This window comes from Sphingomonas paeninsulae, assembly GCF_003660165.1.
Lineage (GTDB): Bacteria > Pseudomonadota > Alphaproteobacteria > Sphingomonadales > Sphingomonadaceae > Sphingomonas_O > Sphingomonas_O paeninsulae.
On sequence record NZ_CP032829.1, the window covers coordinates 1 to 461,373 of the forward strand.

Genomic DNA, 461,373 nt, shown 5'->3' on the forward strand with positions numbered 1-461,373 from the left:
GTGGCGTGGTCCCGGCCAGTCGTAAGCTACGGGACGCCAAACTTAACGCACAGCACACTAAGAGACACCAACACCATCGCTACCAAGATTAAGTTCACGTCGCCCTTCGGGTCGGCGCAATACCCGCATATCTCCAGCCCTGACACCAAGGGGAAATATGCGGACAACAAGTGGAAGACCAAGCTCGTCTGTCAGATGAGTGAAGCTCCAGTTCAGGCGTTCATCAAGACCGTAGACGAAGCAGCTATCGCTATCCACGGCAAGTCCGGTGAGAAGATGTATAAGCCTTACGTCATCGATGAGGATGCCGGGACAGTTACCTTCATCTTCAAGACTACCTTCGCTCCTGCCATCTTCGATGCCGCAGGTAACGAAGCCAAGGGCGTACAGGTCGGCAACGGCTCGGTACTCCGGGTCATGGGTAGTCTCGTAGAGTTCGAGAAGGGTATCTCCGCTCAGATCAATCAGGTGCAGATCAAGGAGCTTAACGGCTTCGGGACTTGTGGCTTTGATGCTGTCGAAGGTTATGCTTTCGACCCTAGCGATATCCGTGATGAACCCGCCTTCAGAAGAGGATGGCTCAGCCGGTAATGCCGCAGCCTTGGACATCTAAGAGGTCGCAACGTCAGTCATCCGGTAAAGGCCCCAAGTTAGAGAACGGTTATCGTTCGGGCTTGGAGAAACGTATGGCTGACGACCTTAAGTCTCGTGGAGTTACCTTCGAGTACGAGACGCTTAAAGTCTCCTACGAGGTTCCTTCGAGGCAAGCTAAATACACACCTGACTTCATCCTTCCCAACGGTATTATTATCGAAGGGAAGGGTCTCTTTGCTACCGAAGATAGACAGAAGCATCTCCTCGTAAAAGCTCAGCACCCTGAGTTGGACATTCGCTTCGTCTTCTCTCGGTCAACATCTCCGCTCTACAAGGGAAGCCCTACGACCTACGCCGCTTGGTGTACGAAACAGGGCTTCCAGTTTGCCGACAAGCTCATCCCGAGTGCGTGGCTATTGGAACCACCAAAATGAAATACACTGAAACAGTGGTCGCCATCTCGGCGCTCCCTAAGAACCTGTACGACTCTACTACTCAGGCAGACGAAGATTTCGAAGTGCAGGCAGCAGCCCTCGCATACAAGGACACTGAGACAGGAGCTAACCTGACGTTCTCTTTCAGTCCTGAGGACGATGAGATTGAGATCGAAGCGGATGGTCCTTTCATCGGTGTCTTCTCGGCTCGTGAGTTCCTCGCGATTGCAGTTGCTCTCGGTCTCTACACGGTATGATCCAATCGATCGATAGTATCCTTGCTGCCACGGTTGCGACCGAAGGTGGTTACGTCAACAACCCAAACGATAAAGGTGGAGAGACCAACTTCGGTGTCACGGTAGCCGTAGCGCGAGCTAACGGTTTCGCTGGTGACATGAAGACGATGACCAAGGCTCAGGCACTGGAGATCTATCGGTCGATCTACTTCATCAAGCCCGGTTGGGGCTTCGTCATGAGTGTCTCGGTTGGTATCGCCACTGAATGCTACGACACTGGCGTCAACATGGGTCCCAAGGTCGCTGCGGTATTCCTCCAGCGCACCCTCAATGTCCTGAACCGTCAAGGTAAGGACTACGCTGACATCAAGGTCGATGGTGCCGTAGGTCCAGCCACTACGAACGCTCTCCGGGCGCTCATCGCTAAGCGAGGGCACGATGGGGAGTCCGTCGTACTTAAAGCACTCAACTGCCTACAGGGCGCTCGGTACATCGAGTTGGCTGAGGGTCGTCAGGCTAACGAAGACTTCTGCTACGGTTGGCTCTCCAATCGCGTGGAGCTGCCTCGTGCCTAGGGTCAAGACACTCAGCGAACTCAAGATACTCCTTGAAGAACTACTAACTGAGCAACTGCTGATCGAACAGGACATCGATAAGGTTTCAAACCTGATCTTCCGCTTCAATCCTTTGCTACAACAGAAAGCAAAACCTTAATGAACCAGAACGACATCATCCTGAACCATCTAAAGCGCACAGGGCGCATCACGCAACGTCAGGCCATCATGGACTATTCGGTCCAGAGCCTCACGAAGCGTATCTCTGAACTGCGTGACTTCGGCCATAACATCGTGACGATCATCAAGAACCATCCGGTGACCAAGCAGCGTTACGCTGAGTTCAACTACCATCCTCCGGTCGCAAGCCGTCAGGTCCGACGTAACGCTCGTCTGACACCACATCTCGCTCTCGCCTGATGGGCTGGCCTCCGCCTTTCGACATCGAGAGCCAGCAAGAGGAGGACAAGATCGTCAACCTCATGTTGCTCCTCATAGCAGCGATGATCGTGTGGCCAATCGGTCAACTGCTCATCCAGCTCGCCGCATCCTGACACCTAGGAAATATATCATTTTGATTAACATTAAGCTCATCGCAGCGAAGGTCATCGCTTGGTTCGATAAGGACCTCGACGCTCTCATCAAGGCTTTCGTTAAGCTGGAAGCATCTCTCGATACTTTGGTCGCTAAGAAGGTCATCGAACTGGAAGCTACCAAAGCCTCAGCGGAACACTTCGCCCTTAAGCTCATCACGGATAACGCAGCACTCGACCGAGTGTATCGCATCTCTCATCGTATCTCGGAGATTACCAAATGAACACGCCAGCACAGCGACCTATTTGTGGTTATAGCACCTGCACACTACCAGAATGTAAAGCCATACGTTGCAGCTCCAGAAGCGTTTGACTGGAGTAACCCTACGGAGCTGGTTAGCGGTTCGTACCGTGTAAAAGACATCATCCGTATGGGGGCTACAGAGGTTGTTGTCCGTCTCGATGGCGCCTCGGGAGGAACCCGGTATTTCCGTAAACTAGACGGTACTCACGTCCTCGGTAAGATATGTAGGCTCGTGCGCAAGCCTAAGGCCTTCGATTGGTCGAACCCGACGGAACTCGTAAGTCCGCTATATGGTCGTGTTACCCACGTCACTACCGACCATCCGTATAACAAAATGGGTGCCTACTACACAAATGATGCAGCGATCACACGTGTGACCTTTGATACTGGTAAATCATGGTACTACGTTACGAAGACAGGTATCTACTCAGGCAATACGGACACTCTGGTACGCAAGCCTCTCCCAGTTGCCGCGTCTAAGGAGTTCTTCGTGGTGTGGCGAGATGGAGGCAACAGCCCCAAGTATCGCCACGCGACATACGCACTTGCAGTGACTGAGGCCCAGCGTCTCAGTAAGGTGAACCCCGGCGCTGTCTTCACGGTGCTTAAGTCGGTTAGCGCCGTAACGACCCCTCGTCCTCCAAAGCCTCCAGTAATGGAAACGCAGACGACTACCTACGCCTAAACCCTACACTATCGGGGAGTGTCCTTTAATCGGGATGCTCCCCAAAGGAATAACTTGAACACTGATGACCACGAAGACAGCTCATTTATCGGGCACGAGCCATGCTCCGCATGTGGTTCGCGAGACAACCTCAGCCGCTACACTGACGGGCATGGATATTGCCACGGATGTAAGCACTATGAACATGGTGACACTCCTTCTGAATATGGCTCTCGACAATCTGAATACCAATCCGGGGGTCAAGCTCTTGGTCAAGGAGGCTTTACGCCTGCTGACTACGAAATCTCCGCCATTCCCAAGCGCGGCCTTACCGCCACCACCTGCCGCTTCTGGTCGTATGGAGTTGGGACATTTGGTAGCGGTGGCGCTCACTTCGCCAACTACTTCACAGACGACCGCACACTAATAGCTCAGAAGGTACGGACGCCAGACAAGGACTTCCCGGTCCTCAAGGCTTCCGGCTCTAAGTTACCACTCTACGGCCAATGGCTCTGGAAGAACGATAGGCGCTCCCTCGTCATAACAGAAGGGGAACTGGACGCCCTCAGCGTCTCACAGGCGCAGGACAACAAGTACCCTGTGGTCTCGCTCCCTTTGGGCCCACAGCGCCCTCAAGAGCATCAAGGATCATTACGAGTGGATCTGTTCATTCGATAAGATCGTCCTGATGTTCGACATGGACAACGCAGGGCAGGAAGCTGCCGTAGCGTGTGCTGAAGTCCTCCCAGTCGGCAAGACGTTCATCGCTGAACTGGAGGGCTACAAGGATGCCAACGAGGCGCTAGCTGACGGGAAACCATCCGCGATCATCTCAGCCTTTTGGGGCGCTAAGCCTTATCAGCCTGACGGTATCTACACGCTCGGAGATATCAAAGAGGAAGTCCTCAAGGATGTGGTGCCGGGTCGCCCTTGGTTCCTAAAGACCATGACGACCTTGACCTATGGTCGCAGGGACGGGGAGGTCTACTATTTCGGTGCAGGGACAGGCGTCGGTAAGACCGATTTCTTCACGCAGCAGATCGAATACGATGTCAACATTTTGGACGTTAAGGTCGGCTGTATCTACCTTGAGATGCCTCCTGCTGAAACAGGTAAGAGGATCGCAGGGAAGGCCGCTGGTAAGCTGTTCCATATCCCTGACGGGACTTGGACACAGGAAGAACTGCTAGAGACCTACGAGCAATTGGAGCGCACAGGTAACCTCTATCTCGGAGGTAACTTTGCATCAGCCTCGTGGGATCAGATCAAGGTCCGCATCCGGTACATGGTGCATGGTCTCGGTATCAAGCATCTGTATCTCGACCACCTAACGGCTCTCGCTGACCCTACCAAGGAGCGAGAGAGCTTGGAGATTATCACGAAGGAGCTGGCGTTGCTGGCTCAGGAACTCAAGATCGTCATCCATGTCATAAGCCATCTGGCGACACCTGACGGGCAAACCTCACGAGGAAGGCGGTCGCGTAATGCTCCGTCACTTCAAGGGTAGCCGATCGATCGGCTTTTGGGCGCACTACGCCTTTGGTCTCGAAAGAAACCCTCAGGCTGAGGACGAACTAGAGGCCCAGCAGACAACCCTTCGCTGCCTCAAGGATCGCTACACCGGACGAGCTACAGGTAAGACCATCACCCTAGGGTACGATGTTCCGACCGGCATCATCTCCGAGTGTCAACCGTACTCAAGCTCTTGTCCTCCTATCGACGTGGGGTCCCTCGACATTTAACTGAAAGCTACACTATTGAGTAATGTACTCGATCCAAAAGACCCTGTGTCTGTCCTCAAGGACATTCGCAGCAAGACCGATGCAATCGGCGCCCTGACAGCCATGCGCGACGAGGGTAAGTTTACCACAGTCCTAGCGGCTATCGGCCTCCAGTCGATCCTGAGGGAACGCAAGTCACTTCAAGCTGCAATCCGCCCGTGCTCGTGAGTGGGTAAACGCTACGTAAGCGACCTTGAGACCAACGGCTTCCTTGAAGCTGTCACCACCATCCACTGTGCGGTCCTCAAGGACATCGATACTGGAGTCTCCCGAGGCTTCCAGAACCATGAGTTAGGTGAGTACCTACAGCTTCTTCAAGAGGCTGAACTGGTCGTTGGTCACAACTGGATCAAGTATGACCACGAGGTACTCAAGAAGCTCTACCCTGCGATTGAACTGAGGACAGATAACGTAATCGATACGTTGATCCTCGGTCGTCTCATTCACTCTGACATCAAGCAGACCGACTTCATCCGTAACAGGTTGTGGAAGGAACACATCAAGGCGGTAGCGGACTGGGAAGCCGGCCACACATGGGTCGATAATGAAGGCGTCGAGCAGCCTCTGCTTGATGTCCCGCCATACCCTCACGACGCACCTTTAGAGTTCCCCGGCCAGATGGTTGGGCGGCACTCTCTCGAAGCATGGGGTTACCGAATGGGCCTCCATAAAGGGGACTATTCCGCAGACATGAAGGCCAAGGGTCTCGATCCTTGGGTCTCATGGAACCCTGAGATGCATGAGTACATGATGCAGGACGGGGAGGTCACTTGTGAACTCTTCAACAAGCTCATGGCTCATAACCCTGACCCTAGGTCGGTACGTCTTGAGATGCGGATCGCTTGGCTGTGCGCTCAGATCGAACGCAACGGCTTCCCCTTCGATGTACCAGCGGCCTCACGTCTTTACGGTGTCCTGTCCGATGAACGTGAGGCTCTACGCCGCGATCTGATCGGCTTGTTCCCTAATTGGCAGGTACGTCTCCCTGACTTCATCCCTGCTCGTAACAACAAGACGCAGGGTTACATCAAGGGCATTCCGGTCGAGAGGTACAAGGACTTCGAGTTCAACCCCGGCTCTCGCGCTCACATCTCTAACCGCTTGATATTCAAGTACCAGTGGAAGCCTACGGTCTTCACCCAGGAATTGTTTACCGACCCGAGACAGGGGAGAAGGTACAGCCCGGAAGCCCGCAGATCGATGACGATATTCTCTCATCGCTTCCTTACCCTGAAGCCAAACGCCTCGCCCGGTTCTTCCTCTTAGACAAACGCATCTCGCAGTTGGCTACTGGAAAACAGGCGTGGCTCAAAGTCCAACGAGAAGGAAAAATCCATGCAATCTACACCACGAACGGTGCGAACACTGGACGGGCCACGCACTCTAAGCCGAACATATCTGGCGTTCCAAGGGTATCGAGTGAGTTCGGGAGGGAATGTCGAGCTTTGTTCTACGCTCCCGCAGGCTGGAAGCAGCTTGGGGCAGACCAAAGCGGCCTAGAGCTTCGATGCCTAGCGTCGGATATGTCAGTGTTCGACGGGGGAGCTTACGCTCTCATCGTCACTACAGGCGACGTACATACGCTCAACATGGAAGCCGCAGGGTTATCCACTAGAGACCAAGCTAAAACTTCATCTATGCATTTCTATACGGAGCCGGAGACGAGAAGATCGGAGCGATTGCCAAGGGTACTAAAGCCCTCGGTAGGAAGCTCAAAGCCTCCTTCCTAGAGAAGACCCCGCTCTCAATAAGCTCATCAAGTTCGTCAAGAACGCCGCGTCTCGTGGCTGGATCAAAGGTCTCGATGGGCGCAAGATGAACATCCGATCACCTCACGCTGCCCTCAATACTCGCCTCCAGAATGCTGGTGCAGTCATATGTAAACAGTGGGGCGTAGATTGGGACGATGCCTTGAAGGCCCTAGGTCTCAAGCACGGATGGGATGGAGATTATGTCTTCATGTCATGGTCTCACGACGAGTACCAATTAGCCGTCCGCGATGATCCTGAACTCCTCCAACTCGTTGCCCGTTTGGGGTAGAGACCGGACGGAACGCAGGTGCGGATTACAACTTTCACTGCCCCTTGGACGTAGAGTTCAAGATAGGGGACAACTGGTCAGAATGTCACTAGAATGAACCATCAACAAACTAAGTATGCTCTCGCTAGGGCAGGTACCTTGCTGCGCGATAAGCAGACTAAACTACGTGCGGATTATCAGGCCAAGGTCGTGACGATTTCCGCGAAATAAGCTCGCGGCCATGCGCAACGGCTTCATCTCGTTTACGAATATCAGTTCGGACACTGGCTCGCACAATTGGCATCGGCACGTGATGTTCACCGAGGAGGTCGCCTTCGACACTAAAGCCTTCGATAAGGACTACGAGGCTCTCAAGGTAGCTCACTCCAATCTTGAGGAAACTCTCATCCTTGGTGATAGCTCAGAAGCCATCGAGCTGCTGAAAGCCTTTGAGGCTCTCTAGTCTCAGGTGACAAACCTCTCAGCCCTCCAACACGCCTTCCTAACCGGAGGCTTCACAACCTCGTCTACCTTCGCCCGCACTAACGCCATCATGGTCGCCGCAATGGCTTCTATGAGACTCCTCACGACCCTCCAGCCTAACGGCGACTATGGGAACAAGTGGAGGCTCACGGCGGCGGGTGTCGATAGGCTAAATCAAGGACATTATTATTCATGATAGTCACAGACGCATGGGTCGCTGTTGTTGCCCTTATCTGTTCGCCTTCGTCACCTTCACGTACATCACAAACCGAAAAATGGAGGACATTATTATTCCTGACGATAACTCCGCATTCATCTCAATCGCGGAGCTGTATAGCCAGCTATGTGTCGATAGCGATATTCTAGCTCGTCTCGAAGCTGCTGGTGTCGATAACTGGGAAGGCTACCCCTGTATCGATGAGGAAGACGATGAGGACGACGCAGAGGACTGATGGGACGCCCGTATCTCCTCCTGACCTTACGAGGCTGGAAGGACCAAATGATCGCCATGAAGTTCAAGGACGAGGCCGATCAAGCAGACACCTTGCTACAATATACGCTCGACCTAGGCATCCACTGGGAGCCTGCTATCCCTCTCGTACAAGAGCTTGTCGCCAAGTGTGAAGGCGCTGTGCGGGGCGGATGGTCGCACCAGAGGGACCGAAAACCTCAGCTTCGATTGACAGATCAGCGTGTAATAAAGAACCCTCTAAGGAAAACCTAATCACTCAACTACTAATCGACGGCGACTTGTTTCTCTTTAAAGCCGTCGCTGCCGCTGAATACGAAGCAGACTGGGGCGATGGTATTTTCGTAGCCTCAACGAACGTCAAGCAGGCTCAAGACATGGTGATATCCATGATCGACTCTGTGAAAACAGCCCTTAATTCCGATGACATCGTTATCGTCCTGAGCGGCTCAAAGAACTTCCGCTACACAGTTGACCCTTCGTACAAATCGAACCGTAAGAGCCGCAAGCCTTTAGGTTACAAAGCGTTAACCACTTGGATTTACGAGACGTATCCCGGAAAGGTTATCTCTCAGGATATTCTTGAGGCTGACGACTACCTAGGTATTCTTGCGACCAAGCCCGGAGCGATAGATCGGATAATTGTGTCCGACGATAAAGACCTCAAGACCATACCCGGACGTTTATTCCGCATGAGTGAACTGTCTACTATTGACGAAGATCAGGCAGACAGATACTGGTGGTCTCAAGTCCTAACTGGTGATGCAACGGACGGCTATAAAGGCTGTCCCGGTGTTGGTCCCGTGAAGGCGGAAGCCATTCTCTCCAAACCGGGGGATCGTTGGGAGAATGTTCGGCAGGCTTACCTCAAAGCTGGCCTGACCACAGAAGATGCTGTCCTACAGGCACGACTCGCCCGTATTCTACACTTCGATGACTGGGACACAGCCACCAAGTCGGTGCGCCTGTGGGCGCCCCAGTCCGCTTAATTCAACGGGGAAAATGTAAATGTTAGCTTTAGTACCAACTCAGTCGCCCACGATTACAAGCCCTGAGGTCATCCTCGCCGGGTATACCGATGGTTTTGACCTCACGATGGTCGATACAGGTAACAGTGAAGCCCTCACGATCCGACAGATTGATGACGCAGGATGCACCCATACGATAGTCCTCTCACCTAGCATGGTGGTCGAGGCTGTAAAACTTATGCTCCAATGGGATATCGAATGGAAACCAAAACCCTAACGGGGGGGTCCTCGTCCTACTATCGCCTCCTGATCGACAAACCAACGTCAGGGGGCGAACCCTACGAAACCGAATGCAACGACTGCATCGAAGCCCTCCGCATGACATATGCTGAAGGGAACGCTTTCAAGGCCATCTGGCGCATAGCCGCAGGTCGCCTCGGAACCGGGAAACCCGGCACCACCGCTCTCTATGACGCTGAAAAGATTGTCTTCTTTGGTGAGCGTCTGGTTGCCGAGCACACTCTCTTACAAAACTTTCACCCTTAACTGAGAACTAATTGTCCTTCAAATCTAACAGTAACCCAATGTTTCGCTCTCAGTTTAGTGAGAGCATATTTAACCAGAAGTACCGACACCAAGGCGCAGAGACATACGCTAAGCTGTGTGACACTTTAGTCCATGAAGTATGTGACGAGCTAATGTCTCGTGATGAGATCACTACACTTAAGCAACTCATGGTTGAACTTAAGGTCATCCCAGCAGGACGCTACCTTTACTACGCAGGGCGTCCTAACCCATTCTACAACAACTGCTACCTGCTCAAGGCTGAGGAGGACACCGCGAAGATTGGGCTAAGCTGTCGTGGAAGGCTGAAAGCTGTCTGATGACCGGAGGCGGCATAGGTTACGATCTGTCAGCATACCGTCCCTCAGGTGCCCCAATCTCTCGCACAGGTGGTCTCGCTTCAGGGCCGATCCCTAAGATGATGATGCTCAACGAGATTGGGCGCAACGTCATGCAAGGTGGCTCACGTCGCAGCGCTATGTATGCCTCGCTCAACTGGCAGCATGGAGACGCTCAGCAGTTTCTGAAGGTCAAGGATTGGGATAACTATCCGGTTCCCGGAACGAACCTCACGCTCAAGGACCTGAAAGCCCTCGACTTCAACTGGCCGTGTCCTCTCGACATGACCAACATCAGTCTGAACTATGACGACGCTTGGCTCGATAAGTCGGATCGTCACCTTGACCCGACCTTCGTTACCAACGTGCGGCAGGCTCTCAAGTCCGCAGAGCCGGGTTTCAGCTTTAATTTCAGAGACAAACAAAATGAAACCCTACGCAACGCTTGCACGGAAGTCACTTCGGAAGACGATAGCGACGTTTGCAATCTCGGCTCACTTAATCTTGGCGCATCGAGAATATCATGGAGCTTATCACCGCTACTGAGCTTGCTACCAAGTTCCTCATATGCGGCACCCTCCGAGCAAAGGTACCTTACAACAAAGTCGCGGAAGTACGGGAAAAGAACCGTCGCCTAGGCTTGGGTATCATGGGTCTTCACGAGTGGCTCATCAAGAAAGGCTACAAGTATTCAGTTCCCCCGAGCTTAAGAACTGGCTAGCGGCTTACCGTGATGTCAGCGATTACCACAGCATCCAATTTGCTGATAAGATGTCCATTTCGAGACCTGTCGCCAATAGAGCAATCGCTCCTACAGGAACTATTGGTATACTTGCAGGGACAACTACGGGTATCGAACCCCTCTTTGCTGTGGCTTACAAGCGCCGTTACCTCAAAGGAGGATCGGACTGGAACTACCAGTACGTCGTAGACGGCACAGCTCAGGAGATGATCGACAACTACGGGGCCAATCCCGAGGACATCGAGAGCGCAATCGATCTGGCATCAGAGCCTGAGCGGCGTATCGCACTACAAGCTGACGTACAGGATTACGTAGATATGGCGATCAGCTCCACCATCAACCTCCCCGCATGGGATCGGAACTAAATAATGAAGACACAGTGTCCAGCTTCGCAGCTACACTTTCCCTTTATGCCCCAAGGCTGCGCGGGTTCACCGCTTATCCTGACGGTGCTAGAGGAGGCCAACCGCTCACCCCGGTTCCATATGCCAAAGCTATGGTGAACCTTGGGGACGAGTTCCAAGAGACCGTAGTCGAGACGCATGATGTCTGTGATATCAGCGGCAAGGGCGGAAGCTGTGGGGTTTAATCCTTATGCGGAACTCAAGGACGTAATCAACGATCTTGAATACCTGAGGCTAAATGTTTTGGAAGCTCAGGATGATAATACTAAGCCTTACCAGCGCATCTGTATCAATGATGTGGACCCTTGGTTAATCAAGGTAGCAATTGAGTACCTATCGCAACTGCAGGCCCTAAGAGACTAAAACAAATACAAACTAAACGCAGAGCCGTGGTTCATTCCGCTGGCTCTGTGTTTTTCATAGGTGATCGTTTTGCTGCACCTTTTCCTCGAAAGCGGCTCAGCATCAACAAAAATTCGTGATGGGAATGCTGGACCTTTTCGGCTTACCGCCATTTGTCAGGAATATGTATACACGCTTCGTACATACGGGCGCGTGGGTATGCACGCCCACGGACACGCGCAGGCGTCACGCATCATGCGCCGTGCGCGAGCGCTCACGCGCGTCTTACGGAACCTATGATAGCGGATTGTCGGCAGATAGGACCGTCAACAATGGCAAACAGTCGTCAGGATGGATTCTAAGCTACCGTAGGGCGCGTAGGGCAGGCCGGGAGCTACCCCTATGGCTTAGAGCCTCCATATGGTGCCCTACGGTCCCTTAAAACCGATTGTTTGGTTCCAATCTCTATCGGACAAGGAAAAGGCCCCATCGCGTTAGCGACAGAGCCTTTAGGTATCTCCAGTGTTCTTGCCTCAGTCTGGGATCATACGTCCGATCACAACCGCAACGATTATGAAGATTATGAACCAGACCGGCACGAACATTCTTAGCAGTCCCTATTAAACGCCCAGTCATGGGCAGCGAGCAATAGGGCGATAGGTAGCAGGATAATCACAAAGATACAGGACATCAGGACTATAGAGATTATGCGGGCGATATCGTCATCCTTCATGTCTGACAGCCCAGATCAAATACAGCGTTAGCCGCAGCACCCATTGAAGCCCCGCGATATACCGGCTCAGGTCTCCCAAGGAGGAAACCTAACCAGAGATCACCAAAAGGCGAGACGTACCCGACCACAAGGTTAGCGACCGTTACAGGCCGACGCGAGCGGCTCAATTGCTCGCCTCCGAAACGTCATCCTCCGGGTAACCGATGCCTATGCTCTCCATAAAATCCATAGCCGTTATTCCGACATCTTGAAGGATCGTCGCGGCTACCGAAGGAAACTCGCGGCACAAGGTTGTTAGCCTGTCATCCTCAGCGCCAAAGTAATCGTCCGCTGCATCGATAGCTTGCTTAGACGCCTTGTCCTTGCGAGCTAGCTCATCCTCACGCCATGAAGATATCCGACCCATGCCCCTGCCATATGACTTAGGAAGATCGTAATCGTAGTCACCGTCTGCATATGCATCAGCACCCCGATACACACCACCAGCGCCCTTAGGCCACCCGAAGCCGTCCCAACCGCTTCCGTAGCCGTAGTCTTGAACCGTAGGGTCTCGCTCTATCTTAAGCCCCGAGAAGTCAGCCCGGATCATAGCGCAGCGCAGTGACCACAGATAACCTACATCTAGAGTCTCGTTCGGACCATGTTCCGAGCGATAGCCTATCGACACATTGCAGCACTCAGCGATGTAATCGAAGTAGGAATAGCTATCCGTATAGCTCCCTGTGTCATCATGAACGAGAGAGACTTTACCGTCTGACGCCCGCTTAAGTGACCCTAGGAAACTATCAGCGAATGCATCGCTAATACCACGCTGACCCATTTGGTGAGTGATGAGGTTATCCGTCCCCTTACGATCAAACGCTATGCAGGCGTCAAACCCGGCGAGACGCTTGCTATCGTTGCGTTCCACCCACGTAGAGCCGAGCCGCCCAACCTCCTCAGCACGGTGGAAAACGTAAGAGCCAGGAACACGCGCCCGGATCATTTCGCGCATAAGCCAAAGCCCCGCGCCATCGTCCGCACCTAGGCAGCGCCCCGGCTTCTTTTGAACCAACCCTAGCGTTTGGTTATCCGCCTTGAACTCGACATCTTGACGACCGCCAACAGAATGCATTGTGTCAGTGTGACAGGAGAACAGGATGCTAGGCGACGTTGCGACATCCCGCGCCCCTTCGTTCGTCACCGGGTCAATTGTCACCCAAATGTTACCGAACCCATCGACACGATAAACATCGGCCAGTGCTTGCAGGTCAGCAACATAGAGCCGCACAAAGTCAGCCTCCGCTTGCGTTTTGTCCGGCCGCATCCACGACAGGATAGAAAGCAATTCACCTGTCCCGTTATGCATAGCTTCCAGATCACCGGCAGACATTGGGAACACAGGCGGCACGTACTTAGGGCGAGGAACCGCAGGGACCGAAACAAGCTGATGCTCCTTGCGCTTCTTATTGTAGCGATATGTGTTCATGTCTGTGACCTTGTATTGGGCGGACGCTGGCATCGTGCGCGTGAGGTGCTGGAGAGCCGGAGCGAGCGGGGTGGCAGCATAGGTCATGCCGCAGCCTCCAGATCAGCGAGCGAGAAGGTAGTGGAGGTGTTCCACCCGACAACCTCAGGTGAGGGAGTATCCACTATAGTGTCGGATCGAACCCAAGGAACTGGGGGAGACGTGACCTCTAAACGTGAAGCAGCGCGATTAGCTATCGCCTCAGAAGACGATCTATTTTCGCTGTCACAGGCGGTACACGGCCTTTCGTTACAATCAGAGAACAATACTCCCTCGCGCGTAAACATCTGGCGCATAGTCAGGACAGTATGTGCTTCTACATACAATACAGGCCGAGCAACCCCAGTCTCGATAGCTACAGTATCTAGGTGAGTATCGTGGCAATCCTCGCAACGCTGGCAATCATCCGTTGCTGAAGATAGCGCATCATCACAGCGGATCGTATCGTCGCAATCTTCACACGATAACGTATCGCCATATGGTGCGTACCTACCATCACTAAGGCACGCCATGTCATCGCGGCAGCTATTGCAAGCCTGTGTCTCATATCGATTACCGTAGACTTGGATGCTTTCGCATGATGACTGACTAACGCTCTCGTTACATTCACCGCACGTCATGAACGAGTCACTGTAGCACTCATTGCAATACAGCTCATCATCATGTGACCGCATATTATCCTCAGGATACGTTACATCACACGACCAACAGGCAGCTTGAGGTCCAATGGTTCCTACACCGTTTTGATTTGAAGCATTGAACTCACCACCGATATAGAAGCCAACATCAGGATCACCACCGAACGTATGACTATCGTTACTATCGATATACGGCATCACGTATTGATTATCACGACCCCGTATAGGGATCACAGCCAGCTTAGCCCCAGCTAACCAATCGCGGCACTCTGTGTACCCAGCGATGCGCAATGCTTTGGACAGAAGCGAACCCTTGCCCGACACAGCGTATATGCGACCATAGGTCAGCTTCGCGGGCCAAACCAATGTACGACCAAGGATATTGCCTGTGTCATTCTCTATGTAAGCTAGCGCTAAGTCACCGCCCTCAGCGTATACCCGAACAGGATGCACACCTCGCGTATCGAAGTGACCGTTATCGTAACCCATGCACGATCCAGCGTTAGATGAATTATAACCTACTCGCTTGTAGATACCGATCATCTCATCAGCGGTTGAGGTTACCCTTAGATCGAGAGAAACACCACTCACTAAGTCAGAGAATGCAGACCGAGAGGCTGGGGTCATCTCCGGGTTACTCGCCCCTGAAACCTGCTTACTGATATCCGGACACGTGCCTGACCAGAAGCGCTTAAGGTACTCATCGACGCCGAGCACCTTCTGAACGTCATCTAATCCTTTCGCTTCGCTTTCAGTGAACGCAATCTTGCGGCTGTCACTTTTAGCGATATGTGCAAAGTGATCCTGCCAGCCGTAGTACGTCTCAACTGAGCTATCGGAGTTATCGAACCACGGCACCGGCTTATAGTGCCCCGAGGCGAAGCGTTCTAACTCACGCGCCCGCCAGTCAACGATAGGTGCGGTAGGGTCTGCCACAGCACCAGCGACCCGGACGACAGCTAGCGCAGACCCCGGAGACATGATGACCTGCTCCATAGTGCTTAGATCGATAATAAAACCACGCTCCTTGCACACAGCGACCAGTTCAGCCGCCTCCGCACCAGTCGCGCAAGTCTGCATGACCCGCCAGTCAGCCTTAGGCGTACCTGTCATCCCTAAGCGGATATCGAAGGTAGCAGGTGATGAGTTAGCTTTAGCGTTAGTCATAATATTATAGACCTTCCACGATGATAGAATGTTCAGACGCAAAGAGACGAGATACCCGAGCATGAGCGCTAGCCAATGCGCTAATAACCCAAGTGCGAGAGACGGATGATACGAGAGGTGCAGCAGCTACAGCACTCGCTACCCCGGCTGCTATGCAGTGCGGACACATTAGAGGCGCACCCCGACTATAGGCAGGACGGCACCAGAGGATGATATGCCACGACGACGACGGGTGGACTTGGCGACCGCTTCACGATCCAAACGCAAAAGGGATCGCGCTAGGTGTAACCCCAGAGCAACCCCTAACGAGTAGATCGATATCGCAACAGAAACGCATAATAATAAGGACGCGTTAGTTGCGAGAGTGCCTGTACGTTCTAAGAGAGACCACATGACCTTGAGACCTTTAGTAACACGGCGAGCGCACAGCTACCGCACGGCACCTTAAGCACGGATCGCATACAGTCTGCAATAGTATAATGTCGTTATGTGCGGATTGTTTGCTGGATGATTACCTGAGGTGATGACCTTTCCTTCACACACACGAAATACCCCACCCGGAGGATGCCTTAATATTTCGCGACCAAATGCCCCCGTGATCGCACACGTTTTCACGCGGCGCTAATGGCCCATTTATCAGTGAGCCGGTTATATTATCTGACAGAACACACGGTTCTCAGCCAGTTTCTACAGGTGCGGGACGGATAAGGTGAGGGAATAACAATGAACGGGTCCCCTTTTCGAACCCGAATAACAGTCCCTTTTTGCCCTCAGGATGACTTCAAAAAAGCGGCTAAACCCCGCTGGCTGTTGTTGTTACTTGAGGATCGTGCAGACGGGAGGTCACCCCCGGAAACCCAAATTGACGTTAACGTAAACCTAGGGTCCCTTAAGCCCATTCCGCGACCCCAATCCAAATCCTTAAATCTCACGAAACTAGGGTCCCTTTCCGGCCAAAAGGAGACCCTAACAGGGCAATATGGTACCCTCGTCACAATAGGTTAACCCACTGTATCTGTTACGTAATTCCTAAAGGGTAGAGTTTAGATGAGGAACACAGGTCAACCCTCGATATCCCTCCCATTACCTGCCCTACTTAAGTTACCTAAGGTAGGCTAAGAGATATAACATAAAGATATAACTTTAAGTCTCTTTAAGCTACCTTAGGTAACTCAAGTCACTTCAAGCCGACCTAAGGCTATCCTGAGCAGATCGCTAAGCTCACCTAAGTACATCCTTCAATAATTATAGGGTCGTAGCTTTAGTCCCCCTTAAGCTCCCCTTCAGTTCCCTCTAGCTCCGCTTCATGTCAGGCTTTCAGCTAACTTAAGTAGGGTCATCCAATCTCAGGGTCGTAGCTTTAGTCTCACCCTCTCGTACCCAAGGCACCACAAGTCCTATGGCCCTCGAAGCCGCACCATTCATTAACTCACTCGACCCTTCGAACCCTCCCGGCACCGATCAGCTCTCACAGGCAGACGATCACCTTCGGCTCATCAAGGCTTCTCTCAAGGCTACCTTCCCGAACATCACAGGGGCAGTAACTCTCACGCAGGATGTCTTGAACAGCCCAGTTAGACCACCTGTAGGTCTCATCAGTATCTGGTTCGGTACAGCCGCTACGGTCCCTGCGACCTACGCGATCTGCGACGGTAGAACCGTGGCCCGTACAGACGGCTCAGGGAACATCACGACCCCCGACATGCGAAACCTTGTGGTCATGGGTGCAGGCGCTCTCGCTGCCGCTGGTACGCTATTCGGCGCAGGTCTCTCTACCTCTACCTCCACGACAGCAGGAGGTCACACACATACTAACGCTTCTAGTCTCGCAGGGTCGGCTACAGACAACACCTCGATCACTATCGAGCAGATGCCGAACCATAGTCACAATACCACATGGACTCCCGGATACACCCCGGCCAACATTGACTCCTCGGGTGTCAACGAGGTCACTCAGTACGGCTCAGGGCTTAGCTTCGCCACGACGGCGGTAGGTGGCGGGCAGGGTCATAGTCATAGTCTCGGCGGCACCGCGCATACCCACGGCATCTCAACAGTTGGTGACCATCAGCATCAGGTCCAGCTCCCGGTCTATCAGCCAGCGATGGCTCTCCATTTCATTATGCAGGTCTAACCTCTAGCAACATGACCAACATCCCTGTCCGCAACCTAGGCGGCGCAGGGGTTATCTCCGACATCCACGCCTACGACCTGCCACTCAACGCCATCAGCGCAGCGGTAAACGTCAGGTTTGAGAACGGTACGATTTCCCGCGCCCCGGTGTTCCGCAAGGTCTTTGAGTTCCCCGAGGCATCCTCGGTCTTCACACCTTCCTATATGTTCTCTATCCCGCCCATCGTTTCGGGGGCTGAAACATTCATCAACGTCTCCTCGACCTTCGGGGTCATCAAGTCTGTAACAGGTCTGACAGAGGTAGATGTCTCTGCACCCAGCATAACGGGTGTAGGGGCCAACAATGAAGCGATCACGCATACCTTCCTAGGTAACGTAGCATACCTCAATCGAGTAACGTCTGCGCCTTTGGTCAAGCGGGCAGGGGACGCCACGTTCATCACACTTCCCAACTGGGCACCCTCAGACCGCACGAGGACGATCAGAGCCTTCAAGGACTTTGTTCTCGCTCTCAATGTAACCAAGGCTGGTGTCGAGTACCCTTCGATGGTCAAGTGGTCCGACATTACGGGCTATGGTTCCGTACCGGGATCATGGGACCCAACGATCACCACCAATTCAGCCGGTGAGAATATCCTCAGTGATATGCAGGGGCCGATCCTCGACGGGCGTGCCTTACGAGACAACTTCTTCATTTATGGCCGTAACGAGGTGTGGGCCATGTCCTACATCGGGGGAACTTCATCTTTGACTTCCGCAAACGCTTTGATGAGGTAGGGGTCATAAACCCTAACTGCATTGAGGAGGTTGAGGGTCTCCACTACGTCTTTGACCAGAACGACATCTACAAGCACGACGGTTCGACCAAGGTCTCCATCATCCACGGGAAGAACAAGGACTTCGTGTTCCAGTCGCTCCTGCAAGCCAAATCCCACCTGTGTTTCACTCATCACGACCCTAAGCTAAATGAGATACATTTCTGCTATGCGTCGGCTGATCGTCTTGTAGGTTTCGTGAACCCATCCACAGGCTGCAATCGCTCTGCTGTTTATAATTATCGGCGCGAGACATGGACATTCTACGACCTCCCCAATGTCGTCGCTGCCGCAACCGGCGCTGTCACCATTGGTCAGACTTACACGTCTGTAGGTTCCGTCACATTCGATAACATCGGCGGGTCGTACATTGGCGATGAGGATGAAGGAGAGAAACACTCCTTGTTCTGCTCTCGCAGTGATCTTGTCCAAGGTCTCACCAAAAGCCGCATCCTCGGTATAGACCTGATTACAGGTGGTCGCCTCGTGCGACCTCTGGAACCGGAAGCACTTAAGCCAGCTCTTATCGAGCGCGTAAGCATCGATCTGGACGAGATGACATCGCCATTGCGCTCTTTCAAATCATTCCTCGGCTTCTACCCTCAGGTCTCCACGCGCGGGTCAACAGTTTCCACAGTGCAGTTCCAGTTCGGTGCCGCGCCTTACGCTGGTGTTGAGCCAGTATGGGATACCCTGCATTCTTTTGACCCTGCGGTGAACCATAAGATCGATGTCCGGGTCGCCGGTCGATACCTCGCGTACCGACTGATCCATACAGGCATCACCGATTTCGACTTCTCAGGCTTCGATATGCGTATGACCCAGCGAGGACAACGGTAATCGCCACCCCGACAATCTACATCGCGCCGTACAGGCACGACCAACGCCCGACACTTCCAGAAAGCCTTGGTGAACACTCAGATCGAGAGTTTGCCAAGGTAGAGCTCACCCTCGCTACGCTAATTGCGTCCTTCACCGACCGTCTGACCAAGCTCGAAGCTCGTCTAACTACTGCCGGTATTCCATAATACACTAGGATAACCCCAAGCATGGGCCTTCTATCTGGTTCAACCAAAACCACCACCGTTGACGACCCTTGGGCACCTCAAGGCACCGCGCTAAAAGGCGCGTTCGATAACGCCAAGACCTTATATGACTCCAAGGCTAACTCTCCAGCCTATTCCGGCCCAAATCACGCGGGAATTGACCCTCTAACCGGCCAAGCCATCCAAGGCACCGCCGACTACGTTAACGGGCAGGGTGCCACAACTGTTGGCGCTCTCGGGAACGCAGGTACGACAGGCTTAGGCGCTCAGGGTAACCAGCTCAGTACGATTGGTGCCTTGGCGACCGCTGGTGGTGTCGATCCTACACAGACAAACATCACGAACGCAGGTGCTTACGCTGACAACCCTTACCTTGAGGGGCAAATCACCGCCGCAAGCCGTGATGTCACCCGGAACCTCTCCGAAGTAGCTCTCCCTAGCATTGATCGCGCCGCCACCGGAACAGGTAACATTAACTCCACGCGGGCAGGTGTTGCCTCAGGTATCGCCCAGCGCGGCGCACAGGATCAGATCGGAGATATCGCCTCGACTATGCGCTCCGATGCTTATCAGAAGGGTCTCACCCTCGCTGAGCAGTCCCGAGCCACAAATCTCGATGCCACATCCAAAGCCGCTGGTCTCTACGGCGACGCGGTTAACACTGGTCTCAACGCTTCCGCAGTCGGAAACGCTACCGCTCTCGCAAATCAGGACGCACTAGCAAAGGCTGGTCAGATCAAACAGGCGGACACGCAGGCTCAGTATGACGCGGACAAACAGTCGTGGACTGAGAATGACACCCGAGCAACGACCGCTCTCCAGAATTACTACGGGATCGTAGGCGATAAGGACTGGGGGGGCACAACGACCGCCACAGCCAAGACAACCGGAAGCGTTCTCGGAGGCATTCTCGGCGCAGTGACAGCCGGTACAGGTCTTGCCAAGGTCTTGAAGGGCTAACCCATGAACTCCCCGACACTCGCGCAACTAGCGCAGCAGTCCGGTCTTTCCGAACAGGAAGCCGCTGCAAAAATCAATGCGACAATCCCCGGCGCTGTAAGCCCAGACGGGACGATCAATGAAGCTCTCGTACAGTCGCATCAAGCGGCGCAGGGTCCTCAGGTAGCCGACGCTCCTCCAGCCCTCGCTGACCAAGGTGCGTCCGGTATGAACCCGTCAGGCTCCGACACTCGTCCTGCGATTGTATCACCGGCATCACACAACGAATCCGACAGTCCTGTCCAGAACGTACCTCCCGGCCTTCCGGGTGTCGTTCCCGAGGGATTGCCTCAAGAACCTAGCCCCGCTCCTTCTGGTCCGGCGCTGGCGCCACAGGCTCCGCCAGCAGGGGACGCGCCACCAGCTCTCTCACAGCCTACGCAACCACAGGAACCAGCACCACAGGGTGCCCTTGCGCTACAGGCTGAGCAACCATCTATTGCTCCTCAGGGGGACCAACCACCACCGCCTCCCGGTGCGGGCATGGGCCTTGCAGATGCACAGGCATCACTAGCAGCCGGTCCAGATATACCCCCACCTCATCAGAGTATGCTGAGTAAGGCGTGGAACCGACCCGGAACCGCTGAGGCTCTCTTTGCCCTCTCTGCCAATCTATTCTCCAGCCCTAACTTCGGGGAAGGTTTGTCGAAAGGTCTCCTCGCTTATCAGCAGACTATCGATAAGGCGAAGGTGGCTGCAACACCTACCACGACCTTCGAGGCTGGTGGTGCATTCCAAGCTACTCGCGATCCAACGACAGGGAATGTTACTCTCACGAGGACCCCTGTGGCGGATTACACTGAGGGTCGCGATACCGCGAAGTCTGTCATGCAGATCAAGGTGCAAACTATGGTCCAGCAAGGGCTGAATGACCGCACGATTGCTATTCAGACAGGTTTGTCAGAGCGACAGGTTGCCCAACTTCGCTCCGATCAGACGATTGCCAAGGGTAACAACGAAACAACCAGAGACGTCGCCTCAGGTCACGATGCGACATCTATCAAGATCGCCTCAATGGAAGCTGCTAGCAGACTAGAGGTCGCGAGAGCCAATCATGTTCCCGGCTCCAAACCTCCCCCGGCGCAGATCGCTAAGCTCATCACAGATCAGCAAATGATTACCGATGGTCTCGGCAATGCAAGCTACGATATCGAGCCTGTCATTGGAGCGATCCAGAGCGGGCAGCTCACATTCAGTGCTTTATCGAACGCTCGCCAAACGATGGCCCTAACGACAGGGGTAGGCGCAAACGAGATGACCCCTCTCTATAGTCAATACAAAACTATGATCGAGGGTCTACGCAACGCCCTCCTGCTCGCTAACAAAGGCGTCCAGACCGATGGTGATGCTGACCGAGCGATGGCTAACATTATGTCAGGATCGGGAGATCAGGCGTCAATCGTCAACAACCTCCGCATCGTCCAGAATAGCCTAGCTCGCCGTAAGCAGCAGTCCATTTCGATCCGCGACAGTCTCTCCAAACAGTACGGTTACACAGGTGGCGAGCCTGACCCGCAAGACCCATCACCAACACCCGCTCAAGCGCCCCCAAAGCGTCCTCTAACTCATGACGCTAGGCGTTCTAAGTACGGATTTTAATACCAAATGACCGACCTCGCTACCGTTCGGAAGAACGTAAAAACTCTCCTCGATAACCACGAGAGCGAGGACACCATTGACCACTATTTGGCTGAAAACAACCTGACAGCGGCACAGCTTCGAGGGGGTAAGCCAGCGACACCAGCGGCTGCCCCCTCGGTTTCCCCTGCGGCTCCGCTAGTTGGGGTCTCGGGCGATCCTACCGACCCCAAATCTCCAGCTTACCAGCCTTCTGAAATAACAGACACTACGCCTTCCGGTGGACAGCCGGGTGACCAGTTCAACCCTCAGTCGAATAGATGGCTCGAATATCAGAACAACCTGAGGGAAGACGGCGCACCACACACGGGCGGTAACCCATCAGCCGCCTCTAAAGCCGCGCAGAACAGTAAGGCACCTGACAAATCCGATACCTTAGGTTCTGACTGGCAGGCCGCTCTCGTAGGTGCCGCAGACGGTGTTACGTTCGGTGCGCTTCCTAAGGTCGGCGCAGGTATCGAAGCTGCTTACGGTAAACTCGCCCACGGCAAGGACTTCAGCAAAACCTACGACCTAGCTCTCAACGACAACCGCATGACGATGGAGCGTCTCAAGAATGACCATTGGAAATCCTCGCTAGCCGGTGAAGTCGCCGGTGGTATAGCGGTTCCTTTCGGTATCGGCGCTAAGTTTGTCAAAGGAGGTAAGGCTGGTGCAGAAGTAGCTCTCACTGGTGTCAAGACGCTGGAAGAAGCTCGCGTGGCTCTAGCTGCCGCCTCCAAGGCACGACTAGCTGTTGGCGCTATCGATGGTGGTACTTATGGTGCCATCCACGGCGCAGTAACGAGCGACGGGGGCCTCAAGGAACGAGCAGGCCAAGCGCTTATCGAAGGCGCTAGCGGCGCTGCTATTGGCGCTGCTGTTGCTCCTCTGGCTCATAAGGTCTTCAACAAGTCCGCCAGCTTTGCCGAAAAACAGATCAAAAATAACCCATATGCACAGGTGCACGCTGAGATTGCGCAGGACCTCGCGGACGTTGTGTCAGCAAAGGGTCTCAACCCTCTCGCACCTAAAGGGCGCTCCGCTCTTACCGCTCGTGAGATAAATGATGTCGCAGCTAGTTACCACGAGCGTATCGCTGCTCAGGCGAAAGGTTCCGGGGCAACCCCTACCGAACTCGAAGCTATCCAGACTATAGCTAGCAAACACATCTCCGCCACCGACGATGAGATTAACGCTCTACGTGGTACGGTCGCTGGCGACGCTGCCGCTGATGGTCTTATCAAATCACGCGAGCTTTACCGTCTGACACCTGAGATCAGGAAAGGCGGAACAGGTGCGTTCATTAACGGAGCTATCACACTCGGTAGCTCCGTTACTGGCGCTGCGGCTCTCGGACCCGCTGGCGCTCTCGCTGGTGCGGCTGTCCGTCCTCTCCTTCGTAATGTTATCGAGGGGGAAGCTGCTCGCGTAAATGCCGCAGGTAAAGTCCTCAAAGGGCTTAAAGGTTACCAGAAGGTAACCGAAGCCTTAGGCGGCACAGGTCAGAAGGAAAGCCAATCAGCACTCCTACGCGCCTACACAGATGCCACGGAAGGCAAGGTTGCCGCCGCTGCCGATAGTGCTGCATCAAAGACCCAAGCCGCTGCTGACAAAGCTACCGCCAAAGCTCAAACTCTCGCTGACGCTCAGTCCGCTAGTTCCGACAAGGCCAGAGCATGGCATGAGGAACAGACCACCAAGCTCGACGCTATGATGGATGCTCACGGTGAGGAACGCCTTAACGGAACCATCCCAGCTAAAGACATGAAGGCATTCCGCACCAGCATAAAAAGTGACACCATCGATCCTCGTGACGTTGCCTTAGCGGCGACAGGTACAGGGTCTGAAGCTCAGCTAGGGAACAAGGCCGCTGCTCGTAACCGGGCGCTCGCTAAGCTCCAAGCCACCGCTGATAACTTCGACCTTGACGCTCCTCCTCCTCCTGCCGTAGCGGTAAAACCAGAACCTAAGGCCCGACCGCTCGCTCCAGAGCATCAAGCGGTCACTGATAACATAGCTGCCGGTATCCCCGGTACGTCAGGTGTCCAGAAGGCATTCGCTGACCGAGTTGGTGTGTCTGTTCCTGACATGCTCAGGGGTCTCGAAGGTATCCGCAACAGATTCCCCGGTATGGGTCCTGAGATCGATCGTATCGCAAACAACTACCCAACCATGAAGTCCAGAGGCATCGCTGATGCTCTCGTACCAGCTATCAAGCAGCACCTCACCGATGACGGTACGATGGCTGCGTCAAGGCTCGCTACGGAAGCTGCAAACCAGCGGGCTACCGCTCGTATGGCCGCAGAAGCCACCGCCCTCGCAGGTAAGCCTAAGGCTCTCCCAGCCACGGTCAGCAACCCTGAGTTGCCTATCGCAGCACCGCCTAAGCCGCAAATCGCGTCTGATGGTCTCCCAGCGCAGGACGGTAAGAACCTCACGCTTCCAGCCGATGGACCGTTACCGGCTCCAACGGTAGCACCTCCAGTTGCTGAAGTACCTAACGCTGACCAACTGTTCCTTCAGCAATCCGCTAAGGATGGCGTAGTTGCGCCCAAGGGTCCGCTTAAAGTGGACGTATCCGAGGACGTTGCGCCAATGGTCACCCCTCAGGTCCGTCCAGAACCTACGCCGCAAGCTCCGGTAATGCGTCCTGTAGATCGCCCAGTCCAGCATCAGGCTGGAAAGGAACGGTATCAGGCTCAGGCCGATGCAGCGAAGAATGATCTGTACGGCGACGAAAGCCTCTCGGACAACGTGTTCGCAGCAATCCCTAATGTCGCTGATCGCATCAAGCACGATTTCAAGACGACCTCCGAGGCATCAGACTTCATCCACAACGATGTCGTGCCTGACCTTGAGATCAACGGAGCCACGCCTGCCGAAATACAGACGACCGTAGATCACCTTCACAACATCGCTAATGCTAAACCATACGCCACGCCGGCTGAACTAGAGGCTGGTACCGCCGCCCGTCCATCGGGTCGCCCACGCAAGAAGTAAATATTGGAAACACAAGCTCCTCCTAAAAACAAGGGGGGCAGGCCGAAAGGCTCCAAAAGTCGCCCTAAGTGGCTTCTGGAGGAGCTTGCCGCTGCCCCCAAAAGGCCGGTCGGAAGACCCAAGGGTTCCGCCCACAAACCGAAGACCTTCGCCGCCTTCATAGCGGAACCTTCGGTAACCCTCCCGCCCTCCGAACCCAAGCCGAAACGATCCTTCGTCTGGAAGGTAAGCCCTGCTAAACGCCGGAAGCGATACAGCAGTAAAAAGATGAGCGCGATGGCTCTCACCAACACTCCTAACAAGCGCGGTGTGCCTTCTGGTATGTCTATTAAAGACTCCATCAGGTTGAAAGACAAGGCGCTCACAGAAGCAAAACGGATATTTAAGATTATGGATAAAGAAGGTCTGATCCCTGACGATCAGATGGCGCGTACAGCATTGCTTACCGCCTTTACGATGATGAAGGAGCAGAACACCACGAGAGACAAGCTAGCTTGCGTTCGTACAGTTCTGGAGTTCACCAAGAACAAGCCGACAACCAAGACTGACATCACGATCAAGACCGCTGAGGACTTCCTCAACGAGATTGCTGAAATTGACGACTAAGACACCTGAAGAAAAACGCCTCGCGGTCAGACGCCGACTTCGAGATGACTTTAAGTTCTACGCTTCGACCTCACTAAAAATACGAACCAAAGACGGTGAGGTCGTCAACCTCAAACTGAACGAAGCCCAGCAACGCCTCATCGACATGATCGAGGCCCAGTATGCTGCTGAGGGTAAGGTTCGCATCATCATACTAAAGGCCCGCCAGATGGGTCTTTCCACCGCAGTTGGTGGCTGGATGTACTACTGGGTCTCCCAACGGAAGGCTCAGAAAGCCCTCGTGGTCACCCATCATGCGGACAGCTCCAAAGCCCTGTTCGACATGACCCGGCGATTCTTCGACAACTCGCCTCCCGGCCTCAAGCCATCCACGAAATACTCGTCCCGTCGCGAACTCAAGTTCGATACGCTGGACAGCGGCTATGCGGTTGCGACGGCGGGTGGTGATAGTGTTGCACGAGGCGATACGGTCACAGTGGCCCATCTCTCTGAGTTAGCCTTCTGGCCGAAAAGCTCAGCAAAAGACATCCTAAACGGCATCCTACAGGCCGTCCCGACCCGTAAGAACACAGCAATCTTCGTAGAGAGTACCGCCAATGGTGTCTCCGGTGAGTTCGCGGACCTGTGGGCCGGAGCGGTAGACGGCACCAACGGTTTCATCCCTGTGTTCCTCCCTTGGTACATTCAGGACGAATACCGGGAACCGACGCCTGAGGGCTTCGAGCGAACCTTAGACGAACAGAAACTCGCTGAGGCTCACGGTCTCGATGACGAGCAGCTCATGTTCCGCCGCCGTAAGATCGCTCACTCTGGAGTTGACCTGTTCAAGCAGGAATACCCCTCGACAGCCGAAGAAGCCTTCCTGACCACTGGTCGCCCGGTGTTTAACTCCGAGCAAATCAACGACCTCTTAAGAATAGCCCCGCTCCCAGTTGAGCAACGCGGGTTGATCGCTGATGATTACCAGATCGACCCGCGCGGTGAACTCCTCGTCTATGCGGACGTAAGTCCTTCAGAAACCTACTACATTGGCGCTGACGTGGCGATGGGTGTCAGAGGGGGCGATAGCTCAGTCGCTCAAGTCCTCGACAGCCATAAGCGTCAAGTCGCTGTGTGGAGGGGTCTCGTTCATCCAGACCACTTCGCCACCGTGTTAGAAAGACTCGGATATCGCTACAATACAGCAAAGATAGCGGTTGAAAGTAATAACCACGGCATCCTAACATGCACAAGATTAGGTAAAGACCTCGCGTACCCGAACTTTTATCAGGAGGTCGTTTATGACAAAATTGACGACAAGGAAACCGTAAACCTCGGATTCCGTACTACCTCCAAAAGCAAACCATTAGTTATCGATCAGCTCCGAGCATCCATAAGGGACGGGGAGATGACGTTGAACGACAAAACCACCCTCAAGGAACTCCTCACGTACATCGTGACGGATACCGGAAGCATGGAAGCCGAATCTGGCTGTCATGACGATTGTGTGGTGGCGCTCGCTCTAGCTAACCATACTCACGAAGGCGTCTTCACGCCGATAGTCTCTTCGGATGATTATTACATCGCATCGATTTAACATACATGACAAAACTGACCGACAGCGAGATACTCTCTCTGCTGTCTAGCGGTGTGAAGGCTGGCGTCCGCTTCTCCGATACTAAGCTTTCCCGAGAGCGCCAGCGCGTTCTAGATTACTACCACGGCAAGCTACCGGCCCCATCGCACGCAGGTAACTCCAAGTACGTCTCGACTGATGTCTACGAAGCCGTAGAGTCGATGAAATCCACGCTTCTAGAGACGTTCAGCGCCTCCAGCGGCATTGTATCCTTCGGTGCTCACGGTGCTGAGGATGTCGAGCTAGCCAAGCAGGCGACAGCCTATTGCCAGCACGTCGTCTTCGAGCAGAACAAAGGTACCGAACTCTTCTCCGATATCATCCACGACGGCCTCACGGCTCGCGTTGGTGTGGCAAAAGTCCACTGGGACAAATGCGTCGAGGAGATCGAGGAGACCTTTGAGGACCAGACGCAGGATGAGGTCGCTGCTCTCCTAGAGGACGATGAGGTGAAACTCACGTCTCTCGCAGTAGATCATGATGACCCAAACCTAGCCTCAGGGACCCTCACGCGCTCCGAGGATAAATCTCAGGTACGCATTACCATCCTGCCTCCTGAGGAGTTCATCGTTGATCCCAACATCAAGTGCATTGAAGAGGCTACGATCCTCACACACAGGACCGAGAAGAACCGCACGGAGCTACTCAAAGAGGGTTACAAGAAATCCCTCGTCCGCCAACTCAGCACGAGCAACACCCTCGAAACTGACCGTGAGCGTATCTCGCGCATGGAACCATTCTCTAGCGATACGTTCGGTACGGGTCGTCAGGCTCTCCAAGATGCGACTGATGTCTTCGAGATTATGGAGACCTACGCTTACCTCGACATGGGGGACTCAGGCAACGCAAGCTACTGGCGCATCGTCCACTGCGGTAGCGTCATCCTTGAGAAAGAGCAGGTGGATCGCCACCCCTTCAAGACATTCGTTCCGCTCGCTACGCCTCATACATTCTACGGTAACAACTTCGCTGCAAGGGTAATCCCAACGCAGAACTCGAAGACCGTACTGACGCGCTCCATCCTCGACCACGCTGTTGTAGCGAATAACCCTCGCTACGGTATCGTCAAGGGTGCTCTCACGAACCCTCGTGAACTCCTCGACAACCGCATTGGTGGCTTGGTCAACGTAACTCGTCCAGACGGTATCTTCGCGCTACCACAGGCACCTCTGAACCCATTTGTGTTCCAGACGATTGCCATGCTGGACGACCATAAAGAGCAGGTCACAGGGGTCTCTAAGTTATCGCAGGGTCTCAACAAGGACGCTGTATCTTCACAGAACTCTGAGGGTCTTGTGGAACAACTCGTCAGCGCAGCAATGCAGCGTCAGAAGACGTGTGCCCGCTCGTTTGCCGTTCAGTTCCTGGGTCCTCTGTTCCTTGAGGTTTACCGTCTCGTTATCGAGAACGAAGCCAAAGACAAGATCATCGAGATCAATGGTAGCTTCACGCCCTGCACACCGTCTGCGTGGCGTAGGCAGCGTTCGGTCACTATCGACCTTCGCCTAGGGTACGGTGAGAAGGATCGTCTCGCTACCGAGTACATCCAGATCGGACAGGTTCTCGCTGCTGACCCGGCAATCGCGCATCTTTATGGTCCTGAGCAACGGTACAACCTTTACAAGAAGGTACTGGAAACCAAGGGGCATAAGAACGTCTCCGAGTTCCTTGCAGACCCCAAGCAAGTACAGCCTCCCGGTATGGACCCAATGGTCAAGGCCGAACTGGACATCAAGGTCCAAGAGGTCGCTATCAACGAGCGCAAGCAGTCCACCGCAGAGAAGAAGGTCTCCGATCACGCAGCCATCGAACAGATGAACGCCGACCTGAAGACCCGTATTACGATGCTGGAGTATGCCCTCAAGGTCAGTGCGGAAGAACGCAAGGACGCAGAGGTCACCAATCGTATCGAAGTGTCTCAGGACGAGTTGGAGCTTGCTCGCATTGCCGAAGCCAAGGCTCCCCAGAGAACACAAAGGCCAACGCGATCATATCGCCCAACGGCTAACATCAGAGACTACAATCACAGACTTAGAACAAGAGATCGTGCGACGGGGGTTGGCTGCTGCCAGCCTCCTAGCACACCCTGACTTCATCTCGACCATCCGTGAACTGGGTGTCGAGTGCTTTGCTGTCTTCACGGATACCAAACCTTCCGAGGCTAACAAACGTGAAGAATCCTACAATCTCTACAGAGGTATGCAGGCTATCGAGGAGCAACTTAACGCCCGCGTACAGACGCAGGTTGAGTTGGTCCGGCGCATAGACGCAGACAATCTAGAAGACATTGCCGACTATCCTGAAGATATGGACGACGGCCAACACATTATAATTCAAGGTGACTAATACCATGTCAACTACCGATTTCGGCGTTGATGAAGACAACGGCAACACTGACCTTAACGTCGATGATGCCTCCAATCTTTTCCTACAACGGTGGTCAGACGCGGGAACGCTATCTGACGAAGATGAAGGGGAAAAGCCTACCGCTAAAGCCAAAGAGACACCGGCTGACGGTCAGGTTGATAACGAAGAAGACGAGCTGGACCTTTCCGAAGATGGAGAGAGCGCAGATTCCGAAGACACCAACGATAACGGCAACGCCAACGATCCCAAAGCCCTTGAGGCGACGGACGATCACACGGTCAAGGTCACTATCGACGGGGAAGACCGCACGGTCAAAGTCAAGGACCTCAAGCGCCTTTTCGGACAGGAAGCGTCCCTGACTCGTAAGTCTCAAGAAGTCGCTCAAGCGCGTACAGCCGCTGAAGATGCTGGAGCAAAGTTCACCGCAGCTAGCGGTAAGCTCCTCGCTAAAGCTCAGGAACGATACGCTCCCTACGCTCAGGTTGACTGGCAGATCGCACAGAAGACCCTCGACAACGCAGAGTTCGTTGCGCTCCGTACAGAGGCCCTAGCAGCCTACGAAGACGTGCAGTTCCTCACGACAGAGACAGAGGCCGTTGCAAAGGTCGTCTCGGCTGAGGAAACCGTAGCACGTCAGGCCGCAGTTACAGAGTCAATCGCTGTACTGACCAAGGACATCCCCGGTTGGGACAGCGAGCTTTACGACAAGATACGCAAGTACGCTGTGGCTGGCGGGTTAAACCCTAAGGCAGTTGACAGCATCATCGATCCTAACGTCATCAAGTTCATCAATAAGTCGATGCTATATGATGCCGCTAAGGCCAAAGCTGTAAGCAAGAAGACTGCTGTAAGCCCCGGTCGGGTACTTAAGCCAGCCAACAAAGCTGCTGGTCTCATTGGGAAAACAAGTGCCAATAAAGAGATGAAAGCCCTCAAGAACTCAGGCTCCACAGAGGACGCGGCTAATGCCTTCCTAGCTGGTTGGGCCGCTCAGCGCGACTAAACACTAACTACCTCCCAATACCCTTCATTACAAGAACACAAAGTTACTATGACTATTTTTACTACTTACGATACGATCGGCATCAAAGAAGACGTTTCGGACGTAATCTCGAACATCGCGCCTACCAAGACTCCTTTCCAGACCATGATCGGGTCGGACACTGCTAAGAACCGTTTCTTTCAGTGGATGGAAGACAGCCTACGCGCTGTGCAGGTCAACGCTAAGGTCGAAGGTTTCACCGCTGCCGACGCCACGCTGACCGCTCCTCAGCTCCGCACGAACTACACGCAGATCATGGAGAAGACCATCAAGGTCTCCGCCACTGAGGATGCTGTAGACCAGTACGGTCGAGCTAAGGAAACTGCTTACCAGCTCGCTAAGGCTGGCGAGGAACTGAAGCGCGACCTTGAGAACGCTTTCGTTGGCTTGGTTCAGGTTGCCACCGCTGGCGATAGCTCGACCACGGCTCGCCTGACGGCCTCTGCCGGATCACAGGTCACCGTTGCAACCAACCGCTTCTACACTGGTGCCGGTACACCTATGGGCGGCTCTACGGGTACTGCGGGTCCTCTGACGGAAGCCGCTGTTCTTGCTGTTGGTCAGGCCGCTTATAACCTTGGTGGTGACCCTGACACACTCATGGTCAAGCCTGCTGATAGTCTTGTGGTCGCTGGTTTCACCGGTGCTGCCGGTCGTAACCGCACGATCAATGACGGTTCCAAGACTGTCACGAATGCTGTGAACCTATACGTCTCGCCATTTGGTGAATATAAGGTGGTCCTCAACCGCTTTCAGGCTGTGAAACACGCATGGCTGTTAGACCCTACGATGTGGGCAAAGGTCTCGCTGCGTAAGTGGACCCGTGAGCCACTGGCTAAAGATGGCGATAACACGAAGAACATGCTCGTCGGTGAATACGGCTTGAAGCATAAGAACTTCGCCGCTGATGGTCTGATCGACAACCTCACGTAATCTCTAACTCGGCCTCGCTTCCTTCACGGGAGGCGGGGCCTTATTTTGTCTAAATCGAACACCCCGAGACACCATATCCTTAATCTAATCGACAGCCATACGAACCTCAAGATCGAGGACGACAAGGCTATCTTCAAGCGTACTCAGGACATCTCCACGTCCTTCCTCGATAGTCTAGCCGCAGAGCGAGGCTCTCAAGACAGTGCCCCTATCGGCAACTTCCACAAAGTAGCGAGCATTCCGACCGTCGTTGTCGAGAAGTGGATGTCAGAAGGTTTCAACATCTTCGACAAGAACATCAAGATTGAAGACATCCTTAAGCGCCTCGCGTCCCTCGATATGGAGAAACTCATCACAACCTCCAAGCGCCTTTACTAACTCAGGACCCTAATGAACTACGGCGAACTAAAAACCTACCTCCGAAATTTAATTAACCGAACCGATATTACAGACCCCTTGGTCGTCCAGTTCATCACGCAGTCCAAGGTCCGCATCGAGCGTCGATTGCGTCTCTCTACAATGTCTCATCTCGTTGACTTCAAGCTCGATGGGACGACCGGCAACTGGAAGCTACCTCCCGACTACCTAGAGCTTATCGACCTCTATACCGATGGCGGCGAACTAGAACGGGTGGACACCTCCAAGTACCTCAGGACGCTAGGCAGCGTCGGTATCCCTCAAGTCTTTGTGCAGACCGGCGCTGCTATTCGTATGCGCCCGATCCCGAGCGCCGACACTTCGATCTACTTGAATTACTACAGGTCGCTCCCTGACCTCGTGTTGGATGAAGACCAGAACCTATGGTCGTCAGCAGCAGTCGATTGCCTCATTTATGGGGCGGCTGAAGTAGCAGGGGATTACTATGAGGACGAGAGGCTCCAGCGGTACGCTGCTAAGTTTGAAGCCACCCTTGCTGAGCTGGAGAACCAGCAGACCCTTGAAGATTTCTCAGGCCCAATGCGCGTCCAGCCCGCCTATTCCTACCCATCGGAAGACAATTATTAAATCATGTCGATTGACAACGATAACCTCATTCTCGACCTGATCGAGATCACGACTCCTAGGAACCTCAGGGTTTACCCACGACTTCTACCTGTGACCGCTACAGGCCCGGTAGCGCAGCTATTCACAACCCTCAAAGGCTCGGTGACGTACTCTTTGCTCTCCGGTTCCTCGTTGATTGCAATAAGCTCCTCGGGCGTCGTCTCGCTCTCATCAGCCTTGGCCGCAGGGGTTAGTGCTACGTTCATCGCTCGCGCTCAGGATACCGTAGGGACCGCGCACGAGAGGGCACTCTCAGTTGTTGGGTATGGTGGCGTATACACAGACCCCGGAGGAGGCGTAACCGCTCCAGTTGGTTTCTTTAAAAACACCGCGAGCAACATTGCGGTGAAGGCCATGCTTGCCAGCAAAACCGGTCAGCAAATCATCGTCGGAGATAGCATCAACGTTGGCGAGGGTAGCGGTGCCTCTGGTCCCGGTGCGTTCGGACTTGGCAACGCGGCAAATTTCCGCAGCGCCAAAGCGATGGCGGACATTTACGTTGCGGCGGGCATTCCGGCCTTCGACAAGAACTACATCACTGGCGACTTCGGAGTTCGCGCCGCCGGCGGCAATACGATTCTAACATATGATACCCGCGTAACGTCTTTGGGTAACGGCGACATGAACGTCAGGGATAATGGAGCGGCTGGCGCGGCTTATCTCCATCTCGGATCAACCGCCGCGACCGTTACTGATACTGGCATTGATGGCTTCGTTATCGATGTTGCTGAGTATGACAGCGCACCGGTCATCACTTTTAAAATCGACGGCGCGGCTCCCGCATTCATGTCCATTAACGGCGTTACGCAGCCGGGCGGCACGATGAGTTATGCGACCAACGCTTCGGCAACTGGTCCATCGCGGATCATCGTCAGGACGAGTAGCGTTGGTTCACATACGTTGCAGATGACATCGTCCGATTATAAACACGGTATCGCAGTCGTTTACGGGATCAATTCGACGACAAGCCAGATCAATATCCTTACTTTTGCAGCCTGTGGTCAGAGAACTACGGACCAAACGGGAACCACAACAATCGCCCTCCCGGCAATGTTGAAAAAGGAAACACCGGGGCTAGTTGTTCTGACATCGGCCACGAATGACATGATACAAGGCGCCGCGAAAGCTACGTGGTTGGCAGCGGTGGCATCCCTCGTCGCGACGGCTCAGGCAGCAGGGGCTAGCGTTCTGCTAGAGTTCCCTTACGCGTTCAGCAACGTAGCGGACGCTACAGTGTCCGATTGGAACGCATCGTTGAAAGCATACGGTGTCGCCAACAACCTCTCGGTTCTCAGTCACTACGACTTCTACGGCCCGTACTCAGGGATGGCCCCTTCGTTGTTCTGGAACGCAGCCAGCGGTGACACTCACCCAACAGCCGCATTTAGTGCTGCGTTGGCTCAGCGCCGGGTCGATGCAATTAGATCCATGTAAGATCGCTCCCAGCGCTCGGATGGCCGATAACGTCGGGCTGATCCAACACATCTTGGAGCCGCGTAGATTTACGGTGGTAGTCAGCTATATCCAGCCCGATTGGTCCGTCTCACAGGGATCGCAATTCTCCGAGTTTGGCAGTCTCTGGTTCACGCCACAGCTATTACAAATATAGAGTAGGCGACGGCGCTCCTTCTTCTCGCGTATCGCGACGCATCTTCGCCCCCAATCGTCATACATATTGAACAGCCACTTATCCAAAGCCGCCACGCAAGTTATAATTATGTTCTTAATTTGCATAATCAGGCGGCATGGTTTTTTCCTCGAATGTTGTGCGCGGAGGATGGCTGGAACGATGCACGTTCGCAAGTCCTGCCTTGTTCGGCGCGGCGCATCGTTAGCGCGTCACGTCCACCATCAAACCGCAACCTAATTACAGGGCTACCTCCGCCCCATTTTGACTCCCGAACACCGTAGCCATCACCACATCCACAAAAACCAAAACATAATCTGAAAACAAATGAATGACAGTATCAGCACGCCATCCTTCCATGCGGTAGATGGCGGCGCAATTCTTATCGAACGCCTTCAAGGACCTATCGGTCTTACAGGCCCACCCGGTACGCAAGGTCTCACCGGCGCTACTGGCGCACCCGGCCCCACAGGTGCCCAAGGGCCGATTGGTCTGACAGGCGCTACAGGCCCTACCGGGGCGACAGGTGCTACAGGCAACACCGGGCCTACTGGCTCTCAAGGACCTATCGGTCTTACAGGCCCACCCGGTACAATCGGGAACACAGGGGCTACAGGTTCCACGGGACCCAAAGGGGACACAGGCTCCGCAGGACCTAAAGGAGACACAGGGTCAGTAGGTCCCGCTGGTTCCGTAATCAGCGTCACAGCTACAGCGCCTCTCCAGTCCACTGGCGGAACATCCCCGGTCATCTCTATTTCCGCTGCAAGCGCTGTGGCGTCAGGATCAATGTCTGCTGCCGACAAGACGGCATTGGATGGTATGCCCACCGCTATCGACACTCTGCGTAACATCCCGGTGAATGCGCAGACGGCGGCATACACCGTTGCGCTGACTGATCGAGGAGGCATGGTGTCTATGACTGGCCCTGCTTTCACAATCCCCTCGAATGCTAGTGTGGCTTTTCCAGTTGGTTCGACCATCGTTCTGTACAACAACGCATCGGTTGCGACTGCCATTGTAATCACCTCTGATACGCTTCGACAGACAGGCACACTTAACACCGGGCCTAGGACAATATCCGCATATGGACAGGCAACCATCATCAAGGTCAATACGACCGAATGGACCATTAGCGGTGCCGGTCTGATATGAGTGGAATAATGTGTGTGGTTGCGGGGTCAGGAGGAAAGCCGCCTCCTTTGATCGTGACGTTCGATTTCGGAACAAGCGCCGTCTACACTATTCCGAGCGGCTATACTCTCTGTACCCTTGAGTGCTGGGGAGGTGGTGCTAGCGGAAACATGAATACCACCGTTTCGACGCTTAACGGCGGCGGCGGCGGCGGTTATTCCAAAAAGACCACACCAGTCACTGGCGGAGATACCTTCACTTATACTGTCGCTCCGGGCCGGATAGGTGCCGCTGTCAATAGCTCAGGAGCGAATGGCGCTCAGTCGTCAGTTACAGGGACGGCTTTCAGTCTTACGTCCGCTGGAGGTCGTTCTGGCTCGGGAAGTTCAGGCGGCGCTGGCGGTGCAGGGTCAGGCGGGGACACAAACCTAAGTGGATCAGCGGGAACAGCGGGAACAGCTTCCACAGGCGGCGCAAGCCCCAACGGGGGTGCGACAAGCGCACCGGGCGGCAATGGTAACTTACCGGGCGGCGGCGGCGGTGGACTAATAACTGGCGGCGGCACCTCAGGCTCTGGCGCATCGGGGCGCGTAAGGTTCGCCCTAACATAATAATGGATTACACATTTTGACCTACACATGGTCCTTCCCGACCCTCCAAGTTGCACCATCGCAAGACGGTCTGGAGAATGTCGTCACCGCAATCGGTTGGCGGCTGACAGCAACAAACGACCCACACAGTGCGAGCATCGCAGGCTGTGCCGGTATTGAACACAAGGCTGGCGAGTTTACACCTTTCGCAGAGTTGACGGAAGCTACGGTTACTAGGTGGCTTGAAGCCGACCTTGGTGACGAATTTATCGTTGGTCTCATGCTCGGTCTTGATCGTCAGCTAGCTGATTTAGCGAACCCTCCCATCGTTACGCTAATTCCACCTTGGGTCGTTCCTGAGGTACCTGTGGATGCCCCCACCGATGCTCCTTAAGTTGGCGCAAGGCAGACAATGACACCATTCGTTAATGAGTCTGATAGCCTCTTAACCTCGGTCAGTAAAACTATCCCGCCGCTTGCAGTCACCAGTGTGACGGTAGCAGGGCTGTCCCTCCAAGAGTGGGTATATGTGGCCACGCTGGTCTACACGGTCCTCCAGATCGGGATGGTCGTGTGGCGGTGGTTCAACCCTAAGATTGATAAATAATGCCCATCTTCTCTATCCTCACGACGCTTATCGGCCTCGGGGGCGACTGGCTCGGTCGTAAACAGAAGCTCCAAGAGGTGCAGCTAGAGGCTGACACCAAGGTCACCATTGCTCGCGCAGAGGCTGAAGTCGCAAGGCTCGGAGCCGCTCAGGGTGCTGAGATCAACTGGGATCAGACTGCCGTCACTGGTATGGAACACTCGTGGAAAGATGAGTACCTCACGATCCTCCTGAGCGCCCCTATGATCCTAGCGTTCATGGGGACGTGGGGTCGCACCTCGGTAGCTGAAGGCTTCAAGGCAATCAGCAATGTACCTGATTGGTATATGTTCGCTTTCCTTACAACCGTAGCTGCATCATTCGGCGTCCGAACGCTTGTCGATAAGTTCGGTATAGGCAAAAAATAACCACTTGAAACGACCCTGAACACTGATCGTTCCCTAAGCTAACCCTTGGAGCGATCAGTGTTTTTGTGAGTCACTTCGGAACAGAAACGTAAGCGTTTAGCTCTTGGAATATCCCATAAAGTGGTCTATCTCTCTTATCGTACTGATTGCTATAAGGTGTGACGATATGACTAACGAGACGACCGACGCGCAACTGAACCGCCCTGTCACCCAACTGGCAGCGGCAATCGACGTGTTCCGTGAGGTCACATCAACGATGTCCTTGGCTCAGCTTAAAGCGTTCCTTGTCGTCGCGACCAACGAAGGTAAGAGCCTCGGGGAACTCACGCTCATAGCGGGCGGAAAGACATCCACGATGTCCCGCTACCTTCTCGATTTCAGTGACAAGGTTAAGAACGGAGGAGATGGCTATGGTCTTATAAGCCGCACATCTGACCCTGCGGAGCTTAGGCGTAACGTCTACAGTCTCACGCCAAGGGGTCGTGCAATGATGGACAAGGTTCTCAAGATACTAGGCACAGGAAAATAAGTTCATGGCTATCTATCCCGACAAGAAGGCAGGGGTCCTTACAGGGCGCTTTGCCGTAGAGGTCCAGAAGGGCGCTCAGAGGCTCAGGGGACGCAAGGATACACTTGCTGAGGCAAAGATACTCGAAGCTGAGTTCCGTCTCGCCTTGGACTCCGGGGCGGCTCCTACATCCAAGCGTAAGTTCACCGCCAAGGCATCACGTCCCGACACGCTATCGGAAGCCATCAAGCGGGCAGACGGTATCCTATGGAGCGGTAAGACATCCGAAGACACCGCCTTCCAGCAACTCAGAGCAATCATGGGTATCATCGGTGACCGCAAGCTCGATGCCATCGGCCCCAGTGAGATAGACGATCTGGTGATTGAGCTAAGTAAGGGTAGGACAGGGGCTACCATCAATCGGTATCTCTCGACGCTCAGTGTTTTTCTCAAGTGGTGCCTCAAGCGTGAGTACCGGACGTTCCCCGTGCCTTCGATGGATTGGCAGGACGAAGACGAAGGTCGCATCCGGTGGATTGGTCATAACGAGGAAGGCGCTTTGCTAGGAGCTTTGCGCGGTACGGTGGCTGATGTCGTCCGGGTCGCCATTGCTACAGGTATGCGCAGGTCTGAGATACTCACGCTCAAGCCCGATCAGCTCAAACCTAACTGGGTGCACCTGTGGAAGACAAAGAACGGCTCAGCCCGCTCGGTGCCTATCAGCCCTAAGACTTACGCTGAGATCGCATCGCTACTTAAGCTCGGAATGCCCTCAGCCTCCAAGCTGCGGTACGAGTGGCAGCTCGCCCGTGAGGCGATGGGTCTGATGGGCGATAAGGACTTCGTGTTCCATTGTTGCCGTCATACGTGTGCTACCCGTCTCGTGCAGGCTAACGTCAACCTTAGGGTCGTGCAGACTTTCCTAGGTCACAAGACGATACAGACGACCCTGCGTTACGCTCACCTTAACGATCATAGCCTGACTGACGCTCTTTCTATTATGCAAACATTCCACGAAAATAGCCAATCAGTACACACATAAAGTTTCAGTTCTGAAAGTGTGGGCCGTACAGAGGGAGGGAGCGTTATTTTCTCCCTAGGGTTGCCCTGAGCAGATCGGAAGGTTATTCCCCCAACCCTTGTCAGTGTACCTTTGCGGGCGTGGCGGAATTGGTAGACGCGCTTGGTTTAGGTCCAAGTATCGTGAGATGTGGGGGTTCGAGTCCCTTCGCCCGCACCAACCTTCCTAGCCCCATCCAAGGTCGCTAAGCGCCATTTTCTTTTTCGGATATTGACCACCATGCAGATTGCCGAGACGCTGAACGAAGGCCTGAAACGCGCCTTCACGTTGACCATCACCGCCAAGGATATCGACGCACTCGTCGATGCCGAAGTGACCAAGGTCGCGCCGCAGATGAAAATGCCCGGCTTTCGCCCAGGCAAGGTTCCGGCGAATCTCGTCCGCAAGATGCACGGCCCTGCGCTTCAGCAGGAAGCATTGAACACCGCTATCCAGAACGGCGTGTCGAAGCTGGTTGCCGACAACAAGTTCCGCCCTGCGATGCAGCCTTCGGTGGCGCTCGCGGACGGTTATGAACCCGGCAAGGACGCCGCGATCACAGTCGAGCTGGAAATCCTGCCCGATGTTCCTGCGCCCGTTATCGACGGTATCAAGCTCGAGCGTCTGACGGTCGAGGTCGATGAGGCTTTGGTCGATGAGCAGGTCGATCAGTTGCTCGGCCAGCAGAAGTCGTTTGAAGACGCGCCAAAGAAGCACGTTGCGGCGACCGGCGATCTGGTCATCATGGACTATCTCGGCAAGGTCGACGGCGAGCCGTTCGATGGTGGCAAGGGCGAAGGCATGTCGGTCGAGATCGGCACCGGTCGTTTGATCCCCGGTTTCGAAGATCAGTTGGTCGGCGTGAAAGCTGGCGACGAAAAGCAGATCAACGTCACTTTTCCAGAAGAATATAACGTCGAATACCTCAAGGGAAAGCCCGCAACGTTCGACCTGAAGATCACCGACGTGCGTGTAGCCAAAGCTGCGGTTGCCGACGAAGATTTCGCCAAGTCGCTGGGTCTTGAAAGCCTGGAGCAACTGCGCGGCCTGCTGAAAGGGCAGATCGAGCAGGAACATAACGGCCTGACGCGCACGCATATGAAGCGCAAATTGCTTGATACGCTGGCCGGTTCGCATGATTTCGAAGTGCCGCCGTCGATGGTCGAAGCTGAATTCCAGCAGATCTGGTCGCAGCTTGAGCATGAAGCGAGCCATGAGGCCGACAAGGAAGCCGCTCTCGCCGAGATGGAGGGAGACCGTGAGGAATACCGCCGGATCGCCGAGCGTCGCGTCCGTCTGGGCCTGTTGCTGTCCGAAATCGGTCAGGCGAACGGCGTGGACATCACTCAGGCCGAAATGAACCGTTTGGTTGCTCAGGCCGCTCAGCAGTACCCACAGGCGCAGCGCGAGCGTTTCATGCAGTATGTTCAGCAGGAGCCGATGGCTGCTGCTCAGCTTCGTGCACCGTTGTATGAGGACAAGGTCGTTGACCTGTTGTTCGCCAAGGCGGAAATCACCGACCGCGTTGTTGCACGCGCCGAGCTGGAAGCCGAGATCGAAGCCGAGGACGGCGCGACGGGTCATGTGCATGGGCCGGATTGCGGACATGATCATGGGCATGACGAAAAGCCCAAGGCCAAGAAGGCTGCGGCTCCGAAAAAGGCAAAAGCTGCTGAGGCTGATGTAGCTGAGGTTGTTGCCGAGCCGGTTGCAAAGAAAGCTCCGGCAAAGAAGGCTGCGGCTCAAAAGGCTGAAGCTGTAGCCGAAGAAGCGCCTGCCAAACCAAAAGCAGCAAAAAAACCGGCTGCAAAGAAAGCTTAAACTCCAGAGTGCTATACTGGCCTTGTCGAAGCTCGGTTCTTCTCTCACAACTGAAGAGAGGAACCGAGCTTCAATGAGGTTCAGCCGTTACCCCGGGGTTATCAATGGCGCTTTCGCCGCAAGTCCGCATCGCCGTTCTACTCCCGTGTTATAACGAGGAAGCCGCGATCGCGCAGACCGTGGCGGGGTTTGCAGAGGCTTTGCCGACCGCGACCATTTATGTTTTCGACAATAATTCCAGCGACCGCACGTGTGATGTCGCGCGGGCAGCGGGTGCGATCGTCCGCACCGAACGGATGCAGGGCAAGGGTAATGTCGTCCGCCGCATGTTCGCAGACGTCGAAGCGGATATTTATGTCATGGCCGACGGGGACGCGACTTATGAAGCCGCCGCTGCTCCAGCGATGGTCGCACAAATGCTGGATGAGCGTCTCGACATGATCGTGGGCGCGCGGAAGTCCGAGATCGAAGAAGCGTATAGGCGCGGCCACCGGTTCGGCAATGCGATGCTGACCACAATGCTGGCGCTATCGTTCGGGCGGAGTTTCAGCGATATTTTGAGCGGTTACCGCGTTTTCTCACGACGCTTCGTAAAAACTTTTCCGGTGCTGTCGGCAGGGTTTGAAATCGAGACGGAAATCAGCGTTCATGCGCTGGAACTCCGTATGCCGGTCGCAGAGGTTGTCACGGCCTATGCCGCACGGCCTGTGGGGTCTGTGTCAAAACTGAACACCTATGCCGATGGCTGGCGTATCCTGAAGACGATTGCCATGCTGTTCCGGTTCGAACGGCCATTGTTGTTTTTCAGCGCGGTCGGGACTTTGCTCGCGCTGTTGGCGCTGCTGCTGGCGATCCCACTCATTATCACATTTGCGCAAACCGGACTGGTCCCGCGTTTTCCGACAGCGATTCTCGTGACCGGCCTGATGATACTTGCCGCGCTTAATGGCTTCTGCGGACTGATTCTGGACACCGTTGTTCGCGGTCGCAGGGAGGTTCGTCGACTGGCTTATCTGGCTCATCCCGCGCCGGGGGGTTGAACCTGACGACGCGACCGCCGAAATAGGCATTGGCAAAAGGATAGGAAAAATACCCGCATGAGCACGCCCGACCACGCCGACATCATCGGTGGCCTCGTCCCCATCGTTATCGAACAATCGACTCGCGGCGAGCGCAGTTTCGACATTTACTCGCGTCTTTTGCGTGAGCGCATCATCTTCATCACCGGTGGCGTTGAAGATCATATGGCAAGCGTCATCACCGCGCAGTTGCTCTTTCTTGAGTCGGAAAACCCCAAGAAAGACATCTTTATGTATATCAACTCGCCGGGCGGTGTCGTTACGGCAGGCCTGGCGATCCACGATACGATGCAATATATCCGTCCAAAGGTCGGCACGGTTTGCATCGGACAGTGCGCTTCGATGGGTTCGTTCCTGCTGGCCGCTGGTGAGCCGGGAATGCGTGTTGCGCTGACCAACAGCCGCATCATGATCCATCAGCCATCTGGCGGCGCGCAGGGAATGGCTTCGGATATCGAGATCCAGGCCAAGGAAATCCTGCGTATGCGTCACCGGTTGAACACGCTGTATGCGAAATACACCGGCAAGACGCTCGAAGCGATCGAGAAGGCGATGGATCGCGACAATTTCCTCGAGGCGGACGAAGCAAAAGCTTTCGGCCTGATTGATGAAGTGTTCGAAAAACGACCTGCCGTGGCCGAAGACGCCTAAGCAAATACCCCTCTTTCCGATCTCGGAGAGAGGGGACACGACATATTGAGCATTGCCCGTTAGGATTGTGACGGTAACATGTACCCCGTAGCTCCCATAACTCCCCGGCGGCTCCAAGGAAGGTTTGAATGACGAAGCTCAGCGGCAGCGACTCCAAGAGCACGCTTTATTGCTCATTCTGCGGCAAGTCGCAGCACGAGGTCAGGAAACTGATCGCAGGACCAACGGTGTTCATCTGCGATGAGTGCGTCGATCTGTGCAACGACATCATCCGCGAAGAGACGAAGTCCGCGCTCGTCAGTAAAAAGGACGGGGGCGTACCGACGCCGCAGGAAATCTGCGACGTTCTGGACGACTATGTAATCGGTCAGAAGAAGGCGAAGCGCGTCCTGTCGGTCGCCGTCCATAACCATTACAAGCGACTCAACCACGGTGCCAAGGGTGCCGATGTCGAACTAGCCAAGTCTAACATTCTGCTGGTCGGACCGACTGGTTGCGGAAAGACGCTGCTGGCCCAGACACTCGCCCGAATCCTCGATGTGCCGTTCACGATGGCTGATGCAACAACGCTGACCGAGGCCGGTTATGTCGGTGAGGATGTCGAAAACATTATCCTGAAGCTGTTGCAGGCGTCCGATTACAACGTCGAGCGTGCGCAGCGCGGGATCGTTTATATCGATGAAATCGACAAGATTTCGCGCAAGGCCGAAAATCCGTCGATCACGCGCGACGTGAGCGGTGAGGGCGTTCAGCAGGCACTGTTGAAGCTGATGGAAGGCACGACCGCTTCGGTTCCTCCACAGGGTGGCCGCAAGCATCCCCAGCAGGAATTCCTGCAGGTGGATACGACGAACATCCTGTTCATCTGCGGTGGTGCGTTCTCAGGTCTCGAAAAGATCATCGGCGACCGTTTGCAGGGCAAGTCGATCGGTTTCGGCGCTCATGTTGCCGGACCGGACGAACGCCGCGTTGGCCAAACGCTGCAGAGCTGCGAGCCCGAAGATCTATTGAAGTTCGGGTTGATCCCGGAATTCGTTGGTCGTCTGCCGGTCATCGCGACTTTGGAAGATCTGGACACGGACGCGCTGATCAAGATTTTGACAGAGCCAAAGAACGCCCTCGTCAAACAGTATAAGAAATTGTTTGAAATGGAGGATGTGGACCTCGGCTTCACCGACGATGCACTGGTGGCGATTGCCAAAAAGGGTATCGAACGGAAAACCGGCGCGCGCGGGCTGCGGTCTATCCTCGAGAGCATCCTGCTCGACACGATGTTCGATCTGCCGAGCATGGATGGTGTCGATGAAGTGATGATCGACAAGGATGTGGTTGCGGGGACGAAAGAACCTGTGCGGGTTTATTCGGCGAAGAAAGAGGGCGCGGGCGAAGCAGCCTAAAAGGGATGTGCGGGGCGCGAACCATCGTTCACGCCCCGCTAGCCGCAATGCAACAACCAGCATTATCATATCGCTGACTGACGGCGGCGCTTGGCCGAAATTGGCTGCTTTTATCGTGATAAATCCGAATGCGAGCCAGCGGTACCAATGCAAAATTCGCTGACCATTTTTCCGCCAACCGCCCCATTACGTGGCCGAATTAATCCGCCCGGTTCTAAATCCATTACCAATCGAGCACTGTTATTGGCTGCGCTTGCCACAGGCAGGAGCACCCTGACCGGTGCCCTGAAGAGCGATGACACGCGGCATATGGTCAATGCTCTGCGATTGATGGGGGTGCGGGTTGATGAGCCGAATGCGACCAGTTTCACCGTTATCAGCAGCGGACAGTTGCAGGCTCCAGAACAACCATTGTTTCTTGGGAATGCGGGGACTGCCACACGGTTTCTGACTGCGATTGTCGGTTTGGCTGATGGCGTGGTGGTCGTCAATGGCGACGAACATATGCAGAAACGACCGATTGCGCATCTGGTCGATGCGTTGAATGCACTTGGTATATCCGCGAGCGCCCCAACGAACTGTCCACCGGTTACTGTCCTTGGAACGGGCAGTTTCGATGGCAATACAGTAACCGTGGATGGTGGGCTGTCGAGCCAGTATGTTTCGGCCCTGATTATGTTGGCGGCTTGTGGCAAACAAGCAGTGCGCGTCAGCCTGAAAGGTGATGCGATTGGTGCGCGAGGATACATTGACCTGACATCGGCGACGATGCGGCATTTTGGTGCCCAGGTCGAAGTTGACGGGACGTCCGCGTGGATCGTGCAACAGGGTGGGTATCGGGCCGCAGACTTGCGGATCGAACCCGATGCCTCGGCGGCGACATATCTTTGGGCAGCGCAGGTGCTGACTGGCGGCGATATCGATATCGGAACTGCGGCTGACGCCTTCACCCAGCCTGATGCGAAGGCTCACGCGATCATCGGTCGGTTTCCGCATTTTCCGGCGGAGATGGACGGGGCGCAGATGCAGGACGCTGTTCCAACTCTGGCGGTTCTTGCGGCGTTCGGTGCTGCGCCAGTGCGGTTTACAGGGATAGCGAACTTGCGCGTTAAGGAGTGCGACCGCGTTACCGCGCTAGCGACCGAACTGTCGCGTCTCGCGCCGGGACTTGCGGTCGAAGACGGCGACGATCTGGTGATTACGCCGATGCCGCTTGAGTGTTTCCGGCCTGCACGAATCGAGACTTATTCGGATCATCGAATTGCGATGAGCCTAGCGTTGGCCGGGTTGCGGGTGCCGGGCATAACTATTCTCGACCCGGATTGCGTGAATAAAACTTACCCGAATTACTGGAACGATCTGGCGGCGCTGGGTGTGTCGATCAGGTTCGAGATTTAGGTGCATCTTACCCCGAACCTTCCGCTTTCCCGAAGCCTGTCGACGGGCTGCCCTTCTAACGATTAAAGTAAGGTAGTCCTTCGACGGGCTCAGGGAAGCGGTGTCTGGGTGGAGGCCAATGGCTCTATCTAAACGGCGGCTCGTTAAACGCCCTGAGCTTACGCGAATGTAGTTTCGGTCCCTCGCGGCGAAGTTCGTTACAGGCTTCGATCCCGATCCGCATATGTTCGTTGATCGCGCGTTCGTAAAATCGGTTGGCCTGGCCGGGAAGTTTCAGTTCGCCGTGCAAAGGCTTGTCCGACACACATAGCAACGTGCCGTAGGGCACGCGGAAACGGTAGCCTTGCGCTGCGATGGTGGCGGATTCCATATCGATGCCGACGGCGCGGGATTGCGAGAAGCGCAGGGCGCTTTTGGAATACATCAACTCCCAGTTGCGGTCGTCGGTGGTAACGATGGTGCCGGTGCGGAGCCGGCGTTTCAGGATTTCGCCGCTTTCACCGGAAACCGTTTCGGCCGCACGGGCGAGGGCTTGCTGGACTTCGGCGATGGCGGGCACCGGAATCTCGGGCGGCAGGACATCATCCAGCACATGATCGTCGCGCAGATAGGCATGGGCGAGTACATAGTCACCGATGCGCTGGCTGGGACGCAGACCGCCGCAATGCCCGATCATCAGCCATGCTTCGGGACGCATGACGGCCATATGGTCGGTGATAGTCTTGGCATTCGATGGACCAACGCCGATGTTGACCAGCGTGATGCCGCTGCGGTCGGGCGCGCACAAGTGCCAAGCCGGCATCTGGTGGCGACGCCATGCGCTATCGGTGATTGCTGCTTCGGGATCGGGAGTGTCGCGCGTCACGACAACGCCGCCAGCTCCCGACAAATGCGTATAGGGTCCGTCGCCCTTTAACTGCTCTATCGCCCAACGCGCGAATTCATCGACGTAGCGGTGGTAGTTGGTGAACAGAACATAGCGCTGGACGTCTTCGGGAGGAGTGCCGGTATAGTGGCGCAGGCGAGCGAGCGAGAAATCGGTGCGGAGGCCGTCGAATAGTGCAAGCGGTCGTGGGCCTTCCAGTCCGGCATCGAACACTCCATCGGCAATCTCATCGCCGATATGGGCAAGCTCGGTGGTCGGGAACCAGCGCGACAGATCGGTTGCGCTGACCTGATCGAGATCCATGTCTGCATCGAGGACATAGGGGAAGGGTATTTCCTGCCTCCCCGGACCAACCTCTACAGTGACATCATAATCTGCAATCAACAGGTCCAGTTGCTCGGTGAGGTAGTCGGCAAACAAGCGCGGGCGGGTGATGCTCGTCGCATAATAGCCTGGCTGGGTCAGACGCCCGAATGAGCGGAGAGGAACGTCGCCGTTCGCTTCGCCAGCATATTGCAGGCGGATTTCGGGGTAAGCGAAGCTGCCGTCGGTACGTGAGGCGGGGTCGGGGCGCGTGCCGTTCAGCACATAGGCCTGTATCGCGTCGCGGAGCCGGGTCGTGGCGGCGTTGAAAATTTGATCGAGTTCCTCGACCAGTGCGCGTCCTGTTTGGGCTGTCATGGCAGATTGTTACGCGGGGATTGTGAACGGGGCAAGACGCCCTCCCTTAGTGCAAGGGAGGGCAGTCACGATTACAGTTGTTCGAGCATGAATTCCGCCGCGCTGACGCGAAATTCGCCGCCTGCTTCGACATTTAGCTGTTCGACGACACCATCGTTTACGACGATGGAGAACCGCTGTCCGCGCGATCCCATGCCGAACTTGGTACCGTCCATTTCCAGACCCAGCGATTTCACGAAATCGCCGTTACCGTCGGCCAGCATCGTCACTTTGCCGTCAACGCCCTGTGCTTTGCCCCAGGCGCTCATCACGAAAGCATCGTTGACTGCGGTGCAGGCAACTTCATCGATGCCCTTGGCTTTCAGCGCGGCAGATTTCTCGACGAAGCCGGGAAGGTGCTTGGCCGAACAAGTGGGGGTGAATGCACCGGGAACCGAAAATAGCGCGATTTTGCGGCCGGCAAAAAAGCTGTCGGTTGAAACAGGCTCAGGGCCGGCTTCGGTGACTTTGATCAGATTGCCCGATGGAATCTTGTCGCCGATCGAAATGGTCATATTCATTCTCCTTCAGGTTTGCTTGTCGCCCATGTCGGCGTTCATCATCGACAACGCAAGGTTGAGCAAAAGACCCAGCAGTCACATATAAAGAAATCTTTATATTTGCTTTCACCGATATGGAAGGGTAGGAGCGGCCCATCCAAACCTATCCCGGAGATACCCTGTGGCGACCGCAGTTTCGAACAACGACACCCATGATTATGTGATTGCAGACATCGGTCTGGCCGAATTCGGTCGCCGCGAGATCGATATTGCCGAAACCGAAATGCCGGGCCTGATGGCTTTGCGCGCAGAGTTCGGTCAGTCCAAGCCGCTGAAGGGCGCGCGGATCGTCGGGTCGCTGCACATGACGATCCAGACAGCCGTGCTGATCGAAACGCTGACCGCGCTGGGTGCCGAAGTCCGCTGGGCAACGTGCAACATTTTCTCGACGCAGGACCATGCCGCAGCCGCGATTGCCGCTTCGGGCGTTCCCGTGTTCGCGATCAAGGGTGAAAGCCTGTCGGACTATTGGGACTATGTCGGTCGCATTTTCGATTGGGGCGATATCACGTCGAACATCATCCTCGACGATGGTGGCGATGCGACGATGTTCGCGCTTTGGGGTGCCAAGCTCGAAGCCGGTCAGACTTTCGGCGAGCCAGAAAATGAAGAAGAAGTCGAATTCCAGCGCGCGCTGAAGGCATTCGTTGCCGCGCGTCCCGGCTATCTGACCGAGACCGTCAAAGCCCTGAAGGGCGTTTCGGAAGAAACCACGACCGGCGTTCATCGCCTGTATGAAATCGCGAAGAAGGGCGAACTGCCTTTCCCAGCAATCAACGTGAACGACAGTGTCACCAAGTCGAAGTTCGACAATCTGTACGGCTGCAAAGAGTCGCTGGTCGATGCGATCCGTCGCGCGACCGACGTCATGCTGGCCGGTAAGGTTGCCTGCGTCGCCGGTTTCGGCGATGTCGGTAAGGGTTCAGCCCAGTCGCTCCGCAATGGCGGCGCGCGCGTTATGGTCACCGAAGTCGATCCGATCTGCGCATTGCAGGCCGCGATGGAAGGTTTCGAAGTCGTCACGATGGAAGAGGCCGTAACCCGCGCCGATATCTTCGTGACCGCAACGGGCAATGCCGACGTCATCACCGCCGACCATATGCGGGCGATGAAGCCGATGGCGATCGTTTCGAACATCGGCCATTTCGACAGCGAAATTCAGATCGCTGCGCTGTCCAACTATAAGTGGACCGAAGTGAAGCCAGGTACCGATCTGGTTGAGTTCCCCGATGGCAAGCAGATCATCGTTCTCGCCAAGGGTCGTCTGGTTAACCTCGGTTGCGCAACGGGCCATCCTTCGTTCGTCATGTCGGCAAGCTTTACCAATCAGGTTCTGGCGCAGATCGAACTTTGGACGAACCAGTCCAACTACAAGAACGAAGTCTATGTTCTGCCCAAGCATCTGGATGAGAAGGTTGCCGCGCTCCACCTTGAAAAGCTGGGCGTGAAAATGACGAAACTGACACCGAAACAGGCCGGTTATATCGGTGTTTCGGTCGATGGTCCGTTCAAGCCCGATCATTATCGCTACTGAACCAGTTCAAAAGCCGCGCGACTGCCTCTAAGGCAGTCGCGATGGCCGGCTCCTTTCCCTCATGCTGACGCTCACGACCGGCAAAGCCGCGATCGCGGGCATCATTATTGCGTTGTGGACGATTGCCGCCGTGTGGGCCGTTGTTACCGGCCTGCTGATGCGGCGACGCGCAGGCGATGCTGCGGCCGAAGCCGGGCGATTAAGCCAGTTGCTGGGTGCGTCTCCGTCCGTTCCCATGCTGATCCGTATCGACGGCCGGGTCGAAGCTCCTGACAAGCTTGGTGACTGGCTTGGCCTTGGTCGGGTGCCCAATTTCGTGGTTGATTTCGCAGGCACCGGTAACGGACTGACCGACGAAGACGCCACCGCGCTGGCAAAAGACGTCACCGCTGCCCAAAAAAGCGCAAAACCGTTCGTGCGCTCGATGCGTCCGCAGGAATCGAGCCGAACACTGTTGATGCGCGGTGCCCGAGCCCCCGCGGCGATTGGCGGCGGCGTGCTGGTCTGGGTTTATGATGCCACCGAAAGCCAGGTCGAGATCGGAAAACTGGGCGGTGAAGTCGCGCGCCTGACCCGAGCGTTCGACGCCCTGACACAGTTGATCGAAGCGGCCCCTATCCCGATGTGGCATCGCGGCCCCGACCTGCGTCTGACGCTGGTTAACCGGGCGTATGTCGAGGCGGTCGATGCCGCCAGCGCCGAAGATGCCGTTGCGCGCGGTCTGGAACTTGTTGAGATAGCAGGCGGCGTTGGGCCGATCGCCGCAGCATCTGCCGCGCGTGATGCGGGGGAGGTCCGGTCACGGATCGTACCAGCCACCATCGCCGGACAGCGTCGGTCGGTGCGGATTGTGGACGTGCCACTCGGTGACGCAGGAGTCGCAGGTTATGCGTTGGACAATGACGATCTGGAACGCGCCAATGGTGCGTTTCGCCGGTTTGCAGATGCTCAACGCGATACGCTGGACCGATTATCGGCAGGAGTCGCACAGTTCGGAGCCGACCGCAGCCTGACGTTCTGCAACATGCCGTTCCAGCGGATGTTTGCACTGAAACCCGAATGGGTGGCCGACCGTCCAGAATTCGATCGCGTGCTTGAAAGAATGCGCGAAGCTGGACGCGTTCCCGAAGTACGCGACTTTCCGGGCTGGAAGGCGGAACGACGCGAATGGTTCACGAGCGCCGACGGTGCGACCGAAGAGGCATGGTTGCTGGCGGGTGGATTGCACCTGCGCGTCGTCGCCCAGCCATTGCCCGATGGCGGCTTGCTGCTGATATTCGAGGATCGTACCGAACAGGTCCAGCTTGCCAGTGCACGCGACACGTTGCTCCGGGTGCGTGAAGCAACCTTCGACAATCTGTTCGAGGCAATCGGCGTATTCGCGGGCGACGGTCGGCTCCATGTCTGGAACAACAAGTTCCGTGAGGTATGGGGTTTTGACGAAGCGCTGCTGGCTTCACATCCGCGCGTCGATACTCTGGCAGAGGCGGCCGCGCCGAGCTTGTCGAGCCCGCAGCGTGCATCGCTTATCCGTGATCTGGTGCGCACCGCGACCATAGAACGCAAGGCGCGGAGCGGACGGGTCGCGTTGAAAGACGGTCGCCATTTCGAATTCGCGGCGGTGCCTTTGCCCGATGGCAATGCACTCTTCACGATGTTGGACATTACCGACAGTCGCCGGATCGAACGTGCGCTGCGTGATCGGACCGATGCGCTGGAAGCCGCCGACAAGGTCAAGTCGGCGTTCGTTGCGAACATGAGCTATGAATTGCGTACGCCATTGACGTCGATCGGCGGGTTCGCGGAAATGTTGTCGCAAGGATATGCCGGGACGTTGAGCGATCAGGCGGGTGACTATGTGAAAGCCATATTGGAATCGGTGGCAAAACTGGGGCTGTTGGTCGACGACGTGCTGCAAATGACCCAAAGTGACGCCAAGTTGATTGCCGTCGATCGTGAGACAGTCGATCTCGTCCAGTTGCTAGATGCCGTTGCCGTTGAGCATGAGGCAGCGATTGCAGATAAAAATCAGGAACTGGTTCGTGACTTTAGTACCGATACGGGTCGTGTAGCCGGCGATGCAAAACCGTTGAGGGATGCGATCGGGCTGCTACTCGCCGGGGCGATTGCGGACACGCCGGCGGAAGGTCGAATCCTGATTCATGCAAGCGGAACTTCGGAGGGTGCTTTGCTGGTCGTTTCCGACAATGGTCCTGGCTCCGGTTCAGATCCGGCCATGTTGACGCGTGTCCGTTCACTGGTCGGGGCGGCTGGGGGCCGGGTCACGGCCATGGCCGAGCCGGGTGAAGGCACCGCCGTCCAGATTACACTGACGCGCTGATGTGGCTCGCTGACGAAGCTGCGACCGAGAATGCCGGGCGGCTGCTTTCGAAAGTGATAGCGACGGGTGATGTCGTCGCGCTGTCGGGGCCGCTTGGCGCTGGAAAGACGGGTTTTGCCCGTGGGTTGATCGAGGGGCTGGGGTTCGAGGGAGAAGTTCCGAGTCCAAGCTTTGGATTGGTTATCCCCTATGCCTTCCCCGACGTCCGGGTGCCGGTTTGGCATATTGATCTATATCGACTGGACGAAATGGCGGAAGTCGATGAGCTCGGCCTCGATGATGCGCGTGAGGACAATGCACTTGTCATCGAATGGGCGGAGCGGATGGGATCGCAACTGTGGGAAGACGCGCTGTTGATAGATCTGGCGGTCGAGGGAACGGGACGACGCTTGACAGCACGGGTGCCGCCGTCTTGGAAGGGGCGATGGCCGATCCTATGATTCCTCCCGCCGCCGCCCCTGATTTTCTAACGCGTTCGGGCTGGGAAGGAGCAGAAATCCTGCCTCTTGCAGGTGATGCCTCGTTTCGCCGATATTTCCGGGTCGTCGCTCCGGGTCGGCAAGCCGTATTGATGGATGCACCCCCTCCACACGAAGATCCGCGACCTTTCATTCGGATTGCCGAGCATCTTGTCGGGCTGGGCTTTTCTGCACCCGCGATCCTCGCCAGTGACCTTAATCATGGGTTCGTCTTGCTAGAGGATTTTGGTGATGCGCGGATGCGGGAGGTGGTCGACGCCGACCCCGATTGCGAATATGATATTTATGCCGAAGTCGTCGGGTTGCTGGCCCGTTTGCATCAGCATCCAGCAGCGGACTTGCCGCCCTATTCGCGTAAGGAAATGTACCGTGAGGCCGGACTGTTCACCGAATGGTATTGCCCGGCGGTCGGCCTGACGGTCGATGAAGTGGGTTATCGTGCGGTATGGGACGGCGCGTTCGACGCTTTATCCGACGGGCCAGTGGTAACGGTTCTGCGCGATTATCACGCAGAGAATATCATGCTGATCGAAGGGCGTGAGGGACTGGCGGGACTGGGGCTGCTTGATTTTCAGGACGCGCTGGCGGGGCACCCGGCCTATGATCTGGTATCGCTGTTGCAGGACGCCCGCCGCGATGTGTCGCCGGTGCTGGAGGCAAAGATGCGGGCGCTGTATAATAACGCCGTCGATGCGGACTTCGACGCGGCCTATGCTATTTTGGGTGCGCAGCGGAATGCGAAAATCCTCGGGATATTTACCCGGCTGTGGAAGCGCGATGGCAAGCCGCGCTATTTGAACTATCTACCGCGGGTCTGGGCCTATCTGGAGCGTGATCTGGAGCATCCGGCGCTCGCACACGTCGCTGAATGGTTTGCCAAAAATGTGCCGGCGGAAAAACGCGCGGCTGCGTTGGTTCATGTGCCGGAATGACGGTGGAGAAACCCACGACTGCGATGGTGATGGCGGCGGGGCTGGGAAAGCGGATGCGTCCACTAACCGCGAGCCGCCCCAAGCCACTGGTAAAGGTCGCGGGTAAGGCGCTGATCGACCATGCGCTGGACAGGCTGGCGGCAAGCGGGATCACGCGAGCAGTGGTCAATGTGCATTATCTGGCGGGATCGCTGGAGGCACATCTACAACGTAACACCCACGGTCTGGACATCGCGATTTCGGACGAACGGGCAAAGTTGCTGGAGACGGGGGGGGATTGATCCGGGCGCTTCCACTGTTGGGCGGAGACCCGGTGCTGGCGGTCAACAGCGACAATATGTGGGTCGATGGGCCGACCGATGCGATCAGCCTGCTGGCGAACCGCTGGGATGATGCGGAAATGGATGCGCTGTTGCTGCTGGTTCCCCTGGCGCGGGCGAATTGCCACAGCGGCATGGGCGATTTTCATATGGATGCAATCGGGCGGATTTCGCGGCGCAGGCCGGGGCGGATCGCGCCGTTCGTGTTTACGGGGGTGCAATTGATTTCGAAACGGCTGCTGGTCGATCCGCCATCGGACGCATTCTCCACCAATATATTCTGGGATCGCGCGATCGCGACGGGGCGCGCTTTTGGCGTCGTCCATCAGGGGCTGTGGTTCGATGTCGGGACACCCGGTGCCATTGCAAAGACCGAAGCCATCCTCAACGATGGCTGAGCGGATCTCGCCAGCAGTTTACACGATCCCCGTTCACCGGAGCTTTGCCGACGCGCTGGTCAATGGGTTGATCGCGATGTTCGGACGAGATCGGATGGAGCTGGCGCGGGGTATGATCCTCGTCCCCAACAATCGGGCGGCGCGAGCGATTACCGATGCATTCGTGCGGCGAGCCGAGGGCGGGTTACTGTTGCCGCGACTGGTGCCCGTTGGGGATGTCGGAGAGGAAGCGCTGGGGTAGCGCTCGATCCGGCTGATGCGGAACCGGTGCCGCCAGCGGTCGATTCGTTGCAGCGACGGTTTATCCTGGCGAGGTTGATTCAGGAGGAGCGGGCGATTGCGCGGTCGCCGGTCGATGCTGCTGAGGCGTTGAGGCTGGCGACCGAGTTGGCGGCGACGCTGGATCAGTTGTTGGCGGAGGAGATTGCGCCGAGCCGCTTGAGGGACGTTCAGGTCGCACAGGAGTTGTCGGTTCACTGGCGGAAATCGCTCGATCTGTTTGGAGTGCTGCTTGATCGCTGGCCTGACGAATTGAAGCGGATCGGCCGGATCGATCTCGTGACGCGGCGGAATATTTTGCTGCGGCGGGCGGCGGATAATTGGGCGGTTTCGCCACCTCCGGGATTTGTCATCGCCGCGGGAATTACGAGTTCGGCCAAGCTGGTGACGAATTTGGTATATACGGTTTCTCGTATGGAACGCGGGATGGTCGTGCTTCCGGGAATCGACCTTGCCAGTCCCGATGAGGAATGGGAGGCGATCAAGGACAACGCGATCGAGAGCCACCCACAGCATCACCTTCGCGCCGTGCTTGACGATATCCGGGTTGCGCGGACTGACGTGAAGCGTTGGCGGTGGGGCGATGGGCGCGCAAGGCTGGCGGTTCGGGCGCGGGCGGTTTCCAATGCTTTCGCGCCGGCACAGTTTACCGCGAAATGGAATATGCTTCCACCGCAACAGGTTAGGCTGAAAGGCGTTACCAATGCGGTGTTCGCGACGCCTGCCGATGAGGCGCAGGGGATTGCGATTGCCTTGCGGGAAGCGCTGGAAACGCCCGCGAAGACTGCCGCACTGATTACCCCTGACCGGGTGCTGGCGGAACGGGTTGTCGCGCATCTGAAACGCTGGGGCATCGAGGCTGATGACTCGGCGGGCCGCGCGCTGAGTGACACGCCTTCGGGGACGTTGATTTTGGCGGTGGCGACGGCGGCTGTGGAGCGGTTTGCTCCGGTCGCTTTGCTGGCTTTGGTGAAGCATCCGCTGGTTATGACCGAGGCGCGCGCTGACTGGCTGGATGGCGCGCGTGACCTTGATCTTGCCGTAAGGGGACCGCGTCCTGCTCCGGGGTTGGCGGGGCTGTCGGCGTTTCTGACTGGCGATGAAGAACGCACGAAAGCGCGGCGGAATCGGGCGAATATCTGGTTTCGGGGCGCTGTTTCGTATTTTGAACCACTGGAAACGGCGTTTGCCGAACCGCATCCGACGCTGGCTTCGCTGGTCGAGGCCATCCGGGTGTGCGTGCAGGCGATTGCTGGCGATAATGCCTGGGCAGGTCCGGCGGGCCGTGCGGCGGCGGATTTGTTCGATGCTTTGGCTGCGAACAGCCGCGAGGGGCCGCGTGATTTCGATGCGCATGCTCTGGTCCCGCTGCTGAGGCAGTTGATGGGTGAGATTGCGGTGCGGCCTCCGCAGGGTGGGCATCCACGGATTTCGATCTGGGGGTTGCTGGAGGCTCGGCTGCAACAGGCGGATTTGCTGGTGCTTGGTGGGTTGAACGAAGGGGTTTGGCCGGCCAGTCCTTCGCCTGACCCTTGGCTCGCTCCACGGGTTCGGATTGAGTTGGGGCTTGGCGGGCTTGAGCGGCGCGTGGGGTTGGCGGCGCATGATCTGGCGACGGCGCTGGGCGGGCGTGAGGTTTTGATTACGCGGTCAAAGCGGGATGCGCGGTCGCCGACGATTGCGTCGCGGTTCTGGTTGCGACTGGACGCGATGACGGGCGGGATCGAGGCAGATACCAAGCTGGTCGATCTGGCGGCGGCGATTGATGAACCGGAACAACGCGCGAAGCTGACGAAGCGGCCTGCGCCGACGCCGCCTGCGGATATTCGTCCGCGTCGGATTTCGGTCACGGATGTCGATCGGCTGAAGGCGGACCCTTATGCGTTTTACGCGAAGGCGATGCTGAAGCTGCCGGTATTGGACGCGATTGACGCCGATCCGGGGCCAGCGTGGCGGGGGACGGCGGTTCATGCTGTGCTGGATAAATGGGCGAAGAATGACGGGTTCGATCCGGCGAAGTTGCGCGGGCGGGTGACTGAATTGCTGAACGATGCGGGGACGCATCCGTTGTTGCGAGCTTTGTGGCAGCCGCGTTTGATGGGGGCGATTGACTGGATCGCGGTGCGGATTGCTGAGGATCGGTCGAAGGGGCGGACCGTGATTGCGAGCGAAATCCGGGGCGAGGCGGAGATTGCGGGCGTTACTTTGACGGGCATTGCGGATCGGGTGGACCGGATCGACGGGGCGCTGGCCGTAGTCGATTATAAGACGGGGAAGGCTCCGTCGCCAAAGGCCGTGGCCGCCGGGTTTTCGATGCAGCTTGGGTTGTTGGGCCTGATTGCCGAGCGTGGCGGGTTTGCCGGGGTTTCGGGGACGGCGGGGGCGTTTGAATATTGGTCGCTGGCGAGTGATGGCAAGGGTGGTTTTGGCAAGGTGACGTCGCCGGTTGGGGGGCGTTCGGACTTGGCTCCTAAGGATTTCGTGAGCGTTTCGGCGGGGCAGTTTGCGGAGGCTGCGGGGAAATGGCTGACGGGGGATGAGGCTTTTACGGCGAAGCTGGTGCCTGAGTATGCGGTTTATGAAGATTATGATCAGTTGATGCGGCGGGATGAATGGTATGGCCGTGAGGATTGATCTGGTTTCGTGGGTGCTGGTGACCTGTTCGTGAAGGCTTCGCTCGTTTCTCCTCATGCCCCGTTGAAGGGGCAGCAGCGGACGGCTTCCGATCCGGAGGAGCACGTCTGGTTGTCGGCCAGCGCGGGGACGGGGAAGACTTACGTTCTGTCGGCGCGGGTTTTGCGGCTATTGTTGCGGGGCGCGCGGCCGGATTCGATCCTGTGTTTGACGTTTACCAAGGCGGGCGCGGCGGAGATGGCCGAGCGGGTTCATCAGCGGTTGGCGTGGTGGGTTCGGTTGGACGACACCATGTTGTTCCGCGAGTTGGAGGCGTTGGGGGAGGCTTCCGGGCCTGCTGAGCGGGAAAATGCGCGGACGTTGTTTGCCAAGGTATTGGAATCGCGTGGGGGTGGTCTGCGGATCATGACGATCCATGCATTTTGCCAGACTTTGTTGGCGGGGTTTCCGTTGGAAGCCGGATTGATTCCGGGGTTTCGACCTATCGAGGGTCGCGAGGAAGCGGCTCTGGGCCAGAGCGTTTTGGCCGATGTCGTCGTCACGGCGGAGCGGGAGGGCGACCAGCGGTTGCTCGGTGATTTGAGTGCGCTGAGTCGGCGATTGGGTGAGGATGATGCGCGGCGTTTTCTGTCGCGGGCGGCGCGGGCTGGTGAGGCTTTGGAGGCTTTACCCGAGGGGCTGGATGCGTTGGTGCGGCGGGCGATGGATGTCCCCGCGGATTTCGATGCGGGCGATATTGCGCTGGCCTGTAGCGATGGGGCGTTCGACCGGGATGCGCTGTTGGAGCTGGCGCGCATGTATGCGGGTTGGGCGACCAAGACCGGCGAGGCGGCGGCTGATCGGATTTCCGAATGGTTGCTGGGGTCGGCTGAACAGCGGGCTGTTGAGCTGTCGGATCTTGCTCTGGTCTGGTTGAACAAGGACGGCGAGTTTCGGAAAAATGGGCCGAAAGACCCCGGTTTTCCGGCGCTGAGAGAGCGGTTGAATGACTGGTGCGGGGAACTTTGTGGGCTGGCGGCGCGGGCTGCACTGGCGGCGGGGGTTTCGTCTGCGCTGAACGCGGGGCGGCGCTATGCGCGGGCTTATGATGGGGCGAAGCGGGCGCGGGGGCTGGTCGATTTCGACGATCTGATCCGCATGACCGTGCGTCTGTTGGGCGAACCGGGGATTGGCGACTGGATCCGGTATAAGCTGGATCAGGCGACCGATCATATTCTTGTCGATGAGGCGCAGGATACGAATTTGCGTCAGTGGCAGATAGTTGCGGGGCTGGCTTCGGAGTTTTTCTCAGGAGACGGAGCGCGTGAGGATTTCGTGCGGACAATCTTTACGGTTGGCGATTTCAAACAGGCGATCTTTGGGTTTCAGGGGACAGACCCGGAGCATTATCGTGCGGCGCGGATTGGGTTTGACCGGCAGGCGGAAGGTGCGGGGCGGGAGATTGTTCAGCTATCGTTGAATGCTTCGTTCCGGTCTTCGCAGCCAGTGCTGGATGTGGTTGATAAGCTGTTGGATGAACTGGGTCATGCGGCGCTGGGCTTGCCTGAAGCGTCGGAGCCTCATGTGTCGGCGGCCGGTGGTTTTGGGGCGGTGACTTTGTTGCATCCGTTGACCGGGGACAGCGCGGGCGAGGACGATAGCGAAGAGGGCTGGGTCGAGGATCATGTGCGTAAGCTGGCCGGGGCGCTTGCGAAACAGGTGCGTGGTTGGCTGGCGGTTGGGGGCGAGGAGCGCGTCTGGCTGGAGCGCAAGAAGCAGTGGTTGCAGCCTGAAGATGTGATGATCCTTGTGCGGAAGCGCGGTGAGTTGGCGGCATTGCTGGTGGCGCGATTGCAGGCGGAGGGGTTCCGGTTGCGGGCGTCGATCGGTTGCGGTTGCAGGCTCCGCTGGCGGTGAAGGATTTGCTGGCGGCGATGCGCTTTGCGGTGCAGCGTGGAGATGATCTGACGTTGGCGGCGCTGTTGGTTTCGCCGTTGATGGGCTGGGATCAGGATGCGCTGTTTGCGGCGGCGCATGGGCGCAAGGGATCATTGTGGGATGCTGTTCCTGAAGGGGCGACGCGAGAGGCTTTGCTGGCGATTTTGAATGCGGCGGACCGGGTTACGCCGTTTCAATTTCTGGAGACTTTGCTGTCGGGGCCGTTGCAGGGTCGGCGGAAACTGATTGCGCGACTGGGTGAGGAGGCGCGCGATCCGATTGATGAATTGTTGAATGCAGCACTGCAATTCGGGCGCGAGGGGGCGGCTTCGTTGCAGGGATTCCTCGACTGGTTCGACCGGGGCGAGGGTGAGATTGTCCGTGACGCGATGGGCGCTGGCGATGCGGTTCGGGTGATGACGGTGCATGGCGCGAAGGGGTTGCAGGCACCGGTGGTTGTGCTGGCCGATGCGGCGGGCGACCCGGATGCGAGCGGGGCGCGGGGGTTTGAGTGGGTTTTGGATAGTCTTTATCCCGCAGAGGTTCCGTTGTTCAGGCCGCGTGCTGCGGAGCGGGCTTTGGTTGCGTCGCTGGAGGATGCCGCGAGCAAGGCGGATACGAAGGATCGGCGGGAGCATTGGCGGCTGTTGTACGTCGCGATGACGCGGGCGGAGGAGCGGCTGGTTGTGGCTGGGTCGCTTGGCGAGCGGGCGAACGGGGTTGTTCCGGTGGAGAGCTGGCACGCGGCGATTGGGCGGGCGCTGGCTCGGTTGGAGGTTGTCGGTGTGGCCGATGCGGTTTGGGGATCGCGGGCTGATTATGCTGTGGGGCTTCGGTCGGAGCGGGTGGTTGCGGATGCTGACGGCCCGGCGGCTGTGGCTGGGATAGATGTGCCGGCGTGGTTTCGGATTGCGGCCCCGGTAGAGGCGCGGCCTCCCCGGCCATTGGCGCCGTCTTCGCTGGGTGTGGATCTGGTCGCCAGCCCGCCGGGGGCGCGGGCAAGGCGGATGCGGCGGAGCGTGGAAAGCGGTTGCATGGGTTGTTTGAGCGGCTGCCGGGAATTGCAATCGAGAAACGACCGGCTGCGGGCCTGGCGTGGCTGGGCGATGCTGCGTTGGTCGATGCGGCGCTCGGCGTGATTGATGATCCGGCGTTTGCGGATGTTTTTGCAGAAGGCGCGTTGGCGGAGGCTCCGATTGCGGGGGTGGTCGATGGCGTGGTGGTGTCGGGCGTGGTGGATCGGCTGATCGTGACCGACGCGACCGTGACGATTGTGGATTTCAAAACCGGACGGGTGCCGCGTGGGGCGGATGCTGTGCCGGTGCATCATCTTCGACAGATGGCTGCTTATGTTGCTGTGGTGGCGCAGATATTTCCGGATCGGGCAGTTAGCGCGGCGCTTTTATACAGCGCAGGACCGGTTTTACACCGATTGTCGGGGGCGGTTTTGGAACGCTGGAAGCCCGGCTTTATCGACGCAATTGAGAATTTGCCCGTTGGCAGTTGAGAAGCGCTGATCCGGTGCCTAGATACTGTTCGACATTCAGGAGATTTTAGATGGCCACCGTTCAAGTTACCGATGCCAGTTTCGCCACAGACGTTATCGGTGCCAGCGGGCCAGTGCTCGTCGATTTCTGGGCCGAATGGTGCGGGCCGTGCAAGATGATCGGGCCGAGCCTTGAGGAAATTTCGGAAGAACTGGGTGAGAAAGTCACCATCGTGAAGCTGAACATCGACGACAATCCCGATGCTCCGGCCAAATACGGCGTGCGCGGAATTCCGACGATGATCCTGTTCAAGAACGGTGCGCCTGCCGCGACCAAAGTTGGTGCTGCGCCGAAATCGCAGCTTAAGGGTTGGCTGGAAAGCGAGCTTTAAGTCCGCAATCGCCTATGTCAGCGGGATCATAACCTGGCTGGCATAGGCGGGCCGCGCACGGAGGCGGGCATACCAGTTTTCGACATGGGGCAGCGTTGGCCGCTCAATCGCGAGGGTGAACCAACTATGGGCATAGACGCCCATCGGGATGTCGCCGATCCCGAAGCTGTCGCCCGATAACCACGGACTGATGCCCAACGCATTGTCCAATAGCGCCATTTTTCCAGCGCAATTCTTTGCCGAGCGGGCGATGGATGCTTCGTCTCTCTGATCGACGGGTGTTCGGATCAGGTTGACGAATGCACGATGCTGGGCTGCGGCATAAGTAAATTGCCAATCCATCCATTTGTCGGCGCGAGCGCGGGATGCCGGGTCGGTCGGCCAATAGGTTTCGCCACCATAACCTGCTGCCAGGTAGCGCAAAATTGCGTTCGATTCCCAGAGGATGAAGTCGCCGTCCTCTATAGTCGGAATCAACGCATTGGGATTTTTCGCGAGATAGGGCGTGTCCATTCCGTAAGCGCCGCCAACGTCATGACGAACATGATCGATGTTCAGTTCATGTGCGAACCATGCGACCTTCTTAACATTGTGCGAGTTCAGGCGTCCCCAAATTGTAAGCATCGCATTAGCTCCGGTAATCGGCGTTGATGCTGATGTAACCGTGGGTGAGGTCGCAGGTCCACACGGTCGCGCGACCTTCGCCCAGGCCGATATCGACGCCAATTTCGATGTCAGTGCCTTTCAGGTGCGAGGCGACGGGGGCTTCGTCATACCCTTCGATAGCCAGACCATTGCGGGCGACTTGCGTGTTGCCGAACCGGATGGACAGGGTGTCGCGGTCGGCGGGTTCGCCTGCTTTTCCGACAGCCATCACGACGCGACCCCAATTCGCGTCTTCCCCGGCGATGGCAGTTTTTACCAGCGGTGAGTTGGCGATGCTGAGCGCGATGCGGTGGGCGCTGGCGTCCGACTTTGCGCCCTCGACACGGACTTCGATGAACTTGGTCGCGCCTTCTCCGTCACGGACGACGAGGTGCGCGAGCTGGCGGCACAGGTCGGCAAGGGCAGCGGCGAAGGCGTCGGCTCCCGCGTCGTCGACGGTGGTTAGGGGCGCGTTGCCCGCCTTTCCGGTGGCGAAGGCCAGCACGGTGTCGCTGGTCGATGTGTCGCTGTCGACGGTGATGCAATTGAACGTCGCGCGGTTGGCGGCGGTCAGCATCCCCTGCAACAATTCGGGCGCGATGGCGGCGTCGGTGAAGATGAAGCCGAGCATCGTCGCCATGTCGGGCGCGATCATGCCGCTGCCCTTTATGATGCCCACAAGGGTTACGGTGCGGTCACCGATCACGGCCTGCGTCTGCGCGGCCTTTGCGAATGTGTCGGTGGTGCCGATGGTGTTGGTCGCGTCCTGCCATGAACAGGCGGGTGCGGCGAAGGCGGCCGTCAGCCCCGCTTCGGCCTTGTCGATGGGGAGCGGCACGCCGATCACGCCGGTCGAGGCGATGAACACGTCGGAGGGCTGGCAGTCGAGTTGCCCCGCAACGCGCGCGGCAATTGCTTCGACGGCGGCGCGGCCACGGCTGCCGGTGAAGGCGTTGGCGTTCCCGGCGTTGACGATCAGTGCGCGGGCATGGCCGAGAGTCAGCGCGGCGCGGCACCATTCGACTTCGGGAGAGGGGCATTTGCTCTGCGTCGTGACGCCCGCGACGGCGGTTCCGGGGGTGAGTTCCACGAAGGTTAGGTCGGTGCGGTCCCATTTCTTATAACCCGCGCGGGCGGTGCGCGGGGTTGCGCCAGCGATGTCGGCGAGCGCGGGGAAGGGGCGGGCGAGGGGGAGATGGGCGAGGACATGGGGGTGCTTTTAGCTTAGAAATCGTCGGTTGGAAGGTCGCAAGCCTGATTTTAATGAAACCATTTTGATGCGCGCTCAACCCTTCTCAAATATTTCTCGGCGTATGACGTATTTGCGCAAAGGCTGATGCTACAGTGCGCATCGTCTGTATTATCAATCGACTAATCCGGTAGTCGGTTGGAACATATCGAACAAAGTGGGGGGACGTGATGAATCCAATTCGAAAGTCTTTGACATGGACTTGGGAGAACTTTGAGAAGGTTCTTGCGGCAGTGGGATGGGTAGTAAGTTTTGGCGTTCCTGCATGGGCCGCGCACGCATCACAATTTCTTATTCAATATCGTCCTCTTTCATGGGTCGGTGTCGGATTTGGAGGTATGCTTGTAATGGCTGGGGCATACTCGTTGGCCGGTTGGGGCGAGGACTATGGGTAACGGCATCAGTGAAAAGCCGATTTTATCGACAGACAGATCGATTCAATCCAATGGACAATATTTTTCAAGCTCAGCGGATAGCCATAGCCGACTTGTGTAATCCAATGGAGCAAGTCGTTCGTCACAAAAAATTTATTGATTGCGAAATACTTGGACCTGCAAATATCCTAATTATCAATCAGGGTACTGGAAAGCTCGTCGCAAATAGTTTTTCTAAATTTGATGCAGTAATTATCGCTAACGATGCAGTCCCATCATCAGCAATAGCATTCTTGGATTGTGATTTCGAGCGCTGCACGTTCTATAATGTCGTGCTGTTATTTCAAGAAAGCGCTTCCGAGAACGCAAATAATTTAATCAACGGTATGCACTGGATCACGCCAGTTCCAGCCTCATTCAAGCGTACTCCAACAGTGTTACCGAATGATGCGAGTTCATCGGTGGCAAAAAAATGGAAACTGCCCTGGAGCCGCTAAACCATTTCTCTCCCAACCCGTTCTGGACGCGTTAACACTGTTTGCGTAAGGGTGTCTCCGATGCGCTTTTTGTTGCTCCTTTCTGCTTTGTTGTCGGCGATGGTCGGGTCGGGGGCGGTTGCGCGTCCGGCGCTGGCGCAGACGCATCAGGCGGTTGGGCTTGTGGGGGTTTTGGCTCCTAAGGCGGCAGAGGCGGCTCAGGCGCGGCGGCCGGTTACGGGGTTGCCCCGGATTGTCGATGCGGCTGAGGCTGGCGTCACGGTTGCGACCCGGACTGTGGTTGCGATTTCGCCGACCGATGCCCCGATCTATGCAATGCGGTTGCGCGTCTAGCTTCGCGACGTCTCCGCTCGTTTCGACGGGCCGAATATAACGCTAATTTCAGCAATATTTTGTCCGGTCCCCATGTGGTCGGCTCTCTCTAAATCACAGGAATTTCCTATGCTCGGCGGTATTGCCAAGGCCATTTTCGGGTCGTCGAACGATCGTTACGTCAAATCGCTCGGTTCGATCGTTGCCAAGATCAACGATTTCGAACCGACCATTTCGGTCATGACCGACACTGAACTCGCCAATCAAACTGTGCTGTTCCGCACACGGCTGGCCGAAGGTGAGAAGCTCGACAATCTGTTGCCCGAAGCCTTTGCGACGGTGCGCGAGGCGGCTTCGCGGACATTGGGTCAGCGCCATTACGATACGCAGTTGATCGGCGGCATCGTCCTGCATCGCGGCGAGATTGCCGAAATGCGGACGGGTGAGGGAAAGACGCTGGTCGCAACCCTCGCGTGTTATCTGAACGCGTTGCCTGGGGATGGCGTTCACGTCGTAACTGTTAACGATTATCTGGCACAACGCGATGCTGGGTGGATGGGGCAGGTCTATCGCTTCCTCGGGTTGACCGTGGGCGTCGTCATTCCCGATATCGGTGAAGACAACCGGCGCGAGGCTTATGCGGCGGACATAACTTACGGGACGAACAATGAGTTCGGCTTCGATTATCTGCGCGACAACATGAAATACGATCGCGGCCAGATGGTGCAGCGGCCGTTCAATTTCGGCATCGTCGATGAGGTCGATTCAATCCTGATAGATGAGGCGCGGACGCCGCTGATTATTTCGGGGCCAACCGACGACAAGTCCGAACTTTATATGCTGGTCGATGCAGTCGTGAAGCAGTTCACGGCGGAAGATTATGAGAAGGATGAGAAGCAGAAGTCGATCATCCTGACCGAGGACGGCACCGAAAAGGCCGAGCGGATGCTGGAGGATGCGGGGTTGCTGGAAGGCGACAACCTGTACGACATCGAAAATACACAGGTCGTCCATCACCTGAACCAGTCGCTGCGGGCGAACGTGATGTTCAGGCGCGATACCGATTATATCGAGAAGGACGGCAAGATCGTCATCATCGATGAATTCACCGGGCGCATGATGGACGGGCGACGCTGGTCCGACGGACTGCATCAAGCGGTCGAGGCCAAGGAAGGCGTGGCGATCGAGCCTGAGAATCAGACGATGGCATCGATCACGTTCCAGAACTTTTTTCGTATGTACCCGAAGCTGAGCGGCATGACGGGTACGGCAGCGACCGAAGCTTCTGAATTCTTCGACATCTACAAGATGAACGTGGTGACGATCCCGACCAATGTTCCGGTCCAGCGCATCGATGAGGAAGACGAGTTCTACAAGAACACAACCGACAAATTTGCCGCGATTGCAAAGTCGATTGCCGAGAAGGCAAAGATTGGGCAGCCAGTTCTGGTCGGCACGGTATCGATCGAAAAGTCCGAATTGCTGAGCGAGTTCCTGACCAAGGAAGGCGTGAAGCATGAAGTCCTGAACGCGCGTTTCCATGAGCGGGAAGCGCATATCGTGGCGCAGGCTGGTAGCCTGGGTGCGGTGACGATCGCGACGAATATGGCGGGTCGTGGTACGGATATTCAATTGGGCGGCAACGTGGAATTCCGCGTTGGTGATGAACTGGCAGAGATGCCCGATGGACCGGAGCGGGTTGCCGCGATTGCGAAGATCAAGGCCGAGGTCGCGGAGGACAAGGCGAAGGTGTTGGCTGCGGGCGGACTGTTCGTACTGGGTACCGAGCGCCACGAGAGCCGTCGTATCGACAACCAGTTGCGCGGGCGTTCGGGCCGTCAGGGCGATCCGGGACTGTCGCGATTCTACCTTAGCCTAGACGATGACCTGCTGAGAATCTTTGGTCCTGACACCATGTTTTCGAAAATGATGAACAATAATATCCCCGACGGGGAGGCAATTGGGTCGAAATGGTTGTCAAAAGCGATCGAAACCGCGCAGAAAAAGGTCGAAGCGCGCAATTATGACGTTCGTAAACAGGTCGTCGAATATGATGACGTGATGAATGACCAGCGTAAGGTCATTTATGAGCAGCGTTCGGACATCATGGATGCCGATACGGTGGACGATGTTGTCGTCGATATGCGTGCGGAAACAGTCAATAATATCGTGGCCGATGCCTGCCCGCCGGACAGCTATCCCGAGCAATGGGATGTCGAGGCGATGGACATTCGGGTGACCGATATCCTTGGTCTGGACCTGCCGCTTGCCGATTGGGTGGCCGAGGAAGGTATCGATGCCGAGAAGTTGGAGCATCGCATTCAGGAGGCCGCCGACGCTTCTATTGCGGCGAAGTCCGACGACCTTGACCCTGAGACGTGGATCTCGGTCGAAAAGAGCATCATGCTCCAAAACCTCGACCATCACTGGAAAGAGCATCTGGCGACGCTGGATGCGCTGCGACAGGTTATCCATTTGCGCGCCTATGCCCAGAAAACGCCAATCAATGAGTATAAGCGTGAGGCATTCGTGCTGTTCGAACGGATGCTCGAAGCGATCCGCGAGGATGTGACGAAGGTTCTGGCTCATGCGCAATTCGGGTTCAATCCACCGACCGATCTGCCGCAGATGCCGGACATCTTTACCACGCATTTCGATGCGCTGAGCGGCGATGACGATAGCGCGGACACTGATGCAGGCGGGGGTTACGGTTTCATCACGACGCGCCTGCCGCCGATGCAGATCGTCCAGCCCGATCCCGAGGAAACTTTGGGAATGGACCCGGCGGAATGGGAAGGTCGCGTCAGCCGCAATTCGCCGTGCCCTTGCGGTTCGGGACAAAAATACAAACATTGCCACGGGGCGCTGTAAGTCATGCTGACGCTGGCAGTCGCGTTTTTCGGAACCGCGCTGCTGTATGCGTCGGTAGGGTTTGCGGGCGGATCAACCTATAATGCGCTGCTGGTACTGGCGGGCGTCGATCACCGGATTTTCCCGGTTATCGCGCTGGTCTGCAATCTGATCGTCGCGACGGGGGCAGCATCCGCTTTGCACGGGCCGGACTGGTGCCGTGGCGGCGGTTGTGGCCGCTGCTGGCTGTCTCTGTCCCTGCGGCGTGGATCGGGGGCGCCTTGCCCGTTTCAAAGGCGCTGTTCGTACTGCTGCTGGGAGGGTCGCTGTTCGTGGCAGGCATTGTACTGCTGATCCAGCGACCGCCGCGTGAAGATGTCATAAGCGAAAACACTCGGTATCCGGTGATCGGGCCGCTGCTTGCTGCGCCGCTGGGCCTGTTATCGGGAATCGTCGGCATCGGTGGCGGAATATTCCTTGCTCCGGTGTTACACCTGATTGGATGGGACAAGACCAAGCGCGTGGCAGCCAGTGCGTCGGTGTTTATCCTTGCCAATTCGATCGCAGGACTTGGCGGACAATTAAGCAAGATCGCACAGGGCGGAATGACGGTTTTGCAGCCAGTGGTCGCGTACTGGCCGCTGGCGATTGCGGTACTGATCGGGGACAGATCGGAAGCCGGGCCGGCGTTCAGATATTGCCGCCGGTATGGCTCCGCAGACTAACCGCCGCGCTGATCCTTTACGTATCCATACGGTTGCTATGGCAGAGTTTCTCCGGTTGACGTAAACGTCAATTCGTCGGCAGTCCAGAACGCGACTTAGCTTTAATGACTTTGGGTTGAGAGAGATCGGGACACATGGAACATCTGGACGTCCTGATCGTCGGCGCGGGCCTTTCGGGTATCGGTGCCGCCTGGCATTTGCAGAAAAACTGTCCGGGCAAGCATTACGCCATCCTCGAAGCGCGCGCGACGAGTGGCGGCACATGGGACTTGTTCCGATACCCCGGCGTCAGGTCGGATTCGGATATGCATACACTGGGATATCGGTTCAAACCGTGGGTGGACGACAAGTCGATCGCCGATGGTCCCACGATCCTGAGCTATGTTCGGGAGACGGCGCAAGAGAACGGGATCGAACAGCACATCCGCTATGGATGCCGGGTGTTGCGGGCCGAATGGTCTTCGTCTGATGCGTTATGGACCGTGCGGGTAGAGCAGGGTGGCAAGGCGGCAACGCTGACCGCGGCGTTCGTGATAATGTGCAGCGGCTATTACAGCTATGCGGAGGGGCATAACCCCGACTTTCCGGGTGCGGCGGACTTTGCGGGGCGTATCGTCCATCCTCAGTTCTGGCCCGACGATCTGCACTATGACGGCATGAATATCACCGTCATCGGCAGCGGGGCGACGGCAGTGACGCTGGTCCCAGCGCTTGCCGATCTGGGTGCTCATGTCACGATGTTGCAGCGATCACCGTCCTATGTTGCATCACGTCCGGAGAAAGACGTGACGGCGATACGGCTGCGGAGGTTTTTGCCCGAGCAGATCGCTTACGGTCTGACACGCTGGAAAAATGTCCTGTTGGGATCGTTCTTTTTTAGGCTCGCGCGGAAAAAGCCGGTGGCATTCAAACAGCGGTTGATCGGGATGGTCCGCGATCAGCTGGGGCCGGATTACGACGTGGATACGCATTTCACGCCCAGGTATAATCCCTGGGATCAACGGCTATGTGCCGTGCCTGACGGCGATCTGTTCAGGGCAATTCGAGCGGGGAAGGCGGAGGTCGTCACGGATACGATCGACACTTTTACGCCAGATGGGATCAGGCTGGCGTCGGGCCGGGAATTGACCGCCGACGTCATTGTGACAGCCACGGGACTAAAGATGAACACGCTTGGTGACGTCGTGCTGACAGTCGATGGCGTCGCGGTCGATGTGAGCAAGACGATGGCCTATAAGGGCATGATGTTCAGCAACGTGCCGAACATCGCTTACGTATTTGGTTATACCAACGCGTCCTGGACTCTGAAGGCGGACCTGACCGCCGATTACGTATGTCGCGTGCTGAATTATATGGACCGACGGGGTGTTACGGTTGCGACGCCACGACGCAATGACCCGAATATAACAGAGGAGCCATTCCTCGATTTCTCAAGCGGATATGTCACTCGTGCTGCCGATATATTGCCCAAGCAGGGGTCCAAAAAGCCGTGGAAGTTGCACCAGAATTACTTTCGTGACCTGATGGCCCTGAAGTTTGGCAAGATCGATGATGGTACGCTGAAGTTTTCAAATCCCGCGCGTGCAAAGGCTGCTTGACAGGGTGTATTAGTGGATTAGCACACAGGGCATATCCATTGGGAGAGTCCTCATGCGCCTGCGTATTTTGATCCTATCGACCGTTTCCGCCGCCCTGCTCACGCCCGTTATTGCATCGGCCCAGACCGCTGCTTCGACAGCTTCTGTATCCGCCGAAAGTGCAAAGCTGCGCAAGATATTCGCGGACAGTGATGAAGCGCAATTGAAGCGGAACCCCTTGTTCGCGCTGTACCGTGGGGACACGCGTTTCGGGGGCCAGTTCGGCGATTTCATCACCGATCAATATTATTCGCGCGAAAAAGCCGCGAGTGAAGCCGACCTTGCAGCGTTGAAGTCTATCGATCGGTCAAAGCTGAATGCCGACGATCTGATTTCATATGACGTCTTCAAATATCAGACCGAGATGGCGTTGCGCGGGTTCGATCCGGCACTGCTGCGCACTGCGACGGATCGACCGGTCGATCATTTTTCCGGGTTCCAGACATTCATGCCCGATTTGTCGTCGGGTGAAGGGGCAGCTCCGTTCAAGACAGTCGCCGATTATGACAATAACCTCGTCCGACTGGCAGGATATGTCACCTATCTCGACCGCACGATTGAGAGGATGCGCGAGGGGCTGGCCGATGGCGTTACCAATCCGAAACTGGTCATGCAAAATGTCGTCGATCAGCTTGACGCCCTGATTGCCCAGGGGGTTGAGGGATCGACATTTTACAAGCCTGTTACCAAATTTCCCGCAGATGTTTCATCTGGTGATCAGGCGAGGCTGAAAACTGCTTATGCAAAGTTCATTCGCGATCAGTTGATCCCCGCTCATGCCCGGCTGAGGGACTTTATCAAGACCGACTATCTGCCAAAGGCGCGTGAGACCGTAGGGCTGGGCCAGATGCCGGGTGGTCCGGCTTATTATCGCTATCTCGTGGCGCAGACGACGACGACGGACATGACTCCCGAGGCGATCCATGCGCTGGGCGTGTCCGAAGTTAATCGTATCCATGCCGAAATGGAAAAGGTGAAAGCGCAGGTCGGCTTCAAGGGGACGCTGGCCCAGTTCTTCGAATATATGCGGACCGATCCGAAATTCGCGCCCAAGTCGGCGGCGGCGATGCGCGACGAGTTCTTCGCGATCGACAAACGCCTGTCTGCGACGATCCCGCGCGATTTCGACACCATACCGAAGTCGCCGCTCGAGATTCGGCCGGTCCCGGCTTACAAGGAAAAGACCGACGCTGGCGGATCATATGAGCAGGGCACGCCTGACGGTTCGCGACCGGGGGTATTCTTTTACAACAGCTATGACCTGCCATCACGGTTCACCTGGGGCTATGAAACCCTGTTCCTGCATGAAGGACGTCCGGGGCATCATTTTCAGATCAGCCTTGCGCAAGAAAATACGAACCTGCCTGCGTTCCAGCGGTTTGGGGGAAACACCGCCTATGTCGAGGGATGGGCGCTCTATGCCGAGAGCCTTGGCAAAGAACTTGGCCTCTTCACCGACCCCAATCAATATTACGGGCATTTGAACGACGAGATCCTGCGCGCGATGCGGCTGGTCGTGGACACCGGCATCCATGCGCAGGGCTGGGGACGCGACAAGGCGATTGCCTATATGCTCGACAATTCGGCGATGGGGAAAAGCGACGCCACCGCAGAGGTCGAGCGCTATATCGCGATCCCGAGCCAGGCACTGGCTTATAAAATCGGCGCGCTGACGATCCAGCGGCTGCGGGCAAAGGCCGTTGCGGCGTTGGGGCCAAAGTTCGACGTGCGCGAATTCCATGCACAGGTGCTGATGTCGGGGGCGCTGCCGATGAACGTGCTGGAGGCAAAGATCGATCGGTGGATTGCCGCCACCAAGGCAAAATAGCCCTTGGTGGCTCGAACGGTAGTCAAGCCAATCTGAGAATCGATTGATTCGACGCATGATTTGCTCGATCACCGTCACAATTCGGTAACATACGGGCAAAAGATGACGAAGCAGCAGATTGCGATACGGATTTCATGTGGATTTGCCATTTTGATGGCGGGCGCATCGGCAATCGCGCAAAAACCTTCGCCATATCCTCCCGGTTATTTTGCCCCGGATGCCGTCCCCGACATGACGACCGTTATTGGTGGCCCCCCGCAAGCGGGTTCGCCGTCCGACGTCCGCGACCGTCAGGTCTATCGTGAGACGAGAGCATTGGCGGGCACCGAGCGTTTTGCTCTTGCCACCAGCGATGCCGTGATCGGCGCACAAGCCCTGATGGATGACTTTGCCTGTGCAATGGGAAAGCGGATCGACATTGCAAAGGCGCCCGCCGTTACCAAGCTGCTGTTTACGACAGCAAGCGAAGCTGGTCTTGCAACCAGCAAGCCGAAAATGCTTTTCAAACGGCAGCGCCCGTTCATTGGCACGACCGATCCGATCTGCACGCCGGGCGATGCGAGGATCGAGGGGAGCTTTGGTTATCCGTCGGGTCACTCGGCTTTCGGTTGGGCGCAGGGTCTGGTGCTCTCTGAACTAATGCCCGATCGCGCCGTGGCGATCATGACGCGCGCACGCATTTATGGCGAAAGCCGGGTCGTATGCGGCGTTCACACGGTCAGCGATATCGAGGCGGGGCGCAATGTGGCCGGGACCATCGTAGCAGCGCTGCACAGCGTGCCCGCGTTTCAGAGCGACTTCACCGCCGCAGCCAGGGAATTGGCGACCGTGCAGGGCAGCAAGCCGTCGGAAGCTATCTGCAAGATGGAGGCGAACGCGGTTACGCGGCCGTGGTAGTTTTGCCGCTCGCCAAACCATCACCGGCGGACGTTCTCGATTATGGGTTCACGATCGCGGTGATCGCGCTACAATCAAGCGGGCCCGCAGTCCGTCTCGGCCGTTCGACTTAAGGCTGGGATTCCTCGTTTCTGAGCGAAAAGGAGAGAACCGATGAAACATATTCTCGCTGTAACCACCGCGCTTGCCGTGATGTTGACTGGCCCAATGGCTTCAGCGCAGGACCGGCGCGATGACGGCCGAAGCCAGCATCAGAGCCGCGACGGCCACGGCAACCGGGGCGGCTATAACGGTGGGCGAGGGGGTCATGATCGCGGCAACTACGGTCGCTATGCGCGCGGCCAACGCTATCGGGGCGATGGTGCCTATGTGAGTGATTATCGCCGCTATGGCTATCGCGCGCCGCCTCGTGGCTATCGCTACTACCGGTCCAACAATGGCGATGTCGTTCTTGCGGCTATCGCGACCGGGATTATCGCTTCGGTGATCGCCAACAACAATCGCGGTTATTAAGGTAAGGGCCGCCCTTGGGGCGGCCTTGTCTCAACACAGCATCGCCTGCCACACTGGTCCGACCGACTTCTTTCCCAAGGGCGAAGAGGGATGGATGCATCAGACGGTACGTGGTCCCATGAGGATGATGCATGTACCGATAAGACAAAGACCGGCACCACCGATGTCCCAGCGGTCAGGACGAATACCTTCGATAGCCCACAGCCATGCCAGCGACGCGCAGATATAGACGCCCCCGTAAGCCGCATAGGCGCGACCGGCGGCTTCGCTGTCTACGCGCGTCAGCAGCCACGCAAACATCATCAGGGACACCACACCGGGCATGATCCAGAGGGGTGATTTGGCGAGGCGCAACCACGCCCAGAAAGCAAAGCACCCACCGATTTCTGCGATCGCAGCCGCCAGATAGACAATTGGGGTCATATGATGTTGACCCTTATAGTCATTGCGGCAAGGATGATGAGCAGCACTGGAACCGTCAGTGGCACGCCCACCTTGAAATAATAGCCCCAGCCAATTTTGATGCCCTTCTGTCCAAAGACATGCAGCCAGAGCAATGTTGCAAGCGATCCGATCGGGGTGATTTTAGGATCGAGGTCATGGCCGAGGACGTGGCGTAGGTCATGGTTTCCCTGATCGCCCCGGTCGCATGTGTTGCCTCGATCGACAGTGCGCCCACCGCCATGACAAACGCGAGCGTTGCCTTGTCGCGATATAGGACGCCAGCAGCATAGCGGTGAGATCGCCGAGTCAGTTCTCTCCGGTCGCAAGTCTATTCAGTGAACGAGATACGCCGAGCATTACTGAGCGTGTGAGATGTACGAGGTTCGGCTGGCAGCGTCCCCCGTCACACATCCTCGCTTGGTGTCATACACCGAAGTGGAAACGCAGGCGCATCCCGTACATGCGCGGTTCGCCATACATCGTTGCCCAAATCCCCAGCGACTGGTTTACGTCGGAGTTACTGATCCGATAGAGTTTGTCCGTCGCGTTGGTTACGAAGACACCGGCATCAATGCCTGTCCCGCTGATGTTCTTCCAGTCGAGAGAAGCATTGAGCAGACCATATCCGGCCAGGATCGAACCTGGCTGGAGAGCGGGAAGCACGACAGCTTCGGTATTCTGGGACGAGGTGTGCGCGTAGTTCACGAAGAACGACAGGGCACCCATCGTACCCGGCAACTCCTTGTTTACCGCCATGTGTACGCTGAAGATATAGGGCGCGACATACTGACCGGGCAGGCACTTTATGTTGGATAACGTGCCGGGTGCAGGAGTGGTGCCGGTGCAGTCCGGAAGCCCATTGGCAGGGACCAAATACTGGGTGTACTTAAAATTAGTGTAGCTGAAATTGCCGCCGATTTCCACTTGTGGGATCGGACGAATCGCCGCCTCCACTTCGATACCCTGAACATGAGCCTTAGCGGGATTGACAGCCGCGCCGCTGGCGTTGGTCAACGGATTATAGTCGCCCGTTGCCTTCTGGATGTTGGAATAGTTTAGGAAATAATAGTTTGCATTGAAGCGCGTCGGTATATTGCCCAAGTGGAAGTCGGATTTGATGCCGCCTTCATAGTCTGTGACATATTCGGGATTGAACGTCTCGGTTGTCGTGCGGACTGCATAGGAATTGAACCCGCCCGCCTTGTAACCGCGCGCCACCTTTGCGTAGAGCAAGACGTGCGGCACAAGTTTGTAATCGAGGCCGGCAGTCCAGGTTGGTGCCTTGCTGTGCAGTTTAGCGGAAAAAGTACAACCTGTCGCCGGATCGGTCAGGACAGTCGCGCCATTATACACGCAGGTAAATGCGCCGGGGACCGTCCTGGACACGTTATAGGAATAAGCGGTGCCGTTGATTGTATCCCAGGTATAACGATAGCCGGCGGTTAGCCGCAGCCCTTCGAGTGAAGGAGAAAGAGCGCCGAAATCGAGCGTGCCCTGCGCGTAGATCGCCTTCGATTTATTCGCTACCGCAACACTGGAGACGGTCTGAGGGCAAAAGCCCGTGTAGGCGGCTGGGCAAAAGACGATCGAGTTGACGCCCATTTCACCTGCGGGGCTCTGGTTATAATAGAAGCCGCCGACCGTAAACGTCAGGTGATTGTCGAGCATGGTGCCCTGCAACTGGAGTTCTTCGGTGAACTCCTTGAGGTCATCACGCGGCAGCGAGTTGCTCGGCAGCGACGAGTCATATTGTTGCACCGTGGTGCCGTCGCCGTCATAATAATAGTTACTTTTGAATGCCTGATAGCTGATGATGTTGCGCACCAACAGTTCGTCGGTGAGATTTACCCGCGACGTGTTCACAACTCCCCAAGTACGGGTCGTCTGACCCTGGAGGACGCCGGGTGCTTCTGCACGTGGCCCCAGCGCGTTCGCCTGTGCGGTGAGGCCGCTATAATAGCTGCAGGGAACCTGCCCCGGAACGCCGCACAAACCGTAACTATTTAAAAGGGGAATGTTGAAGCCCTTATTGATCAGGGCTGTGCCGTTGTTATCCGAATAGGTGCCATAGGCCATCAGGTAGTTTTCGAAGTTCGAACTGGGCCGGAACGTGATACCGATGCGACCCGTGTACCAGTGCACGTTATCGAGATTCCGGTTGTACGTCACATCGCGCGTGTATCCATCGCGATCGTGATAGGCGCCGGAAACGCGAACCAGCAGCTTATCATCCACGACGGGCACGTTGAGCATGCCTTCGAATTCATTGTCGTTATAGTTGCCGTACTGCGCGGATACCGATCCGGACAGTTCGTTGGTTGGTTTGTGTGGCACGAGCAGAACTGCGCCACCGGTCGTGTTGCGCCCGAACAGCGTGCCTTGCGGCCCGGCGAGAATCTGTAGACTTTCGAGATCGACATAATTGCCCGGTCCGCCCTGCTGGCTGAGCGTGATCGGGGCGGGCAGCGGCACCTCGGCCATATACACGACGACGCCGGGCGACGCCTGGAAAGTAGCGCCTTGACCACGAAGAGTGAAGGTCTGCGTATCGCGGGACGCCTGGCCGTTGGCGCCCACCACCAACGATGGCACGCTCGCCGCAAGATCCTGAGCTTTGGTGATGCCCTGCTGTTGAAGCCGTTCGCTGGAGAAGGCCGTGATCGAGATGGGCACGTCTTGCTGGTGTTCTTCACGGCGATTCGCGGTAACGATGATATCGCCAACGCCAACGGCCGAGCTCCTGCTGGCTGCGGCCTGCGTATCCGCGCTCTGGGATTGCACCACTTGTGCATGAGCCGCCTGGCCCGCGACCATCGCCGCAATGCCAACAGATCCGGCCAGAAACTTGTGAGAAGTCCCCATAACCATCCTCCATTTTTCTTTTATGTATCCACCTCGACATATGGCGTTGTCAAAGAGAATCGGAGTCGAAGTCGGCTAAGCATTTTGGGCCGTTATCGATTTCGTGAACAGGTGATCTGCTCCGGAGGCGTAAATGAGTGGGTGACTGGCGCGGTCAGGCAACTGCCAGGATGGCTTGGGGTCGTTTTCGACCCTGTTTACGCATCAGCATGGCTGCGCATCTTGATGCCGGGCGCGATATGGACGCCCCCGACAACCGTCAGCACGGCGCTGCATCTGATCGGGCATCGTCATGTCTCCCGATTTCGTACGCTACCATAATGTCCCGAACCGTAGCCGATGCTGGCTGGTGCGCAGTTGAACTCTTCGTGTACCGTGCCGACATCAAGAACAGCAACGAGATCTTGGCTGAACTCCGGCGCGATCCTTTGGTGTTGAGTTGACGTTCTATAAGCGTACGCCAACCTTGCGCAGAGCCCGCCAGGCCGTAGATTTTGCCACATTGCGATGCGGCAGGGGACGGGGCGGCGCAGGATTAAGCCCGAAATTACGGAGTATCTTGTTGAATGCCCGCGTGTCCGCCTCAGCATAGCTCCAGCGCGAACGCCAGGTCACCGAGAGCGAGATGGATACCTCCGATCCATTCTTCACGTAATGCGGCCATTTGAGCGGTACATAGATTGCATCCCCGGCGCGGAGTGTCACCGATTTGCCCTTTGCCTCAAACTCATCCTTCCAAAGAACCGTTCGCGGACCGCCCGTGTGATAGATTTCGTGAAACTGAGCCGGGATGATCGATTCATCGGTTCCTGAGAAAAGGGTCATTGTCTTCTCGCCGCGGGTTTGCAGCAGAATATTGTATTCGGGATCGCTGTGGAACGGTGTGACCGAATTTGGCGACGAAATGAAGATGAACCCGACGAGGTTCAGCATCGGGCCGGTGATAGCTTCAACGGCTGGGCGGATTTCGGAGAGAACATCGTGCAGGAGTGCCCTGTAGGTGGGGTCAAGCTCGATATTTTTAAGAACCGCCCACGACGCGCTCTCTTCGATAGAGGCGATGGTTTCAAGAACCGAGAGGGAGTGTTTGGGAACCTCGTGCTGGCCAATACCGATTGGAAGTGCACCAATATTGTGCTCGATGACCGAAGCGGGCAGCCTCTCGCTCAACGCGAGCAGTTCCGGAATTTCCATCAGCGGGTGATCTAAAAAATCATGCTTAAGCTTTAAGATTGAATCGGGGTAGCATTGCTTAAAATCTTCAATGCTGGCCGTAGGGAATGCTTTATTGCGCATCGGATTAATCCTTAACGTGCTAGTTACTCAATATTATTGATAAATTGCACTGCCGTTTATTATTGCGCGATACTCATATCTGGAAAGCGTTGACAAATTATAGGGTCCACGCGGATTGAGACGATATGGCGGCTGCGGCCATCCCGAAAAGGATCTGGCCAATCTTCGGTCGCGATTGAGCTGATGAACGCCTATAACCGGTTGGGTATAGCCTTGCGTCCACCAGTCGCCGCTGCCGGAGTATAAGACCTATGGATATCACCCAACTCATTCTTGACGACCATCATGAGCAGCGTCGGCTGTTCTCCATCCTCGAGCAGATCGACAAAAGTGATACGGTAAGTCTCGCCGCCGTCTGGCGGCGCTTGTCGGCCTTTCTCGAGGTTCACGCCGAAACCGAGGAGCGCTTTTTTTATCCTGCGCTGATGCGCGTTGGCCGGAAGGCGAACCGGACCGAAGAAGTAGAAGACGAATCGCTCGACGCGATCAAGGATCACAATGAAATCCGGGATGCCGTGGCCGCGGTGGAAAGCGAAATCAACGGAACCGAAGCCTGGTTCAAAGCGGTCGCCGCCGCGAATAAGGCGAACGGTGACCATATGGCGGAAGAGGAGCGCGAGGGCCTCACTGAATTTCGCAGATTGGCGCCGCTGGCACTTCGCCATGATCTTGCCGTGTCATTCATCTCGTTCGAGACGACCAATGTCGATGGCGTCGTACCCATCGACAAAGACCCGAAGAAATGGGTCGAGACTCACTGAGGTCTTCGCCCGTAAGCTTTGCCTGATCGAAGGTTAGACTTCCTCGCCGCGGCGAATACCCCGGAATCGGTTGCCGGGTTCCCTTAAAAGCGCTTTCGGACTTTTACCGATGCGTCTGCCCCGTTGGCGGAGCATTTCGGCGACGCAGATTTTCCCATTTCGGAAAATCTTTTTATCGATGCCTTACAAGGCACCGCTGGCTCCCCGGGCCTGATTCGAACAGGCGGCCATTCGATTAACAGTCGAATGCTCTACCGCTGAGCTACCGGGGAACACTAACGGAGGCGCGCTCCTAGCACGCCTCCATCAAGATGCAACCCATCAGACGATGAACTGCTCCATCGCGATGCGATCATCGAGCGCATGTTCCGGATCGAACAGCAATTTTAACGTCGATGGACGGTCAATCGACACCGTAATGGTCGAGACATCACGGACTTCGCGCTGGTCGGCTACGGCAGAAACCGGGCGTTTTACCGGATCGAGAACACGGAATTTTATAACTGCCGATTCGGGCAGAATCGCACCGCGCCAGCGACGGGGGCGGAATGGGCTGATCGGTGTCAGGGCCAGCAACGCCGAACCAAGCGGAAGAATCGGTCCATGCGCCGAAAGATTATAAGCGGTCGACCCGGCCGGTGTCGCGACCAGAACACCGTCGCAGACCAGTTCTGGCAGGACAACGCGCCCATTCACCTCAACCTCAAGCTTTGCCGTCTGGCGAGTCTCACGCAGGAGCGAGACTTCATTGATCGCGGGGAGCGAGATTCGCTGACCGTCGATCGTTTCCGCTTCCATTCGCAATGGCGTGACGTTGAACAGCTTGGCATTTTCGATTCGCTCGTCGAGGCGCTTTTCCCGCCACTCGTTCATCAGGAAACCGACAGTACCGAGATTCATGCCGAAGACTGGCAGGATACGGCGATCCTCAAGCATCGCGTGGAGCGTCTGAAGCAGAAAACCGTCGCCCCCAGTGCGACGATCATATCCGCTTCCTTCACGTCCACCCAGTCCCTGCGTGCGCGCAGGGACGCTGCGGCCTCCTCTGCAGCGTCGGTGGGGGAAACGAGCAGTGCGCGCTTTGGCTCGGCAATCATCCGCCAGTCACGCTCATGTGACGTTCGGTCGCTGGCGTGCCGATGTGAAAATCATGTGCCTTTGGCTTGGCACCGAGCGCACGGTCGATCGCATTATCCAACAGCGCAGGATCGTCGGAGCGGAGTGCTTCGCGCAGATCGACGCGGTCTTCGTGGCCTAGGCACATATAAAGCTGTCCTGATGCAGAAACGCGAATGCGGTTGCAGCCTTCGCAGAAATTACGTGTGAGTGGTGAAATCAGGCCCAGCGTCGCGCCGAGTTCTGGAATCGACCAGTATCGGGCGGGACCGCCGGTCCGCTTGGCGCTTGGCAAAAGCGCATATTTTGCGTCGAGCCGATCCTTGACGACCGTGAGCGAAAGAAAACGATCTGTCCGGTCTTCTTCGATCACCCCGAGCGGCATCGTCTCGATCAGTGACAAACCATAACCCTGCTCTCCACACCAGATGAGCATCGGTTCGATCTCGTCCTCGTTCAGGCCTTTCAGCGCGACCATATTGATCTTGACGCTGATGCCCGCATCCCGCGCTGCCTGAACACCGTCAAGCACCTGTGCGACATCGCCATGACGGGTGATGTGACGGAATTTGGCCGGGTCGCGCGTGTCGAGGCTGACATTCATGCGCTCAATGCCCGCTGCACGCAGGGCAGGGGCGTGTTCGCGCAGGCGAGTGGCATTGGTCGTCATCGTGACTTCGTCGAGGCCGTGACCGATCAGCTTGCCGATCTCGGTCGCAACCTGAACCGCACCGCGCCGGGCAAGCGGCTCGCCGCCGGTTAGCCGAATGCGCTTTACCCCTCGATCGACGAACCTGCGCGCAAGCTCTACGATTTCTTCCAACGTGAGAATTTCGGAGCGCGGGAGGAACGTCATGTCCTCTGCCATGCAGTAACGACAACGCAGATCGCAGCGATCGGTCAGGGACAGGCGAACATAGTCGATCCCACGACCGAAGCCGTCCCGTAAACCTGCTGTCCGACTAATGCTCTCCAACATGCTAGACAGGTAAGGCGCTCAACTGCCGATAGCAATTGGCGGCGCGCGAGCGAACGGCTAGCAACGGGTTCGCAAAGGGGATGATTTTGAAGCAGGGAAACGCACAGAGAGCGAGCGAACTGCGGGAAACGCCCGTGGGCTTCGCCTTTGCAGCTGTGTCCGACGATCCCCGGTTCGAAGCGCTGGTGAAGCTTGGGTGGAAGTTTGAAGCCCCGAGTGGCGCGTTAGCTGGCATGCCAAAGATAATGCTCATTGATCTGCGGAAGAAAATGCCGCCGAAGCTGGGGGCGATTGCCAAAGCGCTTGAGACGGCGCGCGGAGCCTTCGTCGCGATTATTTCCGACAGCTCGAAATCCGCTGCTGCTTTTGAGGCCGGTGCCACCCAGATCGTCGGCGAGCCGTTCGATATCGAAATGATGGACTCAGCACTTCTGTTGGCGGGGCGGCAGATCGAGCGGCTGGCGCGCGCTGGGGGTCGGCGGGGCGTCGAGTCCCCAAGCCGTTCAAACAAGGCGATGCTGGATCTGGAAAAGCCGTCAGGATCGATTCAGTCTGAATTATCCGCAAATCCGACGGCACTTATGCTTATCGGTCTAAAACGCTTTGACGCGATCAACGCGGCATTCGGGCGACAGACGGGCGATGACTTGCTGGTGGCAGTGGAGCGGCGGATTGCCTCGGTTGCCAAAGAGATGTCCGGCGGCAAGGCGATCGTGTCGCGGTCGGGAGGCACCGATTTCATTGTAATCCCCGGCCCAATGGGATTGAGCGACCGGCTTGCACTGGCCGAAAGGATCGTCGTCCAAATCGAGCGGCCGTTCATGGCTGGCGATCACTTCGTCGCGCTGGGTGCCTCTATCGGGATTGTCGATACGCGGGCTGGCGACCTTGAAAGCGACGTGCTGCGCCGTGCTCAGGTCGCGCTGACAGCGGCACGGGACGATGATGTTGCGGTCCGGGTGTTGAGTGCACAGGACGAGGGGACTGCGCTGTTCGATGCGGGGCTGGAAACCGATCTGCGCCGCGCGCTGGACAATAACGAAATCGACATATTGTTTCAGCCGCAGGTTTCGGTCACGAACGGCCAAATTGTCGGCGTCGAGGCTTTGGCACGATGGCAGCATCCTCAGCACGGAGAATTGGGAGCCGAGACATTGTTTTCGGTCGCCGAGCGTTCGGACTATCTGACGGCGCTGTCGGCCCATGTGCAGCGAAGGGCGGCGATGAAAGCCGCGGCATGGCCCGAAGTTTTGCAGAGCCTGCGCTTGTCGGTGAACGTCACAGCAGAAGATATCGCAAGGCCGGGGTTTGCCGATACCTTTCTCGCGATGATCGACGAAACTGGCTTTCCGCGTGATCGGCTCACCGTGGAAATTACCGAAAACGGGCTGATCGACGATCTGGCGGCAGCAGCGGCGTTGCTCGCGACTTTGCGCGCCAGCGGTTGCCGGGTCGCGATCGACGATTTCGGGACGGGATATTCCAGTCTGGCCTATCTGAAGGCGCTGCCGCTGGATTATCTGAAGATCGACAAGCATCTGGCGCAGGACATTACGGGCACGGCACGCGACAGGATCGTGGTGCGCGGCGTAATCGACATGGCGCGGTCTCTGGGCTTGGCTGTAATCGCCGAAGGTGTTGAAACCGAAGAACAACTGACCCTGCTGGCACGCGAGGGATGCAATTATTATCAGGGTTTCCTGTGCGCGGTTCCACTGGGTGTGGGCGCGCTGGCCGACCTCGTCACACAGCGATCTTTGCCAAGCCTTTCGACAATTGCAGCGCCCCGTTAAGGCGGGACTTCGGGTCGTTCCATTCGCGGGCGATGACGAGTTTGCTGTCGGGACGCAGCTTTGCCACACCCTTCAATCGCTCGACATAATTGAGCAGGCCAGAGACGTTCGAGAAACCTTCCTCCCAGAAACTGACCAACGCACCGCGTGGGCCGACGTCGATCTTGGCGATGCCCGCGGTGCGAGCGTTCAGCTTGATCGCCATCAGTGTCAGCAGGTTTTCGGTCGCGTCCGGCAGCGGGCCGAAGCGGTCGATAATCTCTGCTGCGAAGGCTTCGATTGCCATCTGATTGTCGAGTTCGTTGATTCGGCGATACAGGCTCATGCGAAGATCAAGGTCGGGGACGTAATCCTCCGGGATTAGGATCGGGGCATCGACGGTGATCTGCGGCGACAGGTCCGCCTTGCGCGCGGCAACAAGGCCTCCCGCTTTCGCGTCCATAATCGCATCTTCGAGCATGGATTGGTACAATTCGAAACCCACCTCGCGGATATGGCCGGACTGTTCGTCACCCAAAAGATTGCCTGCGCCACGAATGTCGAGGTCGTGGCTTGCCAATTGGAAGCCAGCGCCGAGGGTGTCGAGATCGCTCAAGACCTTCAGGCGTTTCTCTGCACCCTCGGTCATCGAGCGGTCCTTGCCTGTTGTCATATAGGCATAGGCGCGGGTTTTGGATCGTCCGACGCGACCGCGAAGCTGATAGAGTTGGGCCAGACCGAAGCGGTCGGCGCGGTGAATTATCATCGTGTTCGCGCTTGGGATGTCGAGGCCGGATTCGACAATCGTGGTGGAGAGCAGCACGTCGTATTTGCGATCATAGAAGGCCGACATCCGTTCTTCGACCTGAGTTGGCGACATCTGCCCATGTGCGGTGACGGCACGGATTTCGGGGATTTCCTTTAGCAGGAACTCCTCGATATCGGGCAGGTCGGATATGCGCGGGGTAACGAAGAAACTCTGCCCGCCGCGATAATGTTCGCGGAGCAAAGCCTCTCGCAGCACGACCGGGTCCCAAGGCATGACATAGGTGCGGACGGCGAGGCGATCGACCGGCGGGGTCTGAATAACTGACAGTTCGCGCAGGCCCGACATCGCCATTTGCAGCGTGCGCGGGATGGGCGTCGCGGTCAGGGTCAGCATGTGGACGTCGGTCTTGAGCGCCTTCAACTTTTCCTTGTGGGTCACGCCGAACCGCTGTTCTTCATCGACGATTACAAGGCCGAGGCGTTTGAATACGACCGATTTCGCGAGGATGGCGTGAGTGCCGATGACGATGTCGAGGGTGCCGTCCTCAAGACCAGTTCGAGTGTTCGTTGCTTCGGTGCCGGGAACGAGACGTGAGAGGCGGCCAACCTTCAAAGGGAAGCCCTGGAAGCGTTCAACGAAGGTTTTGTGATGCTGACGGGCGAGCAGAGTTGTTGGGCAGACCAGAGCCACTTGCTGTCCACTCATCGCCGCAATGAATGCAGCACGAAGCGCGACTTCGGTTTTGCCGAACCCGACATCGCCGCAAACGAGGCGGTCCATCGGTTTGCCCGAGCCAAGGTCTTCGATGATGTCCGCAATTGCGCGGTCTTGATCTTCGGTTTCCTGATAGGGAAAGCGATCGACGAATTCGTTATATGCAGCGTCCGGAGTCATGACATCGGCAGCCCGCAGCGCGCGTTCAGCGGCGACGAGGATAAGATCACCCGCGATGGCGCGAATACGCTCCTTCATGGTGGCCTTGCGGCGCTGCCATGCTTCACCGCCGAGACGGTCGAGTTGGGCTACATCGCTGGCCGAACCATAGCGTGACAGGACGTCGATATTCTCGACCGGCACGAACAATTTGTCGCCGCCAGCATAGGTCAGCGCGACGCAATCATGAGGCGATTTTCCGACCGGGATCGAGGTCAGCCCCTCATAGCGACCGATGCCATGATCCCGATGAACCATGAGGTCGCCGGGCGACATCGCAGCCAGTTCGGACAAAAAGGCATCGGCACTTTTCTTGCGCTTGGCACGGCGGACGAGGCGGTCACCGAGCAAATCCTGTTCGGTGACGATGACGATGGATGGCGCGACGAAGCCGTGGTCAAGGGGAACGACGGCGAGCGCAACCTGACCCTTTGCGGCGATCCCCTGAGCGTCCTGCCAGCCGTCGGCCAGCGCCTGATTACCGAGGCCGTGTTCGGCGAGCAGGCCAGACAAGCGGTCGCGCGAGCCGTTGGAATAGCTGGCTATTACAAGACCGGTTTTGCCGATGGATTTCCTATAGTCAGCCAGCGCCTCATAGACGTTTTCGGAGCGGCTGCGTTCGGGGCCGAAATCGCGAGCACCTTCGATACCGAAATCCAGTACCTTGTCGGAAGGCGGTTCGCGGAACTGAGTGGCAAGGTGGACGCGGCGGCTATCAAGCGCGGCAGTCCATTCAGCCGACGTCAGATAGAGCGATTCGGGTTTCAGCGGGCGATAACTGCCGGGGTCGGACGACGCGGCGCGGACACGGTTGGCGTGGTAATCGGTGATGGATTCAAAGCGAGCCTCTGCCGCGCCGCCGCTGCCTGCGTCGCGAACGATGATATCGTCGGCGCCGAGGTGATCGAACAGCGTACCGAGCTTTTCTTCGATCAGTGGGAGCCAGTGATCCATTCCGGCGAGGCGTCGACCATCGCTGATCGCTTGATACAATGGGTCACCGGTGGCGGTTGCACCGAAGGTTTCGCGGTAGCGGCTGCGGAAACGTTTGATCGAGTCTTCATCGAGCAGCGATTCGGAGGCGGGCAGAAGAGTGAAGCCGTCGATGCGTTCAATGGTGCGCTGATCGGCGGGGTCGAAGGTGCGGACGCTTTCAATCTCGTCGCCAAAGAAGTCGAGGCGCAGAGCATGGGCCATGCCGCTGGGGAACAGATCGACCAAACTGCCGCGCACAGCGAAGTCACCCGAATCGGCGACGGTTTCGCTACGGATATAGCCGTTGGCCTGAAGCAACTGGGCCAGCGATTCGCGGTCGATGCGTTCACCGGGGGCCAGCGTCGCGACTAGCGAGCGGAGGCGGAAGGGCGTGAGGGTACGCTGGGTAGCGGCGTTGACCGTGGTCAGCAGGAGCTGGGGGCCAGTGGATTTCGCCTGTAATGCGGACAGTGCAGCGAGACGTTCAGCGGTGACGCGCAGCGACGGGGAGGCGCGGTCGTAGGGCAAGCAGTCCCATGCAGGGTAGTTGATAACCTGGATCTCTGGGGCGAACCACGATGCGGCATCGGCGATCCCGCGCATTTCGGCTTCATCGGCAGCAATGAACACCGCACGTTTGGGAGCGGCACGGGCAAGGTCGGTCAACAGCCACGGCAGGAATCCAGTGGGGGTACCTGATAGAGTCAGGGGCGATTTTGCCGTGGTGATGCGGAAGATTTCGGTCATGTGTTCAATATTTTTGAGGCGAGGATGCGACGGTTCACTTTTCCACCGCGATATAATCCAGTTTCTGCATGGCGATCATCATCGGCCCGGATGCGCGTTCAGGGACAGGCATGGTGCCAATCGCCCACCCCATGATTTCGACATCCTCCTCGTGCATCAAGGCTTCGAACCAGGTGATCTCTTCGTCATTCCAGCCCGCGGAAAACTTGTCGTAGAATCCGCCGACCATAAGATCGGCCTCTTTCGTGCCGCGATGCCAGCTACGAAAGCGCAGGCGTTTCAGGCGGATTTCACGGTCCAAATCTTGTTCCTCAAGTGACCACTTCCCTGTGCCTGTCAAAGGGCCGCCCTGCTTTTTCGCTAAAAGAAGGACAGGGCTTCGACAGGCTCAGCCAAGCGGAGTAAGGGCCTCCCCTAACCATGCGACCCGAACTCCTCAATCCGCTATTCGCCGAAGTCGAGGCGCTGAAGGGCGTTGGTGCCGGCATTGCCAAGCCTCTGGCGCGTCTAGGACTGGAGCGCGTGGTTGATGTCCTGTTCCATTTGCCAACCGGAACGGTAACCCGCGCGAAGGTCGATCGGCTGGACGATGCGGTGCCGGGCGAGAATATCGTCATCGTGGTGACACCAGTCGAATACAAGCAGAACGGATCGCGCGGGCCGTTGCGGATTCAAGCTGTCGATGGCGCGGGCGACTATCTGAGTCTAACGTATTTCGGCGCACATACGGGTTATGCACGCAAGCTGTTGCCGATCGGTGAGCCGAAGCTGATTTCCGGCAAGCTGGAGATATACGGGCAGGAGCGACAGATCGTTCACCCCGACCAAATCTTGGCACCGGATGATGCAATTGCCTTGAAGGAATCGGTGTATCCGCTGTCAGAAGGGCTGACAGCGCGGCGACTGGGGCAGCTGGCCGAACAGGCGATTTCGCGCGCGCCGGAACTACCCGAATGGATCGAGCCGGGGCTGCTTGCTTCGAAAGGCTGGCCGGCCTGGCGAGAGGGGGTTGCGACCGCGCACCATACCCCCGACGATGCGGCTGCGCGCGAGCGGATTGCCTATGACGAGGTGTTTGCCAACCAGTTAGCCTTGATGCTGGTGCGCGCCTCCACACGAAAGCGCCGGGGAACGCCGCTGACGGGTGACGGTCGTCATCGCGATGCTTTGCGCCTGCCCTATGCGCCGACTGGCGCGCAGCGGCGGGTAATGGGTGAGATCGAGGGCGATATGGCGCAGGCCACGCCGATGGTGCGATTGCTTCAGGGCGATGTCGGGTCGGGTAAGACTTTGGTTGCGCTTGAAGCGATGCTGATTGCAGTCGAGGCGGGGGCGCAGGCGGCTTTGCTAGCTCCGACCGAGATTTTGGCTCGGCAGCATTTTGCCAACCTACAGACAATGATGTCCGGTCTGCCCGTGCGGATCGCGATACTGACCGGGCGCGACAAGGGGCGGGTGCGTGAGGCGACGTTGATGGGGTTGGCCGACGGGTCGATCGACATCCTTATCGGAACGCATGCTATATTTCAGGAGGCCGTCGCCTATAAACGGCTCGGGCTGGCCGTGGTGGACGAGCAGCACCGATTCGGCGTTGCGCAGCGCATGTTGTTAACCGCGAAGGCCGAGCGCCCGCCGCATCTGCTGGTGATGACCGCAACGCCGATCCCGCGCACGCTGACCCTGACGAATTATGGCGAGATGGATGTCAGCCGGATCGACGAAATGCCGCCGGGGCGAACGCCGGTCGAGACGCGGGTGATTGCCGGGGATCGTCTTGACGAGGTGGTCGAAGGGCTGGGTCGGCATATCGAAGCTGGCGGACAGGCGTTCTGGGTGTGCCCATTGGTCGAAGAAACCGAAATGGCCGATCGGGGGCAGCAGAGGCGCGGGCTGCGTCATTAAAGCTACGGTTCGGAGAACGGATCGGACTGGTTCACGGCCGAATGAAGGGACCGGAAAAGGATGCCGTGATGGCAGCGTTTCAGCGGGCCGAACTTTGCGTTTTGGTAGCGACGACCGTGATCGAGGTTGGCGTGGATGTACCGAACGCATCGCTTATCGTCGTGGAGGATGCGGAACGGTTCGGGCTGGCGCAATTGCACCAGTTGCGCGGGCGCGTTGGGCGCGGGGCGGAACGATCGGTGTGTCTGCTGCTCAGGGGCAATTCGCTGAGCGAAACCGCACGAGCGCGGCTGGCCACCATGAAGAATTCGAACGACGGATTCTTTATTGCCGAGGAAGATTTGCGGCTTCGGGGTGCTGGCGAACTTCTCGGCACCAAACAGTCGGGCGAAGCACGATTCCGATTGGCGACGGCGGAGCAAATTGTGGCGCTGACACCAACGGCACATGACGATGCCCGATTGTTGGTCGACCGCGACGGCGGGCTGGATGGCGAACGAGGACAGGCCGCTCGGATGGCACTCTATCTTTTCGAACGCGATGCTGGGGTAGTGCTGCTACGATCGGGGTGAACGGAGTGGGCAGGGCGTTAGCCTCTTGGATGCTCACCGAAAACCTTGACGAAAGTGGCAAAGGCTTCCGCATCGATCGGTTCGCGGAAATTGCCGCCAACACGGTCCCCAAGCACCCAGACAATCTCTGCGCGAAGCCATCCGATCGTCGGGATATCGACACGAACCGGAGCGCGTTCACACAACGGCCATTCGCTTTGAGCCATGAATCCCGCTCCCGAAAGGTTCAGGATACGAACGGCAAAGGTCCGGCCTTCCCGGTCCGCCATCAACGTGTCCAGCGCGACCTCACGCCGTTCGGCACGTCTGCGTTCGGCAGCAGCGACCTGTTCGGTAAGTCCGTAAGAGGCAGTTGCCATCTCTTTCGCTTAGCTATGGGTGGCTAGCGGGCGATGAACCGATAAACTTAATGCGCCGGTTACCGTAAGATCAGACCATGGAGTTTCTTGCCCGCCGAAATGCGGATTGGATCGGCTCCCGGAGCAATCAGCGTTGCTTCGTCGGTGACTTTCTCTCCGTCGATGCGTGCGCCTCCGCCCGCGATCAAACGGCGTGCTTCTCCCTTTGACGCGACAAGGTTCAGGGCGAGCAATGCGTCCACAATCGAGATGACGTGAGCGGTAATGGCATGGCGCGGCAGGCCGGCATCTCCCGCCCCCTCCTCGAACGTCTTGCGCGCCGTTTCAGCGGCAGCGATGGCGGCTTCGCTTCCGTGGCATAGGGCGGTTGCGGCATCGGCGAGGATGCTCTTGGCCGCGTTGATCTCTGCACCTTCCAGTGCTTCGAGACGCGCGATTTCGTCCATCGGCAGATCGGTGAACAAGCGGAGAAAGCGACCCACATCGCCATCCTGAGTATTCCGCCAGAACTGCCAGTAGTCATAGGCACTGAGCGCATCGGCATTGAGCCAGACTGCGCCATTGGCTGTCTTTCCCATCTTCGAGCCGTCGGCCATCGTGATGAGCGGCGTCGTGAGACCGAACAGCGGCGTACCATCGATGCGGCGAGTCAGATCAACGCCGTTGACGATATTACCCCACTGATCGGAGCCGCCCATCTGCAACCGCAAACCCGATCGCCGCGACAGTTCAAGAAAGTCATAGGCCTGTAGGATCATGTAATTGAATTCGAGGAACGTCAGCGGCTGTTCGCGCTCAAGCCGCAGCTTAACCGAATCGAACGTCAGCATCCGGTTGATCGTGAAATGCTTGCCGATGTCGCGAAGGAACGGGACATATTCCAGCGCGTCCAGCCAATCGGCATTGTTGACCATAACCGCATCGGTCGGCCCATCGCCGAACGTCAGGAACCGTTCGAAAACACGGCGGATACTGGCGATATTTTCGTTGATCGTGTCATCGGTCAGGATACGACGCGATTCGTCCTTGCCCGACGGATCGCCAACCTTTGTCGTGCCGCCGCCCATCAAAACGATGGGTTTGTGACCCGCTTGCTGCATCCGGCGAAGCATCATGATCTGAACCAGGCTACCGACGTGCAATGATGGTGCAGTGGCATCGAAACCAATATAGCCGGGCACGACCTGTCGCGCGGCAAGGTCATCGAGGCCCACGGCATCGGTGACCTGGTGGACATAACCGCGGCTATCGAGCAGGCGGAGAAGATCGGATTTGTATTCTGTCATGGCGCGCGGGCGCTTAGCATGGGGGTCGACGCGTGGGTAGCTTGCTAAGTATCGGATTGATGTCGGGCACGTCGCTGGACGGTATTGACGCGGCGTTGATTGAAACTGACGGTGTCGGGATCGTGCGACCGATCGCATTTCGGTGCGAACAATGGAGTGATGCAGCGAGAGCGCAACTGGCGGAGGCTTCGCGGCAAGCCCTGACTTTCGAACGTCCGCGGGCAAGCCCGGCGCTGGTCGAGGCAGGAACACTTGTCGACCGGATGCACGTCATGGCAGTCCGAAAACTGATGGCGGCGGCGGATGTAACCACTGAGCAGATCGGCGTGATCGGTTACCATGGACAAACCGTGGCACACCGGCCCGACCGGGGCTGGACCTGGCAGATCGGGGACGGGGCAGTCCTCGCCGATTCGCTGAAGATCACCACTGTTTCGGATTTCCGCAGCAATGACGTTACACAACGCGGGCAAGGCGCTCCTTTGCTGCCGGTCTATCACCGCGCACTTACGGCAAATCTGGCTAAACCCGTGGCTGTGCTAAACCTCGGCGGGGTCGGAAACATCACCTGGATCGGCGATGGCGATGCGATCGTGGCATTCGATACTGGCCCCGCGAATAGTCTGATCGATGACTGGGTCGCTGCCGAAACCGGTGCCCGGTTCGATGATGGTGGTGCGCTGGCCGGAGCGGGCCGTATCGATGAGGGGGTGCTGGCGGCGATGCTCGACAACGCGTTCTTCGACGAACCTCCACCGAAATCGCTCGATCGCAGTGACTTTTCGATACAGCCGGTCCGGGGGTTGGCTGCAGCCGATGGGGCGGCAACTCTGACAGCATTTACTGCGGAGAGCGTTGCGCTGGCTCTACGGCTGCTCCCGGCGCTGCCAACACGGATCATCGTTGCGGGTGGTGGACGACACAATCCGATATTGATGCGAATGCTGAGCGCTCGGTGTGGCGTGTACGTCGAGCCCATTGAAGCATTGGGCGCGAACGGCGATGCCACGGAGGCGGAGGGTTTTGCCTACATGGCAGTGCGGGCGCTTAAAGGTCTGCCAATAAGCTTTCCGGGCACGACAGGCATCGCCGAACCTTTGACCGGCGGCGTGGTCCATCATAGTGAGTAATCTTATTTCGTCGCATTCGACGCGCGGGCTATCGACAGCAACTATTCATTAACCATCCCCGGTGTAACAATTCCTCATCGAGTCGTTTGGGGATGGTTTTGTGACATCTGACCTACGTTTTTATTCGCGTCGCGCTGCTGAAGAAACTGCGGCCGCTGCCCGTGCCGTCACCGATGCAGCGCGTGAGCGTCGGCTTCAACTGGCTGCTACATATTTCCAGAAAGTCCAGGAACTACGCGCCTAACGTCAGGTCTTACGGGTCAGTCCGCGCATTGCGTCGTCCAGGCCGTCCAGTGTCAACGGATACATGCGGTCATTCAATAGCTCGCGCATGATCGTGATCGACTGAGAATAGCCCCACTGAGCCTTTGGCAAAGGATTCAACCATGCGGCGGCCGGGTAAGTGGTCGTCAGACGCTGCATCCAGGTCGTGCCCGACTCTTCATTGAAATGCTCGACCGATCCGCCCGGATGGCTGATTTCATAAGGCGACATCGACGCATCGCCGATGAAGATCAGCTTATAATCGTGGCCGTATTTATGAAGCACGTCCCATGTCGGCGTCCGCTCGGTAAAACGACGGCGGTTGTCCTTCCATAGCCCCTCGTAAGGGCAGTTATGGAAGTAGAAAAACTCGAGATTTTTGAACTCACTATTGGCTGCGCTGAACAGTTCTTCGCACAGCTTGATATGTGGATCCATCGATCCTCCAACGTCGAGAAACAGCAGCAGTTTCACCGCATTATGACGCTCTGGCCGCATCTTTATATCAAGCCAGCCCTGCCGCGCCGTCCCGTCAATGGTGCCATCCATGTCGAGTTCTTCAGCCGCGCCCTCTCGCGCAAAACGGCGGAGGCGGCGCAGTGCGATCTTGATATTGCGGGTGCCCAGTTCTCGCGTCGAATCGAGGTTTTTAAATTCGCGTTTGTCCCAGACCTTCAGCGCCTTGCCGTGTTTGCTTTCACCACCGATTCGTACACCTTCCGGATTGTAACCGGCGTTGCCGAACGGCGATGTGCCCCCTGTGCCAATCCATTTGCTGCCACCCTGATGACGCCCCTGCTGTTCATCGAGCCTCTTTTGCAGAGTCTCCATGATTTCTTCCCAAGAGCCGAGTTTTTTGATCTCCTCCATCTCTTCGGAAGTCAGGAATTTGTCGGCCACGGCTTTCAGCCAGTCTTCGGGTATTTCCGCCCTATCATCGGCGAAACTCGTTTCGATCCCCTTGAACACTTTGGCAAAAACCTGATCGAAACGGTCGATCAGCCCTTCGTCCTTCACATAAGTTGCGCGCGCCAGATAATAAAACTCCTCCGGCGTGCGACCGATGACTTCGCGATCGAGCGATTCGAGCAGGACGAGGTGTTCCTTGATGCTGGCAGGAATTCCGGCCGCGCGTAGCTCGTCGAGAAAATTAAAAAACATGCCGTCGATTATGGCGGCGCTTTACGTTTACGGCAAGCGAATGCGCAGCAATGGGGGCGCTGGTTAACGGCATCTCAAAACATCGGCCTTATCGCTCTTAGCTAATCAAGTTCGGCTGGAAGCATCGCATGATCGAAAAGCGCATTGAAGTCGCGGACCCGCAGTTGGTCGATAAGGCCGCACGAGAGATGGGCGGGCTGGCAATGGGCTGCACCGATGCAGCTGGTCATGTCATGGCCGTTACCGAGAGCATCAAGCGTCAGGTCGCCGTACTGGGCGAATTGCAGAACGTCGTAGGATCATTGGAGGCCGATCAGCGGCAGGCGACCGATGCCGCAGACGAAGCCCGCACACTGTCGGAAAGAGCAAGAAATCGGCTGTCGGAGGGCGGCGAAACTATCGCACGTTCGGTTGCAGAATTCGGTGAACTCACTGCGCTGGTCAAGAGCATGGGGCTTCAGATGACGAGCGTCAGTGCTGCAATGGCACAGGTAAGCCGTACGATCGAGACAATCGACCGGATTGCGAGAACGACGAATATGCTCGCGCTGAACGCCGCGATCGAGGCCGAAAAAGCCGGTGATGCAGGGCGCACCTTCGCCGTCGTTGCGGCCGAGGTTAAGAAACTGGCGTTGGATACGCGGAGCGCGACCGTGGAAATCAGCATGACGATGGAATCGCTGAATCGCGAAGGCGGCGTCTTTCTGCGCGACCTCACCGACGGCGTGACGCGCGCGACTGCGGCGGAAAAAGCCTTTGTCCGCGTGAACGGCACAGTTTCCGAAGTCATGGCATTGGTCGATCAGATGGATGCGCAGGCCGAGGATATCGCCCGCGCAACTAACATGATTCATAAACGCGTCTGCCGCGTCGGCGACGAACTGGATGGTTTTTCAGAAGACGCGCGTGCCAACGAGACTCTGTTGGGCGTGGCACATTCGCGGATGGGGGATCTGGAGACGCGGGCAAACGAGATGCTCGATTTGATCGTCCATTCGGGCTTTGCACTGGACGATCGCCGCTTTGTCGATCTCGCGCTCGATAGCGGAACGGAGGTGCGGCAAAATATCGAGGCCGCACTGGCAAAGCGCGAGATTTTTGCGGCTGACGTGTTCGATACGACCTACCGCCCGGTCGAGGGATCGAACCCTCAGCAATATGACAATCGCTTCAACGAAGCCGCCGATCGCCTGATCCAGCCCATATTGGATCGGGTGTCGCTATCGGACCCACGGATCATCGGGGCGGCAGTAACCGATGTGAATGGTTACCTACCGACCCATCTATCGTCGAAGTCGCAAAAGCAGCGTCCGAATGACCCGGCTTGGAACGCGCTGAATTCACGCAACAAATGCAATTTCCTGGACGATGCGACAGCGCGGGCGATCGCCTCAACCGCAGATTTCATGCTGACGACTTACCGTCAGGATCTGGGAGTCAACGGTTATCGTCCGGTCAAGAACTGCTTCGTCCCGCTCATTATAAACGGGCGACGCTGGGGCAATTTCGAGATCGCTTACGTGGACTGAGCCTAATTTTTCGCGCCCTGCCGCCGTGACATGAATGCCAGGCGTTCGAACAACATGATATCCTGTTCGTTTTTCAACAGCGCACCGTGCAGCGGCGGGATCGCCTTGGTCGGGTCTCGGTTCTGGAGGATGTCGAGGGGCATGTCCTCGTTCAGCAAAAGCTTCAGCCAGTCGAGCAACTCACTGGTGCTAGGCTTTTTCTTTAGACCGGGAACGTCCCGGACTTCATAAAAGATATCCATCGCGCGCTTGACCAGAATTTTCTGGATGCCGGGAAAGTGGACGTCGATGATCGCCTGCATCGTGTCGCGGTCAGGAAATTTTATATAATGGAAGAAGCAGCGGCGCAGAAATGCGTCCGGCAATTCCTTTTCATTGTTCGACGTAATCACGACGATGGGGCGTTCCTTGGCCGCAATCGTCTCGTGCGTCTCGTAAACGTCAAAGCTCATCCGATCGAGTTCCTGCAACAGATCGTTCGGAAATTCGATGTCGGCCTTGTCGATCTCGTCGATCAGCAGGACGGGCAACACAGGTGAGGTGAACGCCTCCCACAATTTACCCTTACGGATATAATTCTTGATGTCGTGGACACGCTCGTCGCCCAACTGCCCATCGCGAAGACGGGCGACGGCGTCATATTCATAAAGGCCCTGATGCGCCTTTGTCGTGGACTTGACGTGCCATTCGATCAGCGGCGCATTTGCAGCCTTGGCGATTTCGTGCGCCAGAACAGTTTTACCAGTGCCGGGTTCGCCCTTGATCAACAGCGGTCGACGCAGAGTGACGGCTGCGTTGACGGCAACCTTCAGGTCGTCGGTGGCAATATAATCGCTGGTGCCTTCAAAACGCATCGCTGTATCCTTGACGTTAACGTCAAATCGTTAGGCGAGGGCAGGGGGCAAGAGCAAGAGGTTAGTTACTGGAGCGCTTGTTCTCGCGCGATACTGCGCGCCTCCAGAAGATCCCACAGACCATGATGCTGTGCCACGATCTGCTGACCGCCAAAAACAAGCGCACGTTCCATACCGGGTGTCATGGTGAGGTCGCCAATCAGAGTACGCATTTTGGTAATATTGGGCAGGGCGAGATCGGGTGTCTCGACCGAGAGCCGCTCTGCCGCATGGTTCAAAACAGCCCGGATGGCGAGCCAGTCCGTGAGTACAGCGACAGTCGCGCCAAGGGCACAGCCTGCACGATCGGACTGGGCCAGCATATCAATCGCATGATGCTGTGCCAGGACCGCCGTTTCGGTATTTGCCTGACCGGGAGTGCTGGGCAACGGACCAACGGCCACCACCAGTTTGGCGAGAAATGCGCGTTCATCGGCAAATCTGTCGGCCAGCATCACAAGGATCTTGCGCTGCGCCTCATCAGTCGTGCGAGCAAGCGCATGATCGACGACCCCTGGACTGCGCCCATGCAGCAGACAAAAATAATGGATGGCATCTGCTACGTTTCGCGCAGCCTCCGGACCACGCATCATAGCCTCGGAAACCGGATACCGATGGGCCGCGGTGCCCTCTACGCTAACGAGCGACAGCAAAGTGTCGATCGCTGGTACCTGACCTTGTGAAAGGCGCCCTTTCGGCTGAGCGGGCGATGAAAATAAGGCCAATTTCAGTTCCTCACTGCACTCAAAAACGCTGTGCAACACGCTTCTATACCGAAGGGCGTAAAGACAGGGTTTAGATGGCGTTAGGAATACAAGAAGATTTGCGTTTTTCCGTCGGTTCCGGCCCCTCCCGCGCGGCAGAAAGGGGCCGATCGTATTATTGGTCGAGAAAGCTGCGCATTTTACGGCTGCGGCTTGGATGTTTCAGCTTGCGAAGCGCCTTCGCCTCGATCTGACGAATTCGTTCGCGCGTGACGCTGAACTGCTGACCGACTTCTTCCAATGTATGGTCGGTGTTCATGCCAATACCGAAACGCATCCGCAGCACACGCTCTTCACGCGGAGTCAGCGAAGCCAGCACGCGAGTCACTGTTTCCTTCAAATTCGCCTGAATAGCGGCATCAACCGGGATGATTGCGTTCTTGTCTTCGATAAAGTCACCGAGATGCGAATCTTCCTCGTCACCGATAGGCGTTTCGAGCGAAATCGGTTCTTTGGCGATCTTCATCACCTTGCGCACTTTTTCCAGCGGCATGGAAAGACGCTCAGCCATTTCTTCGGGCGTAGGCTCGCGGCCCTGCTCATGAAGGAACTGGCGACTTGTCCGAACCAGTTTATTGATCGTTTCGATCATGTGGACCGGAATACGGATCGTCCTAGCCTGATCGGCAATCGAACGCGTGATCGCCTGGCGAATCCACCAGGTCGCATAGGTGCTGAACTTATAGCCACGGCGATATTCGAATTTATCGACGGCCTTCATCAGGCCGATATTGCCCTCTTGGATAAGATCCAGAAACTGAAGTCCGCGGTTGGTATATTTCTTTGCAATGGAAATCACGAGGCGAAGGTTCGCTTCGACCATTTCCTTCTTTGCCATCCGCGCTTCGCGTTCGGCCTTTTGCACGGTGTTGACGATGCGGCGGAACTCGCTGAGCGACATACCGGTCGCCTGCGAAATCTCACCGATCTCGACACGGATGCGATCGACAGCCGCGCCTTCTTCCAGCGCAAAAGCAGCCCATTTCTTGTCAGTCGTCCGGGCGCGTTCGAGCCAGGTTTCGTCCAACTCATGGTCGATATAGCTGTCGAGAAACGCCTTGCGCGGAACCTTATGACGCTCGGCCAGCCGCAACATCTGTCCGCCAAGAGCAGTGAGGCGACGGTTATATGCGTAAAGCTGATCGACCAGATATTCGATCTTGCCGCTATGGAACTGCACGCTTTCGACTTCGGCGGTCAGTTCTTCGCGCAGCTTGTGATATTTGCGCTCGTCTGAAGCTGGAAAGTCGTTGCCAACGCCCAGCGCTTCGATGCGCGCTTGCTGAACCTTCGCGAACTTCTTGTAGAGCGCTGTAATCGTCGCAAATTTTTCGAGAGCGGCAGGCTTTAACTGCTCCTCCATCTGCGCGAGGCTGAGGGTGTTGTCCTCTTCCTCATCATCCGACTGGCGGGGCGTGCGTCGTTCGGTCAACGCTTCCTCGTCTTCATCGACGGACGCGGATTCCTCGGGCTCTTCTTCTTCCTTGAACGAGGGGCCAGCGGTCTTTTCGCTGATCTCGCCCGAACCTTCTTCACCGTCTTCAGCCATGGCTTCCGGGGCAGGGTCCTTCGAAAGCATCGCGTCGAGATCGATGATCTCACGCAACTGCATCGTGCCTTCGTTCAGCGCGTTCGACCAGTCGATGATCGCGTGGAAAGTAATCGGGCTTTCACACAGCCCTAGAATCATGGTGTCGCGACCGGCTTCGATCCGCTTGGCGATGGCGATTTCGCCCTCGCGGCTGAGCAGTTCGACCGCGCCCATTTCGCGAAGGTACATGCGAACCGGATCGTCGGTGCGGTCGGTGACCTTGACGACCTTTTCCGCGACGTGTCCGCTGCCATCATCGGCATCGACCGAGACAACTTCGTCCTCGTCTTTTTCGGCTTCGTCGCCATCTTCGCCAGCTTCGTCATTTTCGACGATATTGACGCCCATCTCGTTCAGCGCGGACATCACGTCCTCAAGCTGATCGGAGGACATCTGGTCCTGCGGCAAAGCCTCGTTCAACTGATCGTAAGTGATGTAGCCACGCTTTTTCGCCCGCGCGATGAGCTTTTTGAGCTCAGCATCGTTCAGGTCGATCAGGGGCGCATCACCCGCTTCGGTCGTGTCGGGCGCTTCCGCCGTGGTCGCTTTCACCATCTGGTCTTCGTATCCCGTCTAATCGTCATCATATCCCATAAGGGACATCAAGGTTTCTTTTGCCTCGCTGAATGCGCGGTTCAATCGCGCTTGTTCCGCAAAGCTTTCTTCATCGCCACCCGCCGCAACCCGGGCAGTCGCTGCTGCCAGCGCTTCTGCCAGTTCGGGACGAGCCGTCGCCGCCTCAATCAACATTGCCAGATCGCGACGCGCACGTTCCGGTTCGGCATTGCTTCGCAAAAACGAAAAGGCAAGGCGATTGTGACTATTCGATGAGCGCAACTCCTCCAACACACCGGAAAGCCCCGCAGATTGGCATATGGTGTCGACGCGACCGATTTCAACGAGATCGCCTTCATATGCCGCTTCAAGCAGCACATTTCTCAAAAGATCGAGTGTCATGTCGCTCATCACGATCGATGACAGCGTCTCACCACAGGTCAGTACGATCGACGGATGGAGCACCAGACCCGCCATGATCGGCCGCTCGTACATCGGGTCGATTCCGCGACTCTGCATGGCTTTCACACTGTCCAGCGGGGGCACTTGTCGCTCGCGCGGTTTGACTCCCTTCTGATACGGCTTGCCCTTTACGAACGGCCTGCGCTCACGTTCGGCAAAAAATGCGGCGTCGAATCGTTCGCGCATTTCGCGGGCGTAGTGGCGGCGGACGTCATCATCGGCGATCGTCGCGACATGGGCGTCTATGCGTTGTTTTAGCCCCGCTTTGGCCTCTGGAGTACGCAAGGGAGCAGCATCATACTCAGTCTGCCATATATGTTCGACCAGCGGCCGCGCGGCCTCGAACACGCCCTCCACTGCCTTCCGTCCACCGCTGCGGACAAGATCGTCGGGGTCTTGCCCCTTGGGTAACAGGACAAAACCCAGCGATTTGCCGGGGGCAAGCATCGGCAAGGCACGCACGGCGGCACGCATTGCCGCCTTCTGTCCCGCACTGTCTCCATCAAAGCAAAGCAGAGGGACATCGACCAGTCGCCAAAGCCGCTCGAGCTGAAATTCGGTGAGCGCTGTGCCGAGAGGGGCAACGACCTCCTCGACGTCCGCCTGAGCAAGCGCGATGGCGTCCATATAGCCTTCGACGACGATCAGACGATCTGCCTTACGCGCGGGGCCGCCAGCGCGGTCGAGGTTGTAGAGTGTGCGGCCTTTGTCAAAGAGCGGCGTGTCGGGGGAGTTTAGATATTTCGGCTCGCCCGGCCCAAGAATGCGCCCGCCAAACGCGATAACACGACCCCGCGGGTCGCGAATCGGAATCATCAGGCGGCCGCGGAACCGATCGTAAGGGTCTTTTTCCTCAACAGAGATCAACAGGCCCGATTCGATGAGCTTTTCATTACCAAAAGAGGCGAGGGCGGTTTTCAGCTTGCCGCGACTGTCGGGGCAAAGCCGATGCCGAACGCAGTCGCTGTTGCGGTGTCGATGCCACGTTGGCCCAGATAGGTGCGGGCATCCGCCCCGGATATCCCGGCAAGTTGCTCGACAAACCACGCCTGTGCGACGGTCATGACATCGTAAAGCGAGTTCGCAACCTCGGCACGTTCGGCACTGCGCGGATCGGGCGCGGGGACGTCCATTCCGGCTGCTGCGGCAAGTTCCTTGACCGCGTCCATAAAGGGCAAGCCCTTTGCCTCGGTCAGCCAGCGTATGGCGTCGCCGTGCGCCGAGCAGCCGAAGCAATGGTAAAAGCCCTTATCATCGTTGACGTAAAAGCTGGGGGACTTTTCGTTATGAAAAGGACAGCAGGCTTTGAACTCGCGCCCCGCACGCTGAAGCTTCAGCGTGCGACCAACGAGCGCCGACAACATTGTCCGAGTGCGGAGTTCGTCGAGGAATTGGGGGGAGATCATGCCCCCAGCGTTAAGCCAGCGATGCCTTAACCAGCGCGCTGGCCTTGCTCATATCCAACTGGCTCGCGTGACGCTCCTTCAGAGTCGCCATAACGCGGCCCATATCCTTCACGCCGATCGCACCAAGCTCGACCTTGATCGCCTCGATCGTCAGTCGCGTATCGTCTTCACTCATCTGCGCGGGCAAAAACCGTTCGATCACCGCAATCTCGGCGGCTTCCTTGTCGGCGAGTTCCTGACGACCACCGTTGGTAAACATCTCGATCGATTCGCGGCGCTGCTTAACCATTTTTTGCAGCACTTCGACCACCATTGTATCATCGTCGGCAGGTGCCTTGCCGGTCCGCGCCTCGATATCGCGGTTCTTCACGGCTGACTGGATCAGGCGCACCGTTGCCAATGTCTCAGCGTCACGGGCCTTCATCGACACGATCTGTGCCGCCTGGATTTCGTCTCGAATCATCAGTTCTCTTTCGGAAACCTATCCCTTAACCGCATTGCAGTTTCGTTACCAGAATTGACCCGGAGGCGCGCTGCGCTTATCGGCCCAATCTTAGCGACATCGCTGCTCAACCCCCAAGGAGTGCCCGCCCGCATGGCCGACGCCCAAACTTCGCGCGCCACCAACATAGCGACCGGGATTCTCGTGTTTGCAGATGGTACAACTATCTATGGCCGCGGCTTCGGCGCCGAGGGCGCTGCGGTCGGTGAGGTGTGTTTCAACACCGCCATGACCGGTTATCAGGAAGTGATGACCGATCCGTCCTACGCCGGGCAGATCGTGACGTTCACATTTCCGCATATCGGCAACGTCGGGTCCAATCCGGAAGACCTCGAGGCGACCAACCCGCACGCGCTGGGCTGCATCGTCCGCGAGGATGTGACTGCGCCATCGAATTTCCGCAGCACGTCGCATTTCGACCAGTGGATGAAAACGAACGGCCGCATCGGACTGGCTGGCGTGGATACTCGGGCGTTGACCCGGCGTATTCGTGAGGCTGGCGCTCCGAACGCCGTGATCGCCCATTCGGCGACCGGTGAGTTCGACGTTCCTGCTCTGCTGGCTCAGGCAAAGGCCTGGGCAGGGCTAGAAGGAATGGATCTGGCGAAACAGGTTTCCGCCCTGCAATCCTATACATGGGAAGAAGGTCTGTGGACGCTGGGGCAGGGATATGACGCGGGGAACGCGTCCGACACCAAACCCCATGTCGTTGCCATCGACTACGGCCTGAAACGCAACATCCTCCGCAACCTGATCGCAGCAGGCGCGCGCGTCACCGTGGTTCCAGCCACCGCCACCTATAACGACATCGCCGCCCACAAACCCGACGGTGTATTCCTGTCGAACGGTCCTGGGGATCCGGCGGCAACGGGCGTCTATGCGGTCCCCGTCATCCAGCAGTTAATCGCCGCCGACACCCCTATCTTTGGCATCTGCCTCGGCCATCAGCTCCTCGGCCTGGCAGCGGGCGCGAAGACGGTGAAGATGTTTCAGGGCCATCGCGGCGCAAACCATCCGGTCAAGCGACTGGACGATGGCCGTGTCGAGATCACCAGCATGAACCACGGCTTTGCGGTCGATGCCGACTCTCTGCCCGCCAACGCCAGGCCAACGCACATCAGCCTGTTCGATGGCTCGCTCGCCGGACTCGCACTAACCGACGCGCGCGCTTTTTCCGTACAATATCACCCCGAAGCCAGCCCCGGCCCGCAGGACAGCCACTATCTGTTCGAACGGTTCGTGAGTGAACTTGGCAAAAAACCTGCAATGAACGGCAATATCTGATGCCCAAACGCACTGACATTAAATCCATTCTCATCATCGGTGCCGGTCCCATCGTCATCGGCCAGGCTTGCGAGTTCGATTATTCGGGCACGCAAGCGGTCAAGGCGCTGAAGGCTGAGGGCTACCGGATCATCCTCGTCAATTCGAATCCGGCGACGATCATGACTGATCCCGAACTGGCGGATGCGACTTATATCGAGCCGATCACGCCCGAAATCGTGGCGAAGATCATCGAGAAAGAACGCCCCGATGCCGTTCTGCCGACGATGGGTGGGCAGACCGCGCTGAACACGGCGCTTGCACTGTTCAATGATGGCACGCTGGCGAAATACGGCGTGGAGATGATCGGTGCCGATGCCGAAGCGATCGACAAGGCCGAGGACCGGATGAAGTTCCGGCAGGCGATGGACAAGATCGGCCTCGAAAGCCCTCGTTCGGACGTTGCACACACGCTGGACGAGGCGCTGGCTGCGCTGGAGCATGTCGGCTTGCCCGCGATCATTCGTCCCAGCTTCACGATGGGCGGCACCGGCGGCGGTATCGCATATAACAAGGACGAATTCGTCCAGATCGTAACCGGCGGCCTCGATGCCTCGCCGACCACCGAAGTGCTGATCGAGGAATCGGTGCTCGGCTGGAAAGAATATGAAATGGAGGTCGTCCGCGACCGCAACGACAATTGCATCATCATCTGTTCGATCGAAAATATCGACCCAATGGGCGTACATACCGGGGACAGCATCACTGTCGCGCCCGCACTGACGCTGACTGACAAGGAATATCAGATAATGCGCAACGCAAGCGTCGCTTGCCTGCGTGAAATCGGCGTCGAAACAGGCGGTTCCAACGTACAGTTCGCAGTCGATCCGAAGGACGGGCGGCTGGTCGTGATCGAGATGAACCCGCGCGTTTCGCGGTCGTCGGCGCTGGCATCCAAGGCAACGGGCTTTCCGATCGCCAAGGTCGCGGCGTTGCTGGCCGTCGGCTACACGCTGGACGAGGTTCAGAACGACATCACCGGTGCGACCCCTGCATCGTTCGAACCCACCATTGATTACGTCGTTACGAAAATCCCGCGCTTTGCTTTTGAAAAGTTCAAGGGTGCCGAGCCACTGTTGTCCACCGCTATGAAAAGCGTCGGCGAAGTCATGGCAATCGGGCGGAATATCCATGAATCTTTGCAAAAGGCTTTGCGCGGCCTCGAAACCGGATTGTCCGGTCTGAATTTCGTCGATGCACTCGCCGGAGCCTCAAAGGACGACATCACAGCTGAACTTGCACGCCCGACGCCTGACCGATTGCTGGTTGCGGCTCAGGCTTTGCGAGAGGGCTTCACCGTTGCAGAGGTTCACGCGATCGCGAAATACGATCCGTGGTTTCTTGAGCGGATGGAAGAGATCATCGTCGCCGAACGTGAAGTCATGGCGCAGGGCCTGCCGCAGGATGCGGATGCGATGCGCCGCCTGAAGGCAATGGGTTTTTCGGACAAGCGACTGGCTTTCCTTGCGCTGCAATCAGCCAATCTCCGTGGCATGGAACGCAGTATCGCCCGCGGATCTGGCCTGATCCACGAGACGGTCAAGGCAATGACCGGCGGGATCACCGAGGAAGAAGTGCGTGCGTTGCGGCATAAGCTCGGTGTGCGGCCGGTGTTCAAACGGATCGACACCTGCGCGGCTGAGTTCGCGGCGAAAACTCCGTATATGTACTCGACCTATGAAGCGCCCACGTTCGGCGAACCCGAGTGCGAGAGCCAGCCAACCGATCGTGAAAAGATCGTCATTCTTGGTGGCGGACCGAACCGGATCGGCCAGGGGATCGAGTTCGATTACTGTTGCTGCCACGCGTGCTTTGCGCTGTCGGACGCTGGCTACGAAACGATCATGGTCAACTGTAACCCGGAAACGGTTTCGACCGACTATGACACGTCCGACCGGCTGTATTTCGAGCCACTGACCGCCGAGGACGTGCTGGAAATCCTGCATGTCGAACAAAAAAACGGCACGCTAAAGGGTGTAATCGTACAGTTCGGAGGGCAGACCCCGCTCAATCTGGCGCGCGCGCTGGAGGCTTCTGGCATTCCAATTTTGGGAACGTCGCCCGCTGCAATCGATCTTGCCGAAGATCGTGAGCAATTCGCCGATCTCATCACCAAACTGGACCTGAAACAGCCTGAAAATGGTTTGGCCCGCAATCGCGACGAAGCGGTCGCCGTAGCCGAACGGATCGGCTACCCGGTGCTGATGCGCCCAAGCTTCGTGCTGGGTGGACGCGCGATGGAAATCGTCGATTCTACGGCCCAGCTCGATCATTACATCGCGACGGCGGTTCAGGTTTCGGGCGATGCGCCGGTTCTGATCGACCGTTATCTGCGTGATGCCGTGGAAGTTGACGTCGATGCGATCGCCGATGGAGTTGATGTCGTCGTCGCTGGAATTCTCCAGCATATCGAAGAAGCTGGCGTCCATTCCGGAGATTCGGCGTGCAGTCTGCCTCCCTATAGCCTCAGCGCAGACATCGTTACCGAGATCGCGCGTCAGACCGAAGTGTTGGCGCGCGCGCTGTCGGTGAAGGGCCTCATGAACGTCCAGTTCGCGGTCAAGGATGGCGCGGTTTATATAATCGAGGTCAACCCGCGCGCTTCGCGAACAGTGCCATTCGTCGCCAAGGCAATCGGTTCGCCCATCGCCAAGATCGCCGCACGGGTGATGGCTGGCGAAATGCTTGCTGACTTGCCGAAGATTGATCTCGACATCCCTTATATCGCGGTGAAAGAGGCGGTCTTCCCGTTCGCACGCTTCGCCGGCGTCGATCCGGTGCTGAGTCCAGAAATGAAATCTACCGGCGAAGTCATGGGAATCGATAATGATTTCGCAACGGCTTTTGCAAAGGCGCAACTGGGCGCAGGTGTTACCTTGCCACAATCGGGTAGGGTATTCGTTTCGGTCAAGGATACCGACAAGCCGATTATATTGCCTGCCGTCCGCCAGCTGGTCGAACTGGGCTTCACGATCGTCGCGACCAGCGGGACTGCCAACTACCTCGAGGCCGAGGGTATTACGGTCGAGCGCGTGAACAAGGTTGCCGAAGGCCGACCGCATATCGTCGACCGGATCAAGGACGGCGATATCGCAATGATTTTCAACACGACCGAGGGCCAGCAATCGCTCAAGGACAGTGAAAGCATCCGCCGTTCGGCCCTGATGAGCAAAGTTCCGTCCTTCACCACAGCGCAGGCTTCGGTCGCGGCAGCGCAGGCAATTGCCGCTTTACGAGGGCGCGGACTTGAAGTGCGGACGTTGCAATCTTATCATCTACGGCTGGCAAGCTGAACCCGGGCGGCTTGTAGCGGGTGAGTGCTGTAATATTATTGCCGGGTAAGATTTGAACAGGGACTGGGACGTTTATGGCAACTGCCGAAAAGATGCCGATGCTGATCGAAGGGCAACGGATGCTGATCGCGGACTTGTCTCGCCTTAAGGCAGAGCGTCCCGAGATCATCGATTCGATCGAGGAAGCACGCGCTCACGGCGATCTGTCCGAGAACGCCGAATACCACGCCGCCAAGGAGCGTCAGGGTCAGGTCGAGGCGATGATCAGCGATATCGAAGACCGGCTGTCTCGCGCTGTCGTGATCGACCCTACAACGCTGTCAGGCGACAAGATCGTTTTCGGCGCAACGGTGACGTTGCTCGACGAAGATGAAAAGCCCGTGAAATATCAGATTGTCGGACAGACCGAGGCGGATGCCAAATCGGGGCGGATTTCATACAATTCGCCGCTCGGTCGTGCGTTGATCGGGCGCAAGATCGATGAGGACATCGAGGTCACAGTGCCGTCGGGTGACAAATATTATCAGGTTTCCAAAATCGAGTTTATCTGATGATGCCACCGCACCGGACGGCGCGGCTGACTATTTCATTAACCATAGTCACCGCGCTGGCGTGGATTGTTGCCCAGTTGATGGGGGCGAACGCGTGGGTCGCGGAGCAGGCTGGTTTCATACCGCTGCGCTTTGCGATTAGCACGGACGGGTTCATCGTCCCTGACTGGCTTACGCCGTTCACTGCGACATTGGTCCACGGTGACATCGTCCACATTGCGTTCAATCTGGTAATGCTGGTTTATTGCGGACGTGCCGTAGAACAGGTTCTTGGCGCGTTACCGCTGGCGCTTTTATACATTATCGGCGCTGCGGCTGCGGCCTTTGCTCAGTATCTCGTAAATCCGTCGTCCTCTGTGCCAATGATCGGCGCGAGCGGTGCGATTTCGGCTGTGCTGGCCGTCTATGCACTGCTGTTCAGTCGCAATGAGGTGAGGGCGATCGGTCCGATCCCGGCACATTGGGTGCGGGCGCTCTGGCTGGCGGCGGGATGGACCGGCGTACAGTGGTTGCTGGGCTTTGCGACGTCGCGCGGCAGTTATCAGATCGCAACCGCCGCGCACGTCGGAGGATTTCTGGTCGGCCTGGCAATGGCGCGACCGTTACTCGCCTGGCGATACCGTCGCGCTTAAGCGTCCGGTTTCAGCGTGTCGGGTTCAAGCAATTTGTGAAGGTGAACAACGACGAACCGCATTTCCGCATCGTCGACCGTCCGCTGTGCCGCACTGCGCCACGCTTTCTCGGCTGACTTGTAATCGGGGAAGATGCCGACCGTCTGGATAGTGCCAGGATCGAACTCGAGAACGCGCGGATCCTTGACCCGCCCGCCAAAAACCAGATGAAGTTTGCTCATGCCACTGACCGTAGCGGCATGAGCCTGTCGTTCAAGCGCGTTGTTAAGCTGCGGAAGCATTTTCCTTGGTCGCAGGCTCTTCCGGCTTAAGTGCGTCTTTGGCTGCGCCATTGGCCGCGAGCACCGCCTTCACGATGCTGCCGAGTAATGCGCCGACCCCTGAGCTTGTCGCCGCTGCTGTAAGGCCACGAGCCGTAAGATGTTCCGCACCCGCCGTTTTCGCGGCATCATACGCACCGTCCAACGCGCCACGAACGCGATCGCCAAGCGGCCCAAGCGCCTGAAGTTCGCGTCCGGAATTCGGGATAAGCGCCGCCGTAACCGCTCCAAGGGCGATGGCACCGGCCAAAGCGGTTAACGGGGCGTTATCGATCGCGGCGGCACTGGCTTCATAAGCTGCGGTTGCCTGTTGGCGGACGGCTTCGGTGCCATCCTCAAACGCTTTGCGCGCGGCATCCACAGGCTTGGCTTGAGTCGCCCGCTTGGCCCCGGATTTCCGCGCGTTGTTCGCTGTCGATGTGTTTGAGCGCTGAGTGTCGGTCATGAAATTGCCTCGTCTTGAATTGGAGTATGCCGGTGAACGATCAATCGGGCATCACGTTGCATTCGAATCTTTTTTCCCTTTTGCGACCCAGACACGAAGGCCAACTGCAATTACGAAAGCCGCCAAACCACCAAGCGAGAGGGCAGGGCGACTCCGCACAGTCGTCGTCGTTGTGTCGAGTAAGTGATTGGCACGACCGAGCAGGTTTTCGGCCGCTTCCGCTGCAATCACACGGGGGTCTGCGCGATGACGAATTTCGGCGAGCGTTGCCATGAACCGCGCTCGCGAACGAACCGACTCGCGTTCGGCGTATTTGACCAGAAGATCGGCTTCGTTTTTCACGGCGCGTCCTCAGGCTTGAGCAACGCTGAAATTTTCGATCGAGCGACGAAACCACAGACAGCGATCAGCACCAAAGTCACCGCAGCCACGATCAACACAGACCGTCCCATGCCAACCGAGGGCGCTATCGTCAGTATTATGCCGATCAGTACCGCCACGATAAGCGCTTGCGCCAACATGAGCGCCCCACAAACGAGCGCGACGATAAGGCCAGCGGAAAAGGCTTTGCGAGTTGCTTGTGCGCGATAAAGCAGCACTTCGGCGCGAATAAACGCCTCACCTTCCTGAATAAGACGCGCGAAAAGCGCACCTAAACTGGGCCGTGGAGCGTCCGAAACGGCCGCCGCAGTGCTATTATCAGACGTTTCCCCCGGCATCGCGCTCAGGCGTCGCGGTCAGACGAACCGATCTTGATAAGGCGGGTAAGCAAAAAACCCACCGCCGCGGCAGCACCAATGGCAACTACGGGGCTTTTGCGCACAAAGGCTTTGGTGTCTGCGATGATCGCATCGACATCCTTGCTTTGGAGCGAGGTGGCGAAATCGGACACTGTGGTCGAAGCCCGCCGCGCATAGTCGCCATAGTTTCCACCGAGGCGGTCATCGACGGCCTTGGCGGCATCCTCAGCAAGCTTCGAAAGCCCACCGAGAGCATCGGCAGCCTTATCTTTACCAGTCGTGGCGGCACTGCGCGCGACCTCCGCCGCTTCATCGACCAATCCGGCAGCTTGCGCTTTCACCTTTGCAAATGTTCCGGTTGCTACACTTTCAGACGAGGCCGTTTTTTGTGACGAAGACGATCCCGTCCCGACGTCGATATCGCTTGCCGAAGGAACGGCACGCCTGCGGGTTTTGGGGGCGTCGGCGGAATTATTGTCGGCCATCGTCGATCTTCCTTCATTATACGGCAGCATCGAGCTGAAACGGACGCCTGAGCGACGGGTTCCATTTGTGGCTAGTCTATTTGCACAAAGTCCGCAGCTTCGATAGGGGCGCGGCCATCCAAGATAGTAGCAAAAAGGCCTTTCTCGATGACCGCCATTCTCGACGTTCACGCCCGCACGATTATCGACAGTCGCGGAAACCCGACGGTTGAGGTCGATGTGCTGCTCGAAGACGGCAGTTTCGGTCGCGCGGCGGTTCCCTCGGGCGCCTCGACCGGTGCACACGAAGCGGTTGAGTTGCGTGATGGCGACAAGACCCGCTTTATGGGCAAGGGAGTGACCAAGGCGGTGGATGCGGTGAACGATGAGATCGCGGGCGAAGTCGTCGGCATGGATGCCGAAGACCAGGGCGAAATCGACGCCGCGATGATCGCGCTCGATGGCACGCATAACAAGGCGCGGTTCGGGGCGAATGCCATTCTTGGCGTCAGTCTTGCGGTGGCGAAGGCTGCGGCAGATGCGCGCGGACTACCACTCTATCGTTATGTGGGCGGCGTTGGCGCGAATATGCTGCCGGTGCCGATGATGAACATCGTCAATGGTGGAATGCACGCCGACAACCCTATCGATTTCCAGGAATTCATGGTGATGCCGGTCGGTGCGGACAGCATTTTTGATGCTATCCGTATGGGGTCGGAGATTTTCCATACGCTGCGCGCCAAATTGCATGACAAGGGCCTCTCGACATCGGTCGGCGACGAAGGCGGATTCGCGCCAAACCTAGCCTCTGCTCCTGAAGCACTTGACCTCATCATGGCGTCGATCGAAGCGGCCGGATACCGCCCGGGTGAAGATGTCATGCTAGCGCTCGATTGTGCCGCCACCGAATATTTCCGTGACGGTGCTTATCGCTTCACTGGGGAGGGCATTGTTCGCAGCCCGCAGGAGAATGCCACTTATCTTGCCGATCTTGCCGCTCGATATCCGATTGCCTCAATCGAGGATGGCATGAGCGAGGACGATTTCGAAGGCTGGAAGGCGCTGACCGATATGATCGGCAAGAAAGTGCAACTGGTCGGGGACGACTTATTCGTCACCAATGTCGAGCGGCTTTCGGACGGGATGGCAAAGGGGCTGGCGAATTCGCTTCTGGTTAAGGTCAATCAGATCGGCACGTTGACCGAAACGCTAGACGCCGTATCGATGGCACAGCGCGGCGGATATAGCGCCGTCATGTCGCATCGCTCGGGCGAAACCGAGGATTCGACGATTGCCGATCTGGCGGTTGCGACGAATTGCGGACAGATCAAGACGGGCAGCCTCGCGCGATCGGACCGGTTGGCGAAGTACAATCAGCTCATCCGCATTGAGGAAGAACTCGGCCCCGTCGCAAAATATGCGGGAAAATCGATATTTGCACGATTTCACAGTTGATTCGTCCAACTGCCTGTGATTCAAGGAGCTAGATGGCACAGCCTAAACGAAACCCTTGGGCAAACGTACGCGCGGCGGCGCTTCCTGCCGGCGCGTTGGTCATCGTTGCGTTTTTCGCAGGTTACGCTTTGTTCGGCTCCAACGGCATTCTTGCGTGGGGTGAATATACGAAGCGCCTCGACACGCGTCGCGTCGAACTGGCAAAGCTCGAACATGATCACATGGTCTTGGCAAACCGGGTCGCACTCCTCGACCCGCGTCATGCCAACCCCGACATGGTCGATGAGCTGGTTCGCCGTGACCTGGGCGTCGCACACCCGGACGAGGTGGTTGTTCCGCTTAACTGAGTTTCGGTAAACGGATAAATCCGTACCGTCATGGTTGCGCCTCCCGCGGGCGCTCGCCTATATCAAGGGCAATCCCTGGTTCACCCCGAAAGGCCCATAATTGGCAAAAGCAGCCGTACCGGCGAAAGCCGCACCCGTCAGCGTGACGAGCCCTGCTCTCGCCGATATCGAACGTCCGGCTGCCCCTGTTCGCTTTAAGGCGTCGCAGGACGAGATGCTCGAATTTTACAAGCAAATGCTGCTGATCCGCCGCTTCGAGGAAAAAGCAGGGCAACTTTATGGCCTCGGCCTGATCGGAGGGTTCTGCCATCTGTATATTGGCCAGGAAGCGGTTGCGGTCGGACTCCAGTCCGCGTTGTCCATCGGAAAGGATTCGGTGATTACCGGATACCGCGACCATGGCCATATGCTCCTGTGCAATATTCCACCCAAGCTCGTCATGGCTGAGCTGACTGGGCGCGCAGCAGGTATTTCGAAGGGTAAGGGCGGCTCGATGCACATGTTCAGCGTCGAACATGGCTTCTATGGCGGACACGGCATCGTCGGCGCCCAGGTTTCGCTCGGTACCGGACTTGCCTTCGGACACAAATATAAAGGCGATGGCGGCGTGTGTCTCGCTTATTTCGGCGATGGCGCATCGAACCAGGGGCAAGTATTCGAAAGCTTCAACATGGCTGAGCTTTGGAAACTGCCGGTCATCTACGTTATCGAAAATAACAATTACGCGATGGGCACCAGCGTTGCGCGATCAAGTGCCGAAGCCAAACTGTCACGTCGTGGTGAGAGTTTCCGGATCCCCGGCATCGAGGTCGACGGCATGGATGTGTTGGCGGTTCGCGGAGCCGCCGAAGAAGCACTTGAATGGACGCGCGCGGGCAAGGGGCCAATCATTCTCGAAATGAAAACCTATCGGTATCGCGGCCATTCGATGTCCGATCCGGCCAAATACAGGTCGCGCGATGAAGTGCAGGCAGTCCGCGACAAATCCGACCCCATCGAGGGGCTTAAAAAGGAACTCGAAGCCGGCGGCGCTACTGAAGAGCAGATGAAAGCGATAGATAAGGAAATCCGCGGTATCGTTGCCGAAGCGGCAGACTTTGCCGAACAATCACCTGAGCCTGAACTGGGCGAACTTTATACCGATATTCTCGTGGGAAATTACTGATGGCGATCGAGATCAAGATGCCGGCGCTATCGCCTACGATGGAAGAGGGCACACTGGCCAAATGGATGGTCAAGGAAGGCGATACTGTTAAGTCGGGCGACATTCTTGCCGAGATCGAAACCGACAAGGCGACAATGGAATTCGAAGCTGTCGATGAAGGTGTCGTCGGCAAGATCATGGTGGTCGAAGGTTCGGAAAACGTAAAGGTCGGGACCGTGATTGCCACGATGGCCGATGAAGCCGAGGCGGCCGGGAACGAGGCGAAAACTGCGACTCCGACACCCGCGCGGAAGTCCGCTCCGAAAGCCGCAGCTGCACCGGCTCCCGTAGTCAAAACAAAGGCTCCAGTGGAGCAGGCAATAGAAAAATCTGAAATTTCTAAGTCGAAACCCGAAGCAAATGCCGTAACGGCGGGCGAAACATCCGGCAGAATAACGCTGCGCGAGGCTTTGCGCGATGCAATGGCCGAAGAGATGCGTACCGACGACCGCGTTTTCGTAATGGGCGAGGAAGTCGCCGAATATCAGGGCGCGTATAAGGTTACGCAAAACTTGCTTGAGGAGTTCGGTGCCAGACGCGTCATCGATACACCGATCACCGAACATGGTTTTGCGGGCATTGGCGCTGGCGCTGCGATGGGTGGCTTGCGTCCGATCGTCGAGTTTATGACATTCAACTTCGCGATGCAGGCTATCGACCACATCATCAACTCTGCGGCAAAAACCAACTATATGTCGGGCGGACAAATGCGGTGTCCGATCGTGTTCCGCGGACCGAACGGTGCAGCAGCTCGCGTTGGTGCTCAACACAGCCAGAATTATGCGGCATGGTACGCCAGCGTACCCGGCCTGATCGTTATCGCACCATATGACGCGGCCGATGCCAAAGGATTGTTGAAATCGGCAATCCGCAGCGAAGACCCTGTTGTGTTCCTCGAAAATGAATTGCTCTACGGGCGCACCTATGATGTGCCAGAGGGCGATGTTACTGTACCAATCGGCAAGGCGAGGATCATGCGTCCGGGTAAGGACGTCACTCTGGTGAGTTATTCGATCGGCGTTGGCCTCGCATTGGAGGCGGCCGAAACGCTCGCGGGTGAGGGGATAGACGCCGAAGTGCTCGATCTGCGCACATTACGCCCGATGGACACGGCCGCGATTCTCGAAAGCCTAAAGCGCACGAACCGCATGGTCGTCGTCGAAGAGGGCTGGCCGGTATGCTCGATTGCGAGCGAAATCATCAGCATCGCGATGGAGCAGGGGTTTGACGATCTGGATGCGCCGGTGTTGCGCGTAACTAACGAAGACGTGCCAATGCCTTATGCAGCCAACCTCGAGCGTGAGGCAATTGTCAATCCGGGGCGTATCGTGGATGCGGTAAAGAAGGTCTGCTATCGATAGCTAAATCGTCGCCAAGCAGAACAGAAATCAAGAGGTGAAGTTCGCGCAGTTATCAACGGTCGCACCTTGGGTCGTAGCCATGCGTGCGCCTGTTCCGCCTCTCGACCGAACGTAATTTCCACTACTATCCATCGTGAATGCGCCTAGCAGATTTCCACTCAGGCGGGCGCGAACGATAAATGCGTGGCTGGTCTGCATCACCGAAGCCCCGATGAAGCTGCCCAGGAGCAAAGGCTGATAGTCATAGGCAAGTTCGATGAAAACGATGAACATGCCGGTTGTTGGGGCCGAAATTTTACTGGCGGTCGGACCCATTCCGGCCACGCTGTTATTGGCGAAACCCTGTGGTTGCAGTGATTGTATTCATTGTTTTTCGTTCTTCGATATACCTCTTTGTATTATCGCTGAGCGACGCCCATGCGTCGAGCCAAGTTTTATTATGAGTGATGGCGCTCAATATGGCACGATGTCGTAGCTCAAAGGCAGCCCCTTTCCTTCAAGCTGCGTTTGAGCCCGGGCAACGGCATCGTAAAGCGCCATTACAGCCTCGCACTCCCCTGCATCTTCAAACCGGTAGCTGTTACAATTGGCCGAAGCACTAGCGCTTTGGCGCACTTCATCAATCCGGTTTTATTTAGAGTGACTCTGCTGGTAAACGTCGCTGGCGGGAAGTTCACGTTGAAGAATTGCTGACCAAGCGTGCTTGACGCAGCATCGAGAGTATTTCCCGAAATATTACGCCGAACCGCAATTACGCCCGCGTCGGAAGGCCGTTGCATGCGGGTGGCATAAGCACGGCGCATATCCACACGCCCGCCCGATTGCCGCGATGAACGGCCTCATCGAGGCTGCGGCAATCAAAAGCACGTTACCACACTCATTCACTGCCAAACGCATAAGCAAACCGCGCGGCTTGTGTGCATCACGCGCCTGGTTAAAATCCTGCTTCGCTACGTTGTAGTGCCCCTAGAAACGACTATTAGGAAAGATCCATGCGACAGGTTCGGCTAAAATGGATTGAAGCAATCGGGTTAACGCCGGAGTTGTACCTTCCTGACGTCACGGAGGCATGAGTGCTCCCCAACTGACTGACGTCGAACGCAATCTGGCACTGGGCTATGTTTCGGCATCTCGTCGCGTGGCGGTGGCCGCATTGTGGCAACTCGATGAAAAACTTGGCCGAATTGTCGCCAGAACAACCGAACCGATGATCGGACAGATACGCCTGACATGGTGGCACGAACGCCTGCGCGCGCTTGACAGCGGGGAGCAAGCAGCGGAACCGATACTACGCAAAATGGCGGAAGATGTGTTGCCCTATGACGTCAATGGAGCCGATCTGGCAGGGTTAATCGAAGGCTGGGAAGCACTGCTGGAAGCGTTACCGTTGAATGAAGCTAGCTTAATAACTTATGCTGAAAAGCGCGGTGAGGCGTTGTTCCAAATGTCTGGGCGACTGCTGGCAACCGATGTTTCGGAGCGTGCAGGCCAGGGCTGGGCTTTGGCCGATTTTGCCACACATTGCTCCGACGCGGTTACCGCTGAACGTGCGCTGTGGATGGCAAAAGAACGTCTGGGAAAAGTATCTAACCTGCCGAAGCCCCTGCGCATTCTAGCGCGACTGGCGCGTGCAAAAGCATACCGACCGGTCGAACGCATTGGTCATCCGCTACCCCGTTTCGTTTTCCTTCGCGCGGTCCTTGGATAATGTGCCAAAGAGGTGGCGGCAGCGTTGCCGATGGGATTTGGCGGGGGCTGACTATGTGGCGATTTTTGGGTGGTGTGGCGTCAGCTTTATTGTTGGTTACGGCGGGACTATTCATCTGGAAGGCACAGGCCGATCGGCAATCGATTATCCCGGCCATGCCGACGGTGGGTGAAACTGCTCCAATGGGCTTAGCAGACCTGACGGGTCCGCCCAGCGCAAGTGAAAAGACACGCGAAGAAAAGCGGTTTTCCCGATACGATAAGGATAGGAACGGCGTTGTCGGGCGCGACGAATATCTGGTCAGCCGTCAGAAGGCATTTGCCAAACTCGACCTGAACCATGACGGGAAACTCAGCTTCGACGAATATACGGCAAAGGCTGTGATAAAATTTACCGGCGCCGATCGCGATAAAAATGGTGCGCTGACGGCAGTCGAATTCGCTTCGACACGGATCGTTCGAAAAGTTAAACCGAAAGCGAAATGTGTTCCGGGTGTGCGAGCTCCGGCTGTTGCAGATGAGCCGGAGGAAGGGTGAGTTTCCATTCTTCGAAAGCGACGCGCGCGCGGGCTGTATAAAGGCGCTTTCGGTCGGCTTTCTTGCTTTTGCCTTCGAGCATCAGGGGCGGGAACAAACCGAAGTTGACGTTCATCGGCTGATATGTGCTGGCATCCGCACCGCCGGTGATATGAGCGAGTAACGCACCAAATGCGGTGGTCAGCGGAGGCGGGGACATAGTCGTTCCCGATAGTTCTGCTGCGGCAAACCGACCGGCGAGCATCCCAATCGCGGCCGACTCCAGATAGCCTTCGCAGCCAGTGATCTGCCCGGCAAAACGGACGTGTGGCGCGGATTTCAGGCGGAGAGTTTCATCAAGCAGAATCGGCGACTTGATGAACGTGTTTCGGTGGAGCCCACCGAGGCGCGCGAACTCAGCATTTTGCAGCCCGGGAATCATGCGAAAAATGCGAACCTGTTCGGCGTGTTTTAGCTTCGTCTGGAATCCGACGATGTTCCAAAGCGTGCCGAGGGCATTGTCCTGACGGAGTTGGACGACAGCCCAAGGCCAATGTCCTGTTTTGGGATTATCCAACCCGACTGGCTTCATCGGGCCATACAGCAAAGTGTCGACGCCACGTTCGGCCATCACTTCGATAGGCATACAGCCATCGAAATAAGGGGTGTCGGCCTCCCATTCCTTGAACGCCATTTTATCGGCGGCGAGCAGGGCTTCGTAGAAAGCAAGGTATTCAGCCTTGTTCATCGGGCAGTTGATATAATCCGCACCATCTCCCTTGTCCCAGCGTGACGCCATCCACGCGGTGTCCATGTCGATGGAGTCGTGATGGACAATGGGGGCGAGCGCATCGAAAAATGCGAGCGCGTCCTCACCTGTTTCTACGCCGATGGCGGCGGCCAATGAAGGTGCCGTCAGCGGGCCGGTGGCGATGATCACAGGACCAGAGGGGAGAATATCGATCCGCTCGCGAACAAGGTCGATACCAGGATGGTTTGCGATGGCTTCGGTAACGGACTGCGAGAAGGCGTCGCGATCAACCGCGAGGGCGGAGCCGGCAGGAACTTTATGGCGGTCAGCACAGGCCATGATTAGCGAGTTCAGGCCGCGCATTTCGGCATGGAGTAAGCCAACTGCGTTAGATTCCGCGTCGTCAGAACGAAAGCTATTTGAACAAACCAGTTCCGCGAGACTTTCGGTACGGTGAGCTGCGGTTTCGTCACCGCCGCCGCGCATCTCGGACAAACGGACCTTGTGCCCGGCTTCGGCAAGCTGCCATGCAGCTTCGGAACCAGCGAGGCCACCGCCAATGAGGTGAATATCGTGTGTCATGTTAGCGTGTTTCAACCACCGCGCTGATCGGCAAGACGCCATAATAATGCGGGAACAGCGCACCCCCTCGGGATACTTCCCATTTCACGAGATCACCCAACGCATCGAGATCGATGCTGGCAATCACCAGTTCCGATTGCCCCAGAAAATGCCTGCCCAGCGTCTCGTCCAACTGGTCCGCCGTCGACATATGAATATAGCCGTCAGCCAGATCGACGGGCGCTCCTGCGAACACACCGTCGGTCTGGAATTGTTGCCACTGGTCAGCCGTCAGTATCTTGTAGGCGATCATTCTTCGGGTAACGCGCTTTCTTCACCGCCATCGGCCACATCTTCGCCGATTACCGCACCGTCATCAGGTGCGAGTTCCGGAGTCAGGTCGGTTAGCACGGCTTCGGCTTCGTCGACGGTTTCCTCGATGCGGGCTGCACCGACGACGTGTTCGCCCTTGCCGACGTCGAAAAGTTTCACCCCAGCTGAGTTGCGGCCGATCACGCGAAGGTCACCGACCGTCAGGCGGATCAGCTTCGCCTGATCGGTGACGAGGATCAGTTGCTGGCCGTCGGATGCCGGGAAGCTGGCCACAACAGCACCGTTGCGAGCAATGTTGTCGATATTCCCGATGCCCTGGCCACCGCGATTTGTGCGGCGATATTCATAGGCCGACGAACGCTTGCCATAGCCGTTGGCGCAGACGGTCAAGATGAACTGCTCATTCGCGTGCATTTCGTTCATGAGTTCGACTGAAAGCATCGCTTCGTTGTCGTTTTCCTTCCACGGCGCAGCGCGGAGATATGCATCGCGATCCTCTGTACTGGCTCCGGAGCGGTGGAGGATCGACAGTGATATAACCTCGTCGTCGCCTTTCAGTGTCACACCGCGAACGCCAGTTGCGGTACGGCTCTGGAATTCACGCACGTCGGTGCCTTCGAAGCGGATCGCTTTGCCACCGCGCGTGGCGAGCAGGACGTCGTCGGCTTCGGTCAGCAATGCAACGCCAATCAAACGGTCAGCGCTTTCGTCATCGAAGCGCATGGCGATCTTGCCTGCGGTCGGCACGTTAGCAAACGCATCCATCGAGTTGCGGCGGACCAGACCCCTGGCAGTCGCGAACATGACGTGCAGCGCACCCCAACTGCTTTCGTCTTCGGGCAGTGGCAGGACAGTCGAGATCGTCTCGCCGGTCGCCAGCGGCAACAGGTTGATCATCGGACGTCCGCGCGTGGCGGGACCACCTTCGGGAAGGCGCCAGACTTTCATCCGATAGACTTTGCCGAGCGTCGAGAAGAACAGCACCGGAGTATGGGTGCTGGTCACGAACAAATTCGTGATCGCGTCCTCATCCTTGGTGTTCATGCCCGAGCGCCCCTTGCCCCCACGTGCCTGTGCACGAAAGGTTTCCAGCGGGGTGCGCTTGATATAGCCGTCGAGCGTCACGGTGACGACCATATCGACGCGTTCGATCAGGGCCTCGTCCTCAATACCATCGAATGCGGCGGTGATCTCGGAGCGGCGTGGCGTTGCAAATTCGTCGCGGATAGCGACAAGTTCTTCGCGCATGACTTCATACAGGCGCACGCGGTTGCCGAGGATTTCAAGCAGTTCGCCGATGACGATGGCGAGCCCCTTGAGCTCCTCACCGATCTCGTCGCGCCCGAGTGCCGTCAAACGGACCAGACGCAGTTCGAGGATCGCACGAACCTGAATGTCGGACAGCTTGTATGTGTCGCTGCCAGCTTGTGGTTCGATGGCCTCGACAATGGCGATGTACGGCAGAATTTCGCCAATCGGCCATTCGCGCGAACTCAATTTTTCGCGGGCTTCGGCGGGGCTTGCGGACCCCCGGATGATCCTGACGACTTCATCGAGATTGCTGACCGCAACCACGAGACCGAGCAAGATGTGCGCGCGGTCGCGGGCCTTTGCCAGTTCGAATTTGGACCTGCGCGTGATGACTTCCTCGCGGAACTTCACGAATGCTTCGATCATGTCGCGCAGTGTCAGCGTTTCCGGACGACCGCCACGAATGGCGAGCATGTTGGCCGGAAAGCTCGACTGCGCGGGCGTGTGCCGCCACAACTGATTGAGCACGACATCGGGTGTTGCGTCACGCTTCAGGTCGATGACGATGCGGACGCCTTCACGGTTCGATTCGTCGCGAATGTCGCTGACGCCTTCGATGCGCTTGTCCTTGGCGGCTTCAGCAATCTTTTCGACCAAGCCGTTCTTGCCGGTCTGAAAGGGAACTTCGGTGAGGACGATCGAGCGACGGTCGCCGCGACCTTCCTCGACGACGTGCCGCGACCGCATAATGATCGAACCGCGACCCGTGGCATAGGCGGAACGTGCGCCGTGGGTGCCGAGGATCAGACCGCCGGTAGGGAAATCGGGTGCTGGCACGATTTCGTAAAGTTCTTCGACGGTGATCGCGCCATTTTCCATATACGCGAGACAGGCATTAATGACCTCGCCGAGGTTATGCGGCGGAATGTTGGTCGCCATGCCGACGGCGATGCCGCCCGCGCCGTTGACCAGCAAATTTGGATAGCGGGCAGGCAAAACCTGTGGCTCGCGCTCCGAACCGTCATAATTGGGCGTGAAATCGACGGTGTCCTTGTCAATGTCATCAAGGAGACCGCTACCCGCGACCTTCGCCAGACGAGCCTCGGTATAACGCATGGCGGCCGGTGGATCGGGGTCCATCGAGCCGAAGTTACCCTGACCATCGATCAGCGGCAGGCGCATCGACCAGTCCTGTGTCATGCGGGCCAGCGCATCATAGATCGATTGATCGCCGTGCGGGTGATATTTACCCATCGCGTCGCCGACGATGCGGGCGCACTTGCGATAGGCTTTGTTGTGGACGAACCCGCTTTCATGCGCGGACCACAGAATACGGCGGTGAACAGGCTTCAGGCCATCGCGGACATCAGGCAGCGCGCGCGCGACGATTACCGACATGGCATAGTCGAGATAACTCGACTTCATTTCATCGACGATGTTGATCGGCGTGATGTCGGAAGGGTCGGCGAGAATTAGCTCGTCGCTCATGTGGGGAACTGTCTTTCGTTACGATTGGCGTATGACGATATAGTGACAGCTACCCTAGCCGCTTGGAGCGGCAAATGCCACCCCGCTCACCGACGGCGGACCGCAGCGGGCAGGGTGGATTCAGAGCGTTATTTGCAGGCTTTTTTGGTGGCGTTGCCAGCCAGCGAGCAATTATAGGTGATGGTCTTGCCCGTCGTGGTCTTGGTGGTCACCATGCGACCGGCTGGGGTGGACACCGTTTTACGCGGAGCAGCACGCATAGCAGTCGTTGCTGGCTTTGCGGCCACCATCGGCTTGGCGGGCGCCATTGCCGGTTTTGCAGCGGCCATCGGCTTAGCCGGAGCCAGGGCTGGCTTTACGGGCTTGACGGCCTTTGCCGCGGTCGCCGGAGCAGCCGACATAGAATTGGCAGGAGCGGCATGAGCAGCGCCCGTCATCAGGGTGAGCGCGGCAAGAGCAGGTGTAAAACGAAGAAACGACATCGTACTTCTCCCAAAAAGACGAACGATGCTATTTAAATCGCTCGCAATGCTAGAGATGAACGCTTCCTGATGGCGCGGCTATGGCGCGTTCATGACATTCGCGTCACAATTGGACCGCTTCATCGCAACCCTATGGTCCAAAGTGCGTTCATACGGCGAGGCTTTTCCAAAGCGGACACGGTCGCCGGGTGCTTGTGCGGTCGTTACGCGAAGGCTAGTCACGAAATGAACGCGGTCGTCCGGTCAAGGGCTCGTGAATACACCGTTTTAGGAGGAAAGAATGAAGCTGGTATCGACTTTTGCGCTGAGTATGGCGCTGACGATGGGAAGCGTTGGCTTCAGCGCGGCCGTTGCCAAGGAAAAGCCGGCGGCAAATGCGACTGTTCAACTGAGCAAGGAATATCGTACTGCGGCCGCTCCGGTTCAGGAAGCTATCAAGGTGGGCAACCTGCCTGACGCACTCACCAAGCTGGCGGCAGCCGATGCCGCAGCAAAATCCCCTGACGAACTCTTCATCTCAGCACAATTCCGCTATCAGATTGCAACTGCTCAAAAAGACACCGCTGCTCAGGGCAAAGCTATCGACGCGATGCTGGCAAGCGGGGCGCCCCTGCTTCAATGGCACCCCAGCTCGCACTTGCATCCGGGCAAGCCGCCTATCAGGCAGGTAATTATCAGCGGGCAAGTCAGATGCTGACTGAAGCGCAGCGTTTGGGCAACAAGACACCGGACATCTACCTCTTGCTGGCCGAGACTGATTTCAAGCTCAATCAGATTCCGGCGGGGCTTGCTGCTGTCCAACAGGCAATCACAGCGCAGGAAGCAACGGGCCAGAAAGCTCCGAAGGAATGGTACGCTCGTGCCGCTTCGGTCGCTTACAAAGCCAAGCTAACCGGCGAAACCGCAAAATGGACGCGGGCTCAATTGAAAGCTTATCCGAATACCGAGAATTGGCGTAGCGCCCTGGTCATCTATCGCGACAGTGCCACCCGCGATGGGTCGATTAATCTCGACATCTTCCGCCTGATGCGCGCCACCAAGAGCCTGGCGGGCGAACGAGATTATTATGAATATGCTGCATTGGCGACCGAACGAGGCCTTCCTGGCGAAGCAAAGTCGGTAGCCGACGAGGGTTTTGCTACCAGCGCCGTCCCTGCTGGTAGCAAGGCCGTCAGCGAAATCAGGTCGATGGCAAATGCGAAAACGGCGGGCGATCGTGCCAGCCTTGCTGCGTCCGAGCGTACTGCGGGTTCGGCTGCAACCGGCAAGATCGCTCTCGGAACCGCCGATGCGTATCTGGGTTATGGCGACAATGAAAAAGCGATCGCGCTTTACAAGATCGCCTTGACCAAGGGTGGCATCGATGCCGATGCAGCCAACACGCACCTTGGTGTCGCGCTTTTCCGGGCGGGACAGAAAGATGCTGCCAAGGCTGCATTTACGGCGGTTAATGCCAATGGCACGCGCGGCGAAATTGCGGCGTTCTGGTTGCTGTATCTCGACCAGCCAGCGACTGCATGATCATGACAGGCCGACCGGTGCTCCGGTCGGCCTAGACATCCTGTGGGACAGGTACGCCGGGCATCTGTTTCGCCCGGCGGATCGTCAGCGAAGTCTTCACGCTGGCAACATTAGGCGCAGTGGTAAGCGATGATGTCAGGAAGTTCTGAAACTCTTGCAAATCGCGCGCGACGACTTTCAATATAAAGTCGATCTCGCCATTCAGCATATGACATTCACGAACCTGATCTAGTGCTTCGACATGACGCTCGAACGCCTGCAAATCTGACTCGGCCTGACTCTTTAGGCTCACCATGGCAAAGACGGTGATAGCATAGCCAAGCTTCGCAGGGTCGAGTTCGGCGTGATATCCTCGAATCACACCATCTTCTTCCAGGCTACGGACTCGACGTAAACACGGCGGAGCGGTCAACCCGACACGAGTTGCCAGTTCGACATTGGTCATGCGCCCTTCGTCCTGAAGTTCCGCGAGTATTTGCAAATCGACCGAATCATAGGGACCGACAATCATCTGCGCATCATTCCTTGGCTCATCATGAGATTGTTATAAGAAAATTGCCGCTCAGCACAATTGTGCCATAAAGTGACGTACCAATATGAGTCCTTGGCCCCGAACTCCTCCCGTTCTAATCGGGTGATCGAGCCGCAAATCGCGGCATGCTGCCTCAAAGGCATTGGGGAGCCGACTACATCGTGCGATACGACGGAATGATCCGAACAATACTTGCGTTACCAACAACCGATACCGGCTCGCGAACCGCTGCCTGGCGACAATTGGTGGATATTGTTGCGCAGGGAGGGAGCCGCATGGCTCCCGAGCTTCGCGCAATGGCTCACGAACGTATTGCCGAACTGCGTGACATGGTTCCAGCCAACGAAAGGCGCAAGGCAGCGGCAAGCTTTGCCGACCGCGTCAACCAACCCGACGTCGTCGCTATTTTTGCAACGGACGAGCCGGCGGTAGCCGCTCCTGTGGTTGCCCGTGCGACACTATCCGAAGCGGAATGGCTGGGGCTGCTTAGCACTTTCCCATCGACATCACGCGCAATACTACGAAACCGCCGCGATCTGGGTCCAGTCGTCGAACGTGCGCTGGCAAGTTTTGGCCCATCCGATTTCGCGCTGCCCGATGCATCGACTCCGACCACGGCAGAGGAGTCGAGTTCGCAAATCCGAAATCTCGTCGCTCGGATCGAAGCTTTTCGCCGTCAGGCGGCCTCGGCTCCGCAGGTCGAAGAACCCGCGCTCGCCATACCCGAAACCTTTGTTTTCGAAGCCAGCATATATGGCGAGATCGACTGGATTTACGGCGTGGCACGAGAGGCAGTGATCGGTCTTTCGATTGCCGATATCGCGCCGCCGCGTGAACAGGGCGTCGATGGGCAGGCTGCAGGTGCCTATCGTCGTCGTGCGCCGTTCAAGGATGCGCGGCTGGTGGTTGCAGGTCATGGTCCGGCCAGCGGCGACTGGCTGATCTCCGCCACGCCGGTCTTCAACCCACGCAACGGACGTTTCGCGGGTTACCACGGCAATGCACGCCGTCCGCGTCGCGACGAACGGGCAGGGGGTGAACAGGGGCCACTATCCGGAACAGCCCTGCCAGCCGATTCGCTGCGTCAGTTGGTTCATGAACTGCGCACGCCGCTGAACGCGATCCAGGGGTTTGCCGAAATGATCGATCGCCAGATTCTAGGTCCCGCCGCAGCGGCCTATCGGACGCGCGCCCAATTCGTAGTCGGCGAATCGCGCCGCTTGCTGGAGGTTGTCGACGATCTGGATGCCGCAGCACGACTGGACAGCGCGCGATTCGATCGAGAGGAGGGGACCAGCAATGCCGGTGTCGTGCTTCAACGAATCGCCAGCGAACAACGCGCCGCTCTCGCATTACGCGGGGTAGCTCTGCACACCAAAGTCGAAGCGAATATCATGGTTTCGATTGCCGAACCGCTCCTCGATCGCATGATTCGCCGCTTGCTGGCTTCTGTTCTTGGGCTGTCGCGCATGGGTGATTCGGCTCAGGTCGAGCTCGTTGCACACGGTGGCGGGATCATTCTGACAATTTCGCGGCCCGCAGTCCTGCATGGCCGCGATGAACGCGCGTTGCTCGACCCTGCTTATGGTCCAGAGGGTGAGTGGCCCGACGCGCCAATACTCGGGCTGGGCTTCACACTGCGTCTGATCGCGAATCTGGCCCGTGAGACGGGTGCGAAACTTAAATTGACCGATGATGCCTTTAGCCTGCTGTTGCCCCCTGTCGGGGCTTTACAGGTGCAGCACGAAGAACAAGTTTAACCGATCGGCAAAGGAGCGGCTTGTCAGCGAGGGCGAGCGTCCGCTATCGCGCGCTTCCGGTTGCTGACCGGGCCTGTAGCTCAATGGTAGAGCCGGCCGCTCATAACGGCTTGGTTGGGGGTTCGAATCCCTCCGGGCCCACCAGCATCATTTTAGCGGCTTGCCTAATGGCATGTCATGCCGCTAGGGGCGGCGGGCCGATGAGATGTCGGCGACGAAATGTCGGGGAGTGGCGCAGGCTGGTAGCGCACCTGGTTTGGGACCAGGGGGTCGCAGGTTCGAATCCTGTCTCCCCGACCATTTCGTTAAGTGGCCGGAATTGCTCTAGCAGTTCAGGCTACGACGGATTTTCCCGAAAAATCTTTTCGTAACGACCACCAGCGTGTGCGATTGCCATGTCGGGGTCGAACCTGCGCCTACATTCGCGATCAGAGCATTTGCCAGATCGGATTCGCAGGGTCGGCTAACAGTTTGATCGTCAGCACAGCCGACATGATGACAAGAAGCGGGCGCACGCCACGCCCGCCAAACCGTAATGCCAGTCTCGCTCCGACCTGATTGCCCGCGACATTGGCTACGGCCATTCCTAGGCCCAGTATCCACAACATCTTACCGCCCGCGATCATTGCAATAAGACCGGCAAGATTCGTCGCGAGATTGAGGAATTTTGTAGTGGCAATTGCCCGGACAAGACCAAGGCCACCAAGCGCCACCAGCGCCGTGGTCATAAATGACCCGGTTCCAGGGCCGAAAAAGCCATCATAGAAACCGATGATCGTCAAAATCGCAGTCATGCCAATACGGCCAAGGCGGGGGTGTCGATCAAGCTCACTCATCGGCGGCGCGAACAGGAAGTAGAATCCCATCAAGATCACCAGCACTGGCACGAAAGCGGCAAGGAAAGCCGGATTGACGTGCTGGACCGCCGTTGCGCCGAGCGCTGACCCTATAAAGGCACCTATGGCGGGGGAATGAAGCGGCGAAGATCGACATGGCCGGCCCGCCAGAAGGTGAAGAACGCCGAAGCGGTACCGATCGTGCTTTGAAGCTTGTTGGTTGCCAGAGCGGCAACGGGCGGGATCCCACATGCCATCAACGCCGGGATGGTCAATAATCCTCCACCACCAGCCAACGCGTCAATTGCGCCAGCGATGAACGCCACCCAAACGAGGATCAGGAAATATCGCCGGTTAAATGCACGACTCTCGCTTAGAGAATTCTCATCTGATCGCCAGTGCATTGCCTCGATCGATTCGTTAGCTCTCTCGTGCTTTGGTCACAAAAAACGGGCGCTTCCCACGAAAGGAAACGCCCGTCTCTCAACTCACTCGACCGCGGAAGCGATCGAAGCGAATTACATCTTGTTCGAAACGTTCTCCGAAGCGTTGCTAACAGCGTTAGCAGCTTCAGCAACGTTACCGGCTGCAACAGCCGTGTCGTTCGACGATGCGGCAACGTTCTCCGAAGCAGCATTCAGGCTGTCAGCGGCGTTGTCGAGTGCAACCGCAGCGTTGTCAGCAGCGTTAGCTGCATTCGCGGTGTCGGTAGGCTTGTTGCAGGCGGCCAGCGAAATCAGGCCGGCGGCAGCGAGAACAAAGCTAAGCTTCTTCATTCAGGTGCTCCAAAATAGCATAGTAATACGGCCGGCCCGATTGCCGTCGCTGGGTGCCCCAATAACGCCACATTGCACCGCGTCAACGTAAAATTGCAGAAGGGTTACAGGCAAAAGCCGCAGAAAACCGCCATTTGCGCCATAATTCCTAGTTTAGACCGGGTGTTTTTATCAAATTCTCGGGCGCATTTGCTGTAATCGCGAGCATTGCGGTCCATGCTGAGACGTTCTGACGAAGCTGAACCGGATCGATTTTGTCGAGCGTATCTTCGGGCGTGTGATGCAAATCAAAGTAGCGCGTGCCGTCCTGATTCATGTCCACGCCCGATACGCCGAGCGCCACCAGCGGCCCAACATCGGAATCACCGCGCGCATCGGTATTGCCAGGTTCGATGCCGAGCGGTGCGAGCGCCTCCGTTAACCGATTGCGCACAGCCTCTGCGCCGATCGGCAGTTTGGTATCGAACTTCCAGATCCGGTCCGCACCGAAATCGGATTCGGATGCGAGAGCATGCGGCTCATCTTTGTGTTTGTCGCGATAGGCTAAACCGCCGAACAGTCCGGGTTCTTCTGCACCGAACCAGACGATACGAATCGTACGGCGTGGTTTCACGCCGCTGTCGAGGATGTATTTTGCAGCGGCCGTAGAGATCGCCACGCCCGCGCCATCATCGATCGCACCGGTACCGAGGTCCCAGCTATCCAGATGCCCGCCAATCAGGACGACACCAGCAGCAGGGTCCCGACCGGGAACTTCAGCAACGACATTTCCCGATTGGCCGTTCGGCGAAAGTTGTGGGGTAAGGATCAGCTTCATAATAACAGGCTTGCCGCGCTTCAGGATGCGATCGAGTTGTTCGGCATCGACCACCGACAGCGCGGCGGCGGGGATGGCCGGGTTTGTTCCGAAATTGGTCGCTCCCGTGTGCGGTGCCCGGCTCGTGTCGGTCCCAATCGAGCGGATGACGATGGCCGCGGCTCCCATCTGTGCCGCGATCGCCGGACTCTTGCGCCGGACATCACCGAAAAAACCGTATCCCGAACCATCTTGAGTCGCGGCCATGTGGTGGGTGACATAGACGATCTTGCCGCGCACCTTTGCCGGATTGGCAGCCTGTAATGCAGCCAGACCGTCGAACGCGACGATTTGGGCAGTTATGCCCTCAGCCGGAGTCGCGCCGCTGTTTCCCAGTGCCGCGAGGACCAGCTTTTGCGGAAAGGGAGACACGATCTCTGCCGTTTCCGCTCCACGCACCCAGACAGGCATGGCGAAAGGCTCGATATGGACGTTGGAGAAACCCAGCGATTTCAGCTTTATCACCGCCCATACCCGCGCTCGCGCTTCTGCATCGGTCGCGGCGAGGCGCTGGCCGATTTCGGTCGTCAGCCCCTCTACGATATCATAGGCGACGGTATCGTTCAGCGCAGCATCGCGCAGCTTTCCGATATGGAGATCAGCAGTCGGTGTACGCACAGAGGCGGGAGCAGCGTTTGCGGGGACGATCAGGGCCAGAGTCGGCAACATCGCGACGAACAGAGTAATGTGCTTCATGGACAAAGGGCTATCGGGTTCCCATTTGTTTGCCAATATCGCTGTCACCGTCTAACGGCGGCACGAAATTCATATCCTCCAAACGCAGAGAACCGACCCCGATGGCCGTGCAATATTCCTATGTCATGAAGGGTCTGACCAAGACCTTTCCCGGTGCCGCCAAGCCGATCCTGAACAATGTGAACCTGCAATTCCTGCCGGGAACAAAGATTGCGATCATCGGTGTCAACGGCGCGGGTAAGTCCACGCTGATGAAGATCATCGCGGGCTATGACACTGAATTCAACGGTGAAGCCTGGGCAGGTGAGGGTATTCGTGTCGGTTATCTGGAGCAGGAACCGCGCCTGAACCCAAAGAAGAACGTCCGCGAAAACGTAATGGATGGCGTCCGCGACGTCGCCGACATGATGGACCGCTTCAACGAAATCTCTAATTTGATGGGCGATCCGCCCGAAGATGCGGATTTCGATGCTCTGTTGGCCGAAATGGGTGAGCTTCAGGAAAAAATCGACGTGGTCGATGGCTGGACGCTCGATAACCAGCTTGAAATCGCGATGGAGGCACTGCGGTGCCCACCAGGTGACGCGCTAGTCGACAATCTGTCGGGTGGTGAGCGTCGCCGTGTCGCGCTGTGCCGGTTGCTGCTTGAGAAGCCCGAAATTCTGCTGCTCGATGAGCCTACCAACCATCTCGATGCCGAAAGCGTCCAGTGGCTTGAAAAGCATCTGATCGATTATGCGGGTAACGTGATTCTCGTCACCACGATCGCTATTTCCTCGATAACGTCGTCGGCTGGGTGCTCGAAATTGATCGCGGCAAGGGCTTGCCGTTCGAAGGCAATTATTCCGCGTGGCTCGAATCCAAGGCCAAGCGGATGGAGCAGGAAGACCGCGAGGATGAGGGTCGTCAAAAGGCGATCAAGGAAGAACTTCAATGGATTCGCCAGTCACCGAAGGCGCGGCAGACCAAGTCAAAGGCGCGTATCCGTGCATTCGACGAACTGGTCGAAAAGCAGGCGGATCGTCGTCCGGGTGGCGCGCAGATCCTGATCCAGATTCCTGAGCGGCTGGGTGGTAATGTCATCGACGCCGAGGGTTTGTCGAAATCCTATGGCGATAAATTGCTGTTCGAGGGGCTGAATTTCACTTTGCCGCCGGGCGGTATCGTGGGTGTGATCGGGCCGAACGGTGCGGGTAAATCGACGCTGTTCAAGCTGATTACGGGACAGGAAAAGCCCGACGCGGGGACGATCAAAATTGGGTCCACAGTGAAGCTCGGCTTTGTCGATCAGAGCCGCGACGATCTGGACCCCAAGTATACGGTTTGGCAGGAAGTTTCGGGCGGCAACGACCGGTTCTATTTCGGTAAACATGAAGTGAACACGCGGGCCTATGTCGGCGCGTTCAACTTCAAGGGCACCGACCAGCAGAAGAAGGTCGGCGAACTGTCAGGTGGTGAGCGCAACCGTGTTCACATGGCCAAGATGCTGGCGGCGGGCGGCAACGTGCTGCTGCTGGATGAGCCGACGAACGATCTGGATGTGGAGACGCTGCGCGCTTTGGAAGAAGCGCTGGAGTCTTTTGCAGGCTGCGCGGTGGTTATTTCGCATGACCGTTTCTTCCTCGATCGACTGGCGACGCATATCCTCGCGTTCGAGGGGGATTCGCATGTCGAGTGGTTCGAGGGGAACTTCGAAGCTTATGAGGAAGATAAGCGGCGGCGTCTGGGCGATGCGGCGGATCGGCCTACTAGGTTGGCTTATAAGAAGCTGACTCGATAGGCGGAGCGATGATTTTAGGAGTTGCGCAATCTCAAGCGTTAATACCGCTGAAAAGGGAGATTGCTGCTCGCTTCAATCATAATCATTGGCTTGAATTGGGTGCAATGACAGGCGCACTCGACTTGATACAGCATCACCCGCGCCTTTTACGCTCTCTGAGCTTCGGTGAAAGATTATGAGAGCTGTATTCTCCAAGTTTTGATTTCACTTTGCGAGCGTGATCCGGAAAGTCTGTCGCGCGTTGAAAGCTATCTGCAACAGACCTCGCTGATTGTTCGCAAAATATTTCAAGTACAGTCAGTGATCCGAGAATCGTGTTCTCTCCGTCGGTTTTTTCGATTCCCGATGACCTCATCGATTTGCACCTTGTTTCGGTGATGATAGCATTCTCGGCTAAAATGAATCCAGTTTACGATGCAATAACGGGCAACCTTGCATCAAGGTCTATTGTGCCAACGGGTTGACGATCTTTGGGAAAGCTCAACAGTGATCCAAGACGTGTTCGCGCTTAACTATAGGTCGTTTGTCGCCCTCCGATGGTCGCGACGCAGTTGAAGTCCTTGACGAAATCATGGCCAAGAACCGCGCCGAACCCGCAATTCCGACCGGCCAACACCGGCTATGGCACCTTAACCCCACCGCGCTAAGCCCTTGTCATGGCTATCAACCTCTCCGACTTCGAAAAGGGTGCCGATTACGACGGCGACTATAGTGACGACCTGAAAGCGCTGACCGAGCGGTTGGCGCGGATACAGGCCGCCTATATCACTCATGGGCGGAGTGCGATTATCGCGTTCGAGGGTTGGGACGCGAGCGGCAAGGGCGGCGCGATTTCGCGGCTGACGGCGTCGTGGGACCCGCGCTGGTATGAGGTGTGGCCCATCGGTGCGCCGACCGATGAGGAACGCGAACGGCATTTTTTGTGGCGGTTCTGGAAAGGGCTACCTGCGAAGGGCGAAATCAATATTTTCGACCGGACCTGGTATGGGCGCGTGCTGGTTGAGCGGGTCGAGGGCTTTTGCACCGAAACCGAGTGGAAGCGCGCCTATGACGAGATCAACGAGTTTGAGGCGCAGCAGAAGGATAACGGCGTCACGTTGATCAAGCTGTTCATGCACATCACGCAAAAGAACAGGATCGGCGGTTCAAGGACCGGCTCGACTGTTACTGGAAGCGGTGGAAGACGGGCAAGGACGACTACCGCAACCGGGCGCGACGTGACGATTATCTAAAAGCTTATCATACGATGTTCGAGCGCACCGATACACGCTGGGCTCCATGGAAAGTCGTGGATGCAAATAACAAGAAAGCCGCGCGGATAACGGCGATGACCTATTTGGCCGATCGGCTGGAGGCGGGGGTCGATATGAAACCCGTCGATGCCGACCCCGAACTGCTGGCGCTTGCCAAGGCTGCGTTCGGGTAACTGACGCGCAAGACTTCATATTCGACTTCGCCGCTGGGTAGCTGCACGCGTTTGACGTCGCCGACGGCGGCTCCGCGAAGCGCGCGAGCAATGGGCGAACTCCAGCCGATCTGACCTGCGCTGGCATTGCTTTCATCGTCGCCAGTCAGCGTAAGCACCCGTTCGTTATCGTCAGGGTCGGCGATCGTGACAGTTGCGCCGAACCAGATACGAGCACGGTTTTCCTGAGCCGACGGATCGATGACCTGCGCGGCCTTCATACGACGGGCAAGGAAACCAGCGCGGCGGTCGATATCACGCAGTTTCTGGCGACCATAGATATAGTCGCCGTTTTCAGACCTGTCGCCATTGCCTGCTGCCCAGCTAACCACATCTACGATGGCCGGGCGGTCGATACTCATCAACTGGTGGTATTCGGCCTGCATTGCGGCGAAGCCGACAGGGGTTATCGGATTGATTCGCTCAGTCACCATGGCGTTCAACCGGGGTTCGATTTGCCGAGATAGGTGGACAAAGCGTTACGCTTCGCAGGACCAGCCCGTGGGTTCAGCAAGTCATAAACGACAGCGTTTTCAAGCACGCGCTGAACATAGTCGCGCGTTTCCTTGAACGGAATTGCTTCAATCCATGCCAGCACATCCGCGCCGGGCAGCCGTGGGTCGCCGTTCGCCACCAACCATTTGTTCACGTTACCCGCGCCAGCATTATAAGCAGCAACCGACAGGACGTAATTGCCACCGTATCGATCCATCAAGCGGCCGAAATACCATGACCCAAGCGATGCGTTGAATGTCGGGTCATCGAGACTGGCAGCATTATAAGCCACGCCGGTCTTGCCAGCGACATCACGCGCGGTGCCGGGCATCAATTGCATCAGACCGCGAGCCCCCGCACGGCTGACGATCTTGCGGTCGAACTGGCTCTCCTGACGTGCGATTGCGTGGATCATCGTCCAGCTTGGCTGGTTTTCAGGGGTGATGGGTACAATCGGAAAACCGGTCCGAACATAATCACGCAAGCCGTTGATCCCGGCACTACGCCCGATCATCACGCCAAGATCGGGCCGATTGATACGGATGGCCAGTTCGGACGCCAGAACGTGATCTTTGTCACTCTCGGCCGCAGCAGCGATTGCGCGGACGAACAAACTCTGATTGGCCCAGTCGCCGGTCTGTCCAAGGTAAGTCGCGGCACGGACGATCTCGCGACGGAAAAAGGCATCCCGGTCGTTTGCCGATATGTCGATGGTGCGGGTGACCACCGGAATGGTCAGCGGTGTGCCGATCCGCTCGCTGGCAAGTTGGCCGTAGAACTGGTCGAAATAAGCGGCGGCGCGACGGTAATAGCTGTTGGCATCGCTGCGGCGGCCAGCGGCTTCGGCAGCGCGACCAGCCCAGTAAATGCCCTTTACCTGCGTCTGCGGAGACCGAGCGGCTTGCGAATATTTATCGAATAACGCGATGGCATCGGCGGGACGGCCAAGACGGTTCAGGGCTGCTGTGCCTGCCAGCCATGTCAGGTTGGTATAATCGTCGCGCTCGCTGAGCGGGCGGTCACGGATGACCGTGCCTGCGGGATATGTGTCGTCCACCTGCCGCGCGATGTCATAAGCGACCTGCCACTGGCCTGCATCGGCGGCACCCTTGGCAAAGCTGTACAGCGTGTCGAGCCAGCGATCGGGATCAAGCGGGGTATAGTTCAGGCGGCGCGGGGCAGACAGCAGAGCGCGAGCTGCAAACTCCTGACCAGTGGCCCGCAACCAACTTGCCTGATCTACCAAATAACCGGCGTCTCCGCGTGCGGTGCCAGACGTTAGCGAAACTTTCGTCAAGGCTTCGGGTGAGCGCGTCTGCATGGCAATCCGGGCGTCGAAAACCGGTTGGCGTGTGGGGGAGGCCAGCGAGATTTGGCGTCCGGCGCTAGCGGTCGATCGCACCCATAAGAGGCGATCCTCGCGTTGATCCTGATCCTGGGGGGTTAGCGCGCCAGAAAAACGGGAGATCAGCCGAGTCTCGTCGTCGATCGACAGTGAACCGGTAGTCCAGGCACGCCGCGCCATGTCCCGTGCTGCATCACGCTGGCCGGTGGCATCCAGCGCCTCGGCATAGCGGAGCGCTGCCGATGGCGACTGCGCGGGATAACGCGTGAAATAGGCAAGTATCTGGGTTGGGGAAACGCTATCGGGGCGCAATTGACGTTCGGCGGTCTTCCTCAGCGCGGCTTCGCCCGGCCAACCGGGATGACGGAGCAGAAAATCGGCATAAGACTGAAACGGTAGCGAGTCCGACTGCCGCACGGCCATCCACTGCGCCAGCGCGTCGGATAATCCCGCATTGCTGGGTGCGACAAATGATCGTGGCGGAGGGGGAGCCATCAAATCCTGCGCAAAGGCCGGAAATGCGGTGAATATGGCCATTCCGGCGACTATTGCGGGGGTCAGATACTTTGTCATGCTGGACACAGTGGCACAGGCATCCTTATCAGGCCCTGAACGCAGCTCTTTAGAATACGGCTTCTTCATGATCATGATTGCGCTTATGGCGCGTGGCCGCTGTTTGGTGAAGGATTAATACAATGTTTTCCGGCTCGATTCCGGCACTAGTGACGCCGTTTCGTGACGGTAAGGTCGATGAAGACGCGTTTCGCGCTTTTGTCGAATGGCAAATCAGCAACGGCACCAATGCGCTCGTGCCCTGTGGGACGACCGGCGAAAGCGCCACCTTGTCTTACGAAGAACATTATCGGGTGATCGAACTCTGCATTGAAATCGCGGCGGGCCGAGTCCCCGTGATTGCCGGTTGCGGGTCGAACGATACCGCGACCGCAGTTCGGCACATGGCATTTGCGGCACAAGCCGGTGCCGATGCCGCACTGGTCGTGGCCCCCTATTACAACCGTCCCAATCAGGACGGCATATTCGCGCATTACGAGCATCTGACCCAGCACAGTGACCTGCCGATCATCGTCTATAACGTGCCTGGACGGACGGTCACCGACATATTGCCCGAGACGATGGCGCGACTGTCCAACCTTCCGACGGTAGTCGGCGTTAAGGATGCGAGCGGCGTTTTAGGGCGGGTTACAGCGCATCGACTCGGCTGCGGCGACCATTTCTGTCAATTGTCGGGCAATGATGAAACCGCGCTGGCCTTCAACGCGACCGGTGGAGTCGGGTGTATTTCTGTCACTGCAAACGTTGCACCAAAACTATGTGCGGAATTTCAAGCCGCTTGCAAAAGTGGCGACATGAAAGTGGCGCTCGAAATAAACGATCGACTTTTTCCGCTGCATACCGCGCTGTTCAGTGATGCGTCTCCAGGTCCGGTTAAATATGCACTCAGCAGGGTGTTCGGACAGGTAAGTGCAGAATTGCGCCTGCCGATCACGCCGCCTTCGGAAAGCGCTCGCCGCGCCGTCGATGCCGCGCTGGAGGCGGCGGGTCTGGTCTGATGGCACGACCACGGCACCCCGAATTCGACAAGGTAAAGACCGTCGCCGAGAACCGACGCGCGCGGTACGACTATGCCATCGAAAGCACGGTCGAGGCGGGCATCATGCTGACTGGCACAGAGGTGAAATCGCTGCGCTTTGGCGAGGGGTCAATTGCCGAAAGCTATGCCGAGGTGAAGAATGACACGGTGTGGCTGGTCAATTCCACTATCCCCGAATTCAGCCACGGCAACCGTGAAAACCACGAACCCAAACGCCCGCGCAAACTGCTGTTGCATGAGCGTGAGATCACAAAGCTGTACAACGCCGTGTCGCGTAAGGGCATGACACTGGTTCCGCTCTCTATCTATTTCAACAGCCGGGGCCGCGCAAAGATCGAACTGGCGCTGGCGAAGGGGCGCCAGCATCAGGACAAGCGCGAATACGAAAAGGAAAAGGACTGGAAACGCGACGCTGCGCGCATCCTTCGGGACAAGGGCTGATGACCCGGCGCGGAAGTCAGGTGCGGGTGTTGCCGACTGGCTCCGCGGCCATATTCCAACGCGTGAGAACATAGCCGCTAACCGTTGGCTCGCGCCATTTGCGCATCGGCTTTTGAAACCCGATCTGTGGCACTTCAACCGTCGTTCCGTGCCGCGCGCGGTGGCGTTGGGGTTGTTCGTAGCGCCGATTATTCCGGTGGCCCACACCGTCGTCGCGGCGTTGCTTGCCCTGCCGGCCCGCGCGAATATCGTGATCGCGCTGATGATGACGCTGGTCATCAACCCGCTGACCATCCCGCCATTTTATTACGCCGCTTTCCACGTCGGGCGGATTTTGTTGCGATTGGACAAGGCAGCGCCGGGGGCGGTTGTCCTGCCACCGGTTCATACAGCCAACCACTGGGTGGCATGGGTCCTCCACGTCACCGGTCCCGCAGCGCTCGGCACACTCGTCCTGGCGACCATTACATCGGCAGCGGGATATTTTGTTTCCGGCTGGATCTGGCGATTCCGCATCGCACGCAAATGGCGACACCGACACGGACGCCCGCATGGCTGATCGAAACCTGCTGGCCGGCCGAAACCGCGCGATCGGTGCCATTGTCGCGGCTGCGGCAGTCGCGTCGGCAGGGGCTATCCTTAAGGCTACCGCGTCTTTGGCGATTGCAATTGGATTTGGGGGACAGTCGTTTGCGTCGCTGCCCTGCTGCTGCTGTTCCGCCAGCTATACCCGCCGCCATCAGAGGCCGGAACCAATGCCGTCGACTGGTCGCTAGTCCGTGAAGCCGCTGAACAGGGTGGCACGGCCATCGCGATCACCGATCGACAAGGACGGCTGGTTTGCACCAATGACCTGCACGACAGGATGTTCGATGGTCCGGCCACGCCGCCGGGATTGCCAGTCGATGCGGCGGGCATCAATCTGATGACAGCTGCCGGGCGTACCGCATGGCGCGATGGGCAGGCGAGTGCTGCCGGAATCAGGCGCGACGGGCGAGTGCTGAACGTCGATATCGTTCGTGCCGGCGCGGCTCAGGATTGCCTGATCTGGCGGTTTAGCGCCGCGCCGGGCACCGACACTCTATTCGACCCATCGGAGATTATCGACGGAGCCTGGGGCGAGCGCATGGGCGAGGCTGGCGTGATGATCGCTCTGATCGGCAGCGAAGGCCGGGTGCGCGCCGCCAACCGGCCGATGGTGAAACGCGCGACCGGGCGTGGCGATGCGCCGATTGCCGGGCGCGATCTGGCAAGCCTGCTATCGTCGGACAGTCACGGGCAAACGCGCTTCAAGCTGGAGGGGCCACTCGGTACGCCATTGCGGCTGTTCACGATCCCGGTTGCCGCAGAAGCAGAGAATGGCCCGCAACTGGTCGCCCTGATCGACGATGATTCGTTACGCGCAGGCGAGGGGGCCGATATCCCCCTTCAGAAGCTGCTGGCGATGTTGCCGCTCGGACTGGCGCTCGCCGATCGCGACGGCCGGTTTCTCTATATGAATCAGGCATTTATCCGCGCGGCCAATGTCGCAGCGGGATCGACCCCGGTTTATCCAGGGGATCTGGTCATCCGTGACGATAAAACGGCGGTGGCCGATGCTGTTCGGCGGTTTGCGTCAGGACAGACGAGTTCGGGCGACATGTCGGTGCGATTGCGCGATCGACCCGATGAACCCGTGGCACTAACGATGGCAGGCGCGCGCGGGCTGGGCGAGGCTGCGGTTCTGCTCAGCCTGAAGGACAATACCGAGGAGTCGCGCCTGAAACGCGAAGTAGCTCAGGCCACGAAGATGCAGGCCGTCGGTCAGCTTGCCGGCGGTGTGGCGCATGATTTCAACAATATCCTGACCGCGATCATCGGGCATTGCGACCTCATGCTGATGCGCCACACGCCGGGCGACAGCGACTATGACGACATAACTCAAATACGGATCAATTCGAATCGTGCAGCAGGGCTGACGCGGCAATTACTGGCATTTTCCCGGCAGCAGACATTGCGCCCGCAAATCCTGCAACTCCCCGACGTTATCGCCGAAGTTTCGCATCTGCTCCAGCGTTTGCTGGGTGAAACGGTAACGCTGGCGGTCAATCACGGGCGCGCTTTGGGGTCGGTCCGCGCCGATCCGGGGCAGTTGGAACAGGTCATCGTCAATCTGGCGGTGAACGCCCGCGATGCGATGCCAAACGGTGGCACGGTGACATTGCAAACCTATGCCGTGTCTGCTGCCGATGTGCGTAAACTTGGCAGCGATATCATGCCCGTTATCGATTATACGGCGCTGCGGCTGAGCGATACCGGGACCGGAATCCCGCCGGAAATCCTGTCGAAAGTATTCGAACCGTTCTTTACGACAAAGGAAATCGGCAAGGGGACCGGGCTTGGCCTCTCGACTGTCTATGGCATCGTCAAACAGTCGAACGGATTTATCTTCGCCGATTCCAAGGAAGGCGTCGGCACCAGTTTCGTGATCTATTTGCCCGTCCACAAGGCTGAGGAACCGGCGCAGATCGAGGCTCCGGTCAAGGTCGAAAAACCGGCAGACCTATGGGGTAATGAGACCGTTTTGGTGGTCGAGGACGAGGACATGGTGCGCACCGTCGCCGAACGTGCGCTGTCGCGGCATGGCTATACCGTGCTCACCGCGTCGCATGGTGAGGAGGCGCTCGAGATTCTGGGGCAGGGTACGCAGATCGACCTGCTGATTTCCGACGTGGTTATGCCGACAATGGACGGGCCGACGCTTGTTCGCCACGCCCGAGAGCGGTTTCCCGACCTGCCGATCCTGTTCATGTCGGGGTATGCCGAGGAGCAATTGCGCAAGTCGATCCATATCGACCGAGTGGCGTTTTTGCCGAAACCGTTTTCGGTGAAGCAACTGGCCGAAGCGGCGCGTGACGCGCTTGCGGGTACGAAACCCATAATAACATAATCGGAACATATCGTTCTACTCTTGTTCTTTTGGAACAAACCAGATACGAAGCCAATCAGCGCGTTGACCGGATGCGCGTAACGGCTACGAGGGAACAACGACATGGCAGCTCAGTTGAAAGTCATCGGCAGCGATATGGCATCCAAGACAGATAAAGCAGAAAAAGCAGAATCCAGCGACCGGGCACGCGCTCTGGAAGCAGCGCTCGCGCAGATAGATCGTGCGTTCGGCAAAGGCTCGGCAATGAAGCTGGGCAGCCGCGAGAAGATGGAGATCGAGGCGGTTTCGACCGGCTCGCTCGGGCTGGATATTGCGCTCGGTATCGGCGGACTTCCGCGCGGTCGGGTGATCGAGATTTTCGGACCTGAATCGTCGGGTAAGACGACACTGGCCTTGCACGCGATTGCCGAAGCTCAGAAAATCGGTGGCACGGCGGCGTTTATCGACGCCGAACACGCGCTCGACCCGAGCTATGCGAAGAAACTGGGCGTGAACATCGACGAACTGATCGTTTCGCAGCCAGATACCGGTGAGCAGGCGCTCGAGATTTGCGACACTTTGGTCCGTTCCAATGCAGTCGATGTTCTGGTGATCGATTCGGTCGCAGCACTCGTGCCGCGCGCTGAAATCGAAGGAGAGATGGGCGACAGTCACGTCGGCCTGCAGGCACGTCTGATGAGCCAGGCGCTGCGCAAGATCACCGGGTCGATCAGCCGCTCACGCTGCACGGTTATCTTCATCAATCAGATTCGCATGAAGATCGGTGTAATGTACGGTTCGCCCGAAACGACGACGGGCGGCAACGCGCTGAAATTCTATGCCAGCGTCCGTCTCGACATTCGCCGCACCGGCCAGATCAAGGAACGCGACGATATCGTCGGCAACACGACTCGCGTGAAGGTCGTGAAGAACAAGGTCGCGCCACCGTTCAAGCAGGTCGAATTCGACATCATGTACGGCGAAGGCATTTCAAAGACCGGCGAAATCCTCGACCTCGGCGTGAAGGCCGGGATCGTTGAGAAATCGGGTTCGTGGTTCAGCTATGATTCGATTCGCATCGGTCAGGGTCGCGAAAATTCGAAGACTTATCTGAAGGACAATCCGGAAGTTGCCGACCGGCTTGAAAAGGCCATCCGCCAGCGCACGGACAAGGTTGCCGAGGAGCTGATGGTCGGCCCCAGCGAAGACGATGATTCGGAATGAAAATCGGTCTGCCTAATTACGTCGAGCTACCGGCGGCCGATATAGCCGCCGCCAAGACGTTTTATGCAGACGTATTTGGCTGGGGCCTTGTTGATTATGGTCCCAGCTATGCTTGCACGACGACCGGAACAGTCGATGTCGGACTTCAGGGTGACCCCGACGAAGCATCCAAGGCTCCGTTGCCGGTGTTGCCCGTAACTGACATCGACGCTGCGCTGGCTGCGGTAATCAAAGCAGGCGGCCAAATTGTTCGACCGATCTTCGCATTTCCGGGCGGCCGCCGTTTTCAGTTTCTCGATCCGAATGGCAATGAACTGGCGATCATGCAGGCCGATGATTGAACTTGGTTTACGGGGAACTTAGCGCGTCATCTTCCCAAGCGCGATGCTCTTCCCTACATCGCTGGCCATGACATCGACCAACGACATCCGCCGCTCGTTCCTCGACTATTTTGCAGGGGAAGGTCACGAGCGCGTCGCGTCTTCGCCGCTCGTGCCACACAACGATCCAACGTTGATGTTCGTCAACGCGGGAATGGTGCCGTTCAAGAACGTCTTCACCGGCCTCGAACATCGAGCTTATAGCACCGCGACATCCAGTCAAAAGTGCGTTCGCGCTGGCGGCAAGCATAACGATCTCGACAATGTCGGCTATACCGCCCGCCATCACACATTCTTCGAAATGCTCGGCAATTTCTCGTTCGGCGATTATTTCAAGGAACGCGCGATCACGCTCGCATGGGCGCTGCTCACAAAGGATTGGGGCCTTGATCCGAACCGGCTGACCGTCACCGTCTATCATACCGATGACGAGGCCTTTGACCTTTGGAAAAAGATCGCGGGGCTTCCCGATCACCGTATCATTCGCATCCCGACTTCGGACAATTTCTGGGCGATGGGTGACAGCGGACCGTGCGGGCCGTGCTCCGAGATTTTCTATGACCATGGCGACCATATCCCCGGCGGACCTCCGGGAAGCCCCGACGAAGACGGCGACCGTTTTGTCGAGATCTGGAATCTGGTGTTCATGCAATATGACCAGATCGCAGGCGGTCCCCGCCTCGACCTGCCGAAACCATCGATCGATACCGGAATGGGACTGGAGCGCGTCGCCGCCGTCATGCAGGGCGTTCACGACAATTACGATACCGACACTTTCCGCGCACTGATTGCAGAATCGGGCAATCTGACCAAGACACTGACGACGGGCGCTACCCAGGCATCGCACCGGGTCATTGCCGACCATCTTCGCGCATCCAGCTTTCTGATCGGCGACGGCGTCCTGCCCGCGAGCGAGGGGCGCGGCTATGTCCTGCGACGGATCATGCGCCGTGCGATGCGCCATGCCCAGTTGCTCGGTGCAGCCGAACCGCTGATGTATCGCCTCGTGCCTTCGCTGGTTGCAGAGATGGGCAGCGCCTATCCCGAACTGGTGCGCGCACAACCGCTGATCGAAGCAACGCTGCTTCAGGAAGAGACGCGCTTTCGCCAGACCCTCAATAATGGGTTGAAACTGCTCGACGAGGCGACCGCGACGCTCGGTGAAGGCGATACGCTGCCCGGCGAAACGGCCTTCAAGCTCTATGACACCTATGGTTTCCCCTATGATTTGACCGAGGACGCGTTGCGCGGGCGCAATATCGGCGTCGATAAAACTGGTTTCGATGAAGCAATGGGCCGCCAGAAGGCAGCCGCGCGCGCCGCATGGAAGGGTTCGGGAGACGCCGCATCCGCCGACATCTGGTTCGACATAGTCGACACGCTCGGTGGCACGGAATTTACCGGCTATTCGAGCGACGCCAGCGATGGTCAGATCGTAGCGATCATCAAGGACGGTGCTCAGGTCGATCGTGCGACTGCAGGCGACAAGGTCATCGTCCTGACCAATCAAACGCCATTTTACGGCGAAAGCGGCGGGCAGGCTGGCGACGCGGGGACAATCACCGGCGACAACGGACTGTCGGCTAAGATCAGCGATACCGGCAAGCAATTGGGCCGGTTGCACACACACCAGACCATTATCGACAGCGGTAACATCGCGGTCGGCGATACGGTGCATTTAAGCATCGATACCGAACGACGCGATCAATTGCGTGCTAACCATAGCGCAACGCATCTTTTGCACGCGGCGCTGCGGAACCGGCTTGGCGGGCATGTTTCGCAAAAAGGCAGCCTTGTCGCTGCGGATCGTTTGCGGTTCGACTTTTCGCACTCCGCCGCACTGTCGAGCGAAGATATTGCCGTCATCGAGCGCGAGGTTAACGCCCGCATTCGCGAAAACGATGCCGTCACAACGCGGCTTATGACCCCCGACGATGCGGTCGCGGCAGGCGCGCTTGCCTTGTTCGGTGAAAAATATGGCGATGAAGTCCGCGTGCTGTCGATGGGCAGGGATAGTGGCGACGGGCATTATTCGGTCGAACTGTGCGGCGGCACTCACGTCGCGGCGACGGGCGACATCGCTTTGTTCAAAATCGTTTCCGAAAGCGCCGTATCCTCTGGCATCCGACGTATCGAGGCATTGACCGGGGAAGCGGCCCGACTGTGGCTGACCGCCCGCGAAGATCGCCTGAAGGAAGTTGCCTCCGCGCTCAAGGCGTCGCCCGACGACGTGCCGAATCGTGTCATGGCTCTGATCGAAGCGCAGCGAAAGCTGGAGCGCGAATTGGCGGATGCGAAAAAGGCGCTGGCACTCGGTGGCGGTGGCGGGATTGTGACGGAGCCTGAAAAGATCGGTGATTATCAGGTTCTGACGCAGGTTTTCGAAGGTCTGGACGGCAAACAACTCAAATCGCTTGCCGATGAAAAGCGCGCTCAGATCACGTCGGGCATTGTTTTCCTCGTCGCGAGTAACCCTGGGGCAAATACCTATGTCGCGTCAGTGACTCCCGATCTCAGCGATACGCTGAGTGCGGTGGAAATCGTGCAAAAAGGCGTTCTCGCCGGCGGTGGCAAAGGCGGTGGCGGACGTCCCGACATGGCGCAGGGGGTGGACCCGGCGGTCAGGAAGCGGCCGACCTCGCTGTAAAGGCCGCCCGCGCACTTGTCGAAGAGTTGACCGTCTCAGCCTGAACGCGCCGCGCGCAGGCTGCCAAGCCTTGGCAGCGTATCGAGGTGTCCCGAAGCCTTGATCTGCGCGCGGAGTTCGTCGCGTTTCTCGTGGATCGATGCGATGACCGGCCCCATTGCGACACCCAGATCGACGAGAACGGCTTCGGAAAGCTGCAACGAGCTTTCCAAGGTTTCGGGCACAGCATCGGTGCAACCCGCGCGATACAGTTCGCCCGCATGTTCGGGGTCGCGCGCACGGGCAACGATCTTCAAGTCGGGATGCGCCTGGCTCAGGCGACGCGCAAGACGAACTGCCTGCACGGGATCGTCCATGGTCATCACAAGTGCGGAAGCGTTTTCGATCCCAACGCTTTCGAGTACGCCATCGCGCCCCGCATCACCAAACCTAACATGTTTTCCCTCACGACGAGCCGCCGCAACGATATCGACATCGGCCTCGAGAGCGAGCCACGGCAGATTATGGGTGTCCAGCATAGCGGCAACCATCTCACCGACGCGGCCATATCCGATGATAATCGTGCCCGCCTCCGCGACCGGGTCGGTGCTGGCAAAAGGCACATCACGCCATTCGGTCCGGCGCGCGAACTCATGGCCGACCCACGCCAGCAGAGGCGTAATGGTGAGGCCGATCGCGGTAACCACCTGCCAGAAAGCGGCTGTATCCGCCGCGATCAACCCGGCAGTTGCCGCCGCGCCGAGCACGATCAAAGTCGTTTCAGACGGGCTAGCCATCAACACACCCGTTTCGGTCGCGATTCCACCGCGTACACCGCCAATGCGTAGTGCAAGCGTAGTAACGACAGCCTTGATGATTACGACCCCGGCGATCGCCGCCAACAGGGCGGGCCATTGCTGCAATACCATCACCAGATCAAGGCTCATGCCGACGGTGATCAGGAATATTCCGAGGGCAAGGCCACGGAAGGGGGCTACAACCGATTCGACTTCATGGGCATAGTCGGTTTCGGCAATCAGCAGTCCGGCGACGAGCGCACCGACGATCGGCGAGAGGCCGACCGCGACTGTCGCGACGCTGGCGAGGATGACGACGAGCAAACTGGCGGACAGGAACAATTCGGGCGTTTTTGTGCGCGCGGCCTGGGCAAACAGGCGAGGGAGAACGAATGGGCCAGCAATCAGCATCGCTCCAACCGTCAAGCCGCCACCCAGCAACAGTTTCAGAACGCCATCGAACCCCGCGGCCGAGCCCCCCAACGCCCCCAGCGCGAATACGATTGGGACCAGCGCAAGATCTTCGAACAGCAACATGGCAAAGGCAAGCTTGCCGACGGCGCTGGTCGATCCCGCAATCGGAAGCACCAATGCGGTCGATGACAGGGCGAGCGCGATCCCGAGCCCTGCCGCTGCCCCGGTTGTTTCACCGGTTATCAACAACACCGCTGCGATAAGGATGGCCGAAATGATAAGTTGCGTTGCGCCAAATCCTACAACACGCTTTCGCATTGACCACAGCCTACGAAAAGACAGCTCCAACCCTATGGAAAACAAGAGTAATATGATGCCAAGTTCGGCAAATGGCTCGACCGCATGGGGGTCGGTTATCGAAAGATGATAAAGCCACGGAAATTGCGGCTGCAGCGCGCCAAGTCCGTGGGGACCCACCAAAATTCCGACCAGAATGAATCCGATGATCGGTGTTATTCGGAAACGGGCAAAGGCGGGAATAACCAGCCCGGCCGCTCCGAGAATTACAAGGGCGTCGCTTGCTGCTGCTGAGGGTATTCCATTGCTCATGGCTCCTCCTAACGCGGTTTTCGTTCAGAAGGCAGGCCAGTTGTTCGCTTTTTCGAAATGAATACCGCTCGGCAAAAAGGGTGCGGCCCAGTCGCCACCCCCTCTGTTTGATTACTTATTCCAGTCGTTCATTGCGTTTTCGAGGTTCTGGCGGATGGCCTCGAAGAACTGCTCGGTCGTCATCCACGGCTGATCCGGGCCGATCAGAATGGCGAGATCCTTGGTCATGCCACCCTGTTCGACAGTGTAGATGCAGGCACGCTCGAGCGTTTCAGCAAACTTCACCACGTCCGGCGTGTCGTCGAACTTGCCGCGATATTTCAGGCCGCCGGTCCATGCGAAGATCGATGCGATCGGGTTGGTCGAGGTCGCCTTGCCCTCTTGATACATACGATAATGGCGGGTCACGGTACCGTGCGCGGCTTCGGCTTCAACGGTTTTGCCGTCTGGCGTCAGCAGGACCGAAGTCATCAGGCCGAGAGAGCCGAAGCCCTGTGCGACCTGATCCGACTGCACGTCGCCGTCATAGTTCTTGCAGGCCCAAACGAATTTGCCCGACCATTTCAGCGCGGACGCAACCATGTCGTCGATCAGGCGATGTTCGTAAACGATCTTGGCTTCAGCGAACTGGGTTTTGAATTCAGCGTCGAACACTTCCTGAAACAGATCCTTGAAGCGGCCATCATAGGCTTTCAGGATGGTGTTCTTGGTCGACAGGTACAGCGGCCAGCCACGTCCCAGCGCATAGTTCATGCTGGCACGGGCAAAGTCGCGGATCGAATCGTCCAGGTTGTACATCGCGAGCGCGACGCCTGCCGATGGATACTGGAACACTTCCTCGTCAATGACCGTGCCGTCATCGCCTTCGAATACGAGGCGCAATTTGCCGGGGCCGGGGACGAGGAAATCGGTCGCGCGATACTGATCACCGAATGCGTGACGACCGATAACGATAGGATCGGTCCAACCGGGAATCAGGCGTGGGACGTTCTTGATTACGATAGGTTCGCGAAAAACGCAGCCACCGAGAATGTTGCGAATCGTGCCGTTCGGCGACTTCCACATCTTTTTCAGGTTGAATTCGGTAACGCGCGCTTCGTCGGGGGTGATCGTGGCGCACTTAACGGCAACACCATATTGTTTGGTCGCGTTGGCCGATTCCACGGTGACGCGGTCGTCGGTTGCATCGCGATTTTCGACAGCAAGATCATAATATTTCAGGTCGATATCAAGGTAAGGCAAGATCAGCCGTTCGCGAATCCACTGCCAGATGATCCGGGTCATCTCGTCGCCGTCGATTTCGACGATTGGGTTTTTTACCTTAATCTTGGCCATGTGTTGTTTGCTCCTGGGGATGGAATTTGCGCCGTCGTTAGAGGCGGAGGCGCAGGCAATCAACCACGCGCATTGTCTTGGCCGGTCTGGTTGCTTACAAAAGGCAACATGGCATCACAAATTCCCGGCTCGCCCGGCTCGACACCCCCAAGTTCTGCTCCCAATTCGAGCCAGGTCGCAAATGGCGTGAAATGGCGATTTCCGCCGGTACACCCCGAAGGTCGCAAATTTGCTGCCATCGCCGCAGGCATAACGTTTATCGCTTTCATCTGGATTCACTGGCTGACCTGGCCGTTGATAATCGTGACAGCATGGGTTGCTGCATTTTTTCGCGATCCGGTGCGGTCTGTACCCCAGGGCGATGATCTGATCGTCGCACCTGCAGACGGCCTGATCACCTTGATTGAGACGGTTCCGGTTCCACGCGAGTTGAGTGGAGAAGGCGGGCTGGGCGATCTGCCCGTAACCCGTGTCTCGATTTTCATGAGCGTGTTCGACGTTCATATCAATCGCACCCCGATCTCAGGCACCGTTACGCGCGTCGTTTATATTGCGGGCAAGTTTCTCAACGCCGATCTCGACAAAGCCAGTGAAGAGAATGAACGCCAGCACCTGTTGGTCGAGCGTCGTGATGGTGTGCGGATCGGATTTACGCAGATCGCGGGGCTGGTTGCCCGCCGCATCATGCCATTCGTAAAGCCGGGTGACATGGTTGCCGCTGGTCAGCGTATCGGACTTATCCGCTTCGGCAGCCGCGTCGATGTGTTCCTGCCCGCTGGCACAGCACCCCGCGTGGCTTTGGGTCAGCGCAGCGTTGCGGGAGAAACCGTCCTCGCGGTGATCGGCAACCCGAATCCGGCCAGCGGCATCAGCCAGTGAAGTCGACGGCACCTGTCGGTGCGCGACGCGGTATCCCGCTGCGTGCGGTCGCACCCAATGCGGTTACGGCGCTGGCATTGTGTTCGGGCCTGACGGCGGTTCGGTTTGCCATTGCCGGTGAATGGGAACGCGCACTGGCTGCGATCATTATTGCGGGCGTTCTCGATGGACTGGATGGGCGGATTGCGCGGCTTTTGAAAGGCGAAAGCCGTTTCGGAGCTGAGCTTGATTCGCTGTCCGATGTAATCGCTTTCGGTGTTGCTCCGGCGCTGGTGACGTTTTTGTGGTCACTGAATGCGGTGCCGCGATATGGCTGGATATTCTCGCTGGCCTATACTGTTTGCGCCGCACTTCGCCTCGCACGCTTTAATGCTGCGATCGATACCGCGGATCAGCCGCATAAATCCGCCGGGTTTTTGACGGGGATACCTGCGCCCGCTGCAGCTGGCCTTGCTCTGCTGCCAATATATTTGTGGCTCGTTACCGAATCGCACTGGTTCCGCGAACCTTATGTCGCGGGTCCATGGCTGGCCTTCGTTGCTTTCCTGATGATTTCGAATCTGGCGACATTTAGCTGGGGATCGCTCCGGCTCCGGCGTCGTATCAGGCTCGAAGCGCTTGCTGGCATCGCAATTCTGTTCGGCGCTTTGTTATCTGCACCATGGCCCACCCTGACGCTCGTCTGTGTTGTCTATCTAGCCCTCATCCCAATGGGGATGAGGAGCTATGCCAAGATCAAGCGGCTGCGCGCCACTGCGGCGATGCAGCAACAGGCTGAATTCCCGACAACGTCCTGAAACGAACGGCACGACGTACGCGTGGTGCCGATGGAGCCGGATTAAACAGCGCCTGACCAGCGAGCGCTGACAGCACAGCCGTGCCCGATTCGCGCACGGTGTAGGTGATAATACTCATGCCAAAAACAATCAGCCCGAATGACGTCATGGCAGCCAAAAGATGAACCATGTCACAAACTCCCTAGTGCCGATCAAACTTCGGCGTTGCGTCTTTGTTCCATGTTCTTGTTATGTTCTAGACTATCCGCTTGTCAACAACCAAATACAGGGCTACGGGGACCATCCATTCCACATGGGAAGCACCAAACCGGTGTTCGAGCGGCGACCGTTCGAATCATCGCTTCCCAGAGGTTAAACCGGGTTAAGGAGAACTGATTATGGCGGCACCAGTCGTCACGATGCACCAGCTGTTAGATGCAGGCGCACATTTTGGACACCAGACACACCGCTGGAACCCAAAGATGAAACCATACATCTTTGGCGACCGCAACGGCGTCCACATTCTCGATCTTTCGCAGACCGTACCTTTGATGGCGCGCGCGCTCGATTTCGTTTCGCAGATTTCTGCGGGCGGCGGCAAGGTTCTGTTCGTTGGCACCAAGCGCCAGGCTCAGGAGCCTATCGCTGACGCTGCTCGTGCTTCGGGCCAGCATTTCGTCAACCATCGCTGGTTGGGCGGCATGCTCACCAACTGGAAGACAATCTCCGGTTCGATCAAGCGCTTCAAGGCGCTGGAAGAGCAGCTTTCCGGCGACACGACGGGCCTTACCAAGAAGGAAGTCCTTCAGCTTACCCGTGAGCGCGACAAGTTCGAGCTTTCGCTCGGCGGCATTCGCGACATGGGCGGCATCCCCGATGTCATGTTCGTGATCGATGCGAACAAGGAAGAACTGGCGATCAAGGAAGCCAACACGCTCGGTATTCCGGTCGTCGCGATCCTCGATTCGAACGTTTCGCCTGACGGTATCGCATTCCCGATCCCAGCCAACGACGATGCAAGCCGGGCAATCCGCCTGTATTGCGAAGCTATCGGCGCTGCTTCGACCCGCAATGGGCAGCAGAAGGGCATTGATTTCGGCGCAATGGTCGAGCCTCCGGTCGAGCCAGCATTGGCTGCACCTGAAGCAGCGCCAGTTGCCGAAGCTGCGCCTGCCGAGGCAGCACCAGCTACCGTCTAAGCCGTCACCGGCTAGTCATAACGACGGGGCAGGGCGCGTGAACACGTGTCCGCCCCGTCTGCATATCAGATAAAGGAATTAGGCAAATGGCAGAGATCACAGCCGCTAGCGTCAAGGAACTGCGCGAGATTTCCGGCGCAGGCATGATGGATTGCAAGAAGGCACTGAACGAAACCGACGGCAACATGGATGCAGCGGTCGATTGGCTGCGCACCAAGGGGCTGGCGACTGCGGCTAAAAAGGCCGGTCGTGCGGCTTCCGAAGGTCTCGTCGGCGTGGCCGTCAGCGGCAACACGGGTGCCGCTGTCGAAGTCAACTCCGAGACCGATTTTGTTGCAAAGAACGAGCAGTTCCAGAACTTCGTGCGTTCGGCGACCGAACTCGCGCTGACCAACGGCACGATCGAGGCACTTGGCGCGGCGACGATGCCACAGGGCGGATCGGTTCAGGACGTGCTGACCGCGAACATCGCCACGATCGGTGAGAACCAGTCGCTGCGTCGCGTTGCCACTGTTTCCGTGAACGAGGGCGCTGTCGTGTCCTATGTCCACAATGCGGCGGCTCCCGGCCTCGGCAAGATCGGTGTTCTCGTCGCGCTTGAAGGCAATGCCGACAAGGCGAAGATCGAAGCACTCGGTAAGCAGTTGGCGATGCATATCGCTGCTGCCAGCCCTGCTGCACTTCACGAGGAAGGCCTTGATGCCGCACTCGTCGAGCGTGAGCGTGCGATTGCCATGGAAAAAGCAGCCGAAAGCGGCAAGCCAGCCAACATCATCGAAAAGATGGTCGAAGGTGCAATCGCCAAGTTCCGCAAGGAAAACGCGCTGTTGAGCCAAGTGTTCGTCATGGACAACAAAACCAAAATTTCGGACGTCGTTGCTGCGGCTGCAAAGGACGCAGGGGCAGCATTGCGCTGACCGCCTATGTCCGTTTCCAGCTTGGCGAAGGCATTGAGAAGGTTGTCAGCGACTTTGCCGCTGAAGTTGCCGCTACTGCGGGCGTCAAACAGCCCGCCTAATCTGATTAGCTGAGCCTCGGCGCTTGGAATCGGCGCGTACCCAATCTAGGGTGCGCGCCGCCTGCCTCCTATTCGAAAGCACCCCGCGCGCCATGAGCCGCTCCAGCTACAAACGAATATTACTGAAACTGTCGGGCGAAGTCCTGATGGGGCCAGGTCAGTTCGGTATCGATTCCGAAACGGTCGCGCGACTTGCTCAAGAGGTTAAAGCGGCCAAGGATTCGGGCTTTGAGCTGTGCCTTGTCATTGGTGGCGGCAACATCTTTCGCGGAATCGCCGGTGCAGCATCGGGCATGGATCGAACCGCTGCCGACTACATGGGTATGCTGGCGACAGTGATGAACGCGCTGGCATTTCAGGATGCGCTCGAGAAAATCGGTGTCGATACCCGTGTGCAGTCGGCAATTCCGATGGCGACGGTTTGCGAACCCTATATCCGGCGCCGCGCGATGCGGCACATGGAGAAGGGGCGGATCGTTATTTTTGCCGCGGGAACGGGCAATCCATTCTTCACAACCGACACGGCATCCGCATTGCGCGCTGCCGAAATGGGCTGTGATGCTTTGTTCAAGGGGACGAGCGTCGATGGTGTTTACAACGCCGATCCGAAGCAGGATCCGACTGCGACCCGTTATGAATCCTTGAGTTTTAATCGCGTCCTGTCAGACAATCTGAAGGTCATGGATGCGGCAGCTGTCGCGCTGTGCCGCGACAATCATATTCCGATCGTGGTGTTCAATATCCGCGAACAGGCTAATCTAGCGCTCGTATTAAGCGGGCAGGGCACGGCGACAATCGTCGGCAAAGAGGACAGTTAAGTTATGGCCGCATACGACAAAGCCGATCTGGAACGCCGGATGCTCGGTGCCGTTGAATCGCTAAAGGGCGATCTTGGCGGACTACGCACCGGGCGAGCTTCGGTGAACCTGCTCGATCCCGTCACGGTCACGGTTTACGGCGCGAATATGCCGTTGAACCAGATTGCCACCGTTTCGGCACCGGAGCCCCGGATGCTGTCGGTTCAGGTCTGGGACAAGGGCAATGTCGGCCCCGTCGACAAGGCGATCCGTTCGGCCGGCCTTGGCCTGAACCCGATCGTCGACGGCACGAACATCCGCCTTCCAATTCCCGATTTGACAGAGGAACGTCGCAAGGAGCTGGCTAAGCTAGCCGGTCAATACGCAGAAAAAGCACGTATCGCAGTGCGCAATGTTCGTCGCGACGGTATGGATGCGCTGAAGATAGACGAAAAGAAGAGCGAAATCAGCGAGGACGATCGCAAAAAACGCGAGACCGAAGTGCAAAAGATGACCGACAGCACGATTGCCGATATTGATTCGACGTCGGCTGCCAAGGAAAAGGAAATCCTCGGCAAGTGAGCGCTGTTGCCGCCACAACGGGAACCTCCGGGGCGACCGCGTGCGGCAAAACGTCCGGCGAGCTGCGCCACGTTGCGATCATTATGGACGGCAATGGCCGCTGGGCGAAAAAGCGATTTTTGCCACGGATTGCTGGTCATCGCAAAGGCATCGAAGCCGTTCGCGCGGTCAGTAGAGGAGCTCGCGAACAGGGTATCGACGTCCTGACGCTCTATGCGTTTTCATCGGAAAACTGGCGACGCCCGGCAGAGGAAATCAGCGACCTGATGGGTTTGCTTCGCCATTTCATCCAGACCGACATTGACGAGCTGGACGAGAGCAACGTCCGTTTGCGCGTAATCGGCGATCACAATGCGTTTGCGCCCGATCTTGTCGCGTTAATCGATGCGGCGGTTGAACGAACATCGACGAACAGCGGATCGACGCTGGTAATCGGCCTGAATTATGGGTCGCAGGACGAGATCGTTCGTGCAGCGCGTAAATTGGCCGGTCGTGATCCTGCGACGATCGATGCGGCGGCGCTTGAAGCTGAGCTTGATACCGGCGACCTGCCACCGGTCGATCTTCTGATCCGCACGTCGGGCGAACAACGGCTGTCCAACTTCATGCTGTGGCAGGCTGCATATGCCGAACTGCTGTTTGTCGATACGCTGTGGCCCGATTTCGGCAAGGCGGCGCTGGCGGAAGCGGTTGCGACATACAATCTGCGCGAGCGGAGGTTTGGCGGGCTTTGACGATCGACGGTTCAGTGAAGAGCTCCGATCTTCGGACGCGTTTTCTTTCGGCATTTGCAATGGTCGTCGTGGCTTTTGCGGCGTTCTGGCTGGGCGGCTATGTGTTCCTGGCGTTCGTCGGACTGCTCGCCGTGGGCCTATTGTGGGAATGGTGGGGTCTTGCTCGGCGTATCACGATAAACCCTGTCGGAAGGGCAGGCTGGCTGCTCGCCGGACTGATCTATATCGGCCTGTCATGCACGATGTTTGCTGCTTCTTACTTCCTCGGCATCCTCGCGCTGCTCCCGGCCATAATCGCAGTACTCCTTGTCATAGCGACTGACGTAGGCGCGTACTTCGTCGGGCGGACAGTCGGCGGCCCAAAGCTCTGGCCCAGGGTCAGCCCCAACAAAACGTGGTCGGGCCTCGCGGGTGGCATGATCGCTTCCGCAATCGCGTTACTACTGTTGTCCACACCGAATTCGATTGGCCGCGCAATATATCTGATCGTTTTCGGATTTCTGGTGGCGATCATCGCGCAAGCGGGTGACTTATTTGAAAGCAGAATGAAACGAATGGCTGGGGTAAAGGATTCGGGGCGCCTATTGCCTGGTCATGGCGGGCTGTTCGACCGGCTCGACGGACTGCTCGCGGTTCAGTTCGTTCAGGCGCTGCTGATGCTGGTCGCCACCGGGGCGGTGCTGCGATGACGCGTTCGGTTTCTATCCTTGGAGCAACGGGATCGGTCGGACAATCGACTCTGGATCTAGTATTGCGCGAGCCAAACAAGTTCGATGTCGTGGCACTGACCGCCCATCGCGATGTGGCGGGACTGGCAAAGGCGGCGCGCGCGACGAATGCAAAGCTGGCGGTAATTTCCGACCCGACGCTTCATGGCGCGCTTGTCGATGCGCTCAGCGGAACGAATACCGAAATCGCGAGCGGCGACGAAGCCGTTACCGATGCCGCCTGCCGCGACGCCGACTGGCTGATGGCGGCGATCGTCGGATGCGCTGGCCTCAAATCGACAATGGCCGCGCTAAAGTGCGGTCGGACCGTGGCGTTTGCAAACAAGGAATCGCTGGTCTCCGCCGGGTCGTTGATGATCAGTGCGGCCGAAGCCTCGGGAGCAACGCTGCTTCCCGTTGATTCAGAACATAACGCGATATTTCAGTGCCTTGCAGGAAACTCTGCCAAGACCGTCCGAAAGATTGTACTGACCGCGAGCGGTGGCCCATTTCGGACATCTACACTCGAGCAAATGGCTGCTGCCACGCCGGAAACCGCGGTGAAGCATCCCAACTGGTCGATGGGCGCAAAAATCTCTGTGGATTCTGCGACGATGATGAACAAGGGTCTCGAGTTGATCGAGGCGCATTATCTGTTCGCGACCGAAAGCGCACGGCTCGGTGTGCTATTTCACCCGCAGTCCGTGGTGCACTCGATGGTCGAATATATCGACGGGTCGGTGCTGGCACAGATGGGATCGCCCGACATGCGAATCCCCATCGCATCGACGCTGGCTTGGCCCGATCGCATGGAAACGGGTGCAGAACCGTTGAACCTTGCCGCAATCGGGCGGCTGGATTTCGAAGAACCTGATCTGGCGCGCTTTCCAGCGCTGACCCTAGCGCGCGACGCTCTTGAAGCAGGTGGCGCACGTCCGGCGGTGTTGAACGCGGCAAACGAAACTGCGGTCGCCGCGTTTCTGGCCCGTCGTATCGGCTTCCTCGCAATCGCCGATGTTGTGAAGGCCGTGCTTGACCGCTATGATCCGGCCGATCCTGCGACGATCGAAGACGTGCTGGCAATCGATGCCGAAGCACGCCGCGTTGCAGAAACCGCCATGAAGGGCCTGACTGCTTGATCGAAACTCCCGGCATACTCTGGTCGATCCTCTTCTTTGCGCTCGCCATTGCGCCGCTCATCTTCATTCACGAGATGGGGCATTACCTGGTCGGACGCTGGTGCGGCGTGAAGGCTGAGGTGTTTTCAATCGGATTCGGCAAACCTCTTGCCAAATGGTCGGACAAACGTGGCACACGCTGGCAGATCGGTTGGATGCCGTTGGGCGGCTATGTCCGCTTTGCCGGTGACATGACCGCAACAAGCGAGCCGACCGCCGAATGGCTGTCCCTGCCCCCCGAAGAGCGCAACCGGACGTTTCAGGCAAAGCCGGTATGGCAGCGCGCACTCATCGTGCTGGCGGGGCCGGCAACGAATTTTTTGTTCGCGATCATCGTTTTCGCTGGGCTTTTCAGCTTTTACGGCGAACCCCGCGTCGACCCGGTGATCGGTGCGGTCGTTCCCGGTTCCGCCGCTGCGCAAGCTGATCTGCGTGCCGGGGACCGTATCGTTGCGATCGATGGCAATCCCATCAGTCGGTACGACCAGATTGCGATGATCGTTCAGGTTCGCGCGAACCAGGTCACGGTATTTTCCATCCAGCGTGGGTCGGTGCCGCTCAACATTTCGGTGACACCGAAAGCGGAAAAGGTGGATAATCCCGGCGGCGCTCCCGTGTTGCTCGGTCGCGCAGGGATCATGTCCGGCCCCGTTCGTATGGTGAAGCTACAGTTTTGGGAGCTTCCGGGCGCTGCTGTGAAATTTACGGGGCAAGCGGTCGGCGGCATGATGACCGGACTGCGTCAGATAATCGTCGGTCAACGCTCGGTCGATGAACTTGGCGGCCCCGTGAAGATGGCGCGCATATCCGGCGAAGTCGCGATGGGCACGCCGATCCAGTTCCTATTCTTCATGACGATGATCTCGATTAATCTGGGATTCATCAACCTGTTGCCAATTCCGACGCTCGATGGCGGACATCTTGTATTTTATGTCGCCGAAGCGGTTCGACGCAAACCGGTGGGTCTGCGCGCTCAGGAATGGGCGTTCAAATCGGGACTTGTCATGCTGCTGGCGTTCATGTTGTTTGTGACAGTCAACGATCTCGGCCTGTGGAATCGTCTAGCCGGGTTGATTGGCTAGTGCGCATCGGGCAGGGCGATGCACCATTTTTATTTCTGAGTAAGGGCCGGACCGCGTGACAGCGAACAAGTCAGTTTTTCAAGGCGGCCGCTATTTATCCGTCCTGCTCGTAGGAACCATGCTTGGCGGCGCTCCAGCGCTTGCGCAGCGGAATCGGCCCACGCCTCAGCCTGCGACAAGCCTGCTGTCGCCCGCGCCACCAGCGCCTGCACCGGTTACAGACGGCGGCACGATCAAATCGATCGCCGTCAGTGGTGCCCAACGCATCGAGCCGGAAACGGTTCGATCTTATGTGAAACTGCGGATCGGCGGCGCGTACACTCGCGAATCGCTTGATCAGGCGTTGCAGGATCTTTTTGCGACCGAACTTTTTGCCGACGTCCAAATTCGCGACGAAAACGGTGCTCTAACGATTATCGTTAAAGAAAACCCGGTCATTAACCGGATCGTGTTCGAGGGTAACAAGCGCATCAAGGAGGATAAGCTCTCCAAGGAACTGAAGCTTGCTCCGCGCCAGATCTTTACGCGGTCGAAGGTGCGTGCCGATATCGCGCGCATCATCGAACTTTATCGACGCCAGGGCCGGTTCGCTGCCACCGTCGAACCAAAGATGGTCATGCTCGACCAGAATCGCGTCGATGTGGTGTATGAAGTTTCGGAAGGGCCAAAGTCCAAGGTCCGGCAGATCAACATCATCGGGAACACTAAGTTTTCGGATGGCGAGCTCCGCAGCGAGATGGTGACGAAGCGTTCGAGTCTGTCGCGGATGCTCTCGTCGAATACGAGCTACGATCCTGACAAACTTGCCTATGATCAAGGCAAGCTGCGCCAATTTTACCTGACCAATGGTTACGCCGATTTCCGGGTCGTTTCAGCCGTGTCAGAACTGACGCCAGACAAGCGTGATTTCATCATCACCTATGTCGTGGAAGAGGGCGAACGCTATAAATTCGGCGATATCGACGTCGAAAGCGACATTCGCGATTTCAAGGCGACAACCGTCAAGACGTTGCTGCCGATGCATAAAGGCGAATGGTATAACGCCAAGCTTGTCGAGGACACGGTCGACAATGTGACAAAAACTGCGGGCCTGCTCGGTTACGCATTTGCGCAGATCGATCCACAATTCGACCGGCAAAAAGACACACGGACGATGAACATCACGTTCCGCGTTGCCGATGCACCGCGCGTTTATGTCGAGCGTATCGACGTGAACGGCAATACGCTTACGCAGGACAAAGTCGTGCGTCGCGAATTCCGACTGGCAGAGGGCGACGCATTCAACAGCTATTCGGTCAAGCGTTCGGAAGATCGCATCAAGTCACTGGGCTTTTTCCAGGAAAAGCTGGAAATCGCGCAAACACAGGGTTCGGCACCCGATCGCGTCATTCTTCAGGCGAATGTCGAAGAAAAATCGACGGGTGAACTTCAGTTGTCGGCCGGTTATTCCAGCCTTGAAAAGTTCATCATCAATGCCTCGATCAAGCAGCGTAACTTCCGCGGCAAGGGCCAGGAACTGCGTGCCTCGGTCAGCTATTCGACTTATTCGAAGTCGGTGGAAGTTGGCTTCACCGAACCGTATCTTTTCGACAAGAATATCGCGCTGGGCGGCGATATTTTCCGCCGGGATTACAACTCGTTCAACTACACCAACAACGGTGACCGCAACACGACCTATTCACAGTTGACGACGGGGTTCCAGCTTCGAACCGGCGTTCCGCTGACCGAGTTTGTGTCGGTCGCAGGACGGTTTGGAGTCAGCTACGATCAGGTTACGCTCGATCAGAATACATATTATATCAACGGCCAATGTAGCCCACTCATTGCCGGTCGCTATTTGTGCGATGCACTGGGCAACCGTCTGACATCGTCGATCGGTTACAGCATCGTTTACGACAATCTGAACAACGGCATCCACCCGACTAAGGGTCAGCGCGCTGTCTTCAGTCAGGACTTTGCCGGACTTGGCGGTGACGTCCATTATCTGCGGACAAGGATCGAGGCGTCGAAATATTGGGATCTTGGGGCTAAGTTCATTGCATCGGCAAGGATGGAAGCCGGATATATCAAGTCTTTCGATTCGAGCGTTAACGGTGCAGATCCAATCCGCCTGACAGATCGTTTCTTCCTCGGTCAGCCGCAACTTCGCGGTTTCGACATTCGTGGTGTTGGTCCCCGTGTGGTGCGAACTCCATATGTCACGGATCCAGTAACCGGCCTTCAGACGAAATCGACCGATACCAGCACTCAAACCGACGATGCACTGGGCGGCCGCGCTTATTATCTGGGTCGGCTTGAACTTGAGATTCCGCTGGGAGCGGGTGCAAAAGAACTCGGGTTGCGGCCTTCGATATTCATTGACGCAGGCGCCGTTTTTGGGACGACCAAACCTGAGCTACAAGACTATATGAATGGCGACACCCGATTGATACAGCCGCTTTTAAGTTCAAGCGGCGGCAAGCAGTGTATCGATACTGCAACATCATCGACCGTGACGCCTATCCCTACCTCCGGTGCCTGCGCTGCTGGAACAACCTTGTATCAGAATGTTATTCCCGGCTTTAGCGAGGCATATTATGGCGACTCTCCCAGCCCTCGTCTCTCGATCGGCTTCGGCGTCAACTGGAACTCGCCATTCGGTCCTTTCCGTATAGATATTGCCAAGGCTCTCTTGAAACAGCCAGGCGATCAAACCAAACTGTTCACATTCAACGTAGGAACCCAATTCTAATGAAAATGATGTTCAAGGCAGCCCTTCTTGCTGCAACTCCATTCGCCGTTGCCGCTGGTATCGTTCCCGTCGCGGTTGCTCAGGCTGCCGGTAACGTCGGCGTTGCCGATGTGCAGGGTGCTATCCAGAAAACAAATGCCTTCACGACTGCAATGACGCAGATGAAGACCACCTATGCCGCTCCGATCGCAGCTTTCGATGCGCGGTCGAAGGCTCTGCAAGCTTCGCTTCAGCCTGAGATCGTTGCGTTCCAGGCGGCGCAAAAAGCTCCCAACGCCAATCAGGCAACTCTGCAGACACAATATGCTGCCATCCAGCAGAAGCAGCAGGCCGCACAGGCCGAATTGCAGCGTTTGTCGGCTCCGATCGCCCGCGCTCAGGCTTATGTCGAAGAACAGATTGGTGCGAAGCTCGATGCTGCCATCAAGACTGCAATGACAGCTAAAGGCATTACCCTTGTAGTCGCTCCACAGGCAGCAATTTCCTATGTGCCATCGGTCGATCTGACGGACGCCATCGTTGCCGAATTGAACAAGAGCGTACCGACCGCAAGCATCACGCCACCAACTGGCTGGGCACCTAATGGACAGGGCGCTCCTGGGAACTCCGCAGCACCACAGGGTCGCTGACTTGAGCATCGACATTCGGGGAGTGATGGCGGCGTTGCCCCATCGCTTCCCGATGTTGCTGGTTGATCGCGTCGAGGAACTCATCGTCGATGAGAGCATCGTCGCAATCAAGGCGGTGACAATCAACGAGCCTTTTTTTGCCGGTCATTTCCCGGGACGGCCAATCATGCCCGGCGTTCTGATCGTCGAGGCACTGGCGCAGGCCGCAGGAATCCTTGCGGTCGAATCACTTGGTCTCGCGGGAACGGGCAAGCTCGTTTACTTCATGGCAATCGACGGCGCGAAGTTTCGCAGTCCGGTCGAGCCGGGCGTCCTGCTCCGGCTCGAAGCCAGCTTCGTTCAAAAGCGCGCATCGGTCTGCAAATTTGCGGGTCGGGCGCTGGTCGATGGCAAGCTGGTTGCCGAAGCGAACTTTACCGCAATGATTGCCGATCCACCAAAATAAGTTTCGCCAATCACTTCGGTTGCGAACCCGTGCATCTCCCGCTATTGGCCGCGCTTCCTTTCAGGCTGGTCGGAACCAGCCGCTTACTCGAAAGTCACGTTGATGAAAAAAGACCTGCATCCCGAATATCACACGATCAAGATCAAGATGACCGACGGCACCGAGTTCGAAACACGTTCGACCTGGGGCAAAGAAGGTGATTTGATGACGCTTGAAATCGATCCTTCCTCGCACCCGGCATGGACCGGTGGCAAGGGCGCAATGCTCGATGCCGGTGGTCAGGTTGCACGCTTCAACAAGCGTTTCGGCGGACTTTCGCTCAAGAAATAACTGTCATACCGGGGCAGTGTTGGCGTTTAGCCAGGAGTTTGTGTTGACTGCCCCATTCGACAAATCGACCGGACATCGGCGCCGCCGTATCTTTCGCGCGGCGCTGGTGACTGTTCTCGCCGGCTCCATCCTCGGTGGATGTTCGAAGCCCGCAAAGAAAACACCGCCCACGCCCGAGGCCGGGTTTGTCGTGGTCAAAACACAGACCGTGCCTTTAACGGTCGAACTGGCTGGCCGCACATCCGCTTATGAGACATCGGAAGTGCGCCCGCAGGTGTCGGGCATCGTGCGTGAGCGATTATTTACCGAGGGTAGCGTCGTTCACGCTGGACAGACGCTCTATCGGATTGACCCGAGCCTTTATCGGGCCGCCGCCGCACAGGCGCAGGCCAATTTGCAAAACGCCAACGCAGTGCGCGAAGCCGCAGAGGCAAAAGCTAATCGCTATCGTCCGCTCGCAAAGATCGAAGCGGTCAGTCAGCAGGATTTGACCGACGCGTCGGCAGCAGCACGGCAAGCGGGGGCGGGTGTCGCCCAGAACCGGGCCGCACTCGATACCGCCAACATCAACCTGCGCTTCACAAAGATTGCTGCCCCCATCACCGGACGCGTCGGGCGATCAATTGTGACGACGGGCGCACTCGTGACATCATCGCAGGCTGATCCGATGACGACAATCCAACGGCTCGACCCGATGTTTGTCGATATTCAACAATCGAGCGCCGACCTTCTGGCTTTACGTCGCGCTCTGGCTTCGGGTGGACTTGGTGTTTCGTCCGCTGCGGTCAAGCTGACTTTGGAAGATGGCAGCGACTATGGTCCGACGGGAACGGTGCAGTTTGCCGAAGCCATGGTCGATGCAAACACCGGCAGTGTCACGCTTCGGGCCAAGTTCCCCAACCCTAACGGACTCCTGCTGCCCGGCATGTATGTGCGCGCAAAGCTGGCGCAAGGAACGGCCCAATCAGCCATTCTCCTGCCGCAGCAGGGAGTGTCCCGTGATGCCAAAGGCGGTGCGACGGTACTGGTCGTAGGGCCGGACAACAAAGCGGTGCAACGTAACGTCACGGCCGATCGCGCAATTGGCGCACAGTGGCTAGTCACTTCAGGCCTGAAGCCGGGTGATCGCGTTATCACCGAGGGGCTAATTCGGATCAAGGCTGGGCAGGCGATTAAGCCGGTCCCCGCAGGATCGAAGCCCGCACAGCCCGAACACGCTGCTTCCTGAATCCGTGTTGATGCGCGCTTTCATCGGGCTGGTTTGCGCAACCGCACTCACTGGCTGTAGCTTCGAGCCGAAATATATTCGGCCTGCTCATGCTGTTCCGCTGAGTTGGCCAGCGGGGGATGCCTATTTGCGCAATAGCGAGGCTACGCTTCCCAGCGTAACCTACAAAGACCTGTTCCGTGATCCCAAACTCCAGGCCATTATCGGTCGTGCGCTAGTCGATAATCAGGACATCGCGATCGCACTGGCCAATGTCGCTTCGGCCCGCTCGCAATACCGCGTTCAGCGTGCTGCGTTGCTTCCCGGCATCGATGCTTCTGCGGGCGTAACTACTGGGGATTCGGGCAGTTCATCGACGAACATAAACAACGGGACCGGCACGACAGTTTCAGGCGGAAGCAGCCGGCGAACGTCATACACAGCTCAGGTCGGGATATCCGCGTTCGAAGTCGACCTGTTCGGCCGTGTTCGCAATCTGACCAAAGCATCACTTCAGGAATATCTGGCGACTGAAGCTGGGGTGCGCGCCGCGCGTCTAACCCTCGTCAGCGAAATCGCCAGCACTTACCTGACTCTTGCAACCGATCGCAGCCTTCTTGGCATCGCCAATGATACGCAGGTCAGCGCATCGAAAAGTGTCGACCTGACCCGCGCCCGACTAAAGGGTGGCATCGCGCCCCGGACCGATTTACGACAGGCGGAAACCATTCTGGATCAGGCGCGGTCCGATGCTGCCAATTTGACTACTGTCGTTGCGCAAGATCGCAACGCGCTCGAACTGCTGGTCGGCGGCCCCGTCGCCGATGCCGAACTGCCTTCCTCGATCGAGAGCATCGACACGCTTTTGGGCGAGCTTCCCGCCGGATTGGGTTCTCAAATCCTGTTGCGTCGCCCCGATGTTGTCGAGGCAGAATATCGGCTGCGTGCAAACAACGCGCGTATCGGCGCTGCCCGTGCCAATTTTTTCCCGACGATCAGCCTGACCGCACTGGCCGGGTTTGCCAGCACAGCGCTGTCATCACTGTTTACAGGCAATGCCTTCGCATGGTCCGTTGCCCCATCCGCTTCATTGCCACTGTTCGATGGTGGGGCAAATCGCGGCAATCTGGCATTTGCCAACGCGCAGCGTGATCTGACCGTCGCTCAGTATAAACAAACAGTGCAGACGGCTTTTCGCGAGGTTGCCGATGCTCTTGCCCGGCGCGGTACTATCGACAGGCAGACGCAGGCTCAGATCGACTTGGAAACGGCAGCGCGAGACAGCGATTTTCTCGCCGAGGCACGCTACAAAGAAGGCATCGACACTTTCCTCAATCGCCTGGATTCACAACGCACGCTCTATACGGCGAGACGCGCACTTGCCTCGGCAAGGCTGCTGCGCGCCGACAATCTCGTGACGCTTTACCGTGTCCTTGGTGGCGATATGCTGATCGACGGCGAGCCGGCCCCATCGCTCCCTGCTGGAACGGTCAAAGCAAAGGGCTGACAAGACGGGCGATGTTCTCGCCGACCTTGTGAAGCGCCGGTCGTCGCTTCCAACGTGCAGCTTCTACTGGATCACTCGCGTTCAGATACCCGCGCTGAATAGCCTCCAGCGGTTCCACGGCATCGCGACCATAGAGCACAAGGCTGACCTCCTCGTTAAGCTGAAACGAACGAATGTCGACGTTGCTCGATCCTATCACCGCGACCGAACCGTCAATGCTGACGTTCTTTGCGTGCAACAGGAAGTGGCGAAACCGGTGGATACGAACGCCGCCGTCCAACAGTTCCTGATAATAGGAGCGCTGCGCCAAGTTGACGAGTTTCTGATCGGCGATGGCCGACACGACGAGATCGACGACCACCCCGCGAAGAACAGCGGTGCGCATTGCGCTCAGCAAATCCTCGTCTGGAATAAGATATGGGGTCGTTATCAGGACATGACGTTCGGCCCGGTGGATTTTCCACACCAGAAAGGTCTGAAACCCCTCACATTTATAATCCGCGCCACTAGGCAGGAGTTGCGCGGTAACGTTACCGATTGTTGGGGGCAGGGCGATGTCCTCCTCCAGCATGACTTCGGTTTCCAGATACCAGTCCGCCATGAATGCCCCGGTCATTTCCGCAACAATGGGTCCGGTTACGCGCGCGACGAGTTCGTGATTGGTTACGCCGGGACGAAAATCCTTGGCGACGATGTTCTGCGACCCGGCGTATCCGATGATACCATCGATCAGGAACAGTTTACGGTGATTGCGCATATCGCGCCGCGTCCGTCTGCGCAGAAGGCGAAACGGCAAAGCTTCACGTATCTCTATCCCTGCGGCCTGCAAATCGCGGCGCGTACCCTTTAGCCATTTGTATGAACCGACTGGATCGATCAGCACATGGCAATCCACGCCACGCGCTTTGGCCCGGCCCAGCGCTTCGATCACCTTCATTCCCGTCGCATCGTTTGCGAAGAGGTAAACGAGAATGCGAACGTGAAATCTGGCGCCGTCGATATCTCTTATCAGGCGATCGAACACATCATCATAATCGTCGATAAGCTCGACGGCATTGCCGCCGACCTTTGGCATACCGCCGACACGCTGGACAAGGGCCGCGCTTTCTTCAAAGCCATCGGCCCGGACTGCCGGGGTAAGCCTAGTCCGCAAACGATCGTAAAACCCTGAAAGATTCGCAAATCTTTCGGTCCGCCATTGTGGAAATTTGGGACGTCCGATCGCCGCATAGAATAATGCCCCCGGCACCGGCAGAAAATAAATCAGCAGAAGCCAACTGCGCGTTGCTCCGGGTGAACGGCGGAACGGCACGACCAGCGTCATTCCGATGCGAATGATCCATTCGACTATCAGATAACCAGTGCCGAGATCGGGAGACAAAGGGATGAACATGCTTCACGATAGCCAAAGCATGGAACCATGATACCCCCAGTCATTCTGCCGACCAATCAGATTGCGCTTCTCAAAATGTGATGATTGCGTCACAGGCCACCAACTCGGTTTTTTGGAAGATTGAAACATGGCAAAGATGCTCGAACAGTTTACCGTCAAGCGCGCGAAAGATGGCTTTCTGCTGACGATCGAAGATGAGTCCGGGTCAGTGACGAAGCTTTTGGCCGACGAAGATCAGCTTGTTGAAATCGTTGATGAGATCGAGCGCGCGCAGGAACTGGAAGAAGCCGATGGCGACGAGGACGATGCTGACGAAGACGACGAATAGCACTTCGATCTGATGGCTTCCGGGAGCAAGATGGAACCGTCATAGGGTTTGGCGCTTTGCCGTTCTGACAAGGAGAAACCAATGTCCGATACACCTCCCGAAAAGCCAGCCGTTAAAAAACGTGCCCCGGCTGTAAAGAAAGCAACTGCGACCACTGCTGCAAAGCCTGCGGCAGCGAAGCCAGTTGGGAAAGCGGCCCCTAAAGCTGCTGCGGTAACTCCGGCTATTGCAGCACCGGCCTCCGCACCCCCCGCGAAGGTCGCGGCCAAGCCTGGACCGAAACCCAAGGTTCCGACGCGTCATCGGGCAAAACCAGCATCGCGCGCACCGGCAAAACCTCGTACAACCCCGGTGGCGAAACCGGCACTCCTCGCCAAACCGTCAATTAAACAGGCTGCTGTCGTTGCAGCGGGGACCGGCGGTGTGCTCGCGGCACTTGGCGCGGCTTTCTTTCTCTGGCGCGCGAGTAAAGCCGATCAGCCCGACTATAAGCTGATCGAACGCGACGGTGATTTCGAAATCCGCGAATACCCCGGCCTCGTCACAGCGGCGACCGAAGCGCGCGGCCCCCGCGATGCGGCGCTGGAACGGGGATTCAAAATCCTTGCCGATTATATCTTTGCAAAGTCCCGGAATGGCGAAAAAATCGCGATGACTGCTCCGGTGCTGTCGGATGGCAGCAGCAAATCGGGATGGCGCACGCGTTTCATTATGCCGGCAGGTAAGACGCGTGCCGACCTGCCAACGCCACCATCGGGTGTTACGCTCGCAAACGAGCCACCGCGTCGCGTCGCTGCCGTTCGTTTTTCTGGACGGGCCGACGACGCCGATCTTGCCGCCAAAGAAGGTGCGCTGCGGTCGTGGCTTGAACTCAGAACCTTCCCTAGCGAAGGCCTCGCCGAACACGCGTTTTACAATTCGCCAGTGATGCCCGGCCCCTTGCGCCGTAACGAAGTCATCATCACCCTCAGCACGCGCTGACCTATTCGGCGGCGGTGGGAACGCCCTCAGGCGCTCTCCCACCGCCATTCGTGAACCGCCGCCTCAAACGGGGACCAATGCGGGCTTCGAACCCGATTGCAAGGCTGAACAGCGGCGGCACAATGACCAGCGTCAGCACGGTCGACAGCAACAGTCCGCCGATCACGACAATTCCCATTGGCGCGCGCCAACTCCCGTCCCCGGAAAAGCTGAGAGCAATCGGCAGCATTCCCGCGACCATCGCCACCGTTGTCATGACGATCGGCTGTGCCCGTTTATGACCGGCGTCCAGAATAGCGGTGGTCCTGTCTATCCCCTTGTTCATTTCCTCGAGCGCAAAATCGACGAGTAGAATCGAGTTCTTCGCGACGATGCCGAGCAGCATCAACAGCCCGATCAACACGGGAAGTGACAGGGGATTACCCGTCAGATGCAGCGCGATTGCGCCCCCCAATGGCGCGAGCAACAGCGACCCCATGTTCACGAATGGCGGAAGAACGCGGCGATAAAGCAGCACCAGTACCGCAAAGACCAACAATACCCCTGACAGGACAGCCTTGATAAAATTGCCCATCATTTCGGCCTGAAACTTGTCATCGCCAAAACTGACCCGTGCAACACCCTGCGGCAGATTCTTCATCGTCGGAAGCGCGTCGATCTCTTTCGATGCAGTGACCACACCCGGCGCAAAATCCGCTCCGATCGCAAGTCGTCTGTTTTGATTATACCGGCGCAGGACTGAAGGGCCGGCCCCAAATCCGATTTCGGCCACCACCTTCAACGGCACCGACCCGCCACTGACTGTCGGTACCGGCATATTTTCGATGGTGGAAAGGTTCGTCCGCGCAGTTTCGTCGAGCATGACGCGGATCGGTATCTGGCGATCCGACAATGAGAATTTCGCCGCATTCTGATCGATCTCGCCCTGCGTGGCGATCCTGATCGTCTGGCTGAGTGCGGTGGTCGTCACCCCAAGATCGGCAGCGACATCGAGCCGTGGCTTGATCGTCACCTCTGGTCGCTGCAGGTCGCCGTCGATCCGTGGCGCGCGCAATTCCTTCAGATGGCTCATTTCCTCGACAAGCTTTTGGGCTGTACGGGTAACGACATCAGGATCGCTGCCCGCCAACATGATTGACACGTCACGGCCAAGGCCACCGCTCTGGCTTTGAAAGGTCACGCGCGCGTCCGGTATTTCGCGCAGCTTCGCGGCCATGCTGCGCTCGAACTCGACACTCGTGACGGTGCGATCTTTCCTCAGAGTAATGAAGACGTTGGCGCTGCCGACGCTGACATCGCTGAATGCGGCCGCAACTTCCGGCGCACGGTGCAGCACACGCGACACCTGATCGGCAACGACCTCTGTCTGGTGGAGGGTCGCGCCCGGCGCCATCTCGATCTTGACCTGGCTATAGTCAGTGTTGACCGTCGGCTGTCCCGTGAACTGGAGCGTTCCAAACGCCAATATAGTCAGCAGAAACGCAGCAAAGCCAATGCCCATCACCCATGTCCGATGATCGGCAAGTCGCGCGAAATGACGTTTGAATCCAACTTTCTGACGAACCGCAGCGGACTTCCCCTTGTCCAGCGACCAGCGCAGCAACGCCATATAGCGGTGCATCAGCGGGCTCTCACCGTGGCTGGCCGCTCCGTGACTTTTCAGGAAATAGGCCGCCACCATCGGCGTAATCAAGCGCGCGACGGCAAGGCTGACAAGCACTGCGGCAACGATTGTCAGACCGAATTGCTTGAAAAATTGGCCCGACACACCCGGCATCAACCCGACCGGCAGGAACACGGCAACGATGCTCATTGTCGTCGCCATCACCGCCAGCCCGATCTCATCCGCCGCGTCGATAGATGCCTGATACGCCGTCTTGCCCATGCGCATATGTCGCACGATATTCTCGATCTCGACGATGGCATCATCGACCAAAACGCCCGCCACAAGGCTGAGTGCCAGCAGGCTGATACCGTTCAGCGTAAAGCCCATCAGGTTCATGAACCAGAACGCCGGGATAGCCGACAATGGAATTGCCAGCGCCGATATGGCCGTGGCCCGCCAGTCGCGCAGGAACAGGAACACGACCAAAACGGCGAGGACGGCCCCCTCCCACATCGCATCAATCGCTGAGTGGTATTGCTCCTTGGTATAATCAACGCTCGTATAAAGCTGCGTGAAGTGGATTTTCGGGTTCTCTTTCTCCAGCGCTTTCAGGACGGCCAATCCTTCGTCGTAAACCGCGACGTCGGACGCCCCCTTCGATTTCGCCAACGAAAAGCTCAGTACCTGTCGACCGTTCATCTTCGCGACCTGGCGCTGTTCGGCATAAAGGTCGCGCACCGTTGCGATATCGCTGAGCTTGACCGAGCGCCCGCCGCCAATGGAAATCATCGTCTCACCAAGCGAAAACGCATTCTTGGCATTGCCGATAACGCGAACCGCCTGTTCTGACCCGGCGATTTCGGCCCGCCCGCCCGCGGCATTCAGGTTCATCGAACGCAACTGTGCGTTGACCTGAGCAGCGGTAATCCCCTGACCCTGCATAAGAACGGGATCGAGGACCACACGAATTTCGCGGCTGACACCACCCGAACGCTGGATTGCGGCCATTCCTGAGACAGTCAGCAGTCGTTTTGCTACGGTGTTATCGACATACCAGCTTAGCTGTTCGAGCGTCATATCCACCGCTTCTGCAGAGAAGAAGGCGATCGGGCCGCCATCGATATCGATCCGCGTCACCTGAGGTTCGAGTATCCCATCGGGCAAGTCGCCACGGATATTGGCAATGGCATCGCGCACATCATTGACGGCACGATCGACCGATGTTCCGATGTTAAACTGGACGAACGTCTGCGAACTGCCTTCGTCGATACGCGTCGACATATCCTCGACGCCATTGATCCCACGAAGAGCCGCTTCGACCTTTTGCGCAACCTGCGTTTCCATTTCCGTGGGTGCGGCACCGGGTTGATTGACGACAACCTGTGCGGCGGGAAAGGCAATGTCGGGGTTATTGTTCACGCTCATCTGCATGAAGCTGACGATTCCGGCGAGCGTCAGGGCGACAAACAGCACGATCGGGGCAACGGGATTGCGGATCGCCCAAGCGGAAATGTTGCGGAAGCTCATCGGTCTTATCCTCGTTCCGCGACTGTATTATCTCGGCAATACAGCGGCTGCAAGAACTTTGATTTTGATTTCCTTGAACAACGCCGGGACGGTTGCAGCCAGTGGAAGTGGTTACCGGCTCCTTCAAGGTAGGGGAAAGGCAGTCAGACAGTCGACCGATAACATCTGCACATTCCGCCGATAAAACGCCCCAAGACGATGTTAAGGGTTGTTTGACACGAAAGGACTATCATCCCTCCAGCGAGGGAATAGCTATGGCTTCTAACGTGTGGCGAATACTTCCGGTTTTACCGGGTATGGACGAAAAACGATCGGCACCGCGTCTGGTCGTTTCCGTGACCAGAGCAAGCGTCCGAAAGATTACCGAGCAACCTGCAGAGGCTTCACTCGCCGACCTTTCGATCTATGGATGCAAAATCGAATCCCCGCTCGATCACGATGCAGGAGAGTCTGTCTGGCTGCGCTTTGTCGGCGCAAATCCCATCCATGCGACGATCGTCTGGAACGAAAAGGGATATGCCGGATGCCGTTTCGACGAGCCCATCGAGAATAGCCTGTTCAGGTCGTTGACCCAGTCCATGACCGGATAATTGCCGGCCTGATCATCGCCGGCCTGATTATCGGGCACCTGAAAAACGGCCCATCATTTCGATGCCGCCGCGATAGCTTCCTGCACGCGGGCATAGGCAGCACCCAATGGGTCGCTTTCGCCCAGCAGCGCGAACGTGCCGTTCAATGTAAAAAAGCAATGCCCGTGAACGGTAGCGAGCAGCGAGCGCGCCAGTGCATCGGCCTGCGACTGTGCATGATCGGGCAGGGCGGCGGCAACTTCCGCAACCACGATATCGATAATGGCGGTCAGCTTCGCTTCGTACCCCTCCGGCAGCCTTTGTTCCTGTGGAAGGCGAAAGTCGTAAAGCGCCGCCCACGCATGGCGATGGATAATGGCATATTCGAAATACGCCTCGATTGCCGCGTGAAGACGGTTGTCGCTGGTCGTTTCAAGACGTTGTTCAAGGTGATAGCGCCACTGGTCGAGCGTCCGCCCGTTGATCGCAACCACCAGCATATCGAGCGAACCGAAAACGTTATAGATCGTGCCAACCGAATAACCGATGCGCTTGGCTACCTCTCGCGCAGAGAAATGCGCATAGCCGACCTCGGACATCTGGCGATGGCCTTCTGCCACGATCATCGCCTGCAATTCGGCACGGCTATGGTCGGATCGACGTCCCATCGATCACGACTGCTTTCGAACGAATGGGTATTTTAACTGGGCAAGATAACCGGTCGGCACTTTTTCGGGAACGCCATAGCCCTTGGGCCAAACGCTCTTCGGCAAATAATATGTACCGAAAATGCGGTCGAGCCACGGGAAATGTATCGCGAAATTCTTGTCCACACCTTCGGCCTCGATCGCGTGATGCCAATGGTGGAAACGCGGCACGACCAGCCAGCGGCCAAGACCATCGAAATCCCCGCGCAGATTGGCATGGATCAGCGACGAATAGACATAAACCACCGCGACATAGGTCTGCATTACTGAGGGCAAAAAGCCGAACGTCAACAACGGAAGCGACGTCACGCCGCGCAACAGGATGATCTCGACGAAATGCATCCGCGCACCCGCCAGCCAGTCCATCGACTTTGCCGAATGATGGACCGCGTGGAAGCCCCAAAGGAACGGGACGCGGTGAAACATGCGATGGAACCAGTATTGGCAAATGTCGGTCAGAACCATCGCCATAATGAACTGGACGACCCACGGGAGCGCACCGATCCATGCCCGCATCGCACCGAAATTGCTGGTGTTGGCATTGATATACCCGGACGGCGCGAGAGCCAGGAAGGTGATTATCTGGACAAGCATCGAGCTGAGCAGATAATAGAACAGGTCTTCGCGCCATTCGCTACGGAACAGGCGCTGGCTGGCCTGATGCGGGAAAATACGCTCGATCGGCGCGAACATCAGTCCTGTTGCGACCATATTTACCGCAAAGAAGTCGATTCCGAAGAATATTCCCCAGCTTTGCGTGTCGTGCGGCTGGACGTTGGCTCCGCCAAGGAACGACGCCACGAGCGCGATCACCAGTGCGGTCATACCGATCGATTTGCGGGGACGCAGCAACAGGCTGAGCAGGGCAAGCGCGTAACTGGTCAGCAGGGTTACGTGGACAAGCAGGCGAAAGCCCGTCCAGTCCCGGATAACGACAAGCTGGGGCATCGCGAACCATTCAGGCCAGCGCAGGGCGGCCACAAAGCACAGGCCGACGACCGCAAGCACGATCGCAAAAAACCCCGAAAACCAGCCGGAACCGAATCCCCGCGCTTCGATAGGGGCCTCCAGATCATGAGCCAGTCGTTTGATAAATGATTGGGCCATGAACCGCGCTCCCACTGTTGACCGGTCATACCCTATACCGATCGCACTATGGATAAGCGGTTAATTGAGCAGCGTCCAATATTTTAATTGAACAATGATTATTTTGCGTGTAGCGCGGCAGGATAGGGAGCAGCCCATGTTTATTCTGTTCGTTGGATTGGTCATCGGTTTCGTCTTGCTGATGGATGCACGGTCGAAGATTTCCCGGCTCCAGACGCGGGTGAATTTACTCGAACAGGGAGGCTCCTTCGAAAGCGCTGCACCGCTCAGGGTTGAAGCCAGTGAAACTCCAGTTGCGCCGGAACCAATCAATCTCGAATTGAAACCAATTCCGGTCGAGATACCTGCCATCGCACAACCTCAAATCACGCCTGACCGTGTGCACTCGTTTGCCCCTGACCCCAAACCGAAACAGAGCTGGTCGTTCAACTTCGAAGATCTGTTCGGCCGCCGTCTGCCGATCTGGGCCGGTGGTATCACCCTTGCCATCGCCGGTGTGCTGATCGCCAAATACGCGATCGACGCAGGGGTCATGAAAATATTTACGCCTTGGGTTCGCGTCGTCGGCGGTCTGCTTTTCAGCGCGGGTCTAATCGCTGGAGCCGAACTGGCATCGCGGCACGAAAAGTACGTCAATGATCCGCGCATCCGTCAGGCACTGTCGGGCGCAGGCATCGCGACACTGTATGCCACGGTCCTTGTCGCTGCGAACGTCTATGCGCTGATCGGTCCCTTTGCCGCGTTCGTCGCACTTGCCGCCGTCACCGCAGGTGCACTCGCACTGTCGATCCGTTTTGGCGCGCCCAGTGCGGTGCTGGGGCTGGCCGGTGGCCTTGCCGCACCCGCAATGGTCGGCGGGATGCAACCTAATGTGCCGATGCTCGCAGTCTATCTCGCGCTGACGATCGCCGGTCTTGCGGGCGTATCGCGGATGCAGCGCTGGGCATGGCTTGGCATTATCGCGCTTGCAGGGGGTGCTGGCTGGAGCTTGTGGATGATCGTCGCGTCGAGCGCGTTGGACACTATGGCGTCGCTGTCCCTTGGCGGGCTAGTGCTTTTGCTGGCGATCGGCCTGCCGATGCTTGTGCTCAATGGTCCGCGCGCCACGCTATTCCGTTCGGCCACCACGCTGGTGGGCGCGGCACAGCTCGCGTTAATGGTCGCACTCGGCGGGTTCTCGATGCTCAACTGGGGATTATTTGCGCTACTCGCTGCGGCGGGTCAGTGGCTGAACTGGCGCGAGCGTGGCTTTGCGATTGTTCCCACGATCGGGCTTGTCTTGTCGGCGGCGCTGCTGATTGCGTGGCCTGATCCTGCACTATCGGATTTCGTGATCGTTGGCTTGGCACTCGCGCTGATCCATGGCGGACCGCTAATGCTCTCTGTGTGGAAGACGCCGCCTGTCCTTCAACGCATGGTCGAACTGTGCGGGCTGGCGCTTGCGGTTCTGATGGTGCCCTTTGTCCATTATTATCCGTTCTTTTTCCACCAGACGCCACGTGATATGGAGTTTGCGTGGCTCTCGTTAGGGGCCAGCTTGATCCCCGCAACGGCGCTCGCGCTGGGTTGGACGCGTGATGATCGTGGTGGCGACCGTCGCTTTGCCCTGGCAACGGCCACGACAGCGATACTTCTGGGTGTAGCGTTCTGTTTTGCGACTCCTGATTGGCTGTGGCCGATCGGGCTCGCTGCAATCGGAGCCAGCATTCTGTTCTTTGGCGAGCAGGCTAAAGATGTTCGGACGCAAACTGTGGCGGGCGTGTTTGCGGCAATCGCAGTCCCTTTGCTCGCAGTCACCGGCATCGCCTCGTTCAACGATTGGGAGCGACTGGCGGGAATCGAGCATGAGATCACCGAGCCTATGGCATTTGTGCGCTGGGCATTCCTTGCCGGCGTGGCGGTGATCTTTGCGATTAGGGCGCGACCGGGACGGGTGGCAAAGCTGGCCCAGATTTTTGCAACGCTGCTGATCTATGGAGCCATGGCTCAGATCCTGCCTGTCGGGTTGCTACCGTTGGTGCCGCCCATCGCACTGGTTTGTCTTGCCGCGGTACATTCACGGATCGGCTGGCCACAATTGGCACCAGCTTCCGGAACACTCGGCATCTTGATTACCGCATGGGCACTCTGGCCGGCCGGAATCTGGTTGACTGGGGCGCTGGCATCGCTTGGCGGCGTTCCGATGGTCCTCGACCCTAATACGCTCACGGCAGCCATGATCGGAAAACAGTTGCTGATCCCGGCGCTGCTGGTTGGCGTCGCCCTGTGGCTATGGCGGGCGCAGATGGGTCAGGTGGCTTTACGCGTTTCAGCCACAGGTGCGGCGATTATGGGAATAATTGCGGTCCATGCCCTTTACCGGATCGGCTTTGCGAGCGCCTTAGGAGCCGACTTTACCCGCTATGGAATGACACAGCGGATCATGTGGGAGGCATTACTGATCGGAGCGGGCTGGGGTCTGTCGCGCGGATCAGGAACGTTCGGTCGTCGCCTCGCCGCGATTATGCTGATCGCTGCGGGGGCATTGCACACGGCTTGGTACACGTTGTTGGTGTACAATCCCTTGTGGGCGACACAGGCCGTCGGTGGCTTACCTGTCATAAATCTGATCGCTCCGGCGTTCGGGCTTTTGTTTGCCAGCGTCTTGCTAATTCGGCGGATGCTGCCTGATCGGGGCGAGCGGTCCTTTCAGTGGCTCATCATGATACTGGTTGCCGGGTTCACCTGGGCGACATTACGACAGGCTTTCCACGGCACATTGCTGGTCGCGCCGGGAGTGTCCGGGGCCGAAGACATCCTGCGCTCGATCCTTGCCATCGGGCTGGCGGTTGGTTTCCTCCTATGGGGTATCCGTACACAGAGCCGGGATTGGCGGATCGCGTCGCTCGTCCTGTTGATCGGTGCCGTCGGCAAAGTATTTCTGTTCGACGCTTCCGGCCTTGAAGGACTGATGCGGATCGGTTCGTTCATCGCACTTGGTTTCAGCCTGATCGGGATCGGCTGGCTATACAGTCGACAATTGACCCATGATGCCGCCGCAAAGATAACCGAATAACTACAAAGTCGCATTAGATCCATTCGAGGTTAGGGCGTCCAAACGGGGAATTGTTCGAATGTCTGCACCTGATCTGTCGTTGCTCGGCAAGCGCCGCTTTGCGCCCTTGTTCGTCGTTCAATTCCTAGGGGCGTTCAACGATAACGTCCTTAAGTTCTCGTTGCTGTTTCTTGCCAATTTCACGATTTATGCAGGGCAGTCGGGCAAGGCGGAGATGCTGGCAACGCTCGCTACCGGACTCTTCATACTCCCATATTTCCTGTTCTCGTCGATTGCGGGACAAGTGGCCGACGCCTGGGACAAGGCCAAACTGGTCCGGCTGGTGAAGGCGGCCGAAGTTGTCATAATGGCTATCGGGCTGGGCGGGTTCTGGTGGGAATCGATACCCGTCATCATGGCCGCGCTGTTTTTAATGGGCTGCCATTCGACAATCTTCGGGCCGGTCAAATATTCGATCATGCCGCAGCATCTGCGCGCCGATGAGGTAATGGGCGGGACTGGACTGATCGAGGCGGGGACGTTCCTTGCGATCCTCGGCGGCCAATTGCTCGCAGGAATTCTCTTGCCGCGCGATGCAGCAATGACGGCACTGGCCCTTGCTGTCGTGGGGTTTGTCGTCAGTCTGGCAGTCCCCTCGGCGCCATCAACTGCTCCCGGGCAAAAGATCGAGCTGAATATTTTCAAAGGAACATGGGCAATTCTGAAGTCGGCGCAGGGCGGCCGCGGGGTTTGGCTGAGCATTCTCGGGATAAGCTGGTTTTTCGCGGTAGGTGCCGTGATCCTGTCCGAATTCGCGCCGCTGGTGAGTGGAACGCTCGCCGCCAAACAGGAAGTCGTCACACTATTCCTGCTCGTGTTCTCGATCAACATCGCAATCGGATCGCTTGTCGTGAACCGTTTACTGAAGGGAGAAGTCTCGGCGCGCTTCGTTCCAATTTCCGCGCTGGTAATGGCAGTCTGCATGATCGACTTGTGGATCGCGACCCGTGGTTACGACATTCAGGCTCGCGATGCTTCTATCGCAATGTTCCTGAACAGCGCGGGGTCGTGGAACATCCTGTTAGCGTTGGCGGGGGTCGCCTTCGCCGGTGGTATGTTCATCGTGCCACTTTACGCGATCCTGCAAACACACAGCGCTCCCGAAGCGCGGTCGCAGATCATTGCCGCCAACAATATCGTTAATGCGGTACTGACGGTTGCAATCGTAGCGGTCACGGCGGGATTGCTTGCGGCTGGTGTAAGCGTGCCGGGAATTATCGGGGCACTGGGGTTTGCGACGCTGTTCGTGGCGCTGATTGCGTGCTGGCTGCTGCCCGAGACGATCTTCAAAAGCATGGTGAAAGCGATGTTGCGCTTCGCCTATCGCGTCGAGATCGCAGGGTCGGAGAACATGCCGAAACCGGGGGAGGGCGCTGTTGTCGTCGTCAATCATGTGTCGTTTCTCGACGGGTTGCTATTGGCGGCATTTCTACCGGGCAAACCAACGTTTGCGGTGGCAACCTCAATTGCAAAGACTTGGTGGATCAAACCAATGCTAAAGCTGTTCGATGCGTTTCCGGTTGATCCGACCAACCCGATGTCGGCCAAGCGGATGGTCAAAGCCGTGCGTGAGGGGCGAACGCTTGTGATTTTCCCCGAAGGCCGGATCACGGTGACCGGCGCACTGATGAAGGTGTTCGATGGCCCCGGAATGGTCGCCGACAAATCGGACGCGCCGATCATACCGGTGCGGATCGACGGGGCGCAGTTTTCGTCGTTTTCCTATCTGCGCGGCAAGGTACGGCTGCGTGCGTTTCCAAAGATCAAGCTGACGATATTGCAGCCGCGCCGGTTCGTGATCGAGGGCGAAATGTCGGCACGAACCCGGCGTGCGATTGCCGGACGCAAACTGTACGATGTGATGAGCGAGATGATTTTCGCGACGTCGGATATCGACCGTTCGCTGTTCGGCGCGCTGATCGACGCGCGCAAGATACACGGGCGCAAGGCGAAAGTTGTCGAAGATATCAAGCGCGAACCCATGAGCTACGACCGGCTGATTATTGCCAGCTATGCGTTGTCGCGGCCACTTGCTGCGGTGACGAAACCGGGTGAAGCGATTGGCGTATTGCTTCCAAACGTCGCGGGCGTCGTAGTGACTTTGTTCGGGTTGCAGGCAATAGGTCGGGTACCGGCGATGCTGAATTACACGGCGGGCCTGACGAACATTCGTGCTGCCTGTAGGGCGGCTGGCGTCCAGATCATCGTTACAGCGCGTGCATTTGTTGCGCAGGCCAAGTTGGACGATGTCGTTGCGGGATTAATCGCCGATGGGCTGCGGGTTCTCTATCTGGAGGACATCGGCGCGACCATCGGCATCGGCGCAAAACTGCGCGCGCTGATCGTTTCGAGATTTGCGGAAAGCAATCTTCGTCGTCAGCGGATCGACCCCAACGCCCCTGCGGTGATCCTGTTCACCAGCGGGTCGGAGGGATTGCCGAAAGGCGTTGCGCTGTCGCACCGCAACCTGATCGCCAACATCCAGCAGCTTGCGGCGCGGATCGATTTCAACAGTTCGGATACCGTGCTGAATGCGCTGCCGGTATTTCACAGTTTCGGACTGACAGGCGGCACTTTGCTGCCGGTACTGAACGGCATCGAGACGCTGTTATATCCAAGCCCGCTGCACTATCGGATCGTTCCGGCGCTCGCGTACGACAGCAATGCGACGATCCTGTTCGGAACCGACACATTCCTGTCCGGCTACGCAAGAATGGCGCACAGTTACGACTTTTATTCGCTGCGCTATATTTTTGCCGGCGCCGAACGCGTGCGTGATGAGACGCGTAAAATCTATGCCGAGAAGTTTGGGTTACGCATCCTCGAAGGTTACGGCGCGACCGAGGCGGGCCCGGTGATTGCGGTCAACACGCCGATGCACTTCCGCGCCGGAAGTGTCGGTCGCTTGTTACCGGGCATCGAAGGCCAATTGGAGGCGGTACCGGGTATAGAAGAGGGCGGCCGACTTTCGATCCGGGGGCCAAACATCATGGCCGGATATTACAAGTCGGATGCGCCGGGATTGTTGCAGCCTCCAAAAGGCGGCTGGCATGACAGTGGCGATATCGTGACGATCGATGACGATGGCTTCGTGACGATCCGGGGACGGGCAAAACGCTTTGCCAAAATCGGCGGTGAGATGATCTCGCTGCCGGCCGTCGAGGGCTATGCGGCGGCTTGCTGGCCGGGGTTCGACCATGCCGTCGTAACGCGGCCCGACCCACGAAAAGGCGAGCAACTGGTGCTGTTCACGACCAATCCAGCGGCTAAGTTTGGCGCCTTGTCTATGTGGGGGAAGGCCAACGGGATTGCGGAGATTTCTATTCCGCGTGACATTCGGAACGTAGAGGCGCTGCCTGTGCTGGGGACGGGCAAAATCGATTATGTAACGATGGGGGAAATGGTCGGTTGAGATTCCGGCCCGGAGATTGGAAGCTGTAGCCGCGTCCCTGATGGCAAAACTCTTGGAAGGAATGGAGATGAACAAATATTTCCAGGCCACGCTGACCGGATTGTTGTTGGCCAGCCCAGGAACCAGCTTTGCAGCGGGATCGCCGATCGGCACATACAGATTGCAGGATGGTCCTGATGTAGCGTCCGAAATTGCGCTGCATGCGGACGGGACTTTTCAATATTTCCTGATGGCGGGTTCGTTGGACGAGGCTTCCAAAGGGCGATGGACGGCAAAGGGCAAGGCGTTGCATCTGGTGACCATACCCAAACCTGTGGCGGCGGTCTTTTCTGCTGGGACGGTTGCCAGATCGACCGATGCGCCTCTGATCCTGCACGTTGTGGGACAGAAAGGCGGCGGCATTGCTGCGGTAGATCTGAAGGTCGGCTTCGATGCTGGGAAGCCAGTTGAGGATTATACGCAGGATTATGGCTGGACGCTTTCGACGGATGAAAAGCGGGTACCACGCTGGGTAGAGTTCGGCGTGCCAATCTATCAGCTTCGATCGCAGCGATTTGTGATCGAAGTCAGCAAGGGCAATGTGCTCACGTTCGTGCTGACGCCCAACGATCTGGGTGTGATCGATTTCACTGGCTGGCAGATTGACATCCAGCCGGGGAAACTGATCGTCCATCGGGGTGAGCAGTTGCTGACCTATGAAGCAGCGGGGCGGTAAGATGCGATCCAGTATCTTACCGCCCCTAAAAGGCAATATCAGGCCACTGTATTAGCTCGATAAAGCTTTTAAACTTTGGCTAGAGCTGGCGTTGCACGGCGACGTCTCAACGTCCCTCCTGCAACACCGAAGCCACCGATCATCATTGCCCATGTCGCTGGCTCAGGAGCCGCACCTACCGCGCCCGTGCCACCACCTGTTTGAGTTGCCTCGCCAACGTTAAGTAAATCGAATGCCCAGTCTGTATTGCGCCCGTTGAAATTGCCGCTGTCTTGAAATCCGTCAGAAAGGTTCGGGCCAACGGCGAAGTTACTGTAAGCCTGAATCGAAACCGTGTAATCTCCCACTCCAAGAGCAGAAGAGAAAAACGTATCGTAATGCGCGCCCGTTACGCTGTCGGCCGCGACATTTGAGCCACCGTCATCATTCTCTCCTATTTTAGCGCCAGTAGAATCGAACAGAGCGAGAATTGGATCGAATCCCCCTTCTGGGATCGCAGCGCCGGCTGCATTGGTTCCACCGGCATACGACCAGGTTCGTAATGTAACGGTCGACGGCGAACCAACGGCGAAGGTGAAAGTCTGGACGTCATTCGGATTGGTGAACGCGCCGGTAAAAGAGAAATCGGCCGCCAAAGCGGGCGTTGCCGCCGTGGCAGCTAACAACAAAAGTGCATAACGGAATTTCATAAAATATCCCCTCATTGCGATAAGCGCGAACGATGCGCGAAATATTCGCCGGCATGCATAACCTTTGCCTCGCCGGGCTTCGGGGTCATTGCCCCATACGCGATACGACTCGTTAATTTAACGTTAACCATGATATGGCCGAATGCAATAATGAGCGATCAATCAATCGTGCCATCATGGGATTGCAATTGCCTAACAAAATAGAGCGATGCTAGCGGGGGTTATGACCGCACCGCATCCAACCGACACATATCAGGGCCAGATAATACATCATGGATGCCCCGTCCTGATGCTTGTTTATAACGGCTGGGACGACGTTATCGCTGGGCTGACCGCTATGCAGTCGAATGTCCAAAATCTGTGGCTCATCGATAATGGTTCGACGATAGATAGAATCGACGAAGTGCGGCAGTCATTCCCTGACGTGCGGATCATATCGACGGGCGCAAACCTCGGTTGGGCGGGCGGGTATAATCATGCGATTAGCATTGCCGACGCGGAGGGTTTGGACACCGTCTATCTTCTGAACAGTGACGCAATCCCCCGCGCAGGTGCTGTCGATCAAGCCATAAAAACATTGCTTTCGGGTCCGGACATAGCGGCAGTGGGCAGCATGATGCTCCACCACAACGGCACACGCGCGTTTTTCGATGGCGACTGGCATTGGGACAACAAGCAGGCCACGCCATCTTTAAGGGAAGATGTGCGTGAGGTTCGGACCATTCATGGCGGAGGCTTCGCGCTTAACCTCAGCGCTTACCGCGACATCGGCCCCTTTCATGAGGATTACTTCCTGTATCACGAGGAAACCGACTGGTGTCTGAGAGCTAGAGCGGCAGGTTGGCAACTATTGGTCGATTGCAAATCGCGGGTCGACCATGAAGGGGAGGGGTCGAGCACCGGTTTCAACCGCCTTTATTACATCGCGCGTAATCGTTTTTTGGCGAAACGCCGCGGGATCGCCCTGCGAGATCGCAAGGAAAGCGCAATGTCGATCATAGAATACGAATACCTCGGATCAATCGGGCAAAGCCATTCCGAACGGATTGCGATAACCAATGGGCTGATCGATGGCCTGCGTGGTCGGTTCGGACAGCGCAAGACCATCTATCCGGCGATGGTCACAGCGCCACTTGCCGCGCTATTGCCTTCTGTTTTCAGGTTAAAACGCAAATTGGGTTTATGAACCGATAATCAAACTGATTGCCGTGCCTTTATCCTGTCGTAAACCTCTCTAAAACCAGCACCGATCGTTGACGCAGCAGCGAGCTTGTCCATGCGCTGTCCGAAATAACGCCGATCCTCCTCAATCAAACTAAAGCAACCAAGCTCGTCCTTAATTTCCTGCGCCAACGCGGTCTTGAATGGCTTGACGCTGCGCCAGTGCGAATACCAGGCCATGTGGCATCGATCAGCAAACTTTGCGAATATCTGCCGGTCAGCAAACGGTACGATATTCGAACGTCCGAGATACGATAGCACTAACCAGAACTTCAGTCGCAACGCGCGTTGATTTAAGAATGCCTCACGGATCAGCGCCGCCGATAAACGTCCAGGGTCGGTGGTCATATCAAGATTATTGACCTGATTTCCCCCGTGTATCCGATGAAAAACGATCGCGTCATCGACATAGACAAGGCCGTCCGAATAAATAGCATCAAGCGCCATCAGCCAATCAAACGTCAAAGGTGACGCGAAGGCAGCCGGATTAAGTGATGACCGCCGGACAACCATTGCATGGCCAGAGAACATCGGCTCGATCAACGCGCGCAACTTCAATGCAGGATCCAGCGGGCGGTTCAGCCTGTCCAGTAACGACGTCCCCAGACGCTTCCCGTCCTTATCGATCAGCTCCGATCGACCGATGGCCATCGCACCATCGCCAATTGCCGCTAACAACTTGTTATTGCGCTCAGGATCCCAGATGTCGTCCTGATCGGCGATCGCCACAAACTCTCCACATGCGGCCTGCGACAAGGTGAGCAGTCGGTTTGCTTGTCCAGCCCTGCCAGAGGCGGCCAGCACCGAAACCCGCTGATCGGCCGCAGCATAACTATCCGCAATGACCATACTAGCGTCGCTTGAGCCATCATCGAGGATCAGAAGTTCGAAATCTTGATGGGTCTGCGTCAGGATCGAATCGATCTGCTCCCGCAAAAACAAGCCGCCATTGTAGGTCGGCAAAATGATCGAAAGCAGCGGGGTCATCGAATGCAGCCTGGTATCCTACGGAGCAAACGCGCCCTAGCCCGAGTTTAACAGCGTCCCCCAACTTGGCTATGTGAGGGGGCAAAACCAATGCTGAGGCCACCGTCGCATTCGATTGTCGCGCCCGTCATGCACGAGGATGCCCGACTGGCCAAGAAGATCGCAGTTCCGTGTCGCCTTGTTTCCCAGTTCTGATAGCACGGATGCGGTCATCTTAGTGTGAAAGAAGCCCGAAGCGATCGCGTTTACGAGGATGTTGGCTGGCGCAATCTGCTTTGCGAAATATCGCGTAAGCATGAGCACGCCAGCTTTGGAAGCTGCATAAGCATATGATTCAAAGGATGGCGGACGAATTTCGTCAATTGGCGCAATGTTTATAACGCGCTGGCGCTTGTTTGGTCGCGTCGCGATCCTGCACTGTATCTGGCCGCGCCTAACGGTCCGCTAGCTCAGTTCCAATGATTGGGAATTCCCAATCATTGGAACTGTAACAAACTCGCAATTTAAGTGTCACTCGCCCCCCGTAGGCGCGGCATCGATCGACAGGATCCGGGGAAATAAACCATGAAAATGATGACCGCAGGGCGTGGGCACCTGCTTAGTGCCAGCGCACTCGCTCTCGCAATAATTTGTGCGCAACCTGCTTTCGCGGCGGATGACGCTTTACCATCGGAAAGCGCTCCCGACGCGGCGAGTGCCGACCAGAAAACCGCCGAGGGGTCGGATATCCTCGTGACCGGTACCAAGGCGAATGAGATCGCGCCTGTCACCGCGTCGCTGCAAACGACCCAGCCGCAGGCGATCGTGTCGCGCTCTTTTATCGAGGAGTCGCTACCTGCGACTGTCGACTTCAACCAGATCGCGCTGATTACGCCGAGCGTGTCCAATTATGGCGGTAATAACGGTATCGGCCTGTCCGAATCCAAGGCGCAGATTCGTGGCTTTCAGGACGGCGAATATAACATCACCTATGACGGCGTGCCCTTCGGCGACACCAACGATCCAACCCACCATTCAACAACCTTCTTCCCGTCGAACACGATCGAAACTCTGGTCGTCGATCGCGGCCCCGGCAACGCCAGCCAGCTTGGTCAAGCGACCTTCGGTGGCACGTTCAACCTGTTCTCACGCGCGACGCGCGATGATTTCGGCGGCCAGTTGGTCGCCAGCTACGGCAGCTTCAACACCTACCTTGCGCGTGGCCTGCTTGAGACCGGGGCCATCAAGGGGCTGGGCGGGACCGAAGCGGTGTTCAGCGGGCAATATGTCCACAGCGACGGGCGCTCGTCGGATTCGAAATATCAGAACTACAATCTCTTTGGGAAAGTCATGGTCCCGATCAGCCCCGACGTGCGGCTGACCTTCCTCGCGACCTACAACAAGAACCGCTTCAATCAGGCGGACAGCGATGGCTCGACGCTGGCCCAGCAGGCGCTTTTCGGTAAATATTACGCGCTCAACGATGACCCGAAGTCGTCGCAATATTATGGCTATAACTATACCAACAAGACCACTGATTTCGAGATCATCAAGCTGGAAGCGAACCTCTCGCCGAATGCGGTGTTAGAAAATCGCGCCTATACATATTACTACGATAACGAGACGCTGTCGGCTAATGACGTGACGACGCTGCCGGGCACCCTCTACACCACGAAGTCGGCGACCGGAGCGACCATCAAGGGCGACATTCCGGGCTATACCAAGACGAACAAATACCGCGTCTTTGGCGACATCGTGAAGGCGCGGATCGATTTCGGCTTCGGTGCGCTGACCGCAGGTGCTTGGCTAGAGTTCAGCAACACCTATCGTCAGCAGCGCGACGTCGATCTCACATCAGGTGGGTTCAACTATGCCGAAAAGGTCGTGGTTGCGCCCTCGACCGGGCTCAATCCCGGACAGGTGACGCCACAGTACATCAAATTCGACCAGAATTCGCAGGGCAATCATACTGAGGAATTCATCGAGCTCGAGCTTCGCCCTTTTGCCGGCCTCAAGATCACGCCCGGATTCAAACATGTCGATTTCAATCGCAAGGTCGATGCCACGTATAATCAGACGACCCGCTATGCCCAGCGGCTGTCCAACACTTACACCGCCAATCTGCCGTTTCTGACGGTCAATTATCAACCGTTTTCGAACCTGTCGGTGTACGGGCAATATGCCAAGGGTTTCCTGATCCCGTCGCTCAGCCAGCTCTACGTTGCAAACCCCAGTTTCTCGAACGCCGTGCCGCAGCGGTCCACCAATTATCAGGCCGGGGCGGTCTATCACGGCAGCCATCTGTCGCTCGATGCTGATGTTTACGTGATCAACTTTACCAACAAATTCTACAGCTATACCGACACCAGCCCCGATAAGCTGGGCACTATCTTCACCAACATCGGCGGTGCACTGTACAAGGGCGTCGAGGCACAGGCGACTTACGCATTCGGCAATGGCTTTGCCGTGTTTGCAAACGGCTCGCGCAACTATGCCAAGACAAACGCCTATACCGATCCTGTCAGCGGGCTCGTCATCCTACGGACGATCATCGCCAAGGCACCCCTTTCCACCGCCGCAGCGGGCGTGCTCTACAAACATGGACCGATCCGTTTTTCGCTCACCGACAAGTGGACGGGCGCACAATATGCCGACCTGACCAACCAGACCCGTATTTCGCCCTATAACTCGGCCAATCTGGGAGTGAGCTACGACATCGGGCGGATGCGGGTTGGTCTGGACGTGACCGATTTGTTCAACTCGGAGAAGATCAATCAGATCTCGGGCACGCCGATCGTCGCGACGACCTCGCAAATCTATTATCAGCCGGGTCGCGCGATCACCGGCCAGCTCACCTATAACTTCTGATGCGCGGCTTGTTGGCATTTGCGGTGCTGCTGGTCGCTGCTGCACCGGTGCCCAAAACTGCTCCCCTCTTGACGGCGCGGGATCTTGATCCCGCGCTCGTTTTGCCGCCACCTCCTGCGTCCGGCAGCGCGCAGGCGGTGGCGGAGCTTGCCGAATTGCACGCTCAGGAATTGACGCGCACGCCAGCCGAGGAAGCGACAGCACGGCGCGACGGCGATACCAAGAATGCAACGATCTTCGCCGAAGTGCTCGGCTCGAAATTCGTGCTGGAACAACTGCCCGCCACAACCGCAATGTTGGCGCTGGTGCGGGCCAGTGAAAAAGACGTGGTCGATCGCGGTAAAGACCATTTCCGGCGGATGCGGCCCTATGCCGTCGATACGACGCTGAAAAGCTGCAAGCACAGTGACGAGATCTACACGAGCTATCCCAGCGGCCATACGTCAATGGCCTTTTCGATGGGCGAAGTTCTCGCGCGACTGGTACCCGAAAGCGCCGACGCGATCCTCACTCGAGCGGCGCGATACGGACAAAGCCGGATCGTTTGCGAACAGCATTTCGGTAGCGACATAACCGCCGGGCAACAACTCGGCACGCTGATTGCCGAACGGCTGATGGGCAAGCCGGACTTTCGTATCGCCTTCGATGCCGCCCGCATGGAACTCATTCAGGCAGGAATAGCGCGCGCGAGTACCCCTTTGAGGAATTGACCATGACGCCATCTAAATATCTCGCGACACTGGCCGGTACGGCGCTCATGCTCGGTGGCGGCGCACATGCGGCGCAAAAAGAAACCCTGCACTATCTCACCAGTGCCGATGTCGAGCCGGTCATGATCCTGCCCAAACCCTTTGCACCGGGTTCGGATGGCGAAAATGCCGAACTCGCCGAATTGCACCGGATCATCGCGTCGGCCAGCGCCGCGCGCATGGCGCAGGCCAAATGGGACGATGCGCATGAAGATCCCGCGCTGTTCGACGATGTGCTTGGCGTCAAACTGGAGGTGATGCCTGCAACCTGGGCGCTGCTGAGCGAAGTGCAGGAAGAAGGCGAAGTCGCCGCCGATGTCTCGAAAAACTATTTTGACCGTGCTCGCCCCTGGGCGACCGACTCTACGCTGGCGAATTGCGATGCAGGCAAGAACGCAAATCCACGCCGCTCCTACCCGAGCGGCCATTCGACCCTAAGCTATTCGGTCGGTTTCGTCCTTGCGCGTCTCGTGCCCGAAAAGGCGGACGTGATCCTGTCGCGCGCTGCAGATTATGCCATGAGCCGTCAGGTCTGCGGCGTTCACTATCCCTCCGATACCGAGGCAAGCCATGTCCTTGCCACGATCATCGGAACCAAACTTCTCGCCAATCCGTCCTTTGTTGCAAAGATGGCTGCCGCACGGAGCGAACTCCGGGCGGCTCATCTGACACATTGGTAAACGGCGGGACTAAATATCCCGCCTCAGTGACGCGACATCACGGCCACATGGAACGAACCGGGAATTGCCGCTGGTCGCGCGCCAGCGGTTGCGGGGGGAGAAAAATGCGCTGTCGGCAAATAGAGCATCCCATCCGCTGGATTGAGAGCGCCGGTTCGCGCCCCGACTTCCGATTTTGCCGTGCTCACGACTTTGGCTCCGCCCGCTGCGTCCAGCGCGATGATGCTCAGTGTCCCATCCCGCCCGTTGGGAATAATGGCGGTCCGCCGCGCCATATCCATGATGACGGCATCAGGGCCGCTGCCAATCGGCAACAGCGCCACCATCTTGTGCGATGTGACGCTGACCAGCGCAGCCTTGCCATTGGCACACGCGCTGATGAGCTGGCCCGTCTTGCCGTCAAAGCCGAGACCCGTTGGCCCCGTACAGCCAGGCAGCGGAATTGCAGCACCAATCTTGCCAGTGGTGAGGTTCGCGCTCTCGATCTCGTTCAAATCTTCATTGTTCACATACAGCATATTGTTGTTGCCAAGCACGCCGAATTCGAGCGCAGGCTTCAGCGTGATCGTGCGAATGACCTTGCGGGTTGCGACGTCGATAATAGACACCGTTCCGCTCTTCGCATTCATCACCATCGCATGGCCGGTAGCGGGATCATAAAAGGCCGCGTCAGGGTCGTTTCCCACGGCGATCTGAGCCAGTTCGTGGCCGTCGCCCGTGTCGAGTAAACGCACGCTATTGTCGTGACCGCTCGTCACCAGCAGCATCGATTTGCCGGGGATGGGGACAACTGCGTGTGCTCTGGCGATGGCGCCGAATAAGCGGATCGTGTTGCTATGGGCCAGATCGACAGCCAGCACAGTGTTGCCATGTGCGACATATAGCCGGTGCGCCGCGCCATCGACGCTCGCATAATCCCACCCGCCATCGGGTCCGGCAATCGAACCACTGGCAACATAAGTAGGTGCCGGGCCCGCCGAAACCAGCGTGGCAGCACCAATGGAGACGAGCAGCATCTTGAAAGCAGTGCGCAGCATGAACGGACTCGATTTTGATTTGGAGTGAGGCGTTCAGAGTGACGATGGGTGCGCGCGGATGCCAGCAACTTTGCCGGACATTGGGAAGATTTATAACTAAGCTGCGACTTTCGGGCTATCGCGTCCTTCGTTCACAATGATCACTAAAGGCCATTCGAATGCGGGTATTGGTTGCTGAGGACGACGCCGATACGACCGACATCGTCGTGCGCGCTTTATCCAAACTCGGCCATATCGTGACAGCGGTAGCGACCGGTGGCGACGCGCTCCATGCCGGGGTGGCGGGCGCTTATGATGTCATCGTGCTCGATCGGATGCTTCCCGGAATCAATGGAGTGGAAGTCCTGCAACGCTGGCGCGCAGCGGGCATTCATACGCCGGTCCTGATGCTCACCGCGCTTGGCGGTATTGCTGACAGGGTAGGGGGGCTGGAGGCTGGCGCGGACGACTATCTGGTTAAACCCTTTGCGACCGTCGAACTCGCAGCGCGACTGACCGCATTGCAGCGACGCCCCGTTATTGCCGACCTGCCGACCCGGCTTCAAGTGGGGTCGATCACATTGGATCTGCTAAAGCGAGAGGTGAGGCGCGCTGGACGAGAGGTTCACCTGCAACCGCGCGAATTTGCCCTGCTCGAACAGCTCATGCGACACGCCGGGGAAGTGGTGACGCGCTCGATGTTCCTCGAACGGGTTTGGGGCTTTCACTTCGATCCGCAGACCAACATCGTCGAGAGCCACCTCAGTCGATTGCGATCGAAACTGAAAGATGGCTTTACCACGGATCCGATCGAAACATTGCGTGGTGTTGGTTATCGAATGCGTCTCGATGTCGAGGATGGCTGATGTCTAGAAACACCAGCGCGGCTTATCGGATTGCCTTCACCTATTCCTGCGCCTTTGCGCTCGCGATTCTCGCTTTGGGGGTGACGGTTTACTATGCGGCCGACGCCCAGTTCCGTAACCAGCAGGACGTCGGAATCGCGGAGGGAAGCACGCTCCTCCTGCGCGAATATTACGAAGGCGGTATTCCTGACCTCAGCGCCGCGATCGCTCAGCGCGAAGAACAGCTTAACAGTGCCGGCTATCGCTATGCGCTTTTCGATCCATCCGGGGTCCGGCGCGCGGGAACGCTTGCCACGACCAGGCCGAGGGTGGGAAAACAGGATCTGATTGTCGCAGTCTCGCATGGCAAGACCAGCGACGCACGCGCGCTCGTGACGGAATTGCCAGGGGGGTATCGTTTTGTCACCGCGGTCGATCTTACGGCGCTTGAACGTATCGACACGATCATATTCGAACTGTTCACGGTGGCGTTCGTCCTCGTCATTCTGATGGGGGTGGGGGCCGCTTTGCTCCTTGGCGGGTATCTGCGAAGCCGTCTCAGCAGGATCAGCGGTACCGCACAGGCGATCGTCGCGGGCGACCTTGACCACCGCATTCCGGTCAGCGCACGTAACGACGAATTCGATCAGTTGGGCGCGGTCCTCAATGCGATGCTCGACCGGATTGCACGGCTGCTCGAAAATCTCCGTCAGGTATCGAGCGACGTCGCTCATGACCTGCGGACGCCGCTCGCAAGGCTGCGCGGCCAGATCGAGGCAGCCCTAGATGGGGATCAGGATGCGGCGGTTCTCCGCCGCAGTCTGAAGCGGTCCCTCGCGCAAAGCGATGAACTATTGTCGCTATTTGCCGCAATTCTCCGCATTGCAGAGGTTGAGTCCGGGGCACTGACGCGTCATTTCATCCATATCAGCCTGTCCGAACTCGCGACTGATTTGTACGATTCCTATGCACCGGCGGTGGCGGATACCGGCCGGTTGATCGAAAGCGCGATCGAACCCGGAGCGGACATCGTTGGTGATCGCGAACTTCTCGCTCAGGCGCTGATCAACTTACTCGACAATGCCCAGCGCCACACGCCACCATCGACGCGGATATCACTCGGCGTAAGGGCCACGGACCGGCATGTGATCGTGACCGTCGCGGATAATGGGCCAGGTGTCGCGCCCGGCAACCGATCCGTCATCGTGCAGAGATTTGCGCGTTTGGACACAAGCCGAACGACACCGGGGCATGGCCTTGGCTTGAATCTGGTGTCGGTAATCGCCGAGGCGCATGGCGGAAGTTTGATAATCGAGGACAACGCTCCCGGCCTGCGTGTGTCGATAGTTCTGCCACGCCAAACATTGCGATTTCCCAATCTTGCCCCAAACCGCCCGGTGTGAGGTTTCAGGAGTCGGTATGATTAGATAGTGCGCAATGATGTCAGGCATCTGCGACAAGCGAATGGAAAATGAATGAAGCGTCGCTTGGTACTTCTAAGTGTCTTGCTCATGACTGCTCTTTCGGCTTGCGCATCTTATAATGCCGCGCCGCTCGATCCCCTCACAGCAGTCCTCGCGAAACCTGACATGGCGATATTGTCGGCGGATGCGGGCAAGATCGACCGTCCGTGGCTGACGCCGCAGTCAATCGACCTCGCCCAGCCTTTGACGCCCAACGCGCTGGCAGTAATCGCGATAATCGAAAATCCCGACCTGAAAGCGTTGCGCACGAAGTCTGGGGTTGCGGCCGCTCAGGCTTTTGCCGCGCGGCTTTTGCCTGATCCGACGGCACAACTTGGCTTTGATAAATTGCTGTCCGGTCCCGACGCATTCAACGGTTTTGCGGGACAGCTTGGCTTCGATCTGAACGCATTGCGCACGGCGCGGGTCACGCGCGAAAGTGGGGAGGCGGCAAAGCGTCAGGTTCGGCTCGATCTGGCATGGGTGGAATGGCAGACAGCGGAGCAGGCACGGCTTCAGGGGGTTAGGATCGTTGCGTTAGAGGCACAAATCGACCTCGCGAAAGCCAGCGCGACAGCGGCGGAACACCTGTTCCGAGCGGTAGAAAACGCCGCCGGGCGCGGTGATCTGGCGGCCGGCGAAGTCGATGCGCGTCGTTTGGCGACGCTCGATGCCGACGAGAAATACCAAGCGGCTGCGCGCGACCTGACGACGGCGCGGGGGGAGTTGAACAAACTGCTCGGCCTGCCTCCCGAAACGACCCTCCACCTCGCCACCCCGCCCCAACCAGCGATTGCTCCCGCGAGTTCGGTACTGGTTACCCAGGCGATCGACCGTCGCCTCGACCTTCAGGCGCTGCGCGCCGGATATGACGTGGCCGAGGGTGAGATGCACCGGGCGATCCTGAACCAGTTTCCCAATCTGTCGCTAACCATCGCATCCGCCCGTGACACCGCCGGAAATTATACGCTGGGTCCGCAAGTCGGCTTCACCCTGCCGCTCTGGAATCGCAACCGTGGCGGGATCGCGGTGGTCGATGCCACGCGCGCGCAACTTCGAGCCGAATATGACGCGCGATTGTTCCAGACCCGCGCAGAGATTGCGGCAGCGGTCGCAGGACTTGCAACCATCCGCCAGCAGCGCGCCGAATTGCTCACCAAGCTCCCCGCAATCGAACGCTTCGCCGCCAGCTCGACCCGCGCAGCCCAACGTGGCGACCTCGCGCTCGCCCTTGCCGCAACCGCCGCGCAATCACTGCGCGATCGAAAGACGACACTTCTCCAACTCGACCAGCAGGCAGCCGAAACGACGATTGCGCTCGAACTGCTGTCAGGCGGCCCCAGCGAAGGATGGACCCGTTGAAAACGCTCGCACTCATGGCCTTTTTGATGCTCGGCGCGTGCGGCGCAGCGACCGAACCCACGACCGAGGCAAGCCCAACCGCGACGATCAGGTCCGCCGTCGCAACGCTCGGCGCGTCGCGCGACGACGTGACCGTCTATGGCGCAGCGGAAGCGGGGCCGGGCGGCGAACGTTCGGTAATCTCAATGCGTGAAGCGTTATTGGTCGCAATCCTTGCTCCCACCGGCACCGCCGTCAGCGCAGGGCAACCGATCGCCACCCTGAAACCAAGCCCCTCCGCCGCCCTCGATCTCGCCAGGGCATCCAGCGACGCCACCACCGCCAACGCCGCCCTTGCGCGGGCATTGCGCTTGCGCGCCGACGGTCTGGTTAGCGATGCCGACGTCGAAACCGCCCGCGCCGCCGCCCGCACCGCCACGGCTGCAAAGGCCAGCTCAGGCAGCGGCAGCGGCGTCCTGCGCGCACCCGTTGCAGGCACCGTGCAAAGCCTGACCGCCAAACCCGGCGATCAGATCGCCGCCGGTGCCTCGGTCGCATCGGTTGCCGCCACCGGAGAACGCCGCGCGCGTTTCGGTGTCGATCCAGCGGTCTCCGCGCGCATCCATCCGGGTCAGCAGATCAGGATCGAGCCGATCAGCGGTGGCGCACCGATCATCGCAACCGTCGTCGGCGTCGATCCGGCAGTCGATGCGGCCACACGCCTCGCCTCTGTTTTCGCCCGTGTCCCGGCATCGGTCAGCGTCGGCACCCCGCTTCGCGGCCATGTCGCGGTCGGCGCATCGGTTTCTGGTGTGACTATCCCCTATGCCGCGTTGCTCGACGAAGCAGGCCAGAGCTTTGTGTTCGTCGTGAACAAGGGCGCGGTCAAAAAACGTAATGTGTCGCCCGGCAGTACGTCGGGTGAAGCCGTGACCATATTGACCGGACTGCAACCCGGCGAACGCGTCGTTACCGAAGGGGGCACCGCGCTCGAAGACGGCATGAAAGTGCGCGAAGACCGGCTTGAAAACGGCGCTTCCAGATGAAGGAACTGATGCGGCGTCACAGCCGCTCGATCTGGCTAAGCGTCTTCCTCATCACGCTCGCAGGGCTCGTCGCCGCAACACGCCTGCCGGTCGCGCTGTTCCCGCATATCGATTATCCACGCGTTGTCGTGGCAATCGATGCCGGCGACCGCGATGCGACCCAGATGGCGGCGGTCGTCACGCGCCCCGCCGAAATCGCCCTGCGGGCAATTCCGGGTGTTACGCAAATCCGTTCCGTCACCAGTCGCGGCTCCGCAGAAGTCTCGCTGACCTTTGGCTGGGGCGACGATATGGTTGCGGCGACGCTGGCGACACAGGGCGCGCTGGCGACGATCATCCCCGATTTGCCTATAGGAACGCGGTTCAGCGTGCGTCGCTCCGACCCGTCGATTTTCCCGGTCGTCGGCCTGTCGCTGACTTCGACAAAACGCAGCGACACCGAACTGGCGCAACTCGCCCAGTTAAAGTTGCGGCCTGTGCTTTCGACGGTGCCCGGCGTCGCGGGCGTGGACGTGCTTGGCGGATCGGTCCCGGAACTGGAGGTCGAAGTCGATCCGGCCAAACTGCAATCACTCGGCATTACGACGAATGACGTCGCAACGGCGCTCGCCAGCGCAAACAGCATCTCCGCTGTCGGCAGGCTTGAGGATCGCCACCGCCTCTATCTCGCACTGGTCGAGGACAGGATCGGGAACGAAGCCGACATTGCCGCAATTCCGGTCAAATCGGGGGCAGGGGCGGCAAGTGGTATTGTCACGATCGGACAGGTTGCAAGCATCCGCCGCGCCACCGCACCCGCATGGACGAAAGTGACATTGAACGGCACCCGCGCGGTGCTGGTTAACGTCCGTCAGACGCCCACCGCCGACGCAGTCGCGTTGGTCAAGGCGGTCGATGCGCGGATCAAGAGCGCGGCACTTCCCGCCGACGTGAAGATCAGCTTTTTCTACGACCAGTCCGAACTCGTCACCGGTGCCGCCAACGCCGTCCGCGACGCCATTTTGCTGGGTGCCGTGCTTGCGGGAATCGTGTTGTTCGTCTTCCTGCGCAGTTGGCGGTTGATGGTCATTACTGCGTCGATGCTGCCCGCCGTGCTCGCCGCGACCTGCCTGATCCTTTACGTTTTGGGCATGAGTTTCAACATGATGACCCTCGGCGGTATGGCCGCGGCGGTCGGGCTGGTCGTCGACGATGCGGTCGTCATGCTCGAACATCTGATGCGCCGGCTTCAGGAATCTGAGCATGACGGCGAAGGAACCAGACCGTCGATGCTGGCCGCCGCGCGCGAAATGGCGCGACCCCTGTTTGGATCGACAGTGGCAACCATCGTCGTGTTCTTGCCACTGGCCTTCATCACAGGTGTCACCGGCGGCTTTTTCAAGGCGCTCGCGATCACCATCGTTGCAGCACTCGGCATCTCGCTGCTTTACGCGCGATATGTCCTGCCGCTGGTCGCCGACCACTGGTTGACCCCAAAGGATGCAGAGGCCACCGAAAAGGCCGACGGCTTTATGGGCGGCATCATCCGGCGCTACGAAGGGGGCGTCACACGCGCCCTGAAGCGACCCGGATTGTTCGCTGCCGTTATCGCTACGGTATTGATCGTCATCGGCGCGGTGTCGTGGAACCGGGTCGAATCCGGCTTCATGCCAAAGATGGACGAGGGCGGCTTCATCCTCGATTATAAGGCAAAGCCAGGTGCTGCGCTGAGCGACACCGACCGGCTTTTGCGACAGGTTGAAAAGATCATTCAGGCCACGCCCGAAGTTGCCAGCTATTCGCGGCGCACGGGCATCCAATTGGGTGGAGGGCTGACCGAAGCCGATGAGGGCGATTTCTTCGTGCGCCTGAACAACGGCCGCCGCCGCGACATCGAAAAGGTGATGTCGGAAATTCGGGGCAAAGTCGGGCTACAAGTGCCCGGTCTCGAAATCGAAACCGCGCAATTGATGGAAGATTTGATCGGCGATCTGACCGCCATCCCTCAACCGATCGAAGTAAAGCTGTTCGGCGACGATGAAACGCAGCTTGCCGATGCCGCGCAAAAGGTCGCCGACGGGATCGGCAGGATCACTGGCATTGTAGAGGTCAACAACGGCCTGCGCGTGGCAGGCGATGCCATCGTCATCAACGTCGATCGCGCTGCCGCCGCACTTGCCGGACTCGATGCAGGAGCCGTCGCAACCCAGATCGGGTCGCAGGTCGATGGCACGATCGCAACGCAGGTTCAGGCGGACGAGCAGGTGATTAACGTGCGGGTCCGTTTGCCGCAGGAACTCCGTCGCCGCGCCGATGCGCTGTCGTCACTGACTTTGCGCGCGACCGATGGGCGCATCGTTTCGCTCGGCTCCATCGCCAAAATCAGCATCGCAGCGGGACAGCGCCAGATCACCCGCGAAGACCTGTCGCCATTCATTCCGGTGACGGCGCGGCTCGATGGCCTCGATCTCGGCAGCGCCATCAAACAGGTCCAGGTCAAGGTTGCCGAACTGAAACTGCCCCCCTCGATCCGCGTCGAATATGGCGGCCTTTACCAGCAGCAGACCCAGTCGTTCCGCGATCTCACGACCGTATTCGTCGCCGCATTGTTGCTGTCGGCTTTGTTGCTGACTCTGTTGTTTGAAAAATGGTCGTTTACGTTCGGGGTGATCGGCACGGTGCTGGTATCGGTGATGGCCGTCCTTGCCGGGCTGTGGCTCACCGGCACTGAACTCGACATATCGGCGCTGATGGGGCTGACGATGGTCGTCGGCATGATTACCGAACTGGCGATCTTCTACCTCGCCGAACTTGATGCCGATCACCCGCTTAACGCACAAAGCCTGATCGCGGCGGGGCGGGCGCGGTTACGCCCTATCCTGATGTCGGCCCTTATCGCTATCCTCACGCTTTTTCCGCTGGCTCTCGGCATCGGTCGCGGTTCGGGCCTCCAAAAACCGCTCGCCACCGCGATCATATTCGGGCTGGCGGTCGGCGCACCATTGATAGTAACCTTTTTGCCGATGCTCGTCCTTGTGATGACGCGGCGTCGAAAGGACATCATTGCGCGCTAACAGGCGATTTTTAGCATGACCGTGGATGGTTTGCTGATTGTCTTCATGACCGATCGGGCAATGCTGTTGCGCTTCCTGATCGCGCGCGGTGCATCGCCTGCAGAGAGCGAAGATATATTACAGGAACTTTTCCTGAAACTTCGAACCGTGCAGGTCGGTCCTGTCAGCGAACCAAAGTCCTATCTTTACCGGATGGCCCATAATCTTTTGAACGATCGGCGGCGCGCGGCCACACGACAGGGCGCACGCGAATCCGCATGGGCATCGACCCGCATCGGCGCGGACGGGCAGTCGCTTGCCACCCCGTCCATTGAAGACAGTCTGATCCAGCGCGAACGGCTGAAAACCGTTGAAGCGACGCTGGCCGCATTGCCCGAACGCACGTCATTCATCCTCCGGCGATATCGTGTCGATGGTGTCTCGCAAAAGACGATCGCTGCCGATCTGGGCATTGCGCTCAGCTCAGTCGAAAAGCATTTACAGCGTGCCTATCGCGCCATCCTCGACGTGCGCCAGCGATTGGATGCGGATTCCGACGATCAGCGGCGTCTTGGCACAAAGGGCGACGACCGATCATGAATGAAACCGACGCATGGATGGAACGCGACGCTATCGAGGAGCAGGCAATCGCCTGGCACCTCAAGCTGCGCGATGCCGATGCCGATGCCAATGCGGGCGTGTGGGATGAGTTCATGATGTGGCTTGATGCGGATTCTCGCCATAATCAGGTCTATGACCGTGTTCTGGCCGCCGAGCAGGATATCGATGCAGCCCTGCCTGCGCTTCCGGTGGTGGTGGCGGTGGCGGTGGCGGTGGCTGCAAACGAAAACGACGACGGCGGCAAGGGTGGGCGCTGGCGCTGGATGGGCGCAGGGGCGGGGCTCGCTGCCGCCGCCGCTATTGCCGTGTTCTTTTCAGGGACTGGCCGTTCGCATCCAGAGCCCTATGAAATCGCAACCGGGCTGGGTCAGCAGCGCATCGTGACTCTGGCGGGCGGTTCGCAAATCGCTCTGAATGGCAGCAGCACCGTTGTGCTGGACCATCGCAATCCCCGGCTCGCCGAGCTACGGTCGGGCGAGGCCAGTTTTACCGTAATCCATGATGACAAGGCTCCCTTTACCGTCAGCGTGGGTAATCGCCGGATCGAGGACGTCGGCACCGTATTCAACGTCGTTGCCGACGGAAAAGCCGTAACGGTGGACGTCAAGGAAGGAAGCGTTCGCTACACTTCCGGTGCCAATGCAGTTTCGCTGATGCGGGGGCAGAGTTTGACCGAGACTGGCGGCGGCGATCCAATTATCCTCAGTAACAGACCGGTCAGTGCCATCGCGTCGTGGCAGACGGGGCGACTGGAGTATGAGATGCAGTCGCTTGGCACCGTGGCGCGCGATATTTCCCGTTACCTCGGCGTGCCGATTACCCTCGACGCATCGCTCGCCGGAAAGCAATTCAGTGGCACAATCCAGATCGACCGGGACCGTACCCGCTTTTTCGCGCGCCTTGATCGGTTGCTGGGCGTAAAAGCGCGTCCGAATGACAATGGCTGGACGCTTTCGGCGCAATAGAATGCGCAAATATTGTGGCGTTATGGCCGCTATCGGCTTGTCGGTGACACCCGCCATCGCAAGGGGTGAACAGGTCTTCGACGTTCAGGCGGGGCCGGTGGGCAGCATTCTTGTCGAATTTGGCAGGCAATGCGGGTGGACAATTGGCTTGACCGACCCGGTACTCGCGGGGCACCGCTCAGGGGGTGTGAAGGGACGTCACACCCCAATTCAGGCACTCCGCATTCTGCTGCGTTCGACGGGCGCGGATTTTGCGATGCTCGACGCGCGCTCGGCAAAGGTTTTTGCGACACGCGAGCACCGGGTTCAGCCAGCTTTTGTGTCACGCCCCCTCGATGGGGAGCCGACGCCCGTGATCCTTGTGACCGCCAGCAAGCAACAAACGCCGCTCGCACGGTTTCCGGGTACCGTCACCGTCGTCGATTTGAATGCGGCCGATCCCTCATCCAGCGCCGCGCAGGGAACGGCCGCTCTCGTCACTCGGCTGCCGATGCTGTCATCGACCGAGCTTGGGCCGGGACGTAACAAGATATTCATTCGCGGTATTGCCGACAGCAGCTTCAATGGCGCGTCTCAATCCACCATCGGTCATTATATCGGTGACGCCCGATTGACGTTTAATGCGCCCGATCCTGACCTAAACCTGTACGATATGGACCGTGTAGAGGTTCTGGAAGGCCCGCAGGGAACACTTTACGGGACCGGCACACTAGGCGGCATCATTCGCTTCGTGCCCAACGCCCCCGACACGACCAACCTGAAAGGGTCATTCACGACAGCACTCGACTACACCTCGAAAGGCAGCATCGGCGGCGACGGCGGTGCAATGATAAACCTCCCGCTGATCACCGACAGACTCGCAGTCCGCGCCGTCGCCTATGGATCGATCGAACCAGGCTATATCGACGATCCGTCACGCGGAAAATCGAACGTGAACCAAACGAACACCAAGGGAGGTCGCCTCGCCTTACGATGGCAACCCTCGACGGACTGGACAGTGGAGGGCGGTTTCGTCGTACAGGACATCGCCTCTGCCGACGGGCAATATGTCCTCGCCGGAACACCCGATCTGACGCGCGCCACGAGGATCGCTCAACCCTTCGATAATGACTTTCGGCTTGGGTACGTTACCCTGACACACCGCGCCGGTTCCGTGTCGGTAACCTCGACGACCTCAATCGTCAGGCATGATATAACGACTGTATTCGATGCGACGCCGAGCAATCCAGCTGCGCCCACCTCCCAGTATGACGAGCAAAGTAACATCACGCTGATTGCGCATGAAACACGAATATCGGGCGCTACTAACAGCTTTGCCTGGGTGGCCGGAGTGTCTGGCCTGTATGACAAAAACCGCTTCACCACCGCTCTTGGAAACTTGTCCGGACCAACCGTAAAAAATGGAGTTGAAAACCAGATCGAGCAGATCGCTACCTTTGGACAGGTTACATTCTGCCCGAACTGCAAATTCGAATTTTCTGTTGGTGGGCGAGCAGAACTCACCCGATCGGAAGGCTCACTTCTTGAACGCGCACAGGGCGATGTTTCGGAACCCTCTCGCATCGACGTCCGCCTGTCGCCCTCATTGGGGGTGGGTTGGCACGTGCACGATGGCCTGTTGGTCTTCGGGCGCATTCAGCAGGGCGCACGATCGGGGGGCCTGGCGATCTCTCCCCTGGGCGATCGTACAACATCCAAGAGGTTTCAGGCTGATATACTCAAGGCGGTCGAACTGGGATTTCGGGCTGGCAGCAAGGAGACAACCCGTGCGTGGCTCAGCGCTACTCTGTCATACGCGCACTGGACTAACATTCAGGCCGATCTTATCGATGGTGCCGGGCTGATCTATACGACGAACCTAGGCGACGGCTACATTGTAGGCGTGGAGGCGCAGGGAGGGATATCGCCGGTCGCTGGCGTTGTTCTTGACGGCGCACTCTTCATGAATTCGAGCGCGCTGTCGGATCCGGTGCCGGAGTTCGACACGTCACGCGATCGCGATCTTCCCGATGTGGCGGCTACAGGAGCCCGCGCTTCCGCAGTTTATTCGATTGCGCTTTCCAGTGGGCGGGTTGTCAGTATCGACGGTACAGTCCGCTATGTAGGACCATCGAAACTCGGCATCGGCACACCGTTTGCGCTCTCGCAAGGTCGATATCTGACGAGCTCGATCGCCCTAAATTATGCCCTTGGATCGACCCGCTTGTCTTTGGCCATCGATAATGTCGGTGATGTTAGGGGCAACCGTTTCTCGTTCGGCAATCCTTTCGGTTTCGCTGCCGGCAATCAGCGAACGCCGCTTCGTCCCCGGTCATTTCGGGTTGCGGTGACCAGAAGCTTTTAGGGCGCTGGCCAAAACAATTGATAAAGCTGTCTGGCATGTGCGGCTTCTGCGTATCGGTGACGTCTCCTGTAAAATACCACGCAGGATCCTTTATGTCAGCGACAAGATCAGCTCCTCTCATTTCGGCGTATTCTGCCGACCTCACGATGTCCGATTTTACACGGTGCAACCAATCCTCTGCGAAACCATCACGGCGAGCGAGCATCGGTAATAACTGGAGTTGCTTCCATGTCTTCGGCCGCGTCCTGTTGTGGGGATCGCGAAACAGTCATCGACAAGTGTTTTAAATCAGCATCTTGGCGCGGCGGACGATGTAGCATTCCGGTGAGAGGACAGCTCTGCGGGATCAAATTCTGATATTTCCATCTCAGTTCTCCTTTAGTCGCAAAGGCAGATGGAGAAACGCAGCGTCGCCTTCAGGTTCGAATTGAGGCGGTGATCGCTTCGCCGTGTCCGGCAATGCTCGATTGGCGAGTGTTTTAGGGACGAGAAAACCAGTTGATCGAACATCAGCGACGGAAATCCAAATCTTCTGCGTTTAACGATCGCATGGAGCTTCTGACAAAGCCCCGTGACCGTAAGAAAGAGGATTGTATGAAAGAGCTTTTATTCGTCGCATTGGCTGCCAGTGCATCCATCGCAGCCATATCTCCGGCTGAGGCACGCGGTGGTTGCGGTGCCAATTTTCATCGCGGTCCCTATGGCGGGTGCCGCCCAAATCGCGGCGACGTCATCGTTGCGCGCGGTGCTCCCACGATTGGCGTCTATTACGGTGGTCGCGGTTATTGGGATGGCCGACGCTATTGGGGTCATCGCGAGCGCTGGCATGGTGGATGGCGTTACCGCTAAATGCTGGGCGCGTGAGCGGGGATGCAGTATTTCGGCGTTCCCGCTTCGGCCATATTGATAAAGCCCAAAACACCCTGAGGACATCGCTCATGAACACGATGACAGGCATGAAATTCGGGAGGGCCGCTGCTGCTGTGCTGGCGCTCGTTCCAGTCGGCGCATGTGCAAAGACCAGCGGTGACAACGCATCATCTTCAAATGCTACAGCGTCTTCGACACAGTCTGATCCTCGTCATTCATCCGGCATGACGTTGGAGGATTTCCAGAAGCGACAGAGGGACCGATTGATGGCGGCAGATACCGATGGCGATGGCCGCGTCAGCAAGGCGGAGTTTCTGGCTGCTGCGAAGACCGGAAAGGGTAATCCGGCAAAGCGGTTCGCAAAGATGGATCAGAACGGCGACGGCATGCTCGACAAAAGCGAGATCGATGCGATGCTTGCCCGAAGGTTCAAGCGGATCGACGCCGATGGTAACGGGATTATCACAACGCAAGAACGGGCGGCGGCCCGCGCCGGCAAACATAAAGCCGCTCTGGATAGTTCCGATTCATGAAACTGGATCGTTGGGCATGGGCATAGGAACCAACGCGATTGAGCGATCACGATCCGGACACAGATTTGATCGAGCGCGTAGGTCGCGGGGAGCCCTCTGCTGCGCGCCAACTGGTCGCCGCCAAGCTTCCGCGTATTCTTGGATTGGCGACGCGTATGCTGCACGATCGGACCGAAGCCGAGGATGTCGCGCAGGAAGCTTTTGTCCGCATTTGGCGCCACGCTGCGACCTGGCAATCGGGGGTGCACTCTTCGATACCTGGCTCCACACTGTTGTGCTCAACCTGTGCCGCGACCGATTACGCCGACGACGCGCGACGACCGGGGATACGTTGCCGGACAGGGTCGACCCGACGCCGAGTGTCGAGGCCCGTCTCATCGAGGCGGATCGCGGGCGTGCCGTAGCCGAAGCCATTGCGGACCTTCCCGATCGGCAACGCGAGGCAATCCTGCTCGTCCATTATCAGGATCTGTCCGGCGCGGAGGCCGCATCTGCGCTGGAGATCAGCGTGGACGCATTGGAATCGCTGTTAGCACGGGGGCGGCGCACACTGCGCACACGCCTTTCCAAGTTGCAGGAGGGCGACGGTAATGACTGAACGACTTACGCTTGAACGCTTTGAAGAACTCGCCGACGCCTATGGAGGCGTGGTTGCGCGATGGCCGGAGATTTATCGTTCGGACGCGATGAGTCTGGCCGCCGAACCCGTAGCTGCTCAAATCCTCGCAAAGGCGCTGACGCTCGACATGACCCTGGATATATGGTCGGTGGCCGCGCCAACCGCCAATTTGCAGGCACACCTTATCGACAACGCACCCGCTTCCGGCAGGCGGTTCGGGGGCCGCGCTCGGCTATGGTGGTCGGGATAGGCATTGCGGCGGCGCTTGCGGGGGCCGCTGCCGGAGCGGTCACCGTCGCCCTTGTTGCGCCTCTGGAAGCGACACCCGACGGCAGCACATCGTTCGGCGACATCGCCGGGCAGGAGACCTGATCCATGCGTCGCCTTCGCATCGCCCTTATCGTTTCAGTCCTGCTCAATCTTTTTCTGGCCGGGGCGTTGGTGTCCGGCATCCTGTCGCTGGAAACTGGAAGGCGGATGATCAACGCCGGCGCGCTCAGGGTGGCGGGTGCAGAATTGCCCGTTGCGGAACGCCAACCCTTCCGGGCAGCACTTCGTGAGACGCGGCGTACCATGCGAGCAACCATTCTCGAAGCCCTTGCAGCTAAGGCGCAGGCGGCTGCACTGCTGGCGGAGCCGACGGTCGATCAGGGTGCGCTCCTGAGCGCGCTCGACCGCGCGCGCGTTGCCGATGTGGCGGTGCGAGCGGCCGTCGAACGTCGCGCTGTCGCATATGCGATAACGCTGCCTCCGACCGATCGAGCGAAGCTGTCCGACGCGATGAAGCGCCGGGCAGAAGGACCGCGCCGCCGATCGCAATAACTTATGCGCGACGGAATTCCCTGGCTGCTGCGTTAAAGAAATAGTGCGTCATGAAAGAGCGTTCCCCAGTGCCGTCACTCAGTTCAGTTTCATCCGCCGCCATAGCCTTGAACCGGTTTGGACTCGGCGCGCGACCTAACGACACGCCACCTGCGAATCCGCAGCGCTGGCTTCTCGATCAGTTTGCTCACTTCGACGTGCTGCCTGCTGCTTATGCGACGCTCGAAAACGCAGGCACAATCATAAAGCGCTACGAAAAAGAACAAGTGGCGAACCGGCAAATGACTGGTCAGGAGAATCAGGCCGACATCAAAGTCGCCCGTCATGATTTTCGACAGGATGTGCAAACACTTTATCGTGCGGCCGTTCAGGCTCGCACGGACAGCGCGCTCGCGACCGAGACTCCATTTGTTGAGCGACTGGTGCATTTCTGGTCGAACCATTTCTGCGTATCGGCCGATAACCCCCGCGTTACTGCCTTTGTCGGGGCATTCGAACGCGATGCGATACGCCCGCATGTTCTCGGCCGGTTCGCCGACATGGCGCTCGCAGCAGAGCAGCATCCCGCGATGCTCATCTACCTGAACCAGATTCAGTCGATCGGGCCAGACAGCAACGCGGCCGCCCGAAATCCTGAACGAAAGCGCGGGCTTAACGAAAATCTGGCGCGTGAGATCATGGAACTGCACACGCTCGGCGTCCGGTCTGGCTACACTCAGGCCGATGTGACCGAATTCGCGCGGGCATTGACAGGCTGGTCGGTCGGGGGGCTTGGTGCGGATAAATCACCTGGTGCTGATCCCAATAATTTCATGTTTCGACCCGGCCAGCACGAACCCGGCGTCCGAACGATCCTTGGCAAACGTTACGATCAGGACGGCGAAAATCAGGCGCGTGCGGCGCTATTCGAATTCGCGCATTCGCCTGCAACAGCGATCCATATAGCAACCAAGCTGGCGCGTCATTTTGCAGGCGACGTTCCCCCGCCTGCGCTTGTCGAACGTCTGGCAACCAGCTTCACGACAAGCCACGGCGACCTGCCGACGGTTTACCGAACGCTGGTCGCATCGCGCGAAGCGTGGGTCGCGGAACCAACCAAGTTCAAGACGCCGTGGGAATGGACGATTTCAGCGCTGCGCGGGACTGGCCGTGCGCAAGTCGGCAATATCCAGATTGCTGGCCTTCAGACGCAACTTGGACAGCGCGTCTGGCAACCGGGATCGCCCGCTGGTTGGGATGACATCGCTGCCAGTTGGGCAGGTTCCGGTGCGCTGCTTGCCCGTGTTGAAGTGGCGCAGCGTTTGGGCAGTTCGATCGGCGCGGGCCTCGATGCACGTACCGTTGCCCCCAGAATCATGCCGGGTTCGCTCAGTGACGCGACCGCCGACCAAATTGCCCGTTCCGAAAGCGCGGCCGGTGCAATCGCGCTGATGCTGGTATCGCCCGATTTCCTGAGGAGATGATCCGATGATCGCCCGTCGTCAGTTTCTGTCCGCGTCCGTACTTGGGGCAGGAGCACTGTTCGTTGCTCCCGGTCTGGCGCTGGCAACCGTGCCAACCGAACGCCGTTTTGTCTTCATAATCCAGCGTGGTGCCGCTGATGGCCTCGATATCCTTCGGCCTTATGGCGATCCGGCGTTTACCGGCTTGCGCGGCGCGCTGGTGGGCGATGACACTCTGGGAACGAAACTCGACGGAATGTTCGCCCTTCATCCCGAACTTGCCCAAGTCGCACGGATGTACGGGCAGGGGCAGGCGCTTTTCGTTCATGCCATCGCTTCGCCCTATCGCGATCGGTCCCATTTCGACGGGCAGAACGTCCTGGAGACCGGCGGGAATCAGCCCTATGCCGTAAGGGATGGGTGGCTGAACCGTCTGGTGACAATGCTCCCGCGATCAACCGATGCGGCGATTGCCATCGCAGCAACAATCCCGACTGCGTTGCGCGGGTCGGTTCAGGTCGCCTCGTACGAACCATCTGCGCTTCCTCATGCCGCCGATGATTTGATGGCACGTGTTACGGCGCTTTATGATGCCGATCCGCAACTGCATCCAGTCTGGGCCGCAGCGCTCGAGACCAACGGCTTGGCAGCAGGTGTCGGTGCGAGCCGGGATCCGGTCAGCCTCGGTAGGCTGACCGCGAGTTTCCTTACCAAGCCGTCGGGGCCCCGGATAGCGATGCTCGAGACGCTGGGCTGGGATACGCATACGGCTCAAAAGGGCCGCCTCGCCAATCAGCTAAAAGGCCTCGACGCGATGCTTGCGGCGTTGCGTGATGGCCTTGGTGCTGCGTGGTCACAGACAACAGTGCTGGTGGCGACCGAGTTCGGCCGGACTGCGGCTGTCAACGGATCGGGTGGCACGGATCACGGCACGGCCTCCGTCGCAATGCTCGTCGGAGGTGCGGTAAAGGGTGGTCGGATTGTGTCGGATTGGCCGGGCTTGGCTCCGGCAAAACTCTATCAACAGCGTGACTTGCGTCCGACTTCCAGCCTGGACGGATTGATCGCGGGCGTTGCAGCCGAAAGCTTCGAACTCGATCATGAAAAGGTCGGACGTACCCTTTTTTCGCAGAACACGATCGGCCGGCCGATGTCAGATCTACTTAAAAGCTGATGGTGTATCTTTTGAGCGAGTGGTCGCTTTTCTATTGCGGCCGATGACCCGAACGGAGATTATTGCTCATGGCGCGCTGTTGGCGCACACCTCGGCAATATCGAACGCTAACGGTACTCAGCAAATTGGCCGCGGTAATTGGCGACACGGCCTATGCAAGCAACACGGCGACGCGGGCGGTGGACTTCATTAACACATGGATATTGGGTTGCCAGCGACGGGACTGTCACCGGCAACACTCAGACAGGCATCTTCTGGGGTTCAAATTCGATCTTATCCCTACAGCGAAACGTGCGGCGGCGTTTGCCAAGCTCGTTGCAGACATGAGAAGACCCTCACCGAGTTTTTATATAGTCCGTCGGCGGCGGCCAAGCCAATGTTTCCACAAGCCGTTATCAAACCGATCAGCGCACTCGCCCCGCCCATAACGACTCCGATTGCCAAGACGCTATCAACCGACCCAGAAGCCGACCGCCTTTCAATGCTCAACCGGCTCGCAAAGACCTACGGGCTGATGAGGCGACGCTGTCAGCAGCAATCGCGAAAGGCACGTCGTCCGATTCGTTCGCTTTGGAATGTTTCGATCGCCAGGAAAGCGAAGCTTGGTGGCTCAGATCGTGGCGCGGATTACGGCTGCTTAAGGAAGTGATTCGCTCCAATGCCTCTATCTGGCGCGACGGAATCTACGGATCATCATCGAACGGAACACACGCGCAGAATCTGTTGCGACCGAACCATTAGGCTGTGAAATTAGCTCCAAATGGTCAACGGCTTTTTCCATTTGCATTTCCGTTACACCCTAATTTTTCAGGCATCAACAAGTAGTTAAAATGCATAGTAAATATTGTGTATCAAGAAATTTCTCCTGCTAAGGAACCCGATATGTTCACTTGTCTCGCCAACCATCACGACGAACTAGAAGCTCGGCTCGCCAACATGGATTGGATTTCTGCCCACACGCAAGAGCAGCGGTCGCGGCTGGGAGACATTCTCGTTCAACTCTAATATCAGTTGCTTGACGCTCCGGCGCGCACGGCTGAAGATCGATCGTGGATATTGCGGCAACTTATCCGCGCCGAAGGGGAAGGATGGCCGGCCGGTAGCAGGGCAGAGGGTTCGAAGGCCGAATATATCACCTTGCTAACCGCTTCATATCGGGCCGAATCTACAACTGAGAGAGCCTTTCAGGCGCGCGCCGCGCTGTACAGGATAAGTCTCTTTCTGAAACGACTGTTTTGGCGCGCTCTCTCGCCGGCCTGATACCTCGACCGGACACCCGTCCTAAATCCGTGCATAAACAAAAGTATGACAGAAAAACCATAATCCACGAAAACATAACGTTCTCAATGACTTTTGGCGGACAGGGTGGGATTCGAACCCACGGTGAGCTTCCACCCACGGCGGTTTTCAAGACCGCTGCCTTAAACCACTCGGCCACCTGTCCGGAATTTCCTACCCGGAGTGGCCCGCTTAGCGGCTCCGCGCCTGAACGTGCAAGCCCTACGACAAAGGGGATTCCCCACACCCGCCTCCTGTGCCATGTTCAGCCAATGAGGGGAAAAACAAAAATCGCCACAAAGCTCGCCTTTGGACTGGCGTTCGCCACAGCTATGATAGTACCGGTTACAACGCTCGGTGGCAGCCCCGCAGTTGCGCAGAATGGTTCTGGTTTCGACGCCTATATGGCCCAACTTGGGCGCCAGGCGATCGCACAGGGCGTGACCCGGCAAACGGTCGACGCCGTTATCCCGACCCTCACATTTAACCAGCGTGTCGTCGATCTGGATCGTGCTCAACCGGGCGGCAACCCTGCTGGCCCCACATCCGCCATTCCAGCTTTTGCCCCGTATCGTGCCAAGCACGTCGATGCCGCACGTATTGCGCGCGGACGCGTAAAATATCAGGCGCTCCGGGGCCTCCTTGCTCGCGTTGAGCGAGAAACTGGCGTCCCTGAATCAATCATGGTTTCGATATGGGGCAACGAAACCAACTATGGATCTTACACGGGCGATTTCGATCTGCCTCGCTCACTTGCCAGCCTCGCGTATGACGGGCGGCGGCGTGACCTGTTCGCACAGGAATTCATCGATTCACTGAAAATCATCGATCGTGGCATCTCTCGCGATACGATCAAGGGCAGTTGGGCAGGAGCTACCGGCTTGCCCCAATTCCTGCCATCAATGTATTTGAAGGTCGCCCGCGACGGCGACGGCGACGGCCGCATCGATATCTGGAATAGTGAGGCTGACGCGCTCGCCTCGATAGCCAACTATTTTGTGCAGGCCGGCTGGCGACCGAATCAACCTTGGGGCGTCGCTGTGAATGTACCAGCTTCACTCAATCGCGCTGCACTGGTCAATCGCACAGTCTCACCGCGCTGTCCCCGCGTACATGACCGCCATACGCGCTGGTTGACGGTAGGTGAATGGCGCTCGCTGGGAGTAACGCCCACAGGACGCACGCTCCCCGATTCAACTCTGGCTTCGCTTTTAGAGCCTGACGGTCCGGGTGCGACAGCCTATCTCCTCACGGGCAACTATCGCGTGATTCTCGATTATAATTGTTCCAATTTCTACGCGCTATCGGTGGCGCTATTATCTGATGCAGTTGCAGGCGGTTGAGGATTGAACCGATCACCGCCGGACTGTTGCTCGCAAGTTGCGCGGCGGCTCCGAGCCAGAAACTTCACACCGCCCAGAGTTTCAATCCTCCGCCACACTCATTTCAGTCTGCAGCTGACAATGCCGTTAAAATCGGCGTATCATATCAAGTCGCCGGTCAGCGTTATACGCCAGTCGATAGCACGGATTACGATCAGATCGGTCTAGCCAGTTGGTATGGCGAAGAACTTCGAGGTCAGCGAACGGCCAATGGTGAAGTGTTCGATCCCGATGGCATCAGCGCTGCTCACCCCACCTTGCCACTGCCTAGCTATGTGGAAGTAACATCACTAGATACCGGACGCACCATTCTCGTTCGCGTTAACGATCGAGGACCGTTCCATTCGAACCGCATCCTCGACCTCTCCATTGGTGCGGCGCGCCAACTGGGCATAACAGGAAATGGCGCGCGCCAGATCCGCGTCCGGCGCGTGTATCCCAGCGAGTTCGAAAAGCTTGCGCTTCGCAACGGGCAACCGGTCGCCGAGCGGCACGAGTATTCTAACAGCGAACTTGCCGCACTTCGCAGTCGCACTGCATGGCGAATGCCTGTCATGGCGAGCGTTAAGCTACCAGCGGGCAGGGGACCATTCTATCTTCAAGTTGCCAGTTTCTCTTCAAAATCTCGCGCAAGGTCGATGGCAAAACATCTGAATGCAAAACTTTCTCCGCTTGGAGAGCTATACCGTGTGCGTCTTGGCCCCTATGAAACAGCGCGTGAAGCCAACGCAGCGCTGGCACCGCTCGCGGCAAAGGGTTATCCCGATGCTCGTATCGTCCAATGAATTCAATTAACCGTCTTGAGGTGTCATGAAGCGTTTCGCTCCCCCGTTGGTACTCGCCCTTCTCGCTTGGCCTGCAACTGCCGCCGCTCCTCCATTCGATACACCTGCGCCAGTGGCATACATGATCGATCTATCATCAGACGCGGTGCTCTACTCAAAAGATGCGGATCGTCGGATGCCACCGGCATCGATGGCAAAGATGATGACGGTCTATGTCGCGTTCGACATGATCAAGAAAGGCGAGTTGAAACTCGACAAACAATTCAACGTGCGACCCGAAACCTGGAAAAAATGGCATGGGCCAGCAGCAGGTTCAACGATGTTTCTCTCAACGGGTGAGAACGTTAGTGTCGATAATTTGCTGAAGGGCATTGTGACACTTTCGGGCAACGATGCCTGTGTCGTCCTCGCTGAGGGTATTTCCGGGACTGAGGAAGCCTTCGTACAGCGTATGAATCAGCAAGCAAAGCGTCTTGGGCTGACCAACAGTCAGTTCGGCACTTCCAATGGTTGGCCCGATGAGGGGCGGACATATGTCACGGCCCGTGATCTCGCGACGCTTGCCAAGGCGACGATCGAAGACTTTCCCGATCTCTACAAACGTTTCTATTCGCTGCGTGAATTTACCTGGGGCAAAACTCTCGGTTCCAATGCCGATATTACTCAGGCGAACCGCGATCCGCTGCTCGGACGCGTTGCCGGTGCTGACGGCCTAAAAACGGGTCATACAGATGAGGCTGGCTATGGCTTTACCGGGTCAGCCGAACAAGGCGGTCGTCGACTTGTAATGGTTGTCGCAGGGTTGACCAGTTTCAATGCACGCATCTCCGAATCTGTGAAGTTCATGGATTGGGGCTTTCACGCGTGGACAACAAAACCGTTGTTTACCAAAGGGAAGCATGTCGATGTTGCCGAGGTTCAGCAGGGTAGCGCGGCGACAGTCGGGCTTGTTGCTCCTCGCAACCTTGCGGTGACATTGCCGGGCGGCAGCGCCGGAAACATGCAGGTAAAGGTCGTTTATAATGGCCCAATCAAAGCACCGATCAAGGCAGGCGATCACATTGCCGATCTGGTCGTTACCACACCCGACACGCCACCGCAGACGATGCCGCTGGTTGCCGAGACCGATGTTGCCGAAGCCGGATTTTTCGGTCGGTTCTGGGCCGGGCTGAAGTCACTCGTCGGGGCGTGACGGGCAGGTTTATAACCCTTGAGGGCGGCGAGGGCGTTGGAAAATCGACGCAGCTCACGCGGCTTGCAAATGCTATTCGCGCGCGGGACATGAGGTTGTCACCACGCGCGAACCCGGCGGGACGCCCGGTGCAGAAGCGATCCGTGAACTGCTGATGACGGGTGACGAAGATCGCTGGAGCCCACGCGCCGAAGCCCTGCTTTTTGCGGCCGCGCGTGCCGATCACGTTGGAAAGTTTATTCGCCCGGCACTTGAGCGCGGAGCATGGGTTTTATGCGACCGTTTTATAGACTCCACCCGGGCCTATCAGGGAGGAGCGAGCGGGATCAGCGACACCGACGTGCTATCGCTCCATGCGATTGGCAGCGATGGGTTAATGCCCGATCGGACGCTTGTTCTTGAGCTTCCCGTGATCGAGGGCCAGTCACGAACAGCGAAGCGTGACGGAAACTTCAAAGATCGCATGGGCGCACGTGATAGTGAGTATTATCAAAAAGTGACGTCATCTTTTAGAATGTTTGCCGATGATGACCCTAGCCGATTCCGGCGGGTTATTGCGACTGGCTCGGAGGAAGAAGTAACCGCGCAACTATTGGCTGCGTTGGATGGCTTGTTATGAAACTCTACGGTCATGATATACAAATAGCAGCGTTTAAAGCAGCCATGGCGGGTGAGAGAATGCACCATGCGTGGTTGCTCGCCGGACCGCGCGGTGTAGGAAAGGGAAGTTTTGCGCAGGCCGCAGCCCTTCGTTTGCTCGCCGAGGCATCGGGTCGCCCATTAAACTTGCTGGGAAACGATAAAACCCTCGAAGTACCCGAAGACCACCCCGCTGCGCACCTTATGTCGGCAGGAAGCCACCCGGATTTTCGGCACTTACAGCGCATAGCTAATGATAAAGGTAATCTGGCGCGCAATATCACCATCGATCAGGTTCGTGGCCTTCGAACGCTTTTCGCGACTGGAACCTCAATGGGCGATCGGCGTGTCATCCTGATAGATTCGATCGACGATATGGAGCGTGGTGCCGCTAATGCTATATTGAAGAGTCTCGAAGAACCACCTGAAACAACTGTTTTTCTGCTCGTCAGTCACGCTCCGGGACGTTTGCTTCCAACGATACGCTCGCGGTGCCGTATGCTGATGTTCGCGCCATTGAACGAGGCCGCGATGACGTCAGTTTTGACCGATCATTTGCCCGATCTCAGCGTCGAAAAGATTGCATCTCTGCTCGCTGGGGCAAACGGCTTGCCTGCCGCGGCGCTAGGGGCGGCACAACTCGATCTGGCCGCATTCGAAACCACGCTCAATCAACTCGCCACGACCGGTGACCCTACAAATGCAATCCGCACTGGCCTTGCTCAATCGCTTGCGTTGAAGGCAGCACTTCCGCGCTACGAAGCCTTTCTGATGCGTGCACCGACATTTATCGCAACGCGTGCCCGAATCAGCACTGGTCCTGCGCTGGAACGCGCGCTCGTTGCCTGGGGGCGGGCAAGGACACTCAGTGCAATAGCCATCCCACAATCGCTCGTTGCCGAAACCGTTGTTTTCGAAATGGCAGGGTATGTTGCAAGTTTGGCCGACTGGTGATTGCCCGACAGGCTCGCCCACTACAAGCGCGCCTAATTACGTCCCTCGACACCAACGGTCCAGAGCATCTAAAGCCCCTCCATGCTCTCTGAACCTTATTATATCACCACTGCGATCAGCTACCCCAACGGCAAGCCACACATCGGCCATGCTTATGAAGCTATTGCAACCGACGCGATCGCCCGGTTTCATCGCCTGTCAGGACGCGAGGTCTTTTTCCAGACCGGCACTGACGAACATGGCTTGAAAATGGTGAAAACCGCTCGCGAGAAGGGCGTAGAGGTGACGTCACTCTCAAATGAAATGTCTGCTCTTTTCAAATCAATGTGTGATCGGCTTAACATAAGTTATGATCGATTTATTCGAACGACCGAACCTGCTCATCTCAGCGCTAGTCAATCTCTGTGGAAAGCCTTGGAAGCCAATGACGACCTTTATCTTGGGCGATATGAGGGTTGGTATTCGGTTCGCGACGAAGCATTTTACGATGACAAAGAACTCGTAGCGGGGTCGGATGGGGAAGGGGGTAGCAAACTTTCTCCTCAGGGTACCCCGGTCGAATGGACGATTGAGGAAAGCTGGTTCTTTCGCTTGTCGAAATATCAGCAACCGTTGCTCGATTATTTTGCCGCGCATCCTGAATTTATTCGTCCAGAAAGCCGTCGCAATGAAATCCTCCGCTTTGTCGAAGGTGGATTGTCCGACCTCTCGGTTTCGCGGACAAGTTTTGACTGGGGCGTGAAAGTTCCGGGCAGCGATGGCCATGTTATGTACGTGTGGGTCGATGCGCTGACGAACTATTTGACTGGCGTGGGTTATCCCAATGATGCAGAGACTTTCGGCAGATTTTGGCCAGCCGACCTTCACGTCATCGGCAAAGACATTGTGCGTTTCCACACTGTTTACTGGCCAGCATTACTACTCTCGGCGGGACTAGCCTTACCAAAACAGGTGTTTGGCCACGGTTTCCTGCTTGCGCGTGGCGGCGAGAAAATGTCGAAATCGCTCGGCAACGTCGTGGATCCGATTGAACTCGTCGACGCATTCGGAGTGGACGCGCTACGTTATTTCCTGTTGCGCGAAGTGAGCTTTGGATCGGATGGGAGCTATTCTGCTGAAGCCATTGTAACGAGGGTTAATGCAGACTTGGCGAACAACTTCGGCAACCTTGCTCAACGCAGCCTTTCGATGATTGCCAAGAACTGTGATGGAGCGGTGCCGACACCCGGAGCAGCAACAGAAGCTGAAGAATCATTATTGGCTGTAATCACGACCGCGCAGCACGCCGCCAGTGCGGCGATGGCCGACCTTGCTATCAACACGGCGCTAGAGGCAATCTGGCAGGCGATGAGCGCTGCCAACCTTTATTTCGCCGAACAGGCACCCTGGACTGTTCGCAAGACAGATCCAGCGCGCGCCGATACCATATTATACTATACTGCCGAAGCCGTTCGCCGTCTTACCATCCTCTCAACCTGGGCAATTCCAGAGGGTTGCGCAAGAATACTCACTCTACTTGGTCAGTCAACGACACCGAGTTTTACCGACTTGTCGAATATGATCGAGGCCGGAACACCGCTGCCTACCCCCGTGGGCGCTTTTCCGCGACTGGAGTTGCCTGTCTGATGTTCATCGATTCACACTGTCACCTGAATTACAAAGGATTGGTCGAACATCAGGCCGAGGTAATCGCACGAGCACGTAATGCCGGTGTGGATGAGATGCTGAACATATCGACCCGCGAGTCCGAATGGGATGCCGTTGTTGCAATCGCAGAACGCGAACCCGATGTCTGGGCCTCGATCGGCATCCACCCTCATGAAGCCGATAGTCATCCCGACGTTGATACCGCGAAACTGATTGCACGATCAAAACATCCCCGCGTCATCGCAATCGGCGAAACCGGATTGGACTATTACTACGATCATAGCGACCGCGAACAGCAGCGCCTCAGCTTCCGTGCGCACATCACCGCATCGCGCGAAACCGGATTGCCGTTAATCGTGCACACCCGCAGCGCTGAAGACGACACTGCCGCTATTTTGTCCGAGGAAATGGCAAAAGGCTTTTTCCCCGGGGTCATTCACTGTTTTACGGCAAGCGATGCATTCGCCGATGTAGCGTTAGACCTTGGTTTCTACATTTCGATTTCGGGCATCGTGACTTTTAAAAATGCCAAAGGGTTGCAGAAAACAGCCGCTAGAATGCCGGACGAACGTTTATTGATCGAAACCGATTCACCATTTCTGGCGCCAATTCCGCACCGAGGCAAACCATGCGAGCCAGCGTTTGTAGCAGACACGGCGCAATATCTTGCCACTCTACGAGGCGTGTCGATCGAGGAACTGGGCGCTGTGACCTGTGAGAATTTCAGGCGTTTGTTTGCCAAGTCAAAGGCCCCTGCTCGCTTACCGTGACTTAATTTAACATAATACATATTATCGGACTTGATGTGACTGGCGATTTACTTTCTATGGCTTCCACCTCTCGGCTGCTCGCGATCATGGCTAAATTGCGGGAGCCTGTAACGGGTTGTTCATGGGACATTGCCCAGGATTTCGCCAGCATCGCACCTTACACAATCGAGGAAGCCTATGAAGTCGCCGATGCCATAGCGCGCAATGATCTGGCGTCGCTCAAGGACGAACTTGGCGACCTTTTGCTTCAAGTCGTCTTTCACGCGCGGATAGCCGAAGACATTGGCGCGTTCGACTTTACTGATGTTGCGACGGCAATTTCGGACAAGATGGAGCGCCGTCATCCCCATATATTCGGCAACGACGGCGCGCCTGTCGATGCGAATACCCAATGGGAAGCGATCAAGGCTGAAGAACGCGCATTTTCAGGGGATACGAGTGCACTGGCTGGTGTGGCGCTGGCGCTGCCGGCACTCATGCGTGCCGAAAAAATACAGAAACGCGCCGCTCGCGCGGGGTTCGACTGGCCCGATGCCGAAGGTCCGCGCGCAAAAGTGCTAGAGGAACTGGATGAGGTAACCGCTGCTGCCAACGAAGCGGAACGCGAAGACGAGATCGGTGATCTTCTTTTTGCAGTCGTGAACCTCGCTCGCCATCTCAAAATCGATAGTGAGGTTGCCCTTCGCCGGGCAAATGCCAAATTCGAACGGAGATTCCGGGCTATAGAGGTGGTGCCAGGGTTTGCAGGCCTATCACTAGAAGCGAAAGAATCCCTTTGGGCGATCGCAAAGATCGATCAGCGTGCTCTCGACTGAAAACGCGCGAGATCGTCCTCGCTCAATCGTACTGCAACTTCGGTGGCCAAATCGCTTCTTTTTTCACTTTCGACCGATCCATGCGCGTGCAGCCATGCCATTGCCGCACCATCCTCATTTGCGACCTGAAAATGATGTAATCGCTGGCCCGCGGTCAACTTGGCTCCGATCATCGTGGTTAGGGCATCCACTCCCTCCCCCTTGAGTGCCGAGATGACAACGACATCGTCACGACGGGCCGCCTCCCCTTCGATGGCAACCCGCGTGTCGGGGTCGACGTCGTCAATCTTGTTCCAAGCTTCAAGCATTGGAATGCCCCTTCCCCACTGACACCAAGATCATTGAGCACGGCAGCCACGTCTTCGGCCTGAGCGTCAGTGTCAGGGTGACTGAGATCGCGAACATGAACGATCAGATCGGCGGAAATCACTTCCTCAAGCGTCGCGCGAAATGCAGCCACCAATTGGGTCGGCAGGTCAGATACAAAACCCACCGTATCCGACAGAATGGCCTTGGCGACCCCTGGCAACGAAACTTCGCGCATTGTCGGGTCAAGCGTCGCAAACAGCAGATTTTCTGCCATTACATCACTACCCGTCAAGCGATTGAAAAGCGTCGATTTTCCAGCATTTGTATAGCCAACGAGCGCAATGATGGGCCAAGGCGCTCGGCGGCGCCGGTCGCGATGTAACCCCGCGTCCGGACCACTTGTTCCAACTCGCGCTTAAGTTTTGCCATTCGGTCACGGATAAGGCGGCGATCGGCCTCGATCTGCGTTTCGCCCGGACCACCGAGAAACCCGAATCCACCGCGCTGCCTTTCGAGATGGGTCCAACTCCGCACCAGCCGCCCCGCCTGATAATCAAGATGCGCCAGTTCTACCTGCAGACGCCCCTCTGCGCTGGCGGCTCGCTCCCCAAAGATTTCAAGAATGAGGCCGGTCCGGTCGATAACCTTCGTTTTCATTTCGGTTTCGAGATTACGCTGTTGAACAGGCGTCAACGCTCCATCCACAATCACCAGCGCGGCTTCATGAGCTTGCACGCGGGCAGCGAGTTCCTGCACCTGACCGCTGCCGAACAACGTCTTCGGTTTCGGCGAGCGTACACGCACGGCCACCTTATCAATGACGTCGATCCCAATTGCCGCAGCTAAACCTGCCGCCTCGTCCAGACGCGCATCGTTATCCCGTAAGCCAACAGCGTGGCGTTCGGGATAAACGACAATAGCCTTGGCCCCACGGGCAACACCCTCTTCGCGCTTAAGTTCGAAACTCGCCAAAGTCTTGCCTAAGCCGCCTCCTCCGCTGGACCTTCCTCGGCCAGGTTGAGTGGGTGGGCAGGCTGAACTGTGGATACTGCGTGCTTGTAGACAAGCTGAACCATCCCATCGCGCTGCAGCAGCATACAAAACAGATCGTACGCCGCGATTTCGCCCTGTAGCATGACGCCATTTACCAGAAACATCGTCACGGGATTATTCTGACGACGAACCGCAGTCAGGAAAATGTCCTGCAATTGCTTGGGCTTAGAAGTATCTTCTGCAAACGCAGCTGCAACGGGTGCCAGATCGAGCGGGTTCGATGGCATCACTGTAGAGATCGCGTGCTTATAAATGAGCTGCGACTGGCCATCACGACGCAGGAGGACCGAAAAATTATCAAACCAAGTGATGATGCCCTGGAGTTTCACGCCCTTCACCAAAAACATCGTGACCGGTGTTTTCGCCTTACGGACTGAGTTCAGGAACAAATCCTGTAAGTTGTTGGGCTTGTCAGCCATGGCTTTGCCTCATTTGCTTTTGGCAGGATCGTAGGCCTGCTTTTGCGCCGATAGCACCGACGTCGTGCAGCGACCGCAAGCGACCGATAAGTTAATCTAGTCCCGTGAAGGCCAATGCTGCAAGTGCTCACTCATCTCCATCGGTTTTTAGTTCGGTGATGCCGAGGATTTTGAGCTTCCGGTGAAGCGCCGACCGCTCCATTCCAATAAAACTCGCAGTGCGTGAGATGTTTCCCGAAAACCGACGGATCTGCACACGAAGATATTCGCGCTCGAACGTCTCGCGTGCCTCGCGTAAAGGAGCGCCCATCACCGAGGAACCAACCATCCCCTGCCCTACGCCGGCATCTTGGATGATTTCAGGGGGAAGAAGGTCGACATCGATGCGCGCAAGCCTATCGCCTGGTGCAAGAATAATCGTTCGTTCGACTATATTGCGCAATTGCCGGACGTTTCCTGGCCAATCGAACGCCTGGAGCGCGGCCATCGCGTCGGTGGCTATCTCTGGCGTCGGAACACGACGATCGGCAGCGTAACGAGCAACAAAATGATCGACGAGCGCTGGAATATCTTCTCGCCGTTCCGACAGCGGCGACAAGTGAACCGGCACGACATTCAACCGATAGAATAAATCTTCGCGAAAACGTCCCGCTGCGATTTCGTCCGCAAGATTCCGCGAAGTCGCCGAAACGACACGAACATCGACGCGAACGGTCCGCGTGCCACCGACACGCGCAAAACTCTGTTCGGTCAGCACGCGCAGAATCTTCCCCTGCGTGGTTAATGGCATATCGGCGATTTCATCAAGAAACAGCGTTCCGCCATGAGCGCGCTCCAGCATCCCAGGACGCACGAGTTCTCCATTATCCTCAACCCCGAACAGTTCTTCTTCGACCCGTTCGGGTTCCATGCGCGCGGCGCTGACAATGACGAACGGCGAATCGGTACGCGTCGACCAGTTGTGCAGCAGACGGGCAGCCACTTCTTTTCCCACTCCCGCGGGACCAGTAATCAAAACGCGGCTACCCGTCGCCGCAACGCGCTTCAGGGTCGCGCGAACGGCGTTGATCGCGCTTGACGCTCCATTGAGTTCATCGTCGCCGCCGACACGTGCTTTCAGATGTTCGTTTTCGCGGCGCAGACGGTCTGTTTCGGTGGCCCGTGCCACCATCATCACCAACCGTTCGGCCTCGAACGGCTTTTCGATGAAATCGACCGCCCCCCGTCGGATAGCCGCAACCGCAGTGTCGAGATTACCGTGACCCGAGATTACAAGCACCGGCAGCGACGGGTCTCGTTCCTTGATAACGTCGAGCAAATCGAGGCCGTCGAGCCGCGATCCACGAAGCCACACATCGAGTAGCACGAGTGACGGACGACGTTCCGAAATGGCGGCAAGCGCGCTATCGCTGTCGGCCGCCGTGCGCGCAGTATAGCCCTCATCCTCCAGAACACCTGCGACCAGATCACGAATGTCGCGCTCATCATCAACGATGAGAATATCAAGTGCCATTAGCTACGTCCCGTCCGTGAGAGTTCGGCAGGCACCGGGTCGCTCGCATATTCGACCGGCGCGCACTTTTGTTGGAGAGGGCCAAGCAGCACGGTGTCAAAATCCATCAAAACCACGGTGCCGCCTCCGGTTCGATCTGCAAAACTCATGGTTCCGAAATGCTCCTCAACGATTTTCTTGACGATCGCGAGACCGAGCCCCGTGCCGCCCGCGCGCGTAGTCATATATGGTTCGACCAGACGGCTTCGTTCGGGGGGCAGCCCAATCCCCGTGTCCGCAACTGAAATCCGTACGATCTCATCAATCTTGTCGAGTGCCAGCGTGACAGTACCGCCAGCGTCCTCGCCGCCACTCTGCTGCTGAATGGCTTCAACCGCATTCTTCACAACATTCGTGAGAGCCTGCCCAAGTTGCCGGCGGTCACACACCATATTCGGAGCATCATCGGCAGCATCGAGCGCGAAGGTAATCGTCGAGTGCGCGACTTCGTGCAGGAACAAGGCCTGACGTGCGATATCGACCAGCGATTCTTCGCGGAAAACTGGCTTTGGCATACGAGCAAAGGACGAAAACTCATCAACCATACGGCGGAGATCGCCGACCTGCCGGACGATCGTGTCCGTTAGCCGAACGAATGTGGCGGGATCGGATGTGATTTCACGAGCATAACGGCGTTTCAGACGCTCTGCCGCTAACTGGATCGGGGTCAGCGGGTTCTTGATTTCATGTGCAATACGGCGCGCGACATCCGACCAGGCAGCGCGTCGCTGATCGAGTAATTGTTCGGTGATGTCGTCGAATGTCAGGACATGGCCGCCCTCATCTGCAACGATTTTAGCGGCGAGCGTCCGTGGTTCGGCACCCGAAGTCAGCTGAACGATGCCTTCCCGCTCGCCCCGTTCGAGCATACCGTCTAGTTCGGGCGCGATATCGACCAGTTTACGCCCGATCGCCGGGGTTTCACCCATCGAAAGCAAAGTCTTGGCGGAGAGATTGAGCAGCCGAATTGACCGTTCTGAATCGATCGAAACAACCCCTGCCGTAACCCCTGAAAGCACTGCCTCGATCAAGGCGCGACGGCGCTCCAGATCGCCGGTCTGCGCCTCCAGACGCCCCGTCATGCGATTGAATGCGTTGGCAAGTGTTCCGACTTCGTCATGCGTGCGCGGAATCGTCACACGCGCAGCCAGATCACCAGCAGTCACCCGCCGAGCGGCATCGACCAATTCGCCGACAGGGCGAACCAGACGATCAGCCACGGTAAGCGCAATCCAGACCGCAATGGCGACGATCAGCAACGCAATGATGAAAAGCGCCGCATTGAACTGAAGTTGCAGTTTTCGCGATCGTTCAAGCAAGTCGCGATAATCGCGCAACACAATCCGTGCCCGCTGTATCTGCGACCCATAAGTCGGATCGATCCGCGCCGCATAAAGATAATTGTCGGAGCCAATGGGCAGTTTAGTCAATGCACCTATGCCGTTCGGGCTCTCTACGACGACGCTCATCTTACCCGATCGAACGGCGTTCACCATCGCACCTGTAATGAACTTGCCGATCTCACGATCATATGGATTCACCAACGCAAGGGAGGCGATTTCCTTGCCGGGCTGCGCACGTAAAATCATGCCTTCGGTCAACTCGCGCTGTGCAAGCTGGCTCACGAGATAATAGCCGAATTGCGGATCATCCATCGACACGCGACCAAGCGCGTCAGCTAAATCGCCCGACATCGCGACTGAGTTTCGAGAAACCCGATCCTCTTCGCGTGCATAGCTTTGCTTGGCGACTTCCGCTGCGCCCTCAAGGGTGCCGCGCGCGTGATCTGAAAACCAGAACGACACACCATACTGAAACAATAACGACGCGAAGATGACGACCAGCAGCATCGGGACACTGGCCAGCAGCGAAAAAATTCCCACCAGTCGAACGTGTAATCTACCACTGCCGCCAACAGGTGAGCGCCGCGCCCGCCCCTTTGCAACCCGCCGACCAAATAGCACGATAAGTGCGATTGAGGGGACAAGGTTTGCCACCAGCAATAGAGCGACCAATGGCGGTGTCAGAAGCCTTTGCCCTGGGACGCCGCGCGTGAGCACAAGATAGGTTGCCATCGCGATTAACAGAAGAACGGCCACCGTCGCCAGTTCTAAGAATGGCATCCAGCGATGGCGGCGGAACCATACGGTCGCCCTACGTTGCCATTTTGAACCGCGCGCTATCGCCATCGTGACATGGATACCACGTCATCGTGGCTTTTCAACAACACTTTGCCGCACGGTGACGGCAAATCACCGCGTTCGTCCCCGCTGGGCTTCGATACCGAGATCGCTGAGCTTCTTTCGCAACGTGTTCCGATTGATCCCAAGAAGTTCGGCTGCCTTCAGCTGATTTCCACGCACCGACGCCAGCGTTGCGATTAACAACGGACGTTCGACCTGTTCAACAATGCGTGCATGGAGGCCCGAGGGTGGCAATTTGCCACCAAATTGCACAAAGTAACGAGCCAGATGCATTTCGATCGCCTGCTCAAGTGAATCAGAAGCTTCTGCCCCCAAATCGCCGCTACTGCCGCCGCCAAGTTGCGCCTCGATTAGAGCCGCAGGAATTACCGGGTCGCGCGCGATGGCAGCCAGACGCCGCATCAAATTCTCAAGCTCGCGGACATTTCCCGGCCAGTTATGCGCAGCCAATCGCTCTGTACCCGCGACATCGATACGCTTACGCGGTAAACCTTCGGCTGCGGCGCGTTCCAGAAAATATTGAGCAAGCAATCCGATATCATCCCCCCGCTGACGCAGCGCAGGCAAATTGATCGGCACAACGTTCAACCGGTAAAAAAGGTCTTCGCGGAACTGACCCGCAGCGATCAGTTCGGGCAGATGTTTGTGAGTAGCCGCGATAATCCGTACATCCACCTTGACGGTGCGATTGCCTCCGACCGTGGTGAACTCACCCGACTGGAGCACGCGCAGCAGACGAGTCTGCGCTTCCATCGGCATATCGCCGATCTCGTCGAGAAAAAGCGTACCGCCGGAAGCCTGCTCAAACCGTCCGGCATTACGAACCAGCGCGCCCGTAAATGCGCCACGCTCATGTCCGAAAAGTTCCGCTTCGATCAGCTCGCGCGGAATAGCCGCCATATTAACCGCGATGAACGGTGATGCTTTGCGCGCGCCAAGGTCGTGGAGTGCCCGTGCAACCAACTCCTTGCCGGTCCCCGATTCACCCAGCACCAGCACGGTCAGATCGGTCGATACCACACGGGCAATCATGCGGTACACGTCCTGCATCGCAGCGGAGCGACCAATCAGCGGCAGATCGGCGTCTTCAGAAGGAACGCTCGGCTCATCACGCCCATGACTGCGCGCAAGACCATCGCGAACCGCGCGAGTCAGCTCATCCAGATCGAACGGTTTCGGCAAATATTCAAATGCGCCTTGTTCGGTCGCCCGCACCGCTGTCGTCAGCGTGTTTTGCGCCGACAAGACGATGACCGGCAGGTCAGGTCGCTGCGCCAGGATAGTAGGAACAAGGTCGAGGCCATTACCATCAGGCAACACGACATCGGTGATTAAGACATCGGGGACAAAGCTCTCAAGCAGCGCGACCTGTTCGGCGACAGATCCCGCTGTGCGGACCTCATGCCCGTCCCGTTTCAGCGCCTCAGTAACAACCATCCGGATCGCCGCATCGTCATCGACCAGCAGAATTTTCGCGCGTTTCATCTTATGATACTCATCGAGCTCTTGGCAGTAACATACGGAAAACGGACCGTTCTGGTATTCCTTCGCGAGCAAATTGAATGATACCACCATTATCACGGATTAACTTGTCGACCAGCGCCAGGCCAAGACCACGGCCTGATGATTTGGACGAAACGAACGGCTCAAACAAATGATCAACGATTTCTGCCGGAGGACCGGGACCATCGTCGATAATGCAAAGCTCGATGGGAACCGATAGTCGGCGCCCCCCTTCGCCCGGCACAGCAACGCCGTGACGATATCTCGTAGTAAGCCAGATCGTTCCCTTATTTCCTTTCGGAACCGCCTCATTCGCGTTCTTGAGCAGGTTAAGAATCACCTGCACCATAGAATCGCGATGAACGAGTACCGGAGGCAGCGACGGATCGAATTGATCCTTTATATCGACATTCAGACCGAAACCGCTGCTGGCAACCGCTCGGGCATGATCGAGAATGGCGTAAATATTCTCAACCTTCCGCTCCAACGGACGATTATCGGTGAACTGCTCCATCCGGTCTATTAGACCAGCTACGCGATCGACTTCATCGCGGATCAGCTTAGTCATGCGACGCGCCTCAGGCGAAGCTTCGGCATCGAGCAACTGGGCAGCACCGCGAATGCCTGAAAGCGGGTTCTTGATTTCGTGGGCGAGCATCGCGGCAACGCCGATCGCAGTACGACTTCCGGTTCGACGTTCGCCGATTGCCTGAGCCGCGGCGGCACCGTGAAGCGATACCAAGCGCCAACCATCATGATCGGGCAACGGGGTCGAATGAAAATCGATGCGCGTCCGCCCTTCTCTCGGTCGTTCAACGATACAGTCGAAGGAAGCAAAAACAGCCTCCTCCCGCAGGCCGGCGAGGCACGATTCAGGAAGGCGGAGGACCATCCCAAACGGCTTGTGAATCAGATAACCTGAGCTGGCGTTCAGAAATATCTCAGCAGCAGCATTTACCGCCGCAATGCGCCCCTCCCCATCAAGGACGATGAGGGCGCTTGGTAATGCGGCGATAAGGACATCGGCACCGGGCCCCGAGGGGACCGCGGTCAGGCCGCTGCGCGCGAGAGCCACGGGTCATAAAAATCAGCGAGCATATCAAGCACCGTGTGTTGGTTCAAAACCTGATTCACACGATTTCTGAACTCGGCCGAACCGGTCAAGCCTTTGGTGTACCAACCGATGTGCTTACGCGCCATCGCAACGCCGATATAGTCACCATAATGTTCAAGCATCGCTTGATAATGGTTTGCGATCAGGTGATATTGTTCCTCTATACTCGGGTCCGGCAAGCGCTCCCCGCGCGTCAGAAATGCCATAACCTGGGCTAGCAGCCACGGACGCCCATAGGCTCCCCTCCCGATCATCACGCCATCCGCGCCCGAAGCATCGAGCGCAGCGACGGCATCGTCGACCGAACAAATATCCCCGTTCGCGATAACGGGGATCGAAACTGCCTCTTTCACCTTTGCGATGAACGACCAATCCGCCGTACCTTTGTACATCTGGCAACGCGTCCGGCCATGGACAGTAATCATCTGGATGCCCAGATCCTCGGCGATGCGCGCAAGTTCAGGTGCGTTGAGGCTATTGTCGTCCCAGCCCATCCGCATCTTCAGCGTGACCGGTACATCGACGGCCTTAACCGTCGCTTCGATAATCGCGGCGGCAAGGGGCAACTGACGCATCAGTGCCGAACCGGCATCACCATTGACCACCTTCTTCACGGGGCAACCCATGTTGATATCGATGATAGCGGCACCCCGGTCAGCGTTCAGCTTGGCGGCCTCTGCCATTTCCCGAGGCGAACAACCGGCAAGCTGCATTGAAACCGGCTCTTCCAGAGGAGCCCATGCCGCTTTCTGCAAAGATTGCCGCGTCTCACGGATCATCGCTGCGCTGGCGATCATTTCCGTCACATTCAAACCCGACCCATAGCGTCGGACGACAGTACGAAACGGCATATCGGTGACACCCGTCATCGGTGCCAAAATGACCGGCGTCTCGATCCGCACGGGACCAATATTGATGGGTTGAACACGCGACATAGTTTGGACCGAATTTGCCTAGAAAAGAGGCAGTCGCCTAGCCCCAATGACGCTGGCGGGCAAGCACATTGGTCGGTACAGCGAATCGATGAACCGAACAGCAGCCCTGATCGTCGCCGCAGGGCGTGGTGTTCGCGCAGGTGGCGAACTTCCTAAACAATATGTGCCGATCAGCGGCGTGGCAGTGATTGCGCGCTCGGTCGATGCCTTTGTGGGATTGCCGGTATATATCGTTATTGCCGACGGGCAGCAGGGTTTGCTCGATACCGCGCTTGCAGGCCGCGCTGTTGCCGGGATCATCATTGGCGGGACAGAGCGTCAGGATTCGGTGCGCGCCGGACTCGCCGCGATTGCTAGAACCGCAGATCGCGTGCTCATCCATGATGCAGCTCGGCCATTGCTGCCTCGGGCTGTGATCGATCGGCTGGTTGCCGCACTGGAGAAATCGGACGGAGCGGTGCCTGTGCTGCCGGTCGCGGATAGTGTCGCCCGCGCGTCCAATGCTCTCGACACAAGCGATCAGGATTTAGGAAACGCCGTGGACCGCACAAACCTCTTTCGGGTCCAAACCCCACAGGCCTTCCGTCTGGACGCCATCATAAAGGCGCATGAGCAATGGTCCGGCCCCCCAGCCACCGACGATGCCCAGGTCGCTCGCGCAGCGGGTTTCAGGGTTGCAATGGTGGCGGGCGACACCGCGCTCGACAAGATTACTCATGCGGAGGACTTTACACGCGCCGAAACGTCGCTCGCCAGCACAATGGTCAGTCGCAGCGCGATGGGATTCGACGTTCATAGGCTCGAGCTGGACGAGGAACTCTGGCTCTGCGGTGTCCTAATCCCCCATACCCACGGCCTGTCGGGCCATTCGGATGCCGACGTCGCGCTTCACGCGATTACCGACGCGCTGCTGGGCACAATCGGCGACGGCGACATCGGTAGCCACTTTCCACCAAGCGATCCTCAATGGCGAGGGGCATCGTCCGACCGTTTTGTGACGCACGCCCGCGATTTGATTCTGGCGAAGGGTGGCCGGATCGATCACGTAGATCTTACCTTGATCTGTGAGGCACCAAAGGTTGGCCCTCATCGCGAAGCGATGCGGGCGAGGCTGGGCGAATTGCTACGATTGCGACCTTCGCAGATCAGTATAAAGGCAACGACGACCGAGAGACTCGGCTTTGCAGGGCGCGGCGAAGGTATCGCCGCTCAAGCTATTGCGACGGTAACGGCGGGAATTGATTGATGAAAACGGGTTCTTTGCCGTTCGCTGTTACTGCGATGGCTATGTCACTGGTTCAAGCAGCAGGAGCGGCCACAACACCGTCGGCTGTTTGCATAACTTCCACCGAATTGCGCGCGGGAATGGCGTATCTGGTTCCGGCAATGATTCGCGGCGTCCGCGAAAAGTGCACAACCATCCTTCCACGCGATGCCTATCTGAACAAGCACGGCGATGAATTGATCACCCGTTTTCAGGCGTCACGGATGACCGATACGAAGGCGCTGCAATCGCTGGTCGGCAAAATACAACCCAATCCCGACGTCCCCGCTTCGGCAAACGGCGCGATGGCCGATGTGATCGCAGCAACTCTCGTCGCCAAAATGCAGGCCACGATAAAGCCGACGACATGCCCCGGCATCGATAAAACACTGGCCCTGCTCGATCCGCTGCCTGCTGAAAACGTCGTCGGCCTGTTTGAACTGATCGGATCCGCCGTTACCAAGGACGATGCGAGAAAGAGCAAAGCGAAGGGGCGTTTGCCCGATGTTCAACTTTGCGAGCACTCCAAGTGACCGACGCCAAGCCTACCCCTGAGCGGATCGATACGTTGTTGCCGGCTGAACTCGTCGACATGGCAAAAAGAGTTCTTGATGCCAACCGCTCGATTGGACGCACTGTTGCTGTCGCGGAAAGCTGCACCGGCGGACTGGTCGCGGCGGCGCTGACCGAACATCCAGGATCGTCCGACGTGTTTATGGCAAGCATCGTTTCCTATTCAAACGCGGCAAAGATTGCGCATCTGGGCGTTGGCAGCGACATCGTCGAGACGTTCGGATCCGTGTCGATTGCGACTGCGTGGGCGATGGCACAAGGAATGCTCAACCGCAGCGATGCCGATATAGCGGTCGCAATAACTGGCATCGCCGGTCCGGACGGCGGCGATGAGAAGAAGCCGGTTGGAACAGTGGTCTTCGCAGTTGCCCTGCGTGGCGGCGACCCCGAAGATATCCATGCGGACAAGAAATACTTTGCCGACAATGGCCGTGGCGGGGTTCGGCTTCAGGCCGCGCTTTGTGCGCTCGACTTACTGATGCCCGTCGCCGCGTAAAGCGTATAGGCGCGGGTTTCGAACGCGTTGATCATTTTGCGCAGGGCCGCATCGAACATTTGGCCAGCAATGGCTTCGAACACCCGGTTTTTGAATGCGAATTCCACCGAGAAGTCGATTGTGCAGCCACCAGGAGCGGCTGCGAAATGCCATTCATTGCGCAGAAATTTCAGTGGACCGTCAATATAGTCGACCTTGATGCAGACGGCGCGGTCCTTGGTTACCCGGCTGGTAAAATGTTCACGTAATGCGCGAAATCCGACGATCAGGTCCGCCACCATTTCCGTTGGGCTGTCCGATCTAACACGGACAGCACTGACCCAGGGCAAAAACTCCGCGTATTTTCCCACGTCGGCAACCAGATCGAACATCTGTTCTGGCGTATGTGGCAGAAACTTCTTTTCGCGATGGGCAGGCATTAGACGCGCGCCAACTTTGCCTCGCGCGCTGCACGGAGCTTCGCGAAATCGTCCCCGGCGTGATAGCTGGATCGGGTCAGCGGACTGGAGGCGACGAGCAGAAATCCCTTCGCACGAGCGATCCCGGCATAGGCATTGAAGCTGGCCGGGGTCACGAAGTCGATGACCTTGGCATGACGTGGCGTCGGCTGGAGATACTGGCCGAGCGTCAGGAAATCGACATCGGCAGAGCGCATATCGTCCATCACCTGATGCACTTCGAGCCGATCTTCGCCGAGGCCCATCATCATGCCCGACTTTGTGAAAATCGACGGATCGTGGCGCTTGACGCTTTCTAACAAGCGAAGCGACGCATAATAACGCGCACCGGGGCGGATGGTTGGGTAAAGCCGCGGCACGGTTTCGAGGTTATGATTATAAACGTCTGGTCGAGCAGAAACAATCGACTCTACAGCTGCTTGAGACTTATTTCTGAAATCCGGTGTGAGGATTTCAATCGTAGTATTCGGCGTTGTCCGGCGCAGCGCCTCGATCACCTTCACGAACTGCGACGCGCCACCGTCTGGCAAATCATCACGATCAACTGAAGTGATGACAATATGCTGGAGCCCGAGCTCAGCAGCGGCATCGGCCGTATGCTGTGGCTCCAGTGCATCTACAGCACGCGGCATCCCGGTTTTCACATTGCAAAATGCACAGGCGCGCGTGCACGTGTCACCCAGAATCATCACCGTGGCGTGCTTTTTCGTCCAGCATTCGCCGATATTCGGGCAAGCCGCTTCTTCACATACCGTGGAAAGATTGAGTCGCCGCATCAGATCGCGTGTCTCGGTGAAAGCTACACCCATCGGCGCTTTTACGCGGATCCAGTCGGGCTTACGCGCTCTGGGCGTAGGAACAGGCGCGGGAAATGCTAAAGGATCTGCTTCACTCATGGAATTCAGATAGCGATTGAGGCGGTGGGTTGCCACCCCTGGCGATCACCGACTAGGCAAACATTATGATCGATGCTCTTCTCGACGGCTATGGCCGCTTTCGCACGCAACAATGGGCGCATGAAAAGGAGCGCTGGGAACGACTGGCAAACGGGCAGAAGCCCCGGACAATGGTCATCGCCTGTTCCGACAGCCGAGTCGATCCGACGACGATCTTTGACGCGTCCCCCGGTGAGATGTTCGTTGTCCGCAACATCGCCAATCTTGTACCGCCATTCGAAATTGGCGGCGGCCGACATGGCGTGTCCGCCGCCCTGGAGTTTGCTGTAACGCAGATTGAGGTGGCGGAGGTCATGGTCATGGGTCACGGTGGCTGTGGGGGCATCGCAGCCGCTATGACGCGCCAGTTCGAACACAGTCGTGCGGGCGAAGGCGGCTTCATCGCGCACTGGATCGACCTGCTGGACGACGCGCGTGACCGGATCATTGCGGAATACGGGCACGGGCCAGAGGCGGTTCGCGCGCTTGAGATGGAGGCCGTGAAGGTCAGCATCGCCAACTTGCGGACATTTCCGTGCATTCCAGAGCGTGAGGCAGCCGGAACGCTCAAACTGCGCGGGAGCTATTTCGCAATTGCCGATGGCGTGCTGTGGTTGCTGGACGAAGCCACCGGAGCATTTTCGCCAGCTTAGATCTCGACCTGACTTCCCAGTTCGACCACTCGATTGGTCGGCAGGCGGAAGAACTCCATCGCACTTTCCGCATTCCGCAGCATCCATGCGAACAGCTTTTCGCGCCATATCGCCATTCCCGGACGGGCTGATGGCAGCAGCGTCTGACGCGCAAGAAAGAAGCTTGTGTCCATCATCTTAAACGCCGGGCCGCAGCCGGTTAGCCGGGCAAGCGCTGCCGGAACGTCGGGTTCCTGCATAAAGCCATATTTGACCACAAGACGATGAAATCCTTCGCCGAGGTCTTCGAGCCGACAACGGATCTCCTCCTCGACATAGGGAACATCCATGATCTTCACGGTTAGCAGGATGACACGCTCGTGAAGCACCTTGTTGTGCTTCAGATTATGGAGAAGCGCGTGCGGAACACCGTCCGGTGTGGAAGTCATAAATACAGCCGTGCCGGCCACCCGCGTGGCGGAGTTAGCTGCGGACGATACGAATACCTTGATCGGCATGGCGGCCTCTTTCATCCGCGCGATCATTAGCTGGCGACCCTTTGCCCAAGTGGTGAGCAAGGTAAACGCGACCAGTGCGACCAACAATGGAACCCAACCGCCATCGGGAACCTTGGTCAGATTTGAAGCCAAATACAGCGAATCCACGATCAGAAACAAAGTCAACGCCGGCACCGCAACCCATTTTGGCCAATTCCAGACACGGAATACCAGCACACCGAGCATACAGGTCGTAATGAACATCGTGCCGGTCACTGCGATCCCGTAAGCGGCCGCGAGATTGGACGATTCACGGAACGTCAGGACGAGCAGCCCGACCATAATCATCAAAGCCCAGTTGACCGTCGGTACGTAAATCTGGCCGAGTGCGGATGCACTCGTATGCTCGATCTTGAGGCGCGGCATAAGACCAAGCTGGACTGCCTGTTGGACGACCGAGAACGCACCTGTGATGACGGCCTGACTGGCGATGACTGTCGCGGCGGTGGCGAGGATGACCAGCGGCAACCGCCAGTCCTCATGTGCCATCAGAAAGAATGGATTTTCGACAGCAGACGGTGTGTGGAGCAGCAATGCGGCCTGCCCGGCATAGTTCAGAAGCAGCGCGGGAAAAACGAGCCAGACCCATGCCGCCTGGATGGGGCGGCGGCCGAAATGGCCCATATCGGCATAAAGAGCTTCGGCTCCGGTCAGCGCGAGTACGACAGAACCCAGCGCGAGGAACGCGAGTTTAGGGTCGTGTTCGATGAACCGCCACGCCCACATTGGATTCATTGCCCACAAAATGTCTGGTCGTTCCACGATGCTGAGAATGCCCAGACCTGCGAGCACAATAAAATAGACCGTCATGATTGGGCCGAAAAAGCGACCGATCATGTCAGTGCCCCGCGACTGGATCATGAAAAGCGCGATCAGGATACCGACCGAAATGGGCAGCACGAACGGCGCGAAGCCAGATTCGACTACAACCAGCCCCTCGACCGCGGAAAGCACCGAGATTGCGGGCGTGATCATGCAATCACCAAAGAACAGCGCGGTTGCCAATACGCCCAGCATCACGAGGCTGGCTCCCCAGCGCCCGCCACCCGTCCGACGCTGGATCATGGCGAGAAGCGCCAGGCTGCCTCCCTCGCCCTTGTTGTCCGCACGAAGGATGATGAAAATGTATTTGAGCGTCACCACGAGAAGCAGCGACCAGAAGATCAGACTGAGCACGCCGAAAATGTGGAGAGGATCAACCGCCAGCTTGTGGTGGCCGATGAAGACCTCCTTCATCGCATAAAGCGGACTCGTACCGATATCACCATAGCAGACACCAATCGCGCCAAGCGCAAGTTTGGGGATGCCGCCGGTGATATGATGTCCCTCACCGTGCTCACCATCATCGAAAGAAGGTTTGGACTGGGCGGGTGGGTTAGAAATGGCGCTAGTCGACATGCGGGTGTGAACCCAGCCTTTCGGAGGTTGCGCCACAGACGGCGACGATAGGTCGGGCGGGCCGCTAGCACTTCGGCAGGAGGCACGCAATTGCAAGACATGGTGTGTTCATGTCGTTATACCAACGCAATATTATTACGCTGGAGGTTGCAATGCGTGTCGGTGTCCCAAAGGAAATCAAAAACCACGAATATCGCGTCGGCCTCACCCCGGCATCGGTTTCGGAACTGACGGCGGCTGGTCATGTTGTAAATGTGCAGACACAGGCAGGCATGGGCATCGACTTTGCCGACGAAGATTATGTAACCGCGGGCGCCGTTATCCTGCCCGACGCTACTAAGGTGTTCGCCCAAAGCGACATGATCGTGAAGGTAAAGGAACCCCAACCCGGCGAGATTGCGATGCTCGAGTCGAGGCATCTGCTTTTCACTTATCTTCATCTGGCCGCCGACAAACCGCAGGCAGAGGGACTTATGAAGTCCGGCGCGACTTGCATTGCTTATGAGACAGTGACGTCACCGTCGGGTGCCCTGCCTCTGCTAAAACCCATGTCCGAAGTGGCAGGACGGATGTCGGTTCAGGTCGGCGCACATTACCTGGAGAAGGAACAGGGCGGGCGCGGTGTTTTGCTGGGTGGCGTTCCCGGTGTGGCTCCTGCACGAGTCGCGATCCTTGGCGGCGGTGTTGCGGGCGTGAATGCAGCACAGATGGCGGTGGGGATGCGCGCCGACGTTACCATCTATGACATCAACAACGACCGGTTGGCTGAACTCGACATGTTCTTTTCGAGCCAGATCAAAACCGCTTACGCGTCGAAAGCCGCGATCGCTGCAGCTGTCGCCAAGGCACATCTGGTCATTGGTGCGGTGTTGGTTCCGGGCGCGGCGGCTCCAAAGCTGGTGACGCGCGAAATGTTGAAGACAATGAAGCGCGGGTCGGTACTGGTAGATATCGCTATCGATCAGGGCGGGTGTTTCGAAACAAGCCATGCGACCACGCACGATGACCCCGTGTTCGTCGAGGAAGGTGTCATTCATTACTGCGTCGCGAATATGCCCGGTGCCGTCGCGCGAACGTCGGCATTTGCACTCAACAACGCCACTTTGCCTTTCGTGTTGCGACTGGCAAAACTGGGTGCCGAGGCGGCAATGCAGGCCGATCCGCACCTTGCGGCGGGCCTGAATGTTTCAGACGGGAAAATCAGGCACAAGGCAGTCGCCGAAGCACTCGATCTGCCATTTTTTCCTTAAGGAACCGAGATCGAAGACCGGGCGCGGAACCTAACGCTTGGGAACCTGTGGAACATCCGCTCCCGGAACCACGGGCCGGGGCGTCGGCATTCCCCCGATAGCGGTCAACCGCGCGACCAGATCGGCCCTCCAGGGCGCGTCCTTTGGCGTCCGCGCGAGCAGTCCGCGCCAAACATTGCCAGCCTCTTCGGTATTGCCCTGTTGAGCCAGCGCAAGCCCGTAGAAGAATGGCGGTCCGGGATGTTCGGGCGACAAGCTGGCAGCGTGCTGAAATGCGAAGGTCGCAGCCGGCGACATCAGGCCATCCCCATGCGCAACGAGCGCATTGCCAAGACCGACCCATAGATCAGGGCTATTCCGATGATCCCGAATCCCGCTGCGCATGGCGAGAACTGCCTCTTGCGTGGCCCCTACCCTACTCAACGCGTCTCCCATATCGAGCCACGCACCTTCGTCGCCCGCGCCCGTCCGCATCCTGCGCTGGGCGATCATGGCCTGCGTATCGACCTTTCCTGCAGCCTCGCGTGAGGTGACGGGCGAGCCGGGCTGTGTCGGACTGCCTTGCCACGCATAACCAGCGATCCCGAGCAACAGCGCTGCCCCGAGCAATTCCAGCGTAGTGCGCGGCAGTTTCCCAAAGCGGGTCAGCAACGCAAATGCGATTGCCACCAGCGCAACGAGAATGATCCAGCCCATCAGCGTTTTCTCTTTCGGAAACGACCGCGCGCAAGCCAAAGACCTGCCGCAATTAGCAGGAATGGAGCAATCCAGAGTGGCGCAGTCGCGGCGTCGAGCACCGGCTTATAGCTAACCCAGTCGCCATAGCGTTCGATCAACCAGTGACGGATCGCCTCGGGCTTTTCGCCTGCGGCGATCCGTTTCCGAATCATCGCGCGCATGTCAGCGGCGAGTTCGGCATCGCTGTCGGCGATCGACTGCCCCTGACAAACGAGGCAGCGGACCGATTCCATCAACGCGTGGGCGTCGGCCTCCTGTTTCGGGTCAGAAAGCTGAGTGTCAGCGTAATGAGCCTTCGGCATCGAAGAGTCGGCATGAGCCGGATTCGAAATCAGCAGCAAGGAAAGCATCGCAGCAGTCCATCCTGCTCTTTTCCTGAGCACAGTAGAGGGACTGCTTGCCGTAGGGCCGTCAGTCGACACAATAGTTCGGAAGAGAGTATCTGAAACTATCACCGCGCAGCGCTCAACGCTGCCAGAATTGCGGGCACGTCCTCAGCCGTAATGGCTCCGATATGCTGGTGCAGAATGACTCCCTTACCATCGATAACGAATGTTTCTGGAACGCCCGACGAGCCAATCGCCAACTGGATCGACGAATCCACATCCGATCCGATCGCATGATAGGGATTGCCGTTCTGCCGGAGGAATCGGTCGACGTCCGCAGGCCGATCACGGATTGCGACACCTTCGACAATCACGCCCTGCTGGGACAGTTGAGTCAGGATCGGGACTTCGGCGATGCAGGGCACACACCAGCTTGCAAAGACGTTGAGCAGTTTTGGCTGCCCGGTAAAGTCACGGGACGACAGTGCCGGACGGTCTGCCGCTGCAACAGGAAGGTCAAACGTCGGAAGCGGTTTCCCGATCATCTTCGATGGGTGGTTGCGGTCGTCGGGCGAATACAGTCCGCTCGCAACGACCCCGAAGAAGATCACGAACATCGCCAGCGGTGCCCAAAGCCAAAAACGCTTCATACCCCGTAAGCCTTGCGGTCATTCTGGCCCCATTCGCGCCGCATCCGCCCGATCAGCGACAACATGCCACCAAAGGCGATCATTGCGCCGCCCAGCCAGATCAAGGTGACCATCGGTTTCCACCACAGGCGCAACTGCCAGCGTCCAGTCCCATCGCCCTTACCGAAAACGAGGTAAAGCTGCCCATCAAGGCGCGTGGCGATGGCGGCCTCGCTGGTTTCAGTGGGCGGCGAGGAAAACATCCGGGCCTGGGGCTTCATCAGGAACGGCAAATTATCACCACGTTGGGCCTGCAACGTTGCTTCAAGCGCGGTCCAGTTTGGCCCGGCAATCGGTTCGATACCCAGGAATTTGATCTTGTAGGGGCCGACGTTCGCAGTGTCGCCGATGCGGGCCGCGACCAGCGTTTCCTTGATAAAGGCGCGCTCGGTCGACATGCCTGCCAACGCCACCGCGATGCCCAGATGCGAGACGACCATGCCGTAGGTAAACAGCGGAGTACGGCGCAGATTTCGCTTCCATAACGGCGCAAGGCTGGCCGCCCCGACGCCGATGGCCAACACAATGCCGAGAAACGGAAGTATACCGATGGGAGGCGCAAACGCCGCCATTGCCAACAGGGCGACCGCGCAAATCAGGACTGGCAAAGCGACACGCGAGACGACGGCCTTAAGGTTATCGCGGCGCCAGCGCGTGAGCGGGCCAAGCGCCATGACAATGACCAGCACAAGCGCGATAGGGCCGGCGGTGGCATTGAAATAAGGCGGTCCGACCGAAAGTTTGGTTCCCGAAATTGCCTCTGCTGCCAGTGGATACAGCGTGCCTATCACGACGACGCCGAGTATCGCGGAAAGAAGCAAGTTGTTCGCCACCAGTGCGCCTTCGCGACTGACGAGATCGAACTGGTTGCCCTCTTTCACCGTACCAATGCGGAGAGCGAACAGGGCTAACGCGCCTCCGATATAGAGCGACAGCAGCGCAAGGATGAAACTGCCGCGCGTCGGATCGACGGCGAAACTGTGGACGCTCGTCAATATGCCCGAACGCACAAGGAACGTGCCGACCATGCTCATTGAAAAGGCCACCACGGCCAGCATCACCGTCCATGCGCGCAGCCCGTCACGCGTGGCCAGGACCGTCACCGAATGGAGCAGCGCGGTCGCCGCAAGCCACGGCATCAGCGAGGCATTCTCGACCGGGTCCCAGAACCACCAGCCGCCCCAGCCAAGCTCGTAATAGGCCCAATAGCTGCCTGCGGTGATCCCGAGCGTCAGGAATATCCACGCTCCCAGCACCCAGGGGCGCATCGCGCGGGCGAACGCCGCATCAACCTTACGCGTGATTAGCGCCCCGACCGCGAAACTGAACGCGATCGACATGCCGACATAACCCAAATACAAAGTCGGCGGGTGGAACGCGAGGCCCGGGTCCTGCAACAACGGGTTGAGGCCAAGCCCCTCGATCGGCGCGGGGTTCAGGCGCGCAAACGGATTGGATGCGAACAGCAGGAAAGCGTAAAACCCGAACGCGATCAGTGCCTGAGCGGCGAGTGTGGCTACGAGCGTTGCATCATCCAGCCGCCGTTCGAATATCGCCACCGCCGCGCCTGCGATGCCCAGAACGGCAACCCAGAGCAGCATCGACCCCTCATGATTACCCCATGTTCCGGCGAACTTATAAAGCCACGGCTTCATTGAATGGCTGTTTTCGACGACCAGTTTCACCGACATATCCGAGCGTAGGAAACAGGTTATCAGCAGCCCGAATGCGAGTGCGACAAAAAGCCCTTGCACGACAGCGACCGAACGAACACCAGCGCGAAGTTCAGCGCGGCTGTCATTCAAACCCATCGCACCCAGGACAAATTGCAGCAGCGCCAGCGCGGCGGCAATCCAAAGGGCGGCAAGACCCGCTTCGGCGATCATTCCTTCAGCGTCTTTGTGACGTGTTCGGTCCCGGCAGCCTTTGGCGGCATATAATTCTCATCATGTTTGGCCAGCAAGTTGGTCGCGACGAACGTTTTGCCAACAAAGCTTCCTTCTGCGACGACGCCGGAACCTTCCTTGAAAAGCGCAGGCGTGATGCCACGGAAACGAACGGGTACGGTGCCGGTCTCATCCTTAACCGTAAAATCGATGGTAACGCCATCGGGCTGGTGCACGATACCGCCCATCGGGATCATGCCACCAAGCCGGATCGCACCCGCCGGAATGCCTTGGCGGGCGATATCGCCAGGTGCGTAGAAATAACTCGCCTGATCCTTCAGCGCCGACATCGCGAGCAGGCTCGATCCGGTCAGCGCAACGACGGCAACAACGGCGAGTATCAGGCGTTGATGCTTAGCCTTCATCGCTCGCCCTTCCGTTCGGCGCGGCGCATCGCGACATAGGCCCATAAAGTCATCGCGACGGTTCCTCCGATTGCGACGACATAGGCCGCCGTCACGAATGCCCACTGGTTCATGCGCGCGCCATCCGTGCCATGCGTGCTTCGGACTTTGCCTGCGCGAGGATGGTGCGCATCCGCATCAGGACGATGGCGGCAAACAACAGGGTGAAACCCAGCGTCGTGAGCCCAAGCGGCCAAAGCAGTTCCGGTGCAATCTTTGACCCCGACAATGTAATCGACGCGCCCTGATGAAGCGAGTTCCACCAGACGACAGAGAATTTGATGACCGGAATGTTTACCGCCCCGACGATGCCGAAGATCGCAGCGGCCTTGCTGACGCTGGTGCGTTCCTCGCTCGCGTCGGCAAGCGCGATATAACCGAAATACAGGAATAGCAGGACGAGCATCGAAGTCATGCGACCGTCCCATTCCCACCATGTTCCCCATGTCGGGCGACCCCAGATCGAACCGGTGGCGAGGCAAATAGCCGTGAAAACCGCACCCGGAAGGACGGTTGCCCGTGCAGCCACTCCGGCAAGCGGGTGCCGCCATACGAGTTGCGCAATGCTGGCTAGCGTTAGGCTCGACCAGCCCGCGATGCCGAGCCACGCTGCTGGCACGTGAATGTAAAGGATACGGACGGTTTCGCCCTGCAGCGCATCCGGCGGCGTGACGAACAGCCCGCCATAGGTACCCAGCGCGATCAGCACGGCACCTACGATGCCGCACACGCCCGTCAACGGGCGCGCGAGTTTCAGGAACCGCGTGGGATTAGCGAGGGCGTGCATTGAAAGCCTCGTCTAGCGAACCGCCTGAAATCTGCAACGGGCGTTCTTATGCGCGGCCGATCAATGCCTGAGCCATGCGATCCGCAACGCGGGCTGCGGTGTCGCCGGTGGCCGCGCTTTCAGCCCATATCGTCTCCAAACGACCGGGAATCCGATCAACGCGAGCCTCAACTTCTGCGCGGTCGCCCTGCCCCAGATATTCGAGCGCGACATTGATGATTCCGCCTGCGTTTATCACGTAATCAGGCGCAAACAGGATACCACGAGCATGGAGGCGATCGCCATCGTCAGGGGTTGCAAGCTGGTTGTTCGCCCCACCCGCAACGACCTGCACGCGCAATGCGGCAATCGTTTCGGCAGTCAGTATCGCGCCCAGTGCACAAGGACTTAGGATATCGGCTTGGGTGGTCAATATGTCAGCGGCGGCAACTGCGGTGCCACCAAGCTCATCCGCCAACGCCTTTGCGCGACCGGGCGATACGTCGGCGATCGTCAGCTTGGTGCCTTCCTTAGCCAGCAGGCGGGCCAGCCCTCCGCCGACGCTGCCCACGCCTTGAATGGCGACGTGAACGCCCGACATGTCATCGCTTCCCAGTGCATGCTTGGCTGCAGCCTTCACACCAAGGAATACGCCACGCGCAGTATAGGGACCGGGGTCGCCACCTGCCGCATTACCACCCACTGGCAGTCCTGAAACAAATTTGGTTTCACGCGCAATCGCGACCATGTCGGCGTCGTTCATGCCAACGTCTTCGGCCGTCACGTACTTACCGCCGAGCGATTCGATTGCGCGACCGAACGCAGCAATCATCTCGGTTGTTTTCGTCGCATTGGCGTCAGCAAGGATAACAGCTTTTCCGCCGCCCATCGGAAGTCCAGCCATCGCGTTCTTGTAACTCATCCCGCGCGACAGACGCAGCGCGTCGGTGATTGCATCGGCGCGATTCGGATAGTGCCAGAGCCGGGTGCCTCCTGCAGCGGGACCGAGAGCCGTGGAATGAATTGCTATGATGGCTGTCAGCCCACTGTCCCGGTCGCGGAACAGGTGAACGCCCTCATGATCGTCGAAATCGGCCAAATCCCAAACGGCGACCATGACGTGTGCCCTCGATACTATAAAAGAAATGGGGCGATCGACGGGGATTGAACCCGCAACCTCCGGTACCACAAACCGGCGCTCTAACCAATTGAGCTACGATCGCCACAAGGCGCTTTAACGCGGTCGTCGCCCTACGCGCGAGCATGTCATACCGTCAAGTCACAAGCGACCGGAAAGGTGCAGGACATATCCACCCGCGAGTGGCGCAAAGCCATTTGAAGCCAGTTTGGCGATGGTTGCCGGGTCAGTCGTGCGAACCGCCAGCACAGCACGCCACTGGCCCTGTCCTGAAATACGCAGGGTAAGCCGTTGCAAGGCAGACTGGCTGACCAGTGGCAAAATCAGCTCGCCCGCATCGCAGCGCGCGGTGCCGGTCAGTACTGCCAATTCCGTTCTTCCAAGTTCGCCCGAAAAAGTCGCCCGGACACGACCATCGGCAGATGCGCAACGATCGCCGCTAAACGTCACGGTGACTTCATTGAGACTGAAACTATCGAGTGAAAGCGGCGCAAAAGCCTGCGCAACATTAAGTTTAGCGGCGACTTGCGCAATGCCGGTCAGCCCATGTGCGGCGATCAAACGGCCCTCTCCCGCGTTGCCCGACATCCCAAATTCAGCGCGACCCGCCAGCAATGCCAGCGGTCGCAAACCCGTTTTAAGATCGCCGAGCGGGACGGGACCAAAACTGGCATCGGTGAGCGATCCCGACCAGATCGTCCCACTTGCCCCCGAGCAGTGAGTCCCGTTTTGTCGAGCCCCGACAGAGCGATACCGGCACCAAGAGGACACAGAACAATCAGCGCCACGATGAGTATGACACCGAACAAGCAGATCGCGCGGACACGGGTCATGGTCGCCGCAGCCTTAACGTCGCCTCAAAACTGAGGCTGGCGTCACTATTGGGTCGTATCGCCGATTTCTCGACAAAAATACCGCGCTGCGCGAGGGTGGCGAGCCACGGAAACAGAGCCTGACTTTTAGCCGATGATATTACAACATCGACGCGGTCATCTCCCTGCGGGTCCAGTCGCGATGGCGCGAATCCCGCCTGAGTCGCGGCAGTTTCAACGGCAACCTTCAGCGATGTCCCAAGTGAAGGCGGCGCTGTGCGGATTGCACGACGGAGAGTGTCAGCTCGTGCGGAAACCCGACCCGAAACGACCGTGGCCCGGTCTAGTCGGTCCTTCGCCTCGACCCGCGCGTTTCTCAGCGGTGCAATGACCCCAAACCAAAGAATAACCGCAAAAAGCAGCGCAAACATGATTGCAAGCAGAGCCTGTTCGCGCTCACTGCGAGCGGCCCAATAAACCTTCAACCGATCGATCATCGTGCCCGCACCGTATAGTCGCTCGTCGGGCGATCACCCCCGACAACACCCCGCACGGGCGTGACGATCAACCCCAAGGCCCCCATTCGTGTTTCGAATAAAGCGAGTTCAGCGGACGTGGTTGCATGGGCGCTGAAGTGCAGGCCCGCTGTGTCAAAGCTCATTGCGCCCACCTCGACATTCGCAGCAGCGCTAGCCGCCGATGCAACGGCATCGGCCAGTGGCAGGAAGCCGCCCCCCGCCCCACCGAACGCAGCCAAGCGTTCGTCGAGTTGCGCAAGCGGATCGGCGACCACAAGACCGACCGGAAGAACCGATTGCGCAACTCCAACATTGCGCGCTTCGATATTCCGCGCAGCCCCATTCAAATGGACAAGCTGGACGATCGGCGACACGATCAGCATCGCTAGGCAAGCCGCTGCCAACCATCCAATCCGGCGGAACCGGGCCGCATCCACCGCCCAGCGACGGCGAGGCGCAAACGAACCCTGTCGCAAATCGACTTCGGGAGCGGCCGCAGCAGCGATGATCGCAGCATCGATTTCGCCTGAGTCGAGCGTCACGATTTGCCCGCCCGTTAGCAAAGGCGTCAGGACCGGGTCGTCAGCAAATGCTCCATCCCGGCCCCGGATAATCGTTTCCCACCCCAGATCCGCCACAATGAAGCCGATATCGGGCCGCTCAACGATCAGGGGCGCTGCAATGATCGCATCGGGATCAATGCCCCGCGCACCAAGTTCACCCAAATATCCAGCTATCCGGCCGCTATCCAGCACGACGACGGTTCGTTCCCCGTCGATGCTTGCGCTGACGGCGACATGGAGCGTGGCGATGGGCGAAACGCTGTTCTCGGCGACTGCCAGCCGCGCTGCACCCCGGGCCTGCGGGTCGGTCAGATTGGGTAGGACAAGTTGATGCACGACGACATCGGACGCAGGAATGACCCCAACGATCCGCGTGCCTTCGTCAGGCGATGGAAAGCCCTCTCCACGACCGTTTATCCGACCGTCTGCGATGCTCGACCAACGTGTGGGCTGCCCCATGAAGATGACGACGGTCCTTCCCGTCACGTCGCTTCGCCATAACTGCGGCGAACGAGCTTCGCAGGCTGGAGCGCCGCGTCGATCAGCGCATTTTCTTCCAGCTCTGCGCCGGTCAATTCGATCAGCATATGCAACCCGAACCAGCGCGACCGCAGACCAAGCTGCTGCTTTGAGAAGTCCGAAGTTCCCCGAAGGTCGGACTGCTCCCAAAACTTGACGAGGTCGCTGTGCCCACCAGCCGGTCGCGCGTCGATGATCGCCTTTGCGCGTGCGGAGTCGAGGCCGGGCACCATCATGGCAAGCAGGGGTGCCTGAGCCGGCAGCAAGGTGTTGATATTGATCTGGGACATATCGGCCATTGGAAGCGCGCAGAGAAAAGGTCGAACGCGGGTGTAGAGCGCGGGCGTAACCCCGGCAACGGCACGCAACTCACTTGGGTCGACCATTAGCGTATTACCCGTTCGATACGGGATGGTAGCGGTTGCATAGCTCTCATCTTCGGCGCCTCCCGGCTGCGGCACGGAATCGCTGTCTATCCAGTCGGCGGTGGCAATCGAGACTCGGCGCGCATCCGCTGCTGGAATTTCCAGCAACGCCATCAAACGCGCAAACTGCGTGACGGCTTCCGGGCGAACGACATAGCTGTTTTCGGACTGTTTTTGGACCATTCCGTTCAGGTTGAAACAGTTGCCGCCATCGGTGAGCCGGGCCGAAGCAGAGCCGCCGTCGATCGGGAAATTAACGTCACGGTTCGCCCAATTGCCTTCCAGAGTGGTCTTTGCCGTGTCGCGTTGAAGCAGATCACCAATCCGATAGAGCGACACCGTTTCGGCCGACATCGCATAGGCACGCGCCTGATCGATCGCGCTGCTATTACCTGCCAGATGAGTGGCAAGTTTAAGTTTTTCGAGACTGGCAGCAGCCAACACTGCGACGATCGCGACCAGAAGCAGCACCGAAAGCAGAGCCGCGCCTTGTTCCTCTGGTGGAGCGGCGTGCTTCATGGATAAGCTGTGCCGACAAGGAACGCCGTCAGCAGCGCAGCATGGGCCTTGCGCTTTATCGTCAATTCGACCGCACGCGGCATCTGGTCCAGACGGCTGGTGTCCCAGGCCGGACGCCAGCCCGCTTTCTCGCGGTAGCGAAGACCGACACTTTCGACGTTGTCCGCGAGCAAGATAGTAGTTGCAGGCATCGTGCCGTCCGTCATCGGATAGGCACGTCGCTCGATGCGTCCCTTGTCCAACACGATATCGACGCGCTGAATACCGGCGCGGGCGCTACTGTCAGGATTGCTCCAGCCTGCGCGAACATATCCCATCAACAGCCCGTCTCTGCTGCCATCGGTCCCCGCGAACGCGCGAACCGGATCACCATTCAGGGCACGCGAAATACGGGGCAGCGCCTGTGCCAGATCGCTGGTAAGTAACGCCGACAGCCGTCGGTCCTGCGCCATGTCGTCCAGTCTTGCTGACGCCGAAGCCTGAGCGCGGACACTGAACGTCAGAAGCGAAACACCCGCCACAGCGATCAGCCCAAAGATGAACAGCGACACCATAAGCTCTACGAGCGTGAAACCATTTTCGGCGGATTGGGGGGCTGCGGGAAGCGTCATTGCACCGCTCTCGCCAGCGAAAGCTTCCCACTTGCCCGCCCCCTGTCATCGACCACGGTGAAATCGACGCGGGCAATTCGAACGTCATCGGTGCGGGTAACGACGCGGGTCCAGCTCCATTCGCGGCCACCATTGATGACCGAACCCGTGGCGCGACCAAAGCTTGGTGCCGATGGGTCGCTCAGCACTTCGACGGCCAGATTTCGAACGACTGTCTGTGCAATCGAGCGATCGGCCAATAAAGCCGTCGAGTTCATGGTCACCCCCTCAAGCCGGAGTAACGCGAGCGCCGCAAGGCTGAATATGGCGAGTGCGACAAGCATTTCGATAAGCGTGAAGCCGCGTTCACGATCCGACACGAATGACTCCATCCCCGCTGATAGAGACAGTGGCCCGGTCAGAATTTCGAACAATGGTGAATGTTACCGGGTTAACGACCGCGCCCGTAGTGTCGAACACCGCGCGCTTTGTACCGTTGGCGTCGACAATCGCGGTCGTTCCCGGTTTCCATCGCCGCGCATCGAATGGCCTGACGTCGACAGCTTGCCAGCCCCCGCGTCGACGCCGGGATGTGCCATAGCCGTCGGTCGTCACCCACACGCTCATATCGCGCGATTCCACGATGGCATCGTCGCGCACCGCGATGGCACGTGCCGCAAATGTCTCCGCCTCGACACGAGCACGTCCGCCCGGATCGGGCATCGCAAGCACGACGGCACCCGACGCGATACCGATGATCGCGACGACGACCATCAACTCGATCAATGTAAAACCCTGTTCGGGGATGCGAACTTTACTGCCAGTTGCCGATATCGGCATTTTCGCCCGTCCCCCGGCCACACCATCGGCACCAAGCGTCGAAATATCGAACGCCCCATGCTGCCCCGGAAATGTATAGATATACGGTCGCTTCCAAGGGTCGTTTGGAAGCTTTTTGATATAACCACCCGTCGTGCTGCTATTCGGCGACGCAACGAGTGCTTGAAGCCCCTGCGCACCGGACGGATATGCATTATTGTCGATCCGGTAATGTTCGACCGCTTGGTCCAGCGTCGCAATGTCGGTCTTTGCAACCTGCGCATTCGCCTTGCCGAGACTCGGTAACACATTAATCGCCACGATCGTCGTAAGCAGGCCGATAATCACGATCACGACCATCAGTTCGACAAGCGTAAAGCCGTTTTCGGAATGATGATGTGGAGGTTGGAAGTTTCGTTGACGGTTCATGTGCCGGCCAGTGTTTCGAGTTGAAGAATGGGAAGCAGGATCGATAGCACGATCAACGCAACCACAGCGCCCATGATGACGATGATCGCCGGTTCTAACAGCGACAATGCGGTTGCGGTGAAACCGTCGAACTCACGTTCCAGATAATCGGCTGCGCGCTCAAGCATGGTGTCGAGTTGGCCCGAAGCCTCTCCAGACGCCGTCAGATATACCAATAGTGGCGGAAACAACGCCGTGCGCTTGAAGGCGGCGGAAAGGCTGCCGCCCCCCGAACGCCCTCGATTATTTCTTCCGAAGCCTTGCGCAAACGGCGGTTGCGGATCGTTTTTCCGGTGAGGACCAGCCCTTCCAGCAGAGGCAATCGACTGGCAACCATGGTCGACAATGTGCGAGCCATACGCGCGGCGTGAAGATCTCGCGTAAGGCGACCGATCAACGGCAGCCGGAGCCATGCGGTATCGACGCGCAGGCGGATTTGTTCATCCTGCATGGCGCGCCAACCGAGCGCGAAGGCTGCGACGATGAGCAGCAACAGCACCCACCAATAACTGGCGAGGAATCCCGAAAATCCCATGACGATGCGAGTCAGTAAGGGAAGTTGCTGACCCACCGAGTCGAACTGATCGACGACCTTTGGAACGACGAAGACCATTAGCGCCATGACCACGAAACCAGCAACGACTGCCAAAACGATCGGATAAGCCAGCGTGGTGGTAATCTTTGCGCGAATGGCAGCCTGCCGTTCCTGAAGATCGGCCAGCCGTTCGAGAATTTGCGGCAACGTGCCTGCGCTTTCGCCAGCCGCTATCATCGCTCGATATAGCGGCGGAAAGCTTTTGGGCTCACGCGCCATTGCATCCGACATTCGTCGCCCTTCGACAACGCCAGCATGGACGCGATCGAGTACGAAACGGTGCGTGTCTGCCTCGCTTTGGCGCGCGATCGTGCGCAGCGCCTCTTCCAGCGGCGTGACCAGCGCCAGCGTCGCAAGTTGCCGGGTAAACAAGGTTAACTCCTTGTTAGACAATCTTTTACGACTGACTCTTCCAAGAGTCAGCAGAGGCTTAGGCCGCGTCGCTTCTGGTCCCGAAGGTTCGAGGCACACGACATAAAACCGCTTCCGATCGAGCCGCGACCGCGCATCTTCCACGCTGACGGCGGCAATAGACCCACGCCGTTCGCGACCCGCGCTGTCCAGGACGAGAAAGTCGAAGTCAGCCATCGTCAGACCCGTGGCGCGATATTCGCACGGCTTCCTCGGGCGTCGTCAGCCCTTGCCGAACCAGCTCCCGCGCCGCCGCCCCCAGGCTTGGGGCATTGGCAAAGGCGTGACGGGCGATCACCATCTCATCTCCGCCTTCATTGATCAGGCGACGGATCGTTTCGTCGATGCGGATTGCTTCGAAAACGCCGATACGCCCCTTGAACCCACTGCCGCCGCACTGTGCGCAGCCAACCGGTTCGCAAATGACAGTGCCGACTTCGAACCTCATGACCGCTGCAACCGGTGCACTTGCCTCAATGGAATTGCAGCAAACGGGGCACAGCCTCCGCACCAGTCTTTGAGCAATCACGGCACGCAGCGTCGAAGCCAGCAGAAACGGCTCGATCTTCATGTCGCGCATCCGGGTGATCGCGCCAACGGCATCGTTCGTGTGTACCGTCGACAGCACTAGATGCCCGGTCAGCGAGGCCTGCACCGCAATCTCGGCCGTCTCACGGTCGCGGATTTCCCCGACCATCACGACGTCGGGGTCCTGACGCAGAATGGCGCGCAGTCCGGCAGCAAACGTCAGCCCAACCTTTGGATTAACCTGCGTCTGCCCACCCCGTCCGCCGCATATTCGACCGGGTCCTCGACCGTCAGGATGTTTCGCGTGCCATCGTTCAGCAGCCGCAACCCGGCATAAAGCGTAGTCGTCTTGCCCGACCCCGTCGGCCCGGTAACGAGGATGATGCCATTGGGTTCGGTAAACGCATCGCGGAGCAGCGCATTCAGAGCTGGCGCCATCCCCAGCCCATCCAGATCAATGCCTGCATTCTCCTTGTCCAATATGCGCAAAACGACCCTCTCACCCGCCCGGCTTGGCAAAGTAGAAACGCGGACATCGAGCAGTTTGCCCCCAAGCGTCAGCGAAATTCGGCCGTCCTGCGGCACTCGTCGTTCAGCAATATCGAGCCGCGCCATCACCTTTATCCGACTAACGATGACGGGCGCGACATGGGGAGGCATCCGCAAAGTCTCGCGCAACAGCCCGTCGATCCGCATCCGCACGACCAGGCCGGTTTCATAGGGCTCGACATGGATATCGGAGACGCCCTGCCTGACTGCATCCGCGATGATCCCGTTTATCAGCCGGATCGCCGGCGCGTCATCGGCGGTGTCGAGCAAATCGTCGGCACTTGGTATCCCACTCGCCAGCGCGTCGATGTCGTGCGAGCCCATCGCCATGGCGGCAGCTTCACCGTCCATCTTGTAACTGTCGGACAAGAGCCGATCGAACGCAGGCGCATCGGCAAAAGTCACGTCGAACGACTGCGCAAGGTAGCGGCGCACTTCGAGCAAGGCACGGGGATCGGCCCCTTCACGCAGCGCCACCGACATTCGCCCGTCAGCGCCAGGTTGCAGGACGACGCCGAACTTGCGCGCAAAGCCATATGGAATGGCTGTAACCGGCAAGGTTAGCACCTCTGTCATCTTTTGCGCCGAGCTGGCGGAACGGGCAACGGACTGATCGTGGTGGTCGATGTTGTCGACTGAACCACGACAGGCTGGGCGGGGTCGATGATCGCTGCCGGCATCAGCGGCGGCTCGACGCCCATATATTCACGCAGCAGCTCATCGATCGACGGCTCACTATCCGGGTTTTGCAACAGTTGCTGATTCCGGACCGTCGCATAACGCCGCGCAGACAGCGCCTGCGCATCACTTGCGGTTTTCAGGATCGTCGGTCGGATGAATACCATCAGATTGGTCTTCCCGCGCGATTTGGTCCGAGAACGGAAAAGCTCGCCCAACACAGGAATATCGCCCAGCAGCGGCACCTTCTCGATGGTCCGCCGTTCATTGTCGTCGAGCAAACCGCCGATCGCCATGATCTGCCCGTCGTCCACCGTCATCGTCGTCTGAATTTCACGTTTGTTGAGGATAAGATCGGACGAATTCGTCGCGACCGGTCCCGAGATCGAGCTAACCTCCTGACGCAAGAAGAGTTTGATTGCGCCGCCTGCGCCGATTTGCGGCTTTACTTCCAGTTGGATACCGACGTTCTGGCGCTGTACCGTGCGAAATGCGTTGTCAAAATTGCCCGACAAAGCTTCTCCCGTCGTGATCGGAATTTCCTGCCCGACGAGGATCTTGGCCTCCTGATTGTCGAGCGTGACGACGGATGGCGTGGACAGTAGATTCGACGTGCTATCCTGCGACACAGCATTGATGATCGCGCCAAGGTAATTGCCGTTGCCGATCGGCGCTACGAAGCCGCCGGTCCCACCGGTTGCCCCGCCAAGCGAGGTCAGGCCATTCTGGATCAGCGCCTCACTGGTCGTGTTGCCACTCGATGTGGTGGTGGTCGTGCCGTTGACGGTTGTGGTGGTCGTTGTTCCACCGCTCAGCCGATTGGATAGCAGTGCCGATCCGATCGAGACAATGCTCGGCACAACGTTGGAATATGTGGTGAAAGCGCCCCCGTTCGCGCCACCGGCAAGCAATTGTATGCCAAGTTTGCGCGCCGTCGTGTCCGATATTTCGACGATGATCGCCTCGACCAACACTTGTTCGCGGCGCGAATCAAGTTGGCGGATAACTTCGCCCAGTGTGCGCTGCGTCTCTTTCGATGCTGAAATAATGATCGCGTTGGCACCTTCGTAGCGCGCGATGATTGCAGCGGACCGGCCATTCCCACCACCGGTAGTCCCCGAACTACCGCCATTGGTCGCTATCGGGGCGGCAGGCGGAGCACTCGTACCCGGCAGCGCTCGCGATTCGGTGGACACGACATGTTGAGTCACCGAAGTTGCCTGTCCCACCAATGTCTGAAGCACTGGAAGCAGTTTTTCAGCGTCGGCGTGTTCCAGAAAGATAACGCGAATTTCCGAACCTGTCGCGGCATTGCGATCGAGGTCGGCAGCGATCGCTGTAAACCGTGCCACGCTCTGCGGATCACCACGCAATGCGATCGAATTGGAGCTATCGATGGCAACGATCGTTACATTGCCCCGCACATCGGCCCCCGCTCCAGCCAGCGTCTGGAGCGACGACGCAATCTCTCGGGCACCAGCGTTTTTCAGCAGGATCACACGGGTTGACGCGCTGTCGGTGTCCAGCCGCCCGATCACGCTGCGGATACGGCGGATATTGTCGGCATAATCGGCGACGACCAGACTATTGCCGGACTTGTTGGCGGTGACAGACCCTTCTTTGCTCACCAGTGGCCGGATCGTTTCGACTACATTTGCGCTATCGACCGACCGCAACCGGAAAATCTCTGTGACGAAGCTGTTGCGCGACGCCCCCAGCGACCCCACGCGCCCCGGCTGCGACGATGCCGTGTCGATTGGCTGGATGCGATAGGCTCCATTGCCCGTCGGCACCGCAACCAGTCCATTGGCGCGAAGGGTTGACAGGAATACCTCGAAATATTCCGACCGGCTAAGCGCCCGGTCGGTGACGACGGAAACTTTACCGACCACCCGGCTGTCTATGATAAAGGTCCGTCCCGTGACCCGCGCGGCATCCTGAATGAATGCGCGTATATCGGCATCGCGCAAATTCAGAACCTGTTGCGCCGGGGCGGCGGTGGCGAGCGCGATAGCTAACAGTGCTGCGTATCGCCTCACGGGCGCGACTTCAGAATGAAAGCCATGGTTTTTCCCGCTCTCTGGACAGTGACAGCAATCGGCGCCCCAGAGGGTAACCCGGCTATCGCGCGTTCTGCGGCTTGTGGAGAATCAAAGCTCGCCCCGTTGATCTGCGTCACAATATCCCCCGGTAAAAATCCTGCGGCGTGGAATGGCTCGATAGATCGCCTGGGCGCAACGGCAAATCCGGTGATAATTCCTTTTTCGAACCGCGGCGTGAAAATGAAATCCGATTGTGAAGCGGGAGTGCCCGTGTCCAACACTGGCCGATCGGATGAACCGTTATTGGCACCGAATGCGGGCTGCGCAGTCGGGGCAGGCACTGACTGATCCAGAAACAATTGCTCGGCCGATCCGCCACGGTCGATTGTCACATTATCTCGCGCTACCGATTTCAGGCGTATCCCCGGCATCACCTCATCACCGATCGCAAAACTTTGCTGAACGCCGTCAGGAGTGGCGATAATAGCCGATCCGTGACCGGTCGCTTCGTCCAACCGTACACCATATAATTTCAGGGGGAGGCTAGTGATGACTGCATTGCCCGACTGGGCTGACATCCGAAAAAATGGATCGAAAGTTTTGAGCGCATCGGCTTTATTGGAATACGAACGCAACGACTGCGCTTCCCAGTTTCCCACCGGTCCCAATGGCGCAAAGGCAGTCCAGATCAAGCGTGCGCACTGAATCGCCAATATCGCTGTCAACACCGCCTCGATCCAGCCGTAAGGGAACTGGCGCGACATTTTCGGAATCATCCGGGCGCGCCACGCTGCCAGTGTCAATTGCATTCAATATGCACGGTTGCGTCGTCCCCCAGTCGTCTGCCTGTTCGTTTAGGTCGGAACACGCCAGTGCGCGATACACAATTATCCGCGTCGGTGGATTAAACGAGCATCAGTGCCGCGAGTAGCGCCAGACCAAATGAAATCAGCGTCGCAACGATCACGGGCACCGATGCACGCCAGCCCTGTTCGAGCAAAAGATTCATAGGTGATCGAATGCCGGTGGCTGTTACCGCCAGCAACAGCAGTGCGGTGGTCGCGCTTTTTGCCCCGACCAGCGCTGGCTCCGGCACGATAAAGAGCGAATGAATCGCGCACAGGATCAGGAACCCGAGGACGAACCACGGCAAGCCAATCAGCCCACGCTTGGTTTCGCCTTCCGCCGGAAAGGCCAGCGCGACCACCGTAAGCGCCGGGGCAAGCAACGCCACGCGCGTAAGCTTCACGATCGTCGCTGTCTGACCTGCTTCCGGCGAATATGAATAACCCGCGCCAAGCGCCTGTGCTACATCATGAATCGATGCTCCCATCAGGAAACCCGCCTGCTTGTCGCTGAGATGCAGTGAGTGTGCGAGCGCGGGGTACAACGACATCGCCACCGCACTGGCAGCCGATACAGCCACCAGAACCAGTGTCAGTTGCGCCTGACTTGCTCGCTTCTCGCCAAGCACGGATGCAATCGCCAATGCCGCCGACGCCCCACATATCGCCACCGCGCCCCCGGCCAACGTACCGAACGCAGCGCCACGTCCGATCGTTCGCGCAGCGGCGGCTCCTGAAAGCGTTACGATCGCCACCATGGCTACAATTGCGCCAAGAGCGACCCAGCCAAGACTTGCGATTTGTCCGAACGTAATTTGAAGGCCGACCAGCACGATGCCCCAGCGCAACAGCGTTTTCGACGCAAAGCCGAGGCCGGGATGCAAGCGGGCATCGCCGTTTGCGAAATTGAACGCCAGGCCGATCAACAGGCCCATGAGCATCAGCGGCGCGCCATAATGTTCGGACAAGTAAGCAGCGGCCAGCGAAGCAAGCACAGTAATTGCAAGACCGGGGAAATATGCGCTCAGGGGGTAGCTGACATCTGGCACGGTTTCGAGCAGATCACCGTAAAGATCTGCCACGGCCGGAACTTTGTGCGATGACACCATAGACGACGCTATGGCAAAAAAAAATTGATCTGCCTACGCTTGCCGTTAACCCGGCTCGCGCGCCGAACTAAACAGCGCAAAGCGAGGGATCAAACCTTAGCGAACGTCCACGGCGCTCGATTTTCCGCGAACAATCGATAATATGCGCGGCATGAAAAAACGCTTCCTGCTTCCCTTAGCGCTAATCGCCCTCACTGGCTGCGTGAGTACGGTAAAAACGGTCGTGACCGCGCCCTTCAAGGTCGCTGGCAAAGCGGTCGATTGGACAACGACCAGTCAGGAAGAGGCCGACCGAAACCGCGGGCGCGCCGATCGCAAAGCCGAAAAGCGCGAAAAGAAAGAAAGACGGGCACGAGAGAAGGAGCAGCGGCGGGAAGACCGCTCGCTCTAGCCCGTGGTGGGCGCGGCAGGGATTGAACCTGCGACCCCACCCGTGTGAAGGGTGTGCTCTACCACTGAGCTACGCGCCCCCGCCGATCAGGGCCAGAAACATGGCCCGTCTAAACGAGGTCGGGCAGCGTTTTCGCGCCGCCCGACGCCACGCCGCTAGCCGCGACGGGGACCCATTGTAAAGGACCTTAGTTGCAGGCGTCCTTCAAACCTTTGCCCGCTTTGAACTTCGGCTGCGTGGAAGCCTTGATCGTCATCGGCTCGCCGGTGCGCGGATTGCGCCCTGTCGATGCCTTGCGCTTTGTCACCGAAAATGTGCCGAAACCCACCAGCCGCACTTCGTCGCCACGCTTCAGCGATGTCTGAATCTGCTCAAAAACGGCTTCAACCGCCTTGATAGCATCGCCTTTTGATAGGCCCGCAACATCGGCAACCGACGCAATAAGTTCCTGTTTGTTCATCCGAACCCCCAAATTTCATGTACAATTACGGAATCGACTTTGATCGGCGCGCAGTAACGCTTTCCGGGCGAGTGTTGTCAAAACAAAAAACCAGGACGCCTGTTAAACAGCACAGACGCCCCAATTCGTTACAAGGATCAGTGCCGCACGGCCTCTTCAGTTAATGGATGAACGTGCGGGGGTTGTGCCGCCAATTCATCAGCTTCGCTCCATTCGATCGCCAGCAACGGTTCGGTTAACGCGAGCGCCAGCACTTCATCGACATGGCGCACCGGGATAATCTTTAACCCCTCGCGAATATTTGGAGGAATCTCGACCAGATCCTTTTCGTTTTCGTGCGGGATCAACACCGTGGTTATCCCGCCACGCAGCGCAGCGAGCAGCTTTTCCTTCAAGCCGCCGATAGGAAGCACCCTGCCCCGCAACGTAACCTCGCCGGTCATCGCCACGTCGCGACGAACCGCAACGCCCGTCAACGTCGAAATCATCGCCGTGACCATGCCAATACCCGCCGATGGACCATCCTTTGGCACAGCACCTTCGGGCAGATGGATGTGGATATCTTTGCGCGCGAACAGGCTCGGTTTGATGCCGTATGAAGGAGCGCGCGCCTTTACGTAACTGAGGGCCGCCTGGATCGATTCGGTCATTACCTCGCCAAGCTTACCCGTCGTCCGAACCTGCCCTTACCGGGCACGGTGACGGCCTCAATGGTCAGCAATTCACCGCCCACTTCGGTCCATGCCAGCCCCGTAACGGCACCGATCTGATTCTCTTCCTCGCCCAGCCCATGCCGATATTTCAGCACGCCCGCGAATTCGGACAGATTCTCTGGCGTGATCGTAACCGCAGTGACCTTTTTCTCTAGAATTTGACGCAAAACCTTCCGAGCCAGTTTCGCGATCTCCCGCTCCAGCGTCCGCACCCCGGCTTCGCGCGTGTAGTTCTGGATCAGCGCGCGCAGTCCTTCATCTGTCAGTACGAACTCGGTCGGCTTCAAGCCATGCGCCTCGACCTGCTTTTCGATCAGATGCCGCTTGGCGATCTCGACCTTCTCGTCCTCGGTATAACCGTCAAGCCGGATGATCTCCATGCGGTCGAGCAACGCCTGTGGCAGGTTCAGCGTATTCGCAGTCGTCACGAACATCACGTCCGACAGGTCAATATCGACCTCCAGATAGTGATCCTGAAACTTGCCGTTCTGTTCGGGGTCGAGAACCTCAAGCAAAGCCGACGCCGGATCGCCACGGAAATCCTGTCCCAGCTTGTCAATCTCATCCAGCAGGAACAGTGGATTACTCGTCCCCGCTTTCTTCAGATTGGTGACGATCTTACCCGGCAGCGACCCGATGTACGTCCGCCGATGTCCGCGAATTTCAGCCTCATCACGTACGCCGCCCAGCGACTGGCGCACGAACTCACGCCCGCAAGCCTTGGCGATCGAGCGGCCAAGCGAAGTCTTACCCACGCCCGGAGGACCGACGAGGCACAGGATTGGCCCCTTCAGCTTGTTGGTACGCGCCTGAACCGCCAGATATTCGACGATCCGATCCTTGACCTTCTCCAGCGCATAATGGTCATCGTCCAGCACAGCCTGAGCCGCAGCGATATCGCGCTTCAGCTTCGACTTCTTGCCCCACGGCAGGCCCAGCAACACATCAAGATAGTTGCGCACCACCGTCGATTCGGCCGACATCGGCTGCATCGTCTTCAGCTTTTTCAGCTCCGAAGTCGCCTTTGTCCGCGCTTCCTTGCTCAACTTCATCGTGGCGATTTTCTGGGTATATTCGGCGATCTCATCGCCTTCACCATCTTCGCCCTCGTTACCGAGTTCGCGCTGAATCGCCTTCAACTGTTCGTTGAGATAATATTCGCGCTGGGTTTTCTCCATCTGGCGCTTTACGCGAGTGCGGATCTTTTTCTCGACCTGCAACACACCCAGTTCGCCCTCCATAAAGGCAAACACCATCTCGAGTCGCTTGGCCGGGTCGCCCTCTGCCAATAGCGCTTGCTTGTCGGCGACCTTCACCGAAATATTCCCGGCGACAGCATCGGCCAGACGGCTCGCGTCCTCGATCTCGCCAAGTTGAACCGATGTTTCGGCGGGCAATTTCTTGTTCAATTTGGCGTAATTGTCGAACTGATCGACCACCGACCGCATCAGCGCCGCAGTCTCGACACTGGTCGTTTCCTGCTCCTCGACCAACGCCACGGTCGCCGTCAGGAATTCGCCGCTCTCATCAAGCGCAGAGAGCGTCGCCCGCGCCCCGCCTTCGACGAGCACACGCACGGTGCCATCGGGCAGCTTCAACAGCTGCATAACGGTTGCCACGACACCAAGGTCATAGACATCGTCACGGCCCGGATCATCGTTCGCAGGGTCAAGCTGCGCCACAAGGAAAATTTCCTTGTCGGCCTCCATCGCCGCTTCGAGAGCGGCAACCGATTTATCACGGCCCACGAACAGGGGGACGATCATCTGGGGGAACACGACAATGTCGCGCAACGGAAGGACGGGATAGTTCTTGCTCATATTCGCCATATGGGCGGTGCAAAGCCGGTCTGCAATCCGCAGAACAGCGCAGCCCCGTCCCTGATTAACAGATTGGTTATGCTTCGCGCCTAAGTTCACTCTGCAACGAGCAGGGAACTCGCCGGTGAATATCGCGGACATCATCGACATGGCCACGCTATTCGCATCCAACCTTGTCCATCGCGCGCTCGGCACCCTGCTTGCACCCGCTTCCCATTTTTCGCTGTTGTCGCTGTTGTCGGCACTCCTGATCGCTGCGGCATTCCTCATTGCAAGACGGCCCGCGCACCGCCCCGTCCCGCTACGCGTCCTGATGCGCGCCCTGATCCCACGCCGCTGGTTCTTTACACCCTCAGCCCGCGCCGATTTCGGCATGATGGCGCTCAACCTCTTCGTCACCAGCGCGCTCGTCGGATGGGCTATCTGCTCGGCGGCAACCGTCGAACACCTCCTGTCCACGCAACTCGATTCACTCTTCGGCACCGCTCGCCTGATCACCGCCCCGGCAATCGTCGGAAGCATTTTCATGACCGTGGCGATCTATCTGGCCTATGAATTCGCTTACTTCAGCAATCACTATCTCAGCCATCACGTGCCATTGTTCTGGCAATTCCACCGTACACATCACACCGCCGAAACACTGTCACCGATAACGAACTTCCGCGTCCATCCGGTCGATACCGTGTTGTACTTGAATACCGTCGGCCTGTTTCTCGGCGCGACATCGGCAATCGTTCGACACGTTTTCGGTATCGCCGCCACTCAGTTCGAAATCGTCGGTACGAACGTACTGTTGCTGTCGATCCTCTACCTGCTCACCCACCTTCAACACTCGCATATGTGGATCGCATTCACGGGACGGCTTGGTCGGGTGATCCTCAGTCCAGCCCATCATCAAATCCATCATTCGTCGGACCCGAAACACTATAATCGCAACTTCGGAAACACGCTTGCGCTGTTCGACTGGATAGTTGGAACGCTGGCAATTCCATCCAAAAAGCGGGAATTACTGATCTTTGGCGCGGGCCCGCTACCCTATGATCCGCACACGGTAACGGGCACGCTCATCATGCCATTCGTCGATGCCGCCAAACTGACAGAACGGTCGCCGGTCAGCGATGATTACGGGGTCGCACAACGAAACGCGCCTGCCTGAAGCGCGACGTTACCAGCCGCAGCTTCGTCCCTTATTCTGCACTTGCAACCACGTCATCAACGGCTTGAAATAAGCGATCATCGACTTTCCGCTCAGCTCGCGGGTGCCAGTGAAGGCCTGCAAAGCTTCGGGCCATGGCTTGGACTGTCCCATTGCCAGCATCGTGTTTAGCTTCGCGCCGACCGCCTTGTTCCCATAAAATGAGCAACGGTGGAGCGGCCCCTTCCACCCGGCCTGCTTGCACGCAGCCTCGTAAAACTGGAACTGGTAAAGCCGCGCGAGGAAGTAACGCATATACGGCGTGTTTCCCGGAATATGGTATTTCGCGCCGGGGTCGAAGTCCGCCTCGGTCCGCGCAACCGGCGGCGTAATCCCCTGATATTCCAGTCGCAGATCGGTCCAGGCCTTGTTATAATTTGCAGGCGTAATCTTTCCTGAAAACACGCCCCAGCGCCATTTATCGACCAGCAACCCGAATGGCAGGAACGCCACCTTGTCCATCGCCTGCTTCAACAACAGGCCAATATCCTTGTCGGGACTCGGCACCTTCGACGCATCCAGCAAACCAATCTGCACCAGATATTGCGGCGTGATCGACAAAGCGGTCGTGTCTCCGATGGCCTCATGGAAGCCATCGTTTGCGCCGTTTTGATAAAGGGGCGACTGCTTATTATACGCGCGCTGGTAATAATTATGACCAAGTTCGTGATGAATGGTCACAAAGTCGTCGCCATTGACCTTGGTGCACATTTTTATGCGAACGTCGTTCAGATTATCGATATCCCACGCGCTCGCATGACACACCACTTCGCGGTCGCGTGGCTTTGTGAATTGCGATCGTTCCCAGAATGTTGCGGGTGGCTCTGCAAAGCCGAGGGACGAATAGAAATTCACACCGGCATGAACCATTTTCAGCGCGTCATAGCCCTTTGCAACCAGCAACTCGCCAGTGTCATACCCCAGATCGCCCGCTCCCTTCGGCGCAACGATGTCATAGATATTGCCCCATTCCTGCCCCCACATATTGCCGAGCAGATCAGCACGGATCGGGCCGGTCGTCTTTTGCACGGCGTCGCCATATTTCGCATTCAGTTGCGCTCGCGTGTAACAATGAAGCTCATCGTAAAGCGGTTTCACCTCCGCCCATAATTTATCGGTCAGCGCCGCAAATTCGTCGGCGGGCATATCGTAACCGGACCGCCACATCGCACCCACATCGGCGTAACCCAGTTCAACCGCGCCTTTATTGGCGATCTCTACCATCCGCGCATAATCGGGCCGCATCGGCGCACCGACCTGCGTGTGCCAGCTTGTCCACATTTCCTGCAATTCGGCGGGATTACGGTCGCTGCCCATCTTCGCTTCGATATCCGACCCGTTGATCGGCTGACCGTTCAGCGTCCCCTTACCCTTGCCATAGGCAGAATTCAGCCGCGTCGTGATGACGTTCAGCTCATTCGCCGCTCCGGGCGTGGATGGGGCCGGGATCGTCAGGCCATTACGGAGAAAGTCCAACTTGCGCCTGGTATCGAACGACAGGCCCGCCACTTTTTGAAAGCGCGCCGCCTCCTTGGCAAAACGCACGCCCATTTCAGTACCCTGCGCGCCGACTCGGGCGGCGACGGCATCGGTATCATCGGTAATATATGTGTTATTGATCCACGAAACTTGCGCGTTGAACACGTTGAAATCGGCTTGTTCCGCTTCTGCCGCAGCAACAAAAGCGTCCGCGTTGGCAACTGTTGCCGCAGGTTCGGGAGCGACTGCCCCTTGAGCAAGCGCTGGCGTAGCAATGGCCAGCGCCAATGCAGAAACGAGTATTTTCATGATGGCGAACCCCTTACGCAATTTTATTGCGTAAGAGTGCCGATGTCGTTTTGGCGGGTCAAGGGTGGAACTTCTTAAATCCACTTCCTGAGACTGTCGAAAAGCTGCCCTTCGACAAGCTAAGGAAAGTGGAGAACAAATTTTTAGTTCGTCAGAAATTTCGCAATCGCTACGCCCATTTCAGGGCTTGTGACTGACGACATATGCGTGCCCGGTACAATTGCCAGCCGCGCATTGGGCAGCACCGCCTCCAGCGACTCCGCAGAGCCGTTATCGTCATCCTCGCTGCCGCAGACGAGCAGCGTCGGCATGGTCAGCACCGTCAGCAAGGAGGGATCAGTGTCGGCAAACGTCTCCAGCAACAGCCCTGCGGCAACCGTATCGATCTTCATCGTCTTCATGAACTGGATCGACAGCCAGTGTGGGTCGCCGCGCTTTGCGGTTTCAGCCATCGCAATGGCTTCGACGAAAAACCGTTTCCGGTTTCGCCATCCGGCCAAACCTTCCAGCCCCACACCTCCCAAAACGATCCGCCGCGGCGTCATCCCTCGGATAACAGCCCGAACGGTCGTCCGTGATCCGAGCGAAAATCCGCCAAGATCATAATCGTCCAGCCCGAGATGCGCGATTAAGGCTTCCACATCGCAAACCAGCACATCATCGAAATAAGCGGCCGGATCATGGGGAGCGGCGCTGTCTCCATGTGCTCGCAAATCGGGCATGATCACCCGAAATCCAGCGTCGGCGATCTGCTTGGCCGTTCCGAATTTGATCCAGTTCACATAGGCGCTGGAAAACAGGCCATGCAAAAGAACGACCGGCCGCCCCGCCCCCATCTCGCGCCACGCCAGTTCGACACCGTCGAACGATGCGAAACGATGAACGGGAAGATCGGGAACGGCCACCCGGACTGCCCTAAGCCGCTTTCTTCAGATGCCGGCGACCGAGCAATTCGGCGATTTGCACGGCATTCAGCGCAGCCCCCTTGCGGAGGTTATCCGACACACACCATAGCGACAGGCCGCTATCGACCGTGGGGTCTTCGCGCACGCGGCTGATGAACGTGGCATAATCGCCAACGCACTCGACCGGGGTGACATAGCCACCATTCTCGCGCTTATCGACCAGCATAATACCGGGGCTTTCGCGCAGGATCGACTGAGCCTTTTTCGCAGAGATTTCGCGCTCGAATTCGATGTTCACGGCTTCCGAATGACCGACGAACACCGGCACGCGCACGCACGTTGCGGTCAGCTTGATTTTCGGATCGAGGATCTTCTTGGTTTCGACGACCATCTTCCATTCTTCCTTGGTCGAACCGTCGTCCAAAAAGTCATCGATGTGCGGGATCACGTTGAAGGCGATCTGCTTGGTGAACTTCTTGGCTTCCGCGCTGTCACCAACGAAGATGTTGCGCGACTGCTCGAACAGCTCGTCCATGCCTTCCTTGCCCGCGCCCGAAACCGACTGATAAGTCGCGACGACGACGCGCAGGATCTTGGCATAGTCATGCAACGGCTTCAGCGCGACGACCAACTGCGCGGTCGAGCAGTTCGGGTTCGCGATGATGTTCTTCTTGGTATAGCCCGAAATCGCCTCAGGGTTCACCTCTGGCACGATCAGCGGCACGTCGGGGTCCATGCGGTACAGCGACGAATTGTCGATCACGGTGCAGCCCGCTGCGGCAAAGCGTGGGGCGTGAACCTTGGTGGCTTCCGAACCGATTGCGAACAGCGCCATATCCCAACCCGTCGGATCGAAATTCTCGATGTTCTGAACCTTCAGCTTTTTGCCGGTGTCGCCGAAATCGACCTCAAGGCCCTGACTCCGCGACGAAGCTACGACTGCGATTTCATCGGCAGGGAATTCACGTTCCGCCAGAATGTTGAGCATCTCGCGCCCGACATTGCCCGTGGCGCCTGCGACGACGATCCGGTAACCCATTACTTCTGTTCCTTATTTACAACCTGGCGGTCCAGAAACCCCAGTATCGTCTTCCATAAATGGGCAGAGATGCCCGGTCCGGCAACCCGGTGCGTTTGCCCCGGGTAGACCATTGTTTCGAACGGATGTGCTGCCGCCTGAAGTTTTGCCATCAGCGCAGTCGAATTTTCGAAGACCACATTGTCGTCCGCCATGCCGTGGAGCAGCAGCAACGGATCGGCAATCGCGTCGGCATGGCCCAGCGCATCCGACTGCATATAAGCCGCAGCCTCAGTCGCGGGATTGCCCATGTAACGCTCGGTATAATGGGTGTCGTAAAGCTCCCACCGTGTAACCGGAGCACCCGATACACCCGCCGCGAACACGCCCGGCTTCCTCTCCAGCAAGCGCAGGGTCATGTAACCGCCATACGACCATCCATAAACCGCAATGCGCGCCGGATCGACAAAGTTCTGCTTCTTAAGCCAGTCGACTCCCGCAATCTGGTCATCGACCTCGACCGAGGACATGGCGCGATAGATCTGACCTTCGAATGCCACACCACGATCCGGCGTTCCGCGACCGTCGATCGAGAACACGACCCAGCCCTGTTGCACCAGATACTGCTGGAGCGCACCGCCCCAGGCATCGGTCACCTGACGCCCCGCCCCCGGGCCGCCATAAACCTGCACGAACACCGGCGCGCGCTGGCCCTTCGTCAGTTGCGGCTTCAACAACTTGTAGTGCAGCACCGATCCATCCGCCGCCGTCAGCGTACCGAACGTCGTTGCGACATGGGCCGCGAGGTACGGCGCATACGGATGCGTCGCGTCGATCCGGTTTTCCTCGACCCAAGACAGTCGCTTACCAGTCGCGTCCGCCAGATAGGTCTGCTCGGGCTGACTGGGATTGGAGCGCGTCACGATGACATGACTGGCATCCCTGCTCATCACGGCCGTATTCCACCAGCCTGCCTCAGTCAGCAGCGTAACCGCACCACCAGCCAGCGCCACCGAATACAGGTTCTGGTCGATCGGCGTTTCACGGTTGCCGGTAAAATAGACCAGCCCCTTCGCTTCATCGACACCAACGACGCCGCGCACCATCCACGGTCCATGCGTCAATTGCGTCCACTGACCCGCCTGCCAGCGATACAAATGGCTGAACCCGTCACGCTCGGACGACCACAAAATACTGCCATCTTTCAGACCGCGGAAATTGTCATGCAGGTTGAGCCACGTCTTGGCATGTTCAGTGAAAACCACGGCTGATTTACCAGTGGCCGGATCGACCCGCAGCAAGTCGAGTGCCTTCTGGTCGCGGCTCTCACGCTGTACAAACAGCGTCTTGCCATCTGCTGCCCAGTTCACGCGCGCCAGATAGATATCGGCATTGGTGCCAAGGTCGACCTTTACCTGACCCGACCCATCGACGTTCATCACGTACAAATCGACGACCGCGTTTGCAGCACCGGCGCGCGGGTAACGCTGATCGTAAACCTTCGTCCCATCGGCGCCGATGGCTGCGCGACTGACAATCGCAACGCCACTTTCATCGACGCGAGCAACGGCAATGCGCTTGTCGTCGGGCGACCACCATGCTCCCTTGGTCCGATCCATTTCCTCTTGCGCGACGAACTCCGCCAGCCCCCAGCTCAGCGTTCCACCGCCATCGCGGGTCAGCTTGCGCTCGGCATTGGTTTGGAGATCGGTGACGAACAAATTCTGATCCCGGACGAACGAAACAAAGCCGCCCTTGGGGCTTGTCGTCGCGTCCAGTTCGGCTGTCTTGGTGGCGGTCAGCCGGCGAACCTTGCCGTCCAGCGTCGCCACGAACAAATCGCCATCAAGCGGCACCAGCAACGACTTGCCATCAGGTGCCCAGTCATAAGCAACGATGCCGCGCGTGCCACCGATGCGCGCACGCTCGCGCTGCATCTTTTCGGCTTCGGACAGTTCCGCGCCGCTTCCGATTTTCGCCGAATCGACCAGCATCCGGGCCACACCCGTCCGCGTATCGACCGCCCACAGATCATAACGCTCACGATCGTCGGCACGCGGCCGCAAACTGGTGAGCAGCGTCCCGTCGGGCGACAGTTTCAGCGCACGCGGAGCCGCACCCGTCAGCGTTGGGCTGGCGAACACGCGTTCAAGCGTCAATTTTTGTGGTGGTGTTTTGTCAGCCATAGCGGGAGTGCCGATAGCCGCTAACGCCAAGGATGTGGCAAGAAAACGCAACTGGAACCTCCACCGCGCACGTCACCCCAGCACAGGCTGGGGTCTCCGGCGGATGGAGATGCCAGCCTGCGCTGACATGACGACTGGTATTTAGCTGGCTTTGACGTCGCCGCGTGTATCGCGACGCTCGGCAATACGTGCCGATTTACCGCGACGACCGCGCAGGTAATAAAGCTTCGCACGACGAACGGCACCCTTGCGGACAACTTCGATCGAATCGATGTTCGGCGAATACAGTGGGAATACGCGCTCGACGCCTTCACCGAATGAAATCTTGCGAACCGTGAAGCTCGAACCCATGCCACGATTGGAACGGGCGATGCAGACGCCTTCATAGTTCTGAACGCGGGTGCGCTCACCTTCCACAACGCGAACGCCGACCTTCAGCGTATCACCGGGACGGAATTCAGGAATCGCGCGCTTTGCAACGTGCTTGGCAATGTTTTCAGCTTCAATCGTCTGGAGGAGGTTCATGCCCTCGGTCCCTTCTTCTTTTCGTGCGCGCCAGAGGGCGACTGGACCCGAGCGTCAAGATGACGCTCCCAAAGATCCGGCCGCCGTGACCGTGTATCGGTTTCGGACATCGACTTTCGCCACGCCAAAATCGCCGCATGATCCCCCGATCGCAACACTTGCGGGATCATCCGTTCCTCCCATATCGCAGGGCGGGTATATTGCGGGTATTCCAAAAGCCCCGTTTCGAAGCTCTCATCATCCCCACTGGAAGCCGCGCCCATTACGCCGGGAAGCAGCCGGATGCAAGCATCGAGCAGCACCATCGCGCCGATCTCGCCACCGGACAAAATGAAGTCGCCGATAGAAACCTGTTCGATGTCACGAGCTTCGAACAAACGCTCATCAAAACCTTCGAACCGGCCACACAGGATCGTCACACCGGGACCGCTTGCAAGCACCCTGACGCGCGCCTGGGTGAGCGGAGCGCCGCGAGGCGTCATTGCCAGCACAGGAGCGTCGGGATGGGCCGCACGGGCATGATCAACGGCAGCAGCCAGCACATCCGCCCGCAAGACCATCCCCGCCCCGCCACCCGCCGGAGTATCGTCCACCGAACGATGCTTGTCGGTCGCGAAGTCACGGATCTGGATGGGTGTACAGGACCATTTATCCTCCGCCAGCGCACGACCGGCCAGCGACGTGCCAAGCGGACCCGGAAACATCTCAGGATAGAGCGTTAGAATCTGAGCGGCAAAAGTCACGTCGTCCAGTTCTCTACCTTCAACCCCGGAACATCCGCAAAGTCGGCTTCATTGTTGGTAACGACAACTGCTCCGATACTCAGCGCATGAGCGGCAAGTAGGCAATCGAACCGGGCGCGCTTAAACGGCAACCGCGCATATTCGCGTGCTGCGGCTTCGTTGAATTCCAAGATCGGGATGACGCTCACAAAAGCTTCTAACACATCAGATGGCGGTGGCTTGCCGATCTGCGAACCAAGCGCGATCTCCGCAAAGCTGATTGTGGAGATCGCAATATCCCCTACCTCGCACTGAGCAATCCGCTGCGTGACTGGCGATTCAGCATCAATCATCGCAAAGATCGAACTGTCAGCATCAATCAGGTAGCGGATCACGTCTTGGCCGCCGCCTCATGCGCAGCCGCTTCGCGCGCAGCGATTGTGCTTGGCCGCTCTTCGAATTCACGCAACTCGCGCGGCAGCGGTTTCAGCCAGGGAACCTTCCCCGCAAACCCGCTGACGTCGATCTTGCGCTTCGGAGCAACAGCCGGTTCAACCCTGAACGACATAGGCGCTTCCTTCACCAGACGAACCTCGGTTCCTTCTGGAATGCCAAGCCCTTTGGGCAGGCGCAGCGCGACCGAATTGCCCGACTTGAACGTCTTGCCCAGATATTCTTCGCCCATCACCGTTTCCGTATATACATCATGTATATACTAAACCGCAAAGTCCGTGTCAATTACCACCCGCTCGCCCCATTCGGGCACGGCTTCGGCGTTCATCGGCACCATGAAACGTTTACCATCGGGCCGCTCGATTTCCAGCACGTCCCCGCGCCGAAATTCTCGATCGCAATAACACGGCCAAGGTCTTCGCCGGCACCACTTACGCAGGGCAAGCCGATCAGGTCGGTGTGGTAATACTCACCCTCGGGCAGCGGCGGCAGGGAGTCGCGTGGCACCGTCAATTCGGTCCCGCGCAGACGTTCCGCGGCGGTGCGGTCGGGGATTTCGGTAAACCGCGCAATCGCGCCGTTGCTGCCGTGTCGTATCGATTTCAGCGTGAAAGCGCCGCCATTGAAACTGGCGTGCGCCTTCAGGCTGTTTTCGTCTTCGGCAAATATCTTCAACCGCACCTCCCCGCCCACGCCATGCGCGCCGATGATTGCGGCGAGGGTGACGGAGCGGGGGGCGGTCAAGATCAGGCCTGGGTTGGCGTTGGTTCAGCTTCGGCTGCACCCTCGGCAGGAGCAGTTGCGCTCTCGCCGATAGGAGCTTCAGCAGCGGCATCGACAGCGCCCTCAGCAGGAGCTTCAGCCGAAACACCTTCGTTGGTCGGCGCTTCTGCAGCAGGTGCTTCTGCGACTGGAGCGGCTTCAACTTCAGCAACCGGAGCAGCTTCGGCTTCAACCGCAGGTGCTTCGGCGGCTGGCGCTTCTACAGCAGCTTCTTCAACGACTGGCTCGGGAGCAGGCGCAGCAGCGGCGGCTGCAGCAGCTTCTGCGGCATCGGCAATGCGCTTCTCATTCTCTTCCTTGCGCTCGACGGCCTTTTCGCCGGGCTTACCCTTGTTCGGGTTGTTGCGAGCAGCGCGCTCAAGAACGCCAGCAGCATCGAGAAAGCGGGCAACGCGGTCGGTTGGCTGCGCACCAACGCTCAGCCAATGCTTCGCACGGTCAGTGTCGAGCACGACGCGCGCAGCATCATCCTTGGCGAGCAGCGGGTTATAGCTGCCGATACGCTCGATAAACGCACCGTCGCGTGGCGAACGGGCATCGGCGACGATGATGCGATAATAAGGGCGCTTCTTCGAACCACCGCGCGACAAACGAATTGCAACTGCCATCTGTATTTTCCTTCTTTAATTACGTTAATTCGTGAAACTGAAAACTATTTGCGGGGAAAACCGGGGGCATTCCGCCACCGCCGCCCAACATTCCGGCAAGCCCGCCAAGGCCACCGCCAGCACCGCCGCCCATCATGCCCATGAGCGCCTTCATGCCGCCCATCTTCTTGAGCTTTTTCATGGCGGTCGCCATTTCCTGATGCATTTTCAACAGCTTGTTGACGTCCTGCACCGTCGTCCCCGACCCCTTGGCGATCCGAATCTTGCGCTTGGCCTGTAGCAGCTCGGGCTTGGCGCGCTCCTTCGCCGTCATCGACCCGATCATCGCGTCCATATGGATCAGCATTTTATCGCTGACCGCACCGGACGCCATTGCCGCCTGCGCCTTTTTCATGCCGGGGATCATGCCCGCCAATGCACCAAGACCGCCCATTTTCTGCATCTGCGCTAGCTGCTGACGAAGGTCGTTCAGATCGAACTGCCCCTTGGCCATCTTGGCGGCCATCGCCTCGGCATCTTCGACCTGAATACTCTCAGCAGCGCGCTCGACCAGCGAGACGACGTCGCCCATACCGAGGATGCGCCCTGCAACCCGGCTTGGGTGGAACAGTTCCAGCCCGTCGAGTTTTTCGCCCGTACCGACGAACTTGATCGGCTTGCCGGTGACAGCACGCATCGACAGCGCAGCACCGCCACGCGCATCGCCATCCATACGCGTCAGGATAACGCCGGTCAGCGACACCTGATCGGTAAAGCTTTTCGCGACGTTAACCGCATCCTGTCCGGTCAGCGCATCGACGACCAGCAAAGTCTCTGCTGGCGACGACACATCCGAAACCGCGCGCATTTCGTCCATCAACGCCTGATCGACATGCAGGCGGCCTGCGGTGTCGAGCATCAGGACATCATAGCCCTGCAATCTGGCGGCATTCAGCGCGCGACGGGCGATCTCGACTGGCTGCTGACCCGCCACGACCGGCAAAGTCGCAACATTGATCTGCGACCCCAGAACCGCCAATTGCTCCTGTGCAGCAGGGCGATTGACGTCCAGCGACGCCATTAAGACCTTTTTACGGTCTTTTTCGGTCAGTCTTTTGGCTATTTTGGCCGTTGTGGTCGTTTTTCCCGACCCCTGAAGACCGACCATCATGATGATCGCGGGCGGCGTTACGTCCAGTTCGAGGTCCGCCGTATCGCTGCCAAGCATGTCGACCAGCGCATCATTGACGATCTTTACGACCTGCTGACCCGGCGTGATCGAGCGCAGGACGTTCTGGCCCACCGCCTTTTCAGTGACGCTATCGACGAACGAGCGGACAACCGGCAACGCGACATCTGCTTCGAGCAGCGCGATCCGCACTTCACGCATGGCGGCGCGAACATCGGCTTCGTTCAACGCACCGCGACCACGCAACGCGGCAAAGACACCGCCCAGACGATCGCTCAGTGAATCAAACATAAGTCGTTCAAACTCCAACGCAAAAAACGCCAGCGGACGAAACCTCGTCGGCTGGCGCGCATCCTTGGACGCGTTTCAATGTTGGTGCCGATAGGTGAAAGCACCCGTCCGGTCAACGCCTTACGCGCAGTTTAATATGTTCTTCACCCGTATTCGCTAGGCCGACATCTCGGAATTTACCTGGGGGCCAAACCAAGTGATCAAGGCTAATGCCAATAGCGCGAGCTCGAAGTCGCGCACGATCAATGCAAGAAACGATGTTCTCACGGGCGGCCTCGTCGTCGCTGCCCTCGTCCTGTTTGTCGGCACCGGCAGCCAGGTCGTTTCCAGCGTGCTCGACACAGTATCGGGGGTCGGCGGTGGAGTGGACCGTATGCTCTCGATCGCACTCATCCTGAATATTGCCCTGATCCTTTTCGGATGGCGCCGGTATCGCGACCTCTCTGACGAGATTTCAGAGCGAGCCACAGCGGAAGGCCGGGCCAACACACTTGCCCTGCGCGACCCGCTAACCGGGTTCTACAATCGCCGCGCCCTCACCGAACAAGGGGCCGAACTCTTTAATAAAACGATCAAGCGTCAAAAGTCGCTGGCGATGCTGATGCTCGACCTCGACCACTTCAAGAACGTCAACGACGTCCACGGCCATGCCATCGGCGACGCATTGTTAAAGTCGGTCGCTGCCGAAGTTGCCAAACTAATGCCACCCTCTGCCGTCGCGGCGCGATTGGGTGGCGATGAATTTGCCTGCATGTTCGCCTTCGATAGCGGCAGCCCCGAAGTGGTGGAGCGGGTCGCCCAGGCCATCGTGTCCCGCTTGTCGCTGCCATTCGATGCCGATGGCGCCCACGTTCATATTTCGGTTTCGCTGGGCATCAGCTTCTCGGACAGCACCTGTGAAAACATCGATGCGCTCACAAGGCGCGCCGACATCGCGATGTACGCGGCCAAGCATCAGGGGCGGAACCGTTATGCCTGGTTCGATGTCTCGATGGAGCGCGAACTGCAGGCGCGCAACGACGTTGAGTCAGGCCTGCGCATCGGCATTCCCAAAGGTGAATTCGTCCCTTATTTCGAACAGCAGATAGATCTGACGACCGGGCGCCTCCACGGTTTCGAAATGCTGGCGCGCTGGGAACATCCAACCAAGGGTTTAATCCTGCCCGATCAGTTCATCGGAGTGGCCGAAGACACCGGCATGATTGCCGACCTATCAATGTCGGTGATGCGACAGGCAATGATCGAAGCGCGGAACTGGGATCCGTCGATTACGATCTCCGTCAATATCTCGCCAAGCCAGTTGAAAGATCCCTGGCTTGCACAAAAATTGGTAAAGCTGCTGACCGAAACAGGGTTTGCACCAAACCGGCTCGAAGTTGAAATCACAGAGACCTCCCTATTCGAGAACCTAGCACTCGCGCAGTCGATTGTCGGCAGCCTTAAGAATCAGGGCATCAAGCTTGCCCTCGATGATTTCGGCACCGGATATTCGTCGCTCGCCCACCTTCGGGCGTTGCCGTTCGATCGCATCAAGATCGACAAGAGTTTCATCCTGTCGATCATCGACAACCCGGAAAGCGCCGCGATCGTCAATGCGATAACGCGCCTTGGCGACAGCCTGGGCCTGCCCGTTACCGCAGAGGGTATCGAGGACGCAGCTATCGAGGAACGCCTGCGTCAACTCGGCTGCCACAAGGGGCAGGGCTGGTTGTATGGACGCCCCCTACCCATTCCGCAGGCCCGTGCGCTTCTGGCCGAACGTAACCTGTTGCCAAGCGCCCGCGCCTCGATAACCGCGCCCGAAGTTTTTGCCCAAAACGCGACACAGCCCATTCGTCGCGTCGGCTAAGTGGACTTGCGGGCCGCGCGTCCCTAAATCGCGCGGCTCATGGCAGACCATTTTCATAAGATGCACGGACTCGGAAACGACTTCGTGGTTATCGATGCGCGAGAAAAGGCCGTCTCGATGACGGCTGCCCGCGCCCGGGCAATCGCGGACCGGCACAATGGGATCGGCTGCGACCAGCTTATCCTACTGGAACCCGCCGACGATGCCGATGCCGTCATGCGGATCTTCAATGCCGACGGCAGCATCGCCGAAGCGTGCGGAAATGCGTCGCGCGCTGTTGCTTTACTGATCGGCCGGAAAGCCGAACTCATAACGGCTGGGGGCCGCATTACCGTCGAGCCCTTCGCGGATGGCGCTACAGTCGAGATGGGCTTGCCACATTTTGGCTGGGACGAGATCCCACTTGCCTATGCAATGGATACGTCAGCAATGCCCGTTGGATGGGAAGGTCTGTCCGACCCCGCCGCAGTCAACGTTGGTAATCCGCATCTGATTTTCTTTGTGGACGATTGTGACGCAGTTCCGCTCGACAGGCTTGGGCCTTTGATCGAGAACGACCCACTTTTCCCTGAACGAATCAACGTCAACGTGGCGACTTTGACTGGGCCGAACGCTATAAAATTACGCGTTTGGGAAAGGGGTGCCGGGTTGACGCTTGCTTGCGGTACAGGCGCCTGCGCCACTGCCGTCGCGGCGATCCGCAGCAAACGAGTAACTTCTCCGGTAGAAGTCTCACTCCCCGGCGGCATCCTCACGATCGCCTGGGCTGGAGGCGAACAAATCACGATGACCGGCCCAGCCACGCATGTTTTCACTGGTGAAACCCACTGGGCAAATTTCGACTGATGGGAGTCGAGGTTCACAATTTCGGGTGCCGACTGAACATCGCAGAGGGAGAGGCTATTCGCCTCGCCGCGGCAGACGCTGGAGCCATCACCGTCATCAACAGCTGTGCCGTGACGAACGAGGCAGTACAAAAGGCGCGGCAGGCCGTCCGCCGCGCAGCACGGACACGGCCCGGTGCGCGGATCGTCGTCACCGGGTGTGCCGCGCAGATTGACCCCGCCCGCTTTGCCGCGATGCCCGAAGTGGCCGCAGTGATCGGCAATCGAGAAAAGCGGTTGGCCTCCGCTTATTCAGGCGCTGGCGAAGTGGGTGACATATTCACAGTCGCCCCTCTGCTCGCCCCCGTCGTCAGCGGGCGCGACCATGCACGAGCGTTCGTCGAGGTTCAGACCGGCTGCGATCATCGCTGCACCTTTTGCATTATACCGTTCGGGCGGGGGAACAGCGCATCGGCTCCGGCGTCTGCGGTGATCGAAGCCATTGGCGCGGCGGTTGCGCGGGGGCAGCAGGAGGTGATCCTGACCGGCGTCGACCTGACCAGTTACGAAGGCGGACTGGGCCTGCTCGTTGCCCGCATCCTGAAAGACGTGCCCGAACTTCCTCGCCTACGGTTGTCGTCACTCGACCCTATGGAAGTCGATCCGCTCTTGTTCGAATTACTGACGACCGAACCACGGATGATGCCGCACGTTCACCTTTCGCTTCAAGCTGGCGACGATATGATCCTGAAGCGCATGAAACGCCGGCATTCGCGCACTCATGCGGTCGATCTGGTGCAGAATCTCAGGACCGCCCGACCGGAAATCGCCATCGGAGCAGACATTATTGCAGGCTTCCCGACAGAGGATGAGGCAATGTTTGCGAACAGCCTCGCGCTGGTCGATGACTGCGATATCGTTTTTGGTCACATCTTTCCATTCTCCCCGCGCGCCGGGACGCCAGCCGCGCGGATGCCCCAAATCTCGGCCACCCTGGCTCGGTCGCGGGCAGCCACGCTGCGGCTTGCAGTGGGCGCGCGAAAAGCGGCATGGCTGGCTTCGCTGGTCGGTTCCAGCCAGAAAGTGCTGGTCGAACGCGACGGCGTCAGCGGTCACGCCGAAAACTTCGCAAATGTAGCGTTGAACCCCGCAACGCCGGGTAGCATCATCACCCTTCGTATTGCCACCAGCGATGGCGAGCGGCTTTTGGAAAGCGCGCAATGACCGAAACTTCCTGGACGCAAAAGCTCGCCAACGGGCTAAAACGCACGTCGTCCAAACTGACCGACAACCTCGGCGGCCTGCTCGGTAGCGACCGACTGGACAAGGCAACGCTCGACGATGTGGAGGATGCCCTGATCGCGTCCGACCTCGGCCCCACCACGGCTGCGCGTATCCGCGACCGTCTGACGGACGCCCGCTTCGATCGGGGTGTCGATGAAAAAGCCGTTCGTGTGGTCATGGCGGATGAAATTGCAAAGGTGCTTGGCCCTGTCGCCAAGCCGTTGCGGATCGACGCATTCCCCCGACCTCAAGTGATACTTGTCATTGGAGTCAACGGATCAGGCAAGACGACGACAATCGCCAAGCTGGCCCATCTGTTTCTGGAGCAGGATTACGGCGTGATGCTGGCGGCGGGCGATACGTTCCGCGCCGCCGCGATCGGGCAATTGAAAGTCTGGGCTGAGCGACTGGGTGTGCCGATCGTCACCGGTCCCGAGGGCGGCGATGCAGCAGGCGTCGTATTCGACGCCGTGAAACAGGCGACTGCGACCGGCATAGATGTGTTGATCGTGGACACCGCGGGTCGGCTGCAGAACAAACGCGAGTTGATGGACGAACTTGCCAAAGTCCGCCGCGTTCTGGGCCGTCTGAACCCAGCGGCTCCGCACGATGTCGTGCTCGTGCTGGACGCGACCACCGGCCAGAACGCGCTATCGCAGATCGAGATTTTCAAGGAGGTTGCAGGGGTGACCGGACTTGTCATGACTAAGCTGGACGGCAGCGCGCGCGGCGGTGTGCTGGTTGCGGCGGCTGAAAAATTCGGACTGCCGATCCACGCGGTCGGGGTCGGCGAAACCATTGACGATCTTCGCCCGTTCGACGCGAACGAACTGGCGCGTGCCATTGCAGGAGTTACCAATTGAACGTTCCTGACCAGACTGTGCCCGCACCTGCGCCAAAATCGCACCCGGGCTGGACGCTTGCCATCGACTATGGCCCGCTGGTCGCCTTTTTCGTGGCTTATAAATTCGCAGGCATCTTTACCGGCACCGCAATCTTCATGGTCGCTATGATCGCTGCGCTAGTCATTTCGCGCTGGAAACTGGGGAGAATTTCGCCAATGCTGTGGCTGTCGGCGATCCTGATCCTGGGCTTCGGGGGTCTGACCGTCTGGTTTCACAATCCGAAATTCATCCAGCTAAAGCCAACGATCATTTACCTGTTGCTCGGAGGATTGCTGGCGATCGGGCTAGCGACCGGACGGCCATTGCTAAAATATGTGCTCGAGGCGGGCTATGACGGTCTGACCGATCGCGGCTGGATGATCCTGTCGCGGAACTGGGCAATATTCTTTTTCGCGATGGCTGGCTTCAACGAAATCCTACGTCATACGCTTGATTTCGATATGTGGCTGACTGTGAAGGTCTGGGCGCTGCCGATACTTTCGTTTGCCTTTGCGCTTGCCAACATTCCAATTTTGACAAAGCACGGTTTCGGCGAGGCGGTTGCTGCTAAGCCCCCGAGGGTTGATACATTCGATTGGCCGCCCCCTCCCCGGTTAAAGGGAGAAGGCACCGGGATTATTTCTGATCCGCGCGCAATGCACCGTTGCCGTCGAGATTCTGGGCAACGAAGTCCCAGTTGATGATATTGCCAAGCACTGTCTCGGCGTACTTCGGCCGCGCGTTACGATAGTCGATGTAATAGGCATGTTCCCACACATCGAGAACGAGCAGCGGTTTGGGGCCTTTATCGGCGGGTGTGTCCGCATCGTGCAGCGAAGTGATCGCCAGCGTGTCGCCATCAAGTACCAACCAGGCCCAGCCACTGGCAAAATGGCCGACCGCTTCCTTCACCAATGCTTCGACCAGCGCCTCTGTCGATCCGAACTTCGCCGTTATCAGGTCGGCCAACTTGCTGGTCGGTTTTTGACCTGCGGGCGCAAGGCACTGCCAGAAAAAGCTGTGGTTCCAGATCTGCGCTGCATTATTAAATAAAGCTTTGTCACCAGCGGCCCGCGCCGTCGCTATGGTTTCAATCAGTGACTGCTGCGCACTGCCTTTGTCAGCGATCAGCGAGTTCGCTTTGTCGACATAGGCTTTGTGATGTTTGCCGTGATGATATTCAAGCGTTTCCGCCGACATGTGCGGTTGGAGAGCCGCGGGGTCGTAAGGAAGCTCGGGCAATACGAAAGGCATTCTAATCTCCGTGAAAAGTAGAAAGGGGGTTAGGTGTCGGGCCGATAACGCATGAAACTCGTAAAATGCTACGTCAGATCGCAGCTTTTTTCTCGAGCAGACCGTGCTTGCGCAAACAGTGGCGTAATTGATCGTAACTGAGAGAAAGAGCCCTCGCCGCGTCACGCTGATTGAAGCGGCAACGGGCCAACGTGGCTTCGAGGATCGCGCGCTCATGCGCATCGACGGCGGCGCGCAGATCGCCGATGTTTTCGGTGACGATACGCAGCGGCGCATCAATCGCGACTGGCACCGGCCCGGTAGCGGCGGCAACCTCGACGGGACGCCAGGGGGAAGCAAACGGGTCGAACTCGATGTGATCGACTGGGAGGTCGGGACTGTCCCAACGATAGACCGCACGTTCCACCACGTTACGAAGCTCGCGGACGTTTCCGGGCCAGCCATGCCCTTGAAGCAATCGGTGCGCATCGTTGGAAAAGCCGGGCCAGCTATCCCAGCCAATTTCGGAGGCCATACGCCGACCGAAGTGATCGGTCAGCACGCGCACGTCGCCCTCACGCGCACGAAGCGGCGGTAGGGTCAGCACTTCGAACGCGAGACGATCGAGCAAATCGGCGCGAAACCGCCCCTTATCGACCAAGTTAGGCAAATGTTCGTTGGTTGCGGCAACGATGCGGACGTCGACGCGCACCGCGTTGTTTGCGCCGATGCGAGTAACCTCGCCATATTCAACGGCGCGCAACAGGCGTTCCTGCGCGGCAGCCGACAACGTTGCCAGTTCGTCGAGAAACAGGGTCCCGCCATCCGCTTCCTCGAAACGCCCGGCTCGCGCCCGCGTCGCGCCGGTGAAGGCACCGGCTTCGTGTCCGAATAGTTCAGCTTCGATCAGGCTCTCGGTCAGCGCGGCGCAGTTCATCGTTACCAGTGGTCCCGCCCAGCGCGGGCTGAGGCGATGGAGGCGTTCTGCGACGAGTTCCTTGCCCGTTCCCCGTTCACCGATAATGAGGACAGGGCGATTGAGTGCTGCCGCTCTGCTCGCTCTTTCAATGCTGTCGAGAAATGCGCCCGACTCTCCGACGAATGCTTCGTTTCTTTCCATTAACAATTAATGGCGTAATTTGCTAATATTTAGCAAGTTATATCTGCGCCACAAATCGGAAAACCACGGAAATCCGGCGTTTTTTAAACTGGCACGGTCCCTGCAAAGTCATTCACATTCCCGCCGAATGGTTCGCCGGGAGCCAGATAACGCCAGGTTCAGGGAGACTTTCAATGTTCAACACAGCCATCATCAGCAACGTTGCCACCTCAATCGTCGGAGCAGCATTCTGCAGCGTCGCCGCACTCGCCATCGCGGTTCCATCGGCCCACGCCGCGGCACCCGCCGGCTTCCAAAAAGCGGTCGAAGCCAGCATCGACAACAACCTTCGCCTGCCAGTGAATACCGACAGCAAGGGTGTCGCAACGGTTGCAGTCTCGATCGACGGCAATGGTTCGGTCAGCGATGTGAATATCGTCCAGTCGAGCGGCCATATCAGCTTTGACCGTGAAGCGATCCGCACCGCTCATGCTGTACGCTATCCAGCGACGGGCAAGCCCCGCACGATGGCGATGGTCCTGGGCTTTAATCAGCCCGCCACCAGCCGTCAGGTTTTACACGGCAAGCAACTGGTCGATGCCTATCGCACCGATCGCCGCCAACTGCTTGCTAACAAGACGACTGCTCAGCCCGTTGGCTGAGCCATCGTGGTCGGGGCGGCTGGGCTAACCCCTTGCCCATGCCGCCCCGGCAAACGACAATAGAGTAAGCACACAGGAGTTTTGACATGGGTATTTTTTCCCGCACCCTCGACATCTTTGCCGCCAACATGACCGACATGCTGGATCGCGCCGAAGATCCGGCCAAGATGATCCGAATGATCATCCTGGAAATGGAGGAGACGCTGGTTGAAACCCGCGCCTCCGCTGCTCGTCTGATCGCAGATCAAAAGGAAATGCGCCGCCACATCATGAAGCTTTCGTCCCTTGAAACCAATTGGGAGGAAAAGGCCGAACTCGCTTTGTCGAAGGGCCGCGAAGACCTTGCCAAAGCAGCATTGGTCGAGCGCCAGAAGGCAACTGACCTGGCCGAACAACTGGCTGGCGAAATCGCCACGCTGGAGGAGTCGCTCAAATCTTCGGAACAGGACATCGCCAAGCTTCAGACGAAGCTGCGCGAGGCGCGGACACGGCAGAACGCGATTGCGAACCGCATGGAAACGGCGAACAACAAGCTACGGGTTCGTGAAGCCTATGCCGGCGAACGCGCTCAGGATGCATTCTCGCGCTTTGAATTGCTGGAGCGCCGCGCCGATCTGGCTGAAGGCCGTGCAGAGGCAGCCAGCCTCGCCGGTGAGCCAAAGTCGCTGGAGGAAGAAATTGCTGAACTGAAATCATCGGAAAAAGTCGACGCCGCGCTTGCCGCGATGAAGGCCAAATCCGCTGTAAAGGAAGCCTGATATGGAAGACGTACTTGTTCCCGTAATGGTCGTCGGGATGCTCTTCATCGGGCTTCCGTGGCTGGTGTTTCACTACATCACCAAGTGGAAGCAGGCGAAGACGCTGACCGTCGATGATGAAAATCTGCTCGACGATATGCACGACACCGCACGTCGATTGGAGGAGCGGGTAATCACGATCGAACGGATCCTGACCGCCGAGAACCCCAATTGGAAAATGAACGGCTGAGGCCGGATATATTTAGGAGACCTGCCATGACTGCACGTCGTACTTCGTTCTACCTCGACAAACAGAATGCCAAATGGCTGGGCGTTTGCTCGGGGATCGCCGACTACACGGGCCTCGAACGGACATGGGTCCGCGTCGGTGCCGTCCTGCTCACCATCATGGGCGGTTTTCCGTGGACGCTGATCGCCTATCTCGTAACGGCCTGGGTTGCCAATCCAAAGCCGTTCGGACTGTACGAAAGCGCCGAGGACGCCAAATTCTGGCAGGGCGTGCGCCAGTCGCCGACCCGTTCGACCCGGGACGTTCGTGCCAAGTTCCGGGACATCGACCGTCGTCTTGCCGATGTCGAAACACATTACACCAGCCGCAACTCGAGCCTCGCCAACGAGATCGACAACCTGCGCTGAACGAAGGGGACTTGAAATGAACGACCCAGCAAGCTGGATCTGGGTGCTAATCCCCCTCGCCGCGATCGGGATTGCTCCCTTCAAGATGTGGATAAAGGTGAAAGAGCGCCAGCTCGACAACCAGACCCATCTAACCGCCGAAAAGACCGCACAATATGCGGCGCATACCGAACGGCTGGAGGCGCGGATGCGCGTTCTGGAACGGATCATCACCGACAAGGGTATCGATCTTTCCGATGAAATCGAAGCGCTACGCGACAAGCCGCTCAACTAAAAAAACGCTTCAGGGAGATATAAAATGAACCTCTGGGAAATGATCGTAGTCGTGGTGGTCATCGGCGCATTCGTGAAGATGTACCTGGCCCGACACGGAATAGTCGAAGACAAACAGGGCAATCATGTTTCGATGAGAGACCCCGATGCAGATCGCCTGCGCGAAGAGGTGAGGATGTTGAAGGAACGCCTCGCCGTCCTCGAAAGGATTGCCACCGACAACAACCGCGCCGTCGACCTCGACCGTGAGATCGACAAGCTGCGCTGAGGAGAACAATAATGGACCAGCTTGTCCTGTATTTCGGAATAGCGCTGACCGCGCTGGTGGGAGCGACCATATTATCGCTGATTGGTCTTAGAGCGTTCGCTGGATGGCTCGATTTCAAACGAGCCGAACTCGACAGGGGCCGAGAACCGGGAACGCCTAACACGGTGGCCCGTATCGACATCGCCGATATGAAAGAACGCCTCCGCAAACTGGAAGCGATCGCTGCAGGGGTAGATATTTGAAGCCGAATCGGTAGAGCGCAGGCCATGCCCCTGCCCGCACTCTCCGACATTCTCGCCGAATATGAATTCCTCGATCCCGACGATCGCTATCGTCTGCTGATCGATCTGGGCCGCGATCTGGAACCGATGCCCGACCCGTTGAAGACCGACGCGACATTAGTGCGCGGGTGTTCGGCAAGCGTTTGGGTTTACCCGACCCGGATGGACGATGGGCGGCTCCACTTTCTGGCCGATTCGAACGCCGCGATTACCAAGGGAATCATCGCGCTGGTCCTGACGACGGTTCAGGATCGAACACCTGCCGATATCGCCGCGACCGACATTCAGGCCGAACTTGCACCCTTCGATCTGAAGGCACAGCTTAGTTCGAACCGCACACAGGGCATTCCGAATATGATCTCACTGATCCGTTCCACTGCGGAACGGTTGATGGCATAAGGAGGCAATGCGCACTCTCGCTCTTGCGGCCCTGCTGGCCTATCCCGCTATGGCGATCGCGTCGACGCCTGCCGATCTGCTAACGATCGGGGGCGCGGCTTTCCCTCAAACCGATATTCTCGATGCGCGCGCAACGTCGGATGGTACGGGTATGCCGAACATTTTCGTCACGATGACACCTGCTGCGGCAAAACGGCTGGCGTCGATCAGCAAAGCCAATATCGGCAAGCCCATCGCAATTGCGATCGGTAACACGGTGTTGATGAACCCGGTCGTACGTGACGAAATTACCGGCGGTGTTATCGAGATTTCCGGTATTGCGAGTTTCGACGCTGCGGCATCAATGGCACGGCGGATTTCGGGGAAAGACCCACTACCCGAAAGTACCGACGAATAATCACTCAGTGAGCAGGGCTTTTACCTGAGCGATCGGTGTTCCTGCGCGAACGACCATCCATTCGCCGGGTTTACGCGAATCGATGACGGTCACTGCATTCTTCGGACACACACCGAGGCATTTGACCTCGACGATGCCAAGCGCCGCTTTCCGCCCCTTGCCGATTTCTTTCTTCAGCGCTTTTACAAGACGGGTCTTGCCCTTTTCACCAAAACCACCGTCGATCTTTTTCGAACATTTCGCACAGACGAGAACAGCGCTGCCCCAGTTCGAGGAAACGCGCTTCAACATCAGAACGCGACGGTGCGGCGATCTTCGGCGGTGCGCAGAACGTCCCAAGCAGCCTGAATACTCCGGAATTTTTCCGCGGCGACAGGGTCGTTTTGCTTGATGTCGGGATGGTTGGCCTTTGCAAGACGCCGCCATGCGCCGCGCGCATCCTCGAACGTCGCATCGTTATCGAGTTCGAGGATGCTCAGCGCGCGCATTTCATCGCGCGACCGGGTGCCATCGCCGGGACCGCCCCAGCCATAATGCGACGCCGCCTGAAAAGCGGTCGCGTCGCGTGTTTCCTCAGCTTCGCGAGCGGCCGCATCTTCGGCGCTCAACCCTTCGAAATAATTCCAGCCCCGGTTATATTCGGCGGCGTGCATCTCACAGAAATACCAGCGTTCGGGGCTGTTGGGCGATTTCGGGGCGGGCCGATCGCCCTTGTTTTCACAATTATGCCGGTCGCAAAGCTTGACCTGCGTGGCTTCGCTGGACGTGCCATAGCCGCGCCAGCGTGGGAAACCCCAGTCGAGATTGCGTGAAGATCGAGTCATTGAAGGCTATCTAGGGCGGAGCAGCCCTAAACGCCACATCCGTACTGGAAAAAGCACATCGTCAGTCGCTGAGTGCTGATACTGCTCGTTCTATCCGCCGCAGACTAACCGCGCTGGGCGAGCCATTCATTGCACCAGCGGCCGCATCCATGAGCTTTCGCGCACCGAAACTTGCCGCCAGACCTTTCATTCGCTCAGCCGCCGCACGCCAATCGTCCCGCGACTCGGCGCTACGCAAGGCGGCAAGATACGACGACGCGCTCTCGAAAAAGACACCGCGCAATTCGGCCATCAAACGAGGTTCATCACCAACCACTGCGGCAAGGGCCGCTTCGAGTGCTCCGAGGTCATATGCCATGACCAGTTCTTATGCGACGAACGGTTAACGCGGCGTTGCACTGTTCGTTCGCGTTTCAGAATGAGTATGGTAAACACTCGTCATGAACGGGGGATCGCAAGTGGTCGGGCTCTGGCCCAACCGAACGCCGGACGCGCGCACCGAAGACGGTACGCCCGACCTTGCCGCAACCGATATGGAGGTGGGCTTTGATGAAGCCCCGCTGGATGAAGAGCGATCTCGTGACTGGCCGCGCACGATAGCAGCAGCGATTTGCGCGATAGCTGCCGTTGGTTGGGTAGTTTTCCTGCTGGCGACGCGCGTGCCCGTTTGGCTTGCAACGCCACCAACATCGGACCAGATCGCCAGCGCTATCGCTGTCGGCTGTGCGCCATTGGCTGTAATCGGCATCCTCTACAGCCTGATCATGCGCGGCGGCAGGGCGGAAACCAGCCGGTTCGGCCTGGTGTCTGCCCAAATGCGAATCGAGAACGAACGTCTGAGCGCGACCCTGTTGCGTGTGTCCGATGAGCTGGCTCGACAGCGGGTCCTCCTTGGCGAAACGAGCGAACATCTTTTGTCCCTTGGCGAAGACGCGACACATCATGTGCGTGCGCTTGGTCAGGCGATGGGCGGAGATGTCGATATGATCGTCCGCCATACGCAAGCGCTGAAACAGTCCGCATCGACGGCGCGCGCCGAGGTGGCGGTGTTACTCAGCGATTTGCCGAAGGCTCTGATTGAAACGCACGAGATGGTCGTTGCTCTGGAACGCGCAGGCCTTTCGGCGCACGAACAGGTCGGGCAATTGGATGCCCAGCTATCGGTGCTGACGGTCAGGGGCCGGGAAGCCGATGAAGTTGCCGGAAACGCGGCGCAGAAGCTGGCGGCTCATCTCGGTCGGATCGAAGGCGTCAGCGCAACTGCGGGAACGCGGCTGAACGAAGCTGCGACGACGATGACCGAAGCTGTCGATCTGGCATTGAACCACGCAGCGCGTGCGGGCGATGCAGCGCGACAGGGAATGGAAGCACAGGGCGCGGCAATGATGGCACTCGTCGATCAGGCACAGGCAGCACTTGCCCGAACCGGCGCGGATTCGGCCCATGCGATTGCTGTGCGGATCGACGACGCCGGGGAGCGCGTGGAAGCGATGGGCGCTCTGCTGGCGGGCCAAAGCGAGGCGACGGCGCTGTTGATGGCGTCGCTACGCGAGGGGCTGGACAGTCTGGATGGCCGATTTGCGGCCCTCGACGAACGCGGAACGGCACGGAGCGAGCGACTGGCTGCTACCCTGTCTTCGCTGTCCGATCATGCGGGAACGCTGACCGGCGCGCTTGAGCGCGGGGCCGGTACCGCCGATGCGCTGATTGGCCGGACTGAAAAACTGATGACGGCGCTGGATGCTACGACGCGTGAGATCGACGAGGCCCTGCCCGCTGCGTTCGATCGGTTGGACAAGCGCGCGCTGGTCAGCAAGGATGTCGTGACGCGCACCTCGCCCGAGGTTGAGGCGCTCGAACGTAACGCTGCATCTGCGCTCGATAGATTGATGGAGGCCGAAGCACTGCTCGCCAAGCAGCGCGTGCTGCTCGACGATTTTGCAGAGCATACCGATGGACGTCTGGCGGCGAGCGGTGACACTGCACGTGCCTTGCTGAGCGAGATCGAAAAGGCCGATGGTGCAGCGCGTGAGCTTGCCAATGGTGCGAGTAGCCAGTTGGTGGAGGCTCTGATCCGGGTCCGCGAAACGGCGCAGGCCGCCGCAGATCGGGCACGTGATGCAATCAGTCGCGTGATCCCCGAATCCGCAGAGAAACTGTCGGAAGCAAGCCGCGATGCGTTGACCAAGGCAATTTCGGAACAGGTCGAGGTGCACATCGCTGAACTTGGCGCGACTGCGGAACGAGCGCTGGAGACCGCGCATAAGGCGAGCGACCGGCTCATGCGCCAGATGCTCACGATTGCGGATACCAGTGCTGCTGTGGAAACGCGGATCGCCGAAGCGCGTGCCGAGGTTCAGGACAATGATTCAGACAACTTTGCCCGCCGGGTGGCCTTGCTGATTGAATCGCTTAATTCCACTGCGATTGACGTGACCAAGATTCTGTCGAACGAAACCACCGATGCGGCCTGGGCATCCTATCTGCGCGGCGACCGAGGTGTGTTTACCCGTCGCGCGGTGCGGCTGCTCGATTCAGGCGAAGTGCGGGAAATCCTGCGACACTATGACGGCGAGGCCGAGTTCCGCGATCAGGTGAACCGCTACATCCACGACTTCGAAGCGATGCTGCGCAATGTACTGGCGACGCGCGACGGGTCGGCATTGGGTGTGACATTACTGTCATCGGATATGGGCAAACTGTATGTAGCGCTGGCGCAGGCGATCGAGCGGCTGCGGGCTTGAAGTTCGTCACCCTGAAACGATCAGGGTGACGGAGTTTCTGGAAACATCAAGCAGGCTTGAACACCGTCAATTGGTCAACGCTCAGCCAGCCATAGATGTAGTTGCCATAGAATAACGCAAACAGGATCGTGGCAAGGATCGTCATTCTGATCAGCACCCGTTTTGGCCGAAAATTGGCAGGCGCACTTTCGACCTGCCCCGGTGTCTTTTCGACACCAAGTTCCTCGGGCGTTTTTACTCCGAACGGCAAGACGATGAACGCGCTCATCACCCAGAACAGGACATAGATGGCGAGCGCGGACTTCCAGTTCATGTCATTGTTTCCCCGGTCAAACCCGAACCACCAGAACCTCGATCACCGGCTTTTTACCGGTCCACCGCGTTGCGGTCTTGCGCACGGCAAGACGAACAGCTTCCCGCACCCGATCAGGCTCACGCTCTTTTCGTGCAGCAGCGGCGGCATCGTCACATGCTTCCAGCGTGAAGGCTTCGCGATCCTCCTCAACAGGCAATCCCTGAATACGCACTTCGGGCGTTCCACGAAGTTGACCATCTGAGCCGATAGCGACTGCCACCGAAACCACACCGTTGACCGAAATCCGGCGGCGCTCATTAATCGTAATGCCCTCGGCTGCGAGGATCACATCGCCATCCAGCAACAGCCGGCCAGTACGCTCATGACCGATGATTTTCGGACCATTAGGAGCGAGCCGCACAACATCGCCGTTCGATTGAACAATGGATTTCGGCACGCCCTGCTCAAGCCCGAAACGCGCCTGTTCGGACATATGGCGACGTTCGCCGTGGACGGGAATCAGCATTTCCGGACGAATCCAGTCATACATGGTCGCCAGTTCAGGACGACCGGGATGGCCGGAAACATGCACATGGGCCTGCTTTTCGGTGACCATCAGGATGTCTTTGCGGGCCAGGGCATTCTGAATGCGCCCGATCTGCACTTCATTTCCGGGAATTTGCTTCGATGAGAAGATGACGGTGTCGCCGTCCTTCATCTTGATCTGATGCTGGTCGAAAGCGATCCGCGCCAAGGCCGCGCGGGACTCACCTTGCCCGCCAGTCGCAATGATAAGCGACTTATGTCCCGGCAATTTCATCGCCGATTCGAAATCCACGGTTTCCGGAAAGTCTTTCAGATAGCCATTGGCGCGCGCTGCACCGATGATCTTGTCGAGCGAACGGCCCGCGACTGTCAACGTCCGCCCGCTCGCCTTGGCAACCTGACCCAAAGTCGCGAGGCGCGCCGCGTTCGATGCGAAACTGGTCACAACGACGCGTCCCTTGGCCGCGGCAACTGCCTTCATCAAGCCATCGCGAACACTACCCTCGCTGCCCGATGCTTCGTCGTTGAAAGCGTTGGTGGAATCGCAGACCAGCGCGAGGATACCGCTATCGCCGATCGCCATCATTTCGTCGGCGTTGGCGGGTTTGCCCATAACGGGCTCGGCATCCAGCTTCCAGTCACCGGTATGAAAAACGCGACCATATGGGGTGTCGATGATCACTGCGTCCATGTCCGGTATCGAATGTGCAAGGCGGACGAGTTCGATGCCAAATGGCCCGAGGTCGAGCTTATCGCCCGGCTTCATGATGTTGAGCTTAACCTGCTTGGCGATACCCTCTTCCTCCAACTTGCCCTTGATGAGCGTCGCGGTGAAAGGATTGGCATAGAGCGGCACGCCAAGATCGGCAGCAAGATAGGGTATCGCGCCAATGTGATCCTCATGCGCGTGCGTCAGAACGATGCCGACCAGATCCTTGCGCCGCGCCTCGATGAATTCAAGGTCGGGCAGGACCAGATCGATGCCGGGATAGTCGGCACCCGCAAATGTCAGGCCGAGATCGATCATCAGCCATTTGCCGTCGCAACCGTAAAGGTTGACGTTCATGCCAATTTCGTCCGACCCGCCGAGCGCGAGGAAAAGCAGTTCTTTGCCGGGCTTTGTCAAAATTAGTGGGTTCTTTCTTCAGGTCTTGGTTCGGCCAACGCCGGAGAGTTGCCGCGCCTTAGCACGAATGATGCCGGGGATTGCGTCGAAAATGTGAAATTAGCCGTCGTTTATTTCGACGGACTATTTAGCCAGGCGATGCCACATTATCGTCAGCCCGCGGATCGTCAGATCGGGTTCGATCATGTCAAAGACTTTACTGTGCCGTTCGAAAAGCGTGGCAAGGCCGCCGGTCGCAATAACCTTTACCGGACGGCCGATTTCAGCCTTGATCCGGGTAACCAGCCCTTCGATCAGGCCAACATAGCCCCAGTAGATACCGATCACCATCTGCTCTTCGGTCGTGCGCCCGATCACCGAGGTGCTTTCCGGTGTCTCGATGGCGATCCGGGGAAGCTTCGCCGCGGCAGCAACCAATGCATCGAGTGACAGGTTGATGCCCGGCGCAATGATGCCGCCTTTATACGCTCCGGTATAATCGATCACATCAAAGGTGGTAGCGGTACCAAAGTCGATGACGATCAGGTCGCCACTGTGCAGCGCATGGGCGGCAATCGTGTTGACCACACGGTCGGCACCCACCGTCGAGGGTTCGACGACATCGAGATGGATGCCCCATTCCAAAGGTGCGCGACCGGCAATCAGCGGGGTTTGCCGGAAATATTTTTCAGCAAGCACCGTCAGATTGTGAAGCGCACGGGGCACAACGGTCGCGATAACGACCGCCGTAACGGATTTCGGGTCTTGACCGCCCAGTTGCATCAACTGGTGTAGCCATACCGCATACTCGTCGGCGGTCCGACGCGGATCAGTAGCTATCCGCCAGCGCGCGACGATATCATCGCCTTCGACAAGTGCGAAGACGACGTTGGTATTTCCGGCATCGATGGCGAGTAGCATAAGGGGCCTTCAAATCAGGAAAACATCGCCCGCGTGAATGACACGCTGGGAGCCATCCGCCAAGCGCAAGCGGAGAGCACAGTCCTGGGTCAAGCCGTCGAACAGGCCATCGACCCGGCCGCCGTCCGGAATGGCGGCGGAGAGCGCAGTGCCGATGGGGTGCGCACGTTCTGCCCATGCGGTCCGGATCGCGGCAAGCCCCTCCCCCCTCCAAAGCAAAAGCCAGTTGGCGAATACTTCGGTGAGAGTTTCGAGAAAGGTTTTCGGATCGGGCGGCGATACCCCAAGAGCAGCCATGCTAGTGATAGCTCGGCCAAGATTTGGTTGATTGAACGAAAGGTTCACTCCCGTACCGACGATAATTGCGTCATTGGTACGCTCCAGAAGGATACCCGATATCTTTGCGCCGTCGACTAGAATGTCATTCGGCCATTTGATGAAAAGCGGCTGCGTCGCAGTCCATATTTTCAGCGTGTCGTACACCGCTATGGCAGCGACCAGCGCCAGCGTGGCAGCTTCAGGATCGCTGTGCCTGAGAGTGACCAGTCCGCTGGCGTAGAGATTTCCGGGTGGCGATGCCCAGTCGCGGCCAAGACGTCCACGTCCGGAAGTCTGGCGATCAGCGTATAGCCAATCGCCATCAGCCACCGATCCGCTTGCTGCCAATTGAAGCATATCAGCGTTGGTCGATCCTGTTTCCGCGACGTGGTGGATCGTCAGAACAGTGCTCCGGCAGCAGCATTGGACCATGCGCCGAGCCACGGAATAGCCAGATAGCCCAAGACGATGAACGCAGCGAACACGGCGATCAAACCGTTTTCAATGCGGCTTGCCGCTGGGGCGAAGTCAGTCGCAGGAGGATCGAAATACATCGTTTTGATGATTTTGAGATAATAGAATGCGCCGATTACCGAGGACGCGATACCGACGGCGGCGAGCGGGGTTAGGCCCGCTGCAACCGCGGCGTCGAAAACCACGAACTTAGCCCAGAAACCGAACAACGGCGGGATACCTGCCAGTGAGAACATGAAAATCGCGAGCGCAGCGGCCAAGCCTTTTCGACGTTGCGACAGACCCGACAGGCTGGCGATGCTCTCAACATGGTTTCCGTTGGTATCGCGCATTTGCAGGACGCACAGGAACGAGCCGAGTGTCATCACGACGTAGATCGCCATGTAGGTCAGAACAGCCGATGCTCCTTCGCGCGTTCCTGCTGCAAGGCCGACCAACGCGAAACCGACGTTGTTGATCGACGAATAGGCGAGCAGGCGTTTTATGTTGGTCTGGCCGATTGCTCCGACTGCGCCAAGGATGATCGAGGCGAGCGAGGCGAAGATAACGATCTGGCGCCAGTCGCCCGTTGCCGAACCCATTGCCACCATCGACACGCGCACGAGCAACGCGACGGCCGCTACTTTCTGAGCAGTGGCAAACAGCATCGTGACCGGCGTCGGCGCGCCTTCATAAACGTCGGGGGTCCACATATGGAATGGGACTGCGGCGATTTTGAAGGCGATGCCGGCAAACACGAACACGAGGCCAAAAAGTTGGCCGGTCGTCGTCATCGATCCTGCGCCGAATGCCCGCGCGATGCCCTCATAGCCGGTGGTGCCGGTGAAACCGTAAACGAGCGAGATGCCGTAAAGCAGGATGCCGCTGGCGAGTGCGCCAAGGACGAAATACTTAAGGCCCGCTTCGGCCGAACGCGTGTCGCGGCGCATGAAGCTGGCAAGGACGTAGGACGCAAGGCTCTGCAATTCGAGGCCGATGTAGAGCGTCAATAAGTCGGTTGCCGACACCATCATGCCTGCACCCGCGGTCGCCAGGAGGATCAGCACCGGATATTCCGCACGCAGGCGTTCGTGGGCGACGCCGTTGCCCCCGAAAAAGCGTGGGGCGACAATGATGCAGACTGCGGTTGTGGCGTAGATTAGGATTTTGGCAAACGCTCCAAAAGCATCGGCGCGATACAGGCCGTTAAAGGCAGTCCCACCATCGCCGGCCGGCCCCAGCAGCGCAAATCCGGCAGCCGCGAGCAACGCAACCGCCCCGATACTGATCGCAGGAGTAGCTTCATCGCCACGCCATGCCGCGACGAGCATCAGGACAATCGCTCCGATCGACAGGATCAGTTCGGGAAGCGTGAAAAGGAGCTGGTTCATTTTGCGTGCTCCGCGCCGGTTTCATGTCCGACAGCGGCCTTTGTATGGGTCGAGACGGCGAGTTTGGCGTCACTGCCTGGATTGGCGCGTTCGATACGCGCGACCAGAGTGCCCACATCGCGGCGCATCGGTGCCATAAAGCTTTCAGGATAGATACCCATCCACAGAACCGCGAGGGCAATGGGGAGGAGAATCGCTACTTCGCGCCTGGAAAGATCGGGCATCGCGGCGGCGTCCGGACCAGCAGCAGTGCCATAAATGATCCGACGATAAAGGTAGAGCATATATGCCGCGCCGAGGATGATACCGGTGGTCGCGACGAATGCGACCCAGCTCGAGATCTGATAAACACCGATCAGGCTGAGGAATTCGGCAACGAAACCGCTGGTGCCGGGAAGGCCGACCGACCCCATAGTGAACAGCATGAAGAAAAGCGCATAGCCCGGCATATTGTTCGCCAGCCCGCCGTAACGTGCGATCTCGCGCGTGTGGAGACGGTCGTAAATCACGCCAACGCACAGGAACAAGGCTGCGGAAATCAGACCGTGACTCAGCATCATCATCATCGCGCCTTCGATACCCTGACGGTTGAAGGCGAGCAGGCCAATGGTCACGAACGCCATGTGGGCGACGGACGAATAAGCAATCAGCTTCTTCATGTCGGTCTGAACCAGCGCGACAAGCGAGGCATAGACAATGGCGATCATCGATAGGCCCATGACGAGCCAGAACCAGTAAGCCGACGCTTCTGGAAACATCGGCAGCAGGAAACGGATGAAACCATAGCCACCCATTTTGAGCAGCACGCCCGCGAGGATGACCGAACCGGCTGTCGGTGCCTGTACGTGTGCGTCGGGCAACCATGTGTGGACCGGCCACATCGGCATTTTGACGGCGAACGATGCGAAAAAGGCGATCCACAGCCATACTTGCGCTTGCGGAGAGAAGTTGAACTCCATCAGCACGGGAATGCTGGTGGTGCCGGCTTCGCGCGCCATCCACAACATCGCTATCAGCATCAGAACCGATCCGAGCAACGTGTAGAGGAAAAATTTATAGCTGGCGTAAATGCGGTTTGCGCCGCCCCATATACCGATGATGAGATACATCGGAATAAGGCCAGCTTCGAAGAAAATGTAAAACAAGAACAAATCCTGGCTCACGAAAACGCCGATCATCAGCGCCTCCATCAGCAGGAATGCCGCCATATATTCCGGCACGCGATCGGTGATCGCTTCCCATGATGCGGCGATGCAGACCGGCATCAGGAAGACGCTGAGCATGATGAGCATCAGCGCGATGCCGTCGATACCGAGCGCCCATGAAAAGCGCCCAAACAGCGGAATGTTCTCAACAAACTGCCACTGGGCACCCGCCAGATCGTAATCCGCCCATAGGCCAATGCCGAGGCCAAGATCGGCCAGCGTTGCGATGAGGGCAATCCAGCGCGCGGTGTTCGCATTGGTATAAAGGCACGCCACCGCTGCAAGGAGTGGGAGTGCGATCATGATCGTGAGGATAGGGAACCCGTTCATCGTGTCATCGCCCAGGTCGCGGCTGCGGCAAGGCCCAGCAGCATGACCAGTGCATAGGTGTAGAGATAGCCAGACTGAAGTTTCGCAGCGAGTTTGCCGCCACCGACCACCACCGCCGCAGCGCCGTTCGGGCCGAAGCGGTCGATCGTTTTCTCGTCACCGCGGTGCCAGAAGAACCGGCCAAGGGCAAAGGCGGGAACAACGAACAGCAGGTGATACAGCTCGTCGAAATACCATTTGTTGAGCAGGAATTTATAGAGGCCCTGGAACGTGTCGGTGAACTTCTTCGGGATGCTGGTGTCGGCAATATAGGCCCACCAAGCAATTCCAAACCCTGCAAACATGGCGATCGTAGCCGATAGCTTCACCCACAACGGCACGCCCTCCATCGCTTCCATCAGGTGAGCATTGAATGAGAGGCTCCCATTCCAGAACTCTGCGCCACGTTCAGCACCAAGAAACTGGTGGTGGAACAGATACCCGGCAAAGATCGCTCCGAGGCTCAACACGACCAAGGGAATCATCATGGTCAGCGGGCTTTCGTGCGGGTGATAGCCTGCGGTGCCTTCGACGGTCTTGACGTGGTGCGGGCCGGAGCCTGCCCCTTCTGCGGCGTGGTCGTCATGACCGCGTGTGTCATGAACCGCGTGCTGAATATGCTCGCTGCCTGCCCAGCGGGGTTTGCCCCAGAAGGTCAGGAACATCAGGCGCCATGAATAGAAGCTGGTGAGCAATGCGGCAAATACACCGACTGCGAAAGCGATGCCGCCCGCTTCGCCACCATGGGCGTAGGCGGCTTCAATGATGGCGTCCTTTGAATAGAAACCGGCGAACCCGAACACTTCCTCGAAACCGAGGCCCGTGATCGCAAGAGTTCCGGCCAACATCGCATAGAAAGTGTACGGGATCTTCTTCCGCAAGCCACCGTAGAAGCGCATGTCCTGTTCATGGTGCATCGCGTGGATGACTGACCCTGCGCCAAGGAACAACAGCGCCTTGAAGAAAGCGTGGGTGAACAGGTGGAACATGGCGGCATTGAACGCGCCCACGCCCGCTGCAAAAAACATATAGCCGAGCTGCGAACAGGTCGAATAGGCAATGACGCGCTTGATGTCGGTCTGGGTCGTGCCGACAGTCGCGGCAAAAAACGCAGTCGCGGCACCAACCAGGGTGACGACGGTCATTGCAGTCGGGCTAACCACGAACATCGGCGACAGGCGGCACACCATAAAGACGCCTGCCGTGACCATCGTCGCAGCATGGATGAGCGCGGAAACGGGCGTCGGGCCCTCCATTGCGTCAGGAAGCCATGTGTGCAGTCCGAGCTGTGCCGATTTACCCATCGCGCCGACGAACAGCAGCAGGCAGAGCAATGTCATCGTATCGACGCTGCCACCGAGGAAGCCGATGGTGGTTCCGGCCATGCCGGGGGCAGCGGCGAGGATCGCTGGAATCGAAACCGTGCCGAACACCAGGAACGTGCCAAAAATACCGAGCGAGAACCCGAAGTCACCAACGCGATTGACAACGAATGCCTTTATCGCAGCCGCGTTGGCGGTCGGCTTTTGATACCAGAAACCGATAAGCAGATACGATGCCAAGCCGACGCCTTCCCAACCGAAGAACATCTGGACGAGATTGTCGGCGGTCACGAGCATGAGCATCGCAAAGGTGAACAATGAGAGATACGCAAAGAAGCGCGGCTGGCTGTCGTCCTCAGACATGTAGCCCCAGCTATAAAGGTGGACGAGCGCAGAGACAGTGGTGATGACGACGAGCATCACCGCAGTCAGCGTATCGACACGAAGGCTCCAATCGACGCTGAGATTACCCGAGCGGATCCAATCAAGGACTGGAATGACCTGAGCGACGCCAGTGCCGTTCAAATAGGTTGCAAACGTAATCCACGCGATGATGCAGGAAATGAACAAGCCCGCCGTGGTGACGATCTTGGTCCCGAACAGTCCGAGATAATTGCGTCCCAGACCGCCGACGAGCGCCGTCAGCAGCGGCAGGAATACCATCAGTTTTATAAGCATCAGCCGTGCATCCGATTGACGTCATCGACCGCGATTGTCGCACGGCTGCGGAAATATATGACGAGGATGGCAAGGCCGATGGCCGCCTCCCCCGCAGCAACAGTCAGCACGAACATCGCGAAAACCTGACCAACAAGGTCATTCAAAAATGCGCTGAAGGCGACGAAATTGATATTCACCGCGAGCAGGATGAGTTCGATCGACATCAGGATGATGATAAGGTTCTTGCGATTGATAAAGATGCCGAGCACCCCCAGCACGAACAAGATCGCGCTGACCGCGACGTAATGATGCAATCCAATCACAATTCCACCCCTGAGCCGACGCCCTGCCCCTTGACGATCCGAACTGCATCCTGAGGACGACGACGGACCTGCGACGAAATATTCTGCGGCTTGGTGCCCCCACGCGCACGATGCGTAAGGACAATGGCACCGATCAGGGCAACCAGCAGGACCAAACCTGCGCCTTCGAAAATATACAAATAGCGTGTGTAGATCAGCAAGCCGATCGCTTCGGTATTCGGTACCTCTGCAATGATCGGCGAGACGCGGTTGGCGAGGACGATACCGCCCGCTTTCCAGGCGAATGTCGCGATCAGGATTTCGGCGATCAGCACAACGGCAATAAGCAGCCCAAGCGGCAGATATTTCGTGAATCCCGTCCGCATTTCCGAAAAGTCGATGTCGAGCATCATGACAACGAAAAGGAACAGCACCGCAACCGCGCCTACGTAAACGATGACGAGCAACATCGCGATAAATTCAGCACCGATAATGAGCATCAAACCCGCGGCGTTGAAGAACGCGAGAATCAGCCACAGCACCGAATGGACCGGATTGCGCGCGGTGATTGTCAGCAGCGCCGAAAGCACGACGACAAATGCGAACAAGTAAAAGGAGAGTATCTGGATCACTTTGCCGCGCCCCTATCGATACGGCGCATCGGCGGCAAGGTTCGCGGCGAGGACGCGTTCCCAGCGGTCGCCGTTATCGAGCAGCTTCGATTTGTCGTAGATAAGTTCCTCGCGCGTTTCGGTCGAATATTCGAAATTCGGCCCCTCGACGATGGCATCAACGGGACAGGCTTCCTGGCAGAGGCCGCAGAAGATGCACTTGGTCATGTCGATGTCATAGCGCGTGGTACGACGACTGCCATCTTCGCGAGGTTCGGCCTCAATCGTGATGGCCTGCGCGGGGCAAACTGCCTCACACAGCTTGCACGCAATGCAGCGTTCTTCGCCATTCGGATAACGACGCAGCGCATGTTCACCCCGGAAACGCACCGACAACGGGTTCTTTTCGTAGGGGTAGTTGATCGTCGCCTTAGGCTTGAAGAAATACTTCAGGGTCAGCCAATGCGCCTTCAGGAACTCCCAAAGCGTGAACGATTTGATGAGGTGCGCGATCATGCCGAATACCTGAAAATCATGAGATAGCCCGAGATGATGACCACCCAGAGCAGCGAAAGTGGCAAGAAGATTTTCCAGCCCAATCGCATGAGCTGGTCATAGCGGTAGCGGGGAACGGTGGCTTTGATCCAGCTGAAGATGAAGAAGAACAGCAGGATTTTCGCCAGCAGCCAGACGATGCCGGGAACGTAATAGAGCGGTGCCCAGTCGATCGGAGGCAGATAGCCGCCCCAGAACAGAATCGCGTTGAGCGCACACATCAGCAACACGTTGGCATATTCGCCGAGCCAGAACAGCGCAAAGCTCATCGACGAATATTCGGTCTGGTAACCGGCGACGAGTTCCGATTCAGCCTCTGTCAGATCGAAAGGCGCGCGCGCGGTTTCGGCCAATGACGAGATAAGAAAGACAACCGCCATCGGCAGGAACAGTGGATTGAAACCAAAACCGTTGGTGATCCAGAGGTGGTGGCGCTGCGCCTCGACGATGCCCGACAGGTTGAATGTACCCGACCAGAGCACGACCGAGATCAGAACGAAGCCAATGCTGACTTCGTAGCTGACCATCTGGGCGGCGGCGCGCAGGGCGGAGTAGAACGGATATTTCGAGTTGGACGACCAGCCTGCAATGATCACGCCGTAAACGCCCAATGACGATGCCGCGAGAATGTAGAGCAATCCGACGTTGATGTCGGCCAGCACGACGCCAGCCTGCCACGGAATTACCGCCCAGACGATCAGCGCAACGGTGAAGGTCAGGATCGGTGCGAGCAGGAAAAGGCCGCGATTGGCCGAGGTCGGGATGATCGTTTCCTGGAGAAAAACCTTCAGGCCATCGGCGAAAGATTGCAGCAGGCCAAACGGCCCGACGACGTTAGGACCTTTGCGCAGAGCCATCGCCGCCCAGATCTTGCGATCGGCGTAGATGATCATGGCGACGGCGAGCATCAACGGCAGCGCAATCACGAGGATGTACGCGACGTGTGCGACCAGCCAACCGAAGTTGAAGCCGAGTTGGTTTTGAAGCCAGACGGTCACTCAGCTGCCTCCAAGATGTCGGCACCATGGACGATTTCAGCCGAACATTGCTGCATCGTCGGACTTGCGCGGCAAATCGCGTTTGTCAGGTAGAAATCCTTGATTGGATAGCCCGCGATCGTGCCGGTTGGCTTGGCGGGCAATTTGGGTACGGACCAACCATAGTTCGCGAGACCTTCGACTGCCAAGGCAGGAACTTCGGCAAACATCGCGGAGCGGAGAGCGTCGTATGTGTCGAACGGCAGTTTGTGACCGAGAACATCGGACAACGCACGCAGGATCGCCCAGTCTTCACGCGCGTCGCCCGGTGGGAACACCGCGCGCTCACCGCGCTGGACCCGGCCTTCGAGATTTACGTAGGTGCCGGGCTTTTCCGCGTAGCTGGCGCCGGGAAGGACAACGTCCGCCGCCGCTGCGCCTGCATCACCGTGATGGCCGATATAAACTTTGAACGACACCCCGAATTGACTCCAGTCGACTTCGTCTGCGCCGAGCGCGAAGACGAGTTTGGCCGAGGTTAGCGCGGCGATGCCGGTCGATTGCGCGTAGCCGAGCATCAGGCCACCCATACGCGCGGCGGAGAAATGCAGGACGTTGAAACCGTTCCAGCCTTCACGAACTAAGTTAAACTGGCTGACGAGTGCGAGTGCGGCACCATGAACACCGTCGATCTTCAACACGCCGCCGCCGACAATGACTGCCGGGCGCTCAGCTTTCGTGAGCGCATCGGCAAGAGCGGCGGGAAGTTTAGTAAGGATGCCGGTATCTGCTCCCAGCCATGTCGCCTTGTAAGTCAGGTCGGTCTGTGGCCCGATGGCAAAAACCTTGGCGCCACGCTTGATCGCTTTACGGATACGGGTGTTCACGAGCGGCGCTTCCCAGCGCAGGTTTGTGCCGATCAGCAGGATGACGTCGGCGCGCTCAATACCCGCTATGGTCGTGTTGAAGTTAACCGCGCTGAGCGAGGACGTATCGTAGGTCAGGCCGGTTTGGCGACCTTCGAGCAACGACGACCCCATCGACCGAACGAGCGCCTTGGCCGCGTACATCGTCTCGCAATCGAGCAGATCGCCAGCAACGGCGGCGACACTGTTACCAGCGTTCACTGCTGCGATTGCGCCGAACGCTTCTTCCCAAGTCGCTTCAACCAGCTTGCCGTTGGCGCGGACGAACGGACGATCGAGGCGCTTGCGAACCAAACCATCGACCGCATGGCGAGTTTTGTCGGAGGACCACTCTTCGTTCACATCTTCGTTGATACGCGGCAATGAGCGCAGCACCTGACGACCGCGAGAGTCGAGCCGAATGTTGGTGCCAACCGCGTCCATCACGTCGATTGCGGTTGTCTTTTTCAACTCCCAAGGACGCGCTTCGAACGCATAAGGTTTGCTGGTCAGCGCGCCAACCGGACAAAGATCAACCACGTTACCCGAGAGTTCGGACTGGATCGCGTGTTCCAGATAGGTTGTGATCTGCATGGATTCGCCACGACCGATTGCACCGATATCCTCGACGCCAGCAACTTCTTCGGCAAAACGGATGCAGCGCGTGCACTGGATGCAGCGCGTCATCACCGTCTTGACGATCGGCCCCATGTATTTTTCGGTGACCGCGCGCTTGTTTTCCAGATAGCGCGAGTTGCCCTTGCCGTAAGCAATCGACTGATCTTGCAGGTCGCATTCGCCGCCTTGATCGCAAATTGGGCAATCCAGCGGGTGGTTGATGAGGAGGAACTCCATCACCCCTTCGCGCGCCTTTTTAACCATCGGCGAATCCGTGCGGATGTCCTGACCATCGGCAGCCGGGAGGGCGCACGATGCCTGTGGCTTCGGCGGTCCGGGCTTCACTTCGACAAGACACATCCGGCAGTTGCCCGCGATGGACAGCCGCTCATGATAGCAAAAGCGCGGAATTTCCTTGCCCGCGGCTTCACAAGCCTGAAGCACGGTTGCGCCAGCGGGGACTTCGACTTCGACGCCGTCGACTGTGAGTTTAGGCATTACGAGTTACCCACTGAATTCAGAAACAAAGCCATCACTCCGCCGCCTCCAGCAAAGCCGGACCGCCACGCTCAATGATGCGACGTTCGATCTCAGGGCGAAAATGCTTGATCAGCCCCTGAATCGGCCACGCAGCAGCATCGCCGAGCGCGCAGATCGTGTGGCCTTCGACTTGCTTGGTGACTTCCTGAAGCAGATCGATTTCGCTGATGTCGGCATCACCTGTCCGCAGGCGTTCCATGACGCGCCACATCCAGCCTGTGCCTTCGCGGCAAGGCGTGCACTGGCCGCAGCTTTCGTGTTTGTAGAAGTAGGATAGACGAGAGATGGCGCGAACGATGTCTGTGGACTTGTCCATCACGATCACCGCTGCGGTGCCGAGCCCGGAACCGACAGCTTTCAGACCGTCAAAATCCATTGGCGCATCAATGATTTGCGATGCCGGAACCAGCGGCACCGACGATCCGCCGGGGATGACCGCGAGCAGATTGTCCCAGCCACCGCGAACACCACCGCAATGTTTTTCGATGAGTTCGCGGAACGGGATGCCCATAGCGTCTTCGACGACGCAGGGTTTGTTCACATGGCCCGAAATCTGGAAAAGCTTTGTGCCTTCGTTCTTCGGGTTGCCGATACCCGCAAACCATGCCGCGCCGCGCCGCAGGATCGTTGGCACGACCGCGATGCTTTCGACGTTGTTGACCGTCGTCGGGCAGCCGTACAGTCCTGCACCCGCCGGGAATGGCGGTTTCAGGCGGGGCTGGCCCTTTTTGCCTTCGAGGCTTTCGAGCATCGCGGTTTCTTCGCCGCAGATGTACGCGCCCGCGCCACGATGGACAAACACGTCAAAATCATAGCCCGAACCGCAGGCGTTCTTGCCGATGAAACCCTGATCATAAGCTTCGGCGACAGCGGCAAACAACACTTCGGCTTCGCGGATATATTCGCCGCGAATGTAGATGTACGCGGCGCGCGCGCGCATCGCGAAACCGGCGATCAGCGCGCCTTCGATCAACTTGTGCGGATCATGGCGGATGATCTCGCGATCCTTGCAGCTGCCGGGCTCGGATTCATCGGCGTTGATGACGAGGAAGTTCGGGCGACCGTCCTTCGGCTCCTTGGGCATGAACGACCATTTCATGCCGGTCGGGAAACCCGCACCGCCGCGACCGCGCAGGCCAGATGCCTTCACGTCCTCGATGATCTGGTCCTGCCCGCGCGCCATAATTCCCTTGGTCCCGTCCCAATCGCCGCGTTTTTGCGCGGAGGGGAGGTTCCAGGGCTGGAAGCCGTACAGGTTGGTGAAGATGCGGTCCTTGTCGTCAAGCACCGGCCATCTCCTTCAATGTCGTCGGGCCACCTTCGGGGCAGCTCGTCTTGCGGTCGATCTGTGGACCCGGCTTGGTCGGCTGATCATGGAGCAGCGCGTCGAGCACAGCGATAGTCTTATCGTAATCGAGGTCTTCGTAATTATCGTCGTTGATCTGAACCATCGGCGCGTTGGCGCAGGCACCAAGGCATTCGACTTCAGTCAGCGTGAACATGCCGTCGGGGGTAGTCTTGCCCTTCGACAGGCCTTTGTTCTTGCACGCGGCCAACACATCGTCCGAACCGCGCAACATGCACGGCGTCGTGCCGCAAACCTGCACATGATAACGTCCAACCGGCGCGATGTTGTACATCGTGTAGAAGGTCACAACCTCATAGGCGCGCATATAGGGCATACCGAGCAGTGTCGCGACGAACTCTATTACGGGCACAGGGAGCCAGCCCTGTGTCCTGGTTTCGGCACCGACCTGACGCTGGGCAAGGTCGAGCAGCGGCATGACCGCCGATTGCTGACGACCGGGCGGGTAGCGCGCGATGATGCCGTCGGCGATCGCGACATTCGCTTCGGTCCACGCGAAATTTCCCCAGCGTGCGCGGGTTTCGGCTTCGTTGGGAATATGGGCTGCGTCACTCATCGGTCACACTCCCCGAACACGATGTCCATGGCGCCGAGAACGGCGGTGGCGTCGGCGAGCATGTGGCCTTTGAGCATGAAATCCATTGCCTGAAGGTGGCTAAAAGCGGTTGGGCGAATTTTGCAGCGATAGGGTTTGTTGGTGCCGTCGCTGACCAGATAGACGCCGAATTCGCCCTTGGGGCTTTCAGTGGCGACATAGACTTCGCCTGCCGGCACGTGGAACCCTTCAGTATAAAGTTTGAAATGATGGATCAGTGCTTCCATCGAGCGCTTCATTTCGGCGCGCTTTGGCGGCACGACCTTGCGGTCCTCGCTGGCAATCGGGCCTTCGGGCATCTCGTTCAAGCACTGTTTCATGATGCGTGCCGACTGACGGACTTCCTCGACGCGGACCATGAAGCGGTCGTAGCAATCGCCGCGCGTGCCGACAGGAACGTCGAAGTCCATTTTGGCATAGGCGTCATAGGGCTGCGACTTACGCAGATCCCATGCGATGCCCGAACCGCGCAACATCGGGCCGGAGAAGCCCCATTTCACCGCGTCGTCCTTGCTGACAATGGCGATATCGACGTTGCGCTGTTTGAAGATGCGGTTGTCGGCGACAAGCGAGATCGCGTCTTCGAACAGACGCGGCAGGCGGGTGTCGAGCCAGTCGGCAATGTCAGTCAGCAGTTTCAGGGGAACGTCCTGATGGACGCCACCGGGCCGGAAATAGGCGCTGTGCATCCGTGCGCCGCTCGCGCGTTCGAAGAAGTTCATGCAGTCTTCGCGGATTTCGAACAGCCACAGGTTCGGCGTCATCGCGCCGACGTCCATGACGTGACTGCCGAGATTAAGCATATGGTTCGAGATGCGCGTCAGTTCGGCGAAGAACACGCGAAGATACTGGGCACGGGCCGGGACTTCGAGGTCGAGCAATTTCTCGATCGCGAGGACGTAGCTATGCTCCATGCAGAGCGGCGAGCAGTAATCGAGACGGTCGAAATACGGCAGCGCCTGCAGATACGTCTTATATTCAATCAGCTTTTCGGTGCCGCGATGGAGCAGGCCGATATGCGGATCGCAGCGTTCGACGATCTCGCCGTCGAGTTCCATGACAAGGCGGAGAACGCCGTGCGCGGCGGGATGCTGCGGGCCGAAGTTGATCGTGTAATTCTGGATCGCGACGTCGCCCGGAGTCGGGTCGGCAGCATCGGATTCATGCATCATTGCTTGGATATGGTCAGCCATTACGCCTCACCCTTTGGCTTGCGAACACGCTTTGGTTTGGCGGTTTCGGGCGGTGGCACGGCTGTACCTTTGGTCGCGCGGGGCTTGGCGGCTTTTTCAGCAGAAGTCCCTGCCCCGGTTTGCGCTGGCGTGTCGGTAGTTTTAGGCGTCGACGATGGAGGCGCGGCCACCACGGCGTCGGCTTTCTTGATCTCGTCAGCCTTGAGTGGCGTGGGTGCGCCCTTTGCTTCGGGTACGGCTGCTTTCTCATCGCCCGGCAGCGCGTACTCGGCCCCCTCCCACGGTGAAAGGAAGTCGAATGTTCGGAAATCCTGCGCCAGCTTCACAGGCTCATAGACGACACGCTTTGCTTCTTCGGAATAGCGGAGCTCGACATAGCCAGTCAGCGGGAAATCCTTGCGCTGAGGATGGCCGCGGAAACCGTAATCCGTGAGGATGCGACGGAGGTCGGAATTGCCGCTGAACAACACGCCGTACATGTCGAAAACTTCGCGCTCCAACCAGCCAGCGACCGGCCATAGACCGGTTACCGAAGGAACGGCCAGCGTGTCGTCGGTAAGGACTTTGACGCGGATGCGGTGGTTTTTCGTCAGCGACAGGAGATGATAGACAACCTCGAAGCGCAGTTCGCGCTCAGGGTAATCTACGCCTGCGATCTCCATAAGCTGCTGATAATGTAGCTCATCGCGCAGGGTGGTCATTACGGCCACGAGTTCATCACGGGCAACGGTCAGCGTAACTTCACCGACGAGATCGACGGCATCAGTCATCGACGCGCCAAGCGCAGCGCGTGCGGCGTCGATTACGCCAACATTGGGGGCATAAGCGGGAGCGCTGCTAATCACCGTTCGATCGTCCCGACACGCCGGATTTTCCGCTGCAACTGCATAATGCCATAGAGCAATGCCTCAGCCGTGGGCGGACAACCGGGGACATAAATATCCACGGGCACGATCCGGTCGCAGCCGCGAACGACGCTATAGCTATAGTGGTAATAGCCGCCGCCATTGGCACAACTGCCCATCGAGATGACGTATTTCGGTTCCGACATCTGGTCGTAAACCTTACGCAAAGCGGGAGCCATTTTGTTGCAGAGCGTGCCCGCGACGATCATCACGTCCGACTGACGCGGTGATGCGCGGGGTGCCGCGCCAAAGCGTTCGAGGTCGTAGCGCGGCATATTCACATGGATCATTTCAACCGCGCAGCACGCGAGGCCGAACGTCATCCACCAGAGCGATCCGGTACGTGCCCAGTGAAACAGATCCTCGGTCGAAGTGACGAGGAAGCCCTTGTCGGTCAGCTCGCCGTTCAGGTCATTGAAAAACCCAACGTCGGCGCCCTTGGAAGGCTGGTTCGCATACGGCACCCCGGTGGGCACCGCTGGGGTGAGTTCTACTCCCATTCGAGTGCGCCTTTCTTCCACGCATAAGCATAACCGAGCATTAGTTCGGCAAGGAATACCATCATCGCCGCCCAACCTTCCCAACCGATGCCGTGCAACGATACGGCCCAGGGAAACAGGAAGGCGGCTTCGAGATCGAAAATGATAAACAGGATCGCGACCAGATAGAAACGCACGTCGAACTGACTGCGGCTATCCTCGAAGGCTGGGAAGCCACACTCGTACTCAGTCAGCTTTTCCGGGTCGGTTTGTGCGACCCGGTGAAGCGCGACGCGACCATTGGGAGAAATACAAACGCGCTCGACAATAGAAGCGCGATGCCGAGAAACAGCAGGATCGGCAAATATCCGGCTGCGGCTCCGAAAATCGGCGATGCCATGAAACGCGACTCCGTGGGTGGGCAGATGCGCCCTTCAAGCGGCGGCTTTAGGCCAGCGTTTTCCCCTTCGCAAGCGCAGCAGGCGAGGTTCCGCTACAGTCGCGGCATTGATCCGTTTCGTGAGTTCAGCCACTCCTTAGCTGAGGGAGTATGAGTAATGATTCGTGCAATAATGACTACAGTGGTCACGATGACTGCATTTACGGGGCAGCGCAGGCCGAACAGGTCGCTGCAACCAATCCAACCGCCATTGTACAAGCGCTTCAGAGTGCGGGATATCAAGCGAAACTGGGCAAAGATGGCACCAACGATCCGCTGATCCGCAGCAGCTCTTCAGGGAAAGCGTTTCAAGTTTATTTTTACGGCTGCACCAAAAATATCGCATGCAAGTCGGTTCAGTTCAGCGCGAGCTATGACGACGGCAAGCCGCCTCTGTCGCGTATCAATGAATGGAACGCCAGCAAGCGTTGGGGACAGGCCTTCACGCAGGACAGCGGATCGGCGCGCATTCAGATGGACGTCGATCTGGAACAGGGCGGCATGAGCACCGCGCTGTTCGTCGACAATCTGGAATATTGGGTCGCGACGATGGCTTCGTTCGAAAAGTTCATCGCGGAGGATTAGAGGGAAGTGGGGCTTCGCGCCTTAGCGCAGAGCCCCGCCAACAATTTGTGCAGCTTGGAATGCATGACATCGTTGGCAGCAAGGAACTCGCTGCGTTCCATCGAACGATCGCCACCACGGAAATCGGTGACGAAACCGCCAGCTTCGCGGACGAGCAACATTCCGGCGGCGACATCCCAGGGTTGGAGGTCGCTTTCCCAAAACCCGTCGAAGCGACCGGCAGCAACCCATGCAAGGTCGAGCGTCGCCGCGCCGAAGCGGCGGATACCAGCGACTTCGGGAGCAATGGCGCCGAAAATGCGGCTCCATTGCGCGCCGTCACCGTGACCGAGAAAAGGAATGCCGGTTGCGATCAGGGAATCAGCGAGGTCGCGACGTGACGAAACACGCAGACGTCGATCCATCAGCCAGGCACCCCTGCCCTTTTCAGCCCAGAAACTTTCGTCGGTCAGTGGCTGGTAAATCAGCCCGGACGTAATCTCGCGCTTACCGTTCAGCATAGGCTCTTCGACCGCGATCGAGATCGAAAAATGCGGGATACCATGCAGAAAGTTGCTGGTGCCATCGAGCGGATCGACAATCCAGCGCGGCTTGGTCGGATCGCCGGGGATTTCACCGCTTTCTTCCATCAGCAACGCCCAGTCGGGGCGCGCGTGGTTGAGTTCCGTGTAGATCGCATCTTCGGCCCGCTTGTCGGCCATCGACACGAAATCGGCTGGCCCCTTACGGCTGACCTGTAACTGCTGGACTTCATTGAAATCGCGACGGAGACGTGGTGCAGCCTTGCGGACTGCGCGGTCCATGATCGTCATTAAGCCGGAATGGGATACCATGACTCAGCCTTCTGCCCGCTTCACATAGGTCTGCTCATAAACATCAACCACGATCCGCGTGCCCGCACCAATGTGTGGCGGGACCATGACGCGGATGCCATTCTCAAGCACCGCGGGCTTGTACGATGACGACGCCGTCTGCCCCTTAACAACCGCATCGGCTTCGACGATCAGCGCCTCGATCGTGTCCGGCAACTGAACCGAAATCGGTTTGTCGTCATAGGTTTCCATGACAACATCCATACCGTCCTGAAGGAACGCCGCCGCATCGCCAAGGATACCGCGATCAAGCGTGACCTGATCATAGTTCTCCTTGTCCATGAACGTCAGTGCGTCGCCATCGGCGAACAGGAACTGGAAATCTTTGGTGTCGAGGCGAACTTTCTCAACCGTCTCTGCGCTGCGAAAGCGGATGTTGTTCTTGCGCCCGTCGATCAGGTTTTTCAGTTCGACCTGCATATACGCGCCGCCCTTACCCGGCTGCGTGTGCTGGATTTTCACCGCGCGCCACAGACCATTTTCATATTCGAGGATATTGCCGGGACGGATTTCGACCGCGTTGATCTTCATGGATTACACCTATGGCCCGGGATGCGGGAGCGTTGGAACTTCAAAGAGCGAGCGCGCGCCTCTAGCGGGTCGGCGCTTTTCCGGCAAGGTATGGATATGGATCGACCGACGTGCCCTCGTACCATTTGTCCGTCGGCGTCATATTATGAATGGCGAAATGCAGATGTGGCGCACCCCGATCGGCATCGCCGGTACTCCCAACGAAAGCGATCATTTCACCCTGAGCAACCACCTGTCCCTCGCGCAGCCCATCAACATAGCGATCGAGATGGGCGTAATAATGTGACTGTTTGCCGTCTAGCGTGCGCACATAAATCGTGTGGCCGCCGTCTTTGCTGTCAAACAGTTTTTCCACTCGGCCCGCGCTAGCGGCCAGTACCGGCGTGCCCTTTGGAGCCGTAATGTCGATCGCCCGATGATCGCGCGTTCCGCCTGCGCGGGGATCGGCATAGGTTTCGGTCAGGGCGCTGCGAGCAACCCCGACCACGGGGATCACCAACGACCGCGCGCCACCATTTTCGACAGAGGCGTCTGCCGCTCCGCTGTTCGGCGTGGTCCATTTAACGGGATGCACCAGAAACAGGAAGCCGCCGATGACGACCGCAATGACTGTCAGAAACAGCCACCCGATACGGTTCACAGTGAGACCTCGATCATGGTTGGAAGACCGCCGGCACGCCCGATTTCACCATTAGGGCAAGGCGGGCCGCATCCCAGTTGGTCAGCCGAATGCAACCATGGCTTTCTGCACGACCTATCGTTTCCGGTGACGGCGTACCGTGGATACCGTAATGCGGCTTTGACAGGTCGATCCAGACGACACCTACAGGACCGTTGGGACCGGGAGGCAAAGTCGCCTTTTCGTCTTTGTTATCGGCGTCCCAGAACAGCGACGAATTATAATGGAATTTGGGATTGTAGGAGATTCCCTTGATCGTCCACTTGCCGATCGGCAGCGGATCATGGGTCGATCCCATCGTAGCGGGGAATTGAGCAACGAGCCTGTTGTTATCGTCGTAAACCTTCAACACGCTTTCGGATTTATCGACCACAATCCGCTTTGCCCTGGGCTGAATCGCACCAACGTTCAGAGATTTGAGCGTTGCGAGCCAAGTCGCATCTTTCACATCATAAGCGCGCGACGTCGGCAGCGCGTTGGGGAACACCATCCGGGTACCAACGCTTAGCTGTGTGTCGGGCGCATTGAGCGCGACCAGCGTGGCGGGGGTGGTGTGAAAGCGTTCAGCCAGCGCTTCGATCGCGTTGCGATAGCCCAGCGCAGGAAGCTTTGCCTGTTCAAGCGGATCCTTGGGCAGCGGATTTGCAAATGGTCCCGCAAGCACATCGGCGTTGAGGGGCAACGTGACGGTTGGCCGCCAGTTTCGATACGGGTACAGAGCTTTCAGAGTGGCGGCGTCAACCTTGCCCGTGATTTTCAGGTTGTTAGCAGTCTGAAATCCTTTCAGTGCCGCGACGAGCGACTGACCGCCCTTTCCATCCAAAACTCCCGGCGCGAAGCCAAGCTTGTCGAGGATCACCTGCACATGAAGTACGGACCGATCAAGCGCCGGCTGCTGGACCACAGGCGGTGCCGCGCGACTGACAGTGGCAAGAAGAAGTGCGCCAAGCGCAATGACGATCTTTTTCACGAAATCCCCTGAACCGAAGTACAAGACTGCAAACGATCGATTTCGGATTTCGTTTCGCGACAGAAGGAAACGACGCGTCGGTTTTGTCCAAGACACGCCCCAGCGAAGGGATATTTTGTCGATTATGGATATTTCGCCCGCCAGGAACGATCCTCACGAGGCATTGGCCGCTGGTCGCTTCGGCGAAACATGCGCACTTGCCCGTAAGCACGGTGCGATGCCCGATCCCCATGCCTTTGCGCAGCGCTTTGTCGCCAGCTATCGTTATGCCAGCGAGGGCTGTGGTGAATCAGCCCCGCATGACAGCAGCAAATGCGCGGACTCGCTCAGCAGGGTCGCCTGACCAGATCGCACTACTGACCGCAAGGAAGTCGGCACCCGCCTCTACCAACGGGCGGGCGTTGTCCGGGGTAATTCCACCAATTGCCACGCAGGGCGCACCGAACAAAGTCTGCCACCATGTCAGGATCGCGTGGTCGGGACGATGCTGAGTTTCCTTGGTCGTCGTTGGATAGAATGCGCCGAAAGCGACATAATCCGCCCCCGCCTCTCCCGCTTCCATCGCGAGGTGGCGGCTGTCATGGCATGTCACGCCGATCTGCGCTTCCTTGCCGAGTATCTCGCGAGCTTCGCGGGGGTCGCCGTCGTCCTGCCCCAGATGAACCCCATCCGCACCAAGCCGCTTTGCAAGGCCGATGCTGTCGTTGATGATGAAAGCCACTTCGGCGTCGGCGCAGGCACGCTGGAGCGGTGGCGCCAGCGCAGCGATCGCGTGGTCGTCGATACCCTTCAGACGGAGCTGGAACGCCGCGACCCCGCCTTCACCAAGCGCACGGATAAGTTGCTCGGTAAAAGCGGCATCGATCGTCGGTGGCGATATCAGATAAAGCTGGCAGGCCGGACGTCGCTCACGCGCAAAACGCTCACCGAAATCGGCTCCGAGCGGCGGCAGGTCGTCTTCGTTGCCGCTTTCTTCGATCACTCTTCGCCCTTGTAGATACGAACAAGCTTATCAAGCATTGCAAGCGCATCGGCACGGGGCCGCTGGAAAGTGTTGCGACCGATAATCGAGCCATTGCCGCCGCCGTCGCGGATGTCGCGCGCGTCCTGGTAAATAGCGTCTGCTCCCTTGGCAGCACCGCCAGAGAACACCAGGATCCGGCGACCGGCAAAGCTGGACTGCACGACATGGGCAACACGCTTGGCCTGAGTCGACCAGTCGCCGTCTTTATAGGCGGCCTTCGCCTCTTCCTGTTCGATATGGTCAGTGGGGAGCTTAACCTTGATGATGTGCGCGCCGAGCAATGCTGCCATGTGCGCGGCATAGGCACCGACATCGAGAGCGAGTTCGCCCGCCTTGCTCAGCTTGCCGCCGCGTGGATAGGACCAGATTACCGTCGCGATGCCAACGGCCTTTGCCTGCGCCGACATTTCGCGGATTTCTTCCATCATCTCGAACACGTCATCCGAACCCGGATAGATCGTGAAGCCGATTGCAGCGCAGCCGAGGCGCAACGCATCGTCGACCGTGCTGGTGACTGCCTGATCGATTGCTGAGGCCCAGCTGTTCGATGAATTGACCTTCAGGATCGTGGGGATCTGGCCGGCAAAAGTGTCGGCACCCGCTTCAAGCATTCCCAGCGGAGCGGCATAGGCGGACAGCCCTGCGTCAATCGCAATCTGATAATGATAATGGGGGTCATAGGCGGGAGGATTGATCGCAAAGCTGCGGGCAGGGCCGTGTTCGAAGCCCTGATCGACGGGCAGGATGACCAATTTGCCTGTGCCGCCGAGCTTTCCCTGCATCAGGATGCGCGCAAGATTGCCCTTCGTACCCGGGTTGTCGGATTCGTAGTTCGCCAAAATGGCTTTGACAGTTGGCGTCATCGTCGTTCCTCGGAATATGAATTGGATCTCGGCGCGAATAGCGAATCCATTGCTGCGCCGCAACTTGGGGCTAGGTTCAGGTCAATGCCGCCACTCCGGGAAGCTCGCGCCCTTCCATCCATTCGAGGAAGGCACCGCCCGCGCTCGACACGAAAGTAAACTCGTCTGCACACCCCGCCTGATTGAGCGCGGCGACGGTATCGCCCCCACCTGCAACCGAAACCAGTGATCCGTCCCGTGTAAGGGCCGCCGCAGTACATGCGAGCGCAACGGTGGCGGTATCGAACGGCGGGGTTTCGAAGGCGCCCAGCGGGCCGTTCCAAACCAATGTACGACAGTTCTTCAGAACATCGCCAAGCGCTTCGACTGCCGCAGGTCCAATGTCCAGAATCATCTCGTCGGGTGCAACTTCGTGGACGTTGATCGTCCTGATCGGCGGATTGGTGCAAAATTCTTTTGCTACCACGACATCATAGGGGAGATGAACGGTGCAACCGGCTGCATCTGCTGCGTCGAAAATGCGGTTTGCGGTATCAATCAGATCATGCTCGCACAGGGACTTACCGACATCGACACCGCGCGCTGCCAGAAAGGTGTTCGCCATTCCGCCGCCGATAATCAGGTGATCGACCTGCTTCACAAGATGTTCGAGAACGGCCAGCTTGGTCGAAACCTTTGCCCCTCCGACGACGGCGGCAACAGGATGCTCTGGCTTACCAAGCGCCTTTTCAAGCGCGTCGAGTTCGGCTTCCATTGCTCGTCCGGCAAACGCGGGCAGCTTGTGAGCAAGGCCTTCGGTCGAAGCGTGAGCGCGGTGCGCCGCCGAAAATGCGTCGTTGACGTAAAAGTCGCCCGATTTTGCGAGTTCATCGACAAATGCCGGATCATTCGCTTCCTCGCCGGCATGGAAGCGGGTGTTTTCCAAAAGCGCGATGGCACCGGGTTGCAGCAACGCCAACGCAGAGGCCACGCTGTCGCCGATACAATCGCTGACGAACATCACTTCGCGACCCAGCAAGCTGGCGAGGCGATTGCACATCAGCGCGGTCGAAAGGCGGGGATCACCGCCGGGTCGAGGGCGACCGATGTGCGTCAGAACCAGGACAATCGCCCCCGCATCCGACAGCTCAGCCAGCGTTGGAACAGCAGCACGCAACCTGCTGTCATCAGTGATCTTTGCGCCATCCATCGGCGCGTTCAGATCCTCTCGAACGAGCACCCGCTTGCCACGAACATCGCCGATGTCGTCGAGAGTCCTGAACGCTTTCATAGTCAGATCAACTTGCCGATTGCGCCTGCGGTATCGACCATGCGGTTTGAAAAGCCCCATTCGTTGTCATACCAGCTAACAACGCGAACGAGCTTGCCGCCGATGACTGCGGTTTCGAGGCTGTCCACCGTCGAAGAGACGGGGTTGTGGTTGAGATCGACCGAAACGAGCGGTTCATCGGTATAGGCAAGAATGCCCTTCAACGGGCCGGATTCGGACGCAGATTTCAGAATCTGGTTGACCTCTTCCTTCGTCGTCTCACGCGATGGCACGAATGTCAGGTCGATGAGGCTGACGTTGGGCGTCGGGACGCGGACAGCGGAACCGTCTAGCTTGCCCTTCAATTCAGGAAGAACCTCGCCAACTGCACGGGCTGCACCCGTCGTCGTCGGGATGATCGACATGCCTGCGGCACGGGCGCGGCGCATATCGGGGTGGATCTGATCGAGGATTTTCTGATCGTTTGTATAGGCGTGGATGGTCGTCATCAGACCGTGTTCGATACCAACCGAATCGTTCAGCACCTTGGCGACAGGTGCAAGGCAGTTCGTGGTGCATGATGCGTTCGACACGATAACATGCTCGCCGGTCAGCTTGTCATTGTTGACGCCGAACACAACGGTCAGATCGACACCCTTGCCCGGAGCCGAGATCAGCACGCGCTTTGCGCCAGCGTCCAGATGCTTCTGAGCATCGGCACGGTCTGTAAAAAACCCTGTGCATTCAAGAGCTATGTCGACGTTATTTGCAGCGTGAGGAAGGTTTGCAGGGTCACGCTCAGCCGTAACTTTGATGCGCTTGCCGTCGATGATGAGATCATTGCCATCGGCTGCGACGCTGCCGGGATAGGCACCGTGAACCGAATCCCGCTTGAACAGCATGGCGTTCGATTTCGCGTCGGCAAGGTCGTTGATCGCAACGAGTTCGAGGCCACAATCAGGCCGCTCTAGGATGGCACGTGCGACGAGACGACCGATGCGCCCGAACCCGTTGATCGCAACTTTAACCGTCATCAGTTGGTATTCCCTTCGAGTTTATTGATAATCTGCGGCGTGATCGCATCTGCGGTCAGACCAAAATGCTTATATAGGTCTTCGATCGGCGCCGATGCGCCGAAGCTGTCCACGCCGAAGCGCAGGCCGTCACGAATATAGCGTTCCCAGCCAAAGGTGGTGCCCGCCTCGATCGACACACGCAGGGGACCGTCCGGCAGCACTTCGTCGCGATAAGCCTGTGATTGCGAATGGAAATTCTCCCAGCTTGGCAATGAAATCACATCGGCACCAATCCCATGTTCTTCCAGACGGTCGGCAATTTCGATCGCCAGCGAAACCTCAGACCCAGTGGCAAGCAGCAGGACACGCCGCGCCGCATTGGCACGGCGGAGTACATAACCCCCCTTGGCACACAAATTTTCCTCAACGTTGACACGCAGTTGCGGCAAGTTCTGACGCGACAGCGCGAGGAGCGAAGGGCCGTCTTTGCGCGCTAATGCCAGCGCCCAGCACTCCGCGACTTCCACTGCATCGCAAGGACGATAGACATGGAGGTTCGGGATCATCCGCAACGACATGACATGCTCGATCGGCTGATGCGTCGGGCCATCCTCGCCCAACCCGATCGAATCATGCGTCATCACATAGACGACCCGCGTCTCCTGCAACGCCGACAACCGGATCGCGGCCCGGCAATAATCAGAAAACACCAGGAACGTGCCGCCATAGGGAATGAGGCCCCCATGAAGCGCCATGCCGTTCATTGCTGCAGCCATGCCGAATTCGCGGATGCCATAATAGATATAGCGGCCAGAATAATCGTCTTTGGTCAGTGGCTTGGTCGCCGGTGTTTTGGTATTGTTCGAACCCGTAAGATCGGCCGAACCACCAATCGTTTCAGGCATTGCAGCAGTAATCGCCCCAAGCGCCATCTCCGACGATTTGCGTGTCGCCACATTGGCAGGCTTGGCGATCAATTCGGCAAGATAAGCCTCTATTGCAGGAGCGCCAGCAATCTCGCCGTTCATACGACGTGTGAACTCGGCAGCATTGGTATCCGCGGCGAGCCGCGCTTCCCATGCCGTGCGCGCATCCACGCCACGCTTTCCGAAACTGCGCCATTCCTGCAAAACATCGTTAGGAATGACAAACGGTGCGTCGGGCCATGCCAGCGTTTCGCGAGCGGCGGCAATTTCCGCCGCACCCAATGCGGCACCATGCGTTGCCGAAGTGCCCTGCTTATTTGGGGCACCCTTGCCGATGATCGTGCGGCAAGCGACCAGTGTAGGCCGTGGGTCAGCAATTGCGGCGTCGAACGCGCGCGCGATATCGATCGAATCATGGCCATCGCAGCTTTCGACATGCCAACCGCTTGCCCGGTAACGCGCCGGTATATCTTCGCTTGTGGAAAGGCTTGTCGCGCCGTCGATGGTTATGCGATTATCGTCCCACAATACGATCAATCGTCCAAGTCCGAGATGCCCGGCCAGCCCAACCGCTTCGTGGTTGATGCCCTCCATCAGGCAGCCATCGCCAGCGATCACCCATGTATGATGATCGACAATCGGATCGCCAAACACAGCGTTGAGGTGGCGTTCTGCGATTGCCATGCCGACTGCCGTGGCAAACCCCTGCCCCAGCGGTCCGGTTGTCGTCTCGATTCCGGCCAGTTCGAAATTCTCCGGGTGGCCGGCGCATGGGCTGCCGAGCTTACGGAAATTGCGAATGTCGTCGATCGTCGGCGCTTCATACCCCGTCAGGTACAGCGTCGCGTAAACGAGCATCGACCCATGCCCTGCCGACAGGACGAACCGGTCGCGATCAGGCCATTTCGGGGCTTGCGGATCGAACTTCAGATATTTTGAGAATAATACTGTGGCGACGTCGGCCATACCCATCGGCATTCCAGGATGGCCTGAATTGGCGGCCTCCACTGCATCCATCGCAAGGGCACGGATCGCGTTGGCAAGTCTGCCCGGCGTAACGCTCATTATATTATCGCATCCCAATTGTCTCGAGTCGCTCAGATGCGACGGCGCGTTCATTTGTCGCGGGGGAGCGCATTGGTCAACTTAAGGAAGGGTTGCTGGCGTCTTGCCGGGCCGGTTTGCCATGCTATTCATCACCCGCATGACCGATAATTCAATCACCGCCTCACTCGAACGTATAAATCTTGCGCTAAACAGAATCGAGGCTGTGGCAGCGCGTCCGAAACCGTCTGCCATGCCCGACGGCGACTCACGCTATCAGGCATTGCGGACGCGGACGCAGGCGGCGCTCGCCAGTCTGGAAACCGTCATCGCGCAGATCGGATCGAACGGAAGGCCGAATTAATGGCTGAGGTTGATCTGAAAGTCGGTGGCCGCAGCTATATGATTGCTTGTCGCGACGGCGGCGAAGAACATTTGCACACGTTGGCCCGACACGTAGATCGCAAGGCTGAAGAGGCGCGCGCTGCCGTCGGCGGCATGAACGAAGTGCGCCAGATTCTGTTCGCCGCCCTGTTGCTGGCCGATGAATTCGCCGAGCAAAGCGCCGCCGCTCCGAAGGCGCCCGTTGACGCGGAAGTCGTTGCCGCGCTCATAAAACTTGCCGAACGCGTCGAAGGAATTGCCGACGCCCTTGAGAGCGGAGCCGATAGCGCCTAGATTGGAGACGGTGGGCACTGCCCGGCACGAGCTCGTAGAACATCCCTGAGGCGATTCATCATCCTAGGGAGCTGTCCCTGATCAGGCCCTGGCCTGCTTATATGGTTCCCACCTGACGTACTTGGCGTCAGAGGATATTCCGGAGCAAACGACCATGGCGGTCCCGCCACTTATCTCTGCCGATGCGCTTAGCGCGCTTCGGCGAGATATGAGGAAACTGCGTCGACATATTGCGAAAGCAGAAAATTGGCGACCGGCGTCGCTTAACGATGAGTTGAACGAGCTGATTTCGAAAAGCTCTGTCATCGGTTTATATGCGCCGATGTCCGGTGAGCCCGATCCGACCCTCGTACCCCGCGGTCAATCACCCAAAATATTCTCACGACCGGCGCTGACCGACGAAAATTTGCTCGAATTTCGTCAATGGACTCACGGCGACCGCGAAATACCCTCGTCCTGGGGAGGGTTCCAGCCAGCGACCTCTGCGCCCGTCGTCCATCCCGACGTTATATTCGTGCCTCTGGTCGCGTTCGACGGCGTGTTAAATCGCCTGGGACAGGGCGGTGGGCATTACGATCGCTATCTTGCAGACAATGGCACTGCATTGCGCATCGGCGTCGCGTGGGAGGCCCAGCGGGTGGATTTGCTCCCCGTTCGGCCCTGGGATGTCCCCTTGGACGCGGTCATCACCGAACAAAATTGTTACACAAAGGAATTGCAACGATGCCTAAGCCGATAAAACCAGATCCGAATCAGCCGAGTTGGCGGAAGCCTGCGGGCGTGTTCATGATTCTCGGACTGATTACGATCTGGGCTGTCGTAATTCTCGCTTTGTCACCCATCATAGGTGCGCTGGCATGGCCGCTACAGGCGATCTTCTACGCAATTGCGGGAGTGATATGGATCATGCCGCTGCGGCCGCTGCTGCGCTGGATTGAGTTGGGCACGTTCCGCTGAAGCGACGTTTCGCTGATCAACATCGCGACCAGCATTTATCCGATAAGGACAAACGCTGGCGCGAGTGACGGGACTCGAACCCGCGACCTCCGGCGTGACAGGCCGGCGCTCTAACCAACTGAGCTACACCCGCTTGGAGAAGCGTGAGGCGCGGCGAATAGGGGAAATCGCGAGCCTGTCAAGGCAATCGATGCCCTGTTTCCATTCTTATTTGCTTAATGCTTGATTACCGGCACAAACATAATTGACGCCATTTTAACGGAATATTTCACACTCTGGTCACAGGACACCATCCAGCAATCGCAGGATGTGACGTCAAATGCCGGTTTTCGGGACACAATGGTCGATAATAAACGTTCACTTTGGAGCAATCGTTCCAATGGCGATCGTTTCCGCCACCATCGTATTTTCCCCACCGGCGATGGCAACAGGCACAAGTGCTGGCACGACGATCAGCAACATCGCCACCGCAACCTATACCAATGCGGGCGGTCAGCCGGTTTCGATTCCTTCGAACAAGGTCGATTTGAAAGTCGACGAGGTTCTTAACGTCAAAGTAGCGTCCACCGATCCCGGCGATGTCAGCACCGCTTCCGGCAGCACGAATCAGGTTCTGAGTTTCAGCGTCACGAATACCGGAAACGGATCGGAAGCATTTCGCCTCGCACCGGTCAACGCGATCGGTGGCGACAGTTTCGATCCGGCGACGACATCGCTGGTGCTCGATACCAATCACAACAATGTCTACGATCCCGGCGTCGATACGGTTTACGCGGCAGGATCGAACGACCCCGTGCTTGCAGCCGATGCGTCGATCCGGGTGTTCGTATTATCGACGATTCCGGGAACGACAACCGACGGCCAACGCGCCCAGACCGATCTGACAGCAACGGCTGTAACCGGCACCGGCGCTCCCGGTACAGTGTTTGCCGGTGCGGGTGATGGAGGCAGCGACGCCATCGTTGGTGCATCAACCGGTGTTGGTCGCGACAAGGGCTTTTACATCGTCAGCGCCGCGACGGTCGCCTTCGTGAAAAGCGCGACGGTTGCCGATCCATTCGGCGGTACGAAATCCATACCCGGATCGATCATCACATACACGCTGCTCGCCACGGTAACGGGCAGCGGCGCAGTGGCTAATCTCGCCGTCGGCGACCCAGTGCCCGCCACGACAACTTATGTCCCGGGCAGCCTGACACTTCAGGGAACGGCCCTGACTGACACCGCCGATACCGATGCGGGCGAATTTACAGGCACTTCAGTCGCCGCACGCTTCGGCACCGTGGCTGCAGGCCAAAGCCGAACCGTCACTTTCAAAACCAAGATAAATTAGGAAACAAACCGGTGATCCGACTTCTCCTCGCTTTGTTCGCGCTTTCGATTCCTGCCGTGGCGCTCGCTGCAAATGATGTTGCTCTGACGAGCGCCATGTTCGTCGAACGCACGGTTCCGCAACCGGGCGGCAAGGCAAAAGTCACGCTCGAGCAGCCTAAATCGGTTCCGCCGGGTGCCAAGATCGTCTTCGTTCTGAGCTATCGCAATCAGGGCAAGGCCGCGGCGACAAATTTCGTGGTTACGAACCCGATCCCGACCGGCGTCGCGTTCGACAGCACGCCCGACGCGGGAGCAAGTTATTCGGTCGATGGCGGCAAAAGCTACGGTCCTCTGACAAGCTTGCGGGTCTCGGAAGGTGCCACCTCCCGCGCCGCCCTGCCCGAAGACGTCACCCATGTTCGCTGGATTCTGAAAACACCGATCCCGGTCGGTGGCACCGGAAAATTGAGTTTTCGAGGCTCGGTCAAATAATTGAATTCCCGCCTTTTCGACGCCGGCGGTGGGGGATGGCGTCGCAAACGGATGAAGAGAAAGACTTGATATGACGAAAAATACCAAGCTCCTTGCCGCAGCCAGCGCCATTGCCATCGCGGCTATTGGTGCCGCTCCAGCATTTGCCGCCGGCACCGCCGCCGGTTCGAGCATCGTCAACAACGTAACGGTTAATTATACTGTCGGGGCCGTGGCGCAGACCGCTATCAACGCTTCGAACACGTTCGTTGTCGATAGGAAGATCACGCTGACCGTCGCACCGCTCGGTACGACGACGACCAGTGTTTCACCGGGCCAGACGGCTGCTGTCACGACCTTCACCGTGACCAACACGTCGAACGCCACACTCGATTTCGGCCTCTCGGTCGCTCAACAGGTGGGTGGCGTCGCGCCTCACGGTGGCAACGACAATTTCGATGTCACTGCGCCGACGCTGTACCTCGATACCAACGGCAACAACGTCTATGACCCCGGTACCGACACGGCTGTCACCTACCTCGACGAGATTGCAGCGGATGCACAGCGCACGGTGTTCGTCGTATCGAACATTCCCGTCGGCCGCGTGACCAACGACATCGCCGTCGTCATCCTGACTGCACAGGCGCGTGATGGCGGAGCCGCCGGCACACAGGGAGCGGTCTCGACCGAAACCATCGGTGCCAACACGGCGGGCATGGATACCGTTCTCGCCGACACCGCTGGCGCAACCGATGCCGCCCGTGATGGCATGTTCTCGGCAAAGAATGATTACACCGTCTCGGCAGCCGCGCTGACCGTACTCAAATCGTCAACCATCATCTCCGACCCATTGAACGGAATGACCAACCCAAAGATGATCCCCGGCGCTACGGTCGGATATTGTATCCAGGTGACCAATGCCGCTGGCGGAGCCGATGCATCGGCCGTTACGATCAGCGATACGCTGCCCACGCAGACGAGCTATGACTCGACCGGCGGCATTTACGTCAACGGGATCGTGACCGCCGGCGTTTGTTCGGGCGGCACCAACACCGGAACGATCACCGGCAGCACCATTTCTGGAACGATCCCTACCGTCGCGGCCGGAACAACCAAGACCGTCTATTTCCAGACCAAAATCAACTGATGCGCAGCTGGCGACATGCTTTGGGGAAAGCATGTCGCCAGCTTGCTGCTCGTGGCGTCGCCGTCCTTCGACGGTGACGCCATTTGCGGCTTTCTACGGGGACCAAAACCATGACATTGCGCCTTCGCAATCCGACCGCTTTCGGCACGATCATACTCGCCGGCATCAGCGCGCCTGCATTCGCCGCCGGGACGACCGCCGGTTCAACGATCACGAATACCGTTTCGATCGGTTATTCGGTTGGTGGCGTCGCCCAGACGGCGATTAACGCATCCAACACTTTCACCGTCGATCGAAAGATCACGCTGTCGGTCACTGAAACGGGAACGACCACGACCGTCGTTGCACCGGGCCAAATAGCCGCGGTGACGACCTTCACAGTCAGCAACGGATCGAACGCCACGCTCGACCTTGGCCTTTCGGTGGCTCAGCAAGTCGGCGGAACGGCGCAGCATGGCGGCACCGATAATTTCGACGTCACTGCGCCGACCCTGTACGTCGATACCAATACGAACGGGGTTTACGACCCCGGCACGGACACCGTTGTTTCCTACCTCGACGAAGTGGCGGCCGATACATCGCGAACGGTTTTCGTCGTAGCGAATATTCCCGTTGCACGCGTCAATGGCGACATCGCGGGTGTGACCCTGACCGCACAGGCTCGCGACGGCGGTGCTGCCGGTACGCAGGGCGCGGTATCGGTGGAGACGACGGGCGCAAATACGGCCGGTCAGGACACGGTATTTGCCGATCTGGCGGGCGCAACCGATGCGGCGCGCGACGGGCAATTCTCCGCCCGCGACGACTACACCGTCTCAGGAGCGCTCCTGACGATCACAAAGACCAGCAAGATCATCTCAGATCCATCCAACAACACGACCAATCCAAAGATGATCCCCGGCGCAATCGTAGAATATTGCATTCAGGCGGCAAACGCTGCGGGCGGAGCGGCGGCAACGAACGTCGCAATCTCCGATATGTTGCCAACTCAGACGACTTATCTGACCGCATTCGGCATTCAGATCAACGGAACGGTCACCAGCGGCTCATGTGACGCCAATGGCACCGCCGGAGGCACTTTCTCCAGCGGAACCATATCCGGCACGCTGGCGAGCATCCCGGCAGGCTCCGCTCGAACCCTGTATTTCCGGGCAACCATCAACTGACATGCGCAACGGCCTTTCACTCACTGGATTGCGAGTGTCGGGCCGGCGCGTCCCTTTTTTTTCGGGTATCGCGATTAACCATCTGAGGGCCTTGGGAGTTTTGCTTGCAGCCGTGGCACCCGCCATGAGCAGCGCACCCGCGCGCGCCGACACGATCAGCAATATCGCGACCATCCAGTGGGATGCAGGCTCAACGACGCTCGTTCGGCAATCGAACCAGGTCGATCTGACGGTCGATCGCAGTGCCCCTGCCCTTACCCTGTCCACATTTCAGTTTTCGACAAATCCCAGCGGTCAAAAGCTGGCGATTCCGCAAACCATATGTCGCGGCAGCAATGGCGACATCCCCGTGATGTTGACCGGAGCCTTTGCCGACACACCGCTCAGCCCCGCGACCGTCGAAAAGACAACGTTGATCCGCGCGGGCGAACCGTTGGTCGTCAGCGTCACATCGGCCATCGACAATCGCGATCCGTTGAAGGTCGACACGCTGACGGTGACGCTTAATACGCCGGGTGGTGACGAAGAGACTTTAATCCTAAGCGAAACAGGCATCAATACGAACCTGTTTGTTGGATTAATAAAAACCTCTCCGGTTCCCCCCACGCCGATCAAGCATGATTGCGAGCTTTCGTTGCAGCCGGGCGACAAATTGCAGATCGACTCCGTCCGTTCGGACGGTTCGCTGATCGCTAATACACCGGTAGAAGTCTTGATCGACCCCTATGGCGTCGTTTTCGACAGTCGCGATGCCACGCCGATCAACGGTACGAAGGTTACGTTGGTCGATGCCGATACCGGCGCACCGGCGACTGTGTTTGGCGATGACGGAATTTCACTATTTCCATCCACATTGGTTACTGGATCAACAGCAACAGACGCCAGAGGAGTTATTTATACTTTTCCCGCAGGTGAATATCGGTTCCCGTTCGCGAAACCCGGTCGATATAAATTGCTGGTCGAACCGCCCTCCCCGTACAAGGCGCCTTCGCTGTCCTCTCCCTCAGATCTTGCCAGTCTCCGGCGACCGGACGGTCTCCCCTTCGCGCTAGGCACAGGCTCCTACGGGGCCATTTTCGTTTTGGCCGATCCGGCCCCGGTTCGCATCGACCTTCCGGCCGACAAACCACTCGACCAGTTGACGATCCAAAAGACAGCTTCGGCGGCGGTGGCTGTGCCGGGCGATGCGGTTCAATATCGCGTTACGGTAACCAATGGCGATGCCACTCACGTCACGGGTGCGGTTACGCTAACCGATCGCCTGCCTGCTGCGATGCGCCTGAAACCAAATTCGGTTCGTTATAATGGCAATATTATAACCTATATGGCGTCTAACGATGGTACGAACCTTTCGATAGGACTGCCGCCACTCGCGGTAAAAGCGTCTGCTGTCGTCACCTATCTTCTCGAAGTTCGGCCCGATGCGAAGTCAGGTCAGGCGGTGAACAGAGCCCAGGCTCATGATTCATTCGGGTCGGTCAGCGCAATTGCCGATGCCGCAGTCCGCATCGCTCGCGACGGCATATCGGATCGAATGACGATCATCGGACGCATCACCGATGGCGGCTGCACGGTCGATCCCGGGGTTGCAAAGGGAATCGTCGGCGTCCGTGTCATGATGGAGGACGGCAGTTACGCCGTTACCGACCTCGACGGGCGTTATCATTTCGAAGGCGTCATTCCCGGCACCCATGTTGTCCAGATCGATCCGTCGACACTGGGTGCAACCCATGTGCCGGTCGATTGCGCGCGGAATGCCCGTTCGGCAGGCAGCGCAATCTCGCGCTTTGTCGAGGGCCAGGGCGGCGCATTGCTGCGCGCCGACTTCCGCGCCACGGCTGGCACCAACGCCATTCGCAGCACCGCCACAGCGGTATCGCGTCCCATCCCTGCAGGTGACGCCGCCGCTGCCGGAGCCGAGCGCGACTGGTTTACCGGGCAAGCCCCCGGCATCGCATGGCTGTTCCCTGAAGCCGATCATAATCCCCGCACAAAGGCCGTGCGTGTCGCGATCAAACATCTGCCCGGACAGACCGTCAGCCTGTTTGCCAATGGTAAACCTGTCGAGCCGATGTCGCTGGATGGTACACGCAAGAACGCCGACGGCACCGTTGCGATAACCTTGTGGCGCGCACTCGATCTAGCCGATCGCGACACGCTTTTTACAGCAGAAGTCCATGACACGAACGGCACGATCGTCGAGCGCCTGTCCCGCAAAGTCCATTTCTCCGCGAGTCCGCTGCACGCCGAATTCCTGCGCGACCGTTCGCTGCTGGTTGCCGATGGCGTAACGCGGCCCGTGATTGCCGTTCGCCTGACCGACCGTGATGGCAACCCCATTCATCATGGGCTGGTCGGCGACTTCAGCGTGCCCGCCCCTTATTATCCCGCGGTCGAAGCCGACGCTCAACAGGCACGCCAGCTTGCCGGTCTCGAACGCGCCCGCCCCGTCTGGCACGTTCAGGGCGACGACGGCATTGCCTATATCGAACTTGAGCCGACGACGGCTTCGGGCGCGTTGGCGCTCACTCTGCCCTTCCGCGATGGCGAAGTAACGCGCACCCAACGGATCGACGCCTGGCTGACTCCCGGCAATCGTCCGTGGACGGTCGTCGGCTTCGCTGCGGGCACGACCGGGATCAACACGGTCAAAGGTCGCCTTGAGGATCTTGGCAACGGATCGAACGAATGGCTGACCAGTGGCCGCGTCGCATTGTATGCCAAGGGCAAGATTCAGGGGAAATGGCTGCTGACGCTGGCTTATGACAGCGCCAAAAGCGCGAACGATACGCAGTTCGGTGGCACGCTCGATCCGCAGGCCTATTACACCGTCTATGCCGATCGCAGCGAGCGTCGCTATGATGCGTCATCGATCCGCAAGCTGTATGTCCGGCTTGAGCGCCCACAGTTCTACGCGCTGTTCGGCGACTATGACACCGGCATGGCGGAGCCGCAGTTGACCCGTTACGTCCGCACATTCAACGGATTAAAGACGCAATATCGATCGGAACATGTCGCCGCGACCGCCTTTGCTTCGAACACGCCCTACAGCCATCGCCGTCAGGAAATTCAGGGCAATGGTCTCAGCGGGCCTTATGGTCTTGCGGCGCGCGACATCTTACCGAACAGCGAGACGATCACCATCGAAGTCCGCGATCGCCTGCGTTCGGATCATATCATCGACAGTAAAGTCCTGACGCGGCACATCGACTATGACATCGATTATGTCGGCGGCACATTGACGTTCCGGTCGCCGGTCCTCAGTCGGTCGTCGCTGCTGGATCCGCAATTCATCATCGCCGATTACGAAGTCGATGGCGTCGCGCAACGCGTCCTCAACGCTGGCGGCCGCGCGTCGTGGAGCAACACCGCAAAAACCCTGACCGTTGGTGCCAGCGGCATCCACAACGAAGACGATCAGGCACGGACCAACGTCGGCGGCGTCGATGTGCGTTACTCCCCATCCGCCTCGACCGAAATCCGTGCGGAATTTGCCGGTAGCGACAGCAAGGTACGGCCCGGTTCGGCAGTTGGCAGCGCCGGTGGCTCGCTGGCATGGCTGGTCGAGGTCGAACATCATGGCCCGAAATACGATATCTTTGCCTATGCGCGCGAACAACAGGCTGGCTATGGCGTCGGTCAGCAGAACGCTTCCGAAGTCGGCACACGCAAATTCGGTGCGGATGGGCGATTGCGCATCAATCACCAACTGTCGTTTGTCGGGAGCGCGTGGCAGGAAATCCAGTTGGGCAGCGATGCCCGCCGTGATGCCGGTCTGGCAAAGGTCGAATATCACACCAAGGAACTGGATCTCCGCGCCGGTGTCACCATCGCCAACGATCATCTGGCCGATGGTTCAGAAGCAAATTCGACGATCATTCAGCTCGGCGCGACCAAGAAACTGCTGAATAATCGGCTAGAACTGGACGCCCAGACTGAATTCGCACCTGACGGCCTCAACCAGAGCGTCGATTTTCCTGCGCGCCACACGGCAACGGCGCGCTTTGCCATTACGCCCGCCGTGACGTTGATCGGATCTTACGAGATAGCCACCGGTGCGGCCGTCGATGCCCGGACGGCACGCATCGGCTTCGATCTGAAACCGTGGTCCGGTGCGCGCTTTATCGCAACGGCGAACCGGCAGGATGTCACCGAATACGGACCGCGCAGTTATGCTGCCTATGGCCTTGCCCAGTCGTTGCCGATCGGCAAGCGGTGGACGGTGGATTTCTCGCTCGACGGCAACAGGACGCTTGCCGGGATCGACCCATCGCGCGTGCTGAACGTCAATCAACCAGTCGCGAGCGGTGGGTTTCTTGGCATCAACAACACGATCACCGAAGATTTCACGGCAGTCACCGGCGGCGCGACTTATCGCGCGGAATGCTGGAGCTGGAATGGCCGGGTAGAATATCGCAATGGCAACTTGTCGGACCGCTATGGAGTGACGACCTCGATACTGCGCACGCTCGGCGAAGGCCGTGCCCTTGGCGCAACGTTAAGCTGGTTTCGCGCCAAACAATTCGGCGGCCCAACAACCGAATCCGCCGCGTTGGCAATGAGCTGGGCCAATCGCCCGAACGACAGCAAATTTTCATGGCTCGAGAAACTTGAACTGCGAAGCGACAAAGTTTCGGGCGCCGTTGCCGGGCAAAGCGACGCGATCGGATCGGTCCTGCTCGTCACCGGCGATGCCGTTTCAAAGCGCATCATCAACAGTTTGAGCGTCAACTGGTCCCCCACGTCAAAGAGCGAAGGCCGTTATCTGGGCCGGAGCGAAGTGTCGCTATTCTGGGGTAGTCGCTATGTCGCGGATCGGTATGACAGCGACGATCTGACCGGCTGGTCGAACGTGGTCGGTGCCGACATCAAATTCGATCTATCGGAAAAAGTCGACCTCGGCGTTTCTGGGACCGTTCGCGAAAGTGCGGCGGGTCGCGCGATCAGCTATTCCGGTGGCCCGGCGCTTGGTCTCGCTCCGTTCCACAATGGCTATATCTCGGTGGGCTACAATGTCGTTGGCTATAACGACCGTGATTATAACGACGCACGCTACACGCGGTCGGGGCCATATGTGACGATGCGCTTCAAATTCGACCAGAATACGCTTTCGAGCTTGGGATTAGGATCGAGGACGCGGTAATATTGAGCGGATTTGCCTCGACCACGTTGGATTTACGCGTCCGCACTTTCGCCCAGCGCTCGACGCCCCAATAACTCGCGCAACCGAATAGCAGCGCAAGCGCAAGTGTCATTGAGCCTAGCTCGAACGCCGTAATGTCGGGGCAAACCCAGCGAAGGTAAGTCGCGATCGGCGCGCCATATAAATATGTGCCGTAACTAATGTCCCATTTGTCGTTTATCCGCTGAAACCGTCCAAACGGAGCCTTTATGGCAAGCCAGAACAGTGCAAATCCACCGAAAATGATGAGCGACGCCTGCGTGATATGTGGATGCCCCGTAATTAGCAGTGCACCGACGATAACCGAAACCATTGCCGCCGTGGCGGTCAGGCGGGGGATAATCTGTTCCCGATACAGGTAAATCGACGATCCAAATAGGAATGCAGCGGTAAATCGCACGCCCTCGTACAAATTGCCCGTAATCCAAAGCGGTCGCTCCCAGTCGCTCAGAAAATTCAGCTTCTCATGGACAGCCGCCGCACTGGCACCAATCGTTGTGAGAACGGCCAGAATAGTCAGGGCCAGCATAATGCGGCGCTGTTGCAACGCGCCCAGCTTCCATAGCACTGCTATCAGAATGTAGCAGCGAAACTCATAGGCAATCGTCCACATGGCTCCGTTTAAATGTGGATAATGAACCATACCGGGAAACTGCCCCGGATAGTCGATGGGTGGTTGCAGGAAAATCAGATGAACCAGCGTCATCGGCAATTGCGTCCAGATCTCCGCGCCCCCAGCGGACCGAGCACGAAAACGCTGAACAAATATGCAACAATGAAAGCTGGATAAATCCTCAGCATACGCCCCACCGAATATGCTTTTAGATCGTTCGACCGCAACATCGACGCCGTGATGAGATAACCGCTCAACAGGAAGAATCCCGCGACCGCCAACTCCCCCAGCGAGATCGTTCCCGTCAGCACATGGAGCGGCTCACGCGCCCGATTGCCATCGACCATTTCAGGGGCATGGCCGATAATCACCGCTGCGGCGAAGCACAGACGCAACATCCCAAAATTATTCTGATGCCTGACCACACGCCCGCCCATTTTGGAACGGAACCGAAATAACCGCACGCCGCATTGTCTGCACCGAAGATTTCAAACAATCAACGTCATCGAAAAATGATCGCAATCCCGGTCTTGCCGAACATCGCGAGATCGGGCATTGGAGCCCCCGCGGGCGCTTAGCTCAGTTGGTAGAGCATCTCGTTTACACCGAGAGGGTCGGCGGTTCGAGCCCGTCAGCGCCCACCACGGATTTCCGCCAGTTTTGGCGATTTCCCCGCGAAACACGAAAGGTTCGGGTGGTTCAAATGAACCACTCACCAATTCAGGGCCTTTGCCGCATCCACCATAAACGACGGAGAATAGCGGGCATAATGCCGCTCCGTGACCGCCGTTGTGGAGTGCGCAAGGAACTGAGAAATCTTCTGCATCGGCACGTCGGCCTCCGCCATCCAGACACCAGCGGTGTGACGGAAGACGTGCGGCGAACATGGAACCTTGGCGCGAATCGCTGCGGACCTGATGGCCTTGCGGATCGATTTCACATCGCCGCCGTCATACTCAATCACGTTATCCGTGAGCGCGCCCTTCTTGGCTTCCACCAGAGCGGCGAGCGCCCGATCGCGGACCGGCACGATGGTGCGGCGCTTGTTCGTTACGTGCCGCCCGCTTGGATTTAGGTTCACGGTGCCGCGTTCGAGGTCGACATATTCCCAAGTCAGCTCAAGAATGGCGCTCATCCTCGCACCCGTAGCGATAGCCAGCTCGATAAACAGGCGGACGTGCGGCGTCTCAACGTGAGAGAGCAGCTTCTTCAACTCAGTTTTGGTCAGGTAGCGGTCGCGCGGTGCCGACGGCGGCGGCATCCAAAGCACAGGAGACTCCTTGCCATATTTCAGGCGAAGGCAGGCGCGGAGATATTCGAGTTCTGTCCGAATGGTGCTGTCGCTGCGCTTCTCACGCTTGCGTCGCTCGTAGTGTTCTCGGCAATCCTCACGGTTCACTGCGCGGCCCAGCTTATGACCGAACGTGGTTTCGAGCGCCTTCCACGTAGATCCGGCTGCATCGACTGTTACGCCCATTGCTTCTCGGTCGGCGATGTATGACGTCCAGAGATCCTTGACCTTATCGCTTACTGGTGCGGTGCGGGCTTTCCAGAGGTCGCGAGCGCGAGCCTCGGCAAGCCCTCTGTCTGGCGTACCAAGCGCGACGCGAACACGTCCTCGCTCCTCTTCGTCATAGGCGAGGCTCCAATTTCCTCGGTGTTGGACAAGTCTATATTCTGACATTCGAAACGCTCAACCTCTGCTGCTGGGATGCGGATCAGCTTTCCCAGGCGGAACCCGGTGAGCGAACCTTCATGGTACATGCGTCGGATTTTCTCCGAGCTGCAACCCCACCTTTCGGCAAGCGTCTCGGGTGAAAAGGGCCGGTTTACAGTGCCCATCAGAGACACACGTCCCGCACTGCTGTCTCCATTTGGGACGCGTTCGTGCGAATATAATGGCGACGGGTGACAGGCGATCCGGGAGCATGTCCAAGGAGGCGCTGCAGCACAGCTTCGCCCTGTTCAGAGGCGATTTTCGACGCGAACCACTTCCGCATCATCTTCGGTGTCAGGCCGTCGGCGGCTAGCGGCGCATCCTGACTGTCGAGCACGTGCCGGCGCATGGCCTTCTGCAGCGCATCCGACCGGGGGAATGGTGCTGCTGTTGGAATCAGTCCGACCGTCCACGTGACCCATATCGAGCGGGCGCGACCGTTTAGGGGAATTCTACGGCGGCGGCTTTCCTGCTTCACGGCAAAGTCAGCGCGTCCCCCGATGATGATTTCACGCTGCAAAGGGTCGAAGTCGCCCACGTGAATGCGCTCTAGCTCGTGCGGCGCAAGGCCGGTGAGGAGCATGAATTCAAGCGCGTTGGCGTGATGCACCGACATGGTACGCAGGAACCACAGGTAGTCCTCGTCGCCAGGCAGTGGCTTTTCGATGTTCGGCACCGAAATAGTTGGGAACCGAGGCCGCGCGCCAAGCAGCTGCTCGTCCACCGCCCAATTCAAAACCTGACGGAGGACCGCCAGCTCGGCGGACACGGTGACTGGCTTGCACGAAAGCAGGCGCTCACCCGCATACAGATCGAGGTGACTCTTGCGGAGGTCGGCAATTTCGATGTTGCCAAGGTTCGCGACGAGGACGCCAGCAACTTGCCGTTGATTGGCGACGGTCGATCCTGCCACCCGATCGAGGGTGCACATACGGTCGCGGAAGGCGAGCCAGCTGGTGATGATGTTCGCGATGTTCACGCCTGCTCTCCTTTAACTTTATGAAACACGACCCCAACCAGCGCATCGTCGGCGAATTGGCGGATAACCCTAAGACGCGTCGGTTTAAGCAACTCTGCATCTTGAGCGCTGAAAGGCTCTGGATTGGTCATGCGGATTGGCCCGTCTTGGTTAAACGCCGTGCGGCCTTGCCAGTTTGGCGGGATGGTGGTGTCAGGCATTGCATCCTCCATATGGCGAGGGCTTCAAATCGGCGCGCAGGTAAAGCGGATGCGCCGGAAAGCCATGCTTCGTGACCTTCAAGGCGTGGGGGATCGGGTCAGCCCAATGTCCGTCGATCCAGCCAAGCATCGTTTCGTCCTGCCCGATATGTCCACCGTGCGCGCCCCAAGCGCAGACAACTAGGCCCGCGTCATCCAACGCTAATTCGACATGGCGCTGGTTGTCGCGACCGATCGGATCGCCTTTCGCGGTCATCGCCAGAACTTCGCTGGGGTCGGTGGCTCGCCATGCAAACAGATTCACCACCTCCATGCGATCATAACCCCAAGCCTTAGCGAAGGCGACGCAACGCCGGATTGTTGGATCATCCTGTTCGGCGTCGGCGGTAGATGGATTGAGCATGATGAACAGGCACGACTTTGGTTCGCCCCATTGCTCTCCAGCACCATCGACTATCGGCTTACCCGCCTCGTCGGTGAACATATCCCAATGCGGGCTATTACCGAGACGCCACTCTCGCCAAAGCCGATAGCGGTATTTCCCGCAATGGCTGAGAACAGCGCCCGCTTTCAAATATTCCCCCATCTCAAGCCACCCGCGCGCGGGGTGGCTTGAGGAGTGGTATAGCTGATGCGACTGCCACGATTGTTGGCCCGATACTCGACCCGGCGACCATTTTCGTAATCCGCAACAAGGATACGCAGTGCGCCATCATCGTCAAACCAAGCAACGGCCTCGGTTGGGTCTTTGTATTCGGACGGGACACCTTTTCCCCGGAGCAGTCCGCCTGTGTTGCCTCGGCCCATCGAGCAGTGGTCCCACTCTTTGCGGACGCCGATTGGCCTATAGTTTGGGTACAGTGCCATGCTCAAACCTCCCCATCTTCCCGCTCACCATCGAGGCGGGGCGGAGTGGACAGGGCGGGATCAGCAATTAGTACTGCCGAAACGAACGCATCATTCAGAGCGCAAACGTCGTCGTGACTGTAGTTTGACGGATTGATTTCGCCGCTTAGGTCATAAATCTCCTGCAACGCATTCCGCAGCTTCGCCCCCTCACTCTCAACGACCTCCGACGCGCCGGACAGGGCGGCGCGCAAACTTTCGGTTGGAACGTCAGCAAATGTTTGATCGTCGCTGCATCCTGTGGCTGCGTCGACGTCGACCGCCCGCGCCACTGTCGGCTCATAGAACCGGACGCCGGTTGCGCCGTGCGACCAGAAAAAGCCCTGCGCATTTGACCACAGGTGGATTCGCGGCCGGGCGTCGGCGAGAGCGGCGGGGACATTGCCAAGCCTAATCTGGCTGTCACCATATCGCGGGTCGGCTTTCGCTAGCGCTAGCTGTAGATCTCGACGTAACCAGCCTTCCGCGTGCACATAGTGGGCGAGCGTACCGCCATGATAAGGACATCTTGATCCCGGCTTGTCGCGACAGTCAGCGCCTTCCTTGCGCCAACCTTCGAGCTTGCCAATAATTTCAAGTTCATCACTCATCATGATTCACCCCTTTGCTCAGCCCGCAAATCCCCATCGCCCGGCCCGTCGAAAATCGATTCCTCGGACGGTGGCGGTGCTTGTTCGCGGTCGGGTTCAACGTCGTACTGTTCCTCGCGAGGCGGCTCAGGATCGACCACACGGACCGTAAATCCGGGGAACCGGCGCTCCTCCTCGATCGCTTCCTCGTACTCGCGCAGCAGATCATCGAACGCCAGCGTCTGACCCTCGCCATTCTTTCGGCGTTTCAGGATCGCGGTCACCACGTTGGTGTCGAAGCCGTCCTCCTTGCAGAGCTTCTTGCGCTCGTTGAAGTCGGACGCGGCCTCGTCCTTGACCTCCTGCAGGTTTTCGAGCGCGCGGATGTGGTGGAAAAGGGCCGTTGCCCGGTTGTTGCCGATGGACATGTTATTTCCCCGCTTAGTCGAAGAGGCTCTCGGCGACGCGGGCAACGGGCTCACGATCTCCGATTGATACATCAGGAGCCGCGCTGCTTCCGGCGTCATTGATCGGTCCGTCAGCTGGCCGCTCGCTATCTTCGCAAGGTCGTTCATCAATGCTCTTGGGATCAGGATTTTCGGCAACGGGCTTATCGTCACTGGATTTCGCCTTCCGCTTCTTCTCGATCGGCGTGGCCTCAGGGGCCTCCTCGCCATCCACTGACCTAACCGCACCGTCTTCCATGACGATCCCGACCTTGCCGGACGTGTCGACGGCTTCCACCCAAAACTGGAAATTGTGCTCGAGCGCCATTGCAGCGAGCAGCTCCTCGCCTTCCGGGTCTAGCAGGGAGCCGTCACGGACGAGCATCACGCGAAGTTTCGGGTTGCTCGCCATGCCGATAGCGGTGGAAACGCGCAGCTTCTCGGCGGACGATACCTGGTCGAAGGGTTCGCCGTGGAACAGCACGACACCATCGCTGAACGTCAGGCCGGGTACGGGCATGGCTGCGGCTTCGAATGCCTTAGCGATACTGTCTTTGCGGCCCTCGATGCTTTTCGTGAGCCGTTCGGCTTTGCCGTCGAGGTTGGTAAGTAACAGCTGCTGAGCCTTGCGCTTCGCTGCTGCCTCAATCTGGCGGTTCGTTTCGCGGGCCGTGCGGAGTTTTTCCTGTGCTTCGCTGATATCGATCGGCGCGGGGAGCACTTCGGCATCGTTGAGCTGCTTGTTTAATGCCTCACGCGTATCGATTTGGCCGCTGAGGTCTTCCTCAAGCTGGGCAATCCGGGTCCGGCATGCCGTGATGTCGGTGTCCATCACCTCAAGGCGACCCCATGCGCTTTCGCGACGTAGCTTGCGGGCCTCGATATCACTGTTCGTTGCTACGGCGGTCCCGATCACGTCCTCGAGCGCCTGTTCGTCCACCTTCTCGGCTGGCACGTTCTCGAACACCGGCATTTGGTCGAGCAGCAGCTGAGCCTGCTTGGCATCGCGGTTGACGTCGCGGCGCTCTTCGTAATCGGCCTTGTTCTTCTTCTTGAGCTCCTCCGGGTCAATCGCGAGCTTCACCAGCGACCGGAGCAGCTTGTACTGATCCTCGGGCTTGGCGCGCGTGTAGGCGAGTGGATCGAACGCAACCGACGTGTAGAGGCCGTCGAGCAGCTTCTGCGGCGATGGGTACCGCGCACCGTCCGCCGATTCGACGATGATCTGGCCGCCGCCCTCGGTATCGAACGTGCGACGGATAACCACCGCGCCGTCGTCCAGCTCGAGGCGCACGGCCCCGGCCTCCTCTCCGGAACGCACTGGCTTGGACGGCATAACCGACTTGCCACCGAGTGCGGCCTGAATGGCATCGAGGACGCTGCTCTTCCCCTGGGCATTGCGGCCACGGATCGGGACTACTGCGCCGTCGCCGGGGATGATTTCGACAACGCGGAGCTTCTTGAAGTTCTCGGCTTGGAAACGGGTGATTTTCACGCGGCTAGCTCCTCTGGCTGGAATTCTGGATGTTGGGTCTGCATGTGCTGGGCGAGCTGCTTCACCGTGCGGTTGCAGCAGGGACAGACACCCGCTTTCACGCGATTTCGGATGCGGGTGGCTTGACCTTTGTAAGCGATGGCCGAGCGTTCGGCGGTTTCTCGCCGGTCGCGTTCGTGTTTCACGGCATCGTTAAGCTGGGCTTCGCGTTGTTTTAAACGGTCCCGCTCACGACGGAGTTTGTCAGCCTCAGTTTCGCCCTTGACGAAAACCATGCTGTGTCCGTGTGGACAATGGAACGCCGCCGACGACTGTTTCAACACCTCGTGAGTGTTCAGGTTCAGCCCAAAGACGACCTTGCATTGAATGCAGCTGACGGCGACGAACTGTGTCATTGGACCGTCGGAGCCTCCGCGCATGTGCTGCAGAGGTCAGGCTCCACCCAATGGCAATTCGGCTTACCGGCGACCACGCAGGCGGTGGTTTCCGTGCACCCACAAACTCGACATGACGGAGCTCGGGCCTCCGCCTTCACCGCGTCCACGAACTCCATGAGGAGCTTAGGCACGTCGGATTTGATGGCCTTCTCGAGCGGCCAGTAAGCTGCCATGAGCGCGCGCCGGTCATCGGCTCCTGCACCCTGTTCCGCCGCAATTTTCGTCGAGATGATGAACACCATGAACATGGCCGCATCGGCGAGCAGCGTCATGCGATCGGCGGGGAGCAGAATGTCCTCGATGCAGGAATCCATGACATCACAAATCGCACCCGAGTAATGGGCTCGAAGCTCGGCGAGACGATCGTCGAACGATTCGACTGGCATTCCCTGAATTGGCTCAGACTCCACTGTAATCTCCTGCTGGTTCGTTTTTTGCTGGGGCGAGCGCCGTCTTCCGGTCGGCCAGCACGTCGGCCAGTGCGTCCCTGTGAGGAGCCATTGCTCGCAAGCGCCATGCAGTCTCGAGGTCGGCCAAGTTTTCGGCATTTTCGAGATAGCCGCGCGCAACATTGATGCTGATTTCATCACTGGTGCCGCTCGACTGGGGGGCAATTCGAGCGGCACCACCCATTGACCACTGAGCAAGAGCAACACCGGCCTCACGACCTATTCGTCGACCTTCGGGAAAGAACGGTCGGTGTTGCGCCTGCAGTTTGCGGGCAATGGGAACGCCGGGCTCTTGGGGGACAAGGAGCATCGACGTCGTGATTTCGAAGGGGAAACGCTTCTCGCAGATGGGAACCCACCGCTCGAGCACCGGAATGTCCGCTGCTGGCGTGATAACCATCTTGGTCGATTGCGTACCCTTGTAGAGCTTTGGCGAACCGTCGTCGTTCCACTGAGGAACGGCTTCGATCTTCATCTTCTCCTCGGAGCGCATGCACACGATGATGTGCGCTCGAGCGGCAAGCATCCGATTCACGAGGCGCTTGTGCGCGGTCTTCGGCTCCATCCAGTTCTTAGGCGATCGAACGCCATTCTTCTCGAGCTGGTCAGCCCACTCGCGGACACCGCCTTCGCCTTCCCACTCGTGCGAAAAGCTATCGATGATGATAACATCGGCACCGGCCTTCTCGGCAGCATCGATCGCGCTCGAGTAAGCTGCTGGCGCGAACGGTGGATCGACCTGACCGTGCATGAACGTGAAGTCGTCGGCGTAATGGAGCATCCGACCGCGCTCAGTATCGATACCAAACACGCGGCCCTCACGGTTCTGCGCTTTGCCCATCGTCTCCGCGATTCCGGCTGCGAGCAGCTGCGCGGTGTAAGTCTTGCCGCTCCCGCTGGCCCCGTCGAGGCCGATCAGGAGCGGCACGTTCTCGCGCTTGGCTGGTTTGAAGGTGGTGCTCACAGGCTATCCTCCGATGTGCCACTGGCGACAGGAGACGCACTGGTAAGGGCGCATCTTGCCGTGCATTTTGGAGCGGACCCGCTTGCCCTTTTGCTGGAGCCGTATCCGAGCGAGAGCGTCGCCCTTGTTCGGATACGCAACCTTGCCGGTGCATGCGGGATTGACGTCGATGTCCATGGCATCACTTCGCCGCCGCTCGCTTGGTGCGCTTGTTGGCATTAATAAGGTCAGCCGCTGCTTTCCGACGCTTCCCGAATTCGTAGAGCGGGCGCATGTCTTCCACAGTGGCGTGCAGGGCTTCCGCCGCCGTTTCCCAGCGTTGGGCGCTGCCCTGAGCTTTCAGCATTTCGTGCATGCGCTGATCGGCCATCGCATTTGCGCGACGACTGGTCGCACGCGCTCCCTCGAGTTCGATCCGATGAGCAAATACGAGGCGATCAGCCCAAATCCGCATGCCGAAAGCCGTTGCTGCCAAGCCAGTAGCGGCGAGTACGATTTCCCCGATCATGCCGCTGCCCTCTCATCGAGAGAGTCCGCCAGCTCGTCGGCCAGCATCTTCGCATCCCAGGCTGTGAAGGCGTAGGCCGGTGCCGCGACATAGTGGGTGCGCGGACGGTAAGAACTCCACTTGCCTGCCCGGCCATCCTTGGCCCAGCGTTCCATAGCCCACTCGACACGCTGCTTGGCGAACTGGCGGGCTTGTTCGTCCAGCTCGATTACCGCCAGCACATAGGGCGGCTTCGGATTCTGCACGACGTAACGAAACTCGACATCATTCCATGCGCAGCCCTCGATTTCAGCGAGGATCATGGAATAGAACGGGTCCTGTACATCGCGGCCTTCACGAAACAGATACTTCACGAAGCCGTCGGGGTCCGGGCCGGGCGCAAAGGTCTTATAATCGTAGATCCGCGGCGCGTCCGTCATGCGCCAGTCCAACATTGACCGGCACCAGAGCTTGCCCTGTGCAGTGGGAAGCTGTGCAATCGCGACCTGTTCGGCCACGCCTTCCACAAAAGCATCGCGATTTTCAGGATCGTCGGCTAGCTGAATGCGGGCCGCTTTGACCATCGCCTCGGCCTGATCGTACACCTTACGCAGACAGGGCTGCTTGTTGGCTTCGATCGCGGCCTCACGCTGCGCCTTAGTGTCATTTTTTGTCCAGTTGTCGGCTTCGATAACGACAATACCAGCGCCACGACCGAGCAGCAGCTCGTGAGCGACCGAGCCTAGATCATAGGCCGTCTTATCGTCGTTTTCGATTTCAGGATTGAGGCGCGGGTGCTTGTAAGCAGCGTCTGCAACCGTGTCGGTAATGATTGTGCTAATGATGCCGCTCGACAAGCTGGGGCGCTTGCAGGGATCGGCGTGGTAGCGTTCCGGCCGCATTTCATAGAAGCCGGGCGATTCGATGCGTTCCATCGTGGTTCCTCCATTGAGAAACCATTTATGACAAATTGTGCTAGCACATGGCAAGCACAATCTGTGCTATTTAAACATTCTGTCAGATTTTGAGTCGATTTAGCGGCAAACTCGCTGAATTATTCCCGCACCAATGGTGCCGGGGGCGGCGGGAGAAATTCTAATTTGATAGCTGGTGTAGCTCCTACTGTTCAGCAGTTTATCATTCGGGCCATAATCGTTGTTGGCCGCGACACCGAGCGAATCCTCCGAGCAGCGCACCTCGTAAAGAATCATTGAATTTGCCACACCTTTGTCTGGTGGGCTGTTGATCCATTTCGTCCATACCCGGACATTAGATCCGGTTGGTCGAATAGATGACCCGTCAACAAACACTTTGGTGGTTTCCGTCGTATCCAAATATTCCCACTCAGCGAAAGCAGGAGATGACAAAAGGGCGAGAGCGAGAATAATGCGTTTCATAGGTCGATGAAGCTCCTGACTACCCGACCTATAACAGACCAATCTTTATCACCGTTTAAGAAGATCGTCTTGTTCGAGGGGTTCGTGCTGTACGGTTCGAGGCGCGCTACGGGCTTCCCTTGATACATTTTATAGGTCGTTTCCCCTCGCAGGGAGAACAGGTACGAAAGCCCCGATACTAAGTCTCTGTCCTTGACGTTCACTATCACCGTCGAATCCTCGGGCGATACTCTGTCCATGCTGTCGCCCTTCACCTTCGTGGCGAAATACTCGCCGGGTGGAAGGCTGCTGACTGTGATATGGTCGACCTCTTCGAGATCCTGAACCGAGGCGATATCATGAACATGACCGGCGCTTACCCAAGATAACACTGGCATTGTTCTCCCCATTGGGGCGCTTTTGTCGCTCAGCACATCCTCAATGTCGGCCAGTGGAATGCCCAGCTTGGACGCGATCCGCACCACGTCCTCGCGTGTCGGCTCGGTTCGTTCGCGTTCCCAGGACGAGACTGTCGTCTGCCCCTTGCCAACGGCTTCCGCCAATTTCCCCTGTGACCAACCTTTCGCATCGCGAGCGGCGGCAATTCGTTTTCCGATCCCCATAGGGTCAGCATAAGCGTAGCACGTGTTTAGCATCCAATGACAATATGTGCTTTTCATTAGCACACAATGTGCTAAATCTGTCCCATGAGCACCATTTTGGAACAGCCCGCCCCCTCTCTTCGCTCTCACGGCGAGATTGTCCGCGAATATGGTGCACAGCGCCTTCGCACCCTCCTCACCGAGAAAGGGTTCGACGTCAGCACTACGACGCCACAGCGTTGGGCCGATCGGAACTCCATCCCCGGCGATTACTGGAACGTGATTTCCAACGAGGGAATCGCAACGCTCGAGGAACTCGCCTTCGCCGCTGAGGCCCGCAAGTCGGCCGCGTAAAGTGGAACTCCGCGATTATCAGGACGGTATGCTCGAGGAGGCGCGTGGTCACATGCGCGCCGGTGTTCGACGCATACTGCTGCAGCTCCCTACTGGTGGCGGTAAAACTGTCATGGCCGCTAAAATGCTGGGCGGTGCGTCCGCGCGCGCGATCGCGTCACAGTTTCTCGTTCATCGCCGTGAGCTAATCGAGCAGACAAGCGATACCTTCCGACGTGTCGATATTCCGCATGGCATCATCGCTGCAGGGTTCGTTGAGAACCGTGACCGGTTAGTGCAGATTGCCGGTGTTCACACGCTGGGCAACCGCCTCGATACCGCGACCCCTCCGGGCATGATCGTCTGCGACGAGGCGCACCATGCGGTTGCCGGGACATGGGGCAAGATCCTCGAGCGATACGGCAACGCGTTCCTGATCGGACTGACCGCGACACCTGAACGCCTTGATGGACGCGGCCTCAAGGACCACTTCGATGTCATCGTGAAGGGACCGAGCGTCGCTGAGCTGATCGCGCGCGGGTTCCTCTCCCCTTATACCTATTACGCGCCGGGCAAGCCTGATCTGCTTGGCGTTCCGACTCGGGCCGGTGACTTCAACCGTGGCGAGCTGGGCGCGGCGATGGATAAGCCGAAGCTCATCGGCAATGTCGTGGAGCACTATCAGAAGCTGGCGGCTGGTAAGCAGGGTGTCGTGTTCGCTGCTTCCGTTGAGCACAGCAAGCACCTTGCCGAAGCGTTCACTGCAGCTGGCGTCCGCGCCGCGCATGTCGATGGCTCGATGGACGAACGGGACCGCAAGCGCATCGTGTCGGCGTTCCGGGCCGGTGACATCGAAATCATGTCAAACGTGGATCTGTTCGGCGAGGGGTTCGACGTGCCGGGGCTGGTTTACTGCGGCCTCGCGCGGCCAACGAAATCGCTCTCCCTGCATCTGCAACAGGTGGGCCGTGCGCTCCGTGTCATGCAGGGCAAAGAACAGGCCATCATCTGCGACCATGCGGGCAACGCGTTCGTACACGGTATGCCCGACGATCCACGCGAATGGTCGCTCGAGGGACGTCATAAGCGCGCAGGTGGTGGCGGCGGTCCAACCGACGCTATGGTAATTCACCAGTGTTTGACCTGCTATCGGGTGTCGCCTTCACGGCTGGCATGTTGCCCAGGCTGCGGCACTGAATTTCCAAACCGTTCGCGCACGCTCGAGCAGGAAGCCGGTGAGCTTACCGCGCTCGAGCGGATTGCCGCCAAGGCGAAGGCTACCGCCGACCGGAAAGCTGAGGAACGCGAGTGCAAGTCACTGGCGGACTTCGAGGCGCTGGGACGCAAGCGCGGATACGAGCCGGGCTGGGCTCGGCACCAATGGTCGTTTCGATCGAAATTTCGGAGACGCGCAGCATGATGCCCGAAGATCTGGCAGAGATTGTTGAGGTTTCTGAAAACCTCATCAGAAATACGAAGACGCAGATCGAGCTGACGTCGCGGTACATGAATGCGCCGCAAATGCGCTCGCTCAAACTGGTGTTGCTCAAGCTCGATGAGGCCCGTCTTTGGATGGGCGAGGTCGGACAGTCATGAAGGACCGCTCAGAAAAGGCGATTATGAATGCCTCGCTGGTCGAGGTGTCGTCGCTGCCTGAAACGCTGGCGTGGCGCAATAATACCGGCATGGCGTGGCAGGGCATCCAGCGCCCAGTCCGCAAGGGGCAAACGCTCATCGTGCAGGCTGGCATGGTGGTTCTTATGGAAGCGCGCCCGATCACGTTCGGCCTTCCGGGGTCGGGAGATATCCTCGGTGTTAATGCCGGAAGGGCGTTCGCGCTCGAGGCGAAAACTCTCACCGGCAAGCAGCACGAAACACAATTACGATTTCAGGCCGCGTTCGAGCGGGCCGGAGGCCTCTACGGGGTTTTCCGTTCCGAAGAAGAAGCACTCGCTATCCTTGGGAGGGGCTAATGGGCCGCAACACCAGCACGTATGCCAGTGCGCAGCGCGACGATCCCGAAAACCGGGAAGAGAATGATTTCTATCCGACGCATCCCAGTGCGACGCGTGCCTTATTATCCGTTGAGAAGTTCGACGGACCGATATGGGAACCGGCCTGCGGTGAAGGCGATATGTCCCGCGTGCTCGAGGCCGCTGGTTACGATGTCATCAGCACAGATCTGATCGACCGTGGCTATGGTGAGCACGGTGTCGATTTTCTGCGTGAGTGGAAGTCGCGCGCCCCGAACGTCGCCACGAATCCGCCCTTTGGAATCGCGATGCCTTTCATTAACTGCGCGCTGCAGATGTCGACCGGCAAGGTGGCGATGTTCCTGCGGTTGGCGTTTCTCGAAGGACAGCGTCGCGGTGCTTGGTTCAAACGAACACCACTAAAAAAGGTTTGGGTGATGTCCAACCGGGTGCCGATGCAGCGCGGACGCTTGGCAGTCGGCGAAGATGGCACCGGCGTTCTGGCTTTCGCGTGGTTCATTTGGGAGCATGGCTATGAGGGTGAGCCGTCTATCGGCTGGCTCGAGGGTCGCGACTGATGAGTGCGTTACTCGAGCCGTCACAATCCGAAGTCGAGCGCGCTTTCTCCGATGCGATGGCTGCGGCTGGATATCTGCCCGGCCCGATCGAGCCGGATACAGCCGACTTCGTGCGATTCGATGCGCCCGGCGACAAGGCTGGGCGGCGCAATGGTTTCTATAAGCTCAAGCTGGGCAAGTACCCCGTCGGCTGGTTCGGCGAGTGGAAGACCGGCGAGAGCAACCAGTGGCACTATGATTTCGGTCGGGAGCTGACGACTAAAGAGCGCGGTCAGATCAAAGCCGAACAGCGGCGCATGAAAGCGGAGGCCGAGGTCGCGCGTGAAACGCGTCAAGCGGAGGTGGCCGAAGATGCCAGCCGCATGTGGGGCGAAGCGAAGCCCGACGTTGAGAGCCACCCGTATCTAGAGCGCAAGCTCATCACCATCCCGCGCGGTTTACGTCAGCGCACTGCCAAGGACGGGACGGCTCTACTCTGCGTTCCGATGTACAGTTTCGATATGGCGGGCAACCCTGCCTTGACCAATCTGCAGACGATCTCCCCGAACGGCGAAAAGCGGTTCATGAAGTCGGGCCGGGTCGCTGGCACGTTCTTCTCGCTCAAGGGCGATTCCAGCCTCATCGTTATCTGCGAAGGTGTCGCGACCGGCTTCTCGATCTGGAAAGCCACCGGTGCCGGCGTCGTCTGCGCTTTCAATTCCGGCAATCTCATCGAAGTCGCCAAGGAAATGGCGCGCCATCGCCCGTTGGCCACGCTGCTGATCGCGGGTGACAACGACGAAATAGCGCCACACGACTGGGCAGAGCGTGGAAATGGCAGGCCGTGGGTCAATACTGGGCGGATAAAAGCGGAAGCTGCTGCCAAGACGATCGGCTGTCGTTGGGTGCTGCCATATTTCAAAGACGGTGCAGCTCGCGGACGCACGGATTTCAACGATCTTCACGAGTTGCAGGGCGAGCAGGCCGTCGGCGGACAGATTATGGGCGCGATGCGCTCGGTTGAAGCCGAAGACACACAGCCAGGTGCAACACTCGTCGAAGTGGATTTCCTGCAGGACGAGAGCTGGCGCGGTCACATCCCTACCACGCCAGCCGGTCACCCCGACGGAAACAACGTCGAAGGCGTGGCGAACTACATCTCGAACCATAAGCTGTTGCGCGGTCGGCTGGGCTTCAACGCGTTCACTCAGGCTGTCGAACTGGATGGCAATGAGATGGCGGACCATCACGTCGCAGAGTTTCGGCGCATCATGCACTTCGACCGATTCAAGGCGAAGAAAGGCGACGTTGCCGACGAGATGCTGGCCGAAGCACGGCGCAACAGTCGCGATCCGCTGTCTGAATATCTGCACGGTGTCGTGTGGGACGCCAAGCCGCGGTTGAACACATGGCTCGTGGATTACCTTGGTTCGCCACCATCTTCTTACACGCGAGAGGTCGGGCGGAAATTTCTGATAGGCGCAGTGGCCCGTGCTCTGAAACCGGGCTGCAAGATGGATACAATGATGGTCCTCGAGGGCGATCAGGGAACGGGCAAATCTACGGCGATTCGATATCTGTTCGGCGATAGGTTCTTCATCGACCATCTGCCCGATTTCCATTCGAAGGACAGTTTCATGCAGTTGCAGGGCGCGTGGGCTGTTGAGGTCGGCGAGTTGGCGGCAATGTCCAAGGCCGATGTGAACGATGTAAAGCTGTTCCTCTCTCGTCTTGTCGACAAATTCCGACCGCCGTTCGGCAAGCTCACGGTATCAGTGCCGCGTCGCACCGCATTTGTCGGGTCTGTGAATCCTGAGGAGGGTGGCGGATACCTCCGTGATCCGACCGGCGCGCGTCGCTTCTGGCCGGTAGCCACAGGCAATATCAGGCTTGAAAGCATCCTGCGCGACCGCGATCAGCTATGGGCCGAGGCAGTCCACGCATGGGGTGAAGGCGAGGAATGGTATCTCACAGATCCGGACATCATCGCGGAAGCCAAGGTCGAGCAGGAAGCGCGTCGTGAAGTTGATCCGTGGGAAAGCGTCATTCAGGCCCACGTTTCCCAATATTGCCTGAGCTATACGACCATCGACGTGATGCTGACCGAAGCGTTGAAGCTGCCCGTCGATCGACAAGACCCTCGTGCCCGTCGACGAGCTGGTGCAGCACTGCGCGCCATCAAGTGGAGCGCGGGAAAAGCGGAGCGGCTGGGGCGTGGTGCTGAGCCCGTCAAGGTATTCCGGCCAATCGTAGCTGTGGAACCGGACACGCGCACATTCGAGCAGTTGGCGCATGGCGACGACTGATTATTTAGTCTGCAGCTCCACGCCGATATTCCAGTAAACGGGCGCTCGAGGGTAATCCGCTCGAGAAAGCCAGCCGCGTAACAGGCCGTCGGCAATCGCTTCGTCTTTGGTTGGTTGCCAGCGCGTGAAGCGGTGACCCCAGTTCGATAGTCTGTACATGCGCCCCCGATTCGACGGGGTTATAGCAGCGCAAACAGATCAGCCTGAACAGGCTCGAGATTGTCGAGCCATTCCAGCACAAGCTTGGCCTCTCGATCGGCGCGCCGCGCTGCTATCTTACGAAGCGCAGTAGCTGAGTGAGAAACTGCGAGTTCACGTGTCGGGAATGCTCGATCGTGATCCGTAAGCGGCGAACCTCGTCCGCAACAATCCCCCGTCATGAACTGATAGCCGAAGCACGAGCGCCAACCTTCCGGCGTTTGCACCAGATCGATGTCGGCCAGCGGCATACCGCGCCAGCCTTTGCGTGGCATGGGTAGCTCCAAGGTTTCATGGGGCGTATAGACACCGCAATCGTTCTTCTGGCCGGGCGCAGGCATCATAGCGGCATCGCGATCTGCTCGCCTTTGAACGTGTGGGGCGGATTACCGGCCTGAACATGGCGGGCCATTTCGAACGCCTCAGAGAGGTTCGGCACCTGAACGAAGCCCCCTGCAGCTGCGGTGCGCCCGGCTTCAAACTCGCGGCGAGTATCCGGATGCACCGGACCGCGTACCTTGGCGGGATGGTGGTAGCTGGCCGCACCGAGCAGCCATGCTGCCCAAAGTTGATGTTTGTCGACAACCTGCTTGCCCATACGAGAGGCGAGGTAGGCGGGATCGTGGCGGGTTCTCATGCTCCGATCTCCGCGAGCAGTATTTGAGCCTGACCGGTCAAATCCTCGGCGGGAGCCATCGATCCGGCGCATGGTGGCACGTCACAATCGTGGATGAGCACTTCCATCATGCCGCGCACCAGTTCCAGCAGCTGGGGAGCGGCAGCGATCAGGGCTGCATTCGCCTCGGCCTCATGCTCGTCCTTTAATATTTTTCTCTGCTTTGGTCCGCCTTGATTTCGCAGGATCGCGTTGCAGATCATGATACCGTGCTCAGAAGTGACGCGACGGGGTGCCGATTTAGCAACGCGCCAAGGTCCGGGTGTGTGGGCCATATTATATTCCTCTGGCGAGAGGCGGTTCGTTTTAACCGCAATAAGCACATATTGTGCTTGTAGCCGGACAATGTCAACGCCTCTCTTGCCAACGTGTAAGCCGTGCCAGTATACAATGAAGATACACAAATGAGGTTTTATTCGACATGTCAGATGCACAAACATCGCCCATCAGCTTGCGCTTTCCAACGGCTCTAAAAAACAAGCTTCAAGAGCAAGCGGCCATCGACCGGCGCACGCTCACTGATCTTGTGATCGCGATAACGTCGTGCTGGCTGGACGGCAGAACCTATCAACCGCTCGCGCGTCTGGCTAAGCCCGCCAAAGAAAAACCGGCATTCATTCGCCCTCCCGGCAGGCCCGCTCGACCGAACGAGAGCTTGCGCGCTCAATGGCTCATACCCTCTATAGAAGCAGGGCTTTTCGATCAGACGGAGGTGACGCTCGAGGACGCATATTACTTGGCAACAGGCAATAAGCTCAGCGATCAGGTGCAGAACTTTGACGTCGTGTTCGCGGCCCAGCTCGTCCTCCTCGGCTGGCAGAAGATGACCCCCGCAGACAAGCCCGACACCTTCGTTTGGCTGTCGCCTGAGCACCCCTTCTTTTGTAACCCTGTAACTGAGTGATTTTGGCACTCGGTTACAACTCGGTTACGGTCATAAACTACTGATGTAACTATATAAATATACACCTGTAACTGTGTAACCCATATAGTCGCGCGCGCACACATGAGGAAAACTCCTCATAGGGTCAGGCATGATCAGAGTTTAGTGATATTGAAACTCCTGTAGAACCACGGTTACGATGTTTTTACTCGGTTACAGCCTGACCCATGCGCCCTCTTCACAACAGCACAAACCGTGCTATCTCGTCGCCCATGTTGGAGGAAGCGCCAGACCAAGACGTGCATGAAGAGGCTGCTCAGGTCCTTGCTGAGGACTTTGATGATGGTTGTATAACGGTAAAAGGCGGTCACGGAGGCCATCGTCTCAACGCGCGTCAGCGTGATTTTGCGCGCCACTTCGTGCTCACTGGTGGCAAGATTACCAAGTCCGCTGTCCTCGCAGGATACGACAGTCCCGGTGCAATGGGTGCCAAGAACGTCTGTCACCCATCGATACTGGCTGAGATCAAGCGACTGAGCGTCGTCAACGTCAGCGCATACCTTCCTCGAGCTATCCGAACGCTCGTCGATATCATGACAGACGATAAGGCAGACACCCGCGCACGCGTCACGGCGGCCACTAACCTATTGGATCGAGCCGGTTTGCGCCCGAAAAGCGATGCGCCCGGTGTTCAGGTCAACGTCCAGATCAACGGCGCGTCTGCTCAAGCGGCGATAGCCGACGTCTGGAAGGCCCGAGAGACGCGGCTTGAGCTGAGAGAAGGCATACGCTCACGCATTGAGGAGCGCATGGATAGGCTCGATAGGTCCGTTCCGTCCGACATATCAGGTAGAATGTCGGACACTGACGACACCGCGAGCGCGACCCTGATCGACATCAACGCGTCGCCACCCCCCGGGGGGATGAAGCCACAGGGTCCCCCCGGTTCCCGTCATCCATACCTACTGCCGGAACCGCGCAACACCTTCCCAACCCTAACTCGATTTTTGAAGACGGAGACGATTGATGACGACGACAGTAACGGTAACGACCCACGACTGGCCTGTGTCAGTGAACACGAACAGCAATCACTCGTACGGCGACGAGCAGAAATACGGATATTCGCAGAGCTCGAATACCGAGTTCGTGCCGGCCAATACGACGAAGCAGTTTTCCGTCAGCGACACGACGTCGTTGCACATTTCGGAGCTGCCGAAGGACGCGACTGGGCTGAGTGGTGGAAGTGGCACGTTGGCAAACGCTGCGTCCGGGGCAGTCACGGCCATCAATACCGACGAGATGCCGGGTGATGTCGCAGCTGTTGTGGACGCCGAGGCGGAACCTGCTGCCTGATGCAAAACGGGGGGTCTTCGGTTGAACGCCTGACGGAGCTCGCGCGCAAACGCGGGCTGCGATTGGTGTGGCGGTCGGAGACCTCACGGACATATCGGGGGGTGACAGAATTTGTCACCATGCTCGCGAAAGACGGAAGGTCAGTCTGCGAGGCGTGGGCGTATTCGACGAACGACGCGGTCGCGAAGGAAGCTGCAGCTAAATCGATGCTGGGCGCACGCGCATGAGTGCGCAGCCGTCGGCCACTCGCACCACCGAGTATATCCAGTTCATCGCGAAAACGTACCGCTCAGATTTTTCCGGATATCGGCGTGACGTGTTGGGGCGGAGGGAGGCAGATTGCTGGGTCCCCGTCGAGAAGTCGATCCTTACCAACAAGCGAACGGCCGTCGGCTCAGGCCACGGCATAGGGAAGACCGCATTCGGCGCGGACCTGATTCACTGGTTCATATCGACGCGGCCTCACCCTGCAATTGTCGCAACGGCAAACACTGAGGACCAGCTCACCAAGAAGCTGTGGCGCGAACTGTCGAAGACGAATGCCCAGGCGAAGAACAAGGATTGGTTCGACTGGAAGACGTCGACGTTCACGATGTTCAACGATCCGACGCAACAGGCGGTAGCACTGGCATGGTCGGAAAATAATCCAGAAGCGTTCGCCGGCACGCACGAGGAGCATGTGCTCGGCGTGTTCGATGAAGCGTCCGCGATCGCGCGTGTGATTTTCAATGTGTTCGCGGGGGCGATGACGACGCCCGGCGCACGGTGGGTGTTGCTCGGCAACAGCACGCGGAACGAGGGGTATTTCTACGACGCCGTTCATGGGAAGCTGGCTGCGCGAAAGCCCGGCGATATCGCGCGAGGCATGTGGAATTCGTTTGTAATTCCGTCATGGGATTCGCCGTTCGTCGATCCGTCGTGGGTTTCCGAAATGAAGGAAATGCTCGGCGAGGAATCGGACGAGTATCGCGTCCGTGTCGCTGGCATGCCGCCGCGCTTCGATTCCCAGCAGTTCATCCCGCGCGATCACGTTGCCCAGGCGATGGCGCGACAGGTGGAGATGTTCAAACGCTGGCCGCTGGTGCTTGGCGTCGACGTCGGACACTCGAGCGATCGATCCGTTATCGTGCCGCGTCGCGGGCGGAAAGTGTTGGACAACGTTCAAGTGCTACGCGGCGAACGCACCACGGATTTCGCGCGCCGCGTTGCCGATGAAATCAGGTTCTACCGCGAAGATCAAGGCCTCGATGCACAGGCAGTTATCGAGGAGGTCGGCATGGGTATCGGCGTTGTCGAGACGCTCGAGGACATGGGCTTTGCCGATCAGGTGTGGGGCATCAATCCGGGCACGAGCGCGACTGAGCCTGAGCTGTATTTGAATCTGCGTTGCGAGATGTGGGCGCTGATGAAGGAATGGCTCGAGGGAGCGGTAGAGCTGCCGAACCTGCCCGACCTTACCGATGATCTGGTTTCGGTGAAACGCAAGCCTTCGGGATCGAACAACAAACTGCGGCTGGAAACGAAAGACGAAATGCGCCGTCGGGGCCTGCGCTCGCCAGACATGGCCGATGCGCTCGCGCTCACATTCGCTGTGCCGTTCGATCTGCTGCCTGAGCGCCGGATCGGAAACTACGACGATTACCGCGAGTCCGCGTCTGCGGGTGGCGGCTCATGGATGGGAAATTAATATGCTCGAGCCGACTGTAACTGGTGTCGCCGAATCCGCTGCGCCAGTGGAGGCCGATCCTGATAAGCCGCTCGCTGCGTTCGACCTTGAGGACGGCAAGTTCGTCGAGCTGGTCCGCAAGTGGTTTCTCGAGGCGTCGAAAAAGAAACAGCCGATCATGCGTAAGCGCAAGGTCGACCATGAGATGTACGCGGGTAAGCAGTGGAGCGAGACGGACACGAGCGGCCCTGCGAACGCCAAGCGTCCGCGCCTGACAATCAACCTCATCCTCACGATGATAAACGCCGTTGAAGGTGAGGAGCGCACTAACCGTCAGGAAATGAAATTCTACGGGACCGGGGGCGAGGACGATGAAAATGCGGCCAACCTGAACCGTATTCTGAAATGGATCGTCAAGGGTTGCGGCGGCGAGTTCGCGCTGTCGCAGCAGTTTCGTAACGGTGCCATTTCCGGCGAGGGATGGGTCGTTCCCGAAGTCGATTTCTTCGACGATCCAGAGGGCAAGATCAAACTGGCGTTCGTACCGGATGCCGAGATGTTCGACGATCCGTTGTCCGTCAGTCCAGTCGGTGATGATGCGCGTCGTCGGCAACGCGCCAAGCAGATGACGGAAGACGAACTAGAGGCGCGCTGGCCCGGCTGCGCCGCGCAGTTGCGTTCGAATACCGAGGGTGGCGAGCTGGGCACCGAACGCGACGGCAAGGGCTTCCGCGATATCTATCTCGATCCAGCCGATCAGGTGAACAGCCCGAAGCTGTATAATTGCGACACCAAGATGTGGACCGTGCTCGAAACATGGTGGTGGCAGATCGAGAGCGGCTGGGTCGTTATCAACGAACAGACCGGCCTGATGGAAGAAAAGACCGAGGAAGAGTTCTCCCAGCTGCAGGATCAACGAGCGCAGGACATCCAGAACGCTCAGGTTCAGGCGATCAATGCCCAGCTTACGGCGGCGATCAATCCGCCCGCTTTGGGCCAGCCGGTTATGCCGCAACCACAGATTCCGCCACCACTGCAGGCCAAGCAACGTCCGCTGCGGAAGTTCTATCAAGCGTTCACGGTGTACGACGTGCTGCTCGAGAAGAAGGCGTCTCCGATGCCTCGTCTCAAGCGCATCCCGTATATCCCCGTGCGTGCGATGTTCGACAGCACGAACGGCGAATGGTTCGGCCTCGTCCGTCCGGTCACCGATGTGCAGAAGCAGCACAACGTCGAGCAGTCCACGATTGTCGCGCTGATCCAGCTGATGGGCAAAGGATCTTGGAAGGGACCGAAGGGTTCGTTCCACAATAAACACGAGTGGGAAACAAAGCTCGGACAGACCGGCCAGCTTCTCGAGTACAATGCCGCGCGCGGCGAACCTAAGCCGATCGAGGTTCCGCCGATTCCGCGCCACCTTGTCGACCTCGCTATGACGCGGCCTCAGATGATCCGTGAGATTTCCGGCGTCAACGTCGAGATGACCGGGCAACGCCAGGGCAGTGATGCCGGCGTCGTGATGGAGATGCGGAAGAAGGCCGCGCGCACTTCGCTGGCTCCTCTGTTCGATAACTTCCGGCACACCAAGATTGAGCTGGGCATGGTGCTGCTTGCCTATATCCAGACTTACATTTCTGTAGGTCGGATGATCCGTGTTGTGGGACCCGACGGAGCAGCTGCTGTGTCGATGACGACGGATATGTCGATCGGGCAATACGACGTCACGGTCGAAGAGACGGACAGTTCGGTCAACGACCGCATGGCAACGCTGAACATCCTGCAAACGACGCTTCCACAGGTGATGTCGGCGGGCATCCCAGTGCCTCCCGAATTTATCGATCTGCTGCCTATGCCGCCGCACGTGCGTGACGCTTGGAAGCGGCTCGTGCTCTGGCAGATGACGACGGCTGGAACACTGCCACCGCCTGACTGGAAAGCCGGTGACCCGATCCCGCCACCGCCCGGCATGCCACTTCCTCCGGGTGTCGTGCCATCCGGCGCACCCGCACCACAGCCAGCACAATAGGACGCCCCGATGAGTATCAGAGATGAAGTTTTTACCGACGAAGAAACCGCCGCACTGGCTACGCTTGAACTCGACAACACGCCGCCTGTTGATGAGAATGACCCCGTTACAACGACAGAGGCTATTGACCCTGCGCTAGCAGCTGCAACGCCAGCTGCGCCTGCAGACCCTGCGACGCCAGCGCCAGTCGATGAAGATGCTGCGTTCAAAGCATGGCAGGAAGCCAACAAGGGCAAGACGCCCGACGAGCTGGCGCGCATTGCCTTCAACCAGACCAAACGTGCGGACCGTGTTTCATTTGACCATCGGCGTGTCACTACGCAGTCCGCTGAGTTGGCGAGCCGCGCACGCGAGCAGCTTGCATCGCGGAAATCGAGCATTGCCGAGCGGCGTGCCGCGTTCGCTACGGAGCTGAATGACGATCCCGATGCGGCGACCAAGCGCCTTGCTGATGAACGGTTCGATGCGGAGGAGCGCGCTGCTGAGGCAGAAGTTACTCAGATCGAGCGACAAGCCCAGCTGGATAGCGCGATCGATCTGGCGTCGCGTGCCATCCCGGATTTCGCAACGGCGTTCCCGAAGATCCGAGAGTTCGGCGCGGAGCTGAACTATTCGCCGGAAGAGGTCGACGGAATATCGGACGGTCGCGATGTCGTGACGCTGTACCTCGCGATGCTGTCGGCGAACATGATCAAGGCGGGCGCGATGGATATGCGCGGGCAGATGGTCAGTGCTACGCCTCCTTCGGTCGCTGCCACAGATCCGCGGCTCAACACACCCGCCACGCCTGGCACAATGACGGCGGGCGCTGGGCGCGCAACCGATGGCGTGAAGTCGGTTGAGGAGCAGCTCGGCGATCTGTTGAATCTGTCCGACGCCGATTTCAACAAGCTCGATACCGAGACACTGCGTCGCCTCACCGGCAACGCGTAAAAGTTCGGCCGGATGCCAGTGGGCAAATCCGGCTGATGAAGGGAGCACACCGATGAAGCCGAGTACGAAAGCAAGAAGCGTGAAACGGCCACCCGTGCGGAGAAATCCAGCGGCAAAGCCTCAGACAGTCGGAACCACCGTCGTGCCTGCCGAAAGCAAACACGAGGGACCGGAAGCCGTACTGCCGCCAGTGGTGAAACCACCGGCCCCGCCTCTGCCTCCTGTCGTTCAGGAGGCTACCACCGTCATGTCGGAACCGGTTACCATTGGCCACCTGCAAGGGTTCGCTGAGCGTATGCCAATCGACACTGTGCTTGGTCTGCTTGGGCCTGACGCCCTCGATCGGATTGCGACGCTGCGAACAACAGCTGCGATCTCCGACCTTGCTTCACGTGTGCGTGCCACCGATGGTCGGTGTGCTCCCGTAATCCTCGTCGAAAGCGAAAAGCTGCAGGAATACGTGTTTTTTCACGGTTTCGATGCCATTGCTGCCGCGCAAACCCTTGGCGATAGCGAGGTATTTGTGGTAGCGGTTCCCGATACCGACATGAATTTCCTTCAAGGCGTAATTGCTGGGAAGGGACAAGCCACGTCGGAGGATGATCGGATTTACCTTCCGGGGTGATTTGATCCGTTTCGCCGAACGTATCGGTAGCGGCTCCGCCCGGCCTTACGGGTAGCGGTAAAGCTCCCTGCCTGATGGGGGCAACAGGATCGCGCACTTCACGCGCAGCGGCTGTCCAGCCTCACGGACGCTCCGTTTTCTGTTGCTCATTTAGCCAGGGGGCTTGTCCCATGTCATCCACCAGTTTCACCGCTGCGTCGCCTCTCGCCGTCAAGGTTTGGGCACGCAAAGCCTTCAACGATTCCGTCAAGCCAACGCTGTATGGAATGCTCACCGGCACGAGCGATCGTTCCGTCGTCCAGATCAGGGACGAGTTGGGCAAGGAAGGCGATCGCGTTCGCTTCCGTATCCGCATGCTGCCTCAGGGCATCGGCGTACAGGACAGTGAATCGCTCGAGGGCAAAGAAGAGAGCCTCGATTACAAGTATTTCGATCTGAACCTCGGCGAAAAGCGCCACGCGTTTCAGGTCGAGCTTAACCTCTCCGAGCAGCGCACGATGGCCGACGTTCGTTCGGACATGAAGGACGCTATCGAAGAGTGGACCGAGGAATATATCGATCGCACATTCTTCGAGTATCTGACCGGGTTTGGTCAGGGACCGGCAGGCGCATCGTGGTTCCATCCGAGCGGAGCACTGGGCGGCAATGCTCTGCAGGCTCCGACTGCTGACCGCATCGTTTATGGTGGTATCGGCGTGGCTTCAAAGGCCGCACTTGCTGCAACCGACACGATGTCGTTCGCGATCCTCGACAAGCTGGCCGAGCGCGCGAAGCTCGCAACGCCGACGATGCGTAAGGCGAAGTTCAACGGCAAGCTCTGCTGGGTCGTTATTCTCCACCCGTATCATGTCACCGATCTTCGCAAGAATACCGGCAATCTGCAGTGGGCTGATATCGTCAAGGCCAGCATGCAAGGTGGCGGCGAAAACATGTTCGAGCACGAAACGCTCGGCATGTATCGCGACATGCTTCTCGTGGAATCGACGCGCTGTCCGACCTTCACCGATTACGGTGCGGGTGGAAACGTCCAAGCGGCGCGTGCGCTGTTCCTTGGCGCTCAGGCTGCGGTCACCGCCTTCGGTCAGAAGACCGACGACAAGGGCCGCATGAAGCTCGTCGAGAAGTCGAAGGACTACGGCAAATACCTCGGCACTGCTGCAACCTTCATCTGGGGCCTCGCGAAGACGCACTTCGTGAACCAGTCGGACTTCGGCGTTTTCGCCGTCGATACCGCTGCCGCTCCCGTCGTCTGATCTGAATAGCTGAGGTCAGAGCGGGTCTCGCCAGCCCGCTCTCCTTGGACTTCCAAAAGGAGATTTTGTTATGGCTACGCAGTCAAAAGGTTACCTGCTTGCGGCGGTTCTCACGCCTGAAGTGGATCACAGCGTTTTCGCAATCACTCGCAAGGTGACGGTCGACAACACTTCTGCCAACGGCGGGGCATATCCCGGCAATGGTGACAATATCCAGCTGCTCACGATCAACCGTCCTGCGCGGTTGTTCACGTCGCATCTGAAAGCACTCGCCACGCTGGGGGCCAGCGCGACCCTCAAGCTACAGAAGAACACGGGGGCACTCGTACCGACCTAACGGTGGCGACGACTGCAGCAGGCGCAAGCGTCGTCTCCTCGGCGACGATCGGGTGCGTGGATCTCGTGGCTGGCGACATCATCGAAGCTCTGGTTGGGGGCGCTGCCGTCTCTGCTGCGGCTGCGATCGAAGTCGACCTGCTGCTTCAGCACTAACGGGGGCGGCGGCGTTCAGTGTCGATACTGACTTGGGATCAGGCGAGAGGTAAAGTTCGGGGCGACCTATGGCGTCCTGGTCCCACTGGCGTGCCGGATGAAGTCTGTGATCGCGCATTGCACGCCGCCTGTCGCCGTTTGGAATCGGAGCGTCGTTGGCTCTGGCTCGAGAAAATCTCGGCCACAATCACGACGACTGCGCAGACGAATATTATCAATGCTCCAGCCGACATGCGCAGCACTGCTTCGCTCGCGTATCTGAGCGGCACCACTGGTTATGATGTGCTCGAGCGCCAGTCGCTCGCACAGACGCAGAACGATGCGCGCGGCCCCTATGTTGGATATCCGAACGCGTACTCGCTGCTGCCCGGCAAGTTCTACCTCAACGCTGCTGTCGCGATCGGCGCGCAGTTCGAGCTGATTTATAAATCGGGCACGCCCGACGATATCGACGCGTGCGTGCTTTCGCCGCCAGCCGTCCTCTCTCTCAAGCAAACCGCTGTCATCGCTGCGGCCTGTCAGGAAGTCGCGAACGGCTATCTGAAAAATGACGCTGAGGCTGGCCGTCAAGAGGGCCGTTACGAGCGCCAAGTCCAGACCATGATGGACGAGGAAGACGAACAGCGCGGCGACGAAACCGGAATGGGCATCGTGCCCGACACTGAGCTGCGCGTTGCGGCGTTTGGCGCGGGGGCACGCTAATGGCTGATACGGTAACCACAGTCTATAATCTGACGAAGCCAGAGGTAGGCGCGTCCAACGATAGTTGGGGCACCAAGCTCAACCTGAACCTTGATACGATCGATGCCGCGATGAAGGCGAATGCCGATGCAGCGGCGAGTGCGGCTACTGCTGCTGCTGCTGCGTTGCCAAAAGCGGGCGGTGCTCTAACCGGTTCGGTGACATCCTCGAGCACGTTTGTCGCTGCCGGGAGCATCACGGCAACCGACGGTAGCGGCGTCGCTCGCCTGCAGCCGTCTGGCGATATCATCGCTTATCGCTCTGGCGGGACCACTGGCACGCTGCTGCTGAACTCAGCGGGCACTCGTTACCTCTATAACGACGGCACCAACTACAACTTGCCGGGGCAAGGACTTAGCGTCGGTGGTTCTGTAGCTATCAACGGCCAAATAGTCGCGAACGGAAATATATACACTAATAACAGCGGCGCGGGCGGTTCCGCGGTCATGGTGGCCGGAAATTCCACATTAACGGGCCAAATAGTTTTCCTGAACGCAGCCGGTGTCCAGCAAGGCTACATAGGCACTATGGCCGCTAATGGGCCTGTCAACTACGGTAATAATAATGGCAACGGTCACGCGTTCGCTGGCGGCAACGTTAATATGGCTAATGCCCTTGGCGTAGCTGGTGGCATCACTGCAACAGGCGGTTCTATCGTCGCCGCCGCTGGAGATATAATTTCTTCCGGTGTTTTGTATTTTGGAGGTGGCGCTAGTAATGCTTACCTAGCGATTAGCGGCGGAAATCCGCTCCTGAACATGAATACCAACTGCTTCATGGCCTACACTCGCTCATCTGGCACATGGTCGTGGGTTACTAACGGTGGCCAAAAAATGGCGCTAGACCTTAGCGGCAACCTAGCCATCCCGGGAAGCCTCACCACCGCCCAAGGCACCATGGCCGCAATCATCACCGGCTCCGGCTCAAATGCGAACGGCAAATGGCGCACATGGTCAGACGGCACCATCGAGCAATGGGGCAGTGTCATCACCTCTATCGGGAGCGGTGGTGCGGTGTCTCAGGCGTTGCCGATTGCGTTCGCCAACACGAACTATATGGTTAACATCAACCTATCCGGTGGGCTGAACGGGTCGATCCTATCCCGTGGCACACGCTCTACCACCAGTTTCATTGTCCAGGCTCGCGGCATTACCGGCTCCGATACGGCGTCGGGCTATGACTGGCACGCGATCAGCCTCTGATGTTCCAGCAATCGGAACTCTCCTTTCAGCCCGGGCTGTACAGCAATCGCTCCAAACGCGCGTCTAAGGGCCGTTGGGTCGATGGGAACCTTGTGCGTTTCCGCGACGGCGTTCCTGCGCAGATGGGCGGCTGGGTCCAATCGCCTGTCGATGGCAGCGCTATATCAGGGCGTCCTCGCGACTGGTTGGCGTGGCGTCCCAACAACCTGTCTGCTCGACTTTCTGCGATTGGCACTCACCTCGGCGTGTTCAAATTCGATGGAGGTTCGGTCACGGATATCTCTCCGGTCGGCATTATTCCGGGTCGGGCAGATTCGATCATCGGTTCGGGTTTCGGCGCGGGTCTTTACGGTGACGAGTTTTACGGCACCGAACGCACCTCGTCCGCCAACCTTCTCGACGCGACCGTTTGGACGTTCGATATGTTCGGTGAAATCCTGCTTGGTTGTTTCTCGGCCAACGGCACCCTCTACGAATATCTGGACGGCTCCACTACCAAGATGGTGCCGGTCACCAATGCGCCGATGGCTCGGGCGATGTGCGTATCTGACGAGCGCCACGTCTTTGCGTTTGGCTGTGACGGCAATCCGAACCTAGTCCGGTGGAGCGATCGTGAGAACCGCAACGTGTGGGCACCGCTCGCGACGAACCGGGCCGGTAGCTATGATCTGCAAGCGACGTCGCCATTACAGTGCGGCAAGCGTGTTGGTGGGCAAATTCTCGCTTGGACACAGACGGAAGTCTTCGGGTTAGCACCGCTATCCAATTCGCTGGTCTATTCTCGCGATCGTCTCGCAAGTGAGTGCGGCGCGATGGGTCCGCACGCCGCGTGTGTCGTCACCGATCAGGGTGGCGGTGGCAGCGCGTACTGGATGGGAAGCCATAGCTTTTTCGTGTTCGACGGCTTGGTACGTAAACTACCCTGCGAGCTGCAGGACTTCGTGTTCAAAGACATCAATATCCTGCAGCGCGTCAAGTGTCAGGCACGTGCGAACACCGCCTATGATGAAGTCTGGTTCTTCTATTGCAGCGCGGCCTCAACTGAGATCGATCGCGCGGTTGTTTACAATTATGCCAACGCGACATGGACGAAGGCGCTCATCAGCCGGTTGACGTGGCTCGATGCCGGCATCTTCCCGCGTCCGCTCGCGATTACCGAGGCCGGAACGATTTACGAGCACGAAAACGGCTCAATGGCCGGTACCGTGCGGATGCCGAGTTTCGTCCGTTCGCACCCGATCATGGTTGGTGTTGGGCAGCAACTCGCCGAAATCAGCGATTTCTGGCCGGACATGGAAGAGGGCAGCGGCACGTGTGAGCTGACGATGTTCTGCCGCGATTATTCGGGCGGTCCTGAAACTCCCGTCGGCCCCTTCGAATTTACGCCAGCCGTTGAAAAGGTCGATCTGTCGATTTCCACCCGTCAGGCCCAGCTGCAGATAGCGGGCAAGGTCGGCCCGTGGGAGCTGGGGGTTCCCGTTCTCAACGTGCAGTCGGGAGGCGGTCGATGACGGGTATTGTCAGCGGCGCAATTCGCGATGTCCGCACCCTGCAGCAACGGATGCAGACCAACGATCGAGCAGCACGTGACGCTCTGGAATCGGACGTCGTGCTCGATGGTCCGCGCCGCCTGATGCTTCGTTCACCCAACGGTACCTATTTCAGCGTCACGGTCGATAACGCGGGCGCACTTCACACGGTCAATCTGGGCACGTCGCTATGACGGTGGCCGCGCCCCTCTCTCACGTGCCTGTCGCTGAGCTGCGCGACGTATGGCCGAAGATCCGCGATCATGTTTCGTGGATCTCGGAGCGTACCAGCCAGCCTTGGATTGCTGAGGATGTCTATCACGAGATTCTCGTCGGCAACGCGTACCTCTGGATGACGCCCGACCGCGAAAGTTTCGTCGTCCTGCAGGTTCAGGTCGCACCGTACACGCGGGATCTGCACGTCTGGCTCGCCAGTAATCAGGCTGAGGCAAACGCCGCGGCTTACTGGCCCCAGCTGCTCGCGATCGGGCGGGAAGCACTTTGCAACCGTGTCGAATTCGAAAGCCCACGTCGTTGGGAACGCGCCGTTCCGGGCCTCACGGTTCGGCATCTCTACAGCCAAGCGACTTAGGAGCACACGATGAGCGGGGGCGGAAAAACCACCACAACGTCGAACGAAAGCCAGAAGGTTGAGCTGCCCGCGTGGATGACGCAGGGCGGACAGGACCTGTACAACAAGGCTTCGGCATCCGCTGCGGCAAATCCTCCCGCTGCGTACACCGGCGAAATGTCGCCTGCTATGTCGGCCAACCAGAACGCAGCATCTGCCCAGGCGGCGGGGTCGGTCGGGACAGGTCAGCAGGATCTGGCAGCTGCTCGAGCCATGACGGCGGGGGCTGCGTCGGGAACCGTGCCGACGGTCGCGGCGGGTCAGGTGGGCGCGGATCAGTTCGACGCAGCGACGGCGGCGAAATATGCGAACCCGTACACTCAGCAAGTCCAGCAATCGACCGTCAACCAGATGAAGCGCCAGAACGAGCTGGATCACGCATCGCTGAATGACAACGTGCAGGCTCAGAAAGCCTTTGGTGGCACGCGTGGCGCTCTCCTCGAAAGCGAGCAGGAAAAAAACCAAAACCAAGGCATCATGGATTACATGAACACGTCGAATGCGGCGGCGTATTCCGATGCACAGCAGCAGTTCGAGCGGGATCGTGCAGCCAAGATGGCGGCTCAAACCAGCAACCAGAGTGCGAACCTCCAAGCTGACACCACGAACGCGTCCAATATACAGTCGATCCTTGATCGGATGCTCGCGAGCGGTGCTCAGATGGGCAACCTCGGCGCGACGGCTTCGAACCTTAACACAGCCGATATCAATAACTTGTCGAAAACTGGCGCGGTTGAACAGGCTACAAAGGGTGATTCGGACAGCGCCGCCTATCAGGAATATCTGCGTATGCAGGGCGCGCCGATGGATCAGTACAAGGATCTGATGTCGATCCTGTCGGGAACGCCGCGTGACGTTACCACGAGCGGGACGTCAACAGGCACTTCGAAACAGTCGGGAGGTTTGCTCAATAGCCTACTTGGGGCGGGGCAGATTGCCGCGTCGGCGTTCTCCGATCCGCGCCTCAAGCGTGATGTGATGCTGATCGAGCGCAAAGACGATGGGCTCGGGATCTATCGCTATCGCTACGTCTGGGACGACGACACCGCGCCCGCAAGCATCGGCGTCATGGCGGATGAAGTTGAGCAGCTGCGCCCGTGGGCGCTCGGCCCCGTCATGCTCGGTTACCAGACGGTTGATTATTCGAAATTGGGAGGCGTTCAATGATCGGCACTCGCGCGGCAAAGCCCATCGCTCCGGTTCCTGCCAGTCCGTTGGTGCCTATGCTCCCCTCTCCGATGCTTCCCGGCCAGTCACCTCAAGCGCCCATTGCGAGCGACGCGCCAATGATGGGCAATTGGGGCGATAATCCAGCCGTTCCTGACGCGCCAAGCATTGCGCCTACGAATATGGCCCCGCCAGTGATTCCGAACGCACATGTCAGCGGCAATGGGATATTCGATCGTATCGGGGATTTCGTGAAGTCAGACGAGGGTCGGGGCGCTCTCCTGCGATCAGGTGCCGCGACCCTGAATGGTGGCCTCGGTGCCGGCATCGCAGCGGGTGCGAACTTCGTAGATCAGCGCCATCAGGACGCGGCCAAGCAGCAGCAGCTGACGATGGAGAACCGGCTCAAGCAAATGGGCCTTGGCATCCAGCAGCAGAGTGTGGACCAGACGGGGCAGTATCAGGACGGCCAACTCGAGTTGAACGGCGTTGGCAAAGCGAACGATATCGCTCGGACAGAAGAAACTGCGCGCCATAACAAACGCGCGGAAAGCCTGACGGGTCGCGGGCAGGACGTGCAGATGTACGGTCATAACGTCACGCGCGAAAATGCCGTCGATAGCAACAATACCAGCATGAGGAACACTGACGTCAACAGTGCGACCAGCCGGTACGGTTCTGACAATAGTCTCAAGGGAAGCATGTACGGGACGGACGGTCGTAGCTTCGACACGGGGCAAACCATCGCTGCGGGCATTGGTTCAAAAGCCTCAAAAAGTCCGTCGGCGTCGGCTCTGAAAGTCGAGGTTCTCCCGGCGAATGCGCAACCGGGCGACCTGACAACCGGCAAATACTACCGGACTGCCAAGGGCGTTGCTCAGTGGGACGGCCTCAAATTCATTTCGGTTAACTGATGCCCACTTTCTCCTTCGACGAAGCGCTTGGGACAGCCAAGCCGCGCGCGCCCGCGCTGGGTAGCTCAACCGCGCCTAATCCGACTGATGTGCCGGGTTACGAGCGTGCGTTCCGGCGTGGACAGGAAGCCGTCACCCCTCCGCCTGACATTGAGGTCACTACCGCACCAGCGGGTCCGCCTGCTCAATCAATCTGGCAGCGTGCAGGCAACCTCATCCATCGTGTCGATGATCTCGGCGACCGTGGCATTGATCGCATGGCTGGCGGGCTAGGCCGTGCGGTTGCGACGGGTGCTGATGCAGTCGGTGCGACTGGCGTTGCAGACTGGGCGCGTAATGATGCAGCATCATCGGAAGCTCGTGCAGCGGTACCGGTGACCGGTGCAACGACGTGGGAGGATGTGAAAGCCAAGCCGTCGGCTGGTAACATCGGCTCATTCATCATGGATCAGGGCGTCGGTTCGGTTCCCGACCTCGTGGCGATGACTGCCGCACCTTGGCTCTATGGCGCGTCGCGCATGGGCGAAATCGGGCAGCAGCGTGCCGTCAATAATCAGGCTCCTCCTGTTCCCGGTGTGACTGCGCCTGCGCCACGGGCGAACTTATGGGACATGGCTGCGGCTGCTCCTTCGGCGGCTGTCGATGTTGCCCTGGGTAAATTCGGTGTGGGCGGCATGGCGGCGCACGCTGGCGAGGGCCTGTTGCGCGGTACAGCGACCGCTGCGGGCAAGTCAGCAGCTATGATGGGCGGGCAAGCCGTCTCCGATTATGCCGGTACGAACCTCGGCACGCGTCAGGGTTTCAGCCTTGAGGAAGCACTCGATCGCGGAGCGGCTGGAATCGTGGGCGGTGCGCCCCTCGGTATTGCTGGTCATATGGCATCGCACGGCCTTTCAAAGTTGGCCCCTGCGCCGCCTTCTCCCGATCTCACATTCGGTTCACTCGATGGCGGTATCGACCAAGCGGGCCACGCCCCTCCCACTGCGGATCTGCAATCTGCTGGCGTGGGCGCAAATCAGGTCATGTCGCCCGAGTTTGCGGCGCTGGCTGCAGAGCGTCTTGCAGCTGCTCGCGAACGCGGCGGAAATATGGGTGTTCCCGGTCGGAAGGGCGCGCCTGAGCAAGTCGCGCCATCGACCCGCGCTGTTCCTGCCGACACCACCATTATCGGCGCGCCTGAGGGCAATGTTCGTTCTGACGATGCGGGCGGTATCGCGGGACTTGATCGCAAGCGTGCGGCTGACAGCTCTGTTCTCGATCGAGCGCAGCACCACGTCGCCAGTGATCCGGTCGTTTCGGAGATCCTGAACGCGAACGTCAGCGCGCAAACGAAAGTTGCCACTTTATGGGACCGTCTGCAGCGCCTGCACGAAGACAGCGCCAAGCCTGACGAACCGGCTTCGGATATCCCGTGGCAGGCTCCAACGGCGGAAGTTGCTCGGAGCGGTGGTAAGCCAGCGACGGGCAGTTCGTTCGATCGGATGCTCGGCGCGGAATCCAATCACCGCCAGTTCAAGGACGACGGTTCGACCGTCACGTCTCCCAAGGGAGCGAAGGGTATCGCCCAGGTAATGCCAAAGACCGGGCCGGAAGCTGCTCGGGATGCTGGCGTTCCGTGGGATGCTGACCGCTTCGCCAATGATCCGGCCTACAACGAAAAGCTGGGCCGTGCGTATCACGACAAGTTGCTCCGTAGCTTCAACGGCGATGAGGAGCTGGCAGCTGCTGCGTATAACGCTGGTCCCGGCCGCATTCGTTGGGCGCTCGACAAGGGCGGTGTTGACGGCTGGAAAGCGTTCATCCCGAAAGAAACGTCCGATTACGTCCGCAAGGTTTTCGGTCAGGGCAACCCGCCACGTCGGGCACCCGTCGAAGAGCAGCCCTATCGCATGTCGGCACCCGATGAGGCAGGCGAAGGACCGTATTCGTCTCCTGATCGCGTGGCCCGCAATCCTGATGATGTGATGTCCCCGCCAGTGCGCGAGGATTTTCAGGGCTTCGAGAAAACCGAACAGGCTCCAAGCGCCACAATGGGTGAACGGCAAGCTGGCGTTTCACTCGCTGATGACAGCCGTATGGGTACAGGCGGAAGCACGCGCACATTCAAGGCGGGCAGTGATGATCCTGCAGGCCAGCCCGGTTTCCACGAAAATCGCGCACGCCAGATGGGCGCGGAAGCACAGGCAAAGGCGCAAGCTGACCTTGAGGCCGAATGGGCGCGTCGTGCTGATGCGCGTCGCCAGCGGGACCAGAACACCGATGCCAGCCAGCGTTACGAGCAGGAGCGCACCGCTGCGTCATCCGATCCGATGGGCCAGTATCGCGGCAAATACGATCAGCGCCCGCACCAGCCAACCGGCTCCAACACCTGGGCGACAACGCCAGAGGGCTATGTTGCTGGCAAGTCGGGTAACCCGGTCGCGTTCCGCAACAGCAAGGATGCGGCCAAGTTCGCCGTTCAAAACCAGCTCGGCGGCGACTTCGACCGTGTGGCATGGGGCGCAAACACCACGCGCGTTGTGCTGCAGCGTCGTGAACAATCGACATACGGACAGGAGTCACCAGCCACCGGCACCGGTCCCGGTTTCGAACGTCCAGCGCCACCGGCTGGCCGGTCTGCAGACCTGTCTCAGCGTGCGATACCAGCGCCAGAGGTAGCAACGGACTCGCCCGCGCCTCCGTCAGCGCCTCCGCCGACGTCTCCGCCACCTGAGCGCCCTTCGGCTCCTTATCGCGCCCCTGAGTCATCTGGCGCGGGATTTCGGGCATCTGGCCCGCCAACCGAACAGGTCGTTACGCCAAACGGCCCGCCAATCGACACGCGGTTCGAGGTTCACGACGCTCCGAGCCTCATTACGTCGTCGCATCCTTCATTCGATCAGCGGTTCCAGCCGCGCGATCGTTCCAGCCGTGCGACTTCAGACGCTCAGATTGCGCACATCGCCAGCAACCTCGATCCGCACCAGCTCGATTCCTCGCGGCTCGCTTCACAGGGCGCACCCATCGTCGGGCCTGACCGAATGGTGGAGAGTGGCAACGGTCGCGTTGCAGCGATTAACCGCGCCTATGAAGTCCACCCTGAGAAGGCCGCTGAATACCGGCGCATGATCGAGGCCAAGGGCTTCGACACTCAGGGCATGGAGCGGCCCGTTCTCGTGCGCCGTCGTGTGAGCGAGATGGACGATACCCAGCGCGCCGCTTTCACCCGCGACGCGCAGGACGGCGGAACTATGGAAATGTCTGCCGGGGAACGCGCAAAGGCTGATGCCAAGTCGCTGCCCGACGAGCTGCTGCACACCTATCGCGGTGGCGACGTCAACAGCGCCGGCAACCGTGAGTTTGTGCGGGGCTTCGTCGATAAGGTTGCGGGTCCGAACGAAACGAACTCGATGGTGCAGCCAGACGGCTCGCTATCGGTGCAGGGTATCCAGCGTATGCGCTCGGCGCTGCTCGCCAAGGCTTATGACAATCCGACACTCGTAGAGCGAATCGTCGCGAACCCCGACAGTGATATCAAGGCGATCGGGAACGTGCTGACGGACCTTGCTCCGTCGTTCGCCCAGTTGCGCGCCAAAATCGCGAAAGGCGACCTTCCCAAGCAGTTCGATATCACGCCTCAGATTGGCGAGATTGCCGACATAATCGCCCGCGCGCGTGCCGAAGAACGGCCCATTAGCGACTTCATCCACCAGCGCGATATCTTCTCCGGCGACGTCGATCCGGTCACGGAAGCCCTCGCGAATATCATGCTGAAAGGCGAAGGGCTGACGAAGGCCCGCTCTGCCCGCGATGTTTCCGACGGCCTGCAGTTCTATGTGAAAGATGCGGAGAGCGTCGGCCCTTCGCTGTTCGGCGAGGACATGGGCGCTCGTGCGGTCGAAATCGCCCAGGCTGCAGCTGAAAAGCTGAAAGCTCGTGACGAAGCTCGCGCCGCTGAAACCGGCGATATGTTCAACACCCGGCGCGCTGCGCGTGAGGGAACATCCACCCGCTCGAGCGAACAGTCGAGTTTCAAGCTGCGTGGGGAACTGGAAGGTATCTCGGCCACGCATGCCGAACCCCAGTACCGCGAACTGGCGGCTAAACTGTCCGACATCGTGGGCGACGATGCGACCCTGATGTATGGCGGACGCACAATGGAATCGCGGACGGCTTTCGGTGAAGCTGATCCATCCGCCAATCTCGCGTTTGTCCGTCGGGCTGGCGACCATGAAACGGTTCTGCACGAAGCGGTCCACCTTGCCGCCATGCGTCGCTACGGCTGGGGCTTCGATCATCTGCAGCCCGGCGATTTCGCTAAGGCACCCGTCCGGGAGTTCCTGTCGCTCTTCAACGAAGCACGCGATCGATTCGGCGGGACGATGGACAAACTCACGTCGTCGTCAGGTATGCGATATGCGCTGACTAGCCCCGATGAATTTCTGTCGATGGCGTTGACCAACCGCGCTACGCAGCGCGCGCTCGAGCGTGGTTCGTTGTGGTCCCGCGTCGTCGATGGCGTTCGGAACCTTCTCGGCCTGCAGCCCAGCTTCAAGCCGCTGCTCGATCGGGTGCTTCGCGCCGGGTCCGACGTCCTCGATGCTGCCAAGCATGATCCTGTTCGCGATATCGGCGACGGCTACGCGCCTTCGAAGCGCATGGCTCGCGACGAGGACCGCGAAGGATTTTTCCGCAAGGTTGCCGATCATGTCGTCGATACCAAGGATCTAGCACGAGATTTCGAGACGTTCCGCGAGAAGGTTTCCTCCCCGATTCAGACGCTCAAAGACGTCACCGCCCCCATGCGCAATATGGTGTCGGGTCTGGTGTTCACGAATGACGGCGTGATGCGCAGTCTCGGAGACCGCTTCAAATCGCCCGCGATCGCAGAGCTGGCCGACCACTTCCACGGGCGTGCCGGTAAGGGTGACGGAGCCGGGCGCACATTCCACGAAGCGGTCCAGCGTTCCTCGATCACGCGGATTGCTGGCGCACATGAAGCGCTCGAGCCGTTCCTGCAGGACAAGGCCGCGCTGAGCCGTATCCGCGACATGCTGACGAACCCTGACAAGCGGCTGGGTGCGACCGCGAAGGAACGGGAGGCGGCGGCACAACTACGGGACACGCTCAAAGAAACGCTCGAGTATCGGAAGGCTGCGGGCGAGGATATCGGGGAAGTCTCGAACGGCTATTTCCCCCGCGTGCTCGACGTCGAGAAGGTGTCGAAGGGGCGTGAGGATTTCCTGCACCGCGCCGAAAAGCTCTATCGCTCCGTCGGTGCCGATAAGCCAGAGCTTGCCGCACAGGCGTGGTTCGATCGCGTGTTCGATCAGTATTCTGGCCTCGACGGTGGGCTTGCTCACGTCAACAAAGGCGGCGGTGGTGGCATCGGTGGCAACACTGCGAAGGCGCGTGAGTTCGGCAAGCAGGCTGATGACCTGTTGAAGGGCTATTACCACGACGACGTTTTCCAGACGCTCGCCAGCTACTTCCTCGGAGCTGCTCGCCGGGCGGAGGAAACACGTCGGTTCGGGCCTAAGGGTGCGGTCGGATCGAAGGAGCGTCAGGCATGGGTCGATAAGCACGGCGATGTGACGCAGCTCGACGAGCTGATGGGGCGCGTAAAGGAACAGGTTCGCAGCAGCGACAAGGATGCTGGTGACCTGATGCACCGGCTCACCAAAGCCTATGACAGCAACATGGGGCGGCTGGGTTCGGTCAGCAACAACACCCGCACCATGATTTCCTATGTCCATGCGTGGAACCAGATATCGAAGATGGATCGCACCCTCGTTACGTCGCTCGGTGAGTTGACGATGGGCTTCGTTCGCGGCGGTCCAAAGCATGGCTTCCATTATGTGAAAGACAGCGTGGTCGAGTTCGGCCGCCAGCTCGCGAACGCGCACCCATCGGATGCTCAGCGTTGGTCGGACGCCATCAGCGTGACGCAGGACGCGATGGTAAATCAGGCGCTCACCACGCGTGTCAGCGCAGAGGGCAGCACCCAAGGCGTCCAAAAAATGATGGCCGGTTATTACAAGGGCATCCTCCTGCACCAGTTCACGGAGGGCGAGCGCACGGCCTCCACGCAGATGGGCCGCAAGATGATCCAGATCCTTGCGCACGACATGGTATCGCCGAATGCTCGCGTGCGCGTCCGTGGCGCTCGGTATCTGGCTGAGCTGGGCGTGAAAGACCCGGATGCGTTCGGCGCTGCTCTGCGGAAGGGCGAACCATCGCTCGAGGACGTCCGCAAGGATTCGCCGGGGCTGGCGGCTGATTACACCACAGCACTTATCCGGTTCGTAAACCAGACCGTCATTGCGCCCAATCGGGCAGAGAAACCCGCGCTGGCATCGCACCCCGTCGGCTCGCTGTTCACGTCGCTGCTGGGCTATAGCTTCGGGTTCAAGAAGAACGTCCTCGATCGAGCGGGCCGCATGGCGGTGGACGGGTTCAAGGAGAAGGACGCTCACCTCCTGATACCGGCGATGATGCTCCCGATTATGGGCGCATTTCAGTACCTGAACGATAGCTATATTCGCCCGTATCTGTTCGGGTCGAATTACGACTTCTCGACGGAGACACCGACGGAGGCCGCACTGCGCACTGCAGATCGAGCGGGCTTCACGGGTCCGATGTCGCCCATCATCAACGCGTTCAAGGGCATCAAGTACCGGCGCAGTCTGGCGGAATCGCTTTCCGGTCCCGCCCTGGGAACAATGGCGTCGTCGGCTCAAAAGATACTGACGCCGTTTATCGGGAACAATTCCCCCGACACGAACAGCGCTGAGCGGAATGCCGCGGCTGCTCTGTACGAGGCCGTTATCGAGCCGTTGGCCGATGCGTCGGCAGCGAAATACCTCAGGGGCGTCCCCCGCACAGCCGGGATCATGGCGACGGGCAACAAGCGCGGAACTGTCACGCAGGGGCGTTGCCAGCCGATGAGGACGAGTTCGTCGATAGCGTCGCGGGAGAGAAGGAATGAGCGATGTTGCAGCTCTGATCGGCGCGGCTGGGGGATTGTTCACGGTTTTAGGGACGGGGGTCGGCTTCGTGTGGCGTAAAATTGAGAAGCGTATGACTACTCTCGAAACGCGCCTTGAGGAGTGCAAGGAGCGCGATGCCGAAAAGGACGACAAGCTCTCGGCGCTAGGCCTGTGCCTGCGACTTCTGATTCCAGAAGTGCAGCGGCTCGATCCCACGAACACGATGCTCTCTCAGGTTCGGATGCTGCTTGCGCAGTCGTTCCCGGTCGAAGTCGACCTTCCGCATGACATGGCCGATTTACTCAGGAGGATAATGTGACCGCTCTCGGACCGATTAAATATCTGACTATCCACTGCGCCGCGACGCCAGAAGGGCGCGACGTAAAGGCTGCGACGATTAGCCAGTGGGACAAGGCGAAGTTCGGCCAGGTGAGTTATCACCATGTCGTCGAGCTGGACGGCAAGGACGTAGTGACGCTCCCCGACACTGTGAAGGGCGCTCACGTCGGCCTGAACAACACCGGCAATATCGGGATCTGCTACGTGGGCGGTGTCGATGCGAAGATGAAGCCGAAGGACACCCGCACGCCTGCTCAGAAAGCCACGCTGCGTCAGCTGGTGGGCGAGTATCGGTTGCGGTTTCCAAACATCATCGTTCGTGGTCACCGCGATTGGCCGGGCGTGGCGAGAGCCTGTCCCTCGTTCGATGTGAAGACCGGGCTATGATGGAGACAGTCAAGCGCCTGTTCCGCGAATGGTTCACAGGCAAGGGCAACGAGAGCTTCGAAATCATGCGGGCGCTCACCGCGCTCTGCGTGCTGGTGATGCTCGTTTACATCGGCGTTCACCTCGTCCTCAACAAGACGTTCGATCCGCTGGCATCGGCTGGCGGACTGGGCGCGTTGTTGTTCGGCGGTGGCGCTGCAACGGCGATTAAGGACGGGACGAAGATCGGCGGCACTACGACCGGGGAGGACGGATAATGCCGGTTCTCCCTGCTTGGGTGCTCAAGCTGCTGCCCTATGTCTTGGCTTTGTCAGCCGTGCTCGGCGCGATGTGGTATCTCGATCACGCCGGATACCAGCGCGCCAAAGCCGATCAGGCGCTCGATCATGCCATCACAGCCGCAATCGTCATGCGTGTGACCCACGATAGCGAACAGCGGATGAGTCAACAGCTGGCGGGCATCGCTGGCGACCTGAGCTCGAAGGTTGCCAGCATCGACGAAGCCGACCGCACCATCATCCAGCCCACAATTATAAAGGAAATCCGCAATGATCCGCGCCTTAGCGATCCTGCTCTTGGCATCAGCGACGGGCTGCGCGACGCGCTCAACTGCGCCCGCCGACTATCAGGCCCCAATCCCTGCGCCATTGGATACTCAGTTACGGTCGATCTGTCCAAGCCTGCCCCTGCTGTCGGACAGGACGATAGCGGTTCTGGCGATGGAGGATCGGGGAGCGGCGGTTGAATACGCGAAGTGCCGCGAAGGAAAGGCGGCTGTCGTCGCTGCCTACGATGCGGTGAGGTTGGCGATAATCGAATTCACGCAGCACGCGGCTGCAAAGACGAAGGGAAAGTAACGTGAGCGACGCACTACAATACGAGAAGGACACCGTTTCCGCCCCGGCGCGATCCATGTTCCTGATTTCACCGCACGACACCAACGTGGTCGATCCGCTCCCGAAGTCCCTGCGCGCCGATACTGCCGGCGTCCTGATTATACAGGGCGTCGATAGTGGTGCGCCGGTGACGCTGAATGTTGCGGCTGGGGAGCGCATCGATGTGCGGGCGAAGCTGGTGAAGACCGGCACCACCGCAACGATTCACGGTTTCGCCTGAAAGGATTGAGATGGCCCGTTTCGGCTTTGGCTTTGGTTCCGTGCGTCAGAAACGCGCCTTCAATCCGCTTGCCCCGGCTTCCACAGTCGCGCCTTCAATCACGCCGTCCACCGGCGATGTCGGAACGGTATTCACGCTCAGCAATGGTACGTGGACGAACACACCGACCTTCACGCGGCAATGGTACAATGCGGCTGGGTTGATCCCCGGTGCGACTGCCACGACGTACACCGCCGTCACGGGCGATCGGGCTGGATCGATCTACGGCATTGTGACTGCTACCGCCAACAGTACCAGCGCGGCGGCTGCAAGCAATTCGGTAGCGATCCCGGCGCTGGCTCCCACGAACGCGATTGTTCCCACGCTATCCGGCACGACGACCGAAGGGCAGATGCTTTCGTCAACTGCGGGGACGTGGAACAATATCCCGACCGCCTACGCCTATCAGTGGAAGCGCGCGGGCGTGAATATCGGCGGGGCGACGGCATCGACATATCTGCTGGTGACGGCGGACGTCGGGAAGGTCATCACTTGTGCTGTCACCGCATCGAACACTGCCGGATCAAACACGGCAACAAGCGCCGGGTCTGCAGCGATTGCAGGGCTTCCGGTCGCGCCGTCCAATACCGTTGCACCAGCAATCACGGGAACCGCACAGGACGGGCAAACCCTCACAGTATCGAATGGAACATGGAGCGGGACGCCTGCGCCGACCTATGCTTATCAATGGAAACGTGGCGGGACCAATGTAGGCACGAACGCTGCAACGTATCTGGTCGCCACCGCTGACGTTGGCTCGACTATCACGTGCACGGTGACCGCGACGAACACTGCTGGTTCTGCACTGGCGATGAGCGCTGCAACTGCGGTGGTGAGCCCTGCTCCCGCTGGCGCTCTCAAAATCGCGCTTGCAGGATCGAGCACACCTGAGAAGTTCAAAACCGAATACGTCGGCACCAGCAACGCCCGAGTATCGTCATCCACGGACGGCACCACATTTGCTGCGGTGACTGTGGGTGCGCTCGTCATGGAGGCGGGTCATCAAATTGCCACGGCGCTCAACCGCGATGTGAAATGGCTGACGATGGGTGTTGGCGGGAGCACGGTTTCCCAATGGATGAGCGCGTCTGACGTGCGGTTTACGGCTTGCCGGGACGCGATCATTGCAGCTGGCGGCGTCGATATGCTGTTCTTTCAGTGCGGTTGGAACGATGCCGCTGCGAAGACCGTAACCTCGCAAGCATCCCATGCCGCTAACTTGCGCACCACGCTCGCGAATATTCGATCTGGCGTGGGCCTGCCCAATCTCAAAATCATCATTGGACTGTCGCAGAAGGGCAATCCGGGGAATCACGATGCTACCGGTATGGCGCAATTGGTCCTCGTCCGGGCGGCAGAGCAGGACGTCGCTACCGATACGAACAACTGTCTCGGTTACAGCCCTATGGATCTGGCAACTGCGGACGGCATCCACCAGACACAGGCGAGCCAGCTGACATCCGCTGGTCGCCTCGTTCCCAACTTCCTCGCGGTGCTTGCAGGAACGACGGTTTATTCCGGCCCGATCGCCACCAGCTCGACCGCCGTCGATTCGACGCATACGGACATCACCTTCACCAATCCCAACGGCACCGATATCACCCCGACGTCGGGCATCACCGGTGCGTCGATCACGCTTTCCGATACAACAACCCCGGCGATTACCGCTGCGGTCCGACAGTCCGCGAACGTCGTTCGTCTCACGCACGCATCTCTTGGCGGATTGGCCGGTACAGTCAGCTATCTCGCGCTGGGTGCACCTGATATGAGCGGCGCTGTGTTCGACAATGGCACGCCGGTTCGCCCATCGCTGCCGACGCGTGCGCCGCTGGCGTTCTCTGCGACTGCTCCTGTGCTGCAAGTGTTGTCGATCACACCAAATACTGCGACCTCTGGAACCGGATATACCGGCACCATTGCAGGAAAGACGTCCGGCTCCACGATCACAGCAACGGCTTCGGACGGCACCACGCTGAATGTTAGCGGGGTGACGGTCACAGGCACGTTTAGCACTACCGGATCGAAAACGGTCTCACTGGTTGAAACGCTGGCTGGTGCAACGGGTAGCCCCAAAACGACATCGGGTCTTGCTGTCACGGTTTCCGCGCCCAGCGTGGCGAAGTCCGCGAATATCGATCCAAGTTTCAGCACGTTGCCGGTGCCAGCCGGGTGGAACAGGTGGAATGGTGCTGTCGGTAGTGACAATACCTCGACGCCGGGCATTCTACCCGCCGACCTCACTACGATCCTGACACCGGCTGGCGTTACAACTGGCTGGTCCGTGAAGATGGTGTCCGCTGATAGGATGCAATGCTTCTCGACAGCACTTGGGGCAAGCACGGGAAATAACAGCGGGGTATTCCCCGATCAGGTAATGCAAAGCACGTGGTATTCGGATTTCACGGCCACTGCGGGCCATGATATGACTGTGCGAATAAGTGGGCTTGATAACGCAAAACTTTATACGATCGGTGTTCGCGGCTCACGTGCAGCATCGCGCGCGCCATTCGATGTCGTTATTGGTGCCGCGTCTCAGTCGATGGACCCGACCAACAATACCTCAACGGTTCTCACCTTTGCTAATATCGCACCGTCGTCAGGGTCTATAGACTTCATATGCAGGCAGCAGGGCCTGACGCCGGCATTCCTCGATGCCTTCACAATCACGGAGCAATAGTTACCAAATTTCGTCGAGTTTTTCACGACAGGGTCCGCATTCGTGAGTGCCGGGTTCCGCCATTGCAGTCTCGCACTGCAAGCACAGCCCGCGTGCTTTAACAGTGAGTGTGTGGGCTGTGTCCCGTGCGACGAATAGTCTTACGCTATTCTGTAATTTTCTTAAAAACTTTATCACCGATCCGCCTTTATTCATTCTGAGTTCAATGACCAGAGCTTTGACGACACCCGAGAGGTTCGGCGGTTCAAATTGAACCAGTGAACCACCCGGAAAATGCCTCGCCAGAGGGGAAGGTGGGAAAATCCCCTCTGGCGCTGCTCAAAAAACGGCTGATTGGCGCGGGTAGCGGTCGTTTACACCGAGAGGGTCGGCGGTTCGAGCCCGTCAGCGCCCACCATCAGAACCGGAAACCAAGTTTTCCCGTCCTGATCCGCATCTTCATTCGCTTCTCGATATCAGGCGAAAACAGCACCCTGTTGTTTTACTGCCGAGAGGTAGCCGCGCATTGCGTCTGCCGTGGCGTCGCTCAACTGGATGAAAATCCGTCGTTTGTCGTGAGCATCCGACACACGCAGGAACAGCCCCCGTTCCGTCATACCGCGAATTGCGCGCAGGGCCGTCGTCGGCAGAACTGCGGCGGCGATGCACAGGCTGGATACCGCCACCTGCGTCCCCTCGATCCGCGCGGCCATCAGGTCGAGCAGAATGTCCCACGCGGCCTCGCCGAACAGATCGGCCGACAGAAAACGATCGCGCAGTCTCCGCATCCGGATCATCTTTCGCACGTCGGCCCCGTTCACCGTCACGGTTCTTGTCGAAATGGGTATCGGCGCGGCACGATATCCGATCAGGCCGTCACTAAACGCATCGCCCCCACTGCTGAGCGGACTGCCCGCAAGTTCGGCCAAAGTTGAAGCAATCCGCGCCACCTCGTCAGCCAGTTTCTGCAAACGGTCATTGTCGTCATTGTCGGCGTTCAACCCCGGCGCGATGTCCGATCCCGACGCCAGCGCAACAGCACGGTCGATATTTGTCGGACTACACAACAGGGTCACGGGCCGCGCCACCCGCGACGGACATCCCGTCCTGGGCGACGGCGGACCGATCACGATCCCCGCCGCCGACCGCGTCAGCATCAACGCCGACGGCACCATCTGGATCGTCCCGGCAGGCGGCGATCCCAAAGTGCTCGATCGTTAGCGTTTCGAGGATCTTAAACGCGCGCTTCAGGTACGGATCGACAGCAAGCCTGGGCTGAAACGACTAGTGAAGAACATCCGGTTTACGGAAACGCGTGAGGGGTTGCGGATCGATATTGTCGATGAAGCCGACTTTTCGATGTTTGCAACGGCAACTGACCGCCTGTCACCCGATGCTCGCGATCTGATTGCGGAGGTGGCGAAGGTCGCGGCGGATGTACCCAACGACCTGATCGTGCGGGGGCATACCGACGCGCTGCCCTATGCGGCAATGGGGCCAATGAACAACTGGCTGCTTTCCACGGCGCGGGCAGAAGCGACGCGGCAGGCTTTGCTCATTGCCGGGGTGACTAGCCCAAGGTTCGCAAGGATCGAAGGAGTGGCCGACCGGGAACCCTATGTGCCCGGTGACCGGCTGGACCCGCGCAACAGACGCATGTCGATTACGCTGGGGTGGATGGGGGAATAACGATTTCACCCCGCTGCCCCCATTTCATCATCATCGACCAGAGCGCCGAGTTCTAGCGCCGCTGTGGCGATTGCGCCGAAATTAACCGTAATTATAGCGACACCAAATAATGCACCAACCACCATTCCCACGATCAAGCCGACAGATAAACCCGCTGACTGGCGAGTTAGCTGCTGCACGGCGACGTTAATGGCTTCGGGATTTGCAGTGGCATATGCGGCCAGCAACTGTGGGCTGGTTGTGGCGACTATGGCGATGGTCGCAATCAAGGATGGTCGCAATCAAGAATGCCAGACCGAGCAGGAAATATGCACCGAACAGTGTCCAGAAATGCCCCTTGGTTGCCCACCATGCCTCCCCGACCACGATCTTGTGCCGGACAACGGTGAACGCGATCAGAGATACGCGGCTGCGTACGGACTAACCGAAAACCGCCTCCGATGATCGAACTGAATATTCTCCCCCGAGATCTACGGCATAACCGCCTGAAATCAGAGTGAAACCTGTCGATCCAAAAGTCCAGCGGAGCGCCACGGCAAAGCAGCTTCGTCGAACACGGCTACTGTCGCGCCGACCGATCGTGTACGGCTGTAGCCACGCTACAGCCGTACACGACCCTACTAGTGCGCCAGTGCCTTATTGATATCCTCGACCATCTTCTTGGCATCGGCGAGCAACATCATGGTCTGGTCCATATAGAACACATCGTTATCGACACCGGCATAACCTACGCCGCCCATGCTGCGCTTGATGAAGAAGATCGTCTTTGCCTTGCCGACATCGAACACGGGCATGCCGTAAATCGGCGATCCCTTGTCGGTCTTTGCCGCCGGGTTCACGACGTCGTTCGCGCCGATGATGAAGGCGACGTCAGTCTGGGCGAACTCGCTGTTGATGTCCTCCAGTTCGAACACATCGTCATACGGCACATTGGCTTCGGCAAGCAGGACGTTCATGTGGCCGGGCATACGGCCGGCGACCGGGTGGATGGCGTACTTCACCTTCACGCCCTGTTTCTTCAGCAGATCGCCCATTTCGCGCAAGACGTGCTGTGCCTGTGCGACGGCCATGCCGTAACCGGGGACGATGATAACCTGATCAGCCTGAGCCATCATATAAGCAGCATCTTCGGCCGAGCCGCGCTTCCACGGACGGTCGGACTTTGCCTCGCCGCCCGTGGGGCCAGCAGCCGCGCCGAAGCCGCCTGCGATGACGCTGATGAAACTGCGGTTCATCGCCTTGCACATGATGTACGACAGGATCGCACCCGACGAACCGACGAGCGCGCCGGTGATGATCATTGCGGTGTTGTGGAGCGTGAAGCCCATCGCCGCCGCCGCCCAGCCCGAATAGCTGTTCAGCATCGACACGACGACCGGCATATCTGCACCGCCGATGGGCACGATGAGCAGGAAGCCGATCACGAACGCAAGCGCCGTGATCGTGAAGAACACCCAAGGTGCCTGATCGGTCGTAAAGTAAGCAACAAGACCGATGATCCCGGCGAGCAGCCCAAGGTTAATGACATGGCGACCGGGCAACATGATCGGTTTACCGCCCATGTTACCGTTGAGTTTCAGGAACGCGATGACCGAACCGCTGAACGTGATCGCACCGATCGCGACGCCAAGGCCCATTTCGATGCGACTGACGGGTTCGATGGTGCCGCTGGCGTCGAGAATGCCGAACGCTGCCGGGTTCAGGAAGGCAGCAGCAGCAACAAGCACGGCTGCCATACCGACGAGAGAGTGAAACGCGGCCACAAGCTGCGGCATGTCCGTCATCGCGATCTTGCGCGCGGTGACGAGACCAATGGCCGCACCGATGGCGATGGCGACCAGAATTTCGGGCAGGTTTGCAGTGTGGTGGACAAGCAATGTCGTGCCGACGGCGATCACCATGCCGACCATGCCATAGCGATTGCCGCGTTGGCTGGTGGCGGGCGACGACAGACCGCGCAGCGCCAAAATGAAGCATACTCCCGCGATCAGGTAGGCAAGGCCCACCAGCGGGTTTTGAACGGCGTGTTCCATTACCGTTCCTTCTTCTTATACATGGCGAGCATTCGCGCGGTGACGGCGAACCCCCCGAAAATGTTGACGCTGGCAAGCACAACGGCGAGCAGGCCGAGATATTTCGACGTGTCGCTGCCCGGAGCTGCGGACGCGATAAGCGCGCCGACAATGATGACCGACGAAATCGCGTTGGTTACCGCCATGAGCGGCGTATGCAGCGCGGGTGTGACCGACCAGACGACGTAATAGCCAACGAAACAAGCCATCACGAAGATGGATAGGATGCTAATAAAGTCCATTGTTATTCCCGTCCGGTTTAGCTGAGCAACCGCTCGCTGACGACTTTGCCACCCTGCGTAAGCCGGATTGCGTTGCCGATTTCTTCGTCGAGCACAGGCTTGCCCGCTTCCTTGTCCCAAAAGGCGCTGAGGAAGTTAAACAGATTGCGACTGAACAATGCGCTGGCATCTGTTGCGAGACGCGAGGGGACGTTGCGGTGGCCGACGATTTTTACGCCATGAACCTCAACTACCTGTCCTGCGACTGCGCCTTCGACGTTGCCGCCCGCCTCGACCGCGAGATCTACGATCACGCTGCCCGGTTTCATGCTGGCAATCTGAGCATCGGAAATCAGGCGTGGGGCCGGACGTCCGGGGATCAGTGCCGTCGTGATGACAATGTCCTGCTTGGCAATATGCGACGATACCAGAGCAGCTTGAGCAGCCTTATACTCGTCGGACATTTCAGTGGCATAGCCGCCTGAACCTTCGCCCTCGATACCCTTTACGTCTTCAACGAAGATCGCCTTGGCACCGAGCGATTCGATCTGTTCCTTAACCGCAGAACGAACGTCGGTCGCGGAAACCTGAGCGCCGAGACGACGGGCGGTTGCAATGGCTTGAAGTCCCGCGACACCGACACCCATGACAAAAACACGTGCCGCAGATACTGTTCCGGCGGCGGTCATCATCATCGGAAATGCTTTGCCATATTCCGACGCGGCATCAAGGACGGATTTATAACCCGACAGGTTCGACTGTGACGACAATATGTCCATCGACTGCGCGCGGGTGATTCGCGGCATGAACTCCATCGCCAGCGCCTCGACACCCAATGCGGCATATTCGTCCACACGGGCGCGTTCGGCGAAGGGATTGAGACCGGCAACAAGCCAGGCGCCCGGCTTCACGCCGACAAGGCTCGCTGGCGTCGGCCCTGCCACGCCCAGCAATATGTCGGCATCTGCCAAAACAGCCGAACGGTCTCCGATAATGGCCCCGGCATCGGCAAAAGCCTGGTCCGAAACCGATGCAGTTGCCCCCGCGCCACTCTCAACAGCAACTATTGCGCCCAAACCGATGAACTTCTTGACCGTTTCAGCAGAAGCCGAAACGCGACGTTCCCCCTCGGTAGTTTCCTTCAGGACAGCAATTTTCACCGAGTAACGACAATGATCGTGACTACGACGGCAACGATAAACGCAACAGCAATGGCCCCATTTTTGAACCACGTAATAAAGCGCCCGTACGAATCAACGTGCGCCGGTAGATCATTATTATTTTCGACTGCATCCGCCATGTCGCAAAACCCCGTATCTAATGACAATCGTTGCGAGCCATAACGGGGGACGGGGCCAGCCTCAAGTCCTTGATATGAACACCGCACAACCGGGATGATGGGGCAGGTTAAGCTGAACTTTACTACCGGGTGATAAACGATGGGATGGAACGACACAGGGAATATGGGGATAATGGCACCTAACGGCACCCGCATGGTCATGCTGGTCGATGACGAGCCCGCGCAGGTCCGGCTTGTGTCGGCGCTGGCGGCCCGTGCCGGATGGCGATCGATTGTGGCTGGCGATCCTGAAATCGCCATTGCAATGCTCGGCACGCGCGACGGCATGATGCTCGACGCTATCCTTATTGACCGGCCCGGCGAAGACGTCGGCGCACTGATCGCAGAATTACGCGCCCGCCGCCCTGCTCTGCCGATCTTGATGCTGACGGCAAACGAATCGGTCGACATTGCCGTTTCGGCAATGCGCGCGGGGCTTCCGATTTTCTGGTAAAGCCGATTGCGCCCGAGCGGCTTCTGGCGGCGCTGGTCGCCGCGGTGGAAAATGGCTCTGGTGGCGGCGAATTGCGCCCGCTGACTGAAAAGATGTCGGCACCGCTGGGTTTCGACGAGATCGTTGGGTCAGCGCCGAAATTTCGGTCCGCGCTTGCTATTGCTGCCAAAGCTGCGCGAGCGCGGGTGTCACTGCTGATCGAGGGCGAAAGCGGCGTCGGCAAGGCTGTCGTGGTCGAAGCAATCCATGCGGCATCACCCCGCGCCAAAAGGCCGTTGGTCACCATCAATTGTGGAACAATGGCGTCCAATCTGATCGAAAGCGAATTATTCGGCCACGAAAAAGGCGCGTTTGCGGGCGCGTTCCAGCAACAGGTTGGCAAATTTATCGACGCCGATGGTGGCACTTTGTTTCTCGATGAAGTCGGCGAGATGCCGTTGGAAGCACAGATCAAACTGCTGCGCGTGCTTCAGTCAGGCGAAGTGCTGCCGATCGGTGGTCGAGCCCGCGAAGTCGACGTGCGCGTGATCGTGGCATCAAATCGGTCGCTGATCGACGAAGTTGCGGGCGGTCGTTTCCGCGAAGACCTGTATTATCGGCTGGCCGTGGTTCAGGTTGCCATACCACCGCTGCGTGAAAGGGCGGGAGATGTCCCGGCACTGGCGCGGCATATGATGGCGCGGATTGCACGACAACCCGGCTTGCGCGGTCTTGGCATTACCGAAGAAGCGATGGCGCTGCTCAGTGGCTATGTCTGGCCGGGCAATGTGCGACAGTTGCAGAATGCATTGTTCCGTGCCGCGGTCCTTTGCGACGGCGATGCTCTTACGGCGGCAGACTTCCCGCACATCGCGGGGCAATTGGTCACCGGACGCCCGCGCGGACATGACAGCGAGGGTCAGGCAGCGGGGGTTACTTTATTTCAGCCCGACGGTAATTTGCGCACACTCGACGCGATCGAAGCTGATGTGATCAGATTGGCGATCGGTCATTACCGCGGTCGCATGACAGAGGTTGCGCGGCGGCTCGGGATCGGACGTTCGACGCTTTATCGCAAGTTGGCCGAACTCGGAATTTCCGACGCAGCTTAGCTTTAGCGATTAGCTCAGCGCCTGATCGCGCAATCCGCGCCAGACTTTCAACGCCTGTACCGTCTCCGGCACATCGTGGACCCGGAGCAGCTGGACGCCCTGCTTCGCCCCTTCCAGCACAACTGCGACCGAACCGCCAAGACGGTGTTCGACCGACGCCTCGTTCGACAGCGCCCCGATGAAGCGTTTGCGACTCGCCCCGAGCAGGAGCGGGCAACCAAGGCCGTGGAACAACGACAGGCCGTTGATGATAGCAAGATTGGCCGCCACTGATTTGCCGAAACCAATGCCAGGATCGACAATGATCCGCGCACGGTCGATTCCGACAGCCACCACCGCCTTAATGCGATCTGACAGCCAGTCGTAAGTTTCAATCAGCGGGTCGGCTTGTGCCGGGCCGTCATGAAGCGTTTTCGCCGCGTCCGGCGAGTGCATCAAGACCACCGGACAGGTAGCTCGAGCCATCAACGCAAGGGCCTGCGTATCGAACATCAGCGCGGAGACGTCGTTGACCATCGTCGCGCCAGCAGAAAGGGCGGCGTCCATAACGCTGGCTTTGCGGGTGTCGATAGAAACCGCCGCACCGCTACGGGTCAGGCGTTCGATAACGGGTTGGGTGCGGACGATCTCGTCACCCTCCCAGACCGGAGCGGCGCTGGGCCGGGTCGATTCACCGCCGACATCGATGATTGCTGCTCCGGCGGCGGCCATGTCGATGCCGATTGCAGCAGCTCGCGCGGGGTCAGTGCTGTATTTGCCGCCATCCGAGAAACTGTCAGGTGTCATGTTTAGGATGCCCATGACCTGCGGCTGGTCGAGGCGGATCGTGCGCTCCCCCATCGCAAGGGGCGCACGAGGAGCGGTGATACGCGTGTGGATGGCGGCTTGATCTTCTGTCGGCTCGAACCGGTCGATCGGAACGAGCCGCGAGGAGCGTTTGCCCTCGGCTATGGTAATGATTTCATAGGCCGCGAAAAACATCATCCCGCCAGCAAGGCGCGCGACCTGACCGTCGAAATTGACTGGAGTGTCGACGAATGCTGTCGGTCGGAGGTAAGTGCGAGTCACGGTTCTGTTGCGAGGATGTAGGTTTGGCGGAGGGTGTCGATCGGTTTCGCGGTGCCGCCGGCATCGTAGTGCCAGAAAGTCCAGCCATTACATGACGGTGCGCCCTGAAGCTGGGCACCGAGTTTGTGGATCGAACCGAGCGCTTCGGCATGAGAGAGCGAGCCATCGGCACGAACGGTCGCGATCCAGCGGCGTTTTGTATCGAAAACCTGCGTTCCGGGCTTGATTGCGCCGGTTTCGACCAGAGTTCCGAACGCAACGCGCGGTTGTGACTTCGGCGACTGCATGGTCGTGATCGCCGATTCATCGAGCGGCAACGCGGCTTCGATGCGTTCGCGGGCGACGTCGCAATAGGTCGCGTCGCGTTCGATGCCGATCCAGCGACGGTTGAGGCGGCGCGCTACCGCCCCTGTGGTTCCCGTGCCGAAAAACGGATCGAGAACGATATCGCCGGGGTTCGTCGAAGCCAGCATAATCCGGTAAAGCAGTGCCTCTGGCTTTTGCGTGGGATGCGCCTTCGTACCGCCACGTTTCAGCCGTTCCTGACCACCGCAGATCGGGAAGCTCCAGTCCGAGCGCATTTGCAGTTCGTCGTTCAGGCTCTTCATCGCGCGGTAGTTAAAAGTGTAACGCGCGCCCTCTCCCTTCGCAGCCCAGATCAGCGTTTCATGGGCATTGGTGAAACGGGTGCCCTTGAAGTTCGGCATCGGATTGGCTTTGCGCCAGACAATGTCGTTCAGAATCCAGAAACCCTGATCCTGAAGGCGCGAGCCGACGCGAAAGATGTTGTGGTAGCTGCCGATAACCCAAAGCGTGCCGCTGGGCTTCAGGATGCGGCGTGCTTCGGCCAGCCACGCGCTGGTGAAGGCGTCATAGGCCGCAAACGTATCGAATTTGTCCCAGTCGTTGTCGACGGCATCGACGCGACCGCCCTCTGGACGGAACAGGTCACCGCCAAGCTGGAGGTTATACGGCGGATCGGCGAACACCATGTCCACGCAAGCATCCGGTAACGAAGCCATTGCCGCGATGCAGTCATCCATGATGATCTGATCGAGCGGCAGTTCGCGGATCGGCGCAACCGGCTTTAATTTCTGTAACAATCCCACCAAAACGCCCCCGTTAAATCTGGCCCCTGTGTGAGTCCCTCCGAGTCGCGGGTCAAGGTCGCAGTTAATAATCGCTGGCGAAGTGGGGGTTTGACGGCGCGAGAACGAAACGAGTCTGCCACGACATCTGGTGGGGCCGCCTGCCGACCGACTCAACTGATGGCGTGTGACATCAAAGACTCAGTTCGTCGCAAATCGTGGTCGCGGACGGGTGCAAAGCTACGGCGATGGAGCGGACAGGGTCCGTGTTCGCGCAATGCGGCCAGATGGATGGGCGAACCATAGCCTTTGTTCGACGCCCAGCCATAGTGCGGCCATTGCTCGGCATGGGAAAGCATGATGGTGTCGCGGACGTGTTTTGCGATAATCGACGCGGCCGCGATCGAAAGGCTAAGTGCGTCGCCACCAACGATCGCGGTCGCGGCGTGATCCCATTTCGGCAAGCGGTTGCCGTCGACAAGAACGTGAGCCGGGACGCAATCGAGTGCGGAGACGGCCAACGTCATCGCCTTCATCGTTGCCCAATAGATGTTGAGCGTATCGATCTCGTCAGCCTCGACGATCCCGACACCGACGATTGCGCATAATTGCAACCGGTCATGCAGCCGGGCGCGTTCGGGTGCAGACAGTTTCTTGGAGTCATTGATACCGCGCGGGATGCCCCTTGCAGGTAGGATAACGGCTGCGGCGACAACGGGACCGGCGAGCGGCCCCCTGCCTGCCTCATCGACTCCGGCGACGGGTGACAGGCAGATTTTTTCGTGCCGCATGGAGGGGCGGATCACACGCGCCATGGTGGAAACCTCCGACTTTCGCCCGCTGTGTAAAGGCAGATGGCGTTGCCCGCAGGATCGCGGGTCCAGGCTTCGCGCCAGAGCCACGGCTGTTCGGTCGGCAGTATGTGGAATATCACGCCCGCCTGTTGCAGCCTTGCAACCTCGACGTCCAGATTATTGCATTCGAAATAGGTACCGGCACTACCGCGATGGATCGAAAGCGTAACGCCACCGGGAGCTTCGAAGCGGGCATAGTCGGGAGCCGAATCCACGATCAGTTTCAAGCCAAGCGTTTGATAAAAGCCACGCGAAGCTTCGTGATCGGTCGCGCCGAGCGTTATCTGGTTCAGGCGCATTTCGGGGGCAACATCCAGGACGACCCGTTGTTGTCCCATCGGACCGTGACCTGAACCGAGACCGGGCGCATTGAGAAGCGAGAGGCGCACGAAAAGCCGGGCATCGGCGACTGCGCTTTCAAGACTGGCCCCTTGTGCAAGCGACGTCGCGATGGCGCTGGCAAGCGTGCAGCCGGTCCCATGCGTGCTGGTCGTATCAATGCGCGGCGCCGACCATATTGCGCGGGTGCCGTTGGCGTCGATCAGTCGATCGGTAACTTCGTCGCCATTGGCATGCCCGCCCTTGACCAACACCGTCCCGCCGAGAGCGACCAATCGATCTTCGCCGCCAAGCGCCTCTAATTCAGGCAGATTCGGAGTGACCACCGATGCCATCGCGATGAGCCTGTCGAACGCCGCTATGGTCGCGGCATCGGCCAACCGACTGCCACTGGTCGACACCATTACCGGGTCGAAGACGATTGGGATCGACAGTGGCGCAAGAGTGTCTGCCACCGCTTCTACCGTTGCCGCCGATCCGATCATGCCAATCTTTATCGCGTCCGCGCCAATGTCGTTTAAACAGCTTTTGATTTGTGCGATGACCATGTCGGTCGGCACCGGGTGAACCGCCTGAACCCCGGTGGTGTTCTGGGCCGTGATCGCCGCAATCGCCGTCATCGCATGACCGCCAAGCATCGTCACAGTCTTGATATCGGCCTGTATCCCAGCGCCGCCGCCGCTATCCGACCCGGCAATGATAAGGACGCGCGCCGTCATCCCCGGAACTTCCGTTCCGTCGATGCGGGGTTTTTGGCAAGCAGGTCGGCGGCACGGGTAGGTCGGGGTGCCAGAGCGCCACCGCAATTGCGACATTGCGACCCTGCGCAATCAGGACACCATGTGCATTCGAAAGAACAGATCAATGCGCCGGCATCAGGCAGCAAATCACGCCCGCAAGATTCGCAATCGGGACGCATTTCCAGCATTATCCTGCGGCCTTCACCGTCTCGCAGATCATATCGACCAGTCGCGTGACCTGAGCGCTGTCGTCGCCCTCCGCCATGACCCGGATCAAGGGTTCAGTGCCGGATGGACGAATGACGAGCCGCCCTTTGCCCACCAGTTCGGCTTCGGCTTCGGCGATAGCTGCTTTGACGTTTTTATCTTCGAGAGGCTTGCCCCCCGAAAAGCGCACGTTCTTCAAAAGTTGCGGCACGGGATCGAAAAGCCGGAGCAATTCGCTGGCTGGCTTGCCCGTCTTGACCAATTCGGCCAGCACCTGAAGCGCCGCGATCAGGCCGTCGCCCGTCGTCGCATAGTCGGACAGGATGATGTGCCCCGACTGTTCGCCGCCGACGTTGAACCCGGACTTGCGCATTTTTTCAAGGACATAACGGTCGCCAACGCTTGTCCGTTCAAGAGTCAGCCCCTGCCCCTGTAGATATCGTTCAAGGCCGAGGTTGGACATCACCGTGGCGACGATACCATTTCCCCGTAGCAAGCCGTGGCGTGCCCAGCTCGTTCCGATCAGCGCCATCAACTGGTCGCCGTCGACGATCTGGCCGGTTTCATCGACCACGATCAGGCGGTCGGCGTCTCCGTCGAGGGCAATACCGATGTGCGCTCCACTGGCGACGACGGTTTCCTGCAACAGTGCCGGTGCAGTCGATCCGCAGCCGTCGTTGATATTGCGGCCGTCCGGCGTCACGCCGATCTGGATGAGTTCTGCGCCAAGCTCCCAAAGAGCCATCGGAGCGACCTGATAAGCGGCACCGTTTGCGCAATCGATCACGACTTTCAGCCCGTCGAGTCGAAGATCCTCGGGAAAAGTGGATTTCGCAGCATGAATGTAACGACCGCGCGCATCCTCCACCCGGCGGGCGCGACCGATATCGCGCGAAGGTGCGAGCGCAGTCGGAACATCGAGCAGCCGTTCGATTTCCGCTTCGGCTTCGTCGGACAGTTTGTAGCCGTCGGGACCGAACAGCTTTATCCCGTTATCTTCATAAGGGTTGTGGCTGGCTGAGATCATCACGCCAAGATCGGCGCGCATCGACTGGGTAAGCAGAGCGACGGCGGGCGTCGGGATCGGCCCGAACTGGATGACATCCATGCCAACGCTGGTGAATCCGGCAACGAGCGCCGATTCCATCATGTAACCCGACAAACGCGTGTCCTTGCCGATAACGACACGATGACGGTGGCTGCCCCGCAGGAAATAGCTGCCTGCTGCCTGCCCCACTTTCATCGCGATTTCTGCCGTCATTGGCGCAACGTTGGTACGTCCGCGAATTCCGTCGGTGCCGAAAAATTTACGCGTCACTCTGAGGCTTCCTCTTCTTATCGACCGAATTACCCGTTGGAATTACTGCTTTCGCCTGATTGTCATAGAAGGCAAGACGGTGTGATGTCGAACGCAACACGTATTCTTTCCGCGCTCATCGTAGGGCTGATCCTCGGGATCGCCGCAGTGGCATTTTCACCAGAAATGGCAAAGACGGCGGCATCGATCGCCGATCCTGTCGGGACGCTGTGGCTGAACGGTTTGCGCATGACGATTATTCCCCTTGTGGTGGCTCTGCTGGTTACGGGGATCGGGCAGACCGCAGAGGCCGCGCGCGCAGGGCGACTGGCGGGACGCGCGATGATCTGGTTCGTCGCGGTGTTATGGGCGACGACGATCGTATCGGCACTGATCTTTCCGATACTACTCGATTTGTGGCCGATGCCCGCAGAATCGGCGAGCGCACTGAAGGCAGCATTGAGCCAGGCCGCGCCGACCGGCCCAGTGCCGACACTCGGCGATTTCGTGCGATCGATCATTCCATCCAACCCCATTTCCGCAGCCGCCGACAATGCGATCCTGCCGCTGGTGGTGTTCGCAACCTTTTTTGCGTTCGCCGTCACCCAATTGCCGCCCGGACCGCGTGACAGGATGACGGGGTTTTTCAGTGCGCTTGCCGATACGATGTTGATCATCATCGGCTGGGTCTTGCGGTTTGCACCCATTGGGGTGTTCGCACTGGCGTTTGCAGTCGGTGCCCGGTCGGGCGCAGCCGCGTTCGGCGCGCTCGCCCATTATGTCGTTTGCGTGTCGAGCATGGGGATTTTGGTCGGACTGAGCGGCTATGGCGTCGCGCGGATCGCCGGACGTGTTCCCCTGATGACATTTGCCCGCACGGTCGCCCCGGCTCAGGCCGTTGCGATCAGCACCCAGTCCTCGCTCGCGTCGTTGCCCGAAATGTTGCGCGCCACGGAAAATCTTGGCGCGCCTCAGGCGACGGCAGGGGTCGTCCTGCCGCTGGCGGTGGCGCTATTCCGCGCGACCAGTCCCGCAATGAACCTCGCCGTCGCGCTGTATATTGCGCACTGGTACGGCATTGCGCTGACCCCACCGTCCTGTTCGCGGGCGTTGCGACGGCCGCGGTCACGACGATGGGTTCGGTCAGCCTGCCCGGCACGATCACCTATTTCTCGTCCGTCGCGCCGGTAGCGCTCGTGATGGGCGTCCCGCTCGAACCGCTCGCACTTTTGGTCGCGGTCGAAACGGTGCCCGATATTTTCCGGACGCTGGGCAATGTCACGATGGACGTGGCCGCAACCATTTCCATCGCGCGACAATCGGGAACGATAGTTGAGAACCCGGCTCCCGCTATTTAACCCCGTGCATCCACTTCCTGATGAGCGGTGAGACGATCAGCAGGAACACGCCGATACCCGCCGCGAAAAGGCCGATCGTCCAGAACGTTCCCGCATAGGTATCCAGGCTGACCTTCGCATTGGTCACCTGACCGCCAACGGTTTCGACGCTGGCAACCTGCGCGACCATTCCGGCGAAATACTGGGCAACAGAGATCGACAGGAACCAGACCCCCATCATCATGCCGACGACACGCGCAATCGACAGCTTGGTGATCATGCTGAGGCCAACCGGTGAGATGCAGAGTTCGGCGATCGAATGGATCAGGTAAAGTCCGGCGAGCCACCAGATGCCGACCTTGTAATCGGGGCCGACAAACTGCGTTCCCCATACGAGGAACAGAAAACCGAGGCCAACACCGATCAGTGCGATTCCGAACTTGACCGGAATGGTCGGTTCGATCCCACGCCGCGCCATAGCCGTCCACAGGACACTGAACACCGGGGCAAGCGCCACGATGAAGAACGCGTTGAAAAACTGCGTCTGTCCCGCCGAAATGCTGAACCAGCCAAAGATCGACAGGTCGGTATTGCGATCGGCGAACAGGGTCAGCGAAGACCCTGCCTGTTCGAACAGCGTCCAGAAAGTGACGTTGAAGACGATCAGCACGATCGCCGCCAGCATCATCTGAAACTCCTGTCGCGAACCCACGCGCGACGACCAGATCGGGATGCCGATGACTGCAATGATAAAGGTAAAGAACAATGCCTTTGCCATGATCGGCAATGCGAGAAGATAACCGACGATACCCGATCCCGACCCCGCGTGTGGCGCATTCATCAGGTTCGTGAACAGAAACCAGATCACGGGAATCGCGAGCAATGCACCGATGTAGATGAGCTTGGACCGGTCCGGACCGGTGGAGACGGGCGGCTCGCCATAACCCTTCAGCTTGCCGCCATCGAACTGGATCAAACTATACGAAAACAGCATTCCGATCGCTGCCAGCAAAAAGCCTGCCCACCAGCCGACAGCAACCGCAAGAAACGGACATAGCAGTTGCGAAAACAGCGAGCCGAGGTTGATGCCCATGTAGAATATCGTGAAACCCGCATCGCGGCGCCGGTCGCCCTGTGCATAAAGCGAACCGACGATGGTTGAGATATTCGGTTTAAAGAACCCGTTGCCGACCGTGATCAGCGACAGAGCGACCAGCATCAACGCTGTATAAAATGGATTACGGTCGCCGCCTGCTTCGAAATCCTTGCCTTCGACGCGGCGAACTTCTTTGCCATCGGCGCCAAGAAGCGAAACCGTTTTGTCGTCATTCCCCTTTATCAGCAACGAACGGTTGTCGATATTGACGAACTGATGACGGGTTTCGCCCGAGCCCTTGACCGTGATTTCGTAACGCTGGCCGTCGACCTTCGCGAAAGGGGTCGCAGTCTGTCCGCCGAAACAAAGCACGAAATAGCCGAGCGACATGACCAGCGCGCCGAACTTGATCGACCTTTTCGCGCCGAGGTAGCGATCCGCGATCAGCCCGCCGACCAGCGGCGTCAGGTAAACCAGCGCTGTGAACCCGCCATAAAGGCCGGTCGTCGTCTGGTCGCTGAAAAGGAAATGGTCGGCGAGGTACAGCGTCAACAGCGCTCGCATACCGTAAAAGCCGAACCGTTCCCACATCTCGGTCGTGAACAACCGCGCCAGTTGCCGGGGATGCCCGAACCATGTTTCGCCACTGGCGGGATTGACGTGGCTGATATCGGGTTCGCCCGGTGAATCGGCGGTTGGGGTATCCATGCGGCACAAATTCCTTAAGCGTAACAGGCGTCTATCGCGCCCGATCATGCCGCGAAGACTAGCGCGGAAATTGCGCGTGTGAAGAAGATTGTGGCGATTATATACATGACAAAGCACCAAGATAACGCTACAGGATTGTCGGGACAGGCCGGCGCAGAAATTGAGTTCACGGACCTACAGCTAAGCGCGTTGCGTGAGGCTGTGGGTCTTTGGCTTACCGAGAGCCAGGAAGAGCTTCGCGACGGTGGCTATGGAGATGTTAAGTCCCTAGCCCTTCGAATTGCGCCGCTCGTGCATATTTCCTCAAGCTGGTCATGTGTGACCGTTAAGCAGTCCACCGCCGCAGACGCTAACTCGCGGAACTGCCAGACGTGATCGTGGAACGTGGCGGCATTATAATCATGTCTCTTCACTCGGTAACGGTCATCAACCGAACGCGTAAAGAAACTGAATTTTGTAAAGTCATGTTCGGACGCCAGAGTGCCGTGCATAAGGGCATTACGCTTTGCAAATGACATTGCAGTTTTGAGATGAGAGATCGCATCGTCTCGACCTTCGAGGCGCAACAAGGCATAAAGAATGCTGATTTTCGCTTTATGTTGAAGCGTTCCAAGAACAATGGAAGCGTGCAGCATCTCCATCTTGGTTATTTTCCATATCTCGCACTCGATATGCATTTCAACCTTACCCCACAGTGCGATCAAAATTCCAAGATCGTGCAGAAACTGCGTCCGCTGCTCCACCCCTTCGATATCTCCCCCACCTATGGTAGGTATTTTGACCATGACACAGACCGATCAACAAAAAACAGACGACGTGCTGCGGCGGATGCTCGCAACACCGCCTAAGCCCCATGAATCTGAACGAGAGTCAAAGGGCGCGGAAAGGGAACGGCAGGGCAAGTCTCAATGAGAGAAAGCCCCGCCGAAGTTTGCAAGGGGCCGCTTAATGCGGCCCCTTGGTTAAGCCGCCAGTTGGGCTGGAGTTACGTTTGTCGACAACCAAGCGTTTGCTGCGGGGCCGACGCGACGGGTTGCCCAATCAGCGCCTTGTGTCAGCTCGAATACGCCCGCAGTATCGTCACCATCAAGAGCGGTGATAACGATGTCGCGAACCTGTTCAGCGGTGCCCTGAACGCTGATTAGCCAGTTCGATTCAGTGAGCTTCGTTGCACCCCATATTGCCATAAGGCGATAAATGGGTGCGTAGTTGCGGGCGTTGTGAAGATCGTACGTTACAAGGTATTTAGTCATGGCTTTAGTGTCCGTGCTTGCGCACGGAGGCGGGTTGACAACCGCAAATGTCAGGAGCAAATGAGCCCTGCTAGCAAATTACCTACCCGCCCCCGAGGCGGTTTTTTCCAAAATCATACGCAACAACCCGAGGTGTTAACGCACCTCGGGTTCGTTCGTTAAAGCGTTGTAAACCAAGAGTCGATTCACAATCTGTTCACGCTTCAGTCTCGCGGCGTTCGCCTCTGCCTACGCCACCTGCCCAGCGCTTTTGTCTTAGGCTGCGAAACTAGGCCGTCGATACATCAGGCGACGTCCACCGATGCCGCGTAGGACCTGATCGGTGCGGGCCGTGTCATCAACGCCACGAGCAATGCGGTTGCTGTAGCGAAAGTCGAACTCTGCCAGATAGCGGTGCAAATGCTGCTTGCCGCAATGCTGATAGATGCCCTTCATGCCGCGCTTGAAGATGCTGAAAAAGCCCTCGACGGTGTTGGTGAAGGCTTCACCGCGAACATACTCTTCCTTGCCGTGGCTTACGACCTGATGGTCCGCGTAGTCGCGGCCAAGGGTGCGATAGAGCAACAGTTCGTCGGTCATCAGGCGGGCTTCGGCTGCAAGATTGTTGCGAACGATTGGGCCGATTTCTTCGATGCGGATGTTCTCGACAACACGCGAACGAGCTACGCCGGTTTCGCGGTCAACGAGCGTCACGACCTTCATCTTGTGGTGAGCGCCACCGCGCTTCTGTTCCTTGGAAGGGTCGCGACCGATGAAAGTCTCATCAACCTCAACCATGCCACCGTTCGCGCCAAGGTCGGCGTTGTCATCTTCGCGCATTGCTTCGCGGATACGGTGGAACATGAACCATGCAGTTTTGTACGTCACGCCAAGCATACGATGAAGCTGGTGAGCGCTCATACCCTTCTTGCTGGACGATAGCAGGAAGGTCGCGAGCAACCACTTATTCAACGGAACCTTGCTGCGCTCGAACAGGGTGGCAACCGTCACCGAGTACTGCTTGCGGCAATCGTTGCACTGGATAACGCCAGCACGGATCGCGCCGTCTGGATGGGCCTTGGTTGCCTTGCCGCGCTGCGCAGGAAGCCGCTGCGCTTTAAACGAACCACAATGCGGGCAATACGGACCCTGCGGCCAACGCAGAGCTTCAAGATGCTCGCGGGCTTTGTCTGGATCTGTGAAGTGCGGGGCGGTGAAATTCGTCATGCACTCTCACTAGGGTGTGAGGGGGTGCTTTGTCAAGTATATAATCGCCAAGATTGTTGCGCGGGTCGCTTAGCGAGGCATGTTCGTAGGCAACAGTTCTGCGCTCGCCGCTCGCTGGGATTTAACCTCTGTCACTGCGGCGGCGGCGCGGTCGATGCGCTCGTTCCAGTCGGGGTGCGTGCCGTCGGACGGCGCGCCGGAACCTGCTCGCTCGCCGAGCCGCATCCAGAACGGTACGATCGCATCCACGTCATAACCAGCGCGGGCGACCAGCCAGACAGCCATTCGATCGGCCTCAAACTCGGTCTTGCGAATTTGAGTGTCCCGTTTTCCCAGCTTGGCGAAAAGCCCACGGGCTGTATTTTCTGTATCGAGGCGCAAGGGGTGGTGGAGAATATTATGCGCCAGTTCATGCGCGATGATCGTGGCGAGTTCATCGTCATTGGCAGCAAAATCCACCAGTGAACCCGATATCTGGACATAGTGGCCGTCCGCCTCCGCGTTCAGGCTTTTGCCGGTCACGATCTCTATCCGTGACGAACAACCGGTCACGCCGGTCAATTCAACCGTTCTCGATACCTTTCCGCGGAGGATGCGAAGGACCAGTGGCGGCCTCAGCAGCGCAGAATCGATCATAGCCTGTGTCTTGGCTGTTGCGTCATAGCTGGCCCGCGGCGGCAACTCACGGGGAGTCGGTGCACCGTCGATTTCAAGCACAATATCGCCTGCTTTCAATCCTGCTCGGTCAGCGGTTCCACCAGCAACCACGGCTTGCACCATAGGTCGGCGATCGAGCGCGTCCCCCTGGGCAACAGCGGGGCGCGCAAATGGTTCATATTGCGCAAGCGTCTGAATCGTAAAACCAGCGAGCGGAGCCGTTTCCGAACAAAGCGGCGCGTTGGTGGTCTGCAATTGCCAGGCGATTGCCGCGACACGCGCGTCCGCCTCCTGCAAGGCGGCAATGCCCGGATCGGACGCCCCGATTGCAAGTGCGATGAAAACAGCGATCATTCCGACGGGTTTAAGACCGGATTGCGCGGTAGCAAGTCGATTGCGCGAGCGCCGTGCCACTGTTACCCGCAGCCGATGCTTAACGACATTTCCTCGACCCTTGCGCTGCTCCACACCCGGCGTTCGGGCAAACCACGCGATATGGTCGCGCCGGGGCCCGACGATGCCCAGCTTCGGGCGATTCTGGAGGCAGCGATCCGCGTGCCGGATCATGGAAAACTCAACCCATGGCGATTTGTGGTCGTGGCGGCGGATCAGCGCGATCGGCTGGCGACATTGATCGTGGATGCCTATCGCGCAGAACAGCCGCAAGCGACGCCTTCCCAGATCGAGGCGATGGAGCAGTTCGCGCATCAGGCTCCAACTTTGGTCGTCGTGTTGTCGGCACCTGTCCCTGGTAAGATCGCGCTGTGGGAGCAGCAATTATCTGCTGGGGCGGTCTGCATGAACCTGCTCACAGCAACACACGCAAGCGGGTTTGTCGGCGGATGGCTGACCGGCTGGCCCGCCTATTCCGACACGGTGCGCGATGCTTTTGGAGGGCCGGACCAACGCATTGCAGGATTTGTCTTCATCGGCTCACCGTTGCGCGAACTGAGCGAACGCCCGCGCGCCGCTTTCGATGACGTGGTCAGCAACTGGTCCTGACATCGGACATGACTTTTTGAGTGCGTTGGTGTATTAATGCTGCATGACAGTTAACGAATCCGGCGACGTTCCCGTCTATCTTCGTCTTCGTGCGATCCTGGCAGCTTCGATTCTCGAAGGCGATTATGCCGAGGGCGCGCAGTTACCCTCGGTTCGCGCATTCGCTGCCGAACATGGAGCCAACCCGCTGACTGTGGCAAAAGCGTATCAATCGTTGCAGGACGATGGCTATGTCACCGTTCGGCGTGGCGTCGGGATGTTCGTCGCACCCGGCGCGATCGACCGGCTGTGCAGCGACGAACGCGAACGATTCATGGACCGGGTATGGCCGCGCATTCGGGCGCACATAGTCCGACTGGGAATCGATCCGAAAATGCTGTTTGAGAAGGAACCAGTGTAAGGCGTGGTTCATACCTTTTGACTAGGGTTGCCGCTGTTCATGGTTTTACGCAAATTCTTCTCGCGCGCACCTGTCGCGCCGCGTCAGCATCGGTTGCCCGATGGCGAGCGGGTCTATGCCATCGGTGATATCCACGGCAGGCTCGATTGCCTGGACATTCTGATGTCGCGGATCGCTTTCGATGAGGCTGAGCGCGGCCCCGCCGATACGACGCTTATTTTCCTTGGTGACCTGATTGATCGAGGAGCCGAATCGCGCGGCGTTATCGAGCGTGCGATGAGTATCGCAGAGACGTACAACACGGTGTTCCTGATGGGCAATCATGAGGAAATCCTGATCCACGCATGGGAAGGCGACAGTCGCGCGGCCGCTTTGCTTCACCGGGTCGGTGGGCGCGAAACGGTCATGAGTTACGGCGTTCATGCCAGCGATTACGACGCGGGCGATCCGGATGAACTGGCGACTCTGGTCGGGGAAAGAGTGCCCCCGAACATATCGCCTTCCTGCGCAGTTTTCTGGATAGCCACACCCAGGGTGATTATTTCTTCGTACACGCAGGTATTCGCCCCGGCATCGCACTACAGGCGCAGGATCCACTGGATATGCGCTGGATCAGGCGCGAATTCCTCGATGACAGTCGCGACCACGGTCCGATGGTCATCCACGGGCACTCGATCACCGACGACATCGACCAGCAGGTTAATCGTATCGGCATAGATACCGGTGCGTTCGCCAGCGGAAAGCTGACCGCCATCGGCATCGAAGCTGGCGATCGCTGGTTTTTGACCAGTTGATCTCGCCGACACTCTTGCCCGCGTTTACCTGAGTTCAATGTTGAGCGCATAATGCAAACTGGATGCCGCGTTCGGCATGGGGGATTACGTCAGTGTCGATCAAAGTCCTTGCCGTTTTCGGGACGCGTCCGGAGGCGATAAAGTTGTTTCCGGTGATCGACGCCTTGCGTGCTGAGCCAGGTGTGGACTGTCGGGTCTGCGTGACTGCCCAGCATCGCGGTATGCTCGATCAGATTTTGAAGCTGAGCGGCATCGTGCCTGATCATGACCTCGATATCATGGTGCCGGGACAGACTCTGGATTTGCTGACCGCTGCATTGCTGGTGCGGCTGGGCGACGTTTTCGACATCGAGAAACCCGACCGCGTCATCGTTCAGGGCGATACGGCAACCGCGATGGTCGGAGCGCTGGCCGCTTATTACCGTAAAATTCCGGTCAGCCATGTCGAAGCAGGACTGCGCAGCGGCGACATCCATCATCCCTGGCCCGAGGAGGTCAATCGCAAGATTATTGCGACGATGGCGGATCAGCATTTCGCACCGACCGCGACAGCGGCGGATGCCCTGCGTCGCGAAGGCGTACCCGAAGGCACGATCTTCGAAACGGGCAACACGGTGATCGACGCGCTACTGGCAACACGCGCGCGGTTGTTGGCAGACCCGACGATGTGCAGCGGGATCGACGCGGTAATTGATCGGTTCGGGGCAAAGCGCATCATCGCCGTGACCACACACCGGCGCGAGAACTTCGATGCGATGCGCGGGATGGCGGGAGCGATCGGACGGATCGCGGCGCGCGGCGACGTGGGGATTGTGTTTCCCGTCCATCCCAATCCGAACGTGCGCGCGGCGATGGCCGACGCCCTGCCCTCCTCCGATGCGATCGCTTTGATCGAGCCGCTGGATTACCCGGATTTCGTGCGATTGCTCGATCGATCGACGCTGGTCCTCACCGACAGCGGCGGCGTTCAGGAAGAAGCGCCGACGTTCGGCAAGCCCGTACTTGTGATGCGCGAAACCACCGAACGTCCCGAAGGCATAACAGCCGGCACGGCCAAGCTGGTTGGCACCGATCCGGCGCGAATTGTGTCGGAAGCCACCAAATTGCTCGACGATAATAAAGCATATGACGCGATGTCGCGCGCACACAGCCCATTCGGCGATGGCCATGCCGCCACCCGCATCTCAAGGATCATTGCAAATGGCGGTTAGCACTCACCCAAAGGTCTGCGTCATGGGTCTGGGCTATATCGGCCTTCCCACCGCCGCGATCGTAGCGCGGTCTGGCAGCGAGGTCATCGGCATCGACGTGCGTGCCGAAGTGGTGGAGACGGTAAATTCGGGCGGAGTCCATATCGAAGAGGTCGATCTGGATGCTCTGGTGCAAGGCGTCGTAGCACGAGGACTATTACGGGCATCGACAGAGGTTGAAGAAGCCGACGTCTTTCTGATCGCCGTGCCGACGCCGTTCGACGATAAACATGCTCCCGACACCAGCTATGTGCTCGCAGCCGCGCAAACGATTGCTCCTGTCCTCAAGGTCGGTAATCTGATCGTGCTGGAATCGACGTCGCCGGTGGGAACGACCGATGCACTCCGTGATCTGATCGCGGAATTACGCCCCGATCTGCATATCCCGCGGGCTGGCAACGGTACAGCCGATATCGCCATCGCTTACTGCCCTGAGCGTGTTTTGCCAGGGCGCATATTGGTCGAGCTGATCGACAACGACCGCTGCATCGGCGGGATCACGCCACGTTGCGCGCGCAAAGCTCTGGCGTTTTATCGCCGCTTCGTGCGCGGAGCCTGCATCACGACAAGCGCGCGCGTTGCCGAAATGGTGAAGCTCAGCGAAAACGCGTTTCGCGACGTCAACATCGCCTTCGCCAACGAACTGTCGATGGTATCGGACAAGCTGGGCATCGACGTCTGGGAAGTCGTGCGGCTCGCCAACCGGCATCCGCGCGTCAATATCTTGTCGCCCGGTCCCGGCGTAGGGGGACACTGTATCGCGGTCGATCCGTGGTTTATCGTTCATTCTGCTCCTGAAATCACACCACTCATCCGCACCGCGCGCGAAGTGAACGATGGCAAGATCGACTATGTGGTCGAACGCGCAGGCGATTTGATCGAAGCAAACCCCGAGGTGCGGGTTGCTCTGCTCGGTCTGGCCTTCAAGGCCAATGTAGATGATTTCCGCGAGAGTCCGGCGCTGAAAGTAGCGAGCGAACTGGCGTTAAAATTCGGAAATAGGATCGTGATCGTCGAACCCCATATCGAACGCCTCCCGCCGGTCTTCGACAATAGCGGGGCGACCTTGGCCGACATCGACGAGGCACTTCTCGAATGCGGCTTGATGATCGTGTTGGTCGATCATGACATCTTCAAATCGGTTCCCCCCGAGGAGCGAACGGGCAAAATCGTCTATGATACGCGCGGAATCTGGTCAGCCTAAACGTCGCCCAATTGAGCTTTGCGTCGATAGGACTGGCAACCGTTGACTGATCTGAAGTTGGGCCCCCGGCATGGTGGGGTATGCCGGGGGCCTCGCCGATACGCCGGGGACCAACCCTCCGTATCGGTGAGCCACTATTACGGGCGCATCAGTTAACCATAGCTTTTGAGCCGACAGGAGAAACGTTCAAAATGGAGCGACCGATAAATAACGCGAATACCGCTAAAAGCCCGCAGGCGGAAACGGTCGAGCGGAAGATCCATCACCTAAGCGTCGTAAGTTTATTGCGCTTGGTCATGTTCATAGAACATTTGACCGCAGATCGGGTATCGCAGACTATCTGGAAAAGCCAAATATACTGTAGATGACAAGGTCGAACTGGGAGGATCAAAAATGCGGATGCCGCCATCGCGCTACACCCCGGTATCTCGTTTTGGTTAATGCAAATCCGATCTCAACACGTCAAAGCGAAGGCTTTTGTAGCCAATGGCTTCTTGTCGAATCTGCCAAAAAGTTGCACTTGCAAAAGAGCTTTCGACGTTTCTGTCGCTACACGGGTAAAGAATGAACAGGTTCCAGGATCATCCAGTTTTCGTGTCTGAAGATGCGCTGCCGCAGCCGCTTTCGTCTGCAGAGTTAAGGGATTTGCGTAAGTTGCTCGACCGGGAGAAGCAACGCCAGAGCATCGCAAACATAGGTGAGCTCTCTGGTCGTGCCGATGGGAAAGTCAATTACGCGAATTTGGCCGAACGCATTTATCGTGCGCGACGCGATCGGGAACGGGTATTTGACGATAGTATATTTGCCGACCCCGCTTGGGATCTACTGTTGGACTTGTTCATCAGGTCGGAGCGGAACGAGCAGGTCAGCATCTCGAGCGCCTGTCATGCATCGAGCGTCCCCGAAGCCACCGCGTTGCGTTATTTGAAAGTTTTGACGGAGAAAAAATACGTCGAACGCATTTCTCATCCGAACGACAGACGAAGCACTACACTCCGAATGACGCCTTTAGGCACCAATCTTATGACTGAGTGGCTTGAACACTTCCGTGCGAATCGCTGACGTTATCTCTCAACCAGTCGAGGACAGTTGCTAATTTTGCGCCGGCTTCTGTTAGCCCAAGCATGTCCAATCTATCGAGCGCATGACTGAGATCTTCCACAATCCCCGAGACACAATCTGCATTATCATTGTCGATGGTAACTGACTGTGATGCCATGGTTTTACCTCCCCCCTCTCGGGATATAACGCCTCAATGCCACTATAGTTAATACCCAATCAAGATTGATTCGGCGATAAAATACGTAATTTGCGTATCAAAATTTGCTCACCCCCCAAAAAAATGGAGTTAAAGCAGGTTAAAATCTCGCCTATGACAGTCGAGAGCACAAACTACAGCGCTAAGTAAACCTATCTGATTTACACATCATTTCGGAGATGCGCTTTCACTAGAACAACAAAGTCTAGATTTTGTATTTTAGGGACACCGAACCGGGGGTTATCGCTTGGAAAAGGTCGCGTTTCATTGGTTAAACTATAGCCGAGCCTACAATACCAATCGATCAGCTCAGTTCTCTGACGGATCACTGTCATTTCCATCGCGTCTGCATTGAATGCCTCGATCGCCGCGCTTTCGGCAGCACCGACCAGCCTGCGCCCAAGACCGCCACCCTGTATCTCTGGATCAACCGAAAGATGGCCGAGATACGCTACGCCCTTCCCTGCCGAAGCAATCTGAACACAGCCGACCAGCGCGCCACCCACGTTTGCCACGATCATGCACTGCCCAGGGTCCGCCAAAAGGTCCGCGAGCGCTTCGATATCGGTCCGCTGGCCTCCGAGCAGGTCGGCCTCATGTGTCCATCCCTTACGTGCGCTATCGCCGCGATAGGCCCGCTCGATAAGGCGATGCAGCGCCGGGATATCCGCCGCAGTTGCCGTCCGGAAATTCGCGGCTATCAAGCGGCCAACTCCTCGATGGTCAGTTCGTAAAGCAGCGATGAGCCGGCGGTTGCCGCTGCGGCTTTGCCCAAAGCTTCAGGAACAAGGTAATCCAGATAATAGCGCGTGGTTACGGTTTTCGCTTTCAGAAACGCGGGATCGCCCGAACCGGATTTCAGCATTTCGGCAGCAACCCTGCCCTGTCGGGCCATCAGCCAGCCACAGGTCATCACCGACACCATGTCGAGGAAGGGATAGCTGCCCGCCAGTCGGTCATTAACTTCTGTGGTCAGCAGCCAGTCGGTCGCGACCGCAACGGCATCCACCAATGCCATCAGGTGAACCTCACCGGCCGCTTCTGCACGGACTTCATCGATGAGTGCTTTCAATGCAGCGCCGCCGTCGCCGGTCAGCTTGCGGCCGACCAGATCGGCGGCCTGAATGCCGTTGGTCCCCTCATAAATCGGCGCGATCCGGATATCGCGATAATGTTGCGCCGCGCCGGTTTCCTCGATGAATCCCATGCCACCGTGGACCTGCACCCCAAGACTGGCGATTTCGCACCCGGCATCAGTGCCATAAGCCTTGGCAAGCGGAGTGAGCAGATCGACACGCGCCTTTGCACCCTCGACACCCAAATGCGCGCGATCAACTTCGCCGGCCGCCGCATACACCAGCGAGCGAGCGGCCTGTGTCAATGATTTCATTCGGAGGAGCATCCGGCGAACATCGGGATGTTCGATGATAGGCTGCCCCTGAATGCGGTCGCGGGCATAGGATATCGCTTCCTGCGTGGCGCGCTCGCCAATCTGGATGCCCTGAAGCCCGACATTAAGCCGCGCATTGTTCATCATCGTGAACATTGCGCGCATCCCGCCCAGTTCGGGACCGACCAGCCAGCCACGACAATCACCATTATCGCCGAACGACAGGACGCAGGTCGGCGACGCATGAATGCCGAGCTTATGTTCAATTGAAACACACCGCACGTCATTGGGTTCAGTGAACGCACCCTGCGCATCCGGCCGCAATTTGGGGACGAGGAACAGGGATATGCCCTTTGTTCCCGGCGGCGCATCAGGCGTGCGCGCAAGGACGAGATGAACGATGTTTTCGGTGAGGTCGTGTTCGCCGAACGTGATGAAGATCTTGGTGCCGGCGATAAGCCAGCTACCGTCCCCCACAGGTTTCGCCGTCGAACGCAATGCCCCGACATCGGACCCGGCTTGCGGCTCGGTCAGGTTCATCGTGCCCGTCCATTCGCCGCTCACGAGCTTTGGCAGATACGTCGTCTGCAACTCTTCGCTGCCATGAACCGCCAGTGCCTCGACCGCGCCAGCCGTCAGCATATTGCACAGCGTAAACGCCATGTTCGCCGTCCCCAGGTCTTCGAGAACGATAGTTCCCAGTGTGAACGGCAACCCCTGCCCACCGGCATCCTTCGGACCCACGATCGTGCCCCAGCCATTGTCGACAAGCGCGCGATAAGCCTCGCGAAAACCGGCGGGCATAGTGACCGTGCCGTCATTCCATACGGCACCAACCATATCCCCGATGCGGTTGAGCGGCGCGTATTCGGCAAGCGCAAAAGCACCCGCGCCTTCGACGATGGCATCCACCAGATCGGCTGTCGCATCGGAAAACGCATTGTGGCCGGCCAGTTCATCAATCCGCACAACGTGATCAAGTACGAAGCGCTGCTCGATGGTGGGGGGAGTGTAGGCCAAGATTCGAATCCTTCGATTGTCCTGAGCAAGTGTTTTGCGCGAACCCGGACAACGCCTATAGCGCGGCCCGATGACACCCTCAAACCCACCATATCAAACGACAATCCGACGTTACGGCAAGGCTGCTATTGCAGAGGCGGCGGACCTTATTCGCGGGGGTTATCCGGTCGCTGTGCCAACGGAAACCGTTTATGGACTCGCAGCGGACGCGACCAGCGGCGAAGCAGTTGCGCGAATCTATGAGGCCAAGGGACGGCCCAGCTTTAACCCGTTGATCGTCCATGTGCTCGATCTGGCGGCTGCCGAACAACTCGGCGTTTTCAGTGCAGAAGCTCTTGCGCTGGCCGCTGCGCACTGGCCGGGACCGCTGACGCTGGTCGTGCCGCGACATCCCGACTGCCCTGTTGCCGGGCTTGCAACGGCTGGCCTGGATACCATTGCGATACGGGTGCCCGCACATCGCGCAATGCGGGCGTTGCTCGAAGCAACTGGACTTCCGCTTGCCGCTCCCAGCGCAAACGCCAGTGGGCGGATCAGCCCGACACGCGCGTCTCATGTCGAACACAGCCTTGCCGGTCGTATCCAGTTGATCATCGACGACGGCCCGGCAAGCGTGGGCATTGAATCGACGATCGTCCTTGCCGAACCGGGAGCTTTGCGCATCCTTCGTGCCGGGCCTGTTGCAATCGATGGCGCTTCAGTCGCGCAAAGTCCTATCGACCCAGCCAGCGTGATCGCGCCCGGACAATTAACAAGCCACTATGCGCCAGCCAAACCACTGCGGTTGAACGCGGAAAAGGCCAGGGACGATGAGTGGATGATCGGGTTCGGACAAGTTTCAGGCGACGCCAACCTCAGCCTGGACGGCAGTCTCTTGCAGGGAGCGGCAAGATTGTTCGACGAACTCCACATTGCCGATCAATCGGATCGACACGCGATTGCGGTCGCAAGAATCGAAGGCGACAGCGCGTTAGCGGTAGCCATAAACGATCGCCTCAACCGCGCAGCTTCGGCTTAGCAAATTCGGCAAATCGGTCGTAACGGCCTGAAAAGTGAATTAGGGGCGGATGATGTCGAGTAACTTGAATATTATAGCCTGCGGCTCCTGAGATGGATTTAGCACCAGAGCAACAACGGGTCGGCATCATCATACCGGCACGCTACGCATCGACCCGCTACCCCGGTAAACCGCTTGTGAAACTAACCGGCGCCAACGGCAGTGCGACCACGTTGATCGAACGAAGTTGGCGGGCTGCTTCCGCTGTCGCGGGCATTGATTTCGTTGCTGTCGCAACCGACGATGACCGTATCGCCGAAGAAGTGCATCGCTTCGGCGGGGTCACCATTATGACTCCGCAATCGTGCGCAAATGGCACAGAGCGTTGTGCCGCCGCAGTAGCGCAAATGGAAAATCCGCCACAGATTGTCGTGAACCTGCAGGGCGATGCCCCCCTGACGCCAGCTTATGTCGTGTCCCAGTTGATCGAACGCCTGTTGACCGATGCCGCGTCGGTCGTGGCAACGCCCGCCGTGCGCTGCACCCCGTCCCTGTATCGTCATCTGATCGAGGATCAGCGTGCAGGCCGCGTCGGCGGAACCACGGTCGTCAGCAACGCCAGATCGCAGGCACTTTATTTTTCAAAGCGTGTTTTGCCGTATTTGCCGGATGATTGGCTTCACGACCATGATTGCCCCGCGATGCTGCATTTGGGCGTCTATGCCTATCGTCCAGCCGCGCTTGCAGCTTATGCTGCGTGGCCTGCGAGCGTCCTGGAACAGGTCGAGGGTCTGGAACAACTCCGCTTTCTCCACTACGGCGCGCCGGTCGCCGTTGTCGAATGTGCCGCACCTGACTGGGATGTGGTCGAACTGAACAATCCGAGCGACGTAACTGTTGTCGAGGCGATGCTTCATCGACGTGGACTGGACTGAGGAAAACCGACGATGAAGCTTTGCGGACACGACATTGCACTGGGCCAGCGTCCTTTCCTCATTTCCGGGCCGTGCGTGATCGAGAGCGAAGCGCTTTGCATGAAGGTTGCCGAGCGATTGCGGTCGCTTGCCGACAGATTGTCGATGCTCGTCATATTTAAATCCAGTTTCGACAAGGCCAACCGAACTTCAGGCGCATCTTTTCGTGGACTTGGCATGGAAGAAGGGCTGCGCGTCCTTGAAAAAGTGCGAAAAGAAACCGGGTTGCCAATACTCACCGACGTTCACGCCCCCGCGCAATGCGCACCCGTGGCAGAAGTCGTTGATATGCTTCAGACACCGGCATTTTTGGCCCGACAAACCGACCTGATCGAAGCAGCCGCAGTCAGTGGCAAACCGGTCAATTTCAAGAAAGCGCAGTTCATGGCGCCAGTCGACATGAACCAACTCATCGCAAAGGCACGGAATGCCGCCGTGCGGGCGGGACTGAACGAGGACAGTTTCACGGTCTGCGAGCGCGGCACCAGTTTTGGCTATAATAACCTCGTCGTCGATATGCGCAGCCTTGTGCAGATGCGCGACACGGGATGCCCGGTTGTGTTCGACGCAACCCACAGCGTTCAATTGCCAGGCGGACTTGGCGACAAATCTGGCGGACAGCGCGAATTCGTACCGCATCTGGCGCGCGCTGCTGCCGCCATTGGTGTCGCGGGTTTCTTTATGGAATGCCATCCAGAGCCGGACAAGGCGCTCTCCGATGGCGCGAACGCCTTGCCGCTCGATCAGGTGGAGCCACTTATGGCGAAGTTGCTGGCGATATCCGAATGTAAGTAACTGAAAACCAACGATTTCAGGTCGGTTCCAGCCCCGCATCAACCAATATGCCTTGCCGGTGTAGAAAGCTGAATATCGGGTTGAGCAATCGGTTGGACCATCCTGAATTCGTCGCAAAGTCACGGCGCAACGTGGCGTGATGGAAAGCGTGGGCTGAAGGTGTCATCAACAAACCGACGGCGCGCATAGCCTTTATCGTCAGCGGGACGTCCGCCCGATGAAGTGACGAATGGAAGTACTGGGCCAACGCGCCGCCGATCAGCAACATCAGAGCCGCAGCCGTAAACCATAACGGTATTTCCCACATCAATGCCGCTACGTTCAGCAAAATCGACAGGGGAAGCGCGACGAACGCTATACTCGACCATATAAGATCGACAATGCCACGCCGTCCCAAAGCATCGGGACGCGGATGATGGTTTTTGAAATCGAAAACGAGGCGATCGAACGTACCGACGTGTTTAAGCACCGATCTTCGCAGTTCGAGATACTCCTCGGAAATGCGCGAGCCAGAATAGAAAAATAACTTGTCCAGGCCTCGTCCCGGGGGACAATGCCGATAGTCCATATACATATGAACGATGCCGGACGCGGCATCGGCGAGATACCATCCGATCAAGCAGGCCGGAATGATACGCCAGTCCATAGTGCCACTCGACAGGGCAATGTTCGCGGCCAGTGACAGCACAAACGTCGCAATGACCATTCGCTTCAAGATTGCGGCGTGAAAGATATCCGTGTCCACACTGGTTGGCGTTGCCACCATATATACACGTCTTTGCCCGACACCAATCCACTTGAAGCAGAAACGACCGAGACGGCGCGGCTGTCTGGATAACCAGAAGCCGACACCGCCCCGAAAGTTAGATAGCTAAAAACGATCGCTCTTATTTGAAGCGAAAGCCAAGACCCATCATGACACGCTGGCGCGACGTGTTGTCGTCATATTTCGAAAACACATACTGAGCGTTCACATATACTGGCAATCTGCCTCCAGTGAGGGTGTATTCAACACCGCCACCGACCTGATAACCATCGGTACGGAAGTGATCATACGACGATGGAACGCTAATTGTCGCGGAATCAAAGCGCTGACGCTGCTCGTTGTTGACGTAACCGCCCTTACCAAACACGAGAAGGTTTGGGTTAACCAGGACACCGGCGCGCACAGCAGCACCCCATTCGTCGAACGACTTGTCGCAAAGCGAACCACCGGGCACGCCGCTGCAATTTTCGGTCCACTTGTTGGCACGCCAGAAGCTGGCTTCAGGACCGATCACGATCCGGTCGCCGATCATTCCGTCGAAACCGATCGTGCCACCATAACCAAGGCGATCGTTATGGATCCCTTCGGACTGATAGCGATCTCCACCGATGTTGCCTTCGACGCGAAGGCCGCGGAACGATGTTTCCTGAGCCGAAGCGACACCCGAAATCAGCGACAATGCCGTTCCGACCATGACAATAAGTTTACGCATAACTCGAACCCTTTTAATGTTTACGTGTCCACCCAAGCAAACTACCAAAGCGCAATAGCGATCCAGGCAGGAAATACATTTTTCCCTGCCGTGACCTTTTAGCAACACTAACAGTAGTTTGCGGGATTAGGACCGGGTGGCCCTATAGACGCTGAGACTTGGATGACAAGCGCTCTTCGACCAATGGAGTGATTAACTGGATATTTCCTCCATTGGCTTGAATATTCCCGAAACAACCTTAACGAATGCTGACAGCACTGCCGCTGTTGCACTGCAACGATTGAAAGTAACAGGCATTCATCAACCATGACATCGTCGATATCGGACCACTGGTGGCCGTCGGCGGATGCTGGCTCGCTTTTTTCGACCCCGCCCTTTCCGGGGTCTCGCGCCATAAAGGCGAGCTTGGCCGTGGATGATGGCGCGTTGCCTGCACAAGCCATGGGCACCGACGAAGCCGGCAAGTGCGTTACAGCGATGCGACGGATGCGCGTGGGCGGCACATTCTGGGCCGATCAGCCCGTACTCCCCACTGGTCCATTCATATTGGCGCGGCCAGGCAACCCGGATCAATTTCGCGCGATGGCGGCATCTGCAAGTGTGCAACCGATATCGGTGATATTCTGGTTTCCCGACAGGCGCACGCTACGCATCAGCGGCGTGGCAACCGCCACCGCGATTGTTGGCCCTTGTGACCCCTGGCATTTTTTATCCAGCGCAAGCGAAATTTGGGCCGATCCTGGCGACGAGTTGGTCCTTCTGGCAGCCATCGCCGGCGTTCCGCAGCGACTTTTTGGTGGCAGCGCCGAGGTAACACCGCCTGCCCCTCCGGAAAGCATCGAACCGATCAGACGTCTGTCGGCGCTAATAGGCAATCTCCATTTTCGCGACCCGTTTTCCGGAAAAGAAATCACTCCTTCGTCACTGATCGAAACTCTGGGCTTCTGGCGTGATTTGATCGATGCGAACCGTCCGATCGGCGCGATCCACGGAATTGCCTTCTGGAAACGCCCATCAATAGCGCCGCTGATGTGGAACGGTCATGGCACTGTCCCGTTTGACGGTTTTTTCCGATCAGCCCCCGATACCCCCATCGCATCTGCCTCCGCTGCGTGGATTGCCCGCACGCCGAAAGCCGTACTGCAACGTCTGGTGTCGACCGGCACCCCATTATTCCAAATCGAGGACGGCTTCATCCGCTCCGTCGGGCTTGGCGCTGACTGCGTGCCCCCCTGTCTATCGTGGTCGATCCCAATGGCGCCCACTACGATCCAGCACAGGAGAGCGGTCTCGAAAAGCTTCTTACCACTCAGGATTTCACACCGGAGATACTGGACCGGGCGCGACGTTTACGCGAACTGATCGTAGCACGCGGCATCAGCAAATATGGCGTCAGCGCAGGGGCAATCGTTCGTGAAGGCGGCGACCGGCGACACGTTCTGGTAACCGGACAGGTAGAAGACGATCAGTCGGTTATCAAAGGCGGCGGGAAAATTACTTCCAATCTGGACCTTTTGCGCCGAGTGCGCGCTGTAGAACCGGACGCGTTTATCATTTATCGCCCCCATCCTGATGTAGATGCCGGGCATCGTAAGGGTTATATCAAGGACGATGTGGTGCTTAGCGTTGCCGACTCTATTGCTCGTGAGGTTGCCATAACCTCGCTGATAGACATTGCGGACGATGTCCATGTGCTGACCTCGCTTGCCGGTTTTGAAGCGTTGATGCGTGGCAAGTCAGTAACGACGCACGGGGTTCCCTTTTACGCGGGCTGGGGCCTGACTAACGACTTGGGACCAGTACCAGCGCGTAGACAAAGGGGCCGTTCGCTCGACGAACTGGTTGCTGCCACGCTGTTGCTTTATCCGCGGTATCTAGATCCTGTGACAGGGCTACCCTGCCCGCCCGAGGTATTGATCGAGCGACTATCGTCTGGCGTCAGCAAAAACGGCCCTCTCGTTTTCGCCCGGCGCATTTTGGGAAGTCTGATGCGTCGAGGCCGCAATCTGTCTTCGCAACATAACCCAGGGCAGCAAATTCGATGAAGCTGGAACATCGTGATTTGCGGGTCGTTGCCAACGAGCCTCCTGTTGAGCAGCAGACCGGCACCCGCGTGTTCCTGATGCTACAGGGACCACCCGGTCCCTTTTTCTGGGGTTTGGCCGAAAAGTTGCGGCGCGAAGGAGCCGAGGTACACCGGATAAACCTGAGCGGTGGCGATGCCTATGACTGGCCCGGAGAGGCAGTTCGCTACAGAGGTCGAATGAGCGACTGGCCCCTCTATGTCGATCGCTTCATGCGAACAAATCAAGTTACCGACGTCCTGTTGTTCGGCGACTGTCGACCTGTCCATATCGCAGCGCGCCAGATGGCGCAGTTGCGCCATATCCGCGTCCACGTTTTCGAAGAAGGCTATGTCCGGCCGAACTGGATGACGCTTGAGCGCAACGGTGTGAATGGCAATTCATCGTTCGTCCGTGACCCGCTGCGTATTCTCCATCGGGCGGCAGCACTCCCCCGTTGCCCGACTTGCCTCCCATCGTCGCGAATTCAAAGCGCCGCGCCCGGGACAGCTATTGGCATTATCATTATGTCTGCATCGGCCAATTCCTGATGCGCTATCCTTACTACCGATCGCATCGACCCGGCTCGATAATCGGTGAAGGGCTGTGCTGGCTGCGGAAATTATCCAGACGCGCCCATGCCGAACGGGAAGCGCAACGAACGCTGGACGAGATCAAACCGGGCAGTTTTTTCTTGTTTCCGCTTCAGTTGAACGCCGACTATCAAATTCGCGCCCATTCGCCTTTCAGCTCGATGTATCAAGCTGTGGACTATGTACTCGCCAGCTTTGCCGAACATTCGCCCAAGGATACCGTCCTGCTGGTCAAGGAACATCCGCTCGACATTTCGTTCCGCAGCTGGCGCGCGTTGATTGCTAATCATGCTCGTCGCCTCAACATCGCAGACCGGGTGATCCATATCGACGGCGGCGACTTACAAGATCTCACGCAAAACTCCCGCGGCGTTGTTGTGGTCAACAGCACGTCGGCAACCTTCGCCCTGGCAAAGGGTCGGCCGGTTATCACCCTCGGCTCTGCGATTTATTCGATGGAAGGGATCACGCATCAGGGGCCGCTGGATGAATTCTGGTTGGCACCGCGCCCGCCGCGCCCCGAATTATACGAGGCGTTCCTCCGCTGCCTGCACGACCATTGCCTCATCCGAGGCGGCCTTGCCAGCCAGTCCGCAACACGCATCCTCGTCGAAAGCGCGGCGGCCCGATTGCTCAGCACATAGTCGATATCGGCCGGGAATAAGCGAAAAATCAGCTGAAGTGTCTCAGCCGATCATGGCAAGATCGTGAACATGGACCAGACCGATCGGACGATCTTCTACCTGCGGATCGGTCACAAAAATCACCGTGATCTTTGCATCGGCCATCAACGCGGCAGCATCGCCGATCGTTGCATTTGCCGAAACCGTCCTCGGCTGCCGTGACATGACCTGCCCTGCGGTACTCGCAAGATTGGCTTCGAAAACACGACGAAGGTCACCGTCGGTAATCACGCCGATCAGAAGGCCCTTCTCGTCGATGATACCGGCAATCCCCTTGCCACCTTCGGTAATCTTAAGAATGACATCGTGCAGCGATGTGTCGGACGTTACGAGGGGAAGCGGCAGATTGTAGCGAATAAGACGTTCGACAGGCTGCGATCGCCAGCCGATCGAGCCCCCCGGGTGTAGCTGCATAAGATCGGCACGCGTAAATCCGCGAGCCTGCATCGCAGCAATCGCCAGCGCGTCGCCCAGCGCAAGCATCATCGTGCTGGACGTCGTCGGCGCAATCCCTTCGGGACAGGCTTCGTCAACCTCAGGGAGCAATACTGTCACGTCGGCATATCGCGCCAGCGGCGAAGGCTGCCGCCCCGTAACCGCCACGACTGTCGCTGAGATTGCCCGCATATGACGCACGATGGGGAGCAGCTCGGTCGTCGCGCCGGAATTCGAGAATGCGAGAAGCGTGTCGCTCCGCTGCACCATACCCAGATCGCCATGTGAGGCCTCAGCAGGATGAATAAAGATCGCTGGCGAACCGGTCGACGAAAGTGTTGCCGCAATTTTGCGCCCGACGTGGCCCGCCTTCCCCATGCCGCTCACGACCACTCTTCCGCTGGTCGCCAAAATCGCCCGGACTGCCAGATCGAAGTTCATATCCAGGCTATCGGCCAACAAAGCCAACGCGTTCGCCTCTTGCCGGACGACAGATACGCCGACCGAACGATTACGCTGGTCGTCCCCTGTAACCTGCGCAAAAGCAACGTTTCTTTGCATCGTTTTATATGACCCTGGTGTACGCGTACTGCTAATCAAGTATGGGAAATCGGGTGGCTGGTCAATAAATGCCTAGTCCACCAGCCGCCCCAATCGCACTCTCTGGCGCTTGGAAAACGTGTTTGACCATCCATATCAAAGGGCCGCTGCATACAACCAAGGGCCAGAGCATTTCGCATTTCGCCAACTCGCCTGTCATGGAATTCACTGTAATGCACCTAGTCATCAAATCTTAACGTATGAAGAACGCCGCTTTCATCTTGCGCTTTCTCGCCGATGCCGCCGCGCGAGGGGAACGTTCGGCGCTTGTGACGCTGACCGACGTCATAGGCCGCGCATCCCGCGCGCCCGGAACACAAATGGCAGTTAGTGAAACCGGTGCCTTTGCAGGATCTTTATCGGGCGGCTGTGTCGAAGCGGCCGTGGTCGGTGAAGCGAAGCGGGTCATTGCCAGCGGCATCGCCGAAACATTGCGGCTGGGCGATGGATCGCCATTTATCGACATAAAACTTCCTTGTGGCGGCGGGATCGACCTTTTGATCGCCCCCGCCCCGCCAGTGGCTATTATCGATGAAGCCAGACGTTTGCTCAGTGATCGCATGGCGATCACACTGTCGATCGGGCGCGACGGTTCTACATCCGTAGAGCTTCAACAAGGGATCGGCCGGAGCGAGTGGCGCAATGGCGTATTTCGGGTGGTACACCATCCCGATCTTCGGTTGGTGATTATCGGCCACGGAGAGGAAACGCGCGCGCTGGCCGCCCTTGCCATAGCTTATGGGGTCGGTGTCTCAGTGCTGACTCCTGATAAAACGCTGGCGAATACCCTCGATGCTTCAGGAATGGAGGCAAATTATCTTAAGACATTGAACCATTCCGTCTGGCTGAAAACCGATCGTTACACAGCGGTCGTGTTCCTGTTTCACGACCATGATTGGGAACAGGCGTTACTTGAACAGGCGCTTCAACAGGATGGTTTTTTCATCGGCGCGATGGGGAGTCGAGCGACTCAGGCCCTGCGGATCGAGGCACTCCATGATCGCGGTGTAGCCCAAGCGAACATAGATCGGCTTGTCGGGCCAATCGGGCTGGTCCCTGCCACTCGTGATCCCGAGACGCTGGCTCTTTCGGCGCTTGCCCAGATCGCAATGCATTATGATGAGGCGTACAATACTGATCGACGCCCAACGATTTCGATAACAGCTGACGCTGCAGAATAAATTACCTCAGGCAACTTAAAGGAAGTAACCGATCAAGCGGTGGTGCGTTGTGTTCGGTTGTCTGGGCTTAACGGCTACGCGATGACTCGGTCCTTAGACACAAGTCTCGGCATCGGCGGGAAGATGGTAATGAGCGAAAACATGCAGAAAATACCGGAATTTGAAATGTCGAGACGAGGACTGCTTGCTGCCGGTGCCGCAGGCGTAGCGGTTGCAACAGTCTCGCCGACAGAAGCACAGCGCTCGCCATCAACCGCCCCGCCGGCGACTTCGAAGCTGTCGCTAACCGTCAACGGCAAACCTCACAACCTGACCGTGGACACACGCACGACCCTGCTCGATCTGCTGCGTGAGAATTTGCACCTGACCGGAACCAAAAAGGGTTGCGACCACGGCCAGTGTGGCGCTTGCACGGTGATCGTCGATGGCCGCCGCATTAACAGTTGCCTGACACTCGCCGTAATGCACGAAGGTGATGAGGTTATAACGATCGAGGGACTGGGTACCCCCGACAAACTCCACCCAATGCAAGCCGCTTTCGTCAAGCATGATGGCTATCAATGCGGTTACTGCACACCCGGCCAGATTTGTTCGGCGGTGTCTGTATTACAGGAAATCAGGGACGGCATCCCAAGCCATGTCAGCGAAAGCCTGACCGCGAAACCCAAAATAACCAATGCCGAGATGCGCGAACGGATGAGCGGCAACATCTGCCGTTGCGGAGCCTATTCCAACATCATGGAAGCAATGGCCGAAGTCGCGGGAAACCGGGCATGAAGTCCTTCACCTACGAGCGTGCTAAATCCCCGACAGAGGCTGCTGCGGCCGCACGGGTTCATGGCGCTAAATTCATCGCAGGGGGCACCAATTTGCTCGACCTGATGAAGCTTCAGATCGAAACCCCGACGCATCTTGTCGACGTCAATGGGCTGGGTTTCGACAAGATAGAGAGCACATCGGAAGGCGGTCTGCGGATCGGCGCGATGGTTCGTAACACCGACCTTGCCTCCGACATCCGCGTGCGGCGCGATTACGGCGTTTTGTCGCGGGCGCTGCTGTCGGGTGCCTCGGGCCAATTGCGTAACAAGGCGACGACTGCGGGCAATCTGCTCCAGCGCACGCGGTGTCCGTATTTCTACGATACCAACCAGCCGTGCAACAAACGTGCGCCCGGCAGCGGTTGTGCGGCGATCGGCGGCTATAGTCGGCAACTCGCGGTCATGGGCACCAGCGAAGCCTGCATCGCGACGCACCCCAGTGACATGGCGGTCGGTATGCGCGCACTCGACGCGACGGTCGAAACGGTGAAACCCGATGGACAGACCCGCACCATTCCAATTGCCGACTTTCACCGGTTGCCCGGCGACACGCCCCATATCGAAACTGCGCTTGATCCGGGCGAACTGATTACGGCTGTCACCCTGCCCCGGCCCCTCGGTGGCACCCATATCTATCAAAAGGTTCGCGATCGGGCATCCTACGCATTCGCCCTGATTTCAGTCGCCGCCGTCGTGCAACGCGATGGCACCGGGCGCGTCGCAATTGGTGGCGTTGCCCACAAGCCGTGGCGGATCGACGCCGCCGACAGGGAAATACCGCGCGGGGCGAAAGCGGTGGCATCGGTCCTGCTCGCAGGCGCAAAGCCAACTCACGATAATGCGTTCAAGCTCACACTGGTCGAGCGAACGCTCGGCGCGGTGATGGCGCAAGCGAAAGCCTGATCCCATGAAGTTCGAAACCCCCGCGACCACGAACCCGATCGACCGGCTGAAGGTGATTGGAAAGCCCCATGATCGCATCGACGGACCGTTAAAGACGACCGGCACTGCTCCCTATGCCTATGAGCGTCACGACGTAGTGCCGAATCAGACTTATGGTTTCATCGTAGGCGCGGCGATTGCAAAGGGGCGGATCAGTTCGATGATGCTGGAAGAAGCCAGTCAGGCTCCCGGAGTCCTCAAGATCGTCACATACGAAAACGCGGGCAAGCTCAACAAGGGTCAGATGAACACCGCCAAATTGCTCGGCGGTCCGGTAATCGAACATTATCATCAGGCAGTTGCGCTGGTGATTGCCGAAACCTTTGAACAGGCCCGCGCGGCAGCAAGCCTGGTCCGGGTGGATTATGCCCGGACAAAGGGCGCGTTCGATCTCGATGCGCAAAAGGCTTCGGCGACCAAGCCCGAAAAGGGCAATCCTGATACTGCCGTCGGTGATTTTGCCGGAGCTTTTGCAGCCGCGCCAGTAACCCTAGATGCGACATATACCACGCCGGACCAGAGCCACGCGATGATGGAACCCCATGCGACAATCGCGGCATGGGAGGGCAACAAACTGACGCTGTGGACGTCGAACCAGATGATCGACTGGAGCGTCAAGGACATGGCGACGACCCTCGGCATTCCAAAAGCGAACATCCGAATGGTGTCGCCGTATATCGGCGGCGGGTTTGGCGGAAAACTGTTCAATCGAGCCGACGTTGTTCTTGCAGCCGTAGGCGCGCGAGAGGTCGGTCGCCCAGTCAAAATCGCGCTGACCCGGCCGCAGATCATGAATAATACGACGCACCGGCCTGCCACGATCCAGCGTATCCGCATCGGGACGACGGCAGCTGGCAAGATCACTGCGATCGGGCATCAAAGCTGGTCGGGGAATCTTCCCAACGGCAGCCCGGAAACAGCCGTCGACCAGACCCGGCTGCTCTACGCCGGTGCTAACCGGATGACACAGTTGCGACTGGCCGTCCTCGACCTGCCCGAAGGCAATGCGATGCGCGCGCCGGGTGAAGCGCCCGGCCTCATGGCGCTGGAAATGGCCGTCGATGAAATGGCTGAGAAGCTAAAAATGGACCCGGTCGCGTTCCGGGTTCTGAACGACACACAGGTCGATCCTGAAAAACCCGAACGGCCGTTTTCGATGCGGCATTTGGTCGATTGCCTGCAACAGGGCGCGGACCGCTTTGGATGGAACAAGCGCGTTGCCCAACCCGGATCGGTTCGCGACGGCCGCTGGCTGATCGGCATGGGTGTCGCATCGGCTCTACGGAACAATTTGCTGACGAAATCGGCCGCCCGCGTGCGACTGAACCGCGAAGGTGTCGTTACCGTCGAAACCGACATGACCGATATCGGAACCGGCAGCTACACCATCATCGCGCAGACCGCCGCCGAAATGATGGGCGTCCCGATGGACAAGGTCGTGGTGCGATTGGGCGATTCCGCCTTCCCGATCTCTGCTGGGTCGGGCGGCCAATGGGGCGGCAACAACTCGACGGCTGGCGTTTACGCCGCGTGCGTCAAACTGCGCGAGGCTGTCGCGGCAAAGCTGGGATTCACAGGCGGCGACATCGAATTTTCGGATGGTCGGGTTCAGTCCGGCAATCGCCAAGCAAAACTGGCCGATGCCGCCCGCGACGGTGAACTCGTTGCCGAAGACCACATCGAATACGGCGACCTCGACAAGAAGTACCAGCAATCGACTTTCGGCGCGCATTTCGTCGAGGTTGCAGTCGATTCAGCAACCGGCGAAATCCGTGTGCGCCGGATGCTGGCCGTTTGCGCGGCAGGACGTATCCTGAACCCGAAGTCGGCGCGGAGTCAGGTGATAGGCGCGATGACGATGGGCGTCGGCGCGGCGCTAATGGAAGAACTGGCGGTCGACAAACGGTTCGGCTTTTTCGTCAATCACGACCTCGCCGGATATGAGGTGCCGGTCCATGCCGATATCCCTCATCAGGAAGTCGTCTTCCTCGACGAAACCGATCCGATGTCCTCTCCGATGAAGGCAAAGGGCGTGGGCGAACTCGGCATTTGCGGCGTCGCAGCGGCAGTCGCCAATGCTGTCTATAACGCAACGGGCGTCAGGGTGCGCAATTACCCGGTAACGCTGGATAAGTTTCTGGATCGGCTCCCCGCGATGACCTGAAACGGTGCAGATCGTCGATGGTGTCGATATCGGCAAGTTCCTCTGCCGGCGCGCTCACCAATTCGGCCGAGGCGAGCAAACCTCTCGCTCCCCTGTCACCCGCTCCTTCGCAAAGACGGCCAAAAAGAGAACGGGCGAAAAGCGCGGGAGGCATCGGAACGCCCCCTGTCACCGACCCCACAACCGGCGCATCTTCTACATCCCACTGCGTCAGCAGCGAACGCAAATGCCGGACGGTAACGAACGGCATATCGCCAAGGATAATGAGCGCCGCGTCGCAATCTCCCCGTGCTGCGCCCTCGATTCCACAGGCAAGCGATGTCGCCATGCCCTGCCCGGCGTTCGCGTTGATGATGACTTCAAAACCCAGCGGCTCCAGCAGAACTCCGACCGCAACGCTGCAAACCGCAATTTTACGTCCGGGCTTCAACTCCATAATCCGCTTGGCCGCGTGAAGGACCAGTGGCTGACCGTCCAGATCGACCAGCAATTTGTCCCCCGTTTCAAAACGATTGGACTGGCCCGCCGCAAGCAGCACGGCAGCGACTTGGTCGGCGTGGATCATTCTCTGGATTTCGACCGAATTTGATCCCCCGTCAAACCTGTCATCCTCAATGACGAACCCAATCGTAACCGCCTGATCGGGGTAAAGCGGAACAAGGAGCGTTCCCGACGCCGGCACGTTCAGGACATATGCTATCCCTCCTGCCGCTTTCCGAAAAACTGAAACAGACCATCCGGCACAGGGTGACCGCGCTTTTCAACGACACCGAACGTGGTCAGGTGCCTGTCGTCCGCAGTCCCGATGCGTTTTTGGCTTCGTCATCGGTCGCATGGCGCGTCCACGGCGACGTTGCCTCGATGATGGTCGGCGGCATCGCCAGCCTGCTGCTCCAGATGCTTCATCCCGCGGTGCTTGCCGGTGTCTGGGATCATTCAAACTTCCGTCAGGATATGCACGGTCGACTGAGGCGAACGGCCCGGTTTATCACATTGACGACTTATGGAAATCACGCCGATGCCACGGCGATTATCCACCGGGTACGCACCATCCATTCGCACGTGACCGGCATCCTCCCCGATGGCACGCCTTATTCCGCGAACGATCCGGCGTTGCTGGCATGGGTTCATGTGACCGAAACGATGAGCTTTCTCGAAGCCTATATTCGCTACACCGAACCGTTGATGTCCGCCGCCGATCAGGATCGCTATTTTGCCGAAATGGCCCCCATTGGTGAAATGCTGGGCGCGCGCGATCTTCCCCGTTCGCGCGCGCAGGCAAAGGCGCTCGTCATCGCCACGCGCCCGGAATTAAAAGCAGATCAGCGGACGCGGCAGATCGCGCGACTTATTCTTGCCCCGCCGGGCTCGGCGCTGATCGGGAATGCTTCCCGCGCGCTCGCCTCACAGGCCGCCGTCGACCTGCTGCCATCTTGGGCGCGCACGATGCACAATTTTTCGGTGCCGATACTTCGGGTGCCGATCGTGCGCGCCGGTACATTAGGCATTGCCCAGACACTCCGCTGGGCTTTTCGCTGATCGGGCTACCGGGGGTTGCGTCACTTCGGCCAAATCTCCAGACGGAATGCGTGTGGCGTGGTCATTGCAGCACTCGACCGGCCGACCCACAATGCGATTTCCGCCTGAAGGACTGCCGACGATGACAGACGTATCCACCGGCCCACTCGCCGGCCTCCGTGTCCTTGACCTGTCGCGGGTGCTTGCAGGGCCGTGGAGCACGCAGGCGCTTGGCGATCTTGGTGCTGACGTCGTGAAAGTCGAACAGCCGGGGCAAGGGGACGACACCCGTCGATGGGGACCGCCATTCCTTGAAGATGGTTCGGGTGACTCCGCCTATTACCTTTGTGCCAACCGGAACAAGCGGTCTGTCGCCATCAACATGGCCGATCCGCGCGGTGCCGACCTCATCCGAAAGATGGCGGCAGACGTGGACATAGTGGTCGAGAATTTTCGCGTCGGCGGCTTGGCGAAATACGGCCTCGACTACGCAACGCTCAGCGCCATCAACCCGCGCCTCATTTATTGCTCGATCACCGGTTTTGGGCAGGATGGTCCGTATAAGGATCGCGGCGGCTATGACTTTCTTGTTCAGGGGATGAGCGGCCTTATGTCGGTCACGGGACGCCCTGATGGGGAACCCGGCAGCGGCCCGATGAAGGTCGGAATACCGATCAGCGATCTCGTGACCGGTCTTTACGCAACCATCTCTATCCTCGCGGCGGTCGCTCACCGCGAACGGACAGGCAAGGGTCAGCAGATCGACATGGCGCTTCTGGATACTCAGGTCGCGCTTCTCGCCAATCAGGCGTCCGGCTATCTCAACGGCGGCGTGAAGCCGCAGCGGCTCGGCAACAAACACTCGATTGTCGTTCCCTATCAGGACTTTACCTGCGCGGACGGGGATATTCTGGTTGCCTTGGGTAACGACAGGCAGTTCCAGTCATTCTGCGCTTTACTTAAGCTGCCAGAGATTGCCGGCGATCCGCGATTTCAGGACAATGCCGGTCGGAGCACGCACCGCGACGCCCTGTTGGCGGCATTGGGAGCAGCCATCGTGCAATGGCGCGCCGACGACCTGCTCGCCGCGATGGACGGCGCCAAATTGCCCGGCGGACGCATAAACGAGATACCAGAGATACTTGCAGACCCACATATCGCCGCGCGGGGCGTCATCAGGCCGATGACGCGGTCGGACGGCACCGAAGTGCGCGTGCTTGGTTATCCCGGCAAATTTTCGGCGACACCTCCGACATACCGCCGGGCGCCTCCTCGCTCTGGCGAAAACACTGCCGAAGTCCTGCGCGACCTGCTGGGGATCGACGAAACCACTCTCGCTGCGTTGATAAAGGCCGGAATCGTCGCAGAACGGCTCGGTTAAGAACGTAAATGGCAAAGAAATACGTCCTGACCGCCACTTTACCGGACGGTTATGTCAAGACAATCGGTCCAACCGCCGTAGCCTTCACTCATTACTGGCGATTGGTCGCGCACCTCGACAACGGAAAGACCGAGGTGTTCTGGGGCCATACCAAATCACTTGCCGAAGCGAAGAAAAAACAGGCCGCCGCGACCGGCCCCGGCGCAAATCGGGGCTGGACGCGCTATGATTTCGAAATAGTCGAACTCACCCGCACAGCTTAACCCACCCGCCACAGGGCCGCGCATACGAAACCAGCGATCGAACCATCGAAAACGCTGTGTTGGAAACTTTCTGAGTATGCGATCCGTTGGACAGGCAAACCCAAAACAGGTCAGCACTGCCCTTCACTCGAAGCCTGAAACTAACCTATCCGTATCCGGGAAATTAAGGTGGCCTTTCTGTCGACCCGGTAACGGTGATTACAATTCTTTCTGAGGAGTTTGCATGCCCGGCACCGATATCATGACGCACTCGCCACTCATCCTCCGGCCCGACCCGTCGCGTACCGTTATCCGGCCGTTCTTTGCAGAGGACCAGCCACCCTTTGTCGTCGAAGGCCACTCGCGGGCACAAAGGATTATCGATCGCGTCCTGACGCTCAGCCAACAGGATCTTGCCGACGAACTCGATCGCGTGATGACTTCGCTTTCCTCACGTCACCGCGATGTCAAGCAGGTTTTGATGCGACGATTCCGGGAACTTTCGGAAATGATCGGCAGTCTTGATAGCTTAAGTCACGAATGCGCTTTGCTGGTCAGCGCGTACTTCAGTGCGGAATTTTCATTCGAGGCAGCCGCGCTGTTCAATCCCAGTATCGCCCTGCATCCGGACCAGTCCAACCTTCCAGCCGGAACGATCCGTTTCGCAATGTCACTTCGCGGCATCGGTGAAGGCCATGTCTCATCAGTCACGTTTCGCACCGGCACCTGGGGGATCGATGGCACCGTTGTGATTGATACGCCGAGCGGCACTGTCGCTTCCCCAATTATCGAGTCCGTCGATGGCGAAGGCATGGATTCAGTCACGCGGATAATTTGCGCCGGTGCCAATGATGCTTCGGAAAGCATTCTCTTTCCGGTCACCGCCAGCCAGCATCAGGGCATAGAAGATCTGCGACTGGTTCGTTTTGTCGAAGATGACGGCGAAATAGAATATCTGGGAACGTACACCGCATACAGTGGGTCGGTGGCACGTTCGGAACTGTTGCACGCAACCGATTTCCGCTCCTTCGAGATGCGCCCGCTCAAAGGGTCGGCAGCAGAAACAAAAGGCATGGCGCTATTTCCGCGACGGATAAATGGTCGCTACGCCATGCTGGCCCGACAGGATAACGAGAATGTCTGGCTACTTTATTCAGATGACCTCTACACTTGGGACGGCGGTGAAAAGATCATCACACCAAAGTATTTCTGGGAGTTTTTCCAGATCGGCAATTGCGGTTCGCCCATCGAAATCGATGAAGGCTGGTTAGTATTGACTCACGGAGTAGGGTCGGTTCGGAATTATTGCATTGGTGCTTGCCTGTTGGATCGGGACGATCCGTCGAAAATTCTGAAGCGGATGTCGTTGCCGCTGGTCCATCCCAGCCCAAAGGAACGGGACGGGTATGTGCCCAATGTCGTCTATAGTTGCGGTGGTCTGGTTTACGATCGAACCCTGCTGTTACCCTATGGCGTTGCCGACAGCTTCACTGCTTTCGCAAGTGTGTCCCTGGATGACCTTCTTGGCGCAATGTCTTGACCGGATTGGGTTTCTACCGTTGGAGTGATTTATGAAACAGCTGATTGCATTCGACCTTGATGGGACGCTGGCCGAGAGCAAGCAGCCGCTGGCAGATGACATGGGTGAGGCGCTGGCCGCCCTTTTGGATGTGGCCGATGTCGCGGTAATATCGGGGGGTGACTGGCCGCAATTCGACAAGCAAGTGGCGAGCCGACTTCCAGAGCGGGCGGATCGTTCCAGACTTTGGCTGATGCCGACGACGGGTACGAAATTGTACCGTTTTGCCAACGTATGGACGCAAATTTACGCCGAATTGTTCGACGATGGTCAGAAAAAGGCGATATTTGCCGCTTTCGATGACGCACTTAAGGCAACCGGCTTCGTACCAGCACAAACCTGGGGCGAACGGATCGAAGATCGGGGCAGCCAGATCACATTTTCAGCGCTGGGTCAGGAGGCTCCTCTGGAAGCCAAATCCAAATGGGACCCCGATTTCGCCAAGCGCAAGATTATTCAGGCCGATCTTCGCAAACGGCTTCCGGGCCTGTCGATCAACATGGGCGGCGCGACATCGATCGACATCACGCGCGAGGGTGTGGACAAGGCCTATGCTCTCAAGAAACTGCGCGACGCGAGCGAGATCGCGCTCGACAAGATGATGTTCATCGGCGACGCGATCTTTCCCGGAGGCAATGACTATCCCGCCAAGCAACTGGGCCTCGACACGGTGCGCGTTCGCGATCCGCAGGAAACATTGTCGGTAATCGCCACCATCATCGCTTGTCAGAAGTGACCCGTCAGGCGGCTTGTCGCTCGCGCTTTTCGACAACGGTGCCTCGGGCAATATAGAGCGCGTCGATCTCATCGACAAACAGACCATGGCCCAAAACGCCGGCGATCGCGGAAATCGTAGCTGCCAACACGTCGGGCGCGTCGATACGATCGAAGCTGCAATCCAGCACCGCATTACCCTGATCGGTCCGATAGGGTTCGTGCAGCGCCGTTTGTCGCAGAACCGGCCGACCCCCGAGCTGCAAAATTCGGCTCGTAACGTAGCCAAGCGCAAAGGGCAGCGTTTCGACCGGAACCGGAGCACTCCCCAGTCGGTCGACCGCCTTGCGGCTATCCGCGATGGCGATCATTCGCATGGCGGCGCTCGCGACGATCTTTTCACGCAGCATCGCCCCGCCCGCTCCCTTTATCGCATGGCACGCCCCGTCGATTTCATCGATCCCGTCGATACATAAATCCACGGTACTGAGCTTTGAAAAGTCGAGAATTTCCATGCTGGACTGGCGTAACAATGCCTCGGTGCGGAGCGAGGTTGCGACCGTCCGAATTTTCAACCCCGACCGGCAACGCTCAGCCAGCGCATCCAGCGCAAAGGCCACCGTGCTTCCCGTACCGAGTCCCACGATCATATCTTGCTGAACTTCGGCAACGGCCGCGATGGCAGCCAGCCGCTTTTCGCGATCATAGTCGATAGCTGGCGAGGTCATTGCGGCAGGATTATCTTCGTAATCGCACTGGCAACGCCATCATCATCGTTGCTGTCCGTTACGGCCCTTGCCTTCGCCTTCACCGCGTCGGACGACTGCCCCATAGCGATAGAAAACCCCGCGCGGGCGAACATGGGGAGGTCATTCGTCTGGTCGCCAATCACCGCCACGTTCTCGATTGGAACGCCAAAGGCATTCGACAGGAAAGCGACGCCATCCCCCTTGTTGGCGACCTGAGCAGTGACATCGAGATAATAGGGCTGCGACCGCGCGATGGTCGCATTACTCCCAGCCGCGGCCACGGCTTTCTTTTCGAGCGAGACGAGTAATTCATGATCGTCGCTAACCCCGACGATCTTGTCGCAGCGGCCCAGTTTGGCGCTGAAATCGTCGGTGATGATAGGTTCGACATTCGCGGACGCGACCTCGCGCACGTTGTGGGGATCGTCGGCATTGTTCGACAACCACTGATCATCGGCAAACACCCAACAGGTGATGCCCGCCTGAACAATCAACGCCACGATCTTTCTGGCGACGATGGGATCAAGGCAATGATGCTCGATCACCGTGCCGTCGGCCTTGAACAGCACGCCACCGTTGAACGCTCCGAAAGGGCCGGCAAGGCCGAGTTTTTCGGCAATCCAGTACATGCCCGATGGTGGTCGCGCGCTTATCAGGCTCATCGGCATACCGGCGTCCGTTAGTTTCCTGACGGCTTCGACAGTCGCATCGGCAAGCGTCTTGTCGGTCCTGACCAGAGTGCCGTCGATGTCGGCAATGAAAAGCCGAATGGTGGTTTCCTTGCTCATCCGAGACGTCATATCCTTACTTATCCTAGGCTATGCCATTTGCGGCCATCACGCGTGAGCAGCTCGTCGGCACCGACTGGCCCCGCACTACCCGCCACATAGTCCTCAGCGACACCACCGGCTCCCCAGGCATCGAGGACGGGCTGCATTGCCGCCCAGCCTGCCTCGATCATGTCGGCACGCTGGAACAGCGTCTGATCGCCGATCAGCGCATCATAGAGCAGCGTTTCATACCCCGTGTGCTGTCCGAGCGTAAAATGGTCGGCATAACGAAAATCCATGCTGACCGCGCTGGCATCCATCACAGGTCCGGGTTTCTTGGCGAGAAAATTCACGCTCATTCCTTCGTTGGGCTGAACCTGAATGACCAGAGTATTCGGCGGCAACTGATCGACCCCAGTCCCCCGGAACAGTGCAAAGGGAACGGGTTTGAACTGGACGACGATCTCTGTGTCTCGGGCAGTCAGAGCTTTCCCGGTTCGGAGATAGAATGGAACCCCGGCCCAGCGCCATGTCTCAACCTCGACTTTAACGGCGGCATAGGTTTCGGTTCGGCTGTCGGCGGCAACGTCTGGTTCCGAAAGATAATCGCCGACCGGTTTGCCGCCCGCATTTCCTGCGGTGTACCGGCCCCGAATCGCGTCCTTTCCGGCAGTTTGCGCACATGGCCCGCGCACGGCGGCGAGCAATTTGGCCTTTTCATTGCGGATCGCCTCTGCCTCGAACGAGTTTGGCGGCTCCATCCCAATCATCGCCAGCAACTGGAACAGATGATTGGGAAGCATATCCCGCAGCGCGCCGGTAGCATCATAGAATTTTCCGCGCGTGCCGACTGTGACCGTTTCTGCTGCAGTGATCTGAACGTGGTCGATATAACGGCTGTTCCAAACTGCCTCTAACAAGCTGTTGGCAAAACGCGCGACCATGATGTTCTGGACAGTTTCCTTGCCAAGAAAATGATCGATCCTGTAAATCTGGCTCTCGGTTATGCGCGCCAGAATCAGTTTGTTGAGATCCTGAGCCGATGCCAAGTCATGGCCGAATGGTTTTTCAATGAGAACGCGCCTGAAGCCATCCTTCTCATCGAGGGCACCCGCATCGGAAAGCTGTTCGACGATCGTGCCGAAAAACTGCGGCGCCGTTGCCAGATAAAAGGCGGCATTGCCCTGAAGCTTGGCGGCCAAAGTCTCGAATGTCGATTTCTCTGTGAAATCGCCCTTATGATACGTGATACGCTGGCGAAGCGCCTTCCACGCAGCATCCTCACCATCTTTCGCGGACGCGCCGCCAGTGATGAACTCTTCAAGGCTCTGGCGCAGCATTTCATCATCGCCGTCGTGATAACTGACGCCGATGATATCCAGGTCGCTACCGACCAGCCCGTCGCGGGCGAGGTTGAGAAGCGACGGCATCAACAAACGTTTGGTAAGATCACCAAGCGCACCGAAGATGACGAGCGTTGCAGCAGGTGCCGCGACCGGATGGCTCGATTCAGTTCCGAAGCCAGTCTGGCCGATCCCAGCTTGGCCAATCATTGAGGCATTTCGACGTGACCGCCGAACCCAAAACGCATTGCGGACAACAGCTTGTCGCCGAATGTTGTGTCGACCCTGCTACGATAGCGAGCGAACAATGCCGCCGACAGCACATATACCGGTACAGCTTCTTCCATCGCGGCATCGATGGTCCACTGACCCTCGCCGGAATCCGCCACCTTGCCGGTGAAATGCCCAAGCTCGGGGTCCTTCGCCAATCCGATTGCGGTCAGGTCGAGCAGCCATGAGGAAATCACACTTCCGCGCCGCCATACTTCAGAAACCTCGGCAAGATTGATATCGAAGCGTTCGTCTTCAGGCAGTTTTTCAGAGGATTTTCCTTTCAGGATATCGAACCCCTCAGCATAGGCCTGCATCAAGCCATATTCGATGCCGTTATGGACCATCTTGACGAAATGGCCGGCTCCCGCTGGTCCTGCATGGATATAGCCGCGTTCGGCCCGGTCATCGTCGGAATGGCGGCCTTCGGTCCGAACGATCGTGCCATAACCCGGTGCAAGGGTGTCGAATATAGGATCGAGCAATTTGACGGTTTCATCCTCGCCACCGATCATCATGCAATAGCCGCGCTCCAGACCCCAGATGCCGCCGGAGGTGCCGACGTCGACATAGTGGAGGCCCTGAATACTACATAATTTTGCGCGCCGGATGTCATCCTTGTAAAAGCTGTTGCCGCCGTCGATTATGATATCTCCGGGCGACGATAGTTTGATGATAGCCTCGATCGTGCTCTCCGTCGGTTCGCCAGCGGGAAGCATGACCCAGAAGATCCGTGGCGCACCTTCGAATTTGCCCGCTATATCCTCGAGCGATTTGGCGGGGATGGCCCCCTCACCCGCCAGATCCGTCACTGCTTTCTCGTTACGGTCGAATGCAATGACTTCATGTTTGCCGAGCATCAGGCGACGGGCGATGTTGGCACCCATGCGACCCAGACCGATCATTGCGATACGCATCGATTATTCCTTTTCTCAGATTTATGCTTTGGCGGCTTAATGATTGGCGGCGTGGATTATCATTCATTCTTTACAATAAGTTCCCGCGCAACCTTCACAACATTTTCAAGCGTGAATCCGAACTTTTCCTGAAGCTTTGCAAGAGGAGCGGACGCCCCGAACGTGGACATGGTGATCGTTGCTCCGTCAAAGCCGACATACCGGTCCCACCCCATCGACCCGGCCTGTTCAACCGCGAGACGCGCCCTGACCGAACGGGGAAAGATACTGTTGCGATACGCGGCGTCCTGTTGTTCGAACAGATACCAGCTCGGCATCGAAACGACACGCGATCGTATGCCGTCGGCCACCAGTTTCTCATGCGCATCCACGACCAGCGATACCTCGCTACCGGTCGCCATCAGGATAATCTGCGGATCACCACCCCCTGTATCGGCAAGGATATAGGCCCCCTTTCTCAACCCATCGGCGGCCGCGTATTTCGTGCGGTCCAGCGTGGGCAACGCCTGACGCGACAGGATAAGCGCGGTCGGCTCATGGGTATGTTCCAGCGCGATTTTCCAGGCCTCGGCAACCTCGTTCGCGTCACCGGGCCTGATCGTGTCGAGGCCGGGAATTGCCCGCAGCGTCGCCAGATGTTCGATCGGCTGATGCGTCGGGCCGTCCTCTCCCACGCCGATGGAATCGTGTGTGAAAACAAAGATTGTCGGCACCTCCATGATGGCCGCCAGTCGGATCGGCGCGCGCATATAGTCGGCGAAGACGAGGAAAGTGGCTGTGTAGGACCGCAGATAGGTGAGCGCCATGCCGTTGGCGATCGCTCCCATCGCGTGTTCGCGCACCCCGTAATGCACGTTACGCCCGTCATAGCTGCCCGGTTCGAACGACCCGGCACCCTGAAACGTCAGGTTGGTTTTGGTCGATGGTGACAGGTCGGCGGCACCACCGATCAGCATCGGGATATGGGGTCCGATGGCATTGATAACCTTGCCTCCAGCATCGCGTGAGGCGATACCCTTTGGGTCGGCGGGGAAGGTTGGAATATCGGCCTGCCAGCCTTCACTGAGTTTGCCGGACCGCAGGAGGTTGAACTCGGCGGCTTCGGTCGGGAAGCTGTTCCGGTAACTTTCGAACAGCGCCTGCCAGTCATCGCGCGCCTTGCCGCCGTGATCAGTCAGTGCCTTGTTAAGCGCTTCGGCAACACCCTCTGGTACAAGGAAGTGCGCGTCCTCGGGCCAGCCATAGGCCTGTTTGGTAAGCCGCACATTCTCTTCACCCAAAGCCTCGCCATGCGCCTTTTCACTGCCTGCGCGGGGCGATCCCCAGCCGATCACCGAATGAACGATGATGAGGGTCGGCTTGTCATTGGTTTCACAAAAAGTCTTTAATGCCGCCGCTATTGCTTTGGTATCATTGGCATCATCGACGTGGATCACGTTCCAGCCATAGCCCTCGAAGCGTTTGCCGACATCTTCGGTAAATGCAATCTCTGTCGCCCCCTCGATCGTGATGTGATTGCTGTCGTATATCCAGCAAAGGTTCGACAGCGCGAGATGCCCAGCCACCGAAGCCGCTTCACCAGAGACACCCTCCATCATGTCACCGTCGCCGCACAGGACATAGACGTCATGGTCGAACAGGTTGAATTCGGGCCGGTTAAAGCGCGCCGCCAACGCACGCTCGGCAATCGCCATGCCGACGGAATTGCCACACCCCTGACCCAGCGGCCCGGTGGTCGTCTCCACACCCGTCGTGATGCGGTATTCGGGGTGGCCGGGTGTCTTTGAATCCAGCTGGCGGAACTGTTTGATGTCGTCGAGACTGACGGCAAGCTTTCCGGTCTTGCGACCGTCCGCGTCAATTTCCTCGACCCCCGCCAGATGGAGTAGCGCGTAAAGCAGCATCGACGCGTGACCAATCGACAGCACGAAACGGTCGCGATTGGGCCAGTCGGGCGTCGCCGGGTCGTAGCGCAGGAAATCCCGCCACAGGGTATAAGCCACCGGAGCCAATGCCATCGGCGTGCCGGGGTGGCCCGAATTGGCCTTCTGAACGGCGTCCATGGCGAGCGTGCGAATGGTGTCGATCGAAAGGCGGTCGAATGAGCCATCCTCGCGAACGGAACTGCTGGACTGCGATGAAACTGCGTCCGCCATGGAAGTCTCCTTGATTACTCGAAAAGGTCGCATTGCCAGTGTGTTTGAAACTGGCAGCAGGGTAAACGCCCAAGGAGCTTATATGTGCCGGAAACGCTGGAACAGTGGATGTTCCGTGCCGAATTGGTCGATGCAATGGGCCGTAAAGCACAGGCCGACCTCTCGCGTTTCGGTAAAACCCTCCAGTATCGGCATGGCGATCCCCGGCCCGCCGTGGGATTCAGGCGCGACGGTGATCCCAGCACCGGCCCGGACGAGTGCCATCGCACGGTCGTCGTTGACCGATCGGAAACTGAAGGGCGGACGGACACCGCGTTCAGTGAAATGCCGGCTGGTTCGTGCCAGCATCTCGCACGACCGCCGAGCGATCATTGGCTCGTCCGCTATTTCATCGGCGGCGACCACCTCACGCCCCGCGAGCGGGTGACTATCGGACATGGCGAGGCAATATCGCTCTACATTCAGGCTAGTTTGAGTAAAGCGACTGTCTCCCGCATGGAGGATCGTCACCGCCGCATCGATGCGATCCTGTGACAAGGCACTGGTAAGCTCCCGCTCATTCCCCTCCATAATCTCAACCCGCTCGACACCTTGATAGCTGGACAAAGCGGATTCGAGCAGACGCGTCGCAAAGCTTGTAAGAACACCAAGCCGGATGATCTTCACAGCAATGGACCGGTCGGGAATGCCCGCCTCGGCCTGGCGAAACTCCCGCTCGACCGCGCGGGCGTGGCGGAGCAACTGATTGCCCGCAGGCGTCAGCTCGACTCGGCGACTGGATCGTTCGAACAATTTGCTGCCGAGACGTTTTTCCAGCTCTGCGATGCCAGCAGACAGGGTCGGCTGCGTGACGTTGATCTGCGTCGCCGCCCGCGTAAAGTTCCCGGTATCGACGACGGCAAGAAACTGGCGAATCTGGCTGCGGCTGATCATAGAATTATCCTATGCTTCTGTGGCCGAACTTTCAATTTTTGCTATGATCGCTTTCACGCTAGATGCGTTATGTACCATTTTCGAGGGCCAGGAAAATGAGCTTGTGACCGCCGATTTCGATTTTGCGCTTGGCGAGACAGCCGAGATGATCCGCGACACCACGCGGCGGTTTGCCACCGACCGGATTGCGCCGATTGCGGCCGAGGTTGATGAAACCAACAAATTCCCCCGCGAACTCTGGCCTGAAATGGGCGCTCTTGGGCTGCACGGCATTACCGTCGAGGAAGAATGGGGTGGGCTTGGCCTAGGTTATCTCGAACACGTTGTGGCGATGGAAGAAATCAGCCGCGCATCGGCCAGCATCGGCCTGAGTTATGGCGCGCATTCCAATCTTTGCGTCAATCAGATCCGCCGCTGGGGAAACCCTGAGCAAAAGGCGAAATACCTGCCGAAGCTGATTTCGGGCGAGCATCTCGGTAGCCTTGCCATGTCGGAAGCGGGGTCTGGATCGGATGTCGTTTCGATGAAGCTGAAGGCGACGGCGAACGGCGACGGCTATGTCTTGAACGGCACGAAGTTCTGGATCACCAATGCACCGACCGCCGATACGCTGGTCGTCTATGCCAAGACCGGTGAAGGATCGGGCGGTATCACCGCGTTCCTGATCGAAAAAGGCATGGCCGGGTTTTCGGTATCGAAGAAGCTCGACAAGATGGGAATGCGCGGCAGCGATACTGCTGAGCTTGTTTTCGAGGATTGCGAGGTTCCCGCAGAGAACATCATGGGGCCGCTGAACGGTGGCGTCGGCGTGTTGATGTCAGGACTGGATTACGAACGTGCGGTATTGGCCGCTGGACCGATCGGCATCATGCAGGCGTGCCTCGACGTCGTTCTGCCCTATGTCCGCGAACGCAAACAGTTCGGCAGGGCAATCGGTCAGTTCCAGCTCATGCAGGGCAAGGTTGCCGATATGTATGTCGCTCTCAATTCGGCGCGGGCTTATGTCTATGCCGTCGCGCGCAACTGCGATGCTGGTAAGACCACACGGTTCGATGCTGCGGGAGCGATCCTGCTGGCTTCGGAAAACGCGGTGAAATGTTCGCTTGAGGCCATTCAGGCGCTCGGTGGAGCTGGCTATACCAAGGAATGGCCAGTCGAGCGCTTCCTGCGCGACGCAAAGCTGTACGACATCGGTGCCGGAACCAACGAAATCCGACGCTTCCTGATCGGTCGCGAATTGATCGGCGGATGAGCGCGCCCGTCATTTCCCCCACGTTCAATCTCGACAGTGCAGAGGGTCAGGCGCGCGCCGCGTTCAACCGCGGGCTGGCCGCCGACCTGCGCGAACGGGTTGCCACATCCGCGCTCGGCGGAAATGCAAAGTCGCGAGAGCGGCACACGTCGCGCGGCAAGCTGTTGCCAAGGGATCGCGTCGAACGGCTTCTCGACCCCGGATCACCGTTTCTCGAGATCGGGCAACTGACCGCGAACGATCATTATGACGGTGAAGTTCCGGGCGCTGGCATGATCGCAGGCATCGGCCGCGTTTCAGGTCGCCAGTGCATGATCGTGTGCAACGACGCGACGGTAAAAGGTGGAACCTATTATCCGCTGACGGTGAAAAAACATCTGCGCGCGCAGGAGATTGCCGAGCAGAACCATTTACCGTGCATCTATCTGGTCGACAGCGGCGGCGCGAACCTGCCGCATCAGGCCGAGGTGTTCCCCGACCGCGAGCATTTCGGACGGATATTCTTCAATCAGGCGAACATGAGCGCAAAGGGCATTCCACAGATCGCCTGTGTTATGGGAAGCTGCACCGCGGGGGTGCCTATGTCCCCGCGATGTCGGATGAGACGATCATCGTGCGCGGACAGGGGACGATCTTCCTTGCCGGGCCGCCGCTGGTCAAGGCGGCAACGGGCGAAGTGATTTCGGCTGAGGAACTGGGTGGCGCGGATACGCATGGGCGCAAGTCGGGCGTGGTCGATCATGTAGCGGAGGATGACGAGCATGCACTGAGCATCGTCCGCGACATCATATCCACCCTTGGGCTGCCGCATAATCCGGGCATCGACATTGTCGATCCGCGTCCGCCCAAGTTTGACCCGCAAGAATTATACGGTGTCGTTCCTGCTGACGTTCGCACGCCCTATGACGTGCATGAGGTGATCGCGCGGCTGGTCGATGGCAGCGAGTTTCACGAGTTCAAGGCGCTTTACGGTACCAGTCTGGTGTGCGGGTTCGCGCGGATATGGGGCATTCCGGTGGCGATCCTTGCCAATAACGGCGTGTTGTTCAGCGAGAGCGCGGTGAAGGGTGCGCACTTCATCGAACTGGCGTGTCAGCGGAGGATACCGTTGTTGTTCTTGCAGAACATTTCGGGCTTCATGGTCGGCGGAAAATATGAAGCAGAAGGCATCGCCAAACATGGCGCAAAGCTGGTGACGGCGGTTGCGACGGCCAGCGTGCCAAAGATCACCGTGCTGATCGGTGGCAGTTTCGGGGCGGGCAATTACGGGATGTGCGGGCGCGCCTATTCGCCGCGCTTCCTGTTTACATGGCCCAATGCGCGGATCAGCGTGATGGGTGGCGAACAGGCGGCATCGGTGCTGGCGACGGTTCACCGCGATGCAGATAGCTGGACACCTGAACAGGCCGAAGCTTTCAAAGCGCCGGTTCGTGAGAAATATGAAGAAGAAGGCAGTCCCTATTACGCGACCGCGCGACTGTGGGATGATGGGGTTATCGATCCCGTCCAGACGCGCGACGTGTTGGGATTGGCCTTTTCGGCGACGTTGAACGCGCCGGTGCCGGAGGCGGCCCGGTTCGGGGTGTTCAGGATGTGACGATGATCAAATCGCTCTTAATCGCAAACCGGGGCGAGATCGCTTGCCGGGTTATTCGCACCGCACGCAGGATGGGGATACGCACGATTGCAGTCTATTCCGATGCCGATGCGGACGCGTTGCACGTTCGTTCGGCGGATGAGGCTGTGCATATTGGCGCGTCGCCTGCGCGGGAAAGCTATTTGATCGGTGAGAAGATCATCGCGGCAGCCCTGTCAAGCGGAGCCGAGGCGGTGCATCCGGGTTACGGGTTCCTGTCGGAGAATGCTGCATTCGCGCAAAGCGTGATTGACGCCGGGCTGGTCTGGATTGGGCCGAACCCGTCTTCGATTACGGCGATGGGCCTGAAAGACGCGGCCAAAAAGCTGATGTCGGCGGCGGGTGTGCCGGTGACGCCGGGCTATATGGGCGAGGATCAGACGCCTGCGCTGCTGGCGGCGGAGGCCAATGCGATTGGCTATCCGGTGCTGATTAAGGCGGTCGCTGGCGGCGGCGGCAAGGGGATGCGGATGGTCGAGGCGGCGGCGGATTTCGCCGATGCGCTGACGTCCTGCCAGCGTGAGGCGGCGTCTTCGTTTGGCAATACCCATGTGCTGATCGAGAAATACATTCAGCGCCCGCGCCACATCGAGGTGCAGGTGTTTGGGGACAAACACGGCAACGTCGTCCATCTGTTCGAACGCGATTGTTCGTTGCAGCGGCGGCATCAGAAAGTGATTGAGGAAGCCCCTGCCCCCGGCATGGATGCGGCGACGCGGGAGGCTTTGTGTGGGGCGGCGGTCAAGGCGGCGAAGGCGGTCGATTATGTCGGCGCCGGGACCATCGAGTTCATTGCCGATGCGTCCGAGGGACTGCGTGCCGACCGCATCTGGTTCATGGAAATGAACACGCGGTTGCAGGTCGAGCATCCCGTCACCGAAGAAATCACCGGCATCGATCTGGTCGAATGGCAGTTGCGGGTGGCAAGCGGCGAACCGCTGCCAAAGCATCAGGACGAGCTTTCGATCAGTGGCTGGGCGATGGAAGCGCGGCTTTATGCCGAAAATCCTGCGAACGGGTTTTTGCCGTCGATCGGGACGCTGGACCATCTGGTGTTCCCCGATGATCTGCGCGTCGATACCGGGGTCGAGGAAGGCGGCGAGGTTTCGCCCTTCTACGACCCGATGATCGCCAAGCTGATCGCGCATGGAGCGACGCGTGACGATGCGATTGACCTCTTACGTGACGGGATCAGCGATACGGAGGTTTGGCCGGTTCGCACCAATGCGGGGTTCCTTGGCCGGTTGCTGGATCACGCGGACTTTATCGACGGCGATGTCGATACCGGGCTGATCGCGCGCGACATCGACGCACTGGTAACGCCGCCCGATGCGGACCCGGAGCAATTGGCCGAAGCGGCTTCGCTGTTGTTTGCAAGCGTTGGATATAAGCCGTGGGATGCGGCTTTGGGCTTTCGTCTGAACGGGGCAGATCGTGCCGAGGCGCGGATTATCGACGATGGGGGAACCATCCATGTCGTCGAATTGAATGACGTGGAAGATGCCGAGCCAGCGTCCGAAGTGCTGGCGTTCAGCGACGGGTTCGCACGGCGATACACCCGTTACGAACCGCGCGGCTCGCACGGCGGGGCAGTTAGTGACGGCAGCATCCTGTCGCCGATGCCAGGGCGGGTTATCGCGGTCGAAGTTGCCGAGGGCGACAAAGTGACAAAGGGCCAGAACCTACTCACGCTCGAAGCGATGAAGATGGAGCACACCCTGACCGCGCCGTTCGATGGCGTGGTGTCCGAATTGAACGCGGTTGCAGGGGGTCAGGTATTGGTCGATGCGGTCCTGGCTCGGATCGAAGCGGAGAAAGTTTGATGGCGGGTCGGTGTTTCGACGAATGGCAAATCGGCGACCGGATGGAGCACGAAATCCGGCGGACGGTTACAGAGACCGACAACCTGCTGTTTTCGGTCATGACGCACAACCCGCAGCCGCTGCACATCGATGCAGAAGCCGCACGCGCGTCGGAGTTCGGTCAGATCCTCGTCAACGGCACTTTCACCTTTGCGCTGATGGTCGGCCTCACGATTTCCGACACCACGCTGGGCACGTTGATTGCGAACCTCGGATACGACAAACTTGTCATGCCCAAGCCGGTTTTCATCGGTGACACGATGCGCGCCAGCACCGAAATCACCGAACTGCGCGCGTCGAAATCGCGGGCGGATGCGGGGATCGTGACGTTCACGCATGAACTAACCAACCAGCGTGACGAGGTGGTCTGCCGCTGCCTGCGCATGGCCCTGCTCAAGCGCAAGGCTGCCTGACTTACGCCCCGACTATTTCTGCCGGGGGCTGGTGACGACCGGCCCTTGCGAAAGATAGCATTTGTACAAGCGATTTTTCACGCGCCAGCCAACCGGAGTGCGCACGAGATCGTCGGTATATTGGCCCCACATCGAATAGAGTTCGCCCGGGAAGTCATGCGCGCCCAGATGTTCGGCATAATAATGCACCTTTGCCTTCGCCGTGTCTCCGTTCACTTCTACGCGGAAATTGCCAACATTGTGATGCGTGGCACCGCAGTTCGAATCGACTCCCAAGTTTGCGTGCATAGAAACAACCAGTGGGTCGAGCCCAATAGTGATGTTCTGGACACCCCCCGGAAGACCGTAATCGCCGATGGTATCCTCAGTAAAAACTTCGTGTAAATCATCGAAAGACTTCGCATCGATGATTTCGCAATAGCGGATATAAACTTGCTCGATGGCGTGCTTGTCCATGAGAAACTGAAGCGACATGGCGTAATCCTCTGGTTAATTTCAGCTACCGAGCACGTCTGTGACTTTAAGGACGATCTTGCCGCGAACATGGCCATCCTGCACACGACGATGAGCTTCGGCCGCCTCGCTGAGCGGCAAGACCGTCAGCTCCGGCGCATGGATACGGCCATCGCCCAGCGCATCGACCAGTGCGCGCAACTGGCGGGGCTGGTTATCCGTGGTCGACATGGTGGGGATCACCCGAACGCCTAACGCCTCTGCGCGCGCCGGATCGCACGTCTTTTCGTCAGCGAACAGCGTCCCGATCGTGGATACAACGCCACCCCGTCGCGTAAATTCGATCGCATCGGTCAGCGTTCCCTGACCAACCGTATCGATAACGACATCCACACCGTCGGGTGCCCAGCGACGAACGGCCTCTGCGACATTCTCAGCCCGATAGTCGATCGCAAATTCGGCACCCAGCGACCGGACATAATCGGCATTGCCCGGGCTGCAACTGGTCGCGACACGTGCGCCAGCCATTTTTGCAAGCTGGATGGCATAGCTACCCGTGCCGCCAGCACCGCCATTCACGAACACCACCGAATTTTCTTTCACGCCTCCGACATCGAATACGGCCTGATAAGCGGTAATCGCCGCCGTTGGCATTGCAGCTGCATCGATGAAGGTCACATGATCGGGCAACTTGACGGCCCGTTCCTCAGCCGAAGCCAGATATTCGGCATAGGAACCACGCTCGCCAAGTCCCTGATTGGAGGCCGTAACCACGCGGTCACCGACCTTAAGGGCGGTTACGCCCTCGCCCACTTCGATGACCACCCCGGCCGCATCGAAACCGATCACAAATGGAAACTTATAATCGAAGTAAAGCGATAGCCAGCCTTCGCGCGCTTTCCAGTCGGCAGGATTAACCCCGACATAGGCGGTGCGGATAACCACGTTGCCGGGCGCGGCAATGGGGCGTTCGATATCCGCCATATGCAGCACTTCGGGACCACCAAAGCCGTCAATTACCATCGCCTGCATCGATTCTTTGGTCATCCATATTCTCCTGAAGTCTTATTTTTATTCGCCCTCGTATTCTCCTTGACGCTGGCGGTCCATCTACATTTCTATAGTTTGCGCTTTACATACGGCATCACAAAGACGCGAACGCGACCCATCGATACTAAAATATCACACAATGCGGTATATTAGCGTCCATCCACACAGGCACGCGCGCCCTTTAAATTAACGCACGACGATGCTCGCTACTGCCTGGGGTGCGTCGCGAAGGCGCACGAAAATCCGGCCACTTTGGATGGGTTTGGTCACAATCTCTGTCGCAACAAATCCGTCGGGAACGTCTTGAGTTTGCTGGAATGCCTCAGTTGTGCCGATCGCCTTAATTAGGAACAGCCGGTTCCCGCTGATCCGACATTCTTTTCCCCGCGCGCAGGTGATCGTGCGAATTTCCGGCAAGCGCGCGATCGTGGCGAGTGGTGTCCAGGCCGAAGCCATTTCGTCGGTCACAACGCGAAAGCGCAATGGTCCATAAGCGATCGGGCCGAGCGCCTCAGCAGTATCGAACGCGACGATGCCGGTATTCGCGTCCTGCAGGTCATAGCCTTTGCCGGGCTGGATGATTGCCTGAACCCGACCGTCCACGGTGCCGATCTCGATCGTCTCTCGCCCTGACAATTTCGCCGAGCCATCCAGATGAAAGGCAAAGTTAAGGCGTGCGTCCTGCGCAAAAACTCCGGCAGTAGTTAGGGCAATAGGCATAAGACCTTGGTGCGTCGAGGGTTGTGCCGTAACTCGCATGAGGGTCGCCGTGGTACGACGGGGCGCGATCGTTACCTCCAACTTTTTGTGACGTCCGCTATTGAAGGCGATGTCCGCCGTCGCTGTCTTTCCAGCCTCCAGCGTCAGCGCAGCGGCCGGATCGACTGCCAGCAATGTCAGGCGATCCTGTTTTCCGATCCGCGTTAGAGTGCCCGGTTGAAAGGTCAAAGCTCCCAGCGTCATGCCGACCACCTGATCGAGCCGTGCGCCTGCCAGCAAGGCTTCGCCATCCTCCGCGTGGATAACGAGGTCGTCCAGACTGCCGGTTTCGTGGAATGCCCGTAATTTCACGACGGTTGGCGTTGTTCCTGTGCCCCCTCGATAAAGATAGAGACCGGCCCCGACTCCGCCTTATCCAGCGGCAATGTCGCGACGATACCGTGCGCGGACTGTTTCCACATCACCGGTTGGGCGGCAGCATCTCCGCGCTGCATCAGAACCTGAGACACGCACCCTGCCCCATCGCCCAGTAACTCGAGATCGTTCGAGCGGCCGACCACGAGCGATGTGCGATCCGCCGCCTTCCAATTGCCCCCGTCCGGTTTCGACAGCGTAAAACTTGGCCCATCGAATGGTGAGAAACCCCAGTCACCATGCACTTGCCCAGCTATGACGGGTCCAAATGGCCCCGCTGGGATCGGTCCGTCCACAGCGAAGCCGCCAACGCTGGGGTCAGCGCGAAGCAGAATATTTGCCTGCGTTCCGTCTGCCTGCATGACGCGTAGCACCATGTTGCGGGCATATCCCGTCGCATAGATAAGCGGTGCACCCTCAACGGGCAGCACGAGTTCGGAATTGGCGCACAAAGCGACGTCGGAGGTAGTGCGTCTTAAGGGCGGCGGTTTGGGTGCCTCTATCGCTGGCAGGGCAACGACCATCACCGATATCGGCTTGGCGAAGGAAACTGGTGTGTTGAGCAAGACCGTCGCTCCTCCGTCCGCCATTTGGGCGAGGGCCGGAATGAACTGAAGCTGGGTCGACTGGAACGCGCCGAACAGCCGAAAAAGGTCGCGAACGACGCCGATATAAGAGCTGTACGATCCATAACCCGCCTGTGGCGTAGCGCTAAGTTGAAAGGCGAGATCGGTCGGCGTTCCCGCAAGCGTGTCGGCCAGCGCCGAACTGTGCGTATCCGCCAGCAACAGAGTGTCGCGGTCCCCGGTCAGGCAGGCTGACTGTAACTCGGCGGGCTGCTGGAGGCATTCCGCCTTCAGCTTGATCGCCAGGCTGCGTGTCAGGATCGGCGACACCGTAGCTACGCTCGCTGGATTCTTGCGCTCCGCACGCTGCATCTCGTGCAGGAAGGTATCGAGTCGCGCACGATCGAGCGATGCTTGATTCAGTTCCTGAACGGCGCGCACGAACGCGCCCGGCTGTTTACGAACAGAGCTGATTATCGACTTAGAGTTACCACCACGCTCGGGCATGATGAACAGCGCCATTTGCTGCGCGCCCTTCGGAACGACGAGCGAGAGATCGGCATTTTTCGGCTTCCAGCTCACCGCCTCATGAAACCATTCTTGGGGAGGGCGATCCACAGCACCGCGCAGGAAGGCCGCAACCATCCGGTATCGCTCGCCCTGAACGCGTACAGGATCCAGCTTGATCGAAACCTGATCTCCTTCCGCAAGGTTCGGCACCCGTTCCAAAGGAAGCGTGATACTGTCACGTGTCACCGTGACGTTCAGGCGCGGTCCGACTAGGTCGAATGAAGACGAGGCGGCCTGCACCGGCTGCGTGTTTGCCAGCAGGACGAACAGGCAAATGAACTGAAAAAAGCGCTGCACGTTAATGAGGTCTTCTCGGAATGTTTCCGCGGTCTTGCCGCTGACATGTGTTCTTAATGAGGCTTTGGACAACGGGCTACCATGGAAGCGACACTTGGTTGTCGCTTTGCGGCTACCTCACTGGCGAATGCGCGCGCATCGGCGGCAGCATCAATGACCATGTCAGTTGCTCGGAATGGCCGCCGTGGGAAGCGACACTGCGCCTAAAGCTCTTGATCCGAGAACATCAGCGAATCCGGATAACGCGAAGTTACGATCCATTTTGGCGAAAATTACCTGCATATCTATATATTTTTAGCTTAAAATGACCAAAACAATCATGAAATGACGCGCAAATTGGCATTGCTTTATTAGGCGATTTCGTTTCCAATTCAACGATCGGCAAGCGACGGAAGACCGCTCTCGCACGGGGAACAAGACAGAAGTGAAGGCGGCGCTGTGCGCATTGCCGATGGTGAACGTGCGGGCGTAACGCCCGCCGTAATTGGGGGTAAACGGGTTATGATTTTCCAGACTACACGAAGCCGCTTGACGGCTCGCATTCTGCTGGGCGTTTCACTGCTGGCGGCGTCAACCGCTCTGCACGCGCAGGCCACCACAGAAACGTCGCCACCCGACGTTCAGAACGGATCGACCTCTAACGGACCTACCGACGATTCCGAGATCGTGGTGACAGCGCTTAAGCGCGCGACAAGCATCCAGCAGACGCCGATCTCTATTTCGGCAGTAAGCGCCGCTTCGCTGACTGCTCAGGGCATCACGGATTCGGCTCAACTGACTCGCACCGCGCCGAATCTGGTCATTAACGAGAACGCAAATGGCGGTAGCCGCGTCATCATCCGCAACCTTTATGCGGCGGGCGAACCGCTGGTCGGCCTCTATTATGACGAAACTCCGATTACCGGCACGAGCGGCGTTAGCAATGATGCCGGCGGAACACAGCCGAGCATCCGTCTATTCGACGTAGAGCGCGCTGAAGTTCTGCGCGGCCCACAAGGCACGCTCTACGGCGCGAGTTCGATGGGCGGCACGATCCGCCTGATCTTCGCCAAGCCCAATCTGGGTAAAGTCGAAGGCGCGCTCAACGGTCAGTTAACCGACGTCAGCCATGGCAGCGGCAGCGTTGGCACGAGCGTGGACGGCATGGTCAACCTGCCGGTCATCGAAAACGTGCTAGCCGTTCGGGCCGTCGGTTTCTGGGACCATACGGCAGGCTTCGTTGACAACAGCGTACTGGGCGTGAACGATTTCAACCGCAACCGTAGCTATGGCGGCCGCTTGCTGGCGCGCTTTCGACCGACCGAAAGGCTGACGATCGACGGGATGGCCGTGTATCAGAACCGGCGCGGGTTCAACCCTACCTGGAATCTGGCCAAGTCTGAGGTCACCGGTGATAGGTACGACCAGGATCTGCGAATTAGAACTCCGCAGAAGGACGCGTTCGAACTGTATAGTGGTACGGTTAACTGGGACATGGACTTTGCAACATTGACCGCGATTGCTTCGCACTCAAAGCGTTCATTAGACATCAACTTCGACTACTCACCTTATTTCTCGCGATACTATACCGGCAAGACCCCGGCATCGAAGGTTCCCGGCTATGCCAATTTCGCAGCCGATTGTAATCGAGGGCTCGTTTCAGGATTGAATTCCTGCTCGGCGGATGAATATCAGCGGTTCGTCACGAACTGGGGCGTGCTGACGGCGTATCAGCCTCAGTCGACCAAGACCGATACACAGGAAATCCGGATTGCCGATGCACAGCATCCGCTGAAATGGACGATCGGTTTCTTTCACAGCAAGCGCCAAAACTACACCCAAAGCTTGCTGAACACGGTCGATCCGGTGACGGGATTCCAGGTTTACCCGAACGGGTATTCTGCCAATCCATATGGCTTTAACTCGACAACACAGCTGGATCGCCGGATCAATGACACGCTCAAGCAGATTGCCGGTTTTGGCGAGCTGACCTGGGACGTTAACGAAAAGCTGAGCCTGACCACAGGTATTCGATACTTCGAATATAAGAAGATCACCGGCGCCGAGACGCTCATTCCCAACTATGTGGCCGGCAATACGCGGTCGCCCTATTCAGAGCTAAAGGGCAAAGAAAACGGCAAGCTGCTCAAATTCAACGCGAGCTACAAGTTCACGCGGAATCTGATGGTTTATGGTCTGGCGGCTCAGGGTTATCGCCCGGGGGGCGTCAACCAGACGCTCGGGCTGCCCAGCTATGCATCAACCTACGAGTCCGACAAGCTGTGGAACTACGAAGGCGGCGTGAAGAGCTCTTGGTTCAATCGCAAGCTGGTCTTCAACATCGACGCGTTCCAGATGGACTGGAGCAACGTGCAGATGTCGGCATCCTATCAGAGCGCGTTCAGCTTCATAACCAATACGCCGAGCAAGATCCGGATCCGTGGCATCGAGGCAGACAGTACGCTGTATCCAATGGAAGGGCTCACTTTGCGCGCTTCGGGCAGCTACACTTCGGCCAAGCTGCAGGATGACGTCTCGCTTCCAGCCGGTATCAACCTGTGCACCGGTAGCCCGCCTTATGTCGATTGCGCCGTTCTCACCGGTATCGGCCGGAAGGGCAATACGGTGCCTTACTCGCCAAAGTGGACGTTGCAGGGATCGGCTGACTACACCCAGCCAATCGGAAACGATCTCTCGATCTTCTACCACGGTGACATCAGCTATCGCAGCGCATCCTGGACCGTATTCGATCATACGGCCGCCAACGTGACTCCCGGCGGCATGCGCTTGCCCGGCTTCGCTACGGTCGGCCTGCGAGTTGGACTGGAGAAGGGCGAGAACTGGGGCATCTACGCCTTCGCCAACAATCTGTTCGACGTGATCGGTGCGGTGAGCAAATCGACGAGCGCCACCAGTTCCACGCTCTCACCATTCGTATCTGGCGGCGTAACCTATCCCAGCGTTTACGTTACCTCCAGCCCGCCGAGGGTGATCGGTCTCAGCGCCAGGACTCGGTTCTAGGAATTGGAGCCGGTTTTGAGGAAGGACCAAGCATGACAATGGCGCGTTTTGTGCATCGTTGCTCACAGCAGCTTTCATGATCGCGGCTGTCCATTGCGCGGGCCGGACCCGCGCAATGGATGTCATGTTCCCTACCGGCTCTCCACGCCGCGATCCGAAGCTCGGATTCTGGCTGTGCAGCCTTTCAACGGTGGAGAAGTTCTCCGTCGACGCGCTCTATTCGAGGGCGGCTACCAAATAGCATGTTTCTAAAAAGGGGTTTCCGATGAGGTTTCGTATTTCCATTCAGGCCGCTGCGCTTGCCGCGACCATACTCTCCGGATTGCCGGCGCAGGCTCAAGTGCAGGCTCCGGCTCCCGCCGCGCCGGCAGCCACCTCCATCGTCCCCTCGGGTCTGGCACCGCTCACCCAACCGCAGGACGCCGAATATGGCAGACTGATCGACAAATATTTGATCGACAAGCGATTCACCACCGAACTGGTCGATCATATGCCGTTGTCGGATACAGTACCGTCGCCGCTCAAATTCTTCGGTCGCATTCCGGGAACGCCGGGTGAGTTGACCTATGCCGCCGATATCGCCCGCTATTATCGCGAGCTTGCGCGCACTTCGAAGCGAGTCAAATATATGACCCTCGGCACCTCGGAAGAGGGGCGCGAACAGGTGGTTCTCGCAATCGCCGACGAAGCGACGCTGGCGAAACTCGACGACTATAAGGCCCAACTCGCCGCACTGAGCGATCCCCGCCGCACCAACGCGACCCAGGCGGCCGAGATCATCAAGACCGCCAAGCCGATCTACTGGGTGACGAGCGGCAATCACTCGCCTGAGACCGGCGGTCCCGAGATGTTGATCGAACTCGCTTATCGTCTGGCGGTCGAGGATACGCCGTTCATCCGCAACATCCGCGACAATATGATAACCTTCATCACTCCGGTAATCGAGGTCGATGGGCGTGAAAAGATCGTCGATACTTATTATTACGGCAAGAAAACCGGCAAGCCCAAGCCACCGCTGGTCTATTGGGGAAAATATGTTGCTCACGACAACAACCGCGACGGGCTCGGCCAATATCTAAAGCTTACGCAGGCTATCACCAACGAAATCCTCGAATGGCATCCGACGGTGATGCACGATCTGCACGAGGCGCAGTCCTATCTCTACACCTCGACCGGCACAGGCCCCTACAACCCTTCGCTGGACCCTATCCAGACGAACGAGTGGTGGCTGCTCGCCGAGACTGAAGTCATGGAGATGACCAAGCGCAACGTGCCCGGTGTATTTACTTACGGTTTCTATGACGGCTGGGTACCGAACTATCTGTTTTGGATCGCGCATACCCACAACAGCTTCGGTCGCTTCTATGAAGTGCAGAGCTACGGCCCCGATATCCAGAAAGGGTTAAAGCTGGCACCGTCTGTCACCAGCAAGGAATGGTATCGTCCCAATCCGCCGCTGCCGTCGATCGACTGGGCACCGCGCAACAACACCAATATCCAGGAATCGGCGCTGCTGTTCGCGTTGAACCGGGTCGCCACCGACCGCGCGCTCTATCTTGAGAATTACTGGACCAAGAGCCGCAACGCGGTCGAAGTGGGCCGCACCGGCGCGATCAACGCCTGGGTCGTTCCGGCGAAGCAACATGCGCCGCACAATGCCGCCGACATGCTCGAGATGCTACGCAAGCAGGGCATAGAGATTGCCACCGCCAGCCAGGATTTCACTGCGGGCGGCGTCAAGGTGGCGGCGGGCGACTATGTGATCCGCGCCGATCAGCCATATCGCACGCTGCTCGACATGTATCTGAGCGTGCAGAATTACCCGGTTAGCAATCCACGGCCTTATGACGATACCGGCTGGACAATGCAGTACATGCACAATGTCGAGATGAAGACGATCAAGGATGCCGCAGTGTTCAGTCAGCCGCTTACCCCGGTGACTGGCGAAATCGCACCGCGCGGCGGCGTAACCGGCATCGGCTCGACGATCGTATTTAACCATAACGGCGACAATGCGCTGGTAGCGCTGCGCTTCCGGCTCAAGGGCACGAAGATGCTGGCAGCGGAAGCGCCGTTCGAGATCGACGGCCATTCTTATGCTGCAGGTAGCTTCATACTGCCCAATGCTAACCGTGCCGCAGTTGCCAGTGTCGCCGAGGCGCTGGGCCTAGAGGGCCAAGCGGTGGCGGCAGCACCGGCGGTAGCCAGCCACACGCTTACAGTTCCACGGATCGGCTATGTCCATAGCTGGCTGCGCACGCAGGATGAGGGCTGGTGGCGCGCCGCGCTCGACCATTATGGCATCCCCTATGATTATTTCGCCGACACCACGCTGAAGAAGCTCAATCTGCGCGCCAAATATGATGTGCTGATCTATCCGACCGTCGCCAACAGCGCGCGTGAGCAGTTCGTCGGCGTGGCGATGAACGGCACCGACCCGATCCCCTACAAGAAGACTGCGCTGACCCCACATCTCGGCCAGCTCGATTCAGCCGACGATATCCGTGGCGGCGTCGGCGGCGACGGGCTCGAAGCAATCGGCCGCTTCGTCAAAGCTGGCGGCACCCTGCTTGCCGACGGTTCGACGGTCGAGATGCTGTCGTCCTTTGGCGTTGCCCAGGGCGTCACCGTCAGCCAGCCGAGCGAGCTCTATAGCAAGGGCGCGATCATGCGCGGCATGATTACCGACCAGGCGAGCCCGATCGTTTATGGTTATGGTGCCAAGCAGTTGCCGATCTACTTCTCGCAATCGCCGGTGCTCAACATCGCGCGTGGCGGCTCCGGCATGGGCTATTTCGATCCTAACGGTCCCGGAACCCGATTGGCGCAGAACATCACACCTAATGTGGGGCCGGCCCCGATTTCGGCGTGGCCGGGTGCATCAGCAGCACCGGCGTCGGCTGCTCCTGCATCTACGGTCGATCCGTCTCCGTTCGGATCGGCCGAACCTGCATCGCGTGCGAGTGGCGCGGCGCAGACCCAATTGCCGCGCGTGGTTATGAGCTTTCCTGCGAAGGCGAACGACATCCTGCTCAGCGGTATGCTGAGCGGCGGCGACGCACTCACCAGTAAGCCGCTGGTGGTCGATCTGCCGAGCGGCAAGGGGCATATGGTGCTGTTCGCGCTGCGGCCCTTCTGGCGTTGGCAGACGCAGGGCAGCTATATGCTGGGCTTCAACACCATCCTCAACTGGGATCATCTGAGCCTGGGCAGCCCCGGCACGCCCGCGCCCTAACCGAAACTGGCCGAGCGGGTCCAAGGCATAGGCCGCTCAATGGTTGATGCCAGAGAACATTGGCTTCGAAAGCGACGGGGGGCGAAGGCGCCGCTTATGGTTCCCGAGAGGACACAACGGTTGTGCAGTTCTACGAGCGGCTCGGCTACAAGGGCATGCCGCGCGTGCTAATGAGCAAGTGGCTAAACCAAACCTCAAAGGTCGGAACCATTGGGATAAACGTCAAATTGCTGCGCCAAATCCGCCAGCGTCCTTTCGCTCTTCACCGACGCCAGCGCGACCTTTGCCTTAAAGGTTGAGCTGTGATTCCGGCGGAGTCTCTTGCTCATCCTTTCTCCTGTTCGCGACTATACTCGTCGCGAACAGGCAGGAATTCTACTTATCGCTCTGTTCAGTTTTGCCGAGCCACCTCTTATCCGACTGGCCCGGCACGGTAGCATTGGTCCAAGCCTGTTCACGGGAAGCCGACTGCCGTTGCGAACGATACCGATCGAGCATCAGGTTCATACCAAGCCCGATGTGCGCACCTGGTTTTTGTGCTTGCGCGCCGGGCTGATATAGGGGCGACCGTGCCCATCGGGCCGACTCTGCGTCCGACACAGGAAAATGCCACATGCTGCTTCAGATCCCCGATCTGCTATCTGCGCAAGAAGTCGCCGACGTGCGTCGCTCGCTTCAGGAGGCATCGTGGGAGGATGGCCGCCGCACTGCCGGTCATCAGGCGACGCGGGTTAAAAGCAATGAACAACTCGCTCTCAACGATCCAACGGCAAAGCAGATCGGCGACCTGATCCTCGACCGGCTTGGTCGCACGCCCTTGTTTATTGCCTCAGCTCTCCCGTTGCGCGTGCTGCACCCCCGATTCAACCGCTACGAAAACAGCGCCGCCTATGGCAGTCACGTCGATAGCGGCATTTTCCCCATCCCCGGCACCGCACTTCACGTTCGCAGCGACATTTCATCGACGCTGTTCCTCAGCGACCCGGAAGACTATGAAGGCGGCGAACTGGTCATCGAAGAACCATTCGGGGAACGTCGGGTGAAACTGCCCGCCGGGCACCTAATCGTATATCCGGGCAACAGCCTGCACCACGTTACGCCGGTGACATCGGGCGTCCGATTTGCCGCGTTCTTTTGGACGCAAAGCATGATCCGCGACGAACAACAGCGCCGCACGTTGTTGGACCTCGACCTCGCCATTCAAACCTTGTCCGCCGATCACCCCGGACATTCCTCGATCGACGGGCTGACCAGTGTTTACCACAATCTGCTGCGCCAGTGGTCGGAGACGTGATCCCACCGGCTTCCGCCCCGACCGCGATCCCGGCTGATATTCATAATCTCGCTGATTACGAGCGACACGCAGAGGCGCTGCTGCCCGCCGATGCGTGGCGGCATATTCAGGGCGGAGCGGACAGGGAAGTGACGCTCACCGCCAATCGCACCGCTTTCGACAAAGTGCGCCTTTTGCCGCGCGTTCTGACCGACCTGCGCGGAGGCAACACCGCGCTTGACCTGTTCGGCAGGCAGCTCTCATCGCCGATCTTACTCGCACCGCTAGCCTATCAGAAAATTGCCCATGCGAGTGGCGAAGGCGAGACCGTCCGCGCAGCAATGGCGCTCGACACGCCAATGATCGTCAGCACGCTCTCCAGTCTCACGCTCGAAGATATCGCAACGATTGGACAACAGACCGCAGCCGGGTTCGGCATCGCGCCGGCTTCCCTATGGTTCCAGCTTTACCTTCAGGAAGAACGCGAATGGAGTGCCGAACTGGTGCGACGTGCCGAGGTTGCCGGATATGAAGCGATCGTGCTGACCGTCGACACATCAATCAAGCGATCGACCTTCGTGCTGCCAGAGGGCGTCGATGCGGCCAATCTGCGTGGGATGCCACGCCGTACGCACACGACGACGCCCGGTGGCAACATATTGTTCGGTACGCCGCTCCTCAATGTCGCACCGCGCTGGGAGGATCTGGCGTGGCTTCGGAGCCTGACGAAACTGCCCTTGCTGGTGAAGGGTATACTCGCCGCCGAAGATGCACGTCTGGCAATCGAACATGGCGCGGACGGCATCATCGTATCGAACCACGGCGGCAGGTCGCTTGATGGCGCGCCCTCTCCGCTCGATGTAATGTCGTCAATCGTTAAGGCGGTGGCCGGGCGCGTACCGATCCTGCTGGACAGCGGGATCCGATCGGGAAGCGACGTAGCAAAGGCGCTGGCTTCAGGCGCAACGGCGGTCCTGATGGGACGCCCTCAATTCCACGGCCTTGCCGTCGCTGGCATGGCTGGCGTCGCGCATATCCTTCACATCCTCCGCGCCGAACTGGAATTTACCATGGCTCAACTCGGTTGCGCGACACTGGCTGACATTACGGCCGATCGATTGTTCGTTTCGGGTCGGTAAGGCTGTCGATCGTTATTTCAGATTGGCGGAATACTGGCCGTGCGGCTCACCACCCAAAGCGCGGATCAGGGCGACGGAAGTTTGCAGGCGCTGGGTGCGGAGCGTCAGGACGGTGCGCTGCGCAAGCAACGATGCGGTCTGCGCTACGACCACTTCGAGATAGTCCGAAGCGCCGTCGCGATAACGGATGAGAGCCAACTCTGTGGTGCGAGCCGACGCGCGCGCGGCTTCGTCCTGTTCGCGCTCGGCATCGGCAAGGTGATGAGCCGCAGCCAATCCATCTTCGACTTCACGAAACGCGCCCAGGACTGTTGATCGATAATCGGCAGCGGTTTCTTCGAAGACCGCGCGCGACTGGCGAATGTCTGCCTTTCGACGACCACCATCAAAAACGGGTGCCAGTAACGCCAGCGGACCGAGCGCCCAAAAGCTGTTTGCAGCAGAAATCAAACTGCCGCCGGTGCTCTGGTAACCGCCTGACAAACCAAGCGTTAGCGACGGAAACTGCGCTGCCCTGGCGACGCCGATGCGCTCGTTGGCGGCAGCAACCCGGCGTTCGGCGGCGGCAATGTCAGGGCGACGCTGAAGCAGTTCGGAAGGAATCCCGGCGGCAATCGGCATGGGTTCAATGTCGGGAATTGCTGCTGGAACCGAGAATGTCGATGGCGTTTCACCGACAAGGACGGCAAGTTGGTGCTCGGCATTCGCACGGTCGAGCGCAATGGTTGCGAGTTGCGCCCGCGCATCCGAAAGCTGGCTTTGCGCGCGACTGGTATCCAGCCCCGATGCGATGCCACCGCTGTGGCGGATGTCCGTCAGTTCGAACGCGCGAGCATAGGCTTTGCTGGTCTGAAGCAACAAATCGGCCTGTGCATCAAGTCCACGCAGGCGAAAATATGTGTCCGCGATGCCGGCGTGGAGACTAAGGCGAACCGAGGCTAGGTCCGCTTCACTGGCTGCTGCATCGGCGCGACCGGCACGAGCGGCACCACGCAGTCGTCCCCATAAGTCGATTTCCCAATCGAACGAGCCCGCCAGCGTGCGGTCGGTGTAAGTTACGCTACTGCCCGAAGACAGAGGTCGCCCGGCCGAAACGCGTTCACGCGCGATCGAGGGTCCGATCGACACTTCCGGAAGGCGCTCGGCCCCTGCCCGGTCGGCCAGCGCAACAGCCTGATCATAGCGAGCAACAGCAGCGGCAACGGTTGGGCTGGCCGCTTCGGATCGCGCTTCCAGATCGTTGAGCAACGGGTCGTTGAAACTCTTCCACCAGTCACCGCGTGGCTCGCGATCGAGCGGCGTCGCAACCGCCCAGCCCTTCTCTTCTTTGAAATTCACCGCCGCGGGCGTCGTCGGCACATAATAGGCCGGAGCCATCGAACAGGCCGAAACCACCGCAACAAGCGGAAGCGGAAGCCATAGCGACTTCCGCATCAGCTTGCGGCCTTGGCTACGGCTTTTTCGACGCGAACCTGATCGCCCTCGGCAAGGGCATCGGGCGGCGTATCGACAATCCGTTCGCGCCCGGTCAGCCCCGCACCGATCTGGACAATCGCACCTTCATCGCGCGCGATTGTGACGGGGCGGAGGTGGATGCGGTTTTGCGCATCGACGATGGCAACGACCGGGCCCGTTTCGCGCACCATGACCGCGCTGGCGGGCAGCGTGATGCCGCTGGATGTCGCTAGCGGGAAACGGATTTGCGCATAAGCACCGGGCTTCAATGCGCCGTCGCTATTATCGGCCTCCAACTGGACCAGAACACTGCCCGACGCCGGATCGACCGCGCCTGCCGAACGCGTCAGCTTTGCTGTGAACACGCGGTCGGGAAATTCGGGAACGGTCAGCTTCGCTTCCATGCCCGGATGGATTTGCCCAGAACTGCCTTGCGGAATGCGAACGAAGATTCGCACGCGGCGGATGTCGGACACGGTGAATAGCGGCTGCGACGCGGCTGTCCCCGCGACAACCAGCGCGCCGATCTGTGCCGAACGACTGGTGACAACTCCGGCAAACGGTGCTTGAATCTGCGTGAAGCCCTTCAACGCACGCAAACGGCGAACGTTGGCCGATTGCGCATTCGTCAGCGCGGTATTCGCAGCCAATGCCCCACGCTTTTCGTCAGCCTCTTGTTTCGACACGGCATCGCGCGCCAACAGCGCGTCCCAGCGAACCGCCGTCGTCCGCGCAAGCGACTGGTTGGCGCTGGCAGTCTGGTAATCGGCCTGCGCCTGCGCCAGTTGCTGATCGACTTCGGGCGCATCAATAATCGCCAGCGTCTGTCCTGCCACCACACGGTCGCCGATATCGGCCAGCCAGCGCCGGACATACCCGTTGGTCCGCGCATAAAGGGCCGCACTGTTATACGCCTGAATATTACCGGGCAACGTCAGCCCTTGCCCTGCTGTATTCGTGGCAGGTGTCACAACAGTCACGGTCTGCACCGCAGAGTCCTGCGCGACGGTTTCCAGATTATGATCGGCACGGACCCGCGTCCCGATACCGACGGCAACCACGGCAAGCGCGACAATGCCTGCGCCGATACCAACCTTGCGCAACGAGCGAGATGGCGGTTGATCATCAGACATGAGCGAGTTCCAGTTCCATAGGTGTCCGTGCCTTCACGCCCTTGCGGTGAACGAAACTGAAGACGACGGGGACAAACATCAACGTCGCGATCGTGGCACAGAAAAGGCCACCGATCACTGCACGACCAAGCGGGGCGTTCTGTTCGCCGCCATCGCCGAGACCAAGCGCCATCGGCAACATTCCGATGATCATGGCAAGCGCGGTCATCAGAACTGGGCGAAAACGAACCATGCCAGCCTCGAGCGCGGCCTGATAAGAATTTCCGAGTTCGGCCAGTCGTTCGCGCGCGAAACTAACCACCAGAATCGAGTTAGCGGTTGCAACGCCCATGCACATGATCGCTCCGGTAAGCGCAGGCACTGACAAGGTAGTGCCAGTGATGAACAACGTCCAGATAATGCCAGCCAGTGCGGCGGGTAACGCTGTGATGATCACGAACGGATCGAGCCAGCTCTGGAAGTTCACGACGATCAACAGATAGATCAGGACAATCGCGCCGAGCAGGCCAAATCCCAACCCCGAAAAGGCCGTGTTCATCGTTGCATACTGGCCGCGCAGATCGACAGCCACACCCTTCGGCTTTTGATGATCGAGTTTCTTCAGGACGCTATTGATCTCCCCAGCGACCGCACCAAGATCGCGACCCTGTGGCGTTGCAAAAATGTCGATGACTGGCTGGATGTTATAATGACTAACCACGGCTGCGGCATTCGAACGAGTGAAGGTTGCGAGGCCGCCGAGTACCTGGGACTGGCCGCCTGCCGCGCCGGATATAGGCACATTCGACAAGTCGCTGATCGACCCGAGCTGATATTCCGGGGTCTGGCCGACCACAGGATACGACACCCCGTTCTCAGGATTCAGGAAGAACACCGGTGCAGTCTGCGACGTCCCCGCCAGCGTCGTACCGAGACTGTTCGTCACGTCACGCTCGGTAAGATTATATTGACCGATGCGCGAGCGATCGACGTTCACCGAGAGCTGAGGATAGGAAGAGGATTGCTGAATGCGCGCGTCAGCGATGCCAGGTATCGAACGGATATTGCGGAGTATTTTTGCCGCATAGGTCGCGTTGGCCGTAGCATCCCTGCCGCTGACCTGAATGTCGATCGGCGCAGGAGCGCCGAAGTTCAGGATCTGGCTGGTGATATCGGCCGGCAGGAACGAAAACGTGTCAGCCGGGAAAGCACGGGGCAATTCACGACGCAAAAGGGCAATGTGGTCGGGCGTCGGTGCATGATCTTTTTTCAGCGTGATCAGGATGTCGCCATCCTGCGGGCCGATCGTGCCGGAATTATTGTAAACCGTGTTGATGCCGCTAACCGGCAGACCAATGTTATCGGTGATCGAAACGATCTCACCCGCCGGCAATAACGACCGAACGCGCGCCTCGATCCGCTGAAATTCCGCCGAAGTATTTTCCAGCCGCGAGCCGACTGGTGCCCGGACGTGCATCGCGATCTGGCCTGCGTCCACCGACGGAAAGAAATTGCGACCGAGAAATGGCGTCAGCAGAAAGCTAAGCAGCACGACCACAAGAAACCCAATAACAAACGGCTTTGGCGCGTTCAGCGCGCGTTCGAGCAGGCCACCATAACCTGCACGGAACTTCTCAAACCGATGTTCGAAACCGCGCTGGAAACGCACCAGCGGATTACGCGATGTGGCACTTCCGGCCTCGTGGATATGACCCGGCGTATGGGGCCGAAGCAGATACATCGCCATCGTCGGAACCAGAGTCCGCGACAGGATGAACGACGCGATCATGGCGAAAACGACGGCCAGCGCCATCGGCACGAACAGAAAACCTGCGATTCCCGGCAAAAAGAACATCGGTACGAACACGATACAGATGCACAGCAGCGACACGAACGCGGGCGTCACGATCTGCGCGGCACCATCGAGGATTGAATGGATAACGCCCTTGCCCTGCTCCAGATGCCAGTTAATGTTCTCGATGGTCACTGTCGCGTCATCGACGAGAATACCGACCGCGAGTGCCAGTCCGCCAAGTGTCATCGTGTTCAACGTCTGACCGAACGCAGCCAGCGCGGCGACCGCAGACAATACGGCCAATGGGATCGAGACGGCGATGATGATCGTAGAGCGCCACGAACCGAGGAACAGGAGGATCATCAGCGAAGTCAGAATCGCCGCCAGTGCGCCTTCCTTGACCACGCCCTCGACCGCACCCTTCACGAACAACGATTGATCGCCGACTGGCAGAATCTTCAACGACGCGGGTAGCCCCTCCTGAAGCGCGGGAATCTTGTCCTTAACGCCCTGTACGATGGCGAGCGTCGACGTCGCCCCATTTTTCAGCACAGTCAGGAGCGCCGATCGCGCGCCATCGACGTGCACAACGTTGGTTTGCGGCCCGCTGCCATCGCGGACATGGGCAACATCGCGCATATAGATGGTCGCGCCGTTCACGACCTTTACTGGAATATCGTTTAGCGCGGCAACCGACGACGGGGCGTTGTTGAGCTTCACACTGTATTGCAAGCTGCCGATCTTGACGAAACCAGCCGGGCTGATCTGGTTCTGCGCAGCGATTGCATTGGCAACATCCTGAGCAGACAGACCATTTGAATTCAGCGCCTGCTGATCGATGTCTATTTGAATCTGACGCTGGCGGCCGCCCGATGGATACGGAATGGCGGCACCGGGAACGGTGACGAGCCCCGGGCGTATCTGATTGACGCCAAGGTCGAAAAACTGTTGCTCGGTAAGCCCCTTTCCTGACAGCGCAAGTTGCACGATTGGCACCGTGGATGCACTGTAGTTCAGGATCAGCGGCGGCGTGACGCCTGGGGGCATCTGGCGCAACACAGTCTGTGAAACCGACGTAACTTGCGCCGTTGCAGTGCGAATATCGGAACCCGGCTGGAAATAGATTTTGACGATACCGATGCCGGGAAGCGACTGACTTTCAATATGCTCGATATCATTGACCGTAGTCGTCAGCACACGCTCGTAAGGTGTAATGATGCGTCCGGCCATTTCCTCTGGTGGAAGACCTGCATAGTTCCAGGCGACGGCGATCACCGGAACCTTGATCTCTGGGAAAATATCCACGGGCGTCCGCAGCGCGGCAAGAATGCCGACGATCAGGATTAGCAGCGCCATAACGATGAACGTCAACGGTCGCTGAAGCGCGGTCTTTACGATACCGATCATTGGTTAAGCTGAGGCCCGGTGATTGTTGCAACATTGGAACCGTTGTCGAACGTCATGTAAGATGTTCTCATCATAGATGCTGCCATGCAACATCAAACATTGGCAGTCTAATATGAGTTGCATAGCGATCGATATCGATTACGACCTGATCGATGGAATTACGGCATCTCCGCTATTTTGTGCACGTAGCAGAGGAGCTGCACTTCGGGCGCGCTGCGGCACGGCTTGGAATGTCCCAGCCACCGCTAAGCCAGCAAATCCGCCTGCTGGAGGATCAACTGGGCGTTGTGTTGCTGGAGCGCACGAGCAGACGAGTCGTACTCACCGAAGCAGGCCGGCTATTTTTGGCCGAGGCTTATAAAACGCTGGAACAGGCGGACCATGCAATCGATGTGGCTCGCGGAGTCGGCAAGGGTGAACTTGGCGAAATAAACGTCGGCTTTATGCCCTCTGTGCCATTTACAACGGTCGTGGCGAAGGCACTTTCGAAATTTCGCGCAAGCTATCCTGCGGTGCGTCTCAACCTTACTGAAATGTCTCGTACGGCACAGATTGAAGGGTTGCTGACCGAAAAGATCGAGATTGCCTTCATCCGCAATGTCTATCCGCCGGTTGTACCGGAAGGACTCGAAGCGATCTTGCTGATGGCAGAGCCGTTGGTCGTGGCGATGCTGGCGAACCACCCTCTCGCCATCGCGTCGTCCGACCCGTGTATCGCGGACCTCCGAAACGAGGATTTTATCCTATATCGCAGCGATTTCGGAGTAGGGTTCAATGAACATCTGATAGGGCTATGCGCTCTGGCGGGTTACGTACCGAAAGTAACCCAAGAGGTCACCGGACCGTTCACGTTGCTCGGGCTGGTTTCCGCCGGTCTCGGGATTACTGTCGTCACACCGACGCTCGGTGCGCTTCATCCCGATAACATGATATTTCGGCCACTCGACGATCCTGAGGCGATCAGCCGCTTGTGGATGATCCGACGGCGCGGAATATCGAAAGCGGCGGCGCGCTTTGCGGATTTCGTTTTGGCAGCGCGCACTTAGGCTTCGGCGTTATCGGCGCCGCCACGGTTAGACGACTGCGCTCGCAGGGGATACAAACCTAACCATCGCCCAGGAGCAGATCCTGCTCCTTGCCCGCCAGCGCGACCAGCCAATCGATAAACAGCCGCACGCGTGGAAGCAGACTGACATCTTGATGGACGGCCAGCCAAAAAGTGCGTTTGATCGATTTTTCGGGATAAATGCGCCGTAATCTGTCGTCCGGATCGCCCATAAAGCACGGCAACACGCCAAAGCCCGCGCCCGACGCAATCATCTCACGCTGGGCATTAATGCTGGAGCTGCGCAGCGACGGCTCCCGACCAAGCGCCAATTCGTCGAGATAGTTTAGCTCCGGCGCGTAGATAAAGTCGGGAATATAGCCGATCAGCGCCACGTTTTCCGGCTCATCGTCCAGACCGGCAGCGATATATAGCCCCAGCCCGTAGTCCGTCAGCCGCCGCGTTTTCAGCGGACCTTTGCGCGGCTGGGCAAGAAGGAGTGCAATATCGGCTTCTTTTCGCGACGGGTTCAGAAAACCACTGTTGGCAAACAGATCGATAGCAATATTTGGATGGTCGAGGGCAAAGTCGCGCAAGCGGGGAGCAACAAACCGCGTGCCAAATCCTTCGGCCGCACTTACCCGCACCAGCCCTTTTTCAGCATCACCGCTTCCAGCACCCTGTTCGAATTCAAGTGCTGCTCGCTCCATTATTTCGGCGTGGGCAAACAGTCGTCGCCCATCGGGGGTCAGAACCTGCCCATCGCGGGTCCGCTCGAACAAGGTATGACCGAGTTCGAGTTCCAGACTGCGAATCTTTCGGCTGACGGTCGTGCCATCGATACCAAGAGTGCGCGAAGCGCGCTCCAGATTGACCGACCGGGCAAGCACAATGAAGGTTTGCAGCTTGCTCCAGTCCATTAGCTGCAAATACGCAGACAGCTTTCACCTGTCCAGCGACTGGTTTCTGTGGATAACTCTGTTCTGATCTCATTGCCTCTTGCCCCCACCTCCTTGCGCCCGCAATGCGCTCCCAATGACGTTTCAAGTAGACATGGGTGAAGACCGGACCGGCAAGTCGGTGCCGATCGACCTGGAGGAATTGCTGGCCACGCGACTGTTGGTGCAGGGCAATTCGGGGTCGGGAAAGTCGCATCTTCTCCGCCGCCTGCTAGAACGCAGTGCCTCGCAAGTTCAGCAGATCATTATCGATCCCGAAGGCGATTTCGTGACGCTTGCCGGACCACATGGTCATGTCGCGATCGAGGCTGTTCAATATTCGGCTCCCGAAGTCCTCCGCTTCGCCAGCCGCTGCCGTGAACACCGCACATCAGTCGTTCTCAGTCTCGAGGGGCTTGAGATGGAGGGCCAGATGCGATGTGCGGCGGCGTTCCTGTCCGGGCTATTCGATGCGCCGCGCGAGCACTGGTTTCCGGCACTGGTCGTCGTCGATGAGGCGCAGATATTTGCCCCGGCATCGGGCGCGGACGTGAGCGAAGAAGTGCGCCGTGCATCGCTGTCAGCGATGACAAACCTGATGTCGCGCGGGCGAAAGCGTGGCCTCGCGGGGATCATCGCGACGCAGCGCCTTGCCAAACTGTCCAAAAACGTCGCGGCGGAGGCTTCCAATTTCCTTATGGGGCGCACGTTCCTCGACATCGATATGGCCCGCGCCGCCGACCTATTGGGGATGGAGCGGCGTCAGGCCGAGGCCATTCGCGATTTGGAGCGTGGTTCGTTTCTGGCGCTTGGTCCCGCCATCTGCCGCCGTCCGATTGCGGTCAAGATCGGGCCAGTCGAAACTTCGGCGCGCAGCGGAAGCCCAATTCTTTCCCCGCTTCCACAGGCACCCGCTGGCGATATGAAACAGTTTCTGCTGGCCGGGTTCGATGAGGTCCCTCCCCGACCTGTCAAAGCGTCCCCTCCGCCGCCTGCGGTCGAAACCGTGCTCGATCAGATCGGGCATGTCGACCTCACCCCGACTCCTGAAATCGAAGCACCGGACCCGGCACTCCTCAATCAACTGGTCAGCGATGTGCTGCGTGCGATCGTCGAAGATCCATATTCGACGGCACGACCGGCGGCGATCCTGTTTCAGGATTTTCAGGTTCGGTGTCGCATGGTCGGTGTGCAGGCACCGCCCCTCGCCCCGTCAGCCTTCGCACGCCGCCTCGCCGCTGCGCGTGCTGGCATATTCGACGGGCTGGATGAGGAATGGGCGGTCGCTATAGACGCAGCCACCGACTTGCCAGACGATATGCTGGGTGCTTTTCTGCTGGTCGCGCGCGCCGCTCGCGAGGGCGAAGCATGTCCAACCGACGAAGATATCGCCCGCACCTATGGCACAAGCTCACTGGGGCGCGCGCGTCGGGTAATGAACTATATCGAAAGTCGCAATCTGTTCGTGATCCGCATTGACCTTGCTGGAAAACGATCTGTCACAATCCCGGCGCTGGGATGGACCACGCGTTCGACCGAGACGGTTTAAGCGAAAAATCGCCGCATGATTCAGTTACGGCACGGGGCGTAGCGCATAGCGGCGACAATGTTCGAGATAGCCTCCCTCATGACTGGCAAGCAGGTCAACCACGCTCAGCCAAAGCCAGGGTGGCGCATCGATCCCGCCGCCGTGCCGGGCGCGCAGAAGGATGATCCATTCGCGGCGCTGTGCAGCATTCATCTGGCGCGCATGGGCGCGACCGACAACATGAGCCAGATATCGCGCGGAAACCGTCGCCTGGCTGCTCGAAAACTGTTCGAACTCAAGCTTCAGATCCTGTGGCATCAACTCGCGCAAAACCATCGGTTTACCAAGTACATGGCAAGCGAGCATTCGATCACCGAGATTGGGCGACAGAGCCTTTGCCCCCGCAACGACGCGCTCGCCATGATCGACCGGCACGTCAGCATCGGGCGATGTCGGGGCGAAGGGCTCGACCGCTTGTTTCAGATCAATCAGCGCGTGCTGTGCGGGCGATTTACGTGAACCGCCGATCGACACAAGCGCTGCATAGCGCAGTTTGCCGAGTGAGCTGCACCCCTTCATCCAATAGGCTGCGTCGACCAGCCGCACCTTATCGTCATCGGCGCGGGCGTTGAGGCGGAGGATCGTTTCCTGAACCGGAGCCTGAGCGAATAACTCGGTCAGGGCAATGCGTTCGTCGTTCGACAACGCCCAGTATTTTTTGCTCAGCGGGATGACAGGCTCAACGTCCTCGATGCGCTCGCGGGCAAGCTGCCGCCAGCGCCGCCCGATCGCGCGGCGACGGACCGCACGTACGACGTTGGGTTCCTTTGCGGCATTCTCAACCTCGGGTTCGGCCAACGCCAGTTCATAGCCATCGACCATCGCTTCGATCATATGGGCGGTCGTGACGCCGGGCAGGTCGGAACCACGCGCGGCAGTCGCCAGTGACAACCCAAGCCGGATAAGATCGTGAACGGGGTTACCGATCGTCGTCTGATCGAGATCCCGGATCTGGACGTCGATCGAACCGTCGGCGCTGGCGATTGGACCAAGGTTGCCGACATGGCAGTCGCCGCAAATCCATACCGGTGGTCCGTCGGGCAGATTTTTCGCCGAAGGAGAATCTGCGAGCCATTCGTAGAACTTGCGCGTGTTGCCCCGTACATAAGCATGGGTCGATCGCGCCATTTTCAACTCGCGCGTATGATTGAGCAACTTCTGACGCTGAGGTTCGGTAAAGTCGAACGCAGTCTCGCTGCTTCGAACTTTGCTGTCGGTCAGTTTCTTGCGCGCGCTACTCGCCATCCAGCACCTCTCCATCTTGAGATGCACAGAGCGCACGATCCGGCACATCGTTCCTTCGATTTATGTTCGATCGACTGCGGATCATGGTCTATAACGCAGATAAGGAGAGAGATATGGCGACCATCATCAAAGCGCGACCGGAAATGGATGCGTCCGAATGGGAAGCGCGCGTCCATCTGGCAGCCGCGTATCGGCTCGTGGCGCATTACAAATGGGACGATTTGATTTTCACCCATCTTTCCGCCCGAGTTCCCGGCCCGGAACATCATTTTCTGATAAATCCCTATAATCTGCTGTTCAATGAGATCACTGCGTCATCGCTGGTCAAAATCGACGTCGAGGGGCAGCCTGTCGGCCCGGCGAGCAGTCCGGTAAACCCGGCAGGATTTACGATCCATTCGGCAATTCACATGGCCCGCGATGACGCGATGGCCGTGATGCATCTGCATACGCCGCATGGGCAGGCCGTGTCAGCTATGTCGTTCGGCCTGTTGCCACATACCCAGACTTCGATGATCGCCGGGCACGATGTTGCCTATCACGACTATGAAGGCATCGCGACCGATCTGGACGAACGCGGGCGACTGGTTGCGGACCTCGGCGACAAGAACGCCATGATCCTGCGTAACCACGGAACGCTGACTGTCGGCGATAGTGTGGGTGCCTGTTTCCTCAGATTGTATTTTCTGGAACGGGCGTGCGAAGCGCAAGTAATGATGTTGTCTGCAGGACGGGAAAACCTGAACACTCCACCGCAGGGCGTAGAGGGAAAGGTTGCGCAACAATCCAACCCAAAGGGAATGGGAGCATTGGCAACGCAACTCGCCTGGCCTGCCCTTTTACGCAAGGCAGACCAACTGGACCGGACGTTTCGAGAATAGCTGGAGGAAGCAGATTCAGCTTTGCTCGCGAGCAAAGGCTGCTGCGTCTGCTATCTGACCCTCGGTCGGAATCACGCCAGTATAGAGTATGAACTGGTCCAGCGCCTGAAGTGTCGCAATTTCGACTCCGGTAATCCGCCGCTTGCCCGCCACATCGGCGGCACGCAGGAACGGCGTTTCGGGCGGATACTGAACCACGTCGAACGCCACATCGCATACAGCCATCATTTCGGCCGGAAACGCGAGTCTGTCCACATCGGTGCCGTTCATCCCCAATGGCGTGACGTTGATCAACAGCGGAGCGCCATTCTCGACAGTCTCGGTCCAGCGAAAACCATATAAATCTGCCAGAGCCTGCCCCGTAACCTCGTTGCGGGCGATGATAGTGCCATTACTAAACCCGGCATCACGCAGCGCCGCCGCCACCGCCTTCGCCATGCCGCCCGACCCACGCAGCACGAATGGCGTGTCGGGCGCGATGCCCACGATCAGCTTTGCGACGGCTCCATAATCCGTATTGTGCCCGATCAGTACGCCGTCATCATTCACGATCGTGTTGACGCTGTCGATCGCCGCGGCCGATGGTGCAAGGCCGTCGAGCAGAGCAATCACCGCCTCTTTGAACGGCATCGAAACTGCGCAGCCACGAATGCCGAGCGCGCGGATACCGCCGATCGCAGCGGGTAAATCGTTCGTCGAGAAGGACTTGTACAGAAAATCGAGGCCCGTCAGTTCATAAAGCCGATTATGAAACCGCGTACCGAAATTGCCGGGTCTTGCCGAAAGTGACATACACATCTGCGTGTCGCGGCCAACGAGCGGTTTGCCAGTCATCGACAAGTCTCCGACTGCAAATCTTGTATCGGCAAAGGCGCATGGCCGAGTTCGGGAAACAGTTTCTCAATCGCCGCCTGCAAGTCGCTGGGACCGGAAAGCAGGCCGAATTGGTCCAGGACTCCCTTGACCAGCCGCGCTCGATAAGGACCGATGCCGGGCATGGACTCCAGTCCTCGAAAATCAGGATCGGCGAGCTTGTCCGCCAGATCGCCGAGAGTACGATAGCCCGAGGAAGTCAGAAATCGTCGCAGACCTGACGGAAGGGCAGATTGGCTAACAGGCAAGTCGCGATCCGTTGCATTAGGCTTTGCCGAACGCAGCCTGGTCCTCGCCCCTTTTTCGCGCTTCAGCGTACGGCGAATGTGGCCGAGTTGGCCGGACGTAATCGCGAGCTGACGGCCAATATCCCGATACGAGCTGCCCGAAGCACGCAAATTACGGGCTTGCTCAAGGTTCAAATTCGCTTGTTCGGACTGACTTAGCATTCACAATCGGACATCTCATTGACAGTGAGACAATGCAACCTGCTCCAGTCGTCCCCGAGTCACTCGGTGGCAGCGGGTTTACTCACCCCGAGCAACCTGAAAACCGGCAAACGACTGGCTAACCGGCATGATCTCCAGCCGGTTGACGTTAAGGTGGGCGGGTAGTTCCGCAACCCAAAGCAACGTCGCGGCTATGTCCTCAGCGGTCATCGGTTTCGCGCCGGAATAAAGAGTATCGGATGCCTGCTGATCGCCACCGTTCCGAACGATGGTGAATTCTGTTTCAACCATGCCGGGTTCGATCGACGTCACCCGCACACCCTTGCCATGCAAGTCCGACCGCAAACCGAGCGAAAATTGTTCGACGAACGACTTGGTCGCGCCGTAAACATTGCCGCCGGCGTAGGGGTAAGTCGCTGCAACCGAAGAAATATTTATGATTGCTCCCTTTCGAGCGATCAGAGTGGGCAGCAGACGGTATGTCATCGACGCAAGCGCTGTGACGTTGGTGTCGATCATCGTCTTCCACTGACCGAGGTCAGCCTGATCCGCAGGCTTTGTACCGAGCGCAAGGCCGGCGTTATTGACCAGCAGATCGATGCCCTGAAATTCTGCAGGTAAATTATCGAACGCCGCATCGCGCGCAGCCTCGTCCCGCACGTCGAATACGGCACCGAAGACCTTGCTTCCGGCCTTCGCCACTAACGCATCCAACCGATCTGCTCTGCGACCCGTTGCGATTACACGCCAGTCAGCATCGACAAACGCATGAACGGCGGCTTCTCCGATGCCCGATGTTGCGCCAGTGATAAGTGCTGTTTTCGGCATAAGTAATCCTAGCGCAGAGTCGCGGTGTTAGAGGCATGGTCTTGTAGCGCGGACGATGCTCAGGAAATATCCATCAAAACAGGGGAAAGCTCAATTTGGCGAGCACGTCGCGAAGCACGTCCCGACCAGCCATAGAATCCGGCCCCCGTGTGCGATCGCTTGCTTGATCGCTCCAGTCACGCTCGGGGAGCCCCTGTTCGCGCTGAAACGCGCGCAGGCTTCGGTCATAGTCCCGGACGGCCTGTGCCTGCGTTTCGCTCCATGCATATTGTTCCTCGAACAGGACAGATGCCTGCGGCAGTCGCGGTTTAACCGACGCCGGGCGAACGGGATCGGGCTTGCCGATCGCGAGTCCAAACAGCGGGAACTGTCGGGCAGACAAGGCAAGCTCCGCGGCCACCTCGGCAGGCTTGTTGCGGATACCCCCAATATAAACCGACCCTAGTCCCAGCGATTCCAGTGCAACCACAGCATTCTGCGCGGCAAGAGACGTATCGACAGCCCCGAGCGTGAAACTCTCCAGATAATTCAAGGCATCAGGCGTCGTCCCCCGTGCTTTACCAACCTGCGTCAACCGATCGAAGTCAATCAGCCAGACCAGGAATAAGGGCGCTTCGACAATATGCTTCTGCCCCCGGCCAAAGCAGCGAGCCGTGCTTTTCGTGCAGGATTTCTGACGGCAACAACACTCCAGACCTGAAGGTTCGACGATGATGCCGCCGACTGAGCAGCGGTCACCAGCGTCTCGGCCAGCCCGTCCGCCAGAGGTTCGGGCAAAAATGCGCGCACAGAGCGGTGATCGAATATTACATCCAGTGTGGGGTTTGCCGCGACGGGTCTCGGCGTATCATCGCTGCGGTAACGGGCGATCGCGCGGTGGAACGTCATGCCCTGTTCGCCTGATCGGGCACATGCCCAGCAAATCGGTTTTCAGGACGTCGCAAACCAAGGTTCTGTCGAAGGGTGGTGCCCTCATATTCCTCCCGGAAAATACCGCGCCGCTGAAGGATCGGCACAACCTGATCGACGAAATCGGTAATGCCTGTTGGCAGGATCGGTGGCATGATATTGAAACCATCGGCCGCCCCGTTCTCGAACCAGCGCTGAATGATATCGGCAATCTGCTCAGGCGTGCCAACCGAGGTCAAATGACCTCTCGCCGTTGAAACCTGTCGATAAAGCTGACGCAACGTCGGCCTTTCCCGCGCGACCAGATCGGTCACCAGTTTCAGGCGACTTTTGCTGCCATTCGTTTCGGTCGGCAGCGGCGGTGCGATATCGTCAAGCGAATAGCCTGACAGATCGGCCCCCTGATAATGACGGCGCAATATCCCCCAGGCGACCTCTGGATGGACAAGCGATTGAAGCTGTTCGTAATTGGCTTCGGCCTCTGCTTCGGTTCCGCCCAACACCGGGAAAATGCCCGGCATCACCAGTAAATCCTCGCGACGCCGGCCATATTTCGCCAGCCGTGATTTCACATCGCCGTAAAACTCCTGCGCGTCTTCGATCACCAGATTGGCGGTAAAGATCACTTCCGCCGTTCGCGCCGCCAGCTCCCTGCCCGGCTCAGACGCCCCCGCCTGAACGATAACCGGATAGCCCTGCGGCGGACGCCCGATATTTAGCGGTCCGCGAACCTGAAAATTCGATCCGGCATGGTTCAGCAGATGGAATTTATCGGTATCGAGATAAACGCCCACGTCGCGATCACGAACGAAAGCGTCATCCTCGTAACTGTCCCACAGACCCTTCACCACATCGATATACTCTTCAGCCCGCTCATAGCGTTTCGAATGTTCGAGGTGTTCCGTCCGGCTGAAGTTCGCCGAAACATCGGCACCCGTCGTCACGACGTTCCACCCCGCACGCCCGCCGCTGATCCAGTCGAGCGAGGCGAATTTGCGAGCGGTCGTGTAAGGATCTTCGTAAGTCGTCGTCGATGTTGCGACAAAACCGATATTTTGGGTGACCTGCGACAAGGCTGACCACAACGTAACGGGTTCGAAATGCGCCGCCTTGGCATTTTGCCGAAAGGACGCCTCATCCTTGAAATCCGCATAGCCACCGGGGCTGTCCGCCACGAATACGAGATCGAATTTACCTCGCTCGGCTGTCTGCACGATGTCCTTGTAATGTTGCAGGTTCATGCCTGCGTCTGCCTGAGCGTCTGGATGCAACCACGCCGATACGTGATGACCCGTCGCCTGAAGGAACGCACCGATGCGAAGTTTACGTGACTTATCGGTCATGCAGAAATCCTCTCGTTAGAAGAATAGCGGCTGTTTTCGGGATCAGTCTCGACACCCAGCAAAGCCAGTAATTCGTGCTGGAGCGCGGCAAACCGTTCGCGCCGCTCCACGCCGGGAGCGGCCAAGCCAACGGTGATATCCGCAACGATACGGCCATCGTCCAGCACGACGACCCTGTCCGCCAGTTCGATCGCTTCATCAACATCGTGCGTTACAAGCAACACCGCCGGATGATGAGCAGCCGACAAACGCCGAAGAAGAACGTGCATACGTATCCGAGTCAGCGCATCGAGAGCGCCGAACGGTTCGTCCGCCAGTAGCAACGCCGGTCTCCGAACGAGCGATCGCGCCAGAGCGACACGCTGCTGCTCCCCTCCCGACAGTTCATAGGGCCATGACTGCTCTCGCCCGGAAAGCTCCACCTCGGCCAACGCCTCGCGCCCGCGATGCCTCCGGTCGGGTCCATCAAGCCCAAGAATGACATTATCGAGGACACGTTTCCACGGAAGCAGACGCGCATCCTGAAACACGACCGACAGCCGCTCGGGCACCAGCAACTCTCCCGATCCAACCGCTTCATGGTCAAGATCGGCCAGCGCACGCAGCAAAGTGCTCTTGCCCGATCCGCTGCGTCCGAGCAGCGCCACGAATTCACCCTGGCGAATGTCGAGGTCGATCCCGTTCAGCACACCCTTTTGCGTGAATCGCCGCACGAGATCGCGAACGCGAACGACGACGGTCATGAACCTAGCGTCCTGCGCCACGTCAACGCCCGGCCCTGAACGACGCGGACCACAGCATCGGAGGCCAGACCCAGCACCGCATAGACGACGAGCCCGACGAGCATTACATCGGTTTGCGCGTAATTTCGCGCCAGCGTGATCATATACCCAATCCCGCTGGTGGCGTTTAGCTGTTCGACCACGACAAGCGCCAGCCAGGATGCCGTGACCCCGAAACGCAAACCCAGCAGCATCCCTGGTAGCGCACCGGGCAAGATGATATGCCGGATAAAGTCCCACCGGCTAAGGCCCAGTGTTTCCGCGAGTTCGACTTGTTTGAGATCGATCGCCCGCAATGCGTTGTGCGTATGGATATAGATCGGCGCGAATACAGTGACCGCGATGACAGTGACCTTCATCGCCTCTCCGACACCGAACCAGAGGATCATGAACGGGATCAGCGCCAGCACGGGTATGCCGCGTTTCAACTGAACCAGTCCGTCGATTACATAACCGCCGAGCAGGCTGAGCCCGGAAACAAGGGCGAGCGCTATGCCGGCCACCACGCCGAATGCGAGTCCTTGGGCAGCGCGCCATGCCGATATGGCGAGATTTTCCTGTAAACGCCCCTCGCGCAGCAAATCGACCGTCGTGGTTAGCGCGGTCCAGGGCGCAGGCAGGATACGTTCGTCAAGGTAACCCGTAAGTGAAAAAACCGACCAATATATGACGAGGAGCAACGGCCCCAGCACCCAACCCCACGCCAACGGCTTATCAAGCCCGAGTCTGCGGTGCCGACGACTGTCAGCTAAAACTATCGGCGGCAAAATCTTGGGCGTGCCCAGCGGAAGCGGCGTGACGCGATCGGCTGAAAAGCCAATGGGCTGAGAGTGAGCATTCATAGCGATCCTCTATCGAACACTGTTTGATGCAATGGATTGGGCGGGCGAGAGGGATTGCGCGAACCCCTCTGCTGCAAGCGCCTCGAAGCGTCGGTCGAACAAGGTCGCGGCATCGAATTTTGGCTTCTTTGTCTCGTTCGCCATCAGTTCGATGGCGTTGCGCTGGTAAGCAACCGCCCCATCCCAATTAAGCGGAACGTCAATCTCTCCCGTCGCGGCATGGATCAATTGCGCGTCTGTCGGCGACAGTCCCTGCTGCTTTACATAGTATCCCGCCGCAAGCTCATCGGGATGGTTTTGCGCCCATGCCTGAGCGCGGCCCCATAGTTTCGCGAACTGCTTCAACGCGGCAGCTTTGGCGGGATTTTCCAACGTAGAAACGGGCACATAGGCAACGATGGCATCGTCGCGGAATGCCTGATGCCGAAGCAATCGTGCGCCATCGCGGCCGAATTTTTGAAGATAGCGTTCGGCGACAATGCCGTTACCGATTGGTGCCATATCAACCAAATTGCTCGCCAGTGCACTCGTATAAACGTCACCGCCGATGCTCGACGGCAGCTCGACCAGCGTCACGTCGTCTTTCGTCAGGCCAGCAGCGGCCAATGTCTGGAGAACGATCTGTCCCTGTATCTGGCTCGGGCTGAACGCGATGCGCTTTCCACGAAGGTCCGCAAGCGTCCTGATCTCGGACTTCGGCGAAATCCCCAGCACATAAGTTGGAAACTTCAAAGGATCGCGCCGCTGGCGAAATGCGATGATCTTTACCGGAATGCCTACCCAGGCCGCATGAATTGGCGGAACATTCGCACCAAGACCGACGTCGAGCGCGCGGGCATGAAATGCTTCGGTGACATCGGGACCACCGGTGATCTGCACCCATTTAATTGCATAAGGAAGCTGCTTGTCCCAGCCATTATGTTCGATGATCCACTGCGTTACCGGATCACCAACCACCAGCGTCGTACCCGGTGGAATGGTGTCCGGGAGTGACGCGGTCAACGACAATCCTCCACCGCGCACGACCGTCGTGCCTGCGCGATTAGGCGCGGTGGCAAACAGAAAGGCGATACTGGCCGCCACGAAGACGAGCAGACCGATAAACCCCCAGGGCTTTGCCGGCGCAGCGCGCGGCATCAGCCGAGCACGTTGAACAGCTCGCCTTCCAACGGCTGTGAAATGAACCCATCGGCACCGCGCGGCAGGTCGCCCGCAACCGTGATTCTCCGGACCGCGCGTGGCAAATCGAAGTGCGAATAGTCGATCGGGCCAGCGTGCGCGACTGCCTGATTATCCCAGACGACGAGCGACTTCGGCCGCCAATGAAAGCGAACCTGATATTCAGGGCGCGTCACTTCGTAGAACAGCAGATCGAGCAGCGCTTTGCTCTCGGGCTCCTTCAAACCGACAATGTGGCTAATCGTTCCGGGATTGAGAAACAGCAGATTTTCGCCGGTTTCGGGGTGAACACGGACCAGAGGATGGAGTGAGACGAAAGGACCAGTCGAACGACCGTCGCGACGCGGTTTACTGCCGGCCGAATCATAACTGCTGACGCGATGGACGGCCTGCAATCCATCGAGCAAAGATCGGATCGGCGCGGAAAGCCCTTCATACGCGGCGATGAGATTGGCGAACAGTGTGTCGCCACCATAGGGGGGAATCTCGACCCCGTGGAGGATCGAATAGCGGTTCGGGTTGGCGACGAAGGTAATGTCGATGTGCCAGCCCTTGAAGTCGCGCGGTGGTTCGCGACCCGGCGGCGATGCTTCGTTCTTCGATCGCCGCGTGCGGTATTCATCGACTGTCCGCTCCCAGATTTCGGGATGCTCCTCCATGCCTTCCGAAATTGGATGCGCCGGCGTCAGGGGGCCGAATGCACGACCGAAGGCCTTTAACTGGTCGTTGCTGATGTCCTGATCGCGGAAAAAGACGACGCGCCAGTCATGAAGCGCCTTTTGAATATCGGCTGCCACTTCGGGACTGATCGGTTGTCGCAGATCGACCCCCGAAATTTCTGCGCCAATAATCGGCGTAACGGCTTCGACGTTGATATGGCGGTAACTAAAGCGATCGCTCGTTGTCACGGCGCGAAACTGGGCAACATTGCTCATGATAAACTCCCTTTCGTTGCTCAGGCTGCGACGGGCTCGGGCGGGACATTCTTCAGTTGCTCGCTCGGATAGCGCGCGCCCACGGTCGATCCGCGCGTGAATGCGTTTTCCAGTTCCGCGATCGCATCGGCATCGAGGATCAGCTCATTGGCGGCCCAGTTGGATTCGAGGTGTTCGATGTGACGGGTGCCGGGAATCGGGACCACATTCTTTGAAATCACCCATGCAAGACTGACCTGCGCAATGCTGGCACCCAATCGCTTTGCCACGGCCTCAATCGTTTCGCGACGTTTGCTGTTTGCGGCAACCGCATCGGCGGTAAATCGCGGATGAACGTGACGGCGATCGTTCGGATCGGTGACTTCGGCACCTGCCAGAAAGCCACGGCCCAGCGGGCTATAGGCAACGAACCCGATACCCAGTTCGCGGGTAGTCGGAAGAATTTCGACTTCGACGTCGCGGGTCCACAGTGAATATTCGCTCTGTAAAGCCGTCAGCGGATAAGCTGCGTGTGCGCGGCGAATTCCGTCCGCCGTTGCTTCAGATACACCGACGCCACCGATTTTCCCTTCATCGGCAAGACGGCCAAGTTCACCAATCGACTCTTCAATCGGAATGTCTGCATCGACACGATGAAGGTAGTAGAGATCGATCTTGTCGACTCCCAACCGTCGCAAGCTGGCCTCGACGGCATCCCGCGGATTAATCGCATCGACCCGATCGCCGCCATTGGGCCGGTGAACGAATTTGCTGGCGATAATGACCTGGCCCCGCCGGTCCGCGATGGCCTTGCCTAACAATTCCTCATTATGGCCGTTGCCATAGCCGGTTGCCGTATCGAAAAATGTGATGCCGATTTCAATGGCACGATGAATGGTCTTTATCGAACCCGCATCATCGGCCTGACCGTAAACATGGGACAGCCCCATCGCGCCGAAACCCTGCTTGCTGATTTCGAATTTTCCGAGCTTGGGCATTATGTACTCCTGCCGTGTGACGGCCTGCGATGGCCGGTTTCGTCACTAAGACTGCTCCGCTCACGCAGAACTGCGAACACAGAAAATCTTTAGGTAAGCGCAGAATCTATACCAGATTGATATGATATTAATGCGGGGGGGCCACCTGAAATCCTTTCGCCTTAGCCCTGATTCAAAATGGCATATTTTTTGCAGGTTTATCAGTGATGTGATAAATCTAAATCTCAGATCCCGGTCGCCAAGCCGTAGAAAATCTTTGCTGCACAGCAGAATGAAGCGACTCAATTCATATTGACTTGATATGAATTAAACTGGAGCCTTGATCGTCGGATTTACGATCCCGACCACATCCAATGACTGGCGTGATCGGGCAAGCCCGGCAGCGACCCAACACTGAATCTAGGGGTTTAATAATGAAGAGTTCATATCGTCGTGCGCTGCTCCTTTCATCGATATTAGGGGTTGCTGCGATGGGACAACCTGCACTGGCCGCTACAGCCGTTGCACCGGCGGATACCGCATCGACTGGGGCGAGCGACGACAGTTCATCAGGGGCAAGCAGCGAAGAAATCACGGTGACCGCGCGCCGCACTGCCGAACGCGCGCAGGACGTTCCGATCGCGCTTTCGGTTATTTCGGGCGCGAATCTGGAACGGACGGGCGGCTACACACTGACCGACGTTCAGTTTCAGACGCCAAGCCTGACATCATACAACTCGAACCCGCGAAATTCATCGATCGGCATTCGCGGCATCGGCGTTTCATCGGCATCGGACGGCCTCGACACCTCGGTCGGGGTCTATATCGACAACGTCTATCTTGGTCGCCCCGGCATGGCGCTCTCCGATCTTATCGACGTCGAGCGCGTAGAAGTGCTGCGCGGCCCACAGGGGACATTGTTTGGTCGCAATAACTCGGCCGGCGTTCTCAACATCACGACACGGAAACCCGAATTCACTTTTGGCGTCACCGCCGAACTGTCTGGTGGAAATTATAATTACAATCAGGAACGTATCAGTATCACCGGTCCGTTGATCGACGGTTTGCTCGCTTTTCGCGCTACCGGATTCAACACCCATCGCGACGGGGTTTTGACCAATACAAAAACCGGCATCGCCGCAAATAGCGTCGGTCGAAGCGGCGGACGTCTCCAACTGCTTGCGACACCGACGAGCAAGCTGACCTTGCGGTTGGTGGCCGATTATTCGGTCGAAGACGATACCTGCTGCGTCAATTCCACAAAGCTTGTGCTCCCCGCCTCTACATCAACAGCAACGGCCCGCACGCTCAGCGCACTGGCGACACTCGGCTATGTTCCCACACGCAATCTGAATGCGACACAGAATAACGCTCCGCAAAACATGCTCACCGATCAGAAAGGCGTCTCGCTACAGGCCGACTGGGATCTCGGATTTGCCACTCTAACGTCTGTTACAGCGTGGAAATACTGGCATTTCCACCCGCTACAGGACAGCGACGGCACGCCACTGGATATCATTCAGGTGAACGTCGCCCAGACCAAGGACGATCAGTATTCGCAGGAATTTCGACTGGCGTCTCAACCGGGTCGCTTCAACTGGCAGATCGGCGGTTATCTGTTTCACCAAAGGTTGAAGGATCACTTCATCCTTAACCAGTTCGGTTATGACGCCAGCGCGTTTTATACCACCTACCTGCGGCTCGCCAATCCCGCTGCACCGGCCGTCAATATCGCAACAGGATCGCAATATCTGGATGACGTCGACACTACGGTGGATAGCATCGCGGCTTTCGGTCAGGCGAATTTTGCCGTCACCGATCGCCTGACACTGACCGGCGGCCTTCGTTATACCCATGACAAACGGTCGGGCACATCCGACACATCGACTGTCGGCACCCCTTACGCCGCCACCTCTATACCGTTCCACTACGACGTCTCGGTGACTGGCAATAACCTCTCCTACCTGTTGAGTGCTTCTTACAAAATTGCCAACGATGTGCTATTTTATGCTTCATATTCAACGGGATATAAGGGCTCTGGCCTCAATCTTAACTCAGCCGTTTCCGCCGGAACACCGCTCGTCCTTGCACCCGAAAAGGTAAAAAACTGGGAGGTCGGCCTGAAGCAGCAATATTTCGGCCGCCGCCTCACCCTAAATCTCAGCGCGTTTTCCACCGACCTTTCGGGGTTGCAGGCCAATATCGTGCCCACCAATGGCAATCGCTCCTACCTCGCCAATGTCGGTGATGTCCGCTCCCGCGGGATCGAGGTTGATGGCTCCCTGCGCGTTTCGGAACACCTGACCCTGTCGGCAAACGGTTCGTTCAACGACGCCAAATATACCAAATACACCAACGCCCCCTGCCCCGTCGGTGTAACCGGCACTTGCGACCTGACAGGCCGACCACTGTTTCAGGCACCAAAATGGGTCGGCAACGGGACAATCGACTATCACACCGAACTTGCCAACGGCATCCGCCCCTATGCGCTTGCCCAATATAGCTATCGTTCGAGTGTGTTCGGCACAGCGGACGATGGCCCATACAGTCGGATTCCAGGATATGGCGTCGCAAACTTCCGCGTCGGGGCATCGTTCAAGGATGGCCGCTACGACCTGTCCGCCTGGGTCAGCAACGCATTCGACAAAAAGTATTTCCAGAATTTGTCCACAACAGCAATCGTTGGGGCCGCCGCATTTGCGTATGCTGGACAATTGGGAACACCAAGGACAGCGGGTGCCACATTGCGGGTAACCTTCTGATGGCAAGCGGCCCGAACAACACTTCCGAATTTCTCTGGTATATTCCAAATGAGGTCGAGGCCGGTCATCGTGGGGACGCCCTGGACGACAAACACAACAGCCTCGAAACTCTAACCAACCATGCCAAATCATTGGAGGAGCATGGCTGGAAAGGCGCTCTCATCGGAACCGGCTGGGGACGGCCCGACACCTTCACGGTCGCCACAGCGCTCGCCACCCGAACCACGACCTTCGAACCACTGATTGCGATCCGTCCAGGTTACTGGCGACCCGCCAACTTCGCATCGGCCGCTGCAACGCTCGACGCACTGACGGGTGGCCGCGTGCGAATCAACATCGTGTCGGGTCAGGACAATCTGGCGGCATACGGCGATAGTGAGGGGGATCAGGCCCACCGCTATGCACGGACCAGAGAATTCATGCGGACGGTCCGCCGCCTGTGGACCGAGGAAAATGTCTCAACAGTGGGAGAACATTTTCAGGTCACAGGATCGACCGTCATGCCCCGCCTGCACGAACATAATGGTCGTCGGCACCCAAAGCTTTATTTCGGCGGCGCATCGGAAGCGGCCGAGCGTGTCTCCGCCACCGAAGCCGACGTCCAGCTATTTTGGGGCGAGCCTCTGGATGGCGTTCAGGAACGGATCGAACGGCTAAAATCGTTGAGCAAGGAACTGGACCGCGACCTTGCTCCACTGGAATTTGGGTTGCGGATCACGACGCTCGTGCGCGACACCACCGAGCAAGCGTGGGCGGACGCCGAGGCCAAGGTCGCCGAAATGGCCCAAAAAGCCGACAATAGTGGTCGCAAGGATTATCACCGAAACGGCGTCGCAACCGGGCAACAGCGGCTGCTCGATCTCCATTCCCGTGGTGAGGTTCTGGACGAAAACCTGTACACAGCACCGGGCAAATATGGCGGTGGCGGAGCGGGCACGACATGGCTGGTTGGCTCGGCAGAAGACGTGGCCCGTTCCTTACGCAAATACGAGGCACTGGGCATCACGCATTTCGTACTTTCGGACACACCCTATCTCTCTGAAATCAAGAGGCAGGGCGACCAGTTGCTTCCCTTGTTACGCGCAGGCGCAGGATAAATCAGCTCGACCGCAGCCACTTGCTCTTCTGGAAGTGCATGTCAGTCAGGGTTGGAAATGCCAGTGTGGAAATGCAGAGCGCACCGCTATAGGTGGGCAGCGCATATTTAGGCAATTCAGGCAGACACATGGCCCGTAAACATTCGAAACATGATCCCTACGAAGAGTTGCATCGCGCGGAGCAGGCTCCTGCTGTAGCACCACCCTGCTGGCTCTGTAGTCGGCCCACTGGCAAGACCATTGTCTGGCACCATCCCGTGCCCAAGAGTAGGGGCGGACGCGATGTCGTCCCCATGCACTCCATTTGTCAGCAGACGCTGATCGCCAATTTCACCAACTCCGAACTCCAGCGCAATGGGATGGATGTAGAGAATCTGCTGGCCAACCCCGCCGTGCGCAAATTTGTCGATTGGGTCGCCAATAAAGATCCCGATTTCACCGCAACCATCGCAAAGAAGCCACGCTGACTATCACGCTATTTCGATCGGATAGTGAGGATAGTTCATATTTTCACGCAATAGAACGGCCGGAATTTATCTTTTCTGCCCGACTATTTACTGCAGAGTGACGGGGCGAACTGATGGCACTCCCTAGTTTCCGTCGGCGTCGACCATGAAAACCATAGGCTTGCCTCGCGACGCTGGTTCCCATCCGGCCAGTAAAGCCGCACGAACGCCCCGCGAGACAATTGCATCGTTCATTTGCAGGCGTCCCCGCGGCAATCCTTTCAACAGGCGTTTCGGCGGGGGAATTCCAGTAACGCCCCACGCTGCATATCTTGTTGCAGCAACGAAACCGTCATGCCTTTCCAGCCATCGGCATCACTCCATTGCGGCTCTCGTTGGAGTTGCCACTCATATTTAAGGCCGTCGATATCGACGAGACCGGCAAGGCTGCGAATGTTAAGCATGTCGTCAGGCGTAGCACGCTTATGATCGCAAGCCACCCCTTCGAGCCTTTGTCGCCCGCACCCTCAATCAGCATAGACAAGGTCGAACTGCGATGGCGGTGGCAAGCTTTGGATGACCAGTTCAGCAGCGATAGCAAGTGTGGCCACAAACAAATGCTTCAGGGCGGCCGCCTGGCGGCAAACACCCGTTTGTGGTCACCCGGTGAACGGCATAGTTTGGTGGATAAGAGACCGTCTCCTATTGATTTGAATTTGGGAAAAGCGGCCGCTTGGCTCCATTCTCCACCAGATTCGCCAGGTCTAAGTGGTGGAAACGGCGACGCTGGTACCGCCGATAGTGGACACATCGGAGTGGCTGCCACCGACTACGATGGGACAACATATTGTTATGAAAAAAAGTAAAAGGAGGCGGTTATGCGTACTAAATTCATAGTCTTATTCACCTCTTTTATGACAGTTTCGTGCAATAACTATAACCATGATGTTTATATGAGTAAGGACAATGCACTATACGTCTCCTCGCTGAATGCACTTAAGCAATTAGACCCCGCTTATGTTAAGAATGCGAATGGTAATTCGCGTGGAATCTGGATTGATGGTAAGTACAATCAATGTGTACTATTTACCACTTTGGGAAGTCAGATAATCGAAGGTCCTTCAAGAGCGCTATGTTTCAGCCAAAAGACTGGAGAGTTTGTCGGTCGTATATAATGACAATATCGCCTAACTCCCCGCGACATGCTGTCGTGGCGAATATAAGTGCCATCCCCATAGCCCGTTTCATGCCGCCCCATTTTTGGGCACAACTCATTCTACCCGAGGCAACCGATAGCATTGATCCGTTAATTTGCTGGCGCTGACGCCAAACACATGTTTGTCGTCACCCTCTCTCGGTAGAAAGCTCCAAATCGCACTTCCTCAGGCACAATTCTCCAAAAGTGTACGACAAACCCTGCCGTCTTGATAAAATGTACGACAACCTCTTTTTCGGGGTTTGTCGTCAGGCTCCAGTTCGCGAGCCCAACGGCTGCGGTCTATCTCCCTCTGTTAAAAACAGCCGGGCCATAGTCCTCTCCCAACTCATCATCACCCGGTGACATGCAATCCGACCAATATCGCCGCAAACACAAGATAGAGCAGCCCCATTGCCGCAAGCAGCTTGCGCGATAGGACGCCTCGCCGAAACGCAATGAACATGATCCCCACCGCGATCGCCGTCGCGCCGGCCGCCACCAAAAGCGGCGTGCCAAGCATCCACGGCGTGAAGAACAAGCCGAGCGCAGTTGGCACGGTCGCCTGAATCATCATCGACCCAGAGATATTGGCAAGGGCCAACCGATGTTTACCCTGTCGAACCCAGATGATCGCGTTCATGGTTTCGGGCAGTTCGGTCGCGATTGGACTGAGGAGAAGCGCGAGCAATTGGGGTTTCAGGCCGAGTGCCGGACCAAGGTCTTCGAGTTGCGAAACAAACACGCGTGACGCAATAAAGATCACGACCAGCGCCATCAGCGTCTGGGCGATCGCCCATGCTGTGCTTGGGTTTTCGGTATGGGGTTGAATCTTGAGCGGCTCAAGCTCGCCTTCTTCGTCGTCGCCGGGGCCGGTCATCTCCTGTCGGACATACAGGCCATAGGCGACCAGGAACAGGACACCGAACCACGGCTTCCACGCGAACAGAACCAGACCGAGCGCGATTTTCGCCGCAAAAAGGACCAAAAACCAACCCTGATCGCGGCTCAACCGTCGGAATTCGTCTCTAATAGCGGCCGTGTTCGGCAAGTGCCTTCGGGTCGCAATCAAGACAATGCCGACCGTTGCATAAGCGATTGTGGACAAGGCCAGTGGCCCACCAAGGGCTGCGCCGACACCAAGGTCTTTCGACGCCGCAGTCGCACCGAATGCGACGGCCACCAACGTCACCACGCTTTCGGGCAACGCCGTTCCGAACGCGGCCAATATGGTTCCGGTGGCTTTCTGTCCCACGGCAAGGCGCTGGCCGACCCACTCCACACCGTTCACGAAAAACTCGCAGGCCAGATAGATAGTAATTGCCGAGCCTAACAGCAGGCCGATCGTCAACCAGATCGAATGCATTCGAAAATCCTCAGGGGTCGGCGGCGAACACACGGATCCATACACGTGCCCGACCCCATCGAACACCTGCCGATCCATGGTCTCGCCGAACCATAAGGTCATCTGCACCACGGCCAAGGCCGAGTATGTTGACGCAGATCCCGCTGAAGATGCGGGTGGCTACTCCCCAAGAAGCCCGAACGCTATGCTGCGAACGGCATTTCGGGTCAAGCCTGCCCGATCACGCTGGTGCCGTCTCTTACTCTATCGCAGTGAAGGCGAGTACGACCGACGTGCCGCCATCGGCACTTTGCCCGATATTCAATGCGCCGCCATATGTACTCATGATCCGTTCCACGATGGCGAGCCCCAGTCCGGCGCTATCGCTTCGTGAGTTATCGGCGCGCCAATATCGTTTGCGGGCATTCGACCTTTGATCGGCGGCGATGCCCGGACCATCGTCGGCAACTTCAAGCGACCCGGAAGGTGCAACCGACACAACGATCCGCGTGCCAACCGGTGTATGACGAATGGCATTGTCGATCAGATTGCCGAGCGCGATCTCTATGATCCCGAGCGGTATTCGAATGGCGATGACGCCGGCCGTACCTGCATCGAACGAGATCGAACGGCCACTGTTGAGCACAATTGGCGCGTAAAGTTCGACGGTCACCCTCGCCGCGTCGACCAGATCGCTTGTCGTGGACGAGCGTTCGGCGTTTTCAAGCGAAGCCAGTGCCAGCAACTGGTCGATAACGCGCGCCGCCCGTTTGACGCCGATCAGCAATTGCGCCTTCAATTGATCATCGGCCACTTCGGCGCGCAGGGCAATCAGGGCCAGTGGCGTGCGCAACTCATGGGCCACATTGCTGACAAATTCGCTTTGGCTGAGATAGGCGTATTCGAGACGGTCGAGCGCGCGATTGGTGGCCCTGGCGAGTGGCTGCGCCTCAGCAGGCAAACCCTCGATCGTAAGCCTTTGGTCCAATCTACCCGGCCCTATAAGATCCGCCTCCCGCGACACTCTGGCAATCGCTCGCGTGCCTTGCCGTGCCACGAAAGCGGTCAGCAAAAGCAGGCTGAGGATCGTCAAAGGGACAAGCCAGACCAATCGGGATAGGAAAAAGGCGATCACGTCATCGACGATCACTTCCGGATTGCGATTGTCCTGCGCGATCACCACCCATGCTCTGGGTAATGACCCCGCCGCCGGTAATAAATTACCGATCGGCATGATCAGGATGTTCAGTGATTTGTGATGGAAGGAGGACTCTTTGTCCGTACGCTCCATGCGAATGGCGGCAGGTGGCAGCGCGCGCGCGCTGCTGGCGACAAGAACACCCTTGTCATCAAATACGCCAAAGGTTCGGCTGCCTTGTTTGGCGTCAAAGGATATTCCCATATGTGCGCCCGGACGCAACTCTATGCCGTGGTCGTTGCGGACAAGCGCCGCCGCAACACGGCTCGCATCGCGGTGCAGGCGGCCATTCACGAAATCATCAGCGGTCTGTCGCAGCAGAAAGGACAAACCAAAGGTCAGCGCCAGGGCGATGGCGAGGATAACCAGCGACTGGGCCAGTATAATCTGCCCGTACAGCGAACGCGGCTTCCTTATCATCGCAGCCGTTTCAGGATGTAACCGATACCACGCACCGTCTGCAGTTCCACGTCGAGCGACCGGCTTTTCAGTTTTTGCCGAATGCGATGCACATAGACCTCGACCGCATTTGAACCGAGCGTATCGCCGGACCCGAAAAGCTGGTCTTCAAGAACACGCTTGGGCGTCACATGCTCGCTGCGGCGAAGCAATATTTCCAGCAATTCGGTTTCACGGATCGACATCGAGATTTGCTCGCCACAGATCGTCAGTTCGCGGGTTTCGGTGTCGAGCGACAGATCACCGATGCCGATGCGGCGATCGACATAGCCACCCTGCCGCCGGAGGACCGCTTCGACTCTTGCATGAAGCTCATCGAACAGAAACGGCTTCACGATAAAGTCGTCCGCACCCGATCTCAGGCCCTCCAGACGCGTCGGCGCGTCGCTGCGCGCTGTCAATATGATAACCGGTTCCACCTGCCCCCGCGAACGCATCCGCTTAATCACGCTCAATCCGCTTTCATCGGGCAAACCTAGGTCAAGCACGATCAGCGAATAGCTCGTCGTCGCCACCATTTGCAGCGTATCGCCCGCCGACTTTGCGTGATCGCAATGAATATCATGCCGCTCGAACGCCGCCATAAGCGCGTCGGCAAGTTCGGCGTCGTCCTCGACAATTAGCAAGCGCATGACGAACAATAATCCAATCCAGCCTGCCCGGGCTGTGCGGTCTTGTCCTTACACAGACCTTACAGGTTTGATCGGACAGCACAGATATCAGAAGCCGTAAGGCTGTTGTCAGTTAGCCGACATAATCCCTGTCCTGCAACGCGGACCACACGCGTTTCTGAACGAGGAAAGGCGACGATGATGAGAGTGCAGTCAGCTCAGCAAATGCTTCCCAGCCACCTCTTAACGCCGTCCGGAGACACCAGCTCACTCATGGAACATGATGTCCCAAAGCTCGAACCTCACACTGATCATGTTCAGTACACGGCCTTCCGGCCCTATAGTGCCCGGTTGATGCCCTCGGAAAACGCCCCGCACACGATGCGCTGGTGGCGTCCGTTGTACGCCCTGATCACAACGCCCTTCGGTCTGGGGGTAGCATCGTTTCTGCTCGCGAGTGGGGTTCTCCTGCGCTGAACATGCCCACGCGCCTGATCTTGCAGGCCAGACCATATCTTAGATTTCGAGCGAACGCGGCTCGGAATTGAATAGCGCAAGCGACCCGCGCGCCACCTCATTCAGACACCACTCCAGCAAATTTCCCAACCAAAGGTTTTACCGTGGCCATTAAGAGTATCCGCAAACGTCTTTTCCTTTCTCCGGCAATTGTGACGGGAATGACGCTCTTCTCCGGCACAGCCTGGGCGGACTGCGTAGCCGACACGACGGGACAGACGGTAAGCTGTACCTCCAGTTCAACAGGTTATTCTACCTCTGCCCCCGGTGTTGCGGTTACCGTTACCAATGGGGCATCGGTAACCGGGAGCGGCTTGCAGGCAGTCGGGGCCAACAGTTCGGTCGATACTCTCGGCACCATCAATACCGGCTCTGGCACGACGGCCGTTTCGCTCGGCGGCAACGGGACGATAACAGAGGAAGCGGCAGCATCCGGCGCGATCACAGGAAATATTCTGTTCGGCGCAGCAACGGGTGCTCAGGTTAATACGGTCAATAATCTCAGTACGACGAACGGAATCGCCGGTTTAATCACGTCCGTCGGAAACACGACAATCAACAATTCCGGCCTCGTGAGCGGCGGCATCGTCGAAACGACGGCCAGCGGCGCCGACACGGTCAATATAATAAATTCCACCGGTGCGACGATTACCGGCGCCATTACGACCTCCGATACGACCAACCTGATGAATACCGGCACGATCACCGGGACTACCACGACGACGGCTCCTTTAACCATCACCAACAATGTTGGCGGCGTTATCACCGGGAGCATCACCGGCACCACGCCGGCGGTGGGCTCCGGATTTCTTTCCGTACTCAATAACGGAGCGATTACCGGCGATATCATAGAGACGGCGGGAAGCACGGCTGGATCGGTCACGGTCAACAATAACAGCGGCGCAACGCTCACCGGCAACATCACGACGGCAGACGCAACGAATTTCACAAACGCTGGCACTTACGCCGGTATTATCACCAACACATCCATCGTTCCGGGCAGCGTAAACAACAGCGGCACCATGACGCTTTCGGGCATTATGACAGGAACCCTGACCAACAGCGGAACTCTGACGGTCGGAACAACCGCCAGCCCCGCCGCACCGGCCCTGCTCACCATCAATGGCAGTTATTCGCAGACGGGCGTGCTCAATGTTCCGATGCTTTCGTCGGCCGTCGCCGGCACCGGATACGGCCAGATTCACACTACGGGTACGGCGGCTCTGGCTGGAACGATCAACGTTACGCCGGTTCAGGGATTTTACCCGACCGGCAGCACCTATAATATCGTTCTCGCCGATCAGGGTATCACCAATAATGGCGTTACCGTGAATGGCGTTACGACGGTGTCACCGTTCCTGACCTTCACATCCAATGGCGTGGTAACAGTCTCTGGCGCGCAACAGGCTTTGCAGATCGCGGCAACACGGACCGCCACCTACATATCGGTACTGGCACCAACCGCTACCGCCAATCAGCTCGCCGTTGCAGGCGGAGCCCAGACTGCGGCAAGCGGTGGCTTTCAGAACCTCGTGAATACAGCCAATGTTGCGCCCACCGGCGATGCTGCGGTCCTTGTAGGCGGCGTGGACTTTATGACCGTCGCACAGGCGCAGACGTTCTTCGATCAGGTTAGTCCGCAGGGCTATGGCGCTTATGTCACAGCATTGCAGGATCAGGGAAATCTGTTCAGCCGCCAGATCAACATGCGCCTCGATACGCTTGGCATAACAAAGGATGCTACGCCGGGTCTGTGGCTGACACCTTATTTCCAGCGCGGTAAAGCGGGCGGCAACACCTATGGCAGCGGCGAGACTATCTTTGGTATTCAGGGCGGCGTGGACGTCGGCAATGAATTTGCGCACGGCGGAATGTCCGTCGGATATTCAAAGGCCAATGTCGATTATAATGTCGGCAACCTCACTGGTTCTGACAGCAGTCTTCAGGTGGGTGCCTATGGTGGCATTACGCTGAAACGCTTCAATGCCGATCTCCAGATCGACTATATTCACGGTTCAGTTTCAGCCAGCAAGTCAATTGCTCTTGGAGCTACGTCAAGGACAGCAACCGCCGATACGAGCGCCAATCTCTTTAAGGCTGTTGCTACGCTGGGCTATAATTTTGGTGGCGAAAGTAACCGGATACAGCCCTTCGTCGGCTTCGATTTCAACAAGGGTAAAATCAATGGCTTTACCGAAGGCGGGGCCAACAGCGCGGATCTGACCGTCGATGGGTTGAACGCAGACCGTCAGGATGTGCTGGTTGGATTCGACTATGCCCGCATGACAGGATCGGTCCGCCCCTATCTGCATCTGGCCTATCGTTATAATTTGCTCAATCCTAACACGCAGATCACCGCGATGTTCAACGCCGATCCGACCACCAGTTTCACCGTTACCGACCTTGTACCATCGCGTTCAGAAGAAGACGCGAATGCCGGGGTCCGGTTTCAGGCGGACGATTGGGGCTCATACCTCTTTGTCGGCTATCAGGGAACAATTCGCAGCGGCCTGACCAGTCACGGTGTCAACGCTGGCGTATTGGTGGCATTCTAAACGTCTATTCCAGACCGGTGTATCATTGCCGCAACTGCGCTTGATTCCAGATGACGTTTGTTTTTCCCGCCGTTCGGCCGTCGTTCAGCGTCATATGCCGTATTGATTCAAGGCGACCGTTCATTGCTTATTGAACGGCAAGTTTTAACGCGGTCCCTATCATGATTACAAAAGTCGTAGTTAGATCGGATTTACGACTACGGCCAATATGACGGCCGAGTGCGGGAGACTATATGGCGACTGACGGCGTGAGCGATCAAAACGAGCTTATGGAAGCCGATGGCCACGGTCGTCGCCTGTCGCCAAGGGCAAAGTCCCTCAGTTGGATCGCTGGCATAATCGGCCTGATCCTGCTGGTCGGTTTTGCGTATTTCCTGTCGCATAAAGGCTCAGCGACGGGTCCGAAAAGCGGTGCCGGTCGGGGCGGCGGCAGCCGGGGAGCCGGCGGCATGAATCAGCCGACGACCGTTGGGACTGCAAAAGCGGTAAGCGCCGACCTGCCAATTCTGGTCGAAGCACTTGGCACGGTGACCCCGGCGGCAACGGTTACCGTCCGACCGCAAGTTTCGGGCACGATTACCCAGATACTTTACACCGAGGGTCAGTTGGTTAAGCGCGGTCAGGCAATCGCGATCATCGACCCCCGCCCCTATAGCGCGGTATTGCTTCAGGCGCAGGGCGCGCTGATCCGCGACCGTGCACAGCTTGAAAACGCGCGGGTGCAACTTCAGCGTTACGACACATTGTTGAAACAGGATTCGATTGCGCGTCAGGACAGGGATACTCAGGCGGCGCTCGTTCATCAGCTTCAGGGAACGATCGTGCTCGATCAGGGTGCCGTTCAACAGGCGCAGATCAACGTGGGCTTTACCAAAATCGTATCACCGGTCACCGGGCGCGTCGGCTTGAGGGTGATAGATGTCGGCAACTATATCGCTGCCGGGGATGCCAACGGCGTCGCTGTCGTTACCACATTGCAGCCCATCGACGTCGAATTCGCAGTACCGCAGCAAAAAGCACCTTCGATCCAGAAGCGCATCGCTCAGGGTGCGACCATTGCTGCGATTGCGCTCGACAGCACACGCACGCAGCAACTCGATTCAGGACGATTCTCAACGCTCGACAACCGGGTCGATCCCACGACCGGCACCATCAAAGGCAAAGCGAGATTTGCGAACGCGGGCAACCAGCTCTACCCGAGCCAGTTCGTCAACGTGCGTTTGACGGTGGACACGATCAGCAATGTCGTAACAGTTCCGCCATCAGCGGTCCGCTCCGGTCCCGACGGCAGCTTCGTCTGGCTTCTCAAGGGAGACCGCAGCGTCACGGAACGTAAGGTTACGACCGGCATATCCGATAACGACAAAATGCAGATCACCAATGGTCTTGCCATCGGGGAAACGATCATAACCGACGGCGGCGATCGATTGACCGAAGGCGCAAAGGTTACGCTTCCCGGCGATAAACCAGCGACCGGAGCGGGCGGTGCCGGCAAGGGCAAGCACCGCCGCGCCGCACAGGGCGGCTGACAACCGTCATGGGCCCGTCACGCATTTTTATCCTGCGGCCAGTTGCGACTGCGCTGTTCATGGTCGCGATCGTTCTGGCCGGGTTGGTCGGCTTTCGGATGCTGTCGCTCTCTGCCCTGCCAGAGGTTGATTACCCCACGATACAGGTGACGACGCTTTATCCGGGGGGCAGCCCGGAGGTGATGAGCCAGACGGTCACCGCGCCGCTGGAGCGCCAGTTCGGCCAGATGCCGGGCCTGTCGCGCATGGAGTCCACCAGTTCGTCCGGTGCATCGGTAATTACACTCCAATTCACGCTGAGCGAAGGGCTCGACGTTGCAGAACAGGAAGTTCAGGCTGCCATCAACGCGTCACAGGCGCTGTTACCCGCCGACCTGCCCGCCCCGCCTCTATATGCAAAGATCAACCCTGCCGACGCGCCGATCCTGACGCTGGCAATCACGTCCAAAACGATTCCGCTCACTCAGGTCCAGTCCATCGTGGACACACGACTGGCACAGAAGATCAGCCAGATTTCGGGTGTGGGACTCGTTGGCCTTGCCGGTGGGCAGAAACCGGCGATGCGTATTCAGGCCGATACTCAGGCACTGTCGAGTTACAATCTGTCACTCGCCCAGCTTCGCACGGCGATCGACAATGCGAATTCGAACTCGGCAAAGGGCAGCTTCGATGGCCCGAACCGTTCATATCAGATCAACGCCAACGACCAGCTTGAGAGCGTCGACGATTACAAAAACCTGATTGTCACTTTCCAGAACAACGCCCCGGTGCGGTTGAAGGATGTTACGCAGGTTACGCAGGGTG

417 protein-coding genes, 9 tRNA genes, 27 pseudogenes and 1 riboswitch (1 of these 454 only partly in view) are annotated in these 461,373 nt (G+C 58.2%); of the genes and pseudogenes, 250 read left to right on the plus strand and 203 right to left on the minus strand.

Going from position 1 to position 461,373, the window contains the following annotated elements; translation table 11 throughout:
* The first annotated feature begins 195 nt into the window (after positions 1–195).
* From D3Y57_RS05370 to D3Y57_RS05455, 18 genes are all read left to right on the plus strand, one after another.
* Positions 196–591, plus strand: coding sequence for a hypothetical protein (locus tag D3Y57_RS05370; protein WP_162986984.1), 396 nt, complete (start codon positions 196–198; stop codon positions 589–591).
* Entirely contained in the window at positions 591–1,028 is a 438-nt protein-coding gene (locus D3Y57_RS05375) for an endodeoxyribonuclease (RefSeq protein WP_121152137.1), read from the plus strand. Before D3Y57_RS05370 ends, D3Y57_RS05375 begins: the two co-directional genes overlap by 1 nt.
* Positions 1,025–1,285, plus strand: a complete 261-nt coding sequence (locus tag D3Y57_RS05380) for a hypothetical protein (protein WP_121152138.1) — start codon at positions 1,025–1,027, stop codon at positions 1,283–1,285. Before D3Y57_RS05375 ends, D3Y57_RS05380 begins: the two co-directional genes overlap by 4 nt.
* On the plus strand, positions 1,282–1,839 hold the full coding sequence (locus D3Y57_RS05385; RefSeq protein WP_121152139.1) for a glycoside hydrolase family 108 protein: 558 nt from the start codon (positions 1,282–1,284) through the stop codon (positions 1,837–1,839). The genes D3Y57_RS05380 and D3Y57_RS05385 overlap by 4 nt, the downstream gene beginning before the upstream one ends.
* A gap of 138 nt (positions 1,840–1,977) precedes the next feature.
* Positions 1,978–2,238: a helix-turn-helix domain-containing protein gene (locus D3Y57_RS05390; RefSeq protein WP_121152140.1), complete on the plus strand. Its 261-nt coding sequence runs from the start codon at positions 1,978–1,980 to the stop codon at positions 2,236–2,238.
* A gap of 154 nt (positions 2,239–2,392) precedes the next feature.
* The gene (locus D3Y57_RS05395; RefSeq protein WP_121152141.1) at positions 2,393–2,635 is read left to right on the plus strand and encodes a hypothetical protein; all 243 of its coding nucleotides are present in this window, start codon (positions 2,393–2,395) and stop codon (positions 2,633–2,635) included.
* A 723-nt stretch (positions 2,636–3,358) separates the two neighbouring features.
* Complete coding sequence (locus D3Y57_RS21545) at positions 3,359–3,997, plus strand: hypothetical protein (protein ID WP_430739021.1); 639 nt, start codon at positions 3,359–3,361, stop codon at positions 3,995–3,997.
* A complete protein-coding gene (locus D3Y57_RS20375; protein WP_277873363.1) occupies positions 3,960–4,826 on the plus strand; it encodes a DnaB-like helicase C-terminal domain-containing protein in 867 nt (288 codons plus the stop codon). Before D3Y57_RS21545 ends, D3Y57_RS20375 begins: the two co-directional genes overlap by 38 nt.
* Positions 4,827–5,076: 250 nt before the next feature.
* Positions 5,077–5,268 (plus strand): hypothetical protein, encoded by a 192-nt coding sequence (locus tag D3Y57_RS20060; RefSeq protein WP_162986985.1) that lies wholly within the window; start codon positions 5,077–5,079, stop codon positions 5,266–5,268.
* On the plus strand, positions 5,269–6,366 hold the full coding sequence (locus D3Y57_RS20770; RefSeq protein ID WP_239025946.1) for a DNA polymerase family A protein: 1,098 nt from the start codon (positions 5,269–5,271) through the stop codon (positions 6,364–6,366). It abuts the gene before it with no gap.
* On the plus strand, positions 6,309–6,830 hold the full coding sequence (locus tag D3Y57_RS21550; protein ID WP_430739054.1) for a DNA polymerase: 522 nt from the start codon (positions 6,309–6,311) through the stop codon (positions 6,828–6,830). Before D3Y57_RS20770 ends, D3Y57_RS21550 begins: the two co-directional genes overlap by 58 nt.
* Before the next feature lie 530 nt (positions 6,831–7,360).
* Entirely contained in the window at positions 7,361–7,582 is a 222-nt protein-coding gene (locus D3Y57_RS05415; RefSeq protein WP_121152144.1) for a hypothetical protein, read from the plus strand.
* Positions 7,583–7,877: 295 nt separating this feature from the next.
* Positions 7,878–8,054, plus strand: coding sequence for a hypothetical protein (locus tag D3Y57_RS05420; RefSeq protein WP_162986987.1), 177 nt, complete (start codon positions 7,878–7,880; stop codon positions 8,052–8,054).
* A gap of 190 nt (positions 8,055–8,244) precedes the next feature.
* On the plus strand, positions 8,245–9,060 hold the full coding sequence (locus tag D3Y57_RS05425; RefSeq protein WP_121152146.1) for a T7 exonuclease: 816 nt from the start codon (positions 8,245–8,247) through the stop codon (positions 9,058–9,060).
* A 237-nt stretch (positions 9,061–9,297) separates the two neighbouring features.
* Entirely contained in the window at positions 9,298–9,585 is a 288-nt protein-coding gene (locus D3Y57_RS05435; RefSeq protein ID WP_121152148.1) for a hypothetical protein, read from the plus strand.
* A 337-nt stretch (positions 9,586–9,922) separates the two neighbouring features.
* On the plus strand, positions 9,923–10,579 hold the full coding sequence (locus D3Y57_RS05445) for a glycyl radical enzyme family protein (protein WP_121152150.1): 657 nt from the start codon (positions 9,923–9,925) through the stop codon (positions 10,577–10,579).
* Entirely contained in the window at positions 10,507–10,662 is a 156-nt protein-coding gene (locus tag D3Y57_RS21555) for a hypothetical protein (protein ID WP_430739055.1), read from the plus strand. The genes D3Y57_RS05445 and D3Y57_RS21555 overlap by 73 nt, the downstream gene beginning before the upstream one ends.
* Complete coding sequence (locus tag D3Y57_RS05455; protein ID WP_121152151.1) at positions 10,605–11,048, plus strand: hypothetical protein; 444 nt, start codon at positions 10,605–10,607, stop codon at positions 11,046–11,048. Before D3Y57_RS21555 ends, D3Y57_RS05455 begins: the two co-directional genes overlap by 58 nt.
* Positions 11,049–12,325: 1,277 nt before the next feature.
* On the opposite strand, the gene D3Y57_RS05465 is transcribed toward D3Y57_RS05455, so the two are convergent.
* Positions 12,326–13,717 carry a hypothetical protein gene (locus tag D3Y57_RS05465; protein WP_121152153.1) on the minus strand — a complete coding sequence of 464 codons (1,392 nt, stop codon included), beginning with the start codon at positions 13,715–13,717 and terminating at the stop codon, positions 12,326–12,328.
* The gene (locus tag D3Y57_RS05470) at positions 13,714–15,474 is read right to left on the minus strand and encodes a hypothetical protein (protein WP_162986988.1); all 1,761 of its coding nucleotides are present in this window, start codon (positions 15,472–15,474) and stop codon (positions 13,714–13,716) included. The genes D3Y57_RS05465 and D3Y57_RS05470 overlap by 4 nt, the downstream gene beginning before the upstream one ends.
* A gap of 1,660 nt (positions 15,475–17,134) precedes the next feature.
* Between D3Y57_RS05470 and D3Y57_RS20065 the strand changes: the two genes are divergently transcribed.
* From D3Y57_RS20065 to D3Y57_RS05545, 14 genes are all read left to right on the plus strand, one after another.
* The gene (locus tag D3Y57_RS20065; protein ID WP_162986989.1) at positions 17,135–17,608 is read left to right on the plus strand and encodes a hypothetical protein; all 474 of its coding nucleotides are present in this window, start codon (positions 17,135–17,137) and stop codon (positions 17,606–17,608) included.
* Positions 17,609–17,619: 11 nt separating this feature from the next.
* On the plus strand, positions 17,620–18,384 hold the full coding sequence (locus tag D3Y57_RS05480; protein WP_121152156.1) for a hypothetical protein: 765 nt from the start codon (positions 17,620–17,622) through the stop codon (positions 18,382–18,384).
* Positions 18,321–19,262 (plus strand): hypothetical protein, encoded by a 942-nt coding sequence (locus D3Y57_RS05485; protein WP_162986990.1) that lies wholly within the window; start codon positions 18,321–18,323, stop codon positions 19,260–19,262. Before D3Y57_RS05480 ends, D3Y57_RS05485 begins: the two co-directional genes overlap by 64 nt.
* 209 nt (positions 19,263–19,471) lie before the next feature.
* Complete coding sequence (locus D3Y57_RS05490) at positions 19,472–20,428, plus strand: hypothetical protein (protein WP_121152158.1); 957 nt, start codon at positions 19,472–19,474, stop codon at positions 20,426–20,428.
* An 825-nt stretch (positions 20,429–21,253) separates the two neighbouring features.
* A complete protein-coding gene (locus D3Y57_RS05495) occupies positions 21,254–22,066 on the plus strand; it encodes a hypothetical protein (protein WP_162986991.1) in 813 nt (270 codons plus the stop codon).
* Positions 22,067–22,072: 6 nt separating this feature from the next.
* Positions 22,073–25,087: a hypothetical protein gene (locus D3Y57_RS05500; protein WP_121152160.1), complete on the plus strand. Its 3,015-nt coding sequence runs from the start codon at positions 22,073–22,075 to the stop codon at positions 25,085–25,087.
* Positions 25,088–25,090: 3 nt separating this feature from the next.
* Entirely contained in the window at positions 25,091–25,693 is a 603-nt protein-coding gene (locus D3Y57_RS05505) for a hypothetical protein (RefSeq protein WP_121152161.1), read from the plus strand.
* Entirely contained in the window at positions 25,683–27,269 is a 1,587-nt protein-coding gene (locus tag D3Y57_RS05510; RefSeq protein WP_121152162.1) for a terminase large subunit, read from the plus strand. The genes D3Y57_RS05505 and D3Y57_RS05510 overlap by 11 nt, the downstream gene beginning before the upstream one ends.
* Before the next feature lie 5 nt (positions 27,270–27,274).
* Positions 27,275–29,398 carry a portal protein gene (locus D3Y57_RS05515; RefSeq protein WP_121152163.1) on the plus strand — a complete coding sequence of 708 codons (2,124 nt, stop codon included), beginning with the start codon at positions 27,275–27,277 and terminating at the stop codon, positions 29,396–29,398.
* 260 nt (positions 29,399–29,658) lie between these two features.
* Positions 29,659–30,678, plus strand: a complete 1,020-nt coding sequence (locus D3Y57_RS05525) for a hypothetical protein (protein WP_121152165.1) — start codon at positions 29,659–29,661, stop codon at positions 30,676–30,678.
* A 48-nt stretch (positions 30,679–30,726) separates the two neighbouring features.
* Positions 30,727–31,650: an SU10 major capsid protein gene (locus D3Y57_RS05530; RefSeq protein WP_121152166.1), complete on the plus strand. Its 924-nt coding sequence runs from the start codon at positions 30,727–30,729 to the stop codon at positions 31,648–31,650.
* Between the two features lie 45 nt (positions 31,651–31,695).
* Positions 31,696–32,028 carry a hypothetical protein gene (locus D3Y57_RS05535; RefSeq protein WP_121152167.1) on the plus strand — a complete coding sequence of 111 codons (333 nt, stop codon included), beginning with the start codon at positions 31,696–31,698 and terminating at the stop codon, positions 32,026–32,028.
* Positions 32,029–32,040: 12 nt separating this feature from the next.
* Positions 32,041–32,655 (plus strand): phage adaptor protein, encoded by a 615-nt coding sequence (locus tag D3Y57_RS05540; protein WP_121152168.1) that lies wholly within the window; start codon positions 32,041–32,043, stop codon positions 32,653–32,655.
* Between the two features lie 393 nt (positions 32,656–33,048).
* Entirely contained in the window at positions 33,049–34,128 is a 1,080-nt protein-coding gene (locus D3Y57_RS05545; RefSeq protein ID WP_347400433.1) for a GDSL-type esterase/lipase family protein, read from the plus strand.
* 433 nt (positions 34,129–34,561) lie between these two features.
* Here D3Y57_RS05545 and D3Y57_RS20070 read toward each other — a convergent pair whose 3' ends face one another.
* Positions 34,562–34,720, minus strand: coding sequence for a hypothetical protein (locus tag D3Y57_RS20070; protein ID WP_162986981.1), 159 nt, complete (start codon positions 34,718–34,720; stop codon positions 34,562–34,564).
* Positions 34,721–35,110: 390 nt separating this feature from the next.
* Here D3Y57_RS20070 and D3Y57_RS20780 point away from each other — a divergent pair, with 390 nt between their 5' ends.
* The 13 genes from D3Y57_RS20780 to D3Y57_RS05600 all read left to right on the plus strand — a co-directional run bounded on the left by D3Y57_RS20780 (position 35,111) and on the right by D3Y57_RS05600 (position 44,973).
* Positions 35,111–35,476 carry a hypothetical protein gene (locus D3Y57_RS20780; protein WP_239026110.1) on the plus strand — a complete coding sequence of 122 codons (366 nt, stop codon included), beginning with the start codon at positions 35,111–35,113 and terminating at the stop codon, positions 35,474–35,476.
* Between the two features lie 8 nt (positions 35,477–35,484).
* Entirely contained in the window at positions 35,485–36,066 is a 582-nt protein-coding gene (locus tag D3Y57_RS20080) for a glycine-rich domain-containing protein (protein ID WP_488349816.1), read from the plus strand.
* Positions 36,067–36,082: 16 nt separating this feature from the next.
* Positions 36,083–36,439 (plus strand): DUF7936 family protein, encoded by a 357-nt coding sequence (locus tag D3Y57_RS20085; protein ID WP_162986994.1) that lies wholly within the window; start codon positions 36,083–36,085, stop codon positions 36,437–36,439.
* Positions 36,440–36,457: 18 nt separating this feature from the next.
* Positions 36,458–36,652, plus strand: a complete 195-nt coding sequence (locus D3Y57_RS21560) for a phage holin family protein (RefSeq protein ID WP_121152170.1) — start codon at positions 36,458–36,460, stop codon at positions 36,650–36,652.
* Positions 36,652–37,059: a hypothetical protein gene (locus tag D3Y57_RS05560; protein ID WP_121152171.1), complete on the plus strand. Its 408-nt coding sequence runs from the start codon at positions 36,652–36,654 to the stop codon at positions 37,057–37,059. Before D3Y57_RS21560 ends, D3Y57_RS05560 begins: the two co-directional genes overlap by 1 nt.
* Before the next feature lie 166 nt (positions 37,060–37,225).
* Positions 37,226–37,588 (plus strand): MarR family winged helix-turn-helix transcriptional regulator, encoded by a 363-nt coding sequence (locus tag D3Y57_RS05565; RefSeq protein ID WP_121152172.1) that lies wholly within the window; start codon positions 37,226–37,228, stop codon positions 37,586–37,588.
* Between the two features lie 4 nt (positions 37,589–37,592).
* Positions 37,593–38,609, plus strand: coding sequence for a tyrosine-type recombinase/integrase (locus tag D3Y57_RS05570; RefSeq protein WP_121152173.1), 1,017 nt, complete (start codon positions 37,593–37,595; stop codon positions 38,607–38,609).
* A gap of 113 nt (positions 38,610–38,722) precedes the next feature.
* A tRNA-Leu gene (locus D3Y57_RS05575) sits at positions 38,723–38,807 on the plus strand.
* Between the two features lie 60 nt (positions 38,808–38,867).
* On the plus strand, positions 38,868–40,448 hold the full coding sequence (tig, locus tag D3Y57_RS05580; RefSeq protein ID WP_121152174.1) for a trigger factor: 1,581 nt from the start codon (positions 38,868–38,870) through the stop codon (positions 40,446–40,448).
* Between the two features lie 104 nt (positions 40,449–40,552).
* Positions 40,553–41,488, plus strand: a complete 936-nt coding sequence (locus D3Y57_RS05585; RefSeq protein ID WP_121152175.1) for a glycosyltransferase family 2 protein — start codon at positions 40,553–40,555, stop codon at positions 41,486–41,488.
* A 57-nt stretch (positions 41,489–41,545) separates the two neighbouring features.
* Entirely contained in the window at positions 41,546–42,178 is a 633-nt protein-coding gene (locus D3Y57_RS05590) for an ATP-dependent Clp protease proteolytic subunit (RefSeq protein WP_121152176.1), read from the plus strand.
* Positions 42,179–42,306: 128 nt separating this feature from the next.
* Positions 42,307–43,575 carry an ATP-dependent Clp protease ATP-binding subunit ClpX gene (gene clpX, locus D3Y57_RS05595; RefSeq protein ID WP_121152177.1) on the plus strand — a complete coding sequence of 423 codons (1,269 nt, stop codon included), beginning with the start codon at positions 42,307–42,309 and terminating at the stop codon, positions 43,573–43,575.
* Positions 43,576–43,722: 147 nt separating this feature from the next.
* Positions 43,723–44,973, plus strand: a complete 1,251-nt coding sequence (locus D3Y57_RS05600) for a 3-phosphoshikimate 1-carboxyvinyltransferase (RefSeq protein WP_121155493.1) — start codon at positions 43,723–43,725, stop codon at positions 44,971–44,973.
* Between the two features lie 124 nt (positions 44,974–45,097).
* On the opposite strand, the gene D3Y57_RS05605 is transcribed toward D3Y57_RS05600, so the two are convergent.
* Both D3Y57_RS05605 and D3Y57_RS05610 read right to left on the minus strand, forming a co-directional pair.
* Complete coding sequence (locus tag D3Y57_RS05605) at positions 45,098–46,540, minus strand: AMP nucleosidase (protein WP_121152178.1); 1,443 nt, start codon at positions 46,538–46,540, stop codon at positions 45,098–45,100.
* Between the two features lie 71 nt (positions 46,541–46,611).
* A complete protein-coding gene (locus D3Y57_RS05610) occupies positions 46,612–47,094 on the minus strand; it encodes a peroxiredoxin (RefSeq protein WP_121155495.1) in 483 nt (160 codons plus the stop codon).
* A gap of 166 nt (positions 47,095–47,260) precedes the next feature.
* Here D3Y57_RS05610 and ahcY point away from each other — a divergent pair, with 166 nt between their 5' ends.
* The 10 genes and pseudogenes from ahcY to trxA all read left to right on the plus strand — a co-directional run bounded on the left by ahcY (position 47,261) and on the right by trxA (position 59,851).
* The gene (gene ahcY, locus D3Y57_RS05615) at positions 47,261–48,673 is read left to right on the plus strand and encodes an adenosylhomocysteinase (protein ID WP_121152179.1); all 1,413 of its coding nucleotides are present in this window, start codon (positions 47,261–47,263) and stop codon (positions 48,671–48,673) included.
* 61 nt (positions 48,674–48,734) lie between these two features.
* Positions 48,735–51,014 (plus strand): sensor histidine kinase, encoded by a 2,280-nt coding sequence (locus D3Y57_RS05620; RefSeq protein WP_121152180.1) that lies wholly within the window; start codon positions 48,735–48,737, stop codon positions 51,012–51,014.
* Positions 51,014–51,454, plus strand: a complete 441-nt coding sequence (tsaE, locus tag D3Y57_RS05625; RefSeq protein WP_121152181.1) for a tRNA (adenosine(37)-N6)-threonylcarbamoyltransferase complex ATPase subunit type 1 TsaE — start codon at positions 51,014–51,016, stop codon at positions 51,452–51,454. The genes D3Y57_RS05620 and tsaE overlap by 1 nt, the downstream gene beginning before the upstream one ends.
* Entirely contained in the window at positions 51,451–52,425 is a 975-nt protein-coding gene (locus tag D3Y57_RS05630) for an aminoglycoside phosphotransferase family protein (RefSeq protein ID WP_121155498.1), read from the plus strand. Before tsaE ends, D3Y57_RS05630 begins: the two co-directional genes overlap by 4 nt.
* Positions 52,422–53,143: pseudogene (locus D3Y57_RS05635) on the plus strand (nucleotidyltransferase family protein). Before D3Y57_RS05630 ends, D3Y57_RS05635 begins: the two are co-directional and overlap by 4 nt.
* Positions 53,136–56,056 (plus strand): annotated as a pseudogene (addB, locus tag D3Y57_RS05640) (double-strand break repair protein AddB). Before D3Y57_RS05635 ends, addB begins: the two co-directional pseudogenes overlap by 8 nt.
* Before the next feature lie 9 nt (positions 56,057–56,065).
* Positions 56,066–57,952 (plus strand): UvrD-helicase domain-containing protein, encoded by a 1,887-nt coding sequence (locus tag D3Y57_RS21305; RefSeq protein ID WP_347400409.1) that lies wholly within the window; start codon positions 56,066–56,068, stop codon positions 57,950–57,952.
* Positions 57,925–59,112 carry a 3'-5' exonuclease gene (locus D3Y57_RS21310; protein ID WP_347400410.1) on the plus strand — a complete coding sequence of 396 codons (1,188 nt, stop codon included), beginning with the start codon at positions 57,925–57,927 and terminating at the stop codon, positions 59,110–59,112. Before D3Y57_RS21305 ends, D3Y57_RS21310 begins: the two co-directional genes overlap by 28 nt.
* Complete coding sequence (locus D3Y57_RS21315) at positions 59,109–59,480, plus strand: PD-(D/E)XK nuclease family protein (protein WP_347400411.1); 372 nt, start codon at positions 59,109–59,111, stop codon at positions 59,478–59,480. The genes D3Y57_RS21310 and D3Y57_RS21315 overlap by 4 nt, the downstream gene beginning before the upstream one ends.
* Before the next feature lie 50 nt (positions 59,481–59,530).
* On the plus strand, positions 59,531–59,851 hold the full coding sequence (gene trxA, locus D3Y57_RS05650) for a thioredoxin TrxA (protein WP_121152182.1): 321 nt from the start codon (positions 59,531–59,533) through the stop codon (positions 59,849–59,851).
* A gap of 12 nt (positions 59,852–59,863) precedes the next feature.
* On the opposite strand, the gene D3Y57_RS05655 is transcribed toward trxA, so the two are convergent.
* On the minus strand, positions 59,864–60,475 hold the full coding sequence (locus D3Y57_RS05655) for a glutathione S-transferase family protein (RefSeq protein WP_121152183.1): 612 nt from the start codon (positions 60,473–60,475) through the stop codon (positions 59,864–59,866).
* 4 nt (positions 60,476–60,479) lie between these two features.
* Complete coding sequence (gene argJ, locus D3Y57_RS05660; protein ID WP_121152184.1) at positions 60,480–61,655, minus strand: bifunctional glutamate N-acetyltransferase/amino-acid acetyltransferase ArgJ; 1,176 nt, start codon at positions 61,653–61,655, stop codon at positions 60,480–60,482.
* A 535-nt stretch (positions 61,656–62,190) separates the two neighbouring features.
* Here argJ and D3Y57_RS05665 point away from each other — a divergent pair.
* The 9 genes from D3Y57_RS05665 to D3Y57_RS05700 all read left to right on the plus strand — a co-directional run bounded on the left by D3Y57_RS05665 (position 62,191) and on the right by D3Y57_RS05700 (position 71,378).
* On the plus strand, positions 62,191–62,616 hold the full coding sequence (locus tag D3Y57_RS05665; RefSeq protein WP_121152185.1) for a hypothetical protein: 426 nt from the start codon (positions 62,191–62,193) through the stop codon (positions 62,614–62,616).
* Positions 62,617–62,676: 60 nt separating this feature from the next.
* Positions 62,677–62,949, plus strand: a complete 273-nt coding sequence (locus D3Y57_RS05670) for a hypothetical protein (protein ID WP_121152186.1) — start codon at positions 62,677–62,679, stop codon at positions 62,947–62,949.
* A gap of 108 nt (positions 62,950–63,057) precedes the next feature.
* The gene (secA, locus tag D3Y57_RS05675) at positions 63,058–65,799 is read left to right on the plus strand and encodes a preprotein translocase subunit SecA (protein WP_121152187.1); all 2,742 of its coding nucleotides are present in this window, start codon (positions 63,058–63,060) and stop codon (positions 65,797–65,799) included.
* Between the two features lie 3 nt (positions 65,800–65,802).
* Complete coding sequence (locus D3Y57_RS20785) at positions 65,803–66,132, plus strand: hypothetical protein (RefSeq protein WP_239026111.1); 330 nt, start codon at positions 65,803–65,805, stop codon at positions 66,130–66,132.
* The gene (locus D3Y57_RS20790; RefSeq protein ID WP_239026099.1) at positions 66,021–66,503 is read left to right on the plus strand and encodes a TSUP family transporter; all 483 of its coding nucleotides are present in this window, start codon (positions 66,021–66,023) and stop codon (positions 66,501–66,503) included. Before D3Y57_RS20785 ends, D3Y57_RS20790 begins: the two co-directional genes overlap by 112 nt.
* 134 nt (positions 66,504–66,637) lie before the next feature.
* Positions 66,638–68,101 carry a flavin-containing monooxygenase gene (locus D3Y57_RS05685; RefSeq protein WP_121152188.1) on the plus strand — a complete coding sequence of 488 codons (1,464 nt, stop codon included), beginning with the start codon at positions 66,638–66,640 and terminating at the stop codon, positions 68,099–68,101.
* Positions 68,102–68,153: 52 nt separating this feature from the next.
* Positions 68,154–69,968: a DUF885 domain-containing protein gene (locus D3Y57_RS05690; protein ID WP_121152189.1), complete on the plus strand. Its 1,815-nt coding sequence runs from the start codon at positions 68,154–68,156 to the stop codon at positions 69,966–69,968.
* Positions 69,969–70,070: 102 nt separating this feature from the next.
* A complete protein-coding gene (locus D3Y57_RS05695) occupies positions 70,071–70,865 on the plus strand; it encodes an acid phosphatase (RefSeq protein ID WP_162986995.1) in 795 nt (264 codons plus the stop codon).
* Positions 70,866–71,018: 153 nt separating this feature from the next.
* Positions 71,019–71,378 carry an RcnB family protein gene (locus D3Y57_RS05700; RefSeq protein ID WP_121152191.1) on the plus strand — a complete coding sequence of 120 codons (360 nt, stop codon included), beginning with the start codon at positions 71,019–71,021 and terminating at the stop codon, positions 71,376–71,378.
* A 99-nt stretch (positions 71,379–71,477) separates the two neighbouring features.
* Here the strand turns inward: D3Y57_RS05700 and D3Y57_RS05705 are convergent, their stop codons facing one another.
* From D3Y57_RS05705 to D3Y57_RS05725, 4 genes are all read right to left on the minus strand, one after another.
* On the minus strand, positions 71,478–71,801 hold the full coding sequence (locus tag D3Y57_RS05705; RefSeq protein WP_121152192.1) for a YnfA family protein: 324 nt from the start codon (positions 71,799–71,801) through the stop codon (positions 71,478–71,480).
* Positions 71,798–71,935 (minus strand): ArsB/NhaD family transporter, encoded by a 138-nt coding sequence (locus tag D3Y57_RS21565; RefSeq protein WP_430739022.1) that lies wholly within the window; start codon positions 71,933–71,935, stop codon positions 71,798–71,800. Before D3Y57_RS21565 ends, D3Y57_RS05705 begins: the two co-directional genes overlap by 4 nt.
* 310 nt (positions 71,936–72,245) lie before the next feature.
* Positions 72,246–74,684, minus strand: a complete 2,439-nt coding sequence (locus D3Y57_RS05715; RefSeq protein WP_121155500.1) for a TonB-dependent receptor — start codon at positions 74,682–74,684, stop codon at positions 72,246–72,248.
* A gap of 447 nt (positions 74,685–75,131) precedes the next feature.
* Positions 75,132–75,980, minus strand: coding sequence for a cupin-like domain-containing protein (locus D3Y57_RS05725; RefSeq protein ID WP_121152194.1), 849 nt, complete (start codon positions 75,978–75,980; stop codon positions 75,132–75,134).
* 251 nt (positions 75,981–76,231) lie between these two features.
* On the opposite strand from D3Y57_RS05725, the gene D3Y57_RS05730 reads away from it, so the two are divergent.
* Positions 76,232–76,741 (plus strand): hemerythrin domain-containing protein, encoded by a 510-nt coding sequence (locus D3Y57_RS05730; RefSeq protein ID WP_121152195.1) that lies wholly within the window; start codon positions 76,232–76,234, stop codon positions 76,739–76,741.
* A 197-nt stretch (positions 76,742–76,938) separates the two neighbouring features.
* On the opposite strand, the gene D3Y57_RS05735 is transcribed toward D3Y57_RS05730, so the two are convergent.
* The 3 genes and pseudogenes from D3Y57_RS05735 to moaA all read right to left on the minus strand — a co-directional run bounded on the left by D3Y57_RS05735 (position 76,939) and on the right by moaA (position 78,836).
* Positions 76,939–77,013, minus strand: a tRNA-Asn gene (locus tag D3Y57_RS05735).
* 49 nt (positions 77,014–77,062) lie between these two features.
* A pseudogene (locus tag D3Y57_RS05740) lies at positions 77,063–77,838 on the minus strand (NAD kinase).
* Entirely contained in the window at positions 77,835–78,836 is a 1,002-nt protein-coding gene (gene moaA, locus D3Y57_RS05745) for a GTP 3',8-cyclase MoaA (protein WP_121152196.1), read from the minus strand. Before moaA ends, D3Y57_RS05740 begins: the two are co-directional and overlap by 4 nt.
* Before the next feature lie 86 nt (positions 78,837–78,922).
* Here moaA and D3Y57_RS05750 point away from each other — a divergent pair, with 86 nt between their 5' ends.
* Entirely contained in the window at positions 78,923–80,629 is a 1,707-nt protein-coding gene (locus tag D3Y57_RS05750; protein ID WP_239025947.1) for a putative bifunctional diguanylate cyclase/phosphodiesterase, read from the plus strand.
* Here D3Y57_RS05750 and mfd read toward each other — a convergent pair.
* Positions 80,580–84,032 (minus strand): transcription-repair coupling factor, encoded by a 3,453-nt coding sequence (mfd, locus tag D3Y57_RS05755; protein ID WP_121152197.1) that lies wholly within the window; start codon positions 84,030–84,032, stop codon positions 80,580–80,582. The two genes, D3Y57_RS05750 and mfd, sit on opposite strands and share 50 nt — an antisense overlap.
* A gap of 34 nt (positions 84,033–84,066) precedes the next feature.
* Positions 84,067–84,333, minus strand: coding sequence for an FAD assembly factor SdhE (locus tag D3Y57_RS05760; protein WP_121152198.1), 267 nt, complete (start codon positions 84,331–84,333; stop codon positions 84,067–84,069).
* Between the two features lie 119 nt (positions 84,334–84,452).
* Between D3Y57_RS05760 and recG the strand changes: the two are divergent.
* Positions 84,453–86,506: pseudogene (gene recG, locus D3Y57_RS05765) on the plus strand (ATP-dependent DNA helicase RecG).
* A 17-nt stretch (positions 86,507–86,523) separates the two neighbouring features.
* Here recG and D3Y57_RS05770 read toward each other — a convergent pair.
* Both D3Y57_RS05770 and tyrS read right to left on the minus strand, forming a co-directional pair.
* Positions 86,524–86,865 carry a PilZ domain-containing protein gene (locus D3Y57_RS05770; RefSeq protein ID WP_121152199.1) on the minus strand — a complete coding sequence of 114 codons (342 nt, stop codon included), beginning with the start codon at positions 86,863–86,865 and terminating at the stop codon, positions 86,524–86,526.
* A 59-nt stretch (positions 86,866–86,924) separates the two neighbouring features.
* A complete protein-coding gene (gene tyrS / locus D3Y57_RS05775; protein WP_121152200.1) occupies positions 86,925–88,151 on the minus strand; it encodes a tyrosine--tRNA ligase in 1,227 nt (408 codons plus the stop codon).
* 41 nt (positions 88,152–88,192) lie between these two features.
* On the opposite strand from tyrS, the gene D3Y57_RS05780 reads away from it, so the two are divergent.
* Positions 88,193–89,281, plus strand: a complete 1,089-nt coding sequence (locus D3Y57_RS05780; protein ID WP_239026100.1) for an anhydro-N-acetylmuramic acid kinase — start codon at positions 88,193–88,195, stop codon at positions 89,279–89,281.
* A 100-nt stretch (positions 89,282–89,381) separates the two neighbouring features.
* Positions 89,382–89,525: a hypothetical protein gene (locus D3Y57_RS20090; RefSeq protein ID WP_162986996.1), complete on the plus strand. Its 144-nt coding sequence runs from the start codon at positions 89,382–89,384 to the stop codon at positions 89,523–89,525.
* A gap of 2 nt (positions 89,526–89,527) precedes the next feature.
* Here D3Y57_RS20090 and D3Y57_RS05785 read toward each other — a convergent pair whose 3' ends face one another.
* A complete protein-coding gene (locus tag D3Y57_RS05785) occupies positions 89,528–90,706 on the minus strand; it encodes a vWA domain-containing protein (protein WP_121152202.1) in 1,179 nt (392 codons plus the stop codon).
* 128 nt (positions 90,707–90,834) lie between these two features.
* On the opposite strand from D3Y57_RS05785, the gene D3Y57_RS05790 reads away from it, so the two are divergent.
* Positions 90,835–92,235 (plus strand): methyl-accepting chemotaxis protein, encoded by a 1,401-nt coding sequence (locus D3Y57_RS05790; RefSeq protein WP_121152203.1) that lies wholly within the window; start codon positions 90,835–90,837, stop codon positions 92,233–92,235.
* Between the two features lie 2 nt (positions 92,236–92,237).
* Here the strand turns inward: D3Y57_RS05790 and D3Y57_RS05795 are convergent, their stop codons facing one another.
* From D3Y57_RS05795 to D3Y57_RS05815, 5 genes and pseudogenes are all read right to left on the minus strand, one after another.
* The gene (locus tag D3Y57_RS05795) at positions 92,238–93,089 is read right to left on the minus strand and encodes an AAA family ATPase (protein ID WP_121152204.1); all 852 of its coding nucleotides are present in this window, start codon (positions 93,087–93,089) and stop codon (positions 92,238–92,240) included.
* Positions 93,090–93,154: 65 nt separating this feature from the next.
* Positions 93,155–93,853: a DUF6975 family protein gene (locus D3Y57_RS05800; RefSeq protein WP_239025948.1), complete on the minus strand. Its 699-nt coding sequence runs from the start codon at positions 93,851–93,853 to the stop codon at positions 93,155–93,157.
* A gap of 154 nt (positions 93,854–94,007) precedes the next feature.
* On the minus strand, positions 94,008–96,038 hold the full coding sequence (rpoD, locus tag D3Y57_RS05805; protein ID WP_121152205.1) for an RNA polymerase sigma factor RpoD: 2,031 nt from the start codon (positions 96,036–96,038) through the stop codon (positions 94,008–94,010).
* Positions 96,039–96,056: 18 nt separating this feature from the next.
* Positions 96,057–97,906 (minus strand): annotated as a pseudogene (dnaG, locus tag D3Y57_RS05810) (DNA primase).
* A gap of 10 nt (positions 97,907–97,916) precedes the next feature.
* Entirely contained in the window at positions 97,917–98,369 is a 453-nt protein-coding gene (locus D3Y57_RS05815) for a GatB/YqeY domain-containing protein (protein ID WP_121152206.1), read from the minus strand.
* Positions 98,370–98,501: 132 nt separating this feature from the next.
* On the opposite strand from D3Y57_RS05815, the gene carA reads away from it, so the two are divergent.
* The 4 genes from carA (at position 98,502) to D3Y57_RS05835 (ending at position 104,207) form a co-directional block, all read left to right on the plus strand.
* Positions 98,502–99,692 carry a glutamine-hydrolyzing carbamoyl-phosphate synthase small subunit gene (carA, locus tag D3Y57_RS05820; protein WP_121152207.1) on the plus strand — a complete coding sequence of 397 codons (1,191 nt, stop codon included), beginning with the start codon at positions 98,502–98,504 and terminating at the stop codon, positions 99,690–99,692.
* Positions 99,692–103,024, plus strand: coding sequence for a carbamoyl-phosphate synthase large subunit (carB, locus tag D3Y57_RS05825; RefSeq protein ID WP_121152208.1), 3,333 nt, complete (start codon positions 99,692–99,694; stop codon positions 103,022–103,024). Before carA ends, carB begins: the two co-directional genes overlap by 1 nt.
* A gap of 74 nt (positions 103,025–103,098) precedes the next feature.
* Positions 103,099–103,575 carry a transcription elongation factor GreA gene (gene greA, locus D3Y57_RS05830; RefSeq protein WP_121152209.1) on the plus strand — a complete coding sequence of 159 codons (477 nt, stop codon included), beginning with the start codon at positions 103,099–103,101 and terminating at the stop codon, positions 103,573–103,575.
* Entirely contained in the window at positions 103,575–104,207 is a 633-nt protein-coding gene (locus tag D3Y57_RS05835) for a rhomboid family intramembrane serine protease (protein ID WP_239025949.1), read from the plus strand. Before greA ends, D3Y57_RS05835 begins: the two co-directional genes overlap by 1 nt.
* Here D3Y57_RS05835 and D3Y57_RS05840 read toward each other — a convergent pair.
* Genes D3Y57_RS05840 through D3Y57_RS05860 form a run of 5 tightly spaced genes read right to left on the minus strand, consistent with a single transcriptional unit; the run spans position 104,204 to position 106,197 of the window.
* Positions 104,204–104,428, minus strand: a complete 225-nt coding sequence (locus D3Y57_RS05840; protein WP_121155508.1) for a DUF4170 domain-containing protein — start codon at positions 104,426–104,428, stop codon at positions 104,204–104,206. The two genes, D3Y57_RS05835 and D3Y57_RS05840, sit on opposite strands and share 4 nt — an antisense overlap.
* Positions 104,429–104,471: 43 nt before the next feature.
* Complete coding sequence (locus D3Y57_RS05845; protein WP_121152210.1) at positions 104,472–104,972, minus strand: hypothetical protein; 501 nt, start codon at positions 104,970–104,972, stop codon at positions 104,472–104,474.
* A gap of 51 nt (positions 104,973–105,023) precedes the next feature.
* On the minus strand, positions 105,024–105,314 hold the full coding sequence (locus D3Y57_RS05850) for a hypothetical protein (RefSeq protein WP_121152211.1): 291 nt from the start codon (positions 105,312–105,314) through the stop codon (positions 105,024–105,026).
* Positions 105,311–105,691, minus strand: a complete 381-nt coding sequence (locus D3Y57_RS05855; protein WP_121152212.1) for a phage holin family protein — start codon at positions 105,689–105,691, stop codon at positions 105,311–105,313. The genes D3Y57_RS05850 and D3Y57_RS05855 overlap by 4 nt, the downstream gene beginning before the upstream one ends.
* Before the next feature lie 5 nt (positions 105,692–105,696).
* The gene (locus D3Y57_RS05860; protein ID WP_162986997.1) at positions 105,697–106,197 is read right to left on the minus strand and encodes a hypothetical protein; all 501 of its coding nucleotides are present in this window, start codon (positions 106,195–106,197) and stop codon (positions 105,697–105,699) included.
* Positions 106,198–106,344: 147 nt separating this feature from the next.
* Between D3Y57_RS05860 and eno the strand changes: the two genes are divergently transcribed.
* The 4 genes from eno (at position 106,345) to D3Y57_RS05880 (ending at position 110,543) form a co-directional block, all read left to right on the plus strand.
* On the plus strand, positions 106,345–107,631 hold the full coding sequence (gene eno, locus D3Y57_RS05865) for a phosphopyruvate hydratase (protein WP_121152214.1): 1,287 nt from the start codon (positions 106,345–106,347) through the stop codon (positions 107,629–107,631).
* Positions 107,632–107,663: 32 nt separating this feature from the next.
* Positions 107,664–107,978 carry an FtsB family cell division protein gene (locus tag D3Y57_RS05870; protein WP_121152215.1) on the plus strand — a complete coding sequence of 105 codons (315 nt, stop codon included), beginning with the start codon at positions 107,664–107,666 and terminating at the stop codon, positions 107,976–107,978.
* Between the two features lie 100 nt (positions 107,979–108,078).
* Positions 108,079–109,143 (plus strand): pyruvate dehydrogenase (acetyl-transferring) E1 component subunit alpha, encoded by a 1,065-nt coding sequence (pdhA, locus tag D3Y57_RS05875; protein WP_121152216.1) that lies wholly within the window; start codon positions 108,079–108,081, stop codon positions 109,141–109,143.
* Positions 109,143–110,543 carry a pyruvate dehydrogenase complex E1 component subunit beta gene (locus D3Y57_RS05880; RefSeq protein ID WP_121152217.1) on the plus strand — a complete coding sequence of 467 codons (1,401 nt, stop codon included), beginning with the start codon at positions 109,143–109,145 and terminating at the stop codon, positions 110,541–110,543. Before pdhA ends, D3Y57_RS05880 begins: the two co-directional genes overlap by 1 nt.
* Positions 110,544–110,570: 27 nt before the next feature.
* Here D3Y57_RS05880 and D3Y57_RS05885 read toward each other — a convergent pair whose 3' ends face one another.
* A complete protein-coding gene (locus D3Y57_RS05885) occupies positions 110,571–110,816 on the minus strand; it encodes a hypothetical protein (protein ID WP_162986998.1) in 246 nt (81 codons plus the stop codon).
* Between the two features lie 796 nt (positions 110,817–111,612).
* Here D3Y57_RS05885 and D3Y57_RS05890 point away from each other — a divergent pair.
* Both D3Y57_RS05890 and D3Y57_RS05895 read left to right on the plus strand, forming a co-directional pair.
* A complete protein-coding gene (locus D3Y57_RS05890) occupies positions 111,613–112,251 on the plus strand; it encodes a squalene/phytoene synthase family protein (RefSeq protein ID WP_121152219.1) in 639 nt (212 codons plus the stop codon).
* Positions 112,252–112,304: 53 nt separating this feature from the next.
* Entirely contained in the window at positions 112,305–112,787 is a 483-nt protein-coding gene (locus D3Y57_RS05895; RefSeq protein WP_121155510.1) for an EF-hand domain-containing protein, read from the plus strand.
* On the opposite strand, the gene trmFO is transcribed toward D3Y57_RS05895, so the two are convergent.
* The 4 genes from trmFO to D3Y57_RS20380 all read right to left on the minus strand — a co-directional run bounded on the left by trmFO (position 112,717) and on the right by D3Y57_RS20380 (position 117,632).
* Positions 112,717–114,099 carry a methylenetetrahydrofolate--tRNA-(uracil(54)-C(5))-methyltransferase (FADH(2)-oxidizing) TrmFO gene (gene trmFO, locus D3Y57_RS05900; RefSeq protein WP_121152220.1) on the minus strand — a complete coding sequence of 461 codons (1,383 nt, stop codon included), beginning with the start codon at positions 114,097–114,099 and terminating at the stop codon, positions 112,717–112,719. The two genes, D3Y57_RS05895 and trmFO, sit on opposite strands and share 71 nt — an antisense overlap.
* A 1-nt stretch (position 114,100) precedes the next feature.
* Positions 114,101–114,391 (minus strand): DUF952 domain-containing protein, encoded by a 291-nt coding sequence (locus D3Y57_RS05905; RefSeq protein ID WP_121152221.1) that lies wholly within the window; start codon positions 114,389–114,391, stop codon positions 114,101–114,103.
* Entirely contained in the window at positions 114,388–117,150 is a 2,763-nt protein-coding gene (gene gyrA, locus D3Y57_RS05910; RefSeq protein WP_121152222.1) for a DNA gyrase subunit A, read from the minus strand. The genes D3Y57_RS05905 and gyrA overlap by 4 nt, the downstream gene beginning before the upstream one ends.
* Positions 117,151–117,278: 128 nt before the next feature.
* On the minus strand, positions 117,279–117,632 hold the full coding sequence (locus tag D3Y57_RS20380) for a hypothetical protein (protein ID WP_205590092.1): 354 nt from the start codon (positions 117,630–117,632) through the stop codon (positions 117,279–117,281).
* 280 nt (positions 117,633–117,912) lie between these two features.
* On the opposite strand from D3Y57_RS20380, the gene D3Y57_RS20095 reads away from it, so the two are divergent.
* Positions 117,913–118,329 (plus strand): hypothetical protein, encoded by a 417-nt coding sequence (locus D3Y57_RS20095; RefSeq protein ID WP_162986999.1) that lies wholly within the window; start codon positions 117,913–117,915, stop codon positions 118,327–118,329.
* Positions 118,251–119,153 (plus strand): tetratricopeptide repeat protein, encoded by a 903-nt coding sequence (locus D3Y57_RS05920; RefSeq protein ID WP_121152223.1) that lies wholly within the window; start codon positions 118,251–118,253, stop codon positions 119,151–119,153. The genes D3Y57_RS20095 and D3Y57_RS05920 overlap by 79 nt, the downstream gene beginning before the upstream one ends.
* A gap of 31 nt (positions 119,154–119,184) precedes the next feature.
* Here the strand turns inward: D3Y57_RS05920 and D3Y57_RS05925 are convergent, their stop codons facing one another.
* Complete coding sequence (locus D3Y57_RS05925) at positions 119,185–119,661, minus strand: Lrp/AsnC family transcriptional regulator (RefSeq protein WP_121155513.1); 477 nt, start codon at positions 119,659–119,661, stop codon at positions 119,185–119,187.
* A 299-nt stretch (positions 119,662–119,960) separates the two neighbouring features.
* Here D3Y57_RS05925 and D3Y57_RS05930 point away from each other — a divergent pair, with 299 nt between their 5' ends.
* From D3Y57_RS05930 to D3Y57_RS05940, 3 genes are all read left to right on the plus strand, one after another.
* On the plus strand, positions 119,961–121,445 hold the full coding sequence (locus tag D3Y57_RS05930; RefSeq protein ID WP_162987000.1) for a HAMP domain-containing histidine kinase: 1,485 nt from the start codon (positions 119,961–119,963) through the stop codon (positions 121,443–121,445).
* A 69-nt stretch (positions 121,446–121,514) separates the two neighbouring features.
* Positions 121,515–121,589, plus strand: a tRNA-Ile gene (locus tag D3Y57_RS05935).
* A 79-nt stretch (positions 121,590–121,668) separates the two neighbouring features.
* Positions 121,669–121,745 (plus strand) — tRNA-Pro (locus tag D3Y57_RS05940).
* A gap of 128 nt (positions 121,746–121,873) precedes the next feature.
* On the opposite strand, the gene D3Y57_RS05945 is transcribed toward D3Y57_RS05940, so the two are convergent.
* The 4 genes from D3Y57_RS05945 to D3Y57_RS05955 form a co-directional block, all read right to left on the minus strand.
* Complete coding sequence (locus tag D3Y57_RS05945; RefSeq protein WP_277873364.1) at positions 121,874–122,452, minus strand: TSUP family transporter; 579 nt, start codon at positions 122,450–122,452, stop codon at positions 121,874–121,876.
* Positions 122,404–122,685 carry a TSUP family transporter gene (locus tag D3Y57_RS21070; protein ID WP_277873333.1) on the minus strand — a complete coding sequence of 94 codons (282 nt, stop codon included), beginning with the start codon at positions 122,683–122,685 and terminating at the stop codon, positions 122,404–122,406. Before D3Y57_RS21070 ends, D3Y57_RS05945 begins: the two co-directional genes overlap by 49 nt.
* A gap of 114 nt (positions 122,686–122,799) precedes the next feature.
* Positions 122,800–123,057 carry a hypothetical protein gene (locus D3Y57_RS05950; RefSeq protein WP_121152225.1) on the minus strand — a complete coding sequence of 86 codons (258 nt, stop codon included), beginning with the start codon at positions 123,055–123,057 and terminating at the stop codon, positions 122,800–122,802.
* Between the two features lie 148 nt (positions 123,058–123,205).
* Positions 123,206–124,609 (minus strand): M28 family peptidase, encoded by a 1,404-nt coding sequence (locus tag D3Y57_RS05955; RefSeq protein ID WP_121152226.1) that lies wholly within the window; start codon positions 124,607–124,609, stop codon positions 123,206–123,208.
* 101 nt (positions 124,610–124,710) lie between these two features.
* Between D3Y57_RS05955 and ettA the strand changes: the two are divergent.
* The 3 genes and pseudogenes from ettA (at position 124,711) to D3Y57_RS05965 (ending at position 127,815) form a co-directional block, all read left to right on the plus strand.
* Positions 124,711–126,389: pseudogene (gene ettA, locus D3Y57_RS05960) on the plus strand (energy-dependent translational throttle protein EttA).
* Positions 126,390–126,397: 8 nt separating this feature from the next.
* On the plus strand, positions 126,398–126,568 hold the full coding sequence (locus tag D3Y57_RS21570; protein WP_162987001.1) for a hypothetical protein: 171 nt from the start codon (positions 126,398–126,400) through the stop codon (positions 126,566–126,568).
* A 477-nt stretch (positions 126,569–127,045) separates the two neighbouring features.
* Positions 127,046–127,815, plus strand: a pseudogene (locus D3Y57_RS05965) (polyphosphate kinase 2 family protein).
* Here the strand turns inward: D3Y57_RS05965 and D3Y57_RS05970 are convergent.
* Positions 127,809–128,288, minus strand: a pseudogene (locus D3Y57_RS05970) (GreA/GreB family elongation factor); the annotation flags it as partial. The pseudogenes D3Y57_RS05965 and D3Y57_RS05970 overlap by 7 nt on opposite strands.
* Before the next feature lie 5 nt (positions 128,289–128,293).
* Entirely contained in the window at positions 128,294–130,267 is a 1,974-nt protein-coding gene (locus tag D3Y57_RS05975; RefSeq protein WP_239025950.1) for a lytic transglycosylase domain-containing protein, read from the minus strand.
* 122 nt (positions 130,268–130,389) lie between these two features.
* On the opposite strand from D3Y57_RS05975, the gene dapA reads away from it, so the two are divergent.
* The 7 genes and pseudogenes from dapA to alaS all read left to right on the plus strand — a co-directional run bounded on the left by dapA (position 130,390) and on the right by alaS (position 138,950).
* Positions 130,390–131,265, plus strand: coding sequence for a 4-hydroxy-tetrahydrodipicolinate synthase (gene dapA / locus D3Y57_RS05980; RefSeq protein WP_121152228.1), 876 nt, complete (start codon positions 130,390–130,392; stop codon positions 131,263–131,265).
* Positions 131,265–131,747: an SsrA-binding protein SmpB gene (smpB, locus tag D3Y57_RS05985; RefSeq protein WP_121152229.1), complete on the plus strand. Its 483-nt coding sequence runs from the start codon at positions 131,265–131,267 to the stop codon at positions 131,745–131,747. Before dapA ends, smpB begins: the two co-directional genes overlap by 1 nt.
* 112 nt (positions 131,748–131,859) lie before the next feature.
* Entirely contained in the window at positions 131,860–132,306 is a 447-nt protein-coding gene (locus tag D3Y57_RS05990) for a DUF2062 domain-containing protein (RefSeq protein ID WP_239025951.1), read from the plus strand.
* A pseudogene (locus tag D3Y57_RS06000) lies at positions 132,299–134,676 on the plus strand (hybrid sensor histidine kinase/response regulator). The gene D3Y57_RS05990 and the pseudogene D3Y57_RS06000 overlap by 8 nt, the downstream one beginning before the upstream one ends.
* Before the next feature lie 102 nt (positions 134,677–134,778).
* Positions 134,779–135,879 (plus strand): recombinase RecA, encoded by a 1,101-nt coding sequence (gene recA, locus D3Y57_RS06005; RefSeq protein WP_121152233.1) that lies wholly within the window; start codon positions 134,779–134,781, stop codon positions 135,877–135,879.
* Positions 135,876–136,220 carry a VOC family protein gene (locus tag D3Y57_RS06010; protein ID WP_347400413.1) on the plus strand — a complete coding sequence of 115 codons (345 nt, stop codon included), beginning with the start codon at positions 135,876–135,878 and terminating at the stop codon, positions 136,218–136,220. Before recA ends, D3Y57_RS06010 begins: the two co-directional genes overlap by 4 nt.
* A 67-nt stretch (positions 136,221–136,287) precedes the next feature.
* Positions 136,288–138,950 (plus strand): annotated as a pseudogene (gene alaS, locus D3Y57_RS06015) (alanine--tRNA ligase).
* Here the strand turns inward: alaS and D3Y57_RS06020 are convergent.
* Both D3Y57_RS06020 and D3Y57_RS06025 read right to left on the minus strand, forming a co-directional pair.
* Complete coding sequence (locus D3Y57_RS06020) at positions 138,942–140,705, minus strand: cation:proton antiporter domain-containing protein (protein WP_121152234.1); 1,764 nt, start codon at positions 140,703–140,705, stop codon at positions 138,942–138,944. The pseudogene alaS and the gene D3Y57_RS06020 overlap by 9 nt on opposite strands.
* Positions 140,706–140,816: 111 nt before the next feature.
* On the minus strand, positions 140,817–142,040 hold the full coding sequence (locus D3Y57_RS06025; protein WP_121152235.1) for an NADP-dependent isocitrate dehydrogenase: 1,224 nt from the start codon (positions 142,038–142,040) through the stop codon (positions 140,817–140,819).
* Positions 142,041–142,148: 108 nt separating this feature from the next.
* Here D3Y57_RS06025 and D3Y57_RS06030 point away from each other — a divergent pair, with 108 nt between their 5' ends.
* The 16 genes and pseudogenes from D3Y57_RS06030 (at position 142,149) to D3Y57_RS06105 (ending at position 157,841) form a co-directional block, all read left to right on the plus strand.
* Entirely contained in the window at positions 142,149–142,919 is a 771-nt protein-coding gene (locus tag D3Y57_RS06030; protein ID WP_121152236.1) for a phosphatidylserine decarboxylase, read from the plus strand.
* A complete protein-coding gene (locus tag D3Y57_RS06035; protein ID WP_121152237.1) occupies positions 142,916–143,716 on the plus strand; it encodes a CDP-alcohol phosphatidyltransferase family protein in 801 nt (266 codons plus the stop codon). Before D3Y57_RS06030 ends, D3Y57_RS06035 begins: the two co-directional genes overlap by 4 nt.
* 377 nt (positions 143,717–144,093) lie before the next feature.
* Complete coding sequence (gene rpsB, locus D3Y57_RS06040; RefSeq protein ID WP_121152238.1) at positions 144,094–144,894, plus strand: 30S ribosomal protein S2; 801 nt, start codon at positions 144,094–144,096, stop codon at positions 144,892–144,894.
* 86 nt (positions 144,895–144,980) lie between these two features.
* Positions 144,981–145,912 (plus strand): annotated as a pseudogene (gene tsf, locus D3Y57_RS06045) (translation elongation factor Ts).
* Between the two features lie 92 nt (positions 145,913–146,004).
* The gene (gene pyrH, locus D3Y57_RS06050; RefSeq protein ID WP_121152239.1) at positions 146,005–146,730 is read left to right on the plus strand and encodes a UMP kinase; all 726 of its coding nucleotides are present in this window, start codon (positions 146,005–146,007) and stop codon (positions 146,728–146,730) included.
* A 3-nt stretch (positions 146,731–146,733) separates the two neighbouring features.
* Positions 146,734–147,291, plus strand: coding sequence for a ribosome recycling factor (frr, locus tag D3Y57_RS06055; RefSeq protein WP_121152240.1), 558 nt, complete (start codon positions 146,734–146,736; stop codon positions 147,289–147,291).
* 83 nt (positions 147,292–147,374) lie between these two features.
* Positions 147,375–148,025: a polyprenyl diphosphate synthase gene (uppS, locus tag D3Y57_RS06060; RefSeq protein ID WP_239026103.1), complete on the plus strand. Its 651-nt coding sequence runs from the start codon at positions 147,375–147,377 to the stop codon at positions 148,023–148,025.
* A 14-nt stretch (positions 148,026–148,039) separates the two neighbouring features.
* Complete coding sequence (locus D3Y57_RS06065) at positions 148,040–148,714, plus strand: phosphatidate cytidylyltransferase (RefSeq protein WP_239025952.1); 675 nt, start codon at positions 148,040–148,042, stop codon at positions 148,712–148,714.
* Positions 148,711–149,871, plus strand: coding sequence for a 1-deoxy-D-xylulose-5-phosphate reductoisomerase (locus tag D3Y57_RS06070; RefSeq protein WP_121152242.1), 1,161 nt, complete (start codon positions 148,711–148,713; stop codon positions 149,869–149,871). The genes D3Y57_RS06065 and D3Y57_RS06070 overlap by 4 nt, the downstream gene beginning before the upstream one ends.
* Entirely contained in the window at positions 149,868–150,992 is a 1,125-nt protein-coding gene (locus D3Y57_RS06075) for a M50 family metallopeptidase (protein ID WP_121152243.1), read from the plus strand. Before D3Y57_RS06070 ends, D3Y57_RS06075 begins: the two co-directional genes overlap by 4 nt.
* Before the next feature lie 55 nt (positions 150,993–151,047).
* On the plus strand, positions 151,048–153,723 hold the full coding sequence (gene bamA / locus D3Y57_RS06080) for an outer membrane protein assembly factor BamA (RefSeq protein ID WP_430739023.1): 2,676 nt from the start codon (positions 151,048–151,050) through the stop codon (positions 153,721–153,723).
* Entirely contained in the window at positions 153,723–154,352 is a 630-nt protein-coding gene (locus D3Y57_RS06085) for an OmpH family outer membrane protein (protein ID WP_121152244.1), read from the plus strand. The genes bamA and D3Y57_RS06085 overlap by 1 nt, the downstream gene beginning before the upstream one ends.
* 7 nt (positions 154,353–154,359) lie before the next feature.
* Entirely contained in the window at positions 154,360–154,797 is a 438-nt protein-coding gene (gene fabZ, locus D3Y57_RS06090; protein ID WP_430739056.1) for a 3-hydroxyacyl-ACP dehydratase FabZ, read from the plus strand.
* A gap of 102 nt (positions 154,798–154,899) precedes the next feature.
* A complete protein-coding gene (gene rpmE / locus D3Y57_RS06095; RefSeq protein ID WP_121152246.1) occupies positions 154,900–155,127 on the plus strand; it encodes a 50S ribosomal protein L31 in 228 nt (75 codons plus the stop codon).
* Positions 155,128–155,170: 43 nt separating this feature from the next.
* Positions 155,171–156,355, plus strand: coding sequence for an efflux RND transporter periplasmic adaptor subunit (locus D3Y57_RS06100; protein WP_488349817.1), 1,185 nt, complete (start codon positions 155,171–155,173; stop codon positions 156,353–156,355).
* 7 nt (positions 156,356–156,362) lie between these two features.
* On the plus strand, positions 156,363–157,841 hold the full coding sequence (locus D3Y57_RS06105) for an efflux transporter outer membrane subunit (protein ID WP_430739024.1): 1,479 nt from the start codon (positions 156,363–156,365) through the stop codon (positions 157,839–157,841).
* Here the strand turns inward: D3Y57_RS06105 and cls are convergent.
* Positions 157,825–159,234, minus strand: a complete 1,410-nt coding sequence (gene cls / locus D3Y57_RS06110) for a cardiolipin synthase (RefSeq protein WP_121152249.1) — start codon at positions 159,232–159,234, stop codon at positions 157,825–157,827. The genes D3Y57_RS06105 and cls overlap by 17 nt on opposite strands.
* Positions 159,235–159,361: 127 nt before the next feature.
* Here cls and D3Y57_RS06115 point away from each other — a divergent pair, with 127 nt between their 5' ends.
* Both D3Y57_RS06115 and D3Y57_RS06120 read left to right on the plus strand, forming a co-directional pair.
* Positions 159,362–159,562, plus strand: a complete 201-nt coding sequence (locus D3Y57_RS06115; RefSeq protein ID WP_121152250.1) for a hypothetical protein — start codon at positions 159,362–159,364, stop codon at positions 159,560–159,562.
* Positions 159,563–159,643: 81 nt separating this feature from the next.
* The gene (locus D3Y57_RS06120) at positions 159,644–160,543 is read left to right on the plus strand and encodes an SOUL family heme-binding protein (protein ID WP_121152251.1); all 900 of its coding nucleotides are present in this window, start codon (positions 159,644–159,646) and stop codon (positions 160,541–160,543) included.
* Between the two features lies 1 nt (position 160,544).
* Here D3Y57_RS06120 and D3Y57_RS06125 read toward each other — a convergent pair whose 3' ends face one another.
* On the minus strand, positions 160,545–163,676 hold the full coding sequence (locus D3Y57_RS06125; RefSeq protein ID WP_121152252.1) for an efflux RND transporter permease subunit: 3,132 nt from the start codon (positions 163,674–163,676) through the stop codon (positions 160,545–160,547).
* A 254-nt stretch (positions 163,677–163,930) separates the two neighbouring features.
* On the opposite strand from D3Y57_RS06125, the gene D3Y57_RS06130 reads away from it, so the two are divergent.
* On the plus strand, positions 163,931–164,266 hold the full coding sequence (locus D3Y57_RS06130) for a PilZ domain-containing protein (protein ID WP_121152253.1): 336 nt from the start codon (positions 163,931–163,933) through the stop codon (positions 164,264–164,266).
* Between the two features lie 53 nt (positions 164,267–164,319).
* Here the strand turns inward: D3Y57_RS06130 and D3Y57_RS06135 are convergent, their stop codons facing one another.
* Together D3Y57_RS06135 and D3Y57_RS06140 are read right to left on the minus strand one after the other, a co-directional pair.
* Positions 164,320–164,913, minus strand: coding sequence for a TetR/AcrR family transcriptional regulator (locus D3Y57_RS06135; RefSeq protein ID WP_121152254.1), 594 nt, complete (start codon positions 164,911–164,913; stop codon positions 164,320–164,322).
* Positions 164,914–164,916: 3 nt separating this feature from the next.
* Positions 164,917–166,059 (minus strand): sterol desaturase family protein, encoded by a 1,143-nt coding sequence (locus D3Y57_RS06140; RefSeq protein WP_121152255.1) that lies wholly within the window; start codon positions 166,057–166,059, stop codon positions 164,917–164,919.
* Between the two features lie 136 nt (positions 166,060–166,195).
* Here D3Y57_RS06140 and D3Y57_RS06145 point away from each other — a divergent pair, with 136 nt between their 5' ends.
* The 3 genes from D3Y57_RS06145 to D3Y57_RS06155 all read left to right on the plus strand — a co-directional run bounded on the left by D3Y57_RS06145 (position 166,196) and on the right by D3Y57_RS06155 (position 173,280).
* Entirely contained in the window at positions 166,196–169,114 is a 2,919-nt protein-coding gene (locus tag D3Y57_RS06145; protein WP_162987002.1) for a DUF2339 domain-containing protein, read from the plus strand.
* A 58-nt stretch (positions 169,115–169,172) separates the two neighbouring features.
* Positions 169,173–172,565 (plus strand): acyl-[ACP]--phospholipid O-acyltransferase, encoded by a 3,393-nt coding sequence (locus D3Y57_RS06150; RefSeq protein ID WP_239025953.1) that lies wholly within the window; start codon positions 169,173–169,175, stop codon positions 172,563–172,565.
* A gap of 67 nt (positions 172,566–172,632) precedes the next feature.
* The gene (locus D3Y57_RS06155; RefSeq protein WP_162987003.1) at positions 172,633–173,280 is read left to right on the plus strand and encodes a hypothetical protein; all 648 of its coding nucleotides are present in this window, start codon (positions 172,633–172,635) and stop codon (positions 173,278–173,280) included.
* Positions 173,281–173,348: 68 nt separating this feature from the next.
* Here D3Y57_RS06155 and D3Y57_RS20795 read toward each other — a convergent pair whose 3' ends face one another.
* On the minus strand, positions 173,349–173,984 hold the full coding sequence (locus tag D3Y57_RS20795) for a DVUA0089 family protein (protein WP_239025954.1): 636 nt from the start codon (positions 173,982–173,984) through the stop codon (positions 173,349–173,351).
* Positions 173,985–174,258: 274 nt separating this feature from the next.
* Here D3Y57_RS20795 and D3Y57_RS06165 point away from each other — a divergent pair, with 274 nt between their 5' ends.
* Positions 174,259–175,155: a glycosyltransferase family 2 protein gene (locus D3Y57_RS06165; RefSeq protein ID WP_162987004.1), complete on the plus strand. Its 897-nt coding sequence runs from the start codon at positions 174,259–174,261 to the stop codon at positions 175,153–175,155.
* An 8-nt stretch (positions 175,156–175,163) separates the two neighbouring features.
* Here D3Y57_RS06165 and D3Y57_RS06170 read toward each other — a convergent pair whose 3' ends face one another.
* Positions 175,164–176,177, minus strand: a complete 1,014-nt coding sequence (locus D3Y57_RS06170) for a glycosyltransferase (protein ID WP_121152259.1) — start codon at positions 176,175–176,177, stop codon at positions 175,164–175,166.
* 69 nt (positions 176,178–176,246) lie between these two features.
* Complete coding sequence (locus D3Y57_RS21575) at positions 176,247–176,600, minus strand: SDR family NAD(P)-dependent oxidoreductase (protein WP_121152260.1); 354 nt, start codon at positions 176,598–176,600, stop codon at positions 176,247–176,249.
* 141 nt (positions 176,601–176,741) lie between these two features.
* On the opposite strand from D3Y57_RS21575, the gene D3Y57_RS06180 reads away from it, so the two are divergent.
* Genes D3Y57_RS06180 through D3Y57_RS06190 form a run of 3 tightly spaced genes read left to right on the plus strand, consistent with a single transcriptional unit; the run spans position 176,742 to position 180,453 of the window.
* A complete protein-coding gene (locus D3Y57_RS06180; RefSeq protein WP_239025955.1) occupies positions 176,742–179,024 on the plus strand; it encodes a TonB-dependent receptor in 2,283 nt (760 codons plus the stop codon).
* The gene (locus D3Y57_RS20800; RefSeq protein WP_239025956.1) at positions 179,024–179,734 is read left to right on the plus strand and encodes a phosphatase PAP2 family protein; all 711 of its coding nucleotides are present in this window, start codon (positions 179,024–179,026) and stop codon (positions 179,732–179,734) included. Before D3Y57_RS06180 ends, D3Y57_RS20800 begins: the two co-directional genes overlap by 1 nt.
* A 2-nt stretch (positions 179,735–179,736) precedes the next feature.
* On the plus strand, positions 179,737–180,453 hold the full coding sequence (locus D3Y57_RS06190) for a phosphatase PAP2 family protein (protein WP_121152261.1): 717 nt from the start codon (positions 179,737–179,739) through the stop codon (positions 180,451–180,453).
* Positions 180,454–180,476: 23 nt separating this feature from the next.
* On the opposite strand, the gene D3Y57_RS06195 is transcribed toward D3Y57_RS06190, so the two are convergent.
* Positions 180,477–181,490, minus strand: a complete 1,014-nt coding sequence (locus D3Y57_RS06195; RefSeq protein ID WP_121152262.1) for a YncE family protein — start codon at positions 181,488–181,490, stop codon at positions 180,477–180,479.
* 158 nt (positions 181,491–181,648) lie between these two features.
* On the opposite strand from D3Y57_RS06195, the gene D3Y57_RS06200 reads away from it, so the two are divergent.
* The 16 genes from D3Y57_RS06200 (at position 181,649) to D3Y57_RS06270 (ending at position 198,586) form a co-directional block, all read left to right on the plus strand.
* Positions 181,649–182,335, plus strand: coding sequence for a response regulator transcription factor (locus D3Y57_RS06200; RefSeq protein WP_121152263.1), 687 nt, complete (start codon positions 181,649–181,651; stop codon positions 182,333–182,335).
* A complete protein-coding gene (locus D3Y57_RS06205) occupies positions 182,335–183,717 on the plus strand; it encodes a HAMP domain-containing sensor histidine kinase (RefSeq protein WP_121152264.1) in 1,383 nt (460 codons plus the stop codon). Before D3Y57_RS06200 ends, D3Y57_RS06205 begins: the two co-directional genes overlap by 1 nt.
* Before the next feature lie 72 nt (positions 183,718–183,789).
* On the plus strand, positions 183,790–185,139 hold the full coding sequence (locus tag D3Y57_RS06210) for a TolC family protein (protein ID WP_121152265.1): 1,350 nt from the start codon (positions 183,790–183,792) through the stop codon (positions 185,137–185,139).
* Positions 185,136–186,164, plus strand: coding sequence for an efflux RND transporter periplasmic adaptor subunit (locus tag D3Y57_RS06215; protein WP_162987005.1), 1,029 nt, complete (start codon positions 185,136–185,138; stop codon positions 186,162–186,164). Before D3Y57_RS06210 ends, D3Y57_RS06215 begins: the two co-directional genes overlap by 4 nt.
* Positions 186,161–189,217, plus strand: coding sequence for an efflux RND transporter permease subunit (locus D3Y57_RS06220; RefSeq protein ID WP_121152267.1), 3,057 nt, complete (start codon positions 186,161–186,163; stop codon positions 189,215–189,217). The genes D3Y57_RS06215 and D3Y57_RS06220 overlap by 4 nt, the downstream gene beginning before the upstream one ends.
* 15 nt (positions 189,218–189,232) lie before the next feature.
* Complete coding sequence (locus D3Y57_RS06225; protein WP_121152268.1) at positions 189,233–189,796, plus strand: RNA polymerase sigma factor; 564 nt, start codon at positions 189,233–189,235, stop codon at positions 189,794–189,796.
* On the plus strand, positions 189,793–190,782 hold the full coding sequence (locus D3Y57_RS06230; RefSeq protein ID WP_121152269.1) for a FecR family protein: 990 nt from the start codon (positions 189,793–189,795) through the stop codon (positions 190,780–190,782). Before D3Y57_RS06225 ends, D3Y57_RS06230 begins: the two co-directional genes overlap by 4 nt.
* A gap of 1 nt (position 190,783) precedes the next feature.
* Positions 190,784–193,126 (plus strand): TonB-dependent receptor, encoded by a 2,343-nt coding sequence (locus tag D3Y57_RS06235; RefSeq protein WP_162987006.1) that lies wholly within the window; start codon positions 190,784–190,786, stop codon positions 193,124–193,126.
* 594 nt (positions 193,127–193,720) lie between these two features.
* Entirely contained in the window at positions 193,721–193,975 is a 255-nt protein-coding gene (locus D3Y57_RS06240; protein WP_121155534.1) for a GCG_CRPN prefix-to-repeats domain-containing protein, read from the plus strand.
* A gap of 89 nt (positions 193,976–194,064) precedes the next feature.
* On the plus strand, positions 194,065–194,529 hold the full coding sequence (locus D3Y57_RS06245; protein ID WP_239025957.1) for an EF-hand domain-containing protein: 465 nt from the start codon (positions 194,065–194,067) through the stop codon (positions 194,527–194,529).
* A gap of 211 nt (positions 194,530–194,740) precedes the next feature.
* Positions 194,741–195,127, plus strand: a complete 387-nt coding sequence (locus tag D3Y57_RS06250) for a sigma-70 family RNA polymerase sigma factor (protein ID WP_239025958.1) — start codon at positions 194,741–194,743, stop codon at positions 195,125–195,127.
* Positions 195,120–195,398: a hypothetical protein gene (locus tag D3Y57_RS06255; RefSeq protein ID WP_239025959.1), complete on the plus strand. Its 279-nt coding sequence runs from the start codon at positions 195,120–195,122 to the stop codon at positions 195,396–195,398. The genes D3Y57_RS06250 and D3Y57_RS06255 overlap by 8 nt, the downstream gene beginning before the upstream one ends.
* A complete protein-coding gene (locus tag D3Y57_RS20810; RefSeq protein ID WP_239025960.1) occupies positions 195,383–195,520 on the plus strand; it encodes a hypothetical protein in 138 nt (45 codons plus the stop codon). The genes D3Y57_RS06255 and D3Y57_RS20810 overlap by 16 nt, the downstream gene beginning before the upstream one ends.
* 3 nt (positions 195,521–195,523) lie before the next feature.
* Positions 195,524–195,970 (plus strand): periplasmic heavy metal sensor, encoded by a 447-nt coding sequence (locus D3Y57_RS06260; protein ID WP_121152271.1) that lies wholly within the window; start codon positions 195,524–195,526, stop codon positions 195,968–195,970.
* 50 nt (positions 195,971–196,020) lie between these two features.
* A complete protein-coding gene (locus tag D3Y57_RS06265; protein WP_121152272.1) occupies positions 196,021–197,433 on the plus strand; it encodes a DUF1800 domain-containing protein in 1,413 nt (470 codons plus the stop codon).
* 4 nt (positions 197,434–197,437) lie between these two features.
* A complete protein-coding gene (locus D3Y57_RS06270; RefSeq protein WP_121152273.1) occupies positions 197,438–198,586 on the plus strand; it encodes a DUF1501 domain-containing protein in 1,149 nt (382 codons plus the stop codon).
* 1,354 nt (positions 198,587–199,940) lie between these two features.
* Here D3Y57_RS06270 and D3Y57_RS06280 read toward each other — a convergent pair.
* Positions 199,941–200,030 (minus strand) — tRNA-Ser (locus D3Y57_RS06280).
* A 106-nt stretch (positions 200,031–200,136) separates the two neighbouring features.
* On the opposite strand from D3Y57_RS06280, the gene D3Y57_RS06285 reads away from it, so the two are divergent.
* The 8 genes and pseudogenes from D3Y57_RS06285 (at position 200,137) to mazG (ending at position 208,048) form a co-directional block, all read left to right on the plus strand.
* Positions 200,137–201,207 (plus strand): lytic murein transglycosylase, encoded by a 1,071-nt coding sequence (locus D3Y57_RS06285; protein WP_121152275.1) that lies wholly within the window; start codon positions 200,137–200,139, stop codon positions 201,205–201,207.
* Complete coding sequence (locus D3Y57_RS06290) at positions 201,204–202,031, plus strand: septal ring lytic transglycosylase RlpA family protein (protein ID WP_239025961.1); 828 nt, start codon at positions 201,204–201,206, stop codon at positions 202,029–202,031. The genes D3Y57_RS06285 and D3Y57_RS06290 overlap by 4 nt, the downstream gene beginning before the upstream one ends.
* Positions 202,032–202,056: 25 nt before the next feature.
* The gene (locus D3Y57_RS06295; RefSeq protein WP_121152276.1) at positions 202,057–203,223 is read left to right on the plus strand and encodes a D-alanyl-D-alanine carboxypeptidase family protein; all 1,167 of its coding nucleotides are present in this window, start codon (positions 202,057–202,059) and stop codon (positions 203,221–203,223) included.
* Positions 203,220–203,842: pseudogene (gene tmk, locus D3Y57_RS06300) on the plus strand (dTMP kinase). The gene D3Y57_RS06295 and the pseudogene tmk overlap by 4 nt, the downstream one beginning before the upstream one ends.
* On the plus strand, positions 203,839–204,816 hold the full coding sequence (locus D3Y57_RS06305; protein WP_121152277.1) for an AAA family ATPase: 978 nt from the start codon (positions 203,839–203,841) through the stop codon (positions 204,814–204,816). Before tmk ends, D3Y57_RS06305 begins: the two are co-directional and overlap by 4 nt.
* Positions 204,817–204,897: 81 nt before the next feature.
* Entirely contained in the window at positions 204,898–206,442 is a 1,545-nt protein-coding gene (gene metG / locus D3Y57_RS06310; protein ID WP_121152278.1) for a methionine--tRNA ligase, read from the plus strand.
* Complete coding sequence (locus D3Y57_RS06315; RefSeq protein WP_121152279.1) at positions 206,442–207,233, plus strand: TatD family hydrolase; 792 nt, start codon at positions 206,442–206,444, stop codon at positions 207,231–207,233. Before metG ends, D3Y57_RS06315 begins: the two co-directional genes overlap by 1 nt.
* Positions 207,234–207,289: 56 nt before the next feature.
* Positions 207,290–208,048 (plus strand): nucleoside triphosphate pyrophosphohydrolase, encoded by a 759-nt coding sequence (gene mazG / locus D3Y57_RS06320; RefSeq protein WP_121152280.1) that lies wholly within the window; start codon positions 207,290–207,292, stop codon positions 208,046–208,048.
* Here mazG and hflX read toward each other — a convergent pair.
* From hflX to dusB, 7 genes and pseudogenes are all read right to left on the minus strand, one after another.
* Positions 208,030–209,329: pseudogene (gene hflX / locus D3Y57_RS06325) on the minus strand (GTPase HflX). The gene mazG and the pseudogene hflX overlap by 19 nt on opposite strands.
* A gap of 8 nt (positions 209,330–209,337) precedes the next feature.
* Positions 209,338–209,829, minus strand: coding sequence for an RNA chaperone Hfq (hfq, locus tag D3Y57_RS06330; RefSeq protein WP_121152281.1), 492 nt, complete (start codon positions 209,827–209,829; stop codon positions 209,338–209,340).
* Between the two features lie 127 nt (positions 209,830–209,956).
* Positions 209,957–211,342, minus strand: coding sequence for a nitrogen assimilation response regulator NtrX (ntrX, locus tag D3Y57_RS06335; protein ID WP_121152282.1), 1,386 nt, complete (start codon positions 211,340–211,342; stop codon positions 209,957–209,959).
* Positions 211,342–213,570, minus strand: a complete 2,229-nt coding sequence (locus tag D3Y57_RS06340) for a sensor histidine kinase (protein WP_277873336.1) — start codon at positions 213,568–213,570, stop codon at positions 211,342–211,344. The genes ntrX and D3Y57_RS06340 overlap by 1 nt, the downstream gene beginning before the upstream one ends.
* Before the next feature lie 63 nt (positions 213,571–213,633).
* A complete protein-coding gene (gene ntrC, locus D3Y57_RS06345) occupies positions 213,634–215,070 on the minus strand; it encodes a nitrogen regulation protein NR(I) (RefSeq protein ID WP_121152283.1) in 1,437 nt (478 codons plus the stop codon).
* 10 nt (positions 215,071–215,080) lie between these two features.
* Entirely contained in the window at positions 215,081–216,163 is a 1,083-nt protein-coding gene (locus D3Y57_RS06350) for a two-component system sensor histidine kinase NtrB (RefSeq protein ID WP_121152284.1), read from the minus strand.
* Positions 216,139–217,137, minus strand: coding sequence for a tRNA dihydrouridine synthase DusB (dusB, locus tag D3Y57_RS06355; protein WP_121152285.1), 999 nt, complete (start codon positions 217,135–217,137; stop codon positions 216,139–216,141). Before dusB ends, D3Y57_RS06350 begins: the two co-directional genes overlap by 25 nt.
* Positions 217,138–217,225: 88 nt before the next feature.
* On the opposite strand from dusB, the gene D3Y57_RS06360 reads away from it, so the two are divergent.
* Genes D3Y57_RS06360 through D3Y57_RS06370 form a run of 3 tightly spaced genes read left to right on the plus strand, consistent with a single transcriptional unit; the run spans position 217,226 to position 219,470 of the window.
* Positions 217,226–218,383: a bifunctional 2-C-methyl-D-erythritol 4-phosphate cytidylyltransferase/2-C-methyl-D-erythritol 2,4-cyclodiphosphate synthase gene (locus tag D3Y57_RS06360; RefSeq protein WP_239025963.1), complete on the plus strand. Its 1,158-nt coding sequence runs from the start codon at positions 217,226–217,228 to the stop codon at positions 218,381–218,383.
* Positions 218,383–218,934 (plus strand): hypothetical protein, encoded by a 552-nt coding sequence (locus D3Y57_RS06365; protein ID WP_121152287.1) that lies wholly within the window; start codon positions 218,383–218,385, stop codon positions 218,932–218,934. The genes D3Y57_RS06360 and D3Y57_RS06365 overlap by 1 nt, the downstream gene beginning before the upstream one ends.
* 59 nt (positions 218,935–218,993) lie before the next feature.
* The gene (locus D3Y57_RS06370; RefSeq protein ID WP_121155542.1) at positions 218,994–219,470 is read left to right on the plus strand and encodes a CinA family protein; all 477 of its coding nucleotides are present in this window, start codon (positions 218,994–218,996) and stop codon (positions 219,468–219,470) included.
* Here the strand turns inward: D3Y57_RS06370 and D3Y57_RS06375 are convergent.
* Positions 219,422–219,889: a type II toxin-antitoxin system RatA family toxin gene (locus tag D3Y57_RS06375; RefSeq protein ID WP_121152288.1), complete on the minus strand. Its 468-nt coding sequence runs from the start codon at positions 219,887–219,889 to the stop codon at positions 219,422–219,424. The two genes, D3Y57_RS06370 and D3Y57_RS06375, sit on opposite strands and share 49 nt — an antisense overlap.
* A complete protein-coding gene (lipA, locus tag D3Y57_RS06380) occupies positions 219,889–220,824 on the minus strand; it encodes a lipoyl synthase (protein WP_121155544.1) in 936 nt (311 codons plus the stop codon). The genes D3Y57_RS06375 and lipA overlap by 1 nt, the downstream gene beginning before the upstream one ends.
* A gap of 65 nt (positions 220,825–220,889) precedes the next feature.
* Between lipA and D3Y57_RS06385 the strand changes: the two genes are divergently transcribed.
* Positions 220,890–221,516: a carbonic anhydrase gene (locus D3Y57_RS06385; protein ID WP_121152289.1), complete on the plus strand. Its 627-nt coding sequence runs from the start codon at positions 220,890–220,892 to the stop codon at positions 221,514–221,516.
* Here D3Y57_RS06385 and D3Y57_RS06390 read toward each other — a convergent pair.
* Entirely contained in the window at positions 221,513–223,450 is a 1,938-nt protein-coding gene (locus tag D3Y57_RS06390; protein ID WP_121152290.1) for a potassium transporter Kup, read from the minus strand. The two genes, D3Y57_RS06385 and D3Y57_RS06390, sit on opposite strands and share 4 nt — an antisense overlap.
* Positions 223,451–223,602: 152 nt before the next feature.
* On the opposite strand from D3Y57_RS06390, the gene ald reads away from it, so the two are divergent.
* Positions 223,603–224,700: an alanine dehydrogenase gene (ald, locus tag D3Y57_RS06395; protein WP_121155546.1), complete on the plus strand. Its 1,098-nt coding sequence runs from the start codon at positions 223,603–223,605 to the stop codon at positions 224,698–224,700.
* A gap of 30 nt (positions 224,701–224,730) precedes the next feature.
* On the opposite strand, the gene D3Y57_RS06400 is transcribed toward ald, so the two are convergent.
* From D3Y57_RS06400 to D3Y57_RS06495, 20 genes and pseudogenes are all read right to left on the minus strand, one after another.
* Positions 224,731–225,396 carry a tetratricopeptide repeat protein gene (locus D3Y57_RS06400; protein WP_205590093.1) on the minus strand — a complete coding sequence of 222 codons (666 nt, stop codon included), beginning with the start codon at positions 225,394–225,396 and terminating at the stop codon, positions 224,731–224,733.
* The gene (locus D3Y57_RS06405) at positions 225,396–225,788 is read right to left on the minus strand and encodes a cytochrome c-type biogenesis protein (protein WP_121152291.1); all 393 of its coding nucleotides are present in this window, start codon (positions 225,786–225,788) and stop codon (positions 225,396–225,398) included. Before D3Y57_RS06405 ends, D3Y57_RS06400 begins: the two co-directional genes overlap by 1 nt.
* A 101-nt stretch (positions 225,789–225,889) precedes the next feature.
* On the minus strand, positions 225,890–226,414 hold the full coding sequence (locus D3Y57_RS06410) for a DsbE family thiol:disulfide interchange protein (protein ID WP_121152292.1): 525 nt from the start codon (positions 226,412–226,414) through the stop codon (positions 225,890–225,892).
* The gene (locus D3Y57_RS06415; protein ID WP_121152293.1) at positions 226,411–228,339 is read right to left on the minus strand and encodes a heme lyase CcmF/NrfE family subunit; all 1,929 of its coding nucleotides are present in this window, start codon (positions 228,337–228,339) and stop codon (positions 226,411–226,413) included. Before D3Y57_RS06415 ends, D3Y57_RS06410 begins: the two co-directional genes overlap by 4 nt.
* On the minus strand, positions 228,336–228,764 hold the full coding sequence (ccmE, locus tag D3Y57_RS06420; protein ID WP_121152294.1) for a cytochrome c maturation protein CcmE: 429 nt from the start codon (positions 228,762–228,764) through the stop codon (positions 228,336–228,338). Before ccmE ends, D3Y57_RS06415 begins: the two co-directional genes overlap by 4 nt.
* A 109-nt stretch (positions 228,765–228,873) precedes the next feature.
* The gene (gene ccmC, locus D3Y57_RS06425) at positions 228,874–229,590 is read right to left on the minus strand and encodes a heme ABC transporter permease CcmC (RefSeq protein WP_121152295.1); all 717 of its coding nucleotides are present in this window, start codon (positions 229,588–229,590) and stop codon (positions 228,874–228,876) included.
* A gap of 46 nt (positions 229,591–229,636) precedes the next feature.
* Positions 229,637–230,686 carry a Glu/Leu/Phe/Val family dehydrogenase gene (locus D3Y57_RS06430; protein WP_121152296.1) on the minus strand — a complete coding sequence of 350 codons (1,050 nt, stop codon included), beginning with the start codon at positions 230,684–230,686 and terminating at the stop codon, positions 229,637–229,639.
* A 29-nt stretch (positions 230,687–230,715) separates the two neighbouring features.
* Positions 230,716–230,792, minus strand: a tRNA-His gene (locus D3Y57_RS06435).
* A 56-nt stretch (positions 230,793–230,848) separates the two neighbouring features.
* Complete coding sequence (gene gspN, locus D3Y57_RS06440) at positions 230,849–231,478, minus strand: type II secretion system protein N (RefSeq protein ID WP_162987007.1); 630 nt, start codon at positions 231,476–231,478, stop codon at positions 230,849–230,851.
* 58 nt (positions 231,479–231,536) lie between these two features.
* On the minus strand, positions 231,537–232,016 hold the full coding sequence (locus tag D3Y57_RS06445) for a type II secretion system protein M (protein WP_121152298.1): 480 nt from the start codon (positions 232,014–232,016) through the stop codon (positions 231,537–231,539).
* Positions 232,013–233,086 (minus strand): type II secretion system protein GspL, encoded by a 1,074-nt coding sequence (gene gspL, locus D3Y57_RS06450; RefSeq protein WP_121152299.1) that lies wholly within the window; start codon positions 233,084–233,086, stop codon positions 232,013–232,015. The genes D3Y57_RS06445 and gspL overlap by 4 nt, the downstream gene beginning before the upstream one ends.
* The gene (gene gspK, locus D3Y57_RS06455; protein WP_121152300.1) at positions 233,083–234,063 is read right to left on the minus strand and encodes a type II secretion system minor pseudopilin GspK; all 981 of its coding nucleotides are present in this window, start codon (positions 234,061–234,063) and stop codon (positions 233,083–233,085) included. The genes gspL and gspK overlap by 4 nt, the downstream gene beginning before the upstream one ends.
* A complete protein-coding gene (gspJ, locus tag D3Y57_RS06460) occupies positions 234,060–234,674 on the minus strand; it encodes a type II secretion system minor pseudopilin GspJ (protein WP_121152301.1) in 615 nt (204 codons plus the stop codon). Before gspJ ends, gspK begins: the two co-directional genes overlap by 4 nt.
* Positions 234,671–235,033 (minus strand): type II secretion system minor pseudopilin GspI, encoded by a 363-nt coding sequence (gene gspI, locus D3Y57_RS06465; protein ID WP_239025964.1) that lies wholly within the window; start codon positions 235,031–235,033, stop codon positions 234,671–234,673. The genes gspJ and gspI overlap by 4 nt, the downstream gene beginning before the upstream one ends.
* Positions 235,020–235,901, minus strand: coding sequence for a type II secretion system major pseudopilin GspG (gene gspG / locus D3Y57_RS21325; RefSeq protein ID WP_121152303.1), 882 nt, complete (start codon positions 235,899–235,901; stop codon positions 235,020–235,022). Before gspG ends, gspI begins: the two co-directional genes overlap by 14 nt.
* Positions 235,898–237,123, minus strand: a pseudogene (gene gspF, locus D3Y57_RS06475) (type II secretion system inner membrane protein GspF). The gene gspG and the pseudogene gspF overlap by 4 nt, the downstream one beginning before the upstream one ends.
* Positions 237,116–238,599, minus strand: a pseudogene (locus D3Y57_RS06480) (GspE/PulE family protein). Before D3Y57_RS06480 ends, gspF begins: the two co-directional pseudogenes overlap by 8 nt.
* A complete protein-coding gene (gene gspD / locus D3Y57_RS06485; protein WP_121152304.1) occupies positions 238,596–240,740 on the minus strand; it encodes a type II secretion system secretin GspD in 2,145 nt (714 codons plus the stop codon). Before gspD ends, D3Y57_RS06480 begins: the two are co-directional and overlap by 4 nt.
* Positions 240,737–241,552, minus strand: coding sequence for a type II secretion system protein N (locus D3Y57_RS06490; protein ID WP_239025965.1), 816 nt, complete (start codon positions 241,550–241,552; stop codon positions 240,737–240,739). The genes gspD and D3Y57_RS06490 overlap by 4 nt, the downstream gene beginning before the upstream one ends.
* 95 nt (positions 241,553–241,647) lie before the next feature.
* Positions 241,648–242,670, minus strand: coding sequence for a YeiH family protein (locus tag D3Y57_RS06495; protein ID WP_239025966.1), 1,023 nt, complete (start codon positions 242,668–242,670; stop codon positions 241,648–241,650).
* Between the two features lie 178 nt (positions 242,671–242,848).
* Here D3Y57_RS06495 and D3Y57_RS06500 point away from each other — a divergent pair, with 178 nt between their 5' ends.
* Positions 242,849–243,088, plus strand: coding sequence for a hypothetical protein (locus D3Y57_RS06500; RefSeq protein ID WP_121155548.1), 240 nt, complete (start codon positions 242,849–242,851; stop codon positions 243,086–243,088).
* A 4-nt stretch (positions 243,089–243,092) separates the two neighbouring features.
* On the opposite strand, the gene D3Y57_RS06505 is transcribed toward D3Y57_RS06500, so the two are convergent.
* From D3Y57_RS06505 to lon, 3 genes and pseudogenes are all read right to left on the minus strand, one after another.
* Positions 243,093–243,167: transfer RNA gene (locus D3Y57_RS06505), tRNA-Val, on the minus strand.
* A 108-nt stretch (positions 243,168–243,275) separates the two neighbouring features.
* The gene (locus tag D3Y57_RS06510; protein ID WP_121152307.1) at positions 243,276–243,548 is read right to left on the minus strand and encodes an HU family DNA-binding protein; all 273 of its coding nucleotides are present in this window, start codon (positions 243,546–243,548) and stop codon (positions 243,276–243,278) included.
* Positions 243,549–243,685: 137 nt separating this feature from the next.
* Positions 243,686–246,081, minus strand: a pseudogene (lon, locus tag D3Y57_RS06515) (endopeptidase La).
* A gap of 124 nt (positions 246,082–246,205) precedes the next feature.
* Here lon and D3Y57_RS06520 point away from each other — a divergent pair.
* Complete coding sequence (locus D3Y57_RS06520) at positions 246,206–247,237, plus strand: sterol desaturase family protein (RefSeq protein WP_121152308.1); 1,032 nt, start codon at positions 246,206–246,208, stop codon at positions 247,235–247,237.
* Between the two features lie 9 nt (positions 247,238–247,246).
* Here D3Y57_RS06520 and D3Y57_RS06525 read toward each other — a convergent pair whose 3' ends face one another.
* The 11 genes and pseudogenes from D3Y57_RS06525 to ffh all read right to left on the minus strand — a co-directional run bounded on the left by D3Y57_RS06525 (position 247,247) and on the right by ffh (position 257,723).
* The gene (locus tag D3Y57_RS06525; protein ID WP_121152309.1) at positions 247,247–249,064 is read right to left on the minus strand and encodes a M2 family metallopeptidase; all 1,818 of its coding nucleotides are present in this window, start codon (positions 249,062–249,064) and stop codon (positions 247,247–247,249) included.
* Between the two features lie 143 nt (positions 249,065–249,207).
* On the minus strand, positions 249,208–249,900 hold the full coding sequence (locus D3Y57_RS06530) for an alpha/beta fold hydrolase (RefSeq protein ID WP_121155550.1): 693 nt from the start codon (positions 249,898–249,900) through the stop codon (positions 249,208–249,210).
* A 79-nt stretch (positions 249,901–249,979) separates the two neighbouring features.
* Positions 249,980–251,008, minus strand: a complete 1,029-nt coding sequence (locus D3Y57_RS06535) for an aspartate-semialdehyde dehydrogenase (RefSeq protein WP_121152310.1) — start codon at positions 251,006–251,008, stop codon at positions 249,980–249,982.
* Positions 251,008–253,173: a S9 family peptidase gene (locus D3Y57_RS06540; protein ID WP_121152311.1), complete on the minus strand. Its 2,166-nt coding sequence runs from the start codon at positions 253,171–253,173 to the stop codon at positions 251,008–251,010. Before D3Y57_RS06540 ends, D3Y57_RS06535 begins: the two co-directional genes overlap by 1 nt.
* A gap of 141 nt (positions 253,174–253,314) precedes the next feature.
* A complete protein-coding gene (gene rplS, locus D3Y57_RS06545) occupies positions 253,315–253,698 on the minus strand; it encodes a 50S ribosomal protein L19 (protein WP_121152312.1) in 384 nt (127 codons plus the stop codon).
* A complete protein-coding gene (gene trmD, locus D3Y57_RS06550; RefSeq protein WP_121152313.1) occupies positions 253,695–254,441 on the minus strand; it encodes a tRNA (guanosine(37)-N1)-methyltransferase TrmD in 747 nt (248 codons plus the stop codon). The genes rplS and trmD overlap by 4 nt, the downstream gene beginning before the upstream one ends.
* Positions 254,438–254,815: a type II toxin-antitoxin system VapC family toxin gene (locus D3Y57_RS06555; protein ID WP_121152314.1), complete on the minus strand. Its 378-nt coding sequence runs from the start codon at positions 254,813–254,815 to the stop codon at positions 254,438–254,440. Before D3Y57_RS06555 ends, trmD begins: the two co-directional genes overlap by 4 nt.
* Positions 254,812–255,105, minus strand: coding sequence for an AbrB/MazE/SpoVT family DNA-binding domain-containing protein (locus tag D3Y57_RS06560; protein ID WP_121152315.1), 294 nt, complete (start codon positions 255,103–255,105; stop codon positions 254,812–254,814). Before D3Y57_RS06560 ends, D3Y57_RS06555 begins: the two co-directional genes overlap by 4 nt.
* A gap of 30 nt (positions 255,106–255,135) precedes the next feature.
* Positions 255,136–255,617 (minus strand): annotated as a pseudogene (gene rimM / locus D3Y57_RS06565) (ribosome maturation factor RimM).
* Positions 255,618–255,811: 194 nt separating this feature from the next.
* Positions 255,812–256,264: pseudogene (rpsP, locus tag D3Y57_RS06570) on the minus strand (30S ribosomal protein S16); the annotation flags it as partial.
* A 19-nt stretch (positions 256,265–256,283) separates the two neighbouring features.
* Positions 256,284–257,723 (minus strand): signal recognition particle protein, encoded by a 1,440-nt coding sequence (gene ffh / locus D3Y57_RS06575; RefSeq protein ID WP_121152317.1) that lies wholly within the window; start codon positions 257,721–257,723, stop codon positions 256,284–256,286.
* 196 nt (positions 257,724–257,919) lie between these two features.
* Between ffh and D3Y57_RS06580 the strand changes: the two genes are divergently transcribed.
* The 5 genes from D3Y57_RS06580 to D3Y57_RS06600 are packed head-to-tail and all read left to right on the plus strand — an operon-like array spanning position 257,920 to position 263,265.
* Positions 257,920–259,572 (plus strand): putative bifunctional diguanylate cyclase/phosphodiesterase, encoded by a 1,653-nt coding sequence (locus D3Y57_RS06580; protein ID WP_121152318.1) that lies wholly within the window; start codon positions 257,920–257,922, stop codon positions 259,570–259,572.
* 39 nt (positions 259,573–259,611) lie between these two features.
* Positions 259,612–260,418 carry a diaminopimelate epimerase gene (gene dapF, locus D3Y57_RS06585; protein ID WP_121152319.1) on the plus strand — a complete coding sequence of 269 codons (807 nt, stop codon included), beginning with the start codon at positions 259,612–259,614 and terminating at the stop codon, positions 260,416–260,418.
* Positions 260,415–261,620 (plus strand): tRNA (N(6)-L-threonylcarbamoyladenosine(37)-C(2))-methylthiotransferase MtaB, encoded by a 1,206-nt coding sequence (gene mtaB / locus D3Y57_RS06590; protein ID WP_430739057.1) that lies wholly within the window; start codon positions 260,415–260,417, stop codon positions 261,618–261,620. The genes dapF and mtaB overlap by 4 nt, the downstream gene beginning before the upstream one ends.
* Complete coding sequence (gene ftsY, locus D3Y57_RS06595) at positions 261,617–262,543, plus strand: signal recognition particle-docking protein FtsY (RefSeq protein WP_121152321.1); 927 nt, start codon at positions 261,617–261,619, stop codon at positions 262,541–262,543. Before mtaB ends, ftsY begins: the two co-directional genes overlap by 4 nt.
* Positions 262,540–263,265 (plus strand): inner membrane-spanning protein YciB, encoded by a 726-nt coding sequence (locus D3Y57_RS06600; RefSeq protein ID WP_239025967.1) that lies wholly within the window; start codon positions 262,540–262,542, stop codon positions 263,263–263,265. Before ftsY ends, D3Y57_RS06600 begins: the two co-directional genes overlap by 4 nt.
* On the opposite strand, the gene D3Y57_RS06605 is transcribed toward D3Y57_RS06600, so the two are convergent.
* Together D3Y57_RS06605 and pspF are read right to left on the minus strand one after the other, a co-directional pair.
* On the minus strand, positions 263,201–263,818 hold the full coding sequence (locus tag D3Y57_RS06605; RefSeq protein ID WP_121152322.1) for a superoxide dismutase: 618 nt from the start codon (positions 263,816–263,818) through the stop codon (positions 263,201–263,203). The two genes, D3Y57_RS06600 and D3Y57_RS06605, sit on opposite strands and share 65 nt — an antisense overlap.
* A gap of 73 nt (positions 263,819–263,891) precedes the next feature.
* Entirely contained in the window at positions 263,892–264,917 is a 1,026-nt protein-coding gene (gene pspF, locus D3Y57_RS06610; RefSeq protein ID WP_121152323.1) for a phage shock protein operon transcriptional activator, read from the minus strand.
* A 173-nt stretch (positions 264,918–265,090) separates the two neighbouring features.
* Here pspF and D3Y57_RS06615 point away from each other — a divergent pair, with 173 nt between their 5' ends.
* The 9 genes from D3Y57_RS06615 to D3Y57_RS06655 all read left to right on the plus strand — a co-directional run bounded on the left by D3Y57_RS06615 (position 265,091) and on the right by D3Y57_RS06655 (position 268,570).
* Entirely contained in the window at positions 265,091–265,558 is a 468-nt protein-coding gene (locus tag D3Y57_RS06615) for an energy transducer TonB (RefSeq protein WP_121152324.1), read from the plus strand.
* A gap of 86 nt (positions 265,559–265,644) precedes the next feature.
* Entirely contained in the window at positions 265,645–266,316 is a 672-nt protein-coding gene (pspA, locus tag D3Y57_RS06620; protein ID WP_121152325.1) for a phage shock protein PspA, read from the plus strand.
* Position 266,317: 1 nt separating this feature from the next.
* Positions 266,318–266,545: an envelope stress response membrane protein PspB gene (pspB, locus tag D3Y57_RS06625; RefSeq protein WP_121152326.1), complete on the plus strand. Its 228-nt coding sequence runs from the start codon at positions 266,318–266,320 to the stop codon at positions 266,543–266,545.
* A 26-nt stretch (positions 266,546–266,571) separates the two neighbouring features.
* Positions 266,572–266,952 carry an envelope stress response membrane protein PspC gene (gene pspC, locus D3Y57_RS06630; RefSeq protein ID WP_121152327.1) on the plus strand — a complete coding sequence of 127 codons (381 nt, stop codon included), beginning with the start codon at positions 266,572–266,574 and terminating at the stop codon, positions 266,950–266,952.
* A gap of 16 nt (positions 266,953–266,968) precedes the next feature.
* Positions 266,969–267,226, plus strand: a complete 258-nt coding sequence (locus D3Y57_RS06635) for a hypothetical protein (protein ID WP_121152328.1) — start codon at positions 266,969–266,971, stop codon at positions 267,224–267,226.
* Positions 267,227–267,250: 24 nt separating this feature from the next.
* Entirely contained in the window at positions 267,251–267,493 is a 243-nt protein-coding gene (locus D3Y57_RS06640) for a hypothetical protein (RefSeq protein WP_121152329.1), read from the plus strand.
* Positions 267,494–267,504: 11 nt separating this feature from the next.
* Complete coding sequence (locus D3Y57_RS06645; protein ID WP_121152330.1) at positions 267,505–267,735, plus strand: hypothetical protein; 231 nt, start codon at positions 267,505–267,507, stop codon at positions 267,733–267,735.
* Positions 267,736–267,759: 24 nt separating this feature from the next.
* Positions 267,760–268,173 carry a SufE family protein gene (locus tag D3Y57_RS06650; RefSeq protein ID WP_121152331.1) on the plus strand — a complete coding sequence of 138 codons (414 nt, stop codon included), beginning with the start codon at positions 267,760–267,762 and terminating at the stop codon, positions 268,171–268,173.
* A 7-nt stretch (positions 268,174–268,180) separates the two neighbouring features.
* Positions 268,181–268,570, plus strand: coding sequence for a SecDF P1 head subdomain-containing protein (locus tag D3Y57_RS06655; protein WP_121152332.1), 390 nt, complete (start codon positions 268,181–268,183; stop codon positions 268,568–268,570).
* On the opposite strand, the gene D3Y57_RS06660 is transcribed toward D3Y57_RS06655, so the two are convergent.
* The 3 genes from D3Y57_RS06660 to D3Y57_RS06670 form a co-directional block, all read right to left on the minus strand.
* Entirely contained in the window at positions 268,571–268,861 is a 291-nt protein-coding gene (locus D3Y57_RS06660) for a (2Fe-2S) ferredoxin domain-containing protein (RefSeq protein WP_205590094.1), read from the minus strand.
* Entirely contained in the window at positions 268,861–269,394 is a 534-nt protein-coding gene (locus D3Y57_RS06665) for a J domain-containing protein (RefSeq protein WP_121152333.1), read from the minus strand. Before D3Y57_RS06665 ends, D3Y57_RS06660 begins: the two co-directional genes overlap by 1 nt.
* Positions 269,395–269,455: 61 nt before the next feature.
* On the minus strand, positions 269,456–269,752 hold the full coding sequence (locus D3Y57_RS06670; RefSeq protein ID WP_121152334.1) for an Hpt domain-containing protein: 297 nt from the start codon (positions 269,750–269,752) through the stop codon (positions 269,456–269,458).
* A 100-nt stretch (positions 269,753–269,852) separates the two neighbouring features.
* Between D3Y57_RS06670 and D3Y57_RS06675 the strand changes: the two genes are divergently transcribed.
* A complete protein-coding gene (locus D3Y57_RS06675; protein ID WP_162987009.1) occupies positions 269,853–272,138 on the plus strand; it encodes a coiled-coil domain-containing protein in 2,286 nt (761 codons plus the stop codon).
* A gap of 46 nt (positions 272,139–272,184) precedes the next feature.
* Here D3Y57_RS06675 and D3Y57_RS06680 read toward each other — a convergent pair whose 3' ends face one another.
* The 18 genes and pseudogenes from D3Y57_RS06680 to ndhC all read right to left on the minus strand — a co-directional run bounded on the left by D3Y57_RS06680 (position 272,185) and on the right by ndhC (position 290,169).
* On the minus strand, positions 272,185–272,451 hold the full coding sequence (locus tag D3Y57_RS06680; protein WP_121152336.1) for a DUF1467 family protein: 267 nt from the start codon (positions 272,449–272,451) through the stop codon (positions 272,185–272,187).
* A 16-nt stretch (positions 272,452–272,467) separates the two neighbouring features.
* Positions 272,468–274,045 carry a ribonuclease J gene (locus D3Y57_RS06685; RefSeq protein ID WP_121155556.1) on the minus strand — a complete coding sequence of 526 codons (1,578 nt, stop codon included), beginning with the start codon at positions 274,043–274,045 and terminating at the stop codon, positions 272,468–272,470.
* 183 nt (positions 274,046–274,228) lie between these two features.
* Positions 274,229–275,005 (minus strand): type III pantothenate kinase, encoded by a 777-nt coding sequence (locus tag D3Y57_RS06690; protein ID WP_121152337.1) that lies wholly within the window; start codon positions 275,003–275,005, stop codon positions 274,229–274,231.
* 9 nt (positions 275,006–275,014) lie between these two features.
* A complete protein-coding gene (locus D3Y57_RS06695; RefSeq protein WP_239025968.1) occupies positions 275,015–275,680 on the minus strand; it encodes a biotin--[acetyl-CoA-carboxylase] ligase in 666 nt (221 codons plus the stop codon).
* 41 nt (positions 275,681–275,721) lie between these two features.
* Entirely contained in the window at positions 275,722–277,167 is a 1,446-nt protein-coding gene (gene nuoN, locus D3Y57_RS06700; protein WP_121152339.1) for an NADH-quinone oxidoreductase subunit NuoN, read from the minus strand.
* Positions 277,164–278,702, minus strand: a complete 1,539-nt coding sequence (locus D3Y57_RS06705) for an NADH-quinone oxidoreductase subunit M (RefSeq protein WP_121152340.1) — start codon at positions 278,700–278,702, stop codon at positions 277,164–277,166. Before D3Y57_RS06705 ends, nuoN begins: the two co-directional genes overlap by 4 nt.
* On the minus strand, positions 278,699–280,741 hold the full coding sequence (gene nuoL, locus D3Y57_RS06710) for an NADH-quinone oxidoreductase subunit L (protein WP_121152341.1): 2,043 nt from the start codon (positions 280,739–280,741) through the stop codon (positions 278,699–278,701). The genes D3Y57_RS06705 and nuoL overlap by 4 nt, the downstream gene beginning before the upstream one ends.
* Positions 280,741–281,046, minus strand: coding sequence for an NADH-quinone oxidoreductase subunit NuoK (nuoK, locus tag D3Y57_RS06715; RefSeq protein WP_121152342.1), 306 nt, complete (start codon positions 281,044–281,046; stop codon positions 280,741–280,743). Before nuoK ends, nuoL begins: the two co-directional genes overlap by 1 nt.
* Entirely contained in the window at positions 281,043–281,657 is a 615-nt protein-coding gene (locus D3Y57_RS06720) for an NADH-quinone oxidoreductase subunit J (protein ID WP_121152343.1), read from the minus strand. The genes nuoK and D3Y57_RS06720 overlap by 4 nt, the downstream gene beginning before the upstream one ends.
* 12 nt (positions 281,658–281,669) lie before the next feature.
* A complete protein-coding gene (nuoI, locus tag D3Y57_RS06725) occupies positions 281,670–282,152 on the minus strand; it encodes an NADH-quinone oxidoreductase subunit NuoI (RefSeq protein WP_121152344.1) in 483 nt (160 codons plus the stop codon).
* On the minus strand, positions 282,149–283,189 hold the full coding sequence (gene nuoH / locus D3Y57_RS06730) for an NADH-quinone oxidoreductase subunit NuoH (RefSeq protein ID WP_121152345.1): 1,041 nt from the start codon (positions 283,187–283,189) through the stop codon (positions 282,149–282,151). Before nuoH ends, nuoI begins: the two co-directional genes overlap by 4 nt.
* Positions 283,186–285,189, minus strand: a complete 2,004-nt coding sequence (gene nuoG, locus D3Y57_RS06735) for an NADH-quinone oxidoreductase subunit NuoG (RefSeq protein WP_121152346.1) — start codon at positions 285,187–285,189, stop codon at positions 283,186–283,188. Before nuoG ends, nuoH begins: the two co-directional genes overlap by 4 nt.
* 34 nt (positions 285,190–285,223) lie before the next feature.
* Positions 285,224–286,519, minus strand: a complete 1,296-nt coding sequence (gene nuoF, locus D3Y57_RS06740; protein WP_121152347.1) for an NADH-quinone oxidoreductase subunit NuoF — start codon at positions 286,517–286,519, stop codon at positions 285,224–285,226.
* The gene (locus D3Y57_RS06745; RefSeq protein WP_121152348.1) at positions 286,512–287,153 is read right to left on the minus strand and encodes a complex I 24 kDa subunit family protein; all 642 of its coding nucleotides are present in this window, start codon (positions 287,151–287,153) and stop codon (positions 286,512–286,514) included. The genes nuoF and D3Y57_RS06745 overlap by 8 nt, the downstream gene beginning before the upstream one ends.
* Positions 287,150–288,385, minus strand: coding sequence for an NADH-quinone oxidoreductase subunit D (locus tag D3Y57_RS06750; protein WP_121152349.1), 1,236 nt, complete (start codon positions 288,383–288,385; stop codon positions 287,150–287,152). Before D3Y57_RS06750 ends, D3Y57_RS06745 begins: the two co-directional genes overlap by 4 nt.
* Positions 288,385–289,230 (minus strand): NADH-quinone oxidoreductase subunit C, encoded by an 846-nt coding sequence (locus tag D3Y57_RS06755; protein WP_239025969.1) that lies wholly within the window; start codon positions 289,228–289,230, stop codon positions 288,385–288,387. Before D3Y57_RS06755 ends, D3Y57_RS06750 begins: the two co-directional genes overlap by 1 nt.
* Positions 289,227–289,790 (minus strand): NuoB/complex I 20 kDa subunit family protein, encoded by a 564-nt coding sequence (locus tag D3Y57_RS06760; RefSeq protein ID WP_121152350.1) that lies wholly within the window; start codon positions 289,788–289,790, stop codon positions 289,227–289,229. The genes D3Y57_RS06755 and D3Y57_RS06760 overlap by 4 nt, the downstream gene beginning before the upstream one ends.
* Positions 289,781–290,169 (minus strand): annotated as a pseudogene (gene ndhC / locus D3Y57_RS06765) (NADH-quinone oxidoreductase subunit A). The gene D3Y57_RS06760 and the pseudogene ndhC overlap by 10 nt, the downstream one beginning before the upstream one ends.
* Positions 290,170–290,319: 150 nt before the next feature.
* On the opposite strand from ndhC, the gene D3Y57_RS06770 reads away from it, so the two are divergent.
* On the plus strand, positions 290,320–290,793 hold the full coding sequence (locus D3Y57_RS06770; protein WP_121152351.1) for a YbjN domain-containing protein: 474 nt from the start codon (positions 290,320–290,322) through the stop codon (positions 290,791–290,793).
* Here D3Y57_RS06770 and D3Y57_RS06775 read toward each other — a convergent pair.
* The 9 genes from D3Y57_RS06775 to tkt (D3Y57_RS06815) all read right to left on the minus strand — a co-directional run bounded on the left by D3Y57_RS06775 (position 290,790) and on the right by tkt (D3Y57_RS06815) (position 299,988).
* Positions 290,790–291,626 carry an inositol monophosphatase family protein gene (locus D3Y57_RS06775; RefSeq protein ID WP_121152352.1) on the minus strand — a complete coding sequence of 279 codons (837 nt, stop codon included), beginning with the start codon at positions 291,624–291,626 and terminating at the stop codon, positions 290,790–290,792. The two genes, D3Y57_RS06770 and D3Y57_RS06775, sit on opposite strands and share 4 nt — an antisense overlap.
* A 3-nt stretch (positions 291,627–291,629) precedes the next feature.
* The gene (efp, locus tag D3Y57_RS06780; RefSeq protein WP_121152353.1) at positions 291,630–292,196 is read right to left on the minus strand and encodes an elongation factor P; all 567 of its coding nucleotides are present in this window, start codon (positions 292,194–292,196) and stop codon (positions 291,630–291,632) included.
* 61 nt (positions 292,197–292,257) lie between these two features.
* Entirely contained in the window at positions 292,258–292,836 is a 579-nt protein-coding gene (locus D3Y57_RS06785) for a M23 family metallopeptidase (RefSeq protein ID WP_121152354.1), read from the minus strand.
* A gap of 13 nt (positions 292,837–292,849) precedes the next feature.
* Positions 292,850–293,845, minus strand: coding sequence for a L,D-transpeptidase family protein (locus tag D3Y57_RS06790; RefSeq protein WP_121155560.1), 996 nt, complete (start codon positions 293,843–293,845; stop codon positions 292,850–292,852).
* Between the two features lie 289 nt (positions 293,846–294,134).
* Entirely contained in the window at positions 294,135–294,827 is a 693-nt protein-coding gene (gene thiE, locus D3Y57_RS06795) for a thiamine phosphate synthase (RefSeq protein ID WP_430739025.1), read from the minus strand.
* Positions 294,824–295,732 (minus strand): class I fructose-bisphosphate aldolase, encoded by a 909-nt coding sequence (locus D3Y57_RS06800; RefSeq protein WP_121155564.1) that lies wholly within the window; start codon positions 295,730–295,732, stop codon positions 294,824–294,826. The genes thiE and D3Y57_RS06800 overlap by 4 nt, the downstream gene beginning before the upstream one ends.
* A 76-nt stretch (positions 295,733–295,808) precedes the next feature.
* Positions 295,809–297,002: a phosphoglycerate kinase gene (locus D3Y57_RS06805; protein ID WP_121152355.1), complete on the minus strand. Its 1,194-nt coding sequence runs from the start codon at positions 297,000–297,002 to the stop codon at positions 295,809–295,811.
* Between the two features lie 2 nt (positions 297,003–297,004).
* Positions 297,005–298,015 carry a type I glyceraldehyde-3-phosphate dehydrogenase gene (gene gap / locus D3Y57_RS06810; RefSeq protein ID WP_121152356.1) on the minus strand — a complete coding sequence of 337 codons (1,011 nt, stop codon included), beginning with the start codon at positions 298,013–298,015 and terminating at the stop codon, positions 297,005–297,007.
* Positions 298,015–299,988, minus strand: a complete 1,974-nt coding sequence (tkt, locus tag D3Y57_RS06815) for a transketolase (protein ID WP_121152357.1) — start codon at positions 299,986–299,988, stop codon at positions 298,015–298,017. The genes gap and tkt (D3Y57_RS06815) overlap by 1 nt, the downstream gene beginning before the upstream one ends.
* Before the next feature lie 139 nt (positions 299,989–300,127).
* Here tkt (D3Y57_RS06815) and D3Y57_RS06820 point away from each other — a divergent pair, with 139 nt between their 5' ends.
* The 4 genes from D3Y57_RS06820 (at position 300,128) to D3Y57_RS06835 (ending at position 301,602) form a co-directional block, all read left to right on the plus strand.
* The gene (locus D3Y57_RS06820; protein ID WP_162987010.1) at positions 300,128–300,331 is read left to right on the plus strand and encodes a hypothetical protein; all 204 of its coding nucleotides are present in this window, start codon (positions 300,128–300,130) and stop codon (positions 300,329–300,331) included.
* A complete protein-coding gene (locus D3Y57_RS06825; protein ID WP_121152359.1) occupies positions 300,331–300,645 on the plus strand; it encodes a cell division protein ZapA in 315 nt (104 codons plus the stop codon). Before D3Y57_RS06820 ends, D3Y57_RS06825 begins: the two co-directional genes overlap by 1 nt.
* A gap of 154 nt (positions 300,646–300,799) precedes the next feature.
* On the plus strand, positions 300,800–301,384 hold the full coding sequence (locus D3Y57_RS06830) for a 5-formyltetrahydrofolate cyclo-ligase (RefSeq protein WP_121152360.1): 585 nt from the start codon (positions 300,800–300,802) through the stop codon (positions 301,382–301,384).
* Positions 301,369–301,602 carry a DUF2842 domain-containing protein gene (locus D3Y57_RS06835; protein WP_121155566.1) on the plus strand — a complete coding sequence of 78 codons (234 nt, stop codon included), beginning with the start codon at positions 301,369–301,371 and terminating at the stop codon, positions 301,600–301,602. Before D3Y57_RS06830 ends, D3Y57_RS06835 begins: the two co-directional genes overlap by 16 nt.
* Before the next feature lie 56 nt (positions 301,603–301,658).
* Here D3Y57_RS06835 and D3Y57_RS06840 read toward each other — a convergent pair.
* Positions 301,659–301,735, minus strand: a tRNA-Asp gene (locus D3Y57_RS06840).
* Positions 301,736–301,981: 246 nt separating this feature from the next.
* Between D3Y57_RS06840 and D3Y57_RS06845 the strand changes: the two genes are divergently transcribed.
* The 5 genes from D3Y57_RS06845 (at position 301,982) to D3Y57_RS06865 (ending at position 310,843) form a co-directional block, all read left to right on the plus strand.
* Entirely contained in the window at positions 301,982–302,935 is a 954-nt protein-coding gene (locus tag D3Y57_RS06845) for a DUF11 domain-containing protein (protein ID WP_162987011.1), read from the plus strand.
* Positions 302,936–302,946: 11 nt separating this feature from the next.
* Positions 302,947–303,408, plus strand: a complete 462-nt coding sequence (locus D3Y57_RS06850) for a hypothetical protein (protein WP_239025970.1) — start codon at positions 302,947–302,949, stop codon at positions 303,406–303,408.
* Positions 303,409–303,478: 70 nt separating this feature from the next.
* Complete coding sequence (locus D3Y57_RS06855) at positions 303,479–304,534, plus strand: DUF11 domain-containing protein (protein WP_121152362.1); 1,056 nt, start codon at positions 303,479–303,481, stop codon at positions 304,532–304,534.
* A gap of 110 nt (positions 304,535–304,644) precedes the next feature.
* Positions 304,645–305,700, plus strand: a complete 1,056-nt coding sequence (locus D3Y57_RS06860; protein WP_121152363.1) for a DUF11 domain-containing protein — start codon at positions 304,645–304,647, stop codon at positions 305,698–305,700.
* Positions 305,701–305,824: 124 nt separating this feature from the next.
* Positions 305,825–310,843 (plus strand): DUF11 domain-containing protein, encoded by a 5,019-nt coding sequence (locus tag D3Y57_RS06865; protein WP_239025971.1) that lies wholly within the window; start codon positions 305,825–305,827, stop codon positions 310,841–310,843.
* Here D3Y57_RS06865 and D3Y57_RS06870 read toward each other — a convergent pair.
* Together D3Y57_RS06870 and D3Y57_RS06875 are read right to left on the minus strand one after the other, a co-directional pair.
* The gene (locus D3Y57_RS06870; protein WP_121152365.1) at positions 310,788–311,588 is read right to left on the minus strand and encodes an acyltransferase family protein; all 801 of its coding nucleotides are present in this window, start codon (positions 311,586–311,588) and stop codon (positions 310,788–310,790) included. The genes D3Y57_RS06865 and D3Y57_RS06870 overlap by 56 nt on opposite strands.
* Entirely contained in the window at positions 311,585–311,893 is a 309-nt protein-coding gene (locus D3Y57_RS06875) for an acyltransferase family protein (RefSeq protein ID WP_162987012.1), read from the minus strand. Before D3Y57_RS06875 ends, D3Y57_RS06870 begins: the two co-directional genes overlap by 4 nt.
* A gap of 170 nt (positions 311,894–312,063) precedes the next feature.
* On the opposite strand from D3Y57_RS06875, the gene D3Y57_RS06880 reads away from it, so the two are divergent.
* Positions 312,064–312,139, plus strand: a tRNA-Val gene (locus tag D3Y57_RS06880).
* Positions 312,140–312,207: 68 nt separating this feature from the next.
* Here D3Y57_RS06880 and D3Y57_RS06885 read toward each other — a convergent pair.
* The 16 genes and pseudogenes from D3Y57_RS06885 to D3Y57_RS06960 all read right to left on the minus strand — a co-directional run bounded on the left by D3Y57_RS06885 (position 312,208) and on the right by D3Y57_RS06960 (position 322,200).
* The gene (locus D3Y57_RS06885; protein WP_121152367.1) at positions 312,208–313,179 is read right to left on the minus strand and encodes a tyrosine-type recombinase/integrase; all 972 of its coding nucleotides are present in this window, start codon (positions 313,177–313,179) and stop codon (positions 312,208–312,210) included.
* A gap of 14 nt (positions 313,180–313,193) precedes the next feature.
* Positions 313,194–313,337: pseudogene (locus D3Y57_RS21585) on the minus strand (excisionase family DNA-binding protein); the annotation flags it as partial.
* Positions 313,337–314,191, minus strand: coding sequence for a tyrosine-type recombinase/integrase (locus D3Y57_RS06895; RefSeq protein WP_121152369.1), 855 nt, complete (start codon positions 314,189–314,191; stop codon positions 313,337–313,339). The gene D3Y57_RS06895 and the pseudogene D3Y57_RS21585, both read right to left, overlap by 1 nt.
* Entirely contained in the window at positions 314,188–314,391 is a 204-nt protein-coding gene (locus D3Y57_RS06900) for a hypothetical protein (RefSeq protein ID WP_121152370.1), read from the minus strand. Before D3Y57_RS06900 ends, D3Y57_RS06895 begins: the two co-directional genes overlap by 4 nt.
* Positions 314,384–314,977 (minus strand): DUF1643 domain-containing protein, encoded by a 594-nt coding sequence (locus D3Y57_RS06905; RefSeq protein ID WP_121152371.1) that lies wholly within the window; start codon positions 314,975–314,977, stop codon positions 314,384–314,386. Before D3Y57_RS06905 ends, D3Y57_RS06900 begins: the two co-directional genes overlap by 8 nt.
* On the minus strand, positions 314,962–315,258 hold the full coding sequence (locus D3Y57_RS06910) for a hypothetical protein (RefSeq protein ID WP_121152372.1): 297 nt from the start codon (positions 315,256–315,258) through the stop codon (positions 314,962–314,964). Before D3Y57_RS06910 ends, D3Y57_RS06905 begins: the two co-directional genes overlap by 16 nt.
* A 2-nt stretch (positions 315,259–315,260) precedes the next feature.
* Positions 315,261–315,890 carry a hypothetical protein gene (locus tag D3Y57_RS06915; RefSeq protein ID WP_162987014.1) on the minus strand — a complete coding sequence of 210 codons (630 nt, stop codon included), beginning with the start codon at positions 315,888–315,890 and terminating at the stop codon, positions 315,261–315,263.
* The gene (locus D3Y57_RS06920) at positions 315,887–316,294 is read right to left on the minus strand and encodes a GapR family DNA-binding domain-containing protein (RefSeq protein WP_121152374.1); all 408 of its coding nucleotides are present in this window, start codon (positions 316,292–316,294) and stop codon (positions 315,887–315,889) included. The genes D3Y57_RS06915 and D3Y57_RS06920 overlap by 4 nt, the downstream gene beginning before the upstream one ends.
* A 13-nt stretch (positions 316,295–316,307) precedes the next feature.
* Positions 316,308–317,807 carry an AAA family ATPase gene (locus D3Y57_RS06925; RefSeq protein ID WP_162987015.1) on the minus strand — a complete coding sequence of 500 codons (1,500 nt, stop codon included), beginning with the start codon at positions 317,805–317,807 and terminating at the stop codon, positions 316,308–316,310.
* Positions 317,804–318,202: a hypothetical protein gene (locus D3Y57_RS20115; RefSeq protein WP_162987016.1), complete on the minus strand. Its 399-nt coding sequence runs from the start codon at positions 318,200–318,202 to the stop codon at positions 317,804–317,806. The genes D3Y57_RS06925 and D3Y57_RS20115 overlap by 4 nt, the downstream gene beginning before the upstream one ends.
* Entirely contained in the window at positions 318,199–318,654 is a 456-nt protein-coding gene (locus tag D3Y57_RS06935; RefSeq protein WP_162987017.1) for a hypothetical protein, read from the minus strand. The genes D3Y57_RS20115 and D3Y57_RS06935 overlap by 4 nt, the downstream gene beginning before the upstream one ends.
* Positions 318,644–319,657 carry an AAA family ATPase gene (locus tag D3Y57_RS06940; protein WP_121152378.1) on the minus strand — a complete coding sequence of 338 codons (1,014 nt, stop codon included), beginning with the start codon at positions 319,655–319,657 and terminating at the stop codon, positions 318,644–318,646. The genes D3Y57_RS06935 and D3Y57_RS06940 overlap by 11 nt, the downstream gene beginning before the upstream one ends.
* 181 nt (positions 319,658–319,838) lie before the next feature.
* Positions 319,839–320,165, minus strand: coding sequence for a hypothetical protein (locus D3Y57_RS06945; RefSeq protein WP_121152379.1), 327 nt, complete (start codon positions 320,163–320,165; stop codon positions 319,839–319,841).
* Positions 320,162–321,079 carry a PD-(D/E)XK nuclease-like domain-containing protein gene (locus tag D3Y57_RS06950; RefSeq protein ID WP_121152380.1) on the minus strand — a complete coding sequence of 306 codons (918 nt, stop codon included), beginning with the start codon at positions 321,077–321,079 and terminating at the stop codon, positions 320,162–320,164. The genes D3Y57_RS06945 and D3Y57_RS06950 overlap by 4 nt, the downstream gene beginning before the upstream one ends.
* 99 nt (positions 321,080–321,178) lie before the next feature.
* Positions 321,179–321,541 carry a surface-adhesin E family protein gene (locus D3Y57_RS06955; RefSeq protein ID WP_121152381.1) on the minus strand — a complete coding sequence of 121 codons (363 nt, stop codon included), beginning with the start codon at positions 321,539–321,541 and terminating at the stop codon, positions 321,179–321,181.
* Positions 321,538–322,200, minus strand: a complete 663-nt coding sequence (locus D3Y57_RS06960; protein WP_121152382.1) for a helix-turn-helix domain-containing protein — start codon at positions 322,198–322,200, stop codon at positions 321,538–321,540. Before D3Y57_RS06960 ends, D3Y57_RS06955 begins: the two co-directional genes overlap by 4 nt.
* Positions 322,201–322,227: 27 nt before the next feature.
* On the opposite strand from D3Y57_RS06960, the gene D3Y57_RS06965 reads away from it, so the two are divergent.
* Genes D3Y57_RS06965 through D3Y57_RS06990 form a run of 6 tightly spaced genes read left to right on the plus strand, consistent with a single transcriptional unit; the run spans position 322,228 to position 327,291 of the window.
* Positions 322,228–322,476 carry a hypothetical protein gene (locus D3Y57_RS06965; protein ID WP_121152383.1) on the plus strand — a complete coding sequence of 83 codons (249 nt, stop codon included), beginning with the start codon at positions 322,228–322,230 and terminating at the stop codon, positions 322,474–322,476.
* A gap of 1 nt (position 322,477) precedes the next feature.
* Positions 322,478–323,875: a DEAD/DEAH box helicase gene (locus tag D3Y57_RS06970; protein WP_121152384.1), complete on the plus strand. Its 1,398-nt coding sequence runs from the start codon at positions 322,478–322,480 to the stop codon at positions 323,873–323,875.
* Complete coding sequence (locus D3Y57_RS06975; RefSeq protein WP_121152385.1) at positions 323,872–324,051, plus strand: hypothetical protein; 180 nt, start codon at positions 323,872–323,874, stop codon at positions 324,049–324,051. Before D3Y57_RS06970 ends, D3Y57_RS06975 begins: the two co-directional genes overlap by 4 nt.
* Complete coding sequence (locus D3Y57_RS06980) at positions 324,048–324,428, plus strand: hypothetical protein (protein WP_121152386.1); 381 nt, start codon at positions 324,048–324,050, stop codon at positions 324,426–324,428. Before D3Y57_RS06975 ends, D3Y57_RS06980 begins: the two co-directional genes overlap by 4 nt.
* The gene (locus tag D3Y57_RS06985) at positions 324,428–325,006 is read left to right on the plus strand and encodes a hypothetical protein (protein WP_121152387.1); all 579 of its coding nucleotides are present in this window, start codon (positions 324,428–324,430) and stop codon (positions 325,004–325,006) included. The genes D3Y57_RS06980 and D3Y57_RS06985 overlap by 1 nt, the downstream gene beginning before the upstream one ends.
* Positions 325,006–327,291 carry a VapE domain-containing protein gene (locus D3Y57_RS06990; RefSeq protein WP_121152388.1) on the plus strand — a complete coding sequence of 762 codons (2,286 nt, stop codon included), beginning with the start codon at positions 325,006–325,008 and terminating at the stop codon, positions 327,289–327,291. Before D3Y57_RS06985 ends, D3Y57_RS06990 begins: the two co-directional genes overlap by 1 nt.
* Before the next feature lie 179 nt (positions 327,292–327,470).
* On the opposite strand, the gene D3Y57_RS06995 is transcribed toward D3Y57_RS06990, so the two are convergent.
* From D3Y57_RS06995 to D3Y57_RS07005, 3 genes are read right to left on the minus strand one after another with little or no spacing between them, the layout of a single operon-like run.
* Positions 327,471–327,833, minus strand: coding sequence for a hypothetical protein (locus D3Y57_RS06995; protein WP_162987019.1), 363 nt, complete (start codon positions 327,831–327,833; stop codon positions 327,471–327,473).
* Complete coding sequence (locus D3Y57_RS07000) at positions 327,830–328,126, minus strand: hypothetical protein (RefSeq protein ID WP_162987020.1); 297 nt, start codon at positions 328,124–328,126, stop codon at positions 327,830–327,832. The genes D3Y57_RS06995 and D3Y57_RS07000 overlap by 4 nt, the downstream gene beginning before the upstream one ends.
* Complete coding sequence (locus D3Y57_RS07005) at positions 328,123–328,440, minus strand: hypothetical protein (RefSeq protein WP_162987021.1); 318 nt, start codon at positions 328,438–328,440, stop codon at positions 328,123–328,125. The genes D3Y57_RS07000 and D3Y57_RS07005 overlap by 4 nt, the downstream gene beginning before the upstream one ends.
* A gap of 146 nt (positions 328,441–328,586) precedes the next feature.
* On the opposite strand from D3Y57_RS07005, the gene D3Y57_RS07010 reads away from it, so the two are divergent.
* From D3Y57_RS07010 to D3Y57_RS07120, 23 genes are all read left to right on the plus strand, one after another.
* A complete protein-coding gene (locus D3Y57_RS07010) occupies positions 328,587–329,069 on the plus strand; it encodes a hypothetical protein (protein ID WP_121152392.1) in 483 nt (160 codons plus the stop codon).
* A gap of 1,005 nt (positions 329,070–330,074) precedes the next feature.
* Positions 330,075–330,401, plus strand: coding sequence for a hypothetical protein (locus tag D3Y57_RS20120; RefSeq protein WP_162987022.1), 327 nt, complete (start codon positions 330,075–330,077; stop codon positions 330,399–330,401).
* A 223-nt stretch (positions 330,402–330,624) separates the two neighbouring features.
* Positions 330,625–332,088: a hypothetical protein gene (locus D3Y57_RS07025; RefSeq protein ID WP_121152395.1), complete on the plus strand. Its 1,464-nt coding sequence runs from the start codon at positions 330,625–330,627 to the stop codon at positions 332,086–332,088.
* Between the two features lies 1 nt (position 332,089).
* Positions 332,090–334,093: a portal protein gene (locus D3Y57_RS07030; protein WP_121152396.1), complete on the plus strand. Its 2,004-nt coding sequence runs from the start codon at positions 332,090–332,092 to the stop codon at positions 334,091–334,093.
* A gap of 9 nt (positions 334,094–334,102) precedes the next feature.
* On the plus strand, positions 334,103–335,026 hold the full coding sequence (locus D3Y57_RS07035) for a hypothetical protein (protein ID WP_121152397.1): 924 nt from the start codon (positions 334,103–334,105) through the stop codon (positions 335,024–335,026).
* A 79-nt stretch (positions 335,027–335,105) separates the two neighbouring features.
* Positions 335,106–335,651, plus strand: a complete 546-nt coding sequence (locus D3Y57_RS20125; protein ID WP_162987023.1) for a hypothetical protein — start codon at positions 335,106–335,108, stop codon at positions 335,649–335,651.
* A gap of 170 nt (positions 335,652–335,821) precedes the next feature.
* Positions 335,822–336,904: a N4-gp56 family major capsid protein gene (locus D3Y57_RS07045; RefSeq protein WP_162987024.1), complete on the plus strand. Its 1,083-nt coding sequence runs from the start codon at positions 335,822–335,824 to the stop codon at positions 336,902–336,904.
* Between the two features lie 70 nt (positions 336,905–336,974).
* The gene (locus D3Y57_RS07050) at positions 336,975–337,241 is read left to right on the plus strand and encodes a hypothetical protein (RefSeq protein ID WP_121152400.1); all 267 of its coding nucleotides are present in this window, start codon (positions 336,975–336,977) and stop codon (positions 337,239–337,241) included.
* 2 nt (positions 337,242–337,243) lie between these two features.
* Positions 337,244–337,396: a hypothetical protein gene (locus D3Y57_RS20130; protein WP_162987025.1), complete on the plus strand. Its 153-nt coding sequence runs from the start codon at positions 337,244–337,246 to the stop codon at positions 337,394–337,396.
* A gap of 18 nt (positions 337,397–337,414) precedes the next feature.
* Positions 337,415–338,098: a phage adaptor protein gene (locus D3Y57_RS07055; protein WP_162987026.1), complete on the plus strand. Its 684-nt coding sequence runs from the start codon at positions 337,415–337,417 to the stop codon at positions 338,096–338,098.
* Positions 338,098–339,339 (plus strand): gp53-like domain-containing protein, encoded by a 1,242-nt coding sequence (locus D3Y57_RS07060; protein ID WP_121152402.1) that lies wholly within the window; start codon positions 338,098–338,100, stop codon positions 339,337–339,339. The genes D3Y57_RS07055 and D3Y57_RS07060 overlap by 1 nt, the downstream gene beginning before the upstream one ends.
* Positions 339,339–340,850 (plus strand): hypothetical protein, encoded by a 1,512-nt coding sequence (locus tag D3Y57_RS07065; RefSeq protein ID WP_121152403.1) that lies wholly within the window; start codon positions 339,339–339,341, stop codon positions 340,848–340,850. The genes D3Y57_RS07060 and D3Y57_RS07065 overlap by 1 nt, the downstream gene beginning before the upstream one ends.
* Complete coding sequence (locus D3Y57_RS07070; RefSeq protein ID WP_121152404.1) at positions 340,847–341,062, plus strand: hypothetical protein; 216 nt, start codon at positions 340,847–340,849, stop codon at positions 341,060–341,062. The genes D3Y57_RS07065 and D3Y57_RS07070 overlap by 4 nt, the downstream gene beginning before the upstream one ends.
* The gene (locus tag D3Y57_RS07075) at positions 341,059–341,460 is read left to right on the plus strand and encodes a hypothetical protein (RefSeq protein WP_121152405.1); all 402 of its coding nucleotides are present in this window, start codon (positions 341,059–341,061) and stop codon (positions 341,458–341,460) included. The genes D3Y57_RS07070 and D3Y57_RS07075 overlap by 4 nt, the downstream gene beginning before the upstream one ends.
* Before the next feature lie 9 nt (positions 341,461–341,469).
* Positions 341,470–342,666 carry a tail fiber domain-containing protein gene (locus D3Y57_RS07080; protein WP_121152406.1) on the plus strand — a complete coding sequence of 399 codons (1,197 nt, stop codon included), beginning with the start codon at positions 341,470–341,472 and terminating at the stop codon, positions 342,664–342,666.
* A complete protein-coding gene (locus D3Y57_RS07085) occupies positions 342,663–343,580 on the plus strand; it encodes a hypothetical protein (protein WP_121152407.1) in 918 nt (305 codons plus the stop codon). Before D3Y57_RS07080 ends, D3Y57_RS07085 begins: the two co-directional genes overlap by 4 nt.
* Entirely contained in the window at positions 343,580–350,626 is a 7,047-nt protein-coding gene (locus tag D3Y57_RS07090) for a transglycosylase SLT domain-containing protein (RefSeq protein ID WP_121152408.1), read from the plus strand. The genes D3Y57_RS07085 and D3Y57_RS07090 overlap by 1 nt, the downstream gene beginning before the upstream one ends.
* 13 nt (positions 350,627–350,639) lie before the next feature.
* On the plus strand, positions 350,640–350,867 hold the full coding sequence (locus D3Y57_RS07095; RefSeq protein ID WP_162987027.1) for a hypothetical protein: 228 nt from the start codon (positions 350,640–350,642) through the stop codon (positions 350,865–350,867).
* Entirely contained in the window at positions 350,864–351,274 is a 411-nt protein-coding gene (locus tag D3Y57_RS07100; RefSeq protein ID WP_121152410.1) for an N-acetylmuramoyl-L-alanine amidase, read from the plus strand. Before D3Y57_RS07095 ends, D3Y57_RS07100 begins: the two co-directional genes overlap by 4 nt.
* Positions 351,271–351,531, plus strand: coding sequence for a hypothetical protein (locus tag D3Y57_RS07105; protein WP_162987028.1), 261 nt, complete (start codon positions 351,271–351,273; stop codon positions 351,529–351,531). Before D3Y57_RS07100 ends, D3Y57_RS07105 begins: the two co-directional genes overlap by 4 nt.
* Positions 351,531–352,019 carry a hypothetical protein gene (locus D3Y57_RS07110; protein ID WP_121152412.1) on the plus strand — a complete coding sequence of 163 codons (489 nt, stop codon included), beginning with the start codon at positions 351,531–351,533 and terminating at the stop codon, positions 352,017–352,019. The genes D3Y57_RS07105 and D3Y57_RS07110 overlap by 1 nt, the downstream gene beginning before the upstream one ends.
* A 113-nt stretch (positions 352,020–352,132) precedes the next feature.
* Positions 352,133–352,390, plus strand: a complete 258-nt coding sequence (locus tag D3Y57_RS07115; RefSeq protein ID WP_162987029.1) for a spike base protein, RCAP_Rcc01079 family — start codon at positions 352,133–352,135, stop codon at positions 352,388–352,390.
* 10 nt (positions 352,391–352,400) lie between these two features.
* Positions 352,401–355,106, plus strand: a complete 2,706-nt coding sequence (locus D3Y57_RS07120; protein ID WP_121152414.1) for an SGNH/GDSL hydrolase family protein — start codon at positions 352,401–352,403, stop codon at positions 355,104–355,106.
* A gap of 455 nt (positions 355,107–355,561) precedes the next feature.
* Here the strand turns inward: D3Y57_RS07120 and D3Y57_RS07125 are convergent, their stop codons facing one another.
* Positions 355,562–356,290: a hypothetical protein gene (locus D3Y57_RS07125; protein ID WP_430739026.1), complete on the minus strand. Its 729-nt coding sequence runs from the start codon at positions 356,288–356,290 to the stop codon at positions 355,562–355,564.
* 16 nt (positions 356,291–356,306) lie between these two features.
* Here D3Y57_RS07125 and D3Y57_RS20820 point away from each other — a divergent pair.
* Positions 356,307–356,762, plus strand: a pseudogene (locus D3Y57_RS20820) (OmpA family protein); the annotation flags it as partial.
* A gap of 17 nt (positions 356,763–356,779) precedes the next feature.
* Here D3Y57_RS20820 and D3Y57_RS07135 read toward each other — a convergent pair.
* The 4 genes from D3Y57_RS07135 to D3Y57_RS07150 form a co-directional block, all read right to left on the minus strand.
* The gene (locus D3Y57_RS07135) at positions 356,780–357,043 is read right to left on the minus strand and encodes a hypothetical protein (protein WP_121152416.1); all 264 of its coding nucleotides are present in this window, start codon (positions 357,041–357,043) and stop codon (positions 356,780–356,782) included.
* 351 nt (positions 357,044–357,394) lie between these two features.
* Positions 357,395–358,807, minus strand: coding sequence for an NAD(P)(+) transhydrogenase (Re/Si-specific) subunit beta (locus D3Y57_RS07140; RefSeq protein WP_121152417.1), 1,413 nt, complete (start codon positions 358,805–358,807; stop codon positions 357,395–357,397).
* Positions 358,807–359,088: an NAD(P) transhydrogenase subunit alpha part 2 gene (locus D3Y57_RS07145; protein ID WP_121152418.1), complete on the minus strand. Its 282-nt coding sequence runs from the start codon at positions 359,086–359,088 to the stop codon at positions 358,807–358,809. The genes D3Y57_RS07140 and D3Y57_RS07145 overlap by 1 nt, the downstream gene beginning before the upstream one ends.
* Before the next feature lie 17 nt (positions 359,089–359,105).
* A complete protein-coding gene (locus tag D3Y57_RS07150; protein ID WP_121152419.1) occupies positions 359,106–360,227 on the minus strand; it encodes an NAD(P) transhydrogenase subunit alpha in 1,122 nt (373 codons plus the stop codon).
* Positions 360,228–360,539: 312 nt separating this feature from the next.
* On the opposite strand from D3Y57_RS07150, the pseudogene D3Y57_RS07160 reads away from it, so the two are divergent.
* Positions 360,540–361,951: pseudogene (locus D3Y57_RS07160) on the plus strand (sigma-54-dependent transcriptional regulator).
* A gap of 9 nt (positions 361,952–361,960) precedes the next feature.
* Here the strand turns inward: D3Y57_RS07160 and folP are convergent.
* The 6 genes from folP to glmM form a co-directional block, all read right to left on the minus strand.
* Positions 361,961–363,019, minus strand: a complete 1,059-nt coding sequence (folP, locus tag D3Y57_RS07165; protein ID WP_239025974.1) for a dihydropteroate synthase — start codon at positions 363,017–363,019, stop codon at positions 361,961–361,963.
* Positions 363,016–364,128 (minus strand): site-specific DNA-methyltransferase, encoded by a 1,113-nt coding sequence (locus D3Y57_RS07170; RefSeq protein WP_277873338.1) that lies wholly within the window; start codon positions 364,126–364,128, stop codon positions 363,016–363,018. The genes folP and D3Y57_RS07170 overlap by 4 nt, the downstream gene beginning before the upstream one ends.
* A gap of 152 nt (positions 364,129–364,280) precedes the next feature.
* Positions 364,281–364,922 (minus strand): ribonuclease HII, encoded by a 642-nt coding sequence (rnhB, locus tag D3Y57_RS07175; RefSeq protein ID WP_205590095.1) that lies wholly within the window; start codon positions 364,920–364,922, stop codon positions 364,281–364,283.
* Positions 364,910–366,019: a bifunctional hydroxymethylpyrimidine kinase/phosphomethylpyrimidine kinase gene (gene thiD, locus D3Y57_RS07180; RefSeq protein WP_121152421.1), complete on the minus strand. Its 1,110-nt coding sequence runs from the start codon at positions 366,017–366,019 to the stop codon at positions 364,910–364,912. The genes rnhB and thiD overlap by 13 nt, the downstream gene beginning before the upstream one ends.
* Entirely contained in the window at positions 366,016–366,228 is a 213-nt protein-coding gene (locus D3Y57_RS07185; RefSeq protein ID WP_121152422.1) for a DUF1272 domain-containing protein, read from the minus strand. Before D3Y57_RS07185 ends, thiD begins: the two co-directional genes overlap by 4 nt.
* Entirely contained in the window at positions 366,228–367,565 is a 1,338-nt protein-coding gene (gene glmM, locus D3Y57_RS07190) for a phosphoglucosamine mutase (protein ID WP_121152423.1), read from the minus strand. The genes D3Y57_RS07185 and glmM overlap by 1 nt, the downstream gene beginning before the upstream one ends.
* Positions 367,566–367,649: 84 nt before the next feature.
* Between glmM and D3Y57_RS07195 the strand changes: the two are divergent.
* Positions 367,650–368,902 (plus strand): annotated as a pseudogene (locus tag D3Y57_RS07195) (dicarboxylate/amino acid:cation symporter).
* Here the strand turns inward: D3Y57_RS07195 and D3Y57_RS07200 are convergent.
* The 5 genes from D3Y57_RS07200 to D3Y57_RS07220 form a co-directional block, all read right to left on the minus strand.
* Entirely contained in the window at positions 368,895–370,685 is a 1,791-nt protein-coding gene (locus tag D3Y57_RS07200) for a peptide MFS transporter (protein ID WP_121152424.1), read from the minus strand. The pseudogene D3Y57_RS07195 and the gene D3Y57_RS07200 sit on opposite strands and share 8 nt — an antisense overlap.
* A 248-nt stretch (positions 370,686–370,933) precedes the next feature.
* Positions 370,934–371,470, minus strand: a complete 537-nt coding sequence (locus D3Y57_RS07205) for a hypothetical protein (protein WP_121152425.1) — start codon at positions 371,468–371,470, stop codon at positions 370,934–370,936.
* 177 nt (positions 371,471–371,647) lie between these two features.
* Positions 371,648–371,938 (minus strand): hypothetical protein, encoded by a 291-nt coding sequence (locus D3Y57_RS07210; RefSeq protein WP_162987030.1) that lies wholly within the window; start codon positions 371,936–371,938, stop codon positions 371,648–371,650.
* Between the two features lie 255 nt (positions 371,939–372,193).
* Positions 372,194–373,144: an IS1595 family transposase gene (locus D3Y57_RS07215; RefSeq protein WP_121152427.1), complete on the minus strand. Its 951-nt coding sequence runs from the start codon at positions 373,142–373,144 to the stop codon at positions 372,194–372,196.
* Positions 373,145–373,213: 69 nt separating this feature from the next.
* Entirely contained in the window at positions 373,214–374,155 is a 942-nt protein-coding gene (locus D3Y57_RS07220) for a M48 family metallopeptidase (RefSeq protein WP_121152428.1), read from the minus strand.
* A 75-nt stretch (positions 374,156–374,230) separates the two neighbouring features.
* On the opposite strand from D3Y57_RS07220, the gene D3Y57_RS07225 reads away from it, so the two are divergent.
* The 7 genes and pseudogenes from D3Y57_RS07225 to D3Y57_RS07250 all read left to right on the plus strand — a co-directional run bounded on the left by D3Y57_RS07225 (position 374,231) and on the right by D3Y57_RS07250 (position 379,513).
* On the plus strand, positions 374,231–374,803 hold the full coding sequence (locus D3Y57_RS07225; RefSeq protein ID WP_121152429.1) for a nitroreductase family protein: 573 nt from the start codon (positions 374,231–374,233) through the stop codon (positions 374,801–374,803).
* 43 nt (positions 374,804–374,846) lie between these two features.
* The gene (locus tag D3Y57_RS07230) at positions 374,847–375,203 is read left to right on the plus strand and encodes a GntR family transcriptional regulator (protein ID WP_121152430.1); all 357 of its coding nucleotides are present in this window, start codon (positions 374,847–374,849) and stop codon (positions 375,201–375,203) included.
* Between the two features lie 162 nt (positions 375,204–375,365).
* Positions 375,366–375,482, plus strand: a pseudogene (locus tag D3Y57_RS20825) (serine/threonine protein phosphatase); the annotation flags it as partial.
* 323 nt (positions 375,483–375,805) lie between these two features.
* On the plus strand, positions 375,806–375,997 hold the full coding sequence (locus D3Y57_RS20830; protein WP_239026112.1) for a hypothetical protein: 192 nt from the start codon (positions 375,806–375,808) through the stop codon (positions 375,995–375,997).
* Between the two features lie 98 nt (positions 375,998–376,095).
* On the plus strand, positions 376,096–377,208 hold the full coding sequence (wecB, locus tag D3Y57_RS07240) for a non-hydrolyzing UDP-N-acetylglucosamine 2-epimerase (RefSeq protein WP_277873367.1): 1,113 nt from the start codon (positions 376,096–376,098) through the stop codon (positions 377,206–377,208).
* Positions 377,198–378,451 carry a UDP-N-acetyl-D-mannosamine dehydrogenase gene (gene wecC / locus D3Y57_RS07245; protein WP_121152432.1) on the plus strand — a complete coding sequence of 418 codons (1,254 nt, stop codon included), beginning with the start codon at positions 377,198–377,200 and terminating at the stop codon, positions 378,449–378,451. Before wecB ends, wecC begins: the two co-directional genes overlap by 11 nt.
* Before the next feature lie 594 nt (positions 378,452–379,045).
* Complete coding sequence (locus tag D3Y57_RS07250) at positions 379,046–379,513, plus strand: winged helix DNA-binding protein (protein WP_162987031.1); 468 nt, start codon at positions 379,046–379,048, stop codon at positions 379,511–379,513.
* A 357-nt stretch (positions 379,514–379,870) separates the two neighbouring features.
* Here D3Y57_RS07250 and D3Y57_RS07255 read toward each other — a convergent pair whose 3' ends face one another.
* Both D3Y57_RS07255 and D3Y57_RS07260 read right to left on the minus strand, forming a co-directional pair.
* The gene (locus tag D3Y57_RS07255) at positions 379,871–380,413 is read right to left on the minus strand and encodes a GNAT family N-acetyltransferase (protein WP_121152434.1); all 543 of its coding nucleotides are present in this window, start codon (positions 380,411–380,413) and stop codon (positions 379,871–379,873) included.
* Positions 380,410–382,119, minus strand: a complete 1,710-nt coding sequence (locus D3Y57_RS07260; protein WP_239025975.1) for an acyl-CoA dehydrogenase family protein — start codon at positions 382,117–382,119, stop codon at positions 380,410–380,412. The genes D3Y57_RS07255 and D3Y57_RS07260 overlap by 4 nt, the downstream gene beginning before the upstream one ends.
* Before the next feature lie 70 nt (positions 382,120–382,189).
* On the opposite strand from D3Y57_RS07260, the gene D3Y57_RS07265 reads away from it, so the two are divergent.
* The 3 genes from D3Y57_RS07265 (at position 382,190) to kdsA (ending at position 384,885) form a co-directional block, all read left to right on the plus strand.
* Positions 382,190–383,137 carry an L-threonylcarbamoyladenylate synthase gene (locus D3Y57_RS07265; RefSeq protein ID WP_121152436.1) on the plus strand — a complete coding sequence of 316 codons (948 nt, stop codon included), beginning with the start codon at positions 382,190–382,192 and terminating at the stop codon, positions 383,135–383,137.
* Between the two features lie 92 nt (positions 383,138–383,229).
* Complete coding sequence (kdsB, locus tag D3Y57_RS07270) at positions 383,230–384,051, plus strand: 3-deoxy-manno-octulosonate cytidylyltransferase (protein WP_121152437.1); 822 nt, start codon at positions 383,230–383,232, stop codon at positions 384,049–384,051.
* 12 nt (positions 384,052–384,063) lie between these two features.
* On the plus strand, positions 384,064–384,885 hold the full coding sequence (kdsA, locus tag D3Y57_RS07275) for a 3-deoxy-8-phosphooctulonate synthase (protein ID WP_121152438.1): 822 nt from the start codon (positions 384,064–384,066) through the stop codon (positions 384,883–384,885).
* 16 nt (positions 384,886–384,901) lie between these two features.
* Here kdsA and D3Y57_RS07280 read toward each other — a convergent pair whose 3' ends face one another.
* The gene (locus tag D3Y57_RS07280) at positions 384,902–385,651 is read right to left on the minus strand and encodes a fatty acid desaturase family protein (protein WP_239025976.1); all 750 of its coding nucleotides are present in this window, start codon (positions 385,649–385,651) and stop codon (positions 384,902–384,904) included.
* 121 nt (positions 385,652–385,772) lie between these two features.
* Positions 385,773–386,363, minus strand: a complete 591-nt coding sequence (locus D3Y57_RS07285) for an outer membrane protein (RefSeq protein WP_121152439.1) — start codon at positions 386,361–386,363, stop codon at positions 385,773–385,775.
* A gap of 1,241 nt (positions 386,364–387,604) precedes the next feature.
* On the opposite strand from D3Y57_RS07285, the gene D3Y57_RS21590 reads away from it, so the two are divergent.
* From D3Y57_RS21590 to D3Y57_RS07295, 3 genes are read left to right on the plus strand one after another with little or no spacing between them, the layout of a single operon-like run.
* Positions 387,605–388,408, plus strand: coding sequence for a capsular polysaccharide export protein, LipB/KpsS family (locus D3Y57_RS21590; RefSeq protein WP_162987032.1), 804 nt, complete (start codon positions 387,605–387,607; stop codon positions 388,406–388,408).
* Positions 388,405–388,977 carry a capsular polysaccharide export protein, LipB/KpsS family gene (locus tag D3Y57_RS21075; protein WP_277873339.1) on the plus strand — a complete coding sequence of 191 codons (573 nt, stop codon included), beginning with the start codon at positions 388,405–388,407 and terminating at the stop codon, positions 388,975–388,977. Before D3Y57_RS21590 ends, D3Y57_RS21075 begins: the two co-directional genes overlap by 4 nt.
* The gene (locus D3Y57_RS07295) at positions 388,977–389,663 is read left to right on the plus strand and encodes a capsular polysaccharide export protein, LipB/KpsS family (RefSeq protein WP_277873340.1); all 687 of its coding nucleotides are present in this window, start codon (positions 388,977–388,979) and stop codon (positions 389,661–389,663) included. Before D3Y57_RS21075 ends, D3Y57_RS07295 begins: the two co-directional genes overlap by 1 nt.
* Positions 389,664–389,705: 42 nt before the next feature.
* On the opposite strand, the gene D3Y57_RS07300 is transcribed toward D3Y57_RS07295, so the two are convergent.
* Positions 389,706–390,698, minus strand: a complete 993-nt coding sequence (locus D3Y57_RS07300; protein ID WP_121152441.1) for a KpsF/GutQ family sugar-phosphate isomerase — start codon at positions 390,696–390,698, stop codon at positions 389,706–389,708.
* A 239-nt stretch (positions 390,699–390,937) separates the two neighbouring features.
* Here D3Y57_RS07300 and D3Y57_RS07305 point away from each other — a divergent pair, with 239 nt between their 5' ends.
* The 4 genes from D3Y57_RS07305 to paoC all read left to right on the plus strand — a co-directional run bounded on the left by D3Y57_RS07305 (position 390,938) and on the right by paoC (position 395,842).
* Complete coding sequence (locus D3Y57_RS07305; protein ID WP_121152442.1) at positions 390,938–391,918, plus strand: XdhC family protein; 981 nt, start codon at positions 390,938–390,940, stop codon at positions 391,916–391,918.
* A gap of 141 nt (positions 391,919–392,059) precedes the next feature.
* Complete coding sequence (paoA, locus tag D3Y57_RS07310) at positions 392,060–392,695, plus strand: aldehyde dehydrogenase iron-sulfur subunit PaoA (RefSeq protein ID WP_121155579.1); 636 nt, start codon at positions 392,060–392,062, stop codon at positions 392,693–392,695.
* Positions 392,692–393,639 (plus strand): FAD binding domain-containing protein, encoded by a 948-nt coding sequence (locus D3Y57_RS07315; protein WP_121152443.1) that lies wholly within the window; start codon positions 392,692–392,694, stop codon positions 393,637–393,639. Before paoA ends, D3Y57_RS07315 begins: the two co-directional genes overlap by 4 nt.
* A gap of 4 nt (positions 393,640–393,643) precedes the next feature.
* Positions 393,644–395,842, plus strand: coding sequence for an aldehyde oxidoreductase molybdenum-binding subunit PaoC (paoC, locus tag D3Y57_RS07320; RefSeq protein ID WP_121152444.1), 2,199 nt, complete (start codon positions 393,644–393,646; stop codon positions 395,840–395,842).
* Here paoC and D3Y57_RS07325 read toward each other — a convergent pair.
* Positions 395,778–396,524, minus strand: a complete 747-nt coding sequence (locus D3Y57_RS07325) for a nucleotidyltransferase family protein (protein WP_121152445.1) — start codon at positions 396,522–396,524, stop codon at positions 395,778–395,780. The genes paoC and D3Y57_RS07325 overlap by 65 nt on opposite strands.
* 11 nt (positions 396,525–396,535) lie before the next feature.
* Between D3Y57_RS07325 and D3Y57_RS07330 the strand changes: the two genes are divergently transcribed.
* The 5 genes from D3Y57_RS07330 (at position 396,536) to D3Y57_RS07350 (ending at position 401,298) form a co-directional block, all read left to right on the plus strand.
* Positions 396,536–397,381, plus strand: a complete 846-nt coding sequence (locus D3Y57_RS07330; RefSeq protein ID WP_121152446.1) for an oxygenase MpaB family protein — start codon at positions 396,536–396,538, stop codon at positions 397,379–397,381.
* A gap of 121 nt (positions 397,382–397,502) precedes the next feature.
* Positions 397,503–398,741: a CaiB/BaiF CoA transferase family protein gene (locus tag D3Y57_RS07335; RefSeq protein WP_121155581.1), complete on the plus strand. Its 1,239-nt coding sequence runs from the start codon at positions 397,503–397,505 to the stop codon at positions 398,739–398,741.
* Positions 398,742–398,749: 8 nt separating this feature from the next.
* Complete coding sequence (locus D3Y57_RS07340; RefSeq protein WP_121152447.1) at positions 398,750–399,004, plus strand: hypothetical protein; 255 nt, start codon at positions 398,750–398,752, stop codon at positions 399,002–399,004.
* 223 nt (positions 399,005–399,227) lie between these two features.
* Positions 399,228–400,523, plus strand: coding sequence for a glycoside hydrolase family 130 protein (locus tag D3Y57_RS07345; RefSeq protein ID WP_121152448.1), 1,296 nt, complete (start codon positions 399,228–399,230; stop codon positions 400,521–400,523).
* A 31-nt stretch (positions 400,524–400,554) separates the two neighbouring features.
* Positions 400,555–401,298, plus strand: a complete 744-nt coding sequence (locus tag D3Y57_RS07350) for an HAD-IIB family hydrolase (protein ID WP_121152449.1) — start codon at positions 400,555–400,557, stop codon at positions 401,296–401,298.
* A 4-nt stretch (positions 401,299–401,302) separates the two neighbouring features.
* Here D3Y57_RS07350 and rpiA read toward each other — a convergent pair whose 3' ends face one another.
* From rpiA to D3Y57_RS07380, 6 genes are all read right to left on the minus strand, one after another.
* On the minus strand, positions 401,303–402,004 hold the full coding sequence (gene rpiA / locus D3Y57_RS07355; protein WP_121152450.1) for a ribose-5-phosphate isomerase RpiA: 702 nt from the start codon (positions 402,002–402,004) through the stop codon (positions 401,303–401,305).
* A complete protein-coding gene (locus tag D3Y57_RS07360; protein WP_121152451.1) occupies positions 402,001–402,813 on the minus strand; it encodes a Cof-type HAD-IIB family hydrolase in 813 nt (270 codons plus the stop codon). The genes rpiA and D3Y57_RS07360 overlap by 4 nt, the downstream gene beginning before the upstream one ends.
* A gap of 20 nt (positions 402,814–402,833) precedes the next feature.
* Entirely contained in the window at positions 402,834–404,348 is a 1,515-nt protein-coding gene (gene zwf, locus D3Y57_RS07365; RefSeq protein ID WP_121152452.1) for a glucose-6-phosphate dehydrogenase, read from the minus strand.
* On the minus strand, positions 404,345–405,325 hold the full coding sequence (gene gnd, locus D3Y57_RS07370) for a phosphogluconate dehydrogenase (NAD(+)-dependent, decarboxylating) (RefSeq protein WP_121152453.1): 981 nt from the start codon (positions 405,323–405,325) through the stop codon (positions 404,345–404,347). Before gnd ends, zwf begins: the two co-directional genes overlap by 4 nt.
* Positions 405,326–405,384: 59 nt before the next feature.
* On the minus strand, positions 405,385–407,481 hold the full coding sequence (tkt, locus tag D3Y57_RS07375) for a transketolase (RefSeq protein ID WP_121152454.1): 2,097 nt from the start codon (positions 407,479–407,481) through the stop codon (positions 405,385–405,387).
* Positions 407,482–407,559: 78 nt separating this feature from the next.
* Positions 407,560–408,414 (minus strand): LysR family transcriptional regulator, encoded by an 855-nt coding sequence (locus tag D3Y57_RS07380; RefSeq protein WP_121152455.1) that lies wholly within the window; start codon positions 408,412–408,414, stop codon positions 407,560–407,562.
* A gap of 145 nt (positions 408,415–408,559) precedes the next feature.
* Here D3Y57_RS07380 and D3Y57_RS07385 point away from each other — a divergent pair, with 145 nt between their 5' ends.
* From D3Y57_RS07385 to D3Y57_RS07400, 4 genes and pseudogenes are all read left to right on the plus strand, one after another.
* Positions 408,560–409,666: an isovaleryl-CoA dehydrogenase gene (locus D3Y57_RS07385; protein WP_239026108.1), complete on the plus strand. Its 1,107-nt coding sequence runs from the start codon at positions 408,560–408,562 to the stop codon at positions 409,664–409,666.
* Positions 409,663–411,263: pseudogene (locus tag D3Y57_RS07390) on the plus strand (carboxyl transferase domain-containing protein). The gene D3Y57_RS07385 and the pseudogene D3Y57_RS07390 overlap by 4 nt, the downstream one beginning before the upstream one ends.
* Before the next feature lie 2 nt (positions 411,264–411,265).
* Complete coding sequence (locus D3Y57_RS07395; protein ID WP_121152457.1) at positions 411,266–413,125, plus strand: acetyl/propionyl/methylcrotonyl-CoA carboxylase subunit alpha; 1,860 nt, start codon at positions 411,266–411,268, stop codon at positions 413,123–413,125.
* Positions 413,125–413,577, plus strand: coding sequence for a MaoC family dehydratase (locus tag D3Y57_RS07400; RefSeq protein ID WP_121152458.1), 453 nt, complete (start codon positions 413,125–413,127; stop codon positions 413,575–413,577). Before D3Y57_RS07395 ends, D3Y57_RS07400 begins: the two co-directional genes overlap by 1 nt.
* A gap of 12 nt (positions 413,578–413,589) precedes the next feature.
* Here the strand turns inward: D3Y57_RS07400 and D3Y57_RS07405 are convergent, their stop codons facing one another.
* The 4 genes from D3Y57_RS07405 to D3Y57_RS20850 all read right to left on the minus strand — a co-directional run bounded on the left by D3Y57_RS07405 (position 413,590) and on the right by D3Y57_RS20850 (position 417,647).
* Complete coding sequence (locus D3Y57_RS07405) at positions 413,590–414,051, minus strand: nuclear transport factor 2 family protein (RefSeq protein WP_121152459.1); 462 nt, start codon at positions 414,049–414,051, stop codon at positions 413,590–413,592.
* A gap of 21 nt (positions 414,052–414,072) precedes the next feature.
* On the minus strand, positions 414,073–415,077 hold the full coding sequence (locus tag D3Y57_RS07410; protein WP_239025979.1) for a quinone oxidoreductase family protein: 1,005 nt from the start codon (positions 415,075–415,077) through the stop codon (positions 414,073–414,075).
* A 189-nt stretch (positions 415,078–415,266) separates the two neighbouring features.
* Positions 415,267–416,151, minus strand: a complete 885-nt coding sequence (locus D3Y57_RS20845) for a hypothetical protein (protein WP_239025980.1) — start codon at positions 416,149–416,151, stop codon at positions 415,267–415,269.
* Positions 416,148–417,647, minus strand: a complete 1,500-nt coding sequence (locus D3Y57_RS20850) for a hypothetical protein (RefSeq protein ID WP_239025981.1) — start codon at positions 417,645–417,647, stop codon at positions 416,148–416,150. Before D3Y57_RS20850 ends, D3Y57_RS20845 begins: the two co-directional genes overlap by 4 nt.
* Before the next feature lie 438 nt (positions 417,648–418,085).
* Here D3Y57_RS20850 and D3Y57_RS07420 point away from each other — a divergent pair, with 438 nt between their 5' ends.
* Together D3Y57_RS07420 and D3Y57_RS07425 are read left to right on the plus strand one after the other, a co-directional pair.
* Positions 418,086–420,647: a TonB-dependent receptor gene (locus tag D3Y57_RS07420; protein WP_121152460.1), complete on the plus strand. Its 2,562-nt coding sequence runs from the start codon at positions 418,086–418,088 to the stop codon at positions 420,645–420,647.
* 265 nt (positions 420,648–420,912) lie between these two features.
* Entirely contained in the window at positions 420,913–423,882 is a 2,970-nt protein-coding gene (locus tag D3Y57_RS07425; RefSeq protein WP_205590096.1) for a M14 family zinc carboxypeptidase, read from the plus strand.
* A gap of 209 nt (positions 423,883–424,091) precedes the next feature.
* Here D3Y57_RS07425 and D3Y57_RS07430 read toward each other — a convergent pair.
* A pseudogene (locus D3Y57_RS07430) lies at positions 424,092–424,211 on the minus strand (transposase); the annotation flags it as partial.
* Between D3Y57_RS07430 and D3Y57_RS20390 the strand changes: the two are divergent.
* The 3 genes from D3Y57_RS20390 to D3Y57_RS07445 are packed head-to-tail and all read left to right on the plus strand — an operon-like array spanning position 424,204 to position 426,294.
* Entirely contained in the window at positions 424,204–424,443 is a 240-nt protein-coding gene (locus tag D3Y57_RS20390; protein ID WP_205590097.1) for a hypothetical protein, read from the plus strand. The pseudogene D3Y57_RS07430 and the gene D3Y57_RS20390 sit on opposite strands and share 8 nt — an antisense overlap.
* A 52-nt stretch (positions 424,444–424,495) precedes the next feature.
* The gene (locus D3Y57_RS07440) at positions 424,496–425,176 is read left to right on the plus strand and encodes a Fe2+-dependent dioxygenase (RefSeq protein ID WP_121152461.1); all 681 of its coding nucleotides are present in this window, start codon (positions 424,496–424,498) and stop codon (positions 425,174–425,176) included.
* A complete protein-coding gene (locus D3Y57_RS07445; RefSeq protein WP_239025982.1) occupies positions 425,173–426,294 on the plus strand; it encodes an alpha-hydroxy acid oxidase in 1,122 nt (373 codons plus the stop codon). Before D3Y57_RS07440 ends, D3Y57_RS07445 begins: the two co-directional genes overlap by 4 nt.
* A gap of 12 nt (positions 426,295–426,306) precedes the next feature.
* Here D3Y57_RS07445 and D3Y57_RS07450 read toward each other — a convergent pair whose 3' ends face one another.
* The 3 genes from D3Y57_RS07450 to D3Y57_RS07460 are packed head-to-tail and all read right to left on the minus strand — an operon-like array spanning position 426,307 to position 432,063.
* The gene (locus tag D3Y57_RS07450; RefSeq protein WP_121152463.1) at positions 426,307–427,728 is read right to left on the minus strand and encodes an efflux transporter outer membrane subunit; all 1,422 of its coding nucleotides are present in this window, start codon (positions 427,726–427,728) and stop codon (positions 426,307–426,309) included.
* Entirely contained in the window at positions 427,728–428,882 is a 1,155-nt protein-coding gene (locus D3Y57_RS07455; protein ID WP_121152464.1) for an efflux RND transporter periplasmic adaptor subunit, read from the minus strand. Before D3Y57_RS07455 ends, D3Y57_RS07450 begins: the two co-directional genes overlap by 1 nt.
* Complete coding sequence (locus tag D3Y57_RS07460; protein ID WP_121152465.1) at positions 428,875–432,063, minus strand: efflux RND transporter permease subunit; 3,189 nt, start codon at positions 432,061–432,063, stop codon at positions 428,875–428,877. The genes D3Y57_RS07455 and D3Y57_RS07460 overlap by 8 nt, the downstream gene beginning before the upstream one ends.
* A 152-nt stretch (positions 432,064–432,215) precedes the next feature.
* Here D3Y57_RS07460 and D3Y57_RS07465 point away from each other — a divergent pair, with 152 nt between their 5' ends.
* A complete protein-coding gene (locus D3Y57_RS07465; protein WP_121152466.1) occupies positions 432,216–433,109 on the plus strand; it encodes a LysR substrate-binding domain-containing protein in 894 nt (297 codons plus the stop codon).
* Between the two features lie 58 nt (positions 433,110–433,167).
* Here D3Y57_RS07465 and D3Y57_RS07470 read toward each other — a convergent pair whose 3' ends face one another.
* A complete protein-coding gene (locus tag D3Y57_RS07470) occupies positions 433,168–434,028 on the minus strand; it encodes a LysR family transcriptional regulator (RefSeq protein WP_121152467.1) in 861 nt (286 codons plus the stop codon).
* Between the two features lie 115 nt (positions 434,029–434,143).
* Between D3Y57_RS07470 and D3Y57_RS07475 the strand changes: the two genes are divergently transcribed.
* Positions 434,144–435,595 carry an ATP-binding protein gene (locus D3Y57_RS07475; RefSeq protein ID WP_121152468.1) on the plus strand — a complete coding sequence of 484 codons (1,452 nt, stop codon included), beginning with the start codon at positions 434,144–434,146 and terminating at the stop codon, positions 435,593–435,595.
* A gap of 24 nt (positions 435,596–435,619) precedes the next feature.
* Here the strand turns inward: D3Y57_RS07475 and D3Y57_RS07480 are convergent, their stop codons facing one another.
* Positions 435,620–436,879, minus strand: a complete 1,260-nt coding sequence (locus D3Y57_RS07480; protein ID WP_121152469.1) for a DUF2252 family protein — start codon at positions 436,877–436,879, stop codon at positions 435,620–435,622.
* A 113-nt stretch (positions 436,880–436,992) separates the two neighbouring features.
* On the opposite strand from D3Y57_RS07480, the gene D3Y57_RS07485 reads away from it, so the two are divergent.
* Positions 436,993–437,760, plus strand: a complete 768-nt coding sequence (locus D3Y57_RS07485; RefSeq protein ID WP_121155587.1) for a class II aldolase/adducin family protein — start codon at positions 436,993–436,995, stop codon at positions 437,758–437,760.
* Positions 437,761–437,775: 15 nt separating this feature from the next.
* Here the strand turns inward: D3Y57_RS07485 and D3Y57_RS07490 are convergent, their stop codons facing one another.
* From D3Y57_RS07490 to D3Y57_RS07535, 11 genes are all read right to left on the minus strand, one after another.
* Positions 437,776–438,594: a shikimate 5-dehydrogenase gene (locus tag D3Y57_RS07490; protein ID WP_121152470.1), complete on the minus strand. Its 819-nt coding sequence runs from the start codon at positions 438,592–438,594 to the stop codon at positions 437,776–437,778.
* On the minus strand, positions 438,591–438,881 hold the full coding sequence (locus D3Y57_RS20135; RefSeq protein ID WP_162987033.1) for a hypothetical protein: 291 nt from the start codon (positions 438,879–438,881) through the stop codon (positions 438,591–438,593). The genes D3Y57_RS07490 and D3Y57_RS20135 overlap by 4 nt, the downstream gene beginning before the upstream one ends.
* A gap of 279 nt (positions 438,882–439,160) precedes the next feature.
* Positions 439,161–439,910, minus strand: a complete 750-nt coding sequence (locus tag D3Y57_RS07500) for an SDR family NAD(P)-dependent oxidoreductase (protein WP_121152472.1) — start codon at positions 439,908–439,910, stop codon at positions 439,161–439,163.
* A gap of 73 nt (positions 439,911–439,983) precedes the next feature.
* Positions 439,984–440,484, minus strand: a complete 501-nt coding sequence (locus tag D3Y57_RS20395; protein WP_205590098.1) for a nitroreductase family protein — start codon at positions 440,482–440,484, stop codon at positions 439,984–439,986.
* A 14-nt stretch (positions 440,485–440,498) separates the two neighbouring features.
* Complete coding sequence (locus tag D3Y57_RS20400) at positions 440,499–440,798, minus strand: nitroreductase family protein (protein WP_205590099.1); 300 nt, start codon at positions 440,796–440,798, stop codon at positions 440,499–440,501.
* The gene (locus D3Y57_RS07510) at positions 440,795–442,162 is read right to left on the minus strand and encodes an LLM class flavin-dependent oxidoreductase (protein WP_121152473.1); all 1,368 of its coding nucleotides are present in this window, start codon (positions 442,160–442,162) and stop codon (positions 440,795–440,797) included. The genes D3Y57_RS20400 and D3Y57_RS07510 overlap by 4 nt, the downstream gene beginning before the upstream one ends.
* The gene (locus D3Y57_RS07515; RefSeq protein WP_121152474.1) at positions 442,159–442,905 is read right to left on the minus strand and encodes an ABC transporter ATP-binding protein; all 747 of its coding nucleotides are present in this window, start codon (positions 442,903–442,905) and stop codon (positions 442,159–442,161) included. Before D3Y57_RS07515 ends, D3Y57_RS07510 begins: the two co-directional genes overlap by 4 nt.
* Positions 442,902–443,786 (minus strand): ABC transporter permease, encoded by an 885-nt coding sequence (locus D3Y57_RS07520; RefSeq protein WP_121152475.1) that lies wholly within the window; start codon positions 443,784–443,786, stop codon positions 442,902–442,904. Before D3Y57_RS07520 ends, D3Y57_RS07515 begins: the two co-directional genes overlap by 4 nt.
* A 9-nt stretch (positions 443,787–443,795) precedes the next feature.
* Positions 443,796–444,923 carry an ABC transporter substrate-binding protein gene (locus D3Y57_RS07525; RefSeq protein ID WP_121152476.1) on the minus strand — a complete coding sequence of 376 codons (1,128 nt, stop codon included), beginning with the start codon at positions 444,921–444,923 and terminating at the stop codon, positions 443,796–443,798.
* Positions 444,923–445,900 carry a TauD/TfdA dioxygenase family protein gene (locus D3Y57_RS07530; protein WP_121152477.1) on the minus strand — a complete coding sequence of 326 codons (978 nt, stop codon included), beginning with the start codon at positions 445,898–445,900 and terminating at the stop codon, positions 444,923–444,925. Before D3Y57_RS07530 ends, D3Y57_RS07525 begins: the two co-directional genes overlap by 1 nt.
* A gap of 20 nt (positions 445,901–445,920) precedes the next feature.
* Positions 445,921–446,877, minus strand: coding sequence for an aldo/keto reductase (locus D3Y57_RS07535; protein WP_121152478.1), 957 nt, complete (start codon positions 446,875–446,877; stop codon positions 445,921–445,923).
* A 413-nt stretch (positions 446,878–447,290) separates the two neighbouring features.
* Between D3Y57_RS07535 and D3Y57_RS07540 the strand changes: the two genes are divergently transcribed.
* The 3 genes from D3Y57_RS07540 (at position 447,291) to D3Y57_RS07550 (ending at position 451,182) form a co-directional block, all read left to right on the plus strand.
* Positions 447,291–449,618, plus strand: coding sequence for a TonB-dependent receptor (locus tag D3Y57_RS07540; RefSeq protein WP_162987034.1), 2,328 nt, complete (start codon positions 447,291–447,293; stop codon positions 449,616–449,618).
* Positions 449,618–450,715: an LLM class flavin-dependent oxidoreductase gene (locus tag D3Y57_RS07545; RefSeq protein ID WP_121152480.1), complete on the plus strand. Its 1,098-nt coding sequence runs from the start codon at positions 449,618–449,620 to the stop codon at positions 450,713–450,715. Before D3Y57_RS07540 ends, D3Y57_RS07545 begins: the two co-directional genes overlap by 1 nt.
* 128 nt (positions 450,716–450,843) lie before the next feature.
* On the plus strand, positions 450,844–451,182 hold the full coding sequence (locus D3Y57_RS07550; RefSeq protein WP_121152481.1) for a hypothetical protein: 339 nt from the start codon (positions 450,844–450,846) through the stop codon (positions 451,180–451,182).
* A 123-nt stretch (positions 451,183–451,305) separates the two neighbouring features.
* Here D3Y57_RS07550 and D3Y57_RS07555 read toward each other — a convergent pair.
* From D3Y57_RS07555 to D3Y57_RS07570, 4 genes and pseudogenes are all read right to left on the minus strand, one after another.
* Positions 451,306–451,625: pseudogene (locus D3Y57_RS07555) on the minus strand (hypothetical protein).
* A gap of 1,086 nt (positions 451,626–452,711) precedes the next feature.
* Positions 452,712–453,722, minus strand: a complete 1,011-nt coding sequence (locus D3Y57_RS07560; RefSeq protein ID WP_121155589.1) for a sodium:calcium antiporter — start codon at positions 453,720–453,722, stop codon at positions 452,712–452,714.
* Positions 453,723–453,727: 5 nt separating this feature from the next.
* Positions 453,728–453,902: riboswitch (yybP-ykoY riboswitch) on the minus strand.
* A gap of 58 nt (positions 453,903–453,960) precedes the next feature.
* Positions 453,961–455,319, minus strand: a complete 1,359-nt coding sequence (locus D3Y57_RS07565; RefSeq protein ID WP_121152482.1) for a sensor histidine kinase — start codon at positions 455,317–455,319, stop codon at positions 453,961–453,963.
* The gene (locus tag D3Y57_RS07570; protein WP_121152483.1) at positions 455,316–455,990 is read right to left on the minus strand and encodes a response regulator; all 675 of its coding nucleotides are present in this window, start codon (positions 455,988–455,990) and stop codon (positions 455,316–455,318) included. Before D3Y57_RS07570 ends, D3Y57_RS07565 begins: the two co-directional genes overlap by 4 nt.
* A gap of 599 nt (positions 455,991–456,589) precedes the next feature.
* Here D3Y57_RS07570 and D3Y57_RS07580 point away from each other — a divergent pair.
* The 3 genes from D3Y57_RS07580 to D3Y57_RS07590 form a co-directional block, all read left to right on the plus strand.
* The gene (locus D3Y57_RS07580) at positions 456,590–459,040 is read left to right on the plus strand and encodes an autotransporter outer membrane beta-barrel domain-containing protein (protein ID WP_162987035.1); all 2,451 of its coding nucleotides are present in this window, start codon (positions 456,590–456,592) and stop codon (positions 459,038–459,040) included.
* A 233-nt stretch (positions 459,041–459,273) separates the two neighbouring features.
* A complete protein-coding gene (locus D3Y57_RS07585) occupies positions 459,274–460,569 on the plus strand; it encodes an efflux RND transporter periplasmic adaptor subunit (RefSeq protein ID WP_121152486.1) in 1,296 nt (431 codons plus the stop codon).
* An 8-nt stretch (positions 460,570–460,577) separates the two neighbouring features.
* Positions 460,578–461,373: the beginning of an efflux RND transporter permease subunit gene (locus D3Y57_RS07590; protein ID WP_121152487.1), read on the plus strand. It continues 2,315 nt past the right edge of the window; the window shows 796 of its 3,111 coding nt (coding positions 1–796); the start codon lies at positions 460,578–460,580; the stop codon falls past the right edge of the window.

Bases quoted from the DNA above. Each gene is read 5' to 3' on its own strand.
- thiD (WP_121152421.1), bottom strand. From the start codon at position 366,019: ATGACGGCGCGCGTCCTTATCATTGCCGGGTCGGATAGCGGCGGCGGC.
- D3Y57_RS06870 (WP_121152365.1), bottom strand. From the start codon at position 311,588: ATGACGCTGGTTCATCTGATTTTCCTGCAACCACCCATCGACTATCCG.
- D3Y57_RS05725 (WP_121152194.1), bottom strand. From the start codon at position 75,980: ATGCGCAATAAAGCATTCCCTACGGCCAGCATTGAAGATTTTAAGCAA.
- D3Y57_RS06445 (WP_121152298.1), bottom strand. From the start codon at position 232,016: ATGATCGATCGGTTGAAGGTTTATTGGGCCGCTCGCAGTGAGCGCGAA.
- D3Y57_RS05560 (WP_121152171.1), top strand. From the start codon at position 36,652: ATGCCCATCTTCTCTATCCTCACGACGCTTATCGGCCTCGGGGGCGAC.
- nuoN (WP_121152339.1), bottom strand. From the start codon at position 277,167: ATGAACCAGCTCCTTTTCACGCTTCCCGAACTGATCCTGTCGATCGGA.
- ffh (WP_121152317.1), bottom strand. From the start codon at position 257,723: ATGTTTGATTCACTGAGCGATCGTCTGGGCGGTGTCTTTGCCGCGTTG.
- D3Y57_RS06885 (WP_121152367.1), bottom strand. From the start codon at position 313,179: ATGTCAGAATATAGACTTGTCCAACACCGAGGAAATTGGAGCCTCGCC.
- D3Y57_RS07550 (WP_121152481.1), top strand. From the start codon at position 450,844: ATGGCCCGTAAACATTCGAAACATGATCCCTACGAAGAGTTGCATCGC.
- mfd (WP_121152197.1), bottom strand. From the start codon at position 84,032: ATGACCGAAATCTTCCGCATCACCACGGCAAAATCGCCCCTGACTCTA.
- D3Y57_RS05890 (WP_121152219.1), top strand. From the start codon at position 111,613: ATGAGTGCTCCCCAACTGACTGACGTCGAACGCAATCTGGCACTGGGC.
- D3Y57_RS05790 (WP_121152203.1), top strand. From the start codon at position 90,835: ATGATCGAAAAGCGCATTGAAGTCGCGGACCCGCAGTTGGTCGATAAG.
- ccmC (WP_121152295.1), bottom strand. From the start codon at position 229,590: ATGCACGCCCTCGCTAATCCCACGCGGTTCCTGAAACTCGCGCGCCCG.
- D3Y57_RS06955 (WP_121152381.1), bottom strand. From the start codon at position 321,541: ATGAAACGCATTATTCTCGCTCTCGCCCTTTTGTCATCTCCTGCTTTC.
- D3Y57_RS07380 (WP_121152455.1), bottom strand. From the start codon at position 408,414: ATGATCAGCCGCAGCCAGATTCGCCAGTTTCTTGCCGTCGTCGATACC.
- D3Y57_RS07570 (WP_121152483.1), bottom strand. From the start codon at position 455,990: ATGCGCTTGCTAATTGTCGAGGACGACGCCGAACTTGCCGACGCGCTT.
- D3Y57_RS05695 (WP_162986995.1), top strand. From the start codon at position 70,071: ATGACGAAGCAGCAGATTGCGATACGGATTTCATGTGGATTTGCCATT.
- D3Y57_RS06125 (WP_121152252.1), bottom strand. From the start codon at position 163,676: ATGAGCTTCCGCAACATTTCCGCTTGGGCGATCCGCAATCCCGTTGCC.
- D3Y57_RS07475 (WP_121152468.1), top strand. From the start codon at position 434,144: ATGACGTTTCAAGTAGACATGGGTGAAGACCGGACCGGCAAGTCGGTG.
- D3Y57_RS06685 (WP_121155556.1), bottom strand. From the start codon at position 274,045: ATGAACGTCAACCTTTACGGTTGCGACGGCAAATGGCTGATGATCGAT.
- D3Y57_RS06270 (WP_121152273.1), top strand. From the start codon at position 197,438: ATGATCGCCCGTCGTCAGTTTCTGTCCGCGTCCGTACTTGGGGCAGGA.
- D3Y57_RS06340 (WP_277873336.1), bottom strand. From the start codon at position 213,570: ATGGCGATAGCGCGCGGTTCAAAATGGCAACGTAGGGCGACCGTATGG.
- D3Y57_RS06805 (WP_121152355.1), bottom strand. From the start codon at position 297,002: ATGAAAGCGTTCAGGACTCTCGACGACATCGGCGATGTTCGTGGCAAG.
- D3Y57_RS07540 (WP_162987034.1), top strand. From the start codon at position 447,291: ATGAAGAGTTCATATCGTCGTGCGCTGCTCCTTTCATCGATATTAGGG.
- D3Y57_RS07030 (WP_121152396.1), top strand. From the start codon at position 332,090: ATGCTCGAGCCGACTGTAACTGGTGTCGCCGAATCCGCTGCGCCAGTG.
- gspK (WP_121152300.1), bottom strand. From the start codon at position 234,063: ATGAAGCACGCCGCTCCACCAGAGGAACAAGGCGCGGCTCTGCTTTCG.
- D3Y57_RS05565 (WP_121152172.1), top strand. From the start codon at position 37,226: ATGACTAACGAGACGACCGACGCGCAACTGAACCGCCCTGTCACCCAA.
- tig (WP_121152174.1), top strand. From the start codon at position 38,868: ATGCAGATTGCCGAGACGCTGAACGAAGGCCTGAAACGCGCCTTCACG.
- D3Y57_RS06660 (WP_205590094.1), bottom strand. From the start codon at position 268,861: ATGTTGAAGCGCGTTTCCTCGAACTGGGGCAGCGCTGTTCTCGTCTGT.
- eno (WP_121152214.1), top strand. From the start codon at position 106,345: ATGACCGCCATTCTCGACGTTCACGCCCGCACGATTATCGACAGTCGC.
- D3Y57_RS06510 (WP_121152307.1), bottom strand. From the start codon at position 243,548: ATGAACAAACAGGAACTTATTGCGTCGGTTGCCGATGTTGCGGGCCTA.
- D3Y57_RS06615 (WP_121152324.1), top strand. From the start codon at position 265,091: ATGTTCAACACAGCCATCATCAGCAACGTTGCCACCTCAATCGTCGGA.
- hfq (WP_121152281.1), bottom strand. From the start codon at position 209,829: ATGGCTGACAAGCCCAACAACTTACAGGATTTGTTCCTGAACTCAGTC.
- moaA (WP_121152196.1), bottom strand. From the start codon at position 78,836: ATGTTGGAGAGCATTAGTCGGACAGCAGGTTTACGGGACGGCTTCGGT.
- D3Y57_RS05570 (WP_121152173.1), top strand. From the start codon at position 37,593: ATGGCTATCTATCCCGACAAGAAGGCAGGGGTCCTTACAGGGCGCTTT.
- D3Y57_RS07560 (WP_121155589.1), bottom strand. From the start codon at position 453,722: ATGCATTCGATCTGGTTGACGATCGGCCTGCTGTTAGGCTCGGCAATT.
- pspB (WP_121152326.1), top strand. From the start codon at position 266,318: ATGGAAGACGTACTTGTTCCCGTAATGGTCGTCGGGATGCTCTTCATC.
- D3Y57_RS07075 (WP_121152405.1), top strand. From the start codon at position 341,059: ATGACGGTGGCCGCGCCCCTCTCTCACGTGCCTGTCGCTGAGCTGCGC.
- D3Y57_RS07490 (WP_121152470.1), bottom strand. From the start codon at position 438,594: ATGACTGGCAAACCGCTCGTTGGCCGCGACACGCAGATGTGTATGTCA.
- D3Y57_RS06855 (WP_121152362.1), top strand. From the start codon at position 303,479: ATGACGAAAAATACCAAGCTCCTTGCCGCAGCCAGCGCCATTGCCATC.
- D3Y57_RS07090 (WP_121152408.1), top strand. From the start codon at position 343,580: ATGCCCACTTTCTCCTTCGACGAAGCGCTTGGGACAGCCAAGCCGCGC.
- D3Y57_RS06170 (WP_121152259.1), bottom strand. From the start codon at position 176,177: ATGACCCCGCTGCTTTCGATCATTTTGCCGACCTACAATGGCGGCTTG.
- D3Y57_RS06025 (WP_121152235.1), bottom strand. From the start codon at position 142,040: ATGGCCAAGATTAAGGTAAAAAACCCAATCGTCGAAATCGACGGCGAC.
- D3Y57_RS06130 (WP_121152253.1), top strand. From the start codon at position 163,931: ATGGCTTCTAACGTGTGGCGAATACTTCCGGTTTTACCGGGTATGGAC.
- D3Y57_RS07210 (WP_162987030.1), bottom strand. From the start codon at position 371,938: ATGACTAAATACCTTGTAACGTACGATCTTCACAACGCCCGCAACTAC.
- D3Y57_RS06085 (WP_121152244.1), top strand. From the start codon at position 153,723: ATGAAAATGATGTTCAAGGCAGCCCTTCTTGCTGCAACTCCATTCGCC.
- rpiA (WP_121152450.1), bottom strand. From the start codon at position 402,004: ATGACCTCGCCAGCTATCGACTATGATCGCGAAAAGCGGCTGGCTGCC.
- D3Y57_RS07530 (WP_121152477.1), bottom strand. From the start codon at position 445,900: ATGAGCAATGTTGCCCAGTTTCGCGCCGTGACAACGAGCGATCGCTTT.
- D3Y57_RS07535 (WP_121152478.1), bottom strand. From the start codon at position 446,877: ATGCCCAAGCTCGGAAAATTCGAAATCAGCAAGCAGGGTTTCGGCGCG.
- D3Y57_RS05380 (WP_121152138.1), top strand. From the start codon at position 1,025: ATGAAATACACTGAAACAGTGGTCGCCATCTCGGCGCTCCCTAAGAAC.
- D3Y57_RS05530 (WP_121152166.1), top strand. From the start codon at position 30,727: ATGACTATTTTTACTACTTACGATACGATCGGCATCAAAGAAGACGTT.
- D3Y57_RS20810 (WP_239025960.1), top strand. From the start codon at position 195,383: ATGGTGGTCGGGATAGGCATTGCGGCGGCGCTTGCGGGGGCCGCTGCC.
- D3Y57_RS07080 (WP_121152406.1), top strand. From the start codon at position 341,470: ATGAGCGGGGGCGGAAAAACCACCACAACGTCGAACGAAAGCCAGAAG.
- D3Y57_RS05835 (WP_239025949.1), top strand. From the start codon at position 103,575: ATGATGCCACCGCACCGGACGGCGCGGCTGACTATTTCATTAACCATA.
- D3Y57_RS07140 (WP_121152417.1), bottom strand. From the start codon at position 358,807: ATGGAACACGCCGTTCAAAACCCGCTGGTGGGCCTTGCCTACCTGATC.
- pspF (WP_121152323.1), bottom strand. From the start codon at position 264,917: ATGGAAAGAAACGAAGCATTCGTCGGAGAGTCGGGCGCATTTCTCGAC.
- D3Y57_RS05700 (WP_121152191.1), top strand. From the start codon at position 71,019: ATGAAACATATTCTCGCTGTAACCACCGCGCTTGCCGTGATGTTGACT.
- gyrA (WP_121152222.1), bottom strand. From the start codon at position 117,150: ATGAGCGACGAGCTAATTCTCGCCGACCCTTCCGACATCACGCCGATC.
- D3Y57_RS05920 (WP_121152223.1), top strand. From the start codon at position 118,251: ATGGCACCCCAGCTCGCACTTGCATCCGGGCAAGCCGCCTATCAGGCA.
- D3Y57_RS05620 (WP_121152180.1), top strand. From the start codon at position 48,735: ATGCTGACGCTCACGACCGGCAAAGCCGCGATCGCGGGCATCATTATT.
- D3Y57_RS07300 (WP_121152441.1), bottom strand. From the start codon at position 390,698: ATGCAAAGAAACGTTGCTTTTGCGCAGGTTACAGGGGACGACCAGCGT.
- carB (WP_121152208.1), top strand. From the start codon at position 99,692: ATGCCCAAACGCACTGACATTAAATCCATTCTCATCATCGGTGCCGGT.
- D3Y57_RS06985 (WP_121152387.1), top strand. From the start codon at position 324,428: ATGGGCCGCAACACCAGCACGTATGCCAGTGCGCAGCGCGACGATCCC.
- dusB (WP_121152285.1), bottom strand. From the start codon at position 217,137: ATGTCGCGTGTTCAACCCATCAATATTGGTCCCGTGCGGATCGAGACG.
- D3Y57_RS07525 (WP_121152476.1), bottom strand. From the start codon at position 444,923: ATGCCGCGCGCTGCGCCGGCAAAGCCCTGGGGGTTTATCGGTCTGCTC.
- D3Y57_RS07450 (WP_121152463.1), bottom strand. From the start codon at position 427,728: ATGCGGAAGTCGCTATGGCTTCCGCTTCCGCTTGTTGCGGTGGTTTCG.
- D3Y57_RS07500 (WP_121152472.1), bottom strand. From the start codon at position 439,910: ATGCCGAAAACAGCACTTATCACTGGCGCAACATCGGGCATCGGAGAA.
- D3Y57_RS06945 (WP_121152379.1), bottom strand. From the start codon at position 320,165: ATGATCGGGGAAATCGTACTCGCCGCTACTGGCTTGGCAGCAACGGCT.
- kdsB (WP_121152437.1), top strand. From the start codon at position 383,230: ATGGATTTAGCACCAGAGCAACAACGGGTCGGCATCATCATACCGGCA.
- D3Y57_RS06750 (WP_121152349.1), bottom strand. From the start codon at position 288,385: ATGGCTGACCATATCCAAGCAATGATGCATGAATCCGATGCTGCCGAC.
- D3Y57_RS06975 (WP_121152385.1), top strand. From the start codon at position 323,872: ATGATGCCCGAAGATCTGGCAGAGATTGTTGAGGTTTCTGAAAACCTC.
- D3Y57_RS07350 (WP_121152449.1), top strand. From the start codon at position 400,555: ATGAAACAGCTGATTGCATTCGACCTTGATGGGACGCTGGCCGAGAGC.
- mazG (WP_121152280.1), top strand. From the start codon at position 207,290: ATGGCTTCCACCTCTCGGCTGCTCGCGATCATGGCTAAATTGCGGGAG.
- D3Y57_RS06905 (WP_121152371.1), bottom strand. From the start codon at position 314,977: ATGGGGGAATATTTGAAAGCGGGCGCTGTTCTCAGCCATTGCGGGAAA.
- D3Y57_RS06150 (WP_239025953.1), top strand. From the start codon at position 169,173: ATGTCTGCACCTGATCTGTCGTTGCTCGGCAAGCGCCGCTTTGCGCCC.
- D3Y57_RS05415 (WP_121152144.1), top strand. From the start codon at position 7,361: ATGCGCAACGGCTTCATCTCGTTTACGAATATCAGTTCGGACACTGGC.
- D3Y57_RS06030 (WP_121152236.1), top strand. From the start codon at position 142,149: ATGGCATCACAAATTCCCGGCTCGCCCGGCTCGACACCCCCAAGTTCT.
- D3Y57_RS05385 (WP_121152139.1), top strand. From the start codon at position 1,282: ATGATCCAATCGATCGATAGTATCCTTGCTGCCACGGTTGCGACCGAA.
- D3Y57_RS07145 (WP_121152418.1), bottom strand. From the start codon at position 359,088: ATGGACTTTATTAGCATCCTATCCATCTTCGTGATGGCTTGTTTCGTT.
- D3Y57_RS05515 (WP_121152163.1), top strand. From the start codon at position 27,275: ATGACAAAACTGACCGACAGCGAGATACTCTCTCTGCTGTCTAGCGGT.
- D3Y57_RS07205 (WP_121152425.1), bottom strand. From the start codon at position 371,470: ATGGTCAAAATACCTACCATAGGTGGGGGAGATATCGAAGGGGTGGAG.
- D3Y57_RS05500 (WP_121152160.1), top strand. From the start codon at position 22,073: ATGACCGACCTCGCTACCGTTCGGAAGAACGTAAAAACTCTCCTCGAT.
- D3Y57_RS07425 (WP_205590096.1), top strand. From the start codon at position 420,913: ATGAGGTTTCGTATTTCCATTCAGGCCGCTGCGCTTGCCGCGACCATA.
- D3Y57_RS21560 (WP_121152170.1), top strand. From the start codon at position 36,458: ATGACACCATTCGTTAATGAGTCTGATAGCCTCTTAACCTCGGTCAGT.
- ntrX (WP_121152282.1), bottom strand. From the start codon at position 211,342: ATGGCACTTGATATTCTCATCGTTGATGATGAGCGCGACATTCGTGAT.
- D3Y57_RS07400 (WP_121152458.1), top strand. From the start codon at position 413,125: ATGGCGGGTCGGTGTTTCGACGAATGGCAAATCGGCGACCGGATGGAG.
- D3Y57_RS06665 (WP_121152333.1), bottom strand. From the start codon at position 269,394: ATGACTCGATCTTCACGCAATCTCGACTGGGGTTTCCCACGCTGGCGC.
- D3Y57_RS20120 (WP_162987022.1), top strand. From the start codon at position 330,075: ATGACGACGACAGTAACGGTAACGACCCACGACTGGCCTGTGTCAGTG.
- D3Y57_RS05465 (WP_121152153.1), bottom strand. From the start codon at position 13,717: ATGACCTATGCTGCCACCCCGCTCGCTCCGGCTCTCCAGCACCTCACG.
- D3Y57_RS05705 (WP_121152192.1), bottom strand. From the start codon at position 71,801: ATGACCCCAATTGTCTATCTGGCGGCTGCGATCGCAGAAATCGGTGGG.
- D3Y57_RS07285 (WP_121152439.1), bottom strand. From the start codon at position 386,363: ATGCGTAAACTTATTGTCATGGTCGGAACGGCATTGTCGCTGATTTCG.
- pspC (WP_121152327.1), top strand. From the start codon at position 266,572: ATGACTGCACGTCGTACTTCGTTCTACCTCGACAAACAGAATGCCAAA.
- D3Y57_RS06605 (WP_121152322.1), bottom strand. From the start codon at position 263,818: ATGCCTTTCGTATTGCCCGAGCTTCCTTACGACCCCGCGGCTCTCCAA.
- D3Y57_RS05880 (WP_121152217.1), top strand. From the start codon at position 109,143: ATGGCGATCGAGATCAAGATGCCGGCGCTATCGCCTACGATGGAAGAG.
- D3Y57_RS06430 (WP_121152296.1), bottom strand. From the start codon at position 230,686: ATGGTCGCCGTTTGGGATTTGGCCGATTTCGACGATCATGAGGGCGTT.
- D3Y57_RS20785 (WP_239026111.1), top strand. From the start codon at position 65,803: ATGCTGACGCTGGCAGTCGCGTTTTTCGGAACCGCGCTGCTGTATGCG.
- D3Y57_RS06820 (WP_162987010.1), top strand. From the start codon at position 300,128: ATGACCGATAATTCAATCACCGCCTCACTCGAACGTATAAATCTTGCG.
- D3Y57_RS06370 (WP_121155542.1), top strand. From the start codon at position 218,994: ATGGCAAAAAGAGTTCTTGATGCCAACCGCTCGATTGGACGCACTGTT.
- D3Y57_RS06210 (WP_121152265.1), top strand. From the start codon at position 183,790: ATGAAGCGTCGCTTGGTACTTCTAAGTGTCTTGCTCATGACTGCTCTT.
- D3Y57_RS06995 (WP_162987019.1), bottom strand. From the start codon at position 327,833: ATGATGCCTGCGCCCGGCCAGAAGAACGATTGCGGTGTCTATACGCCC.
- frr (WP_121152240.1), top strand. From the start codon at position 146,734: ATGGCCGCATACGACAAAGCCGATCTGGAACGCCGGATGCTCGGTGCC.
- D3Y57_RS06745 (WP_121152348.1), bottom strand. From the start codon at position 287,153: ATGAGTGACGCAGCCCATATTCCCAACGAAGCCGAAACCCGCGCACGC.
- D3Y57_RS06950 (WP_121152380.1), bottom strand. From the start codon at position 321,079: ATGGAACGCATCGAATCGCCCGGCTTCTATGAAATGCGGCCGGAACGC.
- D3Y57_RS07110 (WP_121152412.1), top strand. From the start codon at position 351,531: ATGCCGGTTCTCCCTGCTTGGGTGCTCAAGCTGCTGCCCTATGTCTTG.
- D3Y57_RS07515 (WP_121152474.1), bottom strand. From the start codon at position 442,905: ATGACCGTCGTCGTTCGCGTTCGCGATCTCGTGCGGCGATTCACGCAA.
- rplS (WP_121152312.1), bottom strand. From the start codon at position 253,698: ATGAACCTCCTCCAGACGATTGAAGCTGAAAACATTGCCAAGCACGTT.
- D3Y57_RS07220 (WP_121152428.1), bottom strand. From the start codon at position 374,155: ATGATCGCTGTTTTCATCGCACTTGCAATCGGGGCGTCCGATCCGGGC.
- ntrC (WP_121152283.1), bottom strand. From the start codon at position 215,070: ATGAAACGCGCGAAAATTCTGCTGGTCGATGACGATGCGGCGATCCGG.
- D3Y57_RS06385 (WP_121152289.1), top strand. From the start codon at position 220,890: ATGATCGATGCTCTTCTCGACGGCTATGGCCGCTTTCGCACGCAACAA.
- D3Y57_RS06390 (WP_121152290.1), bottom strand. From the start codon at position 223,450: ATGTCGACTAGCGCCATTTCTAACCCACCCGCCCAGTCCAAACCTTCT.
- D3Y57_RS06960 (WP_121152382.1), bottom strand. From the start codon at position 322,200: ATGAAAAGCACATATTGTCATTGGATGCTAAACACGTGCTACGCTTAT.
- D3Y57_RS06695 (WP_239025968.1), bottom strand. From the start codon at position 275,680: ATGCTTCAATTGGCAGCAAGCGGATCGGTGGCTGATGGCGATTGGCTA.
- D3Y57_RS06155 (WP_162987003.1), top strand. From the start codon at position 172,633: ATGAACAAATATTTCCAGGCCACGCTGACCGGATTGTTGTTGGCCAGC.
- gspG (WP_121152303.1), bottom strand. From the start codon at position 235,901: ATGAACCGTCAACGAAACTTCCAACCTCCACATCATCATTCCGAAAAC.
- D3Y57_RS07360 (WP_121152451.1), bottom strand. From the start codon at position 402,813: ATGAGCAAGGAAACCACCATTCGGCTTTTCATTGCCGACATCGACGGC.
- D3Y57_RS07025 (WP_121152395.1), top strand. From the start codon at position 330,625: ATGAGTGCGCAGCCGTCGGCCACTCGCACCACCGAGTATATCCAGTTC.
- D3Y57_RS05655 (WP_121152183.1), bottom strand. From the start codon at position 60,475: ATGCTTACAATTTGGGGACGCCTGAACTCGCACAATGTTAAGAAGGTC.
- paoA (WP_121155579.1), top strand. From the start codon at position 392,060: ATGCAGAAAATACCGGAATTTGAAATGTCGAGACGAGGACTGCTTGCT.
- D3Y57_RS06670 (WP_121152334.1), bottom strand. From the start codon at position 269,752: ATGGCATATGACCTCGGAGCACTCGAAGCGGCCCTTGCCGCAGTGGTT.
- D3Y57_RS06115 (WP_121152250.1), top strand. From the start codon at position 159,362: ATGGCAAAGATGCTCGAACAGTTTACCGTCAAGCGCGCGAAAGATGGC.
- D3Y57_RS06360 (WP_239025963.1), top strand. From the start codon at position 217,226: ATGAACCGAACAGCAGCCCTGATCGTCGCCGCAGGGCGTGGTGTTCGC.
- D3Y57_RS06965 (WP_121152383.1), top strand. From the start codon at position 322,228: ATGAGCACCATTTTGGAACAGCCCGCCCCCTCTCTTCGCTCTCACGGC.
- D3Y57_RS06195 (WP_121152262.1), bottom strand. From the start codon at position 181,490: ATGCTGCGCACTGCTTTCAAGATGCTGCTCGTCTCCATTGGTGCTGCC.
- lipA (WP_121155544.1), bottom strand. From the start codon at position 220,824: ATGAGTGAAGCAGATCCTTTAGCATTTCCCGCGCCTGTTCCTACGCCC.
- uppS (WP_239026103.1), top strand. From the start codon at position 147,375: ATGGACGGCAATGGCCGCTGGGCGAAAAAGCGATTTTTGCCACGGATT.
- D3Y57_RS05950 (WP_121152225.1), bottom strand. From the start codon at position 123,057: ATGAAGAAGCTTAGCTTTGTTCTCGCTGCCGCCGGCCTGATTTCGCTG.
- D3Y57_RS06980 (WP_121152386.1), top strand. From the start codon at position 324,048: ATGAAGGACCGCTCAGAAAAGGCGATTATGAATGCCTCGCTGGTCGAG.
- D3Y57_RS06500 (WP_121155548.1), top strand. From the start codon at position 242,849: ATGAAAAAACGCTTCCTGCTTCCCTTAGCGCTAATCGCCCTCACTGGC.
- gspJ (WP_121152301.1), bottom strand. From the start codon at position 234,674: ATGACGCTTCCCGCAGCCCCCCAATCCGCCGAAAATGGTTTCACGCTC.
- D3Y57_RS06535 (WP_121152310.1), bottom strand. From the start codon at position 251,008: ATGGGTTACCGGATCGTCGTCGCAGGCGCCACGGGCAATGTCGGGCGC.
- D3Y57_RS05490 (WP_121152158.1), top strand. From the start codon at position 19,472: ATGGGCCTTCTATCTGGTTCAACCAAAACCACCACCGTTGACGACCCT.
- D3Y57_RS06760 (WP_121152350.1), bottom strand. From the start codon at position 289,790: ATGGGAGTAGAACTCACCCCAGCGGTGCCCACCGGGGTGCCGTATGCG.
- D3Y57_RS05885 (WP_162986998.1), bottom strand. From the start codon at position 110,816: ATGTTCATCGTTTTCATCGAACTTGCCTATGACTATCAGCCTTTGCTC.
- D3Y57_RS06875 (WP_162987012.1), bottom strand. From the start codon at position 311,893: ATGTTGCGTCTGTGCTTCGCCGCAGCGGTGATTATCGGCCATGCCCCT.
- rpmE (WP_121152246.1), top strand. From the start codon at position 154,900: ATGAAAAAAGACCTGCATCCCGAATATCACACGATCAAGATCAAGATG.
- D3Y57_RS07065 (WP_121152403.1), top strand. From the start codon at position 339,339: ATGTTCCAGCAATCGGAACTCTCCTTTCAGCCCGGGCTGTACAGCAAT.
- secA (WP_121152187.1), top strand. From the start codon at position 63,058: ATGCTCGGCGGTATTGCCAAGGCCATTTTCGGGTCGTCGAACGATCGT.
- D3Y57_RS07120 (WP_121152414.1), top strand. From the start codon at position 352,401: ATGGCCCGTTTCGGCTTTGGCTTTGGTTCCGTGCGTCAGAAACGCGCC.
- D3Y57_RS05585 (WP_121152175.1), top strand. From the start codon at position 40,553: ATGGCGCTTTCGCCGCAAGTCCGCATCGCCGTTCTACTCCCGTGTTAT.
- D3Y57_RS05795 (WP_121152204.1), bottom strand. From the start codon at position 93,089: ATGCGTTTTGAAGGCACCAGCGATTATATTGCCACCGACGACCTGAAG.
- D3Y57_RS05470 (WP_162986988.1), bottom strand. From the start codon at position 15,474: ATGACTAACGCTAAAGCTAACTCATCACCTGCTACCTTCGATATCCGC.
- D3Y57_RS05930 (WP_162987000.1), top strand. From the start codon at position 119,961: ATGGCTCCCGAGCTTCGCGCAATGGCTCACGAACGTATTGCCGAACTG.
- metG (WP_121152278.1), top strand. From the start codon at position 204,898: ATGCTCTCTGAACCTTATTATATCACCACTGCGATCAGCTACCCCAAC.
- clpX (WP_121152177.1), top strand. From the start codon at position 42,307: ATGACGAAGCTCAGCGGCAGCGACTCCAAGAGCACGCTTTATTGCTCA.
- D3Y57_RS06230 (WP_121152269.1), top strand. From the start codon at position 189,793: ATGAATGAAACCGACGCATGGATGGAACGCGACGCTATCGAGGAGCAG.
- D3Y57_RS07460 (WP_121152465.1), bottom strand. From the start codon at position 432,063: ATGATCGGTATCGTAAAGACCGCGCTTCAGCGACCGTTGACGTTCATC.
- D3Y57_RS05905 (WP_121152221.1), bottom strand. From the start codon at position 114,391: ATGATCGCCTACAAGATACTGACGGCTGACCAGTGGCAACAATTCCAG.
- D3Y57_RS07520 (WP_121152475.1), bottom strand. From the start codon at position 443,786: ATGAATGCTCACTCTCAGCCCATTGGCTTTTCAGCCGATCGCGTCACG.
- D3Y57_RS06285 (WP_121152275.1), top strand. From the start codon at position 200,137: ATGAGGGGAAAAACAAAAATCGCCACAAAGCTCGCCTTTGGACTGGCG.
- D3Y57_RS07410 (WP_239025979.1), bottom strand. From the start codon at position 415,077: ATGACCAAAGAATCGATGCAGGCGATGGTAATTGACGGCTTTGGTGGT.
- D3Y57_RS06835 (WP_121155566.1), top strand. From the start codon at position 301,369: ATGCCTAAGCCGATAAAACCAGATCCGAATCAGCCGAGTTGGCGGAAG.
- D3Y57_RS07330 (WP_121152446.1), top strand. From the start codon at position 396,536: ATGCTATCCCTCCTGCCGCTTTCCGAAAAACTGAAACAGACCATCCGG.
- D3Y57_RS05545 (WP_347400433.1), top strand. From the start codon at position 33,049: ATGCTTGCCAGCAAAACCGGTCAGCAAATCATCGTCGGAGATAGCATC.
- tsaE (WP_121152181.1), top strand. From the start codon at position 51,014: ATGTGGCTCGCTGACGAAGCTGCGACCGAGAATGCCGGGCGGCTGCTT.
- D3Y57_RS05860 (WP_162986997.1), bottom strand. From the start codon at position 106,197: ATGGCCGACAATAATTCCGCCGACGCCCCCAAAACCCGCAGGCGTGCC.
- carA (WP_121152207.1), top strand. From the start codon at position 98,502: ATGGCCGACGCCCAAACTTCGCGCGCCACCAACATAGCGACCGGGATT.
- D3Y57_RS20095 (WP_162986999.1), top strand. From the start codon at position 117,913: ATGAAGCTGGTATCGACTTTTGCGCTGAGTATGGCGCTGACGATGGGA.
- D3Y57_RS06265 (WP_121152272.1), top strand. From the start codon at position 196,021: ATGAAAGAGCGTTCCCCAGTGCCGTCACTCAGTTCAGTTTCATCCGCC.
- rpsB (WP_121152238.1), top strand. From the start codon at position 144,094: ATGGCGGCACCAGTCGTCACGATGCACCAGCTGTTAGATGCAGGCGCA.
- D3Y57_RS06920 (WP_121152374.1), bottom strand. From the start codon at position 316,294: ATGTCCATCGGCAACAACCGGGCAACGGCCCTTTTCCACCACATCCGC.
- smpB (WP_121152229.1), top strand. From the start codon at position 131,265: ATGGCACGACCACGGCACCCCGAATTCGACAAGGTAAAGACCGTCGCC.
- D3Y57_RS07345 (WP_121152448.1), top strand. From the start codon at position 399,228: ATGCCCGGCACCGATATCATGACGCACTCGCCACTCATCCTCCGGCCC.
- D3Y57_RS07340 (WP_121152447.1), top strand. From the start codon at position 398,750: ATGGCAAAGAAATACGTCCTGACCGCCACTTTACCGGACGGTTATGTC.
- D3Y57_RS06235 (WP_162987006.1), top strand. From the start codon at position 190,784: ATGCGCAAATATTGTGGCGTTATGGCCGCTATCGGCTTGTCGGTGACA.
- D3Y57_RS07585 (WP_121152486.1), top strand. From the start codon at position 459,274: ATGGCGACTGACGGCGTGAGCGATCAAAACGAGCTTATGGAAGCCGAT.
- D3Y57_RS07230 (WP_121152430.1), top strand. From the start codon at position 374,847: ATGACAGTTAACGAATCCGGCGACGTTCCCGTCTATCTTCGTCTTCGT.
- gap (WP_121152356.1), bottom strand. From the start codon at position 298,015: ATGACGGTTAAAGTTGCGATCAACGGGTTCGGGCGCATCGGTCGTCTC.
- D3Y57_RS07565 (WP_121152482.1), bottom strand. From the start codon at position 455,319: ATGATAAGGAAGCCGCGTTCGCTGTACGGGCAGATTATACTGGCCCAG.
- D3Y57_RS05840 (WP_121155508.1), bottom strand. From the start codon at position 104,428: ATGAGCAAACTTCATCTGGTTTTTGGCGGGCGGGTCAAGGATCCGCGC.
- D3Y57_RS21075 (WP_277873339.1), top strand. From the start codon at position 388,405: ATGAAGCTGGAACATCGTGATTTGCGGGTCGTTGCCAACGAGCCTCCT.
- pyrH (WP_121152239.1), top strand. From the start codon at position 146,005: ATGAGCCGCTCCAGCTACAAACGAATATTACTGAAACTGTCGGGCGAA.
- D3Y57_RS07335 (WP_121155581.1), top strand. From the start codon at position 397,503: ATGACAGACGTATCCACCGGCCCACTCGCCGGCCTCCGTGTCCTTGAC.
- ald (WP_121155546.1), top strand. From the start codon at position 223,603: ATGCGTGTCGGTGTCCCAAAGGAAATCAAAAACCACGAATATCGCGTC.
- rnhB (WP_205590095.1), bottom strand. From the start codon at position 364,922: ATGGCGCGTGTGATCCGCCCCTCCATGCGGCACGAAAAAATCTGCCTG.
- D3Y57_RS06915 (WP_162987014.1), bottom strand. From the start codon at position 315,890: ATGATGAGTGATGAACTTGAAATTATTGGCAAGCTCGAAGGTTGGCGC.
- D3Y57_RS05895 (WP_121155510.1), top strand. From the start codon at position 112,305: ATGTGGCGATTTTTGGGTGGTGTGGCGTCAGCTTTATTGTTGGTTACG.
- D3Y57_RS05785 (WP_121152202.1), bottom strand. From the start codon at position 90,706: ATGTTTTTTAATTTTCTCGACGAGCTACGCGCGGCCGGAATTCCTGCC.
- recA (WP_121152233.1), top strand. From the start codon at position 134,779: ATGGCAGCTCAGTTGAAAGTCATCGGCAGCGATATGGCATCCAAGACA.
- D3Y57_RS06560 (WP_121152315.1), bottom strand. From the start codon at position 255,105: ATGGGCGAAGAATATCTGGGCAAGACGTTCAAGTCGGGCAATTCGGTC.
- D3Y57_RS05730 (WP_121152195.1), top strand. From the start codon at position 76,232: ATGGATATCACCCAACTCATTCTTGACGACCATCATGAGCAGCGTCGG.
- D3Y57_RS21570 (WP_162987001.1), top strand. From the start codon at position 126,398: ATGATTTTAGGAGTTGCGCAATCTCAAGCGTTAATACCGCTGAAAAGG.
- D3Y57_RS06225 (WP_121152268.1), top strand. From the start codon at position 189,233: ATGACCGTGGATGGTTTGCTGATTGTCTTCATGACCGATCGGGCAATG.
- D3Y57_RS05610 (WP_121155495.1), bottom strand. From the start codon at position 47,094: ATGACCATTTCGATCGGCGACAAGATTCCATCGGGCAATCTGATCAAA.
- D3Y57_RS20080 (WP_488349816.1), top strand. From the start codon at position 35,485: ATGTGTGTGGTTGCGGGGTCAGGAGGAAAGCCGCCTCCTTTGATCGTG.
- D3Y57_RS06245 (WP_239025957.1), top strand. From the start codon at position 194,065: ATGAACACGATGACAGGCATGAAATTCGGGAGGGCCGCTGCTGCTGTG.
- D3Y57_RS06645 (WP_121152330.1), top strand. From the start codon at position 267,505: ATGGACCAGCTTGTCCTGTATTTCGGAATAGCGCTGACCGCGCTGGTG.
- D3Y57_RS06145 (WP_162987002.1), top strand. From the start codon at position 166,196: ATGTTTATTCTGTTCGTTGGATTGGTCATCGGTTTCGTCTTGCTGATG.
- D3Y57_RS06165 (WP_162987004.1), top strand. From the start codon at position 174,259: ATGCTTGTTTATAACGGCTGGGACGACGTTATCGCTGGGCTGACCGCT.
- D3Y57_RS06865 (WP_239025971.1), top strand. From the start codon at position 305,825: ATGAGCAGCGCACCCGCGCGCGCCGACACGATCAGCAATATCGCGACC.
- D3Y57_RS05665 (WP_121152185.1), top strand. From the start codon at position 62,191: ATGGACAATATTTTTCAAGCTCAGCGGATAGCCATAGCCGACTTGTGT.
- D3Y57_RS07455 (WP_121152464.1), bottom strand. From the start codon at position 428,882: ATGTCTGATGATCAACCGCCATCTCGCTCGTTGCGCAAGGTTGGTATC.
- D3Y57_RS07385 (WP_239026108.1), top strand. From the start codon at position 408,560: ATGATCCGCGACACCACGCGGCGGTTTGCCACCGACCGGATTGCGCCG.
- D3Y57_RS06640 (WP_121152329.1), top strand. From the start codon at position 267,251: ATGAACCTCTGGGAAATGATCGTAGTCGTGGTGGTCATCGGCGCATTC.
- D3Y57_RS06860 (WP_121152363.1), top strand. From the start codon at position 304,645: ATGACATTGCGCCTTCGCAATCCGACCGCTTTCGGCACGATCATACTC.
- D3Y57_RS07405 (WP_121152459.1), bottom strand. From the start codon at position 414,051: ATGTCGCTTCAGTTTCTCATGGACAAGCACGCCATCGAGCAAGTTTAT.
- D3Y57_RS20780 (WP_239026110.1), top strand. From the start codon at position 35,111: ATGTCTGCTGCCGACAAGACGGCATTGGATGGTATGCCCACCGCTATC.
- D3Y57_RS05815 (WP_121152206.1), bottom strand. From the start codon at position 98,369: ATGATTCGAGACGAAATCCAGGCGGCACAGATCGTGTCGATGAAGGCC.
- D3Y57_RS05525 (WP_121152165.1), top strand. From the start codon at position 29,659: ATGTCAACTACCGATTTCGGCGTTGATGAAGACAACGGCAACACTGAC.
- D3Y57_RS05425 (WP_121152146.1), top strand. From the start codon at position 8,245: ATGGTCGCACCAGAGGGACCGAAAACCTCAGCTTCGATTGACAGATCA.
- D3Y57_RS06655 (WP_121152332.1), top strand. From the start codon at position 268,181: ATGCGCACTCTCGCTCTTGCGGCCCTGCTGGCCTATCCCGCTATGGCG.
- D3Y57_RS20400 (WP_205590099.1), bottom strand. From the start codon at position 440,798: ATGACGTTCCACCGCGCGATCGCCCGTTACCGCAGCGATGATACGCCG.
- D3Y57_RS06775 (WP_121152352.1), bottom strand. From the start codon at position 291,626: ATGGTATCCCATTCCGGCTTAATGACGATCATGGACCGCGCAGTCCGC.
- D3Y57_RS05855 (WP_121152212.1), bottom strand. From the start codon at position 105,691: ATGCCGGGGGAAACGTCTGATAATAGCACTGCGGCGGCCGTTTCGGAC.
- efp (WP_121152353.1), bottom strand. From the start codon at position 292,196: ATGAAGATCAACGCGGTCGAAATCCGTCCCGGCAATATCCTCGAATAT.
- D3Y57_RS07395 (WP_121152457.1), top strand. From the start codon at position 411,266: ATGATCAAATCGCTCTTAATCGCAAACCGGGGCGAGATCGCTTGCCGG.
- D3Y57_RS06190 (WP_121152261.1), top strand. From the start codon at position 179,737: ATGACGCCATCTAAATATCTCGCGACACTGGCCGGTACGGCGCTCATG.
- D3Y57_RS07465 (WP_121152466.1), top strand. From the start codon at position 432,216: ATGGAATTACGGCATCTCCGCTATTTTGTGCACGTAGCAGAGGAGCTG.
- D3Y57_RS07295 (WP_277873340.1), top strand. From the start codon at position 388,977: ATGCGCTATCCTTACTACCGATCGCATCGACCCGGCTCGATAATCGGT.
- nuoG (WP_121152346.1), bottom strand. From the start codon at position 285,189: ATGCCTAAACTCACAGTCGACGGCGTCGAAGTCGAAGTCCCCGCTGGC.
- D3Y57_RS06405 (WP_121152291.1), bottom strand. From the start codon at position 225,788: ATGCTTTCCTTGCTGCTGATTTCGAATCCGGCTCATGCCGACTCTTCG.
- D3Y57_RS06180 (WP_239025955.1), top strand. From the start codon at position 176,742: ATGAAAATGATGACCGCAGGGCGTGGGCACCTGCTTAGTGCCAGCGCA.
- D3Y57_RS05370 (WP_162986984.1), top strand. From the start codon at position 196: ATGAGTGAAGCTCCAGTTCAGGCGTTCATCAAGACCGTAGACGAAGCA.
- D3Y57_RS06845 (WP_162987011.1), top strand. From the start codon at position 301,982: ATGGCGATCGTTTCCGCCACCATCGTATTTTCCCCACCGGCGATGGCA.
- D3Y57_RS06140 (WP_121152255.1), bottom strand. From the start codon at position 166,059: ATGGCCCAATCATTTATCAAACGACTGGCTCATGATCTGGAGGCCCCT.
- tyrS (WP_121152200.1), bottom strand. From the start codon at position 88,151: ATGACAGAATACAAATCCGATCTTCTCCGCCTGCTCGATAGCCGCGGT.
- D3Y57_RS07045 (WP_162987024.1), top strand. From the start codon at position 335,822: ATGTCATCCACCAGTTTCACCGCTGCGTCGCCTCTCGCCGTCAAGGTT.
- D3Y57_RS07470 (WP_121152467.1), bottom strand. From the start codon at position 434,028: ATGGACTGGAGCAAGCTGCAAACCTTCATTGTGCTTGCCCGGTCGGTC.
- D3Y57_RS07035 (WP_121152397.1), top strand. From the start codon at position 334,103: ATGAGTATCAGAGATGAAGTTTTTACCGACGAAGAAACCGCCGCACTG.
- D3Y57_RS06900 (WP_121152370.1), bottom strand. From the start codon at position 314,391: ATGCCTGACACCACCATCCCGCCAAACTGGCAAGGCCGCACGGCGTTT.
- D3Y57_RS06910 (WP_121152372.1), bottom strand. From the start codon at position 315,258: ATGGCACTGTACCCAAACTATAGGCCAATCGGCGTCCGCAAAGAGTGG.
- D3Y57_RS07440 (WP_121152461.1), top strand. From the start codon at position 424,496: ATGCTGCTTCAGATCCCCGATCTGCTATCTGCGCAAGAAGTCGCCGAC.
- D3Y57_RS06410 (WP_121152292.1), bottom strand. From the start codon at position 226,414: ATGAAGCGTTTTTGGCTTTGGGCACCGCTGGCGATGTTCGTGATCTTC.
- gnd (WP_121152453.1), bottom strand. From the start codon at position 405,325: ATGCGTATCGCAATGATCGGTCTGGGTCGCATGGGTGCCAACATCGCC.
- D3Y57_RS06375 (WP_121152288.1), bottom strand. From the start codon at position 219,889: ATGCCTGCCCATCGCGAAAAGAAGTTTCTGCCACATACGCCAGAACAG.
- D3Y57_RS07185 (WP_121152422.1), bottom strand. From the start codon at position 366,228: ATGCTGGAAATGCGTCCCGATTGCGAATCTTGCGGGCGTGATTTGCTG.
- D3Y57_RS20380 (WP_205590092.1), bottom strand. From the start codon at position 117,632: ATGTCGTTTCTTCGTTTTACACCTGCTCTTGCCGCGCTCACCCTGATG.
- D3Y57_RS06240 (WP_121155534.1), top strand. From the start codon at position 193,721: ATGAAAGAGCTTTTATTCGTCGCATTGGCTGCCAGTGCATCCATCGCA.
- D3Y57_RS06825 (WP_121152359.1), top strand. From the start codon at position 300,331: ATGGCTGAGGTTGATCTGAAAGTCGGTGGCCGCAGCTATATGATTGCT.
- D3Y57_RS07050 (WP_121152400.1), top strand. From the start codon at position 336,975: ATGGCTACGCAGTCAAAAGGTTACCTGCTTGCGGCGGTTCTCACGCCT.
- D3Y57_RS20795 (WP_239025954.1), bottom strand. From the start codon at position 173,984: ATGAGGGGATATTTTATGAAATTCCGTTATGCACTTTTGTTGTTAGCT.
- dapA (WP_121152228.1), top strand. From the start codon at position 130,390: ATGTTTTCCGGCTCGATTCCGGCACTAGTGACGCCGTTTCGTGACGGT.
- nuoL (WP_121152341.1), bottom strand. From the start codon at position 280,741: ATGCTTATAAAACTGATGGTATTCCTGCCGCTGCTGACGGCGCTCGTC.
- D3Y57_RS07070 (WP_121152404.1), top strand. From the start codon at position 340,847: ATGACGGGTATTGTCAGCGGCGCAATTCGCGATGTCCGCACCCTGCAG.
- D3Y57_RS07200 (WP_121152424.1), bottom strand. From the start codon at position 370,685: ATGGATACCCCAACCGCCGATTCACCGGGCGAACCCGATATCAGCCAC.
- paoC (WP_121152444.1), top strand. From the start codon at position 393,644: ATGAAGTTCGAAACCCCCGCGACCACGAACCCGATCGACCGGCTGAAG.
- D3Y57_RS06315 (WP_121152279.1), top strand. From the start codon at position 206,442: ATGTTCATCGATTCACACTGTCACCTGAATTACAAAGGATTGGTCGAA.
- tkt (WP_121152454.1), bottom strand. From the start codon at position 407,481: ATGGCGGACGCAGTTTCATCGCAGTCCAGCAGTTCCGTTCGCGAGGAT.
- D3Y57_RS06530 (WP_121155550.1), bottom strand. From the start codon at position 249,900: ATGGGGGCGGGGCGGCCGGTCGTTCTTTTGCATGGCCTGTTTTCCAGC.
- D3Y57_RS06490 (WP_239025965.1), bottom strand. From the start codon at position 241,552: ATGCAATTGACACTGGCAGCGTGGCGCGCCCGGATGATTCCGAAAATG.
- D3Y57_RS07510 (WP_121152473.1), bottom strand. From the start codon at position 442,162: ATGACCGATAAGTCACGTAAACTTCGCATCGGTGCGTTCCTTCAGGCG.
- zwf (WP_121152452.1), bottom strand. From the start codon at position 404,348: ATGATTGGCCAAGCTGGGATCGGCCAGACTGGCTTCGGAACTGAATCG.
- D3Y57_RS06260 (WP_121152271.1), top strand. From the start codon at position 195,524: ATGCGTCGCCTTCGCATCGCCCTTATCGTTTCAGTCCTGCTCAATCTT.
- D3Y57_RS06255 (WP_239025959.1), top strand. From the start codon at position 195,120: ATGACTGAACGACTTACGCTTGAACGCTTTGAAGAACTCGCCGACGCC.
- D3Y57_RS06415 (WP_121152293.1), bottom strand. From the start codon at position 228,339: ATGATCGCCGAAGCGGGTCTTGCCGCCCTTTGGATTGCCGCCGCGCTG.
- D3Y57_RS06680 (WP_121152336.1), bottom strand. From the start codon at position 272,451: ATGAACTGGAAGTCCGCGCTCGCCATCTATGTCCTGTTCTGGGTGATG.
- D3Y57_RS06135 (WP_121152254.1), bottom strand. From the start codon at position 164,913: ATGGGACGTCGATCCGACCATAGCCGTGCCGAATTGCAGGCGATGATC.
- D3Y57_RS07085 (WP_121152407.1), top strand. From the start codon at position 342,663: ATGATCGGCACTCGCGCGGCAAAGCCCATCGCTCCGGTTCCTGCCAGT.
- D3Y57_RS07305 (WP_121152442.1), top strand. From the start codon at position 390,938: ATGAAGAACGCCGCTTTCATCTTGCGCTTTCTCGCCGATGCCGCCGCG.
- trxA (WP_121152182.1), top strand. From the start codon at position 59,531: ATGGCCACCGTTCAAGTTACCGATGCCAGTTTCGCCACAGACGTTATC.
- D3Y57_RS20830 (WP_239026112.1), top strand. From the start codon at position 375,806: ATGCGCTGGATCAGGCGCGAATTCCTCGATGACAGTCGCGACCACGGT.
- D3Y57_RS05390 (WP_121152140.1), top strand. From the start codon at position 1,978: ATGAACCAGAACGACATCATCCTGAACCATCTAAAGCGCACAGGGCGC.
- D3Y57_RS07005 (WP_162987021.1), bottom strand. From the start codon at position 328,440: ATGGCCCACACACCCGGACCTTGGCGCGTTGCTAAATCGGCACCCCGT.
- D3Y57_RS06295 (WP_121152276.1), top strand. From the start codon at position 202,057: ATGAAGCGTTTCGCTCCCCCGTTGGTACTCGCCCTTCTCGCTTGGCCT.
- greA (WP_121152209.1), top strand. From the start codon at position 103,099: ATGGCAACTGCCGAAAAGATGCCGATGCTGATCGAAGGGCAACGGATG.
- tkt (WP_121152357.1), bottom strand. From the start codon at position 299,988: ATGAGCGTTACGCCGGGCAGACTTGCCAACGCGATCCGTGCCCTTGCG.
- D3Y57_RS07095 (WP_162987027.1), top strand. From the start codon at position 350,640: ATGACTACTCTCGAAACGCGCCTTGAGGAGTGCAAGGAGCGCGATGCC.
- D3Y57_RS05685 (WP_121152188.1), top strand. From the start codon at position 66,638: ATGGAACATCTGGACGTCCTGATCGTCGGCGCGGGCCTTTCGGGTATC.
- D3Y57_RS06365 (WP_121152287.1), top strand. From the start codon at position 218,383: ATGAAAACGGGTTCTTTGCCGTTCGCTGTTACTGCGATGGCTATGTCA.
- D3Y57_RS05605 (WP_121152178.1), bottom strand. From the start codon at position 46,540: ATGACAGCCCAAACAGGACGCGCACTGGTCGAGGAACTCGATCAAATT.
- D3Y57_RS05375 (WP_121152137.1), top strand. From the start codon at position 591: ATGCCGCAGCCTTGGACATCTAAGAGGTCGCAACGTCAGTCATCCGGT.
- D3Y57_RS05540 (WP_121152168.1), top strand. From the start codon at position 32,041: ATGAACTACGGCGAACTAAAAACCTACCTCCGAAATTTAATTAACCGA.
- D3Y57_RS06305 (WP_121152277.1), top strand. From the start codon at position 203,839: ATGAAACTCTACGGTCATGATATACAAATAGCAGCGTTTAAAGCAGCC.
- D3Y57_RS05670 (WP_121152186.1), top strand. From the start codon at position 62,677: ATGCGCTTTTTGTTGCTCCTTTCTGCTTTGTTGTCGGCGATGGTCGGG.
- ftsY (WP_121152321.1), top strand. From the start codon at position 261,617: ATGACCGAAACTTCCTGGACGCAAAAGCTCGCCAACGGGCTAAAACGC.
- D3Y57_RS05690 (WP_121152189.1), top strand. From the start codon at position 68,154: ATGCGCCTGCGTATTTTGATCCTATCGACCGTTTCCGCCGCCCTGCTC.
- D3Y57_RS06770 (WP_121152351.1), top strand. From the start codon at position 290,320: ATGAGTAATGATTCGTGCAATAATGACTACAGTGGTCACGATGACTGC.
- D3Y57_RS20800 (WP_239025956.1), top strand. From the start codon at position 179,024: ATGCGCGGCTTGTTGGCATTTGCGGTGCTGCTGGTCGCTGCTGCACCG.
- D3Y57_RS06800 (WP_121155564.1), bottom strand. From the start codon at position 295,732: ATGACGCCAACTGTCAAAGCCATTTTGGCGAACTACGAATCCGACAAC.
- D3Y57_RS06010 (WP_347400413.1), top strand. From the start codon at position 135,876: ATGAAAATCGGTCTGCCTAATTACGTCGAGCTACCGGCGGCCGATATA.
- D3Y57_RS06830 (WP_121152360.1), top strand. From the start codon at position 300,800: ATGGCGGTCCCGCCACTTATCTCTGCCGATGCGCTTAGCGCGCTTCGG.
- D3Y57_RS05955 (WP_121152226.1), bottom strand. From the start codon at position 124,609: ATGAAGCACATTACTCTGTTCGTCGCGATGTTGCCGACTCTGGCCCTG.
- D3Y57_RS06635 (WP_121152328.1), top strand. From the start codon at position 266,969: ATGAACGACCCAGCAAGCTGGATCTGGGTGCTAATCCCCCTCGCCGCG.
- D3Y57_RS05420 (WP_162986987.1), top strand. From the start codon at position 7,878: ATGGAGGACATTATTATTCCTGACGATAACTCCGCATTCATCTCAATC.
- D3Y57_RS07225 (WP_121152429.1), top strand. From the start codon at position 374,231: ATGCTTAACGACATTTCCTCGACCCTTGCGCTGCTCCACACCCGGCGT.
- nuoI (WP_121152344.1), bottom strand. From the start codon at position 282,152: ATGATCGCGCACCTCATCAAATCGTTCACGCTTTGGGAGTTCCTGAAG.
- D3Y57_RS06200 (WP_121152263.1), top strand. From the start codon at position 181,649: ATGCGGGTATTGGTTGCTGAGGACGACGCCGATACGACCGACATCGTC.
- D3Y57_RS05445 (WP_121152150.1), top strand. From the start codon at position 9,923: ATGACCGGAGGCGGCATAGGTTACGATCTGTCAGCATACCGTCCCTCA.
- D3Y57_RS06690 (WP_121152337.1), bottom strand. From the start codon at position 275,005: ATGCTACTCGCCATCGATGCCGGAAATACCAACGTCGTCTTCGCACTT.
- D3Y57_RS05480 (WP_121152156.1), top strand. From the start codon at position 17,620: ATGACCAACATCCCTGTCCGCAACCTAGGCGGCGCAGGGGTTATCTCC.
- D3Y57_RS05845 (WP_121152210.1), bottom strand. From the start codon at position 104,972: ATGACCGACACTCAGCGCTCAAACACATCGACAGCGAACAACGCGCGG.
- ccmE (WP_121152294.1), bottom strand. From the start codon at position 228,764: ATGAAGGCTAAGCATCAACGCCTGATACTCGCCGTTGTTGCCGTCGTT.
- D3Y57_RS06540 (WP_121152311.1), bottom strand. From the start codon at position 253,173: ATGGCTGACAAAACACCACCACAAAAATTGACGCTTGAACGCGTGTTC.
- D3Y57_RS06020 (WP_121152234.1), bottom strand. From the start codon at position 140,705: ATGAGCAATGGAATACCCTCAGCAGCAGCAAGCGACGCCCTTGTAATT.
- D3Y57_RS06400 (WP_205590093.1), bottom strand. From the start codon at position 225,396: ATGGGCTGGATCATTCTCGTTGCGCTGGTGGCAATCGCATTTGCGTTG.
- kdsA (WP_121152438.1), top strand. From the start codon at position 384,064: ATGAAGCTTTGCGGACACGACATTGCACTGGGCCAGCGTCCTTTCCTC.
- D3Y57_RS05870 (WP_121152215.1), top strand. From the start codon at position 107,664: ATGGCACAGCCTAAACGAAACCCTTGGGCAAACGTACGCGCGGCGGCG.
- D3Y57_RS07000 (WP_162987020.1), bottom strand. From the start codon at position 328,126: ATGAGAACCCGCCACGATCCCGCCTACCTCGCCTCTCGTATGGGCAAG.
- D3Y57_RS05600 (WP_121155493.1), top strand. From the start codon at position 43,723: ATGCAAAATTCGCTGACCATTTTTCCGCCAACCGCCCCATTACGTGGC.
- trmFO (WP_121152220.1), bottom strand. From the start codon at position 114,099: ATGACACACGATATTCACCTCATTGGCGGTGGCCTCGCTGGTTCCGAA.
- D3Y57_RS05975 (WP_239025950.1), bottom strand. From the start codon at position 130,267: ATGACAAAGTATCTGACCCCCGCAATAGTCGCCGGAATGGCCATATTC.
- cls (WP_121152249.1), bottom strand. From the start codon at position 159,234: ATGTTCATCCCTTTGTCTCCCGATCTCGGCACTGGTTATCTGATAGTC.
- D3Y57_RS21070 (WP_277873333.1), bottom strand. From the start codon at position 122,685: ATGCACTGGCGATCAGATGAGAATTCTCTAAGCGAGAGTCGTGCATTT.
- D3Y57_RS07060 (WP_121152402.1), top strand. From the start codon at position 338,098: ATGGCTGATACGGTAACCACAGTCTATAATCTGACGAAGCCAGAGGTA.
- D3Y57_RS07265 (WP_121152436.1), top strand. From the start codon at position 382,190: ATGACACCCTCAAACCCACCATATCAAACGACAATCCGACGTTACGGC.
- D3Y57_RS05590 (WP_121152176.1), top strand. From the start codon at position 41,546: ATGAGCACGCCCGACCACGCCGACATCATCGGTGGCCTCGTCCCCATC.
- D3Y57_RS06120 (WP_121152251.1), top strand. From the start codon at position 159,644: ATGTCCGATACACCTCCCGAAAAGCCAGCCGTTAAAAAACGTGCCCCG.
- D3Y57_RS05435 (WP_121152148.1), top strand. From the start codon at position 9,298: ATGGAAACCAAAACCCTAACGGGGGGGTCCTCGTCCTACTATCGCCTC.
- D3Y57_RS06525 (WP_121152309.1), bottom strand. From the start codon at position 249,064: ATGAAAATACTCGTTTCTGCATTGGCGCTGGCCATTGCTACGCCAGCG.
- D3Y57_RS06990 (WP_121152388.1), top strand. From the start codon at position 325,006: ATGAGTGCGTTACTCGAGCCGTCACAATCCGAAGTCGAGCGCGCTTTC.
- D3Y57_RS07545 (WP_121152480.1), top strand. From the start codon at position 449,618: ATGGCAAGCGGCCCGAACAACACTTCCGAATTTCTCTGGTATATTCCA.
- D3Y57_RS05770 (WP_121152199.1), bottom strand. From the start codon at position 86,865: ATGGCAACTGCCTCTTACGGACTTACCGAACAGGTCGCTGCTGCCGAA.
- D3Y57_RS06220 (WP_121152267.1), top strand. From the start codon at position 186,161: ATGAAGGAACTGATGCGGCGTCACAGCCGCTCGATCTGGCTAAGCGTC.
- D3Y57_RS20115 (WP_162987016.1), bottom strand. From the start codon at position 318,202: ATGACACAGTTCGTCGCCGTCAGCTGCATTCAATGCAAGGTCGTCTTT.
- rpoD (WP_121152205.1), bottom strand. From the start codon at position 96,038: ATGGTGAAAGCGACCACGGCGGAAGCGCCCGACACGACCGAAGCGGGT.
- D3Y57_RS07480 (WP_121152469.1), bottom strand. From the start codon at position 436,879: ATGGCGAGTAGCGCGCGCAAGAAACTGACCGACAGCAAAGTTCGAAGC.
- D3Y57_RS07315 (WP_121152443.1), top strand. From the start codon at position 392,692: ATGAAGTCCTTCACCTACGAGCGTGCTAAATCCCCGACAGAGGCTGCT.
- D3Y57_RS07215 (WP_121152427.1), bottom strand. From the start codon at position 373,144: ATGACGAATTTCACCGCCCCGCACTTCACAGATCCAGACAAAGCCCGC.
- wecC (WP_121152432.1), top strand. From the start codon at position 377,198: ATGGCGGTTAGCACTCACCCAAAGGTCTGCGTCATGGGTCTGGGCTAT.
- D3Y57_RS06205 (WP_121152264.1), top strand. From the start codon at position 182,335: ATGTCTAGAAACACCAGCGCGGCTTATCGGATTGCCTTCACCTATTCC.
- dapF (WP_121152319.1), top strand. From the start codon at position 259,612: ATGGCAGACCATTTTCATAAGATGCACGGACTCGGAAACGACTTCGTG.
- D3Y57_RS05630 (WP_121155498.1), top strand. From the start codon at position 51,451: ATGATTCCTCCCGCCGCCGCCCCTGATTTTCTAACGCGTTCGGGCTGG.
- pspA (WP_121152325.1), top strand. From the start codon at position 265,645: ATGGGTATTTTTTCCCGCACCCTCGACATCTTTGCCGCCAACATGACC.
- D3Y57_RS07010 (WP_121152392.1), top strand. From the start codon at position 328,587: ATGTCAGATGCACAAACATCGCCCATCAGCTTGCGCTTTCCAACGGCT.
- D3Y57_RS07280 (WP_239025976.1), bottom strand. From the start codon at position 385,651: ATGGTGGCAACGCCAACCAGTGTGGACACGGATATCTTTCACGCCGCA.
- D3Y57_RS06705 (WP_121152340.1), bottom strand. From the start codon at position 278,702: ATGAACGGGTTCCCTATCCTCACGATCATGATCGCACTCCCACTCCTT.
- D3Y57_RS07105 (WP_162987028.1), top strand. From the start codon at position 351,271: ATGATGGAGACAGTCAAGCGCCTGTTCCGCGAATGGTTCACAGGCAAG.
- D3Y57_RS06650 (WP_121152331.1), top strand. From the start codon at position 267,760: ATGCCCCTGCCCGCACTCTCCGACATTCTCGCCGAATATGAATTCCTC.
- D3Y57_RS06070 (WP_121152242.1), top strand. From the start codon at position 148,711: ATGACGCGTTCGGTTTCTATCCTTGGAGCAACGGGATCGGTCGGACAA.
- D3Y57_RS07485 (WP_121155587.1), top strand. From the start codon at position 436,993: ATGGCGACCATCATCAAAGCGCGACCGGAAATGGATGCGTCCGAATGG.
- D3Y57_RS05715 (WP_121155500.1), bottom strand. From the start codon at position 74,684: ATGGGGACTTCTCACAAGTTTCTGGCCGGATCTGTTGGCATTGCGGCG.